The sequence below is a fragment of the Runella sp. R5_40 genome (assembly GCF_057652295.1).
Genome location: NZ_JBYFCH010000002.1, coordinates 57672 through 519044, shown reverse-complemented (window position 1 = coordinate 519044; position 461373 = coordinate 57672). Strand labels below are relative to the sequence as shown.

Sequence of the window (461373 nt, the reverse complement as noted above, 5' to 3'; positions counted from 1 at the left end):
GAAAAGTGACAATTCGGTTTAGCAGCGACGACCCCGATGGCGCAGGCCCTTGTCAGGCAGGTTCGTCGTTGGTTGAGCTCAAAATAGATGCAAATACCGACAGACCGAAAGAAATGATTGGGGTCAACAAAGTGGTGAAAAGTTGGAAACGACTCAGTACCAATTTGTTCGAAATCGAATACAGCATTCAGGTAGTAAACATGGGTGCCAACGACCTCGTGGAAGTACGGATGGTCGATAGCCTCGACAAAGTGTTTAACAACGGTGCTGTGATTGTTGGGAAACCGTCGGTGGTGGTGATGGATCCTGTCACAAACACCGAAGTAAAATGGGGGCTTGATACTACCTTTACGGGTAGAAATGGCAACTATGAACTGCTGATTCCTGAAGAGTGTAACCTAACGGCAGGGCAGGCACGGGCGGTCAATTTCAAAATAACCATAGATTTTACCAACGCCCAAGACTCGGTTTTCTACAATACGGCTTTTGTAACAGCATTGGACATGAACGGCCATCTCTGCGCCGATAAATCTGCCAATGGCAACTGGCCCGACATTAACCAAAACGAAGACCCTACCGACGATGCAGAGCCAACGCCCATCGCTTTGAACACCCTCCGTGGTGACGATAAAGACGTGTTTATTCCCGAAGGTTTTTCGCCTAACTCAGACGGCATCAACGATTTTTTTGTGATTAAAAAGCCAACCGCACTCAAGGCTTCGGTGGAGATTTACAACCGCTGGGGAGGGATTGTGTACCAGGCCGATGACTATAAAAACGACTGGAACGGAGGCCTGCAAGGGGCACTCACGACAGGAACTTATTTCTATGTTATTAAACTGAGTGATGGACGCGAGTTTTCAAGATTTTTGACAATAAGTCGTTAAGCATCATTCGTTAAAAAATTATTAGGAGAACCCTACTGGGTAAAAATGCAATCACCCATGAATAAACTCAAGCATCTTTGTTTAGCTGCATTGGTTTCAGTTTCAGCAATGGCACAAACGCCCGTTCGTGAGACGTTGCTCCAACAAGCCAATCGTCAGTTTGATACACAAGCTTACGCCAAGGCAATTGCATTGTATCAAGACGTTATCGACGATGGGTTGCTTCCCGCTAACCAACGTCAGATGACTTTTCTCAACATGGGGTATGCGTATCTCCAATTGGGAGATAGCGAAAGAGCGGCTAGTTTTTACCAGCAAGCATTGGCCGAAAAAGGGCTTTCGGGAGGGCTTACTACGCACTATTTACACTACGCAAAAGTGTTGGCCAATCTCGGACAAATGCAGGAGTCGCAACGGTATTTTGAGCGCTACCAAGCTGAAAAACAGCAAGAAGGCCGACAGATGCAAAGTGCTCAAACCTATACCAAAAAACGAATTACGTACCGTTTAGATTACTTGGGGATCAATACCTCCGACGCCGAATTTAGTCCTATGTACTATAAAGACGGCTTGGTGTATTTGTCGGGCAAGACGTCGGTGTCTTCGGAGTCAACGCAAAAAGGATACCTCGATTTGTTTTATATTCCGAATCGCGACGAAATTAAGGCAACGACTACCCTTCATTCGGATGGAACAGAAACAAGTGGCAAAGAAGCCAATAGGCCCACAGCCTCAGCCTCCAAAAGCAGCCGTTTGGGTAGTGATGCCTACACGCGTCCTACTTCCAACGATTCACGTACGTTAGGCAGCTATAATTCCTACGGACTTAACAGCGAAGCCGCTACGTCCACGGGTGAGGTGGCCAAACCTGGCAAGCCAGTTTCGTTTAGCAAAGAATTGAATACCCGCTTTCACGAAGGCCCTGCAACTTTTAGTGCCGATGGTTCACGCATCATCTTTACCCGCAACAACTTCAATGAAGGTCAAAAAGGGATGAGTGAAGACAACAACATCAAATTAAAGTTATACACGGCGCAGTGGGGCAATGGCGACTGGACGAACGTGCAGGAGCTTGGGTTTAACAGTGACGAATATTCTACCGCCCACCCCGCGTTGAGCAAAGACGGCAATTTGTTGTATTTCGTTTCAGATATGCCAAAAGGAATGGGAGGGAAAGATATTTACGTGTCGCGTTGGGAAAATGAACAGTGGTCGAAGCCGATCAATATGGGCAAAGAGCTCAATACCCGCCAAGATGAAGTATTTCCGTTTGTGGATGAAGTAGGGAACCTCTATTTTTCTACCTCGGGAAGAAAAGGCGGATTGGGCGGCCTTGACTTATACTATGCCGTATTGAGCAAAGACGGAACCAAGGTGATTGAGGTCATTCACCTAGACGCTCCTATCAACTCTAAAGCCGATGATTTTGGCATTGTAACCGACGGGGCGCGTACCACGGGGTATTTTAGTAGCAACCGCCGCGAGGGCGACGATGATATTTACCGCTTCACGCGTGAAAGCTCGTTGTACGAATGTCGGGAGCTGTTATTGCGCGTGTTTGATGCCGAAACCATGCAACGCCTCGACAGTGCAACGATTGCCATTCGTTCTAAAATAGGAGGAGAGTCAACCGAGAAAACACTTCAAACTGATGCCGATGGCTGGGCGCATCTTTGTTTGGCGTCTGATAACGATTTCATTTTTACGGTGTCAAAAGAGGGTTTTGTTGATAATACCGTCGGTTTTTCTACCCACCACCTGACCGACGACAAACCCACACGGTTAGAACTTAGTTTGGCGCATCCTGTGGTGCTTCAAACAATGGTGAGCCAAAACGAAAATCCTCAAAAAAAAAAAACATCCCTGACTGATTCGCTTCAAAACCTCAAACATTCGCGCGTTAGGGGAATCGTACGGACCGAAACCGACCGTCAACCGATTGAAGGAGTATTGGTAAGGTTACGAAACGAGTGTGATAAAAAAATATACGAAACGATTACGGGGCCTGATGGTAAGTATGATTTTGAGATTTTGGAAGGTTGTGACTATACCTTGATTTACTCCAAAGACACTTACGGGACAAACACCCTCAAAATCGCCAGAGTACCGAAGAAAACCGCACCAAAAGTATTGTCAAACGATGTGGGGTTGCTAAAAAAAGGGGATATTGTGCAATTAGACAACATCTACCACGACCAAGGCAAGCGCACCATTAGCCCCGACGCCGCCCGTGAACTAGACAAGCTAGTGGCTACGATGAAGCGTTATCCGTCGTTGCAAGCGGAGATTCTTTCGCATACCGATAGCCGTGGTGAAGCCAATCGCAACAAAACAGTATCCCAAAATAGAGCACAAGAAATTGTTAACTATATGGTAGCAAAAGGCGTGGCTCGTAAGCGACTAAAAGCAACAGGGATGGGCGAAAGTATGCCAGTAAACGGGTGCGTTGATGGAGTGATTTGTACAGAAGCCGAATACAGACGCAACCGCAGAACCGAATTTAAAGTCGTAGAAATTAGATAAACAACGCTTTTTTTGAGCAAACGCCATAAATCGTCTATTTTTGGTGCGTCGGTAGGTGTATTGCCTTTCCGTATAACCATTATAACTACGAAAAAATGGGCTTTCGCTCTTCGCTTAGTAAGCCACTGGCTCGGTATATTGCTAACCAGCAACAAGGGTGGATGTACAATGCACCCGCCGCTCAAGACAAATGGCGTCAGCGCCTGATTGGTCAAGCCAAACATACGGTGTTCGGACGAGACCACTTTTTTAAGGATATATATTCGTACGAAGATTTTAAACAAGCCGTCCCTGTTCGGGATTATGAAGACCTGAAAGGGTATATCCAACAAGTTATCGATGGCCAAGACGACGTCTTGTGGCCTGCCAAGCCTATTTATTTTGCCAAAACATCGGGTACTACTTCTGGTACTAAATACATCCCTATTAGTAAAGACTCTATCTCCAATCACATTGATTCGGCCCGCAATGCCCTTTTGAATTACATTCACGAAACAGGCAAAGCAGAGTTTTTAGACCAAAAACTTATCTTCTTGTCGGGTAGTCCCGTTTTAGATACCAAAGGAAGCGTGCCCACGGGTCGTTTGTCGGGTATCTCCAACCATCACGTGCCCGCGTACCTACGCACCAATCAAATGCCTACCTACGAAACCAATTGTATTGAGGAGTGGGAAGAAAAACTAGAGCGCATCATCGACGAAACGATTCATCAACCGATGTCGCTTATCTCGGGCATTCCACCTTGGGTGCAGATGTATTTTGATCGTATCATTGCGCGTACGGGCAAACCCATCAAGGATGTTTTCCCTGACTTTCAATTGTTTGTTTATGGTGGGGTAAATTTTGAACCGTATCGTGCCAAATTATTTGACTCGATTGGCAAAAAAATTGATTCGATTGAAATGTACCCTGCTTCGGAGGGTTTTATTGCCTACCAAGATTCCCAAGATTCTGAAGGCTTGTTGTTGTTGGCCGATACGGGTATTTTCTACGAGTTTATTCCTGCCGACGAGTTTTTCAACGAAAACCCCACTCGCTTGACCCTCGAACAAGTGGAAGTGGGTAAAAACTACGCCCTGATTATCAACAACAATGCGGGGTTGTGGGGGTATTCGATTGGCGATACCGTGAAATTTGTGTCTAAAGACCCGTATCGTTTGCTGGTGACTGGGCGCATCAAACACTTTATTTCGGCCTTTGGCGAGCACGTCATTGGCGAAGAGGTGGAGAAGGCACTTCAATACGCGATGCAGCGCCATCCCGAAACCGAAGTCGTAGAATTTACCGTGGCTCCGATGGTGACTCCTTCAGAAGGGTTGCCTTATCACGAGTGGCTCATTGAATTTGCAACACTCCCTAAGAACATGGAGCAGTTTGCCAAAGATATTGACGAACGTTTGGCAAAATTAAACGTCTATTACGATGATTTGATTTCGGGAAGTATTTTACGCCCGCTCAAGATTACCTCTCTTCCCAAAAATGCGTTCATTGACTACATGCGTTCGCAGGGAAAATTAGGTGGGCAAAACAAAGTCCCTCGTTTGGCAAATGACCGAAAAATAGCCGATGCTTTGGCCAAATAACCAATAAAAGCCCCAAAGGCTAGAAGAAAGGTTGCTGTAAAAAGGCGACCTTTTTTTGTTGATTTTTGCTCGTAAAAACGGCTAAGAATTAGGCACGGTTTTTGATTCCTTTGTGATAAAACGTAGAGTGATTTTTTGCAACTACCTGATAATCTACCGATAAATATTTGGGTAATTGTACAATTTTTTACTAACTTTACGTTAACAAAGCAAAATCAGCTATGGAAAAGCGGCGTCCTGTGACTTTTTTAAGGCTATACGTCGCAATGTTTAACTAACCAAAATTTGTTTTGAAAAGGAAACAATGTCTTATTCTTTCAACACTTCTGTTGTACACAGTAGGAGCGCAAGCCGAGGGCTTTAACGAATCTACTTGTATCCGTTTTTGTGACGAACCATTGCCAGTTTACGAAAAGCAGGTACTTACTTATTTTCAATCTGCGTTGATGCATACAGCTAGTATGCCCCTGCACGAGATAAAACCTCGCGCGCAGAAATTCTTTCGGGTAATTGATCCCATTCTCAAGCAGTACCAAGTCCCTTCAGATTTTAAATACCTGTGTGTCGTTGAAAGCGCGCTTGAAGCAAAGGCGGTTTCGCACCGAGGTGCTTATGGGTATTGGCAATTTATGCCACAAACAGCCCGTGCGATGGGTTTAGTCATCAACGGAAACGTCGATGAGCGGGAAGATTTAGTGAAATCTACACACGCCGCTTGTCAGTATTTTGTCAACCTCTACCACGAACTTGGGTCGTGGTCGATGGTAGCTGCTGCTTATAACGCAGGGCCTACCAAAGTAAGAAAATACCTGGGTCGGCACGGTAAAACGGGGTACTACAAACTTCGTATCAGTGCCGAGAACCGTAAGTATCTCTACCGCGTTTTAGCGGCAAAAGAGCTCTTTACGCGCCCAGAGGTATATGCACCCGTGATTCTGGAAGAGGTTTCGCTCGTTAAGTTTATGAAGCAGTTTGGCTTGGCTTTGGGCTTGGTCGCGCCACCGAAAATTAAGGTAAAACCAAATGCCGCCAACGAATTGCAGCTTGCGGAAGTTGTGACTTCGCTCAATGAAGCGCTGGTCACAGGCTTTGAAGAGCTAATCCCACTTTCGTTCAAACGAACAGGGGTATTTCATTTTCCTTATAATGAGGAAAAAGCAGACCTCGAATTGGCACAAAATTCGGAAAAGCATCAGCGCTACATTTGGTGGCGTGCCATCCGCTTAAACTACCGCCGTCGCAACGACCTCAAAGCGTTGTTGGCCGAGTCGCGTAGCCTAGATTTAAGCATTGCTTCGCCTTTAGCGGCTTAGTAGCCTTTCTAGTAGTACAAACAAAAGCGGCGATTTTCATCAGAAAATCGCCGCTTTTGTTGTAAGTAGCAAAGCAAAAGTTAATTACGCTTGTTTTGCCACTTGGATATTGAAGTGAAGTTTCACTTCGTCGCTTACTACCACACCACCTGCTTCGGTTACTGCTCCCCAGTTCAAACCAAAATCTTTACGGTTGATTTTTCCTGTAAGTTCAAAACCAGCTTTGGTATTTCCGTAAAAATCAACCATTTGACCACCGTAGTTAACGGCAAGGCTGATAGATTTTGTTACACCTCTAAGGGTCAAATCTCCCGTAAGTGTAAATTCGTCATCACCTTTTTGAACAAATGACGTAGAAGCAAACGAAAGGGTAGGGAAGTTTTCGGCATCAAAGAAATCGGCGCTTTTTAAGTGCCCATCGCGCTGCTCCATGTTGGTATCAATGCTGTTTACGTCGGCTGTAAATTGGATGCTCGCCCCGTCGAAGCTGTCGCCTTCAGTTTGAACTGAACCTTCAAATGATTTGAAGCTACCTGTTACAGTTGAAATCACAAGGTGCTTTACTTTAAACTGTACTTCTGAGTGTGTTGGGTCGATTACCCATGTTGAAGTTGCCATTGCTTTATTGTCTTAATTGAGTTATATCAAAATTGATGATGCAAATATATATGTATATACATATAATGTCAATACATTTTACGAAAAATATTTTTTACAACATAAAAAAACCGCCTTAGGCGTGCCTAAAGCGGTTTTTTAGAAAATAAAATTTGATTAAGCCATTTCAGTAACGCCCATGATGGGCACTTCTTTCGGCTCGTTGTGTCGAATATAGGTTTTAAAGAAGCTGCGAATTTTAAGATAAAGAACCCCTAAAACTGCTTCCTTAAAAATCTTAGTGGACATTTTGGAGACTCCCTTGGTACGGTCCGTGAAAATAATCGGTACTTCCGTAATTTGGTATCCGTATTTCCACGTATTAAACTTCATTTCAATCTGGAAAGCATAACCTACAAACTTGATGTCGTCGAGGCCAATGCCTTGAAGCACTTCGCGTTTGTAGCAAATAAAACCCGCCGTAGGATCCATGATTTGCATACCCGTCACAAAACGCACATACACGCCCGCAAAGTAGGACATCAGAACCCGCCCCATTGGCCAGTTGACCACGTTGACACCCTTGATGTAACGCGAACCAATCGCCATGTCGCTACCTCCTTCGGAACAGGCTTGGTAAAGGCGTTCCAAATCGGCAGGGTTGTGCGAGAAATCAGCATCCATTTCAAACAAATAGCGGTATCCTTCCCGAATCGCCCATTTGAAACCGTGGATGTAGGCCGTGCCCAGCCCTTGTTTACCTTTTCGTTCCAAAATATGCAAGCGACCAGTAAATTCGTTTTGAAGCTCTTTTACTTTGAGCGCAGTGCCGTCGGGTGAGCCATCATCCACAATCAGGATGTCAAAAGGCTGCGAAAGACCCATCACACGGCGAATAATCGCTTCAATGTTCTCAATCTCGTTGTACGTCGGAATCACTACCACACACTCTTTCATAGCTTTAGCGGGTTTGGGGATAATAACTGCTCTAATACAAAAACGATTCCAAACTATGATAAGTATGTGACAAAATCGTTAAAAAGAGTTAATTTTTATAGGTTAGTGCAAGGGGTTGCTCCCAACCCCTTGAGTTTTGCGGGCAAAGTGCTTATAAACTAGAATATTCCTTTACGGTTTCGATAAAGCAACGCACTTTATCGGGGTCGGTATCAGGATAAACGCCATGTCCTAAGTTGGCGATGTAGTGTTGTGTTCCAAAGGTATCAATCATCTTGCGTACCTCTTTGCGAATTTGGTCGTAAGGAGCGTACAAAACGCAGGGGTCGAGATTGCCTTGGAGGGTTTTGTTGGGAATAAGCACGCGCGACTCAGCAGCGTCCATGTTCCAATCCAACCCTACTACCGAACAGCTCAATTGTCCAATTTCTTGGCGGGCAAAAAATGCGCCTTTGGCAAAGACTGTCACGGGAGCTTCGGTAACGGCATCGCAGATTTGTTTGATGTAAGGCAACGAATACTCGCGGTATTGTTCTGGAGAAAGAATTCCCGCCCATGAATCAAAAATCTGCACCAAATTAGCGCCTACGGCAATTTGCGCTTTTAAATACGCAATGGTGCTGTCAGTGATTTTTTGAAGCAACTTATGTGAAAACTCAGGGTCAGCATAAAGGGCTTTTTTGGCGACTGAAAACGTCTTTGACCCACGGCCTTCAACCATGTAGCAAAAAATAGTGAAAGGAGCACCTGCAAAGCCAATGAGTGGTACGCGGCCGTTGAGGTCACGCTTCACGATTTTGATGGCTTCCAACACATAGCCTAAGTCTGTTTCAGGGTCGGCAATACGCAAGGCGTCGATATCGGCCGTCGTTTTGACAACGTTCGGAAATACGGGGCCGCGTTTTTCTTCCATTTCATACGGCAATCCCATGGCCTCGGGCACTACGAGAATGTCAGAAAAAATGATGGCAGCATCTACGCCCAACAAATCAACGGGCTGGATGGTCACTTCGGCGGCTAGCTCGGGCGTGGTGGCCAATTGGATAAAACTTCCTGCTTTCTCGCGCACAGCACGGTACTCGGCTAAAATTCGACCCGCTTGACGCATCATCCAAACAGGTACACGTTCGGTTTTTTCTCCGCGTGCAGCACGCAGAAACAAGTCATTTTGTAGTAATTCCATACTGCAAATGTACGAAGAAGCGGGCAGTTGAGATGGGGGTAGGGGTAGAAATATGTGTTTGATAAAAAAGCCGCCAGCGGGTTTGACTCCGATTGGCGGCTAGGGGTTTATAGAGAAAGGTTACGATGTTATTCCGTCGAGGGAAAGGTGCCCATTATAAAAACGTAAATCAATCAAATCGGGCGGGAGCGTTTTGGTGTTCCAATGGCGATGAATGCTCAACGCTGCCCCCAACGAAGTAGCTTGTGCTACCGATGCCGCAAATACCTCCAGGTCAGGAAATGCCCCCGCCAAAAGATTCATATAAATGGGGTTTTTGGAAAAACCACCGTCCACAAAAATCCGCTTAACGGTTGAGCCTCTTAACACTAACTCCGTCGAAATTATTTGCTGACCGACAATGTCCAAAATCAACTGGTGGTACGCCTGCTCGTACGACTCAAAAGCTGACAAATCTCTTTTTCCAAACAACCCTTCCGTCATCGGAGGTTTTGAAAGGCTTTCAAAATCGATGCCTTCGGTTTTTTTCTCCGTTTTAAGTTGGTGAATGATGGCCGCATCAAACGCCACTTTTTTGTAGAAATCAAGGTCTTTGTCGAAATGAGCCGCCAATCGCTTGGTTTGCTGTTCGTGCTCGTAGCCCGCAAACAAGCGCGATGCCTTCACAGGCTTGCCGTTGTACTGCATGTAGCACAAGCAATCGTATTGGAGTTCCTCGGCAGTAAGCGGCGTATGATTGTAAGGATTGAGGCTAATGCACCACGTTCCCGTTGAAATCAATACAAAGGGCTCTAAAAAACTCACCAAGTACGGAATTAGCGCCGAAGAACTGTCGTGCAACCCGACGCCCACAATGCGCTCTTGCTCATTAAGCACGTGAGTTGAAACTACGTCTGCGGATTGAATGGGCGCAAGTTTATCCCCAATTTGCTCTTGTGACACCCACGCGTGGTAAGCGTTCGTATCAAAGTCCCAGAGGTTGGTATGGCAACCAATGCTCGTAATATCGGAAGCAAATTGCCCCGAAATCAACGAACTGACGTATTGGGGTAAGTGCAGTGAGTACTTTATTTTTTCAAACAACGCAGGGTTTTCATGCTTCAGGCGATAAATAATCATACCCGAATTGAGGCTTCCTAAAATAGGAGAGGCCGTTTTGCGAGAAAATTCCTGTTCGCCGCCGTAGGTATCATAAAATTGCTTTTTGAGTGCCTCGGGGTACGGTTTTAGGTAGTTGTACAAAGGGGCAACGGGTTTGCCATCCTCTCCTACGTGAACAAAACTTGCCCCGTAGGTGGAGAAATTAATGGCTTTGACGTCGTATTCTTCGAGCGATAACACTTCTTGGAGTGATTGAATCACCCAATCGGTCAAGAGGTCAACGTTTTCGCAGGGGTCGCCGTCTTCGTCGGTTGTTTCGGGAAATTGCCCCGATTTTTCCAAAACAATGCGGTAGTTTTCGTCAAAGAGAAATACTTTTTTGTTGGTTTTACCAATGTCCAATACGGCACAAACAGGAGTTTTCATTTTACAAGCCAGTCGCTACAGTTTTAAGACCACGTTCGGCGATGAGGTTTTCGCGCACTTTTAAGTGACGGAAAAGTCCCAATGGATTCAATGCCCCGCCCGCACGAAGACGAGCTTCGGCCACGATGGCACGAACGTCAGTACGGAACGCATTTTGGAGAATTTCTTGGCAACGAACCACATCGCTGATGGCTTGGGCTTCTTCGAGTGCCTTTCTATCGACCGAAAGTGCCTGGGCATACGCCATCATAATGCCTTCGACCGACTGAAGCAAATCTTCAAGCGGGTCTTTGACGTTGTGCGAAGCATCAATCATCCAGCCCAAATCAGTGGCGTGATTTAACCCACGGGCATCCATACCGTCCACCAATTCGTTGAAAATAAGGAACAATTGATACGGTTTCATGGCACCTGCCGTGAGGTCGTCGTCGCCGTATTTAGAGTCATTGAAGTGGAAACCACCAAGTTTTTCTTCCATCAACAAAAGCGCAACGATTTGCTCAATGTTGGCATTAGGTAAGTGGTGTCCTAAGTCAACGAGCGTATAGGCGCGGTCTCCGAGTTTTTGTACGTACGAATACGACTGCCCCCAGTCGCCCACGGTCGTCGAATAGAAGTTAGGTTCATAGGCTTTGTATTCCAAGAACATCTTCCAGTTATCAGGCATGGCCGCATAAATCTCGTGGAGGCTTTCGAGGGTATTTTGGTAAGCTCTACGGAAATTGAGTTGTCCAGGAAAACACGAGCCATCCGAAAGCCAAACGGTCAACGATTCCGAACCAAGCTCGATACCGTGCTTAATCACTTCAATGTTATGTTCAATGGCTTGTTTACGAACGCCTTTGTCAACGTTTTGCAACGAACCAAATTTATAGCTTAACGCTTGGTCGGCTTGGTCTTGGAAGGTATTGGAGTTAACGGCGTCAAATTTCAAGCCGTGTTGTGCTGCCAGCGCTTTAATCGCTTTGGCATCTTTTGGAATATCCCAAGGGATGTGAAGGGAAATCGCGCCCGATGCTTGATTCAAGGCGTGTAATAAACCTACGTCTTCGATTTTTTCTTCAAGGCTACGAGGTTCGCCACCGCCCGCAAAACGGCCAAAGCGCGTTCCGCCCGTTCCAAGTGCCCACGAAGGAATGGCGATTTGAAAATCAACCAATTTTTGGATGATGGCTTCAGCGTTTTCAATTTCTGAAACAGCAAAGCTCAAACGGCGTTGATGCCCCGTAAGTAGGTCATCGTTATGCTGTTGTATTTTATACTTTTCGAGTTGCATGGTAAGAATTGGGATGAAGAAGTTTAAAAAATAGGTTATAGTGATAAAATCTAACGCCTGAATTCAGGCGTTAGATTCGAGTATTAAACTAACCTATGATGAAAAAACAATCTTTTTTAGCGAACAAACGCCATGGCTACTCCGCCATCTACGTTCAAAACGTTACCCGTTGACTTGCTGAGTAAACCTCCTACGAAGGCGAAACACGCATTGGCGATATCGTCGGGAAGGATGGCTTCGTTGAGAAGCGTACGTTTGGCGTAGTACGCAGGAAGTTCTTCGATGGTGATGCCGTACGCTTTGGCGCGTCCTGCTGCCCAGCCACCTGCCCAAATGTTCGAGTCAGCGATAACAGCGTCGGGGTTAACCGTATTGACACGGATTTTATCTCCGCCCAATTCGGCTGCATTCAGGCGGCTCAAGTGCAATTGTGCCGCTTTGGCCGAGCCGTATCCTGCGTTGTTTGGTCCAGAAACAAGGGCATTTTTACTCACAATATTGATGATATCGCCCCCAAAACCTTGCTTGCGCATCACTTCTACCCCCGCTTGCGTCACAAGGAACTGTCCTTTGACGAGGATGTCGTACAAGCGATCCCAATCTTGAAGGGTATGGTCTTGGATGGGTTTTGAAATACTGATACCTGCGTTGTTGACGATGATGTCAACCCCGCCAAACGCAAGCGCTGCGGCATCCATCGCATCCACGATGCTGGCGGCGTCGGTTACGTTAAGGAGCGTAGTCGATACAGAATCTCTGCCAAATTTCTTGACAAATTCGTCTTTCGCTCCCGCAAGGCGCTCTTCGTTGATGTCATTGAGAACCACAACGGCACCTTCTTCGGCAAATTTTTTGGCGATAGCTTTACCAATACCGCCCGCGCTACCTGTTACCAACGCTACGCGTCCTGATAAAGCTTTGGGCTTTGGCATCCGTTGAAGTTTGGCTTCTTCCAACAACCAATATTCAATATTAAAAGCTTCTTGGCGAGGCAAGGCCGTATATTCTGAAACGGCTTCGGCACCTTTCATTACATTGACGGCATTGATGTAGTACTCAGAGGCCAAACGAGCCGTTGTTTTATCTTTTGAGAAGGTAAACATCCCCACGCCTGGGTACAAAATCACGACGGGGTTAGGGTCGCGCATGGCAGGGCTATTAGGGTGTTTGCAAGCTTCGTAATAGTCGGAGTACATCACACGGTAAGCTTCAAACGCAGGTGTTAACTTAGCTTTGATAGCCGCTACGTCCGATAGGTCTTCGTCGGGAGCAAGTTCAAGCACCAACGGAGAGATTTTTGTGCGGAGGAAGTGGTCGGGGCAAGAAGTTCCGAGGGGAGCCAATTTGTCCAAATCGTTTGAGTTTACAAACTCCAATACGCGCGCATCGTCGGTAAAATGCCCCACCATCGTGCGGTACGACGAGCAGAAACCACGCAAAATAGGCGCTAATTTTGACGCTTGTTTTGTACGTGCTTCTACAGGAAGGCTCTCGATTTTGGGTCCTCCAAATACGGGACGAGTCTTACCGTAATTTGCTTCTAAGTATTCGGCACATTTTTCGATTACTTCGAGGGTATTGAGGTAGCTTTCGTAGGCAGTGTCTCCCCACGTAAACAAACCGTGTGAGCCAAGCATGATACCACGCAATTTGATACCGCGAGAAGCAGCCTCTTCCAAACAAGCGCGGAGCTGAAGGCCAAGCTCAAACCCTGGGCGTTGCCAACCTACCCAACCTACTTCACCACCAAACAGTTCTTCGGTGATTTTCTTCCCGTCTTTGGCCGCGGCAATGGCAATGGCTGCATCTGGGTGAAGGTGGTCGATGTGCGCAAAGGGTAAAAATCCGTGGAGAGGAGTATCAATAGATGGTGCTTTTGAGGCGAGATCAAAGATACAGTGGTTGAACAATTCTACCATTTCATCTTCAAACTCCACACCACGATAAACGTTTTCGAGGTTTCGTAAGCGCTCCATATACAATGCCGCGCATCCTGATTTTTTGAGCGTACCAATGTCTCCGCCTGAGCCTTTTATCCACATTACTTCGACATCTTTGCCCGTAAGTGGGTCTTTATCCGTAATTTTAACGGACGTGTTACCGCCTCCGTAGTTAGTCAAACGAAGATCGGCGCCCAGAATGTTGGAACGATAAATAAAAAGAGCTACTTCGTCGCCCGCGAGTTCGGCGGCTTTGGCTTCGTCCCAAAGATAGCTCACATGTTTGAATTGCGTGGTAGTCGCTGACATGGTGTTTTGTGCGATTATGAATAGTATAGTACCTGTTCTGAGATTGATAGTACAAATTTAGGTGACGTTTCTTGGGATAGTGTCATGTACCTTCATGGACTATTTTTATATTTTCTTATCTTTTATTTTTACGACCATGAAAGCAATGATAGTTACCCAAACTGGAGGACCTGAGGTTTTGTCTTTAGAAGACCGTTCTGTCCCTATTTCTACTGGTACAAAGGTGCTTATCCGCGTTTATGCGGCGGGCATAAATCGTGCCGATATTTTGATGCGTCAAGGTCGTTACGGGATTTCGTCGCAACCGCCTACCGAGCCGCTGGGGCTTGAAGTTGCGGGAATCATCGCCGAAATTGGCGAAAATGTGTCGCGTTGGAAAGTGGGCGATAAGGTGTGTGCGCTCATTAAAAATGGCGGATATGCCGAGTACGCCTTGGCCGAAGCAGACCATTGTTTGCCTGTTCCAACGGGTATGTCGTTTGAAAAAGCTGCCTGTTTGCCCGAAACGACAATGACGGTTTGGAGCAATGTGTTTCAACGAATGCACTTAAAAACTGGCGAAAATTTTTTGGTACACGGAGGCACGAGTGGCATTGGTGTCACGGCGATTCAGTTGGCAAAGGCGTTTGGCGTGCAAGCGTTTGCGACAGCGGGCAGCGACCAAAAATGCCGTTTCTGCGAAGAACTTGGCGCCGTTCGTTGTGTCAATTATAAAACGCAGGATTTTCTGGGGGAACTAAAACCCTACGGAATGGACGTGATTTTGGACTACGTTGGAGGAGATTATACCGCAAAAAATATCCGTCTGCTGCGCACCGATGGCCGTTTGGGTTTTATCGCGAGTTTAGGCGGGGCGCAATCTCAGTTCAATATTTTGGAAGTAATGAGCAAGCGAATCACGATTACGGGAAGTATGCTTGCCCCGCGCGACGATGCGTTTAAGGCGCAGTTGGCCGCCGAGGTAGAAAAACACGTATGGCCGTTGATAGAAGCAGGTACGTTTGAACCTATTTTGTATAAAACGTTTCCGTTAGAAGAAGCGGCTGAGGCGCATCGCCTGATGGAAAGCAGCGAGCATATTGGGAAGATTGTGCTGCGTGTGGACTAAGAAAGTCAGGGCGTTGGTATCGGTCGGGTTGTGAGCAACCCTCAGCACAAAGCGTGGGTCGGGTTGCTTACAACCCGACCCATATTTTGTATAATAAAGTGAAAGTTTTCGTGTACTTGTAAAAGTGTAATTGACTGGCTTTGAACGGATAACAATTAACTTGCGCTTTAGCACTTAAACTCCTTCAAACTGACGCAAGAAACGAACGTCGTTTTCAGAATAAAGACGAAGGTCGCGAACGCCGTAACGGAGCTGGGCAATGCGCTCAACGCCCATTCCAAACGCAAAACCTGTGTACTCTTCGGGGTCGATGCCGCAGTTGGCCAACACGTTCGGGTCAACCATGCCACTTCCCGCAATTTCTACCCAACCTGTCCCTTTTGAAAGGCGATACGTTTCTTCGGTATCGGTTCCTAACCAAATGTCGATTTCGGCGCTAGGTTCGGTAAAAGGAAAAAACGAAGGACGCAGACGAATCTTCACGTCTTTGTCGAACATCTCTTTGGAGAAATGATAGAGGGTATCTTTTAAGTCTTTGAAACTTACGTTTTTGTCAATGTAAAGCCCTTCTACTTGGTGAAAGAAGCAGTGAGCGCGGGCGGAAATGGCTTCGTTGCGATATACCCGCCCAGGCATAATGGCGCGAATAGGCGGCTTTTGGCGCTCCATCATCCGAATTTGTACGTTGGACGTGTGCGTACGCAACAGCATATCTTGGGTAGGGTCTTCGGCGTTTTTGGCCACAAAAAACGTATCCTGCATTTCGCGCGCAGGGTGATTTTCGGGAAAATTCAACGCGGTGAAGTTGTACCAGTCTGACTCGATTTCGGGGCCGTCGGCTACGCTAAAGCCCATGCGCTCAAAAATCTCGATGATTTTGGCGCGCGCCAACGTCAGCGGGTGAATGCTGCCTAATTGGTTTGAAGCAACGGGCAGGGTCAAATCAATGGCTGGACCCGCATTGCCACCGTCGTTAGACTCGAATTCTGCTTGAATGGCCGTAAAACGGTCAGTAGCAAAGTTTTTGAGGGCATTCAGTTCTTGCCCTACTGCACGACGGGCTTCTTTTGGGATGTCTTTGAGTCCTTCAAACAAGGCTTCGACCGCCCCTTTCCGACCTACAAATCGCTGGCGGTATTGTTCTAACTGCTCTTTGGTAGCAACTTCAAACTGCTCAATTTCTTGATATATCTCTTTGACGCGTTCTGTTAGCATGAGGGTGATTGGTGACTTTAATAGCTGCAAAGTTAAACATTCTTCCCTATTTATTGCTACCTGATACTTTGCCCGCCTTTTGGGGAATACCAGGCTGGGTGATTTCAAAATTCTCCTCTTTTTTAGCGTCAGCCACAATTTTACGAACGTCGGCCAAAAGCTTTTTGGCGTCATAAACAATACCATCTTTGACGGTATATTTTACGCCACCCGCACGAACCACCTCGTTTTTGTCGTTCAGACGAATCGCGCCTGTGCCGTAAAGGACTTTCAAATTGGCCAGCGGATTTTCTTCGGTAATGACAAAGTCGGCCAATTTCCCAACTTCAACCGAGCCAATTTCTTTGGCCATTCCCAATGCTTCCGCCCCTTTGATGGTGGCGGCCCGAACGACTTCCATCGGGTGGAAACCTGCTTCGCGCAGCAACTCCAACTCGCGGATGTATGCAAAACCGTACAGTTGGTAAATAAAGCCCGAATCAGAACCCGTCGTGACGCGGCCACCTCGGTTTTTGTATTCGTTGATAAACGCCATCCACAACCGATAGTTTTCTTTCCACGCTACTTCTTGTTCCGTGCCCCAATTGTGCCAATACGACCCGTGCGAAATTCGGCTTGGGCCATAAAACCGCCAAAGCGACGGCAGGGTATATTCGTCGTGCCACTCGGCGCGGCGGGCGAGCATCAGTTCGCGGTTGGCTTCGTAGATGTTGAAGGTAGGGTCGAGGGTGAAATCTAGTTTCAACAATTCTTCCATTACGTAGTTCCAACGTTCTGAACCTGGTTTGGCGGCTTGCTTCCACAATTTTCCTGCTTCTTCAAAACGATTTTGCTCGTTGTTGTAATTATAGTCGGAAGGATAATTTTGGACGGTTTTGTCGTCAAAAAGGGCTTCGGGTAGCCCGTACCAGTGCTCCATGCTGGTCAGCCCCGCTTTGGCGGTCGCCAGTACGTTCATGCGTGCTACTTCGGTTTGGGCGTGGTGGCAGGCCGAGCCAAGGCCGAGCTTTTTGTTTTCTTCCAATGCCGCCTTGAATACATCGGGTTCGGCTCCAAAAAACTTGATACCATCGGCACCCTTCTGGGCGTTTTGACGTACCCATTCGCGGGCTTGTTCGGGGGTCGTGATGAAATCTTTCGCGCCTTGTCCAAACACCGTGTAAGCCTTGATACGAGGCGCGGTAATCAAGTTTTTGTTGCTTTTTTCTTTTTGGTCAAGTACCCAGTCGAGTCCATTCCCGCACGACGGGTCGCGGACGGTAGTGACACCGTGGGCCATCCAAAGTTTAAAAACATACTCGGCGTTGGCACCTTGCTGCACGCCACCGATGTGTCCGTGCATATCCACAAACCCAGGCATGAGGTACATGCCACGGCAGTTCAGTTCTTTGTCGGTGGAGGTTGCTTTGATGCCGTCTTGGGCGGGCATACCAGGGTAGCCTGCTTGGCGAATTTGGGCAATTCGGTTGTTCTCAACCAAAATATCCATGGGGCCGATTGGAGGCGAACCTGTGCTATTGATGATGGTCACACCCCGAATAATAAGGCGTTTGTGAGGGCCATCGCCTTCGGCGCGGTTGGGCGCTTTTTGGACTTGAGCCAATAGCCCAAACACCTGAAAGCAAAGAAGTGAGGTTAGGAGAAGTTTACTTTTCATGTAGTGTTCAAAAAGGTTGATGAGTAAAAGTCAAATGTACAGAATTGAAGACCGAATAGCGAGTAATCCATTGGCGAATTTTTGAATGACACAAAAAAAGAGCGAGGACCGCATCCTCGCTCTTTTTTTGTGAAAATCTGACTTATACTTCGTCGATTTCTACTTCTTCTTCTACCTCGGTGCCGCTTTGGGCATCTTTGATGGTTTTATTTTCTACCTCTTGGCGTTTCGATTTGAACTTCTTGATTTGGCTTTTGAGGGCTTCCAACGCAAGGTCGGTAGCTTCTTCAAATGACTTGCCTTTTTCTTTGACAAATAGCTCACCGCTAGGTACTTTAATTTTTACTTCTAGGATTTTATCTTTGACTTTACTGCTTTCGCTTTTATCTAATCGGAGATACACTTCTCCTCCTGTTATTCGGTCATAGAACGTTTCGAGTTTTTCAAGTTTTTTCTGAATGAATTCGAGCAGTTTTGGATCTGCGTCGAAGTGGATAGCGTGCATTTGCAGTCTCATAATTTTACGCTTTAAGTTTAACAATCATTTGCAACCGCATTCGTGGATTTGAAAAGGGTAAAAAATAGCGGTCTGTCACAAACAGACCGCTATTTTCAGGACTTCGGCCCACCTGTTACGATTGTGAGTCTAAACTGTGTATTTATTTTGAGAAAATCAAGGACTACGGCTACTTTTTTTGAAATTTTATTTCAACTCGCTCAGTGCCAACGTATCCATATCGGTATAGACATAGTTCTCTCCAGCCATTGCCCACAAGAAAGAATAACTCGTTGTACCAGCACCCGCGTGAATCGACCACGGAGGTGAAATGATGGCTTGCTCATTGGCAACCAATAAGTGCCGCGTCTCGGTAGGTTCGCCCATAAAATGGAAAACGCGGTGGGCGTCATCTAAGTCAAAGTAAACGTAGATTTCGGTACGGCGGTCGTGGACGTGCGGCGGCATGGTGTTCCACACGCTGCTGTATTTCATGGACGTCATGCCCATCACCAGCTGACAACTTTCGAGGCCATCGGCATGGATGTATTTATAAATGGTACGCGTATTGGCTGTTTCGGGCGAGCCCATATCGGCTGGACTTGCATCGGCGGCTTTCATCATGGCCGTGGGTACGGCGCGGTGAGCGGGCGTCGAAACGAGGATAAACTTAGCGGGAAATTCAGGGTCTAGGCTTTTGAAAGTGACGGTTTTATTGCCTTTGCCTACGTACAAGCAGTCCCGCTTTTGAAGCGTAAACAACTCATCTTCGACCATCACAAAGCCATCGCCACCGATGTTAAGAATGCCCAATTCGCGACGTTCCAAGAAATAATCAGAGCGGAGTTCGTCGTAGGTTGGCAGTTTGTGCAACTGCCCGACGGGCTTAATTCCCCCCACAATCATGCGGTCGTAGTGAGAATACACAAAATGGAATTGGTCGGGGACGAACATTTTTTCCATCAAAAACTCTTCCCGAATACGTTGAGTCGTGTAATTTTTAAAATCGACGGGATTGGTCGTATGGCGTACCTGAATGTGCATGAGTAAAGGTTATTTTAAAATTGGTTCTAAGGCTTTGTTGTTTTGGTCGAGCCATTCGGTGATTTCTTCGACAATTTGGCGAACTCCAATTTCTGGTTTCCAACCCGTCAGACGAGTCACTTTGCTGTTGTCTGTAATGTACATCCGAATATCCGCCGTGCGGGTTTCGGGTACTTGTTTGATTGGAATGGTTTTGCCCGTTACTTCTTGGCAAATTTTGGTCAATTCTTGCAACGACGTGCTGCTTTCTACGCCTCCACCTGCGTTCAAAATTTCGCCATTTACTTGGTCGATGTTGTGCAATTGCCAGTCAATCAAACGGTACAAATCGGCCACGTGGAGCATATCGCGGGTTTGTTTTCCCGTACCACCGTAGCCAAAATACCCGAGTTGCTGTTCCCAATAGTGTTTGGCAATCCAAAGCACCATCACACCTTGATCGACTTTTCCCATTTGCCAAGGCCCCGTGATGACCCCGCAACGGTTGATGATTGTACGAAGGCCATAAAACTCGTTGTATTCTTGAATCAAAAGCTCTGAAGCGAGTTTGGTGGTGCCGTACAACGAACGAGCGCCGTCGAGCGGAAAATCTTCGGCAATTCCCTTGGACGATACGCCTTTCACGGGTTGGTCGTCGGAGAGAGAAAAGCGCGTTTCTTCTTCCACAAAATTCAACGTTTCAATCGTCTTGATGGGATAGACGCGGCTCGTTGAAAGAAATATAAAATCAGCTTTGTGCTTGAGGGCGTAGTTGAGGCAGTTGACCGTCCCGAACAAATTGGTATTGATGAGGTAGTCGGGTGTTCCGTCAAGTCCTGCCAATACCGAAGGCTCGGCCGATGCTTCGATGACCGCATCGACGGCGGGCAGCGAGTCAAAGTCTTCTTTGCTACGAATGTCTCCGTGAACATACGTAATGCCTGCTTGGGTCAATCGAGAAACGTTGAGTTCTGAACCTTTTCTTTTTAAATTATCTAAGCAAAAGATTTCGTACGATGGGTAATTGGTTTTTAGCGCAATGGCCAACGATGAGCCTACAAAACCAGCTCCACCTGTGATTAATATTTTCATTTTTAACTATAAATACGTTTTAATTTGATGTTTTCGGCTGGACGAATAATGAGCGGTACTTTTTCGATTTTTACCGCGCTACTGTCAAGTCCAAACCATTTATCCTCGCTGGTCGTAAAGCCTTTGATAAAGAAATACGCCTTCATAATGGCCTGTTCAAACAGCGGAAGTTCGTTTTCGAACGACAAGAACTTCTCTAATACTACAAACCGAAAATCGCCGATAACATTGTGTCGATTGAGCGATTCGTAGCGGCTTGTGATATCCACTTCCTTGTTTTTTACCATTTCTTCAATCACTTTTTTGAAGTAAAGGTTGACCCGTTGTTCGATACGGAAGCCCAAACGGAAGTTTACCCGAATGACGTCGTCGGGCTCGATGACGTTTACTTTGTATTCCATTGTATATGGGTCATCGGTGGTATCGACGTGGACAAACCAGTAAATATCGGCGCGTTTGGGGCGTTTTTGGAAGATGGAGTAAATCACTTTTGATTCGATTTCCGACATCCGCGAAGCATTGCTCATAAAAATGAGGTGGGTAGCGTATTTAGGAATCGAAATGTCGCGACTAAGCTCTTTGAGTGAATCCACGTAATCGTTGAGTTTGACGTATTCGGTCAAGCGAAGTTTGATGTAGAAAGCACGGTACCAAACAAACATCAACCCGGCTATCATAGCCCCAATGACGAGCGATACCCAACCTCCGTGCATGAACTTGACGAGGTTGGCTATTAAAAATGAGCCTTCAATTGCAATGTAGATGGCCATAAAAGCAACGACACCCCACATTTGGAATTTTTTGGCGTAGAGGTAATAGGACATCAAAATCGTCGTCATCAACATGGTCAGGGTAATGGCAAGACCATAGGCCGCTTCCATAGCCGATGATTCTTTGAAATACAACACCACGCCAACGCAGCCCAACCACAGCAATAAGTTGACGCTTGGGACGTACAACTGCCCTTTTTGAAGGCTTGGGTAGCGCAAACGAACTTTAGGCCAAAAATTGAGACGAATGGCTTCGCTCACGAGCGTAAACGAACCCGAAATCAAGGCTTGGCTGGCGATGATGGCCGCCGAAGTCGCGATTGCAATCCCTGGAAGAAGAAACCAGTCAGGCATGAGTTCGTAGATGGGACGGCGTCCGTCTAGCGACTCACCCGCGTGAGAAAGCAACCAAGAACCTTGACCAAAGTATTGGAGGATTAAGCACAACTTTACAAAGACCCAACTGACACGGATGTTGGCGCGGCCGCAGTGTCCCAAGTCAGAGTAGAGGGCTTCGGCTCCCGTGGTACACAAGAAAACAGCTCCGAGCAACCAAAAACCTTCGGGTTTTTCGAACAAAAGCTGATACGCGTAGTAAGGGTTAATAGCCCGCAAAATGGTCCAATCTTTGGCAATCCAGATAATTCCGAACGTCCCGAGCATCGAAAACCAAATAAACATAATGGGACCAAAAGCGCCGCCTACTTTATTGGATCCAAAAACCTGTACCAAAAACAAGGCAGTGATGATTCCTATGACGATGGGAATAGTCTGAATATTAGGATAAATAATACGTAACCCTTCGATGGCGGAAGAAACTGAAATAGGTGGGGTGATAATACCATCGGCCAAGAGGGCAGCTCCCCCAATAATGGCGGGAACGGTGAGCCATTTAGCATGGCGACGTACTAAGGCATACAAGGCAAAAATCCCTCCTTCGCCACGGTTGTCGGCTCGGAGAATCAGTACCACGTATTTGACAGTAGTTTGGAGCGTTAGTGTCCAAAAAACGCAAGAAAGGGCTCCCAAAACCGTTTGAGGCGATATGATAGGGTCTTCTTTAAAAATGCTGTCCATCACGTACAGTGGAGAAGTACCAATGTCGCCGTAGATAATCCCAAAAGCAATCAATAACCCAGCGGCTGAAGCTTTATCTAGGTGGTGGTGATGCCCGTTATTACTTTCCATGAAAAAGATATTGTGAATGAATAATTGAGAACACTATCTGCAAGAGTGATATCGATGAATGAAGACCAAATACATGGAGATGTCCTAAAACGTAGTTTATCAGTGGGTTTTTAAAAAATCGGACAAATATAAAGGTCTGTAACATCCGTTGTTCTCGGAAGGCCAAAATTATTCGTCATACCTACTAAAACCAAGGTAAATACCTGCTAAAAGTCATAAAATCACCTACTAAAGCTGCTTTATCCAGAGCATCAACCAGTCAGTTTTTAGAAAAAGGGCAACGATAAGCACCGTCAGCGCTACGACCAAGGCCGTTCCAGCAGGCTTTGGGGTTTCGTGGTTAGCTTCTGGAGCCTCCTTGAAAAATAGATAAAAGGGTATTTTGAAGTAATAGACCAAGGAAATGACGGCGTTGAGTAGCCCTATCACCAACAGCGTGGTAAGCAGCGAAGAAGGGGCGGTGGTATTGGCTTCCCAAAGGGCAGAGAAGACCAAGAGTTTGGAGGTAAAGCCCGCCGTGGGAGGTAAGCCTACCAAAGCCACCATGACTATGACAAAACAAACGGCAAGCACGGGCAGTTGCGCCCCTTTACCTGACAATGAAAGTAAGGTCGGGCGGCCAGAACTCACCAAGTCAACCAATAAGAACGCCACGAGGTTGGTCAAGACATAAATAACAATATAAAACGTAGCGCTTTCAAAACCCGCTTGGCTGAAAGCCACCACGCCTACGAGTGCAAAACCCGCTTGCGCAATGCCCGAATAAGCCAAAAGACGCTTGAGGTCGTTTTGCCAAAGTGCCGACAAATTTCCTAACAAAATGCTGCTGAGTGCCAAGAGCGCCATCAGCTGCTGAAAATCGGCAGGAAGTGCACTCAACAAACGCATCAACAAGAGCAACGCAGCGGCTTTGGGAGCGGTTGATAAAAAGGCAACAATGGGCGTGGGTGCTCCTTCATATACGTCGGGTGCCCACACGTGAAAGGGAACCAAGGAGAGTTTGAAAAGAACGCCACCAAGTGTCAGAAAACCAACAATGAGTATAATAACGGGGTGATTTTGGGCAAGATGATTGGCAAAAACTTCGCTGGTGAGGTCGAGTGAGCCCGTCATTCCGTATAGAAACGAAAGGCCGTACAGCATAATGCCCGAGCTCAGTGCGCCAAAAAGCAAGTATTTAATCCCTCCTTCGGCGGCCAATTTTCCTTTGCCAAGGCTCGCCAACAAATACGAACCAATCGAAACGAGTTCAATCGACAGGTAAAGGCTAAGGCCATTGACGGCCATGGTCATAAAACAAAGCCCCAGCACAATAGCGAGTAGAATGGCGTAAAACTCAGGCGGTAATTGGGCGTGAGTGACGCGAATATGCAGAAGAACAAAAAGAGTAGTGATGAGCACAAGCCCCTTGAAAAAAACGGCCTTGGTGTCAAGATAAAGCAGGTGGTGAAATAAATAGCCTTCGGGGGCGTTCCATTGGAGAATAACCAACATCAGCCCAGCCAAACTCAGTCCAAACGCTGAAAACCACAAAACAGTGGACGTCTGCTGCGACCAACGCGTTAGTTTCAACACTAACTCGGCCGTAACCAACAGCAGAAAGGCAAAAGCCAGCCATGTTTCGGGCACTACCCGTGGAAGACTTTCGATAATATGGAGTAAATGCTCTTTGAGTTGCAAGGTCGTTCGATTAATTTGCCAGCAAAAGTACAATTCAACATGAAAAAGTCATTACTCTGTCTCGGATTGATTTTAGCGACCATCGCTGCCCATGCCCAAGGAATGTTCATTCAGGACATCAACGGGCGTCCTATTTTTGAAAATGGCTATACCGAAATCGAAGGCTCGCCTTACCTGAAAGATGAGTGGGCGAGAGGAACGGTGAAGGCCAAACACAACGGCAAAACCTACGAGTTGGCCAAAATGCGGTACGACACGTACAAAGACGAACTGGAGTACGAAGAGAACCAAAAATCGTATCGGTTTAGCAGTGAAATTACCGAATTTGCTACCACAGATGGGGTTTTTCGTAACAATTTCCCTGTCTATGAGTCACTTTCTGGACGTAATTTTTACCAAGTACTGTCCGACGGAAAAGTAAAATTGCTGAAGCGGACAGTTACTAAAATTCAGACCGAAAAACTGTACAGCTCGGCTACGGTGACGAAGCGTTTTGTCAAAGAAGAGTTTTTGTATTTGTTCAAAGACGGCGCGATTATTCGCCTCAAGAAAGACAAGAAGGCGTTGTTAGAAGCCCTAAGCGATAAACAAGCCGATTTGGAGGCGTTTATCAAAGAACAAAAAATTAAATTCTCGAAAGAAGAAGATTTTCTGCGCGTGATTGAGCGCTACGAGCAGTAAATACGGTGAAGAAGCAAAAATAATTTCGCCCCGATGACATCTCATCGGGGCGAAATTATTTTTAAGCCAATGCTGCTACTCCTGGAAGAACTTTTCCTTCCATGTATTCAAGAAGCGCACCACCACCCGTCGAAACGTAGCTTACGCGGTCGCCGTAGCCAGCGTTGTTGATGGCAGAAGCAGAGTCACCACCACCGATGAGCGAAAACGCATCGTTTTGCTCGGTAGCTTGTACTACGGCTTCAGCGATGGCGTTGGTGCCTGTCGCAAAGTTCGGGAATTCAAATACGCCCATTGGGCCGTTCCAAAGAATCGTTTTAGAATTACGAACGGTTTCTTCAAACAAGGTGATGGTTTCTGGGCCAATGTCCAAACCTTCCCATCCATCCTCGATTTGTCCCGTTTTCACGATTTGGCGGTTGGCATCATTTGAGAAAGCATCCGCGCAAACGTTGTCCAAAGGCATCAATATGTTCACGCCTTTTTCTTTGGCTTTTGCCAAAATTTCAAGCGCTAACTCTTGCTTATCGGCTTCCAAAAGCGATTTTCCAATCTTTCCGCCCAAGGCTTTGGTAAAGGTATAGGTCATACCACCGCCGATGATAAGGTTATCCACTTTGTCCAACAAGCGCTCAATGATGAGGATTTTGTCCGAAATTTTAGCACCTCCCATGATTGCCGTAAATGGACGTTCGGCTTGTTCCAACACGCGTTGGGCGTTGTCGATTTCGGCTTGCATGACGTAGCCACACACGCGGTCTTCAAAAAACTGACCGATAACGGCCGTAGAAGCGTGGGCGCGGTGAGCCGTTCCGAAAGCGTCGTTTACCCAAACATCGCCTAGTTTTGAGAGTTTTTCGGCAAACTCAACGTCGCCTTTTTCTTCTTGTTTGTAAAAACGAAGGTTTTCCAACAACAATACTTCGCCTGGTTGAAGCGCAGCGGCCTGTTCGGATGCCGAAGCACCGATGCAATCGTCCGCAAATTTTACAGAGACACCCAAAATCACCGAAAGTGGATTGATAAGGTGTTTGAGCGAATATTTTTCGGTTGGACCATCTTTCGGGCGACCCAAGTGCGACATCAAAATGCAAGAACCGCCGTCTGCCAAAATCTTACGAATGGTAGGTAGCGTAGCTTGGATACGAGTGTCGTCAGTAATTTCAAATTTTTCGTTGAGAGGAACGTTGAAGTCAACGCGAATGAGGGCACGTTTGCCCGCAAAATTGTACGAATCTACGGTTTTCATAGGATTCAAGTGGGTTGAAAGATTGTTTTTCATGGCAAAAATAGTTTTTTCGCTCTATTAACCCTAGCAAAAGGCCATTTAGCCGTGTTTTTGGTGAAATTCTTGGAAAAAGAAAAAAAAATCTACGAATTGACTAAGGGGAGAAGCCGCTTTTTGTGACTTACCTTATAGAAACCGAAAAAAAACGACCCATGGCCGAAAATCAACCGAGCCAACCCCAGCCTTCCAACCATCCGTTTCAAAGGCCAGATGTTGAGCCCATACTCCTTGACGTTGAGTATCTTATCCGACAAGCGTTTGAGGAAGATGCGCGGCGAGGCTATGAACTGTTGTTTCGGCGCTACTATCGTCCGCTGTGTAGTCAGGCGGTGCGCTTTGTGTATTCAAGGGCGGTGGCCGAAGATTTGGTAAGCGAAGTGTTTTTCAGCTTTTGGAAAAACCAAGCGCAACTTCACATCACAACCACCTACCAAGCTTATTTGTATTCGGCCGTTCGGAAGCGGGCGTATTCGTACCTACAGCGCGAGTTTCACCAAGAGATGCCCATGACCGACGAGAATGCAGAAGGCATCAATAACAACGTAGAGATTGATCCAGAGCAGTTGTTGCAATACACCGAATTATACCAGCGCATCGAAGAAACGGTGCGTACGCTGCCACCGCAGTGCCAGCGGGTGTTTGTAATGAGCCGCTTTGAGGGGAAAAAACACCGCGAAATTGCCGACGAGTTGCAGATTTCCCCCAAAACGATTGAAGCCCATTTGAGCCGTGCTTTGTCACAACTGCGGCAAGTACTACGAATGGGGCTTTTTTGCGGACTTGTGTTTTTTGTCCCAGCCACTTCGCCTTCCGAAATATCCACACCATCACCAATATACTGTCATCAATGAACAAAGCCATAATGAAAGAACTGCTGTTTGCGCATTTTAGCGGACGCTCAACGGCACTTCAGCGAACGACGATTGCCGATTGGCTGCAACAACCCGAAAACCAGCTACTGTATGTGTCTTGGCTCGACGAATGGGAGCGTCAGCACCTTCAGTACATGGCCGAAGAAGAGGATGCTTTGGCACTGCTAAACGCACGCATTGAGTCTTGGAATCAACAACAAAATATAGAAGCAACCGAACAAAGCTCAGAACTGCCCGTTCGCCGAAGGTTTGCTTTTACCCAGTGGCTGGCGGCAGCTTCGGTGGTGTTGGTATTGGTGGCGGGAATGTATGCGGGAAGAAGCTATATTTTTTACCAAACGATAGAGACGGCTTTTGGAGAAACCCGACAACTTACCTTGCCTGACGGCTCGCAGGTATCGCTCAATGCCCATTCGTCTTTGCGTTTCCCAAGGTTTGGATTTGGCCCGCGCTCACGGGTAGTGTGGCTGACGGGAGAAGCAGCTTTCTCCGTACAACATACTCCTACGCACCAACGCTTTTTTGTAAAAACAGCCCGTGGCGTGCAAGTGGAGGTGTTGGGAACAGAGTTCAATGTGTTTGACCGCCCCAGCGGAACCAAAGTCATATTGAGTAAAGGGGCGATTCAGCTCAATTATACGGGGGCTAAAAAAGCGGTGAGGGGCCTGCGGTTGAAACCAGGCGATGCCGTCAACGTGGATGCCAAAGGAAACCTAACGCAGATGCGTATCGACGAGCCCGAAGTAAGTTCGGCTTGGAAAGAACATCGCTTCAATTTTAACAGCACGCCCGTTCGGGAAATTGTAGAATTACTCCACGACAACTACAACCTGCGCGTTGTCCTTAAAAATCAGGAGATTGGCGAACGAACGGTGACGGGCTCGTTTCAGGCCGATAATTCGGATGAGTTTTTACAAGTAGTGGCCGAATTGCTCGAAATCAACTACAAACAAAAAGATTCTACGGTTACTTTTTTTGAATAATAACCAAAGTTTACCCTTTTCTAACTACACTCTTTATGCGCTCTATTTTTATCCCAACTACGCTGGTAGGGTTGCTTACTGGCGCGTTGTTGGTCGAGCCTCAACTTGCCAATAGTCAGGCAATGGCGATGGTTAGCTCGCAACAACGCCCCACTTACTCTGCTGCCTCGGCAACGACCACTCGCCTTTCGGATGCCTTAAATGGGCTGAAAGCCAAGTACAAAGCTGATATTTTGTTTGAAGACCGAACGGTTGCCAATCTGACGGTTTCGGCCGATGTGTTGGCGGGAACTACGTCCCTCGAAAATGCCCTTTCTCGTTTGTTAAAGCCCTTTAATTTGCGTTATAAACAAGTAAAAGCAGGAACATGGGTGGTATTGGCCAAAAAATCGTCGGCTTCGGTCGGAGAGGCCCGATTTCCCGTTACGCCCACCAACGAAGAAAACCAACCCCAGACCGACCCTGCCTCCAACGGCTCATTGACCACAGTTGTGGCGTCAGGGCCGCTCGAAACTCGTGCCGAAGAAGTGATCATTAGCGGGACGGTAACCACCGCAGATAATAACGGGGTCATTCCAGGGGCAAACGTGGTTGTAAAAGGAACTGTCCGTGGTACAACCACGGATGCCAACGGGCGTTATCAATTACGTATTCCCGAATCGTTAGGAAAAGCGAGTGGATTGGTGTTGGTGTTTTCGTACGTCGGGTACGAAGCACAAGAAGTGACGGTGGGTAACCGAACGGAAATCAACGTGCAATTGAAAGAAAGCGACCAATCGCTCAATGAAGTGGTGGTGGTAGGATACGGCACCGTACGCAAAAGCGATTTGACGGGCTCGGTGATGTCGTTGAAAGCCCAAGATTTGACCCGTGGCTCCAATATCAACCTTCAACAAACCTTGGCAGGGCGCGCGCCTGGGGTGCAGGTTTACCAAAAAAGTGGTGAGCCAGGTTCGGCCATGAGCGTGCAAATCAGGGGAATAACTTCCATTACGGGAAACAACGACCCGCTGTATGTAGTAGATGGCTTGCCCGTAAACGATGGAACGGCGATTGGCTCGGCAAGTGCGGGGGGAACGACCAGCAACCCCAACAACCGTACGCCGCTTAACAGCTTGAATCCAGCCGATATTGAGTCCATAGAAATTCTAAAAGATGCCTCTGCTACAGCCATTTACGGTTCGCGGGGAGCAAACGGGGTGGTACTCATTACTACCCGCCGTGGCAAAGATGGGAAGCTCAAAGTAGAATACAACGGAACGCACGGCGTCCAAAAAGTGGCGAATACGCAGCGTTTTTTGACAGGAACGGAATACACGGATGTCATCAACTCCATCATTGATTTGGGAAAACTTTCGACCCCAAAAGTGACGGGAACCAACGCCAATACCGATTGGCAACGTCTATTGCTTCGCGATGCCCCCATTCAGTCGCACGACCTCTCGTTTAGCGGGGCGGGAGGAAATACCCGTTACTACATTTCGGCGGGTTATTTTAACCAAGATGGGATTATGCTCAAATCAGGGACGAGCCGTTACAGCGCTCGAATGAACCTTGAAAATGGCGTGGCCAACAAATACAACGTAGGGGTAAGCCTGAACACCTCTTACACCAGAGATTACTACAATGCAACGGGGGTAGGGCTAAACGACAACGCCAGTGCGCTGTACATGGCCCAAAACTACGACCCCACGGTGCCTGCTTATAACCCCGACGGAACGTACTATCGCTCGTCGTTGATGGCGCCCATGGATAGCCCATTGGCGGTGATTAATGGACAGTATGGGATGGGCGATACGTACCGTACGTTTGGAAATATTTATGCCGAATATTACTTCATCCCTTCGCTGTCGGCCAAAGTCCGCGTAGGAGCGGATTTTAATGATAACCAACGGTATTTCTGGATTGACCCCAGTACCTTGACGGGGCTTTCGTACAACGGTTATGCCGATGTTCGCGATGGAAAACGAGGCTACTACCTGACCGAAGGAACATTAAATTTTAACAAAGAGCTTAAAAATCACCGTATTAGCGCCGTGGTAGGAGCTACTTACGAACGCTACACTTCCAGCTCTATCATTGCCAATTCGCGTTCTTTTGCCTTGCCCGACCTTACCTTCAACGCGCTCGGTACGGGCGATAATACCCTGAATGGCGTAGGAAGTGGCCGTCAAGAAAACAAATTGGTGTCGTTTTTGGGGCGGGTGAACTACTCGTTTAACAGTAAGTATTTGCTAACGTTGTCGATGCGGGCCGATGGTTCGGCGCGTTTTGGACCCAACAAGCGTTTTGGCTACTTCCCGTCGGCGGCCTTGGCGTGGCGGATTCAGGACGAGGCTTTCTTGAAAAATGTAAATTTCTTGAGCGAACTTAAACTACGTGCCAGCTACGGTGCAACGGGCAACCAGCCGACCATCAATTACTTGTATTTCTCTACTTTTTCGGCGGGACGCAATGCTGTTTTCAATGGCAACCGCTACAGTTCGTTGCAGCCTTCGCGCAGCGCCAATCCTGATTTGCAGTGGGAAGCCGCCGTGCAGGCTGACTTAGGGATTGATTTTGGCTTTTTCAACGGTCGCCTTACGGGTAGCATCGACTACTATAACCGCAAAACTTCTAACTTACTTTACGACATTCCACAACCTTCGAGTACGGGTTTTGGAAGCCGCATCGAAAACGTAGGAAGTATGCGTAATACGGGAGTTGAGCTTGCGTTGAAGGGTATTTTGACCGATAAAAATGGCTTCCGTGTCGATGCTGGTTTTAACATTACCACCCTCAAAAACCGCGTGCTGAGTCTTGGAAAAGTGCCTCAGTTCATCGGATCAGGCCCAGGTAGCATTGGCCAAGTGAGTATTCTCAAGCCAGGTGAGTCGATTGGGTCGTTTTATGGGTATTTGGTGGATGGCGTTTGGCAAACGGGCGAAGACTTTACCCAAGCGCAGTCAGGCGTACGCCCAGGCGATTTGAAATACCGCGACCTTGACGGAAACAAAGTCATCAATGCCAACGACCGCGTGGTGCTTGGTAAATCGCTGCCCGACTTTTTCTATGGCTTCAACACCAGTGCTTCGTACAAAACCTTGGCATTGGATATTTTCTTGGAAGGCTCACAAGGAGCTAAAATGCTGAACAGTAGCTTGGTGGACGCGTATTACCCAGTGGATTATCGTCGAAATAAATTGGCTGTTCCGTACCTAAACCGTTGGACACCGACGAATCCTACCAACGACTACCCATCGTTTTTGCCCAACGACGTGCAAGGCCAACGCCAAGTAACCAACAAAACCGTCGAAGATGCTTCGTATTTACGTGTTCAGTCAGTACGGTTGTCGTACAAAATTCCAGTACCTAAAAACCGCTATGTGGGCAGTGCTTCGGTGTTTGTGAATGGTCAAAACCTGTACAATTTTACCAAGTATTCAGGTGCTGACCCAGCAGCCAATGCTTTGGGAGATAATATTTTACGGATTGATTACAACACCTATCCGCTAACGCGTACTTACACCGTAGGGGTTAATTTGCAATTTTAAATGACAAACCAAATGAGACAATCATTCAACTATAGCTTAATCATCGGAGGGTTTCTGATGTTGACGTCGTGCGAAAAAGCGCTGGAAGTATCGCCGAGGTCCGAGTTTTCACCCGACAACGTACTCACGTCGGAAAGCGGCATCAAAGCATTGCTTTTTTCGGCCTACGCACACCAGCAAACCCAATCTAATTCGCGCTACGTGATCAACGATTCGGAAGTTTGTACCGACATGGGTTTTAACACGGGTGGCGCTGAAAATGGACAACTTATTCAGCTAATCAACTTTACGTGGGACCCGACGCTCGGAACCTTGGCGGCCGATATGTGGGATCCTAACTACCGCGTTGTACGTGATGCCAATGGTGTAATCGAAAACATTGGGAATGTAAAAGCAACCGAAGCCACCAAAAAGCTTTACAAAGCTGAAGCACGGGTCCTACGGGCACAAGCATATGCGCTTTTGATGACTTTTTTTGGAACGGTACCCTTGCGGACTTCCACCACACAACCTGCTGAATTGGCACGGGCAACGGAAGAAGAATTAAAGGCGTTTGTTGAAAAAGAAATCACGGAGTCGATTCCAGATTTGCCCGACCCAGGCAAAGAAGAAACCTATGGACGGTTTAGTAAGGGCGTTGCTTACAGCATTTTGGCGAAGTTTTATCTCAACACCAAACAATGGCAAAAAGCGGCCGATGTTGCCAAAGCCGTGATGGATTTTAATTACTACGCCCTCAATCCTGATTTTGTGGGGATGTTTAGAGTCGAAAATGAAGGTGCGGCCAACCGTGAAATGATTTTGGCACTTCAATGCCGCCCCGAAGACCCGTTTGGCAATTGGTACCAAGCTGGAGCATTGCCTCCAGGCTATAAAAGTAGCCCTCAGTTCCCGAATTTTACCTACAAAACCACTATGTCGAATTTTGCAACGCAGTACCGTTTGCGGACGGCATTTACCAGTTCGTTTGCCGCCAACGACAAGCGTTTGCAGTTGATTTGTACGAGTTATGTCAATACCAGCAACCAAACCGTCGATTTGTCAACGGGAGATAATGCGCGTAGTTTTAAGTATTGGGATAACAATACCGTTGGAAATAACAGTGGAAATGACGTTCCAATACTGCGCTATGCCGATATTCTACTTACCAGAGCAGAGGCACTGAACGAACTCAATGGCCCCACAGCGGAGGCATTTACGTTGATTAATCTCGTTCGTACACGGGCAGGGATTCCCAATTTGACCCAAACAGACACTCCTACAAAAGATGCTTTTCGGACAGCCATTTTTAGAGAAAGAGGTTGGGAGTTTGTGTCGGAAGGCAAACGCCGCGAGGACCTCGTTCGTCAAGGGACGTTTATCGCATTAGCCCAAGCGCGCGGCATCACCAATGCCAAGCCCGAACGCGTGCTGTTCCCGATTCCACAAGCGGAAATTGATGCCAATAAGCTTTGTGTTCAAAGCGCTGGTTATTAGTGGATTAAAGGGGTGTTAGGTTTGCAATCAATGGCAGAAAAACATGAAAGGGTATTAGTTTTTGGCCAAAAGTGTCTTAAACTATTGATTGTAAAATTTTCACTGTGAACTAACTATCTAACAAATCATCATTTTATGAAACAAGTAACACTTTTTGCGATTGCGTTGCTCCTCACGGTATCTACCCTCAAAGCACAACCTCGCTGGACGGCTCAACAGGCAAACGACTGGTACAAAAAACAGGGCTGGATTAGAGGCTGTAACTTTCAACCAAGTACGGCCATCAACCAATTGGAGATGTTTCAGGCGGAGTCGTTTGATCGCCAAACGCTTGATAAAGAGTTAGGATGGGCCGAAGGTCTTGGCTTCAACGCCATGCGGGTGTATCTGCATCACATCGCGTGGACGACCGATGCGCCAGGTTTTAAAAAACGCCTCGACGAGTACCTCGCCATTTCGAGTAAGCACGGAATCAAAACCATTTTTGTGTTTTTTGACGACTGCTGGAACGACGAATACCACCCAGGTAAGCAGCCTGCCCCTAAAACTGGCGTTCACAACAGCGGTTGGGTACGCGACCCAGGCACGATGATTCACAACCACCCAGATAGCTTGGGCATGTTGGAAAAATACGTAAAAGACGTGATGACTACTTTCAAAAACGACAACCGCATTTTGTTGTGGGATTTGTACAACGAACCAGGTAATAACCAATATTTTGCAAAAAGCTTGCCTTTGTTGAAGTCGGTGTTTGCGTGGGCCAAAGAAGTGAATCCGTCGCAGCCAATCAGCGCGGGTGTATGGAGCTGGGGTGAAAAATTCAAAGAATTGAACAAGTTCCAAGAAGAAAACTCGGACGTGATTACCTACCACCACTACGGCTACGTGGACAAGCACAAAGAATTGGTTGATAAACTTCGCCAATACGGTCGCCCGCTAATTTGTACCGAATACATGGCGCGTCGCAACGGTAGCTTGTTCCAAACGATCATGCCGATGTTGAAGCAAGAAAACATCGGGGCTATCAACTGGGGATTTGTAGCTGGAAAAACCAATACCATTTACGCTTGGGGAACACCTATGCCTGATGGCAAAGAGCCTGAGTTGTGGTTCCACGACATTTATCGCACCGACGGAACGGCTTTCAGCCAAGACGAAATCAAAACAATTAAATCCTTGACAGGAAAAAAATAATAATTCGATGAAGAAAAAAGGGGTAGTGGCTTCGATGGGTTTAGCCGTGGCAGTGTCGGTAGGGCTAACGGCGTTTTATTCAAAACCGTCGCGTTCAAAAGCGGATGCACGTCCGAACATCATTATCATCATGGCCGACGACATGGGGTATTCGGACTTGGGCTGCTATGGCGGTGAAATCAAAACCCCCAACATCGACTACCTCGCCAACAACGGGCTGCGTTTTACTCAGTTTTATAACACCTCCCGTTGTTGCCCAACGCGAGCCAGTTTGCTCACAGGTTTGTACAACCACCAAGCAGGCATTGGTAAAATGACCGACGAAGAATCGACACCAGGGTACCGTGGGCATTTGGCCGAAAATACCGTGACGATTGCGGAGGTATTGAAGGCAGCGGGTTACCAAACGGGTATGACGGGGAAATGGCACGTGTCGAACACCATTGTTCAGAAAAACCCCAAAGACCAGCTCGATTGGCTCAACCACAAAAAGGACTTTGGCGATTTTGGGCCGTTGAATCAGTACCCCACTGCGCGTGGTTTCGACAAGTATTTTGGCAATATCTGGGGCGTAGTTGACTTTTTTGACCCTTTCAGTTTGGTCAATGGGACAAAACCTGTGACCCAAATTCCAAAGAATTATTACCACACGGACGCCATTAGTGATTCCACAGTGGCTTATATTCAATCGTTTGCTAAGTCGTCGTCGCCATTTTTCTTGTACGTAGCGCACACCGCCCCGCATTGGCCGCTGATGGCGCTGCCCGAAGACATCGAAAAGTACAAAGACACGTACAAATCGGGCTGGGATGCGATTCGTAAAAGCCGCTACGATAGAATGGTGAAAATGGGCTTGATTGACCCCAAAACCACGCCATTGTCGGAGCGCTGGGACAAACAACAAACCTGGGAAGCAAACGCCGATAAAGAATGGGATGCGCGCGCCATGGCCGTTCACGCGGCGATGATTGACCGTATGGATCAGGGAATTGGCCGTATGTTGCAGACACTGCGCGAAACGGGGCAGTTGGAAAACACGCTCATCGTCTTTTTGTCGGATAACGGGGCAAGTCCTGAAAACTGCGCGGCTTATGGCCCAGGTTTTGATCGTCCTAACGAAACGCGCGACGGTCGGCCTATTTCGTACGATTTGAAAAAACAAGTGATGCCAGGGCCGCAGACGTCGTTTGCGTCGATTGGGCAGCGTTGGTCAAACGTAGCCAACACGCCTTATCAATACTGGAAAGCAGAATCATCCGAAGGAGGTGTTCGCACGCCAATGGTGGCGTTTTGGCCCAAAGGAATTAAAGCGAAAAAAGGAGGTTACAGCGCCCAAATGGGACACGTAATGGACTTCATGCGTACCTGCGTAGAAATTTCGGGAGCAAAGTACCCGCAGACGTTTCAGGGGCGTGCCATTTCGGCCTCAACGGGGCAGAGCCTTGTGCCTGCATTTCAGGGAAAAACCAACGGAGGGCATACGAGCCTGTTCAACGAGCACTTTGGCGCGCGTTATGCACGGTCGGGAAATTGGAAGCTGGTCTCGGCAAGTCGCGATACTACGTGGCAGTTGTTTGACTTAGCCAATGACAAAACCGAAACCAATAACCTCGCGGCTACGTATCCCGAAAAAGTAAACGAATTGAAAAAACAGTGGCAAACGTGGGCCAAAACCCACCAAGTTTTGCCCAAGCCTAACACGGTTAGACGATAAGGTATGGTCTGACTATCGTCTGACCAACAACACGGTCAGACGGCAGTCAGACCGCAGACTAACCTCCTAAGGGAGAGGTGAGCCGTTTGTTTTCTGTCCAGAACATGAGCAGTTTCTGGTAGAGCAAGCGCCGCCTCTCCTTTTAGTGTATATTAAATTAACCTCTCAAAATTTCATTAATCACCATTCCAATGTTTTACAACAAACCAACTCTTTTGTTGCTTGCCTTGAGTGGATGCCTCGCGCTAACGTCTTCGATGGCGCAGACGCTCCGTCCACCCGCCTATCCTATTATTACCCACGACCCCTATTTTAGTATTTGGAGTAACACCGACCAGCTCACCGACGGCCCTACGCGCCACTGGACAGGTCGTCCGCATTCGCTGGAAGGCATTGTACGGGTGGATGGCAAGTCGTATCAGTTTTTAGGAGCTCCTCCAACTTTATACCAAGCCCTATTGCCAACGGGTGAAAACAAAGCGTACGACGCCTTATATACCACCACCAAACCCTCAGCAGGGTGGGAGCAGCCCGACTTTATTCCCCAAGGCTGGAAAACTGGCTCAGGGCCTTTTGGTGATTCACCCGCATCGCGCACGCCGTTTCACAATGGAAAAATTGACAAAGACGGAATTTTTATCCGTCGCGAGTTTAACTACGACGGGCAAGTGGATGCGTCTAAGTTGTTGTTGACCCTTATCAATGACGATGACGTGACGGTGTATCTCAACGGTACGCGTATCTTTACAAAACCTTGCTGCGCAGGCGAATACATCCACTCGCCCCTTTCGGCCGAAGGCCAGAAGGCGCTTCGTAAGGGGCGTAACGTCTTGGCGGTGCATTGCATTAGCCCCATCGGTGAGTCGTTTGTAGATGTAGGGTTGGTAAGTGTCGTTCCTACGGCGCAGGCGGTCACGGCTATGCAAAAGAAAGCCACCGTTACGGCTACCCAAACCAGTTATGTATTTACCGCAGGGCCAGTGGAATTGGACGTTAACTTCTTGTCGCCTCTGTTGATGGATGAATTGGAAGTGGCGGCTCGTCCCGTAAGTTATGTGACCTTCTCCACGCGTTCGTTGGACAACAAACCTCACTCGGTACAGGTGTATTTTGGTGAATCGGCTTTGGTCGCTACCAACGTGCCTTCGCAAGAAGTAGTGGCCGAAACCAAGAAGGACGGCAAGCTGGTTTATGCGTCAGTTGGGACCAAAGAGCAGCCTGTATTGGGCAAAAAAGGCGATAACATCCGCATCGACTGGGGCTATGCTTATTTGGCGGTGCCTGATGCAGCAAGTAGCGTGGTCACGGGGAATCCTGACCAATTGAAAAACGACTTTAAATCAAAAGGTCAATTGACGGCTACTTCTTCGACGGTCTCAGGAACGGCGGGCGAGTTGGCAATGGCGACGGTCGTAAACTTTGGCAATGTTTCGGGGAAAACTTCTTCAAAGCATTTGCTTTTGGGTTACGACGATGTGTATTCAGTACAGTATTTTGGTCAAAACCTCCGTGGATGGTGGCGCCGTGACCCTGCTACGACCATGCAGAAAACGTTACAAACGGCCGAAGCAGACTACCCACGTTTGTTGACCAAAAGCACGGCATTCGATAAAAAAATGTACGATGACGCGACCAAAGCGGGCGGAAAAGCGTACGCCGATTTGTGCCAATTGGCCTACCGACAAGCCATTTCAGCCCACAAAATCGTGGCAGGGCCGAAGGGGGAAGTGTTCTTTTTGTCGAAAGAAAATTTCTCTAACGGTTCGATTGGAACGGTGGACGTAACGTATCCGTCGGCACCGATGTTTTTGTTGTACAACAACGAGTTGGCGAAAGGCTTGCTACGTTTTATCTTTGACTATAGCGAATCGGGGCGTTGGAAAAAAGACTTCCCTGCACACGATATTGGTACCTACCCGCTTGCCAACGGTCAAACCTACGGCGAAGATATGCCCGTGGAAGAAGCTGGAAACATGATGATTTTGACGGCGGCTTCGGTGAAAATGGACGGCAATCCAAGCTTTGCGCGCGAGCACTGGCCAATGTTGACCAAATGGGTGGAGTTCTTAAAACGCGATGGATTTGACCCCGCCAACCAATTGTGTACCGACGACTTCGCGGGGCACTTGGCGCGTAACGTCAACTTGTCGGCCAAGGCCATTGTCGGGATTGCGTGTTATGCCCAAATGGCGGCTCAATTGGGTGAACAAAAACTGGCCGACGAGCATTTTACGTTGGCGCGCACCTTGGCCCGTCGCTGGATGGAGATGAGTGCCGATGGCGACCACTATGCCCTTACGTTCGACAAAACCGCAGGAAGTTGGAGCCAGAAATACAACATCGTTTGGGATAAATTGCTCGGATTGAACGTTTTCCCGAAAGAAGTTGCGCAAAAGGAAATCGCGTTTTACCTCAAAAAACAACAAGCCTACGGTCTTCCGCTCGACAGCCGTAAGACTTATACCAAGTCGGATTGGATTGTGTGGACGGCAACTATGGCCGATTCGGACGCCGATTTCAAAGCGTTGATTGACCCCGTATGGAAGTATGCCAACGAAACGCCCACCCGCGTTCCACTCTCGGACTGGCACGAAACTACCAATGCCAAGCAAGTAGGCTTCCAAGCCCGCTCCGTAGTAGGAGGGTATTTTATCAAAATGCTGGCGGAGCGTTTGGAAAAGGGGAAGTAGGGGAATAAATAGTTGGTACTTATTTTAAGAGCAATTTTCTTCATAAACGGTTTAGTTTTAGAAGAAAATTGCTCTTTATAGTTATGCTACCCCAGTATTGCTTCCAATAACTTCATTTGGCGAGGTTCGGGCAAGTTAAGTTTTTGGAGTGATTTTTGGGCATTATGATAAGCTGTTACACGGTCATATTGGCGTTGTAGATTCAACCAAAATTCGGCTGAAATATCCAGAGCTTGTTCTAACCGTAAAGCCATTTCAAGCGATACCCTTCGCTTTTTATGCAATAGTTGGCTTATAATCGCTTGGCTGACCCCCATTTGAGCAGCGAGGGTTTGCTGAGTCAGATTTTGTGCCTCTAATTCGTCTGCCAATAGTTCCCCTGGGTGAGTAGCTACGGCAGGTATCAATTCATTCGCTCTTTTCATTAGGGATAATCAGTCAAGTCTTCCAATGTGAGTATTTCTACCATTTCCTTTTCATTTAATCGAAAAATTAAACGGTACTGGTCATTATTATCAAACTCAACAATCATAGAATAAAATTATAACATAGTATGTTATAAAACAAAAAAGAATGAACATTTTTTAGAATAGATTTACGAAGCAGAGGCACTTTAACAGATTTTTTAGATTCTCCAAGTTTCAAAAACTTGGAGAGTCTTGCTGTTTTTATCTTCCAAACACACTCCGAAGGTGCTCCAAATATTCTACTTTGAACGAAGCGGTCAGCTCAGGCGAGCCGTTTTTTTCAACATCGTGAAAATGCTTGCTAGGCAGCGGTTCTAGTCCGCAAAAAGCATTCATGCGGTGGAAGGGAAACAACACGCCATCATCGACACTGCGGCCCTGAAAAAACTCTTCGGGCAGCGTAAAAGCAGTTTTAGGAGCATTCCAAGTCGTAGTGACTAGGTAGCGAGTTCCTTGCATCAAGCCGCCCGTTCCGTAGTTTCGTTCGGGATTATTGGCCTTCCGTCCGTCGCTGTAATACAGCCCCTTCCGATGTCCAGCCGTAAGTACTTTATCGAAATATTCCTTCAATGAAAAAGGAAGGTACATCCACCAAATGGGAAAGTGGTAGATGACGACGTCGGCCCACACAAATTTCTCCACTTCTTCGTTGGCGTCGTAGTTTTCTTCTCCTACCTGCGTTATTTTCAGCTCAAAGTCATTTTCAGGGGTAAAAAATTCACTGTCCCATTCGGCAAGGGTAGTGTTGAGGCGGCCACCCGAATGGGCAAACGTTTTTCCGCCGTTGATAACCAATATTTTTTGCATTGTTTTTCGGTGTTGTAAATGACAATGCAAAGGTATTTGAAGAGTATGTGTAATAAAAATAATACAAGTTATAGAAATCTATAAATAATATTATATAAAAAACGATTTACCCGCAGATATTTGCGCAACTGTGGGTAAGCACGAACAGCTGCGGGTAAAACCAGAAAATCTTAAAAAATGTAGTCGGTACTCAAAAAGTTAGAATCGTGGTCGCGCACGATGGTATTTAGCAACACCTTGTTGCTTTCGGTCAATTTGGTGGCTACCAACGAACGAATCGAAAAGGAGCGAAGCGCGTCAAAAACCGAAAGTGTCCCTTCGGCGCTGTCTTTGCGCCCCGTGAAAGGAAATACGTCGGGCCCTCTTTGCGCCTGACAGTTGATATTTACCCGACTAACAAGGTTGACAAAAGAATCAATCAACTGAGCCACTTCTTTGGAATCTTCGCTAAAAATACTCACCTGCATTCCGTGCGAGGCGTTGACTTGGTAGTCGATGGGCTCGTCGATAGTCTCAAAAGGAACGACGGGAATAACGGGGCCAAACTGCTCTTCGTGGTAGAGTTTCATTTGATTGTTGACGGGATACACCACCGCTGGAAACACAAACGAGGCTTCGGTATAGCCACCGTTTTCGTTTTGAACGGTTGCCCCGTGCGCAATCGCGTCTTCAATGCACGCTTTTAAATAGTCGGGTTTATCTTCTTCGGGTAGGGGCGTGATTTTGACGCCATTTTCCCAAGGTAAGCCTGGTTTTAAGGCCGATACGGCCGCGTTGAGTTTTGCAACAAACTCCGTGGCGATTTCTTTTTGTACAAAGATGAGCTTCAACGCCGTACAACGTTGCCCGTTGAACGAAAGCGCCCCGAGGATACATTCGTTTACGGCTACGTCTATGTTGGCATTTTTGGTGACAATGGCCGCATTTTTGGCGTCAAGGCTCAAGATAGCGCGGAGGCGGTTGACTTTAGGGTGCAATTTTTTGAGGCCGTTGGCTACTTTACTTGAGCCAATAAAAGCCAACACATTTACTTTCCCGCTTTCCATGATGGGCGAAATAATTTCCGACCCTCTTCCATACAGCGTGTTGACGGTTCCTTTGGGGAAAGCCTCTTTAAAGGCATTTAGCAAAGGATAGTGCGCCAATACCCCGTGTTTGGGGAGTTTGAAAAGAATGGTGTTGCCCATAATCAGGGCAGGAATGAGCGTCGTAAAAATCTCGTTCAACGGATAATTAAAAGGCCCCATGCTCAGTACCACGCCCAGCGGCGCTCGGCGGATTTGGGCAATGGTTCCTTCTGCTTCCTGAAAACGCGACGATTCGCGGTCGAGGTCTTTGAGGGCGTCAATCGTGTCGTTGATGTAATCGACGGTACGGTCAAACTCTTTGGTGGCGTCGGACAATGTTTTGCCAATTTCCCACATCAACAATTTGATGACCAAATCCCGCTGTTGAATCATCAAGTAAACAAACTTCTGCATACAATTAATCCGCTCGCCCACGGTCATCGTAGGCCATTCGCCTAGTCCATTGTTGTAGGCATTGACAGCGGCATCCAACGCTTCCAAGGCTTCTTTGGGAGAAGTACGCGGAATACTTCCTAAGAGTTTTCGCTCCAAACCGTTGGGGGTCGGAAGACAAACGGGCGAATAAATAGACGTCACGGGGCCATTCCACTGGACAAGTTCACCGTTTAAGAGGTATTCTCGTTGGTGTACTTCTTCTAGTCTAAATTCTTGGGGAATGGCATCTTCTCCTTTAAAAATGGGGGAGAAGGGGAGGTGGGCTGTTGTTGGCATGAGATAGGTATTTTAGTCTCTTTTCAATTAGGTAACAATAGCTGTCTAAACTGGGTTCTCAAACATTTATATATATTTTTATTTATAGTATCTTTGTATTAATATCAGAAAAATTATAAATGCAAACGAACTTAGAGTGGTTTCGCACCTTTAAAGCCATTTATGAAACAGGAACGCTGAGTGGGGCGGCCAAGCAGCTTTTTGTGTCTCAGCCTGGGGTTGGACTTCACCTCAATGCCCTAGAATCGTACACAGGATATGCCTTGTTTGAGCGAACGGCCAGAAAAATGATACCTACCGAAAGGGGGCATCTTTTATACCAACAGATGCAACATTCACTCAATGTGTTGGAAGATATTGAAAGTCGTTTTCGACGAAAATCAGGCAAAGACCGCCCGACGGTTAGCATGGGAATGTGCGTAGAAACGTTTCAGCAAGCGTTAGAAAAGCATATTCCTGAGCTGGATTTTAACTTAATTATGCAATTTGGTGAAAGCGAAAAGCTGATTGATGCGCTGGAAAACGGAGTGATTGATTTGGTATTGGCCTCCCAAAAGAAAAATGCCCTCAACATCGAATGGGAAGCGTTTACGACCGAACAATTGGTGGTGGTAGCGGGAAAAAAAACGGATTTGACCGACTGGCAAACCCTCCATTTGAATAATAAAGAAGCCCTGTTGGATTGGTTTGGCGAACAAATTTGGTACAACACCGCCTCCGATATGAAGCTACTGAGTCGGTTTTGGGAAGCTAATTTTGAGATTCAACCTGAGTTTGTGCCCAATTACATCGTCCCTAATAAGTTTTCCATTATTCGTTGTTTGTCGGTGGGCAAAGGCTTGGCCGTTTTGCCAGACTTCATCTGCCACGAGGCGCTCAAGCAAGGCGACATTACCCTGCTCTGGCGAGGTTACACCGAAGTCACCAACACCCTTTATTTTGGGAAAAGAAAGAATAGCTTGCAGGCAGCCCCCATCGCCCGCATCGAAACGCTATTGAAAGGCGAATTTAGTGAAGCGTAACTAACTCGTTCAAGGAATTATGACAGAATTGTTGTTGTTTTGTTCTTCTAAGTGAAAAAAACGTCCCAATATGCTCCGTTACGAGTTCAAAGACCTCATATTGTTTGAAAACGAAGACTACATCGTTATCAATAAACCTCCGCACGTCGCTACCATCAACGAACGTACCGCTGATAAGTCGATAAGTATTTTGCGCATGGCCAAAGAATACAGCCATGATGCCCAAGTTGCCCACCGCCTCGACAAAGAAACATCGGGCGTGTTGGCTATTGCCAAAAATCCTGCGGCATATCGACACATTGCCATGCAGTTTGAGTACCGCGAAGTGACCAAACGTTACCATGCGGTTGCTAATGGCGTCCACGATTTTGATAGTATCTCGGTATTTTTACCCATTGCGCCGCTCAAAGATGGCACTGCCGTGAAAATAGATCGCCAAAATGGAAAAGCAGCCGAAACGGTTTTCTTTACAAAACAGGCGTTTCGGAAACACACGTTGGTAGAATGTATCCCCATTACGGGCCGAATGCACCAAATTCGAGTGCATTTACAGTGCCTCAAGGCGCCAATCGTTTGCGATCCTACCTACGGCGGAGCAACGGTTTATTTGTCGGAATTGAAACGAAATTACAATTTGAAGAAAGACTCAGAAGAGTTGCCCATCATTCAGCGCGTAGCGTTACACGCGTTCTCGCTCACATTCAGGCTTATGAACGACGAAACAGTTGTCATCGAAGCACCTTATCCTAAGGATTTTGGGGTGTTGGTGAAGCTGTTGGAGAAGAATAGTTAATGGTTTCCTGTTTGAGGTTTATAAGTTTCCTGTTTGAGGTTTTGAGTTTCCTGTTCCACAACCCGAAACAGTAAACCCCAAACAGGAAACTGAGAAAAACTACTTATAAAGAGGCACTTCCGCCATCCAGTTGTTTACTTCTTGTTTTACGGCGTCGATTTTTGCTTCGTTTTCAGCGTTCATCAATACCGTATCCATCAAATCCACGATACGCTCCATATCTGCTTCTTTCAAACCACGGGTTGTCATGGCAGGCGTACCTACACGCATTCCCGAAGTGACCATCGGCGACTTGGTATCAAATGGAACCATGTTTTTGTTTACGGTAATGTCGGCTTTAATAAGCGTATTTTCGGCCAACTTACCTGTCAAACCTTTGCTGCTCAAGTCGATGAGCATCAAGTGGTTGTCGGTACCGTTTGAAATGATTTTATACCCTTTATCGACAAACGCTTTTGCCATAGCTTGGGCGTTTTTGCGAACTTGGTGGGCGTATTCTGTGTAGTCATCGCTAAGCGCTTCGCCGAAAGCGACGGCCTTGGCTGCGATTACGTGCTCAAGTGGTCCGCCTTGTGTGCCAGGGAAAACGCCAGAATCCAACAACGAAGACATCGAGCGAATGTCGCCTTTCGGTGTTTTCAAGCCAAATGGGTTTTCAAAATCGTTACGCATCATAATTACCCCACCACGAGGCCCACGAAGTGTTTTGTGGGTAGTGGTGGTGACGATGTGGCAATGCTCCAATGGGTCGTTCAATAAACCTTTGACAATCAGACCTGCTGGGTGAGAAATATCGGCCAACAACAACGCGCCGATTTGGTCGGCGATGGCGCGCAAGCGAATGTAATCCCAGTCACGGCTATAAGCAGATGCCCCGCAGATAATCATTTTTGGGCGCTCTTTCAAAGCCGTAGCTTCTACTTTGTCCCAATCAATAAGACCAGATTCTTGTTCTACACCGTAGAAAAACGGCTGGAAGTATTTACCCGAAATATTCACAGGCGAGCCGTGTGTCAAGTGCCCACCGTGTGCTAAGTTAAAACCTAAAATTTTGTCGCCAGGCTGCAAACATGCCAAGAAAACGGCCGTGTTTGCCTGTGCTCCCGAGTGCGGCTGCACGTTTGCCCACGTAGCACCAAACAGCTCCTTGAGGCGGTCAATCGCAATTTGTTCGATTTGGTCCACCACTTCGCATCCACCGTAGTAGCGTTTGCCTGGAAGGCCCTCGGCGTATTTGTTGGTCAATACGCTTCCTTGTGCTTCCATTACTTGCGGAGAAGTAAAGTTTTCAGAAGCAATCAGCTCAATTCCAGACTCTTGGCGGTGGTGTTCTTTGGCGATTAAATCAAAAATTTGGGTGTCGCGGGCAATCGTGGTAGAAACCATTGTATGTACGATTTTGGGATGATACAAAATACGATTTGGAAGAAATTTTCCGCAAAGGTACTGCTTCCGAACCACATAGACACACCCAAGCTTGAGAAAATTAGAATTTTGTAGGGGTACTGGGCTGATTTACAACAATCGAAACGACATTCGATGGTAAGAACAGGGGCCAAACTCCCGAATGCCTGCCCGATGCACGGGCGTAGGATAGCCCACATTTCTTTCCCAACCATAGTGAGGAAACTCCACCGCGAGGCGCTCCATGAGGTCGTCGCGGTAGGTTTTGGCCAATACCGAGGCCGCCGCAATGCTCATAAACTTGGCGTCGCCTTTGACGATGCAGGTGTGGGGTAAAAACGGATAAGGCGTAAAGCGATTTCCGTCCACCAACAAATGCTCGGGGCGTAGTGTCAATTGGTCCACGGCGCGGTGCATGGCCAAAAAACTGGCTTTAAGGATGTTAATTTTGTCAATTTCTTCGTTAGACACTTCCGCGATGGTCCACGCCAAGGCAGCCTCTTGTATGTCGTTACGAAGGGCTTCGCGTTGCTTTTTATTCAACTGTTTCGAGTCGTTGAGCAGTTCGTTGGTGTAGTCTTTGGGAAGAATCACGGCCGCTGCTACCACAGGCCCCGCTAGGCAGCCCCGCCCCACTTCGTCGAGGCCCGCTTCGGTGAGTTCGGCATGGTAGAAAGGTTTTAGCATACATCGGGTATTTTGGACAGGCGGGCAATTTACGTATTTTTGTTTCGAGGTTATCCCTCCTCGCTATTTTTTGCTATGCGTTTTATCGTTTTGCTTCTTCTTTTTTGTGGCCCTCTTTATGCCCAAAAAAGCACCTCAGATACCACAAAAACCACTCAGATGATTGGCCGTCAGCCTGAGTTGCTGCCAGATACGACAGAATACCGCCTTAAACCTGGGGATCGTTTGCGAATCCGAAGCCTCAACGCGCTTGAGATTATTTTTCCGCAAGGTGGCAACATCGCCGTAGCCTCCACGCCCATGTCGTCGGGACAGGCAGGGGCGTCTGCTTATTTGATTACCGTTGATCGTCATGGCCAAATCGTTTTACCACAAGTAGGGCGGGTCAAAGTGGCGGGACTGACCAAAACAGACGCTACCAAGGCCATAGAACAGTATTACAAAGACCTCATCAATGACCCTATTTTTGACATTGAGATTTCTAACCTACAAATCAGGGTCTTGGGCTCCGTAGGGAGACAAGGCATGATTTTTCTTGAAAATGAAAAACTGACCTTAGGAGAGGTCATTGCCATGTCGGGAGGGATTGATTTTGCGACGGCCGACAAAACCATTAAGCTCATTCGGAAACGCTCAGGCGTGCAGCAGGAAGTCAATTATGACATCCGCAACCTTGGCGATCCAGCCGTGGCCAATATCCCCGTTTTTGACGGAGATTACGTCTTTGTCCCGCCTTCCAAATGGAGTCTTCGGATTGTTAAAAACCAAAGATTCTCCAGTATATTGTCGCCAGTGGTCATTGGACTCAACGCCGTTGCGGTTGTTTTAGGGCTATACCTTACACTTAAATAGCAGCCGATGTTTTCGTTTTTTAGGAAAAAATCTTCTAGCGCAACGGCTCCTTTTTCGCTCGATTTCATGGAAAGTGACTGGCATTGTCACGTGCTTCCTGGTATTGACGACGGTGCGCCCGACGAAAACGTGACCTTGGCAATGTTGCAGGAGTACGTACAATTAGGCATCAAGAAAATTGTGGCTACGCCCCACGTTCGGGCCGATTATTTCAAAAATACCATTGAAACCATCCAAGCTGCCGCCGCAAAAACCAACGCACTCATTGAAACCCATTCGCTTCCTTTGGTGCTAGAAGCATCGGCGGAATATTATGCTGACGAAAATTTTGTCCAACTCATTCAAGAAAATCAGCTGCTCCCCATCGAGGGCCAGTATATTCTATTTGAATTTTCGATGCAAGCGCCTAGCCTTTGGGGGCACAAACTGATTGAAAAAATTCAACAAAAAGGATACACGCCCTTGCTCGCGCATCCCGAGCGCTACCGATACTGGCATGGCAAGCCGCGAGAATGGCAAAGCCTAAAAAACAGAGGGGTTTCTTTTCAGCTCAATTTGCTGTCGTTGGTGGGGCAGTATGGGTCGGCAGAACGAAAAGCGGCCGAACAATTGATGGAAAAAGGGTATTATGAGGCATTTGGTAGCGATGCGCACGGGCTTCATCACTTACAAAAATTGAAGGATTTGGGTCGGAACCCGCACTTTGACACGTTACAACAATTACCTTTGCTCAATCGTTTGGGGTAAACAAATTAGAGGGAAACAGCTATTATGCAAAACGGAAACTGGAGCCAATCACAAGATAGATACACTGAAGTATCCGCCGACATTGACGTTAAGCGGATTCTTAAAGTCATTCTAAGTCGTTGGTATTGGGTGATTGGTGCCTTGGTTTTGACCGTCGGCGGATGTGCTATTTTTCTTCAAGTGGCCCATCCGCGTTACATGGCGGAGATGGTGTTAAAGTACAATGATAAACAAACCGAACTTGACGAGCTTAACCGCCTCATTCAGTCGGATGAGTCCAATTTAGAGTACCTTACCGAACTGTATGTCATTAAATCGGAAGAAGTTATCAACGGGGCGATTAAAAAGCTTAATTATCCGTTTACTTTCTATCGTGAACTTACCTTCCGTCACGATGACGTGTATCCATATCAGCCTTTTACGGCACAGGTTATCTCTTATGACCACAGTAAATTTCAGTTTGGGCTTTTCGAAATCAAACAATCAGGCGTAATCACGTACAAGACCAAAGACGAAACGGAAAATCTAACCTTCGATTTGTCGAAAGATACCCTCGTTTCGGTACGGGGGCTTTCGTTCAGTGTCAAATCTGTCGAAAGGCTTTCTCAGGATTATGTATTTTCTTACAACGACCTGAACGACCTGCGTGGGCGTCTTGACGGTGGAATTAAAGTAACCGAAGAAGGGGCGAGTTTGCCCATCTTAAACGTGTCCTTTTCGTACTACAACCGACAGTTTACGCAAGATTTTCTTCAAAAACTCATTGAATCGTACGAAGAATATAACCTTGAACAAAAGAAGAGGTCGTCCAACTTGACGATTAATTTTATTCAGGAACAAATCAAAATCTACGCGACAGCACTTCAAAAAGCGTCGTCGGAGTTAGAACGGTACAAACAACGCAGTTCGGTGCCTAGTTTGCAGGCTTCTATGTCGGACGTCATGGGGCAAATGACCCAACTTGAAGCGCAAAAAAATACCCTAGAGATTGCCAAATCGTACATCAATTTGCTCGAACAAAGCCTGAGCAATCGTTTTGAACCCGTCAATGTGGGTAGTTTGGGGCTTGATGGTACCAGCGACGGTGTCCTTCTCAAGTTAGTCTCGGATCTCAACCGCCTCATTCTTGATCGGAAAGCGTATATTATTGGTAAAAACCTGAGTGTCAATAACCCAATTGTCAAAACTGCCGACGACGAAATTGACCGCGTACGGGAGCAAATTCTTTCTAACATCAAGGTACAGCGTCAAAAAAATGAGAGTACGCTGGGCATTATCAGTCAAAATTTGGCGCTAATTAAAAGCCGAATGAATGCCCTGCCCTCGGTAGAACGAGAGCTTGGGTATCTTCAAAACGACCGTGATGTCAACGAAAAAATATACCTTTTGTTGATTAACAAAGAGATTGAAACCTCGATTGTAAAAGCGGGAGTTTTGCCGTCGTTTACGGTACTTACCCGCAGTTATGCATACCAGATTTACCCACAAGCGCCGCGCCTTATTTCGGTGTCGCTCGTTTTGGGGTTACTGATTGGGTTTGGCTCAATCTTTTTGGCCCGTTTTGCCAACGGGAAATTTACCGAAATTTCCAAAATTGGCGCTTCCGAGCGCGTCAATTTGCTGGGACTCATTCAGCGATTTCCGCACAAAATTTCGCAAAACGAAAAAGATTTGCTGCACTTTTTGGAAAACCGTTCGTTGTTTTCTGAATCGGTCAACAGCATCCGTACCAATCTGAGTTTTCTGACCGACGCCCCAAGTCAGCAAGGCAAATTGCTGGTGATTACGTCCGAACTCTCAGGGGAAGGGAAATCGTTTGTGACGCTGAATTTGGCGACGTCTTTGACCAAAATTGGGAAAACGGTGCTGGTGGTTGTGTCAGACTTGCGGCGGTCGAACATGCACCGTTATTTTAACCACAACAACAAAATTGGGCTTAGTACGTACCTGTCGGGAAAGGCAGATGATTTTCACCAGACGATTCACCATTCGGTCATCGAAAACCTTGACTTTATTCCTGCGGGGCCTTCGCCCTTTAATCCGACTGAGCTTATTCAAAATGAGCGCTTTGAGGCATTTATTGCCAGCGCTCAGCAAGAGTATGATTTTGTGTTGGTGGATACTGCCCCCGTTGGTTTGGTGTCGGACAATGTGCCTTTGCTGAAGAAAAGCGATTTGGTGATTTACATCATTCGTTGGCTGTACTCGCACAAAGAATCGTATTTGTTGGTCAACCAAATTGCGGAAGAATATAAAATCAAAAACGTGGGCGTTATCATCAATGATTTTTACAAAGATGACCTCTACGCCAACCTCATGCCAGCGGCTTATTATTCGTCGAAAGGCTACGGGTACAGTTACAAGCAGACGTACGATTATTACGGCAAGAAAAATAATTACTACCACAACGAGACGCCATCCAAATCTATTTGGCGAAAAATGATTCGTTGGGTCAAAAAAGAACAGTAAAGAATGCGCAGATTTTGGCTATTTTTTTGTTCTGACGAAATTTTTGGCACTGTTGTTGTCGAGCAAAAGAACAAAGTCACTTAAATAGGCGCTCAATCCGTATAAAAAATAGCTGAGTTCTTTTTGAGTTTCAAGAGTTTTCCTAATTTTGCACTCCAATTTGAAAATCAATAGTAATGAGCAATAAAGACACAGATTCGGGGCTTGATTTTTTAGAGAGCCCAGAAGGTTTGGCAGGAGAGTTAACCAAGTTTGAAAAAAGCATCGAAAAAAACCGCAATATATTCGTCATTGCGGGGGGAGCAATTGTCGTTGCACTAGCAGGATGGTTCGGATATAACTATTACGTAAGTAGCCAAGATGAGCAAGCTCAAGCTGCTTTGTACGCTCCTGTTTTTGCCTTTGAAACCGATTCTCTTAATAAAGCGCTCAAAGGAAGCGCAGGTAACCCTGGTTTAACCAGCATCGCTGATGAATACGGTGCGACACCAGCAGGCAATCTTGCGCAGTTTTACTCAGGAGCTGCCTTGTTGAAACAAGGTAAGTTTGACGAGGCCATTGAGCACTTGAAATCTTTCAGTTCTTCTGATTTGTTGGTTCAGGCCCGTGCGTACTCGTTGATTGGTGACGCTTACATGGAAAAAAATAGCGTTGAGGATGCCATCAGCTACTACCAAAAAGCGGTTGATTATAAGCCAAATGCGTATTTTACACCTTCGTACATGATTAAGCTTGGTGTGGCTTACGAAAAAGCAAAGAAAAACACGGAAGCGATTGAAGTATATAGCGACCTTATTGAGAAATATCCTCAATCGTCAGAAGTGCTAAACGCGAAGAAATTTAAAGGTTTCCTCGAAAGCGCTGCTGAATAAGTACAATATGAAAAATCAAGGAAAAGGATAAGGCTGCTATGGCTTTATCCTTTTCTTTTTTAGAACAATACAATCATTTATTTTTTACTGATTAACAACGAAAACTATGAGTTTGCTAACCGTTGGGTCGGTTGCTTTTGATGCCATCGAAACCCCTTTTGGAAAAACCGATAAAATTGTAGGTGGCGCAGCTACTTACATCACGCTGACTGCTTCGTACTTCACCAAAAAGAATAACATTATTGGGGTTGTGGGCGGTGATTTTCCAAAAGAAATGATTGAGACCTTAGAACAACACGGTGTCAACACGGAAGGATTGGAAATCAAACCAGAAGGAAAAACATTTTTTTGGTCGGGTAAATACCACAACGACATGAACAGCCGCGATACGTTGGACACGCAGCTCAACGTTTTTGGCGATTTTGACCCTATCATTCCTGCTTCTTACCAAGATTGTACCTACTTGATGCTAGGAAACATGGTGCCTGCGCTTCAAATGGCCGTTTTGGATCGTCTTAACAATCGTCCAAAGTTTGTGATGCTTGATACCATGAACTTGTGGATGAACATTGCCCTCGAAGACCTCAAAGCGGTTATTGCAAAAGTAGATTGCTTGACGGTCAACGACGAAGAAGCACGGATGCTTTCGGGTGATTACTCGTTGCGTCGTGCCGCAAAAACCATCATGGCAATGGGGCCTAAAACCCTCATCATCAAAAAAGGCGAGCACGGTGCGCTCCTTTTCCAAGGTGACGAAGTATTTTTCTGCCCAGCGTTGCCGTTGGAAGAAGTATTTGACCCAACGGGGGCTGGCGACACCTTCGCAGGAGGCTTCATTGGGTATTTGGCAAGTACTGATGACATCAGCTTTGCCAACATGAAACGCGCCATTGTGTATGGTTCGGCCATGGCGTCGTTTTGCGTGGAAAAATTTGGTCCTGAGCGCATCATCGACCTTACTCAAGCTGAAATCGACGCGCGTGTGCAAGAGTTTGTACTCTTGTCAACATTCCATATTTAATAATTAGCCCCGATAGATTTATAAGAGTAATTTCTTCTCTCCTATCGGGGCTTTTTTATTAGAAGGTAGTCATCAAAAATCGTCACTTGCCCTGCGATGAAACGGGAAATTCTTTCAGAAATAATCGCTTACCTCTTCCTAGTGCTGATAGCGGTAGGGCTGGTTAGGTGGATTTTTAAAAAACTCTTTAGAAATCATACTTCCCTCATTATCATCCTTCGTTTTTGGGCTTTTCTTCGGCAGCCTTATTACACCGACCATACAGTTCCTGTTTCCGTAACGCCATTGCATTGGCTATGGCAATTATTTAAAGTAGATTTTGGAATTACTTTTTTCGCAGCGATTGTTTCAGTTACACTAACCCAACTTATAGAGTACTTAACCTCTCTCCATTTTCATCAAGGCCATGTGTTTAGTACCCCTTACCAAGCACTTTTTTCATTGGTAGTGTTGGCTCCCATTATAGAAGAAGGGATTTTTAGATTATCGCTACGGCTATCTCCCTTTAATTTTTCCTCCATGATTGGTCTTATAGGAATGTATTTATTTTTGCCAATCCTATCCTCGTGGTTTCAACTTAATACGTATATCCTCTTGGCGGTTACATTCTGTATGCTATTTATCTCAACGTTGGTTTTGGTAACGCGTCAAGCATCTGTATTAGAGTGGCTTTATCCAAGATTCAAAAAACATTTTCGTTGGATTTATTATTTCTCCTCCATTTCTTTCGGGTTTATTCACCTCAGTAATTTCGACAATATAACCCTGTCTCATTTTTTGCTTATCCCACTACTGACACTGCCACAGCTATGTTCAGGTTTGTTCTTTGGCTACGCCCGAATGCGCTACGGAATTGGGTACAGTATTGGGCTTCACGCACTCAACAATCTGGTACCTGGATTGTTATATGTATTTTCGCATAGAACCGAACTCTTTTAAAAAAATTTAGGCTTTCTGACAAATTTTGTAGTCAATGACCAAGGGGACACAGAGTAACTCAGAGTAAAACACAGAGTTCCTCAGAGAAATCTAAAAATACCTTGTGTAACATTGTGAAAAACTCCGTGCGACTCTGTGTCCACAAAAATTGTAGTATAAACAAAATTATTGCTCAAAATCAACAATCAAGACATGAATTACACCATCACACGCCGCCCTCGTCGCAATCGCCAGTCGGCGGCTATTCGCGCACTTGCGCAAGAAACCACCCTCTCTGTCAACGACCTTATCTATCCGATGTTTATCGTCGAAGGAAGTGGCGTTCGGAGTGAAGTAAAATCGATGCCAGGCATTTACCGCCATTCGCTCGATACACTTTTGGAAGAACTGAAAGAAGTGACCGATTTGGGCATCAAGTGCATTGATTTGTTTCCCAATTATTCGGAAGATAAAAAAGACAAATACGCCACCGAAAGCTACCGCGAAGGAACGTTGTACCTTGATGCGCTCAAAGCCGTCAAAGACAAATTTCCTGAGTTGGCATTAATGACCGACGTGGCCATGGATCCTTACAGCAGTGATGGGCACGATGGTTTGGTTGAAAACGGAAAAATCCTGAACGACGAAACCCTCGACATTCTAGCCAAAATGGCCGTGGCGCAAGCACGCGCTGGTGCTGATATTCTCGGCCCCAGCGACATGATGGATGGTCGCGTAGGTTTCATTCGTGAAGCTCTTGATGCCGAAGGGTTTACCGACGTGAGTATCATGTCGTATTCTGTCAAATACGCCAGTGCGTTTTATGGCCCCTTCCGCGATGCGCTTGATTCTGCCCCCCGTTTTGGTGACAAAAAAACGTACCAAATGAATCCTGCCAACGTACGCGAAGCCCTGATTGAAGCGGAGCTCGATTACCAAGAAGGAGCTGATTTTTTGATGGTGAAACCTGCATTGGCGTACTTGGACGTCATCAAGACATTGAACCAAAACTTTGATTTGCCGATTGCGGCCTACAACGTTTCGGGAGAATATGCCATGATCAAGGCCGCTGCCCAAAACGGCTGGCTCGACGGCGACCGTGCGATGTTAGAAACCCTGATGTCGATTCGTCGGGCAGGGGCAAAGGTTATTTTGACCTACTTCGCGAAAGAATTTGCGCTATTGCAAGCGTAAAGTGTTACAATTTTCGCCTTTTCTATGCGTTTAGTGAAAAGTCACGCCCGTGTGTATTACCAAGGGCGTGGCTTTTTATTCTCAGCTATAAACTTAATTAGAAAGATGAAAAAACTCATTGGGGGCTTGATGTTACTGATAGTGGGTTTGGTAGGCTGCAAAGAAGACGACCCTCAGCCCAAAAGCATTTCCGACGTATTATTAGATCAGCAGGATTTAACCATTTTGCGCGCGGCCATCAGTCATGCGGGGCTTCAAGACGCATTTAAGACCAGTTCAGTAACGCTTTTTGCGCCCAACGACGAGGGGTTTAAAGCGTCAGGCTACGCCGACGCTGGGGCCATCACTTCCCTGCCTCCTGAGCAAGTCCGTGCGCTGATTACCAACCACGTCATCACCTCGCCATTGCCCGTAGAGTCGATGCCGTTTGGGTTAAGTAACCCCGTTAAAATGATGTCGAATGCACGCTTGTTTTTATCAAATCCTGACGGTACTCCCTACCTCAACCATGGCAAAAGTGTCAAATCAAACATTTTGGCCAATAATGGGGTGATACACATTATCAATAGGGTGATTCCGATTCCAACGCAGTCATTAGCCCAAATCATCAAAAATACCCCTGATTTTAGCCTATTTCGTCAGGCTACGCGGCGGGCCATTGCGGGAGACCCTCGTCTAGCCACGTTTTACGCCGATACGTTAGGTTCGTTTCCCGTTGACCCTGCTTACACGATGTTTTTACCCACCAATCAAGCCATGATTGCGGGGAAATTTTCGCAAGCAGAAATCAACGCCACTAGCCCGATTGTCTTGGCGCGGATTGTGTCGTATCACATCATGTTGAGTCGGCTTTTTTCAAGTTTTATGGGAAATTCTACCTTGAACATGTTCGATGCTTCCTACACGGCAACGCTTGCCTCCAAATCAACGGGGCTGACCATCGCGGGACGTTCGAACCCCACTCAACCTGCCAATATTACCAAAACCGACATCACGGCCACCAATGGATTGATTCATGTGATAGATAAAGTTTTGATTCCGTGAGGCGGGAACGTAAATTTGTAAAAAATTGTATTGAACGTACTGTCAATTCATCCACGAACGCATGAAAAGTCTTGTAGTTGCTATTCTGATAAGCGCCGTTGCTTTTACGGGCTTTGTAAGTAACCAAACCTCCGAGCAAAACGAAGGAGGGACGAAGTTTCGGTATCGCGCACTTGCGGGAAATAATCCCGTGAAAATTTCTTGGGAAACACTCCGCGACGTGACTTTCAAGAAAAAATGGTATCCCGAGGAGTCGGTGTATATGTTGTATCCAACGTTTGGCCCCAACATCAACAAACTCAACGGTAAAGAAATATTGTTGACGGGTTATGTACTTCCCATTGATGCCGAGTCGAATCTATACGCCTTGTCAGCCTTCCCATTCAGTGCTTGTTTCTTCTGCGGTGGCGCGGGACCTGAGTCGGTCGTAGGCTTGAAGTTCAAGAAAAATGGCCGCAAGTTCAAAACGGACGAGCGTCATACGATGCGTGGTACGTTAAAACTAAACGCTGATAATATTTACGAGTTGAACTACAACATTGACGGCGCAGAGATTGCTGACGAATAAGTCGTAAAACACTAAAAATAAGCCCCTGAAACAATGCGTTTCAGGGGCTTATTTTTTGAATGAGTTTGTACCGATTATTGATTATTAGCGCGCCAATTGATGCCCGTCGTACACCGCTAAAATGGTGTTACCGTCCACCTTAATGCTGTATAGCTCCTTCGTATAAGGCGAAGCATCGGGCCGATAGCGAAACTCCGTTATGAAATAATCACATTCTAACGCCTCTCTCTTCAAGGTGTCTCTCACGGAGGGTTTTAGGTACGTACACTCCACCCGCGCTCGCTCCGATTTGTCCAAAAGCATTCGATTATAAACCCCTGGCGTCAGGTTGGCTACTACCTTAATGTGCGGACGTTTGTCGTGTTGGACAATCCACTCAAGTCCTTGTTTGTACGATAGTCCCCAGTAATCTATTTCAAAATTCTTAGCGACGGGTGTTGGAGTGAGCGTGTTGAAATAGGTTTGCTGAAACGGATGATTGAGCCCCATCCAAACGCCCATCACAATCAGCTGCGCCAGAACTACTGCTTGGGCAGTTTTTAAGACCAAAGGGTGCTGTTTTGCATACTCAAAAACCCAGTCTAGGCCGTATAAGGCTATCATCAGAAATGCCCCGTAGGTAAAATATAGCTGTCGCCAGCCGTCGTATAACGTGGACTTCAACAAAATTACCAAAGCAAACGGAGCGGTGCTTATCACAAAAAAAGTCAGTTGTGTGCGCCAAGGCTCAAAGTTTTCCCAGAAAGCCGAGAAGTGCCTTACACTGTCTTTGAGGACGCCTATTGCTCCCAGCACCCACAGCACTACGTAAAGAAGGGGAGTCGTAATAATCACGTACCCGATGATGTAATACCACGGCAGCTCCATAGCGGGAATCCTGTCGCCAAAAAACAAAACGTCCATGTTGGCCCGAAACTTACTCATGTTCGCAAAGGCAAATTGAAAATTGGCAAAGGGAGCTTTCCATAAATACGGCCAGAACATCACCGTAAACGCCGCTGTAAGCACAGCATAAGCTCCTAATTTGAGGGCAATAGGAGTTGTTTGTTTCCGTAAACGAAATAAATCAATTGCGCCCCATCCCAACGCGATGGCAGGAATGATGACGCCCGTTAGGCGAATATTGATGGCAATGGCACTACAAATGCTAAACAGCAACAGGGGACGCCAAGCGTAGGTTTTGAGAAATTGGAGCAAAAAATAAGTACTAATGATAAAGGCCGAAAGGCAAACAATGTCTTTGCTATTGTAAAAAGACTCCGCAAATATCCTTGGGCTTAGAATCAAGAAGAGAGTTCCCAGCCACGGAAGCCACTTATTGGTAAAAATGCTGGCGGCAGTAGCGTAAAAAAAGAGGGTAGAAAGGAAGAAAACCAAAAAGGTCATCAAGTGACGGTAGTGGTACAATTGTTGGCTTTTGTCATCGGAATTGTAGCCGAGTGCTTTTTCGCCAATGACCAGCGGAACGTCAAACACCACGCCGTAGTCTTTGTCGTAGTAGTCGTGGAGTTTTGGAATGTCTGTGCTAGGCGCCAGCAAACCCAAGGTTTCACCCACGTATTGGATGGAAACGATACCATTGGCCCGATTGATAGGTTCGTCAAACGAAATACCGTAGTCTTTATAAATCGCCAATCCTAGCACGAGATAGGCACTAAAAAAAGCAATAACTCGCCAATTGGTTATTTTCATTCTTTATGTGATTTGTAAACAAGCGTACAAAGATACCATCTTCGGTTACAACTACTAGTTGACTGACTGCACCGTAATCCTCACATCCGTATTTCGCCCCTTATCGTCGCTGCACGAGATTTTTACTTTGCCCAGCGGTGGGGTTACAAAAAGCGGTTGCTGGGGCGAGGTTTTTTGGTACAAACGGTCGTTGAGGTACCAATACACTTCCTTTACGTCGTTGGCAGCTTGGCAGGCCAATTGCAGTTGTTGTCCCTCCAGAAAATACTCGCTGCCGTCGTTAGGACTGATAATCACGGGCGCGCCCACCTCTAGCACCCGCGTACAGGCGGGGTTGTGCGGCGGGATTTTGGCGTAGGGAACGCGGTTGAGTTCGTAGTACGCTATCAGTTCGGGGGCGAGGTTGGGATACAGCTTTTTGACGTAACCACTGTCGGGCAAGCACTCCGTGCAGTACGAACGCTGCCCTGTCGGGTCGGTAAACACCCATTTTACGTGTTGGCATTTGCGCGTCGAAGACACGCCCATGATGGCATAGTCGAGGAGTTGGTGCGTGCAAAACTCGCTCGGCACGTCGCCGCTTTCGGCACACACTTTTCGCCGAACCACGTCAGGCGCGGATTTGAACCAACCCGTAGGAGAATTGTAGTCGAGGGTGTTAAAAATATCAAACAACAGAGGAGTTGCAATATTAGCACCGTTGAGCTCAGGAACACCCGCTCCCGAAAAATTCCCCACCCACACGCCCACCGTAAAACGGCGGTTGTAGCCAATGCTCCAAGCGTCTTTTTTGCCGTACGAAGTACCCGTTTTCCACGCAATACGCGGCAAGTGGTAGGTATTATCAAAATTATTGGGCAAATCGGGGCGCGTTACTTGCGTCAGGATGCTGGTAATGAGGTACGTCGCCTCGGGAGAAATTAACCTCTCCCCAACTCCCTCCGCACGCTGGGGGACAGGGGATTTTCGACTCCCTTCTCCTGCAAGGAGAAGGGCTGGGGATGAGGTTGCATTTAACTCCAACGTATAATGCAGCCCTTTCAATTGCCCTTCGTGCGCAAAGGCGGCAAAGAGTCGGGTGAGTTCTTCGAGGGTAACGCCGCAGCCCCCCAAAATCATGGACAAGCCCAACCCCGCCGATTGTTTTTTGACGGTTTGGAAGTCGGCTTTTTTGAGGTAGTCAATCAACACGCTGGGTGTCAGGTCGCTGAGGACTTTCACGGCGGGGATGTTGAGGGAGTTGGCGAGGGCAAACTCAACGGTCACTTTGCCGTTGAACCGTCGGTCAAAATTTTCGGGTTCAAAGCCTCCAAAGTTGGTCGGAACGTCGTTGAGAGTCGTTTTAGGTGTAATCAACCCTTTGTCAAAACCAACGGCGTACAGCAAGGGTTTCAGCGTACTGCCTGGCGAGCGTACCGCCCGTACGCCATCCACTTGCCCGCCGTCGTAGGGGTTGTTAAAATCGGCTGAACCTACGTAAGCTTCCACGTTCATGGTTTCGTTGTTAATCACCACCACCGCCGCGTTGTGGATGTTCATACTTCGCAGGCGGTTCACGTAGTTGCGGGTCAATTGCTCGGCTTGGGTTTGGCGCGCAGGCACGAGGGTACTTCGGACGATGGGCAGTTGGGGATATTGTTTCCGCAAACGAATCGCCAAATGGGGAGCCAACTTGGGCGCTTCCCGACGTTCGGCGCGGAGGGGTTCGCGCAGGGCATCTTCAATCACCTGCGGGTCAAACAAAGCTGCCTTCTCAAAGCGCCGAAGCCATTTGTTGCGTTCTTGTACGATGTAGGGATTTTTTCGTCCCAAACGTAGGCTAGAAGGGCGGTTGGGAATAATCGTCAGCGTCGTAATTTCGGCCAGGCTCAACACTTGGGGCAACTTTCCAAAATACAACATTGAGGCCGATTTAATGCCTTCCACGTTGCTGCCGTATGGAATCAGGTTGAGGTAGAGTTGTAAAATTTCGTCTTTGGAATAATGCCATTCGAGCTGCATTGCCCGCAGCATTTCGATGATTTTACTCCCGTACGTACGTTTTCGGGGTTCGAGCAGGCGCACCACTTGCATCGTAATGGTCGATGCCCCCGACGTCCGCCGCCCCGTGGTGAGGTTTTTGGCCAACGCCCTTCCTACCGACACAGGATTGATGCCAAAGTGGTAATAAAAATAGCGGTCTTCTTTTTGGAGAATGGTCTGTCGAAGCAGGGGCGTAATCTCGTCGAGCTCGGTGTAGAGCCGCCATTTGTCTTCTTCATTGAGGAAGGCGTGCAGCACTGTTCCGTCCGACGCCGTCACCAACGTTGAGTAGCGGGGAGTTACCCGAAAAGGAAAGGTTAAATCAATCAGTAACAACGCGATAAAAAAGCCCGCAGAAAGCCAAAAAGCCCGTTTTTTTGTCATGCTCAAGGCACTTTCCAACAACTGTTTGGCGGTTTTAGAGGCATTCGGCATGACAAAAAATACGTTTAAACTTCTTCCAGAAGCGTTCTAAATGACACGTACTTATTAACGTAACGGTCGTGGTGTTTCTGCTGAAGCTCCGACGAATGAAGTTGTTGGTACGTAAAATAAGCCTCCATGGATGGAAAATAGTATTGACAAGAATACGTGATTCCTTCACTCTCAATTTCGGTAAGTAAGCGAAGCAATTTGCTGCCTTCGGGCAGTCCTGTTGCCATTACTTCGGGCATGTGTATTGCCTTCATCCACTGCAACCAATCTTGTTCGATGGCTGGGTCAATGTTTACTGTGACGCTATACAGAATCATATTTGCGTTTTTTTTGTTTTAATTGTGGGTGCAATATTTAAAAAAATGAGCAGCTTTTCGGTACCACAAAAAAATAATGTTCAAGCCTTGGGGACTTCGTCAGGAAATAGTAGCTTTAGTCAACACATTCGTTCCTCCGAATTTAGACCCTTTCCCATGGACTACAAAACACTCCGCGAATTGGTCAGACAGGGTGAAGGAAAGCACATTGAGTTTAAACTCAAGACCAATCACCCCGAAAAAATTGTCCGCGAAATCGTCGCTTTCGCCAATTCGGGCGGTGGCTACCTCTTTATCGGAGTAGGCGACGACCGCAGCATCAAGGGCCTCAAATACGCCGACGAAGACGAATACCTGCTCGTGCGAGCCATTGAAAAATACTGTTCTCCTGGCATTGAGTACGAAATCGAACGAATTCCTATTGGGGAAGAGCGTGACGTGTTGGTGTTCACCATTTTGCCGAGTCCTAAACGCCCTCACTACGTTTTACAACCTGCCGAAGCAACCGTAGCGACGGCCAAACCATCGCCAAAAACGCCCCCTCAAAAGAGCAATAAAAACGCATCGTCTTCGACTAACTTAGTCAAAAAAACCTACATCCGTGTAGCCGACCGCTCGATTCAGGCGAGCTGGGAAATGCGGGAAATCTTACGCCGTCAAGACGACGACCGTAACGTCAAGTTTCAATATGGCGACAAAGAGCGAAAGCTTATGCAGCACTTGGATCAGCACCAAAGTGTGACGGTGGCAGATTTTGCAAGTGTGGCGGGAATTTCGCGGAATATTGCCTCAAAAACTCTCGTATTACTGGTTTTGGCCAATGTTCTGGATGTTCATCCCGACGAAACGGTTGATCGGTTTACGGTACACGCCTAGTCTAAAAACAAAATCCGCTTTCTCTAAAAAAGAAAGCGGATTCTTGTACTACCTAAACCTCTACCATTATACTACTTTCGATGTCACCAGTTCTATAGTCACATCGAATATGGTACTAGTAAAACTTCATTAAGGAGGAAAATGTTCGCCACTTTAGACAAATTTGCAAAAAAAGTTTCGCGAATAGTCGGTTTGTGAACAAGGCTCGACACCCAGTTTTTCTATTATTTTCCAATCAAATTACTTTTTCGATAACCGTAGCCAAAGTAAATCACTAGGCCGATAATCAACCAAATCAGGAACATTATCCAGTTGGAGATGCCCAATTCGGTCATCAGGTACAAGTTGGTTAAAATACCCAACACAGGGAGTAAAGAAAAACTTTGCAGAAAACTCGCGATGGCTAAACCCAACCACACCAACCACAGCACAATCAATAACGGTTTTTCGGTGAGGTGTTCTACAAAACCTCCTTGTGAGTAAGTCCAAGCCAAAGCTGCAACCATCAAAACGCCTACGGTATATTTCCCGTTTACATAAGGTACTTTAAACTTAGAAGGAGTTTTTTGCTTGTCGAGGTACAAAATACCCGCACACACGATGATAAAGGCAAACAACGTTCCTACACTGGTGAGGTCGGTGACAAACTTCATGTTCATAAACAACGACGGAATGGCTACCAGCACCCCCGTCAAAATCGTTGAAAATGAGGGTGTTTTGTACTTAGGGTGAATTTTTCCAAACGACTTTGGTAACAATCCATCGCGGCTCATTGTCATCCAAATCCGCGGCTGACCGATTTGATAGGCCAACAGCGCACTGGTCATCGCGACCACGGCGCTCACGGCGATAATTCCTGACAATGACGACAAAAACGACTTCTGCCAGCCTACCGCATTTTGAGAAACACTTTTGAACACGTAGGCCAATGGGTCATCCACTTTGAGTTCTTTGTGCGACACCATGCCGTTCAAAACAAGGGCAATGGTTACGTACAAAATGGTACAAATGATGAGCGAATAAATAATCGAACGCGGCAAGTCGCGCTGCGGATTCTGGCATTCTTCGGCCGTTGTTGAAACGGAATCAAAACCAATAAACGAGAAAAAGACCGCCGATACACCCAGCAAAACCCCGTTCATGCCATTGGGGGCAAACGGTTTCCAGTTTTCGGGATTTACGTAGAAAGCACCAATGATGATAACCGCTAAAATCACAATCACTTTAAACAAGACCAACGCATTGCCCGTCGTACGGGATTCTTTGATGCCGATGTAGGCCAATACCGTAATAAAAACCGTCACCAATGCCGCAGGAATATTCATCAATACCTTGAATCCGCCAATCATGGGTGCGGTACGGAAGGCTTCTTCTTGAGACACCAAGCGCGGATTAGGCACTCCTCCTGCCTTTATTACTTCCTGAAACTCGTTAAATCCATCGCGGGCTGAGATAAAATCTGTGGCTAAGTATTCGGGGAAATGAATGCCAAATCGCTCCAACATTTCCATAAAATACCCCGACCAACCGATGGCAATCACCATGTTACTAACGGCGTACTCCAAAATCAGCGCCCAGCCAATGATCCAGGCCAATAACTCCCCAAACGAAACGTAGGTATAAGTATAGGCACTTCCACTAACGGGAATGGTGGAGGCGAATTGGGCATAACACAAACCCGTAAATGCACAGGCAAAGGCAATAAAAACAAACAAAAGCGAGACCGCCGCTCCTCCGTCGTAGCTGGCGTTTCCGATGGTACTAAAAATTCCTCCTCCAATGATGGCCGCAATTCCAAACGAGGTCAAATCTTTTACGCTCAGGACTTTGGCCATGCTGCCGTGGCCATCTTCGCCCGTTTTGATGTCGTTCAAAACTTGGCTCACCGATTTTTTTCGAAAGAGAGAGTTACTCATCGTGACTATGATTTAGGGTTTAGTTGTTGAATACGATTGGTAAAAATAGAAATTATTGGGATACCTTCTAGCATTACGATGACGGAAGCCGTTCAGATTCCCGTAAATAATCCTCCCACGTGTCCACGTCCGACAAGGTTTCGCCAACCCAAAAGGAGGTGGAGTGCGCTTGAGCATCCGCCAACGTCTCCGCTAAAAGCGACGGCTGACTCCATGATTTGTTCTCAAATAAAAAGCGGTGCATCTGCTTCATTCCCAGTAAATAGTATCCACCATCGTCGGCTGGGCCTAGTACGATATCGTGTTGCTGAAGCTCAGAAAATGCCTGAGAGAGATGATGCGCCCACAAAGCGAGGCAATCGCTGCCCACAATCACCACGCGTTCTGCGTTTTCGTTGAGTTCTTCTTCAAACGCGGCTTTCATTCGAGCGCCCAAGTCGGGTACATTGGGTTGCATTTTTTTGAGAAAGCCCAATCCTGACCAGCTATCCTGAGGGTTTATAAAATCTCCGTAATAAATCACCACTTTTTTCTTTTGCGCTGCTTCATCGACCAAAAACCATTCGTAAATCACTCTTTTTGTGTGCTTTAGCAGCTCAATATAGACTTCTACGGCCTTTTCATCCCCTACCGTAGCCGCCACTCGGGTCTTTACTTTTCCTCGAACTGGATTTTTTACAAAAACAATAAGCGTACAATTCATTCGTTTGCGTTGGATAGTTGACAGAAAGATAGTAAGATTGACAAAAATTAACGTTGTACCCCCTTGCAAATTTCATGAAACGACTCCTTTGGATAGTATTCCTCACCACATCAGTGCTCCACGCTCAAAATGTAGCTTTCAAAAAACTCATTGACAGCAGCCCTCTTGACACCAAACTGGCTACGTTGACCGATAGCGAACAAAAAGAATCAGGCGTAATGCTTCGTCATCAACTTTATGTCGAATATACCTTCGATTCACTTGGGCAATTATCCTGCTTACAAGGCATTGTGAAGCGCATTCGCATCAATGACTCCAAGGCCATTGAAATGTACAATAAAATTGTCCTGCCTGTGCCTAACACCAACGACCTTATTTACCTCAAAGCACGTAGCATTAGCAAAAATGGTACGGTTAAAGAAGTCGGAATGGAGGCCGTGAAAGAATTGGAAGAACAAGGCAGGGTCTATAAAATTCTAGCCGTAGAAGGGCTTGAGGTTGGTGGAGAATTGGAATACACCACGCTTTTTCGCCGTAGTAGTTCGCTGTTTGGGGGCGAAATTCTCCAAAGCGATATTCCCGTTCGGAAGGTAGAAGTAAAAATTATTACCCCTGCTTACCTTCAATTTGAAGCCAAGGTGTATAATGCCCCCGCCACGATTTCGTCGGATACCCTCAACGAAAAGCGTACGATTTCGGTGGGACTTCAGAACCTTTCCCCAATTTACGAGGAAAAGTACGCCAACCTCAAAGCCAACTTAATTCGCCTCGATTACAAACTTTCGTACAACCTCAGTCGCGGCCCCGAGCGCCTCTATACGTGGCAAAGTGCCGCCGAAACGTTTTTTGATTACCTTCGGTCGGGGATAGACGATTCCAAAAAAGACATTGACGCGTTGCTGGCCAAAGAAAAAATCAAAGGATTAGCTCCTGAATTGGCGGTGAAAAAGTTAGAAAATTACGTCAAAACCAACATTGCGTTGAAAGAAGAAGAGGACGCCGACGTGGCTTCGGATGTACTCAAAAAGCAGTATGCTTCAAAAGCAGGCATGATGAAATTGTACATCGCGGCCCTCGAATCGTTGAACATTCCGTACGAAATTGTCATTGGATGTAGTCGGACTGATGCTGTCTTTGATCCAAAATTTGAATCTTGGAATTTTTTGGATGAATACCTGCTCTATTTCCCAACCACCAAGAAGTTTTTGGACCCAGGTAGTCCGATTTTTCGTTACGGGATGATTGACCAAACAATGGAAGGAAATCAGGCATTGTTTATTAAAAAGAAAAAAGAAGGCAACGACATCGTGCCCGAAAGTGAGATTCGATTAGTGCCCTTTTCAACCATCGCCGACAACCACGACGACTTGTTGGTGGACGTGTCGTTTTCGCCAACCATGGACCAAATTCAAGGCAAAGTAACGCGCCAAATGACGGGGCATCAAGCCGCTCAATTGCGCCCGTATTATCATTTTGTCAAAGCCGAAGAAGAGCGGAAAGCGCTTACCAATGAAATTGTCAAATCGACCCTCAAGCCCGACGTTACTTATACCAATCCCCAAATCAAAAATACCAATCTCAACTCAGACGAAGTAAACAAATCGTTTATTTTTAGTGTTGACATCGTTCTTAAAAGTGTGGTAGAACGGGCTGGGAAAAAGTATTTGTTTAAAGTAGGAGAATTGATTGGGCCACAGGTAGAAATGTACAACGAACGCGCCCGTCAGTATCCCATTGATATGGGCAACGCTCACGCCTACAAACGCCTGATGAAAGTAAAGATTCCTGAGGGATATAAAGTGAGTGGTTTGGAAAGCCTTCGTCGCAACATCACAGATGGCAGAACTCCCGCAGTGATGGGCTTTACTTCTGATTATAAATTGGAAGGAAACCTACTTACAATTACCATCGATGAGTTTTACAAGGAAGTATTACAACCGATTGATATTTACGAGCCTTTCCAAAAAGTAATTAATGCGGCGGCTGATTTCAACAAAGTAACGCTCTTATTGGAGAAAAAATAAAACTCTAACGGAGATTCCCTACTTTTGTATTTCAGAAACAGATTAATCGCTTTTTGAGCATGATTTTCAAGTATTTGGCATTGGGAATGGCGTCGGCCTTACTATTGATTGGCTGTGTTACCTCCAAACCCGTCGGCACGAAATCAACCACCACTGTGGACCCTTACAGTACGTATGACGAAGACTTTACGGCGATTCGTCCCCGTTACAAAGAAACCGTAACTTCGGAAAGCGCTACGGCCAAAAAGCCCGAAGTAAAACGCGTATTGTCGGATCAGCCGTTGCACATCAATCGCCAATTAGATGCGGTTGTGGATACGATTGCGCTTCGTAATAAGTCTATTCGGTTTGCGGCGGGTTTTCGTATTCAGATTTACGTTGGAAACACCCGTAAAGAAGCCGACGACGCCCGCTTGTATTCATACCAAACTTTTCCCGAACTCAACCCTTACATGGTATATAACCAACCCACGTATCGGATTCGGATTGGTGATTTTATGACACGCTTGGATGCTGAGCGTTATCTTCAACAAGTACGTCAACGCTATGAATCAGCGGTAGTTGTGCCTGAGAAAATAGATTTGAAGAAGAGTCTATTGGTAAAATAGTTACTTTTGTCGTTCTGTTTTTGTCAAAAGATTAGATTGATTGCTTAACACAAAGTTTTGCCTCCGCTTAGTGGCACAACTCTTTTTATAAATTACGATGAAAAAACGCGCACTCATTACGGGTATCACGGGTCAGGATGGAGCTTATTTGGCCGAATTTTTACTAAATAAAGGATACGAAGTTCACGGTATCAAACGCCGTAGTTCGTTGTTCAATACCCAACGTATCGACCACCTCTACGAAGATCCCCACGAAAACGACGTTCGTTTGGTGCTTCACTACGGAGATTTATCGGACTCGACCAATATCATTCGATTGATTCAGGAAATCCAGCCTGACGAAATTTATAACCTCGGGGCACAGTCGCACGTACGAGTGAGTTTCGACGAACCCGAATATACCGCTCAAGTTGACGGCTTAGGAACGATGCGTATTTTGGAAGCAGTTCGTTTGTTGGGTCTTACCAAGAAAACACGTGTTTATCAAGCTTCTACGTCCGAACTATACGGTTTAGTACAGGCCGTTCCCCAATCAGAAGCTACGCCTTTTTATCCACGTTCTCCTTACGCCGTGGCTAAATTATACGGCTACTGGATTACGGTCAATTACCGCGAAGCCTATGACATGTTTGCAGTAAACGGGATTTTGTTCAACCACGAGTCACCCCTTCGCGGCGAGACATTCGTGACGCGTAAAATCACCCGCGCCGTAGCACGTATCGCTTTGGGACTTCAAGAGAAGGTATTTTTGGGTAATCTCGACGCCCAACGCGACTGGGGCCACGCCAAAGATTACGTAGAAGCGATGTGGTTGATGTTGCAACAAGATACCCCTGAGGATTTTGTCATTGCCACGGGAAAAACTACCTACATTCGTGATTTTGTGCGCATGGCGTTTGCTGAAGTAGGCATTGAATTAGAATTTAAAGGAGAAGGGGTTGATGAAATGGCCGTTGTTACCAAGTGCAACAACCCAAGTTATCAATTACCTGTGGGCAAAGAAGTGGTAGGCATCGACCCACGCTATTTCCGCCCAACCGAAGTTGATTTATTGATTGGTGACCCTACCAAAGCCAACACAAAACTAGGCTGGATTCCTAAATATGACCTCCCTGCCCTCGTCAAAGAAATGGTAGAAGCAGATTTGGACATTTTCAAGCGTGACCAATTGCTTGAACGCGAAGGCCACCGTACATTGAACTACTACGAATAGTATATATTTTTTCCACAAACAACAACGCCCTGAAGCTTCGGCTTTCAGGGCGTTGTTGTTTATAGGAGCTAGTAACTATTTTTTGATTACACAACCTTTTTTGATGTATGAAACGAGACGATAGTCTATGGAAAGCCATTTTAGAAGACGTTTTCGACGATTTTCTGAGGTTTTTCTTTGATAATGCCGAAGAGCTGTTTGATTTTGGAAAACCTTTTGAGTTTTTAGATAAGGAACTCGAACAGCTTTTTCCAATAAATCCTGACGATTTCTCCCCGAAATACGTTGATAAATTGATAAAAGTATTTACTAAAACGGGTGATGAAAAGTGGATTTTGGTACATATTGAAGTACAAGCCAATACCGATAATCTATTTGCTCATCGAATGTTTCAGTATTTTTATCGAATTTATGACAGATACCAGCGCCCGATTACTGCTTTCGCTATCTTAACGGATAAAAACAAGCGCTTTAAACCGCTGTATTTCGAGGAGTCTTATTTGGGAACCAAATTACGATATGATTTTAACACGTATAAAGTCCTAGAGCAAAACTCAGAAGTATTAACCAACAGCAATAATCCTTTTGCAATGGTCGTATTAACTGTGTTGGTAGCCTTGCAAAAAGGGAAAGTGACCGAAAGCGAACTATTAAACCAAAAAATAGATTTACTTAAACGGCTGATAAGCAAGGGATATTCTCGGGATAAAATAGAAGCGTTAATGGGCTTTTTAAAGTTGTATGTACGTTTTGGAAAGAACGAAAATGATGTTAAATTTGATAAAGCCATTGAGCAACTCCTAAATAAACCAAAAGAAACAATGGGAATCGTAGAGTTTGTGTTAGAAAGAGAACGTCGCCTTGGAGAGAAAAAGGGTATTGAGAAAGGCATTGAGAAAGAACGCTATGAGCGTAACTTTGTCTTTGTGAGCAGGCTGTTAAAGGAAACTGATTTTGACGATGCTAAAATCGCCGAATTAGCTTCAGTCCCTCTTGAGTTTGTTCAAAACGTACGTCAACAAAACGCATGAGGCGGGACTTGAAATAACCCGCCTCATAGCCGTTTTGACGTGTATTTTTATCCCCGTTGGCGAGCTGCCTCGTAGATAATCATGCCCGCAGCTACTGATACATTCAACGAAGCTACTTTTCCAGTCATTGGAATTTTTACGGCCATGTTTGCGCGGCGAATCACATCAGTGGATACGCCATCTTCTTCCGAGCCCATTACAATAGCCGTAGGAGTCGTAAAGTCAATATTTGAAGTAACCTGTGCTGCTTTTTCAGTACAAACCACTACCTGAACACCGCTATCTTGCAAATACTGCACTGTATCTATCAAGTTATTTTCACGACAAACAGGAAGGTGATTGAGCGCACCTGAAGAGGTTTTGAGCGCATCGCTATTGATTTGAGCCGCTCCACGCATGGGGACTACCAACGCATGAACACCCATACACTCAGCCGTACGCGCAATAGCTCCAAAGTTACGGACATCGGTGATGCGGTCGAGGAGCAACAATAACGGCACTTCGCCTCTTTCATAGATGTCAGCCAATACGTTGTGAAGCGAAACGTAGCGAATCGCCGACATAAACGCAATGACTCCTTGGTGATTTTTTCCCGTAATATTATTCAGTTTTTCCATCGGAACGCGCTGAACAGGTATTTCGCGCTCGTTGGCTAACTGAATCACTTCGGCGAAACTCTGTTCGCGATAGACCATAATTTTATCAATTTCGGTCCCTGCGCGGAGCGCTTCTAAAAGCGGTTGTAACCCAAAAATAAGCTCTTTTTCGCGAGCCTTGTCCACGGGTTTAGTGGTATGAATGCGGCGTTTGGGGGTTTCGTCTCGTTGGTATGCCATGGGATTATTTTTTAGAGCATGGTAGCAAAAAACCCGTCCGAATATCTTCAGACGGGTTTTTTACCAAAATTTCTCTGTAAAAAATGCTTATGCTTCAGCCAATTCGATATGAACAAATGACTTGTTGTCACGGCCACGGCTAAACTTAACCACACCGTTTGTCAAAGCAAAAAGCGTATAATCACGGCCTACACCTACGTTACGACCTGGGTGGTATTTAGTACCACGCTGACGAACGATGATGTTACCCGCTACGGCTGGCTGACCACCGAAAATTTTAACGCCAAGGCGTTTACTTTCTGATTCGCGACCGTTTTTCGAACTACCTACACCTTTTTTGTGTGCCATTTCTTTAGGTATTTAAAAATTTCAAAAAGCTATTTAAGAAAAAAATTAAGCTACGATTGCGTCGATTTTAACCTTAGTCAAAGCTTGACGGTGACCGTTTTTCTTCTCGTATCCTTTACGGCGTTTCTTTCTGAAAACGATTACTTTCTCTCCCTTAAGGTGTTCTACGATTGTAGCCTTTACACTCGCACCGTTTACCGTCGGCGCGCCTACGCTGATGGCACCTGCATTGTCCACCAACAAAACTTTGTCAAATACGAGCGCAGCGTCCAAGTCACCAGCCAAACGGTTGGTAAAGATTTCTTGGCCCTCTTCTACTTTAAATTGCTGTCCCGCGATTTCTACGATTGCGTACATGATGATTATGATTAAAACAGTTTTTTCCAAAAATGGAGTGCAAAAATAAGGGATTCCGTAGGATTTAACAACTTCTGTTTGAAAAATATTAGGGAATTACTTGACATACAGGGCAAAAGTACGTAGCTCGCCCGCCTACTCGGGTCTGCACAATGCCGGCGTGGCCTTCGGGGCAGCGTTTGTGCTGGTCGGGATGCTCAAAGGGCGAAGCGTCCCACTCACGGGCATGAATCAAAAACGAGCGTGGAAAAAGTCCATAATTGGCCTCGTGCTCGATGGCTGTACGCAATACAAACCCAATCGCTGAGTGAATCTGCTCAAGCTCAGACGGAGTAAGTTCATTAGCCAACCGCTCGGGGTGTACTTTGGCTTGAAACAAAACTTCATCTACAATCCAGTTGCCAATCCCCGCTACGGTACTTTGGTCAAGAAGCACAGGCTTAATCGGAGACTTACGTTTTTGGATAGTTTCAGTCAATTGTTCCAAGGTAATTTCTAAACCATCGGGGGCAATTTTTTTTCGTTTCAAATAATCTTCTACGCTAGAAACGAGTCCAATGCGCTCAAATTTTCGGGGACAAATAAAACCCAAATTGAAGCCCGAACGAAACACAAAAACGATGCGCGCGTGGCGAGGCCGAGGCAACGACGAATGATAATACTCCAAATCGCCCGTCATCCCAAAATGAAGATGGAGCGTGTGCCCTCCGTCCGTAAACGCAAACAAATTTTTGCCCACCCGCCGCGTAGCCACAAACGACTGTCCCACAAGCGTTTCAGTGAGCGTAGCGTAGTCGGTTGTAAGCAGCTTTCGGTCTTCTACCTCAATAGCTTCTATGGCTTGGTGAAGAGAAGTGGCTTCAAAATAATGGCGGTAGGTTTCGACTTCGGGTAGTTCAGGCATGGTTAACTCGCATTAGGTTTGGTTTAGTAACCATTTTTGACGCCTATTTGATTTCGATTTAGCTTACTTTCGATGAGGTTTTTGGCCTAAAAGCGCACTTAGTGTCAAATCACCAATCTACTTCGTACCTTTGCAGAATCAACCTCTGATATTAGCTGCAAATGAAGTTTGAAGATTATCACATTTCTGGCGTTGTAAAACAAAACCTCGAAAAATTAGGTTTTCGCCGCCCCACCGACATCCAATACAAAGCGATTCCGTCGATTTTGAAAGGAGAAGATGTATTGGCCATTGCTCAAACGGGAACGGGAAAAACGGCCGCTTTTGCGATTCCGATTCTTCATTTGCTCCACGAGCGCAAACGCAATTCGCGCCGCCCCGACGGCATAAAGTGCGTGGTCATGGTACCTACGCACGAGTTGGCGCTACAAATCACGGAGGTATTTGAACGCCTTGGCAAAGGAAGCGACGTAAAAACGTTGGCGTTGTTTGGTGGGGTAGCCCAAGACCCACAAATCGCCCGTCTCGATAAGGGGATGGACATTGTGGTAGCCACGCCAGGGCGTTTGTTTGACTTGGTGAGCCAAGGTCATTTACGCCTCGAACGTGTGGAACTATTGGTGCTCGACGAAGCCGACCACATGCTCGATTTGGGCTTTATCAAAGACATTCGTGATTTGCTCAAACACTTGCCTCGCCGTCGGCAAACGCTGTTTTTTTCGGCAACAATTGATGATAAAATCAAAAAACTGGCCTATTCCATTATTCACAGCGCGGCCATTCGGATTCAGATTTCACCCAAAGACCCCGTCTCTAAAAACGTTGACCATTTTGTGACGTACGTCGAGATGGACGACAAACGGTTTTTCTTGGAACGCCTCATCAACGAGCACCCCGACAGTAAAATCATGGTGTTTGTGCGGACTAAAGTGCGCGCCGAACGGGTGGCTCATGCGCTCGAACGCATGGAAATTCAAAGCATGACGTTGCACGGTGACAAAGAGCAAAAAGAGCGTTCGTTGGCACTGGGAGCATTTAAAAGTGGCAAAACCAAGGTGTTGATTGCGACCGACATCAGTGCCCGTGGAATTGACATTCCGAACGTGGACTATGTGGTTAACTACGATTTGCCCGACGAGGTCGAAAACTACGTACACCGCGTGGGGCGTACAGGCCGTGGGACACAACGCGGAAGCGCGGTATCGTTTTGTAGTACGGAGGAAAAACCGAAATTGACCGCCATTGAAGAATATGTAGGAAAGCCCGTTACGGTACTCCAACTCAGCAAAGCCGAATACGACGGTATTGTGGACACAAGCAACGACCCCGCAGGCAATATTAAGTCGCTTCTCCAAGAAATTGAAGACCTCGAAGCAGACAAAAAACTCCGTCAGGGGAGAAAGAGAGGAAAGAAAAAACGAGGATAGAAATAAATTATGAGGCGTTTCTTTACGTGCCACATTCATTTGTTATTATTATTCTTGCTGAATTCAACCAGTGTATTGGCTCAAAGTACGGGGCTGCAACGCCTTTATGCCTCAATTTCAGCACCAATAGACTCTACATTTTCCAAAAAGACGTATAGGGAGATATTGATAAATTCGAATGGCGAAATAGATTACATTTCGTCACTTAAATTCTAATTAGCCAATAAGAGCTTTTATAATACTCAAGGAAGACTACGTGACTACTATTACGACACAGGAATTGCTGCAACATTTATTGGCGACTCCCGCAGTGCTATTGCTTTTTTTGACAGTTCCGAAAATGTAGGTCGCACCAAAAAAATCGAACTTAGTGAAGCGAGTATCAAGCGTTATGATAGTTTAGCTTTAGGCAACATCAACCAACTTTACGCCTCCATTGACACGTCAAAAATTGTGATGCTGAACGAGTCTCATCACAAGAGTTTAAATCGTGTTTTTGCTTATACTTTACTTGATTATTTATACAAAAAAGGGTTTCGATATTTAGCGGCGGAAGCTTTGCATAACCCAACTAATCAATACATCCATCGCGCCAATTTTATTCCATCCCCCTCTCTTGGGTATTATGCCTTAGACCCAATGCTGTCTGAGTTTTTTCGGTATGCTATCCAATTAGGATTCACCCTTGTCCCGTACGAATTTGTAGGGGATATGATAGACCGAGAAGCCATGCAAGCCCATACTATTTCAAACGTGTTACTGAAAAATCCCAACAGTAAGGTATTTGTCTATGCAGGCTATGGACACATTGAAAAAACATTTGACGAGTTAAAACCAATGGGGTATTTCTTAAAATTGTTTACAGGAATAGAGCCTCTATCTATCAATCAGCAACAATATACGGAAGGAAATACCAATAGTGTCGCTCAGTTGGGATATCATTATCTAGTTCAAAGACATAATATCAAGAAGACGGCTATTTTATTGAAAAACGGCCAACCCTTTTACAGAAATAAACCCAAGACGTACGATTTTTACCTCATTCATCCGCCGACAATCACTGATAAAGCTCGCCCGGATTGGATACAAGCATTCGGTATATCCAAAGAAAAAGTAGTCGTTTCAACTTTTAAAGAAAACTGTTTTTTGGTTCAAGCCTATTACCAAAAAGAGGTAAAAAAGACGAAAAATATCCACTCACTCATACCTGCTGACCAAACCTACGACGGTTTTCCTACTTATACGCTCTATCTCCCCAAGGGCAAGTTTATCATCGTACAAAGAGATATTCAAAACAATATTATTCATCAAGAAAATTTGACGGTGAAATAATCAAAACCCCACTCGAAACACCGTTTTCCCCACTTCTTCGGTTTGGAGGGAAGCGGAAAAACCGTGGTTGTGCAAAATCTCACGCACAAGGGTGAGGCCAATTCCCTGCCCGTTTTTCTTGGTAGAAAAAAATGGGGTAAACAACTGAGCCGCCACGTCGGCGGAGATTCCTGCGCCGCTGTCGATGATTTCCAACTGAGACGGTGACGTTTTGAAGACGACTTTTCCACCACGCCCGATGCTCTCAAACGCATTTTTGAGTACATTCACCAGCACTTGCTCCAACTGCTGACGGTCGGCGTCAAGCCAAATCGGTTGGGGATGAAGCGCCCACTCCAACGTTATTTCGCGACTTCGGGCGTTAAATTCCATCAATTTAGCCATGTTTTGAAGCAATTCGTGCAAGTCAAGACGCTGTTTTTGAGGCATTGGTAAACGAACGATGTCCGCAAAGTTTCGCATAAACTGGTTTAGGTGGTCGTTGCGTTCCATCGCTACCCGCACCGCACTTTGGACGTCAGGATTTTCGTCCAAATAATACAAAGTCGAGTCTAAAATCGAGTTAACGGCGCCAATCGAGTTGTTGACTTCGTGGGCCATCAAGCGAATAACTTTGCCGTAGGCATTTTTTTCGGCGGCCAAAATCTCCGCCGTTAGTTCTTCCAACATCACAAAATACCGAGGAAAACCGCGGTCGATAAAATGGGCTTTTTGGCATTTAAATAACGCTACTCCGTTGAAATTGAACGTGCGCGCTTCGCCCGTTTTCAAGCGACTCAATGCTTGTAGTATCGGATGTGAGCTTTCGGTCAGCGACAGTTGAAGAAGTTGCCGAGCGGGCATTCCCACTATTTCTTCGGCCTTGGGGTTTAGGTCGGTGATGTGTTGGTCAAAATCCAACATCAATATTCCCGTTGGCGAAGTGGCAACGAGTTTTTGGAGAAAATAATGCTGTTCTTGTTGCTGCGTCCGTTCGGTACGAAGTTGGTCAATCATTTGGTTATAAACCTCAATGAGTTGGTCCATTTCGTACTTGCCCGTTTTTAAAAACTTAACGTTAAAATCGCGGTCGTGAATGGCTTCCACGCCCGTCATCAACAGTTTTAGCGGCTGAATGAGGTCTTGATATACCTGCCACGCAAAAAACAGCGAAAGCAAAATGAACGCTTCCGAAAGAATAAACAGCAGCGGCTTTGTAAAAAAAATAGCGAACGAAAGTCCCAAGGCTACCAAATGAATGATAGCAATAAAAACAATAAATTTGGTGCCTAGTCTCATAACTCCATGAATTTAGAAGCGCATTACCAACAGATGTGGCTCGCGGCCAACGAAGGATTCGCGAAGGGTCTTTTTGAGTACGACCCGTTGATTGACTCTCCCGCTGATACACGTCGTGGTATTACGCTTATTGCGCGGCCGTCGGCAGAAAGTAAGCAGCAAATTCATACGATGCTTGATGCGTTATTTCTCCTAGAACCTCAGCAATATTACTACCCTTTGACGGATATTCATCTGACCGTCTTGTCGATTATTTCGTGTTACGAAGGTTTTTCACTTTCAGCGATTCATCCGCAGGAGTACATTGACCGAATCCGTGAGGTTGTTAAAAAGTATGCGGGTTTTCGGGTGCGTTTTTCGGGCATTACCGCCTCCGCAAGCTGCGTACTTGTACAAGGTTTTCCGATGGATGACACCTTGGCGGCCATTCGGAACGACCTCCGAACGACCTTCAAAACGTCGTCGTTGCAGCATTCTATTGATAAGCGTTATAGCATTCAAACGGCGCATTCGACTGTAATTCGCTTTCGTGTCCCGCTCGTGCAGCCCGTTGCTTTTGTGGAGCGTCTTCAAGCATTTTATGCGCACGATTTTGGTACGTTTGACGTCAATATGTTAGAGCTTGTTTTCAACGATTGGTACCAACGTTCCGAAAATACCCTTTTGCTAGAATCGTTTTTTTTGGGTGTTAATGCCAATCAATTCACGCAAAGTCGCGATGACGCAAAGGGTACAAAAGACTGATTATCTCAGCCTTAGCGGCTCTATGTGAAGTATCAATTAATTTTGCTTTTTGCCTCACTTGCAAATTTGCCCATTTACTTACTTACTTACTTATTTACTTTACTCTTCATCAAAAGGGATATTAAACTTTTCCAAACGTCGATAAAGTGCGGAACGCGTAATGCCCAACGATTTAGCCACGCGCGCCACTTTCCCGCGGTGAAACTCCATCGCTCGACGAATCATCTGAATTTCCATTTCTTCGAGCGTCATACTGCCCACATCTGGGAGTGATGAAGGAGAAGGGAAGAGTGCCGAATTTTTAGTCCCTTGGTAGTTTTGTTGAAAATCTTCAATCGTTAGCACGTCGCGATGGCTAATCAGTACCGTACGTTCTACCAAATTTTTAAGCTGCCGAATATTCCCAGGCAAATTCAGGTTTTTTAACCACTGCAATGCCTCTCGCGTTACCTGTAAATGCGGCCGTTGGTAGATTTGGCGTAAGTTATCCACAAAAAACTCCACCAACAGTGGAATATCATTGGGACGCTCACGCAAGGCGGGCAAGTGGATGATTATCAAATTGATGCGGTACAACAAATCTTCCCGAAAAGTACCTTTAGCTACCATTTCTTCGAGGTTTCGGTTCGTGGCGCAAATGACCCGAACATCCACCGATTTGGTTTTACTACTTCCCAACACCTCGTAGGTGCGGTCTTGTAATACCCGCAACAGCTTGACTTGGCTACTGGCATCGAGCTCGCCAATTTCGTCCAAAAAAATCGTCCCTCGGTTCGCCATTTCAAAGCGTCCCGTACGGTCAAAACGAGCGTCGGTAAACGCCCCGCGAACGTGTCCAAACATTTCAGACTCAAAAAGGCTAGTCGAAACGCCCCCCAAATTGACTTTGACAAACGGTCGCTTGGCGCGTTGGCTGTTTTGATGGATGGCTTCGGCTACCAATTCTTTTCCCGTGCCACTTTCTCCCAAAATCAGCACCGAGGCATCGGTATGGGCGATGCGGCCAATGGTCTGTAAAATCTGCACCAACTGCGGCGACTCTCCCACGATTTGTCCAAAATCGAATTGTTTGTCCAACGCACGGCGGGAAAGGGCAGTGGGCAAGGGGCGAGGGGCAATCGGTGAGGAATCTGGCATTTCTTCTGCCCTTTGCTCCTTGCCCTTTACTTCTGAATGGGCCAACGCCAAAGCCGTCCGCACTGACTGTATTAAATGCGCGTTTTGCCAAGGTTTGTTAATAAAATCAGCCGCGCCGAGTTTCATTCCTTGTACGGCCAAGTCGATGGTAGCCCAGCCCGTAATGAGAATCACGGGCAATGTTGGTTTCAAGGTCTTTAGCTCTTGAAGCATTTGTAACCCATCTCTGCCCGAAGTTTCGTTGGAAAAATTCATATCGAGTAATACCAATGCCACTTCGTGCCGCTTCAGAATCCGAAACGCGTCGTCAGGGTTGTGTGCAACGGCCACGTCAAACCCCTCCTTCCGCGCCAAAAGCGAAAGTGAAGTACAAACTGCAATATCGTCGTCAATGATTAGGAGCATGGGGCGTAAATTAGCAAGGGGCAAATTAGCAAAAGGCAAATTAGCAAAGGGCAAAGGGCAAAGGGCAAAAGGCAAAAGATAAAAAGTAAGGGGCAAAATGCAAAGAGCAAAATTGCAATAAGTAAGAGAAAAATTTGCTTTTGCCCCCTTGCTTTTTTGCCTCTTGCCTTTCTTATTTCTTACCTCTTGCCTTTCTTGCCCCTTGCTTTTTGCCTTTTACTTTTTATAGGCTATTCTTCATGAAGTACCACCGCAGGCTGCAACACCGATGCTTGGCGGCTTGGGTAAAAGGCACAAATACCGACGAGTATGTATATACCAATGACAGCCAATAACATGCCGAATAAATATACACTTGCCTTCACGTCAAAAACGTTTAGCAGCGGAAACTGAACGGCAAAAAATAACCCTAAAATCAGGCCAAAGGTGGCGATAACGGCCGTTTCTCCAATAAAATGCCATAAAATTGCTCCCTTGGTAGCGCCCATAGCGCGGCGAACGCCAATTTCTTGCTTGCGGCGATTGATGGTTTGGAACAATACCCCAAACATCCCCAAAGCGACGTTGAAGACCAAAAAGCCGCAGATAATCAACAAAATCAAAACAGGCACCAACACTAGGTTATTACGGTTCGATTTCATTTCGTCCATCTGTTGAATTTCAATGGTCCAATCTTTGCCAAGGCGTGCCAGTTCCCGTACAATTTTGGCTTCCTCCTCGGCTCCGCTTCCTGCTCTCACTTTTAATACCATGGTATCGTCCCATTTTTCAGAAGGTCGGAAAAGGGTATTGTCAAGTTCTTGAAAATCACTTTTGTGTTTGTAATAATCAACCATGCCAACCACTTTCATTTTTTTACTTCCTGCCGACTCTTCACCTCCCCCGAAGACTTTTCCAACAGCGTCTTCTGTTTCAAATAACTCCTTGGCTAAGTGTTTGGTAATGACGACAGGTACAAAATTGCCCGCAATGTCTGCCTTCGTAAACCAACGGCCTTGCGTTATTTCCATGCTCATCGCTTTAGGAAAATCAGGTTCTACGGTGATGACATCGCTCGACGCTTTTTTCTTGTTATAGGCAAAACTGTTGCTCATCGTACTAAACGTAAACGGGGCGTTGGCGCTCGTATAAGAAAAACTTTCTACTTCCCGATAACGCTTCAGTTGCTGGCTGACCAACTCTTTGTACTCCATCTTCGCCGTGTCGCTTGAGGTATTGAAGTTGATAAAAGCTACCCAAACGTTGTTGGTTTCTAGGCCAGCGGGCGTCAGGTAGTTTTGAAAATTATACACCCCAAGCGAGCAAACCGCAAACAAGATTAAGAAAGAAAAGAAGATTTCGGTCATCATCAGGGAGTTACTTTTTCTTCGCTTCCAGATGATTTTAAACAAATGTTTTATCATGGCTTTTAATATTTTAAGGCATCTACTACCTGTAATTTTGACATTCTCCAAGCAGGATAAACCCCTGACAACAACCCAAATAATAAGCTAACCAGAATCGCTACCGAAAACACTTTCCAGTTGAAACTTAGGTCGATGTAGGCAATGAGATTGCTTTGGTTAATGTAAAAAATTACCAACGATGACAGAATCAGGGCAATCACACCGCCGATGAGGGTCAGGATGATATTTTCAATCACAAACTGCATCACAAGCGTTTTGCTCGATGCTCCAAACGCTTTTCTCACGCCAATCTCCGACGCCCGTTCCATGATTCGACTCATGTTGACATTTACCAAATTGATGGCAGGAAGCGACATAAAGAGCAGAACAACGCCAAGGAGAATAGAAATAATGAACGCTGACCCGTCGCCGTCGCCTGAGCCTTTTAGCTCGCGCGTAAAGCTTACAAAATAGGTATCGGCAAATACATATAATTTGTCAGGGTTAAACCATTTGTCACCCGTTTTTGTAGGTTTTATTTTAGACGCAACGGCCTTAAATTCTTCCTGTAATTTGAGCTTATCATTGGGATTGTTAGGCAAAATAAGTGCGATGTAATCCCCTCGCAAGGCGGTCTTTTTCAAATCGGCTTTTGAAGTGTTGTAGGGGAAATACAAGTCAGAAGACGTATGAAGACGCGTGACGGGGCATCCTTTCACCACCCCAATGATGCGGTACTTTACATTATCGACTTCGAGCATTTTTCCAACGGCGGGCTGTCCTTTTCCTACGTACTGATCCCGCACGTTGTCGTTGATAACCACCACGTAATCGTTGTTAGCAATATTTTGAGCAGTATAGCTTTTCCCTTCTAAGAATTCAAAAGAAGTAACTTCCCAAAAGTTAGCATCGGTGTAGCGATACATCACCTTGATTTTGTGGTTGTTCAGGTAAATATTGATGCTGTTGAACATACTCACTGCGGCCACTTTTGCGGGCGTTTTGAGCGTCCGAATGTACGTATTGATAAACGAAAAACTAACAGGGCCTGAACTTGATCCTTCATTTTTGGTATCTTTTTCCTTGATATTCCACACATAAAGTGAGTTATCGCGGTTCACTTCGGGATAGCCTGCCGACACCAAGTGGTCGAAAAAAGCCGTGACCACCACCAAGATAGTGAGCGTAAAACTGATGCCAAACAAGCTGATAAACGTAAAAAACTTTCGACGTTTCAGCACGGCAAGGGTGATTTTTAGGTAATTAAATAGCATAGTTTTAAAAATTAGGATACCTGTGAACCGTCAAATAATCGAATCAAACGATGTGTGCGTTTGGCCATGTTTTCGTCGTGCGTTACCATCACAATCGTGGCGTTATCGCGCTGGTTGAGCGTGAGTAAAATATCCATAATCTCGTTCCCCATGTTGCTGTCCAAATTTCCCGTTGGCTCATCGGCCAAGATGATTTCGGGTTGTCCTACAATGGCCCGCGCAATGGCCACGCGTTGTTTTTGTCCACCCGAAAGTTGGTTGGGATAGTGTTTCATGCGGTTGCTCAACCCTACTTTTTCGAGTGCTTCTGAGGCCAAGCGACGGCGTTCGGCACTCGACACGTTGCGGTAGAGCAAGGGCAATTCCACGTTGTCCAAGACAGGTAAGTCATTAATCAAATGGAAGCTTTGGAAAATAAACCCGAGGGTTTGGTTCCGAAAACTCGCCAATTCCGCATCCGAAAGACCGTTGGTTTGTTTTCCGTCAATCTCCACTTGCCCCTTCGAAGGCTCGTCGAGTAGCCCGATGATGTTGAGCAGGGTACTTTTTCCGCAACCCGAAGGCCCCATAATCGACACAAATTCTCCTTTTTCGACGCTCAAATTCACTTTGTTGAGCGCAACTGTCTCTATCGTGGTTGTGCGATAGACTTTTTCGATGTTTTTTAGCTGTATCATGGATTGTTTTTGGTTTTACCTCATCGCCTCCCCTGTAGGGAAGGAGAATAACTCTTTCTTCCCTACAGGGGAAGGGCAGGGTGGGGTTATTTTAATTTACTGTTGGTTTCAAAATCGTACAACGTCAACTGACGGAGTTTATAATAGGCTCCCCAATAATCGCGCAAGGCATAGATATAATCGCGCTTGGCTTGGTCTTTTTCGGTAAAAGCAATGCTCAAATCCGTAATGCTCAAGTTGCCTAATACGTAGCGTTCTTGGGCAATTTTGTATTTTTCTGAGGCAATGCTATCGGCTTCGACGGTGAGCGCTAGCTGGTCGCGAAGCATCTCAAAGAGAGATACTTGGGTGTAAATTTCTTGGCGAAAATTTTGTTGGTCTTGCTCCACGGCATACTGTGTTAGCTGGCGCTGTGCTTCGGCGGTTTTGGTACGCGACTTCGACCGTCCCCAATCCAAAATCGGGATGTCAAGTTGTAGTTGAACGGTTTGTTGGTCTTGAGGTTTGCGGTACAGCTCAGGCACGGTTTGCCCTCGGTTCGAAAACCCCATCGTGGCCGTCAGTGTGGCATTGAGCCCGTTATCTCCTTTGGCTTTGGATACAGCCCGCTCTGCCTCTAACTTTCGACGACTAAATCCAATGGCATCGGCCCGATTGGCAAATGCCTCCGCAATGGCCTTCTCCGTTGATAATACCATTGCAATAGGAGGGCGTGGCGTATTCAAAACGAGTTTTCCTTCGTTTTGAAGGCCAATAAAGCTTTTCATATTGAGCGATGCGATTTCTAAATCACGCTTCGACACGCCTACTGCTTTTTGGGTTTTGAGCAACTCCAACTGCAATTGAAGAATTTCGTTGCGGCTTGTTTTTCCCAATTCAAACTTCTCCTTGGCTACTTTTAGAATCGCATCGGTATTGGTCAAGTTGGTTTCGGCAATCTGTAAATTGACTTGTGCCAACAACAAATCGAAAAACAATCCACTGGCCTGCAACGAAATTTGTTCCAACGATTCTACGTAGGCTTGTTGGCTTTCGTTGAATTTTAATGGCTCAATTTTTTTGTCCCACTTAAACGAGTTGAAGCGTAGCAACGGCTGCATATACCCAACGGCAAATGGGGTACCGTTGTAAAGGGTATTTTTACGGTCAAAATCGTCAAAACGCTGTAACTGCGATGTCGCATAGATACTGCCTCCCGTGGCAGCAATACTTTGGCTCAACGACAAGTTCAAGGAAGAGTTGTTGTTCCGAACGGGTTGAAACTGAATCGTTCCATCGGGCTGACGCACTTCAATAAACGACCGACTGAAAGCGGGCAAATTTCCGTTGAGGGTTAGTTGCGGTTTGTAATTCGACAAAAACGTACGGTATTCCCAGTACTTAGTTTCTTTGGTAGTAGCCGCCTGTCGTGCCGAAATCGACTGATTACGAGCCATTTCTACTACTTCCGAAAGGGTCACCCCCACTTGCCCCCAAAGCTTCCCTCCTTGCCCCCCAAAGGACAGTATAAGTGCAATAAATGCGGATAAATATCTCTTTTTCATGCTGCTGTTAGGGAATAAGTTCGACCTCTTTCGCGTTTTTAAACTTGTTCATGTCTGAGATAATCACCTTTTCTCCCGCTTTGATACCTTCCAAAATCTCGACATAATCAAAGTTAGCCAAGCCGACCTTTACCGTGCGACGCTCGGCTTTCCCGTCGTTGCGAAGGACAAACACATCCTGAACAGGAACTCCCGTGAAACCTGCGCCATTGGCCACCCGAACAACTTTCGAGTGCGCATCCGTAATTGGAAAGACTTCGACCTTCATTTTAGGGCGTAGAAGCTTATGCCCTTTCTCGTCGAGCTGAATGTCAAAATTGACAATGTTGTTTTGAACTGAAGGAGAGATATTCGTCAACGTACCTCTAAGCAACGTCTCATTAACCCTGACCACGACTCCCATACCGATTCTGATTTGCTCGGCATAATTATCCGAAATAGCCCCGATGATTTTGAACCCACCCAAATCGGCCAAACGCGCCAGCACTTCGCCCTCCGAGACTTTCGAGCCAATGTTTTTGTTGACATAGGTCAATACCCCCGAGCGGTTCGCCGTGATATTTGCTTGTTGCAGTTTGCGCTGAAGTTCCTGTAAATCTTTCGCCTGAATTTGCGCCTCGATTTCCGACTCTTTGATGTCGGCCTTCACCGTTTGTTGCTTAATCCGAATGTCATTTTCGAGTTGGCGTTTTTCGAGTTGGGCGATGCGTAACGTCTGTTCTGCTTGCTCAATGGCCTCCCGTGTGCCTCCTCCTGCACGAAACAGTCGCTTGGCATTTTCTACTTCCGCTCGAAAGCTATTGATTTTTAAGCCTTTGATGGAGTCATTGATTTTCAAATCATACACGCTTTTATCCAGCTCCCAGCGAAGTTTGACGATTCCGTTGCGTTTCAGTTCGAGTTGGTCTTTTTGTTTATCAAAGCTTAATTGGGTAAACTCTTTGTCCAACTCCAAAATTTTGTCGCCTACCTTCACCGAAGCCCCAGGCTCTAGGTACGTTTGCTGAATGACCGCGGTAATAGGGCTAGTAATAACGGCCTCAAAATCGGGCTGGACTTCGCCCGACGCAGTAAGGGTATTTTCAACGTCTCCCACTTCTGCAGTAGCGAGCCGTACGTCTTTTTGGTTGATGCTATTTCCAAAGGAATTTCGCAGCAACCATACGGCAAGGACAATCCCGCTTGTGCCTACAGCTATCCAAAGCCAACGGCGGCGCGATTGTTGCTTTTTACTTTCTTCTGGTAACTCTCTGTCCATTTTTGAAAAATTTTGGCTGTTTTTCTATTAATGGCTTCAATACCTGTACCAGAAGTCAATTGTTTATTTATCAGAATATTAGCTTTGTTTTAAAAAAGAAAAAGTGTTCGATTTCGAACACTTTGTTTGAAAATGAGAACGATAAACAAGCCTTATCGCAAGGCTTCGATTTCTTCTTGCGACAGTCCTGTTAAGCGCATGATAATTTCAATAGGCATATTTTCGGCCAATGCAGAACGAGCAATCAATTTCTTGCTTTCAATCATTCCCTGTTCTATCCCTTTTTCAATGCCTTTTTCAATGCCTTTTTCAATGCCTTGTTCAATGCCTTGTTCAATGCCTTGTTCTATTCCTTGCTCGATCCCTTTTTTTAGACCCTCTTGTAAACCTTGTTCTAATCCTTCCTGTAAGCCTTCTAAATGCCCTACTGTTTTACCTCTAAGTTCACCTTCTGCGACTGCTGTATCAATCACATTCTTTAAATCTCGGTAATATTTTAGGCTGGCTTCGTACCCTGCTAATTCTGCTGCCGAAAACTTCGCGATTTCAGCCGCTTCAAATAGTTTAGTGAAAATTTTCTCTTGCAAAGCCACAGGGCGCTTTTCCAAATAAGGAAGATGCTTCAGTACATACAGCCATTTATCGTAAGCTGTTTCAAGCTCAGCCTCCGTTTTGGTGAAATGAGGCATTTCTAAATAGATAAACGTCAGTTTTTCGTAAAAAATACGGTTGTTTTGGTCTTTGAGCTTTACTTCGTGGCGGACTTCTTTTTTGTCGCTATCTTCCGTAAAAACAAAATCTAGTATCCCAACGGTATATATTTCGGCTAATTTAAAGTCCCAATCTCCGCGTTTTGCTTGTTCTTGAATCGGAAAAGACGCATAAAATACGCTTCGGTCTTTAAAATAATTTTGTTTCGCTTTTTGCATTTCTACAATAAAGTGTTCTCCGTTTGTCCCTACGCAATACAAATCAAAAATGGCCTTGCGGTCAAGTTCTTTTTGTCCAAGATGTTCGTTTTTAGCATACGACAAATCAGCGATTTTATGACGACTTGGCAGGACGACTTCGTTCAAAAAATCAATAAGCAAGTCCTTATTGGGTTCAGAACCAAAGAGTTTCTTGAAACCAAAGTCAGTGAAAGGGTTTACGTATTTATCTTCTAAGGCCATGAGCTACTAATTTTAAACAAAGTTACCCTTTTATAGATAAACTTTGACGATGAATTACTTTTGTATTAAGTCTAGCTTTTAGGCTTAGACGAAATCAACCACCCAAAGTATCAAGCTGTTACCTAGTTGGGTTATTAATCTTGAATCTTCCACGATTCGTCGCGAAAAATAACCTTTCATTGCGTCAAGGCTAACTTTTTAGACTGACTTTATGTTATAGTTTCAACTTTAATCTTCTCTAACATGGCATTATTTCAACTCAAAATCAACGGCAAAAACTATCCTGTTGATGTCGATGCCAATACCCCGCTTTTGTGGGTATTGCGCGACCACCTCGACTTAGTTGGCACTAAATACGGCTGCGGAATGGCCATGTGCGGTGCTTGTACCGTACACGTCAACGGCGATGCAACGCGCTCGTGTGTGCTTCCAATTTCGGCGGTTTCTGCCGCCAACATCACGACTATTGAAGGGCTTTCAGAAAAAGGCACTCATCCCGTCCAAGAAGCTTGGGACGAAGTGGATGTTCCGCAATGTGGGTATTGTCAAGCGGGTCAGATCATGACCGCTTCGGCTTTACTTTCTAAAAATCCCAACCCATCGGATAAAGACATTGAAGAAGCGATGGTCGGCAATATTTGTCGGTGTGGTACTTACCACCGTATCCATGATGCAGTAAAAGTGGCGGCAACCAAAATGAAAAAATAACCCTACGAACATGAGCACAAATCAATCCAGAAGAGATTTTTTTAAAACGACTGCCGCCGCAGGTGGTGGCTTGGTGTTGGGGTTTAGTTGGTTCTCCTCGGAGGCTTTTCAGCCTCAAGTGGTGGGCACAGCGGCCGCTGACGCCATCGACTTCAATGCTTACTTAGCTATTTCTCCCTCAGGGACTGTTACCATATTTTCACCCAACCCCGAAATCGGTCAGGGCATTAAAACGGCGTTTCCCATCATCGTTGCCGAAGAACTTGATGCCGACTGGGAAAAGGTAAAAGTGGAACAATCACCGCTCGATACGAAAAAATTTGAACGCCAACTGACGGGCGGGAGCGGTGCGATTCGCCACTCGTGGGAACGCCTCCGCAAGGCAGGCGCTACAGCTCGCGCATTGCTTATCGAAGCAGCTGCTCAGCAGTGGGGCGTGCCTGCCAGCGAATGCAACGCCCAAAAAGGGATGGTGATTCACAGTTCGGGTAAAAAAATCGCTTACGGTGACCTTGCCGTTGCAGCCTCTAAACTACCCATTCCGAAAGAAGTTAAACTCAAAGCCACTTCGTCGTTTAGCCTCATCGGAAGCCGTGTCAAAGGCGTTGACAACAAGGATATCCTGACGGGTAAAAACCTATTTGGGATTGACTACAAACGTCCAGGGATGCTCCACGCTCAAGTTCAGCGTCCGCCTGCGTTTGGTCTTAAACTCAAGTCGTTTGATGCCACCGAAGCCAAAAAAATGCCAGGGATTCTCCATGTCGTTTCGTTTGGAAACAAAGTGGCGATTGTGGGTAAGACCAACTGGGAAGTAATGCAAGCCCGCAAGGCGGTGAAAATTGAGTGGGAAAAAGAAAAAGACCTTGAAAGTTCTGCCGACCACGACCGTTTGTTCAAAGAAATGCTCAACGGCACCAACGTGACGGTACAGCGCAAAGACGGCGATGTAGAGGCTGCTTTTAAGAATGCTCACAAGGTTATCGAGGCAGAGTACCAGTGCCCATTTTTGCCCCACTCGCCGATGGAGCCCATGAACTTCTTTGCCCATTTCAAAGGAGATAGCATTGAGTTAGCGGGCCCTAGCCAAACGCCCGAAGCAGCCCAGAAGCAAATCGCCAAGATGCTCAACATCGCTCCTGAAAAAGTGACGTTGGAACTGACGCGCATGGGTGGCGGCTTCGGACGCCGTCTCAACACCGATTATGCCGTAGAAGCTGCCGAACTATCGAGTATCATCAAAGCGCCTGTTAAAGTAACTTGGACGCGCGAAGACGACATGACGGGAGGTATTTATCGCCCAGCGGTTCGCTATCGTTTCAAGGCGTCCATCGACAAGGCGGGAAACATGACGGCCTTTATGCTCCACGGGGCGGGTTTGAACGCAGGAAACTCTACCCGCCAAGATAACTTCCCAGCGGGAGCTGTTGAAAACTTATTGATTCAATCCTCTGATTATAAATCTCCGATTACAACAGGCCCGTGGCGAGCACCTATCACCAACTTCTTGGCCTATGCCGAACAAGCGTTTTTGGATGAAGTTGCGGCGGCGGCGGGCAAAGACCCCGTTCAATTCCGCCTTGAGCTGTTGGACAAAGCCGAAAAGAGCCCCGTCGGTAAAATCACATACGAAACTAAGCGCTTCCGTGAGGTGATTAAGTTGGCCGCTGAAAAATCAGGTTGGGGTAAAAAGAAAAAAGGCGTCTCACAAGGCTTTAGCGTTTATTTCTCTCACGCATCGTACGTAGCGCAGGTGGCCGAAATGACAATGGCAAAAGGAAAACCTGTTTTGAAGAAAGTGTATGCGGCGGTTGACTGTGGAATCGTCATCAACGAAAGTAGTGCCAAAAACCAAATTTACGGCGCGATTGTCGATGGAATTGGTCACGCTATGTATGGCAACTTGACCTTCAAAGATGGGGCTCCACAGCAAGAAAATTTCAACAAGTACCGCCTCATTCGATACAATGAAGTGCCAGACATTGAAGCTCATTTTGTGAATAACGGCATTGAACCAACAGGTTTGGGCGAGCCTGCACTTCCACCAACGGGAGGAGCATTGGCCAATGCGATTTTCAAAACCACAGGAAAACGCCTCTACAATCAGCCATTTGCCGACCAAGATGGGCCGCTCGGTTAGGGTTTGCGGATAGTTACTTGTCAAACCAACTTTTAAGCCTATTTTTGCGTTCGTTTTCAGGGAGGTTGTTTGCTTTCCCAGCAACAATCTCCCCACAATTCGAACATCCAACTACTCAAAATTAGAAGAAATGGCTTCACAGTACGATGTAATAATTATCGGCAGCGGGCCTGGTGGCTACGTAGCTGCTATCCGTGCTTCACAATTGGGCTTGAAAACAGCCATCGTTGAAAAAGAACACCTCGGTGGAATTTGCTTGAACTGGGGCTGTATTCCCACCAAAGCATTGCTTAAAAGTGCCCAAGTTTTTCAGTACATCAACCACGCCAAAGATTACGGTATCACGGTAGGCAGTGCAGAAGCCGATTTCGGTGCTGTTATTAAGCGTAGCCGTGACGTTGCAAACGGGATGAGCAAAGGGGTAAATTTCTTGATGAAGAAAAATAAAATCGACATCATCGATGGCCTCGGACGCGTTAAGCCTGGCAAAAAAGTAGAAGTTGAAAACGACGGTAAGAAAACCGAATATACTGCCAACCACATCATCGTCGCTACTGGCGGCCGTGCTCGCCAACTTCCTAACGTCCCTATCGACGGTCAGAAAGTAATCGAGTACCGCAAAGCAATGTCGCTCGAAAAACAACCTAAATCGTTGTTGGTGATTGGCTCAGGAGCAATTGGTGTTGAGTTTGCGTACGTTTACGCAAGCATGGGCACCAAAGTAACCATTGTAGAGTTTATGCCAAACATCGTTCCTGTAGAAGACGAAGAAATCTCGAAAGAGTTGGCAAAACAATACAAAAAACTAGGCGTTGAAATCTATACCAACTCAAGTGTTGAGAAAGTAGATACCAGCGGCGCAGGTTGCGTTTCGACCGTAAAAACTCCTTCGGGCGAAATTAAAATTGAGACTGACGTGGTACTTTCTGCGGCGGGTGTAGTCGCCAATATTGAAAACATCGGTTTGGAAGAAACGGGTATTAAGTTGGAGCGTGGCAAAATCGTTACGGACGATTATTACCAAACCAACGTTCCTGGCTACTACGCCATCGGCGACGTTACCAAAGGCCAAGCCTTGGCGCACGTTGCTTCAGCCGAAGGTATTATTTGTGTAGAAAAAATTGCAGGAGAGAATCCGCACCCACTCAACTACAACAACATTCCTGGCTGTACGTATTGCTCACCCGAAATCGCCTCGGTAGGTTATACCGAAAAAGCGGCCAAAGAAGCGGGCTACGAAATCAAAGTAGGCAAGTTTCCTTTCTCAGCCTCGGGTAAAGCAAAAGCAGCAGGTGCTCCCGAAGGATTTGTGAAAGTAATTTTCGATGCAAAATACGGCGAATGGCTTGGCGCTCACATGATTGGAACCAATGTAACCGAAATGATTGCCGAAGTAGTGGTAGCTCGTAACCTCGAAACGACAGGCCACGAAATCGTTAAATCGGTTCACCCTCACCCAACCATGTCTGAGGCCATTATGGAAGCGGCTGCCGCTGCTTATGGCGAAGTAATTCACTTGTAAGATAGATACACTGGTAGTACCTAACTACCTTTGAAAAAAGCCCTTAGCTCGTTTGGTTAAGGGCTTTTTTCGTTCTTATTTTGCAATAATTAAACCACTCATCCGTTTTGGATTGCGAATTAACACTGCAATCACCACCTTCGCGTCAAATCTCACATAGCCATGACTCGTCTCTTATCCTACTTCATTGTATTCGCTACAAGTGTATTCTTTTTTGCCTGCTCTACCGAAAACGAAAAAAAGCCTGTTACGGAAGGCCCCGTTTATACGTTGGTTTTTATGGATAAAACCCAAAGCGTAAACGTCAATAAAGCCTTTGTTACGCAAAAATACCAGCAGATTCTAACCGATTTGGTCGAACAAAACATTCACCAGAAAGGCGATAAAATGGAGGTGTATTTTATTCACGAAAATACCCAAAAAGCCCGCGCGCTGTCGCTCACTTGCCGCACTGAGGTGGACGATGTCAGCCACATGAACGCCACTGACCGCGAAGCGGCCGAAACCACCGCCGACCTTGGCATTCAGCGGGAACGCATGATTTTCTTGAAGCAATTGTTGGCAAAACTTAATGTGCAGAATGTAGGAGCGTCGCAGCGCCAAACCGACATTTGGGCGAGTTTGCCCGTTATTACCAAAGCGGCTGAAACGGGCGCTGAGGTACGGGTATATTACCTAAGTGACATGATTGAAAGCATGAAAGGTACCAATCGCCGCGATTTTCACTCAAACCCTCCTAAAGACAACGCGCAAGCCGACGAATGGGCCAAGGCCGACGCTAAACAAATGCAGCAGTATGCCTTGAGTGCATCTTCTATCAAAATTGCGTTACCGTTTGAGCCCACAAGTAGCACCAAAGAAAACAACCCTACGGTGACGCAGTATTGGACAACTCTCCTTCAGGAGTTGGGAGCAGGTTCGGTAGAAGAATTGTAGTAGTTAGCCAAAGAGCTTGCGCCATCCCCACAGTAATAACACGAGCAGCAACGCAAAAATGACTAGCACGTACTCAAATTTGAGGTACGAGAAAACTACTATGCGCGTACGATCTACAATCCACATAAGGGCAATCGTGGCAAAAATCATGAGTACCAAGCCACTGAGTTTCTGAAAGCCTGGGATGTAATCAAACGACACCACGTTTCGGCGAATCAGCCAAAGGGTCAGAAACATGGAGAAAAAGGGAAGAATTTGGGTGTAAATGTTGAAATCGAAGATACTACGCCGTTCAAACAAAAACAGATACACGTTGAGGGTTACGGAGAAAATCCCTGGAATACAAATCAAATAAATCAAGAACGCATAGAAGTAATTCCACGGCGGAATATGTCCTTCATTTTTACCTAGAAGTCCTGCCAAAAACGCCATCAATGGCACTACTGCAAAATAAAAAAGCACCCAATCAGGGCGTTCTCCAATTCGGTCAAAAAACTGTTGTAAGGTCATGGGTTGCGTCAAAAAAAACTTCCCGAAAGGTTGTAGCTTTCGGGAAGTTGCATTATCCTAGTTAAAAATATCTGTAATACCGCCACCCGCATTTTTCTGCTCAGAAGTGAGCTTGTAGTTCGGGTTTGAAATCCGATTAGAGTCACTTACTTCAAACTCGCCTCCTTTGATTTGGTTGGCAAAGGTCTCCAAGCGAGCATACGCACGTTCGTCGTTTGGATTAAAGTCTCTTACAATGCTGTCTAAATCGCGAATGTTGGCTTGCGTACTGGCAATGTCGCTGGCAATTTGCCCCGAAATCACTTCCAATGCGTAGTCCAACTGCCAATCTTGGCCTTGACCCAGCACCTTGCGAGCGCGAGTGGTAGCGTTGTTGGCCGCAGCCATCGCACGAGACTCTGTTTTGAGCAAGTTAATACTCGTGGCAAAATCTTTCAATTTTTCGTCAAACGCGTGGCCGTAGCCTACCAACTTGCGGTCAAGTTTGGCAAACACATTGGCACGAGACCCAAACGTATCCACCAATCGCTTGTACGTTTCTGCTTCCGAAACTGCGCGATTCCCGTCGCCAATGGCCGCGTTAAGTTTGCCTTCAAGTTCTACAAAATCATCGGTTTCGCGGGCGTTATCACCTCCTTTTTCCACCATTTTGTCTAGCTTCACTTTCAATGCTTTGGCTTCTTCTTGGCAATACACTACTTTTTGACCCGCATCTTTGGCTAGTTTCTCGGCTTTTACCGCTTCTTGTTTCATTTGAATTTTACAAGCGTTGATTTCGGCCTTTACTTTTTCAAATTGTTGACGCGAATCTTTCATCTTGTCCAATTGGTCGTCAAGCTCTCCAAAGGGATCTACTTTAATCAGAAACTTGTGTAACCCACGCACCAAACGACGGAACAACTTAAAAATAAACGGTGCCAACATTACGCCTAATACCACCGTACCTACCACCACCAATGCGGCTAGTGCCTTCGTAAAAGCCGCCACAATGACGGGTAGTACGAACATAAAAAAGCCGTATAAAATCCCCAGCATCAGGATAAGTCCGACAAACCATGCAATGGATTTTTCGCCTTTTTTCCAGTTGGCCATGTTTTCTGGCAACACTTTTAATTTATTTTCTCCACCCTCCAAATGTTTCAAGATAGGCAGATCGCTCAATTTTGTCAATGCTTGATTATTGTCCATGAGAAAAAGAATTGGTTATACTTTGTCAAAAATAGGTTTATTTAGCTTGAAAATCACCTTTGTACGTATCATAAACGGTGGTGTTGATCCAATACGCATCTCGGGTGAAATAGAAGGTTTTACGTTCTGGATTACCAATTTCGCGAATCGCTTGTAGTACCAACGAAATCCCCGCTAGACACGCATCGCGGTTATATACTTTTTTGGTGGCTTTGTCGAGGTCGCGTACCATCAACTCTTTCAGCTTTGCATCCTTGACGTTATCAAACTTGCGAGTTTCAAACTCCGACCATCCGTCGGGTGTACGAAGCATGTTGTAAAACTTCAATAAATCGTCGTACTTAAACTCGATGATTTCGTCCTGTACTTTTTCGGGTACCAACCACGTGATAAACTGGTACGAAACGCCACCTGTGGTATAAACAATGTTACGAGTTGCCGAGCGAATCTCAGGGTTATCGTTGAGCGACGAACGAATCAGCGGCGCAATGGAGTCTTCGACCATACTTTTCAAATCCTGAACGTAAGCTTCAAATCCGTTGGTACGTTTCAAAATGCGTTCCGACAAGCGGCGGGCTCCGTACTCGATGTTATACGATTTGAAGGTATAGCGTTCGCGGCCATCGGCTCCAACGTATTTCTGCAAAATCCCTCCTTTGGTGTTTCCCCCGCCCACATCGACCAAAATTGCCGAATCGAAGTCTTCGCGGGCTAATCCTGCCCTTGCGCCGTAGGTGGCTTCCGCTTTGGCAGGCATATTGATGTTTACGCGCATTCCAAGGTTTTTCTGGGCTAGTGCGTCTAAATCGCCAATGTTAGAAGCAATATTCACCCCCGAAGACGCATAAATGATAAAGTCTTTGTTGGTGAGTTTATACGCTGACTTCACATCTTCCATCATTTCTTGCACAAAAGCAATCGCTTCTTGAATATCAGCGGGGCGAAGTTTTCCCCCGTTAGTTTCCATGCCTTTTACCAGCCCTACTGTTTCTTGACGGTCATAAACCAGTTTATAGCGCAGTTTGTTGTTTTGGAAATAAAAGCCCATCACCGACAGCTTTACTCCCTGCGAGCCAATGTCAAACCCGCCGCGATAACCTGCGTATTTGGGCGTTTGTGCTATTGTTTGTAAGGCTACCATGCAAAAAACAAGAAGCATGAGCAAGCCTTTATTGATGTATTTTTTCATGTTTAGAGAAATTTTAACCCTAGATATCTACTTCAACATCTTCGTTGTTTTTCGACTTCTTTTTAGGTTTTGTTGGTTCTGCCGACTCCTTTTTCGTCACCGATTTCTTGGTCGTTGCTTTTGCCTTTTTAGGTGCCGTAGTCGTCACCTTTTTGGCAGGTTCGGCCGCTTTTGCCGCCGCAGGAGCCTCATCAACGGCCACGTCGCTTACATTAGGCTGGGCTTTCTCTTCTACTTTCGCGGGCTCTTTGCTATCCGAAGCCACTTTATCTGTCGAAACCGAAGTGCTTGCTCCATCTGATACCGCAACTGTATCAGCACTCGCCGTCGTTGTTGCTGTTTCTTCCTTTCCGTTTTTCAAAATATACCAAGCCGAGCCACCTAACACGCCTGCAACGACCAAAAAGATGAGTACTTTTGAAAAAGTAGTGAGTTGTGACCAAAATCCGCGTTCTTGTTGAGGTTCCATGATTGGTTAATGATTGTTAATTGTTTTTTGATGTAATAACTAGGCTGCCAAGTAACAGACGAAGTACCGAAACTATTTTAACAGAACCAAGTAAGAATAGCATAGCTACGAATTAATTTGCTGTAAAACAGTGGGTTTGCTTGAATGTTTTGACCGATTTATTGATTTAACGGCTCAAATGTATGAGGTAGTTGGGTGCTATTTGTAAGATTTTTATGAGTGGTTAAGGGGGTGTAAGAGGTGCGTTTTTTAAGTAAGATTGGTATCATTTTCAAATTTAGAAAATTCTGCAAACAATCTCGACGATACTGTGGGCGTTAATCCGTCATCATTGTTATTATTTTTACACAATAACTCTCTATAACAAACCATGAAAAAGGCAATTTTGGCGTTTTTGGTTCTATCTGCTGCTTTACAAGCCAATGCGCAATTTAATCGCAAATTAGTTTTTGTCGGTGTGCGCGGAGGAGCAAACTTCTCACAACTTCAAACCGAAGGACTGAGCATTACACGTCCAGGAGCATCTGTTCAAGATTTTTTTAAAAATAACTCAGGCAATCGTACAGGGTATGTGGTCGGAGCTTATGCCCGTATTGGCCGAAAATTATTCATTCAGCCAGAGATTCTTTTATCCTCAAAAGGTGGAACGTTTGAAATCCTTAAAAGTGGTAGCAGCACGCCCGTCAATGTAGATGTGAAGTTTAGCCAGATTGATATTCCTGTTTTGGTGGGTTTTAAATTGGGACCATTGCGTTTTAATGCGGGTCCAATGGCATCACTCAACGTGGCGCAAGGAAGTCAATTGGGAGATGCCTTGAAGGTATATTCTTCTCAGAATATCAACAAGACCATCGAACAAGCCACTTTTGGCTACCAAGCAGGTATTGGCTTAGACATTCGCTCGTTCAATATCGATTTTCGTTATGAAAGTGGGTTCTCAAATATTTCACAGTTGAATTTACAAAACAACGCGCAGTTTAATAGCAAAGTGTCGCTTTTTCAACTCACAGCGGGTTTTACCCTGTTCTAAAATGAATTCGTCCTGCCGATGAGTCGGCAGGACGATATTTTATCAATTAACCCACTAAAAAAAAATCTTTATTCTGATAGAATTGTTTTCTGATTAAGCAGCGCGCCTTAATACTGGGCACACTTCACGAATCCGACGGCGTGATATAGCAATCTCTCTCCCCCCTTGCAACCGTAATGATCGGTCATCCTCACAGTAATCTTGCAAAAACGCCAAGTTGATAATCCAAGATTTGTGAACACGCAAAAACACAGTCTTGTCCAAAATATCGGCATAACTCTTCAGTGTTTTAGACACCAAATACCGTCTTCCGTCACTTGTATAAATATAGGCATAGTTTCCTGAGCCTTCCATGCACACCAACTGACTCATAGGAATTACTATTTGACGCGTACCATTCGGAATAATAATGCTATTGTTTGAATGTGTCCCCGAAGAAGCAGGGAAGCTAGTAAGTAGAGGTTGTGTGTTCATGATTATGTCAGTTTTAGCGTGTGAGGGATAGGGGTTTGCCTTCTAATTTGACACAACAAACATACTACAAAAAAAGAGGGGAGTAAAACACGTATAAATACGCATTGCTTTGTAAGTTGCTGTAATTCAGTATTTTATTGTAAGATGTGGCTTGAGAATGCCGTACTACCACTTGATAAAACACGTAGAAATACGTATATAAAAAAAGCCCTGCTTACATGTCGTAAACAGGGCTAGGGTAAATGACAAAAGCTAATTATTCTTTGGGAGCTAGAGAGTTTGAAAGTTTGGCTTTGTTGGCAGCCTTCACAATGAGGAAGATTACCCACATTGTAATCAAAAATTGAATACCTACATTGATAAAGCTACCGTAGCGTATTGCCACTTCTGCGGTTTGTGTAGCAGGATCTGCGGCTTTTAATACTACTTTGAGCGCCGACAAATCAACACCGCCTACAGCTAGTCCTACGACAGGATTGATGATGTCATCCATAAAAGCAGTTACTACTTTTCCGAAAGCAGCACCTACCAATACCCCGACGGCTAGATCTAGGACATTTCCTTGGGCAATAAACTTTTTGAATTCTTGAAGCATAGTTAGTAGTTGTTTAGGGTTGTTTGGCTAATTTACAAAATCATTTTAAAGTGCCCAATTACCAGCTGTACAAAAAGCCAAAGTTGATTGATTGTGCCAACTGCATTTTGGCAATTTGGTCTTGGTCGTAAATGGCAATCAAGCCAATATTGACATTGAAGTACTTGGCAAATTTAGCGGTCAATTGCGCATCTAAGCGGTTATCAATCGCGGCAAAGTCTTTCGCGCTTGCAAAGGCTTGATAACGCCACTTTAGGTTGACATCTTTTACCAAATCTTTGTTATAGTTCATCACCAATTGCATGATTGCTACTTCGTTCCGAATGGCTTTTCCACGCTCCACGCCGTAGTTGGCAAACTTATATTCTGGACTTAAACGGTCAATATCCAGATAGAGGTCTTTATTGCCTAAAATGGTTTGACGAATGGCACCTGGGGCAAACTGCATGTTGAAAAACTTATTAGGTTTCCATTCCAATCCGATGGCTTCCGTAATGTAGGCTGGCGTAAAGAACCCAGAGATAAACGGTCGTCTATCGTTAGTAAAATCACGACCATTGGCCACTTGCGATAAGAAGTTTACATTGGCAAAAAACAACCATTGCGAATTGGCTCCGAGTTTATATCCATACTTTGAATCAAAGAAAAGGCGGTCAATACTTTTCCGAAAAGCATCGCCTCGGTTTTGGATGGCTCCCAGTTGGAACTGAAAATCATTCACCCAGTTTTTTGGACCTTTGGTATATTCGCCTTTAGAGTTAAGATAGATTCCTAGGGCAATGTTGTTGATACCTCCACCTTGCCAGCTATTACTAAATGTACCTTGGCTTAAATTTACCCCAAACTGTGATTTTTTCTTCCAGTAACTGGTGTCTTTTACTGCTTCTTGTGCCCAAGTCCCAAAGGTGGTAAGAGCCATCATTACAACTAATGTACTAACTTTTTTCATGGTAAAACTGATTTGTTTTCAGCGCTATTTGGTCTATTTATCAAAAATCTCTACTTTTTTAGATTGCAATGCTTGAAGTGGGAAGACGGTCTTTGACTCGCCCGTTTGGAGGGTAATAGAGGTGGTATCAAGGGCAATGATTTTTCCTTTGACATCGTCTATTTGAATAGTCTGGCCTTCTTGGTATTTGTTTTTGTTGTAAAATGAGGAAAGTAGGTTGGCTAAAATGTCTTTTGAAGCAAAGCCGTATCCAACGGCAAAGGCCAAAACAATACCACCCATCAAAAGATTAAAACTCGACTCTAACAATTCGGTATTTACGCCTGCTTGGCCAAGGGCGCTGATGATGGTAATCACTAGGAAGAAGGAGAAAACAATCGAGCCAATTAGTTTGGCCGAAGGCACATTAAAGGACTTACAAATGGATACCACGGCATTTTTAATGGCTTCTGACACTAGCACGCCGATTTGAAGCATGATGGCCGCTACAATGAGTTGAGGAACAAAATTGACAAGTTTTTCTACCAAACTCGTAATAGCACCAACTCCCAGTGTACGCGTGGCATCCGTTACAAAACCAAGCATGATAAAGTAGTACAATACTTTAGATACGATATGACTTAGTTTAATTTCGGTTTGCAGTTGTTTTACAACACTAACTTCGTTTAGTTTATCGCCAATTTTATCGAAACCAACCCGTTCTAATACCTTACTTGTAATCACTGCTAACCCTTTGGCGACGGCATAACCAATCAACAAAATAAAAGCAGCGAAAATAAATCGGGGGACAAACTCTACAAATTGATTGATTAGTTTTGTAAGCGTACTAATGAGTATTTCGGTGAGGTTGGGTAATTGTTTCATTCTAGCTAGAGGTTTTGTCTTGATTAGGTACAGCTTTATTTAGCTCATTGCTTGCCATGGCACCAGCGGCACTAAAAAAATGCCCCACATAGAGCGTTACCAGCTCCATGGTGTTTCGAATCGTGTCAATTTCTGATACGATTGCTTTTTTTAGCGACTCGGGTACCTTATCGTCGGGGTCGATGTCGAAAAAAGGATTATTCATTTTGCGATTTTAGTATTCCCAGTGTTAGTGTTTCAGCCACCACTTCACTAAGATTGTTAATTTGGTTATAATCAGCATTGTGAACATCGCGCCTTCGAGGTAGCGTTTCTTGAGCTTTTCTTTGGTGCGCTTTAGTCGCATTTTAACGGCGCTCTCAGTCAACCCAAAGGTATCAGCGATGTCTTTGATACTAAAGTCGTCTTGATACTTCATGAGTAGAATTGTTCGCTCTTCGTGCGAAATCCCATCCAAAGCCTGACGAAGCCGTTTAGCATCCATTTCTATTTCTTCAATATCATCTCCATCTTCGGCCACATCAATAGTTTCGGTCAATTCATCTTCGGCCATTTTCTTGGTTAACCTCAACTGATCCATGCAATAGTTGTAGGTAATAGAAAATAACCAAGTAGAGAATTTTGAAGACTCTTTGAACGTGCCAATCCGTACGATTAATTTTAGAAAAATATCGTGGGTAAAGTCCTCCGCTTTTGCCTGGTCTTTCACAAAAGACAGACACTTCCTATACACCTTATCAGCGTATCGCTCATAAAGTGCTTCAAAAAAAGTGTTGCGTTGCGTGTCAACATACATGCGCACCAACTGCTCGTCGGTATAGTGATTCATTCCAATTGAGTGTACGCTCATTAGGACGGTAAGATAGGTTTAGAGTAACAAGAAAAATTGAAGTAAAATACAGAAAATCTTCTAACACTGCACACAATGAGGCATTTAATTTTGCTCGTTATGGCTATTTAATAAGCTAAATACGTTTATTTATATAATAAAAATACCCTCAGAGATAATTTTCTGAGGGTATTTTTTATATCTAAAAGGAATAAACTAGGCGCCGATAGCGATGTGCTTGAATGCCTTAATTGTAAGACCTTTTTGAGTTTTGTCTAATAATTGAGAAATTGTCAAAGAACCATCTTTGATAAATTCTTGGTTCAACAAAGTATTCTCTTTGTAGAATTTGTTCAAACGACCCAAGGCGATTTTCTCAAGCATTGCTTCAGCTTTGCCTTCGTTGCGGGCTAGTTCTTTACCAATTTCGATTTCGCGCTCGATGACAGCTGCATCCACATCGCCTTTATCCACTGCGATTGGCTTCATGGCTGCGATTTGCATCGCAATGTCACGGCCTACTTCTGAAAGATCCGTTCCTTCAGTTACGCCATCAAATGCCACCAATACACCACGCTTGTTGTTTGAGTGAATGTATGAGCTGATTGCGTCTGCTGTTACGTTTTCGTAACCTATAACTTCAAGTTTCTCACCGATTTTACCAATCAATTCTGTGATAAGCTCCTGAAGTGTTTGGCCGTCGGCTTGAGGAGTTGCCAAAAGTGTTTCTTTGTCAGCAGCGTTAGTAGCTACTGCTTGGCTCATGATATTCATGGCCAAATTTTGGAAACTTTCTACTTTTGATACAGGTTCAGTTTCGCAAGCCAATGCAACGATTTTGCCGTTTTTGCCATCAGGGCTTACATGAACCAATACTACGCCTTCAGATACAACGTTGTCAGCGCGTTTGGCTGCTACTTTTTGACCTTGTTTACGAAGGATGTCAACCGCTTGCTCAAAATCACCATCTGCTTCGGTAAGGGCTTTTTTGCAATCCATCATACCAGCGCCAGTCATTTGGCGGAGCTTGTTTACATCTGCTGCGGTAATTGCCATTTTTTATAAAAGTTAATTTTAGTAATTTAATGATTAATAAGTACTGACTTCCAATAAAATAAGTGACTTGGTAAAACTACGCAATCGGTTTTGTATTTGTTTCACCTCTTACTTTATGAAATCGTTAAACGGAATAGCCCATAGCCTATGAGCAGCTACGGGCTATCCGACCGCCGCCGAAGCGGTGGTATATATATTGAGTTCTTAGTCCTCGTCAGTTGCTTTAGCTACTGGAGCTTTGGCGGCTGGCGCTTCTGAACCTGTGTCTTCCGAACGCTTCGCGTCTTCTTCTTCGGCCATACGTGCGTCATCGCGCTCTTGCTTACGCTCGATGAGTCCTTCTTCGATTGCCTTACCGATGGCAAGGGTAATCAATGAGATTGACTTGTAAGCATCGTCGTTTGCGGGGATTACGAAATCTACTTCATTAGGATTTGAGTTTGTATCGCACATTGCGATTACAGGAATACCCAAACGTTTTGCTTCAGCTACCGCAATGTGCTCACGCTTCACATCTACTACAAACAAAGCTGCTGGCAAGCGCGTCAAATCAGCTACACCACCCAACAAACGCTCCAACTTATCTTTCTCACGACCTTTGATAAGACGCTCACGCTTTGCAATATTGCTTGCAGTAGCTTCGTCACCCAACAACTTCTCCAAGCTCTGCATTTTTTTCAATGACTTACGAATGGTAGCGAAGTTTGTCAACATACCACCTAACCAACGCTCGGTTACGAATGGCATTTTCAAGCGACGTGCTTCTTCCGACACGATTTCTTGTGCTTGCTTCTTAGTAGCTACAAACATCACTTTACGGCCTGAACGAACTACGCCTTTTACGTATTGGCAAGCTTCGTCAAGTGATGCGATTGTTTTATTAAGGTCAATGATATGGATATCGTTTTTCTCCATGAAAATATATGGAGCCATACGGGGATCCCACTTACGTGTCAAGTGACCAAAGTGTACACCTGCATCCAACAGGTCTTTGTACTCTAATTGTGCCATTTTATTAGCTAAATGTAAATGTTGTTAGAAAAATTTTAAATACGCAGCACCACGCAACGGACACCATAAGCGCAGTCTGGACTTGACTAATTTGAAAATTTGATAATTCAGTAATTTGAAAATGGGTGAATTGTAAGCCCTTAATTTTCAAATTTACTAATTCTCCAATTTTCAAATTGAAAGGTATTAGCGTTTCGAGAATTGGAAACGACGACGAGCCTTAGCGCGACCGTATTTCTTACGCTCAACCATACGAGCATCACGTGTCAAGAATCCTTCTTTCTTAAGGGCTGGACGGAACTCAACATTGATTTCGCACAATGCACGAGCAATCGCCATGCGAGTTGCCTCCGCTTGACCACGAACACCACCACCGCGAACGTTCACTTTAATATCATAACTTGAAGCTACATTAACGGTTGTCAAAGGCTGCTTCAAAATGATTTGGAGCGTTTCGATTGGGAAGTACTCAGCAAACTCACGGCCATTCACCTTGATATTGCCTTCTCCGGCTGATACGTAAACGCGAGCTACGGATGTTTTTCTTCTACCTACTGTGTTAGTAACTTCCATGATTAAAATTTAATTTCTTTCGGTTGTTGAGCGGCATGTGGGTGCTCTGCACCTGCATACACGTGCAAATTAGTGTAAATGCTACGACCAAGACGATTTTTTGGCAACATACCTTTCACAGCCATTTCAATGACTTTGTGTGGTTGTTTGGCCAAAATTTCACGCGGAGTAGCAAAACGCTGACCACCTGGGTGACCTGTGTGGCGAACGTATTCTTTGTCGGTCATTTTCTTGCCAGTCAAACGCACTTTATCGGCATTGATGACAATTACATTGTCTCCACAATCTACGTGAGGAGTGAAATACGGCTTGTGCTTACCGCGTAAAATTTTGGCAATTTGGCTAGCCAAACGACCCAAAACTTCACCCTTAGCATCTACTACTATCCATTCCTTTTGTACGGTAGCAGCGTTAGCCGAAACGGTTCTGTAACTGAGTGTATCCACTTTGTTAAGTGTTTTTTCGTTGAAAATCAATTAATTAACTATATAAACGGGCATTATGAGGCGAAAATCGGACTGCAAATATAGCGGTTTGGTTTTTGAAACACAAAATGATTCAAAAAATTAAATTTTTACTGATTTATTCTTTATCCTTGCAGGCGCAGACAACCGCGCCATTTCTAAGTAATCGCCGCCTGTGCAGTCGCTGCTGTATTGGTAGTTTTGGTTTTATTAAGACTTTAACATTCGTATTTCAAACCTTCGTCATTCTACATCAATATGCCTCAGTTCGATTTTTTAGTGGTAGGTTCGGGGATTGCGGGCCTTAGCTACGCCGCCAAGTTGGCGCGCCATTTTGATGCCCAACAAGAAAAAGTTTCTATTGCTGTCATCACTAAAGTACAAGCCGATGAAACCAACACCAAATATGCCCAAGGGGGGATTGCTGCCGTGTGGTCGGAAGAAGATTCTTTTGAAAAACACATCGAAGATACGATGGTGGCTGGCGGTGGCATCAGCAAACGAAATATCGTAGAAATTGTCGTCACAGAAGCACCTGAACGCATTATGGAGCTGATTTCGTACGGCACGCGCTTTGACAAAGAAGCCGATGGCGATTATGATTTGGCCAAAGAGGGGGGGCATTCTGATCATCGAATTTTGCACTTCAAAGATGCCACGGGAGCGGAAATCGAACGGGCATTGCTCGATGAGGTAAAACGCCATCCTTCTATTCAAATATTTACGCATTACTTCGCCGTCGATTTGATTACGCAACATCATTTGGGCGAAACCGTTTATCGTCACCGCGATGATATTAAATGTTTTGGTGCGTATGTATTGAATACCAAAACGGGGAAAGTGGAGAAGTTTTTGGCCAAAACGACTATGCTGGCCACGGGCGGCATTGGCAATATTTACCAAAATACAACCAATCCTCGCATTGCAACGGGTGATGGCATTGCAATGGCCTACCGCGCCAAGGGCGTTTGCGACAACATGGAGTTTATTCAGTTTCACCCAACGGCGCTTTATCAACCTGGTAAAAAACCCAATTTCCTGATTTCGGAAGCCGTTCGGGGTTTTGGGGGCATTCTTCGTAACAAGAAAGGGGAAACCTTCATGGAGCATTACGACCCTCGACTTTCGTTGGCTCCGCGCGACATTGTGGCGCGGTCGATTGACTCTGAAATGAAAAAATACGGCGATGACCACGTGTATATCGACGTGACGCATTGTGATTACGAAAAATTCATTGAACACTTCCCCAACATTACGGCCTATTGTAAAGAACAACTGGGTATCGACGTTCGTAAAGACTATATTCCTGTAGTTCCAGCACAACACTACATGTGTGGCGGAATCAAAGTGAACGAGTTTGGACAAACCAATATTTTCTTTTTGTACGCGACTGGGGAGTGTGCTTGTACGGGTTTACACGGAGCCAATCGTTTGGCGTCTAACTCGCTCTTGGAGGCAGTGGTATTTGCACATCGTGCGTTCGTCAAAACCATCGAAAACTTGGCAGATGCGTATATTCCAGACCATATTCCCGAATGGAATGATGAGGGAACTTCGCATCCTGAAGAGGCGATTTTGGTCACTGAAATGACCAAAGAGTTGGAAGCAATCATGTCGAACTATGTGGGCATTGTACGCACTAACCGTCGTTTGAAACGCGCGCATGACCGTGTGGAATTGATTTATAAAGAACACGAAGAACTCTACTGGCAATCAAAGGTTTCGGTGCCGATTATGGAACTGCGCAATATGATTAACGTGTCGTATTTGGTACTAAAAATGGCCATGGCGCGGCGAGAAAATGTCGGTCTGCATTTTAACCTTGACCATGTGAAGAAATAATCCATAGTTTATCAACAAGCACCCATTTTTTTACTATTTCTAAACCCTTTTTATGAAACGACCTTCAGAATCCCGCCTCATGCTTTGGGGGGCTACCGCTGCTTTTTGTGCTTATGCCTGCATGTACGCTTTCCGACGAGGGATTACCGCCGCTACTTTTGATGGGATGGTTTTCTGGGGAATTAACTACAAAATCTGGCTGATTACTTTACAGGTTTTTGGCTACGCGCTTTCAAAACTCATTGGTATTAAGGTGGTTTCGGAAATGAAACCCGCCCAACGCGCCATTTATTTGTTGTCGTTTGTAGGATTTGCCGAACTTGCCTTGCTGGGTTTTGCCCTTGTCCCTGCACCTTATAATATCCCATTTTTGTTTCTTAACGGTCTTCCGCTCGGTATGGTCTATGGTACCGTTTTGGGCTTTTTGGAAGGACGCCGTCAAACCGATGCGCTCGTGGCGGGGCTTACGGCTTCGTTTATTTTTGCGTCTGGTTTTGTAAAAACTGTTGGCAAAACCTTGCTCAACAACGGCATTTCGGAGTTTTGGATGCCTTTTCTGACGGGGTTGATGTTTGCCGTCCCGCTCGTGTTGGCCGTTTGGGCATTGGCCAAATTACCTGCCCCTTCGGACGAAGACCGAGCCGAACGCACCGAACGCGCGCCGATGAATGCCGCCGACCGTAGTCGTTTTATCAGTACCTTTTCGGTGGGATTGATTACCTTGATTGTATCGTACGTTTTTTTGACGGCTTTCCGCGATTTTCGCGACAATTTTGCCCCCGAAATCCTCAAAACCGCAGGCGTGGACGACCCGCTTATTTTTACCCAAACTGAAACCTTTGTGTCGGTTTTTATCCTGATTTTGATGGGAACGTTGCGCTGGGTGAAAGACAACTGGAAAGCGTTTATGCTTATCAACGTGCTTTTGGTGGCGGGCGGGCTTACCGTGGGCGTTAGTACGTGGATGTACCAGCAAGGAATGCTTTCGGCGGGTGTATGGTTTACTCTGACGGGCGTGGGGTTGTATTTGGCCTACGTGCCTTGCAACGGCCTTTATTTTGAGCGTTTTGTGGCCTCGTTTAAGTACGTGAGCACGGTAAGTTTTGTGGTGACGCTCGCCGATTGGTGGGGGTATTTGGGAACGGTATTGGTGCTGCTCTACAAAAACTTCGGTCAACCCAACATCAGTTTTCTGGATTTCTTTATCTACGGGGGCTATATTTTGGCGGTGGTGTATGTGGTGTTGGTGGTAGTGTCGTTTGGATTTTTTAAGCGGAAGTATGTAAGTTTACAGTAAAACTGCGAGATGTTATGACTATCACGATAAACACAATTTTGAAGGAGATGCAAGATGTTCCCGTAAATAAACTGGAAGATGTGTATGAATATGTACACTCATTAACCCCGCCTAAAAAAAATGCTCGGTTACGTAAAAAGATACTCTCTTTCGCGGGAGCCTTTAGTGATATGTCGGAGAAAAGTTACCAAGAGTTTACGTCAGAAACACGGAAAAGTCGTAAAGAGTTATTTGACAGACCTAGTGATGTATGAAACCTTCAATGCTAGACACAGACGTGCTATCTGAGTTTTTAAGAGGTAATCCCAATGTTATTCAAAACGTAGAGGCTTATCTTGAGGAGTATGATGTCATCAATCTAAGTATCATCACTTATTACGAAGTTCTGAATGGATTAATGTACAAAGATGCCCACAAACAGCTAAAGAAATTTGAGCATTTTGTTCAACTTAATCGTATCATTCCTCTATCCCTCAAATCCACACAAGTTGCCGCTTTTATCCAAGCTGATTTACGCAAAAAAGGTACTGTGATTGGCCATACCGATACACTTATTGCAGGAATTGCAATTGCCCATGATTTGCAGCTTATTACGAACAACACCAACCACTTTCAAAGAATAAAGGAGCTTACTATTGATAATTGGGTTCTATAAATTTCTACAAGAACTACCATGAAGCCAAAGCAAATATTGGAATTAGAAGATTATTGGGGGATTGAGATTGAGGAAAATAGATATAAAATTGGTCTAAAAGAGCAATTATTTTCACTCAATTTATTTAATTTAAGTATTAATCGTTTAGAACCATTAGCAGCTCTAAGTGAATTAAAATTTCTCCTTTTGGCTAAAAACAATATTCAAGACCTTAGCCCTTTAAAGAAATTAGAAAAACTTCAATATCTTGATTTGACGTCTAACTATATTAATGATATTAAAGCAGTACAGAATTTAAAACAATTGAATTTCATAAATTTAAGTTTCAATGATATTAAAAAATTTAGTATATTAGACAGATTAAAGTTTTTAAAAAATCTTAATTTGTCAAACAATTATCTTGTTAATATTGTTGATTTAGAGAAACTTACACAAATAGAGTCGCTTTGTTTAGGTGATAATAAAATTAATAATATTGAGCCACTAAAAAAGTTAACTCGTCTTAAAAATCTTGACTTAAAAAAAAATCAAATTCAAGATATAAGACCTTTGCAAGACTTACATGAATTAATAGAAATTAACTTGTCTGGAAATAAAATTTATAATATTAGTCCAATTAAAGAATTAAAATCACTAACTACTATTGATTTGAGTTTAAACCAAATAGATAATATAAGTTCACTCAAATCACTAATTCACAATGGGGTTGTAGTAAAATTCTCATTAATGTCCGAGGAAAAATGTATTAATCTATACAAAAACCCCCTTCCCTCAGGTCTTGTAAAAGCCATTAAGCAAAGCAATCAAGCCGTTTTAGAGTACTTAGACAACCTCGAAAAAGAAGAACAAAAAGGCGCTCGCCCGCTCAACGAAGCAAAAATGGTCATCATTGGTGAGCCTGATGCGGGTAAAACCTCATTAATGAACTACTTGCTGGGCAAGCCTTTTACCGAAACCAAAACAACACAAGGGATTAAAATAGAGCCGTGGGAAATTACCGATGAAGCAGGCACACCTTACCGCATCAATATTTGGGATTTTGGCGGACAGGAAATCCAAAGTACCGTACACAAGTTCTTTTTAACCCAAGAAACACTGTATGTGGTCGTGCTCAATGCCCGCAAAGACGAACAGCCTGACAAGTATTTAGAACAAATTCGTAGCTACGCCCCTAACTCTCCTGTTATTATCGTCATCAATCGCAGTGATGAAAACAACGGAAGTGTCAATGAGGCACAGTTACGAGCCGAGTATCGAACTGAGTTAGGGGAGAGTATGGTACGGGGTATTTATAAAACATCCATTCGGCGCGTTCACGAACAGAATGACCCGTTCTTTTTACCTGCGGTGCAAGAATTGGAAACCAGTATCATTCGTGAATTACTCCAGATGCCCAATATTCGACAGATAGTTCCTCAAAATTACTTCGAAGTAAAAAACTATTTGGAAAGTCGCTTTTTCAAGGACGAACCCTACATTACGCATGAACGCTACGAAGCCATTTGTCGGGAGAAAAACCTAGAATTGGCCTCCGATGAGCCTTTGCTCAAAATTTTGGATTCACTCGGCACGGTGCGTTATTTTGATGAAATGCACACCCGCCACCTGCACATTTTGAATCCCGAATGGTTGAGCGACGGGGTGTATCGTATTCTCACTTCCGAATACACCCACCAGCAAAATGGGGTCATTTCGGAGAAAGATTTTAGCCGAATTTTATACAAAACCGATGCCCATACTTTCGCCTACCCCAAACAGCATTATGGGTATTTGATTGAAATGATTCGTCGATTTTATTTGGGTTACATCAACCCCGATACCCACAAAATTTTTATCCCTCAAGCTTTTCAAAGTGATTATCCCATTGGTTTTCAGCCAGATGTTTTCAAGAAAGAGGCGCTGCATTTCTTTTTTCGGTACGAAACCCACATTCCAGCAGGAGCCATCAGCAGCTTTATTGCCCGTACTTTTGGTCAAGTCCGTGGACATTTTTACTGGCAAAAGGGCATTGTCATTGAACGAAACGAAGCCGACGAAATCCAAACCGCGTTGGTGATGCAAACCGACACCAAAAACCGCATTGATATTTGGGTACAAGGCACGCACCGCCGCGAGTTTTTTATCGAAATCAGAAAACTATTTCGGGAGTTTCACGAACGATACCCTGGCTTGAAAGTAGATGAAATGATTGGCCTAGATGCTCGAAAAGAAACATCGGTGAAGTACCGCGTATTGATTGCCCAAAAACACAAAGGTAAAGTCGAATATACCGACGAGGAAGGCAACGACTACAATATCGACCGCCTACTCGGGATGTTTGAAAGCCCTGCCTCGACCCAACAAGCAATTATCCAAAACTTTCAGGGCGATTACTACGATATGCGGGGCGTAAAACGAGTACAGTTTATTCAAATAGAAGCACAAAGCATTGCCGAAGAATTAGCCAAATTTCATCAGTCGGCCAGTGAGCAAAACCAAGTAATCCTCAATCAACTCATCGTTGATCTAAAAGAATTGCAAAAAGCCGAAAGCCAGAAGAAGGCCAAAGGAGTATTGGCACAACTCAAAGAAACGGCCAAAAATCTGCCTAAAATAGCAAGCGAAGAAGCTGTAAAATGGGCAACCAAAACGGCCTTAGATGGCGCGTCGTTTGGAGAAAAGTTTGATTCATTACAACAAAGAGTACTAAATTTGCTCCAAGACAATAGCTTTCAGGACTTTATAAAACCTGATAATTGGGGATAAAAACGTATGAACTTTCCTATCAGCGAGACCGATGTGCGATTAATGCTTCGCACGGGCGAAGACACCTTCACTCAGTTTAAGACCGAAGTTAAAAATGCCGAAAGTTTAGCGGAGGAAATGGTGGCATTTGCCAATGGAAAAGGTGGCTATATTCTCATTGGAATTGCAGAAGATGCCCAAGGAGGAGGTAAAGTAGTGGGCGTAGAAAACTTAAAATCCCTCAACAATCATATTTCCAACACAGCTTCAGAAAACTGCATTCCCGCGCTCTTCCCTCAAAGCCAAACCTTGCTTGTTGATGACAAGCCTGTTGTGGTGATTTACATGGAAGAAGGAAATCAAAAGCCGTACCGAACCAAATCGGGCAAGTACCTCATGCGAGCGGGAGCCGACAAGCGCAGCGTATCGCAGGAAGAATTATCGAGGATGTTTCAAGCGAGTGGCTCGTATCACATTGAAGAGTTGGCCATTCGAGGCGCTGCCATTGATACTGAATTGGACCGAATCAAACTGTACGAATATTTTGAGGCGCAGCACGAAGGGAAATCGGTTTCAGCTCATTTAGAAGAAACTAAACAGCATTTTGAGACCTTTCTGAATAATTTGGGAATTGCCCAAAAACACCAACTCAACCTCGTCGGTTTGCTATTTTTTGGTAAAAATCCGCAACGTTTTCGGCCTGTGTTGGAGGTAAAATGCGTTAGTTTTTTTGGGAATGAACTAGGCGATACAACCTATCGTTCGAGCACCGACATTGGTGGCGGGCTAGACCGTCAGTTTGAGCAAAGTTTGGCATTTATTATGGTCAACTTGCACAAACAACAACCTCAAGGTGCCAGTTTCAATAGCCAAGGTATGCTGGAAATTTCCAAAGTAGCGTTAGAAGAAGCACTCGTGAATGCGCTTATCCACCGCGATTATGGCAAAACCAGCCCCGTCAGGGTGTTTGTTTTCCAAAATCGCGTCGAAATTGTCAGCCCTGGCGCACTTCCGAACCATCTGACGGTGGAACAAATAAAAAATGGGAATGCGGTTCCTCGCAATCCCATCTTGTTGAGTTATGCTACCAAACTGCTGCCCTACCGTGGCTTAGGTTCGGGTATTAGCCGAATTTTGAAAGAGCACCCTGCTACCGAATTTATCAATGATTCGGAAGGACAGCAGTTTAAGGTGATTTTGAATCGCCCTTAAACCCTTACTCCCTCGACAAAAACTTCTCAATCTGCTCGCTCGTCAAGTACACTTTTCCTGAACGCGTTTTGATGTGCTCGCGGAAGGCGTTTTTGATGGCATCGTTCCATTTCATGTCGATTTCGCCTGGGGTGAATTTATTCTCACGGAGCATTTTGTGCCCAAATTCGTCTTGTAACGCAATAAACTCGGACTGATTTACCACCTTTTCGGCCAAGTGCGCGGGAATAAAAATTACGCCTTCGGGTTTGCCCAACACCAAGTCGCCTGGCAGTACCGACGCCCGACCAATGCGAATGGGACAGTTGATGCAGGTCATCGTCATGTCTTTGATGGCCGAGGGGTCGTAGCCGCGCGTGAATCCTACAAAACCGTCGATAGCGCTCAAGCCTTCGAGGTCGCGCACGCCTGCGTCGAATACCACACCCGTTTTGGATTTGGCATAAATCGAGTTGCCAAGGTTATCGCCAATGAGTGTTCCGTCGATGATTTTTCCGTACCCATCGGCTACATACACGTCATTAATTTGGAGCGCGTCGATGGGCCATGAGTTGGTATTTCCTCGGCGGCCTTCAGCTTTTCCTTTTTCTTTGATGGGCTTTTCCATGTCGGGGCGGGCGGGCATGTACTGCGCCGTAAGCACGCGTCCAACGAGCGGTTTTTCGGGGTGAATAATTTGAAAATTACCCTCAAATTGGTTGTTGTAGCCATCGCCCCGCATGATACCCCACGCTTCTTCGATAGAGACATTGGCCAAACGTTTTACAATTTCATCGGGTACTTTAGGACGGCCATCGGGGAAACGTTCGCCTTTCCACTCTTGGGTATAAAACTGAATAAGCTCTTTGGGTGCTTGAATTTGGGCAAATAACGGAGAACTTATTGCCGCCAAGAAAAGGGCTTGGATAACTTTTTTCATAATACAAAGAATCGTTGGTTAAGGATGACACACACAAAAATCAAACAATTCCCCCGCCTACACTTCTATCTTTTTCCATCGGTGATTTTTGAAATATTTTCAGAAAAAATTGACCTAATCTTGTATCGTTAATACAACTCTTAACCGTGCGTACGCACCTAATTGACAAACCCCAATGAAAAAATTTACACAACGTTTTAAGTTGCCCGATTCCCACACCGCTTCCGAAAACAATCGCCGCGACTTTCTACGCAAAGGCTTACTTGGCGGATTATCCATGGGCTTGATGTTTGACGGAAGCCCCGAAAAAGAAATGGAATTTATTACCCAAAAAATAAAACGTGATTCGAAGCCTTCGGAGCTAAAAATCACCGATATGCGCATTGCTCATTTGCAGGGAGTGCCGTTTAAAAGTCCAATTATCCGCATAGATACCAACCAAGGTTTAGTAGGTTGGGGCGAAGTACGCGACGGTGCTAGTCCCAATTACGCCCTGATGCTCAAGAGTCGTTTGTTGGGTCAAAACCCGTGTAACGTTGAGAAAATCTTCAAAGAACTCAAGCAGTTTGGCGGACACGGGCGCGCTGCGGGTGGGGTATGCGGGGTAGAAATGGCCCTGTGGGATTTGGCAGGTAAAGCCTATAACGTGCCTGTTTATCAGATGCTTGGCGGAAAGTACCGTGACGAAGTTCGCCTCTATGCCGATACGCCCGAAATCAGCGACCCTTCTACTTTTGCCAAAAAACTCAAAGAAACCCGTCTCGACAAAGGCTACACTTTTTTGAAGATGGATTTTGGAATTGGGCTGTTGGCGGGCAAACCTGGGATGCTCATTGGGGACAATGTTTGGAAACTTTCGCAGCGTGACAACAAGACCAAAACCGTAGGAAACTACGGCATGACCAAGCACCCTTTCACACGAATTCAGATTACGGACAAGGGCTTGGAATACATTGCCGAATATGTCAGCAAAATTCGGGAAGGGGTGGGGTATAACATTCCCGTATCGGCCGACCACTTCGGGCATTTTGACGTAAACACGGCCATTCGCTTGGGAAAAGCCGTTGAAAAGTACCAATTGGCGTGGCTCGAAGACTTGGTGCCGTGGTTTTATACCGACCAATGGAAACAAATTTCAGATGCCATCGAAACGCCTACCCTCACGGGTGAAGATATTTTCTTGAAAGAAGAGTTTATCAAACTCATCAATGCCAAAGCGGTGGATATGATTCACCCCGATTTAGCCTCGTCGGGTGGAATTTTGGAAACCAAAAAAATTGGAGACTACGCCGAAGAACACGGTATCCCGATGGCGATGCACTTTGCAGGTAGCCCGATTTCATTTATGGCCAACGTACACTGTGCCGCTGCTACCGAAAACTTCGTGGCATTGGAACACCACGGCGTGGACGTGGAAGGCTGGGAAGACATTGTAACGGGCAACAAACCTTTGGTTGTCAATGGATTTGCTCCTGTTCCTAACAAGCCTGGTTTAGGGGTAGAGCTCAATGAAGAAGTAGCGAAGAAGTTTTTGATAAAAGACCAAAAATGGTTTGCTCCCACCGACGAATGGAACGCCAAAGATTCGTGGGACAGAGATTGGAGCTAGTTTTGGAGTGTCGAGTGGGTGAGGGCAGAATGTCGAATCCGCGCTGAGGGTTTCGTTCCGTGCTGAGGGTTGCTCACAACTCGAATTTTTGTGCCGAAAGTTGCTCACAACCTGAATTTGTGTGTTGAGGGTTGCTCACAACCCGAATTTGTGTGTCGAAGTTTGCTCACAACCTGAGTCAACCTAATTAAACGTCGGTCGTTAAAAACGGCTGACGTTTTTTTGTTTCCAACTATTGGGCTTGTTTAGGCGTCATCGGTTAAAAAATTGTGAAACTGATGAAAAATGTTGTTTGGGTTTTCTTTCTTGTTTTGGGTGTTTTTTCGTGCAAAGAAAAACAGCTTACGCCCGAAGAAATACAGCCGTTGGTGGGAAAATGGAAACTCGATGCTATTGAGCCAGCGGGAGATGTAAGAAAATGGGAGTCTGTAGCTTCTAAAGATGGCTATGTATTTGAAATTCGCTACGACGGGGTTATTCTGGATGCCAACGGCTTGCCTGCTTGCTGCGTTCCAAGCTACTTGGTATATCAGGGCAACAAGTTTACCATTGAACCCAAAGAAAAACTTGCCCCTAATCCCTCGTGCGCGTTGGTGTTGTGCATGGCTTGTGATACGTGGTATTTGGAACTAGAAAACGGCCAGTTGATAACAAATGCCTGTAATTCGGGTGGGCGAAACCGTTTTACCCGACTCTGATTATTAGCGTATTGTTCTGTTTAATTGTCGTAGATGGCTCAAATAAAAAATTGTGAAACTGATGAAAAATGTTGTTTGGGTTTTCTTTCTTGTTTTGGGTGTTTTTTCGTGCAAAGAAAAACAGCTTACGCCCGAAGAAATACAGCCATTGGTGGGAAAATGGCGAGTGACTGCCATTGAGCGAGCCGACAAAAAGGAATGGGAATATGTTACCCAAAGCGGTCAACACCAATTTGAAATCCGCTATGATGGTGTCGTTCTTGATTCAAAAGGTTTATCTACGTGCTGTGGCCCGCTGTATCTTACTATAAACGGCAAAAAATTTAGCATTGTCCCCAAAGAAACAGTTCCAGACAACCCGATGTGCGCTTTGATTAATTGTGTTTATTGTGAAACATGGAACATGGATTTGCAAGACAACGTACTAACGATCAGTTATTGTAATGGATTAGCACGGGTTCGGTACGTCAAGATTTGAAAAATATAAAGTGTTGAATAGCAAATAAATGAATCGATGAAAGCGAAAGGGTTACTGCTTTTTTTAGTGATGGTGATAGCATGGTCGTGTGATGAAAAGCGTCTCGCTCCTGACGAAATAAAACCTGTAGTTGGCAAATGGATGCTCAATGCCGTAAAGCAAGGGGACGATGCAAAACAATGGGAGCCAATAGCCCCCAAAGATGCCACCGTATTTGAAATCCGCTACGATGGAGTCATTCTTGATGCCAATAGCTTGCCTGCTTGCTGCGTTCCAAGCTACTTGGTATATCAGGGCAAAAAATTTACCGTCGAACCGAAAAAAAAACTTGCCCCTAATCCTTCGTGTGCATTGGTGCTGTGCTTGGCTTGTGATACGTGGTATTTGGAACTAGAAAACGGCCAGTTGATAACAAATGCCTGTAATTCGGGTGGTCGAAAACGTTTTACCCGACTCTGATTATCGGTTGACCTCATAAATAGCGTGTTAGCTAAGTTTGTTTAACGTTTTACCCGCCGATTGGCGCAGATTGAGAGCCGCAGATGTTCGCTGATTAATGGCTTCATGAAATCCTTTTTCGGTGGGTAAAATAATGCAATTATTTACTGAGCAATGGTAACTGCAAATGGGTTATTACTTAGCGTAACATGAAGGATATGGGTAAATTATACTGGACCCGTACTTTTTTGCCACGATACACGCCTGGTTCCCATTTACCACTCATTTGTTTCACTATCCGTAGCGCTTCTTCGTCGCAGCCGCTTCCGATGCCTTTTAGTATTTCGTAATCACACAAAGAACCATCTTCACAAACGACAAACGTTAGATATACTTTTCCCGAGACATTTCTACGAGACGCTTCTGCGGGGTAGCGTAGGTTTTGGGATAAAAACTGACCCAAAGCAGGAACCCCTCCTTTAAATTGAGGATTTTTGCGAGCTTCCGTATATGTTCGTACCTCGCCTTTGTCATAAATTGTGCCTTTGGTCAACACCCCTGCAGAGTAAAATTCGTCAATGTATAGCGTACTATCGGCCAGTTTTGAAACCCATCTTCCTTCTTTTTTGCCATTGACTAACTGCCCCTGACTCGTCACTTCGTTCTCTTGTTTTACCGCCCAGCCGTTGCCATCTTTGACGTGTTGCTGTCCTGTTCTTGCCCAGAGGCCCACGATTCGTTCTTCCGTTTGCGCCATTGCTTGAGGACGTTCGCGTTGAATCACTTCCGCAATTTGGCCATTGTCATGCCAGAGTACCAACATTTGGTTAGCGCCATCTGCCATTAGTTGTTCTTTCAATATTCCGCTGGGGTAATAGTGTACATGACTTACTTCTTGAAAACCTCCCCCTTGGTACTCTGTTGTCGAAAGCAGTTGCCCATTGGTTTGAACTATCACTTCGGGCACGTACGAATTCCAGTTTTGGTCGCGAGCGGTAATACGGTACGCAGGCAACGAATCAATCTTATTTCCGTTTTCAACTTTGTACATCATCGGCTTTTTGGAATACGTTGCCGACATGTACGGTTTCCACTCTTTTTTCTTGAATTCTTCAAAAACTACGTCCGCAGCTACTACCCCGTTGTTATCGACAGGAATCAAGCGGCGGAAGTGGTATTCCTTTGGTTCTTGGGTATATTGAAATTTGTCGTTGAAATAATCAACCAAGCTGTGCGAAGTGCTGTCGTAATTGGTGATAGGGTTATCGGGAAAAACGACCGAGTAATTAAACGCTTGTCGTACGGGTTTACTGTCTTTTACAGCTGGCTGCCACGCGCGGTATAAACCCACTACCCGCAATGCTTCTTGATCGGCTTGGGGTTGAAGTCCTCTAGTCACTTTTAACTCCGACACACTTCCGTCGGGTTCTATTACCCCGCTCAGAAATACGCGCCCTTTTATCCCCGCTACGCGCGTAGCAAATGGCACTTGTAAATTGGCCTTGATGTATTCCTGAAACAGTGGGATACCCCCTTGCGGAGTAGCGGCTTTATCGACTTCTTGGGCCTGAAAGATGGTTTGAGCGTTGGCGGCTACGGTTACGAAGCATAGGAAGGCGAAGGCTATTTTTTTCATACGTTTGATGACTGTTTGAATGTAAAACTAACACAACAGTAATAATGTGCCAAATTTTTCTTGATGGAAGGTGTTTGGGGGTATGAGTAATTTATACTTTTATTGCGGTGATATTTACGGACTGGAGGTCCGTATCACCAACATTACCCATGAAAATCGGATTTGTCGTTTCTTTTTTTGATTTCCGCAACGATGTGCGGCGAGTTATTACGGAAGTTGCCCAACAACACGAAGTTACCATCTTTGGTCGTCCTGAGAACAAAGAGGAGATTTTACGTCACTTGCCTGCGGGCGTGAAGTTTCGACTTATCAATGAAAAAAAGGGAGGCTGGTGGAATAGCCTTTGGATAAAACTCTACATCCTTTTCCGACAAATCCCCGAAAGCCGTCACAATTTCTTTTTGATGGAGCTTTTTAAAGCATCGCTTGCTACGGACGCTGCCGTGCTGAAAAAAAATCACCAAATTTTGGCGTGGGTACGTCGGTTGCCCAAAATCATTTCCTACGATTTTTACCTGAACCGACTTCAGTACCGAGCCCAAACCGACCTCACGGGCATCGACCAGTTTGTGTGTTTTACGGCCATTGCCGACGATTTTTTGATGGCGCGCTTGGTTCACGAAAATCATCCTGTGAAGGTCTATGTCTATAGCTGGGACCACGCTTGTAAACATACCTGTTTTTCGTCGCGCGCGACCTACGTGTGTTGGAACGAGCGCATCCGCGAAGATTTGATTCATCTACAACACGTATCGTCCTCGCGGGCAAGCGTGGTAGGAGCCAGTCAGTTTGCCTACATCGACGAATACCGCCAGGTAGCGGCTCAGTTGCCCCGTACGTACGATTTTCCTTATGTCTATGTCGGCTGTGCGATTGGCGTCGTGGACCTTGTTCGGGACGAAGTGAGTGTGGTCAAACAAGTGGCCGAAACCCTGCAACAAGCTCGCCCTGATTTGAAGCTGGTGGTTCGGCCGTATCCTGTGCAGGGCAATTGGGAATTATACGCACCGCTGCGCAGCCTGCCCAACGTGGTGATGGACGATGGTTTCCGAACGTTGGATTTGTCGGTCAAAGACAGTCATATTTTGGAGAAATTTGAGAAAATCGCTAATGCCGACGCCTTTTTTCACATGGGAACCACTATGGGCTTGGAGGCTTGTTTTACCGATACACCTTCGTTTATGCTCGACTTTGGCTATACCTCCACCGACGGCTTGAGTTTGTACGGTTTTATTCACCAATACCAAAACGACCGACATTTGATTGAACTCGCACCTCAAAACGATGTGCGTTCCACGGAACAATTGGCGGATATCTTCAAAAACTTGTCTTCACCTACCTACCGAGCTCTTAATCGTTTGGTGCAAAGCCAATACCAAATTAAGTCCTTTAAGGAGTTTGCAAATGACTTAATAGCTGTATAACTTTACTGACTATCAAACCTTAACCAATCATATGAACCTTCTGACTTTTTTTCGGACGTCGGCGTTTGTGGCGTTGACGACCGTAACGGTATTTGCCCAAACAGGCACCCAACAAAAACCACCTTTACTGACTGCCGCTGCCCCCGAAACCGTTGGGATGTACAGCGAACGCCTCAATCGCATCGATGGCGTTTTGCAGTCATACATCGACAAAGGAGCATTTCCTGGCGTGGCAGCGATTGTGGTTAGAGACGGAAAAATCGTTTACCACAAAGCCTTTGGGAAAGCTGACCTCGATGCCAACAAGCCTTTGAGCAAAGATGCCATGTACCGCATCGCGTCCATGACCAAGGCCATCACGTCGCTGGCGGTGATGATGCTCCATGAAGAAGGCAAAATCATGCTCGACGACCCCATCAGCAAATACATTCCTGAGTTTGCCAAGCCCGTCGTTATGGATCAATTTAACCCCAAAGACAGCACCTTCACGACTGTTCCTGCCAAACGCGAAATTTCGGTTCGGCATTTATTGTCGCACATGTCGGGGATTAATTACAACGCCATCGGGAGCGACGACCGCATCAAGGCCGTGTATTCAAAGGCGGGAATTGTGGATGCCTTTACGACCAAAAAACTGACCATTGGCGAAAACATCAAAAAATTAGCCAAGCTACCTCTCACGCATCAGCCAGGTGAAAAATGGACCTACGGCCTCAGCTCCGACGTGTTGGGGTACTTGGTAGAAGTGGTTTCGGGAGAAACGTTAGAACAGTATTTTCAAAAGCACATTTTTGAACCATTGGGTATGAAAGACACGCATTTTTATTTGCCCGATGCCAAAAAAGACCGCTTGGTTCCGATTTATTCCGAAACCAAAGAGAAAACCCTTGTTAAAGGCTCCCTCGATAACCTTGGAAGCGACCCCGACTACCCCATCAAAGGAGCTAAGTCGTATTTTTCAGGCGGAGGCGGGTTGACCAGCACGGCTTACGACTACGCGGTTTTCTTGCAAATGTTGCTCAATGGAGGCACTTATAACGGCAAGCGCTTATTGAGTCGCCGAGGAGTAGAACTATTCACCAATACCAACCAAAGTGGTACGCTATTTCCCGACCCTCGTAATTATTTCAGCTTAGGTTTCAGTGTGATTAATGAAGCAGGGCGCGCCAACGATATTTACAGCAGCGTCGGCACATTTAGCTGGGGCGGGGCCTTCAGTACGCATTATTTTGCCGATCCCAAAGAGAAAATTTGTGCCGTATTAATGAAGCAAATGTGGCCTACCAGCATGGGTGGCGAACTCGACCGCAAGTTTGATTTAATGATTTATCAAGCACTAGACGATAAGTGAAATTGGCGAGGGGCAAGTGTGCAATAAGCAAGTTTGTATGGGGCAAAAGGCAAGCTTGTTTATACTGGCAAACGGCTTTGTTGTATGGCTATGTTGGCTTCCCTTTGTAAGCTTAACCTACAAAGGGAAGCCATGTTATAGCGAAGCGGCAAAATTGCCTAAGTGGATTAATGCAATATTTGATTTATATGCAGTATTCAGTACTTTAATCACTTCATTCGCAATTACTGCCTGTCCAATGGCTGATGGATAAATGCCATCTTGCGAAAAGAAGTTACCATTTGGAAAAGAAGGGTCAATCCTAAAACCATCTTCTGATACATATTGACCTGCCAGTACCTTTTTGTAAATAGAGTCCAAATCAACTACTGGGATACCATAGTTTTCCGCATCTTTACGTAAAGTTGCATTAAACCGTTCTACCTCCAAAAAATTCGCTAATTCAAATTTTGTAAACGATTCTGTATCTCCTACTTCTACTGTTCCTCCGGGTTGCTTAGGCCCTTTTAATAAATTTAATACAGAACCTCTAGGTAAGAATATAGTATTATCATCGGCTAACTCACGATCTCCTCCTCTTATATCACTATATACCATAACTCGGCTTACTCCGGTCTTTTCCTTAATGGATTTTAAGGTCACCAATCTAAAATAGGGCAAATCCAACAGCTTGGTCGGTATTAGAAAAACGACACCTTTAATATTTTCTTCCTTCATAAATGTAAGAATTTGCCTCTGTCCATAGTGTTCCCCACCAGTAATAAGTCCTAATCCAACATTAACATTATTAGCACTGAGTGCTGAAACCATGATGCGTTCGATTTCTTTTTCTACTGTCAATAATGCCGGATGTTTTGATTTTGTATAAGTAAATAAACTTTGACTTTTTCTTTCAGCTTCTGAACGAAGACGAGCGTCAAAAGCATTATATGCTGTTTGCCAAACACTCTCTGCATAATAGGTTTTATGCATCCCAAAACCAGCATCTGGTGCGCCTAAATTATTGACTTCTCCTCCTTCGTAGGCAGAAAGCACTAATGGGTTCTCAGTGACAATCGCCCTATTATTAGTCACATATTGCCACTCTGGTATTCCATCTTTACCTGTATAGACCATGTAACCGGTGCCGTTAGCTTCATTTTCTCCAAAAAGCGGGGAACGAAATTTAGTCAATCCCATTTGCCGGGCAATTAGATTGGGATAGGCAGTTAATTGACCTGCTCGATGAAGACCGCCATCACGATAGCCCATTGTTAATGAACCACCCAGAGCAATATAACTGGGCTCTTCACCATTATTGCCTGAACGTAAAAATGATAAATCAGCCTTTTGTTTTGGTTGAGGCAAAGTAAGTGAAATGACGGGATTTTTATTGATTTGCGCTGACGGATTGCCAAAAGGAGTAAACCAATCACTTATGTTATAACGATTCCCACTGGTAACAGGAGAAGGGGTAGAGGGGACAGATTGATTGTTTAAATCTTTTGGTAGTTCAGGTTGAAAAGTCACATTGGAACATGCCCATATTCCCCAGAAAGATAGTACTAAAATGATTTGCAAAGAAGGTAGCTTTTTCATAATCGTTCAATTTTAAATGTAAGAAAATTTCAGTTTTCCTCATTTTTGCCAAGAAGAATAGCTTATCGACAATACAAACTTAATTGATTGGTCATTAATATTCAATCAGAAGAACTAACAATATTTTAAATTAATTATAAAAAAGGCTTTTCAATGGCGCAGATGTCATTAGTGGTCTCATTAATAGCCAGATGTAGTTTATGCCAACTAGGCCGCTGGTGCGGTACAGCGTTTGTCAGCTCCGTGCTTTCTAACCTTCCACCGCACAGGAATTCTATGATTCAAACAAGAAAGTATGTATAATTTTCGTCATATTTTTAAAGAAAAAAATAAGTCTAACCAGCTTGTTATGGCGTTGAAGATAGTAAATTTATAGCATCGGCGCTCTGGCTTTTTTTTACTTAAGTTTACGTTTATAATACGCCTTAAAATGAGCATTGTGTCTCATGGCAGACATGACACAACTAGACAGAGTTGCTTTAATGCCCTTGTGGGCTTTAGTTAATTTCAAAGGTGAGAACACCTGCATGACAGGCCAGTTGCTTGGCATTATCGAACTTTTTAAACTGCTGCGTCGGGTCGTTCGTCAGTAATGACAAGACTCTGCACAAGCATTTAAAACTCTTCTTCGCGTAAATCGGTGCGGGGAGTGTCTGTTTTGCCGATATTGTCGATGGCGTCGAGGATGCCTGAGCCTTCGCGGCGCTCGACTAAATTATAGTATTGAAATACGATGGCGATTAGTACCAATGATCGTACCAGTCCACCTCCTACGGTGGCAATGACCCCGCTAATGGTCATCAATACTTCGGTGTTTGCCAGCTTAACCTGCAACGAACTCATGATTGTCAGGATAAGAGTCGGAATTTGGAAAGCGTAGCCAATGATGGATGACACAATGCCCATCACAAAGAGAAGTCCAAACGTGGACCACCATTTATCTTTGATGAGGTAAAAACAGCGACGGAAAGTATCACCCAAATCGAGATTTTCGCGCATCAATATCATGGTCATGAGCGAAAGCGTGACGCCCAGATAAATGCCAGGAAGTAAGAAAAACACGATGCCCGCTACAACGGCGATACCCATCACAAAGTTGAAAATGAGCGCTTTGCCGATATAGCCTTTCAAACGATTCCAGACGATTTCGGGTGTGATGTTTCGATTTCCAGCTTCGTATTCCAAAAAATAAGCCCCAATGACGAGAGATGAAATAATGTTGGCCAAAATCAAAAAGAAGCTCAACAAAAACACGGTTCCTACCATTTGATAGATACCATCAAAAGAAGAAGAGCCACTTTCGAGTACGCTTTTTTGCATTTCTAAGATACCCGATTGGTAAGAGCCCATAAAAAAACCACCCACCAGCGAAAGAGGGCCTGCGATGTATAAAAGGCTAATGGCCAATGGTTTGAAGTTTTGAACAACAAAGTCGAACGTTGCGTTGATTTTTTGCCCAAAATCGCGTTGTTGGAGAAGGATAACAGGTGGTTTCATTTGTGTTGAGAGAGTTGTCGAGGATAAATTACAAAATACCAAACAATAAATACGGCCGAAACTAAAATAATGCTTCCGCTAACAAAAGCGGGCAAGGTGAGGCGTGTGACAAAACTTTCGAGAAAGCCTGCGGTGACAAAAATAGGTACCAGACCAATGACGATTTTTACCCCTTTTTTTGCACCTTGCTTGAAAGATTCGAGTCGGCTGTAGGTGCGTGGAAACAACAAACTGTGCCCCATCACCAAGCCTGCCGCTCCTGCAATTACAATGGCCGAGATTTCGAGTGTCCCGTGAATCCAAATTTTTAGTACGGAGGTGATAAGTAGTCCACGTTCAAAGAAAAAGAACTGAAAAGCACCAAGCATGACCCCATTTTTGAACAAAATGACAACGGTACCAAACGAGTAAACAATGCCTAATACAAAAGCTACGAAGGAAACCCGAATGTTGTTAAACGTAATTTGTAAAAACATACTCACTTGGCCCGTATGGCCATAAATGGCCAATGGGTCACCATTGTTGATGTTTTCGAGGGTTTGATTGACGTAAGCATCGCCCAAAATAAGTCGAACGAAGGTGTCATCGTTGGCCGCCGACACCCAACCCAACACGCAAGCACCCATGAAAAACACAAACGAATACAAGAGCTTAAACCGCGATTCGTACATGAGCAGTGGCAGCTCTTCGCGCCAAAAACGAGCAACACGGTTGCGGTCTTCGCGGCGGTTGGAATAAAGTTTTTGGTGAAACTGGGCCGTGATACCGTTGAGGTAACGCGTTACGTTTGCCTTGGGGTAAAACGTCCGAGCGTACGAAAGGTCGTCGGTCAGTTCGATAAACCGTTCGGTGAGTTGGTCGGGGTCGTGGGTGGGCGTCGATTCGTACGCTTGCCACTTTTCGGTATTACGTTTTACAAATACGGCTTCTTTCATGAAAAATGCGCAAATGAAGTAGTAACTAACTGCCTGATTTTTCTATTTTGCGCAAAAGTTAGGAAAAACTCCTCACTCATTCGCTAATTGTTTACACACTCTTTATAAAAATATGTCTGTCAGAATCCAAACCTCCCAAAATGTCGATTTAGAGTATGAGCCTGCGAGCATTGGTGAACGTATCGCTGCCAACCTTATCGACCGCCTTATTTACATTGGTTGGGTGATTGCTTGGATAGTCGCCTACGGTGCAATAGGCAGGGGGAGCGGCACAAGTACATTTGTGATGATTGTAATCGTTGTTTTGCCAATCATGCTGTACCCCATTTTAACAGAATATTTTTTGAATGGTCAAACCCTCGGTAAACGCGCCATGCGAATCAGGGTCGTGTTGCTTGACGGAAGCCCTCCCACGTTGGGGGCGTACCTCTTGCGATGGTTGTTGATATTGGTCGATACCGAAATCTTGACGCCATTGGTGGCCATTATTACGATTGCAGCCAACGGAAAAGGACAACGAATTGGGGACATTGCGGCGGGAACAACCGTCGTCAAAACCACCAAGCGCGTTACCCTTAGTCAGGTGGTGTACCAAAACCTTCCTGACGACTACTTGGTGACCTATACCACTGCCAACCAACTCAAAGATACCGACATCGAAACCATTCGTCAGGTGTTGCGTACATCAAACGATGAATTGCTGGAACGGACTGCTGAAAAAGTAGCCGAAGTTTTGGAAATAACGTCTCCGTTAGAATACCGTACATTTTTGCTGACAGTAGTCAACGATTATGCACATTTGGCAAACAAAGAGGAACAGTAAAACGGTTTTTTAAAATACATTATGTACTTCAACATTGATGCCAAGCAGGCAAATCAGTACGATGCCATCGTGATTGGGTCGGGCATTTCGGGGGGCTGGGCGGCCAAAGAATTGTGCGAAAAGGGGTTGCGTACGTTGGTGCTCGACCGAGGGCGCAACGTTGACCACGTGACCGATTATCCCACGGCCATGAAAAACCCGTGGGAGTTGCCGCATCACAATCGGCTGCCTCCGTCGTTTCGAGAAAAAAATCCGATTGTAAGCCGCTGTTATGCACTAGATGAAGCTACGCAACAGTTTTTTACCAAAGATGACGAACAACCTTACATCCAAGAAAAACCGTTTGATTGGATTCGGGCGTATCAGGTAGGAGGCAAGTCGCTGCTGTGGGCGCGACAGGTGCAGCGCTGGGCTAAATACGATTTTGAAGGCCCCGCTCGCGACGGCTTTGCGGTGCCCTGGCCTGTCACTTACGACGAGCTCGCGCCTTGGTACAGCTACGTAGAGCGTTTTGCGGGAATTTCAGGAAATAAAGATGGGTTAGAAGGGTTGCCCGACGGCGAGTTTTTGCCTCCGTGGGAGCTCAATTGCGTAGAGAAACACCTGCAGCAGTCGTTCAAAAAACATTATACCGACCGTCATTTGATCATCGGTCGATGTGCGCATTTGACCAAACCGCAACCTTGGCATACGGCCTTGGGGCGGGGGCAGTGCCAAGCGCGGCATTTGTGCTACCGTGGCTGTCCGTTTGGGGCGTATTTTAGTTCGCAGTCGGCCACGTTGCCTGCTGCTCGCAAAACGGGTAAACTGACCATTCGTCCGCATTCGGTCGTGCATTCTATTATTTATGATGAAAAAGCAGGAAAGGCAAAAGGGGTGAGGATTGTAGATGCTAACACGCTCGAAACCATTGAGTATTACGCAAAAATTATTTTTTTAAATGCGTCGTGTTTGGCCTCAAATCAAATCTTGTTGAATTCTACTTCAAATCGTTTTTCCAATGGACTTGGCAACGACAACGGTATGTTGGGGCACCATGTAGCTTTTCATAATTACCGAGGCCATGTGTATGCCGACATCGACGGTTTTGAAGATAAATACTATTTCGGTCGCCGACCCACGTCGGGTTTTATGCCGAGGTATCAGAATGTGCACAAACAAGAAACCGACTTTTTGCGGGGTTACTTGGTAGCGATGAGTGCAGCAAGGGGAGGCTGGGGAAGCGCCGCTGGCGAAGAGGGTTTTGGGGCAGCTTGGAAAGAGGCCAATGCAAAACCTGGCCCTTGGCATTTGTCTGTGCAGATTCAGGCCGAAACCATTCCCAAGTACGAAAACCACGTGCGTTTGAGTCAGGATAAAAAAGATAAATACGGTATTCCGCAGTTAATTACGTCGATTGGCTACGATGATAACGATGAGAAAATGCTGAAACATTTTTGGGAAACCAACGTTGAAATGCTAACCAAAGCAGGTTGCAAAAACATTCGGACGATTGATACCAAACAGTCGCCTGGATTAGATATCCACGAAATGGGCGGTATCCGAATGGGCGCCGATCCCAAGACGTCACTCGTGAACAAGTGGAATCAGCTTCATGCTTGCAAAAACGTGTTTGTGACCGACGGTGCTGCGATGACTTCGATTAGTACGCAAAATCCCTCGTTGACGTTTATGGCCTTCACGGCGCGAGCCGCAAATCATGCCGTTGCAGAATTAAAAAAGAAAAATTTATAAACCATCTCTTATGAAAACCATCTCTCGTTTTACCCTAATTGCAGCCCTACTGACGCTTTGGGTATGTAAAAGCTACGTGGTTTGGTCGCAAACTTCGACCGAAACTGCCGTTGCTACCATTGAAAAAGATCGTTTTGCTGCGCTGGTAAGCAAAGACTACGCTTATCTCGACAAAGTACTCGCCGAAGATTTATATTATTGTCATTCTAATGGGCTGATTGATACCAAAACGTCGTTTGTACAATCCATCAAAGACGGAAAACTTACCTATCAAGAAATGGTACCTGAAGATTTGAAGGTGCGTGTTTATGGTAAGACTGCTGTTATCACGGGTATGTGTGCGGCAAAAGTGCTGAGCAATGGCCAACAGCTCAACACACGCTTTCGATTTACGGACGTGTATGTAAAAAACAAAGCGGGGTGGCAAATGGTGAGTTGGCAGTCTCTGAGAATACCGTAATTTATTTTTTGAAGAGATTACAACCCTAGCGCTGTGGTTTACGTCTTGATTAAAACCCAGGTCAGACGGTAGTCAGACCGAAACCGAAAATAAAGAGCGACTACTAGTCGAACCAACGACGTCTGACTACCGTCTGACGTTGCAAATAGGTCAGACGATAGTCAGACCGAAACCGAAAATAAAGAGCGACCAATAGCCGAACCAACGACGTCTGACTACCGTCTGACGTTGCAAATAGGTCAGACGATAGTCAGACCGAAACCGAAAATAAAGAGCGACTACTAGTCGAACCAACGACGTCTGACTACCGTCTGACGTTGCAAATGGGTCAGACGATAGTCAGACCGAAACTGAAAATAAAGAGCGACCAATAGCTGAACCAACGACGTCTGACTACCGTCTGACGTTGCAAATAGGTCAGACGATAGTCAGACCGAAACCGAAAATAAAGAGCGACCAATAGCTGAACCAATGACGTCTGACTACCGTCTGACGTTCAAAATAGGCGGTTAAACGTAGCTTTTACCGCAAAAACTTGCAGATTTTTCAAAAAAAACTGATATTCGAGCGCAATATTTAAGCTTTGGCTTAGGTTTTGTATGTATTGAGGTAGAAAGACAATGTTGTTTTAACACATAGCAAAGAAAACATGACACGCATTTGTACATTCGTAGGAGCTGTAGTGGTAGGAATTTTCCTGATGTCGGGGTGTAAACCTAGTGCCAAACCCCTTAGTGAAATCATCGGAAGAGTGTGGAGCGCTCAGACCGTAAAAGAAGGTTCTACGACAGTTTATACCAAAGGAGGAGCTAGTAATGCGAAAGCAGGCTATGTCAACTTCCGCTTGGATTTGAGCAGCCCAACGGCAGCAACCTACAAAGAATTTGACGGAAATACTTTTACAGGGCAGTGGGAAGTACAAGAAAGCGCAGCTGGAAATACCCTGACACTCAAAAGTTTGACGCCTCAACCTACAGGGACTTCGGGCACGATTCAGTTTACGATTAATTCTGCTTCTGAAACAGAATTGGTACTTACTCGCACGACTGCCAGCCAAAAAACGGGCGGAACAATCAACAACTACGCCTTGGTATCTCCTTAGGATTTGAAAGAAACATTCGTTAAGCCGCACCGAAAGTGCGGCTTTTTTTGTATTGACGCATCCATAACGCTCTCTTTTACGTAGATGTAGCTACATATATTTTACTACCCTACTTAATTGAAAACTTATGAGAAAAGTGTTACTTCTGGCACTGCTGTGCCTGACGAGCAGCGCCTACGCCCAACTAAGTCTGACCGACACGCTGTTGGTGGACATCAAAGACAGCTTACAATCTCCTGTTCTACTTCCGCAAAAAATGATTTTTACCCAAAAAATGCTTTGGGGACATCATGGTTTGATGCGTCACTGGATGCCGCTCAACCGCCAAAATCGCCAGCAAGAATTTAAAATCCGACGGACTATGTTTAATATCCACCAAGCGGCGGGTTTGCTGACCTTTGCGGGGATGGTGGCACAAGGAGTGGTAGGAGGAAAAATGTACAAAAACTACAGTGACGACCTCCGTGCTACCCACCGCGCCCTTGCCAAAGGCGTGAATATTGGTTATACTCTCACGGCAACGATGGCGCTTACTGCTCCTTCGGCTATCGTCCATCGAAAAGGGTTTAGTAGCGCCAAAGTGCATCGAATGTTGGCCATGGTGCATTTATTGGGCATGATAGGTACCAACGTCCTAGGCCACCAAATTTCCAAAAATCCTGAGCTAAAACCCTATCACCGCGCGGTGGCCTACACTACCGTGGGAGCTTTCACAGCCAGTATTCTGGTTTTTCAGTTCCGCTGATTGGTTTTATTGTATCTCTCCTAACCATGTAAATTAGTATGAAAAAGATCATATTTTATGCCTTGGCAGCCATGGCCGTGCTGTCGGGTTTTGCCTTTGGACCTAAAACACTCAAACGTAAATTATTCAGTAATAAAGCTAGCTCATGGATTAGCTACGAAGGAAAACATCCATTACACTCGTGGAAGGCTGTATGCCGCGAAGTGGACTGCGTGGTGACGTACGACGAAGACGAGGCGAAACTCGAAACTGTCGCCATTAGTGCCAAAGTAATGGCGTTCGACAGTCGAAATACCAACCGCGACTCGCACGCCTTGGAAGCGCTGGAAGCACTGACGTACCCTAAAATCAATTTTACCAGCGCCCAGCTCTCGCGAAATGAATCGAATTTAATCATCAATGGAAGTCTCAACTTTCATGGCGTGACCAAACCGATGAGCATCACGACAAAAACCTACACTGAAGGAAATACGATTCGGGTAGAGGGAGCTTTTCCCGTAAAGCTATCGGAGTTTAAGGTTGAGCGGCCGTCGTTGCTCTTTGTAAAGGTTGAGGACGAAATCACCATTCATTTTTCGTTTACTTTTCGGACGCAGTAGCGGATAAATTGAAATAAAAAGTTGTCAAAGCAAGATTTTTTGATGTCGTCTGCTAACAAGCGGGCGACATTTTCTATTTTTGTTCGACACTTTCGTTTCGTCAACACTAATTAAAAACCTAACAGTCACCCATGTCCAAATCCTTTCTAGTCTTGGCGTTATTGTCCGCCACAGCTTCTGCTCAAATGATATACCCAACCACCCGCAAAGTAGATCACGTGGATGAATACCACGGTACTAAAGTAGCCGACGCCTACCGCTGGCTCGAAGACGACCGCTCGGCCGAAACAGGCGCGTGGGTCAAAGCCCAAAACGAGGTGACGTTTGCGTATTTGAATAAAATTCCGTTCAAAGGAAAGATATTCAGTGATTTAGAAAAAGCCTATAATTACCCTAAGTATTCGGCACCCCGCAAAAAAGGCGAGTATTTTTATTTCTACAAAAACGACGGTTTGCAAAATCAGTCGGTGTTGTATCGCCAAAAAGGGCTTAATGGAACGCCTGAATTGGTCATGGATCCCAACAAGCTTTCAGCCGATGGTACGACGCGCTTGACGGTTTTTAATTTATCCAAAAATGGAAATTATGCCGTTTGTGGCTTCTCAAAAGGAGGCTCAGATTGGCAAGAATACCAAATCATGGACATGAAAACCCTCCAAATGCTTTCTGATAAGATTGAATGGGTAAAAGTATCGGGGGCTTCTTGGCAGGGCGATGGCTTCTACTACAGCCGTTATCCCAAGCCTGAAGGAAGCGCTTTGGCGGCCAAAAATGAAAACCACCAAGTGTTTTATCACAAAGTAGGAACCGCACAAGCTGCCGATGAACTGGTTTATGAAGACAAAGTAAACTTACAGCGTTTTCACGGGGTGTATGTGAGTGAAGATGAGCAATTTGCCTTCTTAAATCTCTCAGATCGTGGAAAAGGAAAAGACGGAAATGCGTTGTTTTATCGTGCCAAAGGCCAAAAGGAGTTTACGCCGATTGTGAGCGAGATTACTAATTTTAGTTACAGTGTGGTTGACAACGTGGCAGGTGGATTTTTGATTAATACCAACGAAAATGCCCCCAACGAAAAAGTAATGCTCTACGAAACCGCTACTAAAACGTGGAAACCGTTTTTGCCCGAAAAACCTGAACCATTGACGGGTGTTGGTACGGCAGGTGGTAAGTTGTTTGCACTTTATTCAAAAGATGTGACGACGCGTGTGTATGTCTATAACATGAAAGGCCAATTGGAAAACGAAGTTCCGTTGCCAGGACTAGGTTCGGCAGGTGGTTTTGGGGGCGAAGACGACGATAAGTTTGTGTTTTATACCTACACTTCGTTTAATTATCCTCCTACGATTTTCCGTTACGACATCGCCACCAAGAAAAGCACGGTGTTCCGCGAGCCAGAGGTGAGTTTCAAACCTACCGACTACGAAACAAAACAAGTATTTTATACCAGTAAAGACGGCACCAAAGTGCCAATGTTTATCACCTACAAAAAAGGATTGAAATTGGACGGTACTAACCCTACGGTTTTGTACGGTTATGGCGGTTTTAACATTAGCTTGACGCCTTCATTTAGCCCAACGCGAATGCCGTTTTTGGATCAAGGTGGAGTGTATGCCCAAGCCAACTTACGCGGAGGAAGCGAATACGGTGAAGAATGGCACAAGCAAGGAATGAAACTCAAAAAGCAAAACGTATTCGATGATTTCATCGCGGCGGCTGAGTTTCTTATCAAAGAAAAATATACTTCTTCGGCGCGTTTGGCGCTTCAAGGTGGTTCTAACGGGGGATTGCTGGTAGGGGCTGTCATTAACCAACGCCCCGACTTGTGCAAAGTGGCGTTTCCTGCGGTGGGAGTAATGGACATGCTCCGTTTCCATAAGTTTACCATTGGTTGGAACTGGATTGCCGATTATGGCAGCAGCGACAATGCCGAAGAATTCAAAGCGTTGTATGCGTATTCACCTTTGCACAACATCAAAACAGGAGTGAATTATCCTGCCACGCTTGTAACTACTGCCGACCACGACGACCGAGTAGTACCCGCTCACTCGTTTAAGTACGCCGCCGAATTGCAAGAAAAAGCGGGAAAAAGCAGCACCAATCCGTTATTGATTCGGGTGGATGTGAACAGCGGTCACGGGGCAAGTAACACCAAAAAGGCGCTTGAAACTACTGCCGATACGTACGCGTTTATGTTCCAAAACATGGGACTTACGTGGAAGTAAATGTAGTTGACAGTCGATAATCCATGGTCGATAGTTAATAGGGTAGGGAAATTATTAACTATTGACCATGGACTTTTATAAAAAACTTCAAACCAAATAGAATCATGGCTACTGGATTTTTTAATGTACCAGCCCCCAAAAACGAACCTATAAAGTCGTATGCGCCCAATTCGCCCGAAAAAGCAGCCTTAAAAGCGGCTTTGGCAGATGCGCGGAGCAAGCAAATTGATATTCCGATGTACATTGGAAGTGAGGAAATTATGACGGATGAAAAATACGCCGTAACTCCCCCTCACGACCACCAACATGTTTTAGGGTATTATTCGTTGGGTGATGCGTCGCACGTGCAAAAGGCGATTGAGGCTGCTTTGGGTGCGCGCGAAAAATGGGCCAACTTGAGCTGGGAACACCGTGCCAGTATTTTCTTAAAAGCGGCAGATTTGTTGGCAGGCCCTTACCGCGCGGAAATCAACGCGGCAACCATGCTTGGACAATCAAAAAATGCGTACCAAGCCGAGATTGATTCGGCCTGCGAAATGATTGATTTTCTTCGCTTTAACGTTTATTACGCTTCTCAAATTTATAAAGAACAACCACAGTCGTCGGATGGCATCTGGAATCGCCTAGAACACCGTCCACTCGAAGGCTTTGTGTTTGCGTTGACTCCGTTCAACTTTACGGCGATTGCTGGAAACTTACCTACGTCGGCCGCATTGATGGGCAACGTGTGCGTGTGGAAACCCGCCTTGACGCAAGTATATGCGGCCAATGTTTTGATGAAAGTATTCAAAGAAGCAGGTATCCCCGACGGCGTCATCAACCTCATTTACGTGGATGGCCCCGTGGCGGGCGATGTGATTTTTAGTCACCCCGATTTTGCAGGAATCCACTTTACGGGAAGTACAAAAGTGTTTCAGCACATTTGGAAAACCATTGGCGATAACCTCCCGCGTTACAAATCGTTTCCAAGAATTGTGGGCGAAACGGGAGGAAAAGACTTTGTGGTAGCCCATTCGTCGGCTGATGCCAAGGCAGTGACAGTAGGATTGGTGCGTGGAGCGTTTGAGTACCAAGGCCAAAAATGTTCGGCTGCGTCGCGGGCGTATTTGCCTTCAAATCTGTGGGAAAGCATCAAAAACTACATGGTAGAAGACCTTGCCACGATAAAAATGGGCGGAACCGAAGATTTCTCCAATTTTGTGAATGCCGTAATTGACGAAAAATCATTTGATAAAATTGCCACTTACATTGCTAATGCCAAAAACGACCCTCGGGTAACGGTCATTGCGGGCGGCAATTGTGATAAATCGAAGGGGTATTTTGTCGAACCTACGGTACTTCTAACCACTGACCCGAACTACACGACGATGTGCGAAGAAATCTTTGGCCCCGTGTTGACCATTTATGTCTATGAGCCAGAGAAATTTGAAGAAACATTGGCATTGGTAGATGCTACGTCGCCGTACGCGTTGACGGGTTCTATTTTTGCCCAAGACCGCTATGCGATTGAGTTGGCCAGCAAGAAATTGGTAAATGCCGCAGGTAATTTTTACATCAATGATAAGCCAACGGGTGCCGTAGTGGGGCAACAGCCGTTTGGTGGAGCGAGAGCGTCAGGCACTAACGACAAAGCAGGTTCTATTCTCAACTTGTTGCGTTGGGTATCGCCTCGTACGATTAAAGAAACCTTTGTGTCGCCTATCGACTACCGCTATCCTTTCTTAGGAGAAGCTTAAAATAAGTGGTCGGGGTTGCTAAATATGTGCCTGGGGTTGCTCACAACCCCAGGCTGCGAGGGGCGGGTTGTGAGCAACCCGCCCACACTACCCGACCCACGTTAGTTAGTCCATTTTCTTCTCTTTAAGCAGTTTCTCGTACTCCCGCTCAGTCGCTTTTTTGGCGTCGAATGAAAAGTAGGCAACGATGCCGTGAACGGCTAAGCCCAATCCCCACGATAGCCATAGCTCTATGGGAAGCTTACCGTCAGAAAATAAACAAAGAGCTGAAATAAAGGTGTTTACAATAAGGTAAACAAACGCGTGCGTCTGGAAACCTACCCGACGGCGAGCAGCTTTCATCAAAAATTCATCGTAGTTGTTTTGATTGGCAGAAGTCATGTTAGTGTTCATGGTTGTAAGGATGTTTATAGTTTAGATGATTAACGAGTTTGTGTTTTCTGGCTGTTTTGATGATTCAAAGGTACAGCACCAGAAAGAACTCTCTAATCCTTTCCCGATGAAGCGTAGGTTTGGGCAGATGGAGTTTTTTGTTGAATGGATGAAGGAAACTTCTTTGTAAGAAATTGTATTTTTGTTAAAAAATAAACTATGGTACAAGCATCCAACCCGCGCAAATTAACTAATGGGCAAGCAATGTTGCTTCAATTATTCGAGAGAGACTTGCCAGAGGAAGAATTAGTAAATGTACGAAATGTACTTACCCAGTATTTTTTTCAAAAGGCTGAACAAGAAGCTGATAAGGCTATGAAAGCCAAAGGGAAAACAATCGCTCAGCTCGATGAAGAAATCAGTGAGTTAAATGAAAAAAGTCGTACTGATGCGCTTAAAAACCTGAGAAATAAATCATGAAAGTGGTTGTAGATACGAATGGCTTTTTGGCAGCAATTCCCTCTAAAGGACGTAATAAATGGCTTTACCACGCATTCATGTCAGAGAAGTTTATTTGGGTTTTAAGTAATGAAATTATTGAAGAATATACTGAGCAGGTGGGTGAGAAGTTTAGTAGTATTACCGCAGATTTTGTTATGAGCTCACTTTTAACTTCTGCGAATCATTTACGATATGAACCCTCTTATAAATGGCAATTAGTCGAGCAAGACCCCGATGACAACAAGTTTGTAGATTGTGCCATCGGGGTAAATGCTGATTATCTTGTTTCAGATGATAGACACATACGTAATCTTCTGAAAGTAAAAGATTTATTCCCGCCTGTTCCTATTGTATCATTCAAAGAATTTAAACGAATCTTAAAATTGCTCTAGGTAAGCCTACTTAGTTCCTAAAACTTCAACCCCAAACTCACTAAGAAGTTGCGTCCAGCTTGTGGATAGTAGAAGTTCTCAGTGGTAGTTTGTCCACCATAGACGTAGCTATAGGTGTAGCCGTTTGATTCGTACAATTCATTTAAAACGTTGTTGGCCAACGCACTTATCGTGATTTCGTTGAGCCATTTAGGCTTGATGCGATATACCAAACGCAAATCGTTGGTAAAGTATGCTTCCAATCGACGAGCCTCGTTAGAGGTGTTGTCGAGGTACTGCTTGCCTACATATTTGCTTAACAACGCCAATTCAAGATTTTTGGCAGGTGTAAAGACCAACTGACTTCCTACCACGACGTTGGGCGAGAAAGCGATGGTTGAGTTGCCGTGATTCGTTACTTGATAGCCGCCGTTTTCGTCATCGTAGTTGATGACGTATTCAGTGAAATTCTTGATTTTGTTGCGGCTAAATGTCGCGTTTAGGTTCCATTTCCATTGCTTGTGAAGTTGAGCGCCTGCTTCTAGCTCAATCCCTGCGCGGTAACTTTCGGGAACGTTGATTTTGATGGGATTACCCACGTCGTTCAATTGTCCAGAAACCACCAATTGGTTCTTGTAATTCATGTAGTACCCGCCAATCGAGCCCGCTACCCGACCTTTCTGAAAACGATAGCCTAGTTCCAAATCTTGCAACGTCTCAGGTTTGGGTTGGATTTGTTGTGTTGACTCGGTAAAGTCATCGCGGTTGGGTTCGCGGTGGGCAATGCTAAACGAAGCAAAAGCTGTGCTGCTTTCCGATACTTGGTATGTCAAGCCTGCTTTAGGGTTAAAGAAGTTGTAATTAACGTCGTGATTTTGCTGACGACGCTGGTTATCGTCTCCTTTTACAAAATAGCCAATCGTGCGTAGTTGGGCATCGCCAAATACGTTGAGTTTGTCGGTAAGTTGGTAATATACTTTTCCGTACAAGTTAAAGTCCGTTTTTAGCCCAACGTTTTCATAGTAACGCTGACGAATGGCGCTGGTACTGGCGTAGCGTGCCCAAATAACTTCTCCAAAGTGGTTGCCGTCGTATTGGTTCCAACCTCCACCGATGTTGGCGGTAAGCTTTTTGAAACTGTTGTAATCCAATGAAAAGGTTGTTCCGTAAAATGAGTTGTCCAACCAACGACGACGTACCAAATCGCTCCGACTAATGGTTTGACCTCCTACCACAACGTTGGGTAATTTATAGTTGCTCAGTTTATCGTTGTCACGGAATTGCTCATAAAAACCGTGTCCTTTCACCATAAAACCATTGAGGTTAAATGTCCAGTTTTTAGAAAGTGTATGCGACGAAATCAACTGATAGTGATCTTGTTGGTAGTTGTCCACTTGGTTGTCGTAGAGGTACAAATTGTACGTACGGCTGTTGGAATTAAGCAAATTTTGGGCGTCGCGGTCGTTAAGGCCGTTGCGGTCGATGTAGGCCAAAATCCCTTCGCGATCGCCTTTAAGGCGGGCTTCGGGAGTTCCTTCCCACGCTTGGTAGGTGATTTCTCGCCCTGAAAAAACATTGAAACGGACAGAACTCTTTTTACCAAAATAAGCCCCCGACAAGTAAAACGATTTCAAGTCGGATTTGGCGCGGTCGATAAAGCCATCGGAGGTGATTTTCGACAAACGAGCATCTATCGTAAAATGGTTGTTGATAAGACCCGTTCCTGCCAATACGGTATGCTTGAAGGTGTTAAACGAACCCGCCGAGTTGTTGATTTCGGCGTAGGCTTCTTTTCTAAATTCGTTGGTGTTGACGTTGACGGTGGCCCCAAAAGCGGCAGCCCCGTTGGTGGATGTTCCCACACCGCGCTGGATTTGTACGCTACTTACCGACGAGCCAAAGTCGGGCATGTTGACCCAAAATGTCCCTTGACTTTCGGCATCATTGTACGGAATTCCGTTGATAGTCACGTTAATACGCGTTGCATCCGTTCCTCTGATGCGCATTCCTGTGTAGCCAACTCCCGCACCTGCGTCGGAAGTAGTGACAAGCGACGGCGTGAAGTTGAGCAAAATAGGCAGGTCTTGCCCGAGGTTTTGTTTGCTGAGTTCAAGTTTGCCAACATTTGTAAAAGCCACTGCCGATTTCGCGTTGGCACGAGTCGCACTGATGACGACTTCGTCTGCGTTGAAAGTGCTACGTTGCAGTTTAATCACTTTGTCAACGTCCTGAACTTTGATAAAATTAGCTTCATAGCCAACGTACGAAACCTCCAATAAATCAGTGTCTTTAGGTAAATCTTTGAGAGAGAACTCGCCTTTTTCGTTTGTTACCGTTCCCCTAAAACTTCCTGCCCGAACCGTAGCTCCTGGCAAAGGTTTTCCGTCTTCCGCGTCAACGATTTTGCCCGAAACGCTAAGTTGGGCGAGTGCAGGCACGCAAAGCAACACTCCCGTTGCTAGGGCCAAAAACCAAGATGTAAATTTTCGCATTGTAACTTCCCTCCGCTGGCATTACCCAGATCAGGTTTTAGGGTATGATCTCAGCCCGTCATTTTGGGGCACCCCTTTTTGAGATATGCTTTTGCGCAAAAGCAACGCAAAGGTAAGCGCATAACTTAGAAAAATGCAAATCTGAACGTTATTTTGCTTTCCGACGTAGCCATTTTTGTTGAATTTTGTACGTCAACCACGCACTTGCGGCTCCTGTGACCGCTCCTGCCAAGACATCACTGGGGTAGTGAAGTCCCAGTCTCATGCGCGAATACCCCACGGCACTGGCCCAAGCGTAGGCAGGAACCGCTACGTACCATTTTGGGTAATGTAAAGTCAGGGTAGTAGCGGCGTTGAAGGCCGTTGTAGCGTGCCCCGAGGGGAACGAATAGTTGAGGTCTTCTTCTGGAATGCGCGCGGTAAATCGTTGGGGTTCAGCAACGAATGGTCGTTCTCGCAATACAATTCGTTTGGTAATTTGGGTAATAGAACTGGCCACGACAAAACTCCCCAATGCGTGCCAGCCGTGTTGTTGTAAGGTTTTGTTTTTGGTGGCAAAACCAGAGGCTAAATAAACCACAGGAAGGCCGAGCCCGATGGGCGTAGTGGTAGAAGAAATGAATTTCTCAAACCGAACGTCGGCAGGCTGTGGCGAACCATATACTTGTTCCAAAAGGCGAGAATCAAGCGTCTGGGCGTGGAGCTGGGAGGCAATTAGCCAACAAAATAAAAAGAGCTTTTTCAACTAATGTGGTGTTTAGGAGAGACTTTCCAAGTTTATTTTCGAGAACTTGGAAAGTCTCGTTTGGCGATGAATGATAGACTTTCCAAGTTTAAATTATCGTTGTCGTCGGACTTTAAAGAGTTTTACCAGCGGCCCAACGTAGTCCGCTTTGGAATCGATACCGACGTAATTGATGTCGTTTTGCCGAGAAAATTGTTCCATTTTTTGCCCCAATTGTGAAAACTCGTGGCGTATCCGTTTCCGAAACCAAGGCGAAGAGGTGTTCACCCACGTAGTTTTATTGGTTTCGGGGTCACGCATCGGGATGATACCCAAAGGGGGCAAATTCGTTTCGCGTTGGTCGCGCAGGTGAATCATCACCAAATCGTGTTTACGAGCAAGGGCACGCAAGCTGTGTTCGTAGTTGGTGTCAATAAAGTCAGAAATGAAAATGACAACACTTCGGCGTTTCAGTACGTTAAGTGTAAATAAAATGCCGTCGGCAAGGTTGGTTTTGGTCGATTGGGGCTTCAGTTTGTAAAGTTCCGTAATGAACTGATAACCGTGTTTCATGCCGTTGGAGGGGCGAATGTATTTTTCTTTTTGGTCAGAAAAACACAACAATCCCACGTGACTAGCCTCCTGAATGGCTGACAACGCCAACACCCCGCAAATCTCTTTGGCCGTATTGAGTTTTGACTGGGTGGCGTCGCCTACTTGCTGTGAGCCACTGACATCGAGCAGGAAAAAAACCGTTTGTTCTTTCTCTTCGCGAAAGATTTTTACAAACGTCCCGTGGCCTTTGGCCGACACGTTCCAGTCAATCGTCCGAACGTCGTCGCCGTATTGGTATTCGCGAAGGTCGGTAAATTCCAGACCAGACCCCTTAAAAACCGAACGGAAACTGCCTCGCATGTCGGCATTGACCGCTTTGCGAATCCGAATTTCGTACTGGCGAATCTTCGTTATAAATTGCTCAATCATTCGTAATTTTGTCGCTGTAACTGTTCAAAAATACAAAAATCGGCCATGATACCTCGCCTTTTATTTTCTTTTTTGCTGCTTGGAGCTTTGCTTTCTGGGTGCAAAGACGAACCCCAAGTTCCCGAAGGGACGCTTTCGGAAGAGAAAATGTCACAAATCTTGACCGATATTCACTTGTTAGAAGCAAGAATTGGGCGGCTCAACATGCCTTCGCTCGATTCCTCTACGGTAATTACGGAGTATTTGAAAAGCAAAATTTTTAAGAAATACGGGACAGATTCCGTGGCGTACAACCGCAGTTATAAATTCTATTCTACCAATCCAGCCTTTATGGAGCGTATCTACGGTGAGATTGTGAAGGAGTTAGAGAAACGACAGAAAATGAAAAATTACAAAGGAATATAACTTCAGAAGTAAGCTTCCCGAAAGTCTGAAACTTTCGGGAAGTTCACATTCTATAAACAGTTAAAGAGAGTTAGCAGATGGCGCTGGAAGACGAATTGAAGAGGGCTATTGTTGCCATGCCCCAAAAAGAAAAAGACAAACTCTTGTTGCGTTTGGTGGCAAAAGATGATATGCTGGTCAAACGGTTGGAGTTTGAATTGATAGAACAAGGAGATACCGTTCAGGAGCGCCGCGACGACATCAAACGACGGATTCTGAAAGTAGCCAAAATGACCCACGATAGTCCAGGTTGGATGATGATGGACATGCGGACTTTTAGCGGGGACATAAGCCAGCATATTAAGATTACAAAAGATAAATACGGCGAAATTGAACTGACGATTTATTTGTTGCTCACGTTCTTTGAGTATCAGTCCGAGATGTTACGCGTTCATAACAGTAAAAGCGATTCGTGTGCGGAGTACATTGCGAAGAAGGCCGACAGTTTGATGAAAAAACTGGCCAAATTTGACACGGATTATTACGTGGACTTTGAACGAGATGTGCAGCAGCTACTCGATTATATACACAGCCACTGCCCCAGAAACTACGCGCGAACGCTAGATATCCCGAAGCAGTGGCCGTAAAGCTTTAAATCTGGCACTTATTTTTTGACCGCCATCACCATTTTGATGTCGAGTTTGGCACCGATGGCCAACACATCTACCAGGTCTTGCACCGAAACCGTTTGATCCACTTGTAGAATGACCGTTTTATCTTCTACACCGTTAAAAATAGCGGCGAGTTGGGTCTCTAGTTGGTCTTTGGCAACGGGGTTGCGGTCGATAAAATAGTTCTTTTCAGAATCGACCGCCACGGTGGTTTGTTTTTTCTGCATTTGTTGGGCCGCCGACGCCTTGGGCAACATGAGCTTAATGACGTTGGGGTTGACCATGGTCGAAATAATGAGGAAGAACAACATCAAGAAAAACATGATGTCGTTCAAAGAATGGGTAAATACCTCGGGGGCAAATTTACTTTTACGGCGTATTTTCATGATAGCAATGCGTTTGACAAAATTAGCGAGTGATTGGCTTTTGCAACACATCCAAGAAATCAAACGCGCCTGATTGCAATTTAAGGGCAATGCGGTCGATTTTCATGTTCAACAAGTGATAGCCCATGTAGGCAATCAAACCCACAATCAAACCTGCTCCCGATGTTACCATTTTTTCGTACATACCGCTTGCTACGGTGCTGATATTGAAGTCGTTTGATTGAGAAATGCTGTAGAAAATATTGATGATACCCGAAATCGTTCCGACGAACCCTAACATGGGTGCAATACCTGCCACAACCCCCAAATAGGAAAGGTTGCCTTCAAGGCGAGACAACTCGATTTGGCTGGCGTTTTCGATGGTGCTTTCGATGTCTTTGATCGAATAACCGATGCGGCCAATGGCTCTTTCAAAAATACGACCTGCTGCTGAACGTTGATTACGACAAAGCGATTCGGCCGATTTGATGTTTCCCTGTTGAATAAAATCCTTTAAATTATCAATAAAGCTTTCGTCGAGTTTGCCGTTGGCGTTGATGGCGAGCCAGCGTTCAATGATCAAAAACAACGTCAGGAAAAACATGATGAGGAGGGGAATCATTACCCAACCACCTTTCATTACTAAATCAAATAGAGAAATTCCTTGTGCGGAGGCTGCGGTAGCTACGGAGTCAACGGCGGTTTGCGCTTGAAGTAGGATCATTACTGTTGGTTTTTTGCTGTGTCAAAAACGGAATGGAATAGGAGAATATTGTTTAGTGGCATCAAATATACGAATTTCTAGCAGATGTGGCTTTTCCTGTACCGAAAGCCAATAAATAGCAGCCGTTAGGTGCAGTGATTGCTATGAAAAATACGGTATTTTTAAATTCATTGTAGCTTTTTAGGTCATCAACCTATTTGTACTCAGTTCCATGCTCGATTCGTTCCCCGCTCGTTCTGCCTCTTCGGCTATTGCACAATTCCGCGATGCCTCTGCTAGTCCTCATTACCACCAAGGGGAGGTTGGTTTACTCAATTCGGTCGATTGCGTCATTTTTGGATTTTACGGCACTGAGCTGCACGTGCTGTTGCACCGCTTTTTGTACGACCCATTCAAGGGCTATTGGGCGTTATTGGGCGGGTTTGTGCATCCTGAAGAAAACATTGATGACGCCGCGCGCAATACCGTAGAGCGTCTCACGGGGCTTGATAATGTCTATATGGAGCAGGTATATACCTTTGGAGCGGTGTATCGCGTGCCTACCGAGCGCGTAATAACGACCTGCTACTATGCCCTCATCGAAGTAGAGCCAACCTTGCCCAAGTTGTCACACGAGTATGGCGCTACTTGGCATCCTATTTCCCAAATACCGCAGCTTGACTTGGTCTATGACCACCTCCAGATGTTTCAAAAAGCCCTCGAACAGCTCCGCCGCAAGGTGCGTTACCAGCCAATTGGGTTTGAGCTTTTGCCTGATAAATTTACCATGCTTGAGCTGCGAAATCTCTACGAGTCGATTTTGGGACGGCCGTTAGATAAACGAAATTTTAGCAAAAAGATTCTGAACATGAACCTGTTACAGAAATTAAAAGAGAAGCAGAAAGGGACGTCGCGGAGAGGAGCGTATTTTTTTCGTTTTGATGAAAAGCGTTATCAAGAATTAGCCGCTAAAGGTTTTTTATTTGAGATTTAGCCGCTAATTCTATCTAACACATTGTGCTTGCAGCGGGCGGTTTGTTTTTAGCAAAACAGTTGGCCCCAGTTGTCTTGAATGTCGTTGGCCTTGTCAAACGAGGCAACCCATTGAATAAAAAGCAATCGAAAATCTTCGATGGCTTCGCGTAATACTTCAAGGTAATGTACTTCCTTGAAATCCATCATTTCAAGGCCATAGGTGTGAGCTTCTAAGCTCCGTGCGTGAATTTTAACAAGAACAGCATTTTCCATTCGTAGGCTGTACAAATCAGCCCCTTCCGCTGCCGCAATTTTTGCGCGAATCAAGGCAGCATCCTGAAAAATGGTCTCGCGGTAGTGATCCATGAAACAACCGTCGTCTTCAATAAGAGACATAAGTGAATCTACAATTTTGTAGATTTCACGGGCTTGTTTCATAATGGGAAGGCTCTCTACGCGGCTTCTTTCTTGTTCATAGTTGTGTTTAGCTTCCTCAGGGTCGAAGTTCTCTTCAAAACTGAAGTTTTCATCATCGTTAAAGTTAGACATGCTTATGTTGTGGAGTAGGGTTATTAACTTGCAATTTGTAAAACTTTTCGTTTGGAAGCAAAATTGATGTAGATTAAGACAGATTAAAATTTGCGGTCAGAAGGGTAAATTTCTCAAAAGCCATTGAGAGGCTATTTTTACGGAACGGGAAGGCCTACTATCAGTAATAAAATACTTTTTGTAACTTGAAACCCGAAATATTCACCTTAGCACTTCTATGAACAAACTTTCCTATTTTTTGGTAGCAGCTACCTTCGTTAGCTCACTTTCTTTGGCACAAGATGTGAAAGAAAGTAAAGGGTTTTACCAGTTCCTGACCGAAGACCCAACTCAAAAGCCTTTTTATTCTGACCGACAAGGAGTTATCGCCTCAAATGGCATGGTGGCATCAGCGCATCCAGAAGCCTCTAGGGTAGGGGTTGAAATTTTAAAAATCGGTGGAAATGCCGCCGATGCCGCCGTTGCGGTTCAGTTTGCCTTGGCAGTGGTGCATCCTGCGGCTGGAAACATCGGCGGTGGGGGCTTTTTTGTGTATCGCACCAAAAAAGGCAAAAACTATACCCTTGATTTTCGGGAAAAAGCCCCGCTCAAAGGCCATAAAGACATGTACCTCGATGCCGACGGGAATGTTATCCAAGGTCTAAGCTTGTCGGGACACTTGGCAAGTGGTGTACCTGGGTCGGTGGACGGAATGGTGGAAGTCCACAAAAAGTTTGGGAAACTTGCGTGGGCTACGTTGCTCCAACCTGCCATTGATTTGGCCGAAAAGGGAGTTGTGCTGACCGTAAAAGAGGCTACGGGACTTAACCGAATTAAAAATGACCTTAAAAAACTAAATACTGATACGACGTATTTCCGCCGACCTGATGGAAAAGATTGGGTAGAAGGAGATTTGTTGGTTCAAAAAGACCTTGGACAAACCCTGCGCCGTATTCAACAAAAAGGCCGTGCTGGATTTTATGAAGGTGAAACGGCGGCTTTGTTAGTGGCCGAAATGGAGCGAGGCAAAGGCATTATTTCGGCTGAAGACCTTCTTCAATACCATGCTACTTGGCGTGAACCTTTAGTGGGGAACTTTAAAGATTATAAGTTGATTACGATGCCGCCCGTATCGAGTGGGGGAGTGGCGTTGTTGCAATTGATGAAGTTTGTTCAGCCATATCCACTCAAGCGTTGGGGCTGGCATTCCGATTCTACGATTCAGGTAATGATTGAAGCCGAACGTCGCGTGTATGCCGACCGAGCCAAGTTTTTGGGAGACCCTGATTTTGTAAAGGTGCCTATCAAAGAATTGACATCAGACGAATATTTAAAAAATCGCTGGAAGGATTTTACGTTTAACAAAGCAACCAACAGCAAAGAAATTGACGGGGGGCTTATTCCTGGTTATGAAAGCTTAGAAACAACGCACTTTTCGATTGTGGACAAGGAAGGGAATGCGGTATCCATCACGACAACCCTTAATGGAGGCTATGGAAGTCGGGTTATTGTAAAAGGAGGTGGCTTTTTGATGAACAACGAAATGGATGATTTTAGCATCAAACCTGGCGTTCCAAATATGTTTGGCCTGATTGGCAACGAAGCCAATGCCATTGCGCCCAGCAAACGAATGCTTTCATCAATGACGCCGACGATTTTGGAGAAAAACAAAAAACTGTACATGGTGGTAGGAACTCCAGGTGGCTCAACGATTATCACGTCGGTGTTTCAAACGATTTTGAATGTCATTGAACATGGTATGACCATGCAGCAGGCCGTCAATGCCTACAAGTTTCACCACCAATGGCTGCCCGACAAAACGACGTTTGAAAATGGCGCGTTTACGGAGTCGGTCATAAAACGTTTGCAGGAAAAAGGGTATATTCTTGAAATGCAACGAAATACCATTGGCCGAATGGATTGCATTTTAATCCGTCCCGACGGGACATTGGAAGGTGGTTCTGACCCGCGTGGCGATGATACGAGCATCGGATACTAATCATTCTAATCCTCATTCTAAACCTTACAGGTTTCCAAAACCTGTAAGGTTTGTCCACGGACATGGCCCCAAAGTTATGTTCGCCTTCCACGGCATTGGCCAAGACCACCGTTGTTTTCTTCCCTTGGTCGAAGTTTTAAAAGACCAATATACCTTTTACCTATTTGACTTGCCTTTTCACGGCCAAAGCCCTGCCCTGACGGATGAAAAACTGTCGATGGAGGCGTGGAAAGCGTACATCGACGAAGTATTGTCGGAGCAAAGTATTGAGCGATTTTCGGTGATGGGTTTTAGTATGGGTGGAAAGTTTGCCTTAGCGACGCTTCAGCTGTTGGCTCCTCAGATAGAATCGTGTTGGTTACTAGCTCCTGACGGCATCACCGAAAGCCCGTGGTACCGTTTGGCAACGCGCTTTTGGGGGACAAAAAAGCTGTTCTCTTTTTTTGTTCATAACCTCTCTTCCTTCAAAACCTTGGCAGATGTCTTGATAAAAGTGGGTTTAGTGAACAAAAGTGCCGTCAAATTTGCTGAATCCACACTCGCAACTCCCGCCCAACGTGAGCGAGTCTATCGTTCGTGGATTGGTTTCAGTACGATTCGCCCCGATTGTGCGCTGATTGCGGAATTGGCAAAAAAGTATGACGTAGATGTACGGATTTTCTTGGGAAAGTACGATGCTCTTTTGCCACAAAAATACATTTTACCCCTCACCAAACGCCTCCCTTCTATCCCTGTAGTGGTATTATCCACAGGCCATCATCGACTTGTGGATAAAGTAGCGGAGTGGTGGAAAAGCTAGCCATTCCAAGTTTTCAAAACTTGGAATGGCTTGTCTAAAAAGTTTTCAAAACTTGGTACGCCTCGCCTAACGGACTTTTTTAAGGCTATTTTTTACCTTCCAGTGATAATTAATGCCCAATTTAAGATAAGGGGTCTTGTTGATAGGAAGGGTTTCAATTCGGCCTTTGAGAAGGGGGCGAACGTAGCAAAAATCAAGGGACACAGAGGTGCCTACAAAATGCGTGAGCCCAAGGGTAAATGAACTTCCTAAGTTCCATCGGTTACTTTGATTCTTTAACGCAACTGCTGTTGACGTGAACCGATATACATCGAATGCACCTTGTAAGAAAAATTGCCATTTGGCATCGTCAAATAGATACCGTCGGACAAACGGTGAAACGATTCCTTTGTTTTGGACATATTCATCGGGAGATAGAAACGTATTGAGAAGTGTTTGGCTTCTGTAGGAAGGCGGAAGAGAAGCCCCTACGAGCCATTTTTGACGCAAAAAATAGCCCACTTGGGGGCTATGACGGAACGAAATCTCGTTTTTAGAGGCGTGAATACTTTCGTGATAGCCTAGTAAAATTCCTTTTTTACTTTGGGCAAAGAGATAACCACTGATTAGGAGAAAGATGCAAATAGCTACAGTTTTCATTGGCAAAGAGGTTTGCTCTTTAACGCTCAATAATCGCTAGTAGTATCTTGTTGATTTTTAGGAGCAACTACTCGAAGCAATCCAACGACGGAAAGAATGACCAAGCCAATGATGATAACTCTACTTTCAAGTCCTTGGTTGGGGTTTTGAAGGAGTTGTTTGATTTGTTGGGCTTCCATCCCGACCCACACCGCAAGCGCCGTGCGGGGAATCATGCCTAAAAACCCTCCCCAAATGATGTTCCGAAAGCGTAGCCCCATCAACGCAAACATGAGATTGGTAAGGGCAAAAGGCAAGACAGGCGAAAGTTTGGTGAAAAATACAAAGCGAATTTCATCCCCGTGGATGCGTTGGAGAAAACGCGCTACTTTGGGAAACTGCGACAAATAACGTAACAAACTATCGCGGTTAAGGCGCTGCACGAAGGCGTACACCAGCGCGATAGCGGCGAGGTTTAGCAAGATCAATGGTAACAACGCAATCCAACCTAGAAAATACCCAAAAACAAAGGCCAAAAGGGTAGGAGGTGTGAGAGCCAAGGCACAAGCCAACGCGCATACCAACGACGCAATGAACCACTCGGTCGCGCTAAAACTCCGAATGTAACCCTCGTTCTGAACGAGCCACCAACCTACCGCCGAACTGGTAATGAAAGGCAGTACGGTCAAAAAAAATGCCGAGAGACTCGGCATTAGTAATTCTTTTGATGATTTCATCCCTTATGCGTAGGTATTGAGCATCACTGGCATCACGAGCATCAAAATCTCTTCGTCGTCTTCTTTTTCGAGCGGAACAACGATACCTGCGCGGTTGGGCGCCGACAACTCAAACGACAAGGAGTTTGAGTTAACGTTGTTGAGCATTTCAATCAAAAACTTCGCGTTGAATCCAATTTCCATTTCGTCGCCATTGTACTCACAAAGCAAACGCTCGTTGGCTTCGTTTGAGTAATCCAAGTCTTCGGCCGAAATGACCAATTCATTTGGAGGGGTCAATTTAAGACGGATTTGGTGCGTCGTGCGGTTTGAATAAATCGAAATACGACGGAGTGAGTTTAAGATTTCGCCGCGACTGATGGTCAGCACGTTCGGGTTATTGGTTGGGATGGCGTTTTCGTAATCAGGGAAACGCTCGTCAATCAACCGACAAATCATTTTGATATTGGCAAAGCTAAAAAACGCGTTCGATTGGCTAAACTCTGCTTTGACAGGAACGTTGTCAGGCAACGATGACTTGAGCAAGTTGAGTGCTTTGCGCGGAATAATCATGGTTGTATCCACGGCCGATTTAACATCAAAGCGGCGGTAGCGAATCAAACGGTGGCCGTCGGTTGCTACAAACGTTGCGTGGTTGGCGCCTAGTTGCAAAAATACCCCCGTCATCGCAGGACGAAGTTCGTCGGTGCTAGTAGCGAAAATGGTATTTACAATGGCACTCATGAGGGAGGTAGAAGACAGCTCTACCGAAAAGGCGCGGTTGACCGATGGAATCTTAGGGAAATCAATCGGATTTTCGCCCGAGAGTTTATAGCGGCCGTTTTCAGACACGATTTCAATTCCAAACGTATCACTATCTACTTTGATGGAAATGGGCTGTTCTGGAAGACCACGTAAAGTATCTAAAAGTAATTTAGCAGGTATGGCAATCGCTCCTTTGTCCGATGACTCTACTTGGATTTCGGTAATCATTACGGTCTGTAAATCAGAGGCCGTAACGGTAAGCGAACCACCGTCGAGTTGGAATAAAAAATTCTCAAGAATCGGTACGATAGGGTTGGTTGAAACGACGCCGTTGATTGCGGCAAGTTGCTTTAGCAATACGGACGACGATACGGTAAATTTCATAGCAAAATGTACGTTTAATAAACAACAAATTTACGATAAAGTAGCATACTATCAAAAATTATGCCTAACGCTTTTATCGCGTAGATAAAAGTCAACCAGCACCAGCGCGGCCATGGCTTCGACAATCGGTACGGCCCGTGGCAGCACGCATGGGTCGTGGCGGCCTTTACCCTGAACCGTAATAGATTCACCGTTTTGATCCACACTTTCTTGGTCTTGCATAATGGTCGCGACGGGTTTAAAAGCCACGCGGAAGAAAATGTCTTCGCCGTTGGAAATTCCCCCTTGAATTCCTCCCGAATGATTGGTACGGGTACGAACGCGACCCGTTTCGTCTGTATAAAAAGCATCGTTGTGGGCCGAGCCTTGCAGTTCTACGCCAGCAAAACCGCTGCCGTATTCAAAGCCTTTGACGGCGTTGATGCTCAACATCGCCTTGCCCAATTCCGCATGAAGTTTGTCAAAAACGGGTTCTCCCCAACCTACGGGCGCGCCTGCGACGACACAACTGACCACACCGCCAATCGAATCTCCTTGTTTGCGAATGTCGTCGATGTAATCAAACATCGTTTGAGCCATTTCAGGGTCGGGGCAGCGTACGGCGTTGGTATCGGTAAGCGACAAGTCGAGTTCGTGGTATTCTTTGTCGAGTTTGAGTTTTCCTACTTGCGATACGTACGCCTGTACATCGACGCCGAGGTCTTTCAGGACCAATTTGGCCAGCGCACCTGCGGCTACGCGGGCGGCTGTTTCGCGGGCCGAACTGCGCCCTCCACCGCGATAATCGCGAACGCCGTATTTGGTTTGGTAGGTAAAGTCAGCGTGAGAAGGACGAAACTGCTGGGAAATGTGCGAGTAATCCTTACTACGTTGGTCTTCGTTCCAAATCATCATGGCAATCGGAGTGCCTGTTGTTTTGTCTTCAAAAACGCCCGACAATACCTGCACGGTATCGGCTTCGCGGCGCTGGGTAGTGATGCGCGACTGGCCTGGTTTGCGGCGGTCGAGTTCTTGCTGGATAAAAGCCAAGTCGAAAGGAACACCCGCTGGGCAGCCTTCAACAACTACGCCGATGGCGGCGCCGTGTGATTCGCCAAAAGTGGCTATTTTGAAAAGTTTTCCGTAGGTACTACTCATTATTTCCGAAAGATAAGAAACATACTTATTAACATAAGGACGACCAAAACGTTGGCCACATTGCGAATGATTTTTTGGTAGTCAAACACAAACTTGGTGGTGTCCCAGTGTTCAATTCCGTTATAAATCGACTCCACCGTTTCCCCCGCTAGTTGGGTATTTTGAATGTTTTTTCCCGTAATAACCAGCTTTAAGGTCGAGTGCAACGTGTCGTATTTTTGCTTTTGAGGATTAAAAAATACCCAAAAAATGTTGTTGCTCAGGTCAAAAGATCCGTTTTGTTTGGGGATGATTTGGTAACGAAATGTTTTTTCGCCCGCAATTTGCCCCTTTTTTCGCAAAATATTATCCTCTACATCGGGCGGATAAACATCAAACAGGGCTTTGTTGGTAAACGTAGGCTCTTGAATCGACTTGATATTGCCGTCGCCAATGATTTTAAAATCATAACGGTAGCTTTTGCCTGTTTCTAGTTGAGTCGTGCTAATTTTTTCTTCAAGCCGAAAATTTCCTACCAATACCTGATTGCGAAGCGGGTGAGTAGGCAGGGTTTGGACTTGGATTGACACGGGCCGAGACGAGAAACTCAGAAAGGAAGGCGTTTTTCCTTCCGACGGATTTTTGGCCATTACGCGCATTGTCAGCGTCACGGCTGGAATCCGAATGGCTTGATTATTAAGGGGGAAAAACGACGCTTGGTAAATGCGGTATTCGGTAAAAGCTTTGCCGCCAATCAGAATTGGAATGGCGGGAATCTCTTGGATGCCGAAATTTTCTTCCCAACAGTTGGTAGGTTTGAGGGCTTTAAGAATTTTTTCGAGTTGTTTTTCTACCTCAAAAAAATCCATTTCAGTAGCATTACTTTCCGAAACAAGCAGCGAAAGCCGTAGGTTGAACCCTTCTTCGACATATACTTTGCGTTTATCTACCCGTACCGACAAGAACGCGCCCGTAGTCGCTTCTTGGGCCAATTCGGAATCTATGGCCTCCGTTTCGTCAGCCGATTCTTCCGAATTGGCGGTTTTTCCTACTATCACCGACGTTCCTTCCGAACGTAATACCTGTTTATTCACCAAAATTTCGAGCGGCCCCGTGAAGAATGTTCCCGTTTTGATGGGGTAGTAGTTTTGGGAAATGGTGTAGGTGACAACGGTTTTTCCTCCAACTTTGCTTGTGAAGCTCGACCGCGAACTTTCTCGCTTTTGAAAGTTTTTGATGTTATCAGGAAACGAAATAAGCGGGATTGGGTCAATATCTGTGATTTTTACTGAGATGACAAAAGGTTCGTTAATACCTATCTCAGTCCCGCTAAATTCAACGGAAAAGGGGTTTTCGTCATTTTGCGCCCACGATGAAGATATAGTGCAAAAAAAAATTAAAAAAAGTATATATAAATTCCCCTGTTTCATCGTTATCTTTAATGCAAAATTAACACACTGGGCGTATAAAACCCCTAACCTTTGACGTTAATTTTGTGAAAGTACTTATTCCATCATTCTCTTAGCGTTCGTTAAAATCCTGTTATGATTATGGCAACTATGTTAGAGTTCATCAAAACCGTGCTTGTGAAAGTGAGTTTTGACAAGAAACTGTTTGAAAAAGAGTTACGTAAGGCATTAAAGGTGCTTTTGCCGGAAGATGTTAAGCAATTACGTGCTTGGTGCTATGAACGTTTTAGTGACAAGTACACCTTCATCCTTAATCAGTATTTTAGGAGGCGACGTTTGTCGCTTAACTAGCAAAAGAGCCGCTCTCGATCAGAGCGGCTCTTTTGTTTTATAAGGCTAACCCGTCGCGTTTTAGCATGGCGTTGGGTTTTGGTTCCCGACCTCTGAAACGCTTGTACAAGACCATTGGTTTTTCAGTACCTCCTTTTGAAAGGATATTGTCGCGGAACGATTTGGCAACGTCTTGGTTGAAAACGCCTTTCTCCTTAAAGGCTTCAAACGCATCAGCATCCAATACCGACGACCACATGTACGAATAGTACCCTGCTGAGTATCCTCCCGCAAAAATGTGCGAGAACGACGTACTCACCGCCGTACCAGGAACAATCGGATAAAGGTCGGTTTGCTCGGCTACTTTTTTCTCTACTTCAGCTACTGATGCACCTGTAGGTTCGCCGTTGTGCCACGCCATGTCGGTTAGGCCAAGGTTGATTTGGCGCGCCATTCCTAAGCCCGAAAGGAAGTTAGACGAAGCTTTGATTTTCTCAATCAACTCATTAGGGATCACCTCGCCCGTTTGATAGTGTTTCGCAAAAAGCTTCAATACTTCTGGTTCAGTGCAGAAGTTTTCCATAAACTGGCTGGGAAGCTCCACAAAATCCCACGATACGCTGGTACCGCTCACAGTTTCGTATTTCACGTGCGACATCATGCTGTGCAAAGCGTGACCAAACTCATGGAAGAGCGTTTGCACCTCGCGGAAGGTCAATAATGATGGTTGAGAATCAGTTGGGCGGGTAAAATTACAAACGTTTACCACGTGCGGACGAACATCTTTCGTTCCTTCAAAATGCTGCGAAAGCGTGGTGTTGTTCCAAGCACCCGCACGTTTTCCTGCGCGTGGGAAGTAGTCGCCATACCATACCGAAAGTAATTGGCCTTTTTCGTCAAAAATTTCGTAGGCTTTTACTTCAGGATGCCATACGGGAATGTTTTTGTTTTCCTTGAAAGTAAGTCCGTACAGCTTGTTGGTAAGCGTAAATAAGCCATCAAGAACGTTTTCGAGTTTGAAGTAAGGTTTCAACAACTCGTCGTTGATGCTGTATTTTTCTTTTTTGAGTTTTTCGGCATAATAACTCGCATCCCAACGCTGCAACACATCGTCCGAGAAGCCGTTTTTCTTGGCGTAATCGGTCAATTCTTTCAACTCACGCTGAGCGGCAGGTTTGGCGTAGCTGAGGATTTCGGTTTCAAAGGCCAATACTTTTTCGGGCGTTTCGGCCATGCGCTCTTCCAAAATGTAATTTGCCCACGTTTTGTACCCCAACAACTTCGCTTTTTCGTGGCGGAGTTTTACCACTTTTTGAATAATGGCTTGGTTGTCATTTTTGTCGCCGTTAAAGCCGCGTTTGTTGTAAGCCAACCAAAGTTTTTTACGAAGCTCACGGTTGTCGGCATATTGCATAAACGGCCCGTAGCTTGGCGCTTGAAGCGTAAATACCCAACCTTCTTTGTTGAGGCGTTTGGCAGTAGCTTTGGCACCATCTTTTACAAACGCAGGGAGGCCAGCAAGGTCTTTTTCGTCCGTAATTTGAAGCGCGTATTCGTTGGTTTCGGCCAAATTATGTTCGCTAAATTCAATAGAAAGTTGTGAAAGCTCTTTGTTCATGCCGCGAAGTTTTTCTTTGTCGGCGGCGTTGAGGTTAGCACCGTTACGTGAAAACGACTTGTAACTTTTTTCGAGCAACATGGCTTCCTCTGTCCCAAGCTCGAGTTTATCGCGTTGGTCCCAAACGGCTTTTACCCGAGCAAATAGCTTCTCATTGAGCGAAATATCGTTGCCATATTCAGTCAACAATGGACTAACTTCGCGAATGGACTTTTGGAGGTCGGGCGTAGTTTCGGCACCGTTTAAGTGGAACATGATGGGCGTAATACGGCTCAATAAGTCGCCTGCGCGCTCAAGCGCCACGATGGTATTGTCGAACGTCGGCTTGGCAGGATTGTTGACGATGGCGTCGATTTCCTTGCGGCCTTCTACCATGGCTTCTTTGACGGCGGGCAAAAAGTGCTCAACTTTAATTTTGTCGTAAGGCGGTGTCTGGTGCAGCGTTGGAAAGGGCTGCAAAAGTGGGTTATCACTCATGATTGGCGGATTAGTTTGCGCAAAGGCCATACTGCTAACGAGCAGACCCGCGAGTAAACAGTTTGTTTTCATGGAACAAATAAAGTGGTTAGTTGAAAAAGTGCAGCAATTTAGGGCAGATTCTGTACAAATTTATCACCCAAAGTGAGGGATTAGTCCTTGAAAACTAGGCATCTTCTTTCAAGACATAGCCCATTCCTGACTTGGTATGAATAAGTTTGGTTTCAAAATCACGGTCAATTTTCTTGCGGAGAAAGTTAATATATACCTCAACGACGTTGGTGCCGCTGTCGAAATTCATGTCCCACACCTTTTCGGCGATGTCGGCTTTTGACACAATGCGGCCTTTGTTTCGCACCAAGTATTCGAGCAAGGCCAGTTCTTTGGGCGTGAGGTCAACCGTTTGGCCTGAGCGCGTAACGGCTTTGGTATCGACATTGATTTCGAGGTCGGCCACGCGAAGGGTGTTGCCACCTGCAGGTTCGGTATCCGAATGGGAGCGTTTGAGAAATACGTTGACCCGCGCCAGCAATTCCCGAAAGTCGAATGGTTTGACAATGTAGTCATCAGCCCCGACGTTGAAACCCTCTATTTTGTCGTCGGCTTCACCCAGCGCCGTCAGCATCAGTACAGGAACGTTGGGGTTGCGTTGACGGATGTGTTTACAAACCTCGTAACCGTTCATCGACGGCAGGTTGATGTCGAGGATAATTAAATCAAAATGATTGGCCGACGCGATTTTGCTACCAATTAGCCCGTCGTAGGCTACTTCAGTATCAAAACCCTTTTCGCGCAGACCTTTGCTGATGTTCTGGGCAATGCGGGAGTCGTCTTCGACGATGAGTATTCTCTTTAAATCTGTATTCATTCAGTTAATTGAACTAGGCTAGGCAAAATGCAAATGAGCAATGTATCAAATCTTAACGCAAAAGCCGTAAGGGAAATTCAAAATTGGGTAGTACGTCTTCACCTGAGAGCGTATGGTCAAAAGTACTTACTTTGCTAATGGTGCCGTCGGCTCGATAAATAAAAACGGTTTCGGAGCTGGGTTGAATCAACCAACCGAGTCGAACGCCATTTTCGATGTATTCGAGCATTTTTTCTTGGGCTTTTTTGAGATGATCACTGGCCGACATGAGCTCAACGACGAAGTCGGGCGCAATGGGCGGAAAACGTTCTTGCTCCTCGTCACTCAATTGATTCCAACGTTCGTCGCTTACCCAAGCGGCGTCAGGCGAGCGAGTGGCGAAGTTGGGAAGCTTAAATGCTGTTGATGAATCAAATACTTTTCCATCGTGGGATTCAGACCACATATCTAAGCGAGAAACAATCTTTGTGTTTCTAATGCCTGTTTTTCCTCCAGTGTTTGGCATGATTAAGATGGTTCCGTCTGGATTACGTTCAAAGCGAAGGTGGTCGTTGCGGCGGCAAAACCGATAGAACGCCACATCGTCCATGTCGTCTTCTAACTCCAAGGTAAAAGCCTCAGTTTGTCCAGTCGCAAAGTCATTTACAAGTACCGCTGTCATCGGAAAGTAATTTTTATACGGTAAATATAACGAGTTTTGGGAGAATTTAGTTGTTTTGAGCCAATTACACCTTCACAAACTCATCCATCACTCTTATCCTTTTTTTGCACACATGAATTTACACGTGATTGACGCAGGACATTTTAAACTCGACGGCGGGGCTATGTTTGGCGTTGTACCCAAAACCATTTGGAATCGGTTGGTTCCTGCCGACGAAAATAACCTTTGTAGTTGGGACATGCGCTGCTTACTGGTCGAAGACGGCAACCGACTCATGCTCATTGATACAGGAATGGGCGACAAACAAGACCCCAAATGGCAAGCCTTTTACTATCGCCACGGGGAAGGAGAACTGGTGAAATCTATCGAAAAGGCAGGTTTTGGCGCAGACGAAGTGACGGACGTGATTTTCTCGCATTTGCACTTCGACCACTGCGGGGGCGGCGTGAAATGGAATCGCGACCGAACGGGTTATGAACTTACTTTTTCCAAGGCTAAGTATTGGACGCATTCGGACCATTGGCAAACGGCTACCCAGCCAAACGCCCGCGAGAAAGCGACGTTTTTTAAGGAAAACATTTTGCCGATTCAGGAAGCAGGACAATTGTTTTTTTCGGATAAAATTGAAAACCCGTTTGGCTCCAACGTGCAGCCTGTCTATGTAGATGGGCATACCGAAAAGATGACGATGTTGAAAATTGCCTACAAAGGCCAAACGGTGGTGTTTATGGCCGATACTATTCCGTCGCACGCGCACATTCCGCTGCCGTACGTGATGGGCTACGACGTGCGCCCGCTCGAAACAATGAAAGAGAAGGAACTACTGCTAAAAGAAGCCTTGGATGAAAAGTATATTTTATTTTTTGACCACGATCCACTGCACGATTGCTGTACCGTAGAAATGACCGAAAAAGGGATTCGAGTCCAGAACAAAGGCGCACTAGGGGAGTTTTTTTGAAAACTCGTGCAGAGGGTTGCTCACAACCCGACTGTTAGAGAAAAAACAAAAAAGCGTCGGATAGATAGGCCATCCGACGCTTTGAGTCAAGACTTTGGTAAGTGAAAATGGGTTATTGTTGGTTAAATTCGCCCAAGGCTCTTAGCTCAACTTCTTCACTAACAACTGCCGATGGCATACCGCCTACGCCAAAATCGGTGCGCTTGATAGTGCCTACTGCTTTAAAACCTACTTTGGGTTTTTGAGTACGGCCATCTTTGCCAACCCCTGTCAATGTAAGGTCAAGCGATACAGGTTTTGTTACGCCTTTGATGGTAAGATTTCCGTTCAATTTGTATTTTTTGTCCGCTACTTTTGAGATAGATGTACTTTTGAAAGTCAATGTTGGGTGGTTTGCAACATCAAACATATCCGCTCTTTTTAAGTGCGCATCGCGGCCTTCATTATCTGTATTAGCAGTGGCTAAATCGGCCGTCAATTCAAAAGACGCATCGCTAAAATCTTCCTTAGATGAAGTGATAGTGGCGTCAAACGTTTTGAAGTTCCCATCTACTTCTGACATCAAAAGGTGGGTGACCGTAAACCCTAACTTTGCGTGAGCTTTGTCAACTTTCCACGTGGTTTGAGCAAAAGTGGCAAACGATACCAACAAGGCTGAGGCTACTAAAGTGATTCTTTTCATTGTGATTGAAATTGATTTGTGAGTCAAACGAATTTTTGGTTCGGGGCAAAACAAGAACAAAGAATTGACATCAAAGGGTAGATTTCGACGGTTATCCGAAAATTATCGGCTGTTCGGTTAGCGGGGCGGTAAGTCGGAGATGTAGAAAATTTGGGATAAATGGTCGATTGAAAAAGAAAGAAAGTAGAAAACTTAGCACAGCGAAAAGGGTAACTAAAAATAGCCGCTTATTTTTTCGGACTTTTTGCCGTAATTTTACTTTTCAATTCACACGCAATCTGTGTTCCTTCTTTCAATTAGATGATAAGTGTTACGCACTTTACCCTGCTCTGATGCAACCGTTCATTAAACGCTACCGAATCTTACTGCTACACCTTTCATTTTGGTGCGTTTACTTTTCGTTTTTCTTTTATCAAATCCGTTTCCCGATTCGGGGGCAAGAAGTGACCTTTTGGGATGCTTTCAAGAATACGTCCTTTGAGGTGTTGTTTATGATGTTGGTGGTGTATCTCAATTACTTTTTTTTCTTATCCCGTTATCTCAAGCACAAAAGCCTACTCCGATACATATTGGAGTTTTCGGTACCGTTTGCGGTGCTGGTGCGGGCTTTTATTTTGTTAAAACGCCATTTAATCGACGGTAATACCCACAAAATCTGCTATTTCTACGAAGATAAGTTTACGGTAAACGTGGTGTTGACGACGCTCTTTATTGTGATTTTTGTCGGAATGCTCAAATTTGCGGAAGGCTGGCTTGAACTCGAAGCAAAAAAGAAAGAAATTGAAAATGAGAAACTTACGTCGGAGCTTCGGTTTTTGAAGGCACAGATAAACCCACATTTTTTGTTTAATACCCTCAACAACCTCTACTATTTAGCCTTTACCAATTCTCCCAATACGACCGAAGTAATTGCGAAATTGTCGCAAATGATGCGGTACATGATTTATGATTCCAACCACCCCAAAGTGCCGTTGGTCAAGGAGATTGAGTACATGGAAAACTACATTAGTCTCGAAAAATTACGCCTCAACGAGCCGATTCCAATTCTTTTTGAGGTCAAAGGCAACATTGATGGCGTGCTGATTGCGCCTTTAATTCTAATTAGTTTTTTGGAAAATGCCTTCAAACACGGCGTGAGTAACAATTTTTCGGGGTCTTGGATCAAAGCCGATTTGGTGATAGAAGGCATGGCGTGTGTCTATACAGTGGCCAATAGCAAATTGCCCATCAATGCGACTCACTCCGACGAATCGTCGGGCATAGGGCTACAAAATGTAAAACGGCGGTTGGAATTAAGTTATCCCGATAACTTTGAATTAGAGGTCGAAGACACTACCGATGAGTACTGTGTACGCCTAAAACTGAACTTAGTATGACCCTTACCTGCGTGGTGGTAGAAGATGAGCCTTTGGCCCGAAACCTCCTGGAACAATACATCCTAAAATTGCCCCATTTGAAGCTTGTAAAGTCATTTTCAAATCCGCTGGCGGCGTTTGATTTTTTGCGGACAAATACGGTGGATGTCTTGTTTTCGGACATTCAAATGCCTGAAATTACGGGGATTTCGTTGCTGAAAATTTTGCCAAAAAAACCACTCGTCATTCTGACAACGGCTTATTCGGAATACGCACTTGAAGGCTACGAGCTGGATGTGGTCGATTATCTTTTGAAGCCAATTACGCTAGAGCGTTTTTTGAAGGCGGTCGAAAAAGTGACGCAACGGCTAGGTACTTCGGTTTCACCAATGCCCGCGACGCTGCCCGATACTTTGCCAGCAGCTGTTGAAACGCCTATTTTACCCTCAATTTTTGTCAAAGACGGGACAAAGCTGGTAAAAATTCGCCTGTGCGATGTGCTGTACATCGAGGGGCTCAAAGATTACGTCGCGATTTATACCAAAGAAAAGAAAATCGTGACGCTCCAAACCCTCAAGTCGCTCGAAGTACAGCTCAGTGCGCATCAGTTTATTCGGGTGCACCACTCGTATATTGTCTCTTTTGACGCCATCGAGGCGATTGACAAAGAGAAAATCCAGATTGGTAAAAACTGGATTCCCATCAGTGACACGTACCGCAAAAGCTTCAAAGAATTTCTGGACAAACACTAATCTTAGCGAGACATCCGCATCGGTACGCCACGCTCGTGGAGGTACTGTTTTAAGGCAGGAATTTCGATTTCTTTGAAGTGAAAAATGCTGGCTGCGAGTCCTGCGTCGGCATATCCTTCCGTAAAAACATCGTAAAAGTGCGCCATCGACCCCGCTCCCCCCGAAGCAATAACAGGGATGTTGGCGTTTTTGGAAATAGCCGCCGTTAGCTCTAACGAAAAGCCATTTTTGGTGCCATCGGCATCCATCGACGTAAGCAAAATTTCGCCCGCACCGCGCTCTTCCACTTCTTTGGCCCAGTCGAGGGTGTGGAGTTCAGTAGGTTTGCGGCCGCCGTGGGTGTGGACGATGTGAACCTCATCCCCTTGCCCCTTCTCCTTCCAAGAGAAGGAGGAATCTGACTCCTTCTCCTGAAAGGAGAGGGTTGGGGTGAGGTTCCTTGTATCAATCGCCACCACAATACACTGACTCCCAAATTCTAACGCCAATTCGTTGATTAGGTCAGGGTTTCGTACGGCTGCTGAGTTGATAGATACTTTGTCGGCGCCTGCGTTGAGAAGGGCCGATACGTCGGCTTTGGACGAAATCCCGCCGCCTACTGTAAAAGGAATATTGATGGTATGAGCCACGCGACGCACCAATTCAAGAAGGGTGCCGCGGCCTTCGACCGTGGCCGTAATGTCAAGAAATACCAATTCGTCGGCGCCTTGTTCGGCGTAAACGGCGGCCAATTCAACGGCGTCACCTGCGTCGCGAAGATTAACAAAATTGACTCCCTTCACGGTACGTCCATCTTTGACGTCGAGGCAGGGAATGATGCGTTTGGTAAGCATATTTGCTCTTTTGAATTAATATTTCGTAAAGTTAACTTTTTCCATCATGCGCTCAGGGCGGGCGAGGCTCTTAAAGCCGTATTGCTCGTACAAACCGTGGGCATCGGCGGTTGCCAACGTCCAGCGTCGGAAGCCTTGTAGTTCAGGGATTTGATTAAAAATGCAATCCATCAGCCACTTAGAAAGCCCTTGGCCGCGATAGTCTGCCAAAATGAATACATCGCCCAAATACCCATATGTAGCAAAATCCGTAATGACGCGAGCAAAACCGATTTGGGTTTGGTGGTGATATACCCCAAAAGTAAATGAGTTCTGAATGGAGCGCTCGATGATGTCGAGTGGAATATTTTCGGCCCAGTACGATTGGGTGGACAAAAAAGGAAGAATCACCGAAGTATCAAGCTTTGATTTGTCTGTTGAAATCAAAAAATCTTCTTTTTGAAATTCATAAACGAGGGTGTCGAGCAGCGCCATGGCGTATGAGGGTCATTGAGGCTGCAAATAACCGAAAAAATGGTGGTTTTTGTGCGGTTTTACTGGGAGAAGGCGGCCTAATTCGTTTTTACTTTTCCAAAATTTTGCACAAATCTCCCAAAAGGAGCGCGACATTCTTGGTAAGGATTTTTAGAAAGTCGAGCGGCGCATCCCAAATGGGTATAAGTAGAATCAAGTACATTGTGACGGTGCGAAGGTGAATTCATCCACTCATCGACGGCGTACTGGGCAAAATCGAGGTAATTAAATACTTTTAGCAAATGCTTATTGTCACAGTTAAAATACTCAAAACTCCCGTCGCGTTTTCGGCGACAACAATACTCGGGCGGACTATCAATTAATTGGTACTGGCCAATGTTTTCGGCCATTCGGCTGTACTCTCGGGTGAAGGTTTCAACACGCTGCGTGAGTTTCGCAAAAGACGGACTGTAGAGGTGGACATGACTATAAAACCCCATCTGAATCATATCGGAGGCAAATTGCTGCGCTGCTTGCTGCAACCCTGCGGCGTGTTGAAGCGGGGGGAGACCATGCGTACGACGGGCGATGTTGGTGTTATGAAAAATAGCTGCATCGAGCAAAGCGTAGTTGGGATGCTTGGCATTAATAACCTGATTGGCTTCGGGGAGTTTCAGAAAATCATCGGACGACAACGCATAGTAGTTGACCGACCCCGTTTGGAAGCTAACCAACAAACCCAAAAGAAACAAAAAGCAAATGGCTCGATTCATGGTAGCGGTTAGAAGTAGTTCGATACTGAAAATAACAACTTCTTTACGAAGTTGTCAAGAGGTGCCCGCAAGAAATGGGGTTTTTGTGGTAACTTTGCGGCCTCAAAAGAGTTAGCTGTTACTTGTAATAGATACATTGTCAGAACAGCAACGATTAACGGATAACCATTAACGACTAACATGTCAGTAAGAGTTCGCTTTGCACCTAGTCCTACGGGGCCGCTTCACATCGGAGGGGTTCGTACGGCATTGTATAATTATTTGTTTGCCCGTAAAAATGGCGGAAAAATGCTCCTTCGTATCGAAGATACCGACCAAAATCGGTACGTGCCTGGAGCGGAAGCATATATTTTGGAGGCGTTGAAATGGGTAGGAATTGAAATTGACGAAGGACAAGGCGTCGGTGGGCCACACGCGCCTTACCGCCAATCGGAGCGAAAAGAAATGTACCGCCAATACGCCGAACAGTTGATTAACTCGGGGAAAGCGTACTATGCGTTTGATACGGCCGAAGAAATTGAGGCCATGCGCAAGCGTTTGGAAGAAGCAGGGGCCGATGCCGCTCAGTACAACGCCATTACGCGTTTACAAATGACCAATTCCCTTACGTTGTCGGCCGAAGAAGTGGCTAGTCGGATAGCCAACGGAGACCCGTACGTGGTGCGTATCAAAATTGACCCGAAGCAAGACATTCGTTTCAAAGACATCATTCGTGAGTGGGTGGTAGTTCACGCATCGACGCTTGATGATAAAGTATTGTTAAAATCGGACGGAATGCCGACCTACCACCTTGCCAACATTGTGGACGATCATTTGATGGGAATTACGCACGTGATTCGCGGAGAAGAATGGTTGCCGTCGGCGCCGTTGCACGTGTTGTTGTACCAATATTTCGGTTGGACTGCTCCGCAGTTTGCGCACTTGCCGCTGTTGCTCAAACCCGAAGGAAACGGTAAACTTTCAAAACGTGACGCCGATTTGGGTGGCTTCCCGATTTTCCCATTGCAGTGGACCGATCCTAGCACGGGCACGGTGGCACGTGGTTTCCGTGAAGACGGGTATTTGAAAGATGCGGTGGTGAACTTTTTGGCGTTTTTGGGCTGGAACCCAGGCACTGAGCAAGAAATGTTTACCATGGACGAATTGATTCAAGCCTTTTCGTTGGAGCGTATTCACAAAGCAGGAGCGCGTTTTGATATTACCAAAGCTAAGTGGTTTAATCAGCAGTATATCAAGCAATTGAGCGACGAAGCGTTGGCTGCGAGTTTACAGCTGACAGTTGATGGCTCAACCTCTCAACCCCAAGCTGGCAACGGTAAACCGATTGACCTATTGAAAGTTGTCCATTTGATGAAAGACCGCGTGACGTTCCCGCAAGAAATTTTGAGTGAGGCGTCGTTCTTAGTTGAAATGCCTGCGGAGTACGAAGAGACCGTGGTGGCTAGTAAATGGAATGCCGATGCGATCAAGGCGATTACGGCCTATGTAGAAGACTTGAAAGTCTATGAAGGCGACTTTTTAGCGGAGTCGGCCAAAGCAATATGGGCTGCTGCGGCAGAACGAGTAGGAGTGAAAATGGGAAAAGTGATGCAGGCACTTCGCTTGGCCGCTACTGGCGCAGGCCACGGCCCCGATTTGATGCTTGCAATGGAGATTTTAGGCAAAGACGAAGTCATCGCTCGTTTGGAGAAGGCATTGGAGACGTTGCCACAAAAGTAAGAACCAGATGAACGAGTCTTATTATCCATTTGGTCAGCCTCAGATACAATATCGCTATGATTTTGTAAGTATAAGTCGGGAAAAAGAGGTGCTAAAGAGAGTACTATTTACATTGACAGATACCGAACAAGTGTATAACTTGGCTTTACTTGATGTGCTTCCTAACGGAGATGTTAGCGATATTACAGAGACAAAAAATAAAGATATGCGTGTAGTTTTAGCTACAGTCGTTCGCATAATCGTTGATTTTTTGAATAAAAATCCTCAGGTAATTGTTTTATTTCAAGGAAGCGATGAGAAACGACAACGCCTTTATAGAATCGTTATCAATAGAGAAATTGAAACAGTCTTGGAGCAATTTCGTATCTTTGGTAGTATTGATGATGAAATAGAGCCTTTTATCGCTAATCGCCCATACGATTTCTTTTTTATTATAAAACGATGAAAACGAACATTTCAAAAGAAACTACAGTGCGAAAAAGTAATGAGCAAGTAGTAGAAGAAAAGCTGAAGGCGGCGAATACGTTTTTAAAAAAAGCGGATTTGAGCATTGTTCGTAAAGCAATGCTCAAAGAAAAACTGCCGTAAAATCGTGAAGCTTAAAACTACTGAAGTGATAATCACCAATTACCACAGCCACAGCCATTATTGTGATGGCAAAGGCTCTTTAGAACAACAAGTACAAGGCGCGATAGCTCAAGGGCTTCGCGCCTTTGGATTTTCGTCGCATTGCCCTGTTCCGTTTGAAAACCAATGGAGCATGAAAGCCGAACGCCTCGACGACTACCTACGCGAAACCGCCGCACTTAAAGAAAAGTACAAAGGTCAAATTGAACTGTACATTGGCTTAGAAGTAGATTTTCTGCCCGAAACCCCACCCTCTGCCCCTTCCCAGTTAGGGAGGGGTGAAATAACAGCACCTTTTTCCTCAGCAGGGATAGGGCCTAAAGACTTTCCGATGCTTGATTATTGCGTTGGTTCGGTGCATTATGTGGAGTTAAACCAATTTGGACAACCGTGGGAAATCGACGGTAGTTCGGTGGAGTTTTTGGCTTGTTTGGATACCCTTTACGACGGGAATATTCAGGTTGCTTTAGAAAAATACTACGGCATCATTCGGCAAATGGTCGAAACCGATGCCCCGCCCGTTGTGGGACACTTGGACAAAATCAAAATGCACAACGAAGCCCGTCCGCTGTTCGACGAATCGGAAGAATGGTACGTGGCTTTGGTGGAAGAAACGCTTCAAGCGATTAAAAAAGTGGGCTGTATTGTCGAAATCAACACCCGAGGCAATTACAAACGTGGGCTGGAGTTGTATCCTTCTCCGTGGATTATTGCGCGTATGAATCAGCTACAAATTCCCATTTGTATCAACTCCGACAGCCATCGACCCGAAGAAATTACGGCTTCGTTTCCGTTGGCATTTGAGGCGGCGCGGGCAGCGGGTTATACTCATCAGCGGGTTTTGTTGGAAGGAAAATGGCAAGATGTGGAGTTGAATTAAAATAATTGACGAGATTAGCGTCAGTATTATTTTCCTAAACTTCATACATTCCAAAAACCAATGTCAAAAGCACCTTTTATTGATGCGCTCTCGCTACCAGCAGTGGCAGCACCCATGTTTCTTATTTCTGGCCCCCAGCTAGTTATCGAATGCTGTAAGAATGGTATTGTGGGTACTTTCCCTGCCCTCAACCAACGTACCACCGAAGGTTTTGAAGAATGGGTGGTTCAAATCAAAGAAGAATTGGCTCGTTTTGAGCAAGAAACGGGAAAAAAGGCCGCTCCTTTTGGCGTAAATCTCATTGTGCACCATTCCAATCCACGGGTTCAGGCCGATTTGATGGTGTGTATCAAACACAAAGTGCCGTTGATTATCACGTCGTTGGGCGCAGTGTCGATGTTGGTCGATGCCGTACACAGTTACGGTGGGCTGGTGTTTCATGATGTCATCAAAAAACGTCACGCCGAGAAAGCGGCCGAAGCGGGAGTGGATGGGTTGATTTTGGTAGCAGCAGGAGCGGGTGGCCACGCGGGAACGATTAATCCGATGTCGTTGGTCGCCGAAATTCGTAGCTTTTTTGACAAAACTATTCTACTTTCAGGTTGTATCAGTACGGGGCGCGACATTGCGTCGGCTTTGCAAATGGGAGCAGATTTAGCCTACATGGGCACTCGTTTTATCAATACCACCGAAAGCATGGCCGATGAAGCTTACCGCCAGATGATTATCGACAGCGGTGCCAGCGACATTGTTTACACGGCGGCGGTATCAGGCGTCAATGCTAATTTTTTACGGCCAAGCCTCGAAGCCATGGGCATTACCGAAGAACTTTGGGGGAAATCGAAAAAAATAGATTTTGGCGAAGAACTCGACGCCGCCAAGGCCGAAGCCAAAGCGTGGAAAACGATTTGGTCGGCAGGGCAGGGCGTGACAACCATCAAAGATAATTTGCCAACAGCGGAGTTGATTGGCCGTTTGAAAGCTGAATTTATAGAGGCACTTCAGCAGCAAGCTAAGGTATTGGCAAAGTATAGTGAGGGGTAACCTTTAGGATGGCACAAACACTTCACCTTTACTGAGTAAACGTGCCGTACGAATTACCCCCGATTTGTAGACGTTCAATTGTCTATTGACAAAACCGTACTCTAAGCTTACCGTAAATTCCCCCGAAGGGTGTTCTATACTGAGAGATGAGAGATGAGAGTGGAGTGATGAGTCACTTCTCTCTTCTCTCTCATCTCTTATCTCTCCATCATCATTTATCACTGTGCCAGGTATCACGCAGGCTGTAGCGACCGAAACGGCGGCAAGTACGCCAATGGCTTCATGAACGACATGAGGAATAAACATTCGTGTATTGATGGCTCCTCCGTTTTCGGGAGGAGATATCAAGCACATTTTTGGAATGGTTTGTTGGCTTACATCCCCCAAATTCATCAAAAATCCTGCCTTGAGTCGAATTCCTTCGATGCGTTTTTTGAGGGATTCGTTGGCCTCTAAAACTTCTTTGCTCTCGTTACCCACCACGCCAACATCTTTCGCCTTTATGACGACAATGGGCATTCCATTGTCGATACAAGTTACTTCAATACCATCGATGGTATCTTTGGGGGTACCCGTTGGAAGGAGTGCCCCGCAGGTGGAACCTACTGTATCTAAGTAATTGCAAACAATGCGTGAAGCAGTTCCAGGAACACCATCTACTTTGGTCGTGCCGTGGTAATCGACGCATCCGTTGGGAGTAGGGACGGTCACTTCGCATATTCCTCCCGTATTGACGATGTTAATTTTGGCGGTAGTAGTAGGGGAAGTTGCTGGTAATAACCCTGATTCAATGGCAAAAGGGAGTACTCCTGCTAAAATATTGCCACAGGTTTGAGTAGTTGAAACTTTTCCTTTCCCGACGACAACTTGTACAAAAAGGTAGTCTAAATCGGCTGAGCTGCTTTCTTCGTCAGTTTGAGTTGATTTACTCACAATCGCTACCTTGCTGGTCAGAGAAGTGGCCCCGCCCAAACCGTCGATTTGGCGAGGGTCACCTTCGGTTGTTCCTTCCATCGCTAAAAGTAATAGCTTGTTTCTTTCTTGCTCGTCAGTGGGGAGGTCTTCGGCTTTAAAAAACAAACCTTTAGAACTACCCCCTCGAATTTGCATGAATGGAACAGTCCTCAAGCCACCCTTGAGGGCTGTTTTTTGCTGATTCTTTAGATTTGCCAATCGTTTTAAATTGTCGCGCGTGGCAGTAGTCATAACAGGAGCCAATGACTCCCCAGCTGAGGGCTGGGGGGCTGCCAGCATTTCCAGCACGGCTTCCATTTCGTGCATTCGACGAACGGCGTGCGTACGACTTCCTTCAACAAAGCGGTCGATGAGGTCGTTGTCGCCACCTATTAACGAGCTTATTTGTCCCCGAATGTAGCTCTCCATCCCCAAAGCTTGTCCTGCTTCCATGGCTTCGCATACGACGGCCGCGATGCCTTTATAGACAATCGAGCGTAATAGTTTACGGGTCGCTGCGTCCCCGATTTGGCTGTCGGGGATGTGTTGAAGGGTTAATTGTAAGGGGGAGAGAGTTTCGAGCAATTCAGTAGCATGAGGCCCTGATGCCAAAAAAGACGTTAAAATTCCTTTGGGAGGAACGGGAGCCATGATGGCAAGATCAATCATTTTTACGCCAGAAGGTGCCAGAATCGCCGCAATTTTTTTCTTCTTTTCGGGGCCAGAAGTGTTCATTTCGCAAAAAAACTGCTGAGGAGAAAGCACCGCGGCTATCTCATGCGCTATTTCTTCCGAAACCGACGATAAGTTGGCACTAAAAATGACATCGGCTCTTTGAACGGCCTCGGCATTGCTTGTTTTAATGGTAACTAAAGGTGAAAGAGGACGAACAGGGTTAGGGTCGTAGCCTACCACGTTGACTCCCATATTGACCAAATCATTCGCAAAATGGGAACCTGCTTCGCCAAGCCCGAGAACGGCGATGGTTAAATTATGACTAATCATCTTCAATAAAATCTAAATAAATTTACCAGCTGAATTTTTCTCTCCACCCATAAATATCAATCGATACCCGTCCTTTGCGAAGCTCTTCTCGTACCCATTCTTCTTTTTTTTCGCGGGCGAGGGCCTTTTCAATGGCTTCTTCGGCGCGATTTTGCGGAACAACAACAACCCCATCGCGGTCGCCTACAATAAAATCACCTGGGTGGATGCGGACATCGCCAATGACGATGGGCTCGTTGAGCCAACCATCGCCGTAGTTGGAAGTGCCTCGAATACACAATCCCCGACTGAAGACTGAAAAATCCATGGCTTCGATGTCGTCTGCATCACGGACACAGCCGTCGATGACTAATCCATTGATTCCCTTTGTTTTGGCACCAAGGCTCATTAAGTCGCCCCAGTACCCTGCCTCATAAAAGCCAGAGCAATTGACCATCAGTACATCTCCCGCGCTGGCGTAAGCGTATGCTCGGTGCAAGAGGACGTTGTCTCGGGGCATCGTTTGGACAGTATAGGCGGGGCCACATACTTTCATGTTTTTAGCAATGGGCTTGATGGCAGAGGGTAAATTTCCCGTTTTTCCCAAGGCTTCGTGCAAGGTTGCGGCCGAAAATTTTGACAATTCAGTGACTAAATCCATGTATTCTAACGACTTAAAAAATACTTGATGTAATTCTCGGTACGTGGCTTTGGAAAGCTTCGGCGTACTTGACGTGTTTCTTTCCCGAAATCCGACGGGCGTGGTTGGCTCTTCTTGACGCTAATTCGGCATAGTAATCGCGCAGGTATGTTTGGGCGCCCATGCAATCCATCGCCGCCAATTTTTTGTCAAAAACACTGGAAATATCGACGAACGTATCGGGTAAAAATTCGCAAATTTCGGGTTGATGTGGCTCAAACGAATACCACATCGGTGGATCAATGTTCTTGAAGGCGCTCGGAACTCCCGCTCCGCAGCAAAGTAACCTTGCCCTTTCGGTGGCCTGATACGCCAACGGATGGTCAGGGTTAAATGGGTCTTTGGCCGTGTGGGTCAAAATGACGGTAGGCTCAAAATCGCCAATGATTTGGGTAAGTTGTTCAACGCGTTGGTCCGAAATCAGCATTGGATAATCTCCCCAATCTAAAAACTGAATGGGGGTGCCGAGAATGTCTGCGGCCTTTTGGGCCTGTTCGTGACGAATCAGCTTGACACTTTCTACGCTTCGTTTGGGGTCTTCTTTCCATAATTCCCCCGATTCGCCGCGCTCCCCGTACGACATACAAACGACGAGCGTTTCGGCACCTTCTTCTATACTTTTGGCAATCGCACCTGCGCTTCGCCACACAAAATCGGCCGAGTGAGCGCCTAGTATCAATAATCTTTTCATGGTCAGTGATGAGTTCTAAATGATGAGAGATGAGTTTAACAATAGCTAGTTTATCACTTCACGGCAGCGTCGAAGACGCGGCAGAAATTGCTACTGCTTATCTTTACAATGTCGCTTTCGCTAAAACCCGTTTTCAACATGGCATCGACTACGGCGTAGAAAAAGCCCTTTTCTTGATTCTCCCAAATACCATTAGAGTACTCCCCGATTCTGGGAGGGGTAGGGGGTTCGTTTGGTTTGATGGCGCGAGTTATTTTTGAGTCGGTACCAAGGCAAACATGGTCTATTCCTACGACCTCCACCATGGCTCTAATGTCTTCTGCATACTCCAATGGGCTGTTAGTGAGGTGCTTCCACACGCCAATCAATCCGCCCGCATTGGCCACAATCTTGGCTTGTTCTTTACTGATGAGTCGAGGTTTCATCATTTGCGCCAACTTGGCATTGAGCCCTAGCTGAGTATCCAATCCCGTGTGGCTAATCATGATGGGTTTGGTAGAAATTTTGAGGGTGTCGTCAATGGTTTTGTTGTCGCAATGGGTCAAGTCGATTAGAATACCTAATTGGTTGCATTCTTTGATGACTTGGGCTCCAAACGGTGTCAGTCCACCGTATTCTGCTGTTTTGGTATAAATATCTCCCAATGGGACAGAGGCATGGTTGTCGTGCAGTAAGCCCAATACCCTCAGTCCTCTATTATAGGCGATTTTGAGTCTATCTATCTGTCCCTCAAGAAAGTGTCCGCCTTCTATGGATTGAATGACGGCTGGTTTTTTATTCTTGAAGGAAGATGTAAGATCGGCTAAGTTCAACGAGCGCGTCAAGTTAGTTGCCTGAAGCAGTTGGTCAGTAGCATCCAAACCATTGATAAAACGGTTGTAGGCATCGCCAGGGTTTTGCAGTTTTTGATAATCTACCGCAAACGTCATGCAGATAGCAGCTAAGCCCGATTTTTTAAAATCAGCAACAAAATCGTACGTGGGTAGGGGTTGGTCTGCGTAAATACGGACATCAATATGGCTGTGGGTGTCAATTGTCATCGTTTCGGCCACAATTTTGGCGACTCGCGGGTCAATTTCATCCGTAGCCCAAGCCCAAGAAGAATGGGGGAGCATAAGTGCCGAGCTGATACCTGTCAAAGAAAAAAGAAACTTCCTCCGACTTCTTTCTGCGGGTGTTGATTTCATACTGTGGGTTTTTATCATGTGCAATTTGTGTTACTTATCACTCATCGTTTATGTCTTAGCGCTCACAGCAGTTCTTCAGGCATAGGCGTACCCCGAGTGTGAAAACTTTCGACGGTTTTTAGTCCCCATGCTTGGCCTTTCATACGTTCTTCGCGGTTCCAAACAATGGTTTCATAATCGGGGTCTAAAATGAGGCGGGCGGTTGGGTTAGCAACTTCGATACGGTTGCCCCCAGGTTCATAGATGTACAAAAAAAAGGTTTGCTGAATCGCGTGCTTGTGTGGCCCAGTTTCGATAAATACTCCATTTTCGAGCGCAATATCGGCGGCAAGCAATACCTCTTCGCGGCTATTAACTGCATACGTAAGGTGGTGAAAACGGGCGTTTAGACCCGAGTGGTCTTCGGTAATAGCGAGGTCGTATGACTTTGAATTGACCGATACCCAAACTCCTTTAGGGCTATCCTCAAAGACAATGGTTTCGGTCATTCGTCCACCTAAGACTCCAAACTGAAAATCTTGAAAGGCGTGAATGTCTTTTGCTAATAAGTTGAGGTGGTCGAGGCGTCTGACATTCATACCACGGCCAGGAAAACGGCTGTACGTATTTTTCAGCGCGGATTGGTTATCGCCTTCTGCGCAGTATTTATGGGTGTCGAAATATAATTCACAAGGGTGGCCATCGGGATAGCGAAACTGATACGCTTTGCCGTAGCTACATTCGTGTTCTTTCCAGCCCATGCCCAAACCCGTCGTTTCAATGGCCTTAACGCGAGCTTCGAGCGACTCGCGGCTGCGTGTACGCCACGCAAAGTGCCCCATGCCTGAATATTTGTGGGCGGTAAGTTTCAGGGTATGATGTTCGTAATCGTCGTAAGCACGTAGATAAGCCGAATCCCCCCTAATATCGGTGATATACATCCCTAGCACCTCGTGAAAAAAGCGAATGCTTTCGTCCAATTTAGGGGTAAGAAGTTCGACGTGGGCTAAGTGGGCGAGTTCCCAAGTAATATTGTTCATCTGTAATTTGTTTGCGTGGAGAGACAAGGCATGCATGGAGAGACAAGGCATGCCTTGTCTGTACGTTATTTGCAAATGTTATCCATCCAATTGAATAAATCGGCCAAATCATAATCGCCGCTGTGGGGTTTGTCCCAAGGCAAGGCAAAATCCACGGTAAAGCCTTTGTTTTGAAGGGTAGTAGCCAAAATAACGGGTACGGAAAACCCCGTGTCTCTGTCTTTGGCACCGTGACGCACCCGCCAGTAGGTAGCTGTTTTGGCCTTTTTATCGCCAATGTATGGCATAGGGTTCATCATTTTGACCTGCTGTTTATCAGCCATCGGGAAAGTGGTATTGGTACTATGCTCAAAAGAAAAAGCGGTAAAATGGCGCTTGTCAATAGTGGTCGTGCCAAACAATTGATTTTCGGGAGAAGCACCGTCGAGCGCATCAAAGGCAGGTGGGGTTTTCATTCGTTCCAAGTACGTCATGTACCCATCAAAATCTACCGAAAGTACTTTGCTATTTTCAATTTTTAAGAAAGTATGTTTTGATACATCAATGCCCGATTCGATGGCTTTTTGGGCAGAAGCCATCAAATAGACGTTGATCCATTCTTTAAAACTACCCTCGCCGTTGGCATCCAACGCTAGTTTTTGGTTGGTGTTATCTTTTAAATTTAGAGCGTTTACGTAGTTAGGAAAGGCGTTTTTGAGTTCATTTGAAATCTTGAGGGCGGTTTCATCCAATGTTCCTTCCTTGCCGCGACTTTTGTACGCATGAATTTTGTTTAATTGCCATTCGTAGGCCATGTCAGCATTTTCGAGATTGATGATGGGACAATAAGCCGACACCGCAAAAATGTTATCGGTTGCTTTGGCCGCTCCCAAGGCCTTGAGGTAAGGCTCATAGTCGGGGTGGTTTCCTGTAGCGCCTAATAAAGTGGACATGGCTCCGCCCGCACTTGTGCCGTTGGAAATGATTTTATTGGCGTCACCTGGCATGACAGCGTCGTTGAATTTTAAGTAGCGAATCGCCGCTTTGAGGTCAACGATGCCTGCAGGGGCTTTGCCCGTAAATTCTTTTTGGGCATTGGTGGTTATTCGGCCTCTTGCTCCAGCCGAGGCCACAATGTAGCCTTTTGCTAAAGCTGCTACTACTGTATTTTGATTGCCTCCAGGCATGGGGCCACGCTGGGCTTGAGGCTTAAAAGTGGCAGGCTGGGCAGGCATGTATCCGCCGACTTTGTTGGGGAAAAATATCGGCGCGGTTTTGGCCGTGTAACCGTTGATACTACCACCGTTGAAGTATTCTTCTGGAATGTAGATGTTCAGGGTTTGGTATAGTGTATCAACGGGCTGGGCAACGTAGATGATTTTCTCGTAAGCCCGTACGGCAATGGTTGTCCCATTTATTTCTTGGGATTGTGTGGTAAAAGAGGAAGGGTTGAAAATAAGTGATTGAGGGTAAGAGGTACGTGGCAGGCCAGTTAAAATGAAACTTTGGAGTATTAGGTGTGAAAGAAAGGACAACCGAAAAGCAGTGCCTAGCTGCGTAGGCAGTTGCTTCAGCGAAGTAAGTAATCTCATAAATGCAAGAGAATGAAAGGTTGTTTTGATGCAACAAAGGTGAGGTCTTCTCTTGGAATTATGGTGAGACTATTTTTACTTTGATAGATACAAATCGAACATAGCTATTGTATGAGTGAAAAAACGATTCTCCATTTTGACGGCCTGTACGGTGATGTATCGGGAAGGTACTCGTCGGAGTATCTATTTTTAGAACAGATTGCTACGCGCAGTCAAACGTTTGATTGGCGTATCAAACCTCATATTCATTCCAGTCTTTTTCAGGTGTTTATTGTTGAAAATGGGTTCTTAGCTTTTCAAGAAGCGACCCAAGTACATGAGCTAACGGCCCCCTGCATTATTCTGATTCCTCCAACGCTGCTGCACGGGCTTATGTACTCCCCCGATGTTCGGGGGCAAATTTTGACCATTTCGGATAGCATCATTGAGGCTATTTTTAAAACATCAAGTCCGATGTGGCAAACGTTTTCCGAAATCCGACTACTCACGCGTTTTGATGAAGGATTACCTTTTGAAAAAATACTGGAACTGCTTGCTCAAATTGAGGGCGAGCTTTTTGGAGAACAACCCGAACGTTTGCTCATGCTTAGAGCTTCTTTGACTCAGTTTTTTATTCATTTGCACCGCCTCACTAAGCAAGAAACCCAAACGAGCGACTCGCTGATGATGAGTTATTTTCGTAAGTTTCAGCAAAGTGTCAAGCGTTCGGACTATCCCAAAAGTATTCCTGAGTTTGCTGATGAATTGAATATAACGCCAGTTCATCTCAATCGTATTTGTCGAGCGGTTGCAGGAAAATCGGCCATAGAGTTAGTACACCAAAACCTGATTGGCGAAGCACAGAAATACCTTTTACACACGGCTTATTCGGTGTCCGAAATAGCGTATATGTTGAAATTTGAGTATCCCAATTACTTCGCCAAACTCTTCAAAAAATACGTTGGTATGTCGCCTGTGGAGTACCGTCAGCAGCATCGTTAGAATCAAAAAACTATTTCTTCAAAAACTCTTTCACCAACTCCAGCTGATCGGTGCTTATGAAATCAGCGCCTGCTTCGCGGAGCTTGGCCCATACGGCAGGGTCTTCGGGGCACGCCCATAAGCGGAGTTTTTTACCTTCTTTGTGTACCCGTTGTACCAACGCCTGTAACTTCTGGAACTGCTCGGCGGGCATCTCGTCTTTCCCGCGCCACGTCAAATGATTGTTGTAGTTATCACTGACCACGGGCATGAGTTCGGGACTCAATTTTTTGCCCAAATCAGCAGGACGACCGTCGAAGGAAGCCAACCGCGTTTTGGCTTTTTGAAGCGTTTCGATGGGGCGATTTCCCGAAATAAAGACAGTGACAGCTCCTTTGGTAGGTGTGTTTTCCTTGTACGAGGTAAGGATACCTCGGTACGACTGCAAGAGTTTGTCCAAAGCTTTGTACGTACTTTCTGCTTCTGTCTTAAAATCAATCATCAAATAAACGGGGCCTTTGTAGTTGGGATAGACAAGGCCATTGTTTTGGCGAATATGCTCAGTAAGCGGTTTTAAGTACAAGTTTTCGAGTGTGGTAGCGGCGTTGTTGAAGCTTGGGCGTTCGTGCGAGACAAACAACGTATCATTGATGAGATACACGTCGGCTTCAATGCTCGTAAAACCTTGTTCTAGGGCATCCCACAATGGCCGTGACTGTTCGTAATCGTTGTGCGCATGAGCATTGGGCAACGCTACTACGTTGGGGTTGGGGGCAGGAATCTGCAAATGAGCAATCGGTTGAACCCAAGCCGTTTCGAGCTCGCCCGCGCTGTACGGATTGTATTTGGCTTTGGAAGAAATAATCTTGGCGCGTACCCATAAATCATCATCCGTTAGGGTGTAGCTTGCTTCGGTACCTTTAAATTCCCGCAAGATTTCCGCTTTGTCTTTTCCTTTTTTAAGGCCAATCAATTGGATGGTGTACGAAATGTCAGGTTCGGTTTTAATCCGAAACGAAAACGACGTGGGGGTTTGGTGCAAAGAAACAAGTTCGACGCCCGAAGTAGCGTAAAAACGCCCTGCTTCCATGGCTTCGATGAGGGCGCGGGGCGAAAGTGAAGGCGCATTGACCATCACCCAGCCACGCCCTGTATTGCTGTATTCTAGTCCAAAAAACTGATAATTGTGGCTATCGTCGGTGGCAAGACCGTACATCAGCGGGCGTCCTTGGCGCACAAAATGCGTATTGATTTTATCCCACATCGACTCGGTTCCTTCGCGTTTGGCATCGCCGTAATTGTTGACCAGTGGGTGGCCGTTGTGCACCTCAAAAAAACGCTCGTGTCTCAGTTTCATGAGGTCGTCGGCAGTAATGGCGTAAAAGAAATTGGGGTGGTTGATGTGCGGAAACATCGGCTGACCCGTTTGGCGACGTTGCGCAACGAGTAGGTCGATGTTGTTTTGCATTACTTCGGCCACGCTATTGCCGCGTTGGGGACGAATGAGGTTTTGCACATTCGTCATGTTGATGTGAATCGGCTTGCTGTCGTAGCTGGTCGATACTTCCTCACTCTTCAAAATGAGGAATTTGCCTGCTTCGTCGAAATACGAGCGGTATTCGCTCAGGTTTTTGAGCCGAACTTTAAGGGAATCATTCGGCCCTTTTTTATACTGCACCCAATCGGGACCAAAGGTGCGAAGATAACGCTCAAACGTGCGTCGGCGCTCAGGAACGCGGGGCACATTGACCCATTTTTCGCCTTCTTGAAACGTATTGTGGTCAGACAAGCCTACGAAATGATAGCCATTGTTTTTGTACCAATCCATGATCATTTCGGGGTAATCGTCGCCGTCGCTCCAGAGCGAGTGCGTATGCAAATTGCCTTTGTACCAGTTTTGGGCGTAGCCAAAATGGCAACAACAGATAGCGAAAGAAAAAAGAAACAGACGCATGAGCAGAGAAAATAAGAGGTTTAGTACCATAAGAGACGAACCTCGATTTTCTAACACTACGCTATGGAAACACTGCTACCAGTTCGATTTCGATAAACTTGTCGGGATGGGTAAGTGCCATAATGCCCAGGGTAGAGCGGGTGGGTTTGGTGGGATTTTCTTTGGTGCCAAAATACTGAGCGTAGGCGTCGAACCAACCTTGATAATCGTGTTTGTTGCCTTTAAAATGGTCGGGAGTAATATAAATACGAAGCATCAAAACGTCTTTGAACGTAAGTCCTTTGGCTTTTACAGCTTTTTCAAGGTTTTTTAAGATGTTGATAGCCTGCGTTTTAGTGTCTCCAAAACGGGCATAAGAACCTTCGGCCGCCGTACTGTCGGCGACTCCTGCGGTGACGCCACTGGTCCAGAGAAGCTGTTTGCCCGCGGGTACCACTGCCCCCGAAGAAATTGGAGAGGTCGGACTGCCATAAAAGGAGACCGTTTGGGCAATGATTGGAAACGGAAACAGACTGAGAAAAAGTAGAAGTAGAGAAGGTTTCATAAGGGCTAAAATTGGAGTGAATGGATAAAAAATTGTACGTTTTTTATTTGTAAACAAAATAAAATTTTTTGTTTACCGAAAATAACAATAAAATCATTTGAGATGCTTGGGTAAGATGTTATTTTTGTTTGGCCGCAACCACTGTCTAACTTTTCACACACTTCGACTATGATGAATCGTCGTCATTTTATCAGTGCGGCTGCCCTAACGGGGATGGGAGCTGCGTCCGCAATGGCCAGCTGTGCAACAAAACCCAGTACAACTACTACCTATCACTCGATTCCAAAACTCAAACTCTCGCTTGACCGCATTGTCAAAGAAACGGTGGGGTTGCGTCCTTTTCGGGCGTCAGGGCCTCGAATAGCCAAAGAAGAGCTAGGTTCAAAAACCATTGTGCACAACTACGGGCACGGAGGTAGCGGTTGGTCGTTGTCATGGGGAACGGGTAACATGGCTCGGGAGCTAGTTTTATCGACGGGAGAGCGGAAAATAGCGGTCATTGGTTGTGGGACAGTAGGGCTTGCAACGGCTCGATTGCTCCAAGAAAAAGGGTATGAAGTAACGATTTATACCAAAGATTTACCTCCAAACGTCACCAGTAGCGTGGCGACAGGAACATGGTCGCCCGCCTCGCGCGTGTGCGACCCCAAAGTAGCTAAGCCAGAATTTAAACAAGTGTGGGAAGAGGCTACCCGTTTTTCGTTTCGTACGTTTCAGTTTTTGTTGGGAATCAACGACATTGCTATGTGGGTGGACGAGTACAATGTGTTTCCCGAGCGCCAACTAGCTCCTACGGATTTGGCGCAGGGCGGGGAGGCGTTTCATTTGTCAGGCCTGATTCCCGAACGTCAAGAGCTTTCCGCTAAACAACATCCGTTTAAGGATAAATACGTCAGTTGGCGTTCCAATATGATGTTCAATATTCCGAGCTATCTACACCACCAAATGAGCACATTTGTAATGTTAGGAGGGAAAATTAAGGTGCACGAAATCAAGAAATTGGAAGATTTGGATGCACTTCCTGAAAAATGTATCGTAAACTGCATGGGATTAGGCGCCAAGCCCATTTTCAACGACGAAGAGCTTACGCCGATTTCGGGGCAATTGGCCTGCCTAATTCCCCAACCCGAAATTAATTATAAGCTTACGACCAAAGGGGCGAGTATCATTGCCCGCAAAGACGGAATTTATTTGGGAGGAAACGGTCTCGTGGGCAATTGGGATACCACGCCCAAACGCGAATACACGGAAAAGTTTGTGGATGTACTCCAACAATTGATGAAGGAAATGAAAAGCTAGAAGGAAATAGCCATTTTGACGTAAGGAATTTCACCTTTGTAAAAAACTTCCCCTTCGGATTTCATGTCAAAGCGTTCGTAAAAAGGCTGGGCATCGAGGCGGGCGTCGCACCAAAGCGTCGAAGCTCCTGCGGATTGTGCTCGTTCAAAAGTAGCTTTCAGTAATTGGCTGCCAATGCCCTTGCGTTGGATGTCGGGATGGGTGGCGAATTTTCTGAATCGCGCGATTTTGTGTTCATCCATAAACAACGAAATGACCGAAACCAGCTTTTCATCCAAAAAATAACCCAAATGAATCCCTTGCTCATCGTCGGGTACTTTTACAAACTCAACGGGTTTGTCAGGCCATAATACTTGGTGGCGAAGTGGGTAGGTTTGAGCGGGCGAAATTTCCTGAATCATAAAGGGCTTAAAAAAAGTCCCCCTCTCCTTATCAGGTGAGGGGGATTGAGGGGGTGAGGTAATTGGTGCCTCAGTCTTAATTTTGTGTGCTAAATATTCCCTGCGGGTCGCATTTTTTGGCCAGCAGTTCTCGCATAAACTCGTAGTCGAGCAATTCAATATCGAGTAGTCTTGTCTTGTGAAGATTAGCCCATGCAGCGTCATAGTTGCCTTTATGAAATTCCAAGACCGATAATTTAAGATAAACATTGGCCGAAGCGGAATCTAATTTTGAAGCCCGTTTTAAGATTTGTTCCGCTTCTATGAGCTCCCAGTTTTCTTTGGTTTCTTTGAAATGAATCAAATCAACGGTGGCCAAATCCACCAACAACCCTACGTTGGTTGAATCAATATCAGCTCCTTTGCGAAGCATTCGTTCGGCATCGGTAAGATGTCCTTTTTGAAAACAGACGACTCCCAAGCCCCAAAAACAATCGCTGTTTTTGTTGTCGAGCAAATAAGCCAAATTAAAACGATAACAAGCCGTATCCAAATCGCCTTCTTGCAGGTATTCCCATCCTCTTGCCGAGAAAAATTGGCTTGCTTCGGCGCGGTTGGTAAAGTTTTGATCACACTCGCTCAGGAAATTAATCTCAAACTCGATGTGTTCAATGCTCTTGCTGGTTTCCCCAAAAAGTGGCATTAAGTGAAGATTCTTCACCACCGTAGTGGCCTCGGTTGAGCTTTTTGTGCTTGTGTCGGCAGGTCGGTTGCTACTTACAAATTGCATCGTCTGCGCCTCGGCCCAAAATGGAACCAACATCACCACGAATGACCCAATAACTAATTGACTAAATGACAGTATCTCTTTCATCGCTACCTTCTCGTCGGAACGTCATTAAAAACGCTCATTGTTAATCTGTTATTGTATGGACTGTTACTTTTTTCGTCGGTCGTACTTTTTATGCTTCTTTGTGGGTGTGGATGTCTTCTTTGTGGGCTTCGAATTTACAACTTTTTTGTTTTTCTTTTCATGAAAAGCGCCCTTAAATGTGGGGTCTTCTTTTTTACGTTGTGCGTCGATTTCGCGTAAATATTCCTGTTGTTCTTCAAAAGGCGTTTCGGGAACGTCAATTTCGGCAGGAAGTGGCATACGCGGAATCTTCATCCGAATAATTGTTTCGATTTTGGCAATGTGGTATTCGTCCGCAATCGTCATAAACGTAATCGCGTTTCCTTCCTGATTGGCTCGGCCTGTGCGTCCAATGCGGTGAACATAATCTTCGTAAATCAGCGGCACGTCAAAATTAATCACGTGGCTTACCTGAGAAACGTCGATACCGCGGGCGGCCACGTCGGTGGCAATCAGGAGGCGAACGTTGCCATCTTTAAAAGCCTCCATCGAGTTGATACGCGTGTTTTGGCCTTTGTTGGCGTGAATAACGCGTACCTCTTCTTCATTAACGACTTTACGCTTCAAAAACTTATAAATGTTCTCCGCAGTTTCGCGGGAACGGGCAAAAATGATGACGCGCTGAAACTCTTCGGCATGTTGGGCAAAATGCTCTACGAGGTTGATTTTAGTCCTAAAATTAGGCACCTCGTACATGACCTGCTCCACCCGTGAGGCAGTGGTAGCCTGAGGCGTTACTTCAACGCGTACTGGGGCTTCGAGGAAGTTTTCTGAAAGGCGTTCTACTTTGGGAGGAAAGGTCGCTGAGAATAGTAAATTCTGGCGCTTGCGCGGAATTACTTCCAAAATACGGTTGATTTGGGGCATAAAACCCATGTCCATCATCTTATCGGCTTCGTCGAGTACGAGTACCGAAAGTTGCTTAACTCCAATTTCACCTCTCAGGTACAAATCCAAGAAGCGCCCTGGGGTCGCGACGATGATGTCTATTCCTTTTTGAAGCGCTTCGATTTGGGTTTTGGGGCCGAGGCCGCCGTACAACGCCAAATGGCGCAAATCGGTATATTTGCCTAACTCCGCAACGGCAGCATTAATCTGCATCACTAGCTCGCGCGTGGGAGCTAGAATAAGCGCACGAGGTGTTTCTCCTTGCGCGTATTTGATTTTCATTAGGATAGGCAACAAATAAGCCGCTGTTTTTCCCGTGCCCGTTTGGGCAATTCCTAGCACGTCATGGCCTTGCAATACCAGCGGAATCGCCTTCTCTTGGATGGGCGAAGGCGTCTCGTAACCTGCATCGGCGATGGCGTTGAGAAGTTGGCGGTTGAGGTTAAATTCTTCGAAAGTCACTATAAAACGATTGTTTGTATTGTCTTTTAACGCACTCCTTTTGAAATACATTCAAAGTTACGTGAAGTTTTGTTATCAATCACCCACTGAAAACCGTAACTTTGCAGCAGCAAGTTAATCACTCATCTGCTCAATCTATTCGATTATTCTATGAAATTCGGCGTAGTAGTTTTCCCTGGTTCCAATTGCGACGATGATACCGTGTACACGCTGCGGGTCAATTTAGGACAAGAAGTTATCAAACTCTGGCACAAAGACCACGACCTTCAAGGGTGTGATTTTATCATCTTGCCAGGTGGATTTTCGTACGGCGATTACCTTCGTACGGGCGCTATTGCGCGTTTTTCGCCCATTATGAATGAGGTTATTGCCCATGCCAATCGCGGAGGCTATGTGATGGGTATCTGCAATGGTTTTCAGATTTTGGCGGAAGCAGGGCTTGTACCGGGCGTATTGCTTCGCAACAGTTCTCAAAAATATATTTGTCGTAATGTGTATTTGCAACCTCAAAGCCAATCGGCATTGCTGACAGCTGGCTTGGAGCCTAAAGCCTATAAAATTCCGATTGCACACGGTGAAGGACGTTATTTTGCAGATGCCGATACGCTCAAAAGCCTCAACGACAACGACCAAGTGTTGTTCCGTTACTGCGACGAAAATGGCCTTATCACAGACCTCGCTAATCCGAATGGTAGTTTGGAAAATATTGCGGGCGTTACCAACGCGGGTAAAAATGTATTCGGAATGATGCCTCACCCTGAGCGCGCTTCGGACGAAGCCCTTGGCAACATCGACGGGCGTTTTATTTTGGAGCAACTCGTAGCTGTTACAGCTTAGCTTTTAGACCAGACCTGTGAGGTTTCTAAAACCTCACAGGTCTAACCTCCCGAAAGTTTAAAACTTTCGGGAGGTTTTTTTATGACTTCTTCGGTTCAAATTTGAGCAAATACCCATCTTTCCCATCGCCTTCACTTGAAATGTAAAGCGTCCCGTCGGGTGAAAAACAAATACCTTCGGGTTGACGATACAGCGCGGGGTCGAGCGGGATGTTTTGAAGTAAGCCCCCTTCACGTGTCATGACAATGAGCCGATGCCCCGCCGAACTTAGCAAATATACTTCGCCCGTTTTAGGGTGAAAGGCAATCCCTGAGGGTTTAAAATTACGTACTTCTTTGCCTTTTAACCCAAAACCTTCGAGATTTTTTTCGGTTATTTCTTGCTGCTGATAAACGGCGCGGCGCTTTAAGTCAAACGAATAAATGACTTTCCCTTCTCCTTTTTTGTCCTTTTTGAGGTTTTCTTTCACGGCCAACCATAACCTTTTAGTAACAGGGTCGTAAGTCAGACCCTCAACGTCCAGTTTTTTAGGTAGATTGGTTTCAATGTCGCGGGTTTCTTTGCTACCCATGGTAAAATTGAGCAGTTTTCCATCACTGCGTAAGACGTAGATTTCTCCTTCGGCTACTTCTACCCCTTCGTAGTCGCCAGGTTTGTCAAAAAGGTGCTTTTCAATAATGTCTTGTTTCACCAAGTCATAGACAAATACTTCGCCTTTCTCGTCTTGGACGCACAGGAGTTGGTTGTCTTTGTAAAATGACAATCCAGAAATTTCCCGTAAAACTTTCGGAAGGTCGTAGCGCTGGGTAGGTGTGGCAAAGTCGTAGGTAAAAGTTTCGACTTCAGTGGTGGTGGTTGCGTCGTTTTTTTCTTCTTTGGGAGTACAACCTACGAACGAACTGAGGAGGACTGCGAGGGCGAAGAAATAGCTGGATTTTTTGGTCATGGCGGTGTTTTTGAGCCAATATACAAAAAACTTCGGCATTCAAACTAGGTTTTAAGAAATCTAGGAGTGGGGTTTTGAGAAACCCCACTCACAACACTGTTCAAAGTAGGGCTAGCGCATTGAGATTGTATTGGCTTTAAATTTGGCAGGGATGGCGTTTTTGATTGGTTTCAACGTCATAAAGTAGGCATAAATAGCCTCCAAATCTTTGGGTTCCATCCCCCCGTACATCGTCCAAGGCATCATGGTTTGAAACTCCCCAGCAGCTATTTTGTGCGGTTTGTAAGAACTGTCGGCATAGGCCCTAAAACGGGCTACAAACGATTCTTTCGTCCAGCTACCAATGCCAGTTTCTTTGTCAGGCGTGATGTTGGGAGTCACGACAGTTCCTGTAGGCAAAGGGAATTCACGACCTCCAGAAAACATCTTTTCGGCAATAATTTGACCGTTTTCTGCGGGAGTATGGCATTCGGCACAACCCGCGATGTGTACCAAGTATTTTCCAGTGGCCACGAGGTCGGTTTCGGCGGGGCGCTTGGTGGGTTGGGCGTTTTTGGGAATGGTATTCAAAATAAAATTAAACGGGAAATCGGCTTTAGAGTCAGCAGGTTTGTTGTCGATGGCAGGAAGCGTGCGCAAATACGCCACAATACTTTTGGCATCTTCGTCGTCCATGCTGCTATAATAAGGGTAAGGCATGACAGGGAAGAACGCGTGGCCGTCGCGGCTAACTCCCGTGGTGATGGCGCGGTAAATTTCGCCGTCGGTCCAGTTGCCGATACCAGCAGGCGTGATGTTTTTGGACGTAAAAGCACCAGGGAAGCCCATCGTTTGGTCAAAACGTTCGCCTCCTTTGCCAAGCGTACCAGCTATTACAGGCCCCGAAAACAAACTGAAGTCACGCGTGCTGTGGCAGTCCATACATACAGTTACGTGATTGGCCAAGTACTCGCCACGTTTGACGCGTGCGGGTGTGAGTTCGATTTTCATGTCAGTGGCAGCATCCACATTTGGAAGGGCAAATTTTACGTAAGCCATTACACAAAGCAGACCAACAACGGCAACGCCCACGACGATGCCGAGGATTTTGAAGAGTTTTTTCATACTACGAGAAAAGGAGTTAGAGGTTTAATAAAGTTGGGTAAAAAAATAACGTACCAAAAATACACTTTTCTCTCTCAAATAGGCTACTGAAATTTAGCAAACGGTCATAAAAAATAAGACCCGCAACTTGCGGGCCTTAAAAAGCTGTTAAACAGCGTATTCTTCTAGTTTTTGGAGGAAATCTTGGTAGGTGATTCGGATACCTTCTTCGAGGCCGTAGCGGTGTTTCCAACCCATGCTGTGCAGCTTCGAAACATCCATTAATTTGCGAGGCGTTCCGTCTGGTTTATCAGTGTTCCAGCGCAATTCTCCCTCGTAGCCAACGGTCGCTTTAATGAGCTCGGCTAGATTTTTAATAGTAATATCTTCGCCTACTCCGATGTTGACAAACTGCTCGCCGTCGTAATTTTTCATTAAGTAAACGCAAGCATCGGCCAAGTCGTCGGCGTGAAGAAATTCGCGCAAAGGCGACCCTGTTCCCCAAAGCTCTACGAAAGGTTTGTTTTCGACTTTTGCCTCGTGAAATTTGCGAATCATCGCAGGGAGTACGTGCGAATTGTTGAGGTCATAATTATCGTTGGGGCCATACAAATTGGTCGGCATCACCGAAATGTAATTGCGTCCGTACTGCTTGCGGTACGATTCACACATTTTAATGCCCGCAATTTTGGCGATGGCATACGGTTCGTTGGTGTATTCGAGCGGCCCCGTAAGGAGCGAATCTTCTTGGAGCGGTTGGGGGGCCAATTTAGGATAAATGCAAGACGAGCCCAAAAACATCAACTTTTCCACACCTTCCACGTGAGCACTGTGGATAACGTTGTTTTGAATTTGTAAGTTTTCGTACAAAAAATCGGCGCGGTAAATATTATTGGCCATGATACCTCCTACTTTGGCTGCGGCCAAAAACACATAGGCAGGTTTTTCGGCGGCAAAAAAGTCAGCCACGGCTTGTTGGTTGCGTAAGTCTAACTCGCGTGATGTGCGCACGATGATGTTTTGATAGCCTTCTGATTCCAAACGGCGTACCAAAGCCGAGCCTACCATTCCTCGGTGGCCTGCTACGTAGATTTTTGCATTTTTTTCCATACCACAAAAATAACTAAACCTAATGAGGTTTCACAATAGACCTGCAAGGTTTTGAGAACTTAGACCTGTAAGGTTTTCAAAACCTTACAGGTCTGTGGTTATTCCTCAAACCACACCCGAAAACTCGCGGCACGGTCTTTACTGATAACTATTTCATCTTTGGCAGGAATGGCTAAGAGAAGCTCGATTTTACCCGAATAGTGCGTACGATAACTCTCGATAGCGTCTTTTCGGACGATGTACTGACGATTGGCGCGCACAAACTGAACAGGGTCAAGGAGGTCTTCAATTTCGTCGAGTGACTGGTAATCCGTAATGAGGCGTTGGTGGTCGGTGGTCACTAGCCAAATGACTTCATCACGGACAAAATAGGCAATGCGGACATCAGCCACCGCCACTACCGAACGTTGGTGGTGCGCCGTAAAGCGGTGTTTGTATTTCTTTTGAGAATGAGGTTTTAAGTCATTCAGTAAGTTCTGAAGTTGTGAAGGGAAAAAGTCGGTGGAGGTAGCCTTTTGCCAACGCTGAAATTTATCAAAAGAGGTTGTAAGTTCTTGTTTGTCAATAGGTTTTAATAAATAGTCAATGCTGTTGAGCTTAAATGCCCGAATGGCGTATTCGTCGTAGGCGGTTGTAAAAATGATGGGGCAATTGAGAGGCCGCTCCTGAAAAATGTCAAAACTAACGCCGTCAGCCAACTGAATATCTGCCAAAATTAAATCAGGTTCAGGATGCTCGTCAAACCACTTTAACGCGTTTTCGACACTCGCCAAAGGCCCATGCAGCAGGGCATTGGGGTGGAGTTCCCTCACGAGTTTTTCGATATTTTTGGCCACCAAAGGCTCATCTTCAATGATTAGAATGGTCATAGGGCGGTAGTTGGAGGATTTAATCAATCAACGGAACATAAGCGACAAATTTCCCATTAAGCTCAATGGTCTCAAATGAGCTATCGGTAAGAAACCCGTAGAGCGTTCGGAGGTTTTGTAAGCCAAGTTTGTTGGAGGTTTCGACTTTCTTTTTGAGTTGGAGGTTGTTTTCTACTTTCAGGTAAGCACCATCCGTACTGATGCGAATCGTCAGGGGGCGTTCTTGGCTGATGATGTTATGTTTGAGCGCATTTTCAATCAAGATTTGCAGGGTAACGGGAACAATTTTTTTGTCATAACTATCTGATTGAATCTGAAAATCAATGAATAATGTGCTTTCAAAGCGTGTTTTGAGCAAAAAAACGTAATTTTTGATAAAATCTAATTCCGTTTGGAGCGATACCAATCCTTTGTCTTTGTGCTGCAAAACGTATCGGAAAACCTTGGACAATTGCTGTAAAAACTGTCGGGCAAGCTCGGGGCTATCTTGGATGAGGCTATCGAGGGAAGTGAGGCTATTGAACAGAAAATGAGGGTTCAACTGATTTTTGAGGTTGTCGAATTGCACTTGGGCTTTTTCCTTTTCGAGTTCGGCCGCTCGCAGTGCATTTTCGCGCCATTTACGAAACAAATACTCAGCCAAGTGAAGCACATTCAGTAAAACTACCACTACAAATTGAGCAAAATAACCCGCCACTTGGGCCAAAGTTGTGTATTGTTTGTTGATAATATCTTCAAAATTAAACAAACTTATTACCCGCCACATAACAAACCAAGAGAGCATATAAACCACTCCAAAGGTGATTAATACTTGAGGAATAATGCGTAAAAAGATGCCGCGTTCATAGGGAAAAACTTTGTCTAAATAACGGTGGAATTGACTAAAAAATCCCCACGAAACAGTCATCATACTCCCCGAAATCAGCATCAAAATAAGGTTGATGTGCCATTGGATGCCAAACACATACCATCGCATGAGAAAAGACAAAAAAAGCAATACGGCGATTACCGTGGCTATAATGCGGGTTTGGGGAGATAGCTTGGCGAACATTCAAAAGAATTTTTGTCAAAGGAAAAAAGTTAGCCCTTAACCACCAACAGTTGGTTTACAAAGTCCCTAAAAATTGATAGGAAACGGAATTAAACGCGCATGACTACTATATTTGTAAAAATTCGACAATCACTATGGCACTTATCAAATCTGTTCGCGGACTTTCTCCAAAATATGGTTCAACGTGTTGGTTTGCCGACAACGCTACGGTGGTCGGGGAGGTGATCATGGGCGAACATTGTACGGTTTGGTTTAATGCCGTCGTACGCGGGGACGTCAATACCATTCAGATGGGCGACTATGTCAATATCCAAGACGGAGCAGTGATTCACTGTACTTACCAGAAGTCTAAAACAATTATTGGCAATCACGTTTCTATCGCTCACAATGCCATCGTTCACGGCTGCACGATTGAAGACAAGGTGTTGATTGGAATGGGTGCGATTGTGATGGACAATGTACACATCGGAACAGGCTCTATCATTGCCGCAGGAGCGGTCGTGACACAAGGGAAGATTATTCCTCCAGGGACGATTTGGGCAGGAAACCCCGCCAAATACCTCAAAGACGTTACCCCCGAATTAGGAGAAGTATTTATGCGCACCGCCAACAATTACGTCATGTATGCGGGTTGGTTTCAGGAGGGGGAGTGAACAGTTAAAGTACAAAAGTTGACTTGACTCCTGTTTGAGAAAAATTCCCCTTATTTATTAAAAAAAATAGGTATGAGAGTTTTTTTACTAATCGCCTTGTTTTTTGTTGCTTGGAGCTCTGCTACGTATGCTCAAAGTACGTTTGAACTTACAGGGCCTGAAAGCACTTGTGCTGGTGCTCCTATTACCCTCACCCTCACGGCTAACAATTGTACAGGAAGTCTGCGCTGGAATACGGGAGAAACAAGTACGACCATTACTGTCGTTCCTACAGTGACGACCACTTATTATGCTACCTGTGCTGTCAATGAAGTAAAGACAGTGTCAAGCATTTCGCCAATTGTGTTGCCTGTTATTACAGTGAGTTCCAGTACTGGACAGTGCTTTACACCAGGGAACACTACTCTTACTGCCAGCGGAGCACCTAGTGGATCTTCCTTGATATGGAAAAAAGATGGAAATGTCATTGACGGGGTATCAGGTAATACTTATATCCCTACGCAAGCAGGCAGCTATACGGTCGAACTTCCTCACCAAGGAGAGTGGATGTTCCAAAGCCACCTCCCTCATGGTCATAGTTTTAACGATATACACATGGCTGACGCCAACGTAGGAGTCGCTGTGGGCGATTTAGGTACAATAGTGCGTACTACTAATGGTGGTATCACTTGGAATCTAGTTAGCTCTCCTACTACTAATAATCTTTTAAGTGTTCATTTTATTAATGCTTCAGTCGGTTGGATTGCTGGGGAATACATTCTTTTAAGAACCACCGATGGCGGACTAAGTTGGAATAGTGTAAATAGTGTGAGCACAAGTTATAGCGGATATTGTGAAGAGATTACCTTCATAGATGCCAATAATGGTTGGATAGTAGTCAATTCTCCTTTGGGTACTCTTTTGAGAACCACCAATGGGGGAGCTACATGGACTATCCAAAATACGGGTATGTACCACCAAAGAGATATTCACTTTGTCTCTTCCTTGGAAGGATGGGTAGTGGGATTCGGCACGGCCAAAAAGACTACCGACGGCGGGAGAACGTGGGTGACTATGAATCTGGGGGAGACAGGTCTTCTGAATGATGTATTTTTTGTTTCATCTACGCATGGTTGGATTATTTCTGATGATAAAGTATATCGAACCACTGATGGAGGAAATACGTGGAGTTCAAGTTCCAATGGAGGATCTTCGGTCTTCTTTACAAGTACAATGGAGGGGTGGTTAACGTCTGGAAACGCTATTTACAAGACCATCAATGGGGGGATAACTTGGGAAATATCTAATCAAAACTCCTCGCCATTGCAAGCTATTTATGCCAGTAGTACAACTAATGTTGTTGCAGCGGGCATTGCTGGGACAATCCTTCAATCAACAAACTCGGGTACTAATTGGGTGAATACATTCAGCCAAACACTTACCTCCGCTATTTCAAGCATAGAGGCAATAAATGCTACACAAGTCTATTTAGGAGGAGAAAATGGCACAGTCTATAAAACCACCAACGGAGGAAAAACTTGGTTGGCTTTAAATAGTGGTACAAGCAATTATCTAAGAAGTATTGATTTTGTGGATGCCGATACGGGCTGGGCAGTAGGAGATAGTGGGACTATTAGAAAAACAACCAATGGAGGCACCACGTGGACGTCTCAAAATGCAGGCTCAGGTTGGAATTTTAAAAAAGTACAATTTATCAATGCGACAACGGGATGGATATCGAATTCTGGAACCAATATCTTTAAAACGGTTGATGGTGGGGCTACGTGGAGCATTGTTAGTACAGGTTACAGTATCAACGACTTTCATTTTATAGATGCCAATACTGGTTGGGTGGTATCGAGCAATGGTATCTTGCTTAAAACTACGGATGGCGGCCAAAACTGGGCAACTGTGCCCTCTGGTACATCAAATTATTTGTCCTTGGTTTATTTTAAAGACATTAACAATGGTTGGGTGGGTGGTGATATTGTTATGAAACACACTACTGATGGTGGTAGTACTTGGGTTGCTCAGAACAGCTATGGGTCTGGAACAGCCAGTTTAAGTATGTCATTTTCTAGTGCCAACGAAGGATGGGTGACTAGCCCTTATGACAATGGAGTCTTTAAAACCACTGATGGGGGAAATACATGGGTATGGCAACCCATCGGACTTTATGATAAATTCGCTCAAATTAGCTTTGCGGATACGCAAAGTGGCTGGGGACTTAGTTATAATGGTGTTATCATGAAATACACTAAAGTTACGACTCCTTGTGTATCCAATTCGGTAATACTTAATATGTTATCGCCAGCGCCTCCGTCTATCACCAGCAATAATCAGCAAAATGTACTTTGCAGTGGTAGTAGCATTACTTTAACGGCTGCGGGTTGTATTGGAACGTTACGGTGGAATACTGGGGCAACGACAAGTAGTATTACCGTAAGCCCCGCTTCAACTACTTCCTATAATGCCTATTGCAAGGATGATAACAGCTGTACATCCCAAGCGTTTATGGGAGTTGGTGTTATACCAAAAGTACGAATAGACAGTGCCCTCGTAGGGCCGTGCCAAACTGTAATATTGAAAGCAGAAAATTTATCAAGTTCAACAACTATTCTTTGGAGAAAAGATGGTGTACCTATTAGTGCTGTCAATGGACGTACCTTTACAGATGCAAGTGCAGGTAGCTATACAGTAGAACCCATGCTGGTAGGGGCATGGGTAAGCCAAACGGGTGAAATAACCCCAAATGATCTAAACAGTGTTGTTTTTCCCACTTCTTCTTTGGGGATAGCTGTGGGTAACAATGGAGTTGTTCTAAAATCAACAGACGGAGGAGCTACTTGGCAACCCCGTCCCAGTGGGGTCAAAGAGCATCTTTCAAGTATTAAAATGGTATCATCATCAATAGGTTGGGCAGTGGGATACAGGGGGACAATTATAAAAACCATGGATGGAGGAGAAAGTTGGATATCACAAAGCTTGAATTCTGAAGGCAGTATAAATGCTGCTTCGTTTGCTGATGAATATAGAGGGTGGGTGATTGCAAGTGGAAGAAATATTTATACTACAGCCGATGGGGGTAATACTTGGATAATGAACCTGAGTATATTGGGCAATGTGTTGTATGATGTAAAAGCAATATCTGCCACTACTGCCTGGGTGGCTGCTAGTTATGGACTCCTTCTTAAAACCACAGATTCGGGTAATACTTGGATGCCTGGACACTTAAATATAACAAGTGCACTAAAGGGTATTACTTTTATTGATGCTTTCAACGGCTGGATTGTAGGAGAAAATAGTACTGTTCTAAAAACTGCTGATGGAGGAAATACTTGGATTCCTCAAGTCGTTAGCGCAGTCAATAACTTGGACAAAATACAATTTATTGATTCAACTACTGGCTGGATTCGAGGTGATAGTAAAATATATAAAACAACTGACGGGGGAGTGACTTGGAGAGAAGCAAGTGATAATTCTCCTTTTGGATTGAGAAATTTTTTTATGAAAAATGCCAATGAAGGGTTATTGGTAGGAACAAATGGAGCTATTGCTCAGACGACCGATGGTGCTATTACTTGGAAATCTGTAGGCGAAATTCCCCAACGTTTTTACAGGGATATTCATTTTATAAATGATACTATAGGTTTTGCTGTTGGAAATGGGGTTTTGGCCAAAACCATCAATGGAGGTAAAAAATGGACATCTCAAGTCCTTGATAATAATTACTATGATTTGTTTTTTGTAAATGATACACATGGCTGGATAGTAGGTAGTAAAAACCCTGGTTTTGTCAATGGTATTTTGGCTACAACTGATGGTGGTCAAACGTGGGTACAGCAGCCAGTAGGTGATATGAATAGTTATATTAAGTTTAATAGTGTGTATTTTTTAAATACTTACATAGGGTGGACTGTAAGCGATTTTGGAGGAATTTATAAAACTAATAATGGTGGATTAACGTGGATAAAGCAAAATAGTCCTACCCCTCAAAACCTTAAAAGTGTATATTTCATTGATACGAACCAAGGGTGGGCTGTAGGAGAAGGTGGAGTTATCATTACGACTAGTAATGGTGGCGAAACCTGGAAATATCAGAATAGTAATACTACTACTACGTTTACCTCTGTGCATTTTACTAGTAAGTCTAACGGCTGGGTGGTAGCTTCTGAACAAGAGGGAGTTTATAAAACCATTAATGGAGGTACAACTTGGGTTAAGCAGGATATTGGCCCAAATACACCTACTATATTTCTCTATAATTATAATGCTCGGGTACAGTTTTTAGATGAAAATAATGGTTGGATATTGGGAGCAGACAATGCCTTTTCAACGACGGATGGTGGTATTACGTGGAAGAAATCGTATCATTTTAATACGAATACTGGTATGTACTTTACTAACCCTACCACAGGGTGGATAGTAGGAAATAATAGAATTATGAAGTTCGAACCAGCCAATACCTGTGTTTCTGAGCCTGTAATAGTGACTTCGATGGGGGTTGGAGCACTCCAAACAGTGAAATCAGGAAATTGGAATGACCCGACGATTTGGAGTTGTGGGCAAGTACCTTCGATTACCCAAAATGTAATCATAAAGTCGCCTCACGTTATTAACATATCGGTTAATCAACCAGCAAAGTGTAAAAATGTTTTAATTGAACAAGGAGCGGTGTTCAACGTCCCCGTAGGTGCGAGCTTTGAAGCGAGTAGTTGGCGATAAAAGTCTACCGAAACACTTTCTCCAACGCTGCCTCAAATCCCTCAAAAATACACGGATTGTGCGGGTGCAGATTTACTTTAAATCGCTATTTACCTTTAAGGTAGGGATAAAACGAAAATCTTTGAGATTGTAGGTGAGAAGTTCAAGGTCATACACGAGGGCGGTAGCGGCGATAATATAATCTGGAATGCTGATTTTGTGCGAAAGTGCGTATCGTTCGTGTAATTTTAGTGCCGTTTGGGCAATATCCTCATTGATATCTATCATCAAAAATAAGGAGAGTTCCTTTTTTATTTTCCCAAATTCAGCCTTATTGAGTGCTCCTTGATATAATTCCATTGCGATTACTGTATTGATGGCAAGGTTTGGTTTACCATGATCATCAATAAAACTTTTTGCTATCTTATTCCCTCGGAAGTAATCAATAAGAATATTGGAGTCTATCAGTATCATTTACGTTTCCAGGTGTTTTGTCGTAATTGACGGGCAAATTCTACCGTGTCTGTTACATGAGAGAAAGGTCTGACATCAGGGTTTTTAGCCAGTTCTATTTCTTCTTCTTCAGTTAATTCAGGTTTATAAATTCTAGCGTGTTGTCGAACATCCAAGCGAGGAATCTCGAAGCCAAGTTCATCGGATTCAGTCACGTTTTCGGCCACCAATTCTTTAATGAACTCTTGAACTGATTTGCCAATTGCTTTTGCTTTTTTTGCAATACGCTGCTCTAATTGAGCATCTTCAATTTCTATCGTAAGCATTGTTTTATCGTTACTTTTCTTACAAAAATATTTAAAAATAACGCATATCCAAAATACAGTTTCTCATCTGAATACCTTTTCCAACGCTGCCTCAAATCCCTCAAAAATAACGGATTGTGCGGGTAATTGGTCGTAAATGCCACCTAGTTGGTACTGCCCATTTTCGAGATAATAGACATGAATTGCCTTATCGCTAGGAATCGCAATCCAGTACTCTCGAACGCCCGCTTTTTCGTACCAATTGAATTTCTCGTTGAAATCTTTTTTGTAGGTTGAGGCCGAGGTAATTTCTACAATCAAATCAGGAGCGCCTAAACAACCGTCTTCGTCCAGTTTGGTATCATCACAAATGACACAAATATCAGGCTGAACTACGGTGTAAATTTTCTCAGGAAAACGCTCGTTGCCAATGGGTAAGCGTACATCAAATGGGGCGTCAAAAATAGTACAGGGCTTCGCGTCAAAATGCTTGCGCAAAAGATAGGATAATTGGCCTGACACCCATTGGTGCGCCATTTTGGGCGCGGGTGACATTCGATAAATTTTCCCTTTAATAAGCTCTACTTGCTCCTCAAATCGCCATTTCAAGTAATCGGCGTAGGTATAAGTACCGTTGGGGTCGAGTGAGTGAATATCAGTAATCATCGTAGTTTTTTAGCAAAAATAAATTATTTCTCAAAAACTGCCTTACTTTACGGTTTAAATCAAAAGCCGATAAATCTGTTCTTTCTATGACGATACAGCCACCTAAAGCCAACAAAAAGCCCCATTCATTAGAAATTCATAACGATGTTCGCGTTGATAACTATTACTGGCTACGCGACCGCGAAAACCAAGAAGTAATCGACTACCTCACGGCCGAAAATGCTTATACGGAGGCGGTAATGGCGCTTTTCAAAGAGCTGCGGGAGGCATTGTTTGTGGAGATGAAATCGAGAATCAAAGAGCAGGACGAATCGGTGCCCTACAAAGACGGGAACTATTGGTACTATTACCGCTACGAACAAGGTGGTGAGTACCCGATTTACGCCCGAAAGTACCAGACGCTGGACGCTGACGAGGAAATCATGCTCAACCTCAACGAATTGGCCGAAGGGCAATCTTATTACAATGCTACCTTCCCCGAAATCTCTGACAACGAAGAAATCGCCGCTTTTGGGGAAGATACCGTAAGTCGGCGGTTATATACATTGCGTTTTAAAAACCTCAAAACGGGAGAGTTATACCCCGAGGCGATTCCAGATACCGAAGGTGGAAACTATGCGTGGGCGGCGGATAATCAGACCGTTTTTTACATTCGTAAAGACCCCGAAACTTTGCTTGGTTACCAAGTGTGGCGGCACGTATTGGGTACATCCCCGACCGAAGATGTGCTGGTTTTTGAAGAAGAAGATGACCAATTCTATTTGGGGCTTCACCGCATGAAATCTAAAAAATACATCGCGATTTCGTCCGACCAAAATGGCGTGATGACCGAGTATTTGCTCCTCCGTTCCGATACGCCCACGGCCGAATTTAGGTCATTTTTGCCGCGCCAACGGGGGCATGAGTATTCCGTGGATCATTTTGAAGACCGTTTTTATATCCGAACCAATCTAAACGGAGCGTTTAATTTCTGCTTGATGCAAGTAGCCGAAGCGGCCCATGCCGATACAACGCAGTGGCAAGTGGTGATTCCGCACCGTGAAGAGGTGTATTTTGAGGGATTGGAAGTGTTTCGGAATCATTTGGTGGTGCAGGAGCGTTCGGAGGGATTGCTGCATATACGCGTGATGAACCAGCAAAACCAAACGGAGCATTACCTCAATTTTGGTGAAGCGGCTTACACGGCTTATGTGGGTACAAACCCCGATTTTGACACCACTACTTTGCGCTACGGCTATACTTCGCTCACGACTCCGAGCAGCACGTTTGATTACAACATGGAAACCCGCGAACGGGTATTGCTCAAACAACAAGAGGTGTTGGGAGAGTTTAACAAAGACGACTACCAAACCGAACGCCTATTTGCTCCTGCCCGCGATGGTGCTTTGGTGCCGATTTCGGTTGTTTATAAAAAAGGATTTGTGAAAGACGGAAACGCGCCTTTGCTCCAATACGCCTACGGTTCGTACGGTTATTCCATCGACCCGTCGTTTAGTGCGGCACGGCTGAGTTTGTTGAATCGTGGGTTTGCGTTTGCCATTTGTCACATCCGAGGAGGGCAAGAAATGGGGCGGAATTGGTACGAAAATGGCAAAATGCTGCATAAGAAAAATACCTTCACCGATTTTATTGATTGCGCCCAATTTCTGATTCAAGAAAAATGGACGTCGTCGGCGGGGCTTTTTGCCATGGGCGGAAGTGCGGGTGGATTGTTGGTGGGCGCGGTGGCCAACATGGCGCCTGCGCTGTACCGTGGCATGGTGGCTCAGGTGGCGTTTGTGGATGTGGTCACGACCATGCTCGACGAAAGCATTCCGCTCACGACGGGTGAGTACGAAGAATGGGGGAACCCGAACGAACAGGTGTATTACGACTACATGAAATCGTACAGTCCCTACGACAACGTAACGGCGCAAGCCTACCCTAATATGCTCGTCACAACGGGCCTACACGACTCGCAAGTGCAGTACTGGGAACCTGCCAAATGGGTGGCCAAACTGCGCGAATTGAAAACGGATGACAACCTCCTTCTATTTCACTGCGACATGGACGCAGGCCACGGCGGTGCTTCGGGACGCTTCAAGCGTCTAAAAGACATTGCGTTGGAGTATGCGTTTATGTTGAGTTTGGTGAACTAGGTAAGTGATTGGTTATTGAGTGTTACACTGAAATTTATGGTTGCACCTAGTGCATCAAAAACTTTCAAAATGGTCTCAAATCGCGCATTTTTAGTGCTATTTTCAAGTTTAGAAATTTGCGCTTTTTGTACGCCAACGAGCTCTCCTAGTTGTTCTTGAGTTAGTTTTCGCTCTTTTCTAGCTTGCTTTATAGCTTGCCCTAGTAGATCTATGCGTAACTCATGCTCAAATATTTCTCGTTTTTCTGTGCCAAGTTCACCAATGTGCTTGTCCAACATCGAATCGAGTGAAACAGTTTTGAATTGATGGCTCATGTCTGTTGATTTTTTTGTAATTTATACTCTAAGTAAAGTCTCCGAATCTCTTCGGCTTTTTTGATTTCTTTCGTGGGAGTCTTTTGCGTCTTTTTCAGAATACCGTGCGTAGTGATTACTAAAGTTTTTTGTGCTGCTGTTTTGTCCCAAAAAGCAAATAGCCTGTACGCTTTGTTGTTATGCAAAGTTCTGAACTCCCAGATGAAATCATTTAGTTTTTTAAACAGTTCATTGTCATTAACAAATTGCGATTTTCTAAGATTGTAATATATTTTCTCTCGTGCTTTTTCCTCTAGCTGCTCTAAAAAATCAACAGCCTCAGGTAGCAATTCGATGTCAAAATTAATCTTCATTTAATAATGATAATTAGAGGTAAAAAGTTTCCTAAAAAGGAAATTTAGATATAACAAAAACACATAGCAGGTAATCCTTTACTCAGTTTCTTTTCCCCCACAAAGCCAACGCAATTCGCAACTTATAATACTCATAATGCCCTTCTAAATGCTCAAAAAGCGGTTTGAGGGCGGCATTGGAGGCGATACCTAACGTTTCGGCGGCCTCAGTAATGGCGCGGTACTCATTTTTGGTGAGGTATTGCCAAAGGTCAATTTCTTGGCCGTCTTCGTAAAGTTTAGCTAGGTGCGAATAAATCGTCAACTCGTTCAAATTCCTCCGCTGAGCGATTTGCTGAGGCGAGAGTCCTTGCTTGTACAAATCGTAGGTTTCGATGTAGGTCATTCCGCTGACGATGCGGGTGCCTGGTGCGGTTTTCTCGCGGGCATATTCCAAAATCTCGTTGATAAAAGCCTCGCCATAGTGCGCTACTTTGGCTTCGCCTACCCCCGAAACTTGAAGCATCTGAATGCGGTTGACGGGGCGTTTTTCGGCCATGTCGGAGAGTGTGGCATCGGAAAATACCACAAAAGGCGGCACATTTTCTTCTTCGGCCAAGCGTTTACGTACTTTGCGTAGGCGTTCAAAGAGTTCGTCACGGATGACTTCTTTCTTAGTCTTGACGGGCTCTGCTTGCTCTTCTTGGCGTTTGCGTTTTTCTTCGTACGACTCAAAACGCACCAATTCCACCTTACGCTCACCGCGCAAAACGCGCCACGAAATCTCGTTTAGTTTCAGCGAGTGCGCTTCGTCGTAGGCCACGTCCATAACACCCGAATTGAGCATTTGGGTCAAGTATTCGGCCCACTCTTCGGCGCGGAGGTCGCGGCCTACGCCAAAGGTTTTGATTTTATCGTAGCCTCGTTCCGTAACGCTACGGTTGTGCGAACCCCGCAAAACATCAACCAGCATCCCCATCGCTATTTTTTGGTCGGTACGGGCAATGGCCGACAAGGCTTTTTGGGCCGAGACTGTGGCGTCGAATTTGGAACGTGGGTTGCGGCATACGTCGCAGTTGCCACAATCGCGCTCTACGGTTTCGTTGAAATAACTCAACAGAATACGGCGGCGGCAGTGGTCGGCTTCCGCGTATTGTTTCATGCGGTCGAGCTTGGCAAACTGAATGTCTTTCATGTGCTGCGGCAACTCCGAATTTTCAATCATGTCGCGGCGCATGATCCAATCGGCAAAGCTGTAAAACAACATCGTCGTCGATTTGAGGCCGTCGCGGCCTGCCCGCCCAATTTCTTGGTAAAAACTTTCGACGTTGCTGGGCATGTTGTAATGGATAATCCAACGCACGTTCGATTTATCAATCCCCATCCCAAACGCTACCGTCGCTACCATGACCTGTACGTCGTCGCGCAGGAAAGCATCCTGCACGGCAGAGCGCTCTTCGGCGGGCATTTTGGCGTGGTAAAAGCGGGCATTGATGCCTTTGGCGCGTAGTTTGAGGGCAATATCTTCGGTGGTTTTTCGGGCGAGGCAGTAAATAATCCCCGACTGATTGGGGTGGTCGTGGATAAACTGTTCGATGACTTTGATGCGGTTGCGTCCTGGCAAAACGTTCAGCGAGAGGTTGGGACGGTCAAACGATGCCTCAAAAACGCGCGCGTCAGGAATACCCAATTGTTTCAGCACGTCGCGACGCGTGACGCGGTCGGCCGTGGCCGTAAGGGCAATCATCGGCACGTCGGGGAAGGCCGTTTTGAGGACGTGGAGTTGGGTATATTCAGGACGAAAATCGTGGCCCCATACCGAGACGCAGTGCGATTCGTCCACGGCCAACAGGTTGACTTTTAGTCCCCGAACAAAGTCCATGCAACTAGGCGTAAGCAGTTTTTCGGGGGCGATGTACAGCAGCTTGATTTCGCCCGCGTAACATTGTCGTTCGATGGCGTATTGTTCGCTGCTGCTGAGGGTACTATTGAGGTAGGCCGCACCTACGCCGTTGCCTCGCAGGGCCTGCACTTGGTCTTTCATGAGGGCAATCAGCGGCGATACCACAATCGTAAGTCCCTCGGTCATGAGGGCGGGCACTTGATAGCACACAGATTTCCCACCGCCCGTAGGCATCAGCACCATACAATCGTTTCCTGCCGAAACCCAATCAATAATTTCTGCTTGCAGCGGCCGAAAAGTATCGTACCCGAAATACTGTTTTAAAATTTGTTCTTTCATACAACTCGTTAGACAATCCAAGACTCCGACAATTCCCAAAGCCTCCACAAAGATGGCTGTTTTTAAGACGCGGTAAGTAAGAGAAAAGTTACTAAACTTGTATTGAATAAAAAGTGCGACTTTAGTTCTATGATGCAATTCATAGGTGAGGGTAGGTTTGTTTATTGAAAGCTAGTCACATAAAATTTGATAAAATGAGGAAGGCTTACGTATTTATGTGTGTTTTATTTGCTGCATGTCAGCCTTTTGAGACACATTATACCGCTAAAATCAAGGGACATTGGATAGCGGTAAAACGAGAAGAAATTCTTAAAGATACAATAAAGGTTGACCCAGAAGAGCCCCCTGCCCCGCCTGTTCTAACAGGTGGAGCTTTACACGATGAATTGTTCTTTTATTCTAAAGATTCATTGGTACATTATTCATTTGAAGATTACTGGCTGAATAAAAGGGCATATCGTATGGATTCAACAGTCAAGCTTTATAATGGGAATCGGAAGCGTTTTAAAATCTCTGAAAGTCAAGAATTTCAGGTGTTTGAATCAGATAGCATCCAGTGGCAAACTAAGGGCAAAATTGATTTGATAAAAGATACATTGATTGTGAAAGAAAAACATCAGGAGACGAAATATGTGCAACTTACGAGAATTACGAAAAATGATTTTGATGAAATTGTTATCAATTCCTCAGGGTGCTACGGCACATGTCCTGTAATGTCAGTCATTATTCAGCATGACCGCAAGGTGTTCTACTACGCAGAAGACCATACCGTTAGAAAAGGTCTTTATCAGGGAGAACTGCCTGAAGAGTTATTTAAAGTAATTTGGTTTCGTTTTACAGCAGGGTATAAAAAGGGATTGAAAGACATCTACATGGCATCTCATACCGACGATGAATCAATAGAAGTTAGCTTTGTTAAAGACGGTAAAATAATAAAATCAGTCTATGATTATGGACGTGAGAGTCCTCAGGAGTTTATGAGTGCTTATGTTTATCTGATGAATCGTATGGATAATCTGGTCGATTTACGAAAATCTAACCAAGTTGAGCCTACTGGAATGTCGTTTGAGTATTCTTTGAATGAAGGGAAAAATCAATACAAACTGCTGCATTCGGAAAGCTTTTGGCTTTGGTCAAGGCTTTTGAAAGCGAAAATTTTAAAACCTAATCAGGTAAATGTGGCTTTGACTTGTATGATTGAAAAGCAAAAAAGTTGGAGTACGATTAATAGGAACGGGCATTTAGAGGAGGTGCTTTTAGAATACTACGACCTGATTTTGTTGGATGGAAAGGTGTACAGGGTCAAAAATAGAGCAAAAACCGATGGTCGCTTTTTTTTAATGGAAACAGTGGAAGGTAAGCGACTTTTCCTAGATATTGGCACCAATTTTTTGACGTCTATTATTGTTAATCGCCCACTGAAATATCCATATATTCCTTTTCATTTGGAATAACGATAGCTGCAAAAATGGCTGTTTTTGAGCTAAGCCATGTCACTCTGTTAAATAAACCAAACAACCCAAGCCATGGAACGAGAAATTAAACTTCGGATTATTTTAGAAAAACCAACGCCTGCTACGGATTTCGGGATTCAGGAAGGGAGTGGGCACAACTACGTCACGCTCCAAAAGCAAAAATCAATTGGCGAAGACCTTACGTTTGAAGCAACGGTACGCGTGAAGCCTTCGGCGGATGGTTCGCCCGTTTTTCTGGGGGCATTCACTCAAGGCCCTCCCAAAGAACGTTTTGTCTATATCGACATTGGCCGAGCAGCGGGACAACTCGATACCCTGTGGAGCCGTCGGCTAAAAATTCCTTTGAAAAGCATTACGTGGGAACTTATCCAGCAACTGGAAACTACGCCACAGTCGGCGTTGGAAGTGCGCGTGCCAGGCGTTGGTAAAGATGGTGGGCCAAATTGTGGCGGTGTTAAACTTTCCGAAGGTTGGAAAGTCAGGGCTTGTTCGTAACAAAAAATCGCCGTCGGTAGAACCGGCGGCGATTTCCTCTCTCTAACAGCCATAAAAACGAATACGATTATCTATCTAATCATCTTCTTGCTTACCAATACGAAGGTTAGAGAGGTAGCGTTGCAGAAAAAAGAAAAAAAAGTAAAATTATTTTTTCGGCCAATACTCCATCGTTACTTCACCCAACAAACCCGACGGCATAGCTTGCCACTTTGAGGCGTTGAAAGGCTTGTACTGAATGTCCACCATGTTGATTTCCTGAAATTTCTTCCAGTCGGGCTGCTGTGTGTCGCGGAGGCGCATGTAGTTGGCCGAGAGGTTGGTTACTTCAATTTCGAGGGTATTTTGGTTGGCTTTCAAACTCCCAGCGGGCAGTTCGAGGCGGAAAGGCAAACTCCACGCCGTACCGATTTTTTGACCATTGAGCGTCACATCGGCCACTTCGCGGACATCGCCCAAATCCAATACGATTTTACTGGCTTTTTCGATGTTTGCAGGGGCGTCAAAAGTCAATGAATACCGCGCTGTCCCCGAAAAATAACTAACCGAATCGGACAACGTTGTCCAAGAGCCCAAACTAGCAACTGTTTTGGGGGCGGGCAAGTATGGCTTTCCTGCTAAGAAAGTCAGTTTCCAGTTGCCTTTCAGGGCGAAAGTTTGAGGGTTGGAAAGGTTCAAAACCTTTCCAACGTTTAAGGCCGCATCCAATTTCAAAAAACACGACTCACCCGAAAGGAGAGATAGGTAAACCTGTGTTTTTCCTTGTTCTGTTCTAACGGGTAATTCCATCGTTTTATCGGTCAATGGCTGGTACATATACACCTTTTTTGCAGGAGTAGCGAGCGTAATCCACCCTTCGCTGAAAAGCTGATTTTGGTTGGCGATAAAGTAAACAACTTTTCCATTTTGTACTTTACGGATGTACCGCAAACCATTTTTAGCCCACGTTTCTTGGCGAATTTTCTGAGTGGCTAGGATACCTTCCAAGTCTCCAAGACTTGGAAGGTGTGATGGTTGACTTGCCCACGTTTGGAGGAGTTTTTGGAAAGATGCCGCCCGCTCAGCTTGTTGGGCAAAACCCGTCGGGAGGCTGGGTAAATGTTCCATAAAGATTACCTTAACCCCTGCTTTTGACAACGCTGCGAGCCGCGAAAGAGTCGCTTCGGGTAGGTAGGTGGTGGCAGGAACCAAAATCGTTTTGTATTTTTTGGTAGCCAACGACGCAAAGCGCTGCAATTGGTCGTCGGAAATGAAGTCAAACGAAAAACCGTTGTCCCAAAGCCAATTGCTAAGTTGCCCAAAAGGAAGTTTTAACAACCACTTGTCCACGTGGTGAACTTCCAACAAATGGATTCCTCCGCTGGCACGGGCTTTGGTTGCCCACAAGTCATGTGCTGGAAAATAAACCAATAGGTCGTTGTCGGCTTGGCTGTTTTGCAAAATCGTTTGAGAACGTTCTACGTATTTGTTCAACAACGGATAATGTTTCCAAAAGTGGGAATGAACGCCGTAGTTGGTGGAAGCATAAAACAACCACCCTGGAAATGCCTCGCTTTGGGGCGTGTACGTAGTGCCGTGGTAAAACAAATGGTTGATGCCCGATACAAACAATTCATCCAACTGCGGCTTGATTTGTGAAAGTGAGACTTTGAAGTGATTGGCCAGCCAAGTGGTGCTTTCGGAACTTACCCATTTTTTGGAAGCAAGGTGGGCGGCCGAACTCGCAAACTTCATGGCAAGGGCATTGGGCGTTCCAAAACGGTCCACCTCGTACTGGTCGTCGATGCGTAAGCCTTTGATAGGCAAGCGACTTGTGCCAAAAGACTCCGTTTCGGGAACGTCGGAGGCTTCGTACAAATCGAGCAAGTTGCCTGGCGAACCGTGGGCTTGGTAGCGCGTGATAAAGCCTTGCTTGTGCGACCAATCGGTCCATTTTTTGGCATAATTTTCCAACAACAATTCCGAAAGCGTCTGGTGATAGTCGATTTTGACCAAAGCCGTAGTGGTGTCGGTGAAGGCCGCCCATTGGCTTTTGAGGTCGTAACCGCGCCGTTTTTGAAATTCATTCAGAAAATCATCCGTCCAGTTGGCGCCATAGACCTCGTAAGAGTCATTGTACATGGCGCGAGGGCGGTCTTTGAAATTGGCAAATGCCGAGTCAAAACGTTGCACATAATGCGGCATGGCTTTGGCCGAAAACGGATCGAGTACCAGTCCTTCACCCCCAGGAGCCGCGCGCTTGACGGCCTGTTTGGTGAGAGCGCTTTGAATTTCGCCGTTGACAACCTGCCATTTTTTGGCCGCAAATTCGGAAGAAACGTTCGGCCCGCCAAAAGGCCAGCCCGTTCCCGTGGTCATGTCCACACCTAATCCGAGCCGTTTTCCCTCTCGAACCGTATGCGCCAACACTTCCATCCAGCGCGGACTTAAATAAGGAATTGCTTGTTTTTCAAGTCCTTTGACGCCATAAATAGGAATGATGTGAACCCCTCCCAGACCTGCTTTAGCGAAGTTTTCGAGCTGCCACGTAATGTCGCTTTCGGTGACGGTACTTCCCATCCACCACCAGTACGTCCACGGTTTGGCAGTGTTAAAATCCGTTGAGGCGACAGCCTTGTTGGTCTGAGCGTGTGCTTTGATAGACAACGTCAAAAGTAATGCTGCTATGCATGTATTGACTCTCACTTGTATCGTTGTTTAAAATGATCAATGACTAGGTTTGAAGATTGCTACGCAATTAAAAAGACGAAAATGAGATTACTTACCTTCACTCTCCTGTAAATCGTAGGTTTCTCAAATTCAGACTCATTCCAAATTTTAGGGAAGCAGGGTTGAAATAGAACAATTTTGCGTCAAAGGATGTAGTATTGTTGAAAAAAACGATGGAAACTTCCCATTTCAAACTAATATAACTATGAAAGACACCGTTCGTATGCGAACTTCGTTGAAAGAAGATTTAGAAATTGCTTTAAATGCTCAAGTGAAAATGGAAGCCGAATCTTCGGCAAAATATTTGGCCATGGCTGCGTGGTGCGACCGCAATGGTTACTCCCACAGCGGCGATTTCTTTTTTGCACAAGCCGACGAAGAACGTGGTCACATGCTCAAAATCTTTAAATTTATCTGCGACATGGGCGGAACAGCCATCACGCCTGAGGTGGTAGGCATCCCCCAAGAATACCCATCGTTTCGTTCGGTATTTGAAACAGCGTTGGAACAAGAAATCATGGTTTCGCAGGCTATCAACCGCTTGGTAGGCATCAGCCGCCGCCTCGATGATTACGCAACCGAAAACTTCTTGCAGTGGTTTGTGAAAGAGCAAATCGAAGAAGAATACATCGCCCGTCGCCAAGTCGAATTGTTTGATGTGATTGGTGAAGAAGGCATTGGCCGTTTTACAATTGACATGGAAATCGCCAAAGTAACCTACCCAGGAGCTGCGGGCGAAGCAGGAGGAGAATAATCTATTACCTTCCCGAAAGTTTAAAACTTTCGGGAAGGTGGGAGAAAAGCTTTCGGGAAGGTAATAAAAGCGCATCGTACCAATTACGATGCGCTTTTATTTTTGACTTTGTGTAAAAAATATTTGCTTAAATGTAAAATATACTTTACATTTGAATCGAAAATCAATTTTTCAAACAAAAACCTATTAACAGCTATGGATACCAAATTACTTTTGCCCAATCGCTTTAAGAGAATCGGTTGGTTGTTGTTTGTACCTTGTCTTATCCTGACAATTTTGAGCATACTTCAAGTATCTCCGAGCCTCAGTTTTTTTGATGGCGAACACATTCTTTCCCGTTGGACTTTGGTACAAGTCCCCGAAAAGGGAAGTTTAGCTGCCCTTTTTGATGAAACCTCCAATGACCTTGCGGGAGAAATTTTGATGACCCTTACAGCCATTAGTTTCTTTTTTGTAGCCTTTTCACGTGAACGTACCGATGATGAATGGATCATGAAAACTCGGCTTGAATCTTTACTTTGGGCCTTTTATGCGCATTTAGGCGGCTTTTTATTGTCAGTTTGGTTTTCGTATAGTTTGTCGTTTTATGCTGTACTATCGTGGAATATGCTCACGGCACCGTTGGTGTTTTTGGCGCGTTTTCACTGGATTGTTTACGTAAAACCGTATTTTGAAGAAAGGAGGGCTGCCGTATGAAAAATACAATTCACGTAGAACGAGCCATAAAACGAATGACGCAAGCTGATTTGGCCGAAGCCGTAGGCGTTTCGCGTCAAACCATCAATGCGCTGGAGGCGTCGAAGTATGTGCCGTCGGTTGTGTTGGCACTAAAAATTGCCCGCTACTTCGACAAACCAGTCGAAGCTATTTTTGAGTTGGAGAAAGAGGATTGAGGGTTGTCGATGTAGCAGTCCATGGTCCACAGTTGACGGTTAGAGGTTGTTAGTCAATAATCCACAGATGACTATAGACAGTGGACTATCGACCATCAACTATGGACTAAAAAAGCAGCTCAGGACGATACTCGAAGTGCATGGTGTCGTAGTGATACCACTTTCCGCCCCAGATAAAGCCGTGTTTCTCAAAGATTTCTACTACTTGAGCGGCTATCTTATTGCGGTAGGAGAGTGGTACATTTTCGTCCTTACAACGACAATCCCACTGCCAATAATGCGACAAATTGAGGTTGATGTCGATGGCTACGCCGTAGCTGTGCATACTGAGGCGGTTGGTGCCGCTGATAAGTCGCCACACAAACGTCCCCGCAGGATTATCGACGTACTTGAGCAATTCGGGATGGCGTTCCAATTCGTCCGAAACGGCTTGAAAATGCTGGTGTACGTTGTTGATTTTTGATACCAATAATTTCTTCTTCAGGGTCTTGGGAAGCCACACAATCTCAACGAGATTTTTGCGGACTTCCGCTTCGGTGTTTCCGTACATTTTTCTGAAAAAAGGCTCGTACCGAAACCTCCCTGGGTCATGGTTGAGTTGGGGAGCTTTGTCTTGGCGTTTTTTGGAATACTTCTGCACCAGTTGATCTTCCAAGTCGGCGTTTTGGAGAAGTTCGGCAAAGGTCTTTTTTTGTCGGTCGTCAAAAGGCATGAGGGTGGAGTCTTTCCACACAATGCCTCGGGACGTAGCCCGCACAATGTGGTCGGGGTAAGCCCGCAGGTATTCCGACTGAGCACGGCTAGTGAGGCTGAGTAGGACAAAAAAAACAAGAAGAAAAGGCTTGAAAAATGACATCGTTTTGGCTAGTTAGTTTTCCTTAAAACGTCGTACATCACTGGGTTCAAAGGTCCATTCGGGGGTTTTCAACGTCTCGTTTTTAAGTTCATACCACGGGCTAAGGGCGGTATTGTTGGGATTTTTCAAAATCTGGGTTTCTTGGGCGGGCATGTAGCTTTGGGCTAACAAAAACAATTTTTGCCCCGTTGTAGGATGTTGAACCATGTCCACTACCATCACCGCATGACCGAAAGGTACACCTTTTTGAATAAAAACGTCGCCGATTTTCAGGTTTTGCATGGAGATAGGCTGCAATTCGTCGTGCAACGAACGGGTGTTGGCCGACGCAAAAATGTACTCTAGGTACTTCCAAAATGTTGGATACGAATAGTCGCCTTTGGCGTAGGTGCTGAAATAACGGGGCTTGCCGTCGGCCAAAAAATTGAAATGAATTTTGTCAAACTGCTTTTGCTGAAACAAATACTCCGCCCGCAATCGCATGACGGCATCGGCGCATTGATGAAGGTCTTTCTTCCCAATGCCTAAAGCCACGACCGAAGCATAGACGTCGGGGGTGTTTTTGGGACGACCATCAAAATAGAGCACCTTACTTCCCCAAGGTTTGAGTGGAAGCTGGCGCAAAAACGCTTCAAAAGAGGTGGACGCAGCGGCAGTTCGTTGAAACCCCGTAGGGGCAGGAAACCGCGCTGACAAGGTTGTGGCAGTGGGCGACACGGGAGCTTGGGCGTGGCTGGTTTGAAGTAGAAAACTGACCCAAAAGAGCAGGAAAAAGGCGAGGAAGCGGTTCATAGAAAAGAGTTTTTTTAACACATAGAGCACATGAGAATAAACACATAGAAAATACAGCTATGCTTTCTATGGACAAAAGCTATCTGATCTATGTGGTTAACTAAAAAGCTTCGTGTAAGAGAGAGCTAATTGACTGTGAAAAAACGAAGCGGTGGGCAATTCATTTTTTGAGTAGCTTTAAAAACTTTTTTGAAACGCTTCTATGAAACGCCCTTTGTACCTTTTGCCGTTGGTGGTGATTGCCCAGTTTGCGGGTACCTCGCTGTGGTTTGCCGTCAATGCCATCTTGCCTGCTTTACAGGCATTTCACCCCACCACTGCGGCGTTTATGCCTACCATGACCACGGCTGTACAGCTTGGGTTTGTGATGGGAACGCTGGCCTATTCCTATTTCTCGATTGCCGACCGATTTTCGCCCGTGCGGGTGTTTATGGGTTCGGCGCTGTTGGCGGCGGGCTGTAATTTGGCGGTGTTGGCTACCTACGAATCACTGACGGCGATGTTGTTGGCGCGTTGGGGGGTGGGTTTCTTTTTGGCGGGTGTATATCCCGTTGGGATGAAAATTTGTAGCGATTGGTACGAAGCAGGATTGGGCAAAGCCTTGGGCTATTTGGTGGGGGCATTGGTATTGGGAACGGCGTTTCCGTACGCCATCAAGTCCTTTTCGTTAACCTTGCCGTGGCAATACGTCATTGAAGCGACCTCGGCGTTGGCCGTTGGCGGTGGGCTCGTGGTGGGCTTGCTCCTCCGCGACGGCCCGTACCGTCGGGTGGCGGGGCGGTTTAATCCTGCGGTGTTACGGGAGGTATTTCGGGACAAGTCATTTCGCAAATACGCCTTTGGGTACTTTGGGCACATGTTTGAGTTATATACCTTTTGGGCGTTTGTTCCCGTGATTGTGAGTGGCTACAACGAACGTACGCATCTCTCCTTGCCCGTGGCTTTGGTTGCCTTTGCGGTGATTGCCTCGGGGGCGTTGGGATGTGTTCTTACGGGCGAAATGTCGCTTCGGTGGGGAAGTCATCGAACGGCTTGGTGGGCACTGATGGTGTCGTATTTTTGCTGCGTAGGAAGTGTCTTTTTACTTACCTACTCGCTCACCGTCTTTTTGGCTTTTTTGCTTGTTTGGGGCATCAGCGTAGTGGCCGATTCTCCTCAATTTTCGACCTTGGTATCGCTCAATGCACCCGCGCATTACCGCGCCACGGCGCTTACGTTGGTGACTTCCATTGGCTTTTTTATCACCATCCCAAGTTTGTACCTGATTCAGTGGCTTTTTGGTCTATACGGCCACTTTGCCCTGATAGTCCTATGCTTGGGTGGTGCGTTTGGATTGCGGGCAATGGGGTCTTGGAAAGGGTAAATCCTCGTTTATTTCACCCCAAACACCTGCACTTTGTCTTTGTTTTTGGCCAAAATGACGTAGTTCTTCCCTTGGGCCGTTCGGAGGGTTTTCATGCGGCGTACTTGCCCACGCACGGCAAAACCCGACTGGGCGGGGCGAACGGGCGCAAAAGTGGGTTGTCCGCTGGCGTTTTTACCCGTATTTTGGAGCAATAAACCATCGTTGCCGTCGTAGCGACCTATTTCGGGCAGTACGTCGAAAAAGTTGCCTGTGAGCAACAAGTCGGTTTTGCCGTCGTGGTTGTAGTCGGTGGCTACAATGCCAAAAATGGGCGATAATTGGGCTTCCAACGGTAACGCCACCAGCGTAAAGTTTCCTTTGCCATCGTTGAGCAATAAAGAAGAGGCTGCTTGCACGGCTTTTTTGGTCTCAACGCCTTCGAGTTGGTCGCTGGTAAATAATGCGTCGATGGGTTGCCCTGCGTAATCGACGTGTTTGACAAAACGCTTGTTGATGACAGGCAATACTTTTTGCAAATCCGATTTCAAGACCATCGGGTAAGGTTTGCCGTCAGGATTGTACGAAACGATGATTTGTTCTACGGTGCCATTTCGGTCAAAGTCGTTGATATACAGTTCGGCAGGCTCTTTTTCGGAGCACTTGAGTTTGGTATTAAGCCCTAAATTTCCGACCACAAAGTCGATGTCGCCGTCGTTGTCAATATCCGTAGGCTCAATGACGTTCCACCAGCCTTCCGACTGCGGAACGGTTTGCGGAAGGAATTTTCCTTTTTGATTTTTAAGTACCGTAATCGGCATCCAATCACCGACTACGACCAAATCGGGGTAGGAATCTTTGTCAACGTCGGTCCATTGGGCGTCGGTAACCATCCCTAGTTGCCCGTTGGTGAGGGTTTGCGTGGTAACGTCCGTAAAATTTCCTTTGCCGTCGTTTTGGAGTAGGTGGCTTTTGGGGCTGTAACCATATTGCGCCGATACCATCCGACTGCCGACAAAGACATCAAGGTCGCCGTCGCGGTCGTAGTCGGCCGCCGCTACACAGGAGCCGTTGTCCAATAACTTAGGGAAGGTATTTGATAGCGAAAAGTTACCTTTGCCGTCGTTGAAATAAAGCGCATCGGCCAAGGCGGGGTCGTTGGGTAAAAATTCATTTCCGCCCTTTACCACCAACAAATCAAGGTCTTTGTCACCATCGGCATCAAAAAACAACGCGGCGGTTTCGTCGGCTTGGCTAGGGGTATTGAACGTGGCTTGGTTAGACTTCGTAAATTTTCCCGCACTTGTTTGCAAAAACAACGCCCGTGGTTTTCCCGCCCCTCCGCCAATGTAAGCATCGTCGAGGTCATCGCCGTTGACATCGCCCACGGCCAACGCAGGCCCTTGGGTCGAATACATTTGTTTGAGAAGTCCGTCGCGGTTGTAGTCCACAAAGGCGTTTTCTTCGTGCAAAAAGTCCAGCCCCGAGGCCGAAGTAAGGTCGTTGAAAGGTAGGTTGGTAAACTGAGGAGGGGTAAATTTCCAAAGGTCGCGGGCGTCGGCGTGGTTCAACGTCAATTCAGTATCGGTCTTGACGTTGGTGAGGGTTTGCTTGCGGTCGTCGGGCCAAATGACCACCAATGAGTCGATTTGAGGATTTTTTCCCAAACCAAAAACCATCGTCAGGTCGCTCGATGACTGAAAGCCGCGCGTTGGCATTTGTTGCAAACACTGCATTTGGCCTTTTTGGTAAACCGATACTTTGGCTCCAATGGCGTGCGGATTGGCGCTTGTGCCTTTTAAGTTGACTCGTAAAAAGTGCGTTTTGAGTTTTTCAACCGAGTGGTTTCGATACACGCTGAGCGGAGAATTATTGTTGTTGACGACCAAGTCCAAGTCTCCGTCATTGTCCAAATCTCCGTAGGCGGCCCCATTTGAGAAACTAGGTTCGGCCAACCCCCAAGCGGGTGCTTTGTCGTCGAAAGCAAGGTTGCCCTTGTTTTTGAAGGCAAAATTTGGGATAGGCGTGGTCGAAATCATATCGACAAACTTGCGGTAATCGAACTTCATTCTGCCTTCCAGCATGGCCTGAATATTGTCTTTATCGGCCAAAAAGGCTACGTAGTCTTGGTCGGTGAGGTTTTTGATGATGCCGTTGGCGACAAACAAATCCTTGAGGCCGTCGTTGTCCATGTCAAAAATCAACGCGCCCCAGCTCCAATCCGTTGCGTGTACACCCGCCATTTGCCCCACTTCAGTGAAAGTAGGAGGGAGGACTGTATTCTGTGGACCATCGACCATCGACCGTGGACTATTACTAATCGACTGATTCCCCTGATTCAAATGCAGCATATTGCGCATGTATTGGTGCCAATAATCTTGCTTTAGTTTAAATTCGGTGAGTTCGTAGCCTTCAAATACGGTGGTGGTTTTGAGACGTTTATCGTCGCGGGGAAGCATATCGGTCACAAAAACGTCCAAAAACCCATCGTTGTTAATGTCGGCAATATCCGCTCCCATCGACGACATGCTGATGTGGTTCATGCTTTGTTCCAACGATTCTTTGAAGGTGCCGTTGCGTTGATTGATGTACAAATAATCGCGTTCGTAGAAGTCGTTGGAGACGTAAATATCAAGCCAATTGTCGCCATTGACGTCCCCCACAGTTACGCCCAAGCCAAAAGCAATCAAACTCCCGTAGATACCAGCCTCTTCGGAGACGTCGGTGAAGCGGATTGGGTTGTTTTTAGATGCCCCTTGCCCTTTGCCTCTTGCCTCTTGCCCTTTGCTGCCCTGAATCATCTCATTTCGAAAGAGCTTGTGGCCGCCGAGGGAGTCGCGAACGGTACGGATGTTTTGGTATTGCAGTTTGTTGACGGGCGTAAAGCTATTGTTGAGCAAATACATGTCTAAGTCGCCGTCGCGGTCGTAGTCAAAAAAGGCGGCGTGGGTCGAATAGCCCCCATCGACTAAGCCATATTCGGGGGCTTTATCGATGAACGTAGGCACGCCGTCGGGGCCAATGCCTTGGTTGATAAATAGTTCATTTCCACGGCTATCGCCTTTGATATTGCCTGCATTGCAGACATAAATATCCATGAGACCGTCGCCGTTGACGTCGGCAAAAGTAGCGCCTGTGGACCAAGCCTTTTTGCCGCCTACGCCCGCTTTGGCCGTAATGTCCTCAAATTTCCAGCGTTCTTCGGGATTTTTACCTTTGTTGAGGTACAGTTTATTTTCTTCAAAATTAGAGGTTACGTAAATATCCGCCCAGCCGTCGTTGTTGACATCGGCGATGGCCACTCCGCCACCGTTGTAGAAATTGCGGTAGTTGAAGATGTTCAGTTCTTTTTTGTCAAGAATTTGATTGGTAAACTCAATGCCCGTTTCAGACGAAGAAAGTGTTTCAAACAGGTTGTCGTCAGGAGCGGATTGTTGACAACCGCTTACTCCTAAAAATAAACTAAGAATAATAAATAATGAGGAATGCTTCATTGGTTACTGGGCCATTCTACGGCTGCCTATTTTACAAAAATACGTAAAGCCGCAAGAACTTTCCGAAAGTTTTAAAACTTTCGGAAAGTTGGGGTTGTGAGGGATAAAATTTGGGCTTTGTCGTTGTTTTTTGCCAACAGCCAGTACAATTTTCCTGCCGAATTTTTAAACGGTTTGATGTGCCGAACTTGCCCGTAAATCGGCACTTTGGAAAGCTGAATTTCAAACTGATTTTTGCCTTTATTGAGCAAAACAGTACCAAAATCGGCGTCGTACCGCCCCATTTGGATGTTGTTGTCATAAAAATTTCCGCCTAAAAACACATCAGGCAGGTTGTCGCCGTTGGCGTCGATAATGGTGGCTGTTTTGTACGGACTCAACTGCGCCAAGTACGGCAAAGGCTGAAACTGGAAATTCCCTTTACCGTCGTTGACAAACACACCGTTGGCAAATTCGTTGGCTTCTAGCACGGTCATTTTGCTCAATTTATCTTTGCCAAACAGGTTTTCTACCGACGTTTTGGCAAAATCGCGGGCGTGGATGTATTCTTTTTTGATGTAGGGAAACTGCTTGTCGGTTTCCATTTTATTGGCAAACAAGGTTTCTTCGCCGTTGAGGTAGTAGGTCAAAATCTGGTCAACGCGGTCGTTTTTGTCAATGTCACCTACGTACAGCCGAACAGGTTCTTTTTCGGAGGCTTTGATGCGGCTATTTAACCCCAAATTGCCTGCCAAAATATCCAAATCACCGTCTTGGTCAAAATCATGCGTCAACGTAAAATTCCACCAGCCTTTTTGGTTGCTTCCAAGGGTTGTTGCCTTTTCAAACCGCCCGTTGTTTTGGTGAAAAACCGTTAGGGATTTCCACTCAATGGACAATAGCAAATCAAGGCGTTGGTCTGTGTTCAAATCCACTAGTTCCACATTGGTCACCATTCCGATGGTGCGCAGTTCGGGGGCGAGTTGCGTTGTTTTGTCCGTAAAGTTTCCTTTGCCATCATTCACGAGCAAATACGAAGTAGGATTGTCGCCGTAGGCTTTGGGAATGGAGCGTCCACCGATGAACAAATCCACCGCTCCGTCGCCCGTAAAATCGAACGCACGCACGCACGAAGCCGTTACGTAGAGGTCTTTGAAGGCATCTTCTTTGCGGGTCAGTTGGCCACGGCCATTGTTCAAATACACCCGTGGCTGGAGTTGATACGTTTTGCCAAAAAACTCATTTCCGCCGCTTGCTACCACTAAATCAAGGTGTTTGTCGCCGTTGACATCGGCCCACTGGGCGTCCACATCCTCGTAAATCAGGTCTTTTTCGAGGGCAGGTTGGGGCAAATTCTGAAATTTACCGTTGGCATTTTGGAGATACACTTTGCTGAGGGCATCGCGGGCATTGCCCAAGAAAATGTCTTCAAGCCCGTCGTGGTTAATATCGGCTATCGCTACCGCAGGCCCTGCCGATGAGGCCAAATGCGGAATGAGTGCTTCGCGGTCAAGTTCGTTAAAATTGTTTTCTTGGTGGACAAAGTCAAGGGTTAATGCCGTCGTTTTGTCTTCAAAAGGAACTTTGGGCGTCAGTAGTTTTTGCAAACGTTGGTAATCAAAACGGGGCAGGTTTTCGCTTTGGACGAGTGTAAGCTGTTTTTTCAACTCGCCTTTACGCAATACTTGGTAGGTTTGGTTAGGCCAAACAAAAAGCAGTGAATCCACTTCGGCTATTTTACCCACGCCTACCACCAACGGAATCTCAGCGCTCGACTGAAAACCACGCACGGGAAACTTCTCGTAGCTAATCACTTCCCCTTTTCGGAATACCAAACATTTGGCGCCAATCGCGTTGCGGTTGCCCGTTTTCCCTTCGATTTGAAGGGTAATAGACTCGTTGGTCGTCGAAAGATTTTCGTAGATAAATGCCTTGTCGTTGATGTTGTTGGCAATCACGTCGAGGTCGCCGTCGTTGTCCAAATCGGCATAAATCGCACCGTTAGAAAATGAAGGCTTATCGTTTTCAATGGCGTTTTGCCAATCAGTAAATTGAAGATTTTGGGTATTGTGGTAAAACTTATTGGGAAGTTTGATTTCGGGCAAAATATCCACCACGTCGGGGTCATCTTCGTTAAATTCGCCCTTGTTCATTTTTTGCTGAATGGCTTCGTCCGACACAAACTGAATGTAGTCGATGTCGTTCATCCGTTTGGGAATACCGTTTGAAATGAAAATGTCTTTCTTCCCGTCGTTGTCAAAATCCATCATCAGCGGCGACCACGACCAGTCGGTGGCGTGTACGCCCGCGTACATTCCCATTTCTGAAAAAAGGCCATTTCGGTTGAGTTGGAGGTTATTTCGGGCAAACTGATAGCTGTAGCCTTGGCGGATTTTGTACTTAAAAATGTTGTACGAATCTTCCCCTTCCGAACGCTTCAAAATTTCTTTGTCGTTGGGAAGCATGTCGAGCGAGATAATCTCGGGAAGGAGGTCGTTGTTTAAGTCGCCGATGTCGATACCCATCGAAAACTGACTCGTGTGCATAATCTGCCGCTCAGAATCTTCGGCAAACGAGCCATTGCGCTGATTGAGGTAGAGGTAGTCGTTTTCGTGAAAATCATTCCCGATGTACATGTCAGGATAACCGTCGAGGTTGACATCGCCAATGCCTACGCCCAAGCCGTAACCCAGCACGTCGTCGATGATGTGCGCTTGCTGCGTAACTTCCACAAATTTGCCATTGTCGTTGCGGAAAAATTTATCGCCTGCCGTGGGGTGCGGTGTTCCTTGAAAAGCCGAACGAAAGCCAAATGTACCGTTTTGGTGGACGGAGTGATTAAGCTGAAAAAAATCCAAATCACCGTCTAAATCGTAGTCAAAAAAGGCAGCTTGCGTGCCCAGCCCTTTCAAATCGAGGCCATATTCTTTGGCTTTTTCTTCGTAAATGGGGATTCCTTTTGCCGTAATTTCTTTGCAAACAAACAACAGATTTCGCCCGTCCAAACTCGGGATTCCGCCTACTTGGCTGATGTAAATGTCCAGCTTCCCATCTTGGTTGATGTCCACTACCGACACGCCGTTGGCCCATGCCTTGTTTTGGTTGATGTTGGTTTGAGCGGTGACGTCTTCAAACTTCATCTTGCCCCGATTGAGGTACAGTTTGTTGTCCGACAGGTTTCCCGTAAAGCACAAATCAACGAGACCGTCGTTGTTGAAATCGCCCGCTCCTACGCCGCTGCCGTTGTAGAAGTACATGTAGTTGAAAATATTGAGCTTGCTATCCGCTTTGAGGGTATTGGCAAACTCAATGCCTGTTTCGGAAGCGTCTAGTAATCGGAATTGGGCAGGCGGTTTGGGCTCGCTCGATGATTGACAGCCCACAAAAACATAGGCCGCGTAGGTAACGAAACAAAGGGCACAAAAACGATATAAAAGGGTTGAATTAGACATCATCAAAATTCAAAATTATAGGCTAAACTAACAATAGGCGCGCCAAAAATCTGCAAACGTTTTGCTTGGCTAATGTTCTTTTCGGTTTTGAAAAAGACCGAATACACATTCCGACGGGCGTACAAATTATAGACCGTAAAGGCCCATTTTCCTCGGAAGCGACGGTCTTTCATGCTGGGGTTGTAAATGTTCCAAGCAAAGTCTAAACGGTGATAATCAGGTACGCGTTTGTTGTTACGTGCTTCGTAAAACGGAAAGAAATTGTTGAGGTAATTGACAAAACCCACGGGCTGCGTGTAAGGTCGTCCTGTGCTATAAATAAACGTAAAACTAAACGAATTGTGTTTGTCAATGCTAATATCGAACGAGGTATTGACGCTGTGCGGTCGGTCATAATTGGCGCGGTACCAATGCCCGTTGTTGACTTGTTCAATCGAAGGAAGGTCGGTGTAGGTGCGGTTAAAGGTGCGTGAATAGGTATAATTGACCCAGCCGTTGAGCCGCCCTTTTTTCTTGGTCAACATGACTTCGATCCCGTAAGCTTTGCTCAAACCTTGTACAATCTGCGTTTCGGGGTAGGGTTGGAGCAAAAAATCGGCACCAGGTTTGTAGTCCACCATGTTTCGGGTGAATCGGTAGTAGCCTTCCACCGAAATCTCATAAATGTCGTTGTCGAACGAATGGTAGTAGCCTGCCGAAAGCAAATTGCTGATTTGGGGCTTGATGTGCAGGTCGCTTGTTTTCCAGCGAGAGGTTGGAATGGGCGTGGTGGTATTGGAAACAATCTGCAAATATTGACGCATGAGGTTGTACCCAAACTTGAACGATGTCCGTTCGTTTAGGGCGTACCGAATCCCGACCCTAGGCTCAAACCCGCCGTAGTGGCTAAACACTTTGTTGTGACCCGCTTGTACGGAGTCTATCACGGAGAAGTCGTCGCGGGGTTGGCCTGCTTCGTAATTTCGGTAAAGGGCAGGTCCTAATGTTTGAAAATACGAATAACGAATCCCTACCGAAAGCGCCAGTTGTTTGCTGAAACTGTATTCATTGTCGGCGTGCCATGCCCATTCGTTAGCGCGTTCGGAAGGCGTGACAATGTTACTCACACTGGCGCTTTTATTGGGAACTAGCTCGCCAGGTTGTATATCGTAACGCGTAAAACTAAGCCCCGTTTCTAGCTTGTAGTTGGTCAATACATAGTTTAGGTTAGACTTGAGTTGTTTCTGCGTCAGGGCCGAATTCAAATCGACGAAGTTGTTAGTGTCTTTTTCTTGGGTGGAAATTTGTGGGGTATAATGGGCGTAAACGGCCGTGGTTTGAATGTCCATTTTGGGGGAAATTACTGTCAACCAGCGTGCCATAGCATTGGTAGAAGTATGCTGGTAGCGCGTAAATTCACCGATGACGTTGGGAAGCCCTGGGAGGAGATTGGTGCTAAAAAGGTCGTAACTTTTGTAAAACGTGCCCGTCAGGGTGTTTTTAGGGTTAATTTTCCAAAACCCTTTCCAAACGCCCTCGCCGAACTTTGCTTTGATGTCTTTGAGTTTATCGGAAGCAATCGGCAACAAAAAATCATTGAACGCGCCCCGCGCCGCCACATAAAACCCAAGTTTGTCTTTGACAACGGGGACATTGACCATGAGTCGGTTGGACACAATGCTGACACCTCCCTTGATTTTGAGGCTGTCTAAGGTAGGATTGCGGAGTTTGATGTCAAGCACAGAAGCCGCTCGGCCTCCGTAGCGACCTGGCACGTTGCCCTTGTACAAATCCAAGGTAGAAACGGCATCGGGTGGAAACACCGAAAACAACCCAAACATGTGCGTAGGGTTAAAAATGGGCGTATCGTCTAAGAGGATTAAATTTTGGTCGGTGGTTCCGCCTCGAATATTGACCCCGTTGGAGGCTTCTCCCACGCTCGTAACGCCTGGAAGCATCTGAATTCCGCGCAATAAATCCACTTCCCCAAAGGCCGAGGGCAGTTTTTGGAAGGTCTTGATGTTGATTTGATTCACCCCCAAAATCGGTTGCCGAATGGTTTGGTCAAACCCTTTGGTCGTAATCACGACTTCCTCCAGTTGATTTTCGGTTTTATCCAACAGTACAGTTACTTTCAGGCTGCGGGTCATTGGCGGAAAATACTTGGAATAAGGCACGTACCCCACATAACGTATCGCTACGACGTGACTTTGACGGTCAACGGTCAGGGTAAACTCGCCTTTTTCGTCGGTTTTGGTCGCTCCTTTGCTGTGGTTGTGGTCGAGGATGACGGTGGCACCCGCGAGCGGTTGCTTGCTAATGGAGTCCAAAACCGTTCCGCTGATGGTGTATATTTGACCCAAAGCGGCAGAGGTGCTCAAAAGCCATCCCAATACTAAGTAAAGTGTGTTTTTCATCGCCAGCCAAGGGGGGGAATAGGTGTGCGGGTAAAACTTGGTTGACAAATGGCCAACGGAATATCAGGACGCTCGTTTGAGAGTTCTTCGAGCACCACGGGGCGGTTGTTGATAAAGCTAAAAAGTCCGTTTGGAAGTCCTCCAGTGGTATTTCGGCGGTCGAGCATCACGCGTACTTCGCTCACCGAAGAGGCAGAAAAATAGCCCAATACCAATTCATTGGCGTCTTTTACGTTTCGGATATTTCCTCGCAAAGGCGCAGGAGGCGTATCGGCTAAAGTTCCTGTATTGACGGATTGGTCTTGGAGTAATTTTAGGTAACGATACGTGTTTGGTGACAAGGACATTTGCTGGAGACTTACCAAACAAGGGTTCGACTGCCGCAGGGGAATTTGGGCGGCTAACCTGTTTTTTTGGGGTTTGCCATTGGTATAAACATCCGACAAAATGTTGATGTCCGAACTGTAAAAAATGTCCCAACAGCGCGTTCCGCAGTAATAATCAAAACGGTCATTGACTTTTAAGGTCAGGTCGCGGTAGCAATCGCCTGTTTCTCCCTGTTCGGTTTCAAATAAGTAATAGCGTCCTTGGGTGCAAGTGGCACAAATGCGCTGAATTTCCCAATTGACCCACCGCCAACGGTAAAAATTCTTTTCGTTGGGGGCGTCATCAAAATCAACATAAATGTCGTTGCTCGAAATCTTTTCACTCGACCCTGCTGCATTGGGAATCCCTGTAAGGTTAAAATCCTCCGATACGTTTTTGATGGCTGGAACAGAATACATCGTCTCGACATCAGTTTCATACACTTTTCCGTTGGCCAACTGAAACCGCAATTGGTACGTATTTCCTGCTTTGGCCCGAAAACCAGTGGGACAATAGTAGTAACCCGCGAGCCGTTCTTCTAGCTGGATTTCGTCTTTCTGGTTGATAATCAGCTTGACGAGGGCTTGCTGCTCAGGGAAATACGACTGCCGCGCTGGATAGATTTTGGACGTAAAATCGGAGCTTTTAAACGAAGCATCTTTGGGCGTACTAAAAATAGAGACGTACTGAGGCTCGTTTAAATCGGTCAGTGTCCCATCTACCAGCAAGTATTCTTTAGAAGTGTAAATATCTGCATTGAAATCGTCCACGCAGCCGATGAGATAGACCAAGCTACACAAAACTCCCATCGCTATCAATAACCGTTGGCGTATCATAGAATCATCATTTTTTTGGTGGTCACTTCCCCTTTTGTATTTCTAAGCAGGACGGTAAAAATGCCCTTTTGAGGTGCGGAGGGGAGGCTATGGTGGGTTTGTTGGTATTGGGTCAAGTTGCCGAGGGTGTGTTTGTAAATCAGGGTTCCTAGTATATCAATCACTTCAATGGTATAATCGTCGGTTGTAGGGGCGATGATTTGCAAGTTTACTGCGCCTAAGTCCCGTGCTGGGTTGGGATAAACAACGAGGGCATCCTGTGCTGGCGTCACAACGCTGGTGAGAATCCCCAAATCGGTACGAATGATTTGGGCCGAGGCGGTCTTGTTACAATCCCAATCAAAGGGAATACTCAATTGGAAATTGGCCAAATCATAGTAGGCCGTTTTTGTTTTTAGAGGCGAATCTGCTACAAAACGAACGGGAATCGTTTGCCCATCGAGCAGCACCGCTTTGGGAATGTTCGTTACATTTTTTATTTCCAACAAAATATAACGACTCCCGAGTCCTTGGGCGGAGGTGTGAGTGCGGGTGAGCGTTACACCGATGGTATCCGTCTTGGATTTGCCTGTCAGTTTGAGGAGTTCGTAATTCTGGTTCGTAAGCACGTTTGCATCCGTGCCCTTGTCGTGGAAAATGGTAAAATCGGAGTTAGGTACCGATACATCTTGAAAAAACTTGATAACCAAACTATCCGAAACGTAGGCATCGGTCGAAGACTTGGCACTGACCGCCATCGGGACAAAACCACCCGCAGGTACATACACGGGGATATTTTCGAGGACTACATTTTCAAAAATAGTACCTTCACCTTGATAAGATTTTTTAGACCAGAAATCAAACCATTTTCCATTGGGTAGTTGCACTTTCCGCACGAGCATTCCGTGAATCATAACGGGGGCTATGAGTAGGTTTTTTCCAAAAAAGAACTGGTCGTCGATGTTTGCTAGGCGATTGGATGGTTCAAAGTAGTCCATCGAAAGGCAGAAAGGCCGCCCCGTTGTGGTGGTTTGGTAGGCAAGGCTATAAATGTACGGAAGTAGCTGATAACGAAGCTTTATCGCGGCACGGGTATTGTTGTAAAAAGGCTGCGTCAGGATGTAGGGTTCGGTAACGTTTCGCTCACCGTTGACGCGCATAATGGGCGAAAAAGTCCCAAATTGCGTCCAACGCATGTCCATTTCTTCGTCTTTAGGCGCTTTGTCGGAAGGAGTCACGTAGCCCCCAATGTCGGAGTGCATATAGGCTAAACCTGAGTAGCCCGCGTGAATCATCATCGGAATTTGGAGGGTAAGCCCCAGCCAATACCGAGCTACGTTGCCAGTCCAAGGCAAAACGCCGTACCGCTGTGCGCCCGTCCAAGCTGAGCTTGTGAGATGGAACAAGCGACTGGCGGGAAAAGCCGCGCGGTGGTTGTCATAAATGGTTTTGGCCCAGAGCAGTGAGTAAAGATTATGGACTTGTGTCGAGGGTGTATTGTTATGGACAAAAAACGTGGGATGTTGCGGTGGCTCTAGCCCGATACTCGCCCAGCCGCCGATACCGTCGTTTGTTCGAGGGGTTAGTTTGCTGGCGAGCCACTGTTGGGTATTGGTTTGAAAAATGTCCAGCAAACTGGTCGTATCACCGCCTTGGGTGAGGAGACCCGTGGTTCCCGAAAGTGTTTTTGTGAGAAGACGAAGCGAATCCAAACTACGGTAATTGGCAGAGGCTTTGTTGACGTAGGGTGAGTTCATTACCACTGTTTTTACACCTTTTGCCAACCAGTTTTTCATCATGTTGGCAGGTGACGGAAAGCCTGTTTGTCCCCAATTCATGTTTCCAAGGTTGTTGGTATTGCCTTGCCACGGGGTATTGATGATGACAGCATCTAAGGGGAAACTCTGACTCTGTAAGTTGGTAATTACATCGTTTAACTCGCGCTCGGTACTGTAGCTGCTTTTGGATTGGAGATAGCCCAATGCCCAACGCGGCACCAACGGCTGCCGTCCCGTGAGGGCAGTGTATTCGTACAAAATTTCGTCGTTGTTGGCGCCGTTGATAAGGTAATACGACCAGAGTCCTAGGCTGCTTATTTGGGCATCTATTCGGGTAGAGTCCAACGCGCCTAAGTAAGTCCGCATGTCGCCAGGGAGCGGACTGTCGAGCAAAAGGCCGTATTGCCCCGACGCCACAAAAAATGGAATGGTGATGCTTTGAGCCAAGCCGAAGGTTTGGCCATAAATATCATCAAAGTACCACGGACGAAAGGTGTTGGTAAATTCCGAAACCTTGCCCGTTAGGTTTACTTTGGACACCCTTCCACCTGTCCCGTGAAAAATTTCGTTGGGGTCAATAACAAAGGAAATCGAAACGTTTTGGTTTTTATAGCCAAAAACGTCTTGTTTGATTTTGGTTTTGCCGTTTGATTTTAGCGCAATCGAAATCGGGGACTTGGTGATTTCTAATTGGCTTGAAGGGGTAACAATCGTCAGCGTTGCTGGGGTTTCTACCAACTGAAATTGACGCAATGAAAGCGGCTGACCAACAACGGCGTAGGATGTATCTTGAAAAACGCTGTTGGAAGGAAACTGGGTTACCTTAAAAACGTTGTTCGAGAAGACCTGCACGCGCACTTCGGCCGATGAACCGACTAAGCGTAGTTCGGTATTTAGAACCGAAAAACGAAGTAAGTTACCTGCGTTTTGTGCTAAAATAGGCCACGAAAAGCACCCGATAAGCGCGATTGTTGCCCCAATAAATTTCCACATTCCTGTCCGCACATTGTTTCTCATAGCGTGGGTTTGGGCTGTTCGATTTTAAATAATTGTGGTATGGAATTGTTCAATAAACCAATCACGTATGGCGAGCCATTGACCTTGACGGGTTTGAGTTGGGTCATTTCGCCTTGGGGAGTAAAGCCCGAAAGGTGGTCGGATACTGCGGCAAAAACGCCTTTCCCCTTGTTGATAAGGATTTTTCCCTTGAAAGCATCCAAACGCGAAAACTGAGGAATGAAGTTGTAGTTGTTGCCACCGAGCAAAATATCTTTCAATCCATCGTTGTTGACATCGACGCAGTAGGTCGCGTTGATGCACGAAATCTGGGCTTCCACTGGGAGTGTTGATAGGCTAAAATTGCCTTTGCCGTCGTTGATGGCTACGGCAGAGTGCATGTAGTTTACTTGTTTGACTGTTGCTTTTGAAAGCACATCGGACGTAAATAAATCCTTCAGCCTTTTGGTTGCGTAAGCCGAGTGTTTCAAACTTTCTTTTTTCAAAATCGGAAACTGCTCCATCATTTCTCGTTTCAGTAGCACGGGACTATCTTCGTCCTCAACGGTTTTGGTTAAGATTTTATCGGTTAATCCATTGTTGTCAAAATCGCTTACCCAAATTTTGATAGGGCTGTTTTCGGAAGCGCGCAACATGAAGTTATCGCCGATGTTTCCAAGTACCAAATCCAAATCTTTGTCATTGTCGATGTCCACGGCTTCGATTCTTCCCCAAAAGCCTTGGTACGCTTCTAAACCTGTGTTGATTTGGGTAAAAGCCCCGTTTTGGTACGCAAAAGTCATGGGATTCATCCAATCACCGACCACCGTCAGTTCTTTGTTACCATCCCCGTTGAGGTCGTCCCAGACAGCATCCCGAATCAGCCCCAAAGTTTGGAAGCTTTTGGGGGTACTGTCTTTGAATTTGAGGTTGCCAAGGTTTTCAAAAACGTAGCTGACGGGAGAAAGTCCGTAAGTTTTGGGCAAGCTTCGGCTACCGATAAACAAGTCTAAGTCACCGTCTTTGTCGTAGTCCATCGGAATCACAACGCTGGTATTCATGCCGTTTGGCGGCAAGGCGTTGGCAGCGAGGGAGAAATTGCCTTTGCCGTCGTTGGCATACAAGCGGTCGTTTAAGCCTCGTTGGTTAGGGTCGAGTTCGTTTCCTCCTGCTCCAATGTACAAATCCAAGTCACCGTCTTTGTCGGCGTCAAAAAACACAGCTTCGGTATCTTCAAAATATTTAAAGTCTTCAAAAACCTGTTGTTCCGATTTTTTGAATGAACCGTTGACTTGAAAATACAATTGCCCAGCTTGGTTGGCGGCTCCACAAATGTAAATGTCGTCGGTGCCATCGTTATTTACGTCTCCCACGGCTGCCCTTGGGCCTTCCTTGGAGAGCTTGACGGGAATGTTTTTTTCTTGGTAAAAATCTTCGTAATCGTTTTCCTTATGGGCATCGAAGGGAGCATCTGCCTTTGCCAAATAGAGCGACAAGCGCTCAACAGGGGTAGGAGTGGGGAGCTTTTTGCCACTACTAATGCTCAGTTCGTGGGTTCGGTCAGCTGGAAGGTTGTTAAGTTTGCTGATGCGGCCATCGTACCAAGTAATGGTCACGGAATCAACTTTGGTCATCGAACCTAACCCAAGCGTTACGGGGTATTCGGTACTTGACTGGAAGCCCCGCGCAGGCATGATGTTTTTGCTTAAAATTTGGTCTTTTACATAGACTTTTAATTGCGTTCCGATGGCGTCGCGGTTTTTACCTTCGCCTTTTAGCTTAAACTTAACGTAGTGAACTTCTTTGTTTTCGTTGGTTTTGTTGCGATACACAAACGCTTTTTGGTTGACGTTGTTGACGACCAAGTCCAAATCCCCGTCATTGTCCAAATCGGCATACGCCGCTCCGTTGGAAAAGGATGGCGTTCCAAACCCAAAACTTTTGCTGGCTTCTTCAAATTTGAGGTTGCCTTTGTTATGGAAAAAATTGTTGACAATAGGGCGTGAAGGCATTTGATTGATGATGGCATCAAAGCTCTTTTTCTCTCCCGAGAGCACCATTGTTTGGGCTACTTCGTCGGCAAAGAAGTCAATAAAATCTTGGTCGATGACGTCGTTATAAATACCGTTAGACACATAAATGTCGGTTTTCATGTCGTTATCGGCATCAAACATCAGTGCCCCCCAACTCCAGTCGCTGGCTTCAACACCGCTCAAACACGCAATCTCGCTGTAAGTACCATCTTGGTTGTTGAGTTGCAAGGCATTTTGCATAAACTGATTGTAAAACCCTTTTTGTTGCTTGAGTTTGAAGATGTAATGGCTTTCAAACGAAGTGGTGCTTTTAAGGCGGGTTTCGTCGATGGGCAGCATGTCGGTCGTAAAAATATCCGAGTAGCCATCGTTGTTAATATCGGCAAAATCAGCCCCCATGGAGGCTAAGCTGGTGTGCCCGATTCGTTTTTCTATTTCTTCTTTAAAGGTTCCGTTGCGTTGATTGATGTAGAGATAATCTTTTTCAAAAAAGTCATTTGAAATATAAATATCGGGGTAGTTGTCATTGTTAAGGTCGCCGACGGTCACGCCCAATCCAAACCCAATCAAACTTCCATAAATTCCTGCTTGCTCACTGACATCGACAAACTTGTTGTTGTCGTTTCTAAGTAATTTATCCCCTCCACCTTTCAGATAATCTTTGACGGGCCAATCTTTGGCGCGTAAGTCGCGGTTGTTGTCGTAGTTGAGGGTATTGACAGGAATAAAGCTATTGTTCAAAATATAACAATCTAAATCGCCGTCGAGGTCATAGTCAAAAAAGGCTGCGTGGGTAGTATAGCCATCTTCATCGAGGCCATATTCTTTGGCTTTTTCGGTGAAGGTCATGTCGCCATTGTTGATATAAAGAGAATTACCCTGGTTTTTGATGCGTTTGTCGATGCCCGCATTACAGACATAAATATCCAACAAACCATCGTAGTTAATGTCCACCATCACCACCCCCGTGCTCCACTTGCCTGCGTCGGCAACGCCTGCTTTTTGGGTAATGTCCTCAAATTTAAAATTGCCTTTGTTGAGGTACAGTTTATTTTCACCCATGTTCGACGTCATATACACATCGGGCAGCCCGTCATTGTTGACGTCGCCAATTCCTACACCACCGCCGTTGTAGAAGTTGCGGTAATTGAAGATATTGAAGTTTTCATTGTTGGTTACCTTATTTTCAAAATCAATACCCGAATTGGTTACCGATTCAAAAAGCCCTTCGGTAGCATCTTCACGTTGGCAGCTTGTGAAACCAATGGCGAATAAACTAAGGCAGATATATAGACGAGAATGACGCATGAATGAAATAAGTGCTTGCGCACAGTTAATCGTTATTTGTTACCTGTTAATTGTTTTGGCAATCAATGGAGTTTTTAATCTCGTTTAATTTAAGTAACAGAGCAAAAGTTTTAGGGTATTTGTTTTAATGCAATTCGTTGATTTTGAACGGATAATAACTGACAGAGCGCAGCGGCGCACCGCAACGGTTAACTTGTGCTTTAGAACTTAAAAGTAAAGTTGCTGAGGCGTGAGCCCTTGGACTTTTAAAAGGGGTTTTTTATAGACAATGAGCCCTTCTACGGGTTTCCACGTCGCAGGGTTTCCCATGGTGGTGTATTCTCCCACTTGGCCTTTGAGTCGTAAAATAGCTTTTTCTTCGGATAGTGCTTCGAGTGTTATTTCGCCCGATGTCATAATGTATCCTAAACCGCGACGATTGACGGGGTCGGTCATGCGTCCAATCATGGCGCTGGCTTGGGTCTGGTTGTTGGTATCAACGGCTTTGGTGATGGGTTTGGTGGCAAACCATTGGTCGCCGCCGATAGCAATCACGGTGTTTCCTTGAAATTGATCGGTGATATTGATGCGGAACGCGTGGTCAAAAGCCGTTATCTCTCCTTTAAAAACACTGCTGTCGCCATAAAATGGCTGATTATCAATGGTGAGCCATACTTTAGCTTCGCCTTCTTTCAAGGTAGCGAGTATGTCGGAAGGGTTTTTTGAAGTTGAAGAACTGGTACAGCTCGACACGGAGCTTCCGAACAAAAAAATAATAAAATAAAAAGATAATGTACGTGCTGCTATCATAGGTGGGGAAAGTCACTAAAAGAAAAATGCCCGATGTGATTCGAGCATTTTTCTTTGAATTTATAACTACTAAAGCGGATTAATACCCTTGATTTTGCTTCAAGTTAGGGTTAGAAACAAGCGCGATAGCAGGGATTGGGAACAATACAGTGTAGGCTTCTTTGTTGTCAGCACCAGCACCTGTAGTAAACTTACCGTAGCGAACTTCTACCGTACGTTTGCCACCTTCCCAGTACAATTCGCGACCGATTTCGTCGAACATACCGTCTGTGTTGATTGAGGCAAGTGCTTTTGCTTTGCGGGCAGTTCTGATAGAGTTTACAGTTACCAACGCACCAGCGGCGTCACCACCACGGAGTTGAGCTTCTGCTTTCATCATTAGTGCTTCAGCATAACGCATCAAGATGTACTTACCAGCTGTTGCAGGGTGGTACTTGATAGCGCGGATACCTTTATCGGTAGCTGCACCTGCCAAAGGTACGTCACGAGTGAACGAAAGTACTTTTTGCGTACGAGAGTCAATAACGTCTTTACCTTTATCATCCACTTGTTTGCCAACCAAGAAACCGTAACCGATACCAGAGAACTCAGTACCATCGCCTTTTGCGGCCTTACCGATACGTGGATCATCTTTCTCGAACTTATCGTAGAAGTCAGCCAAAGTCGTAAAACCGTTCCATCCAGATGGGTTTTGGCTGTAGTGCAACGTCATAAACCAACGGTTCTGAGGTGTACCTTCCAAGCTCACGAAAATGGTTTCTGAGTTGCCATTTTTTGTAAAGGCATTAAAGTAATCAGTATCAAGCTTGTATCCGTCGGCAGTGATAGCATTAACGTAAGTTGATACTTTGTCCATATCTGCTTTATCAAATGTATATGGACCTGCTGGAGTCGAAGCTTTGTAAACTGCCTTATTCAAATACAACTTAGCAAGTAAGAAGTTGGCAGCTGCTTTGTTAGCCACACCGTTTGATGCTGATGGGCCCATTTTTGCCAACACTGGAAGGGCTTCTTCCAAATCTTTTACAATAAAGTCGAATGCTTCTGAGCGAGTCATTACGCGAGGAAGATCGTCAACCCCTTGTGTAAACTCTCTGAAAGGAACTTGACCATAGAAGTCCATCACGTGATACATATTCCAGGCACGCAAGAACTTAGCTTCTGCTTTCTGAGCCGCTGTTGCGGTCGTAGAAGCCAAAATTTCGGTGGTTTTAAACACGCGAGAGTTCAAGCTATTCCAAGTATCACGAACTTGTTGGTGGGTCGCATCCCAAGTATGTTGGTCAAGCGTACGCCAAACCCCGTTATCACCCCAGTCAACCCCACGTGTAGGAGGAATCATTTCGGCTGAAGTGTGCATACCCAAAGCGTAAGCATTGGCTTGGTCAGTATAAAACCCTAGGTCTTTGTAAGCAGATTCCAATAGACCAACAGGGTCTCCTGCTACAGGAGTACCACCTTCAGACTGTCTGACGATAGAATCTTTTTCGTTATTTACTAAATCAGTACAAGAAGTGATGGTAGTTAAGCCTAGCCCAACTATCAAAGTTCTTACTATGTATTTATTAGTCTTCATTTTGTTTAGTTTTTTGTTAGTTCTTAGAACGAAATGTTAGCACCGATGGTCCAAGTTCTAGCTCTTGGGTAAGCAGTGTAGTCGATACCAAACGATGGAATACCGTTGATAGACTTGTTGGTGCTTACTTCTGGATCTTGACCAGTGTACTTAGTGAAGGTCATCAAGTTTTGACCTGTCAAGAATACGCGCAAGTTTGAAATAGTTTTACCACTTACTGGTACACGGTAGCTCAAGTTCAAGTTTTGTAAACGAACAAAATCACCCTTTTGCAAGAAACGAGTTGAAACGTCTGGAGCGTTCAATGGACCTTCTTTGCTTGTTACCACATTCTTAGTCACGTTACGTCCGTTTGCAAATGATCCTTTTGTAAAGAACGCATTTTCAGTATTTGAGTAAAGGTAGTTACCAAATACGCCGTTGAAGAACAAGCTCAAATCCCAGTTTTTGTAACGCAAGTTGTTTGTCAAACCACCAGTAGCAGTTGGAAGTGGGCTTTTACCATTCAAGAATTGTTGGTAGTCCCCATTCGGATAAAGCGAGTTCCCGTTTTCATCATATCCGCCGAAGTCACGCAAGAAATAAGCAAACAAAGGCTGACCAGCTGCGATACGTTGTGCAAACGCACCTGTCAAACCTTGACCGTTGATTTCACCCGTGTCAAATACCCCATTAAGGTTTTTAACCATGTTTTTGTTGAAACCAGCGTTTAATAATACTTCCCAACTAAAGTTAGTTTGGTCAACCACCGAACCTGTCAATGAAATTTCTAACCCACGGTTTTGGATGTCAGTATCCAAGTTTTTCCACGTAAATGGCGTAGGAGCAGGTTGTGCTGAAATAACGTAGAACAAGAGGTCTTTGGTGTTTTTCTGATAGAAATCAATCGTTCCAGAAAGACGGTTTTTCAAGATAGCAAAATCCAAACCTAAGTTGATAGATGACGTTGTTTCCCATTTCAAGTTAGGGTTGTTAAATGCTACGGCGTTCAAACCACCACCTTCGATGTTATCACCACCTTGGTTGATTCCCCAGCCACTGTAACGGTCACGACGGTCATAGACGTTGTGAGGAATTGATTGGTTACCTGTCAAACCATAGCCCAAACGAACCGATAAGTCATCGAAGATATTCTTAGGAGCGAAGCTTTCGTTCATGATTTTCCACTTAGCAGCGAAAGATGGGAAGAAACCATATTTGTTGTTGCCCCCGAATTTCGTAGAACCGTCTGAACGCAAAGTAGCTGTTAACAAATATTTGTCATTGATACCTACGTTTACACGTCCGAAATATGATTGCAATTCGTCAGTTTCTGAACCAGAGTTGTTGATAACGTTGCTACCAAATTTACCAGCATTTGCTGATGCGATGTTGTTGATCATCAAATCTAAGTCGCTGGTACGGAAGTTAGCAGCTGCAATATTTTTTGAGTAGCGGCTGAACATCTGATACGAATAACCTAACAACGCATTGAATGTGATTTTGTTAAACTCTTTGTCGTATGTGAAGTAGTTTTCCCACAATTTGTTGTCAGTTTCGATATCCGCAACGTAAGCACGGCCGAGTTTGTCAACACCTGTCAACACGAGGTCACGAGAATAAGCTGATTTTCTTGAAGAGAATGACTTGTCAAAACCAATTACAGTTTTGAATTTCAAGTTCTTCACAATTTGTAATTCAGCGTTGATGTTACCCAAAGCGCGAAGCGTGTTTGTGTTGTCTTGAGACAATGCAATCATTGCCAATGGGTTAGGTTCAGTGTTACCTGGTTGGTTGAACGTACCGTCGCTGTTGTAAACAGGGCGAGTTGGGTTTGCTTTCAAGATGTTACCTAAAAGGTCTCCTTCAAAACCAATGTTCTCTGAGATAGGTACGTTAGCGTCTTGGTTGTTTGAAATGTTGATGTTACTCGCAATCGTCAAACGGTCATTAAGGAATTTCTTAGAACCATTGAAGCCTAAGCTGTAACGCTTGATTTCTGACTCTTTGATAATCCCCTGTTGGTTCAAATAACCCAACGTAAAGCGGTAGCTTCCGTTGTTATCGCCAGCTCCGAAGGCAAAGTTGTGTTGGTTAGTGTAACCAGTTCTGAACAATTCTTTTTGCCAGTCAGTATTACCTTTTTGATCTTGGCCACCCGCTGCACGGTATTCATCGGCATTTAGCAAATCATAACGCTTAGTGATGTTGCTCATACCCAATGAGTAACCGTACTCAAGCGTACCTTTACCTTTTCCTTTTTTCGTTGTAATCAAAACTACCCCGTTAGCACCACGTGAACCGTAGATCGCCGTTGCCGAAGCATCTTTCAAGATGTCGATGCTTGCAATGTCTTCTGGGTTCAAGAAGTTCAATGGGTTTTTAGCTGGCTGACGACCAACCCCCGAAGCATCTCCACCAGATGAGGTATTGTCACCTGCCAAAGGTACTCCGTCGATAACGAACAATGGGTTGTTACCACCAAATACGGAAGACGTACCACGGATACGAACGTTGATGCCACCACCTGGCTCACCGCTTGACTGAGTGATTTGCACCCCAGCTACGCGTCCTTGCATCAATTGTTCGGGCGATACTACAATCCCTTTTTGGAAGTCTTTTGCACCAATAGCATTTACAGCACCAGTCGCATCTTTTTTCTTGACTGTACCATAACCTACTACCACTACTTCATTCAGGACTTTGTTGTCTTCGAGAAGAGTTACATCGACAACTGAGCGGGTACCAACCGCAATTTCTTGGTTTGAGTAACCTACGTAGCTAAATACGAGTGTCGCGTTTGTAGGAACGGCAACTTTGTAATTTCCATCAACATCTGTACTCGTACCGCGTTGAGTTCCTTTTACTGCAACTGTTACACCTGGCATTCCTGTGCCTGTTCCATCTTTTACTTTACCAGTGACTTGTCTTTCCTGAGCTTGGACTCCCAAGAAGACCACTGTGAACAAAACTGTCATGGCGATTTTACCAAGGACAGCAAACTGACGAGCGAGTAAAACTCGCCCTACAGAAGGGAAACTGTTCATCATAGGTTTAAAATTGTTTTGTGAATGATTACCTGTTTGGTCCAGTCACTTGGAAGGACTCACTACAAGGTATTTTGGATTGTTCCAAGTATTTCTTGTCCGCAAGTAACCTAACCAGAAAGCAAATTACAATAATAAATTTCTATAATGCAAATTTTGAAAATTAAAAAGGAATAGCCTTTTTGGGTAATAGTGGAGTAAGTTGTACTTTTAAAAGTGGGCAAGTCTATTTTCATGGTAAAAATTTTAGATACGGCCTGCTTTGCCTAACTTTGCACGACATAACTTAAATCTCTCATTATGAAATTTTTCATTGATACGGCTAATTTGAAAGAAATTCAAGAAGCGTATGATTTGGGCGTTTTGGATGGTGTAACCACTAATCCATCGCTTATGGCCAAAGAAGGAATTACGGGAAAAGCGAATGTAATTGCGCATTACAAAGCGATTTGTGACATTGTGGACGGAGATGTGAGTGCGGAAGTGATTTCGACCGATTTGGAGGGGATGCTTAAAGAAGCGAGTGAGCTTATCGAAATAGATGACAAAATCGTGGTAAAAGTGCCAATGATTAAAGACGGGATAAAGGCAATCAAAGCGCTTTCTGACCGTGGCATTCGTACCAACTGCACCCTCGTTTTTTCAGCTGGTCAGGCGTTGTTGGCAGCCAAAGCGGGCGCCACTTACGTTTCTCCTTTCATTGGTCGTTTGGACGATATTTCAATGGACGGTATGGAGTTGATTGAGCAGATTGTGGGTATTTACCAAAATTACGGATTCACAACAGAAGTATTGGCTGCTTCGGTACGCCACCCAGTTCACTTGTTGAAATGTGCAGAACTTGGCGCCGATGTCGTAACTTGCCCACTCAGCGTTATTACATCGTTGTTGAAGCACCCACTTACAGATATTGGATTGGAGAAATTCTTGGCTGATTACAAAAAAGCAAACCAGTAATCAGGCTTCAGCAGTTAGCGATTTGCAGTCAGTAAAAGATTGTCAATCGCTGACTGCTGGTTAACTAACTGCTAATCGCTGCAAACAAATGACCGCATTTTCTTCGGAACCCATCATTAAGCTTGAAGGAGTAGATATATACCAAAACGGCAACAAGTTGGTACTGTCGGATGTCAATTTTGAAATCAACAAAGGTGACTTTGTATTTCTTATTGGCCGTACAGGGAGTGGAAAAAGTTCACTTTTGAAAACTTTGTACGGGGACTTGTGGCTTGAATCGGGAAAAGGAAAAGTGGTAGGATATGAATTGCAAAAAATGAAACAAGCAGAAGTGCCGTTTTTGAGAAGAAAACTGGGCATTGTGTTTCAAGATTTTCAATTGTTTTTTGACCGTAACGTGGAAGAAAACCTAGAGTTTGTTCTTCGTGCGACGGGTTGGACGGATAAGTCGGCCATTAAAACTCGGATTTCGGACGTGTTAATGCAAGTGGGGCTGGGTACGTCTCCCAAAAAAATGCCACATCAACTTTCGGGTGGAGAGCAACAACGCGTAGTGATTGCCAGGGCCATGCTCAATGAGCCCCAAATTTTACTTGCCGATGAGCCTACAGGAAACCTCGATCCAGAGGTAGGAGAGCAAATCATGCAGGTCTTCCAAACCATCAATACCGCAGGAACGGCTATTTTGATGGCTACCCACAATTATGACTTCCTAAAAAAATACCCTGCTCGGGTGGTTAAATGCGAAAATGGAGCGGTAACTGAAATCCAGTAGCGAAGCCCGCAAAATTTTATATTGCTACGAAAAATACAAAATTTTATCTCTCATTTGTCGTTTATTCGATAAATAGTCTTACTTTTGCAAAAGTTTTACTGCACGAACACGCTCGTTCGTCTCTGCGATTTTTTGTGTTAGGGTTTACCCCTTCTTTTCGTCCTCAGAAAATACACGCAGGCCATCTGTTTTAACCTACAGAGACTCTTCGGGCTGCAGTGCTTTTTTAAGCGAGTATTGAGTATTCAGTTTGTGGGTGTGGAGACGCTGTCGCGCCTGTATGTGCTGTTGTACTCTATGCTCCCAACACAATATTCAATATAAACAATACAATGCAAGAAGAAACATTAAGTTTTCAAACGTTGGGCTTATCAGATGAACTGTTACAAGCAACCAACGAAATGGGTTTTGAAAAACCATCTCCTATTCAAGCACAAGCAATTCCCCATCTTTTACAAGGATTAGACGTTATCGGACAAGCCCAGACAGGTACAGGTAAAACTGCGGCCTTCGGTTTGCCAGCGCTAGAACTTGTTGACGTTACTGAAAAACACACTCAGGTACTTATTTTGTGCCCAACGCGTGAATTGGCGGTTCAGGTAACCGACGAATTGCGTCGCTTGGCGAAATACAAGAAAGGCGTAAAAATTGAAACGATTTACGGAGGTGACTCGATTGAGCGCCAAATTAAAGCGTTGCGCGGTGGCGTACATATCGTCGTAGGTACGCCAGGTCGTACGATGGATATGATGGAGCGTCGCGCCTTGAAATTAGAGAAAGTAAGTTACATGGTGCTTGACGAAGCGGACGAAATGCTTGACATGGGCTTCCGTGAAGATATCGAAAGCATTTTGGAAGAAATGCCAGGTGAACGCCAAACGGTTTTATTCTCTGCGACGATGTCAAAGCCTATCATGGCCATTACGCAGAAATTCCAAAATGATCCTGTTCTCGTTAAAGTAACTCGTAAAGAAGTAACCAATGAAAACATCGAACAGGTTTGTTTTGAAGTAAAACAACGTGCAAAGGCGGAAGTAACTTGCCGTTTGATTGATTCTTACGACTTGAAACAAGTGATTATCTTCTGTAATACAAAACGTAAAGTAGATGAAATTACGGAAGATTTGATGATACGCGGCTACCAAGCTGAAGGACTTCACGGCGATTTGCGCCAAGCCCAACGTAATAATGTAATGGCGAAGTTTAGAGCAGGTACAACTACTATCTTGGTGGCTACCGACGTGGCAGCTCGCGGAATCGACGTGTCGGGCGTGGATGCGGTAATTAACTTTGACCTTCCCCTCGACGAAGAATATTACGTACACCGTATTGGCCGTACCGGCCGCGCGGGTCGTACAGGTAAGGCGTTGACATTGGTTGCAAAAGACGAAAAATTCCGCCTCCGCCAAATCGAAAGTTACACAAAAGTTCGCATCGAAAAAGGAGTAATCCCTACGTTTGAGGACATTGTGGGCGTTCGTAAAGCTCGTTTTATTGAGCAAGTAGAAAAGGCGGCGACCGAAGGTGATTTGGATATCTACAGCGATATGCTCACGATGTTGCACCATACGACTGGTCTGAGCACTGAAACGATTGTAGCCGCTTTGGTGAAAATCAACATGGGTGTTCAGAAAAGCGAATTTGCTGATACTGACTTGGCATGGGACGAAGACCGTAAGTTTAAAGACAGAAATGGTGCACGTGATGACCGTGGTGGACGTTTCGAAAAACGTGGTGAAGGTAGTGGCCGTTTTGGCGACCGTGGTGGTCGTGGTGGTGACCGTGATAGCCGTGGTGGTGGTGACCGTCAGAAACGCAATGACCCAGGTATGATTCGCTTGTTTGTGAGCGTAGGTCGTAAAGACCGTGTTCAACCTCGCGACATCGTAGGCGCCATTGCGGGTGAAGCAGGTATCCCAGGCCGCGTGATTGGTTCTATTGACATTTTTGATGCGTATTCGTTTGTTGATGTTCCTGAGCGCGATGCTCGTCGTGTGGTAGAAGCCATGAGTGGCAATACCATCAAAGGAAAGCCAGTGAATATCGAAGTAGCACGATAGATAAAAAAGTAACAATTGGCAGTTCACAGTTTACAATAGCTCATTATATTGTAAATTGTGGACTGTTTTGTTTTGGGGTATTTCTCAAACTATTTTGTTTCATACTTGGTTGAGTAAATTAGCTTCGGTTGTGAGCAACCGAAGTCGTGGTTATAAGTAACCACGCCCACGGCAAGTGATTTCGGTTGCTCACAACCGAAAAGTAAGCGGCTAATTTTAATAGCCGAAGCCGTGGTTATGAGTAATCACGTCCACGGCAAGTGCTTTCGGTTGCTCACAACCGAAAAGTAAGCGGCTCATTTTTAATAGCCGAAGTCGTGGTTATGAGTAATCACGTCCACGGCAAGTGCTTTCGGTTGCTCACAACCGAAAAATAGCGGTTACTTATAACCGCGTGAAGTTGCTAAATTCCCATTCGCAAGAAAAATAGTAAGGTGTTATGTTAGAAAGACCGATAACCGATTGGTTGCCCATTACCAAGAAAGAGGTTGAAAAACGGGGCTGGGATGAAGTGGATGTCGTCATTGTATCGGGAGATGCGTACGTTGACCATCCTGCTTTTGGAACGGCAGTGATTGGCCGAATCATCGAAAGTGAAGGCTTTCGGGTAGCGATTGTGGCGCAGCCCAACTGGAAAGATGATTTGCGCGATTTTAAGAAATTCGGACGCCCTAAGTACTTTTTTGGCGTTACGGCGGGTTGTATGGATTCGATGGTAAACCACTACACGGCTAATAAGCGTCTTCGGTCAAACGACTCATACACGCCTGGAGGAGAAGCGGGGTTTCGTCCCGATTATGCCACAACCGTTTATTCCAAAATATTAAAACAACTCTATCCCGATGTTCCTGTACTTATCGGAGGAATTGAAGCGTCGCTTCGTCGGGTAACGCATTATGATTATTGGCAAGACCGCCTGATGCCAACGATTTTGGCCGATTCACAAGCCGATTTGTTGGTCTATGGGATGGGAGAACAGCCCTTGCGGGAGATTTTGCGTCGTTTGAAAGACGGATACGATTTTTCAGGATTACGCGACATTCACCAAGTGGCTTATTTGCAAAAAGCATCCGACGAACTGCCTAAGTGGAACGAATGGGAAACGGTCGAGCTGGCGAGCCATGAGGTGTGTTTGCAGGATAAAATCAAGTACGCGGCTAACTTCAAAATTGTAGAAGTAGAATCCAATAAGTGGCAAGCCAATCGCATTACGCAGTTGGTTAATGAAGACGTTTTGGTAATAAATCCACCCTTTAAGGTAATGACTGAAACCGAAATTGACGCTTCTTTTGATTTGCCATACACGCGCTTGCCGCACCCAAAATACAAGAACCGTGGGCCGATACCTGCTTACGACATGATTAAGTTTTCGATAAACATGCACCGTGGGTGTTTTGGAGGTTGTAGCTTTTGTACAATTTCGGCGCACCAAGGGAAGTTTATCGCATCGCGAAGCGAAAAGTCGATTTTGAAGGAAGTGGACGAAGTGACGAAGCATCCCGAATTTAAGGGATACCTGTCGGATTTGGGCGGCCCTTCGGCGAATATGTACCGAATGAAGGGTAAAGACGAGTCGATTTGCGCGCGCTGTACAAGTCCAAGCTGTATTCACCCTGTCATTTGTTCTAATTTAGATACATCGCACAAGCCCATTACGGAACTTTACCGTAAGGTGGATGAGCATCCAAATATCAAAAAAGCGTTTGTTGGCTCGGGGATTAGGTACGATTTGTTGGTGGACGATTTCAACAAAAACAACAAGGATGGCAACCACGACGAATACATGGAGCAGTTGATTACGCGCCACGTATCGGGTCGATTAAAAGTAGCGCCTGAACATACCTCCGACGATACGCTCAGGGTGATGCGTAAACCATCGTTTAAGTATTTCAAGCTTTTCAAGAAAAAGTACGATCAGATTTCGGACAAACATAACCTCAAACAACCCCTGATTCCGTATTTTATTTCGTCGCACCCAGGGTGTGAAGAGGCGGATATGGCTAATTTGGCGGCTGAAACAAAAGAACTGGGTTTCCGTTTGGAACAAGTGCAAGATTTTACCCCAACTCCCATGACCGTTGCGGAAGTAATTTATTACACGGGAGTGCATCCCTACACGTTGAAGCCAGTTTTTACGGCTAAAACCCGCGAAGAAAAGCAGAACCAAAATCGCTTCTTTTTCTGGTACAAGCCTGAGTACAGAGATTTGATTCGTAACCGTCTCAATAAGCTCAAACGTCCTGATTTGGCCAACCGTCTTTTAGGGGGAGGAAATGCTAAAAAGAAATAAAGACGCTAGCCCTTCTTCAACGAAATCACTTCGCTGTAAGCTTCGTTGAGGGCAGCAACCATTTTATTCCATTCAGGGAAACTTGATTTTTTGACCAAAAGCGAGTTCAACGTCCATTGACTGCGAACCACGATTTGGTCATTTTTTTGTTCATAACTCAGCTTAAACCCAAAGTCAGGGTGCGAAAACGACGCATTGGTAGGAAGGTTGGTTACGGTATATCCTTTTGGAATAGGTAAAACCGTGACCATGTCTTCAATGTGCGTAAACTCGTGTTTCCAGTCGTTTTTGCGACTTTCTTCTTGGCGTTTGTCGGCCCAAGGACGCGTCAAATGAGGATTAATAAAAAGTTCTCCTGCGGCTTCCTGAACGTAATCAGGTACCGAAAACGCGTATTGAAGACGAACAGGCACGTCACGATCTTGAAGTCCTGTGACTACATTTTTTAACAAGGCGCATTTGTTAGAGCCTCGACTGAGTACGTTTTTGTAGTATTCGTCGCGTTGTGGCTCCGAACGGTACTGCACGGCCGATTTGAGGGATGTTTTCCATAGCCCTTCAAAAGTCAAGGTGCCGTTTCCTTTCAATGTTTTTCCGTCAATCGACAGTACCATTGAGTCCACTTTGGTATTTTGATTGGCAGGAACAACAGGCACAGGAACGATTTCATACTTGTCTTCTGAAGTCATTATCAAGGCTTCCTTGCCTTGGATGTGCGAGGTCGGAAGTCCGAAGTCGATACGGTCGTCGGTGGCATCCAAAAATTGCCATTTTCCTTGCCACTTTACCGCTGCAATCATGTGGTTATCCACGCTCATGGAAGGATTTTCGGCATATTTGTACGGAATGTCACGCGTTCCAATCCACACCAAATGCGACGGAATACCCGCTAAATTGAGCATCGACGAAGTAAGACTGGCCATGTCTTTGCAATCACCGTAGCGTTTTTGACAAACATCGTTGGCCTGACGAGGAATAAACCCGCCAAGCCCTTCTTCAAAGGCAATGTATTTGACGTGGTCTTGCACCCAATAATAAACCGACCGAATTTTCTCCACTTCGCTTTTGCCACGCGTCAATGAATCCGTAAGGGCTTTGAGCTGCGAACTGGGCTGTTTGTTAAGGTCTTTGACCAAACTTTTGTAATAATTAAAGAGCTTCTGAACGTCGCCCAATACCTCCTTCGTTTGTCCGTTGGCCGTATAACTTTCGATAAACAAAAACACCTGTGGTACGTAATGGCGCAACGAAAGCGATTCTGTTTCCAGAGGCGACGCTTTTAAATTTTGTGCTTTCCACGTATAAACCGTTTTGCCATTTTGGGTTGTTTTGGCAAAAACAATCCCCTTCGTATCGCCGTAGGTTTTGTAGGAAACTTTTACTGAAGCGGGAAATGAAACCGAAAACTCGCTGTTGATAACAGGTACATAATTTCCAAAAACAAAGCCCGAAAGCATATAGGGGCTTTTGACTCTTTCGGTATAGGAAACGGTGCCAATGCCTCCTTCTTTAGCGCCTGGAAAGGTGAATTTTTTGACCTGCATATCGTCAAAAAAGATTCCACCCCCTGGGCTGGGGCGTTCGGTCTTGATGTCGGTGACGGGCGTACGATTATAGCCCGATTTTTCGGGAATGTATGAGACCGCATCAAGGTCTTTGATTTCCTGAAAAGCTTCAGAAAAGTAAATGCGTTCGTCGGCAAAAACACTGGCTCGTTTGTCCAAAAATACGCGGTCTTCTTGGTGAAACACGTCGATTTGAAGTTCCCCATTTACAACCTCGATGGCTACTTTTTCGGAGCGATTGAGGTACGCCATTTCATCGTTAGGAAACTTCGCTTTCAGTTGCGACAAGTTGACTTTAGGTTGAGCCACTGCCGAAAGATGAGTGACGAGCAGGGCAAAAAAGAAAAAATGGAACGAAACCTTGAAATTCACCAACGCAAAGCGCATCATACGAGAAGGAATTAGTGTAGTTTCCAAATAACGGAAGGTTGGAAATAAAAGTTTTATTTTGCTGTCTTTATTGTGTTCCTCACGGGAGCACGTTTATTTTGTAACAATGCCGCACGAAACAGATAAACTAACAAATTCCTCGCCCGAAGAACTAGAACAGGTGCTTCGGCTACCCAACTTGCTGCGCGATTTGTTGCTACAACTCATAAAAGACTTCCAAACGGCGCAGTTACCCTTAGAGCTCGACATCGACGAACGCTATTCGTTTGAAGAGTTGCGCGAATATTTGGCCCACAAAATAGACGAGCATTTAAAAAAAGGAGGAACCCTAAAATACCTCCTAAATCGGGTTGATTTGACCGAAAAACAAATTCACCGCGCCATTCCTACGGCGATTCATGCTAGTTTACAACTACTTGCCGAATTGATTATCAAACGCGAACTTCAAAAAGTGGTGATTCGGTACTGGTACCGACAGAGTGAAGAGAAAGAGGATTAAAACTAGAAATTTTTAAATTTTATTGAACATTAGTACTTTTGTGGGTGTTAAACCGACACATTTAACCTGTGAGGAATGAGTAACCGTAATGCGTCTTTGGCGCTTGAGTTGACAACTGCTGTTGACGACGAGCGTCCTGTATTTATTTCTGGTAATTTTTGTGAGTGGTATCCTGATATTGAACGTTATCAGATGCAAAAGGTAGGAGTAGGAAAGTATCATTTTCAATTTCCCCCCGATTTTCACTTCGAACAACCCATTGAGTACAAATATACCCGCGGTGGCTGGGACCAAGTAGAGCTGGATGCCTTTGGCGAAGCGCCCCAAAATCGCCGTATTAAGGGAAAAAGTGCTACCCAAAAGGATTTTGTGCCTCACTGGCGCCGTAATGGCCGCGCATTTGATGAGACGTACGTGCCCACGATTCAGACCGTAGCGGAGGATTTTGAAATACCTCAGCTGGGCAAAAAGCGCCGTATTCGTATTCTTCTCCCGCACGACTACAGTACTTCTACCAAACGCTATCCCGTATTGTACCTCCAAGATGGGCAAAACCTCTTTGGGGATGGTTCTATTTTTGGAAATTGGGAAATAGACAAACGCATGGCGGTACTGGCCGAGCAAAACAAAGGCGGTATCATCATTGTGGCCATTGACCACGGAGATGAAGACCGTTTGCACGAATTTGCACCTTATACGCACCCAAAATTTGGCAAGGGAGCAGGGAAAAAGTACGCCAACTTCATCGTTCGTACCCTTAAACCGTACATTGATAAAAATTATCGTACCCGCACCGAGCGCCAATTTACGGGCATCGGCGGCAGTTCCATGGGAGGCTTAATAAGCATATATGCGGGCTTAATGTACCCCGAAACGCTAGGTCGTCTTATGATTTTTTCGCCGTCGCTTTGGGTTTCGGACAAAATCTATTTTGACTCCATCGAATTCTTTAACCCTCTGGAAACCAAAATCTACGTCTATGCAGGAGGGAAAGAAGGACGCTATATGATTCCGAGTGTAGAGCGGCTGAAAGAGGCGATTGAACGACAAGGATGGAACAACGAACGACTTCAATTTAAACTATCGCTCGACCCCGCTGGTGAGCATACCGAAATGCGCTGGGGCAAAGAGTTTCCGAAGGCCGTGGAGTGGCTCTTTGGCTGATAGATAGCCCATTATCAATCATTTTGGCACTTTTATTGCTGTATTCAAAGAAATTTTGCCCATTTCTTTGAATACAGCAACGTATCGTTTTATGCGATACTAGAAAAACTCGGTGCCAGTAATGCTAGTTGTCAGGAAAACTATTTTGTGGGGTTTGCTATTGCTGGTGAGCAGTGTATATGCTCAATATCCGCTATTGCTGAAAGATATTAACCTTCAGGCAGATCCGCTTGCTACCTCTGCTACCTTGGGAAGCGACCCGCGCTTTCTGACCAATCACAATGGAATCCTTTATTTTACAGCCAAACAAAACGGCTCGACCGTGGGGCTGTGGAAATCATCAGGGCGAAATGCTAGTACGGCTAAAGTTCTGGATTTACCAGGCACGGCCTATTCTCTCACGAGTGTAGGAAGTTCACTGTATTTTGTGGCGGATCAGACAGGCTACGGCTACGAACTTTGGAAATCGAACGGCACGGCCGCAGGTACAACCCGTGTGAAGGACATCAACGACGGGCCGCTGGGAAGTATGCCAAGTGGTTTTACGAATGTCAACGGAACACTGTATTTTGTGGCAACCACCGCAGCAGCAGGAAGCGAACTCTGGAAGTCAGGAGGGACGGATGCGACCACGGTCATTGTCAGAGACATTGTGATGGGGGCAGGAAGCTCGAATCCCCAACAACTGACCAACGTCAACGGAACGCTTTATTTTGTGGCAAACGATGGCGCAAATGGGTACGAACTTTGGAAAACCAACGGTACGGCGGCAGGAACTACTTTGGTCAAAGATATTAATGCAGGAATTGGAAGCTCGAACCCTCAGTACCTCACCAACCTGAACGGAACGCTGTATTTCACGGCAACCAATGGCACTAACGGCTTTGAATTATGGAAGTCGGACGGAACGGCGGCAGGGACGGTACAGGTACGAGATATTTGGAGTGGCTCGATGAGTGGAATGCCGCATTATTTGACGGCGCTCAACGGCACGCTTTACTTTGCAGCCAACGATGGACAAGCGGGAATCGAACTCTGGAAGTCGAACGGAACGGCAGCGGGGACAGTGCTTGCCGTAGATATTCAAACAGGCAGCGGTAGCAGTGACCCCCGAAACCTCAAAACGCTCAACGGGCTGCTTTATTTTTCGGCCACCAACGGAGAGGCAGGACAAGAGCTTTGGCGTTCGGACGGCACAGCGGCTGGGACAAAAATGGTGAAAAATATTCGTGTCGGCGGAGAAGGTTCTAACAGTACGCCGTCGATGTTTAATCTCCGAAAAGGCATTGTGTATTTTACCGCTTACGATGATTTTGCGGGAAGAGAACTTTGGCAAACTGATGGCACCGAAGCGGCCACCAACGTGTTGGAGTTGTATTCGGGAACAACGGGAAGTGGAATCAGTAACCTTACCGTGTTGGGCGATACCCTGTTTTTTACGGCAGACGATGGTAAAAAAGGAAGCGAAATCTGGAAAATAGAAGCCTGTATGCCACTACGAATGGCATCGGATACCACAATTTGTCACAAAGGCCCGTTGTCATTGCCTGCTCAAGTCGCGAACTATGGCAGCTTTACTACACCAATTTGGCGAAAAGACTCCTACGACGGCCCGATTGTGACGAACCCTACCAACGTGCGCCTAGACAGTACGGTTACTACGTTTTACCTTGAAGCACAATACACAACGGGTTGCACAAGTACGGCCAAAATTATCATTCGAACTAGGACTCTACCCGAGAGTGTCGGGAGTATTCGGGTGTTGTTGGAAGGTGCTTATCGGAATGGTGTAGGTTCGATGACAACGACCCTCAACCAACAGGGATTATTGCCAGGACAAACGCCCGTTAGTCCGCTCGCAACCAAAACGCCAGCGGGACAGCCATACGTGGGAGCGCCCTGGTATTACATGGGCAGTGAAATGGTGTCCACTTATGACCCGTCGGTTACGGATTGGGTGCTGGTTTCGCTACGAACCGACCCTGCGAATCCTGCTACGACGGTTTTTAAAGCGGCCGCCTTACTTCAAAACGATGGCTTAGTGCCTACTATTCAAGGATGCCCGAGTCGGTTAAAGGAATACACTAATTATTACGTGGCGGTCGAACACCGTAACCACCTGCCGATTGTGGCGGCCACGCCTACGCTTTTTGTGAATGGTGGTTTTTTCTATGATTTTGGTATCAACCAATCCTACATCCCTGCCAATGCTCCAGCAGTTGGGCAAAAGATGCAGGATACGCGCTATATGATGTATGCAGGCGATATCGTCAAGGGGACAAGTGCAGAAATTAATGCAAACGATATGACCGTCTGGAACCAAACCAATGGTTCTTTTGGAAAGTACTTAGCAGGAGATATCAACCTCGACGGCGAAGTGAACGCACTTGACAGGATTTTGTGGACAATTAATAACGGTTTGTTTTCGGGGGTAAGGTTTTAATTTGAAGAAATGATGAAGCGTTGTTTTGGGATATTGTTGTTGATAATGGGACTTTTTAGAAATGCCAACGCGCAGGGCATTCCTAAAGAAGTACTGTACGAACCCGACGAAGGTGGCTACCCGCAAGGCTACACACCCAATGCAAAACTAGGCACTTTTGATTTATCAAGTACTGCCGCAAATGAGCCGTTTCGACACTTATTAAAGCTATTTGAAGCCCAAAAAGTGGTATGGGACGATGTGACGGACTTTCGAGATTATGGCTTTAAAGCGTTTTTTGGCGGAGTAGGCGAGGGCAAACCCAAAGAAAATCGGTACGCGGATATTAATGAAGGCATTTTTCGGGATGCTTTTACGGTACAGGGTGTAAGTTTTGGGAAAAATCCAGTGTATGTTCCTGATCCAAATCGCTTACTTTCGGCGCAGGGAAAGAATTATCGCTGTTTTAATGCGCCTTTTTTGTCGGTGACGATTGAAAACGTGGACGAAGCGGGAAAATGGAATCCTTTTTTGCTGACCGAATACGAACTCGACCGCCGAGCCAAGTACGCAGGTGATGGGCGAATGGGCTTTCTGCGCTGGGACATCGAGACATTTTCTAATGCCGAGTGGCTGTCTATTTTACGGGGGCGACAAGTGTGGGAAAATGGGAAATACCGCCATGCCTTCAACGGTGGTACCGACCCTACTTACAAAAATTGGGACGATCAACAGTTTTTTGACCACGTTCAGCACCGCTGGAGTTATGTTTTTACGGAGTTGTTTTACAAAACAAAACTCTACAGCAACGGCGCAAAAATTTGGCAGTACGGAGCAGGCCCCATCAACCAAATGGATCCGTTTATCTTCCCTCAGTTTGATGACAACGGCAATATTCACTCAAATTGGGGTGTACCCAATAATCCCATTTGGAAGCTCAAAAACAAATTTAACAATCGTGCTGTCAATGAGGAACTTAACTACATGGAAGCGTGGGATTTTGTGCAGCAGTTTGCCATGTGGGCAGTTCTTCAGTATGATTCAAACGTCAATTATTGGGTCAATACGGACATAATTCGCTTGAAAGAAACCCCCAAAACCAACGTGACAGCGGGCGTTCCTACGCGCTATCACGTCGTTGACATTGGAGCCGACCCCAATACGCCTTTGCGGAATCGGCGGGTGCGGGTGTCGTTGCACGCCCAAGATGGCAGCCTGCGCAACGCCGATAAAACCTATCGTATTACGTTTCAACATTGGCGGGGTTTTACCGAAATAGATATTCCTGCGGGTAGTAACAGCGTTGAATTAACGACTACTTCGCCTGAACTGGTTTGGCAAACCGACGACCATTTCTTGTTGCTCATTTGGAGTACCATCTACTGCGCCCGTTATCAAGAACCGACCAAACTGGGCTTTTTAAACTGGGAGCCTACGCCGCGTACGTACAACTTTAGCCCTTATTCATTGGCTACAACCGATATTTTTGAACAGCGTATTTACGACGCTATGATTGGTTTTGCGAACCTTCAAAATTACGGCGTCGTCAACTGGGAGGCCAACACGGTAGGAAAAATAAACCCGATGGTACGCGAGAGTATTATTTTAGCCCAAAAGAAGATAGCACCTTACAAAACCCACATTGAAAATCAATCCCTTGTTTATGTAGATGTGAGTATTGACGGCGGACAAACGTGGATAACGGGTGGGTACCCGCAAACACCTTTTGAAGCGCATTACAATGGCTGGTGGATGGGTGGTTTTTACCAAAATGATCAGCCTTATCCGATGGTATTTGGGTCGTATAATGCTCAGCAACGGACGTTTTTATTCACCCACCTCGCAGGCCGACTTCCTACGGGAACGTTGGGTTATAAGGTACGCGTGAAAATCCCGAGCACTGCTACTTCATATACGTTTGATATGTCTTCCACGCGTGAGTTGGGGTATTCGCTCTTTAAGATATAAAAGCCGTGCAAGTTGTGCGAAGGGTTGCTCACAACCCGTTTCCCATCGTGCTGAGGGTTGCTCACAACCCGACTAAATCGCTGAATTTATTTCAAAAGCGTAGCGTCAATGGCCTTCCAATCAATGCCTTTCACAATTTCGCGGGCGATTTCGGCAGGGGCGGTGATGGTCACGACCAGGTTTTCTACCAATTTACCCCCTTTTCTAAACTGCGGTTGGTAGCGCGTATCTTGACCTCTCTGAACAGGCTTGGTGTTCCACCCACCCAACAAAATCACCGTTTCTTGACGACCTGTTGCTCCTTTTAAATCGGGTTTTAGCAATACTTCAAGCGCAAGAGTAGCACCTGAGACGTTGATAACCTGAGACGACTGCACCAAGCGTGCGCTTTCAGTATCTTGCAATCGGTAATTGCCGAGGTTCATTTCTACGCTTATGGAATACGTATCTTGAGCGCGCTGGGCAACGGCTTGCGGGTTTTCGGTGTACATCGTGTCGCGGTGAACGTACAACGAAGGCAGGGTCGAAGTGGCAGGTTTCATCGAATCAACCACCGCTTTTCGGGCCGAAGCGATGTCGGCTCGTTCCATGATGAGGTCGTATCGGTCGGTACAAAGGTGTACAAATCCGCCCCATTCTGAGGTGACTTCCAACGCTCCCATCGAATGTTTTTCGTCAAAAGTCTTCCAACTTCCCTGCGGCGTTTTGGCCGTAAACTGCCGCTGGAGTTCTTTCACGACGCGTTCGTATGCGGCGTTTTCTTGGGCTGTCGCTGGGCGGCATTGCGCCTGAATCCAAAGGGGGAAAGAAAGGAAAAGAATACTAAATAAGAGCTTCATTGTGGTTGTGTTGTCGGTTATTCAAAGTTACACTAAAAAACTGTTCTGACCTCAAACTTGTGCTTTTTCGCCACAAATCGCCCCAATTTGGCCACAAACTGTTGATAGCTTATCACAGAAGTTGTTGGTTTGTTGCCATTAAAACCTATAACAACCATGAAAACATTTTCTTTATTCATCTTTTTTCTCCTGGGCTATGCCCAAACTTCGTTGGCCCAAAAAGACTCGGTCGTCATTCCTGACCCTGACGAGTACGATTGGAGTACGCATCTTTATTTGGGAGCGCCATATATCAACATGAGTATTGGTAATTATGCCCAGCTTAAAAACGCACTTAATCGGCAAGGGATTGATTTTGGTAGGTTTCAGGCCAACTCCATGGCGTCTTATGGCTTTGGAATTCAACGGCAGCGCGTCAAAATAGGGCTAGAGATACTGTATGGGTTTAACAGCTCATATACGAGTAAGAAAACAGCTACGCAAACACGGCTAGGATTTCAAGCATGGAGCGTTACGGTGGGTTACGGGCTCATCCGTCAGCGCAATCGGCAGTGGTTTTTAAACGCAGGGATAGGCTCTCAAGAAACTCGGGTTAATATTTACAAGACGGGGGCTGCGAGTTCTGCCCCATCGGTTCCGTTCGATAATTTACTTAATGCTCCAACGGTAGGTCATTCCCCCACTTTACTGCATCAAAATACATTTCTTGAACTTTCGCTGGAACATACGTTTCGACCTAAGCGCCCTGTTTCATTCAATCCTGTGGTTAAGTTTGGGTACAGGTACGGGCTCAAACCGAAAAGTTGGGGTAGTGATGCCAATATTTCGTTCCAAAATGCACCTGCGGATCGGCTAAACCAGTTTTTTGTACAGAGTATTTTTGTGATGAGTAAAAACCATAAAAAACTCACCCCTGCCGAGAAAGAGGCACGTCGTAAAAATAGAGAAGCGAATACTTGGGGACTTAATCCGCAATAAAAGCCATGAAAAACGCATTGATGGTTGGATTGTGGATGGTTTTCGCAACGACAACCAAAGAACTGAACGAGTCGGGCGAGCGAGGAACGTTAGTTTTGTACCGAAGAAAAGACTACTTTTCCTCTGATTTTACCCTCAAAATCAATAACCAACAGGTGAGCCAAAAATTTAGCAACAATGAATATATCCGTTTGGACGTCCCTGCTGGAAGGTTAAAAATAGAAACCGAGGGAAGTTTTATCACCGAAAAACAAAGCATGGCGTTTAGCATCGCACCCAACGAGACGGTGTATCTCAAGGGTATTGTGGACTATGATTACCTGAGCAATGCCTTGTATTTTAAGCGTATAGATAGTGAGCCAGCCACCCGCGAAATCACCAAAACAAAACTCGACGAAACTGCCCTCCGACGAATCGAATGAAACGCCCCAAGCTGATACCTAGTCGATGGTTCTTCCTTGCCGCACTGTCCCTCGTTGGTGGGTACATTGGCTGGTTGTTGACCGAAAGTTTACATGAACAATTCGGGGAAAATGGGCAAGGAAGAAGCGGGTTCTTTACCTTTCTGTTGAGTTATGTGCTTTTGGTAGGGATTGTGTTGGTATTAAGCTGGCTCAATTTTCGGGGTCCGTTTCGTTGGTGGTTGCTTTCGGATAAAAAATGGACGTACTGGACGTGGCTCGTACTGCTAACGTGGCTGACGTTTGAAGGATTGCAGTTTCGGAAAGGTTACGAGCAAGAATTTGTGGACGAAAACGTTCTCGTTACCTTGGTGTTTGTGGGAATAGTGATTGGATTTGGGTACGTGGCCGACGCGTTTCGGGTACGGCGGGAGCAGTTGGTGCTTCATCAACAAAAAACTGAAGCCGAACTTCGCGCGTTGAAATCGCAAATAAATCCGCATTTTTTGTTCAATGCCCTCAACACCATTTACAACGAAGCTGATGCAGCTGAGAACGAAACGGTGGCGGAGTTAGTGCAGCAATTGGCGGGTATCATGCGTTTTACGCTTCAAGAAACCCAAAAAGATTTTACGACCGTCGAGCGTGAAATTGCATTTTTGGAAAAATACTTGGCGCTCCAACAAGCACGCCTGCCCAAGCGCGAAGGGCTACGAATAGAAGCTCAAATGGATTACGACGGCCGTCCTGCCCGTATCGCTCCACTTTTATTGATTCCTTTTGTAGAAAATGCGTTTCAGTATGGCATCAGTTTGCAACAAGATAGTTTTATTGAGCTGAAACTAGAGGTGGAAGAAGGCAAACTTGTGTTTCAGATTCGTAATAGTATTTCACCCCAAGCAGCGCAGAAACAAGGCCACGGAACGGGGATAAAGAATGTGAGGCAGCGTTTAGAACTGATTTACCCAAATCGCTATGGGTTGTCTGCGGAGGGCAATTCGGGGATGTTTGAGGTGTTGTTACGGATACAATTGGAAGAAAAATAAAGCACTAAGCAGTTGGATAAAAATCTCCAACTGCTCATTATAACTTGCAAATGAAGTACTATTTTTTGATTCTAATTCCAGAGAAAGCCAACACCGAAGTAGGAATACTATCGCGTTGGATTCCTGTGTAGCTCAGCTGATTATTTTTAGAAACATCAGGGCAGGTGATGGCATTTTGGGTATTTGAGCCAAGCTTATACGTGAGGGCTAAGTTATTGCCCGACTTGCTTGCAAAAAACATAGCAGCTGCATTGAGCTTTACAAACACGCTGTCGCCGTATTTGTAGTTGACAGTCAGGTTAAAAGGCGAAGAGGTTAATGGTACAGTTTTTATTTTTTGATCCGAATCCATGTAAGTGATTGAAGATGGCCGTTTGTCATCTAACGTGGAGTAGGTTAAGTTGTAATTGAGGTTGTAAGTGCACGAGCTGTAGTCTTCGACAGGTGTTACGGGAGTATCTGATGATGATTGATTACAGCTGGCCACAAAACAAGCCAGTAAACTCCAATAAAGAGAAGAGATTTTCATAATAATGGTACTTGCGTTTTTGGTGTTAAGTGGCAAAATTAAGGTGCTCGTTTAGTTTGTCCAAATTGTAAAAGCGGCCTTAAAATAACTTTTAGGTAATGAATACGCCTTATCGCCTTTGAATGAGAATCTTAGAAAAGAGTAAGTTGTTGGTAACTTTTCTTTAGTTTTTCGTCTTGAGGAAAGCAGGAGTACTGTGGCGGAGAATAAAATGAAGCAAAAAATGTTGTAAATTTGTTTAGGCTTAAAAACAGAACAAACATCATGGAAACAAACAATAAACCCCTTACTCCTGAAGAGCGCCAAGCCAATATCGACCGTTTTATCAAACGCTGGAAAGAAGAGCGTGCAAAGGCGGAAATTGAAGCGGAAGAGTTTCGTAAAACAAAGGAGTATCAATTTGCCTTAGAACAGTTAAAAAAACGCAATGCTGAACGAGGAACCCCCCAAATTTAAGTATGATTTTACAAGGGTAGTAGATACATACGCCTTTGAAACAAATGGTCAGATTGAATACGAAATCATTTTTCGACAGACTCCTTACCTTTTTGGGGAGAGCTCGTTGTATGCTGATTTAGTGTATGAATTGATTTTCTAACATGATTGCTATAGCGCTTGACGACGAACCTGCGGCTTTGCAAATCTTGCAGCGACACGCGGAGAAAGTCCCTTTTGTGGAATTAAAATACGCTTTTGAGAATGCCGCTGAGGCGTTGCGGTACCTACACCAACACCCTGTCGATTTGCTCTTTTTGGATGTACAAATGCCCGATATGTTGGGTACTGATTTTGCACGGCTACTCAAAAATACGACCACAAAAATCATTTTTGTGACGGCCCACGCTGATTATGCCGTTGAAGGCTTTGAATTACAAGCGCTTGATTACCTGCTCAAACCCGTAGAATTTGGCCGTTTTCTTCAAGCTTGCAATCGCGCGTTGGGGCAGCAAGCCAAGCAGACGGGCGAGGCATCAAGTTTGTTTGTGAAAGACGGCTACGATTGGGTGCGGGTCAACGTGGACGAAATTTTATACATCCAATCTGACACCAATCTGCTCTTTATCCACGAGCGTACCCGCAAAGTCACGACCCGTATGACTCTTGGTGAAATGATGGCACAATTGCCTACCGAGAAGTTTTTGCGCATCCACAAATCGTACATTGTCGCCTTGAAAGCCATTCAAAAATTAGAACGCCACCAAGTAACGGTAGGAAGTGTAGCGATTCCGTTGGCAGGAACCTATAAAACCGAACTAGAGGAACGGCTATTGAGGTGAGGTTACTGTTTCAGTGCCTTCTGATACGTTGCTAGGCAGCGCTCGCGGGCGGCAGCATGATCCACAATTGGTTTGGGATAGTCAAAGCTGTTTAGTTCAGGAACCCATTTTTTGATGTAAACCAGTTGGGGGTCGAACTTCTGCGTTTGAGACGTAGGATTAAATATTCTGAAATAAGGCGCCGCATCCGTTCCCGATCCCGAAGCCCATTGCCAGCCGCCGTTGTTGGCTGATAAATCAAAGTCTAGCAGTTTTTGGGCAAAATATGCTTCTCCCCAGCGCCAGTCGATGAGCAAATGTTTGGTCAAAAAACTAGCCACCACCATCCTGACGCGATTGTGCATGAAGCCCGTCGCGTTGAGTTCGCGCATTCCTGCATCCACAATCGGATAACCCGTACGGCCCTCGCACCATTTCTTGAATTGAGCTTCGTCGTTGCGCCATTCGATGCGGTCATAATCTGCCCGAAACGCCTTGCCTTCGCCCACGTGCGGAAAATGCCAGAGAATCTGCATGTAGAAATCCCGCCAAATAAGTTCGTTCAAAAACGTTTCGCTGAGGTCTTTGGTGTGACGCGCAAGCTCCCGAATCGAAATCGTTCCAAAGCGCAAATGCACGCTTAACCGAGACGTACCCTGAATCGAAGGGGTATCGCGGCGTTCTTTGTAATTTTTTACCAACTCATCCCGCACCGTTTTGGCGGGGAAAGGTTGTCCTACGGCCTCAAAACCAATCTCGGCTAAACTAGGGAGTGGGAGGGGAGAGATTTTGTAAAAATGCTGAAAGTAAGCTTCTGTCGGATAGGGTTTTAGGTAAAACGAATTCAGCGTTTCTTTCCACTTGCGGCTGTAAGGAGTAAACACCGTGTAGGGCGTTCCTGCCCCGCTTAGCACTTCGCTTTTTTCAAAAATACACTGGTCTTTATACGTATAAAAAGCAATTCCGCGCGCATTGAGCCATTCGCCGATGGCTTTATCGCGGCGAATCGCGGCGGGTTCGTAATCATGGTTCGTATAAACTTCGGCAACGTTATAGTGTTGGGTGAGTTCTTCCCAGCTAGCAGCCGCTGAGCCGTGTTTGACCACCAACGTACTGCCCATTTGCGTCAATTGTGCCTGTAGTTCTTGCAAAGCTTGGTGAATAAACTCTACTCGTCGGTCGCGCTTGTCATCAAGTTTGCCCAAGATGTCGGTATCAAAAAGGAAGACAGGAAGCACAGGATTCCCCGACTTGAGGGCATGGTACAAAGCAGCGTTGTCGTGCAGGCGCAAATCGCGACGAAACCAAAACAGCGTAATTGGTTGACTCATAAAAAAAGCGTAGTGTTTTGAGAACAACTACGCTTTTGGAAAGAATGTTTTTGTAAAAATAAAGTTGGGATTACTTTACTTTCTTGCGGCGCTCGTACATTTCCCGCCAAGTAGTGAGGACAATGCCTTCTTTGTCCAGAAAAGTTTTCAATTCGGGGTCGAGCATGGCCCAGAAATCGCCATAACGCGTAGGCCAAGAATCGGTGATTTCTTTGAAGTTGTCGCTCGGCGCGGCGCAGTGCATAATCACCATGGTGATGCCAGGCTTGGCCTCTTTGAGGAGCTCGATGTACTTCTGGGTTTTCATTTTGCGCAAATTTTCTTCCGTATTGGGAGTGCTTGCGGGAAGTTTCCAACCGTAGGTGTCGGCAAACAAATCATCTAGCACGGGCAAACCCGCATTCCACAACATTTTTCCCACTTGCTGAAACTGCTGGATTTCTTGCGCGGGGCTGCTGCGTTCTTTCGCAATGAGGGTGGCATGACCGCCTGGTAGCATGACGGGGATTTTTTCTTGAATACCTACTTTGACGTAGCGTTCGGTAAAAGCAGGCGAACCAAACAACGTTCCCATGTGGGAGTCGATGTGTGAGGGTTCGACGCCAAAACTCCGAAAACGCGCAATTTGTGCCCGAATTTCGGTTTCTACTTCATCGGCGGAAGCGTGCTTTACCACATCTCCGACGTTGGACCACATTGCCCCTTCTTTATCAACTAACCCAGGCACTTTGTCTCGTCCCGAAATCGGAAACCAACGGTAGCCTTTCCACTCCGAGGTTAGCGTGAGGTGAACGCCCGCGTCGGTGTTGGGGTATTTTTGAAGGTATTTCATGTAAGCAGGTACCCATCCACAAGGCATCATAACACTCGTAGAATTGGCCACTCCTTTTTCCATCGCAATGATGGTGCCTTGGTTGGCTTCGTACGACATCCCCGCGTCGTCGATGTGGAATAAAATGATTTTTTTGCCTTTGGGATAGCCCAATTTTTCGGCATACGTTTCTTGGGCTTGGCTAGGGCTGTAGAGGAAAGAAATAAGTGCAGCAACAAAAAAAAGCTGTTTCATGGACAAGCAACGGTTATATTTGTTTGTATAAAGTCTTGCAAGGGTAAACCATACCCAATCAAGTCTCGAAGGGAAGTCCTTCTACTTACTTAGCATTCAGATGAAAAGACTATTACGAAAGTCGCTTTTTGGCTTAGGAGGCCTGTTGTTGGCAGGGACAGCCCTTACGTATGCACCGCCTTTGGTGCATATTCGCAACTACGTGGAGCGGGGCGCAGTCGATATTTTGGATTACAAAAAACACCCCGTTCGGCAGGTGTTGGCGTCGGCCCGACCCGAACCTTGGCCATTGGATTCTACGTTTAACAAAGCCAAGATTTCTCAAAACTTGATTGATACCCTCGAAAAGTACGAAACCACGGCTTTTTTGGTTTTTAAAGACGGCAAACTCAAGTACGAGCATTACTGGGAAGGCTACGACACCAAAACGCTGAGTCAGTCGTTTTCGGCGGCTAAAAGTGTGATTTCGATGCTTGTGGGAATTGCCCTCAACGAAAATAAAATCAAAAGCTTAGACGAGCCGATTTCGCATTACATCGGTTCTTTTTCGGAGGGAGAAAAAAAGAAAATCACGGTTCGGCACTGCCTCACGATGAGTTCGGGCTTGAATTGGCACGAAAAAGACCGTGGGGTATTTAGCAACAACGCCTACGGATATTACGGCGAAGACATTGCCAAAGTGATCGACAATCTCACGGTCGAAAAACCCGTTGGGAAAGAATTTGAATACCGCAGCGGCGATACCCAAATCTTGGGTTTGGTGCTGGAAAAAGCCTATAACAAGAAAATCTCGGACTTGGTCTCTGAAAAAATCTTTCAGCGGATTGGTTCCGAAACGGATGCCGTCTGGATGTTGGATAAACCCAAAGGCCGCGAAAAATCGTTTTGTTGTTTTGCTCCTACTGCCCGCGATTATGCTCGTTTTGGACACTTGATGCTCTGGAAAGGAGCATGGGGGCAGCAGCGGATTGTATCCGAAAAGTACATGAATCAAGCACTTAGCCCTGCTACCAACCTTCTTGATCCCAAAACCAATGCACCGTTGCAAGTATATGGTTTTCAGTTTTGGATACAACCGTATAAGAACATACAAACGGTCAGTATGAGAGGCTTGCTGGGGCAATTGGTCTGGGCGATTCCTTCGGAGAATGCGGTGGTAGTACGTTTGGGTCACAAAGAGTCGCCAGGGAAAGTAGGGCCGTATTTCCGTCAAGATTCGGAAGCCTATTTAGCGGCGGCGTTGGAGGTACTTGGGCAGTAAGAACGGGTAGCGACTGCCATTTATCCTATCAAATCACCAAACATCCACAAGTTAGTTGAATAATCACGGATAAAGACTGTATTTTTCGGTATAATCTTCTACCAAAAACATGTCTCACATTCTCGAAGCGCATGACATTGTCAAGCAATATGCTACCCATCGCGCCCTCGACGGCGTTAGTCTTAGTGTTCCCAAAGGATGTATTTTCGGGTTACTTGGACCCAACGGAGCGGGTAAAACATCGCTGATTCGTATCATTACCCAAATCACAGCCCCCGACGAGGGGTATGTGCTGTTTGATGGCCAGCGCCTTCAGCCCAACCACATTCAGGACATTGGTTACTTGCCCGAAGAACGTGGTTTATACAAAAAAATGAAAGTAGGCGAGCAGCTGCTCTATTTGGCACAACTCAAAGGGTTGTCGGAGCGCGAAGCCATGGACAAGCTGAAGGTTTGGATAAAAAAGTTTGACATCAAAACTTGGTGGACAAAAAGCATCGAAGACCTCTCGAAAGGGATGCAGCAAAAGGTGCAGTTTGTGGCGACAGTGATGCACGAACCTAAACTGATTATCCTCGACGAACCTTTTTCGGGCTTTGACCCCATCAATGCCAACCTCATCAAAGACGAAATTTTGGAGCTTCGCCAACGTGGTACGACCATCATCTTTTCGACCCACCGAATGGAATCCGTCGAAGAGCTCTGCGACCACATTGCACTCGTCAACAAATCGAGGATTATTTTGAACGGTAGTAAAAAAGAAATCAAAAACCAGTTCAAAGAGAATAGTTATTCGGTGAGTTATCATGGTGAGTTAGGTAATTTGCCTCCTGATTTTGAGTTGATTACTACAAAAGATGCGGAGGGAAGCTTGCAACAAGCTACCATTCGTATTGTAGGCGATGCCACGGTAAATCAGTTGGTTGGCAACCTCATTAACCAAGTGGAATTGGTTTCTTTCCACGAAAATATTCCTTCTTTCAACGACATTTTCATCAAAGCCGTAGGTAGCGACGCTCCCGACGAATCAAAATAATTTAGAACAATACTATGAAAAACATTTTCCTTGTTCTCAAGCGCGAATACCTCGTACGGGTACGCAAAAAGTCGTTCATCGTAATGACTTTCCTAACGCCTATTTTGATTGCTGCTTTCTACGGAATCATCGTCTGGGCGGCAGTAGGTTCGTTTAAAAGCGAGCACAAAACCATTCAGGTGATTGACGAAAGTGGGTTGTTCAAAGAGAAATTTAAGAGCGATAAAAACACCACTTTTGAGCTTATCAGCGGGCCTGTAGCCACGGCACAGAAGAAACTAAAGGGCAAAGAAGATAACTTACTCGTCCATATTCCTGCTGACATTATGAGTCGTCCAAACGGCTTGCAGATTTATGCCGAAAAGAACATTGGACCTATGCTCAAAAACCGCATTGAGAAGGTGGTGCAGCAAGGGTTGAGAAACATCAAGTTGTCAAAAGCAGGAATTACGCAGCAAGTGATTGAGGATGCGAATCAAGACGTTGATGCCCAGACTTATAGCCTCGACGATGAAGGTAAGTCGCAGTCGAGCAGTACCATGGCGGCCTACGTGGCAGGCTATGCGGCGGCTTTTTTGTTGTACATCTTCATTCTGGTCTATGGTGCGGGAGTGATGCAGGGTGTCATGGAAGAAAAATCAAACCGTATTATCGAGGTGATTATTTCGTCGGTGAAGCCTTTTCACTTGATGTTGGGTAAAATTTTGGGCGTGGCGGCCGTGGGGCTCACCCAGTTTGTGTTGTGGGGAGTGCTTACGTTTGGCGTATCGAGCGCTACTCAAACGCTCTTTGGTTTTAATCGCTTTACGGCTACGCAAGAGGTAATGAACAAACAAGCTGAGCAAGCCGACCCCGAGGTGAAAAAAGAAATGGAGAAGCAGCAAAACAATACCTTGCAGACAATCGAAAATTTTTCAAAATCGGCGCAATCATTGCCATTAGCCAAAATTTTCTTCTGCTTCTTATTTTACTTCTTAGGCGGGTATTTGTTGTATAGCTCGCTGTACGCGGCCATTGGAGCCTCGGTCGAAAACCAACAAGAAGCGGGGCAGTTTACCTTCCCGATTATGTTACCGATTATTGCGGCCATTATTTTTGCGCAATTGGCTATCAATCAGCCTGATGGTTCACTGGCTTTCTGGACGTCGATGATTCCGTTTACGTCGCCTGTGGTAATGATGGCGCGGATTCCGTTTGGAGTACCTGCGTGGGAAATCGTCCTTTCGATGGCGCTGCTCGTGCTTGGATTCGTCGGAACAACTTGGATTGCGGCACGGATTTATCGTATCGGTATTTTGATGTACGGTAAAAAGGTGAATTACAAAGAGTTGTCTAAGTGGTTGTTTTATAAAGGATAAATAATTTTCCAAGCCTAACATCCCGAAAGTTCAAACCTTTCGGGATGTTTTTTATTCCCAAAACTCATGGAATCAAAAGAAAAAGTACAAGAAAAAGCAGCGCCGCCAAAGCCTAAAAAATCGGCTTTTCGCGAGTGGATCGATTCGGTAGTGTTTGCGGTAGTGGCGGCGACTTTCATTCGGTGGCTGTTTTTTACGCCTTTTACCATTCCGTCTTCGTCAATGGAAAAAACACTCCTCGTGGGTGATTTTTTGTTTGTGAGTAACCTCCATTACGGTGCCCGAACCCCCGTGACACCGTTGCAAATTCCGTTGACGCACCAAACCATTTGGGGAACATCGATTCCTTCTTTTTCGACCTTGATTCAGTTGCCGATGTATCGTTTGCCAGGTTTTACCCACATCAAACGCAACGATGTAGTGGTATTCAACTACCCAGGCGATGCAGACGAACCGTTTGAAGACGTGTCGATTGGGAACGGAGGTTATAAAGACTTTCCTGTCGATTTGAGAAATAACTTTATCAAGCGCTGCGTGGCCGTTAGTGGTGATGTTCTTGAGATTAAAAACGCGGAAGTGTATATCAATGGAGTAAAAGCTCCCGTACCTCCGCACGCCGAGCTTTATTACCGAATGGAGTCGAGCGATGTGTTGGATGATCGCTTTTTTGACAAAGAAAATATTCAAGATTATAGCGCACTTCCTCCTGATTCTGCGCGGATTGGAGTACAACGTTATCAAATCAGAACGACGCCTGAAATCGTTGAAACGCTCAAAAAATACGATTTTGTGCGTTCGATTCAGCAAATAGCTCGCTACAATGCCAGCATTTCAGAGCCAGGCATTTACCCCGCAGCACTTGCCCAAAACCAAGAGTTTTATGGGCCTATTCAGATTCCTAAAAAAGGGTTAACCATCACGTTGGATTCGGTTAATATTGCCAAATACGGACACGTTATTAAGTATTTTGACTACAACGATGCCGAAAAAGTAAATGTCACAAAGACGCAAATTAGCATCGACGGCAAGCCACTGACGCAATATACCTTCAAGCAGGACTACTTTTTTATGATGGGGGACAATCGTTATGAGTCGGCTGACTCACGTTTTTGGGGATTTGTTCCTGAAGACCACATCGTCGGGAAGGCATTGTTTACGTGGATGTCGATTGATCCTAATCCTAAATCATTTATTCACAAAATCCGTTGGAATCGCCTATTTCGCTTGATTGAGTAGGTTCGTTAAAGGTATGAAACATTGGTTATTGTTCTTGTTGTTGGGTGGGACGTTGGTTGCTAAAGCGCAACAAAACGCGTATTTGTTTTCGTATTTCGTGAAAAATGGGGAAGATGGTCTTCACTTTGCTTACAGCACCGACGGTCTTCACTGGAAAGCATTGAAAGGAGGAAATCCTTTTTTGAAACCCACCGTGGGAAAGGATAAGCTAATGCGCGACCCGTGTATTTACCAAGACAAAAAAGGAACCTTCCACATGGTTTGGACGAGTGGGTGGTGGGACAAAATCATCGGTTATGCTTCTTCCAACGATTTGGTAAATTGGTCGGAACAGCGGGCTATTTCGGTGATGGAGCATGAACCTACGGCTAAAAATAGCTGGGCACCCGAGATTGCTTACGATGACAAAACGAAACAGTTTTTAGTATTTTGGGCAACCACCATTCCTGGCCGCCATACTGACGTGGCCGATTCGGAGCGCGAAAAAGGCTTGAACCACCGTATGTACTACGTTACAACCAAGGATTTTAAGACATTCAGCGAAACAAAGCTGTTTTTTAATCCTGATTTCAGCGTCATTGATGCGACTATCTTGAAGCGAGGTAAAAACTACGTGATGTTTCTGAAAAATGAGAACCCCAATCCGCCCGAAAAAAACATCCGTATCACAGAAGCGAAAAGCGCGCTGGGGCCATTTCCTACAAAAGTGTCTGAACCTATCACGGGGAAATACTGGGCCGAAGGACCTACCGCGATTGAGGTGGGAGAGTATGTGTACGTGTATTTTGATAAATATACCCAGCACAAGTACGGAGCAGTACGTTCAAAAGACCTGAAAACATGGGAAGACGTGTCGGAGCAGGTAACGTTTCCTGAAGGTATTCGCCACGGAACAGCCTTCAAAGTGCCGTTGACGCTGCTGGAAGCTTTACAGAAATAGGAAAAAAACTGAAAAAGACCTGCCAAGTTTCAAAAGCTTGGCAGGTCTGCCTACAAAAAGAGGAGGTTGTAAGCAACCTCCTCGCACAAAAAAACTTTTACTCTGTTACTTAATCAGCTCAAATCCACAGTAAGGTACCAAAGCTTTTGGAATACGAATTCCTTCGGGCGTTTGGTTGTTTTCGAGTAGTGCGGCCAAAATACGTGGCAACGCCAACGCCGAACCGTTGAGAGTATGTAACAACTGCGTTTTTCCGTCAACTTTATAACGCAACTTGAGGCGATTGGCTTGGTAAGTTTCAAAGTTAGAAACCGAGCTACATTCCAACCAACGGCCTTGCGCGCCTGACCATACTTCAAAATCATACGTCAGTGCCGAAGTAAAGCCCATATCGCCACCGCACAAACGAATGATGCGGAATGGTAATTCCAACGCTTGAAGCAATCCTTTGACGTGTTCCGCCATTTCGTCGAGGGCTTGGTACGACTCCTCGGGTTTGCGTACTTGCACAATCTCCACTTTGTCAAATTGGTGAAGGCGATTAAGCCCCCGTACGTGCGCGCCCCAGCTTCCTGCTTCGCGGCGGAAACAAGGCGTGTAGCCTACGTTTTTGATGGGTAGCTCGTTTTCGTTTACGATGACATCGCGGTAAAGGTTGGTGATAGGTACCTCGGCCGTTGGAATAAGATATAAATCGTCGGCAGTAGCGTGGTACATCTGACCTTCTTTGTCGGGTAATTGCCCCGTACCAAAGCCAGATTCGGCATTGATAAGAATAGGGGGCTGTACTTCCATGTAACCCGCTTCTACGGCTTTATCCAAAAAAAATTGAATCATAGCTCGTTGAATACGCGCTCCTTTTCCTTTGTAAACAGGGAAACCCGCTCCCGTGATTTTGGTGCCCAGTTTGAAGTCGATGATGTCATACTGTTCAATCAAGTCCCAGTGAGGCTTTGCCGTTTCGGGTAGCGTTGGTTTTTCTCCCCACAGATACACTTCCACGTTTTCTTCGGGCGTGCGGCCTGGAGGAACGCTTTCGTGCGGAAGGTTGGGGAGCAAGACCAATGTCGCTTGAAGTTGTTCTTCGACTTCTTTCAGACTTTCTTCCAGCGATTTTGCGCGAACTTTGAGGGTGGAGGTTTGAGCTTTAGCCGCTTCGGCCTCTTCTTTCTTCCCCTCTTTCATCAATTGCCCGATTTGTTTGGCCAAGGCATTGGATTGGGCTAATGTAGCGTCCAACTCACTTTGCGTATCACGACGCTGTTTGTCCAAGCCTAAAATAGTGTCCACCGCTTCGGTAGCACCTTTAAAATACTTGCGTTCCAACCCTTCGATGGTTAGCTCGCGGTTTTCGCGGATGAAGTTAATCTGTAGCATTACAAATTAGATATAGTTATTCAGGGCTAAAGCCCTTGTGTTATTTACTTCGTATTACCCCAGCCTGACTTTGTTAGCCTCTACTGTGCATTAAAGATCGTCTTCATTGCATCTTCGTAGTAGAAGAGACGCTCGTTGAGGACATTGAGAGCTTCGGCTTTGTCTTTTGACCATACCAAAATCGAAAGGTTGTGCTCCGATGCGCCGTACGAAATCATACGAATAGGAATGTGCTTCATTGCCTCAAATACCTTCAACGCAATTCCTTCTTTGTCGGCTTTGAAATCTCCAACGATACAGATGATTGACAAGTCGCGGTCGTGTTCTTCCAAGTCTGCGATTTCGCTCAACTCCGCCGTGATTTCGCTCAAGTGCGTATCGTTGTCGATGGTGACAGATACCGATACCTCCGAGGTTGTAATCATATCCACAGGCGTTTTGTATTTTTCGAAAATCTCAAATACACGACGCAAGAAACCGTAGGCATTCAGCATACGAGTCGAGTGAATATAGATAGCGGTAAGGCCGTCTTTGGCCGCAATCGCCTTGATTTCACGGTCGGTCGTAGTGGTGGCAATCAGTGTACCAAAGGCTTCGGGTTCCATCGTATTTTTCAAACGAACGGGTACGCCGCGCAATTTGGCAGGAGTAATGGTGCTTGGGTGCAAAATCTTTGCGCCAAAATAAGCCAATTCAGCCGCTTCTTCAAACGTCAACTCGCGAATGGGGAACGTACGTTTTACGATGCGAGGGTCGTTGTTGTGCATGCCGTCGATGTCGGTCCAAATTTGGATTTCTTCGGCACGAATCGCCCCCCCAATCAACGATGCTGTATAGTCAGACCCACCGCGCTTGAGGTTGTCAACTTCGCCACGAGGGTTGCGGCAGATAAATCCTTGCGTAACCACGATTTGCTTTTCGGGGTGGTGGCTAAGCATTTCGCTTAATAGTTGTTCGATGGTTTCTAATTCGGGCTCGCCATCGTGGTCGATACGCATAAAGTCTAAGGCAGGCAATAGTACCGAACTTTCGCCTACTTCTTCCAAATACGCTTGGAACATCTGCGTACTCATGATTTCACCTTGTGCCACCAACTCTTTGTCTTGTTTGAGGCCAAAAGGGCGACTCTTCAACACCGAACGAATGAAGTTAAACTCATTGTCAACAACGGCTTGTCCTTTCTGGAGTCCTTCCTCGGTGCTATATAATTCTTTGATAAACGCATCGTAGTGCGCTTTCAAAGCGTCTATTTTTTCTTGTACTTCGGCGTCGTTGTTTGCCTTGGCCGAGTCGCCCATCGAAATCAACGCGTTGGTGGTTCCCGAAAGCGCCGATAATACTACGATTTTGCGGCCGCTATCTGCCGTCACTAGATTTCTGATTGAGTGCATCCGTTCGGGTTTTCCTACCGACGTACCGCCAAATTTCCAAACTTGCATTTTGTTACTGAATTATTATTGGTGAGTTGTGTTTGAATCTGATTTAGTGGGTATTGGGCTCCCGTTTAAACATTCCCCAAAGGGCAATGCCCACCCAAATGATATTTACCATAGCGGAGGGAATGGCACCATACGTAAGGGTATTAACAATGAGAAAAGCACTTCCTACCAAATTGGCCCACAGATACGCCTTGGTTGTGGCCTGTAATTTACCGCTGATATTGAGGGCATACGCGCCCACCACTAGCACCGAACCTATCCATCCGAGAATATCTATGATAAGACGTTCTGTCATTTTTCTGAAATTTTCCGCAAAATTACACGATAAATCGGTACTATCTCGCCCCGTTTACCAATACTTGAAAATTGTCGTAATAATCTTGTAACCTGCTAATACAACGCCCTTTACCGTACCCGATATTTTAGAAAAACCAATACGCTTTCGGTAGTTAACCGCTACTTCTGTTGATTTAAGGTGTTGTTTCGCCGCTTTTAGTTGCATTTCGACCGTCCAGCCGTAGGTTTTGTCTTGCATGTCAAGGGCCAAAAGTTTATCCCACTTAATGGCGCGGAAGGGGCCTAAATCAGTGTATTGAACGCCGTACAGAAGACGTAACAGAAACGTAGCGAGCCAATTGCCAAACACTTGTTGCGGAGTCATGGAACCACGTTCACGTTTACCTAAAGACCGTGAACCAATGACCATGTCATAATTTTGTTCCAAAATCGGCCGCACCAAATCAGGGAGTTCTTCGGGATAATCGGAGTGGTCACCGTCTAAAAAGACAATGATATTGGGTGGCGTTGCCAACGATTTTACGTAATCCATTCCGCGTAAACAAGCCCTACCGTAGGCAGGAAGCGCTTCGTGAACAACAGTCGCCCCTGCTTCTTGGGCACGAAGCGCTGTCTGGTCGGTAGAGCGGTTATCGACAACGACAACCTCACGTACCCAATTGCGAGGGATTTCGGAGATTACTTGCCCAATGGCAGCTTCTTCGTTGTAAGCAGGAATAATGACAATAATGTTCAAAAGATTACAATTTGCAGTGAGGAGTTTGCAAAGATAGGGAAACTTTACGGCGATATGTTTGGTTTAGGGAGATAGACTCAAGGCGCTATTTTTCTTAACTCATGCATTGTCAACCCTTACCACTTGCATCCACAGGGGCGTTTCCCCCACTTTTTTTAGATTACATTTCCCAAAAAGACCAGTTGCAGCCATTCTACGGTTTATTCCCTGTTCTTGAAAACTTTGAAAAACAACTCCAGCAAAAGTCCGCGTTTAGCCCACAGCACCGCCAAGTACTGGTGCAATCGCTTGAACGTCAGTATGCTCATTTGAGCCAGAAGCCCGACTTTTCGAGTTTATTGAACGAAAATACGTTTACCGTCACAACAGGGCACCAGCTCAATATTTTTACTGGGCCGTTGTACGTCATTTATAAGATTGTAACGACCATCAATTTGGCGCGCCAGCTCAAAGCGGCTTATCCCAAGTATGATTTTGTGCCAGTGTATTGGATGGCAACCGAAGACCACGACTTCGACGAAATCAGTTATTTTAATCTTTTTGGTAAAAAATATACCTGGCAAACCCAACAAAAAGGAGCCGTAGGTCGAATGAACCCGAGAGAGTTGGGCGAAGCGTTGAAAATATTGCCTGAGCGACTGCCTATTTTTGAAAAAGCCTACCTGCGCCACGACAATCTTGCGGATGCTGTGCGTTGTTACATGAACGATTTGTTTGGCAAAGATGGCTTGGTGTGTGTGGATGGCGATGATGCGGCGTTGAAACGTTTGTTTTTGCCCGTTATCGAAGATGAACTCAAAAATTCAAAGGCGTTTGATTTGGTGAAAAATACCACGGAAGCCATCGAAAGCCTTGGATACCATACTCAGATTAGCCCGCGTGAAATCAACTTCTTCTATTTGGCGGATGGCCTGCGCGAACGGATTGTAAAAGAAGGCGACGAATATAAAGCGCTCAATTCGGATATTTCATTCTCCGAAACCGAAATTTTGGCCTTGGCCAATGAGCACCCCGAGCAATTTAGCCCCAACGTCGTATTACGCCCGTTGTACCAAGAAATCATTTTACCCAACTTGGCCTACATCGGCGGCCCTTCGGAAGTGCCGTATTGGATGCAGTTGAAGGGAGTATTTGATCATTATCAAGTACCGTTTCCGTTGTTGTTGCCGCGCAATTTTGCGTTGTATGTAAACGCTGCGAGCCAAAAACGCGCGGAAAAACTAGGAGTGACGGTCGAAAACCTGTTTTGGGATGATGTACGCTTGCGCAAGTCTTTTGTAGAAAAAACATCGACGGTGTCGCTGGAATTGGCGCAGGAAAAGAAGGCGATAGAAGAGGTTTTCAACGACATTTTGCACAAAGCCTTGGCCATTGACAAAACCCTTGAAGGAGCGGTTAATGCCGAAAAGGTGAAAATGCTGAATACCCTCGAAAATTTAGAAAAACGCCTTCAAAAAGCCGAAGAGCGCAATCACGAAACGGAAGTAAATCAGTTATTGGGCTTAAAAGCAAAACTTTTCCCGAGCGGAGGGTTGCAGGAGCGAAGCGAAAACTTCCTTAATTTTTATCTCAACGATAGCACATTCATCGAGAAACTATTGGCGCATTTTAATCCCCTCGATTTTTGCTTTAATATTTTGACCGAAGAAGGAGAGTAAGAAATAGGGCTCAACTACTTACTAGTAAGGGCTCTATCGAAAAGTGTATTTTTAGTGATAGTAGGGTTCAAGTAATGTACACGCCATGAAAAACTATCGATTAAATAAACTTTATAAGCTATGGAGACTTGCTACTTTAGGTTTAATAATAGTTGTTTCTTGCTCAAAAGGAGATAGGCCGACTCCCATAAGTTCTGTTATCCCCAGTGGAGAGTTGCCCACTATAAAACCTAGAGGGAATGAAAATTACCTGAAGGAAAACTCTGATTATATCTACAACCAAGAGAAGGTAAAGACTTTTGAGCTAATTATTAAAGATAAAGATTTAGAAAAGCTCAATTTCGACCCCGTCAATCAAGATTATGTAGAAGGAGCTTTGATATTCGAGGGGGATACGATTAGCCCAATTGGTGTACGTTACAAAGGTTCGATTGGGGCGTTTGGAGGTTGTTTGTCTAATCCAGATTGGACGCGGCCTTCAGGCCAAAAGGTTTGTGAAAAGCTCAGTTTGCAAATAAAAATTAACTGGAAAGACCGAAAAGAGCGTTTTTTTGACTTAAATAAGCTTCAATTTCATGCGCAAAACTACGACAAGTCCCAGCTTCGTGAACGTCTAGCCTATTGGCTTTTTGCCGAAATGGGCGTTCCTTCTCCACGTTCAGTGCACGCGCGACTGATTATCAATAAAAAATATTCGGGATTATACGGCCTAACGGAAGAGGTAGATAATCGCTTTGCGGAATATTTTTATAAAGAAGGTAAAGGGAATATCTACAAGGAAGTTTGGCCACTAAAAGCCAATGGTGAGGTGCAATCGGATGCTGAACTTATCAATGCTTTAAAAACGAATGAAGAGCAGCAAGACATTGGCTTAATCAAAGAATTTGGTCAAGCAATTGCGGCTTCTAACGCATCAAATAACAAAGATGTAGTAAGAAAGTATATGAAAATCAATGAGTTGATGTCATACGTCGTAGTCGATAGAGCCATTCGGCATGACGACGGCCCGTTTCATTGGTATTGTAACAATGAAACCGTCAATTCCTGCACAAACCACAATTACTACTGGTTTGAAGATAAAAAAAATAGAAAAATGCACCTCATTCCATGGGATATGGACGGCACGTTTGAGCATGTAATCAAAAATGCAAATGAATATACATCTTTGGCGGATAAATGGGGTGGGACATCGAATAACTGCCTACCTTTTGCCAAAGGAAGTGGTAATTTAAAACACCGTTCAGCTGCTTGTGAAAAACTAACAGCAGCATGGGGGGCTTTTGACCAAGAATATGCGTCCATCAAAAGCGATTTTCAGACTAATTTCGTTTCAAACGATAAAATACTTACCCAGTTAGACAAATGGGCAAAGCAAATTCAACCATATATTATTGAGGCAGATAATGTTCATAATAAAGACATTATGTATGCCGCAAATAAAAGAACAACGACACTTCTTGTTTGGGAAAATGCAACAAACACCTTGAGAAGCCAAGTAAAAGCCATTCAGTGAAATGGTTTTTTAAAACGCTCATTGGCTTTTACAATCCAGAAAATTTGTCATTTAGCTTTAACTGGCGTTCGGGATTTAGATTACTTTCTTGAATCAGCATATTGGGCGTAACGCCAGCAAATTGTTTAAAATCTTTGACCAAATGTTGGTAGTCGGAGTAGCCAGTTTGGATGGCGATGCTCAACCAGTCTAATTCTTGGCGGGCATCTTTGAGCGAATAAGCCTGATAAAATCGACAAATACGGGCAAAGTATTTGGGTGTGACGCCCACTTGTCGCTCAAAACGTTTTTCAAATTGGCGAAAACTCAAGCAGGCGTCACTGGCGGTTTGGGAAAGATTAAACCCCTGAGGATTACTCAAAATAATGCTCCCAATTTTATCAATGGGTTCAAATCCAAACTTGACTCGGGTGACCTTCTTCGTAAAGTAGCGGTCGAGAATAAGCGGCAGTTCGTCGTAGGTAGTCGTATGGGCCAGCTGGTCTTCTACATCGTTGATTTCTCGTCCCAAAATCACTTGTGCTTCTACGTATTGATGCAAAAGCTCGTACATCGGAATCCGTAGCAATTTATGAATCGCTCCAGGCTGAAATCGAACATGAACCATCATGTATTCGGAAGGCAAATGCAGATTTTGGCGGGCAATGGGTAACCCAAAAATACAAGTTCGCGGACGTACATTAAACGCTCCTGTTTCAACAGTCTCGGCGGTTTTGGTGCCTCGTATCACAAAGGTCATTCCTTCTTCTGGATTGACGGGGTATGCCTTTATAGGAGGTGGGAGCTCTTTCCCAAATCGCATGTGTAGCACCAAATACTCTTTAATGTATGGGCCGAGAATAGGAGCAGGTTGACAACGTTGGCAAATCATGGCATTTGATTGTCAGTTTATTTGGGTCAATAATAATGTTCTGAAATACTGGTTATTTTCCACGCGTTTCCTACCTTTTCGAGCAATACCACTCGGTGGGCTTTTACTGATTTTCCATCGGGGGCGGTGTAGGTGGTTTGATAATTGGCACTGGCAAAATTTCCCGCTGATTTGATTTTAAAATCGGCATTGCTCACACTGAGTGGCATGGCAGGCGGAAAGGCGTCGTCGCGGGTAAAATCGGCTCCCGTGCGAGACGTGTAGCTGCCGTCGGGTAAATTTACGCTTACAATGGTATGTTTTGTGTCTTTGGGGTCAAACGACCACTGTTTCCGTACTTCGCTGGGTTGATGCGCTTTGAGTGCTTTTGCTTCGGCGAGGAGGGTGGCTTTGATGGCGTCATCGTTGGTTTGGGCATACAAACTGCCCGAACCAATCAAAAGGGCAAACAATAAATTTTTCATTTTTAACAGGTTGTTGGGTGAAACATAACTGTACAAAAATGGGGGCCTAAAACTGGTTTTTAGTGGTAAAAAATCGTTGAATTATAGGTGGTACGTTAATGATTGTACAGAGCTATGACTTGCTTAAGAACAGATTCCCGATGCCTTGCTACCTACCGATGTCATTGGCGTTTTTTTAGACAATCAAACTTAGCTGAATAATAAACATGAGTAGCCAGATGACGATTGCAAGCATGTGGAAGTGGTAAAAAAAAGCTACTTGGTTTTATTGTTTATTTGTCCATAAATCTAGCCATTACCTCTGGGCGAAGAGCGTATTGTTGAAGCATGATATTGGGGGTACTGTTGGCAAATGGCTTGAAGTCTTTGACTAAATGGTAATAGTCGGTGTAACCAAAATGCAACGCAACACTGAGCCAATCAATGTGAGGATGGGTTTCTTTATATTGAAAAGTCTGATAAAAACGATTGATACGACTGTATAATTTGGGGCCTATGCCCATGCGTTGGGTAAAGCGGCGTTCAAATTGGCGAGGACTAAGACAGGCTTGGTCGGCGAGCCAATCTAAAGAAAAACGATTTGGGTGAAGAGTCAATATTTCGCCAATGCGGTCTATGCCATTGGTTTGTGCTTTTACTCGCTTTACTTTTCTCCACAAAAACTCTTCGGCAATGCCAATGATTTCATGCTCGCCATTGGCATTGGCTATTAAATCGTTTACTTGACGAAGTTCTGCACTTAGTAGAGGTTCGGCATCACAGAACTGGGTTGTAAGTTCTTGGCTCGATATTCCCAAAAGGCGATTTAATGCCCCTCCCTGAAAAACAATCATCAACATCAAAAAATCAGGCTGAAAATGTGTTTCAAAATTGAGCCTCAGCACCTGTTGCCCAAAAATAGCCGTTTTCGAGACCCTCACCGACTCACCCGTATGTGGGTTATGATTGTGAATAAACCCCCTTGCAAAGAAATTGAGCGACTGCTCTATTCGAGTTGGGTAGGGTTTCGTTATAAAATCTACTGGTAATGGTTTATCAAACTCTACCAACAGATAGTTTTTAATGAACGTCTGCAAACCTAAACTCGGCAGTATTTCCTTGTAAATCATGGCATTACTTGCATTTTGTCAAAGTTACAACAAAATTTCTAGGTTGAAAACGCATAGGATAATGATTGCCAGTGAGTTGTAGTATTTTCCAACCTCGTTCTTTGGCTCGTCGGGCAAAAGGGGCAAAGTTCGCTTTGCTAGTATCGCCATTGTCGGGCAGCATCAAGATATAGAACGTAGGAATCTTTTTGACAGTAAGGTTTTTGAGTGAAATAGGTTCAGTAAAAGTTTTTAACGACTGTGGAACATCGGTGGGTGGGGTAGGACTAGTAGCTCCAAAGGGATAAGCTACAAAACCATTTTTGGTTAAAGGTTTTGTCATAGCTGTTTCTTCGGTTTCGCCTCGTGCTGCAAACAAACTTTCGCCATCGTTAGGGACAAAAGCATCTACATAAATCAATTTACCAATGCGGTCGGGTATTTGCTCTGCCACCCCCGAAATCACCATGCCACCGTAGCTATGCCCCACGAGCGTGATGTTGTGTAGGTCTTCAAACAAAATCATGTTGACAATATCCTGAATATGGGTACTGAGGTTAATGTCAGCATTTGCCAAATGAACCCGCTCTCCCAAGCCCGTCATCGTAGGGCGATACACCTTATGCCCCTGAGCAGTAAGTATAGAATCCACCTTTTTATACTCCCAACCCCCGCCCCAAGCGCCGTGTACAAAGACGTAGGTCGCATCGGCGAACCGTTGTTGGGCGTTTGCCTTCATTGCTACGAAGAGTAATACTAAAAAAAACAAAAAGTGCTTTTTCATTGATTTTGAAAGGGTTAAGTTCAAAACAAAGGTAAAAAGCACTTGAGGGTGGTTACAAGTAAAAAAACGACATTGTGTTTAATCATGAGATTGTAGATGAAGTTGCTTCAATGTTATCTTCTTCTAACAATACTGATTCCTTACTTTCTATTGATGATGAGCATGGTCAATATCTTGTACTTTCGGACAGTTGGGAAGGTATTGAACGGCATTATGGGCCTTTGGTTCATATTGAAGTAAAACCCAATGCCAAAGTTTGGTTACGCTATGACGGTACTGGTCTCGAAATTGGGCAATAGCTTTTAGATAAAGGTGTACTTCCATCTGACCTTGTAGAAGATTAGTTATTGATGTTTAATTCCCAAAAAACAGTTGCCAAATTTGATTCAACAATTCCTGATTACCCAAAAATAAATAAGCGACAATTGCCAAATTGAACACATAATATCCGAGTCCAATCAGGTATGGTTTGTAGGTTTTGCGAGTAAAAAATTCTACCCCAAAAAATAATAACCACAAGCCCAACTGCACAGCCAAACCATTGGCAAGCAGGCGAGCTACCGCAGGATTGATAAAAGGTATGATGCTCATCACCATAAATCGGGCGTGATAAGCGGGCTTTCGGCGAAAGTAAATAGCCAAGCCATAAAAAACCACGAAAACAGGTACATCGAATAGATTGGCAGTGAAAACAGGCAGGCTTTTTTCTCGACTTTGCTCTTGGTTGATAATCAGTAAAAGCGAGACGACCATCAAGACCACCACTACGTACGACGCTTTGCCCACCACTCTATGCCATTCGAGTTTTTTCTGCACAATCAAAATCGGCTGAACAATGAGAATCAGCAACCAGATAATGATGATGAGAGCGTGAAAGTGAGTAACGGTAGTAATGGCAATAGGAACATTGCCAATGGGACTGATAACACCTTGAAAATCTGGAAATTCACCAAAGTAACTTTGGTAGAAGCAATAGATGACCAAAATAAAAAAGGCAACAAAAAAGTAGGGTAGAAAGCGGTAGGTTTTTTCCATCGTGGTAAGAATTTTTTCGAAACTTACTGCCTTTTAAGCGTGTAGAGGTGGTAAAAAAACGACAGGATTTAGCGCGTAGCCATTGTTTTTGTCACCAGCCCCAGCCTGCGCTCAGGAGAGTCCAGTTCTGCTTGAAGGATAAGATTGGGCGTAACGCCAGCAAATTGTTTGAAGTCCTTGACTAAGTGTTGGTAATCGTTGTAACCCGTTTGTAGAGCGATACTTAGCCAATCGAGTGAAGTGCTTTGTTGTTTGAGCTCAAATGCTTTATCAAAACGACTAATACGAGCCAAAAATTTAGGGCTAACGCCCATGCGTTCAATAAACTGTCGTTCCAGATGTCGTGGACTCCAACACGCCTGGTTTGCTAGCCAATCTAACGAAAAACGATTAGGGTCTTTAATCAGTAGCTGCCCAATTTGAGCCACTGGACTTGCGTCAATTTTTCGTTTTTTTGCTTTTTGCCACAAGTATGCCTCCGCAATTGTGATGATGTCATGGTAAGAGGAGGCATTGGCCATTTGTTCATTGACGGTTTTTATCTCCTGTCCAATCACACTTTCTGTGTCGAGGTATTGGTCGGTAATGCAACGGAGTGGGACACCAAATAATTGGTACATGGCGTCAGGCCAAAACACCACTTTGAGCATGATATAGTCGTTTGAAATGTGCAAGTTAAGTCTCGAAACTTGCTGACCTGACACGTAACAGGCTCCTCGTTGTACGACTTCGTCGGTGTGCTGATTGATACTCGTAAGCGGAGTTCGTGGGTTAAAAGTGAGGCATTGTTCGGGACAAGGCGGGTATGGTTTCACAAAAGATGCATTGCCCTGCTTTACCTTAAAATGCAGCAGCAAGTACTTTTTCACAAAGGGAGCAAGGAAAGGCGAGGGAGTAATGTGTTCAAAAACCATCCTTTTCTTTGAAATAGAATTGACAGGGTGTACGAATAAATGCCGTTTTTAAATTTGTGCGCTATGCGAAAATTCTATGTGGCCTATGTGTTTACCTTGGCCTAAATACTTGCAAAGTCTCGTACACCCAATTGATAATGAGCTAATTCAAAAGTAAACAATGAAGTTCTAAAACAGAATACCGCTAAATAAGTTGCCCCGACGAAGTGGTGTGTCAACAAAAGTAAAAATAGGCGTGAAGTCGCTTTTTTGATGGTAAAATGCTGACTTTGATACACGTAAGTCGGCAACTTATTCCTCCATTTCTCAACCTCTCTTTTTGATGATGATACGTTTTTTTGCTTTGTGGGTGATGAACTGCATCTTCGTTTCGGTAGCAAGTGCTCAAGTGACGTACTATGTGGCGCCTAACGGACAAGATACCTATGCAGGTACGCTGCAACGGCCCTTCAAAAGCGTATCCAAAGCCATCGCCCTAGCCAAGCAAGCCAAAGGGAAAAAGGTGAAAATCTATTTGCGAGAAGGAGCTTATTATTTGCCTACTACCATCACGTTGGATGCTGCGGAAGTAAAGGCGTCTGCGCTGGAAATCGAAGGATATACCAACGAAAAAGTGACCATTAGCGGGGGAGAAGCTGTACAGTTAGCTTGGAAACCGTTTAAAAATGGTATGTATCAGGCTCAAGTAAGTGGTAGTACTGCCTTCGAACAACTTTTTGTCAATGGGCAATTACAGCATTTGGCACGTTTTCCCAATTATGACTCTACCGCTCGGGTATTTCATGGAACATCAGCGGAGGCAACAAGTCCCGAACGCGTACGGACGTGGAGTCAACCCGAAGGAGGGTATGTCCACGCCCTTCACTCGGGCGAATGGGGCGGATTTCACTACCTAATTACGGGCAAAAGCCAAAATGGTGAGTTGGCGTTGGAGGGAGGCTGGCAAAACAACCGCCCGTCGTCGATGCACAAACAGTACCGTTTTGTCGAAAATATTTGGGAAGAATTGGATGCACCGCACGAATGGTATTTTGATAAAAAGACCCGTACGCTGTATTTTATCCCGCCATCGAACGTCAATCTTTCCAAGGCGAAATTCGAGGTTTCGGGGCTGCATTCCTTGTTTGAACTGCGCGGTACTCCCGAAAAACCGTTGCGTAATGTTCATTTCAAAAACCTGCATTTTACCCATACCGAACGTAGCTTTATGGAAACCAAAGAGCCGTTGGTCCGCAGCGATTGGACGTTTTTTCGCGGCGGAGCCGTGCTGTTGGAGGGAGCAGAAAACTGTACTTTGACCGACTGTGAATTTGCTGATTTAGGAGGGAATGCCATCGTAATGAGCAAATACAATAGAAATAATACCGTTAAAGGGTGTTATATTCATCATATCGGGGCGAGTGCCGTAGCGTTTGTGGGCGACCCCAAGGCCGTACGTTCGCCCTCGTTTCGGTATGAGTGGTCGATTCCCTACGAGCAACTGGATAAAACCCCTGGCCCTCAAACCAACAATTATCCGCAAGCTTGTTTGGTAGAGGATAATTTAATCCACGATGTAGGCCAAATTGAGAAACAGGCCACGGGTGTTCAAATCGAAATGTCGGCGCAGATTACCGTGCGTCACAATAGCATCTACAACACGCCAAGGGCAGGAATAAACATCGGAGATGGGGCCTGGGGCGGGCATGTGCTGGAGTACAATGACGTGTTTAACACCGTACTAGAAACAGGCGACCACGGTGCTTTTAATTCTTGGGGGCGTGACCGCTTTTGGTACGCTAATCGACGTTACATGGATAGTCTCACAGCGGTACATCCAGAGCTGATACTGCTTGATGCGCAGCAAACGACGATTATCCGTAACAACCGTTTTCGCTGTGACCACGGCTGGGATATTGACCTCGACGACGGTTCTTCTAACTATCACATTTACAACAATGTATGCCTTAATGGTGGCCTCAAGCTTCGGGAAGGATTTTACCGAATGGTTGAAAACAACATCATGGTCAACAACTCATTTCACCCGCACGTTTGGTTTAAAAATAGCCACGATGTGTTTCGGCATAACATTGTGATGAAAAAGTATTTTCCTATTCAAATCAACGATTGGGGAAAGGAGATTGACCAAAATTTATTCCCTGATTCAGCCGCCTTGGCGTTGGCCCAAAAGAACGGCACCGACTCCCGAAGTAGGGCTGGGGCTCCTGTTTTTGTAAATGCCTCGGAGGGAAATTATACCGTTAAGAACGTATCGGAGGCGCTGACGGTCGGTTTCAAAAACTTCCCGATGCAGCCGTTTGGTGTGCAGAAAATTTCCCTGAAAAAACGAGCTTTACAGCCTGAGTTTCCAGCACTGCTAACCAACGAATCGGTGGAAGGAAAAGCTGTGGCGATTAATTGGTTAGGCAGTTTGCTCAAAAACGTTGAAGGCTTAGGCGAACGTTCTGCCTATGGCCTGCCCGATGAAACGGGCGTCATCATAACGAGTACTGGTGCCAATAGCCTGTTGTCGAAAGCAGGTTTACAATCCAAAGACGTCATCCGCATGGCTAATAACAAGCCAGTCAAAACCATTCGCGATTTGCTAGAAATCTATCAAGAAGTCAACTGGCAGGGGCACATGGAAGTAGAAGCATTGCGAAATCAGCAGTGGATGAAGGTAAGGCTATCGTTAAAGTAAGGACGTCGTCTGCGCTATTAAAGCTCAAGTAAGATAGTGGACAATGGCTCAGGCATAGAGAAAAAAGGTGAGGGAGTAGCCTTACGCTTGGGAGTTGATGCTAAAAAATTAATTTCAAGGGTAAATCTCTTGTTTTCGCTTTGTTAAAAAAGGACAAGCTGCCACCAGCAAAAAAACCAAAATAGAAAACCACTCCCTTCCCTGAAAATCCTTGATGACTTGCGGGTGCATTTCATTGATTTTTGCCACTTGCTCGGAGGTAAGGTCAATGAGTGCGTTCATTCGGCGATTTTGAGTTTAGTTTTGGATTCTGCTTATGCCACTTTTCTTGGATTTTGTCAATAAAGCTACTCCCAACCAATACAAAAGAAAAAACGGTATGCCTGGAATAAAGAATAGCATTAATATCTCAAAACCTTTGGGAAAGTTAAATTGAATAAAATAAATCATTATTGCAGTGATTATCCCAAGTAGGCTAAAAATGACGGACACGATTGGTGACCAACTATTGGTGTGCCGCAACTTATAAAAATAGACTGAAAGCCACATTATCAACGAAAACTGAATCAGTCGCCCCAATATGCCAATGTTAACAACAGCTGTGCTGTCATAATGTCTGGCAAAATCTTCTACTTTTTTGCCTTGACTTATCCATTCTTTCATTGCTTCGGGATATAGGTAATGATGCCTAAATTCCCAGCTAAATTCGGCAAAAGCAAGAATAAAAACGGCTATCATCAACCACCTCATTAAACGCTTATTTTTGAACGAGTTGCTCATCAATAGCAAGAAGCCAAATACTCCAAAAAGTATTGCTGCGATGAATAAGAAAATATAGCGCAAATGCTCTCGTTCGGGATGTTCAAGCATTTTGAGGCTGAGGTCAGGAGCGGAGGCTAATCCAAATATACCTATCAATGGGCAAACTAGTAAAAACAAAAATGCACCACTAATGGGCACGCCTTCAAATGATTGTAGAGAGTTTTTAAAGAATAACCAAACCGCTAATACAATGGCCATCGAAATAACACTACAGATGGTGACATACCTCAGAAAACTATTGCCTTCTACGTAGGGAGAATAGCGCCCAATCGCGATGACAACCAAAAAAGGCAGTATGACTAAAACGAAGGTTGTCAGAATATATATGGCTTTCCTTTTCATTCGTTTACAGGGGTTTATGTTTTTGCAAACGTAGGAATAGAAAGAAGGGGAAGCATAGTAAAAAAACGACATTTTTCTTGTAGTACTTCTTTGTAATCAAGCCTAATTGATGTCATTTGTCCTAATTTTAGTACATTTGTTTACCAACTGAAAGTACCATGAGCAATCGCCTTATTTCTGAAATTCTGAATGAACCAGACGCTTATTTTTTGATTCAAGCCATTGAAGTGGCACTTGAAAATGAAAAGCAGCGAAGAATTGCTTTTTATAATGACATCACCGAACAAGAAAAAGCAGAATTTATCAATGGTGAAATCATTGTTCATTCGCCTGTGATGATGCGGCACAATAATGCCTCTCTTTTATTGGCTCAATTGATGAAAGTATATGCGATAAAGCATCAACTTGGTTTTGTAGGTATCGAAAAAATCATGATTACGCTCACTCGTAATGATTATGAGCCAGACATCTGTTTCTTCAAAAAAGAGAAAGCCGCTATTTTTACCGAAAAGCAAACACTTTTTCCCGCTCCTGATTGGGTGGTTGAAATTTTGTCAGAGGGCACAAAAGAGCGTGACCGCGGGGTAAAATTCAAAGATTATCAAGCACATCAAATAGAGGAATACTGGATTATTGATCCCGACCACCAAACCATTGAACAGTATCACTACGCAGAAGGCGAATACGAACTGATTCTTAAATCGGCAGAAGGGCAGATTAAAAGTTTTGTCATGGAAGGGTTTCACATTCCAATTCGGGCCGTATTTGATGAAGCCCTAAACGTCGAAACCTTGAAAAAGTTGATGTAAGGTTTTAGTATATCACGGCATTCTCAAAATCAAATCCCGAAGGAACGACGCCCGTAAATTGCTTAAAATCCCGTAACAAGTGATTGGGGTCAAAATAGCCACAATGGTACGTTATATCGACCCATTTTAAAGCAGGATTTTGTTTTCTTAAGTTCATTACCTGATTGAATCGAAGCAGACGTTGGTAAATTTTTGGACTTACTCCTATGCGTTCCAAAAACTGACGCTCAAATTGCCGAGAACTTACACAAGCGGCTGCCGCCAGTTGGTCTAAAGTTTGCGTTCGTAAATTGGTTTGGGTCAGGACAACGTCGATAGGTAATGCTGCGACTTTACTTCTGTTCAGTTGACGAACCAAATACTCATTTGTCAAGGAAATAACTTCGGTGTCAGAGTCGGCATTACAAATGTGTTCTGAAAGCTGCTTCACCTCTCCACCCAACACCGCCGCACTTTCTTCGTATGTATTCGCAAAATACGTCATCGGAACGTTTAGCAGCCGATAGATTCCACCAGGCTGAAATAGTATCTTAAACATACAATACCCATCTGGAACCAGCAGCTTGGTGTTTCCAATTGTTGCCTGTCCCATAATCATTGTGTTAAAAGCTGTTATGGGTTTTCCCGTTGCATCAAAGGGTTGGGGCTGGCTGCGGGGGTAAAAATAGAGGCACTGCTCGGGTACGGGAGCCATCACCAAAGGAACACCGCTCCCCTGACCAAGGCGAAGCATCCAGTATTCTTTTACGAAAGGGCGCAAAAGGGGCAGGGGTAGAAATTTTTGTAACAAAGCAAAGCAGGTTTAGTATCGTTGAAAATACATTAAACCCGCCTGATACACAAAAAGATAGCATTAAAGTTAGTAAACGGTCTGACGTCAGCGGGACAACCGCAGCTTCTCAAAAAACTCAGGGTTAAAATCGGCTTCTTGGAAGTGCTCTAACACGTAGTCTAACGAGCGCTGTTGGCGTATCCACGCGTCGCAAGTAGCGTGGCGAAGGCGAGTGCCAAGGGCGTTAAAACCCGTGACTGCCTGTGTGTCTTGGCGGTAGTTGATTCGGATGGCGATTTCTTTGCTTGGGTGCTGCCAATAAAAGCTCTGAATGCCGTCGGGGCATTGGGCGGGGACTTCGCCGTAAGTTTGGTATTCGAGGTCAAAAAACTTGGCCGAATTAAAAAATACGCCTGGCTGGTAAGGCGTCCGTTGACCACCAATGGTCTGAGCAACGGTTTCGCCCATGATGCGGCCCGTGTACCAAATTTGCTCCACCGATTTACGGCCTTGCGGAGGTGTGCGGTGTTCGACGCAGTCGCCAACCGCATATACGTCGGGAAGGTTGGTTTCTAAATACTCATTGACCAAAATTCCGCGTTGCGTTTCGAGGGAGGTATTGGTTAAAAAATCAATCGTTGGTTCAACGCCGATGGAAATGCCTACAAGCTGGCAGTCAATCGTTTCTCCCTGCGAAGTGATAACACACTCCACCCGCTGAGTACCTTGGATTTCTTTTAGTTCGCAGCCAAATCGGAGATCAATCCCGCGCTTTTGGACATGTTGGGTGACAAGAGTAGATTCTTCGGGTGGTAATACACTGCTCCAATAACTTGATTCACGCACGAGCATGGTCACATGGATGCCGCGCGAATGAAGCATTTCGGCCAATTCTACCCCAATTAACCCACCACCCACGACCACGGCTTGTTTTACTCCTGCCGACGACCGTTCGAGTTTTTCCAAATCCTGAAAGCTATAAAGCCCTTGGACGCCATCCAGATGGGTATTGGGCCAGTCGCCAAAACGAGGCACAGAACCCGTTGCAATGATAAGTTTATCGTAAGAAAGTTCGCGTACTTGAGAGGCAGAAGTGGCTGGTTTTGAGGCCACTTTGGTGAGCCGCTCAAGTAGGGTTGGTTGGTAAACTACCGTTTGGCTGTTGGCCGAAAGAAACAATTTACGTTGGGCAAAATCAACTGATTCAATCGTTCCTCTGACTAGCTCAATCTTATTTTTTTGCCAAAACCAGTTTTCATAAGGTTGGGTATGCTCAAACTTGAGGTGCCCCATATACACGTACATCAGCGCCGTTCGGGAAAAGAAATAGTCGGTTTCTTTGGAGATAACCGTGATGCGGCAATCGCTACGTTTGCGCAGCTCCCGTGCGGCTGTGATGCCCGCAATTCCATTCCCGATGATAACAACGTGCATATTGAAAAGCGGCTATTGCAAAGGTTTGGGCTTTTTCTCGGTCGATTTGCCTTTGGCACCGATTCCGATGCGAAGGCCAAAATCTTTGCCTTTACTTACGTCTTCGAGCGATACGAGCATTCCCCCTCGGGCCTTCCACGTTGTACGTTTGCCTTGTTTTGAATCGGGTGCGTATTTCCCCGACAAATAGGTGTCAAATTGATTGTACAAACTTTGGGCATCGTTGGCTTCGTTGAGATAAATATCCACGCGGACGCCGTTGAGGGCTTTGTTGTTGTCGAGGTAATAAAGAATATCAATCGCTTCAAAATTCTCCGTTTCGTGCGTATATCCTACGTGGTTGGTGCTGTCTTCAAACAACTCAAACTTTTCTTCGGCCTTGATTTTGCTTAACGGGTCGCCAAACTTAAAACCACGAAAATCGCCCCCTTGAGGCGTAATGACGAGCTTCAATAGCTCTGATTGATTGCTACTTACAACAGGTGTTTTGACGGCATTGGCTGTATCGGTAGCAGCTTTCTGTTCGGCCGTTTTTTCGTTACTTTTTCCACACGAAAACAAGATTGCGACAACGCCAGCCAAGACTAATAAGTAGGTGTATTTTGGGTAATAATGAGTCATTTCGTCCAAATTTGCTTAAAATCCCTGCTAAGTTAGGGCTAAATACGCTTCTATACCAATGACTTACTTCTTTTTAATGGGAAACTAATACTTTGTTGGGTGAAAATCAGAACTCTCGGCCTATCGAAAAATAAGGACGTGCTTCGCCCAAGTGATTGACTGAATAATTGAGTCGTCCCACAAAATTATACCAAGTCACTACATCCAGCCCTATTCCTACACCCATCAACGGGCGGTTGGCCAATGTGCTGTTGTTTAGCGAACTGTATTGGTTTCGGGTATAACCAAAATCGGCGTAGATATTGGGGTAAATCGCCAAAGGAAAGGTATTAAACTGACGCATTTTGATGAACTTACTCAAGTTAAACGTTCGGTTTAATAATTGGTAGCGTAAATTGGTTTTAGCTAATGCAAAGTGTTGACCATCAATGACGTACAGTTCATAGCCACGGACAAGGTCAGTGCCGTATCCCAACCCCCGCGTTTGTAAAAAAGGCTGCAAGAAAGGGCTAGAAGTTTTGGCTTTGAAACTGTAGCTAAAAAAGAGCTTTTTGCCTAAGGAGAAGTATTGTCCATAGTTGGCAGTAGCCTCCCATTGTTGAACATCATCGGAAGAAAAGAGTCCTAATCGGCTAAAAACTATGCCATAATAAAACCCTCTTAAAGGATATTGGACCCGGTCGCGGCGGTCGAAAAAATGAGAATAGCTCAGTTGGAAATAACGCTGTTGTCGGCGACCTTCCAAAAAATAATTAGGATTTAGGCGTGCCACGGTATCGCTAAGGGTGGTATGGGAATATTGGGCGGTTATTGAATGAAAACCGTAGAACCGTGGCCGATAGGTAAAAGTAACGTAGGGGTTGAGCCGTTCGCGCATACGGCTGTCGCTCGGGAAAAAAATGAGTTTATCGGCACGGGTACGGTAAGGCAAGGTTCGGTTGGTCAGCCGAATCATTCCGACGGTCATGCCTAGTTTTTGTTTTTTGCCCAAATAAGGTCGGGAGTAATACAAATCAAGCCGAGGAATAAACCCAAACTCAGCGCGTAGTCGAAGGCGGTCGTTGTTGCCCGTCAGGTTTTGGTGTAAAATGTAAGTTCCGTAAATCGTGCGGCTCAGGTCGCGCCCGCGTTCGTACCACCATTCGTTGAAATTGCGGTCGGCGAGTTCAAATACAGGAAAAGCCAGCAAATACCATTGTTCTTTTAGAACGACCTCTACGTCGATGGTTTGGGGAGGAGCGATGAGTTTTCCGTCGGCTGTATAAAAACTCAGCGCGGTGGTGTCATTGTCTAAGCGCTTCTTTTTTAGCTCTACCGTGATGAACAGGTTGGTGTTGAGGATTTTGCGGCGGTCGTACTCCAGCAGCGAATCAAGCTTTTGTACCGTAATCACATCGCCTGCGCGCACATCCATTTCGCGGCGGATAATGTGCTCTCGGGTGCGAAAATTGCCCGTAAAAGTCACTTGTCGGACAAGGACGTGCTGGGTGGTGTCACTGCTGCCAAACAGCGAAAGCCAAAAACTATGAAAAAGTGCGAGAAGGAGCATGAAAGAGCATTTCGAATAGCAATTATTTACGGTACTGGAGTTTTTTCTAAAAAGAGAAAGTTTAATTCTTTAATTGAGCCAAATCCTTTATCAGAACTAATTAAGGGAATACCAGCCTCAATTGAGGTGGCCGCAATAATAGCATCTGGCAGTTTGATTTTATAGCGCTGACGTATCCAAATACATTTGTCTTTAATATTTGAATTCATGTCAATCGTGAAACAGTCGGCTATGAGCTTTTTTAGAATTGTTTTTTCAACTTTAGAGATGCTAAACTTGCCCAAAAGTTCCAATTCTGTAACGTATGAAATAGCGAAATGATAATCAAGAAAAGGTTCGACAACAGGATGCCCTTCATGTACATGAATGAGGAAGTTGGTGTCTGCAAGAAAATCAATCCCATTCATTTCTCAATTGCTTTTGATATTCAACGCCGTCAAGTTGTCTTTTCAAAGAACCAAAATGCTTGCGAAGGCTTTTGGCATTTTTTTGTTTTTTTACCCGCTCAATGATAGCGTCCCTTTCTTTTTCGGGAGTAGTATTTTTGATAATCGCAGTCATAATTTGAGGTTTTTTACAAAGATAATAACATTGTTGTTTACTCAATAAACCCGTATTTAGCTTTTGCTTTGGCGCGAGACAAGGCATTGAAATGCCACCATTCGGTCTGAATCGACGTAAATCCTGCCTTGAGCATGACGCGCCGTAGCAGCTTGCGGTTTTCGACTTGTTGGCGAGATAGTTTACCCGATTTGAGCATTTCGGCTTCGCGTCGTGGTTCGGCACTAACGCCAAAAAAATCAAAAATAGTGCCCATATCCAGCGGCTTGCCATTTTCGTCGGCGATGGTTAGGTCAACCGCACAGCCAAAGTTATGAATAGAGCCTTTGGCAGGGTCGGCCACAAAATCTTCGCGGCGGTTATAGGGCAAGTGACTCATCCGTGCCCAAAAAATCTTGGTAACACTCAGCGGACGAGCGCCGTCGTACACCAACAACGTATAAGTAGGCTTTTCTTGTTTTAAAAACTGATTGGCTTTTACCAATTTTTGGGCGGCCATGGGTTGCAAATAAGCGCGCTCTAAGTCGCCATAGACATCTTCTTTAATAAAGTTATCGGTCGTGGAGTACTTGAGTTCCACCTTGAGCGTAGGGTCGAGGGTTTGGATGTCCACTAGACCGTGTTTGATAAACTTTTTCTCCAACGTACCCACCTTTGTTTGGGCATAACCAGCCAACGAAAGGCTTACAAAAAGCCACAGCGCAGCAATTATTTTTCTCCTCTGAAACCAATAACCAATAACCGATAACCAATAACCGATAACAGTCTCCCCAATAGTCCACTTTGCTTTTAAGAACGTATTATACATCAGGCGTTTGCTTTTTTGTCTCTAATCAATCTCAAAAGTAAGCAGAGTTTTAGCATCTTTTCTAAAAAAATACTCAATAAAACGGTAATTATTGCCTGCTTTTGTGCTTTAAGTTATGAGTCTGTTCAAACAACTTAAAAAAACTACTAAACCAATGAAATCAAAACAAAAGACCTTATCGGTATCAAGACGTGATTTCGTGCAAAAGAGCGCCTTGGCCGTAGGTAGCTTTTTCATTGTGCCCCGCCATGTGATTGGAAAGGGTTATACTGCACCATCTGACAAACTTAATTTGGCAGCTATCGGAGCAGGTGGCAAGGGAACAAGTGACATTTTTAACGCATCAAACAACGGAGCCAATAACGTGGTGGCGCTCTGCGATGTGGATTACAAACAAGCTGCGAAGTCAATCGAGCGTTTCCCTAACGCAACTAAGTACAAAGATTGGCGCGAAATGTTGGCCAAAGAAGGTAAAAACATTGATGCCGTTACTATTTCTACGCCTGACCACAACCACGCGGTGATTGCGATGGCGGCTATGCAATTGGGCAAACACGTCTATGTACAAAAACCATTGACCCACAATATCTACGAAGCGCGTATGCTTACAGAAGCCGCTCGTAAGTACAAAGTGGTGACGCAGATGGGTAACCAAGGCGCGTCGAACCCTGCCCAACTACAAATGGTTGAGTGGTTCAATAAAGGATTAGTAGGGCCTGTGCATACGGTTCAAATTTGGACTAACCGTCCCGTTTGGCCACAGGGGATTCCTGTACCAACGGGTAAGCCTGACATGCCAGAAGGCATCGCTTGGGATCAGTGGGTAGGGCCTGCACAGTGGGTTGACTATCACCCAGGCTATCACCCGTTCAAATGGCGCGGTTGGTGGAACTTCGGTACGGGCGCGTTGGGTGACATCGGTTGCCACACCATCGATACTCCGTTCCGTGTATTGGGTCTTAATTACCCAACGGAAGTAGAGTGTAGCATAGGTTCGGTGTTCTTGAAAGACTGGAACCCAGAGTGGATTCCAGAAGGATGTCCGCCATCGGCGTTGGTAGAAATTAAATTCCCTGCCACTGCGAAAAATAAGAGCCCATTGAAAATGGAATGGATGGACGGCGGTTTGCGTCCGTTCCACCCTGATTGGATTCCTGCCAACGAACCACTTAGCACCGACGGAAACGGCGCGAACGGGGTGTTGATGATTGGTAGCAAGGGAATCATTGCCTGCGATATGTACGGCAACAATCCTAAGATTTATTACAAAAACGGCGACAAAGTAGAAATGGCGAAAGACAGCAAGTATGCTGCGCCTACAAACTTGCCAGAATACGGCCACCAAATCCACTGGACCGAGGCTTGTAAGGCAGGTTTTGGTAGCGACAAGCACAAAGGCTTGACGTCATCGTTTGATTACTCAGGACCACTTACTGAAACGGTATTGATGGGTAACTTGGCGATTCGTAGCTACATGCTTCGTCAACCAAAAGGCAATGGCTTCGATTACTACGGTCGTAAGAAGTTGTTGTGGGATGGTAACAACATGAAGATTACCAACTTCGACGATGCGAACCAGTTTGTGTCGCGTCAGTACCGCGAAGGTTGGAAATTGGTGTAAGCTATTTCCCGAAGATGATAAACAAAACGCCCCCGTCTGCCAAGCAAACGGGGGCGTTTTGTTTTACCCTTTCATCGTAATGCGCGAACGCGCACAGACGCCCCCGACGGGTGGGTTAAATTTTGATACGCTGACTTCGATGCTTTCTACGTTGGGGTAGGTGGCGCGTAGTCCTTCGATGATATTGTACGCAATGTGCTCCAGCAGCCGACTTGGCTTGCTCATTACTTCTACCACCACTTTATAGACCACTTCGTAATTGACCGTGTCGCGCAGGCGATCGAGGCGGGCGGCTTCTAAAAAATCGGTTTGGATGGTGACATCAATCGAAAACTTGTTGCCAATTTTTTGCTCCTCATCCGAGGTGCCGTGGTAAGCGAATATTTCAATTCCTTCTAATGCTACTGTTCCCAAAATAAACGTGTGTAAAGATGAATGAAAGCAAACCTATGAGGTTTCACGGTACAACGTTAGCTAAACCTCATAGGTTTTTTGGGGTTAAATTTGGTCAAAGAATGAACCCTCTTGCTTCGGTTTTTCTTCTTCAGAGGCAGGTTCGTCGGTTGTTTCTTCGGATACAGTTTCTTCCGTAATCGCCTCGGCTACTACTTCTTGTACGGCCTCTGGCGCTATTTCTTCTACAGGAGGTTGGCTTTCCACGATTTCTTCCACAATCTTCTCCGCTTCTAAGCGAGCTTGTTGGGTTTGCTCTCCTTGCAGAATGGCGTCTGATACTTGTGTTTTAAGGTCTTCGAGACGTTCGGCTACCGTATTTTGGGCAAATTTCTTTTCAAAACGCTCCACACTGTCCACCGTATTGTTGGCAAGGGTTTTGAGCTGGACAATCAAGTTGTCGCGGTATTTTTCCATGGCTTTGAAATCACGTTCCTGATTTTTAAAATCATTCATGATTTCTTCGCGCACGTATTTTGCTTGGTTTTCGGCATCAATGACGAGCATATTCGACTTCTTCCGCGCTTCGTTGACGAGTTCTTCGGCTTTTTGGCGCGCGTCTTCGATGTACTTTTCGGCGGCGGTTTTGGCCTGCTCGGTCATTTGCGTACTGGTATCTTCCGCCGTTTTGAGCATTCTAAACATCGTCAATTCTACTTCCCGAAGTTTGTTGAGCTCTTTTTCGGCTATTTCAAGCTGCATTTTTAGCATCTTGTTTTCGTTGAGCACGCGTTCCCATTCGTGAGACAAAGAGGCCAAAAAAGCATTTACTTCTTCTGCGTCGTATCCACGTAAGACTCTTTGGAAAGTATGTTGACGAATCTCAATCGGCGTGATTTTCATTGTCGTTGTTAGATTTATGCCTGATAATTTGGTGTTAATGTATAAAAAAATCCGCTAAAACACTCAAAAATGCCTTAAATATTGCCATTTAACCATTTTTTTCGTTCTAAAACGGCAGGTTCACTTCCTAATTCTTGTAGTTGGACTGTTCCGTCCCCAAAACTAACCATGTGTAAACCTACCCACGCGAGGGCATCGTTTAAGTGATTTTCCAGGGGTAAATTGCTCAAAATACAGTCGTTCCAGTACCACGGAAGCGTTTCTCCCGCAATTTCTTCCACCACTGCTTGGTAGTCTTCCATCGTATATCCTACAAAAGGTATGCCAAATCTTTGCCATAAAGCGTACATAACGTCATCGAGTGACCGTTTGTGGTTGTGAATCTTGCGAATGGTTAGGTCAAGAATTAACGCTGCCAACGCCCCTTTATGATACACCGATACTTTTCGCTGCGGAATTCCCTTCTCGTAGCCGTCGAGCCACAAGTCCCACGATGATTCTACCAACGATTGCTGGGCATGACGGCTATTTTCAAAATGGCGCTTCATGTAGGTTTGTAGTTCGCGATAGTAGCCTTCGTCATTGAAGACGCCCGAACGCCGTAGAAACAAATCGCCGTAGTAGGTCGTCACTCCTTCGGCCACAAAGCAAGTCGTGAAGTAATTTTCTTTGGTAAAATCGTACGGAAGTAATTCTTTCGGCCGAATCCGAATGATGTTCCAAGCGTGAAATAGCTCGTGTGAGCTTACGCCGAGGAGGTCGAGGTGCAGGCCATCGCCTTCATCGTCAGGGCCAAGTACGACCATTGTTGAGTGCCGATGTTCAACGCCGTGGTAGTACGGTGTGGGTAAAATCAGGTTTAAAAAGTGGTATTCGGGTTCAGGAAAAGAACCCATTACGGCGATTTGGGCGGCCGAAAATTTCTGAAAATCGGTGATAATTTGCTCCCAATTGGGCTTGATATTCCCTTGCATCCAAACGTAAAACGTGGTATCCTGCACCTGATAGGTACGGTGTTGGAGCGTTTCGGAAGCCAGCAAAGGGCTATCGACGAGTTCGTAATAATCTTTGGCGAACAGCGTTTTGGGCGCAATCTGCGGCAATCCACAGGCAATTTGGTACGTATCGGGAATGGCGAGTTGAAGCGTACAAGGTTGGTTCAAAAAAGCATCGGCATAGACACAAAGATTCACAGGATTTACATACCAAAAGTCGGTATTGACGTAGCTACTTCCTGCATTTTGTACATTGGCATAGTAGTTGTAACGAACCACCACTTCCGTTTCGGCACCCGTTTCTACCCGCCAGCGGTCTTTGGTAATTTTCCGATAAGTAAGTGGCTCATTATTTTTATTGAAAACTCCAAAACGCTGAATATTTTTGGCAAAATGCTGTAGCTCATACCTTCCAGGCCGCCAAGCAGGAAGTTGGATTTCGAGATATTCAGTTTCTACGTCGAGAAATGTACATTCGATTTCAATAAAACGGCTTTCTGGATTGGGGGATGATAGGAGATAATACATACGCTGTTGGTCAGTGGAGGGGGAATAAAACTAGGTAAAAATAGCAAAAAGCGCTTTCCAAAGTCAATGTGTAGTTTCTTTTCCAAAATAATAGTACCTTAAACGTAAATTCTTAACCCTACTTTTAAATGAAAAAAAGCTGCTTATTGGTAGGTTTTTTTGGAATACTTTTGGGTGCAATGGCGGTTGCCCAAAAACGTACTGTCCCCCAATCCACTGACTCGTTGGTTCAATTTTTAACCACTTCGCCCAAAGATACACTCTACCTGCAAGCACTTGCGGACTATGCCTGGAAGAAAGTGGATGCGTCTGAGTACAAGGCAGGAGACTCGCTGGCGAAAGTACTGCTGACGTGGGCGCAACAACTCAAAAACAAAAAAGGAGCGTTTGATTCGTACGATTTGCGAGGGCGGAGTGCGTACGTGCAAGGGAAATACAGCGAAGCGTTGGACTTTTACAAAAAAACGTTGCAGTTGACCAAATCGTCTTCGTTGGGGGCTTCGTCACAACAACGCGCTTTGACGAACGTAGGCATGATTCTTCATTTAATGGGGAACAACGAAGAGGGGTTGAAGTACGTGTTGGAATCTATCAAGATTTTTGAACGAGAGCGCTTACCCAAATTGTCAGGAAGTTCTCCCTACGATATTGCGGCGGCAATCTACCACCTTCAAGGTAAAAATGAGGTGGCCCTGAAATACTTTCAGCAGAGTTTGGAAATCAAAACAAAGGAAAAGAATTACCGTGGATTGGCCGTTACCAATAACCGAATTGGGTCGTTGCTGGCCGAACAAAAAGAATACCAACGGGCCTTGTCTTACCTTCAAAAAGCCGACAGTTATGCGCAGCAGGTTAATTATGAGGCTATTATGGTGGATATTGCCATCAATTTGTCGTTGGTGTACAGGGCTTTAAACAAACCCAAAGAAGATTTGGCGGCTTTAAAAAAAGGGGAGGAAAGTGCTAAAAAACTTAATCTTACGCATCATCTTGGGGCTATTTACGGGAATTTAGGCCAGTACTACCAATCTCAAAAACAGTACGAGAAAGCAGAAACGTATCTGAAAGACGCGTTGTCGATTTTTAAAGAAATTGGCTCGCTCGAATACCAAGGCTATATCTACCAAGCCCTGAGGGAAATGTTTGTGGAAAAAGGAGATTACAAACAGGCGTACGAAAATCAACAAGTAGCCCAAAAACTGAGTGACTCGCTGTTTTCACAACAACAAAAATCCCGCATGGATGAGTTGAGCATGAAGTTTGAAACCGAGCGAAAAGAGCAACAAATCAAGCTATTGCAAAAGGAATCGGAGCTTCAGTCGCAGCAAAACCGCCTGTGGCTCATCGGTGGAGGGCTGGCGTTGCTGTTGGCGTTGGTGAGCATTGTTTTTGTCATCAACCGCGCTAAATACCGTCGTTTGCGGGAGTCATTGCAGTTACGCAATAAGATTGCGGCTGATTTGCACGACGAGATAGGGAGTACTTTGAGTAGTATCTCGCTGCTGAGTGGCCTAACGCAAAAGCAACTGGCGGCCAATCAGCCTCAAAAAGCGGAGCAAATGGTGGGTAAAATTAGCGAAGATGCGCGGCAAATGCTGGAGTCGATGGATGACATTGTGTGGACAATCAATCCCCGCAATGATTCGATGCAACATTTGTTTACGCGTTTGCGGGAGTATGCCAAGCCGTTGGCGGAGTCGAAGGAGATAGCGTTGGATTTTGCGACGGATGCCCAAGTGGAGTCGTTAAGTTTGCCGTTGCAAGTACGTCAGAATGTGTATTTGATTGTAAAAGAGGCGTTAAACAACGCGTTCAAATACGCGCAAGCGAGCCAGATAAATGTCGAATTTAGAGGGCAGAGTGACGAATGGAACGTGGCCGTGGTTGACAATGGAGTAGGTTTCGACGTTGAGGCGGTAAATTCCCGCAATGGGCTCAAAAACATGAAAAAACGGGCGGAGGAAATTGGCGGGACGTTGCTCATTATGAGCCAAGAAGGACAAAAATCAGAAGTAAAATTGCAATTTAACCTATAACTCATCCTTCGGTTATGCGCAGAAACAAAGTGTTAATGCCCCTCTTTTTTATGGTTTTTTTGGGGGAAACGATGATAGCTCAAATCCCGAATACACGTGATTCGCTGGTGATGTATCTTAAAACTGCCCCCAAAGACAGCAACTACGTATGGGCGCTCAATCGCTACGCTAATAAGCTTCTCAATGAAACGGATGAATACGATAAAGTGGATTCTGTGCTAAAAATAGCGGAACCGTTAGCGCTAAAATATAACTACTTCTTAGGAAAGTACGCCAACACACGTGTGCGAGCTACGATGTACTATTATAAAACCGATTATGTCAAAGCGTTGGCTTATTTTCAAAAAGCGGTGGAAGAAGCTACTCGTTTTCAACTTCCTGGGAGCATACTGTATGAAGCGTACAGCAATGTTATCACGTTGCATAATAGCCTAAACAACTACGATGAGGCGTTGAAAATGTCATTCAAGTGCCTTGAAATGCAAGAAAAATACAAGCTCAAGCCGTATGCAAGTATTTATGCGGCCATTGGAGATGCGCTCAAAGCCCTTCGGCGTCCGAAAGAGGCGCTTGCGTACCTCAAGAAAGCTATTGTGATAGACAATGAGCAAAAAAATTGGAAAAATGCAGCTATTCACAACAATTCGTTGGGAAATATCTATGATGATCTCTCTCAGCCTAAAGAAGCATTGAAGTATTTTCAATTAGCCCTTTCGCTGGCCAAAAAAGCAGAATTTTTACGCGGCCAAACCGATTATTTGATAAATATTGGGAGGGTGTACCAGCAACTCAAACAGCCCAAAGAGGCAATCCGTTACATGGAACAGTCGTTGCAGTTGGCCGAGCAGCTAGAGGCAGTTACCTCGGTGGCGGTTGCCAAATCCAATTTAGCGTCGGTTTACCGTGAAATTGACCAACCCGAACGGGCCGAAGCGTATTTGAAAGAAGCCCTAGCGCTTGCCAAGAAACAAAATGATGCCGTAAGAATTGCCGAATACCAAGGCGGTTTGTCAACGCTATATGCAGAAAATCAGTCATTTAAAAAAGCGTATCAAAGCCTGCTCGAAAGTACAAACCTTAGCGATTCTACGGAAAAAGTAGCAACGGCACAGCAGCTTCAAGAACTAATTGCGAAGTACGAAACAAAAACCAAAGAGCAACAAATTCGACTGCTTCAACAAGAGTCTAAAATCAAAGACCAAGAACTACTCCAAAACCGCCTGTGGCTCATCGGTGGAGGGCTGGCGTTGCTGTTGGCGTTGGTGAGCATTGTTTTTGTCATCAACCGCGCTAAATACCGTCGTTTGCGGGAGTCATTGCAGTTACGCAACAAGATTGCGGCTGATTTGCACGACGAGATAGGGAGTACTTTGAGTAGTATCTCGCTGCTGAGTGGCCTGACGCAAAAGCAACTGGCGGCCAATCAGCCGCAAAAAGCGGAGCAAATGGTGGGTAAAATTAGCGAAGATGCGCGTCAAATGCTGGAGTCGATGGATGACATTGTGTGGACAATCAATCCCCGCAACGACTCGATGCAGCATTTGTTTACGCGTTTGCGGGAGTATGCTAAGCCGCTGGCGGAGTCGAAGGAGATAGCGTTGGATTTTGCGACGGATGCCCAAGTGGAGGCGTTAAGTTTGCCGTTGCAAGTACGTCAAAATGTGTATTTGATTGTAAAAGAGGCGTTAAACAACGCGTTCAAATACGCGCAAGCGAGCCAGATAAATGTCGAATTTAGAGGGCAGAATGACGAATGGAACGTAGCCGTGGTTGACAATGGCGTAGGCTTTGACGTTGAGGCGGTTAATACGCGTAATGGGCTCAAAAACATGAAAAAACGGGCGGAGGAGATTGGTGGGACGTTGGTCTTGGAATCGGTTTTACAGAAAGGGAGCGCAGTACGTTTAAACTTCAAGAACTAAGCCGTAAATCATATATTTATCCGATTTACAACGAGGCTATCGTCCTTTACCTTTGCCTAATAAACGAGAATTACCATGCCACGTATTTCGATTTACGACGACAACGATTCGTTTAGACATACCATCGCGCTTATCATTGAACTGAGCGATGGTCTTGAGCTGGTAGGCTCGCATCCTGATGCTACGCGGGTGCTCGAAACCGTTCAGGTTGAAAGGCCCGAAGTGGTTTTAATGGACATCGAAATGCCGTCTCGAACGGGCATCGAGGCCGTGGCTTTGTTGCAACAGTTGACATCTCCTCCCAAAGTGCTGATGCTGACGGCTTATGAAGATACCGAAAACGTCTTTGCAGCCATCGAAACGGGGGCGGTGGGCTATCTATTGAAGAAAACGCCTGCCGAAAAAATCATTGAAAGCATCGACGAAGTACTGCAAGGCGGTGCGGCCATGAGCCCGAGCATTGCGCTCAAAGTGTTGGGGGCTTTCCGAAAACCCAAACAAAAAATAACCTACGACCTGACTCCCAAAGAAATAGAAGTGCTGCATCGCTTGGTAGAAGGTGATAGTTATAAGCTCATTGCGCACCACTGTCAGATTAGTATCAGTACCGTACAGACGCACATTATGCGGATTTACGAGAAACTTCAGGTTAATTCCAAAGGCGAAGCCATCAATAAAGCCCTTCGCGAAAATGTCATTCAGCTTTCTCGCTGACCGTTAACTCAATTCCTACGACCGTTTACTCAAAACCTATTCTCAAAAAAATATACTTTTAGAGAATAGGTTTTTGATGTAACATGTTGTTTAATAGGTGTTTATGTTTTTGTAAATATACGCGAGTAGTTCTACGGTCATATATTTATACGATTGACGAACCTGTATAAATGGGCTATTTTTGTTCTACCCAATAGCAAAAACTATGCGCCGATTTCTACTGTTTTTGTGTTTTATCCTGAGCAATGCCATCTATGCTCAAAACTCTTCCTCTCAGGCTGTGAAGTTATCGGGCGGGTTAAATGCCTACGCGGGACTTTACCAAGCCAGCGGTATTGACGCTCGCAACCAAACCACACCCTTCGGACTGAGCGGTTCGGTCAATGTGGCCTTGCCAGGGGGTGTCTCGTTGCCATTTTCGATGGTCTTAGGAAACCAAGGAGCTAACTTTCGTCAACCCTTCAATCAGTTTGGCGTAAGTCCTACCTACAAATGGGCGATGGTTCATGCGGGGTACCGCAACGTCCAGTTTTCGCCCTTTACCTTGGCAGGACACACGTTTTTAGGGGGAGGTTTCGAGATAAATCCTGGAAAACTACGCCTTGGAGCAGTGTATGGGCGATTCAACAAAGCCATTTCGACCGACCTCGCCAATCCCGACCAAGCATTGCCTTCGTTTAAGCGGACGGGCTACGCCGTGAAATTGGGCTACGGGACAGTTTCCAACTACGTTGATTTGAATTTGCTCAATGCCGCCGACGATCAAAATTCCATCAGTCCCAACGAGTCGATTGCACCTGCCCGCAACACCGTGATAGGGCTTACGTCGCGGTTTACGCTCGTAAAAAGAGTGTCGTTTGAATTGGACGCTGCGGGGAGTGCCTACACCCGCGATACCCGCGCGCAGCTAATTCCGTTGGAACAAGGCTCATTGCTTAAAGCTTTCACCGTTTTTATGCCTGCCCAGCTTAGTACGCAGTTGACGACGGCCCTCCAAACGGCCGTGGGCTACCAAAACAAAGTGTTTGGCCTCAAACTCCAATACAAGCGCATTGACCCTAACTTCCAGACGATGGGGGCGTATTATTTCCAAAGCGACATTGTGAGCTATACCGTAGCCCCAAGTTTCAATTTGATGAATAGCAAACTGCGGATTATGGGAAGTTTGGGGATTCAGAAAGATAATTTGGCCCAAAACAAAAACGCCCAGACGGGCCGCACGGTTGGTTCGGCGGTGGTGTCGTTCAACCCCTCCACTGCCTTTGGGCTCGACCTACAGTTTTCAAATTATGGCATCAGCCAACAAGCAGGGCTGCGGCCCATCATCGACACGTTGCGGTTGGCACAAAACAACTTGAGCCTGATGGGAAACTTGCGTTATAACCTTCAAAATGAGTCCGTTTCTCACTTGTTTACGCTTACAGTTACGCACCAACAACTGTCAGATTTGAACCAAAATACCGCCGAGTTTACCCAAAACCAGAACCAAAACGTGAACCTGAGCTACTTCTTTACGCAATTGGAATCAGGTTTTGGAGCCAATGCCACCGCGAGCTATACCCAGACGTTTTTGCCCCAAAATCAAACGGTTCGGTTTTATGGGCCTACGGTGGGGGTAAATCACACGTTACTGGATAAAAAACTGAACGTATCCGCCAGCGGAAGCTATTTGTTCAATCAACAATTAGGACAAAACGGCCAGGTCATTAATGGTTCGGCCAACGCGAGCTATCAGCTTGGCAAGCGCCAGAGCTTGAGTTTACAACTAGGATACCTTAACTCAAATACGGGACAACCCGATCAAAAATTCAATGAACTTAGAGGCTCACTTGGTTATGGAATCTCGTTTTAACCCCCTCTCAACCTCTCCCAGTAGGGGAGGAGTTGGGCATCCGCAGCGAATTTTAAACCCGTTTATTTTGATAATAGGGTTGATTTGTGGTGCTTTTTTAGCCCCCATTGGGGGTTGGGGGCAGCAAGTGCAGGTAACGGTCAACGTATTGCCGCCCTACAGCGCCTATTTGCAGGACTACCCAGGCCGAGGTAATCAAGTCCAAATCTTTGTGCGGAATACGACTTCGGCGGCGTTGGAAGTTCGCTTTTTGGGAACGATTACGGGCGACAATGGCGTGCGGATTGCCACGCCACAAAACTTCCGTCCGTTGGTGCCGCTGCGGTTGGCTCCCTTAGAAAACAAGCTACTGACGCGTTCGGATTTGGAAGGGTTGTTTGATTTGGGGCAAATTGAGGTCCAAGGCGTGGACAAAGCCCAACTTTACCGTGGAATGCCCCTGCCAGAAGGCAATTATCAGTTGTGTGTTCAAGCCTTCGACAACCGAAGCAGCCGTCCTCTGTCGGCCCATTTTCCGTTGGGCTGTAGCGGGTTGTTTACCCTCAGAAGCGTGGAACCTCCGATGCTCATTAATCCCATTTGTGACAGTAAAGTCGCTGCCAATACGCCACAAAATGTCATTTTTTCGTGGACGCCACCCGTGGGTGTATCGCCCGCACAGGTGAGTTATACGCTGAGAGTGATTGAATTACCCGATGTTCAGCCAGTAGCCGAAAATGTCCTGAACAATCAATCCAACGTAATCAGCGGTTTCCCGAACAGCGGTCAGGATAAAAAGCCTACCTCTAAACCTACCAAAATTGAAACAACAGAAATTAAAGTAAATACGTCCAATGCTCTATTGGGATACGACCCCAACGTTTTTATTGATGCCGTAGTGCTGCCGCCATCGGGCGTAGAGGTGAAAAACATTCGGGTAAACTCATTTTTATACGGTCCCAACCAGCCTGCCTTGAAGGTGGGAAAACGGTATGCCGTGCGCGTTCAGGCGTTTGACGCTTCGCGAAAAATCAATTTTCTGAACGAAGGAAAAAGCCCCGTTTGCTATTTTACGTACGGAGAAGATACCATGCCATTTTTTCCATTAGGGCCTTCGTTTGCAGCCAACGACAGCACGGGGAAACCTAAGCCGATGGTCGTAAAATCTGGAAATATACCCGTCAATTGTTCTTGCAATGCGAGCGAAATTTCGGACGACCAAGTGGATAACGAGGGTGTTCTGAAAAACAAATCGGCGACCATTGGGCTGTTTACGATGCAGTTGCTCGACAATGTCAAAGAAGTCAACGGCAAATTGAACGGCGATGGCATGATTCCCATTCCGATGGTCAATAGCCAATACGTCAAGCTGCGTGTTCGCCTTTACGATGTCCAATGCAACGCAGCGGGGCGGGTAATTGGCGGTATGGTGCGCGCCCGTTTGAGCAACAAAGCAAACCCTTCTTTGTTCCCTAACTACGATTCGCCCGACTATAAGCCGCCTACGCTTACGTCTAGTCAGATGGGGAACTTGAGCGAGTTTTTTGCTACCCAAAAAGACATGCTTGTTTCTTCCTTGAAAAATGCCAAAGAAAGCATTGGGTTTGAAGTGCCTTTTGGTATAGACAAATCGTTTGGCCCCGTCAATACAGTGATTGCCATTACCAACGTCACCTTTACGCCCAAAAACGCCTATTTTGACGCCAATACGTGGATAAAAGTAGCCAATAGTCAGGTAAATGGCATTCCGTTGAGTGGTTATAACATGTGTATGTCGCCCGACAAACCTTGCGGTGAAGGTATTTTGTACTTGGCCGAAAAAATGCAGTTGTCGCAGTTTTTTGCTCTAAAAGGAATGGACACTGCTCCGCCCAAAGGCCCGTTTGAAGGCCCAGATACCACCGTGGTAACGCACGTTGTTTTTGATGAAAATGGCTACAAACAACTGCGCGTTCATGGCCTGCTGACGCCGCCTGGTTTGGTCAATGCCGAAACCAACGGCCCCGTCGAAATCAGCGTCAATGCGGGCATGGTCAACTTTCAGAACTGGACGGCGCAGTTGTCGTTTCCTAAGTTTTATGTACAAGGCTTGAGCGATTTTAAGTTTGCGATGCTGCCTGGCAAACCTGCGCTGTATGACCACTCAGAAACCACTACGCCTGCTAAGCTGCCCGAGGGGTATTTAGAAAACCCCGCTCTTGAATTGAATTTGTGGCAAGGACTTTATTTCCCTGAAATCAGCTTGGAGCTCCCCGCTTTTATCAAACGGGCCGATGGCAAACCGCTGACCGTTGGCGTTAGTGATTTGATTTCTGACAACAATGGTTTTTCGGGAAAAGCGTTTGTTAAAAATATTTTGGATGTAGGCAGTGGTTCGCTGGATAGTTGGTACTACTCGATAGATGAGCTATCCGTCAGTTTCTTGAAAAGCGCCTTCCAAAAGTCCCAAATGAAGGGTTTGGTGGTATTGCCGATTTTCAAAAACCCACAGGAACAGGCATCCCAATTGCCCTACACTTGCACCCTTTCCAAAGATCCGCAAGCGGGCTCGTTGGGGGTAGAGTTCAGCATTTCGCCCACTGACAAAATGCAAATGGATATTTGGAAAGCGCAATTAGACCTAGACGCCGACAGCAAAATTTTTGTTACGTATAATGCAGAAGGGTTTACGGCAGGCGCTGAATTGAACGGAAAGCTGGACATCGTTACTGATTATTTCAACTTCACGGCGGGCTCTTTCAAAGGATTAAAATTTCAATCTAAACCCGATTATGTTGGGGTAAGCAGCCTAAAAATGGGCTCGGCTTCTCCCCAAAAATCCATGGCTGATTTTCCGCTTACGCTTACTGATTATAAATTGGTCAACAACGGTGGCGGTTCGATGGGATTGAAGTTAATGGGTAAACTCGACCTCACGGGCGATGGCGATAAGGGACTTTCGGCAACGGGGGGCGCTACGATTCTTTTCAAAGTAGGAATGAAAAATGGCCGACCTGACTGGAGTTTTGACAAAATTCAGCCTAATGAAGTATATGTAGATGGCTATTTTGGACCCGTACACGTAGAAGGAGGATTGGCCTTTTTTGACAATGACCCCACCTATGGAAATGGGTTGAAGGGGGAGGTAGATATGACCATTGCAGGTTTGATAGGTGGGTCGGTAGAAGCACAATTTGGCCGAACGCTGCCCAATAATGGCAATTTTCGCTATTGGCACGTAGGTGGTAAAATCAAAATCGGGGGCTCAGGGATTCCGTTTGCTCCTCCTTCGCCGCTGGTATTTAGGAGTTTTGGAGGTGGTTTGTACTCCAATATGACGAAAGAGTTTAACGGTGACGGGTCAATTACCTATAAACCAAAAGTTTTGCCTGCTCCCTCGGGCGGCTTTGAGGCAACGGTGGGTATCGGCTTGGTCACGCCTGGCGTATTTACCATGGAAGGCACACTTACCATGCAGTCCAATGCCATGGCAATTGACGTAAAAGCGTGGCTATTGGGTGAATCTAGCAACAAATCGCTGGCGCAAGGAAGTGGAGTAGTGGAATATAGTTTTGCCGATAAAATTTTTAAAGCCCAACTCAACATGCACGCGGGCTACGACGTGCCACCGCTCATCAGCCTCAGTGCCGATGTCAAAGACACCCGTTTATTGATAGACGGGGTCAAAGGTACATGGTTTTTGTCATTGGGGATTCCCTCCAACCGCATAGGACTGAATGTTACGCTGGCGAAGCTTGGTAGTTTTGATTTTGGGTCATACTTTATGATGGGAAACTACACGCCAGGAGATGTAGGGGCGCTCCCGCCGCCGCCTTATGGCTTTGAAAAACGGCCAGGTATTTTGCAAGAATTGGGGTACAAGGGAACCGCAGGAACTGTTTTTAAAGACAATTCTCCGATGTTGGCCTTTGGGGTTGGGTACAAATTGGGGGCAGATTTTGGCATTGGCCCTTTTCATTTACGCTACGACGGTGCCATTGGGTTTGACTTAGCCTTGGCCAAGAGCGAAGACAAATGCAACGGAAATACGCCTGGTATCAATGGCTGGTATGCCCAAGGGCAAATCTACGCTTACATGCACTTTGCGCTGGATTTGGACATTGATACGTGGGTGTATGAGGGAAGGTTTACGGTCGTAGAGCTAGAAGCCGCTGCTTTGTTGCGCGGAGGCATGGTCAATCCGATTTGGCTCAATGGGCACATTTTGCTCAAATACCGAGTGCTGGGCGGATTGGTAAAAGGACGCGTAAATCTTGAATTTTGGTATAACAAAGGCGAACGCTGCGAACCCGCTTACTCACCGCCCAACCCTTTTGCAGGGCAGCCACTCATAGCTTCGTTGGGGCCTTCTGGTACGAAGCAAAAAGTGCCCATTCTGTCGCCCTATTATGCGGAGTTTAACTATCCCGTAGAAACTGATTTGATTGTTGACCTCGAAATTCCTCAAGGACAAAAAGTGGAAGCAGGAGCACAGGGGACTGTTACGATGGGGCCAGGTGGGGTGCAGATTTTCCACCGTGAGTTTCGGCTTAAATTGAAGGAAAACTTCAACGCCATTGCGACCAGTGTACCTGCCGAATATGCCAATTGTAGCAAAGATAATTCGGGACGGTTTAGCTGGGGCAAAAACGAAGACGGCGACCCTAATTATAGTGCGACGTTTTACCGCAGTACGGCACTTTTGCCCAATTCAACGTATAAACTATCGATGGGCGTGCAGGTTTTTATTAAAGAAAACAGCGGCAAGGTAGTCCCTTACATTTTTAAAAACCAGACGGTCGAACAAACCGAAACCGTTGAGTTTGCGACGGGGCCTTGCATTAGTGTATTGTCTAAAGGGAGCGAAGATGACGCGACTGTCCTCACTTCGTATCCGTACGAAGGACAGCGGTATTTTATGAAAGGCGATGCCGCTTCGACCTTTATCAAGCTCAAAGCCAACTTGTCTTGTTGCCTGAAAAACCTCAATAGCGACGAATTTTATGACTTAAAAGTTCGACTTGTGCCGTTGGAAGGGGCCAAGTTTGCGGAGGTCAATGCACCAAACGTACTGCTGGCCGATGCCAAATTTGACGGAGACAAAGTGAGCTATAAAATGCCGTTTGGCATCAAAAACAAGACCTTTTACCGCTTTGAATTGGTACGAATTCCGAAAGCTGATTTTGCCGAAAAAATGTACGCTGAAGCCCTGAAAGCCAAAGCCTCGGCCAAAAAAATCACAACGGCCAATATTTACGTAAGTACGGGTGCGAAAGGCTTCAATGGAAGCCTAGCCGCTCAAACGTGGTCAACTTCGGGGAAATTTAATGCGCCAGGCGTTGGAGCGGGTGCAACGGCCAAGGCTGTCAACCAGAAATACGAGGACGTAATAACCGATTATACGGTGGTTTCTGAACAAGAATACGAAAAAATTGCCCAAGGTTATGGCACTTCGTACAAGGTCAACACTACCACAGAAAAGATGTTTAGTGATGGCAAGTTCCTCGTTCAAAAGTCGGTTGATAACCTTCAACAGCAACAAAAGCAAGAAGCCGCATTTTTCCAAAGTTTGGAATCGCGTTTGTACAAATACTACTTCAAAACCAGTGAGTTTAGTACGCTCAAGGAAAAGCTGATGGCCACGCAATTCCCGCCGACAGAAACGTCGTTTTGGGGTTTCCTTTCCGATGCCTTGACGACCAAAATGGTGTCCAAAGAAGGGTTTGATACGTATGAACTAAGAACCGAAAAACTGAGCAGTGAAATTGTAAGACCGCCTTTGGTGCTGCTTCGCGCCGACCCAACGAGCAATTGGTTTAAAAATATTGCCATTCCTGTCAGTCAATTGCTAGAACGGGTACGGCCTGATATTTATGACCCTACTGGGACAAATAAGCCATTCAGTGGCGCGTTTGGGAAAGAAAACCCCGACAGTCCAAGTAAGGTTTTTGAGCGGGCCATGGTGTTTTTCAATACCATCAATGATGCGCCTCAGCAGCCTTTCAAAAATGAAGATATTGAAGCCCTTTTCCCTTCGGAAAAAAAGAAAAAATAAACGAACAATTGACTGAAAATTGAGAATTATGAAACCACTCGTCACATTGCTAATCGTTGTCGGATTTTTTTCAAACGCCTTTGCGCAGCCAGGTAAAAAAGCAACGGTGACATCGCCAGTCACCGCCGCTAAGACACCTGCCGTGAACTTGAATGTGGTAGAAATGAGCCTGATAGCCAATACGAATGCTACCAGTGCCGATTTGGGCGGGTTTAATGTAACAGATAAAGAGTTGGGTAAAAATGCTTTTGAGGCAAACCAAATAGTGGCTGATGCCAATAAGATGATGATTGAGAAAACCATCTTTGGCGACAATGCCCCCAAAAACTACGGCATCACTTATTGGTCGGATCCAGTCTTGAAATTGTACAACAAACACATTGCGCAAAAACAGGCAGAGCTTATTGAAGCAAACGATGACAAATACAACAGCAACAGCCAGGGAACCAATGAGTACATCGCTTCAAGGGTAGCCGATCAGCTTGTTTTGGCGGCAACCTATAACGGGGCTTATGTAAATACGTTGTTAGAAAAGTGGAAAGGAGGCACGCTTGGCCCAGAAACGCTGGAGATGCTCAGAACTAAGACCAAAGATAAGTTCAAAACGGAGACTTGGACGGCTGATTATCAGCAGCCCAACTATTTTAAAGATGAGTTGCTGAACATTCATTATCAAATGCCTTTTGACTACGTAACAGACAAGTCGAACGGATACTCCTCTACAAACAGTCCTGCCAATACCCGTGGCTTTTTCTTCATGGCTAGTCCAGGAGCGAATACCAATTGCGCTATTGCGGTTATCATTGCCAAAAGCCAAATAGAGACCAATAAAAGCAATAGTAAACTGACTCAGCTATTGCAATCGGCCAAGTGGGGAACGCTCTATCGTCCACTGTTAGACTACAAAAGTCAAAGCGCGTTTTTTGACGTACATCAGGTAAGTTTAAATTGGTTACAGGCCATTACGTCGTCCAATCAAGGAGCTATCTTGTTCGACAAAGACAACAATTGCCCGTCGGAAATGGCGTACAGCATTGCCCAAAAAATCCGCTCTGCTTCGGTGTTTAACTCTGCTAAATAATTGACATCATGAAAGTTAATTCATATACCCATTTTCTCGGCCGTGCGACAGTACAAAGTTTGCCCTTTGCCCTTCGCCCTTTGCCTATTGCCCTTTTCTTCTTACTTTTTGCTTCTTCCGCTTGGGGTCAGCAAAAAAAGACGGCCGTTTCTCCAAAAACACCCATAGATACATCGTTGCTGGGGAAATATAGGGTGGGCGTTATGACCAAATCGTTTGGCGATTCGATTGTCGTTCGTTGGGCACCCAATCAATCCTCTTTTTTCAGACAAGCGCTTAAATCGGGGTATTTGCTTACTCGGCGGAGTGTAATAGACAATAAAACTACGAAACTGGACTTTCAAGAGACAATATTGCCTTGGACGCTTGAAGAATGGCTTAAAAATACCGCTCGCCGCGACACCCTAGCAGCGGCTTGTGCACAATTAGTTCATGGGAAAAATACGCCCATCGGAGCTACTGAGGCAGTGACGCTGGATAAAATTTTGGAACAACAAAATCAAAACGACCTGCGCATGATGTTGGCCTTGGTTTTGGCAGATAGCCATCCCCGATATGCCCGCGGAATGGCCTTAGGTTGGGTGGATAAAAAGGTCAAAAAAGGCGTTCAGTATCTCTATTATGTGATTCCCCTGACCGACCCGCAAACGTATCCAGTAGAAGTGGCGGCATCGTCGGTGGTCAATGACGGCCCAGGAGCGCCCCTAAAAATGGTACCTGTCCGCCCCGAATCGGGAGAGCATTTGATAAAACTTAAATGGAATCGCCGTTTGGCCGAATCTGCGTTTTCGTCGTACCACGTAGAGCGCTCAACAGATGGCGGAAAAACTTTCCGTCGGCTCACCAAGCGTCCTTGGATACAGCCCCCCGCCGACCAGATGGATGATATCATTCAATATGCCGACTCCGTTCCTCAAAATTACCGCAACTACCACTATCGAATTTTAGGCATTACGCCTTTTGGTGAATTGGCCCCTTCGGAGATAATCGTCGGCATGGGCGTTGACAAAACCCCACCGCCGTCGGTAGAACAACTCAATGCCAAACACCTCAATGGAGCCAAAGTGAGCGTGACTTGGAAATATCCTACAGGAACTGGCGACGTGGCAGGTTTTGTGGTGGCCAAAGCAACGAATTTAGAAGGGCCTTTTAGCCCACTCATTACCGAGCCGCTGGGGCCTGCGGCACGTGAGTTTACGGACACGACGGCCATTCCTTATTTGCCCAATTATTACAAAGTAATTGCGGTAGATACGGCCCGAAACTTGGGGCACAGCTTGCCCGTTTATTGTATCATCAAAGACGGGAAAGGCCCTTCAAAGCCCAAAGGGTTGCAAGGGTACATCGACTCAACGGGCTTTGTGCGTGTGGTGTGGGATATGAACCCCGAACCCGATTTGATGGGCTATCGGGTGGTATCGGCAAACGACCGCAAACACGTTTTTACGGTAGATACCAAAGGCTATTTGGCATTGCCCGTCTATAATGATAGCGTAACGCTGAATACCCTGACGCGTAAAAAATACTTTCGGGTCATTGCCTACGACAAAAGTTATAATCCAAGCGAAGCGTCCGATATTTTGGAGCTGATTCGTCCCGATAAAATTGCGCCAACGACGCCTGTCATAAGAGACTATGTAGTGAGCGACACCTCAGTAGCGCTTTCTTGGGCGACAAGTAGCAGCGACGACGTCGCGTATCAGTTGTTGTTACGTCGTGGCAAAAGCAGTGAAAGGTGGGTTGAATTGGCAAAATTAACCAAAGACATCTCGACTTATACCGACAAAACCATCAAAGGAAGCGCAGAATACGGCTATGCGTTGGTGGCAGTGGACGAAGCAGGGTTACGTTCAGAGACGTCATTTCCACTCAATGTTCAAACGCCGCGCATTACTCCCCAGAAAGTCAATGGACTCAAGGCAATCGTAAATCCCGATAACACGGTGCTGGTTTCGTGGACTTATGCTGTTCCCAATTGCCGCTTTGTGGTTTATCGGGCGGTCGAAAAAGAACCTTTTTTAAGTTATGATTCGGTGTATGATAACCGTCAATACCAAGATAAACGCCCACCAGCAAAAGGCATTGTTCAGTATGCGGTACGGGTTATTTATCCTGATGGATTGGAGTCAAGTTTGTCTTCGGTCGTAAAAGTAGCGCTTAAATAAATGCCTTTCAACGCATTGTATCCATGAAAAAGCTATTCTTATTTTTAGTATTTATCAGTTTTGGGAAAGCCTTTGCCCAAAGCGAAGCACCTTCCAATTTGGCCGCGGTTGCCGTTTCGAGCAAACAGGTTAATTTGAGCTGGAAAGATAATTCGACTCGGGAGTTGGGCTTTGAAATAGAGCGCTCAACAACTTCTGAAACAGCGGGTTTTACAAAATTAGGAGAGGTAGCAGCCAATGTTGTTTCTTATACCGATGCCAATCCGCCCGCCAATACGTATAGTTATTATCGGGTAAGGGCGAAGTTGACAGCGACCACTTTTAGCGGTTATTCCAACGTGGTTTATGCTTTTCCGCCCGTTGCGCCCAACATTTCAAAAATTGAAGTGAAAGGGACAAACTGGATTGCGATTACGTTTAAGGTACAAGGTGGAAAAGAAAACGGCAATGTCGTTATTCAGCGTCGGCAAGGGCAGGGTGGAGCATGGAGTACGATTGGTTCGTTTGATTCCAACCTTACGTTTTATGATGACCAAACCGTTCCGTTAGACAACACGGAGTACTGCTATCGGGTGTCTTGGACTGGAGCTCCCAATGAGTATTCTAATATCGCCTGTGCCACTACGCTCGCTTCGCCACCTAACCCGCCGACCAATCTTAGCGCTGTAGCGGTATCGTCAAGCCAAATCAACCTTAGCTGGACGGATGCTTCTAATAATGAGTCAGGTTTTGAAGTTTTTCGCTCTACTGACAATGCTAATTTTTCTAAAATTGCTGATGTAGGTGCCAATGTAACGACCTACGCCAATGCGGGGCTGAATGCTTCTACCCGTTATTATTATTATGTAGGTTCTCAACGGGGCGGAACGCCTTCGCGCACCAAATCCAACACCGCCGATGCCACCACGCAATCGGCCTTGCCCAATGCCCCCGCGCGCTTAACGGCCAACGCCATAAGTAGTTCCCAAATCAATCTTTCGTGGGCAGATTTGTCAGACAATGAAACGGGTTTTGAAATAGAACGCAGTACGGATAGCCGAAATTATAGCAAAATAGCCGACGTAGGGGCTGGAACGACGACCTATGCCAACACGGGACTTGTTAGCAATACGCAATATTGCTATCGGGTACGGGCAAAAAATGGAGCGGGAAACTCAGGTTATACCGACCCCGCTTGTGCTACTACCCAAGCCCCGCCCGTAACGATTCCTCGTCCACCGAGCGGTTTGACAGCCACGGCGACGAGCAGCAGTCAAATCAATTTGAGTTGGGCGGACAATGCTTCCGACGAAACGGGATTTGAAATAGAACGCAGCACGGACGGGACAAATTTTGCCAAAATCGCGGATGTAGGCGTGAACACGACGACTTATTCCAATACGGGACTTGTTAGCAATACGCGTTATTGGTACCGCGTTCGGGCAGTAAATTCGGCGGGAGCAAGTAGCTACACCAATGTCGCGGATGCTACAACCCAAGCACCGCCCGTAACCATTCCTCGTCCGCCGAGCGGCTTAACGGCCACGGCGACGAGCAGTAGCCAAATCAATTTGGGGTGGACAGACAATGCTTCTGACGAAACGGGCTTTGAAATAGAACGGAGTACGGACGGGACAAATTTTGTCAAAATCGCGGATGTAGGAGCCAATGCGACGACCTATTCCAATACGGGTTTGAATGCTTCGACGCGTTATTGGTACCGCGTTCGAGCCAATAATTCAGCTGGAGCGAGTAGTTATACCAACGTGGCGGATGCCACTACCCAAGCGCCGCCCGTAACCATTCCTCGTCCGCCGAGCGGTTTGACAGCCACGGCGACGAGCAGCAGTCAAATCAATTTGGCATGGACGGACAATGCTTCTGACGAAACGGGCTTTGAAATAGAACGTAGTACAGACGGGACAAGTTTTGCCAAAATCGCGGATGTAGGAGCCAATGCGACTACCTATTCGAATACGGGTCTGAATGCTTCGACGCGTTATTGGTACCGCGTTCGAGCCAATAATTCAGCTGGAGCGAGTAGTTATACCAATGTGGCAGATGCCACAACACAAGCGCCGCCCGTAACCATTCCTCGTCCGCCGAGCGGTTTGACAGCCACGGCCACCAGCAGCAGTCAAATCAATTTGGGGTGGGCGGACGATGCTTCTGACGAAACAGGCTTTGAGATAGAACGAAGCACGGATGGGACAAATTTTGCCAAAATCGCGGAGGTAGGCGCAAACGCCACGACCTATTCCAATACGGGCTTAAACGCTTCGACGCGTTATTGGTACCGCGTTCGAGCCAATAATTCAGCTGGAGCGAGTAGTTATACCAATGTGGCGGATGCCACTACTTTATTAGCGGTTCCTGCGACTCCGACCAACTTAACGGCTGAACTCGCAGATTATGACCAAATTCGGTTGACGTGGGGGACGCTCTCGAACGCCACCAACGTCCTCGTTGAGCGTTCAACCAGTCCTACTACGGGCTTTGCGCAAATTACGCAGCAACCTGCTACGAGTACGTCGTACGTGGACCTTGGGCTCAACGAACAAACTACGTATTATTACCGCATTCGCCTTTCTAACGCCGCAGGGAACTCAGGATACAGCAACGTAGTGAGTGTCACTACGCCCGAAGTCGTGATTTCGGTACGGCCGCAGTTGTCGGAAGTAGGCTTGACTGTGGTTGCTTACGGCCAGACGTTACGCATCCAAAACGAGCGTTTTCAGCCGTTAGAAATCGACTGGAAAATAATGAGTTTGAATGGACAACCCCTCAAAACCGACGCGGGTATTGTGGCAGGAAAACAGGCGTGGATACACGACCTAAGTGCGTTGAGAGGAGGCGTGTACGTGGTCATTGTTAATGCCGAAAATCAGGTTTTTTCAACCAAAATTGTGCTCAATTAATTCTCAAAGAATATGAAGACGTTAGCGATAGTTAGTTGTTGTTTGCTGCTGTTGGCAGGATGTACGCCCCAAAAAGTAGTTCCGATTACGGATTTGATTGGTAAAAAATGGAAAGCTAAATTGGTAAAAGAAGGCACTCAAGTGGTGTTTAGCTTAGGAGGAGCGGCCAACGTGAAGCCAAGTTATGCCAATTTTCGGCTGGATTTGAGCGATCCCAAGCAAGTGACGTTCAAAGACATTGACGGCCGAACGTTGGTAGGAACGTGGACGGTTTCGACCGATAACCAACGCCTCATTTTAGAAAACCTCGTGCCCAAACCCACGGGTACGATTGGGACGGTGGAGTTTTTTATTACCGAAACCCCCACCGCCGATTTGCTAAAATTGGAACGCACTGCCGAAAGTCGCAAAACGGGAAATAGCATTAATAGTTATGAGTTGATTCCTGAGTAACCCTGTAAAAACGCTACCAGCTTAGCAAAAGCTCGTGAACGGTGGCTGATTTTGCTTTTTTCGTCCAGTGTCATTTCGGCAAATGTGCGGTTGCCGCCTTCTGGTACAAAAATGGGGTCGTAGCCAAAGCCGTCGGTGCCGCGCGGACTGTCGATGATGGTGCCTTCTACAATTCCCTCAAACGAATGGCTTTTTCCTGCTAACGTAAGTGTAATAACGGTTTTAAAACGTGCCTTGCGGTTAGACTCGTTGGCCAATTCACTCAAAACGCGCTCAATGTTGCGGGCGTGGTTGCGCTCGCCGCTGTAATAGGCCGAATGAACGCCAGGAGCGCCGTTGAGCGCTTCTATTTCAAGGCCAGAGTCATCGGCAAAGCAATTGACGCCGTAGTGTGCCCACACGTATTCGGCTTTTTGGGCAGAATTACCTTCAATGGTATCGGTGGTTTCGGGAAGTTCTTCGTTGCACCCGATTTCTTGGAGGGTTTTTAATTCAAAATTATAGCCCAAAATAGCTTTAATTTCGGTGAGTTTGTGGGCGTTGTTGGTAGCAAAACAAAGTTGCATGATGTTAGAAAGGTAAAAGAACAAAAAGCGGCCATTCGGCCGCTTTTTGTGGTATAAAAAATAAAATTACTTGCGTACGGCTTCGACCTCAAAGAGCAGCGGAGAGTAAGCGGGGATTTTTCCACCACTACCAGTAGCGCCGTACCCGAGGGTAGAAGGGAAGATGATGATGGCTTTTTCGCCGTAACGCATCTTAGCAATACCGTCGTTAAATCCTTTTACCACACCTCCTGATGCGGTACCTTTAGGGTCAACCACGTTTACGTCGATTGTACCACTATCAAACTGTTTTCCGTTGCGGATGAGTTTTCCAGTATAGACAACACTTAACGTTGTTCCAATTTCGATTTGGGCAGAATCAGGACGAGCCAAAGTCTTCACAAACCGAAGCCCATTTTCGTTGTCTCTTTCCAATCCCAAAATCTTATTAGCAGCTACGTAGTCGTTAATTTGTTCCTCCTGCGTACGTACTTTTAGGATATTTATATCGTAGCGAATGGGAATATACAATGGGGCTAACAACGAAACATCGCCAGAACCACGCAACGACCACGGAACAAAAAGCGTTACTTTGTCGGTCTCTCTTATTTTTTCATAAGGAGCGTTCATGAGTATCTCAAACGATGGCACAGGATTGAAACGGTACGCCATTTCATAACCAGAAGTGGTGATGTCAGTGGTATTAAACGAACGAATAAACACATCTCCGTATCCTACTTGGCTACTGTCAATAATGGTTCCATCAAGCCGTCGAGCGATGTAGCTAAACGTTACTTCGTCTCCTATTTGAGGTTTCTGGAGGCTTGTGTCGGCGTTGCTAACGACATAAAACAAGCCTGAATTGAGGCTATCAGCCACGAGTTTGTTCGCGCTCAGATAGTTCTTGATTTCGGTCTTATTTTCGAGCGTTTTACGATCTTGGTACACATCTTCCGTCTGCTTGCAAGCAAACATAGTTGCTACAATACTTGCCGCTGTACCTAAAATTAACTTTCCCCTCATTCTTGTTCGATTGAGTGTGTTTGATTGAGTTTGTTTGCGATTTGCAATGGTTGGCTGCTTACTGTTGCCCACCTACTGCGCCAGGCCCTGCGGGAGCTGCTGGTGCTTTTTTCACGTCCACCAATTCAACGTCAAATACCAACACAGAGTTTGGTGGAATCACGCCTGGAGAACCTGCCGTTCCATAAGCTAACGACGATGGAATGATAAACGTACATTTTCCACCTTTTTTCATAGTCATAATTCCTTCTTCCCAGCCTGGAATCACCATTCCTTGGCCGATAGGGAAGTCGATGGGCTTACCGCCACTTTGTGGGTTTTTCACTGAGCTATCAAAAACCTTTCCGTCGAGGAGTTTGCCAGTGTAGTGTACGGTTACTACGTTTCCAGCAACGGGCTTCACGCCTGTTCCTTCCTGAGTTACTACATAGTTCAAGCCCGACGCCGTTTCGGTTGCGTTAAGTTTGTTCTTAGCTACGTAGTCGTCGATGATTTTAGCATCTGTTTTTACTTGTTTTTCGCGCGCCGAGGCTTGTGATTTCTGGAATTCTTGCTCATTCTGAACATCCACAAGTTTTACCGTAAACTGAATGTCCGAACCCTTAGGAATACCTGGAGGAAGCGGTTGCATCATGCGTGTAAAGAGTGAATCGGCGCTTACGAAAAACGACGCACTGTCTTGTTTTGAAATCATGGCAAGACCTTCTTCAAAGCTACCTTTGAAAGGAGGTACTTGAAGCATCATTTGCATTGGTTGGCCTTCCTTATAGGTATCGCGCAAGACAGAGTCTTTGCTGTTTTTTAATACCAAATGAAATGTAAGAATATCGCCAACTTTTGGTTTGCGGCTATCAGAATGTTCATCGTGAATTTGATATTTAAGACCGGTTTCGCTGACACTAACACGGTTGTTGCAAGCAGCCATGAGGGCAGCTACCGAGAAAAAAGCAATGGTTGATTTAAATTTCATGAAATGAGTGCAAAGCACAGTTTAATTGTATTTGAATTGGGATGCGATTACAAGATTATTTTTTAACGCTTAAAAGCTCGTTTTGGTATTCGGGCAATACTGATAATAAAAGTTCAGTGGTTGCTTTTAATGAGGTATTGGTCCGCCCACCAGAGGCGTTTTTATGACCTCCTCCCGAAAAGTACTGATGGGCTAAGTCGCGCACCGAAAAATCAGACACTGAACGGAATGATAGCTTGATTTCGTCGCGGCGTTCGATGATGAGTACCGACATAACGATGTTTTCGAGCGAAAGTCCATAATTAACAATGCCTTCAGTGTCGCCCATCTCCGATTGAAAGCGTTTTAACTCTTCGAGCGATAAGGTCATATATACCGTACGGTATTCAGGCAAAACGGTAAGTTTTTCTGACAAAACATATCCTAAAAGCCGCGTGCGACTCAGGGTGTTGTTGTCAAAAATAGCCCGATGGACGTCGTTTACTTGCAAACCCGTTTTCATGAGTTCAGCCACGGCAAGGTGTACTTCGGGCGTGGTACTTCCGTGTCGGAATGAACCCGTGTCGGTCATAATTCCCGCGTACAAGCACTGAGCCATGGGCAAGTCCACCAACGAGGCATCCCCTAATTGCTGAATGAGTTCAAATACATACTGTGCCGTTGCGGCTTTGGTTGTATCCGAAAATACAAAATCGGCAAATGACTCGGGCTCTAAATGGTGGTCAATGAGCACTTTGGTAGCCGTTGAAGCCAGTGCAAGTTCGCCCAAGCCTTTGATACGATGCAGGGCATTAAAGTCTAAGCAGCAAATCACCTCGGCATCTTGTATCACCTGCTTGGAGTGAGCTTGAGACTGAACGTTTTGGTCGTACGTAATTACTTCAGCAAAGTCAGGCATCCAGCGCAAATTGGCCGAACATTCGTTGGGAATGATGACCGTTGCACTGTGTCCTTTTTTTTGAAGGTATAATTTCCATCCCAAAGAAGAACCTATCGCATCAGCGTCAGGATTTTGGTGGGTCAAGATGACAACACGTTTTTGGGGCGAATTGATGAGTTCGTAAAATGCGTTCCACTGTTGCATAGCTTGCAAAATTAGCAATTTTCTTAAAAAAGACCTGCTAGGTTTTCAAAACCTGTGTAGTCTGCGTAGTTTTGCCCCACTTTTTTATCGAAAATTGTTCATTTTAAATCACAACATACTAATGGCAACCAACAGAACATTCACCATGGTGAAACCCGACGCTGTAGAAGCAGGGAATGCAGGCGCAATTTTGAAGATGATTGAAGAAGCGGGATTCCGTATTGTGGCGTTGAAAAAAACATTGTTGACCCAAGAGCGCGCAGGACAATTTTATGCTGTACACGCCGAACGTCCGTTTTATGCCAGCCTGTGTGCTTACATGTCATCGGGCCCGATTTATGCGGCGATTTTAGAAAAAGAAAATGCCGTGGCAGATTTTCGCACGTTGATTGGTGCGACCAATCCAGCCCAAGCGGCCGAAGGAACCATCCGTAAATTGTTTGCTACGTCGCTAGAAGCAAACGCCGTTCACGGTTCTGACTCAGACGAAAATGCAGCGATTGAAGGAGGCTTCTTTTTCTCCTTGACGGAGCAATTTTAGTAAAAAAATAGCCCAAAAAAACTTTAGGCTTCGAGGTATATCGAAGCCTTTTTTTTTGCCATTTTTCGTGAAACATCAATTTCGTGTAGATTTCACGGGCAAAAAAGTAGGTTTCACGGAAATGTCTTGCGTATGGGGGGTAGCAAAGCGTATCTTCAATACAGTTATAAACTGTAAAATCACCCATAAGTAGAGAAATGAAAAATCCCGAAATGAGATTGCGGAAGATGGATTCGTCCGTATTGATTGCCAAAGAAGAACCGTTTTCATGCGAAGTATTGAGCAAACTTTTAGAGAGCGAAGGCTTCGATGTTGTAGGACGAGCTAACGAGTTGGATGAGCTTATTCAGAAGATTCACACCAAGAAACCAAAGTGCGTGATTGTTGAAGCCAACTTAATTGGAAAAGAGACAAGTCACTTACTAAAGCAAATTGCGGAGGCATCGAGCCGACCTAAGATGGTTTTGTTTTTTAATGCCTCTAATTCCAGGGAACTCTCGAAAGCACTGGACGCCAATTTTAACGGCTACCTGTACTCGGAAGATAAATTGGAGGAGTTGTACAAATGTTTGTTGTATATCCAGACGCAAACAAAATACTACAGCGATGGCTTCAAGGACCTCATGAAGAAGATGGGAGTCAATGAGGTGGATAGTGAAACGCACCAAAAGTTGAAGTCACTCACAAAGCGAGAACGGCAGATTCTGTATCTAGTAACTGAGGGGCTGACGGGCTACGAAATAGCCGACTCGTTGTCGATTAGTTATCGAACACTGGCCAATCACAAACAAAATTTAATTCAAAAGCTAGGCATTGAGAGCAACCGACATTTACTCAAATTTGGGCTACAGATAAAATCGTACCTCAATACGCTATAGTTGTTTGCTAGGAAGGCTACGGTTTTCACTAAGCGATTTTTTGAAGGCATCCAGCCGAGTACGGGGCATCACCAGCTCTCGTGCTTGGTTGGTACCTTTGACATACACAAGGTATTTCCCTTTTTCCCAGTACGTATAGCTATTAAGGTGGTTCATGTTGATGATGCAACTTCGGTGAATTCGGAAAAAGTGAATTGGATCAAGCTCTAGTTCTAAGACAGATAGGGGTTTGGAGACTTGGAAGCGACCTTTGGGGTGTTCCACAAAGTACTTCTCTTCTACTGTTTCAAAAAAGTAGCAATCGTCAATTCTCAAAAATGCCTCACCCGTCGTTGCTTTGCCGTCAATAAACTTGATGTATTTGTCGGCAGACGCAGGGCTATTGACGGTTACGGGGGTATTGATTGAAAATGTAGTAAATGATTCTGATTCAGCAGCAGGGACGGCTTCGGCAAAACTTTTTGGTGGAGCAGGAGGCGCTATTGTCTCTTTAATAACAGTGGCTGCTGGCGAAGAATGCCGACGAAGCGCAATGGCTTGTTTTTGAGAATGTGTTGGAGTGAGTGCATTGATTTGTAAAAAATCGCGCACAAGCGACACATTCAATAAAATATAGCCGAGAATGATAATAAATGGTAGGTACAAAAGATAGGTTTCGATGGTGAAACCATGCAAAATGTATAAATCGAGGTAACGGTTAAACGAATAGTGGGGGAATTCGCGGAGCAAAAAGCGAACATGTAGCGTAACAGGGAAAAAAAGGAAAAATGCTACAAAAAACAGCGGTAGGAATTTTAGTTCGTACCAAAGAATAGATAAGGTATTAAAGTTGATTTTACGGATTCCCCAAAAACGGTGGTATATGTCAATTAGGAAGGACAGTATATATAAGGTACAGAACTCTGGTACTAAAATCCCGATTAAGATATTTTTTGCATAACTAAAAAATGTCTGATACGAGACATAGATATCCAAGCGAGTTTTGGGGGATACAGCCCACCCGAGAATCTCGCAAAAGATTACTATAACCAACAAAAAAATAACCCCAGTCTTTGGGTTTTTATAGAAAGACCGATTAAGCGTCATCGACTTCATGGCTTCTCTTTAAGTATCAACTGCCTCAGGCAGTGTAGGGTATTGTGACTCGCAAAGATACAAAATAGTCAATAGTTACTATAACATTTCATAAATATAGGCATTACTGCGGATTTCCCAGCATGCTTCACTCCTCTACCTTTGTATCATCCAAAGCGGAAAACAACAGTGGGTTAAAAATAACAAATAATGCACTGGTTATCAATAATTTAAAATCACAAATTTAACTACTACAACAATGAAAAAGTCATTCGAAATCAAAGCAAAAAAAGAATTAAACTCTTTTATCCGGGCTGGCAAATTTTATGCCAAAAATGAAACTGCAAAGGTACTCAACCTTGGTGAGTCAGATCCGTTTGCGTCTTGCTACAAAATTGTGGTAAACAACGACGTTGAAAATAAGCTAGTTCTTCAATAAATCTCTCTGTCAGCAATGAGCTTTTCAGGTTTTATAAACTATCAGCGTGCGCTTCTCGACTGTGAAAGTGCATTCAACAAAGTGAATTTACACGATGAAGAAGGGTATATGGTAAGGTTTGCGATATTTTCAGCGAACCTTACCAACTTCCTGCCTGAAATCCCTGTTTCGGAACATGCTGAGATGTTTAGAAAACTACTGACGAGCTTGGCATTTGAGACATTTGATCGTAATGTATTGCACATCAGTGAGGTATGCTCTCTCAATGGCGACCTGAAGGCGTTAGAAACCCCAGGTGCTCCGAGTATATTTTGTACATTTCATTTAGGTTCGTACCGAATCATTGCCAATTTGTTGATTAAAAATGGTCATCATTTTACAACCATTGTAAAAAAAGATGTCTATAAACAGCAGATTGATTCGATGATGGACTATACCGATAGGATGAAACAAACGTACAAAACGGATAGTGAAGTCCATGTGGTGAGTGCAGAAGACCCTAATATTGTACTAAAACTGCTTAGAGAGTTAAAAGCAGGAAGGTCCTTACTGGTATATTTGGATGGAAACGTAGGTGCAAGCGATGAAAAACTTGAGAAAATCACGTTTTTAAGCCAAACAATCACTGCCCGAAAAGGAATGGCCTACCTTAGTTATGTAGCTGGGGTGCCGCTTGTGCCAGTGATTTCGTATCGAAAATCGGATATGAGTAATGTCCTCTACATGGGAGAAGGGATATTCCCTAATAAGTCTGTACCCAAAGAGGCATATTCACAGCGAGTTTTACAACAAATTTTTGATTTTTTTGCCAAATACGTTGCCAATTTTCCCGAACAATGGGAGGGTTGGAATTATATACACCATTCTTTACAAACAGATGAAACGTCGTTATCGCCACCACCCCCTTCGGCTTATCGAAGGTTGAGTTATCAATTCAACGAGCATCGCTACAGTATTTTTGACCTGAAAGAGTCGCCCGTTTTGTTTGATAAACGCTATTATTCTACGTACGAAATATCGGATAGTTTGCGAGATTACCTGCTTGAATCTCCTTTTAGTAACCCTAAAAGAGTATTGGGAAAACCAATTTTTCAAGAGTTAGTTCGCCAAGAAATTATAATTTGAGTGTAGAAAGTCTCCAAATTTGGAGACTTTTTGTTTTTACCCCCATCCCGAACCGCCGTTTTTGGTCATTTTTTAAAAATGCTTCACGGGCAAAAATGTAGATTTCACGGGCAAAAATGTAGATTTCACGGGCTAAAATGTAGGTTTCACGGTTTTGGACTTGAAACGGCGTCATCTGTGTTTGTTTTCGTAGTAATTTCGTCACAGAGAATTTAAGCTCAAAAGCAATAAATCGTTTAGCTGTACAGAGACAGCTTGCTCAACGTTATGTAAGGTAATAGGACAACGTTATGAGGTGTCTCCAATTAACGATGACATAATTTTTCAAAGTAGGGTAAAGTGTGCAGCATTGGCCTCATCTCTCTGAGATGGGGCCATGTCTTTTTAGGGGTTTTATTATTTCTTCTTAAAGTACTTTCAATGAGATTTGGTTTTATGATACGGCCATTTCATTTGAAATGATGAAAATTTTATCCCAGATTTTTTATGGATTTGAAATAAGAGTTTTGGCATAGTATTTGACAGGTGAAGGTATATCCCTCGCAGTGGTCGGTGGCTAAGTATTGTATATCTTAAAAAGCATACTGGTCTTGCAAGCGGAGATTTAAAATTAGACAGGATTACCAACACAACTGTTTTAAATGTTTATGTGTCCAAACAATTACCAACATCTATCAGCCTTGGTCAAGGATAAGGGCTTGAACCCACCAAAGGGGATAAGGAGGTTACTCAAATGGGGGCTGTTCTGCATAGGTTTGTTGCTGAATCAGCAGTTAATGGCCCAAGTAAGTGGAACTGTGTTCCGTGATTTTAACATCAATGGTACACAACAAACCACGAACCCCATTGAGCCAGGTCTTGAGGGGGTTACCGTCAAAGCCTTTAATGCTTCTAATGCGCAAGTAGGCGCTACTGCCACTACGAACGCTTCTGGGGCATACACCATTGCGGGTATTACGGGCAATGTACGCTTGGAGTTTACGCTTCCCAACACGTTTTATGCCTCCAATGGTAAAACGGGAAACACCACAGTACGTTTCGCAACGGCTCCTGCTACGGGGATTAACTTGGCGGCAAATAACCCAAGTGACTATTGTCCAGGGACTCCTGATGTGATTGTGACCTGTTTTGTGAACGGAAACCCCACACTGGGAGGTACGGCAGGAACGGGAAAGGCTTTGGTGAAGTTTCCCTATAACATCGCGAATGCCTCGACGACTGGTCCTACGGGATTGGCAAATGCCGTTGATGTAGGGTCTGTGTGGGGAGCAGCGTACCAAAGAGAAACTGACAAAGTCTTTACAGCCGCCTTCTTAAAGCGTCACGTAGGCTTACTTTCAGCGGGCTTAGGGGGTATTTTTACTACCCAATTGGGCACAACACCTACGACGGCATTGTTGGTCGATTTGGAAACATTTAGCGCAGCTCCGCACAACATTGATCTCGGTCAGTCGGTGATTGGAACACGCAGCACATTGCCTGCGGCATCCAATGCAAGTAGCGAGGATCCATCTGCGTTTGGAGCCGTTGGTAAAGTTGGTTTGGGAGGGATGACCATATCCGAGGATGGACGTACGCTCTATGTCATTAACTTATACCAGAAAAAACTTATTTCTATCAATATCGGTGTACCTGCCAAAACAACAATCACATCGGCGGATATAAATACCTATACCATTCCTGACCCAGGCTGTACCAATGGGGTTTCTCGTCCTTTTGCCGTTCGGTTTTATCAAGGAAAAGTTTATGTAGGTACGGTTTGTACGGCAGAAAGTTCGGGTGGTACTCAGAGCAATCTTCATGCGTATGTATATACATTTGACCCCGCGACTACTACATTCAACACATCAGCGGTGGCTGATTTTTCCTTAAACTATCCCAAAGGAAAAGTTCACACTTCGGAAACACCCGCTAAGTGGCTTCCGTGGAGTGATAATTTTGCCGATATGTACTTTGGTACTACAAATAATCCTCCGTTCCCGAGGACAATGCGTCCACAGCCTATTTTATCGGATATTGACTTTGTGGAAAATGGGGATATGGTATTGGGCTTTATTGACCGTGCTGGGCACCAGTTAGGATACCGAAACCGAGGTGTAGGCACAACTTACAATGCAAATACCTACAGTGGTTACATTGGTGGGGACATCCTTCGTTTGGCGAAGGGCTCGGGCACTTGGACGTTGGAGTCAGGTGGTAACGTAAGTGGGTTGACAGGCTCGGCCAACAGCCAAGGCCCAGGAGGGGGTGAGTTTTATTCAGATGAGCAATACACTGGTGAGTTGGTAATAGGTTCTGGGGTACTTGAAGAAATCCACCAAGAAACGTATGTTGGTAGTAGTTTTACTGTGCCAGGAAGTGGGGTAGTGTTAGCAACGGTCATGGATCCATTGAGTACTTGGTCGGGAGGAACGTCTTGGTTTAGTAACACCACGGGTAAAGCAACTAAACGCTACCAAATTTTTAGTACAACAGGTGATGGAGGGGTCACTTTTGGTAAAGCAGCTGGTTTAGGGGCGTTGGAACTTACTTGTGATGCCTCTCCCATCGAAATTGGTAACCGAATTTGGCTTGATACCAATAAAAATGGTATCCAAGACCCAGGTGAAAATGGAGTGTCAGGGGTTGTGGTAACTCTTTGTGATTCAACTGGAGCAACCATTACGACTGTTACGACGGATAATAACGGTAACTATTACTTCTCTTCGCTAGCGGGAACAAACGTGACAGGCATCAAATATGGCGTAGCCTTAAAACCGTTTACGAAGTATAGATTGAAAATACCATCAGCTAGCGGTAGTAACGTATTAACAAGCACAGATGCGCTGGGCAATGATTTGGCAGATAATGATTTTGCCCTTAACGGAGCCAATGGCGAATTGACTTTGATTACGGGGGGCTCTGGTGCCAACATCCACACCTACGATGGGGGGTATCAGCCTGCCGTAGGTTCAATAGGAGACTATATTTGGAAAGATGTCAATGATAACGGCAAGCAGGACAGTGGTGAAGTTGGAGTAGCAGGCGTTATTCTTCAATTATTACAAGGTGCAACGGTATTGGCTACAGATACCACGGATGCCAACGGTTTGTACGGGTTCCCTAACTTGAGTGCTGGAACCTATCAAGTCAAAATTTTAGTGACTTCTCTACCAGCAGGCTGTGTTATTTCTTCAAAATCCAACGCTGCAGGAGTAGCTGATAGCCTTGATTCTGATTTTGACCCAACAACTGCCTTGAGCCAAACGGTAACAATCACGCCTACGGGAACGGGTATTGCCAAAGATAACCCAACAATCGACGGGGCGCTTTATTCACCGCTAGGTTCTATCGGTAACTTTGTCTGGAAAGATACCAATAATAATGGTAAACAAGACAGCGGAGAAGCAGGACAAGCGGGTATAATCGTACAACTTTTGCAAGGTTCTAGTGTGGTTGATGAAGATACGACCGATGTGAATGGTTTCTACAGTTTCAACAACCTGACCTCGGATACGTATCAAGTTAAGTTGCTTTTGACGTCACTGCCAGCGGGTTGTGTTATTTCTTCTAAACCTAATGCCGCAGGGGTTGCTGATACACTAGATTCTGATTTTAATGCGGCAGGTTTGAGTCATTTGATTACAATTGATACTTCAAAACCAGCGGCCGATACGTTGCGCAACAATCCGCACATCGACGCGGCATTGTATTCACCTAAAGGTTCGATTGGAGATTATGTTTGGAAAGACCTCAATAATAATGGTATTCAAGACGATGGTGCAACGGGTGTAAAAGACGTGATTGTGGAGCTATACAAAGGAAGTACGACGGGTAGTCCCATTGCGAAAGATACGACCGATGCCAGTGGGGCCTATGGTTTTACCAACTTAGATGCGGGCGATTATTACGTCAAAGTCGTTATTACAAGCCTGCCAGTAGGTTGTGTCATTAGTACGAAACAAGATTTGGGCGGCGACGATACCAAAGATTCGGATGTGAATCCAGTCACTGGTTTTAGTGCAAAAATCACGTTAGACCCAACCTTGACGGGGCTTTCAAAAGATAACCCAACGATAGATGCGGCTTTGTACTCGCCAAAAGGGTCAATTGGGGATTACGTATGGAAAGACCAAAATAACAACGGTGTTCAAGATTCGGGTGAGCCAGCAGTAGCGGGCGTGATTGTTCAATTGCTGAATTCAACAACGAGCGCCGTATTGGCGACCGACACAACGGATGCCAATGGTTTGTACTTATTCTCAGACCTGTCGAGCGGCACTTACCAAGTAAAAATTGTGACAACGAGTTTGCCAGCGGGTTGTGTCATCAGCAGCCAACAAAATTTGGGTGGCGACGATACCAAAGACTCTGACTTTAACCCAACCACGGGTTTAAGCCAAGTGGTAACAATTGATGCGTTGGGCACAGGCATTGCGAAAGATAATCCAACGGTTGATGCAGGTTTGTACTCGCCTAAAGGTTCGATTGGTGATTATGTTTGGAAAGACCAAAACAATAATGGCGTTCAAGATGCAAGCGAATCAGGAGTGGCGGGTGTGATTGTTCAATTATTGAACTCGACAACCAGCGCGGTATTGGCAACCGACACAACGGATGCCAATGGTTTGTACTTGTTCTCGAACTTGTCGAGTGGCAGCTACCAAGTAAAAATCGTGACAACGAGCTTACCCGCAGACTGTGCACTTAGCAGCCAACAAGATTTGGGCGGTGATGATGAGAAAGATAGTGACTTTAACTCAACCACAGGTTTAAGCCAAGTAGTAACCATCGATGCTTTGGGTACAGGCACAGCTAAAGATAACTTAACGGTAGATGCGGCTTTGTATTCACTCAGAGGCTCAATCGGAGACTTTGTTTGGAAAGACCAAAACGATAATGGTATCCAAGACCCGAACGAATCACCCGTGGCAGACGTAATCGTGCAGTTGTTGCAAGGAGGAACTGTTATAGCGACGGATACGACAAACTTTAACGGTTTGTATTTGTTCCCTAACTTACCAAACGGTACATACCAAGTAAAAATCGTAACAACAAGTCTGCCTGATAGCTGTGTAATTAGCAGTAAGCAAGATTTGGGTGGTGACGATACAAAAGACAGTGATTTTGACCCAACAACGGCCTTGAGTCCACCTATTACCATCAACGTTTCGGGGACAGGTATCGCCAAAGACAATCCAACGATAGATGCGGCATTGTCAACACCGAAAGGTTCGATTGGTGATTATGTATGGAAAGATCAAAACAACAATGGTGTTCAGGATTCAGGTGAACCAGCGGTAGCAGGTGTGATTGTTCAGTTGTTAAATTCAACAACGAGCGCCGTATTAGCAACTGATACGACGGATGCAAGTGGATTGTACTTATTTACGAACTTGAAGTCAGGTACGTACCAAGTGAAGATTGTGACGACGAGCTTACCAGCGGGTTGTGTGATTAGTAGCCAACAAAACTTGGGTGGCGATGATACGAAAGACTCTGACTTTAACCCAACGACAGGTTTAAGCCAAGTAGTAACCATCAATGCAACAGGTACAGGCATTGCCAAAGATAACCCAACAGTTGATGCAGGCTTGTATTCACCGAAAGGTTCGATTGGTGATTATGTATGGAAAGATCAAAACAACAACGGTGTTCAGGATTCAGGAGAACCAGCAGTGGCGGGTGTGATTGTTCAGTTGTTAAATTCAACGACGAGCGCCGTATTGGCAACCGACACAACGAATGTCAATGGTTTGTACTTATTCTCAGACTTGTCAAGCGGTAGTTACCAAGTGAAAATCGTCACGACAAGCTTACCAGCGGGTTGTGTGATTAGTAGCCAACAAAACTTGGGTGGCGACGATACGAAAGACTCTGACTTTAACCCAACGACAGGTTTAAGCCAAGTAGTAACTATCAATGCAACAGGTACAGGCATTGCCAAAGATAACCCAACGGTTGATGCAGGTTTGTATTCACCGAAAGGTTCGATTGGTGATTATGTATGGAAAGACCAAAACAACAACGGTGTTCAGGATTCGGGCGAACCAGCAGTGGCGGGTGTGATTGTTCAGTTGTTAAATTCAACGACGAGCGCCGTATTGGCAACCGACACAACGAATGTCAATGGTTTGTACTTATTCTCAGACTTGTCAAGCGGTAGTTACCAAGTGAAGATTGTGACGACGAGCTTACCAGCGGGTTGTGTGATTAGTAGCCAACAAAACTTGGGTGGTGACGATACGAAAGACTCTGACTTTAACCCAACGACAGGTTTAAGCCAAGTAGTAACCATCAATGCAACAGGTACAGGCATTGCCAAAGATAACCCAACGGTTGATGCGGCTCTAGTCGTGCCATGCGTAGAATCAAGTGTAACCCTAACTGGACCTCCAGCTTGTTCGGCAGATGTACAAACGTACAGCATAACCTTCACAGTGACCAATAAATTGGGTATTGTGAAAGTGAACAAAGGAACGTTGAGCGGAAACAACCCTTACACGGTGACAGGTATCCCATCGGGAGCGAGTGTGATCATTACGGATAGCTTGAGCGCTATTTGTAAATCAGATACGACGATTGTTGGGCCTAACTGTAACTGTAATCCACCAGTACCTGTATTGTTGACGCCAAGTATGGTCGCTTGTATCGGTGATACCTTCCCGACCTTAAAAGCGACGGTAGTAGGTTTGGCAACGGTAGAATGGTTTAGCCAACAAACGGGCGGAACGGTATTGTCAACGGGCTTGAGTTTCAAACCAAGTGGCACAGTGACGGGCACAACAACGTATTACGCCCAAGCGCGCAGTACCGACCAAACCTGTCCAACGGCAGTGAGTACGAGCCGCGTCCCTGCGACGATCAATGCCCAAACTTGTATTGACACGGTTGACTTAGCATTGAAGAAATCGATTAACACGAAGATAGCGCAGGTAGGTGATGTACTTACTTACACGCTGAAAGTCTGGAATGAATCGAACAAAAATGCAACGGGGGTAGAAGTAGCCGATAGCATTGCGACAACGGTACAGTTCATTGCGGGCAGTTTTGTGGCCAGCCGTGGCAGCGCTACAATCAGTGGTAATGCCATCAAATGGACGATTGGCAACATTGCTGCTAATGGTGACACTGTGACCTTGCGCTACCAAGTACGAGCAACCCAAGAAGGATTGCACTTTAACACGGCTGAAATCTCGAAAGTGGATCAAAAAGATGTGGATTCGACGCCAGGCAATGGTAATCCAGCGGAAGACGACATCGACCGTCAGTGTTTCAGCGTGCCGTTCAAAGTGTGTCCAACCAACCAAGTGGAAGCATCGGTACCTGCACTTTACACAAATGTTCAATGGTTTAAAGACGGAGGAACAACGCCAGTAGCAACGGGCAATGTGGTTCTGTTTAGTGAAGTGGGTATATACACGTTCACCGCAACGAACCAGACCTGTCCAGCAGGAGGATGTTGCCCAATCATCATTGAGCCAGGAGTGAACTGCTGTCCAGAGGACTTGTGCGTGCCATTCACGATTCAGAAGAGAAAGAAAAAGTAAAATAAGGTTGTAGTCAACCCCGCCCCCCTTTTTCATCGGAAGAAGGGGGGCTTTTTATTGGTATTTATTTTGAGGAATTAAAATTTAACCAAAAACCAGTGGAATTCTTAAATTTGGTACATTTATTGCTAGTATATTTAATAGTTAATTTTGGATAGTATTTTTACGACAGTTGCTTCTTAAGGCATCCTAAACTGTGGTTTAGGGATGCCTATATCTGCATTTTAGCCATTTCGGCACTATTTTTGCACTTGTCCTTACCGTACGTTCACAAATGCGCTGACTAGCATTTGGTATATTCTTTTCCTACTCTATTATACATACATTTATGATTATCCTCCCAAAGGTGTGTTTGCGCGCTTGCGTAGGCATAGTGGTATCATTAGCAGCATTGTTAATGGATGGAAATGCGTTTGCACATGCTGCAAATAAAACAAAACGTACTTCTTCGCGGGTTTTCACCTGTGTTTCCCCCAAATTTAATTCAGTAACTGTTACATCGGCTACTTGTAAAACGGGCGGAGGGGGCAATAACGATGCTACGATTGCCTTGGTCGCAACGGGAGCCGACAAATACGGTATTTCCAAAGGCGCAACCTATGCAGGTCCGACCTATGCCGCCGCCAAAAACCTTTCATCGGGAGCGGCTGATAGCCTTAATATCACCAATGCTTCGTCTTTGTGGACCATCCGCGTATTCAACGGGGACAATACTTGCTTTAAGGATACGACCGTGGTGCTGAACTGTAACCGTTGTGTAGTGCCGTGTACGAACATGACGATTTTGGTGGGGGAAATTACGAATGCGGGCGAAAAAGTGATTATTCAGCCTTTAGATCCCAACAGCGGCACCATTCCTTGTTCGATTCCCAACACGGGGGGAGATGGCATTGCCATTGACCAAGTGAATAAAATTGCTTACATCGGCAGCCCTTTTAGTAGCCCCATCAAAGTGTATAGCTTTGCTCAAGCTACCTTTTTCCCCAATGTACAACCGTCATCGGGGACTAACTCGTTTGATATTACGCTTTCGGAAGATAAAAAATACTTACTACGGGGTGGGACCAATGGCCGTGTGGAAAAAATTCGGATTCAGAACGGGCAAGTTGTGGTTTCGCGAGCAACGTCTTTTTTCTTGGATGGCCAAAATAAAATTTGGGGAGTGGCAGCCTACGGCGGCAAGGTGTATGTGACCACGGGCTACAACGACCTAAATACCGCAGGCAGAAGTACCGTACAGGTGATGGATAGCACCTTGTCTAACCCCGTACGCTTACGAACCCGTAATGATGGCAAAATTTATGTGGGTATTACGGTGGACAAAGACGGCACGCTTTGGACAACGGTGGACGGCTACGGAAACGGGGATGCCGTAGAGCACTTAACGGCGGAAGGCGCATTGATAAAAAGTTACCCCATTACGTCGTCCAACCAACAATCACGCCGCCGCCCATTTGACATCGACTTTGGCCCCGATGGCAACCTTTACGTGGCTACTTTCTACGGTGATTGTGTTTCTAAACTCACCCTCGATTCACCCGCTAATCCTGATTTTGGGAAATTTAGTACTTACCTCGGTTTTGAGTCGGGGGTACTCAGTAAAAACTTGGCGTTTGTGTGTGGCGATGTGATTTGCCCTTGTGATCAACCAACGGTGGCCGTGAAAGCGACAGACCCGACTTGTGAAAGCGCGGGAAAACTCGAATTGACGGCTGTTACGAAAGGGAACAAATTTGGAATTAGCAAAGGCACTACCTACGCAGGGCCATCGTATGCCAATGCAACTACTTTACCCAATACCTTTCCACTAACACTTGTCTCAAATATCAATACAACGGCAGATTCTACGTGGACAGTACGGGTGTTTAACCAAGAAAGTGGTTGTTATAAAGATACCACTGTGACCATAAAAGGCGTTCGGGCCAAATCCCTCATTTCGATGCTAGGCACACCGACTTGTTCTGACGATGCCCTAACGTACAGTTTTACCTTCAGCGTGACCAACAAACTAGGGACGGTGAAAGTCAATAAAGGAACCTTAACGGGCAACAATCCTTATACCGTCACAGGGATTCCTTCGGGCGAAGACGTAGTTATTACAGACAGCTCAAGTGCGATTTGTAAATCAGACACCACCGTGACAGGACTCAACTGTAATTGTAATCCATCTTTGCCCAAAGTGATAACGTCGAGTTTTACGGTTTGTATTGGCGATTCGTTGCCAACACTTCAGGCCGCGATTGTGGGTTTGGCTACGGTCGAGTGGTTCAGTCAGTCAGTGGGAGGCGACATCTTGGCCACTGGCTTGACCTACAAACCAACGGGCATCGTGACGGGTACTACGACCTATTATGCTCAAGCTCGGAGTACAGACCCCGCCTGTCCAGTAGCCATTAGTACGAGCCGTACCCCCGCCACCATCAACGCAGATACCTGTACCATTGATTTAGCCCTAAAGAAGTTTATTGACAAAAAAATAGCCCAAATTGGCGACACCTTGACTTATACGATAAAGGTATGGAACGAATCAAGCAAAGGAGCTACGGGGGTAGTGGTCACAGACTCCATGACAACGGCGGTGGCTTTTGTGTCAGGTAGTTTCGCCGCAAGTCGAGGCAGTGCGGTCATCAGTGGAAATGTGATTCAATGGACGATTGGTGAGCTTGCTGCCAATGGAGATACGGTTACTTTGACCTACAAAATCAAGGCCATTCAAGAAGGTATTCATTTTAATACCGCCGAAATTTGTACTGCAAACGAACAAGATGTGGATTCTACGCCTTGTAATAACACAGAAGGAGAAGACGACATCGACCGTGAATGTTTTACCGTGCCTTTTAAACTTTGCCCCACCGAGAAAATCGAGGCGAGCGTGCCGCCCAACTATACCAGCGTACAATGGTATAAAGATGGCGGCACAACGCCCATCGCCACTGGAAATAGTATCCTTTTGAGCGATGTCGGGGTATATACTTTTACCGCCACCAATCAGACCTGCCCAGCTGAAGGATGCTGCCCAATTATCATTGAAGAGGGGCTTAATTGTTGTCCTGTCGAATTATGCCTGCCTTTTACCATAAAACAATCCAAAAAAGTAAGGAAATAAATATCCTAATGTTGGAAATGTTCAGTTTGGCGTAATTGTTGGTAGGGATAATACTATCTTTTTGGGTTAATATTTTGAGCAGTAGAATATAATAATTTGGCTAATATATTCTATTATTTAAAGTTAATTGTCCTTTTTTGGTGAAATAAGTATTTTTGGTATGTGTTTTGTTGAGAATGGATACGTAATTATAAATGTATCCTTTTACCCTATTCTTGGCAAAGCTTCATGGCAATTTTACACCGTATCCACCAGCGGGAGTATCCAACGTGGTTTGTGCAATATAGCATAAAAACCTTCGCTTTTCTTAGCATTCTTCTTGGGTCTTTCCAACTCGTTCGGGCGCAACAGTGCTCAATTACGATTAACAAAGTGACCGTTTCGGGCTGTTATTTGTTAAGTGGCCAAAGTAAGGCTACTGTGAGTATTGAAGTCGGTTGGTCGGGTGCACCTGCAAACGACAGTATTGAGGTGACACTTGGCGCTGACAAACGGTACATTCGCCCAGGGACGTTTGCCGTAAGTTACCCAGCAACAAACATCAAGGGAAATCAGACCATTGTGACACCTCAAGTGATTGCTTTTGAGGTAAATGCGACTGGAAGCAGTTTGCCAATTACGGCCCAATTTACCACACAAACTTCGTGTAGTGCAACCTCGACGGCTCAATTGCCTGCGGCTTGCCCGCCTTTGATTTGTAGTGGAAATCAAGCAGGAGGAACCGTTTTTAACGACTATAATGCGAATGGGGTAAAAGATGCGGGCGAAAGTAATGGCGTGGCAGGTGTGACTGTCATTGCTTATGATTGTGCAGGGGGAATTGCTGCCCAAACAACCACTGATGCTTCAGGGAAATATGTGTTAAATGTCTCAGCTTCAGATTATCCAATTCGGGTAGAGTTTGCAAGCCTACCGAGTTATGCGGGGCAAGGAACAATGCACGGGGCAGATAACCGCACGACTGTGCAGTTTGTGACAGCCCCCGATTGTACGATTGATTTGGGGGTGCTTGATAACAACGATTATTGTCAAACAACTCCCCAAGTGGTGGTACCTTGCTATGTTTATGGAAAACCAGACGTGGGTAGTTTGAGTGGCCAAATGGATGCCTTGGTAGCATTCGATTATGGGACTACTGGTCCTAAGGACATGTCAAAAATGGAGCTTTTGGCCAAGGCAGAAGAAGTGGGTACATTGTGGGGCGTAGCTTATGACAGATATAAACATAAGGTATATACCTCTGCCACATTGAAACGGCACGCGGGCTTAGGGCCACTCGGTTTGGGAGGTATTTATGTGACAGACATGGCAACAAACACGGCGTCTCCGTATGTCGATGTGTCACAACCACCGCTTAATATCAATGTTGGAGCTACCAATGCGGGCGATCCTTGGTTTGGGGTGACCAATGCCACACGAGGATTAAATCCTGACCCAGCCCAGCCAAGTGCCGATTCATTGGCTTTTGAGTTGATAGGTAAAGTCGGAATGGGTGATTTAGAGATGTCAGAAGATGGTAAATCGCTGTATTTTATTAACTTATTCGATAAAAAACTATACCAAATAGATGTTAGTGGGGCTGCCCCAAGTTTGCTAGGCTCTTGGGCTATTCCTGACCCAGGATGTACGGGTGGGACACTGCGCCCTTTTGCGACCAAAGTGTATAAAGGGAAGGTGTATATAGGTTCAGTTTGTGATGCCTCTACTTCCACAAAATCAAACCTACGGGGTTTTATCAATGCCTTTGACGGAACCAATTTCTCCCAAGTATTTGATTTTCCATTGACCTATCCCAAAGGAGCAGTTTTGGTAAATACCACACCTGCGGTGGTTGATCGAGTAGGTTGGTATCCTTGGACGGATAGCTTTAATACCGTCAATAGCAATACCACCAACGGAACTTTTATACGGGTATTGTATCCTCAGCCAATGCTTACCGACATCGAATTCGACATTGATGGGTCGATGGTGTTGGCCTTGGGTGATCGTACAGGTTTGCAGTCGGGATACAATAACTACCGTCCTTCAGGGACAGGTGTATATACTGGTTTAGCAGGAGGTGATGTACTAAGAGCAGCGTTTACGAATGGTACGTTTATTCTTGAAAATAATGGGAAAGTGCCAGGGCTTTCAGGCTCGGGTGTGAACAACAACCAAGGCCCTGGTTTTGGAGAATTTTACAATGACGATTTCTTAGGAGGAAATGGTGCATTGACGCACGCGGAGATTGCATTCGGAGCGTTGGCGTTAAAACCAGGGTCAGGCCAAGTAATTACGACGGCAATGGATCCAATCGACCAAAACCAAACGGGCACTAACTTTTCGGGCGGGATTCGTTATTGGAGCAATACCACAGGGCTTGCACCAAGTGGTGCTGCCATGGGCTTTGTGTTGTACAATACAAACAACGATGTAGGTACCTTCGGAAAGTCAACGGGCTTGGGAGATATGGAGATTTTGTGTGAGCTCCCGATGTACCTCGAACTAGGTAACTACGTTTGGAATGATGCTAATAAAAATGGGGTACAAGACCCATGTGAAAAAGCGTTGAAAGACATCAACGTGACGCTCTACAAAGGCGCGACCAAAATCGCTACGACCAAAACAGGGACAAACGGCGAATATTATTTTTCATCAAAATCAAAACTTACAACGGGGACGTGGACAGGAACAGGTGCTGACACGACGCTTCTTGCTACGACAGCTTATAAGTTGGTTTTTGGTGAAGGTCAATTGGTTAGTGGAAAACTAACGGTGGCAGGTTTGGGTCAATTTGACGTAACGCTCAAAGATGCTACCGCCAACAACGGCAACGACCAAAACGACAGCGATGCGGAAGTAATAAGCGGGGCTTTTTGTATTAATCTTACTACTGGAAATGCAGGAAGTGTAAATCACACCTTCGATGCAGGTTTTTATTGCACCAACCCATCCATTGGGGCTAATTCAATCGTTGTGACTGCCCCAAAATGTGCGGTAACAGTTCCTCAAAACGATGGGAAAATCAGTTTGAACAGTGCGATAGCTCCTTATGATAAATATAGAACAAAAACGGGAACGGGCGCATGGAGTGGAGACACAACTTACGCTACGGCAACGGCGATTGGTAGTACCTTCCCCAAAGACTTGGTGACAGGTATTAGCAATGCGGGGGCCACTTACACCATCCGTTTTTATAACGGGGAATGTTGCTACAAAGACACGACGATAACTATTGCGCCAGTGGCATGTTGCGTTTTGCCCGTAGCCTCAGCTACCCCACAAAAACAAACAATCTGCGTAGGCGGTACGGCAACGGCCTTCACGGCTACGCCAAGCACGGGTGTGCAATACAAATGGTACGGGCCAATGGCAGACACAACGAGCAGTTTGGGCACAGCCGTGAGCGGTGCAACAAGCGCGACGTTTACGCCAAGTGGCGCAGCGTTGACGACGGATGGAACGAAATACTACGCAGTGGTAGTAAATACGACGGGCGATGTGGCGTGTGCTGATACAGCTTATGTACAATTAGTAGTGAATGCCAAGCCAGTGATTGGTGATGGTTCTGCGACGATTTGTGCAGGCGAGTCAGTGGATTTGACGTCTAAGATTACAAACTACAACAGTTACCAAGGCCAAGTTTGGACGATAGGTACAGCAAGCGGTACAGCAGTAGCAACGCCAACTTCAGTGAAGCCAACGGGCACAACGACCTATGTATTGGTTGCTCAAAACGCAGCTGGTTGTAAAGACACGGCGAACGTAGTAGTAACGGTGAATCCAAAACCAAGTGCAGGTAAAGACACGACATTGGCCTGTGTGAATGCAGCAAACAACACCTTAGCTACGAGCTATACGTTAGTTCCAAGTCCAGCGGGAGGCACATGGTCACAACTAGGTACGACCCCAACGACGGCGACGATTACGGGTAACAACGTGACGGGTATGAGTGTGACAGGCACGTATCAGTTTATTTATACGACAACGGCAGGTTGCAAGGACACGGTTGCGGTAACGGTAGCACCGTGCCCAGTTTGCGTGAAACCAAACGCGGGCCCTGATGGGGCCTCGGTATGCCAACCTACAAGTACGGCGAAGTTGACGGCAGTGACGACAGGCGGCACATGGGCACCAATCGGCAGCCCAGTGAACCCAAGCGCAGCGACGATAGATGGCAGTGGTAACATTAGTGGATTGAACGCAGCGGGTACTTATAAGTTTGTGTATTCCATCACCTCGGGTGGTCAAACGTGTACGGATACGGCACAAGTGATTGTACTTGCCAAGCCAACGATTGCCGACGGTTCTGCGACGATTTGTGCAGGCGAGTCAGTGGATTTGACTTCAAAGATTACAAACTACAATACTTATTTGAGTCCAGTGTGGACAGTCGGCACGGCAAGCGGTACAGCAGTAGCAACGCCAACTTCAGTAAAACCAACGGGCACAACGACCTACGTTTTGGTTGCGGAAAACGCCGCTGGTTGCAAGGACACAGCGAATGTAGTGGTGACGGTGAATCCCAAGCCAAGTGCGGGCGCTGACACAACCTTGGCATGCTTAAACGGTAGTGTACCATCAAGTGTACAGTTAGCTGCGGCGCCAACGGGTGGCACGTGGACGGCGTTGGCAGGTAATCCAACAGGAGCGACCATAAGTAGTGCAGGTTTGGTGAGTGTTACCAACGCAACGGCACAGGGCAAATCGTTTGATTTTATCTATACGTTGAATGGTTGTCAGGATACAGTGAAAGTGATTATCCCAGTATGTGTACAACCCAAAGGTTCGATTGGCGATTTCGTTTGGAAGGATCAAAACAACAACGGTGTTCAAGATTCAGGCGAACCAGCGGTGGCAGGCGTGATTGTTCAATTGTTGAATTCAACAACCAGCGCCGTATTGGCGACCGACACAACGGATGCGCAAGGATTGTACTTGTTCTCGAATCTAAATTCAGGTACGTACCAAGTGAAGATTGTGACGACGAGTTTACCAGTAGGTTGTGTGATTAGCAGCAAGCAAGATTTGGGTGGCGACGATACGAAAGATTCTGATTTTAACCCAACGACTGGTTTGAGTCAAGTGGTAACGATAGATGCTTTGGGAACAGGCATTGCGAAAGACAACATGACGGTTGACGCGGGCTTGTATTCTCCGAAAGGTTCGATTGGGGATTTCGTTTGGAAAGACCAAAACAACAACGGTGTTCAAGATTCAGGTGAACCAGCGGTGGCGGGCGTAATCGTTCAGTTGTTGAATTCAACAACCAGCGCCGTATTGGCGACTGACACGACGGACGCACAAGGTTTGTACTTATTCTCGAACCTAAACTCAGGTACGTACCAAGTGAAGATTGTCACGACGAGTTTGCCAGCGGGCTGTGTGATTAGCAGCAAGCAAGATTTAGGCGGCGACGATACCAAAGACTCTGACTTTAACCCAACGACAGGTTTGAGTCAAGTGGTGACGATAGATGCTTTGGGAACAGGCATTGCGAAAGATAACCCAACGGTTGACGCGGGGTTAGTTGTTCCATGTGTCGCATCAAGCGTAACTTTGACGGACGCTCCAGTATGTTCGGCGGATGTACAAACGTACAGCATTACGTTTAGTGTAATCAATAAATTGGGCGTTGTAAAAGTGAACAAAGGCACATTGAGCGGTAACAATCCTTACACGGTGACAGGTATCCAGTCGGGAGCGAGTGTGATCATTACGGACAGCTTGAGTGCGATTTGTAAGTCAGATACGACGATTGTTGGGCCTAACTGTAACTGTAATCCACCAGTACCCGTATTGTTAGCCCCAAGTTTGACGGCTTGTATTGGTGATACGTTCCCGAGCTTAAAAGCGACTGTAGTAGGACTGGCAACGGTAGAATGGTTTAGCCAACAAACGGGCGGAACGGTATTGTCAACTGGCTTAAATTACAAACCAAGTGGCACAGTGACTGGTACGACGACGTATTATGCGCAAGCACGCAGCACCGACCCGACCTGCCCAACGGCAGTGAGCACAAGCCGCGTTCCCGCGACGATTAACGCACAAACTTGTATTGATACAATTGACTTGGCATTGAAGAAGTCGATTAATACAAAAGTAGCGCGGGTGGGTGATGTGTTGACGTACACCATCAAAGTGTGGAACGAATGGACCAAGAATGCGACGGGTGTAGAAGTAACGGACAGCATCGCGACGACGGTACAGTTTGTGAGTGGCAGTTTTGTGGTAAGTCGTGGTAGTGCGAGTATCAGTGGCAACGTGATTAAGTGGAACATTGGCAACATCGCGGCTAATGGCGACACGGTAACGTTGCGTTACCAAGTGAAAGCGACGCAAGCAGGCGTTCACTTGAACACGGCCGAAATCAGCAAGACCAACGAGAAAGATAAAGACAGCACGCCAGGCAACGGCAAAGGCGGCGAAGATGACATTGACCAGCAATGCTTCACAGTGCCGTTTGACCTATGTCCAAACCAAAAGTTGGAAGTGAGTGTACCTGCGACATTGACGAACGTACAATGGTTCAAAAACGGCGGCACGACGGCGGTGGCAACGGGGAATGTGGTGTTGTTCTCAGAAGTGGGAGTTTATACCTTCACGGCGACGAACCAGACGTGTCCAGCCAACGGCTGTTGTCCCGTCATCATCGAAGCGGGTACTAATTGTTGCCCTTTGGATATTTGTGTGCCGTTTACGATTAAAAAGAAAAGAAAGTAAATGGGATATTAAATTGCTTTTGGTATTCTTGAAGGAATAATAAAAGGGGGTAAAAGCTAAGCTTTATCCCCTTTTTTAATGCGCTTGTTTGAGTTTTGGCGTGATTGTTGTGGGATATACAAGGTCTTTTTTGGATATTATTATACAAAGATTGGATGTAAATATTTTAATGATGTGTCCAGTAAAATTGTTAGTATATACTAAATTTTCAATCTAATATAGTATTGGTATGTGTTTTGTGGGAAAATAATAGATAATGGAATGATTTTTCACTTACCCTACTTGTCACAAAACTATATGAAATCTTTACTCCGAATTTATCGAGGGGAGTATGCCAATCGACTGTTTAGTTCCTTGTTACTGTTGATGGCTATCATAGGTATATTCCTGTGGAGCTCCCAAGAATCCCAAGCCCAGTGTTCTGTCACCATCCGAAAAGTAACGGTATCAGGCTGTTACTTGGTAGGTAGTCAAAGTAAAGCCACTGTTAGTGTGGAAGTTGGATGGGTCAATGCCCCCTCAGGTGGCGTGATTACCGTCACAACAGGTTCTCAGACGAGGGCGATTACCCCAGGAACAATTAGTGTAGATTACCCACAAGTCAGTGGTTCTATCACCAGTACTCAAGTAATTGTATCCCCTCAAGTAGTAGCCTTTGAAGTAGATGCTAACGGAGCTACAAATCAGTCAGTTACTGCTAGCTTTAATGCTACTTGCACAGACTCAGACTCTTACAACGTACCCGCTTCTTGTGCGGTTACTGCATGTAGTGGTAATAATTTGGGAGGAATCGTTTTCAAGGACTTTAACGACAATGGACTCAAAGAGGCTGGAGAGACAGTAGGAGTTAGCTCGGTGTCAGTAAAAGGGATTGCGTGTGATGGCACCATTTATACAGGTACTACAGATGGATATGGATATTATTCACTCCCCGTACCAGCCAATAAATATCCTGTTCGAGTTGAGTTTACAAGTATTCCTTCTGTATATAAACTAGGGATAAATGGGGCAAACTCACGAACTTCGGTTCAGTTTGTAGGAGCCCCTTCTTGTAATGTGAATTTAGGGGTAATCAATCCCATTGATTATTGTTCAGATAACAATTTACGACTTTTTGTGCCTTGTTTTGTGTACGGAGACCCCCTACCAACCACGGGTGCAACAGCCGCCAATTTATCTGCTAATGCCGATGCTTTTGTGAGCATTCCATATGGAGTTACAGCTGGGATTGGCACCACAAACCCACTTTATTTTGATGAGCAAGGAATTGCAAAAGCAGGACAAATTGGAACTACTTGGGGATTAGCTTTTAATAAATTTACCAAGCGTATGTTTCTGTCGGCAGTTCTTAAACGTCACGCTGGGCTTGGACCACAGGGCTTGGGAGGAATTTATGTCACTGATTACACTAATCCAGCTTCTCCCGTTGTTACTCCATTTATCAATGTTACGACCGATTTAGGGATATCAATAGGTTCAGTAGCAACAAATAGCGCTAGAGGGCTTGTTGCAGATAAAACTCAACCTAGTCGTGATACAGATGCCTTTAGTAAGATAGGAAAAGTAGGAATGGGAGATTTGGATATTTCGGATGACGGAAATAAACTCTGGATGGTCAATTTATTTGATAAACGACTTTATTCAATTGACATTACCCAGTATAATCAAGACGGAACTACGAAACCAACAGCGAATAACGTAGCGTCCTTTTCTATCCCCGCAACCTGTACTGGTGGAGAGTATCGCCCTTGGGCATTGAAAGCGTATAATGGGAAAGTGTATGTAGGCGGGGTGTGCGATGCCCAGACGTCTAATAATAAATCTAATTTACGGGCAAGCGTCTATGAATTTGATGGAACAACATTCACCCAAATTTTTGATTTTCCGCTAACGTATCCAAAGGGTTATCCTGCCGCCGCGGCACCAACAATTACGGGCTGGTTTCCATGGACGGACGATTTTGCTACTTTACTTAGCCCTAATACCAACCTTTTGCGCCATCCAGTCCCTATGTTTGTGGATATTGAATTTGACATCGATGGGTCGATGGTATTAGGTTTTGGTGATCGTACTGGATGGCAAGGTGGAGATTTTAACTACCGCCCAGATAACACGAGTACAGCCTTTTTTGAAACCAATTCACAAGCAGGCGATATCCTAAGAGCTTTTTATGCAAATGGTACGTTTGTACTTGAAAATAACGCTATTGCAGGGCCTAGTGATGGGTATGGAAATAATAATAAACAAGGGCCAGGTTTTGGAGAGTTTTACAACGATGACTGGATTCAAGAAAACGGAACTACTATTTATCATGCCGAAGAAGCAATTGGTAGCTTGGCACTTAAGCCAGGGTCAGGCCAAGTAGTAGTAACGGCGATTGACCCCCAAGATAGGCACCCTTATGCGGGTGGGGTTCGTTATATGAACAATACTTCAGGCCAAGTGGATGGCTTTTATACAGTCTATATTACGCGTGGTCCTGATGTAGAAGGAACAGGTAAGCCTGACCCAATACCAGGTTCGTTTGCCAAAGCAACGGGGCTAGGAGATATTGAACTCAACTGCGACAACCTCGACATCATTGAAATAGGAAACCGTGTTTGGTTAGATACCAACAAAGACGGGATTCAGGATGCGTGCGAAAAAGGCTTGAAAGATGTCAACGTGACTCTCTACAAAGGCACGACAAAAATTGCCACTACCAAAACGGACGCCAACGGGGAGTATTACTTTAGCCGTAAATCAAAACTTACCACAGGTACGTGGTCAGCAACAGGAGCTGATACAATATTGTTACCTCTTACAGCCTATCGCTTGGTGTTTGGTACATCAGGACAAATCACCAATAGCAATGATACGTTGAAAGTCGCGGGAATTGGGAAGTTTTTGCTTACGACCAAAGACGCAACAACAGGCACTGGAAATGACCATAACGACAGTGACGCGGCTAAAGCCAACGTCGCTGGAGAAGGAGGAAGTTTCCCTGTGATTACTTTGACAACAGGGGTAGCTGCAACCACCGATCATACCTTTGATGCAGGTTTTTACTGCGTAGAGCCGTATAACTACAAAGCGACAGTTACACAGGCGACGTGTACGGGCATTACGGCCAATAGTAACGCAAAAATTGAATTGACTGACGTAAAATGTGCCGATAAATATGCTTTCTCGAAAAACTCGGGTGGTAAATTTACGGGAGCTGCCTACGCATCAGCAACGGCTTTGACGGGAACAACTATTACGTTGAATAACTTAGCTAATCCTGCAACGGCCGCAGGTGATACATTCTACGTTCGTTTGTACAATGGCTTGTGCTGCTACAAAGACACGACGATTATTTTGCCTTTCAAAGATTGTAGCTGTATCAAACCTGTGGTGACTGCCACGCCAAAAAATCAAGTAATTTGTCAAGGAGGAACAATCGTTTCTTATACTGCGGTCACCCTTCCAAGTGCAGGGATTACTTACCGTTGGTATGGTCCATTGACAGACACAACGGGAACGTTAGGAACGGCAATCAGTGGTCAAACCAATGCTTCGTTTACTCCAGCAGGAGGCTTTACAGGAAGAAGATATTATGCCGTGATAGCAACAGGCGTAGCGGCGATATGTTCGGATACGGCCTTTGTGTCATTGACAATTAACGTTCGCCCTGTTGCCAATGCGACGGCGAAACAGCAAACGATTTGCGTGGGAGATTTACCTGCGGCCTTCACCGCTACTCCAAGTACGGGCGTAAGTTACCGTTGGTACGGAGCGTTGAGCGATACGACGGGAAGCTTAGGAACGGCTATTTCGGGCGCGACCAATGCAAGCTTTACGCCATCTGGAAGTGCAATTACAACCGTAGGAATAAAGTACTATGCCGTGATTGTGACCAATACCCAAACGTCATGTGCCGATACGGCTTTTGTTCGCTTAGTAGTGAACAAAAAACCAACGGCAGGCGCTGATAGCACGGGAACGAATGCAATATGTAATACAGTAGGCACCATCAACCTTCCTGATGCAGCTTCTGGCGAGACTTGGACCCAACTAGGGACGACTCCTAAGACGGTGACAATCACGCCTCAAACGGGAGTAGTTACTGGTATGACGGACTTGGGCGTATATCGGTTTATCCTGAGAAATGCTCAAACGGGTTGTGCCGATACGGTAGCGGTTGAGGTGAAAAACTGCCAGAAAGGTTCGATTGGGGACTATGTTTGGAAAGATTTGAACGACAATGGTATCCAAGATTCGGGTGAGCCAGGGGTGAAAGGAGTCATTGTACAATTGTTGAACTCGACGACGAGCGCAGTACTAGCAACTGATACAACGGATGCGAGTGGATTGTACGGTTTCAATGGATTAGAGACAGGTAGCTACAAAGTGAAAATTGTGATTACTAGCCTCCCTGATAGCTGTACCATTAGTAGTAAACAAAACCAAGGTAGTGATGATGCCAAAGATTCGGATTTCAGCCCGACAACAGGCGAAAGTCAGGTTGTAGAAATCAATACGTTGGGTACGGGTTTACAAAAAGACAACCCGACGATAGACGCGGGCTTGTTTACGCCAAAAGGTTCGATTGGAGATTATGTGTGGAAAGACCAGAATGACAACGGCGTCCAAGATTCAGGCGAACCGGCCGTGGCGGGAGTAATCGTTCAGCTGTTGAAAGGGACAACTGTATTGGCAACCGATACAACGGACGCGAATGGCTTGTATTTGTTCCCAAACTTGTTGAGTGGTACTTACCAAGTGAAAATTGTAACGAGCAGTTTGCCAGCAGGCTGTGTGATTAGTACCAAAAAAGACCTAGGTGGGGACGATACCAAAGACAGTGATTTTGACCCAACCACAGGTTTGAGCCAATTGGTGACAATCAATGCTTTTGGAACGGGCACTGCCAAAGACAACCCAACGGTGGACGGGGCTTTGTTCTCGCCAAAAGGCTCAATCGGAGATTATGTATGGAAAGATTTGAATGACAATGGCGTTCAAGATTCGGGTGAGCCAGGCGTGAAAGGCGTGATTGTACAGTTGTTAAATGCAACGACGAGTGCAGTTTTGGCAACTGATACAACAAATGCGAATGGTTTGTATTTGTTCTCTGATTTGTCGAGCGGTAGCTACCAAGTGAAAATTGTGGTAACGAGCTTGCCAGATAGTTGCACCATCAGCACAAAGCAAAACCTAGGCGGAGATGATACCAAAGATTCGGATTTCAGTCCGACCACAGGGTTGAGCCAAGTGGTGACGATTGACGCGTTGGGAACGGGAACAGCGAAAGACAACCTAACGATTGACGCAGGTTTGGTCGTACCATGTATCACAACAAGCTTTACTTTGACGGGTGCGCCTGTGTGTTCGGCAGATGTTCAGACGTACAGTTTAACCTTTAGTGTAACGGGTAAAAATGGCGCCATCAAAGTAGATAAGGGCGTATTGAGTGGAAATAATCCATATACCGTCACGGGTATTCCTTCGGGAGCGAGCGTGCGGATTGTGGATACGTTGAGTGCCATTTGCGTCCAAGACACGATTATCACAGGGCCTAACTGTAACTGTAATCCTCCTGTGCCAATCTTGTTGGCACCAAGCTTGACAGTTTGTAAAGGTGATACATTCCCAACCTTGAAAGCAACCGTTGTAGGTTTGGCAACGGTAGAATGGTTTAGCCAACAAACAGGCGGAACGGTGTTAGCAACGGGCTTAAATTACAAACCAAGCGGCGTAGTGACGGCCAATACCGTATTCTATGCACAGGCCCGTAGTACCGACCCAACGTGTCCGACGGCGGTGAGTACAAGCCGTGTACCTGCAACAATCAATGCCCAAGACTGTGAAATTGATTTGGCATTGAAGAAGTTGATTAACAAGAAAGTGGTACAAATCGGCGATACGCTTACTTATACCATTAAAGTATGGAACGAGTCAGCCAACAACGCCTCAGGTGTATCGGTGACTGATTCAATAGCAACTTCAGTTCAGTTTATTGCGGGAAGTTTTGTATCGAGTCGTGGAACGGCAAGCATTACTGGAAGCGTGATTACGTGGAATATCGGAAGCATTGCCGCCAGTGGAGACACAGTTACATTGACGTATCGCATCAAGGCAATCCAAGAAGGTATTCACTACAATACTGCTCAAATTTGTGCTGCCAACGAAGGCGATGTCGATTCAACACCTTGTAATAACAACGAAGAAGAAGATGACATCGATCGTCAATGCTTTACAGTACCGATTAAGCTTTGTCCAACCGAGCAAATTGAGGTAAGCATTCCAGCCAAATACACCAACGTACAATGGTTTAAAGATGGAGGCACAACACCAGTAGCAAGTGGCAATTCAGTATTATTGAAAGATGTAGGTAGCTATACCTTTACTGCCACCAACAATACGTGTCCAGCGGAAGGTTGTTGCCCAATCATCATCGTACCAGGTGAAAACTGCTGCCCAGTTGATTTGTGTATTCCGTTCACGATTAAGCAAACCAAGAAGGCGGGTAAAAAGCTGTAATATTGGTAGTTAAGAATACTAAGAGAAGGGGTGGTGCTACGGCATCATCCCTTCTCTTTTTTTATTTGGTGCGATTTTTGTGGGGAAAGATGCCTTTTTATTTTTGGTTATATATGTCTTTTAAAATCTATGGTATGTTGCAAAATAGAAGGTATTTTGGACTTAAATAGCAATATATATACTTTTCGAATAGATTGGTATGCTATTTGATAAGGCGTTTACATGCTGTTTAGTAAACTTTACCGTGCTTTAAATTGAAAAAAGTATGAACTATTTATCCTTCTTACTCCAAACCAAGAATCAGCCCGACCGAAAACCGAAGCTGACAAATTTTTACCTGAATATGTTAGGCTTGCTGGTGCTGGGGGGCTTCCTTACTGCAACAACTACCTATGCTCAGTGTACCCTTACTGCCGAGGTAACCAACATTACTTGTAACAACATGACAACGACAACGACCGCTGACGACAAGTTTAGCTTTACGTTGACAGTCAACTCTACCTCCTCAACTGCCGAAACGGGAGGATATGTGACGGTTTCTATCAATGGGACAAACGTAGGTGGTCAAAACATTGGGGAAGCCAAAGACTTTACTAATCAATACAACATTTCTGGAGGGGTACTAAACGTAACCATTACCGCAGGAAGTGGTAATTGTTCTACGACTACAACCATTACACCTCCTCAAGCTTGTTCACCAGGGGCAGGGTGTACTTGGGATCCACTTAATTTGAATCCTTCGTATGTAACTGTAACCGTCCAACGGGATTGCAAAGGGACACCCGATGAAAGCGATGATGAGGTTTCTGGAACATTTTCGGTGACAGGAATACCTGCTGGCTACGCTGCCGAATTAGATAGAAAATTAGATGCTAATGGAAATGGGAAGGAGCATATTGAAGGAGGGATTTCTAACGGGCAAGTAGTTAACTGGGGGCCTTACAATGTAAATACAGTGAAATATCCAGGCCAAAATGGGTTTGTACTTTGGTTTATGTTGGAAGGTATCACCGATTGTTTAGGTGATTATTTTGTAATGATACCTGCTTGTCCTGCTTGTACTGCCCCAACGCCAGCGGGAACAGATGCCAATATTTGTAGTGGAGAAACGGCGATTTTGATGGCTTCAGGTTGTACCAGCGGATATACAGCAACTTGGTTTAGTAATTCAACTTTAACCAGTCAGCTTGGAACGGGTGATAGTTATGAAACGCCTGCCTTGACAACAACGACCAATTATTACGTATCCTGTGTAAAAGACGGCGATGCTACTTGCAAAAGCACAGGCGTACTGGTAAAAGCGACCGTAAAGCCTTTGCCAACGTTGACAGCAGGCACGCCAACCTGTGCTCAAAATGGATTGACGTACAGCGTAACAGTAACCAGCAACGGAACGATAAGTGCTGATGCAGGAACGGTGAGTGGCACAACGGTAAGCAATATTCCAGTGGGTACAGATGTGACAATTACGGCAACTTTAAATGGTTGTACAAAAGATATTACAGTAGTTTCGCCGACTTGCCAAATTCCATGTACAGCCCCAACGCCAACGGGCACAGGCGCTTCAGTTTGTCCAAACAATGCCGCGACTTTAACGGCCAGTGGTTGTACCACAGGTTACACGGCTACTTGGTTTAGCGATTCGGGCTTGAATACTCAAGAAGGCACAGGTAACAGTTTCACAACGCCTGTTTTGACTGCTACGACAGACTATTACGTATCCTGCGTGAAAGACGCAGATGCTACTTGCAAAAGCACAGGTGTGCTGGTAAAAGCGACCGTAAAGCCTTTGCCAACGTTGACAGCAGGCACGCCAACCTGTGCTCAAAATGGATTGACGTACAGCGTAACAGTAACCAGTAACGGAACGATAAGTGCTGATGCTGGAACGGTGAGTGGCACAACGGTAAGCAATATTCCAGCGGGAACGGACGTGACAATTACGGCAACCTTAAATGGTTGTACAAAAGATATTACAGTAGTTTCGCCGACTTGCCAAATTCCATGTACAGCCCCAACGCCAACGGGCACAGGCGCTTCGGTTTGTCCAGGCAATACCGTAACCTTAACGGCCAGTGGCTGTACCACAGGTTACACAGCTACTTGGTTTAGCGATTCGGGCTTGAATAACCAAGAAGGAACAGGCAATAGTTTCACAACGCCTGTTTTGACTGCTACCAAAAACTATTATTTGTCTTGTGTAAAAACTGGGGACGCAACTTGTAAAAGTAGCGGTGTAACTGTGACTGCAACGGTCAAAACAAAACCAGCACTTTCGATAACGAGCACTACATGTAGTGGTACGACGGTAACTGCAACATTCACAGCAACGGCGGGTGCAACGGTAACCGCAAGCGTAGGAACTGTTTCAGGAAATCAAGTAACGGGTATCCCAAGTGGACAGACGTTTAGCCTTACTGCGTCTCTGAATGGTTGTGATTCGACAGTGTCAGATTCTAAAACTTGTACCCCCAATTGCGATTTGAATGCAACTTTGGGAGTTATCAAATGTATCGCAGGTCAAAATACGCCTGAAGTAACGGACGATTCTTTTACGTTTGATTTAACAGTAACTGGGACAGGAGGTGCAAGCAATTTGTGGGAAGCTGTTTATAATGGAACAGTCATTCAAACAGGTGCATACGGCCAAACAAAAACCGTAACAGTAGGATATGCTACTTGGAACGGAGCATCAAGCATGGCCGTTGTTGTTCGTGACAAAGACAATACAAGTTGTACCGATAATATAACCGTTCAAGTACCAAGTTGTTCACCTGCGCCCTGTACAGGCTTTAAGTTTACTAACATCGTAGCAAGTTGTGAAGGTGGTCTTCATAAAATTTGTTTGGATGTGTCAGGAACTGGCGGCCGCAAGTGGGCGATTAGTTTGAAGCATAGCAATGATTTTAACGTACCAGGCATTCCATTTGCAGATGGTACAGGTGATCAAACAGGCGTTTGTGGAACAATCAGCAGTACTGATTTTGCAATATTACAAGCGTTTGACGCAGATGATTTTATTGTATGGGGAATGCTTGAGTTAGCAGATGGTACACCAATTTTTGGGACGGGCTGCGAAATAGATTCAGTTGTTCGTTATTCTCCGTGTGTCACCTGCCAAGCTCCAACGCCAGTGGGTACGGGTGCATCAGTATGTACAGGAACGAGTGCGACCTTGACGGCGAGTGGTTGTACCACAGGTTACACAACGACATGGTTCAGCGATGCAGGCTTAGGAACACAAGTAGGAACGGGTGTAAGTTACACGACGCCAGTATTGACGACAAATACCAATTATTATGTGTCATGTGTAAAAGACGGCGATGCCACGTGTAAGAGCAGTGGAGTGACAGTCACCGCAACCGTGAAGCCCAAGCCAACGATTAGTGTGACATCAACGACCTGCAATCAAGCGGGTACGTTGTACGATGTAGCGTTTACGGCTACGTCTGGAGCAACAGTTACATCAGATAAAGGAACAGTGACAGGCAGCACGGTTGTAGGAGTTCCATCGGGTCAAACGGTGAAATTGGTTGTTACGTTGAATGGTTGCAAAGATTCGACGACAGCGACTAAGAACTGTTCACCAACCTGCCAAGCTCCAACGCCAGTGGGTACGGGTGCATCAGTATGTTCAGGTAGTAGTGCTACGTTGACGGCGAGTGGTTGTACCACAGGTTACACAACGACATGGTTCAGCGATGCAGGCTTAGGAACACAAGTAGGAACGGGTGTAAGTTACACGACGCCAGTATTGACGACAAATACCAATTATTATGTGTCATGTGTAAAAGACGGCGATGCCACGTGTAAGAGCAGTGGAGTGACAGTCACCGCAACCGTGAAGCCCAAGCCAACGATTAGTGTGACATCAACGACCTGTAATCAAGCGGGTACGTTGTACGATGTAGCGTTTACGGCTACGTCTGGAGCAACAGTTACATCAGATAAAGGAACAGTGACAGGCAGCACGGTTGTAGGAGTTCCATCGGGTCAAACGGTGAAATTGGTTGTTACGTTGAATGGTTGCAAAGATTCGACGACAGCGACTAAGAACTGTTCACCAACCTGCCAAGCTCCAACGCCAGTGGGTACGGGTGCATCAGTATGTACAGGAACGAGTGCGACCTTGACGGCGAGTGGTTGTACAACAGGTTACACAACGACATGGTTCAGCGATGCAGGCTTAGGAACACAAGTAGGAACGGGTGTAAGTTACACGACGCCAGTATTGACGACCAATACCAATTATTATGTGTCATGTGTAAAAGACGGCGATGCCACGTGTAAGAGCAGTGGAGTGACAGTCACCGCAACCGTGAAGCCCAAGCCAACGATTAGTGTGACATCAACGACCTGCAATCAAGCGGGTACGTTGTACGATGTAGCGTTTACGGCTACGTCTGGAGCAACAGTTACATCAGATAAAGGAACAGTGACAGGCAGCACGGTTGTGGGAGTTCCATCGGGTCAAACGGTGAAATTGGTTGTTACGTTGAATGGTTGCAAAGATTCGACGACAGCGACTAAGAACTGTTCACCAACCTGCCAAGCTCCAACGCCAGTGGGTACGGGTGCATCAGTATGTACAGGAACGAGTGCGACCTTGACGGCGAGTGGTTGTACAACAGGTTACACAACGACGTGGTTCAGCGATGCAGGATTGGGAACACAAGTAGGAACGGGTGTAAGTTACACGACGCCAGTATTGACGACAAACACTAATTATTATGTGTCATGTGTAAAAGACGGCGATGCCACGTGTAAGAGCAGTGGAGTGACAGTCACCGCAACCGTGAAGCCCAAGCCAACGATTAGTGTGACATCAACGACCTGTAATCAAGCGGGTACATTGTACGATGTAGCGTTTACGGCTACGTCTGGAGCAACAGTTACATCAGATAAAGGAACAGTGACAGGCAGCACGGTTGTGGGAGTTCCATCGGGTCAAACGGTGAAATTGGTTGTTACGTTGAATGGTTGCAAAGATTCGACGACAGCGACTAAGAACTGTTCGGTGCCTTGTGTAGAGTCAACATTTAGCTTGGTTGGGACGCCAGCTTGTTCGGCCGATTACTCAACCTATTCGTTGACGATTCAGGTCAATAATAAAATTGGCATTGTTAAAACTAACAAAGGAATACTTTCGGGTAATAATCCATATACGATCACTGGTATTCCAGCAGGGGCGCCAGTGACAATTACGGATAGTTTAAGTGCAGTTTGTAAGGCTGATACCATGATTGTTGCTCCTAATTGTAACTGTAACCCAGCCATACCACAGTTGTTGACGCCAAGTTTGACGGTTTGTATCGGTGATACGTTCCCGACGTTGAAAGCGACGGTGGTAGGACTGGCAACGGTAGAATGGTTCAGTCAACAAACTGGCGGAACGGTATTAGCAACAGGCTTGAGTTTCAAACCAAGTGGTACAGTATCTGCGAATACGGTGTTCTATGCGCAAGCACGTAGTACCGACCCAACGTGCCCAACTGCAGTGAGCACAAGCCGCGTCCCAGCGACGATTAATGCGCAAGATTGCACGAAAGAAGTGGATTTAGCTTTGTCTAAGTCGATTAGTAAGAAAATTGCTCAGATTGGCGATGTGTTGACCTATACCATCAAAGTGTGGAACGAATCAGCGACGAATGCAACGGGAGTCTCGGTGACGGATAGCATCGCGACGACGGTGCAGTTTGTGAGTGGAAGTTTTGTAGCGAGTCGTGGTAGTGCGACAATAAGTGGCAATGTAATAAAGTGGAACATTGGTAGTATATCAGCCAATGGCGACACGGTGACGTTGACTTACCAAATCAAAGTAACGCAAGAAGGCGTCCACTTCAATACGGCGGAGATTTGCACGACCAACGAGAAAGATGTGGATTCAACGCCTTGTAACCACGATGATACTGAAGACGACATCGACCGTGCGTGTTTTACGGTGCCAGTGAAACTTTGCCCAGGGGAAGTAGTGGAGGTAAGCATTCCAGTCAAATACACCAACGTACAATGGTTCAAGAATGGCGGCACAACGCCAGTAGCGAGTGGTAACTCGGTGTTGTTCTCTGATTTGGGAAGTTACACTTTCACAGCCACGAACCAGACGTGCCCAGCGGAAGGCTGTTGTCCAGTTATCATCGAAGCTGGTACGAACTGCTGTCCAGTTGATTTGTGTATTCCGTTCACGATTAAGCAGACCAAGAAGGCAGGTAAGAAGCTGTAAGTTAGCGTAAAATAATCTGAGAAATAATGTCTCATATCTATGGGTGTCGAAGCGATTCGGCACCCATTTTTTGTGCTTATTTTTCTATTTATATGTCTTTTAGTGTTGTTTTTTTAAAATAGATTATTGTTAGTAATATTTTGATAATGAGGATTTTATTGTTTTTTGTATTCTTGTTTTTTAAATATAATGGGCATATTTTATTTGTTTTTATAAAAAATAAACCATTTATGTTGTTATTTTAATAAATATAAATGGATATATACGTGTCAAAATAAAAACAAATGTAATATTTTCTGATTGGTAATCTTGTCTTTCGTTATGGTTAATATACTATGATATTACTTACCATAGTGAATAATTTTGGGTATATATTTGGAGTAAATTTAGAAACTGCGAAAGAGTGGCTAGATACAGATTTTGGCCTTTAAGGTGCTTATAAAGGCATTTTTGAAAACTATTTGCTAATTGAAGAAGATAGATTGCTAGAACGTGGCACGGATGTTGAGCAGAGGGGTTGGGGTGCGATATTTTACTTTTATATACAATATTATAACTGTATTTTATGAATTTGTGCATATTTGGGTTCTTTTTTTAAGTATTGGTATGATAATTGTATTTTTTGGAACGTCTTTGGGCTTATTTTAATAATTGTGTTTTAGTATGTCATATTAAGTCGTTGTTTAAGCCCTTAGCTGTACTGTTACTTGAGAAATTATATAAACCAAAACTTACCTCAATGAAAAAAAATGTATCCCTGATTGACCCCCTCGTCAATAGATACTGGATGCTGTGTTTATTGGCGTGTTTAACTATCATTACTCCACTTCGATCGCAAACGCAGGTTTGTCCTACCAATCAAATTACAAACTATAGTTTTGAAAATGGGGTGTCTAACATTGCGAAAACAATCGCTGGAAGCAACGCAACCTTGAACGATAGAAACAACGGGTTTGGGGTAACGGATATTGGGACGGATGAAGGGCCTGATATTAGTTATTGGATAGACGCTTCAAGCAATGGTGGAAAAGGCTCCATTAATGGAAACTACCTGATTTGGTTTAATACACCAGCTGCGGGCAATACCAATAAATGTATCCAAACAAACGTCGATCACTACCAGTTTGTTAAAGGTGTTTGTTATTCTATCTGTTATAAAGTAGCAGCTTTTGACCCCGCTAATCTTAATGCAGGAACAACGGCTTTGATAGAACTAGACCCAGTAGCAGCGGGATGGAACCCAACTTATACCGCAGGAGGATATGTGGTGTCAAATAATCAGTATGGTTATTCTGTTGGCTGGAATTTGCCAGCCCCCTCTGCTCCTAAAGATATTAATGGTAATCCTTATACGGGCGCGACTGGACAAGTGCTAGACTGGAAAACGTTGAATTGGCAAACGGTTTGTATTAATGTTACACCAACAAGCGACGGGACGTTAGACCCTGTCTATTTTAGTGTTTATGGAGAGCCTGCAACGGGTGTAACAAAAGGAATCGCCATAGATGACATCAGCATTTGTACAGGCTGTAGTGTTGCTTGCATTACCCCTTCTGGTATTCAACTGACAAAAACGGCTCCAACCTGTACAGGCTCAACGGCGAATAATAACGGTAAAATCACCCTTATTTCGGCTACCAATACCGACAAATGTGGCATTAGTACCGCAGGCGCTGCCACTTATAATGGCCCTGTGTATGCCTCAGCGACGGCCTATGCGGCCAATAAAGATGTCAAAACTCTGATACCCAATACGGGAGGTACGTATATATTAAGGTTGTACAACGGCTCTGATAATTGTTATAAAGATACGACGATTACGGTGGCGGCAGTGACGTGTACAGCGGTGGATTGTAATTGTAGTAATAACTTGATTACGACCCCAAGTTTTGAGGGGTCAGATTTGTCGGCGTGGGCGCAAGCGACGAATGACCCAGGAGGAACAATTTTATTCTCAAACGATAATCCTTACGCTGTTTGTGGCAGCTGGTATGGGTATATCCGCAGTGCCAATGCAGATGCTTATTATGCGTCGGTGTATCAAAATGTTAATACAACAGCAGGGACTTCATTTACCTTAAATGTATATGGGGGAACGCATGATCCAGGTCAGGATAGTCAAATCCGCCTCCAGTTTTTTAACGCCTCCAATACCTTATTATCAGGTGGTCAGACGGTACAGGTAGATACAGATGTGGATGTAGCACCGTTCACTTTGGGCAAATATACGCTAACAGGAACCGCACCTGCAGGTACTGCTTATGTGCGCGTGACCTTTTATACCCAAGGAACGTACACTGGCGATAACATGGCGTTTAAGTTTGACCAAGTGTGTTTGCAGGCGGCGGCTTGTTCGCAACCTAGCGCAGTGGTGAGTCCACAAAAACAAGCCATTTGCGTAGGCGGTACTGCCTCAGTTTTTACGGCTAGTCCAAGCACGGGTGTCCAATACAAATGGTATGGGCCACTGACGAGTACTTCGGGTAGTTTGGGTACGGCCATCAGCGGCGCAACCAATGCGACCTTTACACCAAGTGGCGCAGCATTAAGTACTGCGGGGTCAAAATATTATGCGGTAGTGGTGAATACGACGGGCGATGTGACTTGTGCGGACACGGCCTTTGTTCAGTTGGATGTGAGAAGCCTAGCAATTACTGCCAATGCCTCAAGCTGTACACCTGCTACCAATAAATTTAGCGTAAGTGGGCAAGTTACCTTTACGGCTCCACCTTCAACGGGGCTTTTACGCGTACGAATTCCAGGAAAAGGCTACCAAGATTTTTTACCACCATTTACGAGCCCCATTTCTTACACTCTTCCAGACCTGAACTCAGACGGGATGGCTGATACAGTAGAAGTGATGTTTAGTGATGGGGTATGTAAGCAAACGGCGATTTATACTGCGCCAGTCATGTGTTTGCCCAATGCTTGCACAGGTGCAGAAGTGGCAGGGAAGTCAGAGTACAAATTTACGGTGCCGCTCAAGCGCACCAACTGGAGTGATACGCTTACTCTTCCCAAATTTGATACAATGGGAGGAACGCGCACCTTAAAAAATGTGCTTTTGACGGTCAATCAATCAATCGTAAACTGGGGGGTGGCCGAAAGTACCGATAATGCTTCCTCTGAAGTAAATATAGAAACGACAGGAACGACGACGTTCAAATTAGACGGGGTAAATTTTGAGACAAATTCGTTTACGGCAACCAACTACCCCAAAAATGTGACTAGTGCCGTGTTGGTTCCTGCTGTGGGTACATGGCCGGGCGATAATACGGTTGTCTCGCCCCCATCGACTTTGTTAGCGATGTCGGCAGCTGTAAATAATGATTTGAACAACTTGGTGGATCCTACTTTATCATCAACTTGGGTGACGAACCAAACAGGGGATTTGACCGATGATGATGATATGACCTATTTTTCGCCAGTTTATTCGGACAATACCAAATGTTGGCTTTACAGTAGCTCAACCGATTTGGCGAAATTTACGGGAACGGGTAATGCTCAGTTCATTGCACGTGCAACAGGGGCATCGTTGGTGAGTGGTTCAGGAAACCTAAATTCAATTATTAAAACGTCAGCGAGTGCCGAAATAACAGTCACTTATATTTATTGTTCAACAGCATGTGTAAAACCCGTAGCTTCAGCCACCCCACAAAAACAAACGATTTGCGTAGGTGGTACGGCGACGGCCTTCACAGCTACGCCAAGCACGGGTGTGCAGTACAAATGGTATGGGCCACTGACGAATACTTCGAGCAGTTTGGGTACGGCCATCAGCGGCGCAACGAGTGCGACCTTTACGCCAAGTGGCGCAGCATTAAGTACTGCGGGGTCAAAATATTATGCAGTAGTGGCGAACACCACGGGCGATGTGGCGTGTGCAGACACGGCCTTTGTTCAGTTAGATGTGAGCAAAATCACGGTACCAGCGGTGACGGCACTTTGCCACGCCAACGGCACGCCTGAGAGTGGCACCGACGATTACATGACGTTCAGTATTCATGTGTCCACCGAACCGATGAGTCTGAATAAATTTACGGTAACGGCCACGCAAGGCGGGAATCCATTGGCCATAACATTGTCAAACGGCAGCGCAGCAACTTCGGTGAACTGCGGATTGAATACTCCATTGCGCACGCCAGCGGGTAGCGCAGGCAAAGGCAACGTAACTCTGACAATTACGGACAATGTAACGGGCTGCTCGACGACAGTAGTTGTGACCGACCCAGGAACGTGCGCGGTAACTTGCGTACAAGGAACGCCAAGCACGGTGGTTTATCAATACGCGACGCAAATGGATATAACCGAACTAAATTCCTTGCCGATTATGATACCAAAGTTTGATGAACAAGGCGGCACGCGAGTTTTACAATCGGTGAAATTGGAATACACTGTAGGAGGCAAAACGGCATTTGTGTTTGAGAACAGGGCCGCGCAATCGCAGTCGTTCAATGCCAAAGCAAGTTCGGAGGCGACGCTTACGTTGAACTCGACGGATATTGCGACGAATACATTGGAGATGGCGATTCCTCAAACGACGTTGCCAGGGGGAGTTTTAGTACCCGCGACGGGCAGCTGGGCGGGCGATAGCATTCCATCACCCACGCCCACGCCCACGACTTTGGGTCGAATGGAATCGTGGGTGAGTGATTATTTGACGGTTTTCAAAGACCCTCGCACAGATGCCCGCTGGGTAACGAACGCGACGGGAGATGCGACTGACGATGATGATATGTACCTAAATCCGATGATAGCAGATTCGGCAAGTGGGACCTTTACCTACAACACAGCGTTGGCGTTGGCACCCTTTATTGGGACGGGAAATGTACCATTAGAAGTGAGTACGTTATCTGGTCTTGCGTTGACAGGCGGTGGCGGTAATTTAATCTACATTCAGCGTACACGAGCGTATGCGAGTGCGAAAGTGACTTATACGTTTGAATGTATTTTGTGTACCAAACCCGTGGCAGCAGCTACGTCGAAAACACAAACGATATGTGCAGGCAGCGCCGCAACGGCTTACACGGCGACACCAAGTACGGGCGTGCAATACAAATGGTACGGGCCATTGGCAGACACGACGAGCAGTTTGGGCACAGCGGTGAGCGGTGCGACGAGCGCGACGTTTACGCCGAGTGGCGCAGCGTTGACGATGGCTGGAACGAAATACTACGCAGTGGTAGTAAATACGACGGGCGATGTGGCGTGTGCTGATACAGCTTATGTACAATTAGTAGTGAATGCCAAGCCAGTAATTGCTGATGGTTCTGCGACGATTTGTGCAGGAGAATCAGTGGATTTAATTACAAAGATTACCAATTATAACAGTTACCAAGGCCAAGTGTGGACAGTCGGTACAGCGGGTGGCACGGTAGTAGCAACGCCAACTTCAGTGAAGCCAACGGGCACAACGACCTATGTATTGGTTGCTCAAAATGGAGTTGGTTGTAAAGACACGGCGAACGTAGTAGTAACGGTTAACCCAAAACCAAATGCAGGCAAAGATACGACGTTAGCCTGTGTGAATGCAGCGAATAATACTTTGGCGACAAGTTACACTTTAGTACCAAGTCCAGCGGGAGGCACATGGGCGCAACTAGGCACAACGCCAACGACGGCGACGATTACGGGTAACAACGTGACAGGCATGAGTGTAGCAGGTACGTATCAATTTATTTATACGACAACGGCAGGTTGTAAGGACACGGTCGCGGTAACGGTAGCACCATGCGCAGGTTGTGTGAAGCCGAATGCAGGTGCCGATGCGGCGAATGTATGCCAACCAACGAGTACGGCGAAACTGACGGCAGTGACGACAGGCGGCACGTGGGCACCAATAGTTAGCCCCGCCAACCCAAGCGCCGCGACGATAGACGCCAGTGGTAACGTGAGTGGCTTGAATGCGGCTGGCACTTATAAATTTGTGTATTCTGTAACAAGTGGCGGTCAAACATGTACTGACACGGCGCAAGTGATTGTACTTGCCAAGCCAGTGATTGCTGATGGTTCTGCGACGATTTGTGCAGGTGAGTCAGTGGATTTGGCGTCGAAGATTACCAATTACAACACATACTTGAGTCCAGTGTGGACAGTCAGTACGGCAAGTGGCACAGCAGTAGCAACGCCAAGTTCTGTCAAACCAACGGGCACAACGACTTACGTCTTGGTTGCTCAAAACGCCGCAGGCTGTAAAGACACGGCGAATGTTGTTGTGACGGTTAATCCAAAGCCAAGTGCGGGTAAAGACACGACGCTAGTCTGCGTGAATGCTGCGACAAATACCTTAGCGACGAGCTACACCTTAGTACCAAGTCCATCGGGCGGCAGTTGGTCACAACTGGGTACAACGCCAACGACGGCGACGATTACGGGTAACAACGTAACAGGTATGACGGTGACAGGCACGTACCAGTTCATTTACACGACAACAGCAGGTTGTAAGGACACGGTAGCGGTGACAGTAGCGCCATGTGCGGGTTGTGTGAAACCAAACGCAGGTGCTGATGCGGCGAATGTATGCCAACCAACGAAAACGGCTAAATTGACGGCAGTGACAGCAGGAGGCACGTGGGCACCAATCGGCAGCCCAGCGAACCCAAGCGCAGCGACGATAGATGCGAGTGGTAACATCAGCGGTTTGAATGCAGTGGGTACGTATAAGTTTGTCTATTCGGTGACAAGTGGTGGCCAAACATGTACGGATACGGCACAAGTAGTGGTGTTGGCCAAGCCAACAATTGCCGACGGTTCTGCCACGATTTGTGCAGGCGAGTCAGTGGATTTGACAACGAAGATTACGAATTACAATACGTACTTGAGTCCAGTGTGGACGGTAGGCACGGCGGGTGGCACAGCAGTAGCAACGCCAAGTGCGGTGAAGCCAACGGGCACAACGACCTACGTCTTGGTCGCCCAAAACGCGGCAGGTTGTAAAGACACGGCGAATGTGGTGGTGACGGTGAATCCAAAACCAAGTGCGAGTAAAGATACTACGTTGGTATGTTCAAATGGAAATGTTCCAGCGAGCGTACAATTGTCGGCGACGCCGACGGGAGGGACGTGGTCAGCTTTGACGGGTAACCCAACGGGCGCGACGGTGAACAGTTCAGGTTTGGTGAGTATCACCAACGCCACGGCACAAGGTAAATCATTTGATTTTGTTTACTCAGCGAATGGTTGTCAGGATACGGTGAAAGTGATTGTCCCAGTTTGTCAACAACCTTGTATCAAATCGTCGATTAGTTCAGCGGCGCCTGTATGTTCAAACGATGCCCAAACCTACAGTTTCACCTTCACGGTGGCCAACAAATTGGGTATTGTGAAAGTGAATAAAGGCACGTTGAGTGGTACGAACCCTTACACGGTATCGGGCATTCCATCGGGTCAGAATGTGATTATTACCGACAGTTTGAGCGCAATTTGTAAGTCAGACACCATCATTGCGGGCGTGAATTGTAACTGTAACCCAGCCATACCACAGTTGTTGACGCCAAGTTTGACGGCTTGTATCGGCGATACGTTCCCAACGTTGAAAGCGACGGTGGTAGGACTGGCAACGGTAGAATGGTTCAGTCAACAAACGGGTGGCACGGTGTTGTTCACAGGTTTAAATTACAAACCAGGTGGCACAGTGACGGCGAATACGGTTTTCTACGCGCAAGCACGTAGTACCGACCCAACGTGCCCAACGGCAGTGAGCACAAGCCGCGTCCCTGCGACGATTAATGCGCAAGATTGCACGAAAGAAGTGGATTTAGCTTTGTCTAAGTCGATTAGTAAGAAAATTGCTCAGATTGGCGATGTGTTGACCTATACCATCAAAGTGTGGAACGAATCAGCGACGAATGCAACGGGAGTCTCGGTGACGGATAGCATCGCGACGACCGTACAGTTTGTGAGCGGCAGTTTTGTGGCGAGTCGTGGCAGTGCGAGTATCAGCGGCAATGTAATAAAGTGGAATATTGGTAGTATATCAGCCAATGGCGACACAGTGACGTTGACTTATCAAATCAAAGTAACGCAAGAAGGCATACACTTCAATACGGCGGAGATTTGCACGACCAACGAGAAAGATGTGGATTCAACGCCTTGTAACCACGATGATACTGAAGACGACATCGACCGTGCGTGTTTTACGGTGCCAGTGAAACTATGCCCAGGGGAAATAGTGGAGGTGAACATTCCTGCGAGATACACCAATGTCCAATGGTTCAAGAATGGCGGTACAACGCCAGTAGCGAGTGGTAACTCGGTGTTGTTGACAGATTTGGGAAGTTACACTTTCACAGCCACGAACCAGACGTGCCCAGCGGAAGGCTGTTGTCCAGTCATCATCGAAGCTGGTACGAACTGCTGCCCAGTTGATTTGTGTATTCCGTTCACGATTAAGCAGACCAAGAAGGCGGGTAAGAAGCTGTAAAAAAAGTAGGCTATAAGTAAAAAAGCCGTTTCACTCGAAACGGCTTTTTTATTGGGTTGATTTGAGAAATTGTATTATTTTAATATGTTATTGTAAAATAAAATTTGGTTTTAATTCCGTTTTAAGGCCCATTTAACCCTGTTTTAACCCTTTTGTGGGCGTTTTTAGAATTTTCAACAGAATATAATTCCGTTTGTGTTTATTTTAGGTCGTTCGTCATTGAAAAATACCCTTCGTCATTAACTACTTTCAGGAATGGCAAAAACAGGCAATCTTTGTATCAACAAAAAGCAAAACACAAACAGAATTACAGCCACATACAAATAAATAAAACCATGAAATCGCTTATCACAACCATCGCATTAAGTCTTGTAGGTTTAACCACTGTAGCAGAAGCTCAACCTACTAGAAAGTTCACCCAAGCTGAATCTCAATTGTTGGCTACTTTGCCAACTGAAGATGCAAATGCTGCCACTTTCGTATCAGTTTCAACAATGACACCACAAATGCTGATTGCTTCATTGCCAGTAACTGATGAAAATATCGAAACTCCTGCTCCACGTATCAGTGGTGCAAAATTGTTGGCCTCTTTACCAACGGTTGACGAAAACCCAGGCTTGCCAATGGTAAAAATTAACTTTACAAAGTTGTTGGCAGCGTTGCCTACCGCAGATGAGTTTACTCAAACAACGGTTTTGATTGACAGCCCAGTGAATGTTGATACAAAAAGCCACGCAACGGCAGTTCGTTTGTCGGAAGAATAAGCCAAGCCGCTATACGATTCCAAAAATCAAGATCATAAAAAAAGCCCTCCTCTGAGCGATTCAGGGAGGGCTTTTTCTTTGGAAGAGATTCCTATTTTGTTTCTACATGTTTTCGTTCCGAAAAATCAGAATTAAAAAGCTTATCCCACAACTCCGAACTAACGCCGTATCCTTTATCGGGTTCGGCATAGTGGTGCAGCATGTGGTGTTTCTTTAGTTTCTTCCAAAAACCAGCTTTAAAGTTGGCATGATGTAAAGCGTAATGCGTCATGTCATAGAACAAGTACCCCGTAATAAAGCCTGCAAAGAAAGCAGCTACAACGTATTTGGTCATAAAAACAGTGAAGAGCAGATAAAACGCCGTTGCCAACGGGATACTGACCGACGGAGGCATTACCAAACGTTTGGCATCGTTGGGGTAGTCGTGGTGAACTCCGTGGAAAATGAAATGGATACGTTCCATCAATTTCCCTTTAGGCGTGAAATGGAACACAAAACGGTGCAGAAAATACTCCGTAAACGTCCAAATAAACAATCCACCAGCGTAATAGCTTAAAAAAGCCAGCCCACCTACTTGGCCTTCAAAGAGAGATTGCCAAGTAAAAAATAAAATAACGGGAATAAAGATAAATAACGGAACACTGTAGTGTACTTTGGAAAGAGCTTCCAACAAGTCGCTCTTGAACATTCGGGTAGATTCCGTTGAATTTGAAATAAAAAGCTTTGGCATATCAGGATGGTTTTATGCGTTGAACCATGGTTTTTCCTGAGACGACGTCAGTGCCTTTAAGTTCGATAAAAAGTACGTTGGGTGACCAAAACGAGCCTCCATCGATGCGGATAAAGACGCGACTCAGAACACATTCTTTTTTGTTGATATCGGTATAAACGTGGTACTTGTTATGGGCATCTTTTCGTAAATGCAGTGGTAGCTTAGAGTAAGCCACCGACCGCAAATCGTAACTTCCGTTGCTGTTGGCTTTGACATTGATGCCGTACGCAAACTTACGCTGGATAAAATTGAGTTCCTTGCGCATTCCTCCTTCGGGGTATCGAATCCAGAAAACGTGCACGGGGTCTTCGGCTTCAAAATTGCCGTTTTTATCCACATTTAGCTCATAGCAAATCGTGTTGGTATTGGGGTCGCGTTGGATATAAAATAGCAACCCTGGAATACCGTTGGGCACGGGAAACGTTTCGGGGTCGGGCAGCGGGGTATTGACCGCCGAGCTTTCGGGCGAAACGGCAGAAAACAAAAAAGGGATGGCTGTAAATAAAAAAACAAAAAGACTTTTCTTCATAATAACAAGGCTATTGAAGCAGGGCTTCCGACCACGAAAAGACCTTTCGGTATCCGTTGTGGGCACCAAACTTTAGTACGTTTTCTACTTTTTCAAAATCACTAGAAAATGGCCCCGATGCTTCGATTTTAATGGTGGCCATGGCGGCACCAAACTCGCCTGCTTCTTGGACGTGTGCCCCTTTGATGCGTTGATACAGATACCCCGCCATGTAGGTATCGCCGCAACCCGTAGCGTCGGCTACTTGGGAGGGGGTAAACGCAGGAATTTTGTGAAATACGCCATCGGTATAGATAACCGAGCCGTGGCTTCCCAAAGTGATGATTACTTCTTTAACGCCCAAATCGGCCAAGTATTCTGCCCCATCTTTCACGCGGTGGTGGCCAGTCAATACCTCCATTTCAAATTCGTTGGCTTTTAAAACACCGATATAAGGAAGCAATGCTTTTTTGTCGGCCCAATCGCGATAACGTACTTTTTTATTATCAACGTAACGCAAAAAGCCTTGAATATCCAACGAAACCATGCCGCGACGCGCTAGTTCTTTCACCAACTCCGCCGAAATATCATCGGAAAGAAGCGGGCCTAAATGGAAAATCCGCGCATCAAGGTCGGGGAGGGCGGGAACGTCAAAGGGCGTAGCTTTTTGCAAAACGTTTTGCTCACGGTGGTTTTGGTCAAAGCTGTAAATGTTTTCAAAATAGACCGTGTGCTCGCTAGGTAAGGCGAACACTTCGGTGCCTGATTTGCGCAAATCTGCCACTACTTTTAACTCTTCCGTCGCCACGGCCGTAACGAGGGCGTAGTTTATTTCGGCATTTTGCAATGCTTTTGAAAAGTAAAAAGAAGTGCCGCCAGGCATGTAGTTGGTTGATTTCGGGGTCACTACCTTATCGAGGGTAATGTGCCCAATAGTGCAAATGTCATACATGGTTGTTAACGATTTTGGTGTCTGTGCAAAGGGCTGCTCCCAACCCGCTCTTTGTGTCAAGGGCTGCTCCCAACCCGCTCTTTGTGTCAAGGGTTGCTCACAACCCGTTTTGTTCGTGTCAAAGGGTTGCTCACAACCCGCCTATTACCTCAGGAATCCGCGCAAAGTCATCTATTTCAACGTCAGCTTCAGAACTTACCTCGGTAGTTTCCCAACCTTTGACGTTGAGCCAAATGGTTTGACAACCAACGGTTTTGGCGGGTAAAATATCTTTGCTGTACGAATCGCCAATGACGACGCATTCGTCAGGCGAAAAACCCAGTTCTTGTACGCCCAAGGCATAAATGGCCGCATCAGGTTTCCGAACTCCCACAACCGCCGACTCAACGATGGTTTGGAAATACCCCGCAATTCCGAAGTCTTGCAAGACCGTGGATAAGTTTCCGTAAAAATTAGAAACCATTACCAAAGGATAGCGGTTGGCCAATTGAGCCAAAACGGGCGCTGCTTGCTGAACAGAGCTTTTGGCAAACTGATAACAATCGTGGGCAATGGCCTTGCCAAGTGAGGCGGGTAGGTCAATGCCTTCGTTGCGCAAAAACAAAAACTGCTGTTCTACCTTCAGTTGTAATGTATCTAAAAAAGTGTGCCGAGGCTCAATAATCGGGTGAATGGCCAAGGCCCTTTCTCCGTAGGAATAGGCTTTCAGAAAAACTGCTTCTGGTACACCTGCTTGGTGTTTTTCGTAGCTGTCCCAAAGTACCCTTCCCCAATGGAGGCCGTTGGTATCAATAGTGCCTCCGTAATCAAATAGCAATCCTTTTATCATAAGTAATGGTCTCTGTTAACAGTTAGTTGTTGTCCGTTAACGGTGTTAAATATCAGTAAGTGAGCTCTTCTTCTTCCTTCACAATAGGTTGTGCTTTTTTGGTTCTCATCATCAATAGCCCAATCCCAATCCAAACCACTTCACGGATGCGCGTTACCAACCCGATGAACACCCCCGCCGTGGCAGGCATACCCACGGCCGTCAGGGCCAGTGCCAAGCCACCCTCGCGGGTGCCGAGCTGCATGGGTAAAAAGAAAATAAGGTTGGCAAACAACGACGACCCAGAGCTGATAATCAGCGAATCGACGATGGACATATTGAGTCCAATGGCTTGGCCTGTAAAGTAAATTTCGGCACAACCCACCACGCGTCCTGCAAATTCGAGCCAAAGAGAAGCGTGAAAGCGAGGACGTCGTTCGGCGTAAAGAATCCGAATTTGGTCGTCGATTTCGTGCAACGTATCGGCTTTGTTGGCCAGCATGGCTTGTACTTTATTACCGACCCAAGGCAGGCGCGTCAGCAAGCGAAACGTACTGACAGTAAAGCCGCGCTTGTAGGCTCGCATAAACCAAAAGCCCAGTACCAGCCCCACCACCAGCATAATCAAACAACCCGTGAGCATCAAAGGAGCCAGCGGGACAAAAGCAAAAATGAGCAAGATGGACGCCAGCCAGAAAATCACGTGCGAAAACATGTGCATCAGGCTGTAGAGCAGCACCGATGAACTGGCTTTTTGGAGTCCCAGCGTGGGCTTTAGTTCCATAATGCGGTAAGGCTCACCGCCCAACGCCACAAAAGGCGTGATGTAATTAATCACATAGCCCGTAATGGTGAGCCGCAAAATTGACCCAAATGACAGATTACTTTGGGGTAAATTTGGCTCCTGAATGATGGCTTTGAACGCCAACGCATTGAGGATATAAATCACCAGCCAACTGCCAATGACGGGCACAAACCACCAACCTGTTTTTTGGATATTTTCCCAAATAACCTCAATACCCAAGCCATGCACCATGTACACCAGCGTACCGATGCCAATGGCCATGAACAGGATTTTGTAGGTAACAGCGTTGATTTTCACGTTAGGCGGTTAGTTTTTGGTAAAAATGACGGCTTACTTTTTCCTGACTTACGCACATGTAAATCAAAATGGGGTTAAGCACGAAAATGTCGAAGAGAAAGTAAATCCACGCTTGGTCGATGAAAAGCCACAAAAACAAAAACAGCACGCGGGTGTTGAATTGTACGATGTTGGTATATTTCATCAACGGCTTGTTCATCGCCCGAAAATCAGTGATAAGCCATTCGGGCAAGCCGTTTTGGAAACGCTCGCGCACGACACCCAAAAGTTTTTGAAGATTAGGCGAGAAGCTTTCTTGTAATTTGGTGTAATTGAGGTAATTACGGGCAACGAGTTTCGGGAAGAAATGGTTGCTCCACGAAAGGGTATCGTATTCTTTTTGCAAATCGCGGCTGTTGTCTAACTCACTCCCAGAAGTTCCTTTGATAAAAAACAAGTGAACATTTCGATAGTAATCAGCCATGGCTGATTGAACGATGTGGGATAATCCTGCCACTACGCCAGGTACCCAAATCAGAGCGCTCCAGCCTTCGTTTTGACTCCGCAAGCAGATAGCGACGTGAATGGCAATGAACCAAAAATCTCCCGCCAGCCCGTCCAAAATACGTCCCAGACGGCTTTTGTTATTGGTCAAACGAGCCAATTGCCCGTCGGCGCTGTCGAGGGAGTTGGCAAATACCAACGATAACATCCCGATGACGTTAATCCACAATTCTTGGTAATAAAAGAGAATCCCCGCCGCTACGCCAAAGAAAATACTGATGATGGTAACGGCGTTGGGCGTAATGCCGATTTTGGCGCAAAAAAGGGCAATTTGGTAGCCAATGGGGCGGTAAAACCAAATGTCAATTCGCTCTTCGGTATCGCTGGACTTGAGCGAACTTTGAAACGCACTTGCCTGAGGGGCTTGGGTATCTTTTGTCAATGTCTCCATTCGTTATCGTTAGTATAGGTAATGGTTAAAAAGTAGCAGCGAGCAACTGGTAACAACTAGCTCACAGCTACGGGCTGTAGCTCAAATTGCTCGGCAATGGCTTGAGCAATATAAACGGATGCTTCTTGGCGGCAAGGTGCAAAGCTTGGCCAGTCGTTGACGTCGATGAGGTGAAAATTACCGTGTTTGTCGATGATGGCATCGCCTCCGTAAATGTGAATGTTGAGCACTTCTGCCGAGGCGTTGGCGGCTTGTTGTAAGGCTTTTTCGTCAAACGGATAGTAAACTGATTGTCCGTTGATGTGTTCGTACTCGGCGTACTTGTGGTGGTTGTTGGCGTACGGATAAAACCAGAAGAAAAAGTCGGTGTTGCGTACGGCATAAAACTTCACCAAATCGCCACGAAGGTGCTCCGAAATAACGGCATCGGGAATTTCGCGCAGGGCATATTCTTGCAGCATTTCTTTGGCTTCTTCGGCAGTGGCGGCAAATGACACGTCTTCTTTGTGGATGGCGTGAAAATCTCCTCTTTTTACCCAAAAACCCTTTCCTGGAAGGTTTTCAAAAACATCGTTTCCGTCGTAATCGGTTGGGACAATGTAACTTTTTGGGTATGGAATCCCGTTTTCCAACAAATTTTTGGTCATGTTGGTACGGAAGCAGTTTTCAATCCCAAAGCCCGAATTGACGACGGTTTTGCCTTCGTTTTCAAGCTGTTGTAATTTCTTCACAACTCGTTTTTGGCGGGCCATGGTGAAAATATACTGTTGAGGGATTTCGGTGGCTGCCAAGAAGGTATCTTCGTCCCAAAGTTGGACAGAGTAACCCATTTTTTCGAGCTCTTGGGTAACCAAAGAAAAAATCGCGCCGTCGTTCCCGACGTGGTTGGGCGAAAATTTCTTGTTTCTAGTTACTCCGAGTAATGTAGTGGTTTTCATCGTAATAATAGTTGATGTCAAATGAGACCTTCCAAGTTTTGAACTTGCTTGTAACCAAACTTGGAAGGTCATGCTAAGTTCTCAAAAGAGACCTTCCAAGTCTAAGAAGGTCTTGTTAAGTTTCGCCTAAAAACAGTTCAGCGGTTGTAATGTCTCTTACGTGGTCGATATCGACGATTTTCTGGAAGGGAAACGCTTTTAATTGTAACCCTTCGGCGACTAAGTGGCGCTGAAAGTTGCGCATTCGATTGGTACCACTTTCGACCGCCTGCGTTACCTGCGCCAGGGCTTTGCTGCGTAAACAGTAAATACCGCCTGACACATAACGAATTGACGAGTCGTTTGTATCACAAAAATCAGTTATCCCTAGCTGTTCGTCAGTACGGACAAACAAGGGGCTTTCATCATCCACAAACGACGTAACCGCCATCAGTCCGTCGAGGGTAGTTTCTGCTTCAAAAGCCTGGATATATGCCTTGAACTCTTCTTCCTTAAATACAGTATCGGTGGTAGTTAAGCAAAAATCGTTGGGGGCTTCGGTACTTTTTAGTAATTCGTAAAAACTATGAAGCGAGCTAGGCGTTGTTTTTTTTACAATGTGAACAGGGACGGGATACTTGGCCTGCAACAAATGCGCTTCGAGCACGGCTGAGTTTTCGTTGATAATGATATGAACGGATTCGGCGCGGTTGCGGGCAAATACCGCAATCAGGCGGTCAATCAGCATTTCGCCGTGCAACTGCACCATGGGTTTGGGAAGGGTAAATCCTTCCTTCGCCAACCGCGAACCTTCTCCCGCTGCTATGATTCCATAATTCATGTTGTTGTTTGTGTCTCGTTTATCTATTAACTGTTAACGGGGTGTACGAGGTCTTTTACCACATAGTTCAGATAGTTTTTTTCACATAGAAAAAACATAGTGAACCGATTTCTATATTTTCTATGTGTTGATTCTAAGGTGTTCTATGTGTTAAAATAGACGTACATTTTAAAAATCAAGTCTAAAGCGTGTTCTTACTCCCCACTGAACTGTATTGGGGTTGTTGAGGTAACTAAAACGGCGTACCAAATCGACCCGAACTAATTTGAAAATATTGGCCACGCCAACGCTTCCTTCAATGTACGGTTGGCTGCCTAGGTTGTAGCTGATGCTACGTCCTTCCGAATCGACGGGGAAACGAAAAACAGACGCGCCTTTATTAGGATTATTTTCATCACGAAGGCCACCTACCAAGGCTTTTAGGCTCACCACTTCGCGCAATTTGAGTCGTTTTAACAATGGTATCTTGTTGAATAAGAAACCGTTGAAATAATATTGTACATCGATGCTCGCGTAGCGGTCACTTACAAACTCAAGGAAGTTCATCAAGTTATAAGAGTTCAATTGGTACGCGTAGGTTTGGTTGGCGCGGTGAATCATCAACAGCGGAAACGGAATGTTTTTGCCAAAAATGTAACCACCCTCGACCGTAACATCGGCAAAACCGTATTGTGACAGATAAACGCGCTTGGCTACATTTCCCGTAACCGTGTGGTAATCAGTTTCTCCCGATAATAGTCCTTTTATCCCAGCGTTGTAGCGCAACGTGAAAATGGGGTAACGATTGATAAGCGGAGTACGGTAGAGTTTTCCTTGATAAAATTGCTCGTTGGGCGCGTAGCGCAGCTCTAAGCTCAGTTCGGTATTGTTGAGTTGAGCTACATTTTGAGCGGCACCGTCGGTGGTTCGTTCGTATTTGAGAATGCCTGCGGGCGTTTGCGCCCACTGAGTAAAACCTAATTTATACGAAAAGTGATTAGTAAACTCGCGGATGTATTCCAACTTCAACACATCGTTGTACAGCCAACGGTTATTGTCGCCGCGTTTGAACGAGAGCAGGAAGTTATCTTCTTGGACAAACTGTAATTCTTGCCCAGGGATTTTGGTGTCGCGCTGATAACTCGCTCGAATGTAGTGCAGCGGAAAATGATAGACTGATTTATTGTTGAGCGAAAAGGTACTGCTCGCAAAATATTTCCACTTTTGGTCTTTGAAACCGTACGCTCCATACCCTTCAAAATAGAGCCGATTGCTGAGTTCGGTAGTGGTACGCCCGCCAAATCGGAGTCTAAAACCTTCTACGGGGTTGAAACTGTAAAACGTGTTGGCAGGCCCGATTTCTACTTTTCCAAACGATTTGTATCCCGCAAAAAACAAGGTTGTAATGTCCATGATTCGACGGAACGACGGGATGGTTTGCAAGGTATCAACGTTGCGGTAGATATTGCTCTCCATGCGGTCGAGGGGCAAGTGGCGCAAGTTTTGCCAATAGGCTTCATTGTTGGTATTTAGCTGGGCAAACGTCGGCGCATTTTCTTGGGCAGGGCCTTTGTAAAGGCTATCAGGACGGGGTTGGTTGGTTAAGAAGTTTTTGAAATTTACCACGCGCTGACCATACAAACCTGCGGCTTTTTCGCCCAACGAAAACTCCATCCCCAACGACGTTTTGCTGGGGCGGTAGCGTCCATCTTCCTCTTTTACAAATTCAATCTTGGCCTCAAGGTCACGCATGAAGTTGAGGTTAATGTCTTTGTTTACAGTCAAATACGCATTTTGAACGCTGTAATTTCCATCGAGAGTGATAAACAGTTTACCCTCAAAAAGCATGTCGGTTTTATTTCGTGGCACAAACCCAAGCTCAATCAACCAAGGCGTTTGGGTTTTGACGGTATCACGAATGAAAAACTTATAAAACGTAGGAGCGGTGTTGGCAATGGGACTCAAAAGCAAGTTGGTCGCAATTGAGATGTCATTTTTATAAATATCAATGTCTTCGTACAAGCGTCGGAAATAAGCATTTAGCCCATCGTTATCGATGAATTTTTGGTCAAATTCGGCCTTGCGGTCGGCCTGTACCCATTGTTTTTTGGTATAGGGGTTTTTGCGAAAATATACTTGTGATAGTTTCTCCTGCATGTAAGCGGGTAGCATATTTTTACCGCCCATCCCAACCGAATCTTGGGTTACAAACAAAAATTGATAATTACGAAAAATACGCTTGTCCTTAAATTCATCAGAAAGATTGCTCAGGGCGAGCGAGATTTTTTCGTACTGCTCGTACTCCACGTAGTCGTTTTGGGTCATGCGGTTCTGCTCTTTGTGGTCAATCACCTGACGAATGAGCTGAACTGCAGGATTATCCTTGTTGCGGTAGCGTGTGGTTTTTCCCTTAATGACAACCTCTTTGAGCAAAAGCGCATCCACCGCCATTTTGACGTTGATGGTTTGCGTATTACCTGGCGTAATCGTTTTTTCGATGCTTTGGTAGCCGATGTACGTAAATTTGATTTTAGGCTGTTTGTTGGGTACGTTGAGTGTGTATTGTCCATCGGCATCTGAGGTAGTTCCGATGGTCGTGCCTACTACCTGTACGTTGACAAAAGGTAGCGTTTCGCCCGTTTTAGCGTCCGAAATGACTCCTTTTACAACCGTTGCGCTTTGGCCGAAGAGAAGAGTAATCGGCAAAAGCAGCACTAATACGATGAGTGTGGTTATTCTTTTCATTTTGTTACTTCAAGAAGTCTTTGTCGTTCACGTCTGTTGCTGTAATGGTAATGGTTTTTATAATCGGTTGGCTATCAGAGCCATTGGTTTTCTTTATACCACGTTAGGGTTTCGAGAAGCCCTCTTTTTAAGTCATATTTTGGTTGATAGCCGAGTTGCGATTGGGCGGCGTCGATGCTACAAAACCAGTTTTGAGCCGTCAATTCTTTGAGTTTTTCGCGGTTTATGACGGGCGTATTTTTTGAAAATGTATAGCCTACTTCCAAGGTTGTTGCGACAATTTTCATCAACCCCAAAGGAATATGAATCCGAACGGGCTTTTTGCCACTCCATGCGTTGAAAATCTCGGCCAGTTCATAACGGTTGTATGCGCCTCCGTCCGATACGTTGAAGGCATGGTTGGCGGTGCTTTTGTGAAGCGCTGCTTTTACCGTTGCATCTGCTAAATCCTTTACGTAAACAAAGCTGAAACGTTGCGCACCACGGCCAATGTAGGCGTCGATGCCGCTGTTGAGGGTTTTGAAAAGGATAAACACATCTTTTTCGCGGGGGCCATAAACGGCCGTCGGGCGGATGATGGAGGTTCGCAACCCTTTTATTTCAGCTAAATAGTGCTCGGCCAATAACTTGCTTTTCCCGTAATCGGTGACAGGCATTGGTGGCGTATTCTCGGTAATCGGTTGTTTTTCAGAGTACGATAACGGCCCAAGGGCGGCCAAACTGCTCACAAACACAAACCGCTCCAACGGTTGACTGATTTGGCAGGCTGCTTCGGCCAACCGACGGGTATATTCGGCGTTGATGAGGTTGTACGTGGCACTGTCTTTGGCGCGCGTTGCACCTGCTGAGTGAATAATGTACTGGTATTGACCCTTCTCCAAAAACGACCGAAGCGCGTCGGTTGAACGGTAATCGGGATATACAAAAACAGGAGCTAAGGGTTCAAGGTGCGATACATCGCTCGATGGGCGCACTGCGGCATGGACTTCCAATCCCGCTTTTTGGGCTGCCTCAATCAAGTGGTATCCAATAAACCCGCTTGCCCCCGTTATCAATATGCGCCCGCTCATAGTTCTTTTTCGTACAACCGATACCGCTTGTATAATTTTGCGTTGATTTGTTCGATGGCGTGGTTCATGAGGTAATTGTCTTCAAGCATCCACGAACATTCGCCACCCGTAATTTTTGTTCCGTACGTATTTTTAATGATGGTACCGTACAAGCAAGCCTCAATGCCCAGTTTGCGGTAGTTTTCAAGAACGCCAAGGGCCAATACGCGCAAACGAGTAATGTTTTTGCGTTGGGTCAGCAACTTGAAAATCCCCGTTGGAAACAACCGACCTCGTTTGATTTTAATCAAGATTTGGTTGAGGTCTGGGACGCCGAGGGCAAAGCCGATGAATTCACCGTCTTTTTCGGCAACGAGGCAGAACCTGGGGTCGAGCAATAACTTCAAATCGTTGGCCAAAAAGTCAAACTCTTTGTCGGTCATGGGGACAAACCCTAAGTTTTTGTCCCAAGCCTTGTTATATACTTCACGAATCTTAACGGCCTCTTGTTTGAAGTCTTTGAGATTCACCTGACGAATCGTGATTCCTTTGTTTTTCAAACGGCTTTGCAATACCTCCAACAGTTTGATAGAGCGGTCGTTAGACTCGCTTACTTCCAACTCGTAGGCCAGCAAATCGGTCATTTTTCGCAACCCTATGCTCGACAACAACGTGTCGTAGTAGCGTGCGTTGTAGGTCATCATCACGATGGGGGGGCGTTCAAAACCCTCAACTAACACCCCAGAAGGGTCGTTGGTAGAAAAGTTAACGGGGCCAATAAGGCGTGTTAATCCTTTCTCTTTCAGGTGATTTACTGCGGTATCAATCAGTGCTTGGGCGACTTCTTGGTCGTTGATGCAATCAAAAAAACCAAAGAAACCGTCTTGTTTTCCCGTAAATGCGATGTGATTGCCATTGACAATTGCCGCAATTCGACCCACAATGTGGTTGTCTTTATAGGCTAAGAACAGCTTTACCTGCCCATGTTCGTGGAATGGATGCTTCTTGGGAGAAAGCATATCACGTTGGGCAATAAAGAGTTCGGGTACGTAATTGGGGTCGTTTTTATACAAATCGTGTGGAAAATCAATGAATTTTCCTACCTCTTTGCTAGACTCTACGGGGGCTATACGAATCATATATGTTGCTTTAGCGCTTCAGGACAAACTTTTTGGGCAACTCGTGCCAATTTATCCACGGCTTCTTCGATTTGGGTGAAGGTATGCGTGGCCATCAGCGAAAAGCGAATGAGGGTGTCTTCGGGGCGTACCGCTGGCGATACGACAGGATTGACAAATACGCCTTCGTCTTGTAAAAACTTGGTGATGAGGAACGTGCTTTCGTTGTCACGAATATAGATTGGGAGAATCGGGCTTTCGGTCGGCCCTAAATCAAACCCACTCAAGAGCAGCAGTTCTTTGGCATAGCGGGTATTGGCCCACAAACGCTCGATGTGGAACGGCTCTGACTCAATAATGTCGAGTGCCGCAATCGTACTCGCCGCCGTAGCGGGCGTCATGCTGGCGCTGAATATGAGCGAACGCGCACGGTGTTTGAGGTATTCAATGGTCTCGTTGTCGCTGGCAATAAACCCTCCCAACGATGCCAAGGACTTGCTAAAAGTACCCATAAACAAGTCGGTGTTGTCGGTTTCGCCAAAATGCGAGGCAGTTCCCGCTCCGCGTTCGCCAATAACGCCTAAGCTATGGGCATCGTCCACCAGCACAGACGCATCAAACTCAGCGGCTACTTTGTTGAGTGCGGGTAGGTTTACGATGTCCCCTTCCATGCTAAAAATTCCGTCGGTCGCAATGAGTTTCACGGCTTCGTCGGGCAGAAGGCTAAGCTTTTTGCGAAGGTCTTCCATGTCATTGTGGGCGTACTTAATGACCTTGGAAAACGACAACCGACTTCCGTCGATGATGGAGGCGTGGTTCATTTCGTCCAACAAAATGTAATCATGGCGACCTGTCAAGCTAGAAAGCGCCCCCAAGTTGGCCTGATAACCCGTGCTGAACAAGATGGCGGCCTCTTTTCCTACATAAGCGGCGAGTCGGCGTTCTAGCTCGATGTGAATGTCGAGCGTACCGTTCAAAAACCGTGAACCCGCACAGCCTGTACCGTACTTTTCAGCGGCTTTTTGAGAAGCCTCAATGATGTAGGGGTGGTTGGTTAGTCCTAAGTAAGAATTAGAACCAAACATTAAAACGGGTTTACCGTTGATGAGAACTTCAGTATCCTGCCCCGACTCGATTGGTCTGAAATAAGGGTAGATTCCTTTCTCTTTAGCAATCGCAGCGTCCTTAAACTCCGCGAGCTTGTTGCGTAATTTGTTTCCCATACTGTCAATAGCGTGTCAGACTTTGATAATACAACGGATCCGATGAAGCATCGGCACGTTGTTTTTGGTGTAATGGTGGTTAGGTAATGTCCTATCCTTAGAAATACAAACAACTCTTTTTTCAGAATTGTTTGTAGAGTACTAGAAAAACTAAGAAGCTGTTTCTGGTACAAACAGGTACTCAGTAATCATGCTGATAATAAGGTTTTTATGGCATTCGGCGAAGTGGTTGAACTCTTCTTCGCAGGTATTATGAAGTTTCATATTCATTTTTTTGCCCACAAAAATGAACTGAAGACTTCCCATAATGAGTGGTATTAAATGGTCGGCACTGATGTCGCGCATTCGACCATTTTGTACTTCTTCTTTAATTTGAGTTGTCAACGTCCCATGCAACAACTCCTTGAACTTCGATAACTCGGGGAGGAGCTGTTCGGAGTCGCGCTGAATTTCATTCATCAGAAACAGTACCAAGTTGGGTTCTGCCTTCATGACCCTAAAATCCTCTTCAATTAATTCGATTAATTTCTCGCGAATACCGACGGGTTTCTCAAAAATCCTCAGGGTGTTTTGGCAATAATAGTTGAACAAATCCCTGAAAATTTCAATAAACAATTTCTCCTTGCTTCGAAAATAATAATTCGTCAAAGCAATGTTCATGTTGGCCGCTTCAGCTATATCTCTTGCCGTTGTTCCTGCGTACCCCTTTTTCAAAAAAATAGCCCTTGCCGCTTCTTTGATTCTCTCTTCACTAGACTGAGTAATACATGTCACGATAACCTCCATTTTCAAATTTCCGCAACAAAAGTGAAAACAAATTTTTGATTGAACAATTATTTTAAATGCTATTTTTAAACAAATGTTTAAACCATTTGATTAGTACAAGAAAAACTTTTTTTTGGCCAATTTTACGAGGCCAAAACAGATCATATTGAATAGTTACTGATAATCTTAATTGAAGGAATGCCTAAATTCGAGGGGACTTTGGTTGGTCTTGGCTTTGAACAGTTTATTGAACGATTGAGAATGTTCAAACCCCAATTCGTAGGCGATTTCGCTCACAGTCAGCTCGGTGGTGGACAGTTTTTCTTTGGCCTTTTCAATCAATTTTTCGTGGATAAGCTGCTGCGTAGTAAGTCCGATAAGCTGTTTCAACATGCTACTCAGGTATTTGGTCGAGAGGTTAAGCGAATCGGCAACGTGCTGAACGGTCGGGAGCCCTTTTAAGACCAAATCTTCACTGTTGAAATAAGTGCTCAATATCTCCTCTAAGCGGGTGAGAACCTGATTGTTGGTGATTTTTCGGGTAATAAACTGGCGCTCGTAAAACCGTTGGGCGTAGGTAAATAGCACGTCCAGTTGAGCAATGATTACGTCTTGGCTGAATTTGTCAATGTTGGCGTGGTATTCTTCTCGGATGTTATTGACAATACCGTTGATGGTCGTTTCCTCTTTGTCGGACAAAAACAACGCTTCGTTGGTCGAGTATCCAAAGAACTCGTACTGTTTGATTTTTTTGGCAAGTGGGGTATTCCACAAAAAATCAGGGTGAACAAAGAGCATCCAGCCGTCCAAATTGTCAGGTACGCCGTTGGCTTCTCCGCGCAAAATTTGCCCTGGCGCAATGAACGCCAGCAAGCCTTCGTCGAAGTCGTATTTTTGCTGGCCATAAAACAATTTGTCGCAGCCTCTTTTGAGTGAAACCACATAAAAATCTGAAAGCACAGCCTGAATGTTGGGGGCGGATTTTAGTATTTTGAGGTCAATCATGCCGATAAGCGGGTGCTGAGGCTTCGGCAGGTTCATCAACCGATGAATTTCGGCAATGGATTTGATTCGGTACGGTTTTTCTTGGGGCATACTGCTAAAATTTAAAAGGGTATTTTAACCAAATCAATAGCAATGGCAACGTAAGAAATGGGATTTCGATGAAGGCCATTTTGACATTTCCTGCCCGCAACGAAAACGCCATAATCAACAGAATAACAATCGCATTGAGCAGGTTGCCCACAAAAAAAGTTTGAGGAAAAAGGAGCATCAAACCGATAATAATGGAGAGTGCGCCCACAAAAGGCATCATGGATTTGGTAATGCCCAAGTCGGCCATCATTTTGGCTTGCTCGGCAGTGGCAGGTTGGAAGGCATCCCAGCCGTGTTTGAGGCTCAAAAACGACGAAATGAGCAGGAGTGCGATGGTGACGAATTTCATTGTTGCTTTTGTTTTTTTAAAGTTACTCCAATTTTTGGAGTTATTTGATAGTGCAAAGTTCTGCAACAATTAAATAAAGGATGTAGCCAAAAGTCGGAATGTTGTAGCTAAAAAGTACAAAGAGAAACACAACAATTGGAAAACAGACTAGGGGCTACAACAAAAAGTGGTACCGAATTGCTTCAGTACCACTTCAGGAGGGGAGAATAAAAATAATCAAAGTGTTACGGCGTAGCTCAGCGTAATTACTTGGATATAAACAGGCTTAAAAGGTTTCTCTTCCAATGCTCCTCGTAGCGTAGCGCGGTGGGTCAGGTAGATGTTTTTGATGAGTTTGATTTTGGTGATAAAAAGGCCATCAAGGGCGCCATTGTCCAATAATTTTTCAGCATAACTCGATTTGATGGCTAAGCGGTATTGCATTTGAAGCCACTTCTTAAATTTGCGATCGTACCAAATGTTCAATTCTGCTCCTTGTTTTTCGATGATTTGTCTGATATAATCACTCCCGTTGGGTTGATAGCCTTCAGTATAAAGCCCAGTGTTTGCAATAGCCTGACTTATAAGTCCATAAATTCGGAAAGTGTAGGGCGAAAGCGAGACTCGAAAAGCTTTGGTAGGTTGCCACTTGATTCCAGGTGAAAGTATCAGTTCGTAGGGATTCAGAAAACTTTGGACTCTACTACCACCTGTGGTGTCTCGAAACATTCCGTCTTCGTAGGTGCTGAACACGCCCGTTTTGGTTTTAGCGATGATATTGATGTTCCATTCACGGTCGGTGGATAACCCTGTGGATAAGTCGTGTAAACTGAGTAGTTCGTCGGCTGTTTTTTGGGTAATGCTTTTGAGACCCGCTTTGTAAAGGGAAAACTGCCAGTGAAATTCGTTGGTCGAAATGATACGGTTTTTGGTATAATTGATATTGAGGTCGATGCCGTTGGTGGTCGAAAAACCTAACCTGCCTGTGTTTGGGACGCCATTAACCTGCATGGTATGCGAGAGATTGAGGCCCAAATTGATGGCAATTTCCCAGGCATTGGCCGTAGTATCTTCCTCGGTTGCAGTGGAATCGGTCTGGGCTAGTACGTTTTTTCCAAAAAAAATAACCCAAACCAATAATAGTTTTGAAAAAGTAGCCATAAAAGTAAAGATGGATGATAGCGTATTTAGGTAAAAGCTCAGTTCTTTTTCCCGTAAAACACCACTGTCTTTGAGGGTGTTGGGTCGGGAGCAATAACCCCTAGTTCACCATTGATAAAGGTGACGAGCTTGGTAGAGCCTTGGTATCCTTCTATTTCGCCAGTGGTTGTTTTTTTAAGAATGAGGCCATCGTAGGTTTGAAATGAATCTGCGGCTTTGCCAGCTTTATCGGTAAGGGTAAAGGTGACTTTAAAATTGGCTGATTCGTCACCGACTTTTGTTACTGATATTTTACTGGTGGCTACTACCCCTGCGGCGTTGGTAGCAGGTAGGCTGATGCGCGTAGTTCCTACAGTGTAGTAAGTACCTGTGTATTCGCCTGCCACTTGGTCGGCAAGCGAGGGCTCAACTTCTTTTTGGCAGGAAAAAAATAAAAGTGTAAAAGCTACAAAGAAAAGAGCGTTACGAATGCTGCTAGAAGATTTCATAATGGGTAGGGGGAAAGGAAGAAGCAGTTAAATAACCACTTCTTCCGAGTGGGTTTTAAAACTCAATCGTTAACATTTTGCCATTTTCGGTGACCTCATAGGTGCCTTTACGAATAAGATAAGAGCTAACTAGTGCATTCTCTAATTCTATTTTGTAAGGCTCTTCGACCACAAATTGATTATTGGCAAAGTGTTTTGTGATAGTCTCACTGGACATTGAGCTTTTGAGGAGATTCACAACGAGTTTTCCATTAGACATACTGGCAGTTCCTCTACCCGTGTTGGGTTCTACCGCACTAATGTCAATATCAATCGGGCCTTCCGACTGAAAGCTGCAAACACCTGTTCGGGTACATCCCGAGCTTTTTTTGCCAAACTTGAGCTTTACTTTGATGATGGCGTGAGGACTCGACGACAATTTTGCCGAAGAAGAACCCGCAGAAAGAATGTTGTTGTCGTTTGAGAAGATTGTGCTAGATACAATCACGGCGAGTGCAATTAGAAGTTTCATTTTTGTGAGCGTTGATAGTGAAAGAAAAGAACTTTTTGCTCTACAAAACTACACCTGCCCCCCTTCCAAAATCAATCGGCTAAAAATCCGATTTTAATAAAATCCGCCTTTTGGAGGATTTTATTAAATGGTTTTGTTCCAGAACTTTACCGTCGTAAATTAGAAGGGAAAACCCTATCCTTTACCTCGATGAAACCATTACTCACGCTTGTATTTTTGATGGTAGTGCCGTGTTTGGTATGGAGCCAACAAGAACTCATTGATAGCTATCGACAAGAGCTAAAAAAAGAAAAGATTGATACCTCACGCATTCACATTATTGGAGATTTGTCGCGGATGCTCATCATGAATGCTGATACCACGGAAGCGCTGGCGTTGTTGAAAGAAGGCTTGGCGTTGTGTAAAAAACAAAACTATGATTACGGATACGGGCATATTTACAACGGATACGGCATCCATTATTTAGAAACTTCCCGATTCGATCAAGCGGAGGTTTATTTCCAGAAAAGCTATGACTATTTTAAAAAGAGTAAAAAAGATACCGCTCCGTTGGGAGTAGCTACTGCCTTGGGAAACTTGAGCCTCATTGCCGAAACCAAACGAGACATCGAAAAAGCTGTTCGACTACAGCTACAAGCGCTGGACGTGTGGCAGGCGTCTGTTTTTCCTGAGCGGTTTGTGGCGGTGGGAAATATGTATCTCAATATTAGCAATTTATATACCAAAGTAGGCCAGCACGATAAAGCCATTATTTATACCAAAAAAGCAGTAGAAACGCGCCTCAATGCGGACTTGAAAGATGCTGATTTGGCGACATCGTACATCTATTTGTTGAATAGCTTCATCAAAAACAATCAATTGGATAGTGCCCAAAAATACTTGCTTACCACCCAAACTTTGGTCAACGACCTTAAAAATCCCGTCGTTTATATGCGCTATTACGCCGTGCTGGGAGAAATTGGGGTGGCTGAAAAGAACTATGAAAATGCCCTCGGGCAATACCAATTGGCGTTGCAGTATGCTCAACAAACCCAAAAAATGACTTTTCAGATAAGCAGCTCAATGGGCATTGCACGCTGTTATCAAGAATTGAAACGGCCTGCCGAAGCGATTCCATTTTTGACGCAAGCGCTTCAATTAGCCGAAAAAGGGAACCGCCTAGAAGCCAAAACAAGGGCGTTGAAAGGCTTGGCGGAGGCATATCATCAGCTCAACAACGACCAAAAGGCTTTTGCTTATTTTGCCCAGTACAACGCCCTGAAAGATAGCATTCAAGCCGAAGAAACCAAGCTTAAACTCAATGAGATAGATACCAAATACCAGACAGTGCAGAAAGAGAATCAGATTCTTCAGTTAGAAAAAGACAAAAGCCGCCAAAATACGCTCATTTATGGGTTGGTGGTGGGACTAATTCTCATAGCAAGCATCGGAGTATTGATGTACCGTAACGCGGCTAACCAACGAAAAATAGCCCAACAGCAAACCCTCCTGAAAGAAAAAGAAATTCAACAATTACAGCAAGAACGACAACTCGTCGCCACCAATTCTATTTTAAAAGGCCAAGAAGAAGAGCGAACGCGCGTAGCCCGCGATTTGCACGACGGCTTGGGCGGAATTTTAACAAGCGTAAAACTAACCTTGGGGAAAGTGAGAGGAAACTTTATTTTGCCCGAAGCAAGTACGGTCGTATTTGCTCGGGCGTTGGAACAACTAGATCTCGCCATTAATGAAATGCGCCGCGTCGCTCACAGTATGATGCCCGAAGCGCTCGTACGCTATGGCCTGCCTGACTCGCTGAAAGATTTTTGTGAAGACCTCAACGAAACGGGGCAAATCAACGTGCATTTGCAAGTACTTGGGATGGAAAATCGGCTTGATTCGTCGGTCGAAGTGGTGCTTTATCGCATCGTGCAGGAATTGCTGAACAACATTCTCAAACACGCCCAAGCTACCGATGCCTATGTGCAGTTGGTTCGGAGGGACGAAATTGTACACCTCACCGTGGAGGACAACGGCAAAGGTTTTGACCTAAAACAAGTCGAATATCGTAGAGGGGCGGGAATGCGAAATATCGAAAATCGTGTGGCGTATTTGGGCGGTAAGTTGGATATTCAAAGCACAGTAGGAGAGGGAACTTCGGTAGAAATTGAAATAAAACTGTAGTCCAAAACACAATTCGAGATGATAAACGTATTTATAGTAGATGACCACCCGCTAATTACCGAAGGCTTGAAATCGCTTCTTAATGATTGCGTGGATATTTGTGTGGTAGGTACGGCCTCCAACGCCATTGATGCCCTCGAAGCGTTGAAAAAACAGCCCGTTGATGTCGCTTTTTTAGATATTAACCTCCCCGAAATCAGCGGAGTAGAGTTGTGTAAAAAGATTCGGGATAAGCTACCTCACATCAAATGCGTTGCGCTCACAACCTCCAACGAACGGAGCCATGTGAGCCGAATGATGCAAAATGGAGCCATGGGCTATTTGATTAAAAGTTCACCCAAAGAAGAACTGGTCAAAGCCATTCGGCAAGTGCATTCGGGAGGGTATTACATGAGCGTGAATGTGCAAGAAGTAACCCCTAAATCTGCGCAAGTGCCGTTTTTAACCCGTCGAGAAAAGGAAGTGTTGGGACTGATTTCGGAAGGAATGACCAACAATGAAATTGCGGAAAAGCTTTTTGTGAGTCCCGCTACTGTAAAGACCCACCGCGAAAATTTGCTGATGAAATTTGAGGTGGCCAACACGGCTGCACTTATCAAATTAGCAGCGCAACAGGGGTTACTTTCGGGCTAATGTTTTCAGAGTTCTTGTTTTGCTTTTGGCACGAAGATTCGGGTTTTGAGAAACCCTCAGCACGAAACTATTTAGGGTTTCCAGTTTACTGTTTTAGGTTTTCTGTTTAACCCCTTCGCCCCTTGCTCTTTGCCTCTTGCCTCTTGCCTCTTCCTTCACCTCCCTACACCTTTCCGCATTCGGTAGGCATTCATGGCGGTTTTGCCCAGTTTGTCAATGAGTTGGTAGTTTACGACCACCCCCACGGCAGCGCCGATGCCAGGAATGAGTTGCGCCATTTTTGCCAAATCAATGTAGTCGCGGTACTCTTGTTGAAACGTTCGCCAGTCGAAGGCGTGTATGTCTTCGGGCAAAAGCTTACTTTTTTCCTCCCAATCAACGATTTGAAGATATACCTCTCGCCGCCGTTCTTGGCTCGAAAATGCCAGCTGAAAAATGTGTAAAAGAAAAATCCGTTCTCGATAATCGTCGATGGGGTAGCCATAACAAGCCGTAATATCGAAAAGGAGTTTCATTTTGAGACTAAGCAACAGTGGAAAGTCGGCCAAAGCCAACCAGAAGCCGCCCGCGCCTGCAACACCCCCCTCGGCTGCACCTGCGGTTTTGTAAAAACTAATGCGCCGCCGCACCTCGTCCTCTTGTTCTTCGAGGCTAGTCACAGGGGCAGGGAGTGGCGTGATAAACTCCGCTCCAAAAAGTACGCCGCGCGTCATTTGTTTGATGGTAGTCGTGATGATTTCGTGGATTTTCTCAGGAATCAACCCATTAATCCACTTTTGGGTGGCTTTGGCAAGGCGATTTGCTGCGGAAGGCTTTCGCTGCATTTGGCGTTGCCAGAGGCGGAGTTCTTTTGCGATAGTTTCTTCGTAGGGGGTCATAACAAGATGGGTGAGGCAGTCAAGTTAGTGAAATTTTAAAAATATACGAAAAATAGAAAAACCCTTGGTTGAATTCCCATCCCCAAAAACGCCTCGGCGAGGCGCAACATTTGTAGATGTTGAATGTCCATTCCCAAAACGCCTCGGAGAGGCGTAACATTTGTGGATTATGCTTGAAAATCAAATGGTTATGTGGATTTTTACGTGGCAAAAAAATGTAGAAATAAAAAAATAAAAAAATAATGAGAAAAAATAGGATTAAAAAACGGCATTCTTGGCATTAGTAATTGAAGCTATCGAAAATTATTCGACTGTACTACTTAATCCGACGTTCTGTGACTCCACACCATTCACATACTGCGCTTTGGGATGCTTTCCGCGAAGGAGAACGATGGGCCTTCAAGCGGATTTATGAGCTTTATGCCCAAGAATTGGTGCGTTATGGGCACAAGGTTACCTCAGATGCGCGCCTGATAGAAGACAGTATCCACGATTTGTTTATCGAATTGTGGCAAAGCCGAACTCGCCTGAGTGAGACCGATTCCATCAAATTTTACTTGTTTAGGTCGTTGCGTAATAAAATTACGCGGGCGCAGCAGCGCGATGAGTTTTATGCCGCCACCAACGTTGATAATGTTGACAATGCCGACGAAGCAGGCACCATTGAGCACCAATGGATTTCGGACGAACGCCAAGAACAGTTATTGCGACGCTTGCGGGAGGGCTATCAAACGCTTAGTCCACGCCAGCAACAGGCCATTGATTTGCGATTTACCCACCAGTTTAGTAACGAAGAAGTCGCCCAATTGATGGGCGTGAATTATCAATCAGCTTGCCGATTTATTTACACTGCCCTGAAAACATTGCGCGAAACCGTCCGAATTTTTTCGATGGCGCTCACGATGTTTTTTTTCTACTAACAGAGAAACTCGTTATCCACACCCTATTTTTTAAAATCGAACATCTTTAACCTATGGACTATTACCAATTTACAGCCGAAGAACTTGCTGCCGATGAGTATTTTCGGGCTTGGGTTTGTGCGCCTACGCCCGAGAGTGATGCTTTTTGGCAACAATTTTTACGAGATTGTCCCGAACGTTATTATCAACTTGAAGAAGCGCGCCGACTTATTTTGGGGCTTCAAGAATTACACGATTCAAATGCGGAAAGTGTAACTGCCGCCGTGATTTGGGAGCGAATAGAGCATAGCATAGATACGTTAGAATCAACGCCGAGCGTGCGGACACATTCGTGGTTTTGGCGCGTTGGAGGTTGGGCGGCAGCGGCAGTAGTCGTGCTGACTTTGGGCTATGCTTGGCAAAGGGGCGAAATTGCCCCCGCCGAAAAAACAGAAGTAGCCACCAAAGCACTACCAGAATGGATGGAGGCCGTTAATTCATCGGATAAAATGATGCTAATTCAACTCTCAGATGGCAGTCGGGTGGAATTAGAAACCAACAGCCGCTTGAAGTACCCGCGTCGTTTTCAGAACGATACGCGTGAAGTGCATTTAGAAGGAGGTGCTTTTTTTGACGTAGAAAAAAATCCAAAGCGTCCTTTTTTAGTCTTTGCCAATGGCTTGGTAACAAGGGTACTAGGGACAAGTTTTCACATTGCGGCCTATCAAAAAGACCCCAACGTGACCGTGGCGGTAAAGTCGGGGAGGGTATCGGTATATGCCGACCGCCGCGACCCTCGCCAAGATCCCGAAAGTAAAGGCATTGTGCTCACCCCCAACCAGAAAGCGGTATTTGTACGCAGTGAGGCAACCATCCGAAAGCTGCTCGTAGAAACGCCTATACTGCTATTGCCACCCGCCGAAATGGCCCGCTTTGTTTTTGACGCAGCACCCGCGCCTCTGGTGTTTGCAGCGCTAGAAAAAGCCTATGGTATTGAGGTGGTTTATGATGAAGAAGTATTGAAAAACTGCTTACTTACCATTAACCTTACCGACGAAAACCTTTTTGAAAAGCTGGAAGTTATTTGTAAAGTACTTGATGCAGACTATAAATTGATTGATGGTCAGGTGATTATTTATGGCAAAGGGTGTTGATGCCCGACTTGTTAAAGTGATATATTATTAAACCTTTCTACTTAACCCCTTAACCCCAATTTACGACTATGAAACAGTTCTGTTGTTCGTCCTGATGTAAAAGAAACACCAGCAGTGGTTGCAACACCGCTGGTGCCGTTAGCCTCCCCTTGTGATTTTGGTCGATCGGCAAGCGTCTCGTAAAAGACGTGAGGGAGGTGTTTTTGCCTAATTCTTAACAAAAACATTCAAATCTAATGAAAACAAAGGTACGTTTCAAACCCCTCTTTTACCACCTTATGAAATTATCACTGATACAATGCCTGCTGGCGGTGATTTTTACGGGTGTGTCGTTGGCCAATGAAGTCAATGCCCAAGAAATTCTCAAGCAAAAAGTGTCTGTACACGTTGAAAATCAAGGAGATAAGACAAGCGCTAACGGTCATTGAAAAGCAGATTAAAATCCGCTTTGCTTACCGTCCGACGGCGCTTCCTGCCGACCGTAAAATCACGCTGATTGCTTCCAATGAGCCTCTTTCGGAGGTATTGGGAAAACTCACCCGCTCGCTTAGGCTACGTTATGAAATTATCGGGCAGCAGATTATTCTAACGCCCGAAAAAGAAGCGGCTCCTGTTCCTGCGTCATCGGGAGCGTTACCCCGCGAGGCAGTAGCGCCCTTGGCCCGAAAAGTTGGCGGTGTCGTCAACGACGAATCCGGTACGGGATTGCCAGGCGTCAGTGTGGTCGTGAAAGGTACGACCCGTGGCACGACGACCAATTCCGACGGTCGTTTTGACTTGGAAGTCCCAAACGATAATGCCACGTTGGTATTTAGCTACTTGGGTTATGTTACCCAAGAAATAATGGTAGGAAACCAAGTTCAACTAACCATCGCGCTCAAAGTCGATGCGAAGTCGTTGGAAGAGGTGATTGTGGTAGGTTACGGGGTGCAGCGTAAGTCAGACTTGACGGGTTCGGTTGGAACGGTCAAAGGCGAAGCCTTGCAAGAACGCCCCTCCGCGTCGTTGAACCAAGCACTTTCGGGGCGCATTACGGGGGTAAACGTATCGGTTAACTCGGGTCGCCCTGGAGGTCGTGCCAACATCCGTATTCGTGGAAATACCTCGGTGAGTGTGGCCAACAACCCGCTTTATGTGATTGACGGCGTGATTTTGAACGCCACTGACCTTGCCAATGGTAGCACCCCGATGGACTACATCAACGCCAATGACATTGCGTCGATTGAGGTATTGAAAGATGCCTCAGCCACTGCGATTTACGGAGCGCGGGGTGCCAACGGGGTAATTTTGGTATCGACCAAACGCGGAAGTAAAGACGGTGGGCGGGTCAACTATGATACCGATTTCAGCGTGGGCGTATTGCCCCGCAAAATTCCGTTGTTGAACTCAGAAGAGTTTTTGCGAATAGAAGATGTGGCCTACGAAAATGCCAAGAAATACGATCCCGTAGGCTGGGCAGGCGGCAAGTACGTTGATCCTAAAACTAAACGCACCAACCCATTGCTTTTTGATTCAAACGGCAAGCCATTGTACAACACCGACTGGCAAGACGAGTCGTTTCGGAAAGCATTGACCCAAAACCACCAATTGTCCTTTACGGGTGGAAACTCAAAAGACAACTTTGGGGTGTATTTGGGCTACCGCAACGAAGACGGATTGATGACGGGCTCGTGGTTGAAGCGCTTTTCGGGGCGTTTTGTGGTGGATAGCCAAATCAAAAAATGGTTGAAAGTTGGCGGTGCGTTGAGTTATAACGACCAAAACGAGAGCCAAGTCGATCCACTTGGCGGGGGCGGAATTATCGCCATGCGTCAGGTGTTGGAGGCGTTGCCAATCATCCCCGTACGTTACCCCGATGGCCGTTGGGGTGGAAACGAAGACTACCCAGGCATGGAAGGCGGTGGTAACCCCGTCCACGTAGCGACGGAGCGTTTGTATTACCTCAAAACCCAAACCATGTTGGGGAATATTTATACCAATATTACGTTGGCCAAAGGTTTGGAACTACGCACAACGCTTGGAACCAACATCATCAACCAGCGCAACGATTACTACGGTGGGCGGACGTTGAATTACATCTCGCGCAACCAAGGAGGAGATGCCTACATTACCAACGAACGTCACAATTCTTGGCAGTTTGAAAACTACTTGACTTACAATACCAAATTTAAGTCGATTCACTCCGTGAACGCCTTGTTGGGTTTGGCGTGGCAGCACGTTGATCGTTTCTCGTCGCAAGCCAGAGCGCAACGTTTCCAAGATGATTATTTTCAGTTCAATAACTTAGGGGCAGGGGCTGTTGCGGTAGCGCCGACTTCAAGTACAAGTGCTTATGGCTTAAACTCTTACTTCGGTCGTATCAATTACAGTTTGAAAGAAAAATACCTGTTGACTTTCACGGGACGGATTGATGGCTCGTCTAAATTTGGTTCGTCCAATCGGTACGCAATATTCCCGTCGGCGGCGTTGGCGTGGCGGGTTATTGACGAAGATTTTATGAAAGGCATCCCCGTTATTTCTAACCTGAAATTACGCACGAGCTACGGATTGACGGGTAACTCCGAAATTACGGCCTATCAAGCCTTGGCGGGATTGGGCAACTACTCGGTGATTTTTAACAATACGCGTCAGATTGGTATTGGGGTCAACCGTTTGGCCAACCCTGATTTGCGTTGGGAAAAAACGGCCCAAGTGGATGCAGGTATCGAAATAGGTTTGTTTAACAACCGCCTGAACCTCGAATTTGACGTCTATCGCAAGCTGACTTCCGACATGCTTTTGAGTGCGCCTGTGCCATCAAGTAGCGGCTATACAACTGTGAGCCAGAATATTGGTAGTATGGAAAACCGTGGGATTGAATTGGGAATTAACTCCGTAAACGTAGCAACCCCTAACTTCAACTGGAGCACTGCCTTTAATATTTCTATCAACCGAAATAAGGTAATCGCCTTGACGGGCGGTGCCGACATTTTCAACGGCTCGACCATCATTCGTGAAGGACAACCTGTGGGGTCGTTCTTTGGGTTTGTTCACCAAGGCACGTGGAGCTTGGCCGAGGAGTCAGAAGCCGCACGTTATTTGAAAAAACCAGGGGACATCAAGTACCAAGATGTGAATCAGGACGGCGTTATCAACGACAACGACCGGGTGATTATTGGGAAAGGGATTCCTGATGGGTTTGGGACATTGACCAACACGTTTTCGCACAAAAACCTAGAGTTGATGGTGGATTTGCAGTTTATGTACGGCAACGACGTGCTGTTCCGTAGCAAGCACTCCGCTGAAGACCGTACGGGAATTGCCAACAGTTTCAAAACGGTATTGAATGCTTGGACACCTGAAAGACAGAATACCAACATCGCCCAAACTCGCCCTGTTTCGGCAGGATATAACACCAACAACGACACCGACCGCGTGCAAGATGGGTCATTCATTCGTGGACGTAACCTGTTGTTGTCGTACCGCTTCCCGACCAAAATGATTGAGAAAATTCATTTGAACCGTTTGCGCGCGTTTGCATCGGTACAGAATTTCTTCCTCAGAACCAAGTTCCAAGGCTACGACCCAGAAGTTTCTACCTCAGGTTCGGCCTTTGACCAAGGCGTGGATTTGTACGCTTATCCAAAACCACGGGTGTTTATGGTAGGGTTAAATATCGGTTTGTAATTGTTGTATCACCTTCATTAAAAAGAAATCAAGCATGAACGCGACAGTAAAATATATCAGCCGATGGTTAATTAGCGGAGCGCTATTGGTATCGGCAGGAAGTTGCTCGGAGTTTTTGGAAGAACCCGACCGCTCAAACTTCACCCTCGAAAACTATTTCACCAAACCCGAACACGCCGAAAGCGTGGTCAACTCCATCTACGAAAACCTCCGCAACGTACTGGGAGGAGGTTTTGGAGGCGCGCCTTGGATGATGCTCGAATTTGCGACGGGCTTGGCCAATACTGAATTGGGGCAAGCCCAAAACAGTATTTTTGTGCGTAACTTGGTCAACAACTCCGACAATGGCTACGGGGCGACGTACTGGACCAACCACTACCGTGGCATTGCCAATGCCAACTTGGCCATTGCCAAAATCCCTGGCATTACGATGAACGAGGCCGCCAAAAAGCGGTATTTGGGCGAAGCACGGTTCTTGCGGGCGTTATACTACTACGAATTGGTGCGCATTTTTGGCAGCATCCCGTTGATTAAAGACCCCATCGACCTCAAATCACCCGATTTGTACGCACCACAAGCATCCGTCGAAGAAATTTATAAATTGATTGAAGCTGATTTGGTAGAAGCCGAGGCTTCGGGCTTGCCCAATGCGGATGTGACGGGGCGCGCTTCGTTGGGGGCAGTGAAGTCACTGCTATCTTCGGTATATCTGACGATGGCGGGCTATCCTTTGCAAAAAGGCGCTGAGTACTACAAAAAAGCGGCTGACAAAGCCCAAGAAGTAGTTCAGATGAAGAGCTTTAGCCTGTTTCCATCGTACGACGACTTGCACAATCCTGCCAAGAAAAATACGGGCGAAAATATCTTTATGGTGCAATTTGCCGCCTTTGTATTGCCTTCCAACTGGCAAACGTCGATTATTCCGTACAACCAAGGGATTTCGGCTTATACCGACGAAACGGGTGCGATTTTTGCCAACAAAGAGTTTGTGGAATCGTACGAACAAGGAGACAAGCGGGTCGCCGAAAAGCAATTTTACTATTCGTCGTTTTCGTTGCGCAGCGACCGTACCAAAACGCGTAATTTGGGAGGCTATTATTTGTACAAACATTTTGACAACACCGCCCAACTTTCGACCACTAGCAGTGACTTGAACTGGACGGTATTGCGCTATGCTGAGGTATTGTTGACATTGGCGGAGGCGTCAAACGAAGCAAATGGCCCAACGGCGGCGGCGTATGAGGCGGTCAATGCCGTTCGTAAGCGCGCCGAATTACCCGAATTGAAGGGCTTGAGCAAAGAAGAGTTGAGAGAAGCCATTTGGCGGGAACGTTGGTACGAGTTGAGCTTTGAAAACAAAACGTGGTACGACATGGTGCGTTTGCGTAAAGCTTTCAACGTCTCTACCAAGAAGTTTGAAAACTACGTGGGTCACAAGTTTTCTTACGGCCCTACGCTCAAAGACCGTGAGTTACTGTTTCCTATTCCAACGGCTGAAATCCGTAACAATAGCAAATTGAAGCAAAATCCTGGTTATTAGGTGTCATTTGCTTTAAACACATAGCGCACAGTAGAATAGACACATAGAAAACATAGTGAACTATGTGTATTGCAGTTAACGAATAACAGTTAACAAATAACTGTTAACACGTATTAAAAGGGTGCATAAATAGATAGAAAGCTTGATTCATACCGTAGGCATCTTTTAATCAGAAGCCTACGGTATAAACTCCAATTTGGCTACTTTTTATACAAACACATCGTTTCCTTTTTTTAACCAACACAGAAGCTTAATCAGTACATGCCGATGAACCAACCGACCCACCGTCATCCGAAGCTCCGTACCCTTTGGAGTTTTGGCCTTATTTCTTTTCTCTCACTTTTTATTGCTTGGGTGCTTCCGTCGCAGGGCGTATTGGCACAAAAAAAACCGTTGGTGGTTTTTGTGTGCGGCGACCACGAATACAGCGGCGAGCAAACTTTACCATTGATAGCCGCCGAGTTGGAAAAAAACTACGGCGTTCGTACCAAAATCCTCTCGTCCTATCCTGACCAAAACGCCGAAAAAAACATTCCAGGGTTAGAAGCGCTCCGCGAAGCTGATTTGGCCGTGTTCTTTTTGCGTTGGCGGCAGCTGCCTGCCGACCAACTGGCTTTTATTGATGAATACTTAAAGTCGGGAAAACCTGTGATGGGTTTCCGTACGTCCACCCACGCCTTTAATTTCCCCAAAGGTGACCCTTCCGAAGTGTGGAATGCCTTTGGCGAACGCGCTTTTGGTACGCCTCCAGGTTGGGGCAGAGCGGGGCACACGCACTACGGCCACAAAAGTACCACCGACGTAACCATCATTCCTGAAGCGGCCAAGCACCCGATTTTGAGAGGAGTACCTGCCTCGTTTCATGTGTCTTCGTGGTTGTATCGCGTCAAACCCGATTATCCTCCTCAAGGTTCTGTTTCGCTTTTGCTGGGAAAATCAGTGAATCCCGACAAAGCGGCCATTGACAACCCCGTAGCGTGGACGTGGAAAAATAAGGAAGGTGCAAAGGTGTTTTTTACCACATTAGGGCACCCCGAAGATTTTCAAGAAGAAGGGGTTCAGCGCCTGACCATCAATTCAATACTATGGCTATTGGATAAGCCTGTTCCAAAAAAATGGAAGGGAAAAATAGCCATTCAGGTACCTTACCGTGGTATTGTAAAATAGAAAAGTAAACCCTATTACATAAATTCCTAAATCCATGAGAAGAAGCGTCCAAGGATTGCTGATCGCTGCGAGTGCGGCGTTCATTGCCTTCAGTGCTTTTCAGCCAGAGTTAGCCACCCCACTGAAAATTGAAAAAGGAACGCACATTTCGTTAATCGGGGGGAATCTTGGTTCTCGAATGCTGAACTACGATTATTTCGAAACAGAAATGCAGCTCCGTTATCCCGACAGTCAACTGTACATTCGTAACATGTGCGACGGCGGCGATACCCCAGGTTTTCGACCTCATGCGAGCCGAAACAACCCTTGGGCGTTTCCTGGAGCAGAGAAATTTCAAACCGAATACGCCAATAAATCGGCCAGTGAAGGCTTTTTTGACGCGCCCGACCAGTGGTTGACGCGCCTCAAAACCGATGTCGTCGTCGGAATGTTTGGCTACAGCGAGTCGTTTCAAGGAGCGGCAGGTGTTGCCAATTTCAAAGCCGAGCTGGATGCGTTTATCAAACATACCCTCAGCCAAACCTACAACGGAAGTGCAGCGCCTCAGTTGGTGTTGGTTTCGCCGATTGCGTTTGAGGACTTATCAAGTTTGCACGATTTACCCAATGGCGTGAAAGAAAACGCCAATTTGCAATTATATACCAATGCCATTAAAGAGGTAGCAACGCGCAACAACCTTTTGTTTATTGACGCTTTTACTCCTTCCAAACAATGGTATGCCGAATCGAAAGAACCATTGACCATCGACGGTTCGCAATTGACGGAAGATGGATATAAAAAGTTCGGGGTGTTTTTGGCCGATAAATTAGCAGGAAAAACGCCTGCCAAAGCTGAAAGCAACCGTACGCTCGTTCATGCGGCCGTAGCAGAGAAAAACTGGATGTGGCACAACGACTTCAAAATTCCTAACGGAGTACACGTCTATGGCCGCCGCTACAATCCGTTTGGCCCTGATAATTATCCTGCCGAAATTGAGAAAATTCGTCAGATGACGGCCATTCGTGATACGGCCGTGTGGTTGGCAGCGTCCAAAGGAGCAAAGATGGATATTGCCGCCGCCGACGCTAAAACGCGGACGCTACCTCCTGTTAAAACCAACTTTAACCCCGATAAAAACGGTAGTCTAACCTACCTCTACGGAGACGAGGCAGTGAGTAAATTGAAAGTACCTGATGGATATAAAATTGAGTTATTTGCCTCCGAAAAAGAATTTACGGATTTGGCCAACCCCGTGCAGATGTCGTTCGATAACAAAGGGCGTTTGTGGGTAGCCACCATGCCAAGCTATCCGCACTATAAACCAGGGGATGCCAAACCTAGCGATAAAATCATCATCTTGGAAGATACCAACAACGACGGTAAGGCCGATAAACAAACGATATTTGTAGAAGGGCTACATTTGCCGTTGGGTTTTGAAATTGCCAAAGAAGGGGTGTATGTATCGCAAGGAACCAACCTAAAGTTATTTACGGATACCAACGGCGATGACCGCGCCGACAAAGTAGAAATTTTGATGAGTGGCTTCGACGACCACGATACGCACCACAACAGCAGTGCGTTTTGTGCCGACCCGTCGGGGGCTATTTATACGGGAGAAGGGGTGTTTTTGCACACCAGTGTCGAAACATCGTACGGAACGGTGCGCGCGACCAACGGTGGTTTTTATCGTTATTCACCCCAACTTAAAAAATTGGAACGCACCGCTCAGTTGTCAATTCCTAACCCGTGGGGCATTGCCTTCGACGATTGGGGACAGCCTTTCTTTGCCGAAACGTCCAGCCCTGACGTGCGTTGGATGTTGCCAGGTTCGGTATTGCCTCGCTATGGCCAAGCCACCCACAAATCGGTGCAGCTGATTGAAAAAGACCACATGGTACGCCCAACGTCAGGCTTAGAGTTCTTGTGGAGCCGCCACTTCCCCGACGAAGTTCAAGGGGATATGTTGATTAACAATACCATTGGTTTCTTAGGAACAAAACAACACCAAGTGTGGGACGACGGCACAGGTTTTAAAACAAAACACCGCCAAGACCTGATTGTGAGCTCCGACCGCAACTTCCGTCCTGTGGATATGGAAGTAGCGCCCGATGGCTCGTTGTACGTCATTGACTGGCACAATATCCTCATCGGTCACATGCAGCACAACGCCCGCGACCCGCTCCGTGACCACGTTCACGGCCGTATCTATCGCGTAACGTACCCATCGCGTCCGTTGGTTACTCCTGCCAAAATTGACGGGGCTTCGGTAGAAACATTGTTAGACAACCTAAAACTACCCGAATACCGTACCCGCTACCGCACTCGCCGCGAACTTCGGGGCCGTAATGCCGCTGAAGTATTGCCCAAAATCACCAAATGGGCGGCTAGCCTCGATAAAAGCGACCCGCGCTACGAGCATCATTTGTTGGAGGCACTTTGGGTAAGCTGGGGATTGGATAAAGTAGATCAAAAACTATTGCGTCAGTTGCTCAAAGCCAAAGATTACCACGTGCGTTCGGCGGCGGTTCAAGTAGTTCGCTACACAGGCCACCAAGTGCCCGACCAAGCGGCTTTGCTCATGCAAGCGGCCAAAGACGAAAATACGCGCGTTCGCTTGATGGCGATTGTGGCCGCCTCGTGGATTGGCAAAGAAAAGGGCTTGCCAATTTTGGCCGAAGCCGCCAAAAAACCATTGGACGATTGGATGGTGTATGCCCACGAAACGGCAGTGGCTCACTTGAAGGGAGAGAATGTGGTGGTGAAGAAAAAAGAAGCAGAAGTAGTATCGACCTTGAAAGGAGCAGAATTGGAATTGTTTAAGCTGGGTAAAACCATTTATGGCAAAGAAGGTTATTGCGCTACCTGCCACCAAGCCGACGGAAACGGATTGACAGCTTCGGGCTTCCCACCGTTGGCAGGGACGAAGTGGGTACAGGGCAACGAAGAACGTCTTATCAAAATCGCTCTCAAAGGACTCATGGGGCCGATTGAAGTAAATGGCAAACAATACGCTGGCCAAGTGCCGATGACGCCGTTTGCAGGGTTGCTCAACGACAAAGAAGTCGCGGCAGTTTTGACCTACGTCCGAAACTCGTTTGGCAACAAAGCCTCGGCCATTACGCCCGAAAAAGTAAAAGAAGTACGGGCAGCCACGGCCAGCAAAAGCGATATTTATACTTCAACAAAGCTCCTGAGCGAGCATCCGTTGGAGAAGTAATAAAAACGCTGTCAGGGTTCGTCAACTACGATAACAAATCCTGACAGCGTTGAAATGGATTAACAGGGCTTGTTACTTATTGGTGACAAGCCCTTTTTTTATGCTTTTGTCTCGGTCAGTGTTGTCTCGGTCAGACGATAGTCAGACCGATTACAACCGCTATTTTTTGATTGGTATTAACAATCCATTAACCAACGATTTTCTTGAAAGTCAGTAGGTTTGTTGAAATCTTTGGACGTAAAAAAGGAGTAATGATGAATCAGCTAAAATTAGGGGTTTTGTTCTTGATGATTGTTTTTTGCAGTTGTTGTATCGCACAAAATAAAGGCGAGAGCACCTCCTACGGGCCAACTACATCGGTTCGTATTATCAAACAAGACAGAAATGGTAATATTTGGCTTGCTTCAAACGAAGGTATTATTCGCTACGATGGAAAGAGTTTTACCAATATCACAGGCGAAGTAGGTTCAAACCGTTTCTTTTCGGTTTTGGAGGATAGCAAAGGGAATTTTTGGTTCGGTAATAATGGCACAGGGGCTTACTATTATGATTCGGTGAAGAAATCCTTGCAACATTTCACAACCGAGGATGGACTCATCAGTAACCAAGTTATGTGTATGTATGAAGATAGAATTGGTACTGTTTGGTTTGGCACAAGAGGGGGTGTTAGCTCTTACAACCCTAGGCGGTCACTTGGGCAGCCTTTTCAAAATCTTACAACTGAGGGTGGGTTTTCTAATAACGGTGTCACTACAATTATAGAAGACAAAACTGGGCGAATTTGGTTTGGTACAAGGGACAATACCTACACTTATGATGGGGAAAAAACAACCGTTTTTACAAGCAAAGACAATAAAACTTTTAGTGACGTTTGGTCAATAATCGAAGATAAAAAAGGCAATATTTGGCTTGGGGGAGGTGAGGGTCTTTGGCGCTACGACGGTAACAAGTGCACCAACTTTACCCATGATATTGTTAACTATGTCTATGAAGACAAAAAAGGAAATATTTGGACCAGTGGAAACAATGCCAATGGAATATGGGCACTTTGCCGTTATGATACAAAGTCATCGGCTAATCAAAAGCCAATGGTCATTGAAATACCTCAATCACTAAATCTTTTTGGGATTTTAGAGGCGAGTGATGGTAGTATTTGGTTTGGCTCATTCGATGGCGTATATCGTTATGATTCCAAACAGGCAGTTGGAAATACCATTACTGGTTTTAAAAAGTAAAAAAACGATTTGTCTCGGTCAGACGATAGTCAGACCGATTACAACACCCCCTTCAAAAATCCCGCCATCTTATTCATCAATTCTTTCTTGGCGTACTCAGGGCTGGAGTGGCCTGCGTTGGGAATAAATTCTATCTGAACGGGTAGGTTCTTACTTTTGTAAACACTCATCAATTCGATGGATTGGTTGATAGGTACCTGAATATCTTGCTCGCCGTGCACAATAAAAAGGGGCGGCGCATTGGCAGTTACCTGATAAACAGGGCTGGCGAGTTTGGCTAGGTCGGGCACTTGCTCAACGGGTTTGCCCAATAAAATGGCCAAGGCAGGCAAACGCACATTCAGGCCGTGGGGTGTCGATTGGTTCAGAATGGTTAAGAAATTGGTCGGGCCAAAAAAATCAATGCACGCTTGTACCGATGAAGAAGTGGAGGTGTATTTTCCAAGCGTTCCTTCGAGCGTTGGGTGGTTGTTGGTCGTAGCAACCAACGCCGCCAAATGTCCACCCGAAGAAGCTCCCCAAATGATGATTTTATCGGCTCGGTAGCCGTAGGTAGCAGCGTTGGCTCTCAAAAAGCGAATCGCGGCTTTGATATCATGCACGGGCGCAGGGAAAGCCTTTTCGGTACTTGCCCGAAAATCAACACTTGCCAGCGCATAGCCATGTTCCAACATCCCTAAAGGCGGGTTTTCTTTACTGCCCGAATGCCAAGCGCCGCCGTGAATCCAAACAATTAAGTAGGGAGAAGTATGCTGCTTGAGTTTATAAATGTCCAGTTGGAGCTTTTTGCCGTCGGCTTCGGCATATACAATGTCTTTGACAACAAGCGTATCTTTCTGAGCCTGTGCCCAAAACGTAAGAAGGCAAACCCAAAGGGTTAAAAAAGGGAGTTTCATCATTATTAGTATCTCCAAATGAGTTCAAAGATAAATAGTAAAGTCGATAGTTGACGAAGGAGTAACACTACGATTAGCACATTAATTTCAAAATTTCTGATAGGGAACTAAGGGGAGTTTTTAGAAAACTTGTCTCTATTATATAAAGTGTCTAAGAAATTTTTATCCAAAACCCATAAAATGCAATCGACCTTACTGGATAGTGCGGGTGATGAAGCACCGAAACCGAATGTGCATTCATTGCTGAACGAAGGAGCTACCAACGAGGAATTGGCCAGCGAAAAACGGGAATGGAATGACAACGAACTTTTTATCCGACAAGCTTTTGTCGAAAACCCTTCTCAGGGTTGTGCGTTGTTGTTTCGCCGTTATCACAAAATCCTGTGCAGCCATGCCGTGCGATTTGTGTATTCCAAAGACATTGCCGAAGACCTAGTGAGTGATGTGTTTTGTCGGTTTTGGAAAACCAAAGCCTACGAAACCGTCACGAGTTCGTATCGTCTTTATTTGTTTAGAAGTGTACGAAATGAGGCACTTAACTACTTACGTTGGGAGTTCAAAGAAACCGAAACTATCGAGTTGGCAGAATACCGCGAGTCACCCCGTGGCCAACAACCCGACCACGCCACGCAATACGAAGAAGTCGTCAAAAAAGTGGAAGAACTCGTCAATACCTTACCTCCACAATGCCAAAAGGTGTTTTTAATGAGCCGTTTTGAGGGAAAAAAATACCAAGAAATAGCGGATGAAATGGCCCTCTCCCTCAAAACAGTCGAAGCTCATTTAGGGAAGGCGCTGAGTATCATGCGAAATGGGCTCAAAAACCACCTGTGACTAAGGGGAGTTGGCCTATTTCTTATCTAAATAGTAACACACTATCTGAAACAAATGAAACGAGACATAAGCAAAGAGTTGATATTTAGCCATTTTGCCCATAAATCTTCGCCATTACAACGAAAGATGATAGACGAATGGTTACAAATCGAAGCCAACGAAGAGCAGTATTTCGCGTGGCTCGAAGAGTGGGAGCAGACGCACCCGCAGTACTTACCTCAGAGCGAATTGGCCTTAGAAAATTACGAGGCATTTTTGGAAGCCAACCCCCATACCCACCTCCAAGCCGAATTGGCCGCGTCGGAACCCGTTGTTTCGTCAAACCGTCGCTACTGGTTTCGTTGGTTAGCCGCGGCGTCTGTTGTGTTGGTGCTGGGCGGCGTAGGCTGGCTGTTCCGTGGCAGTTTATTATACCAAACCTACCAAACTGCCTTTGGCGAAACTAAGTCGGTGCTGTTGCCAGATGGAAGTAAAGTGACACTCAATGCCAATTCGTTGCTACGGCTCCCGCGTTTTGGTTTTGGGACAAAAAATCGGGAAGTGTTCCTGAAAGGGGAAGCGAGTTTTTCGGTTACGCATACGCCTGACCATCAGAAGTTTGTGGTAAAAACCAACAAGCAATTTGAGGTGGTGGTTTTGGGGACGGAATTTTCGGTATATGCCCGCCAGCGGATTTCTAAAGTGGTATTGAGCAAAGGGAAAGTACAGGTGCGCTACCAACAAGGCCGTACCCAAAAACAAATTGTGCTTACACCTGGCGATTTGGTCACGCTCGACCGCGAGAATAACATGGATAAAAAGGCCGTGTCGCATCCCCAAAATTACGCCGCATGGGAGCAAAAACGATTTGTGTTTGAAGAAACGAGCTTGCAGGATGTCGCCTATCTGCTGCAAGAAAACTACGGGTTGGAGGTCGAAATCAAAGACAAAGATTTGTCCGAGCGGGTCATTATGGGGTCGTTTCGGGCAGAGAACGTTGACCAACTCTTACAGTCCATTTCGGAGCTGTTGGATATTAGTGTAGTTAGGCAAGGGAATAGAGTTCAACTGTCTGATAAATAAGTGAAATAGCCGACTTTCCAAGTTTAAAAATCTATTGATTATCAAAGAGATGAGCTTGAAACTTGGAAAGTCTATAGTGGTGTAACTGTTTAATTAACTAAGCGAATTTAACTTATCGAGAATATGAAAAAACGATTATCAAATTCCTCCAAAATTGGGCTTCTCCTCACAGTGATTTTACTGGGAAATCAGTTGGGACGAACGCAGACGTTTGCCAAAGCCCAAACGGTTATCAAAAAAAACAACGATAGCGCTCGCACGGCTGCGCCGCGCCCGCTCAAGGAGGTGCTCAGTGAGCTGATGAAAACGTACCAAGTAGAGATTATGTTTGAGCGCGATGCGGTCGAAGGCTTGGTCGTTCAAGCAGCGCCCGTCAATCAACAATTGAAGCTTGAAAAAAGCCTAGACAACCTGCTGCGACCGTTGGGGTTGAAGTACAAAAAAGTAAACAGCAATTCTTATTTGATTATTGGTGAGCGTAAAAAATCTTCCAAATCGTCCAGTGGCGTTTTGGAGCGGTTCCCCGAGGGCATGTTGCCTGGGCAAGAAGTAGAACGAACTGCCACCACAACGGAAGTACTGACGCCGTTCGAGACAAGGGCGGCGGTCGAGCAAGTACTTAAAGGCAAAGTCACCGATGCCGAAAAAGGCGATGGGCTGCCAGGGGTAAGTGTTTTGATAAAAGGAACAACAAAAGGCACAACCACCAATGCCAATGGGGAATATTCGCTCCAAATTCCTGACAATGGCGCTATTTTAGTGTTTAGCTTTGTCGGATACGAGCCGCAAGAAATGGCCATTGGCAACCAAACCCAATTGAACATCGCTTTGAAAGCCGACATCAAGGCGCTGAACGAAGTAGTGGTAGTTGGTTATGGTCAAGTCAAAAAAAGTGATTTGACGGGTTCGGTAGCGACGGTGGCCGTTGAGGAAATCAAAAAAGTGGCGGTTACGTCGCTCGACCAAGCCTTGCAAGGGCGCGCGGCGGGGGTACAAATCACCCAAAACTCAGGTGCGCCAGGGGGCTCTACTACCATCCGAATTCGCGGAGGAAACTCAATTCAGGGCGATAATGAACCCTTGTACGTTATTGATGGGATTCCGTTCAAAAACGATGGTGCGGGCAGTGGGTCGAGTTTCAACGTGTTGAGTACGCTCAATCCCAGCGACATCGAGTCTATGTCGGTTTTGAAAGATGCTTCTTCTACGGCCATTTATGGTTCGCGCGGGGCCAATGGCGTCGTGATTATTACCACCAAACGAGGCAAAGCAGGCAAATCCACCATCAACCTTGAAAGCTATTATGGTGTGCAGGAAGTCCGTAAAAAATATGGCGTATTGAACGGCCGTGAATATGCCCAGTTTGTCAATGATGCCAATACCAACGAAGGACGCGCCGCCGTTTATACCCCAGACCAAGTGAACGCTTTTGGCGAAGGTACAGACTGGCAAAATGAGATTTTTCGCTCGGCGCCCATTTCTAACTACCAACTTTCGATGAGTGGTGGCGATGAACGAACGCAATACGCGCTTTCGGGAGGTTATTTTAAACAAAACGGGATTGTGACAAACTCCGATTTTGACCGTTATTCGCTCCGACTCAACTTAGACAGAAAGCTCACCAACCGCCTCAAAGTAGGAAACAGCCTTACTGTTAACCGTACCGTCACCAACCAATCGCGTACCGATGGGGATTTGGGAAGCGCAGGATTGGTAACCATTGCGGCCTTGCAATTCCCGCCCATCCTGCCCGTTTATAACCCTGATGGTACTTACCTTATCACCAGTCCAGCGTTATCTTTTACGGCCGATAACCCCGCTGCTTTGGCCAAAGAAAGTCAAAATACTACCACCGCGATGCGTGTTTTTGGAAATGTGTTTGGAGAATACCAAATCATGGAAGGGTTGAATTTTAAAGTGTTATTGGGGGCAGATGCCATCATTCAAAAGCGAGATTCGTACCTGCCGCGTAGCGTAGGGAGTGGTTTGGCGCAAGGTGGTGCGGCGTCTATTTTCAATGGACAATCCATGACGTGGTTGAATGAAAATTTGTTGAGTTACACCAAATCTTTTGGCGTCCATAACATCAGCGCCTTGATAGGTTACACCCAACAGGCCAACCGTACCGAAAACAATACGGCGGCTTCGCGAAACTTTGTAAATGATAACTTAAATTCGGGCAATTTGGGGGCAGGTTCGGTGCCATTGGTGCCTTCGTCGGGCATCGGTACGTGGGGCTTGCAGTCGTACTTGGCCAGAATCAACTACGGTTACCGCGACAAATACCTCTTTACGGCGTCTTTTCGGACCGACGGTTCTTCGCGCTTTGGCGCCAATAACCGCTATGGATATTTCCCTTCGGCGGCGTTGGCGTGGCGTGTGTCGGAAGAGGATTTCTTGAAAAATGCCCGAGTAATTAGTGACTTGAAATTGCGGGCTACCTACGGTTCTACAGGAAACCAAGATGGCATTGGCAATTATCCCGCGTATTCGTTGTTAGGAACGCAAAATTATATTTTTGGCAATGCCGTTTCGACGGGAATTGGGCCTTCCCAAATTGCCAACCCCGATTTGTCGTGGGAAACGACGACCCAAGCGGATTTGGGTATTGATGTTGGTTTCTTCAACAACCGAATCACATTGGTGGCCGATTTGTACCTCAAACGTACCAAAGATTTATTGCTAAACGTAACCGTTCCGAGTACGTCGGGGTATTCGAGCGCTATTCAAAATTTGGGAAAAGTAGAGAACAAAGGGATAGAATTTAGCCTTTCGTCGCGCAATATTGATAAAGCGTTTAAATGGAATACCGACTTCAATTTTGCCACCAATCGCAACACTGTTTTGGACATTGGCGGCGCTCCCCAAATTTTTGCGGGCCAAGTAGCCAACATTGCCCAAAATGTCAACTCTGGTGTTATTCGGGTGGGCGAACCGTTGGGGTCGTTTTATGGCTACGTGACCAATGGCCTCTATCAAACAACCGATGAGCTGACGGCACTGAGCGACCCGCAGGCGCGGAAACCAGGCGATCGCAAATACGCTGATTTGAACGGCGATAAGAAGATTGATGACAACGACCGTACCATCATCGGTCGCGCCCAGCCCAAGTTTTTGGGAGGTATCAGCAACTCCTTTTCGTACAAAGGCTTTGAGCTAACCCTGTTTTTGCAAGGTGTTTATGGGAATAAAATCCTGAACGCCAATCGGTTTGAGTTGGAGTATTTGAGCGGGGTCAACAACCAAAACCGAGATATGTTGAACCGTTGGACGCCAACAAATACCAATACAGATATTCCAAGGGCTTCAACCACGCGGCCTGCCAACCGTATTTCGTCGCGCCAAATCGAAGATGGTTCGTACTTGCGGTTGAAAAACGCTCAATTGGCCTATAACCTGCCCGCATCGGTGATAAAAGCGCTTAATATTCAGTCGTTTCGGGTGTATGTGACTGCACAAAACTACCTGACTTGGACGAAATATTCGGGCTATGACCCTGAGGTAAACCGCTTCGGGCAAGATAGTCGTAGTCAAGGGTTTGATTACAGCAGCTACCCTGCCGCAAAAACCTTGTTATTGGGCATTAATGTCGGTTTTTAATTCATTAAACTCATGAATACAATGAACGCAAAATATATACTTACAGGTCTTTGTCTGACACTTTGTGTTGCGTCTTGCAACGTCTTAGAGCAAACGCCTGAGTCGAATTTTACCCCTGAAAATTTTTACCGAAATGCCGATGACGCCAAAGCCGCAGTAAGTTCGGTCTATGACCTGATGAATACGGCCGAAATGTACAATCAAATCGTGTGGATTTTGCAAGACCAAGCCACCGACGACTCCGAATGGGGCGGAGGACGCTCAACGGCCAACCAAGCCAAAAACGATTTGGATAAATACACCTTTACGCCAGCCACGAGCACTTTTCAATCGCTCTGGACGGCTACTTACCGTGCCATCAATCGGGCCAACACCGTCATCAGTCGCGTACCTAATGTGACGATGGATACTGACTTGAAAAACCGATTAATTGCCGAAGCTAAGTTTATGCGTGGTTTTTATTATTTCAACTTGGTGCGCTTGTTTGGGGGCGTTCCGTTGGTGACCAAAGAAACCACCTCACTCAACGATTTGGCCGTAGCACGGGCGTCGGTCGATGAGGTGTATCAGCAAGTTATTCAGGATTTTACGGAAGCAGAGGCGGTTTTGCCAGCTACTTACGGAGCGGGCGACCGTGGCCGCGCCACGAAGGGAGCCGCAAAGGCGTTTTTGGCCAAAGTCTATTTGACCCGCCAAGAATGGCCCAAGGCATCGGCAAAGGCCAAAGAAGTAATGGACATGGGGGTGTATGACCTTTGGGCCAACTACGCCGACGTGTTTACCATTGCAAATAAAAACGGAAAAGAAGCCATTTTTGAAGTACAAGCCCTCGGCGGTGGGGTTGGAGAAGGGAGCTTTATGCAGGGCTACATGCGGCCTAATTTTGACCGAGTTAATGGCGTTTCTGGTTTTGGAGATGACCCCGTAACCGAAAACCTTTACCGTACTTACCGCGCCGACGATAAGCGTCGAAACATCAATTTGCGACTTTACACGGCCACAGGGACTCCTGCGGCTCCAGCGAGTGTCGCGTTTCCGTGTTATGTATATAAATATTTAGACCCCACCGCTACCGCCAATGGAGAAGGAAGCAATAACTTTCCCGTACTTCGGTACGCCGATGTTGTTTTGATGTATGCCGAAGCCCTCAACGAACAAGCAGCTGCTTCTACCGAAGCCTACGCTAACGTCAATCGGATTCGTAGTCGTGCGGGGATTCCTAACCTGACGCCCAACCTGACGCAGGCACAATTTAGAGATAGTTTGCTGTTGGAAAGACGCTTAGAATTGGCCTTTGAGGGACATCGGTGGTTTGATTTGTCCAGACGGAAAAAACTGATTGAAGCCCTGAAAATCCAAAACCCGAGCATCAAGGTTGAAGAGTATCACTATTTGTACCCTATTCCGCAAACGGAGAGAGATTCTAACCCCAAACTAAGTCAAAATCCTGGTTATTAGAAGAGTATTCGTGGTTGAGCAAGGTACAAAAACTTCTATTTTTTTGGTGCCTATTCTATTGTGTTCTATGTGTTTTCACTGATAGAACACAATAGCCAGAGTAAATCTAAACGTAGTTTTGGTTTATTACCATAGCACGTTGGTAATGACCCAACTGATGGCGCCAATTATCCCGCGTACCTGAAAAAACTTTTAAATTCCTAAACCATTTCTAATGAAAAAAACATCCCTTTTAATTTGGCTTTTGGGGGCTATTCTTTTCTTGCCAAGTTTCAAAACCAACCGAACGCTGGCTCCTCACGCTTTGGTTCGTAAAGCCGACGTGATTATTTACGGCGGTACGTCATCGGCGGTGACGGCGGCGGTGCAGGTGGTAAAAATGGGTAAAACCGCCATTATCGTTTCGCCTGATAAACACCTCGGTGGGTTGTCGTCGGGTGGGCTTGGGTTTACCGATACGGGCAACAAGCAAGTCATTGGCGGGCTTTCGCGGGAGTTTTACCACCGCTTGTACCAGCATTACCAAGAAAAAGAGTCGTGGCAATGGCAAAAAAAGGAAGAATATGGCAACAAAGGCCAAGGAACGCCCGCCCTCGACGGTGCTAACCGTACGATGTGGATTTTTGAACCCCACGCGGCAGAACAGGTTTTTGAAGATTTTGTCAAAGAAAACAAATTGGTGGTGTATCGCAACGAATGGCTCGACCGTTCGGCCAAAGGTGTTGTCAAAAAATCTGGAAAAATTACCTCGTTTCGTACCCTAAGTGGCAATGTCTATGAAGGAAAAATGTTTATTGACGCCACTTACGAGGGCGATTTGATGGCGGCTGCGGGCGTGAGTTACCACGTGGGGCGTGAGGCCAACAGCGTCTATGGCGAAAAATGGAACGGTGTACAAGTAGGGGTGTTTCAGCACGGGCATTATTTCAAAAAACCAGTGAGTCCGTACAAAGTTGAGAATGACCCTAAAAGCGGACTTTTGCCAGAAATTTCGTCCGAAACACCAGGTGAAAATGGGTCGGGGGATAACAAACTCCAAGCCTACTGCTTCCGAATGTGTTTGAGCAACCACCCCGACAACCGCGTGTTTTTTACCAAACCTGAAGGGTATAACCCCGACCGATACGAGTTGGTAGCGCGGGTGTTTGCGACGGGCTGGCGCGAGACGTTCGATAAGTATGACCCCATTCCGAACCGTAAAACGGATACCAACAACCACGGGCCTTTTAGTACCGACTACATTGGCAAAAACTACGATTATCCCGAAGCGAGTTACGAACGTCGTAAGGCTATCATCAAAGACCACGAATTATACCAAAAAGGCTTGATGTATTTCTTGCAAAACGACCCTCGCGTTCCTGCCGACGTACAAGACAAAATGAAACAGTGGGGCTTACCCAAAGATGAATTTAAGGACAACGGCGGCTGGCCGCATCAACTATACATCCGCGAAGCACGACGGATGAAAGGCGTTTTTGTGATGACCGAAGCCGATGCTTTGGGCAAAACCAACGTACCTCAGCCAGTGGGAATGGGGTCGTACTCGCTCGATTCGCACAATGCCCAGCGTTTTGTGACTAAAGCGGAAGGCCGCCCCGAAGCCTACGTTCAAAACGAAGGCGACATCGGCGTTCATCCCGATAGACCGTATTCGATTGCCTATGGGGCAATTTTACCCAAAGAAACGGAATGTGCCAATCTGCTGGTACCCGTCTGCGTATCAAGTTCGCACATTGCTTATGGTTCTATCCGTATGGAGCCTGTGTTTATGATACTGGGACAGTCGGCGGCAGCAGCGGCGGTCTTGTCCATTGAAAACAACGTTTCCCCTCAAAAATTGCCGTACGAGAAACTTCGTCAGGTACTTGAGAAGGAAAACCAGCGTTTAGATTGGGAAACAAGCCAAGGGAAATAAGACCAAGGTTTACACAAAATAAACCACATAGCGCACAATTATTGTGAGCTATGTGGTTATCTGCCAAGGTTTGTACAACAGGTTACTGATTGACACTAAAAGCTACTTCCATGTTTTCCCACAACAGTGAAACCTTGCCTTTGGGAGAAATGGTGTAGAGCAGTTTTTCGTTGAATTGCGACGATTTTTTAGGCTGTACATTCACGCGCAACGCATCCTGTTTTTCGTCGTACTTGAAAGCTCCCCACTGCGCCGCTACTTTGTTGAAAATGAGCGTCCATTTCCCCTCGCTAGGAATGACAAAGAAACCGTATTTGCCCGCAGGCAAGGTAGCGCCTTCAATGGTGGCATCTTTGTCGATTTCAAAAGTGGTAGCCTCGTTGGCCCCCGCCCGCCACACTTGTCCGTAAGGCACCAATTCCCCCCACACTTTGCGGCCTTTGACCGAAGGCTGACCGTAGTTGAGACTAATCGTAATGCCACCTACTTCCCGAGATACTTGAGCGGGCGGGCTTGGGCGTGTGCTTTTGTCTTGGGCAATGGTGTTGAAGCCAAAGAAATAAACCAAGGTAAAGGCAAAGAATGTCAGGCTGTTTTTTAGGTACGATTGCATAGCTTACAATAATTTGAGTGGTTAATAAAAATGACTGCGACAAAATTGTGGAACCCTTCAAAAACAACCCGTTCAAACGTGGTTCAAATTGGTGCAAGTTGATTCAAGGAAAACTGGGGAGAACTTTGTGGGAAACTCAAGTAGATTTTAGTCAAAAAACGGTTTATACTACTGACCAAAAAGAAACATTTCTGCTCGGAAAGCGGAACGTTTTCCTCGACTATTAACCGTTGACTATACCGAATGATTCAGATTAACTCCACCCTTACACCTTCTGATTTATCAGCCAAGCTACACGATTTCTGGGCGCTTTCGGCGCAAAAAATCCGTGCTATTGCCGACCACTACGACGTCGCTAAAGGCTCACCTGTTTTTACCGTACAAGGTCAATACACCACACGCGGCTGGACCGAATGGACACAAGGCTTCCAGTTTGGTGCAGCTATTTTACAATTTGATGCCACGGGCGACGAAGCGTTTTTGGACTATGGTCGCAAAAATACGCTCTCGGTCATGGCCCCTCACGTGAGCCACATTGGCGTGCACGACCACGGCTTCAACAACGTCAGTACCTACGGCAATTTGTTGCGATTGATGCACGAAGGGAAAATCCCTTTCAATGAATGGGAGAAAAATTTCTACGAATTGGCCCTGAAAATCTCAGGGGCTGTGCAAGCAAGCCGTTGGACGACCATCAAAGGCCGCGACGGTGAAGCGAGCGGCGGCTTTATTCATTCCTTCAATGGCCCTCATTCATTGTTTGTTGATACCATTCGCTCGTGCCGCGCTTTGGTGGTAAGCCATCAATTGGGACACGTTTTTCAGGGAGAAAATGACGTTAAAATCAACCTGCTCGAACGCGCACTCCAACACATCAAAGCCACGGCCGATTATGCCGTCTATTACGGAGAAGGACGCGATTCGTACGATCTTTGGGGACGTACCGCCCACGAAAGCGTTTTTAATACGAAAGATGGAAACTATCGTTGCCCCAATTCGCAACAAGGTTATACAGGATTCAGTACGTGGACGCGCGGCTTGGCTTGGGCAATGTGTGGTTTCCCTGAGCAGTTGGAAGCCCTCAATCATATTTCGGACGAGGCGTTAGAGCCGCTGGGAGGACGCGCGTCTATCGAAGCCATGATGCTCAAAGCCGCCCGTGCTACTTGCGACTTTTTTATTGAGCATACGCCTACCGACGGTGTGCCTTATTGGGATACGGGTGCTCCAAATTTACACAAATTAGGCAATTACCTCGACCGTCCTGCCGAGCCGATTAACGACCACGAACCTGTCGATAGTTCCGCCGCTGCCATTGGCGCACAAGGGTTGTTGCGTTTGGGTAAGTATTTGACAGACAAAGGTGAAGCTGTCGAAGGGCAGCGTTATTGGCAAGCAGGACTAACAGTGATGGATACGTTATTGCAAGCGCCATATCTCAGCACCGACCCTGAGCACCAAGGATTATTGCTCCATTCGATTTATCACCGTCCCAACGGTTGGGATTATGTCCCAGAAGGTAGTAAAATCCCGTACGGAGAGTCGAGTATGTGGGGCGATTATCACATTCGAGAAGCAGCCCTGTACTTGCAGCGTATTATCAACAACGAACCGTACTACGCTTTTCTAAACTGTGTAAAATGAGGTCAGACGCCAGTCAGACCTCAAAGAGAGTATAAGCGATAAAGCACCCCGTCTGACTATCGTCTGACAGGGTAAAGGTCAGACGGTAGTCAGACCTCAAACGAGCATAGGTAATAAAAACTCCGTCTGACTATCGTCTGACGGAGGAAAAGGTCAGACGGCAGTCAGACCTCAAACGAGCATATAGGTAATAAAAGCCCCGTCTGACTATCGTCTGACGGAGTAATCCAACAATCACGAACAACAGAACTCCCATGAGCAGCGGAAAATACAAACCCAAATATACCCGAGTGGCCCAGCTAAAAACGACGGCCGATTTGAAGAAACACTTAGAAAATAGCCAAGTTGATTTGGCGTTTGACGAAACTTTATTGCCTCCTGCCGAAAGCCCATTTGGTAAAAAGATTACCCTCAAATCGGGCAAGACGATTGGCAACAGCCTGTGTATTTTGCCCATGGAAGGCTGGGACGGCACACTTGACGGGAAGCCATCGGAGTTTACCAAAAACCGTTGGGTGAAATTCGCCGTGAGTGGGGCTAAGCTACTGTTTGGTTGTGAAGCGGTAGCGGTATGCCACGAGGGCAAGGCCAATCCCAATCAGTTGGTCATGAACGAAGAAAATTTTGAAGAGTTCGTTCAATTACGGCAATTGATTTTGGACAAACATTATGAAAGATTCGGCACCACCGACGACTTAGTCATTGGCCTGCAACTCACGCACTCGGGGCGTTTTTGCAAACCCAATAGCCACAAAAAGTTTGAGTCGAAAATTTTGTATTCGCATCCGTTTTTGAATAAAAAATTTGGCATGGAAGCCGATCACCCCGTCCTGACCGACGAAGAGGTGGACGAAATCATCGACATGTACGTAAAAGCAGCGGTGTTGGCGCAGAAGGCAGGCTACGATTTTGTGGACATAAAACACTGTCACGGCTACTTGGGGCATGAGTTTTTGAGCGCCATCGACCGCGACGGAAAATACGGTGGTAGCTTTGAAAACCGTACACGCTATCTCCGCAACATCGTCGCGGGTATCAAACAGGCCGCTCCAGGGTTAGAAATGGGGATTCGCTTGAGCGCTTTCGATTTTATACCGTTTAAAAAAGGGGCCAACGACCAAGGTGAACCCGAACAAATGGAGACCTATCCGTATGCGTTTGGAGGGCAAAAAGACGGTCTTTCGATTGATTTGGCCGAACCCAAAGCCTTTTTGAGTTTGGCGCAAGAGTTAGGAATTCAGTTGATATGCGTAACGGGGGGAAGCCCTTACTACACGCCTCACCTGACACGTCCTGCGTTGTTTCCGCCGTCGGACGGTTACTTGCCGCCTGAGGAGCCTTTTGCAGGTGTTAAGCGCCAAATTGATGTGACGGCAGGGTTAAAAGCTGAATTTCCTGAATTGGTGATTATTGGTTCAGGCTATTCCTATTTGCAAGAATGGTTGCCGAATGTGGCGCAATACGTGCTTCGCAATGGCATGGCCGATAGCGTGGGTTTTGGGCGTATGGTGCTTTCGTATCCATCTATGCCCGACGATATGATTCAAGGAAAAACACTCACTCGCAATCTCATTTGCCGTACGTTTTCTGATTGTACCACTGCGCCACGTCATGGTCTAATCTCAGGTTGCTTCCCGCTAGATCCCTATTACAAAAAACGCCCCGAAGCCGAGGAGCTAAAAGCGATAAAGGAAGGGTTGTAGTGAATGGTCTATTTGTTCAATGAAAAAAGTTTTACCATTCTAAAATTGGTATCGAATAGTTTGGAGAAGCCGAATATTGGTTCCCCAAAACTGTGCAAAAGCGAAAAGTTTCGTGAAGACCTCTTAGCGTAATTCTTGACTCATGGAAGCAATAAAACTTATTAAAACAGAGGAGGATTATGATAAAGCATTGAAACAATTAGAAATTGTTTTTCATGCAAAACCTGATACTCCAGAAGGAGATTTGTTGGAAGTAATCTCATTATTAATCCACGAATACGAGCAAAAACATTATAAAATCGTGCCTCTTACTCCATTAGAAGCACTGAAATACGAAATGGAAGAACAGGGGCTGTCTCAGTCAGGGCTGGCTAAGAGAATGGGGTTGAGTAAAAGCACGATTTCCGAAATTTTGGGTGGTAAAAAACAAATGAGCATCAATTTTTTGAAGTTCATGCACAATGAATTAGGGATTCCAGCACATATTTTATTGGCTTATTAAATGAAAAAAGTAGCATTCGTCACGGGAGGAAGCCGTGGAATAGGGTTGGGAATTGCGGAGCATTTAGCCCAAAAAGGATTTGATTTGGCTATCAATGGAGTACGCGATGAAGCAGCGGTCAGCGATGTCTTGGAACATCTGCGAACGTTGGGTGCCGAGGTCATCTATTGTCAGGGAGATATTGCTTCGGCGGAGGCGCGTGCTAGTATGTTGGCCAAAATAAAAAGCCATTTTGGCCAACTCAATGTATTGGTTAACAACGCGGGAGTTGCCCCTAAAGTGCGGGCCGATCTTTTGGAAGCCACCGAAGAAAGCTTTGATTATGTGCTCAATACTAACCTCAAAGGAACGTATTTTTTGACGCAAGCTGTCGCTAATTGGATGGTCGAACAAAAAGAAACATCACCAGATTTTGAAGGAAGTATCATTACCATTTCGTCGATTTCGGCCACAGTAGCGTCCGTCAATCGCGGGGAGTATTGCGTGGCGAAAGCAGGATTAGGCATGATGACGCAGCTTTTTGCTGCTCGATTGGGCGAGCTGGGCATCCCCGTCTATGAAGTACGCCCAGGGGTCATCAAAACCGACATGACGTCGGGGGTAGCGGCTAAGTACGACAAACTCATCGCCGAAGGACTTACCGTGCAACCTCGCTGGGGCTACCCCGACGACATCGGCAAGGCCGTGTTGGCCATTGCCGATGGAGCGTTTCCGTACTCAACGGGCCAAGTATTTGTCATTGACGGAGGTTTGACGTTGGCGCGGTTGTAGGAAGTATTCCTAGTATTGATATTCGTAAAATACCTTCGTGCCATCGCTCCGCTGAATGGTCATGCGGGAGATGCGTCCGTTGCCATCGAAGGTGTAAGTAAATTCAAGGATGTTGTTATTACCACTTGAAATACCCGAGGTGGTGTTTACAGTCATTTTTTTGAGCAAACGGCTACTGTATTTACCCAAAAAATCGCCGCGCATCGAAAAATGAGGAGTAATCCAGCTAGTGATTTCTTGACGAATGGTATTGGGAAGGTCGGTGTATTCGTAAGAAGCATTTGTCGTTAGTCCTTGGTGATTAACACCACTCCACGAAAGCAAATTTCCTTGGCCATTGTACTCAAACTTAGTCAGTTTCGTCTCATTGGCCATGCTTACCAAAAAACCGTTTTTGTAAAAATAACGGGTATTGACTTCACGTTTAGGGGTGCTGGCGGTAGTCCCTTTTGAACTTTGAGCCAGTCCTTCAGCATTCAACTGAAATGTCGTTGTTTCACCACTTACTTTACTAAAAGCTGTTTTAGTTGTACGGTCAGTTCTTTCCTGAAAAATAGTGTCGTTGCCTGTAACGATGTGAAGAAGTTCGTTGTTTGAACCATATTTGAAAGAATAAGTGCCCACAAATAACTGATCAATAGCCACTTTGACCGAAGACGGCTGTGCATTGTTCAGGGCGGGAGACGCAATGTCAGGATGCGTTTTTGCGTAATTTTCAGCTTGTTCTGCTAGGGTAGGCTCATTGGGTTTTAGCGGTTCTGGTTCGGTTTCCAATCCCGCCTGGCGACAAGAGAAACTCCCCAATGCCACCATCAATGCGATAAGTAAAAATGAAGCTTTCATAGAAGTAAAGATAGAAACGTTGTAGATGTCTGTTTCTAACTAAAACGCTCTATGAAAGCTAGTTAGTGTGTGGAGATTGATTTTTTACTCTCCTTGATTACCTATTTTTTAAAACACAGGAACGTAGAACTGTAAACGCTTGTCGGAATAGCCCCAGCTGCGTAATTGGGCATCACTGTACTCGCCCGATACGGTGGTGAGTGTAAAATCACGGCATGGGTTGCCTTGCGGCTTAGCGTTAATCCACCTAAAAACAGCTTTGTAGCGTTGCCCATCATTGGGGCGAGTTTTGTAGGCATAAAACTGAAATAGCTTGTCGCGATAGCCCCAGCTTTGCAGTTGTGCGTCGGTGAGTTCGTGTTCGGCTATGAGGATAGACTCTTTGCAGTTGGGTATAATCCACCGATACACTGCCGTTACATTATCGCCATTTGGCTCTTCCGAATACGCCTCAAACTGAAATGTTTTTTGGGTATAACCCCAGCTAATAAGCTGCTGGTCAGTATAAATACTTTCGGGCAATGACATAAAATCTTTGGTAACGGGCGATATCCAGCGATTGACTACTGTAGTTTGTTGGGCGATACTGTGCCCAGCTACGCTTGCCCACAGGCAAAGCGAGAGGAGGAGGGGTTTCATAAATGTATTGTTTTGGGAGGGGGGAAAAGAGTATCTTACTTACTTGCATTGATAATAAATGCACCGTAAGAGGCATCGGTGGCTGAGGTAATGCGTGGGAAATTGGTTATGCCAAAGCCAAAAGTAGCAGCCCAACCTAATGCTTCTTGGGCTCTTTCACGGGCGGTAGTACCCATGATTACATTGTCAGACGTGAGCGTTAAGGAGTTGTTACTTAGATTGTAAGTGAAACTTACGACATCTTCGTTGGTGGATTGGTCTATGAAGACAACCTTTTTGATTCCATTTACTTTTTCTTGACGATATTTGTAGGTTGTATTGCCTATGGTGACGGTGCCCGTACTAAAATCCAGAAAATCATTAGGAATACGAGTCGTTGTGCCTCTCTGATTATACAATGTGTTGTTGGCAGTGTATTTCAACTCCAATTGAACATTGCTCATTTTGTAAGTGCCCAGCAGTGGCCAGGCGGCTTCTACCGCTTTCTGGAAAAGACCGCAGCTTGTAAGCGTAGCAGTGAGCAAAATGGCTACAAGCGAGGCAGTATGAATAGGTCGAATGAAGGTCTTCATTGGATTTATTATCTTGAAGAAATGACTTAGTGGAATTTTTGTAAAGTGGCCTCAAAAAAAGCAACAATTCCCATTTGGTGAATATGAAACCATACCCGTGCGCTCGTACCTACTACTTCTTTGTAGCGTTGGGTCTTGAAAATAGCTTGGTAGCAGCCATCTTCTTAAAAAATAGTAGTTATTTGTACGGGTGATACCCCCTCAACTATCAGTTGAACTTTAACAAATAGTTCATCTTGGTGCGGTTTGGGAATCCGTTGAGTAACGGGAGGGCGGCCAATGGTGATAAATTCTAAAGTCGGGTCTTCATTCAGTCGAGATTCTAATACCAATTTCTCTTCTACAAAATCCATCTCAGTGGTTGTGGGAGTTAGGGCTTTCTGATATACAACTGAGCCCACAATAGAAAGTGCCGATGTAGATAACGTGCCGTTTCCACCGCTAAAATCAAAATCACCTATGGCGGTATCCCAGCGTAGCCATGGAGGAAATTGGCGTGCGTCATCAACGTCTATGCCAGGCCTATCTGTGCCAAAAAGCGTTATTCTTACTTGAAATGGACTTCCGACCTCTTCTGGTGCAAACTTAAATTTGGCCGATACTTTTACCTTTCTGCACCATTCTTGATTGCTGTTTTGTACCCGATCACCACCGATGACCATAGATACATTTTCTACTTTTGCCATGATTGTAAATGTATTAGAAGTGAAAAATTGATGGAAGCCGAACGATTACTCCTCATTTCATCTGGAAAACCGTTGAAGAAATTGTTAAGCATTGCGTTTAATGTTCATAAACCATCTTGATAGGGGTGTACGAGTAAATGCAGGTTTTAAGGGCATTCATTCTAAAATACATAGAGCACGTTAGAATAAACATAAAAGACAGCCCAGTCACCTGCAAAATTTCGCACACCCCTTGACCCCTTTGATAGGTGTATTCAAGATATTCGGTTATTTTGCCTGTATCATATTTCGTACATACAGTGTTCCTTCTCCTATTATCGAAGCATAGGTTTCATAGCTTCTGCCTCCTTGTGTCCATCTGATGACACGGCCATTGTCATACTGACACGGTTGTGTTATAGTGTCGTTTTCATTTTCTGTGACCGATTTGCGCGATGTGATGATTGATTTAGAAGATTTAAATGTTGAGGAAAGATTAATCGGGTAAATTGTAGTACTTTTTGACGGCATTGTAGTCTGAAAAATCAATATCAGGCAAGCCAACACGGCCATTGATGAGGTTATTGGCAGGGATGATAATAACTTTTGTCATGCTTATGGAAGAAACGTATACACCTGATTGTCGCCTAATCTGAAAACTACGGCTGGACGGGATTAAAAAGTATCTAAAATCGTCTCCTGCAATCATGCCAGGGATTGGATATAAATTGTTTGGATCATTGCTTGTTCGAATATATACCAATATCGCACTTGAATTGAGGATATCCGTGGTGATTGCTGGCGGAAAAGTAAACGATTTATATTCTGTGGCATTAAATGTTTGATTAAACGTGACTTGTGTTACGTTGGCGTTGCCATTCTGCCCAGCAGGGCCTTGTGGACCTGCTACACCTTGCGGCCCCGCAGGCCCCTGTGGTCCAGGTTCACCGCTCGTGGGGGTACAGGCAATTGATAAAAATAAAAGAGAGGCACTGAGAAGTGCAGTTGAAAGAGAGTGTAGGGTCTTCATGAGATGAGAGAAATGTATTTGATTGTTTGAGAGATATGAAATAGTTTTATCGTTTACCATTCCACCACATAGTTATTTTTGAGCCTCGACATGGACCGTTGGTGTCTGTCCAAGTACCTGAAAAAGACGAGTTACTGCCTAACGTAAACTGAAAGGTACCGCTGTAGGTAAGATTGGGGCATGTAATACTATTTTGATAGATTACTTCGTACCACGTGCCTTTAAGCACATGACCATCGAGTGTACCTAGCAGGAATCCGCTGTGCTGATTCCCTTTGCTGTCTGAGCCTCCGCCCCACGCTCCGTACCAACGAGCTTTATTATGAGGGTCTTGTTTGAAGCTGAGTTTAGCACTTGATACGATCTTACCGTTAGAGTTACAATCTGACCATTCGGAAGCCCAGCAGCCATTGAAAGTCATAGGGTTTGGCGCTTGAACGGATACTTTACAGTCTCGGGATGTACTTTCGCCAGTGAAACGGTGCCAAGGTGTTCCCGAGCATTGGGCAATTTGAACACCATTCAATAAAACCGTTAAGGTTTCTAAATTCCAATTATCGTAAGTATCAGGAAATTTTCTGGGAGCACCGTCGTAACGGATACGAACAGCAGCAATGTTACTTATATTTGGTATAGGTTGTATCTGAAAAGACGTAGTATGCATGGAGTTATTTCCCCAACCTGCTCCTTGATTCAAATCGAATTCTTGTGAAACGGTGTTATTGCGGTATATGAGTTGGACAAAGGCTGCTTGCCCGCCTCGTAGGTCGTCGCCTCCTGTGCGAATTGTAACCGTTAATTGTGCACAAAGAACATGAGAATAACCTATCAGCCCCAGAAAGAGGCTCATTATAAGTGTTTTCATTGTAATAAAATGTTTAAACTGTTTCTACTTCGGCAAAGCCTGTATTGATTTTTGGGCAGATGCGACAGGCATCGCCACCCTCTTGCATAAACCAACGGCAGGTGGTTCTGATACTGCACGCAGGTAATAACTCATCGACATGCGGCTCAATATGCGCCAATTGGCGGGCGATGTCGAGTACCATACAATGATGACCTGACCAATTAGCGCACCCTTTGGCCGCGCACGGACTGGCAAACCGAAAACGCTGGCCAAGGTCGCGGCCTTGCGAGGCGGTTTCGATAAAGTGTTCGTCTATCTCTATACGTTGAGATAGCAGCGCTACTTCGCCATCCTGCTTTACTACGCCTAGTAGTACCGCGCCAGCCTTTGGCTCAGCACTGGGACAAGTGGCTTTTTGGTCGGGTTTCATGTTAGCGAAGTAGTTGAGGTTTTTCAAAAGCGCCTCGAACGGCAAAGTCTGGGAAACTTGCCTTCAAACGATCTAACTGTACTATTTGGCCAGGTTTAGGTTGTTTCCACAGAATGTACCCAAACCACCATTTGGGGCGTTTAGGAAGGACAAAAGGGGGAAATCCAGTGTCTTCTGGATTTTCAGGGTTGGGCTTGTACGCTAAAAGCCCGTCGCTGAATCCATTGTCCAGCTTCGCCAAAAACTGCAAAGTAGTTTGTTGAAGGGCTTTTTCAAGCTCTTGGGCTTGTTTTTCGTTGAGGTCTATTCCTCCCAAATTGACCTCAAATTTTGGTGACTGAATCATTTTTTTGAATTTAAGAATGATGGAATTGATTAAAGGCTGGTACTTTTACTGCTTTGTCCCAGTGAAACTGAAATTGGCAAAAGTTGGGCTTGATGTGTTGGTGAGTCGATAGCTCCCAGTGATATTAAGGGTGTTTCCATTGACTGTTATTTGTCCACTGTAAGAAAATCCATTACGAGTTCCAGAGAATGTTCCATTAGGGAAGCCTGTCAAGACCAATTGATAGGTAGAGGATGTAATGCCTACTGACGATACGTACAAGCGATTATCCTGAGTTGAGGTAGTCACATTAGCACGGGTATTTTGAATAATGCTCGTGTTGTCCTGTGCTGAACCCATATAAGTTCCTGCCGCACTGGCGAGAGGGTCGGGGTCTTTTTTCTTGAATATATTACACGAACTAAGCCCTAAACAGGCGATATAAAATAGGGTCAGTGAAGCTGTTTTCATGTGTTTGGTAGTAAGCATATTGTGCGATTTTGCTTTCAATCTCTTAGTCGTAGGCCGACAGGACGAGGGAAACAATTCTTTTCATTTTTTTTAAAAAGAAGAAACCGACGACGGCCGCAGCGATAATCGGTGCAAGACAAATTCGGCAAAACCTCGTTCGTAACGGATTCGGCTGTGCTTACGTTGGGAGGCAAACGCGAGGATTTTTACTTCGGCAAATGCCAGCCCTCCTTCGCCCATTCGGTGAAAAATTTCTAGGGTGTCTCGGTGGCTTTGAGCATCCACTTGAAGTTGTACGCTCATATCCTCCGATTGGTACGTCGATTGGGCGTAGTTGGTAAGCCAGCCACAGCAAAGGGCAGTAATCAATAGCGGTTTCATGATTGAAAAGTGGTTTCAATCAGTTAGTCGCAATAATGGAACAAAAGGGAAACAAACTTATTTTTTTCGCCGCCACCACCAAACTCCCCCCAAAACTCCCAGCCCCAATAACCCTAAACCCAAAATAATAAACCGTAAACCGTCCATTGCCAAAGGGGCAGTGTCGCCGACCAATATCATGCCTGCCCATTGCGAGGGAAGGGCGTCGGCGGCATCACCTTGGTTCAGCCAGTCGAGTTTGGCGCGTTGGAGTGCTTCGTCCTTGGGGAGTCCTTGGTCTAAGTAGTTGTAAAATAGCTTGGTTAATTCGTAGGTTGGTTGGTCTTCTACGCTCCAGAGCGTGGTGATGGTGCTCGGGATTCCCAAGGCCGCAAAGCCCCGTGCCAAGCTAAACACACCCTCACCGCGCTGATTTTGCCCCACGCCCGTTTTGCAAGCGGAAAGGACCAGCAACTGCGCCGCAAAGCGGTCGGCTTGGGTAAGTTCAGACAGACGTAGTGCCGCATCGTGAAAATAAATGCGCGGTTCGACGGCCTCGGTACTGTCGGCGTCGGCGTGGGTAAAGAGCTGAATCACCCGCGAATTGGGGGCATAACGCATAAACTGTGCCTTGGTAGCTTCGTTGTTTTTTAGCGTTTTTCCCCACCAAAACTTTTCTTCTACGGCCTCCAAAGCCGCGACCGAACCTTTGAGCGAAGCTTGGCGGAGCGACGGCTGAAAAGTCTCAGGTGCAAACCCAACGAAGCTACGGTGGAATAGTTTGTCACCCTGACGTAAGGAAGGGGCTAAATCTGCCTGGTTTTTTGCCAAAAAATTAGCCGAATACGTGTAGCTAATAGCGTGGTGTTTGAGCAAAAAATCGTTCTGGTTTGGCTGAACAAGCAAGGTTTCAAAGGGCAAAAACACGCCATCTTGGGAGATAATCACGCGTGAGGCAGTCATTCCAACCGGTTTCCACAGCAGTTGGTAAAGCCGATGGGCCAGCGCACGATACTGCGGATAGTGAGCATTGAGGCGAGAGCGGTCGGCGCAAAGGGAAAGAAACTCGTTGGCCAAAGATTGGTAGTCAGATGGACGTAGGGAAAGGCGAACAAGTCGCGCTTTTTGGTCCAAACAAAAGGCATAAATAGCACTGTCGCCGACAAAGTAAGACACGAATCCCGCCGTGCGTGACCCCGACCCATTAGTCGAGATGGATTTTTGAAACTCAGCGATAGTTGGGGTGCTGTTGTCGTATTTATAACGGTAGTAAGCGGGGTTAGTTGATTCAAGCTGCTTGCGAAAAGCCTCAAAATCGTCGTTAAATTGTTCCAAACGGCGTTGGATACCGCTTCTTTTGGCGTCGTTGGCAGGCAGGCTGGCGAGTTGGTTTTGGAGATTAGCGATGCTGTCGCGTAGGGTGCGTTGACGTTTGGCGCTACTTTCTGTCAGTTGTTGATTCGCCCCCAGTTCATTCAACTTGTCGGAGAGCAGGACGGCTTTTGATTTTTCAAAGAAACGAAATGCGGCCTCGGCATCGCCCGCCAAATAACTGGCTTCGATGGCACGTTCGTACATGCCACGCGTTTTTTGCCGCCAAAATAGTTTTGAGCCTTCGCCTACGTGTTCGTAGCGCATAAAATCAATCATGCTATCGGCGAGGGCGTAGGTTTTGAGGGCGTTGGTTAGGTGGCTTTTGGTGTTGGTTGCTTTGTAGTAATCAAGCCAAGTGTCGGCTTTGTCTTGGATGAGGGTGAGGAGGTATGATTTGCCAGCGGCATTTTGAATAGATTTTGCGGGAGGGTTTTGCCAAACTTTGGATGTAGTAAAATTAATTGGAGCAATGAAAAGGGCCTCTTGATACGTTTCAATACTTAATTTATATTGGCTGATTTTTCCGTATGTTTCTGCTATGTTTCCTAAGATTCGGCTTTTGGCAAATCGTTCCTCAGCATATTTCGATGCTTCCTGAAAATAAAAAAGGGCGTTTTTATAATCTCGTAAGTTTTCAGAATATATGTTGCCTATGTTATTCAGAGTCACTGCAAGATTTTGTCGGGAGTCGATGCTGTTTTTTGACTTATAATCATAGGCGGTAAATGATTTTTTATAAACTTCAATTGCTTTTATATAATTTCCTTGAGAAGCATAAACATTAGCTGTTTGTGATAACAAAAACCCTTTGGTATCAGTATCAGTTATTTTTTCAGCTATGGTAATTGTATTGTGTAATACTTGAAAAGCCTCATCTACTTTTTTGAAACTTAGTAATGACTGAATTTTTTCAAATCTATTATTGACAAGTGAACTAATATTATTCTGTTTAATAGCCTCTCTCTCGCCTGCCTCGGCAAATTCGATACTTTTCTGGTAATCTCCAAGAGTGTGATAAAGGTTGGCTAGTTCTTGGTAAGAAATAAGTGCTATATTTTTCTTTTCAGGGTATTTTTTTGCTAGTAAAATGGCTTTTTGTAACATAATAATAGCTGTACTGGTGTGATTTAAGTCGCGCTCTATACGTCCTAAATTAAAGTAAGTCCCTGCGCAGTTTGCTTTGCTTGCAGAGGGATTGGATAGTTGATTGATTTCTATGGATTGTAAAGAAAAAAATCTTCCAGTTTCAGGATTGCCACTGAGCCAATATGAACGTCCTAAAAAGTGCAAAACACGTGCATACACAGAGTCTTTTGTATAATTACAAGTTTCACACGTTTTTTTTAATTGTAAAGTTAAATTGAGTAATTCATCATCATTTAACACCTCATTTCCTTTTTCTACTTCTTTCCAAACATGAATTCGCGATGGACATTGAGCTTTTAGTTCAATGTCCATCGCGAGTAAACTAATAAATAATATCATTAAAAATAAAGGAATATGCATGGATTTATGGGCTTTGGATTGTTCCCACTTTCACTTTAGAAGGAGCAGTGATTGGTGCAACGCCTATACTCCGAAAAAGTACATCTCGATCTACTTGTAAGCCTGACCTTAGTAAGGCTGCCGCTTTTCCTGCTGCTATTGGAGTAGCGAAAGAACTTCCTTGCCCTCCCCATGAACTGCCTAAAATACGAATTCCGCATTCGCCATAGCGAGCTGTTACTGCTAAATCAATGTATTGGTTTGAAAAGTTTTGGGTATCGCATACTTCGTATGGATTTTTATTAGTTTTGCTTGATGTAACAGACACCAATTTATTCGCATCAGTAAGGCAGGCAGGGTAAAATTTAAAGTGTCGTTGTGCCAAATCTCTAAGGTTACTTATACGTTCTGTTCGATCGATTGTTGAATTTGCATTTCCAGCAGCAGTAAAAATCCAAGCTTCTGTATTGTCTAGGTATGTTTTTAAGAGTTTAGATGGAATGGAATCAGATGGGGCATAGAAGCCTAGACTCAAATTGAGGATATCTACATTTTGATTTTTTAGAGATGCTAACCCACATACTAAATTAAATAAGGTTCCTTCGCCTTTGGAGTTTAAAACTTTAACTGGAATAATCTGCGCTTGATTTCGTGACTTTTCCATGCTATTCATAAGCAACGCCGTTACTGTTGTGCCGTGACGTTCCAAATCATCATCATTGAAGTTATTAAAATCGGGACAGTTGATGGCTTTAGGGTTTTTTATTAGATTTGTTGTTTTATCATAGCCTGTATCAAAAACAGCTATTCTAACTTCGGGGCCTTCAACATTGTCAGTCTGTCTAAGACTATAAATCTCTTCAATTGGTTTTTTAATGTCAGAACTATCGTGTGGAGTAGTTATTTTGTAGTTGGGTGAAAAGAAAGCAATACTGCTATCGATAAATAGCTCATCTCCTGCTTTAGTGGTGTTTCTTTGGGTGAGGGGTTCACTGTTTTTATAAATTTTTCTTAGAGGGAAATTTTTATAACCTCGTAACATTGGGTCACATGAACAAGAATCTATGTATTCCTTTTTAATTCCCCAATCTCTTTCGTATTTATGTATGGTATCAATAGGAGTTCCATCTTTAAATTTAAAAACAAAGCTATTAGGAATTCTACCATCCCCAAGGACAAGCCCTGTATTGTCTTTTGAATATAATGATTTGTTGGAAGCAAGAGTGTCTAATTCCCAAATAAGTGTGGGAGAGTTTTGCTGTGTGTCTCGACAGCTTATTAGAGAGAATGAACAAAGGATAACAAAAAAGTAATATAACTTTCTCATGGTTTTATTAAAATTTAAAAGGGAATGTTTTTTAGTTTCTCTCACTCCACTTTCTTCCATCCCTCTAATTTATCCCTCTTTACTTCCTTCAGCAAATTTTGCGCGGACTTTTGAGTTAACGGTTCATTTTTCATCAAAAGCGCGATGGCTTCGTAAAATTTGCCAGGATTTGAGACCAAATCAGTGCGGGTGCCAAGGCGGTGAAAGTGTTCAATGGCTTGGTCGTATTCCTTGAGGCGAAGGGAAACAAGACCCGCATTTTTTTCTGCTTCGGCATTGGTGCTGTCGCGCTGGAGGAGTGCTTCAAAAATAGCCTTGGCCTTTTGCAAGTCGCCTTCGTTGTAGCTTCGGATGCCCCATTGCAGGCTATCCGTTTCGGCATTTCCTAGTTTAAGCCCGTCGAGGGTTGAGAGGTTTTTTTCGATGTACGTACTTGCCCATGCTTGGTTGTAATCGCTTTCAACAACCGACTTTCGAAGCCATACGTACCAGCCAATGCCCAAACACAAAACCACCGAAGCCGCCGCACTCAAGGCATAATAAAGACTGCGGCGACCTTTTTGTTGGAGTTGCTGCCCCAGCTGCGTCAACTCTTCTTTGCGCCGCGCGCGCGCCTCCGCTTGGGCGACGGCACGGGCTTGCAGCCAAAAAGCAACTTCTTCGGCCAAAGCGGGATTGCTTTTGAGTTCTTGCTCAAATTGTATTCGCTCTGCTTCTGAAAGTGTATGATTAAAATACGCTTCTATCTGTTCCATAAAATATAACCCCCTAACTCCCGATGGAGGATTTGTACTTTTCTTTTAATTTCTCTAAACACCGTAATCGACTTGTTTTGGCTACGGCGGCGGTGTTGTAGCCCATCGTTTGGGCAATTTCTTCGTCGGAGTACCCTTCTCCCCACGCCAAAATCATCTCACGGCACTTGTCTCCCAAGGCCCGTAAGCGCTGCTGCAACGTTTCTATTTCACTTTCCACAATCAGTTTCCGTACGGCCGACTGCGTTTCGTCGGGTAGCCAAGCGAGCGCATCTTCCAAGCCAATGCTGTTGGTATGAACCTCCGCTTTGTTAGTCGTATTTTTTCGGATATTATCAACACATTTGTTCGTAAATATCTGAGTTAGATAGGTTTTTAACTCCGAACGCCCCTCAAAACGACGACTGACGACGTGCTCGATGACGGTCAAAATCGCGTCAGAATATGCGCTTTCGGCATCGTCTTGGCTGATTTTGTGCTTGAAACAGGCTTCCCGAACGAGGTAGTGGTATTTTTCGTACAGTTTATTTTCATAGAGCCGCCTTTGAGTAGTTCCTGCTTGAAGACCTTGCAGGAGGGCGTCATCTTTTAAGACTTTATTAAAAATAAACATTCAGGTAGGGATAAGTGGATTTTGCTGTCACTAAAATGGTAAACGATTTCCAGAAAAACAAGTATTTCTTTCCCCGAATAGCCTTACTGTGCGTAGCTGCTGTACTTCTTTCAAACGATGATACAGTTCATTTCAAACCCTTGACTTCCAATGAAACACACACCTTTTTCCCGCCGTTCGTTTATTAAGACGGCGGCAGTGGGCACGGCTTCGTTGTCCTTTCCAACTATTATCCCTGCCAGTGCCTTTGGCGCCAATGACCGCGTGCGCGTCGCCGTCATCGGTATCAATGGCCGTGGGAAAGACCACATTTCTGGCTTTTCAAAATTACCCAACGTAGAAGTGGCTGCCTTGTGCGACGTGGATAACGTGGTTTTACAAGAAAGAGCGGCTGATTTTGAGAAAAAGAACAACAAAAAAGTCAAGACGTTCCAAGATTTGCGGAAGGTCTATGAAGATAAAGACATTGATGCCGTCAGTATCGCTACCCCCAACCACTGGCACGCGTTGGCGGCGATTTGGGCCTGCCAAGCGGGTAAAGATGTCTATGTGGAAAAACCAGGCTGTCATAATATTTACGAAGGACGAAAACTCGTAGAAGCTGCGAATAAATACAATCGGATTGTGCAGCACGGGGTGCAGTTGCGGAGTTCGGTGGCCATGCAAGAAGCCATCAAACACCTCCGCGAAGGACTGATTGGGAATGTTTATATGGCGAGGGCGTTGATTTACAAATGGCGTCCCGACATTGGCAATCAGCCCACGTCGCCTGTGCCTGCGGGGTTAGATTGGGACTTGTGGCAAGGTCCCGCCCAAGCCCGTGCTTTCAGTAAAAACTATGTACACTACAACTGGCACTGGTTTTGGGACTATGGCAATGGCGACATTGGCAACCAAGGGATTCACGAAACCGACCTCGCGTTGTGGGGCTTGGACGTAGGGCTGCCCGAAGAAATTACGTCGGCAGGCGGGAAGTTTTTGTGGAATGACTGCAAAGAAACGCCCGAGACGCTGACGTCAACCTACATTTATCCCAAACAAAAAAAGGTGATTGAGGTAGAAGTACGCCCGTGGATGACGAATAAAGAAGATGGCGTGGAAGTTGGAAACTTGTTTTACGGCGATAAAGGCTACATGGTCATCAACGGTTACAACGACTATAAAACGTATTTGGGGAAAGAGCGTACGCCAGGCCCTGCGCGCAAAGAAGGCGGCGACCACTACCAAAACTTCATTGATGCCGTGCGTGCGCACGACAAAAAACTCTTGAATGGTCCCGTGGAAACGGCGCACTTGTCGGCGTCGTTGGCGCATTTGGGCAACATCGCTTATCGCCTAGATCGCAAACTCAAGTTTGACCCAACTACCGAAAAATTTGTAGGAGACAAAGAGGCCAACGCGATGCTCACTCGCAAATACCGCGCTCCTTTTATTGTACCAGATAAAGTATAGAATTGTTGATTCAGAATATCAAAAGCCACCCAAGGTTTCGGCCTGCGGTGGCTTTAATTTTTGAGGTAATTGGCCAGTTCAGCGTTATTTTTTACGTAAAGCGAAGGGGCTTTTCCGATAAATTCGGTGAAGTCTTTGATAAAATGTGATTGGTCGTAGTAGCCATAGTGGTAAATAAGGTCTTGCCAATCGTCTATTTTCCAGCGCTTTTGGGCTAGTTCGTTGCACAAATGCCCCACCCGACGAATGCGAGTGTAGTATTTGGGACTGACGCCTACTTTTTGCAAAAACTTCCGTTCAAACTGTCGGCGGCATACGTAAAGTTCGCTGATGACATCGTTGATGTTGATAAGTCCGCGTTTATCCACAATTAGGTTTGCGGCAAAGTCAGTACGGTCGGCAACGGGGTTTTTACGAAGAAACTGCACGTTGACAAATTGCTCCAGCAGCGCTAATCGCTCACCGTGCGACGACGCATCTTCTATTTTATCGCTGTATTCATCCACGCATTTTCCCAGCACATCACGCAGGTTGGTTCGCTCGTCCGAAAACTCATACATCGGCATTCCAAACAACGTATGCAAGCCCGCAGGCCGAAATACGATGCCCACCATGCCAATTTGTCCCGAAAGCTGTAACTGATAACTTTTGGTGGCTTGTCCCGTCAGGAAGTTTTTGGGGACGAATCCACCGTTTAGTTTTTGGGATGTAACGCGGTAGGGAGTGCCGTAGTTAAAAACAATCGACGCAAAACCCGTAGGCGGCGACTCAACGGTGAGGGGTTTGGCCAGTGTTTTACTGTATTCCCAAATGTAGAAACATTCGACAAAAGACTGTAAATGCGCAGGTGGAGGAAACTTTCGGTAAAACATGGGGTTAGTCACGATTTACCGAAAGTTAAGAATTAGTGGAAAAAACCTCAAAAACAACAACTATTATTTATCGAACGGTTACGCACTCGTCAATTGAGCCACAAAATTTTCGTGGTTCCAGTTGATGCTTACATCCGTGATTTTATCATTTTCATCAAAACGAAACACGAAAATATGGTCGCTATTGAATTTCAATCCCTTGCTAGGAAGCCCCATAAATTCTTTTTCTTGCGTTCCAAAAATCGCCACTTTACACGTCACCGTGTCGTCTTCGGAATACATACTATCAACGGTGTTGTCAATGTCGGGAAAGCAGTCCATTAGTAAGCCCCAAACCGTTTTGCCAAACTCACGGAATAGCCCTTTTCCGCCTTCACCCAGCGGCTGAAACCACACGGTTGCTTCGGGCGTGGCAAGGTTAATCATGCGTTCGGTATCAAGGTCTTGGTAAGCCGAGAAAAACTCGATGCAAGTGCCTTTGCGGGTCAGTTCCGCGATTGATTCGGTCGTCTTTGTTGTTTCCATCTTTTTTATTGTGAGGGTTGGAATGCGTTATTTCGGATAATTAGGATGCGTTTTTACTTTACGGATTTGGCGTAAATGGCGATCCACGTGTCCCCATTGAAAAATCAACACTTGGTGCATATTTCGGGGGTTGGGAGTACCAGTAAATTCAAAATGCGCCCGCAAATCAGCTTGAGTAGTCTCAATAAATGCCAGGTTAATGGCATGATTTCGCAGAAAGAAAGCCAAATTATTTTTGCCTTCGACAAAGCCCGTTGGTTTGGTGTAGTCGGAGGCGTTATGTTTGGCGTCTTCCATGATAAACTCATTGTAATAGCTGTCGGGGCGGCTGCTGGCGTTGAGTTCGGGAGTTGGTTTGTTCCGAACCCCAATGCTGATTTCACGGTTCCAAATAATTTCCCACAGGGCCAAATGCTCCACAATTTCACCGATAGACCAGCGGTCGGCCGACTCATGAAACGCCCATTGTGCTGGGGTAAGGTTTTGGGTTTCTTTGACCAACTCATCCCGAGTTCGTTTCATGTTATCGAGTGTGTACTGACGGTCAGCGGTCGTCCACAATTTGGGTGTCGTATTTTCTTGTGCTTGTAAAAATGCGACAGTCGTTGTCAATAAAAATAGACAGAAAAATAGCTTTTTCATATGCTTGGGCTATGATTGTAAAAACGACTTGCTAAAACAACCCTTCAGCTGGTGGTTTAATGCCTTTGAGGCGGAGATAAATGGTCGTTTGGCCGCGGTGGTGGCACACGTGTTCAAACGACTTTGCAAAAACACTTTCAACCGTCAGTTCTTGTCCAAAGACTTTTACTTTTTTCTCAAAATCAGCATCGGGTACACCTTTCAGGGTCTCAATGGTGAAATCAATGCTTTGCATGACGGTCTTGGTGACAGTTGCTTTGGAGTGGTCGGCTGATTTTTCGGCCGAACCTTGATACGGACTAGCTTTGCCACTGGCGGCGGAAGCAAAGGCAAAGTTGGCGTCGGCAATGTGCATCATTTGCTGGGCATACGTACGAATCTCTGGCGTAGGCTGAAAGCCATAACCATCGTCGGGCATGGCGGCGAGGTATTCGGTCATAAATTTTTTACCCCGTTCCCAATCTGCCAGCAGACGAGACTTGGCACTTTGGGCATAACTAAGTTGGCCCAATAGTGCGAACATCGACAGGAGTAGTAGTGATTTTTTCATGGAATTGGTACGTTTTTTAAATAGGATGGTTCAAAAGTAATAGGACGCTTTTTGTCGTCATTGTAAAAATGCGACATCTTGTTTAAAAGGAGTCGAGAGGGGTATTTAAACCAACAGAGCCGACTTTTAAGAAAGTCGGCTCTGTTGTCGTCAGATTAAAACAAAAGTGGTTTAAGAATAGATAGCTTCTTTGCCAAATTTTTTAACCAAAAGATAGTAAACCACCACGCGGAGCTTGCGGTTTATGCCTTTGAGCGTTGCCATGGTTTCGGCAATGGCAGCATCGAGTTCGGGGCCATCAGTCAAGCCCAATTTCCCAATCAAGAAGTTTGTTTTTACGCGCTCAAGTTCTTCGGGGTCAGAGGCGGCCACCAATGAAGAATCTAAGTTGTAAATCGAGGGGCCTAAGCCTTTTGCTACGGCAGAGACAAGCGCTTCGTCAGCGGCAACTCCCACACCCGTAAGTTGTTCGATAGATTTCTCTACTACTTCGGCAAATGCACTCATGGTAATAAAGTCTTTTTGTGGTTAAATTGAAATAGGATATACAAATGAATCGAATAATCGGAAAAAGCTTTGAAAAGTACAACTATTTAGTGCCTTTTTTTGGTTTTTTTGTAAACATTCCAGCATTGGAGTACTTCGTAGGTAAGGTCGTAGTCGGTCGATAAGAGCAAAAACTCCTCAGAGAAGTCGCAGAAATACCGAAAACGCTCCAGATTTTCGCCACTCAGGTCGGTAGCTTGCCCTGCAATCATCCCAAAACGGTAATTGGCCAAGTCGCGGCGGCGCTTTTCTTGCATGAGCATGGCCACCTTGCGGTCTTCTTTGGCCGATTTACTGAACAACTCATACAACAACGTAATCGGCGACTGAGCCATGGATACAGCCTCTCCAAACGATAAATTCTTTTTGGCTTCGGGTTCGGCGAGAACTTGTTTGATTTCTTTTTCGAGTTGTTGCTCGCGTTTGGTAGCTACCCTTACTTCGGGGAGTTCGATGGCTTTGTCCAGTTTTTTGAGACGAAACACGATTTCTTCGGCATTTCCATTCCAACGAAAAGCCCCTCGCTCGTGGGTGAGGCTCGCGATTTCAATCGAATCGCCCACCGAAGCATCCAAAAAGAACACGCCTTCTTTGTTGGTGCGCGTCATGTCGCGGTTTTTGAGGTTGGTAATGGTGGCTAGATTGACACCTTGGCCAGTGGCAGAATCCAACACTTTACCCAAAACATATCCCTTTTGGGCAAAGGTTTGTCCAGTTAATATACAAAAGAAGAAGAAGCAATAATATTTAAAGTAATTCACAGGTATAAAAGGTACGGAAATAGACTTAACGCCTGAAAGTTACAAATGTTGTTTGTCGTCTAAAAGCCATTGGCGATAATCGCCGTGTTTAATTTGGACAAAAGCGTCGGTGGGTTGGCAATACAGATAGGCCCAAGCTAGTTGTACTTGCCCAGTTTCGAGTAAAACGGGAATAGGCTCGCGTACGTATTCGGGTTGAGAATCATGAATGCCTTCATAGTAGTCGAGGCTGGTAATAACGGCGTTAAAATCTAAAATTTCCCAAACTTCCCCGTGAACGAGCGAAAGCGTATTTGAATTAAAAACGGCGCCAGGATAACTACCTAAATCGAATAGCTGTCCAGTAAAGGTGGCTTTTCCTCGCCAAATGGCATTTTTACGTAATTTTTTCGCGAATGGATTAGAAAACCCTTGCATCAATGTTCCGTAAACAAAGAGGAGCGGAATTGAGTTTTTTACCTCCATTTGATTGGTAAAGGATTAATTTTCAATGGAAAGCCCGAACGTCCAGCGAAAATCGTTTGATTGCCGTCCTGGTACAACGTAACTTTCGTAGGCATCTTCAAATTTAGTGCGCAGACTAATGTTTTTACTCAAGCGATAGGCCAAAACGAGGGTGCTACTCCAGCGAAAATTGTTGCGCATCGAAATCGCAGGTTGCAAAAACAAAACGCTGTTGATGGTAAAACGCCCCGACGACCCAGGGGAAAATTCTCCAAAAAAACGAGTCGAATTTCGCCATACATCAATGTCGGTACGTTCGATAAAATCGGTGTTTTCGTGCAGAATTAAATTGGTTATCGAAAGATAAGCGCGTTTTTTCTGAATGATTTTTACCCCGACACCCGCGCCTTGCGACCAGCGGTTGTTGATTTGTCGCAGATTGCTGCGTTCCCAAGCGACAAAACCAAGTCCATAAACAATTTTTTGGTGCCAAAGCGAAGCGCGCAAATCGGCGTTAAACTCTCGTTCGGTGAGTTGGCCGCCTTGTTTCCCATAGACAAACGACGGGCTACTCGATAACTTAAATTTGGAGTTAGGCTTCCAATCCAACGCACTTGAAAATTGTAAGAGCAAGCGTTGAACATTGCCCGTCGAAGCGGTTCCATCGACAGTAAACTTTTGGTAAAAATGACTGCTGCTGTCTTGGTCGGCTTCAGCAACGGCATAATTGGGGTCTTCTTCATCGTCCGACGAAGTAGCGGGCTGAGTAGGCGGCGCTGTTTGTAAAGTATCTGGGATTTGGGCAAAAGAAGGCTGCGAGTACAGTCCTAAAATGAGTAGGGAAAAATAAACGATACGATTCATGTAGCTCAAGGATTGACTACAAAAGTAACTCAAAACTTGGTTACGGCATTAGGAAAAGTTTGGCATTGGTGAAAGCAGTGTTTGTGTTGCCAATAAGCCAATAATACCCCTGTGGAGCGTGGGTTTGAAGTACATACTCGTCTAGCCCACTCGAAACCCACTGAAACGGAATCTCTTGCCCCAACATTGACACAAGTCGTACATCAGAAGGTAAAAGCTTGTGCAACCGAACCCGAATGGATTGGGCTGAAGTAGGGTTTTCAAAAACCCAGATTTGAGGCTGTTCGGGTTCGATTTTTACGGCAATGATTTTAGAAAACTCCGTACTCCCGTCCAAATCGGTTTGGCGAAGGCGGTAATAGTTGATTCCCACCAAAGGTGTTAGGTCAGCAAATTGATACGTAGTTTGGGTCAAATGGTCGCCTCGGGACGGCGTTCGGCCAATGGTGACAAACTCTTTCAAATCCGCACTCCGTTGAATATCAAAATGGGAAGAATTGCGCTCCCATGCCGTCCCCCAGTTGAGTTCAATTTGATTGGAAAAAGGTTTCCCTTGAAAATGAGTCAGTTCTACTGGTAGTGGATTGAGAATGACCGTACCGTTGATGCGTAGGTTATCGAGTCGAAGCGCGCCTTGGCTGCTGGTGGCGGCATAGCCATAAATGCGAAATGTAATAGTGCCTTGTGCGTCGTTAATAAAAAGAGGAGCGTTTAATCCCGCAAAACCCGAACCGACAGCAGAAGTACCGAGGTTATTGGAAAAATTATCTTGACTAGAACGCACCGCGATTTGGTTAGGGCCGTCGGTGGTGCGGTTGAAACTGAAGGAAATCGAAGAAAGCGAAAAACGGTAGTTGGGAGAAGTCACCGAAACTTCAGCATAATCAGTGGAACTCAGTTCGCCCGTAGGCCAAAACTGAAGACTGACCGCATCACCCGTTTGTCCTGCGGGATAGCCCAAAAGTCGAACGCCAGTGATGTTTAAAGAAGAAACGCTGATGTTAGGATTGTTGCTGTTTCCGTTGGAATTGTTTTCAAAATCCCAAGATGCCGTAAAAGCAAGCTGCCCTTGCGAAACATACGACAACAAACAACCGAGAATGAGTAAGTAGCTTTTGATACGCATAAACCAAGTCGTTTAAACAAGAAGAATCTCTACCTGTTTAAAAGACTTGATTAGGGAAGAAAAGTAACGAAGTGCCTGAAAAACAACGCTTACAATTTTTTGGCTTGGTTCCAGTACTCGTCCATTTCGGCGAGGGTCATTTCGTGGAGTTGCTTGCCATCGGCCCGCGACTGACTTTCGAGGTAATTGAAGCGCTTGATGAATTTTTTGTTGGTACGTTCGAGGGCTGTTTCGGGGTTGAGGTCAATAAAACGGGCGTAATTGACGAGCGAGAACAGCAAGTCACCAAATTCACCTTCGGCTTTTTCGGGGTCAATCACCGAGTCGTCTTCGGCATTAAAATGCTCCTTAAACTCCGCCATTTCTTCCTCTACCTTTTCCCACACTTGCTGTTTTTCTTCCCAGTCAAACCCAGCCCCGCGCGCTTTTTCCTGAATCCGCATGGCTTTCACCAGCGCAGGCAGCGACTGAGGGACACCGCCCAACACTGATTTTTTACCGTCGCCTTCTTTGAGCTTGATTTGCTCCCAGTTTTGCTTTACTTTCTCTTCGGTGTCGGCTTGCACGTCGCCATAAATGTGGGGGTGCCGTACGATGAGTTTTTCACAAATCCCGTGCAGCACACTCGAAATATCAAAGTCACCCGTTTCGGAGCCGATTTTGGCATAAAACACCATGTGAAGGAATAAATCGCCCAATTCTTTTTTGATTTCGGGCAAATCATTCTCCAAAATGGCATCCGAAAGCTCGTACGTTTCCTCAATCGTCAGGTGGCGCAGGCTTTGAAGCGTTTGCTTTTTGTCCCACGGGCACTTGGCGCGCAGGTCGTCCATGATGTTTAGCAATCGGTCGAAAGCGAGAAGTTGCTCTAAGCGTTCGGGCGAAATATCAGACAGCGTACGAGTTTGCATAAGTGTTAAATCTATAAAATCACGTCTTCCAACATTTTGATGTATTGAGCGACTCCTTCTTCGATTTCGTGGAGGTAAATAAATTCATCCGCCGTGTGCGAACGCCCCGAATGGCCTGGCCCCATTTTGAGCGATGGGCAGTCGATAAGCGCTTGGTCGGAGGTAGTGGGAGAGCCGTAGGTGTTTCTTCCCAAACGAACACCCGCTTGTACGATAGGGTGCTCCATCGGAATGCTCGACGGGCGCAAACGCACCGAACGCGCGGCAATTTCGGATTTGATGTTTTTATTGATAATGTCAATGATTTCTTCCAAAGTATATTGGTCAGTCACGCGGACATCAATGGTAAATTTGCAGGAGTCAGGAACTACGTTGTGCTGCGTACCTGCGTTGACAATCGTCACCGACATTTTGATGGGGCCGAGCGTAGGAGACACTTTGGGGTATTGGTACGAACGAATCCACTGAATGTCGTCAATGGCTTTGTAGATAGCGTTTTCGCCTTCTTCCCGTGCCGCGTGTCCCGATTTCCCGTGGGCAATGCAATCCAGCACCAACAACCCTTTTTCGGCCACGGCTAGGTGCATTTCGGTAGGCTCACCCACAATGGCAAATTCGATGGGAGGAAGGTCGGGTACAATCAGTTCAAGCCCCTCGCGTCCCGAAATTTCTTCTTCGGCGGTGGCAGCCATTACAACATTGTAGGCCAAATGAGGGTTATCATAAAAATGGCAAAACGTCACGATGAGTGAACAAAGCGACCCACCCGCGTCGTTGCTACCTAATCCGAAGAGTTTTCCGTCTTTTTCGAGAGGTTCGTACGGGTTGAGCGTCCAAGACGGATTGGGTTTAACAGTGTCGTGGTGAGAGTTGAGTAAAACCGTGGGTTTGCTGGCGTCAAAGTAGCGATTGTAAGCCCAGATGTTGTTTTTTTTGCGGTGGAACGGAATCCCTTTGCGTTGGAAGAATGCTTCAATCAAAGCGGCAGTTCCTTCTTCTTCTCGACTAAACGACTGAGTAGAAATCAGTTGTTTAAGTAATGTGATGGCCTCTTGCGCAAGCGCGTTAGGCGATAGTGTCATGTTTGTTTCAGACATAAAAAGCTGTTTTGTCTGCCGCAAAGTTACGCAAAGGGAATGTATAGTTGACAGCTTGTAGGTTAAAATCCAATGAATACCGTGGGTTGGGCTAAAAAAACCTTTGCATGGGGAGACGCCAACTCGTCGGTAGGTCGGTTTTGAATTCGTCAGTAGGTCGGGTTTTGAACTCGTCGGTAGGGTCGGGTTTGAACTCGTCGGTAGGTCGGGTTTTGAACTCGTCAGTAGGTCGGGTTTTGAGAAACCCTCCACACAGTGCAGAGGGTTTCTCAAAACCCGACTTTTTAATCAAATGTAGTACAGAGGGTTTCTCAAAACCCGATTAGTTAATCAATCAATGAACCTAGTGATTTCCTCCGCCGAACAGTTTCAGAATGATACCCTTCGGCCCATTCTTAAAGCTCAAAATGAGTTGTTGGTAGCGCTATTTCGCCGTTACTTACAAAAGCAAAAAATCGCATTTGAACGGTTTTCGCCCGAAGACCAACTGGCTCATATCGAGCAAATTATTCGTAAAGATTTACAATTTAGGAGTTTGTTGTTGGGAACAATTGTAGGCCATTTAAGCCCAGCGCAGTACCTGATTTTTCTTCAAGATGAAGAAGAACTCAACCGCCGAACCATCAATATGCTGATTCGCAGGCTGCAAAGTCAATTAGTGGCGGCTTAGTCAGGGACGTATTCCAGAATATCTCCAGGTTGGCATTGCAAAGCTTCGCACAGGGCTTCCAAGGTCGAAAACCGAACGGCTTTGGCCTTACCCGTCTTCAAAATGGACAGGTTAGCGAGTGTTATGTCCACTTTTTCGGCAAGTTCGGTAAGTGACATTTTACGCTTTGCCATCATTACATCTACGTTTACGACAATTGGCATGGTCAGATAGTGAGTTCTTGTTCTTGTTGAAGTTCGTGGCCTTTGCGGAAAATTTCGGCTAAGATAATGATAGCCAACCCCATAAGAAAAGTGGTGTTTACTACAAGGAATGGATTAAAGGTAATTCTAAAGGTGTTGTCTATGTTGATTTTGAAAGGTGTAGGCATAGCGAGTGAGTTATGAAATACCTCAAATTTAGTAGCCATCGTGCCAATTTCTTTTTCCAATAAATAAGTACAAAACACATCAAGTGAGTCAAGTAGTGAAAATACCAATAAACAAATGCCAACCCATCGCAGGCGCCGAAAATTGGCAGCAGTAAAAATCTGGTACTTTCTAATGTCTTGTAAAAATAGGTTGATGCAAAAAAGCATAAATAGTAAACACGCCGATTGAACGATTGCTTGTAGCCAAGTGCAAGCTACGATAAGCCAACCATAGTGCATATTACTCGCTTTGAGCTGTAGAAAGCCTTTTGCCTCTTTGGGAGGAGTCACTTCAAAGTAACTTTTAGCGTCAATAGGAGCCTGTCCTGAGGTTAGTGAAAATGAAGAAATAATGGTGTCTGAGGGTGTGATAAGGCCCATCTGGTAACGTTTCAAAAGTTCATTATTCCGTTTTTTTAGATGCTCTACATGATTACTTTCATCGGAATTTGCTTTTGTTTTTACTTGGTATGTTTCGGGGAAAAGGGAAGGGTTATCTTTTGAACGAAAAAGAATAGTCGTATCCATAAACGATTCTCCTAAATCAATGGTGACAGGAACTTTGAAAATGGGGTTGGACAAACTCCCTTCAGATAGTACCACATTATCATCAATGCTTAGCGTTCCTTTGCTATCAGATAATTGTTTGTAAAGAATGAATAAAGGAATCGCAATAGCAAAAGCGATGCACAGGTTACAAATCCAATAGAAGACAGAAACGATTTGGGTAAATGATTTGCGTGTCATAGTCGTACGGCTTTAGATTTATTTCAAAAGTGGAAAAGTTTATTGATAAACAATAAATAAATATTATTTATCAATGTTTATTTTCTCTTTATTAATAAATAATTGAGCCGTTTTCGATAGTGCCTAGACGTATCCAAATCGCGATGGGTGCCGTTGGGAATCGTAGTAAGGGTGACCTTGGCGGAGGTGGGTGCCCGAAGAAGAAGTTGGCTATTGGCGTAAGGAACGACGCGGTCGCGGGTGCCGTGGAAAAGTTGAATGGGGCAGCGAATGTGCTGAAAACAGCTATCGGTACGAAATTTATAACGGCTCAGCCATTCGTAGGGATAAATGGGCAATTGGGTGCGAAACAAGGTCGGAATAGTAGCGTAAGGCGCTTCCAAAATCAACAACCGAGGTCGGTGGTTGGCCGCTACGCGCGAGGCCATACCTGTACCCAATGAATACCCATAGACAACGATGGAGTCTTCAACGCACTGCTTTCGTACAGCGTTATAGACGTAGTCTGCGTCGTGGTGCAAAGCGACTTCGGAGCGAGGACCCGTGCTTTTGCCGTAGGTGCGGTAGTCGTACATGAGGACATCGTAGCCCCGTTGGGTAAAGCGGGCAGCGTATTCGCACCCCCATCGGGTGAGGTTGTCGCGGTTGCCGTGAAAAAACAAAACAACGCCTTGTCGTGGTTGGGAGCCCGTCCGAAACCAAAGTGCGTTGAGGTGTACATCAGAGGCAGGTTTAAAGGTGACTTCCTGAAAAGGTTGGGGAAACTGATACTGAAAATCGGCAGAAAGAAGGGTAGGTTGAAACAAAATAAATGGATGCCCTGCCCAGAACAACAGCCCTACTAGCAAGTAAAAAGCGAACAAATAGACCAAAAAACGCAGCATAAAAAAATGAGGCAGGAAAGACCAATCCGAATTTTTGGGGACTTTTCGAATGGACAAATTACAAAAAATCGGCTGAATGTCTTAATTTCGTCTTTTTCCAAGAAACTTTCTGAGAATCAACACCGTTTACTTTTATCCGCTGCAACAACAGCGAAAACTATCATCCTGACGATTCGGGAACAACTATTGTAAATGAATTCAACTGCAAAAAAACAAGAAACAGCGGTTTTGGTCGCTGTCACTACCCAACGACAGTCGCCCGAGCAGACCCAAGAGTATTTAGAGGAATTGGCATTTTTGGCTACCACGTTAGGTGTCCAAACCGTAAAGACATTTACCCAAAAATTAGAACATCCCGATAATCGTACGTTTGTAGGAAAAGGCCGTTTGGAAGACATCAAAATCTTCGTGACCGACAATCCTGTTGATATGATTATCTTCGACGATGAGCTTATCCCGTCGCAAGTACGTAACCTTGAAGCTGAATTTAAGGAAATCAAGGTGCTCGACCGTAGCTTGTTGATTCTTGATATTTTTGCCATGCGTGCCCAAACAGCTCAGGCAAAAATTCAAGTGGAATTGGCTCAGTATCAGTACATGTACCCACGACTTACTCGTATGTGGACGCACTTGAGCCGTCAAAAAGGTGGGGTAGGGATGCGTGGTCCTGGGGAAAAAGAGCTTGAAACCGACCGCCGTATTGTCCAAGACCGTATTGCGTTTTTGAAGGATAAATTGGCCAAAATCGACAAGCAAAGCATGACGCGCCGCAAGGAACGGAACCGATTGGTGCGCGTGGCTTTGGTAGGATATACCAACGTAGGGAAATCAACGCTGATGCGCCGTTTGGCCAAGGCCGAGGTATTTGCCGAAAACAAACTCTTCGCTACGGTTGACTCTACCGTGAGAAAGATGGTGCTTGATAACATCCCGTTTCTGTTGACAGATACGGTTGGGTTTATCCGTAAGCTACCCACTACGCTGATTGAGTCGTTTAAGTCCACGCTCGACGAGGTGCGGGAGGCGGATATACTGCTGCACGTGGTGGATATTTCGCATTCATCGTTTGAAGAGCAAATTGAGATTGTAAATCAAACCTTGGCCGAAATCAAAGCGGGCGATAAACCGACGATTTTGGTGTTTAATAAAATTGATGCCTACCAGCCTAAATTAGAGGCGTTTGATGAAGTGATTGAGACGGAAGAGGGCGAGGTAGTGGTAGAGCAGACCAAGGAGAGCGTTTTGGAGAAATTAAAGCAAAGCTATCTGACGGGAAAATCAGACCACGTCGTGTTTATTTCGGCCCAAAACAAGGAGAATTTGGACGAGCTTCGTGCCAAAATGTTTGATTTGGTGAAGGACAAGCACTTTATGATTTATCCCAATTGGCTTGAGATGCCTTTCACGAACTTTGATTTTGCGGAATAGTTTTCGAAATTCGCGCAAAATTCAGCTGACCCCGTAGTTCAACGGATAGAGCGGAGCGCCGCCCGATAAGCGTTTCCTAAACGCTTGATATGGGAAAAAGTGAAAAATAGTGTTGACCCCGTAGTTCAACGGATAGAATAAGCGTTTCCTAAACGCTTGATATGGGTTCGATTCCCGTCGGGGTCACAACTTTGATTATGTAGCTCACTGACTATCTATTGGTTGGTGAGTTTTGTTTTTTGCAGGGGACGCGTAAGGGGACGTTTTTTTGTTTTTTGTCCTCGGTGAGCCGTGCCACTCGTTCACTCCATTCGTCAGAAATGATATTTGGTTGCATGGTTTTCAATTGTTCAATTTCGGCATATTTACGCGGCATTTTGGGCTGATATGGTAGGCGTGTTGTCTCGTTTCAGTGCCTTCACCTGTTGGCGTTGTTCTTCATTGAGCGTTTGAAGTTTGGCGGCAAACTCGGCCTTTATTTGAGCGCGTTCTACTTCATTGGTAGCATTGCCTATTTGGGTGTAATACTCGTTTACGAAAGATTCCATGAGTAACTACGCGGCGTTGCCTACATTCCGTAACTGGATAGTCATATTTGAGTCTCGTAATAATTCATCGAGTTCGACCAGATGTTTGTCCCGAAGGTGTTGGTATTGCTCCACAATAAAGTCGGGGCTGTTGGCTGCCTTGTGCCGTTCTATGGCTTCCAACGAGCGTTTAATGAGGTCTAAGAGTCTGGACACTCGTAATGTCCAATCTTCGTTTTCTAGTACCTGTTCCAATAGTTACGCTGCGTTTGCCCCCTGCTCAAATCGAACAATAACCCCGTACTGTTTCATTAATTGAGCCAATTCGTCAAAATAGTGGGCGCGTAACTCCATATACTGTTCGATTGCCAAACGGTCGGGTTCGGGCTGCTCAGAGTGTATTTTTATGGCCTCTGATTTACGGGCTATCAATTCGGTGAGCCGCGCCACTCGTTCACTCCATTCGTCAGAAATGATATTTGGTCGCATGGTTTTCAATTGTTCAATTTCGGCACACCTACGCGGCATTTTGGGCTGATATGGTAGGCGTGTTGTCTCGTTTTCTCAAATACTGGTTAAACTGCTCAATTGCGGTATCGACTGGTGCCAACGTCTCCAAAAACTCATCAATACGGTTTCCAATCAGTGCCTTCACCTGTTGGCGTTGTTCTTCATTGAGCGTTTGAAGTTTGGCGGCAAACTCGGCCTTTATTTGAGCGCGTTCTACTTCATTGGTAGCATTGGCTATTTGGGTGTAATAGTCGTTTACGAAAGATTCCATGATTTTACAGTTTTGAAAGTTCGTCGTTGATTTTATTTAGGGTATCTCTGTAGTTTATTGCCTTTTTTACGAGGAACATAAACCCCTCGTCATTGGAGGTTGGCAGGTAATCAATGATTTGTTGGTTTGTAGCTGTCAAGGCTTCCTCTATTGTTTTTTTGAGTTCAAGAAGATACTGTTCGTATGATTGTTCCATTAGTTCACAATTTTAAATACTCCCTGTTTTTCCTGCGTAAAGAAGGGATGTTTAGTCATTCGGTGAGCTGTCTTCTTGTAACTTTACCTATAATAACATTATAGACAAAGATAATAAAAAAACACTGTCCTTAAAAAACCAGAAAAGCCTCTTTCGGAGGCTTTTCTGGTAAAATGAAAGGGATTTTTGTCAGTCATCAATGGATTGATAAATCACTTGACGGAACAAATTATTGAGGTTATCGCCGCTGCTTTGGGTTTGTTTCATAATTACGCCAATGATTTTCTCTTTGGGGTCGGCAAAATAGTTGGTGTTGAAATATCCCCCCCATTCAAACGTGCCTGTGCTTCCATTCGCCCCCTTATCTTCGCCCGCTTTATTGAGGAGGCCGAAGGCTAAACCATAAGACGAATTGGCTTTTTCGCCACCCAATAAATCGCCTACTTGGTTGCTCAAAATGGTTTGTACCGTCGTGCGACTTAAAAAACGTTTTCCGCCCAATTCACCACCGTTGAGGTACATCATCAAAAACGTAGCGTAATCTTTGGCCGTACTTGATAATCCAGCTCCTCCCGAGAAAAATGTTTTTGCACCTTTAATGGGGTACTCGGTATCGTAAAAAGTGTTGGGGTAGCGCACCCATTGCCCGTTTTGCGGTTTTTGAATCGCCACCAATCGAGACGCCTTGGCATCGGGCAAGTAGAAGTAGGTATCGCCCATGCCCAACGGCTCAAACAACCGTTTCCGCAAAAATTCATCAAAAGGCATTCCTGACATCAGCTCAATAAAATAGCCTAATACGTCCAATCCTTCCGAATACACGTACTTTTCGCCTGGGTGATGGTGAAGGGGGAGTTTGGCGAGCTTCTTGATGTTGTCACCAATTTTGACAGGTTCGGTCGTGAATAAATCAACGATGCCCGCTTTGTGGTACATGGCTTTGAAACGTTCGTCGGCATCAATGACCCCGTAGCCAAGCCCCGACGTATGCGTCAGCAAATGACGGATGGTGATTTCTGATTTGACGGGTTCGGCCGTGTAGGTGGAGTCCTGAAACTTGAAGTTTTTGAGAACCGTTTGGTTTTTAAATTCAGGAATGTACTTCGAAATAGGGTCGTCGAGTTGAAACTTTCCTTCTTCCCACAGCATCATCACGGCCGTGGAGGTGATGGCTTTACTCATCGATGCAATCCGAAAGATATCGTCTCGCTTCAAAGAGCGGTTTGCCGTATTGTCGGCCATTCCGAAGGCTTTGTAATAGACAATTTTACCGTTTCGCACGATAAGTGCAGATACCCCTGGGACGCTACTTTGTGCAACCGCATTTTGGAGGACTCCATCAAGACGGTTGAGGCGCTCCGACGACATGCCGACGGTCTCAGGGGCGGCTTCCGTAAGTGGAGGGGAATTTTTGAGCGATTTGGTTTGGGCCTGAACCAGTTCAGTTGCGAGGCCAAAAAGGCTTAAAAGGAGGAAAACTTGCTTCATAAGATTCGGAAAAGTTTATCCCCTTATGAAGCAAGTTTTCGCTGAATTTTACTGATACTATAACCGCCTATTCACTAGTACTTGGCAGGCTGGTTCGACTTCGGTGTTGACTTCTTGATAAAGTCACGAATGTCGTCATTTGATTTTTGAAGGTCTTCCTTGCGCAAATACATCATGTGACCACTGCGGTAGCCTTTCCAGCTCATGCGGTTTTTGAGTTTTCCAGCAGGGTCCATTTGCCACATGTTGTATTGGGCATTGAAATAGTCGCAAGCGCCATCATAGTAACCCGACTGTACCAATAAGTGCAAGTAAGGGTTCTGGGCCATGGCCTGACGGAGGTTTTCGCCCGTTTGGTCGTTAGAGCGATCCCAAGGGTTGACAGGGCCAAACATGTAGTATTTGAGGTCGGTTTTGTAATTGAGCTCGTTACGAAGGTACATGTTGATGGCAGGCGTAAACGAGTGCAACCACGACGTCAACTCTGCGTTAAAATCGGGGCGGTCGCCAGCGTCTTTGCGGTCGATGCCTTTGTAGCGAGAATCCAAACGCCCTACTGTGTAGCCTTCGTCACGCAAAAGCTCTTTCCAGAAGTATTGAAGCGGCATGTTGAGGTTATTTTGGAGAACTTCTTTCTCCGAAACTCCCGTATAACGAGCGAGTTTAGCCGCGATGGCTTTGCGTTTGGCATCATCCAAAAAGCCGCCCATGCTCACGGCTGGGAGAAGCTCGTTGATGGTGAAATTCTCAACTTCGGGTAAGAAATCGGTCAAGTCTTTTTTCTGTAAATCCGCAGGAAGTTTTTTGTGGTACCAAGCGGTAGCAGCACAGTAAGGTACTTTCAACGCTGCCTCAGAAGCTTCACCACGCTCGATACCAAGCGTAGTCGGCGATACCAAGATTACGCCGTTGATGTACATCCATTGGTTGCTTTGCAGCTCAAGTGCCAAGCCCGAAACGCGCGTCGTGCCGTAACTTTCGCCGATGAGGTATTTCGGCGAATCCCAACGATTGTTGCGAGTCACAAACGTACGAATCCACTCAGCCAAATATTTGATGTCGGCATTTACGCCAAAAAACTTCGATGTAGGAACATCTTTGCTAACAGGGCGTGAATAACCTGTATTAACGGGGTCAATGAACACAATATCGGCTACGTCTAAAATCGAATAGGGGTTTTTCTTGTAGCCATACGGTTGTAGTGGATAGCCCTCGTCGTCGATGTTGAGCAGGACTGGGCCTGTGTAGGCCATGTGCATCCATACCGATGCTGTTCCAGGGCCTCCGTTGAACGAGATAATCAACGGGCGAGTGCCGCGGTCTTTTACATCGCTGCGTTCGTAGTACATGTAAAACAAGCCAGCGATGGCTTTGCCCCCTTCGTCAAAAACGGGCATGGTGCCAGTGGTGGCTTTGTAAGGTACGCGCTGCCCTTTTACTGTTACTTCGCTTTCGGTAACAACAAAAGAATCAGGGTTAAATGGAATGCTCTCACCCGATTTGTCGTCTTTTGAGGGAGCCGTAGAGGTAGAGGCTTGGCGCTCGCCACCGCCTGCGGGGCGCTGTTGGGCATGGGTGAGGTAGCTTCCTACGAGCAAGGCCGCTGCCAAGAGTAATGGTTTTTTCATTTAGGTTTAGTTTGATTGAAAGTTATAATTGACCAGACACGCAATGTGAACGCTTATGCAAGAAAGCATTCTAGGCTACAAATGTAAAATTGTATAGCTTTAAAAGCCTAAAATGTCGCTATATTACCTTATTGATGAGACTACTTTTGGGATGAAAGCCGTAATTTTGGGACTTCACTAAGTAATCGTAATCCACCATGCAATTGTACGATGTATTGATAGTAGGCGCGGGGCCTTGTGGGCTGGCGGCTGGGATAGAGGCTGCGAAGGCAGGATTGAGCCATTTGATTCTTGAAAAGGGGAGCATCACGGAGTCGATTCGACGCTATCCCAAACGAATGCGTTTTTTCTCCACCGCCGAAAATATTGAGATTGGAGGCATCCCGTTTCCCATTTCGGACGTCAAAGCCAACCGCAGTGAGGCGTTGCAGTATTATCGGAAAGTGGCGGGGTATTATCACCTCAACTTTAAATTGTTTACGGAAGTAGCTCAGGTTGTAAAACAAGACGACGAAGTCTTTGAAATTCAGACGGTAGGAGGAGAAAATTACTATGCCAAAAAGGTCATTATCTCGACGGGTTATTTTGACTTTCCCCGCTTTTTGGGGATAAATGGGGAAAAACTTCCGCACGTTTCTCCTTATTATGACGAACCGTTTCAGTACTCATTTTCCAAAGTTGTGATTGTGGGAGGAGCAAACTCTGCCGTGGAGGCTGCGCTGGAAATGTACCGCCACGACGTGGATGTTACTGTCGTTCACCGAGGTGCAGATTTCCGTCAGACGGTGAAATATTGGCTCATTCCCGACGTCAAAAATCGGGTCAAAGAAGGGAAAATAAAAACGCGTTTTAATAGCCTCACCAAAGCCATAGAGCCGAAGCGGGTGTTGATAGAAAATACCCAAACGGGTGAGGAAGAATGGCTTGAGGCTGATTTTGTGTTGATGCTCATTGGGTATATACCAGATGGAGCATTGCTTCAGCGGTGTGGGGTGGAGTTGCGCCAACCAAGCATGGTGCCAGTATTTGACCCAGAAACCTTTGAAACCAACGTCTCTGGGTTATACTTGTGTGGCACCGTGGTGGCAGGTATTCATACAGAAAAAGTCTTTATCGAGAATGGGCGCGACCATGCAGCCGCTATCATTGACCATATTGCGGGTCGTAAGGTACGTAAGGTCAAAGAATTGATTGATCGGATTTAACGAACTACCGTCGGTTTATTTTACCATAAAACTGGAGTTGGTATTTTTTGGGAGTCATTTGAAAGTACTTCTGAAACATTTTGTTGAACTTAATTGCAGAGGATGCACTGTAGCCAATCATCGCTGCTATTTCGTTTGCTTTATACCCTTTTTTCAAGAGCGAAGCAGCTTGCTCCATTCGCTTTGTTGTGTAAAGTTGATAAAATGGCTGTCCATATACTTTTTTAAACAGACTTTTAAACAAGGCAGGTTTAATGCCATGATTTTCAGTGATTTCTTTTTCTGAAGGAGGAACTTTGCTGAAATCTCCTTGAAGGTATTCATCATGGATTTTTTTTATAATTTCAAGGTAATTGTCATTAGAAGTCGAAGCACCATCAGTGGCTGTTTTTGGAGAAGAATATCCATTGTATTTCACTTCAAAGGCAATCTGTTGGCGAACCAATTCCAAACAACATTCTTGAAAGTCTTTTGCATTTAAGACAATCATGATTTTAGTATTTTCCTTTTGAGAAGATGCCGATTTTTCTAACCCGCTTCCTTCTTTGGAAGTGCTTGGTTGTAGGGCGATGTTCATAATGATATTTTGGCTAGAATGAGTAATCGATACTATGCGAAAACAGTCAAAAATTGCCCCAATGTTTAGTAAAATCAATCTTTTGGTAGCCAACAGGCCACTAAATGCAATCAACTATTCAAAAACTATTATATCGTGGTAAAAGTAGTGTCTTTTATTACCATGGAATTAATAGTTTTGTCGTTTAAATAAATTGTAAAATTTTGATTTACTGATAGTTATTTGTAAAATTATTTAAAATAGACTTGACATTAATATGCTTTAAGTTGTAAGATGGCTTGCGCTGTAGCCGTGGGGTTGTCGTCGGTAGGGTGGAGGTGATGAGAAATAGTGCGTTGAGAAAGCTCGTAGAGGTAGGCTTTGTCGTAGTAGTTGAGCGAAATATCGGCTACCGTAGCATAGTCGTGGCGTTGGAGGGCCTCAATGGCCGCTTTGTAGTGTTGGCCGCCAAGGCGTTTTTTGATGCGCTCGGTAGCCGCTTGCAGTAACGTGTGGTCGTAGCAAGCGTATTCGCGGACGAGGCGTTGAATGCGAAGGTCTTTAGGAAGGTCAACAAAAACAAACTCCGTCGGTTGCTGCATTTGTTGCCAAAAAGCCAGTGGAATAAAACAGCCCCCAATGTGCCGACTTTCGCTTTCTAGCCACACCCGTTGGTGTGGGTTAAGCAAACGCCATTGTTGGTGTAATAGGTTTTCAAATTGCTCCGACGAAGGCTGTGGCGCTTGGCCAATTGCGCCGTAGGCCGAGCCTTTATGGTGGGCGATGGCCTCCAAATCAATGACTTGTTCGCCCATTTCGGCCAGTGCACGTAGAATATCGGTTTTGCCGCTCCCTGTTGGGCCACCCAAAATGGACATGTTTTGCGGATGCTGAAACGACTCCAAAACGTGGTTGCGGTAGGCTTTGTAGCCACCTTCGAGGGTTGATACGCGGAAGCCCGCAGTTCGTAATAACCACGCAAAGCTTCCACTGCGCATTCCTCCGCGCCAGCAGTGAACCAGCACTTCCCGTTGAGGAGCGACTAAGTCGGCTTTTTTGACGAATAAAGCGAGTTTAGGCCCGACCATTTCTAACCCTAATCGTACGGCAGCATCGCGTCCTTGTTGTTTGTAACAAGTGCCTACTTTGACCCGTTCATCGTTGCTAAAAAGCGGGATATTGATGGCGCCAGGAATGTGAGCGTGGCTATATTCGCCTGGCGACCGCACGTCGATGATGGGCAAGCGCTGCGAGGCTTGCAAAAAATCAGCGGGAGAGAGTGCCGTCGCCATGAAATTTTCCTATTAGTTTTTTCTTAGTCCTTTTGCTACAAGCCGCTCACGTAGTTGATTGACCATGTAAATAGATGCTTCGATTTCGTCTTTACGGATGGCCACACTTTCGATGTTAAAGCCAAAAGGAATGGCGTGCTCGGCACAAAACTCAATAAGTTCATCCGCAATTTGTAAGCAAAGATTCACCGACGTTTCGAGGATGTTTTCAGATTCCAGCAAGGTTTCTTTGACTGAATCAGGCACGTGAATACCCAACCATTCCATGAAGTGGAGTGTTTTTTTTGACCCACAGGCGGTAATGGTAAATACAAACGTAGGAAGGGGCAATTGTTGCGCTTGACAGGTGTTGACGACGGCCGTAAGCATTTGTTTGGCATAGGCTACGTTGAACACACACTGGGAGACAAAATAACTAACCCCGCTGGCTACTTTGTCAAGGATGCGTTGGTCTTCGTCGTTGAGAACGGCATGTCGTTCGGGAATGGTTACAGCCCCAATGATAGAATTTTGTTCAAATTCCCGCCAAACGGCGTAGGCGTCGGGTAGGCTGGTGACGGGCGTAAAATCAGGCGAGGGAACGCCCACAAACACAGGATAAAAGCCTTGTTGGGTCAAATCGCTCACCCACTGACGAAGTTCGTCTTGGGTAAACTTTCCTGCGGGGCGATAAATAATTTTGGGGATTTCCAGAGGTGCCAAATGCTGACGGGCAAAATCAAAGGGATCGACGGCGGTGATAAATGGAAACGGCCGTTCTTCCGAAGTGCGACTCGATTCATCTTGGACGTCATACACAATGAGGGCGTCGATGTCTAGCCCTTGCAAACGGGCCAGTGTTTTTTCGGCAATCTCACTTACTTTTTCAGGAGCGGTTTGTGATTTGGGAGGAGTGATTCCGTAGAGCAATAAACCCGACTCTTTTGATTTGATTTTCGTTAAAAACATGCTGCAATTCGTAAATGGAGTTGCAAATGTAGGAAATAGGGGGAAAATACCGAATACATTGTGGGTCGGGCTGTGAGCAGCCCGACCCACGGAAACTTATTTCTGTCCTTTCAATATTTTTTCGTAGCGAGGCATGTCTTTAAACAAATCAAGCGCTGCCTTTACTTCGGCATCTGTACGGAATACGTATTCGCGCTCCCCTTTTTGGAGGTAATAGTGCGACACAATCTCCCGCTCTAGCAAATGCTTAATGTCTTTTTTGAACATAGCCAAATCACTCTCTTTGCTATGGCCTAGCTTGGTTTTAAGCGCTTTGAGTTGTTCTTGGATAACATCAAAATACTTTTCTTTTTTGGCCGATGCCTCAAGCGTGCCGAGGTCTTTCTCTACCTGCGTCACGTAGTCGTATTCTTTGTCTTTTAACCAAGTCGAAAATGCTTGATAATCGGCATCGGTCAGTTCAAATTCCTTGGCAGTTTTGATGGTCGGGTGTGCAGCGCGGTAGTGCAAGGCATAATCAAACAACAAGCCTTTGGCGTTTAGACTTGTCACAATTGTCGGCAATGCGGGCAGTTCGGTAGCTACATCAGGTTCTACCCCACCACCGTCATATACCACGCGGCCATTGCGGGTTTTGAAGGCCACTTTGAGCGAGTCAGGTACTTTTGCTACGCTTCCGTCGGGGTTGCGGTGGCTATAATCAATGGCCTGAATACAGCGCCCGCTCGGGATGTAGTACTTCGCAACGGTTACTTTCAATTTGGTATTGTACGACAAATCGCGGGTTGTCTGGACAAGCCCCTTGCCGTAGGTTCTTTGCCCCACCAACACACCACGGTCGTAATCTTGCATTACTCCCGAGACAATTTCAGAAGCGGAGGCACTGCGGCCATTGACTAGTACCACCAACGGAATGTCGGTGTCCACAGGGGCCATTGGAGCCGTATAAGTTTTGTTCCACTCCGTTACTTTTCCACGGTTTGATACCACTTCGGCATCTTTGGGAATGAATAAGTTACAAATCAATACAGCTTGGTCAAGCAATCCACCTGGGTTTTCGCGAAGGTCAAGCACCAATTTTTTCATGCCTTTTCCTTTGAGCTCCACCAGGGCATTTTTTACCTCGCGGGCAGCCGTTTGATTAAAATCTTTGAGGTCGATGTAACCTACTTCGTTTTCGAGCATTCCGTAATAAGGAACATTGCCTGTTTTGACAAATTCACGCGTTACATTGACTTCAATCAGGTCTTTGGTACCCACGCGGCGCACGGCGAGCTTCACCGACGAGTTGGCCTGCCCTTTCATGAGTTTGTCGGGGTTGGCGTCCTTGCGGGTTGTGATGTCTATTCCGTCGATTTTGACAATTTCATCTCCTACGTGAAGGTTTGCTTTGGCGGCGGGAGAATCTTCCAGAATAGAATAAATGATTTGTTTGCCTTTGTTGGGAGTGATTATTGCCCCGATGCCCGTGTATTGGCCCGTGGTCATGGTGCGATAATCTTCAATTTCGTCTTCGGCGTAGAAGTTGGTGTAAGGGTCGAGGTTTTTAAGCATAGATTCTATGCTCATTTTAGTCAACCGATTGGGGTTGATTTCGTCCACATAATAGCGATTAAGTTCCTTAAACAGCGTGGCATAAATGTCTAAGTTACGGGCGATTTCAAAAAAGCGTTCGTCATTGCGGAAGGCAAAAAAACCTACGGACACAACGCACACAGCGGCAAGAATGAGTTTACGGAAATGTTTCATGGTGGTCCTTTTTATCAAAAACGCGTAAAGTGTCACGAAGTTATGAGATTTCCCCAAAAAAACGAGCGATGCCTCGAAAGACATCGCTCGCCATGGTTGGGAAAGGTTTTTAGACCTTATTTTCCTCCTTCAAACATTTGGAAGAATTGGTCAAGTTTTGGAAGAATAACGATTTCAGTACGACGGTTTACGCTGCGGTTTTTGCTGCTGTCGTTCGCTACTTTTGGTACATATTCTCCACGGCCACCTGCGGTCATACGCTCAGGTGCTACGCTGTATTTTTTCTGAAGTGTACGTACTACTGATGTGGCACGCTTAGCACTCAAATCCCAGTTGTCTTCCAACACCGATGCGCTGTTGTATGGTACGCTGTCTGTGTGGCCTTCTACCAAGATGTCGAAATCTTTGCGATCGTTTACTACTTTAGCAATTTTGCTCAACACAGTTTCAGCTTGTGGCGTGATTTCGTAGCTGCCGTATTTGAACAACATTTTGTCTGAAAGCGAGATATACACCACGCCTTTTTTCACTTCGATGTTTACGTCTTCGTCGTTCACATTGTCAAGTGAGCGTTTGAGGCTCATCACCAACGCCAAGTTAAGTGAATCCTTGCGACGCAAGTTTGAGTTCAAATCTTGGATGTAAGAGCTCTGACGGTTCAAGGCATCCAATGATTTTTTGATGCTTTCTGCTCCATCTTTACTTACAATAGACAAGTCAGACAAACGATCAAGAAGGTTGGTGTTTGTACGTTTCAAGTACGCCAATTCATCTTCCAATGCTTTGAGTTTAGCACGTTCGTTGGTAACATCGCCATCTTTCAACTTGATTTGGCTTTTCAAATCGCTGATGTCATTGTTCAATTTTGAGGTCAACGCGTCGCAATCAGCCTTGTTTTTGTCCAACAATGCTTGGAGTTCAGCTTTTTCTTTGTTGAGTTGGGCCAGTTGTTTCTTGTTGCAAGATGCAAAGAGGAGAACAGACAATGAAAATAAAACAATTTTTCTCATTTCTTATGAGGTTAAAAGTGGATTATATAGTTAGGTATTTGCTACAAACTTAAAGCGTTTGCTTCAACTTTTCGCTATATAAACTCAATTCTTTGCATTTTTTACCACTGTAAGGGCAATTTTTTTTCAAAAAAAACGATTTGGAACCCTTTTGAACCGTTTTGGAGTAGTAATGTACGAAAGCCTCCTACATGTCTAGGTGGGCTATGTGGGGCGCTTACCATAGAAATGAAAAACAGCAAGTGGCGTAGGGGAAGTCGTGGCCAAATGACTAGATTTACGAAAAAATTCCTATTTTTACGGCCGTTTTCAACCCCCAAATCCAGAATTTTACACATACAATGAGACAAATACTTTTCCGTGAAGCTTTACGTGAAGCCTTGAGCGAAGAAATGCGTCGTGACTCACGCGTGTTTTTGATGGGTGAAGAAGTAGCCGAATACAATGGAGCTTATAAAGTAAGTCAAGGAATGCTTGACGAATTTGGGCCCGAACGCGTTATAGACACACCTATTGCAGAATTGGGTTTTGCTGGTATCGGGGTAGGTGCTGGAATGAACGGTTTGCGACCTATCATCGAGTTTATGACATTCAACTTCTCGTTGGTAGCCATCGACCAAGTGATCAACTCTGCTGCTAAAATCCTTTCGATGTCAGGTGGACAATACAGCTGTCCTATCGTATTCCGTGGGCCTACTGGGAACGCGGGTCAGTTGGGCGCACAGCACTCTCAAAACTTTGAAAACTGGTATGCCAACACCCCAGGCTTGAAAGTGGTTGTGCCGTCAAACCCTTATGATGCAAAAGGATTGTTGAAGGCATCTATTCGCGATAATGACCCCGTTATTTTCATGGAGTCAGAATTGATGTATGGCGATAAAGGCGAAGTGCCAGAAGAAGAATACATCATTCCACTTGGGAAAGCGGAAGTGAAAAAGGCAGGTACTGACGTAACCATTGTTTCCTTTGGTAAAATGATTCCGCGCGTTGTGAATCCTGCCATTGAAGAATTGGCCAAGATGGGTATCAACGCCGAATTGATTGATTTGCGTACGGTACGCCCTATCGACTATGCAACGGTGATTGAATCTGTCAAGAAAACCAACCGCTGCGTGGTGGTAGAAGAGGCATGGCCATTGTCGTCGATTGCTACGGAACTTACTTACATGATCCAGCGCAAAGCGTTTGATTATTTGGATGCTCCTGTGGTACGTGTGAATAGCATGGATGTGTCGCTTCCGTATGCGCCAACCTTGATTGAAGCCGCTTTGCCAAACGTAAAACGTACGATTGATGCCGTGAAAACGGTGATGTATCGTAACTAATAAACAGTGCATACTGTAGATAAAAACAAAAAAGCCCCCGACGGGGCTTTTTTGTTTGGCACGATTTTTTGATGGTATCCTATCATAAAACCATTATTTTTGGAGTTATTCATCCAAACGTCTTTTTTAACGATGAAACAGCTAGTTTTAACCTTCTTTTTGGCCGCTGTGGTAAGCACAGGGCTTTATGCGCAGACTTCAGACGCAAAGGCAGATTCTGTCTTTTTAAAGTATTATACAGCCACGGGTGGCAAAGCATTGTGGGATTCGGTTCAAACTTATACCCTCAAACAAGCCTACCGCGCAGGAACGGCCAACGATTTTGATTTGGACATCAAAGCCTCCCTACCCTCGCAGGCAATGGTAAAGGTGCGTACCATTTTAAAACGCGATTTTATCTATGGCATCAAAGCAACCGATGGTTGGCTCAAAATTCCTATTGGTAGCCGTGACAAGGTAACGCAGTACCAAACCAGCAACTTGAGCGATAAAGAACGTGAGATTATGCGTCGCGAACTCACAGATATACTTATCCCTTTTGATGATTATATCACCAAAGGTTACATTGCTACCGTCGTTGGAACGGAGCAAATCAACGGTGCCACTGCCACGCAAGTAGAGTTAGAAGGAAAAGGAGTAAAATACAACCTTTATTTTGATGCAAAAACGGGCTTGTTACTTCGCGAAAAGTTGACCCTAGCAACGGGTGAAATTCAAACCCGTGACCATACCAAATACGAAAAATCAAAGTACGGCCTTTCGTATCCTTCAGAAACGACGTATGTAAGTAGCATTGATAAAAAACCGATGAAGGTAACAACGGTGACGGACTTCAACGTGAAGTTTGCCGAAGATCCGTTTGTGAAATAGAAATTTAATTAAGCGGGTATTGAGTGAAAAAAGTAGGTAGAGGCATATTGTTTGTTGTATTGGGGCTACTGCTAGTGGTCGGTTCGGGGGTGGTTTGGCTACAAACTACTTCGGGCCAAGACTGGCTGACCCAACAAGCAGTGTCGTACCTTCGTAAAAAGCTTAATACAAAAGTGGACATAGCCCAAGCCCGCTTTTCATTGCCCGACTGGATTGAACTACGTGGGGTGTATGTGGAGGATTTGCGGCGCGATACGCTACTTGCGGGAGGACGCCTATACGTGGACTTAGACGTGTGGGGCTTGCTGCAAAGTCGGGTGGGTATCAACGAAATCCAACTGGAAGATATTCGCCTCAAAGCCTACCGTACACTCCCTGATACTACGTTCAATTTTGCCTTTGTTGCCAAAGCCTTTGCATCGGAAGATACAACGCCCGACACCACAACAGCACCGCTGGATATGCGACTGGATGCGATTCAGCTTCGGAATGTGCGTTTGTCGTATCAAGATGCCGTCATTGGCACCGATGCCGACCTGTCGCTGCCCGACGCACGCGTTCGTTTCTCGGCTTTTAACCCTTCACTGAACCGCTATCATTTGTCAAAAACCGACATCCGTTCGGGAAATATGACGGTGAAAATGTACCAACCCCTTCGTCAAGATACGACGAAGACGGCGGCCTCGGCTCCTGCTTCTGACTCGCTTGATTTGAAGCTGGGAACGTTGCTCTTGGCCGATTATCGGGTGGTATATGAAGACGAAAAACAACAAATAAAAACCGCCGTCACCGTTGGAAAAATAGAGGTCGAAGCTGAAAAATTGTTTTTGACCAAACAGCTGGTTGCCCTCAATAAATTAGGCATTGAAAATACCGACCTTACTTTTCGTTCGGGTGATTTTGTCGTAGAACTCCAGCGTTTCCAAACCCAACTGGACAGCTTTTTGTTTGCCCCCGAGCGCATTTCGGGGCAGTTGAAGTCGGGGAGTTGGGTAGAAAAACGACGCGGAGCGGTGCGCCAACTTCGTGCTGATTTTGTCTATACGCCCCGCGAAGTATCACTACAAAACCTGTTGCTGCAAACCAACGAGACACTTCTTCAAGATCGAGTTGTGCTGCGCTATGCGTCGTTGGATGATTTTTCAAAAAACGTGGGAAAGGTGGGGGTGGACGTGCGTTTGACCAAAAGCCAACTTGGTTTTAAAGATGTCCTTGCTTGGGTACCTTCGCTGCGAAAAACTCCACCATTTGCCAAAAATCCTGCGGCCATCGTCAAATTTAATGGCCTTGTACAAGGCCGAATCGACGATTTAAGCTTAAAAGGAGTTGACATAAGTACGTTAGAAACGACCCATTTACGGGCCGATGGACGAATTAAGGGTTTGCCCGACCCGCAACGAATGGCGTTGGACTTAAACATTGCTGATTTATCGTCTTCGCGGCGAGATTTGCAGCGGATTTTGCCCGATAGCGCCCTGCCTGCTACCATCGAATTGCCCGAAAACCTGCGTTTATCGGGCAAAGTGAAAGGGAGCTTAGACAACTTGCAGTTGGATACCCAATTGGCCTCCGACCGAGGGAATGCAACCTTTGCGGGAAACCTCAAAAATTTTGTAAAAGGCCGTCAACAAAGCTACGACGGAACGCTTGTTTTGCAGGAATTTGATGCAGGAAAATGGCTCAAACAACCGCCTTCGGAGTTGGGAAAACTTTCGCTCAAAGCAACGGTTGTTGGTCAAGGCATTGACCCTAAAACGCTCCAAGCAGACTTGACTGGTGTCGTTGAAAAGGCCGATGTGAAAGGCTATGTTTATCAAAATTTGGCACTAAAAGGGAGTGTGCAGGAGCAAGTCGCTGACCTAACAGCCGCCATTGCTGATTCCAACGCGACCCTGACATTGGTTGCCAAAGCAGATTTGCGGACGGACTATCCCACGTTTTCATCCCAATTAGACATCCTAACACTGCGCCTAAAACCGCTTCATTTGTACGAAGAAGATTTGGAAATCAAAGGGGGAATAAACGCCAACTTTACTTCTACTGACCCCGAAGACCCACGCGGAACTTTCCAAATTACCAACGGGATTTTGGTACAAAAAGGCAAAACCATCCCCCTGCAAACTATTCAAGTCGTGCTCGATAATCAGCAGGGAGAGCGCTTGGCGCGGATAGATGCCCCTTTCTTGAAAGCCAAAGCGACGGGTACGTTTCGCTATGTTCAGTTGGCCGATGTGGTGTTGACTGAAATCAATCGTTATTTTGCCCTTCCCGATGTCTCTTACAAACCCGTGACCAGTCCGTATCGTTTGTCGATGGACGGAAAAATAGCCAATCACCCTGCGATTCAGGTATTTGTTCCAGAACTGACGCGAATGGATACCGTTCGTTTTTTGGTGTATTTGGACAGCCAGCGCGACACTACTTTGTTGGCGCGTATTTCGGCACCGCACGTTGAGTACGATAGCATGGTGGTTAAAAATGCCGATTTTGGCGTGTTAGGAGTCGAAAATCAGGCCAATTACGTGGGGCATGTGGACAACTTTTTGTACGATACTTACCAAATCAAACGGGCAGCTGTAGAAGGTCAGGTGGCTAATAGCTTGGTGGGCTTTAAGGCGTCGTTTAAAGATTCATTATACCAAAAACAACACGAATTGGCAGGCACACTGGCAAGCGTGGGCAATGCGTATCGCTTACAACTTGTACCAAATGGCCTGTTGCTTGACTATAAATCTTGGCAAGCAGCGCCTGCTGGCTACGTTCAGTTTGGCAAAGAAGGACTGTTGGTCAAACAATTTGGTTTGCAACAAGACCGCCAACGACTGCTCATCAACACCACGACCGATACGCCCAATGGCCCCTTGCGGGTTGAAATGGATAGCCTTGATTTGGGCTCACTGACCTCTTTGGTGATGGATTCGTTGCAGGTAAGCGGTAAGTTGGGAGGAAATGTGTTGCTACAAAATTATACAGAGTCTGCCGTCTTTACGGGCGACTTGGGCATTGAAGGGTTTAAATACACCAACATCCCAATCGGAGATTTGAAAATCAAAGCGGCCAACGAATCGGCGTCTAAGATTGTGGCGGAAGCGACCTTAAAAAGCCCCCAAAACGATGTGCGATTGACGGGAAACTACCTGCTGAAAAGTAAAACACCGCTCGATTTGCAGGTGGACATTCGTAAGCTTGGAGCGCAGACGATTGAGGCATTTAGCGCAGGACAGCTTCGTCGCGCTACGGGGGCACTGTCAGGAAAAGCCACCATTCGAGGAGCGACCGATAAGCCGCAGGTAGAAGGGGAGGCGCTGTTTGACAGTGTGGCCTTTAACATAACCAAGCTCGGTGCTACGTACCGCATCCCCAACAGCCGTTTGCAGTTTGCTAATTCTGATATTTTCCTCAAAAAATTTGTGGTCAGAGATACCCTTAACCAACCCTTGCAGGTGGACGGAAAAATCAATTGGGCTAACCTACCGAACGTAGCCTATAACCTGACGATTGAAGGAAAAGACTTTACGGTATTGAACGCCTCACGCAAAGAAAATGACTTCTTCTACGGCAAAGGCATCGTGGACGCCAACTTGCACATCGAAGGCGTAGGTACCAATCCGACGATTGATGGGTCGGTCAAACTCAAACAAGGAAGCGATATTACGGTCATTATGCCTGACGATGATTTGGGCAAGGCAAGTACGGAAGGGATTGTCGAATTTGTGAATAAATCGGACACCACTGCTACCCCAACTACAGGTGCCGAAACGGCCGCGCCCCTGGCTTTTGGGGCAGGGATTTCGCTCAACTTAGAAGCCGACGATCGCTCTCAGTTGACCATTGTGGTGGATGAACTGAACGGAGACAACCTGAAAGTAAAAGGCAATGCGCAGCTCAATGCGGGCATCACACCCGAGGGACAACCGTATATTTTGGGATTGTATGAACTTACCCAAGGGTCGTATAATCTTACGTTTGAAATTTTAAAACGAGATTTTACCATCCAAAAAGGAAGTCGCCTGCTCTGGACGGGCGACCCCATGAAGGCCGACGTGGACATTACGGCGGTGTACCCCGTCGTTGCCGATTTGGCTCCCCTCCAAGGCAAAGCCGCGCAGTTCGGCAAAGTGCCGCTTGAGGTATTGCTCAAAATGCAAGGAAGCCTTAGCAATCCACAAATTAGCTTTGAAGTGCGTCCCGACCCCGCCAAGGTGTCGGCCAACGTGCGTAGCCGCATTGAAGAAGATGGGGTTTTTAACAACATCAAAGACCCCGTTCAGATGAATAAACAGGTGTTTTCTTTGCTGGTTTTGAATAAATTTATGGGAGAACAATCGTCTGATTTCTTCTCGTCGGTCAATCCCGAAGTAATCGCTCGCCAAAGCGTGAGCAAGCTTCTGACTGACCAACTCAACTTGTTGGCTTCGGATTTGATCAAAGGAGTTAAACTCAATTTTGATGTAAACTCGACTGCCGTGGCAACGGGAAGCGGCAGTGCAGGCCAAACCGACTTGAACGTGGGGCTGAGCAAAGCATTTATGAACGAACGTTTGACGGTGAATGTGGGCCGAAACTTTGAGATTGAAAGCGGAAACCGTACCCAAAAATCCACCGAATTGGTCGATAACGTCAACATCAACTATAACCTAACCCGCGACGGGCGCTATGCGGTTCGCGCTTATCGAAAAAATCAGTACCAAACCGTATTAGAAGGATTTATTGTAGAAACAGGCGTGAGTTTTGCCGTTGTTTTGGATTACGAAACCTTCAAAGAAATGTTCAAGAAATAGGTTCTCAAATTAAAGATACATGTCAAGAATCACGGCTGTCTGGCTTTTTATGGTTGGAATCGTGCTGAGTAGCTGCTCGGTATCGAAGCACTTGCCTGCGGGAGAGAGCCTGTACATGGGGGCGGAAGTAAAAGTGGTAGCCGACTCGGCAGTATCAGCCAAAGATGCCAAGGCGGTGAAGGCAATGGTAGAACCCTTGATTCGGCCTGCGCCAAACAGCAGTTTGTTGGGCTTCCCATACAAAGTTTGGTTTTATTATTTTATGGGTGAGCCTACCAAAGAAAAGAGTTTTCGCGGGTGGTTTCGGAAGCGCTTTGGCGAGCCGCCCGTGTTGGCAAGTCGTCGGACGGTTACTGCAAACGGCGAAATCGTAACGAATTACCTCCAAAATGAAGGGTATTTCCGCACCGAAGCCTCGGGTGAGTTGGTTGAAAAAGGGCGCACCGCCAAAGCCCATTATACGGTTGCACTAAAACCACGGTATTTGATTGAAAACGTCGAATTTGTGGATCCCAATACGGGCCGAGGTTTTACCCGAGAATTTCTCAAAAACCGCCAAGCGTCCCTGCTAAAACCAGGACAACCTTACCAGCTTTCGGTCATTGAGGCCGAGCGCCAGCGGATTGAACGAGATTTGAAACGCGTTGGGTTTTATTACTTTCGTCCCGACTACCTCATTGTCAAGGCCGATACCAACCTCAAGCGTAATCGGGTGAATCTGTACGTGGAGCTAAAACCCAACACGACCCAGTTGGCCCTAAAAAGGTATTTTATTAAAAATGTCTATGTCATTTCGGACAATGGCCTGCTGCGTTCTGATACCTTAGCGGGGGCGGTGTATCGGCGTGGTTTTCAAATAGTGGATCCTGCGCGGGCGTACCGTGTTCGGACATTTGCCGATGCCATTGGTTTTCGTCCTAAAGCAATGTATAGCAGCGATATACAAGATGTGTCGTTGTCGCGGTTAATCAACCTCAAAAACTTTAAATTTGTTAAAAACCGCTTTGAATTGCTTCCTCGTTCCGATTCGGCTTTGTTGGATGTGTATTATTATTTGACACCGCTTAAAAAGAAATCGCTGCGGGCAGAATTAAGTGCCGTTACGAAGTCAAACAACCTGACAGGGTCGCAGCTAAACCTGACGTGGATGAACCGAAACCTGTTTCGGGGGGCGGAAATGCTACGCCTAACGGCCAATGCAGGGATAGACGTACAGCTGGGAAGTCAGCGAAATATAAAAGTGCGGGATTACTACCGAACCAGCGTAGAAGGCGAGTTGTCGTTCCCGCGTTTTGTCTTGCCTTTTTACCGAATGAATCCCGCCAAAAATCAAACATTACCCAAAACAACACTGACGGTAGGGTACGAAGAGTTATCTCAAAAAGATTTTTATACCCAAACCTCGGTGAAACTTAACTGGGGCTACATGTGGCGACGAAGCACGCGGATAGAACATTCGTTTACGCCGATTTCGCTCAACATTGTCAAGCCCCGAAACATCAGCGAGGCGTTGGTGGATAGCATTACTTCGCCTACTATTCCTTTGCAAGACTTACTTCGGTATTTTAGTATCCTCGAAAACCGTCTCATTTTGGGGGCGCAGTACAACTTCAGCTTTACCCCTCAGCCTGCTTTTGGTAGTAAAGGAAAGTTTGTGTTGAACGCAGGGGCTGATATTGCGGGCAATGTAGCGGGGCTCATTTCCAAAGGCCGCCAAGAAGTGGGTTTGGTGTTTGGGATTCCGTACGAACAATACGCGCGTTTCGACGCAGATATGCGGTACTACTACGATTTTACCCCTTCCATCCGTTGGGCTAATCGCCTCCTTGGAGGGGTCGGAATCCCTTACGGAAACTCGTTTGCCCTGCCTCAGTTTAAACAATATTTTGCGGGTGGAAGCAACGGCATTAGGGCGTTTCGTGGGCGAGCCGTTGGGCCAGGAAGCTACCAGCCCGACTCGCTGAGCTTGTTTGGCTTTACGTCGTTTGGGGACATTCGACTGGAAGCCAATACCGAACTTCGTTTTAAAGTAAATCAGTACATCGAAACGGCCCTTTTTGCCGATGCGGGCAATATCTGGATGTATCGAAATTTCGATAATTCGTTTTATTTCCCCGAAGACAATGCCGTTTTTACCAATAAATTTTACAAACAAGTAGCCGTAGGAGCGGGGCTTGGTCTGCGCCTGACCTTGCCGTTTTTGTTGCTTCGTTTTGATTTAGCGACACCCCTTCGCAAGCCTTGGCTTCCCGAAACCGACCGCTGGGTCATTCGTCAAATGGATTTTGGAAGCCGTAGCTGGCGAAAAGAAAACTTGGTACTCAACATTGCCGTTGGGTATTCGTTTTAGACTACACTTCTGCCACCCCAAAGGCGCGTTCGGGGGCTTTGCCTTCGGCAATCAGAAAACCGTTGGGCGTCAGGTGTGTAAACTCTTTAAAGTCGCGTACCAAATGTTGATAGTCGTAATAGCCCAATTCGAGCGCAATCGTGAGCCAATCTTTGTGAGGTTGGGCATTTTTGAATTTGACGGCTTTTTCAAAACGCGTAATTCGGTCGAAGGTTTTGGGGCTCACGCCGACTCGTTCGGTAAACACGCGGTGAAACTGGCGCACACTCAAGCAGGCGTCGTCGGCCAATGAATCCATGACGGGGGCTCTGTTTTGGTATAAAAGTACTTGTGCGACTTTATCAATTCCGAGCAGCGGGCGTTTCGATTTTTTGATACACTCTTCCAGAAAACGCTCCGCCAGCATAATCGCGCCAAAAGGGTCGTCTAAATTGGAAATCGCTTCGTGAACCGAACGAATGTTGCTTCCCCAAATCGCTTCTGCGTCAATAAACGTGTTGGTCAATTCGGAAGAAGGAAGTCCCGTGAGTCGAAATAAAGCGGTTGGTTGTAACACAATCTGCAACGCCCAAAAATCGCGTCCAATGTATCGGTTTGTCAGCAGTGTATGTTGGCCGTTGAGGGTACATTTGGGGTGTTTTTGGAGCGGTACATCGTTGGAATAACCTACGTTTTGTAAATCTCTTAAATAAAAAACCAAGCACTGTTCGGGGCGGGGTACGTAGGCTTTGAAAGGCAATACCTCATTTGTCCCAAACTTAAATCGGATGATTTGATGTTTGCGGACGTATTCTTGCAAATGCAAACTGGGTAAAACGTCTTTCAGAATAACCATTTTAGTTGAGGCTTAAAGGTGGTCCTACATTTTTCATGCCGTGCGCCATGGTGATTTGTTGAAACTCCTCTTCAGTGGGCGGTGCTTTCAATTCATTCATTTTTAAGAAAAATTCTTCCATTTTTCCCGCTGGTTGCACCATATAAATCAACTTGCCCTTGTCGCTAAGTTGAATCCAAGTGTGCGGTATTTTTCGGGGCAAAAATATCGTATCTCCCTGATTTAAAATCTCTTCTTTTTCGCCCACCCGAAACCGATAGCTTCCTTCTACCACGGTAAAGATTTCGTCTTGGTCGTTGTGTACGTGCAGTACGGGACCTTCTTTCACATGGCCAATATACTCAAAAACAGCCAATTGTCCATTGGTATCTTTTCCCGAAATTTTAACATCGTTGGGGTTGATACCTTTGTAGGGTGTATGAATCCCAAAACGGGCTTCGCCATTTTTGACGAGGAAAGGTTTAGGATTACTTTGGGCAAACGATTTGGGGGCAAAACTGCCAGCCGTAGCTACGACCGTCGCAGAAAGAAAGAATCTCCGTTGCATACGAATGAAGTAAATTTTGTGCGTGAATGATGACACAAAAGTGGAAAGACGGAGGGGAAAGCTGGTGGTAAAAATCGGACGTTTTGGGGCAAGGAGAGTAATTTTTAGGGTTTGTTTTCTTTTTTGAGCATTCGCCTTAAACCTTAATCATGTCGCAAAAATCCACCTTACAGCACCTTGTCCAAATTCCCGTTATCGTTGCCGCACTGGGATATTTAGTAGATATGTACGACCTCTTTTTGTTCAGTGTCGTGCGCGTCAATAGCCTCAAAGCTTTGGGCGTTTCGGCCGAGCAGCTTCTTCCAGAAGGGGTTTTCTTACTCAATACGCAGTTGGCAGGTTTGCTGGTTGGTGGTGTGTTTTGGGGTATATTGGGCGATAAAAAAGGCCGTCTTTCCATTCTTTTTGGTTCAATTTTAATGTACTCGCTGGCCAATATTGCCAATGGCTTTGTCCAAACCGTAGAGCAATACGCCTTCCTGCGTTTCATTGCGGGCATTGGCCTTGCGGGAGAGCTAGGCGCAGGAATAACGCTTGTGTCAGAAGTATTGCCCAAAGAAATCAGGGGCTACGGCACCACCGTTGTTGCGACAATGGGGCTGGTAGGCGCCATCATGGCCAATTTTGTGGCTGATTGGTTCGACTGGCGGGTGTCGTATTTTGTCGGTGGAGGGATGGGGCTAGTGCTGTTGGTTTTACGCTTAAACGTGTTTGAATCGGGCCTGTTTGAAAAAGTAAAATCCCAGAAAGTCCAAAAAGGCAATATTTTGATGTTGTTCAATAACCGACGCCGTTTTACGAAATACCTACTGTCGATTCTGATTGGAATTCCCCTGTGGTTTGTGACGGGTGTCTTGATGACTTTCTCGCCCGAATTTGGCAAAGCCGTCGGACTAACCGAACCGATTGTAGCGGGCAAATGCGTCATGTTTGCCTTTTCGGGGCAAATTGTTGGGGATATCGTCAGTGGATTGGTGAGTCAGTACCTCAAAAGCCGCAAAAAGGTCATGGGGCTATTCATCCTGCTTTCGTTCGTATTTATGCTTACGTATCTGCTATTCCCCGTCAAAAGTGTCGATTCGTTTTACGTAATTTGTGTGTTATTGGGCTTTTGTAACGGTTACTGGACGATTTTTATCACGATTGCAGCCGAGCTTTTTGGCACAAATCTCCGCGCGACGGTCGCTACCTCCGTGCCTAACGTGGTACGTGGAACCGCCATCATTCTTACCTCGGCCTTTGTCGCTCTAAAACCCAGTTTAGGCATCATCAACAGCGCCGTAGTGATTGGAACAGTCACGGTAATCATCGCATTGGCATCGCTGTATTTCTTGGAAGAAACTTTCACCAAAGACCTCAATTACGAAGAATGAGTTGAACTCCTATCGAGGGATTGTATATTTTATTACCTTACCGTTAAATGCGACAAAATTTTCGGTAAGGTTTTTTCGTTTTTAGTAAGACTTACCCCCTTTGAGATTAGATTTTGCTTAGAAACGCAGCGTAATCAACGAAATTTGCGTAAACAAGATAACAACATAATACGTTGAAATTAGGCACAAGATTTGAGGAAGAGGAGAAAGAGACTAAACCAATGAGAAAGCAACCCTACATATTTCTTGTTATTATCGGCTTATGGGCGTTGGGAATGGCGTTGCCTACCCAAGTACACGCTCAGTTTGACGTAAAAGGTAAACTGTGTATTCCAGATGTTGAGTGTAAGAGTGATTCTGTGACGTTCTCGGACACACTCAAAACTTCTACGGCTTGGCTTTGGGATTTTGGCGACCCAGGCAGCGGTACCCAAAATACCTCTACCAAAGTCAGTGTCAAGCACTTGTATCAAACGCCTGGGCCTTATACCGTGACGTTGACGCGGACGGTAAATGGGGTGCCGCAGACAGTAACAAAAACCATTAACATCGGAGTGCCTCCGCCACAATTTCCAGGATGGCGGCGCGATACGATGATTTGTAAGGAAGACTTGGGGAAATTAATCCTGAATCCTTATCCCTCCAATGCGCCTTCGGGAGCGAAGTACCTGTGGTTTCCCAACGGAGATTCTACCCAAACCATGCGCGTGGACAGCTCGGGCTGTTATTCGGTAGAAGTAACCAACGCCGAAGGCTGTACCTACGAAGACCGCATTAACGTGAAGGTTTGTATGGAACCAAGCAGTCAAGAAGGCGCAAAGTGGTATTTTGGAAACAATGCAGGTTTGGATTTTTCGGGCGGTAGCCCAACCCCCCTCACCAATGGTCAGCTGAATACGCCAGAAGGGACGTCGTCAATTGCCAATTCGAAAGGGCAACTCTTGTTTTATACCGATGGAATAAGCATTTATGACAAAGGGGGGGCATTGATGCCTTCCAAAGATGGAACGACTACGCCATTGGGGGGAAGTCCGAACTCTACGCAATCGGCTTTGATTGTGCCCAAACCTACCTGCCGAGGATGTGAATACTTATACTACGTGTTTACAACTTCTGACATTAATGGCAAAAAACAACTCAGTTATAGCCTCGTCGATATGCGCCGTAACGGAGGAAAAGGAGAAATTGTAGAAAAAAATCAAGTACTAACCGACAATACAACCGAACGTATTACGTCGGTTCGGAACGACCAAGATTCGACCTACTGGGTAGTAACCCACGATTATAATAGCAACGCTTTCAAGGTATATCACGTAACCAAAGCGGGTATTGAAGGGCCTACGGCTTATCCGTTGGGAACGCTCCAAAATACACCTAGCCAAGCAGAGGGATACATGAAGTTTTCGGCCCAAGATAGTACGGGTTCGAGAAAATTGGCGATGGTCGTACCTGGGCCACCCAAAAACTTGGTACAGATTTATACTTTTAGCGATTCGTCGGGGAGGCTTTCAGCGCCTTTAACCATTGACATAGGCCCTGCGCCGCCCAAGGCATACGGGGTCGAGTTTTCGCCCGACGGTACCAAAATGTACGTCACCCTGCAAAAAGACGACAGTGATACCACCCTGTCGCGTCTTTATCAGTACGACATTAGTTTGGGTGACTCTGCCCGCATTGCCGATTCCAAAATCCTCATCGACAGCTCGGCGACGCAAGTGTATGGCGCTTTGCAAGTAGGCTCAGATGGGCGTATTTACATGGCTATCAAAGGCAGTGAGTATTTAGGGGTCATTAACTATCCCGACGAAGACTCCCAAGATGAAGTAGTTTTTGTTGAAAGGGGGATTAATTTGGGAGGAAAAACCAGCCAAATAGGCTTGCCCAACTTTGTTTTCAACTTTACCCAAGAGTCCTCTGGGCCAGGTTTTACGTATTCGGATACCTGCTCCAACCAAGCCACCAATTTCCAAGCGTCCCCTCTCTGCGATCCGATCAAAGATTCATACACGTGGAATTTTGGGGATGGCTCTGCGCCAATCGTTGGCCAAAACCAACAAGTACAGCATACCTACCGAAACCCAGGTACTTACACCGTGAGTTTACGTTTGGTCAACCGCTGTAAAGATACTACCATTACCCAACGACTCACGATTGTAGCTACCCCTGACCCGATTAACTTGAGGTCGCCTATTGATACCTGCGTCAATCGACTGGTGCTGGATGCGGGCGTGCAGGCCGAGCAATATATATGGCTGAGGAATGGCGCGGTGATTGGTCGAACAAAAACGATTACGTTGCAACCCAATGGGGGTTCTGGAACGTATCGGGTGATTGCTGCCAATGGAATAGAAGGCCAGTGTCGGGTACAAGGAGTTACGCAAATAACCATGCGAAGACCGCCTGCGTATGTATTGCGTGATACCAGTTTGTGTGTTGGAGGCGGAACCGTCGTATTAGATGGAAAACCTTCTCTTACAAATTGGAATAAATTTCAGTGGAGCACAGGTGAAACGTCACAGACCATCACGGTCAGCAGACCAGGGCCATATTCAGTTCAAGTGACTATCAATGCGGGCACTCCTCAAGCCTGTGTAAATGAAGATACCATTCAAGTTCGAGCCTTACCCAAGGCACGAATGCAAGCGACGCTTACTCCACCCACGGGCTGTACCACGCGCGACGGTAGGATTGTGATTGGGAGTATTACGCCTGCGGGAAATTATGCGTTTAGCTGGTTTGGCCAACCCAATGACACCCCGCTAACGGGCACAGGAAGTAGCTTGGCGAATTTAGGAGAAGGAACGTACAAGGTTCGACTGACGGGTAACCCAACGGTTTGTGCCACCGATTCGTCGTTTACCTTGCGGGTGGTCAAAAACCTACGACTGCAACCGACGGTGATCGATGCACGTTGTACCATTCCCAATGCAGGGGCTATCAACCTTTCTACCCTTGCAGGGACTCCTACGCGCTATGTTTGGACCAATGCCACGGGCGGAACCGTGGGCACAAATGCGCCGATAATCAGCAACTTGCTACCAGGAAAATACAACGTGCTGGTAACCGATGCGGGTGGGTGCGATACGACCCTGCGCGACATAACGGTGGGTGTCATCCCAGAAAAATTCTTGAGCCTCGGCCCCGACCGTGAAAAGTGCGTTGGAGATACGGCTTTGTTGGTGCCAACCCTTCCCAATATTGCAGGAAATCAATACCAATGGAGTACGGGAGAAACGACCAACCGAATCACGGTGAGTCGAGCAGGAACGTATTCATTGACAGTGACCAACTCCGTGACGGGTTGTACCGATACCGACAATTTTGTGTATTCGTTGGCGCCGCGCCCCGTCTATGATTTAAACCGCGATATAGGTTTGTGTGATTTGGACGTGGGTGCTACAGCGACGTTAATTATTCGTCCTACTACGCCCAATTTACGCTATCGTTGGTTTCCGCCTCTTGACGCAACAACGATGCGGGTCACCGTCAATCAGGTTGGAACGTACCGAGTAAGCATTACTAGCCCAGCGAGTTGTGAAGTGACCGACTCAGTGCAAGTGGTGGTGCGGTGTGAGCCTCGATTGTTTATCCCTGACGCGTTTTCTCCAAACGGAGATGGCCAAAATGACCTGTTGGATGTGTATGGCGACCACTTGAGCGATTTTGAATTGAAGATTTTTAACCGTTGGGGCGAAGTCATTTTTTATACCAACGATATGAACGAGAAGTGGGATGGAAAATACCGAGGTACGTTTTATCCTCCGATGACCTATCCTTACGTAGTCTCATTTAAGTCTAAATTTTTCCCCGACCGCCCTCGTATTTCTCAACGAGGGGCGGTGACGCTACTTCGATAGCCAAAAATTATCGTGGGAAAGCCTCTAACACACGCTTGACAATCCCATCAAGCGACGAGTTTTCAATCCAGCGAACGACCATCACGAGTTCATGGTCGGGGTCAACATAAACGATATTAGCCCCGTTACCAACGTGGTAATAAACGTTCGCTGGAGCACTCGGAAGCGGTTTGCGGTCGGTATTCAAAAACCAGTTCATATACCCATAGGTCGGTTGAGCTGTTGTAGGGGTTGTGGCTTGTTTCACCCACTGCTCTGATAGCAATTGTTTACCGTTCCAGTGTCCACGATGGAGGGTTAATAATCCGAAGCGTGCCATGTCGTAGGCATTGATAAACATTCCTCCTCCCCAATGCCCGCCGCCACTTACCGACTGCGCAGGCTGCCCGTCGAGTACAATCCACGCATTGCGATAGCCCGTCCAGCGCCACGTAGTTGACGCCCCAATTTCATCCATGATTCGTTCTTTTAGTACTTGAGGTAGAGGCTTTCGCCAAACGCTCGTGGCAGCCAATGCCAGTGCATTTACACGGACATCGTTGTACTCATATACTGCCCCAGGCGCATTTCGAGGACGCGTCAGCCACTTCGACGCATCGGCATCGGGGCGGTCGGCCCAGTCAGGTTTTCCCCAAAGTGTCCCTTCCCAATCTGAGGTTTGGCGCAACATGTGGTCCCACGTAATGCGGCGATTGTGGGGTGTATCAAATAAATTTAGAAGTTCCGATTTGCCAAACTCTTCGGCTGGGCGCTGCACGGGTTGTCCGTACAATTCGATGGGTGGAACATAGCCCGCTACTGTGTCGTTCACGCTACGAATCAGACCTTTATCCACCGCCAGTCCCACCACTGTGGATAAAAAGCTCTTGGTGACACTGTGCGTAATATCGCAGCGGTTGGGTTCGCCCCACTGCGCCACAATATACCCTTTGTAAACAATGAGACCTGTTTGGTCGCCACGGTCGTTGAAGGGGCCAATGGCAAATCCGTAAGGTTCTTTTCCAAAAGTCTGGTAGTGTGACTGCTCCATGCTTCGCGGGTTTTTAGACTCCGATGCTTTCGCAAAAGCAATTGCTTCGGCCAATTTGCTAGGATTTAAACCCAGCTCGGCGGGTGTTTTTTGTGCCCACGTGTGAGCAGGAGGAAAGTAAGAGGTTGGGGTAGTATTTTTTTGACCAAAAGAAGAAATAGCCAATGTCCAAAAAATCAAACCAGTAGCAACAATACGCATAAACAGTGAGTTAAAATGTAAATTTAAAAGTAGGAAATTTTCAAAAAGCAGAAGTACATTTGTTACAACTGTTTTTTAACATTTCTGTCTATTCACTGGCAGTGTCGTAATCGTATGGAACGTTTTCTCCCGCTTTTTCCTTTGGCCTTGGTAGCTTATCCTACCGAGAATCTCAATCTGCACATTTTTGAGCCTCGTTACCGTCAGCTTATTACGGAATGTATAGAGGAAAAGAAAACATTTGGGATTCCTACGTTCATTGGCAACAAACTCCCAGGTTACGGAACCGAAATGGAAGTTGTACGCCTAGCCAAACTTCACGAAGATGGTCGGATGGACATCAAGACGCGAGGAATACGGGTTTTTAGAATACTTACGTTACAAAATCCAGTGGCAGGAAAACTGTATTCGGGAGGAGAGGTTGATTTTTTTGAAGAGCCTGAGTCACTACAAGGCGCGATTCCTGAATTGCTTTTTCAACTCGACCGCCTTTATACCCTACTTCAAACGAAGGTAGATTTTAACCCTGATGTAATGCCTTTTTCGTACCAAATTGCGCATAAAATTGGTTTATCGCAGGAAGAAGAATATCACTTGCTGACGATTCGTTCGGAACCAGAACGCCAACAATATATTTTACGGCATTTGAATAAAGTACTTCCCGTAATGTCAGAAATGGAGCGCACCAAAGAACGCATCCGTATGAATGGTCACTTTAAGAACCTCGATCCGTTGAATTTTTAACGGTTTTCTTCTGGTTATGAGCAACCAGAAGCACCTGTGCAGCTTATTTGGCCTGATTTCTAAGCTTTTGCACAGTTTCAACAGATACATCAGCTAACGACGCAATTTTAGCATCATCAAAGTCTGTTTCAGCCAGCAGGGTATTTACAAAATGCAGCTTTTGAGTTTCTATGCCTTTTCCTACCCCCTTTTTCTCCCCTTTGGCTAACCCTCGCTTTTCTCCCAAGCGACGTTCGCGCTCCAACACAAATTCAACAATCCCCATCGTTTCTTTCGGTTTGTTTAACAATAACTCTATCGCTTCGTCAAATTTAACATCATTTTCCCGTTTTCCAAAACGTACGTACAGCTTCAAAAATCCCATCAACGCCTCTATCTTCCCCCGACTAAAACCCTTACTAACCAACCGTTTGAGCAATTCTACTTTTTGTTGTAAAAGCTCCTCTTCTGTTACTTTCCCCTTCTGCAAAGCGACCAATACCGTCAATACAATCATCGCAAAAGGATTCGTACTCAACCCTAACGCCTCAGCATCTTGTTCAAAAACTTTGTACACATTGAACTTGTAATCAATACTCGTTCCCAAATAAACTTGAGAAAACTTCGCAGGCTTAAATCGTCGATTTCGGTCTGTCAAAATCGCAAAAGCGGTAATTGGCCTTTGATATCGATCATAAATGCGGTAAAAATATTGAAACATACGGTGTGAAAACGCTTTGTCAGTACTCCCTTGCACCTCTATGTGAACCAAAATCCATTGTTCTTCACCTACTTTCGTGAACACTTTTACCAGTTTATCAACATATCTAGGAGAAAAATCATCACGTTCAACCAACAAAATCTGCTCCAATTCTTTGTCCAAAAACTCAAATGGCCGCGAAAAATCGAATAATTCTTCCGCATTGGGAATGAAAAATCGCAAAAAATCGTCGAAAATATCCTCCAAAATTGCCTTCCATAAACTGTCGTCTCGTTTCATTTTACCCAAAATTTTTCCTTCTCAAAAGACGAAGCTGGTATTGCAAAGTCACTTCCTGCTCCCAATCCGCCCTTGCGGCTGAACTGGCGGTTTTCTTCTGGTTGTGAGCAACCAGAAGCACTTGTCAGAAGTACTATGATCCTTTACTCTCGCATTCGGAAGAGATTTTCTAGGGGGCGTTTCCCTGAAATAATATCGGCTGCAAGTTCGCCCAAGGCGGGGCCGTGCTTATAACCGTGTCCAGAACCTCCTCCCAAAAACCAGCAGTTTTCGGCCTCAGGATGCGTATCCAGAATGAAGTTGCCATCGGGGGAGTTTTCGTAAGGACACACGCGGTTTTCGACCAAGGGAGCATTTTTTAGCGCGGGAAAACGGTGTGCCATAAAAGCCCGTGCTTTGGTCAATACCTCCGCATTTGCTACACGTTCTCCGTCGGTGGGGTCAAAAATCTCCCCTCGTTTGTCAACCCCAACTTTAAAGCCTCGGTACGCATTCCCTGGAATTCCGTAATAAAAATCGTCCCCATCGAGGTCAATCCAAGCGGGCATTTGGTCAAAATACGCTGTATGCGACGCAGGTACTCCCAAGTAATAGGCTTCTTGTTTGGTGCACGTAATGATTGCTCCAAGTACATCAGGAAACAGTCGCCCTAGCCAAGAACCACAGGCAAATACGTACGCATCAGCCGACAGCCGCGTGCCGTTGGACAAAGACAAAGTTGTCACCTTACCGTTTTCAATCGAATTGGGTTGAACCAACGCATTGACATATTCTCCCCCCTCTGCCACAAATGCTTCGAGTACCGTTTGGCAACTTTCACGGGCTTTTAGATAACCGCCATGAGGGTCGAGAACGAGGTGGTGTAGGTCATTGGTAGCAATATGAGGATAGCGTTGTGCCGCTTCGGTTTTGGATAGATATTGGTATTCTAAACCGTGTTTTTTCATAAATGGCAGCGTCGCTTCAATCATTTCAGGGGCTTCATCGTAACAAAACCAAAGTACACCTGAGTTGAAAAACATTTTTTTGTCCCACTTTTGTTGGTGTTCGCGCCACAACTCAATGGCCCGTACGTTGAGGTCGAAATAGGTTTCGTTGGCACCATAAGTGGAGCGAATGACCCGCGTTTCGTCGCCCGAGCTTGCCCGCGAGTTACCTGGCCCCCAAGCGTCAACCAACGTTACCCGAAATCCTAAACGGCGTAACCACAAGGCCGTCCATCCTCCAAAAACGCCTGCTCCCACCACCGCAACGTGGGCATGAGCATCAAGTAATGCCCCTTGGCGTGGAGTCTGAAAGATTTGGTTATTTCGGGGAGCAAAGGTAGGTTGAGCAGGCATAGGTTTAAGATTTAGGACTTTACTGTATCTTCGCACCAACTTATGAGAATTTTACTAATTCACCAATATTTTTTGGAAGACAACGACGGCGGAGGTTCGCGTTGGAACGAAATGAGTCGGTTTTGGCAAGAATCGGGACATCAAGTCACTGTGCTTGCGGGCATGGTGCATTACATGGGGCATCGTCCTGCCAAATACAATGGGAAATATTTTGACCGCAGTACCAACCAAGACGGCGTGGACGTCATTCGTTGCCACGTTTCGGAGTCGTATAACAAAAGCTTTGTCGGGCGGCTGTGGGCGTATTTTTCGTTTACATTTTCGAGCATTTGGGGTGGCCTTCGCTATGCCCGTGGCAATTATGATGTCATTGTGGTGACGTCGCCACCTCTTTTTGTAGGAATCACGGCCTACGTCCTGTCACTGTTCAAACGGACTCCTTTTGTTTTTGAAATCCGCGACTTGTGGCCCGAATCCGCCATCGACACGGGTGTTTTGACCAACGGCATACTTATCAAATTTGCCTATTGGTTTGAGAAATTGATGTACCGCAAAGCTCGCCTTATCAATGTACTCACTCCCGCTTTTCGCGATAAATTGATTACCAGTAAAGGAGTTTCTCCGTCAAAAATCATCTTTATTCCCAACGCCGCTGACTTTTCATTGTCGGAAGAATTGCTCCAAACGTTCGATGTTGCCGCTTTTCGCCGTGAACAGCAGTTGGAGCAGCACTTTGTGGTAACTTACGTAGGTGCGCACGGGGTTGCCAATCACTTAGTTCAGGTGCTTGATACGGCCGAATTGCTGCGTGATACCAACGTTTTGTTTTTGCTGATTGGGGATGGAATGCTCAAGGCTGAACTAAAAGCTGATGCCCAGCAACGCGGCTTGACGAATGTCCGTTTTATTGATTCTGTTCCCAAGCGGGATGTTTTTAAATACATCCTAGCGTCGGATGCAGGGGCATCCGTACTAAAAAAAGTAGATACGTTTAAAACGATTTATTCCAACAAAACCTTTGACTATATGTCTTGCCAAAAACCTATTTTAATGGCCATTGACGGTGTTTCGAGGCAATTGTTGGAAGACGCCAATGCAGGTTTGTACGTTGAACCCGAAAATCCAGCCGATTTTGCCGCCAAAATTCGTGTATATTTACATAATCCATCGTTGGCAAAACAGCACGGACAAAACGGCTACCGCTACGCCCAGGCCCATTTTGACCGCGAAGTTTTAGCCAACAAGTACCTAGCAGCATTGCAACAAGTAAAGTGAATATTATGGAACCGCAATTGCCCTCTGAAAATCAAATTTTTATACCAATAATTTCTGATTATGGCTTTAAAGCTACTTTTGGGAATGAGGCAAATACGATATTTTTACGTAAAGCTCTACAGGCACTTATCAAATCATCTGTTGCCATAAAAGAAGTTAAGTTCGATAAAAATGTATTTGAAGCATTGACGATTGATAGCCGTAGTGGCATTTTTGATTTGTCCTGCACCGATGAAAATGGCAATCAATTTGTTGTTGAAATGCAGTTAGGTTATGCACCTTACTTTGTTCAAAGAATGAAGTTTTACGCATTGCATAAATTTAACGTCATGGTAGAAAAGGGAGAGTTTGATTATGAAGGCTTGCCAAAACTGTATGCCATCGCATTTCTTGAAAAAAATATTCTAAATACTTCTCCATTTCATACGGTTGCTAATCTGAGGGGTGAAAACGGTGAAATTATTGATAACCAAATGACGTTTATTACAGTAGAATTATCTAAATTTAATAAAGAAGTAGCTGATATTCAAACAGATTTAGAGAAGCTGGTTTATACTATGAAGACATTACATAAAACTACTGACATAAGCCAATATCCGCCTTTTTGGAATGAAGATTGGCTTAAACGAGCTATAGATGAGCTGGATACTAGAAAAATGACCCCTGATGAGAGGGCCTATTTTGCTCGAATAACTGCGGCAAATGCAGAAGCCGTAAAAGCAGAAAAGAAGAAAATTGAAGAAGCTAGATTAGCAGATAAAACTGAAGCAGTCAAAAAGGCACTTCGTCGCGGTAAGCTTACAAATGAAGAGATTGCAGAAGATCATAGTGTCCACCTTGAGTTTGTATTATCTATCCAAAAACAGCTTGCAATTAATGAATAAAGAAAAAGCTTTATTCATTAATTTTATTTGAATTCTCCACTCACAAGAACTTCATGACTAACGAAACCAATCCACGTTTAGACTTTTTTCGTTCTCAAATCGGCCAACAAATGACCAAAAGCCCATCGGGGCTTGGGCGCTGGCTTAACGGTAAACTTGTTGATATTCAATCCAATGCAATGGTCGTCGAGTTTGTCGTACGCGAAGACATGACCAACCCCATGATGACCCTCCACGGCGGGGCGGCGGCTTCTATTATGGACGATATTGTGGGCATGTTGGTGTTTACACTAGGCCGCGAATACGCCTATACTTCTGTCAACCTCAACTGTGATTTTCTCAACGCCGCTCGCGTCGGCGACGTACTCACCGCTAGAGCGGAAGTAATTCGCGCGGGTAAAAATGTGATTCACTGCGAAGCGCGTATTATCAATGCCGACCAAAAGATAATCGCAAAGTGTAGCACCAACCTGATTCAAACCTCGATGAAGTTGGCGTTTTAGGCAAACTCATGATGTAGCGTTGCGTATGGAATTTTTGGTGATTTTGTTGTACCTCCTCCCCACCTGTGTGCTGTTTTTGTACAGTTGCGCACAGCTGAGTTTGGTTTGGAGTTATTGGCACCGTCAAGCACCGATAGAGGGGCTGAGTCTGCTAACTAGCTTGCCAAAAGTTTGTGTACAACTTCCTATTTACAACGAACGCTACGTCATTGAACGACTCATTGATGCTGTTTGCGCTTTTGAGTATCCCCAAGAATTGCTTGAAATTCAAGTATTGGATGATTCCACGGACGAGACCGTTGCGCTTATCGCCCAAAAAGTAGCGTATTATCAATCAGTAGGGTTCGTCATTTCGCACATTCGTCGCCCTCAGCGTGAAGGCTTCAAAGCAGGGGCGTTGGCGTACGGGCTGACCCTTACTAACGCTGAATTTATTGCGATTTTTGACGCTGATTTCATTCCTGCGCCCGATTTTTTACAAAAAACACTGCCTCATTTTTCTTCGCCTTCGGTAGGAGTAGTACAAACCCGTTGGGGACACCTCAACGAATCGTACTCGTTACTTACGCAACTTCAGGCTTTTGGGTTAGACGGGCATTTTGTGGTCGAACAGGGCGGCCGCAACGCCGACGGGCATTTTATCAATTTTAACGGAACGGCAGGCGTTTGGCGAGCGAGCTGTATCACCGACGCAGGTGGTTGGTCGTCGGATACCCTCACCGAAGACCTCGACTTGAGCTACCGCGCCCAACTTCGGGGTTGGCAGTTTGTGTATCTCGAAAAGGTAGAAAGCCCTGCCGAGTTGCCTGCAACCATGCCCGCATTTAAGTCGCAGCAATACCGTTGGATGAAAGGTGCTGCCGAATGTGCTCGCAAAAATTTGTGGAAAGTATTTAAAAATGAGGCGCTTAGGTTTTCTACAAAAACCCACGCGGCGTTTCATTTACTCAACAGCGGCGTGTTTATTGCGGTGTTTGTAATGGCGCTACTGAGTATTCCTGCCTTACTTATCACGCACGAGTCGCCGCGTTTTAATTCGGTACTGGGGATTTTTCAGTTTTTTCAACTGAGTGTTGTTATTCTTCTTGGATTTTATGGCACAACGCACTACGGCCGAAAATCGCTTTTTGAACTAGCGTGGCAATTGCCCTTGTTTTTGTCCGTTATCATGGGGCTTTCGCTGCATAATTCGATTGCGGTAATTGAAGGATATTTTGGAAAAAAAACGCCTTTTGTCCGTACTCCTAAATGGGGAATTGTACAACATCAAGGAAATTGGCAGCAAAAAAAATACCTCGTTCGGAGCCTCAACCCGCTTACTTGGCTGGAGCTAGGTTTGGTTTTATACTTTGGTTTTGGCCTTGCCCTGGGTTTATATTGGCAGACTTACTCGTTGGTTGGGCTGCACAGCATGTTGGTGTTGGGGTACGGGTTTGTGGGTTATTATTCCGTCAAACACTCGTTATCTTAACTTTTTGGCTCAAAAGGGCAACAAAAAACCCCGCCGTCGCGGGGTTAAATCTTTTGCAAAAGATGGTCGTGTATGACTACAACGCACCTACTTCTTTCAAAACTGCTTCAATACCTTTTTTATTGATAGTACGAAGAGCTGAAGTAGCCAATTTAATTTCTACCCACTCATTCAAAGAAGGAATAAAAAACTTCTTTGTTTGCAAGTTTGGATAAAACTTACGCTTGGTTTTATTGTTAGCGTGCGATACGTTATTACCAACTCGTGTTCTTTTGCCCGTAATTTCACAAACTCTGGCCATGACAATTGTTGTTTTCAGAATGAGGGTGCAAAAGTCGTAATTTTTCAAAAAAATAACAAGTGTTTTCTAAAAAAAGACTAGCCAAATAGGTCGCCCGTCCTAAATTTAGGGACAATTCCTAGGTGTCGATAGGCTTTTTCGGTGGCTTCTCGTCCCCGTGAGGTACGTTTTATAAATCCTTCTTGAATCAAAAAAGGCTCATAAACTTCTTCAATCGTCTCGGCTTCGTCGCCGCAAGCGGTTGCAATGGTCGTAATTCCCACGGGTCCACCTTTAAACTTATCAATAATGGTACTCAAAATACGAATATCCATTTCGTCGAGGCCATGCTGGTCCACATCAAGGGCTTTGAGGGCAATCTCAGCTATCTCAACCGTGATGCGTCCTTGGCCTTTTACTTGGGCAAAGTCGCGGGTACGGCGTAATAAATTATTGGCAATACGCGGCGTGCCACGGCTACGGCGGGCAATCTCAAAGGCGCCATCGTCTTCAATCGGAGTGCCCAAAATGGCAGAAGACCTTTTTACAATGGATGATAACAATTGGGCATCGTAATACTCTAGGCGGCAATTGATTCCAAAACGAGCTCGTAAAGGTGACGTAAGCAAGCCCGCGCGGGTAGTAGCACCAATAAGTGTAAAGGGATTCAAGCTGATTTGAATACTCCGCGCATTCGGCCCAGAATCTAGCATGATGTCGATTTTATAGTCTTCCATGGCCGAATACAAGTACTCCTCCACAATTGGGTTGAGGCGGTGAATTTCGTCGATAAACAGCACATCGTTCGGTTGGAGGTTGGTCAGCAACCCCGCCAAATCGCTTGGTTTGTCCAATACAGGCCCCGACGATGTTTTCATGGTAGAGCCTAATTCGTTGGCAATGATGTTAGAAAGGGTTGTTTTTCCCAAACCTGGAGGCCCGTGAAGAAGCACGTGGTCGAGTGGTTCGCCCCGTTGTTTGGCTGCCGTTACAAAGATCCGAATGTTTTCAAGAATCTTGTCTTGCCCCGCAAAATCACTGAATGACAACGGCCGTAATGCCTTGTCAATTTCTTTTTCGATGGGCGAAAGCGGCTCTTTATTTCCTGATAGATAATCTTGACGCATACATCAAAGATACGTTAAAATGGTGAATAGCCGAAGTCTTTGTGGACAAAGCGGTGTTTTACTACAAAAAACTAATCTCCTGCAAAGAACAGTCCTTTGATATAACTTTCCCACGGTTCGTTTTTGTTGAGACGTAGCCATCCGATAAGCCCAAAATCGGTACGAACCAGAAAATGTTCTTCTAGTTCAAAATCAGGGCGGCCAAATTCGGCCATTACTACTTCGACTTTGTAGCCTTTGGGAAGGGTTGCTACTACCTCTTTGGAGGTTTTGTCTTTGTACAACGTAAGCTCTTTCAACGCCACTGATTGTAACCCCACGTAGTAAAAAGGTTGGGTGATTTCGGCGATGGTGTCGTTTTTGATTTGAAACTTCCGACGTTTATCAAACAAATTATTGGTATGTCCACTGACGTAAAAAGTGGTGCTATTGGTCAGGAATAGCTGCAATCCATTGACCGTTCCGAGGGTTTTGCCCGATTTGGTCGCAATCATAAAATTGGGGTCTTCGCTGGGTCCGTGTGAAAACAACACATACAACGAATCGCTGATTTGCGGATGTTTAAAAATCGCTAACCGTTCATAAACAGGTGCATCGGGGTCGGGGCAATACCAAGGGCTATTTTTGGGAAACTGCGTACATTTTTTGCGACTGAGCTTGATGGTAGCTTTGTCGTAGCCCAATACCACAGGGTTCATACCGCCATCGACGCGAATTTTGGTCAGTTGCGGAAAATAGTTGGGTGTTTGTCCGCAGGCGATGTGCGTCACTAGACTGCAAATCGTCAGGGTGAAAAATAGTTTTTTCATAAAGGTTGATTATAAAGAAACACCAAATCGTTTGCCAAGTTCTTCCAGAGATTGTACGACGGGGTCGAGCAAATCGAGTCCGTTTTCGAGGCGGTCGGCTTCGATGGCGCGTTCGGGGTCGCCAGGAATCAAGACTTGTTTGCCCTCAACGGCCTCGGCCGAGCGAAAACGACGAATCCACGTGTCCATGTGGGCTTTAAATTCGTCGGCAGGGCGGAAACCGTCTATCCGCATTGCGCCAAAAAAGTGCCCAGTTCCTTTTCCTACGCCCTCGTTGGCACTCATAAAGCCTGCCGTAGCAAAAGGTGGTACCCAAGGCCCGTAATTAGCCCCCGATAATACGCCCGAAAAAATATCTACAATCGCCCCTAATCCGTAGCCCTTGTGGCTACCGTGCTCGCGGTCAGAGCCAAGTGGAAGCAATGCCCCGCCGTTTTTGATGGGGTTGGAGTCGGTCGTGATGTTACCTGCCGAATCTTGCGCCCAGCCAAGGGGAGCTGGCAGGTTTTTGCGTTGCAAAATTTCAAACTTACCGTAAGCCGCCGCCGTACTGGCAAAATCAGCGACAAAGGCAGGCTCTTCATGGGCAGGAACGGCCACGGCAATGGGGTTGGTACCGAGCATTTTTTCCAACGAAAACGTGGGGGCAACCAACGGGGCGGCGTTGGTCATGGCCATGCCTATCATGTCGTGGGGGAGGGCAAGCATGGCGTGATAGCCCGCAATGCCAAAGTGGTTGGAGTTTTGCACCGAAATCCAGCCCGAACCGACGTTTTTGGCTTTTTCAATGACAATTTCCATGGTTTTTGGCCCAACAACCAGCCCGACCCCAGCGTCACCATCGACGACGGCGGTGCTGGGGGTTTGATGTACAATTTTAATGGTTGGGGTAGGGTTGAGCCGTCCGTGGTCAAACAGCCGTACGTAACCTGCCAAACGAGCGATGCCGTGCGAGTCAACCCCGCGTAAGTCGGCGGCAATGAGGACAGTGGCGGCTAGGGTGGCATCTTCTTCCGAAAAACCGATGCTTTGGAATATATTTTTGGTAAAAGTTCGTAGTTGTTCAGCAGAAAACATAGTGAAAAGTATCTTGAAATTGTTTGGGCGCAAATGTCGCAAGAAATGCACGAAAGTAAAATAGTCTGCTTCTTGGCTTTGGATAGCAACAGTCAAACTAATTTTAACGATGTATAAGCTAGTACTTTCGCTCGCCTTGTTGATGGGAACTTTGGCCTTTCAAACCCAAGCCCAAAACGTTCTTTCCACCCAAGAAAAAAAGCAAGGTTGGGAATTATTATTTAATGGTAAAGATGTGTCGGGTTGGCATACGTACGGTGGCAAAGGAGTAGGTACGGCGTGGAAAGTAGAAGGTGATGCCCTCAAGCTCGACGTGCCTGTCAGAGCAGGAAACAAAGCCCCTAATGGCGGCGACATTGTTTCAAACGTGCTTGTTTCGGGGGATTTTGAGTTCAAAGCCGACTGGAAAGTAAGTCCATTGGCCAATAGCGGTATTTTCTTTTTTGTGAAAGAAGCGGAGCAGTATAAAAACATGCACAACACGGGGCTTGAGCTTCAGGTGTTGGACGATAAAATTTATGAAGGGGCCGCCGAAAACAAACACCGCGCGGGCGATTTCTTTGGCGTCGCCAATGCACGTCTTCGTGAAATCAATCCTGTCGGCGAATGGAATCAGGTGCACGTAGTGTTTCGGAAAAATAAATTAACAATTACGCTCAACGGTTTTGTGGTTCAAGAACACGACTTATCGAGTGCTGATTGGAAGCAACGAATAGCTAATAGTCCGTTGAAAAATGCACCTATTGCTCAAAATCAGCTAACGGGTGTCATTGGGTTACAAGATTGGGGAAGTACAGTTTGGTACCGAAATGTCAAACTTCGGAAGTTGAAGTAGTGGAGCATTGCCTGAAATTTTTCCCACAGATTTTCCCAGATTTAAAGCCGCAGATTTTCGCTGAATAATTGCTTTATGAAGTTCTTGTTCGGCGAACATCTGCGGGTGAAAAATATTTTTGTACAAAAATCTTATCGCTTCATTGCTACGCGATACAACACTACGGCCATGGCGGCAAATAAGCCTGCGCCGAGGAGTTGGTATCCGCCTTCACCGAAGACTGAAGCAAGGGCGTGTTCGAGGTTGATGTTGGCAAGGGCATTAAAAATACTGTCGTTGACCGAGAGGAGAGCTACAACCACGCCCGCCAATGCACCACCTGCCACCAATCCCGTCGAAAACAAATTCCCTTTGCCCAAGTCAGCGTCTTCTTCTTCGATTCCTTGGCGTTTTGAGTTCCAGTTGACAAACGCTTTGACGCAACCACCCGCAAAAATGGGCAACGTTGTTGAGAGAGGAAGGTACAAACCCACGGCAAACGAAAGCGCGTTGACTCCCATGATTTCGATGGTGAGGGCAATAAAGACACCTACTAACACAAACTGCCAATCGAGGTTAAACGATAAAAGTCCTTTGATAAGCGTGGCCATCAACGTGCCTTGAGGAGCAGGAAACTTGTCGGTGCCAATCGCGTGCTGAATGCCTTGAGCAGCCAAATCAGGGGTGGGTGTGTCGAGCAATTTGACGGTAGCACCAATCACCAACGACGACACAATGACCCCGATGAAAAGGGCAATCTGTTGATAACGCGGCGTAGCACCCACCAAGTACCCCGTTTTGAGGTCTTGTGAGGTGTTTCCTGCATTGGCGGCGGCGATGCAAATCATTCCCCCAATGACCAAAACGGCAGGTTCGTACATTTTTCCTGTTAGCCCAAACCCAATGAAAACCAGTGAAGTAGCCATAATGGTAGCAATGGTCATTCCCGAAACAGGCGACGAACTTGAGCCAATAATACCAACAATGCGGCTGGCGACGGTGACAAAGAAAAAGCCAAAAACCACGACCAACACCGCAATCAAAAACTTGGTTAAGAACCCGTCACCAGGAATTTGGGGTAAAATGACCATCAAAATCACTAGGGCCAAACAGCCAAAAAGCACTACTTTAAACGATAAATCTTGTTCGGTACGGAGGCGAGTGGCATCAGCGCCTGCTTTCATTGAAGCTAAACTTTGGCTGAAGGAAGAGACAATTGTAGGAATGCTTTTAATCAAAGCCATAAAACCACCCGCCGCCACGGCACCTGCGCCAATCTGACGAATATAAGCGCGATAAAGGGCCGATGCAGTGTCAGTAAAGCTGTGAGAATCAGGGTTCCAGCCACCTGGGCCGCCTGCGGTAGCGAGGTCTTTGAGGTAGCCCAATTTGATAAGCTGCTCGGCGATGGTATCGGCAGGAACGAGGGTTGCCAAGAGAGGAATAAGCCCTAGCCAGGCCAAAAGTCCGCCACCTACCAACACGGCTGAAATACGAAAACCAATGATGTAGCCTACGCCTAAGTATTCGGGGGTAATTTCACCGCTGACGACGGCCGAGGGGAAGATTTTGCTGGCTTGAGATGAGGCTAATTTGGGTACTTCGGCAATCAC

At 45.7% G+C, this 461373-nt stretch carries 375 protein-coding genes, 1 tRNA gene, 1 pseudogene and 1 riboswitch (2 of these 378 running past the window's edge); of the genes and pseudogenes, 166 read left to right on the top strand and 211 right to left on the bottom strand.

Features of this window, described 5'->3' with window-relative positions; all coding sequences use genetic code 11:
- From AC23N5_RS06950 to AC23N5_RS06935, 4 genes are all read left to right on the top strand, one after another.
- On the top strand, positions 1-887 hold the end of the coding sequence (locus tag AC23N5_RS06950; protein ID WP_487754986.1) for a T9SS type B sorting domain-containing protein. 1444 nt of this gene lie to the left of the window's left edge; the window shows 887 of its 2331 coding nt (coding positions 1445-2331); the start codon falls outside the window, past its left edge; it ends in the stop codon at positions 885-887.
- 57 nt (positions 888-944) lie between these two features.
- Entirely contained in the window at positions 945-3410 is a 2466-nt protein-coding gene (locus AC23N5_RS06945; protein ID WP_487754985.1) for an OmpA family protein, read from the top strand.
- Between the two features lie 95 nt (positions 3411-3505).
- Positions 3506-4993 carry a GH3 auxin-responsive promoter family protein gene (locus AC23N5_RS06940; RefSeq protein ID WP_183974419.1) on the top strand — a complete coding sequence of 496 codons (1488 nt, stop codon included), beginning with the start codon at positions 3506-3508 and terminating at the stop codon, positions 4991-4993.
- A gap of 290 nt (positions 4994-5283) precedes the next feature.
- Positions 5284-6306, top strand: a complete 1023-nt coding sequence (locus AC23N5_RS06935) for a lytic transglycosylase domain-containing protein (RefSeq protein ID WP_487754984.1) — start codon at positions 5284-5286, stop codon at positions 6304-6306.
- Between the two features lie 84 nt (positions 6307-6390).
- Here AC23N5_RS06935 and AC23N5_RS06930 read toward each other — a convergent pair whose 3' ends face one another.
- The 6 genes from AC23N5_RS06930 to AC23N5_RS06905 form a co-directional block, all read right to left on the bottom strand.
- Positions 6391-6924 carry a YceI family protein gene (locus AC23N5_RS06930; RefSeq protein WP_122933394.1) on the bottom strand — a complete coding sequence of 178 codons (534 nt, stop codon included), beginning with the start codon at positions 6922-6924 and terminating at the stop codon, positions 6391-6393.
- A gap of 156 nt (positions 6925-7080) precedes the next feature.
- Entirely contained in the window at positions 7081-7860 is a 780-nt protein-coding gene (locus AC23N5_RS06925) for a polyprenol monophosphomannose synthase (protein ID WP_183974417.1), read from the bottom strand.
- A 151-nt stretch (positions 7861-8011) separates the two neighbouring features.
- Positions 8012-9043, bottom strand: coding sequence for a uroporphyrinogen decarboxylase (gene hemE, locus AC23N5_RS06920; protein WP_487754983.1), 1032 nt, complete (start codon positions 9041-9043; stop codon positions 8012-8014).
- Positions 9044-9163: 120 nt separating this feature from the next.
- On the bottom strand, positions 9164-10570 hold the full coding sequence (locus tag AC23N5_RS06915) for an FGGY-family carbohydrate kinase (protein ID WP_487754982.1): 1407 nt from the start codon (positions 10568-10570) through the stop codon (positions 9164-9166).
- Between the two features lies 1 nt (position 10571).
- Positions 10572-11846 (bottom strand): sugar isomerase, encoded by a 1275-nt coding sequence (locus AC23N5_RS06910; protein ID WP_183974411.1) that lies wholly within the window; start codon positions 11844-11846, stop codon positions 10572-10574.
- Between the two features lie 116 nt (positions 11847-11962).
- Positions 11963-14095, bottom strand: coding sequence for a bifunctional aldolase/short-chain dehydrogenase (locus AC23N5_RS06905; protein WP_487754981.1), 2133 nt, complete (start codon positions 14093-14095; stop codon positions 11963-11965).
- A 136-nt stretch (positions 14096-14231) separates the two neighbouring features.
- Here AC23N5_RS06905 and AC23N5_RS06900 point away from each other — a divergent pair, with 136 nt between their 5' ends.
- The gene (locus tag AC23N5_RS06900) at positions 14232-15203 is read left to right on the top strand and encodes an NAD(P)H-quinone oxidoreductase (protein ID WP_487754980.1); all 972 of its coding nucleotides are present in this window, start codon (positions 14232-14234) and stop codon (positions 15201-15203) included.
- A gap of 174 nt (positions 15204-15377) precedes the next feature.
- On the opposite strand, the gene pheS is transcribed toward AC23N5_RS06900, so the two are convergent.
- The 7 genes from pheS to AC23N5_RS06865 form a co-directional block, all read right to left on the bottom strand.
- Positions 15378-16418 carry a phenylalanine--tRNA ligase subunit alpha gene (gene pheS / locus AC23N5_RS06895; RefSeq protein WP_028524824.1) on the bottom strand — a complete coding sequence of 347 codons (1041 nt, stop codon included), beginning with the start codon at positions 16416-16418 and terminating at the stop codon, positions 15378-15380.
- 46 nt (positions 16419-16464) lie between these two features.
- Entirely contained in the window at positions 16465-18075 is a 1611-nt protein-coding gene (locus AC23N5_RS06890) for an amidohydrolase family protein (RefSeq protein ID WP_487754979.1), read from the bottom strand.
- A gap of 142 nt (positions 18076-18217) precedes the next feature.
- Positions 18218-18592, bottom strand: a complete 375-nt coding sequence (gene hpf, locus AC23N5_RS06885) for a ribosome hibernation-promoting factor, HPF/YfiA family (protein WP_183974397.1) — start codon at positions 18590-18592, stop codon at positions 18218-18220.
- Between the two features lie 186 nt (positions 18593-18778).
- Positions 18779-19615 carry a 5-dehydro-4-deoxy-D-glucuronate isomerase gene (gene kduI / locus AC23N5_RS06880; RefSeq protein ID WP_183974395.1) on the bottom strand — a complete coding sequence of 279 codons (837 nt, stop codon included), beginning with the start codon at positions 19613-19615 and terminating at the stop codon, positions 18779-18781.
- Between the two features lie 9 nt (positions 19616-19624).
- Positions 19625-20686 carry an NAD-dependent epimerase/dehydratase family protein gene (locus tag AC23N5_RS06875; RefSeq protein WP_487754978.1) on the bottom strand — a complete coding sequence of 354 codons (1062 nt, stop codon included), beginning with the start codon at positions 20684-20686 and terminating at the stop codon, positions 19625-19627.
- A 2-nt stretch (positions 20687-20688) separates the two neighbouring features.
- The gene (locus AC23N5_RS06870) at positions 20689-22644 is read right to left on the bottom strand and encodes a KUP/HAK/KT family potassium transporter (protein WP_487754977.1); all 1956 of its coding nucleotides are present in this window, start codon (positions 22642-22644) and stop codon (positions 20689-20691) included.
- 228 nt (positions 22645-22872) lie between these two features.
- Complete coding sequence (locus AC23N5_RS06865; protein WP_487754976.1) at positions 22873-24324, bottom strand: NADH-quinone oxidoreductase subunit N; 1452 nt, start codon at positions 24322-24324, stop codon at positions 22873-22875.
- 39 nt (positions 24325-24363) lie between these two features.
- Between AC23N5_RS06865 and AC23N5_RS06860 the strand changes: the two genes are divergently transcribed.
- Positions 24364-25005: a hypothetical protein gene (locus AC23N5_RS06860; protein WP_183974386.1), complete on the top strand. Its 642-nt coding sequence runs from the start codon at positions 24364-24366 to the stop codon at positions 25003-25005.
- A gap of 61 nt (positions 25006-25066) precedes the next feature.
- Here AC23N5_RS06860 and AC23N5_RS06855 read toward each other — a convergent pair whose 3' ends face one another.
- On the bottom strand, positions 25067-26254 hold the full coding sequence (locus AC23N5_RS06855; RefSeq protein WP_487755025.1) for a phosphoglycerate kinase: 1188 nt from the start codon (positions 26252-26254) through the stop codon (positions 25067-25069).
- A 191-nt stretch (positions 26255-26445) separates the two neighbouring features.
- Between AC23N5_RS06855 and AC23N5_RS06850 the strand changes: the two genes are divergently transcribed.
- The 7 genes from AC23N5_RS06850 to AC23N5_RS06820 all read left to right on the top strand — a co-directional run bounded on the left by AC23N5_RS06850 (position 26446) and on the right by AC23N5_RS06820 (position 38755).
- A complete protein-coding gene (locus AC23N5_RS06850) occupies positions 26446-27144 on the top strand; it encodes an RNA polymerase sigma-70 factor (protein WP_487754975.1) in 699 nt (232 codons plus the stop codon).
- On the top strand, positions 27141-28148 hold the full coding sequence (locus tag AC23N5_RS06845; RefSeq protein ID WP_487754974.1) for a FecR family protein: 1008 nt from the start codon (positions 27141-27143) through the stop codon (positions 28146-28148). Before AC23N5_RS06850 ends, AC23N5_RS06845 begins: the two co-directional genes overlap by 4 nt.
- A 35-nt stretch (positions 28149-28183) precedes the next feature.
- Positions 28184-31681: a SusC/RagA family TonB-linked outer membrane protein gene (locus AC23N5_RS06840; RefSeq protein ID WP_487754973.1), complete on the top strand. Its 3498-nt coding sequence runs from the start codon at positions 28184-28186 to the stop codon at positions 31679-31681.
- 12 nt (positions 31682-31693) lie between these two features.
- The gene (locus AC23N5_RS06835) at positions 31694-33157 is read left to right on the top strand and encodes a RagB/SusD family nutrient uptake outer membrane protein (protein ID WP_487754972.1); all 1464 of its coding nucleotides are present in this window, start codon (positions 31694-31696) and stop codon (positions 33155-33157) included.
- Positions 33158-33292: 135 nt separating this feature from the next.
- Positions 33293-34351 carry a cellulase family glycosylhydrolase gene (locus AC23N5_RS06830; protein WP_487754971.1) on the top strand — a complete coding sequence of 353 codons (1059 nt, stop codon included), beginning with the start codon at positions 33293-33295 and terminating at the stop codon, positions 34349-34351.
- A 7-nt stretch (positions 34352-34358) separates the two neighbouring features.
- On the top strand, positions 34359-36065 hold the full coding sequence (locus tag AC23N5_RS06825) for an arylsulfatase (protein ID WP_487754970.1): 1707 nt from the start codon (positions 34359-34361) through the stop codon (positions 36063-36065).
- Between the two features lie 191 nt (positions 36066-36256).
- A complete protein-coding gene (locus tag AC23N5_RS06820) occupies positions 36257-38755 on the top strand; it encodes a glutaminase family protein (RefSeq protein WP_487754969.1) in 2499 nt (832 codons plus the stop codon).
- 86 nt (positions 38756-38841) lie between these two features.
- Here AC23N5_RS06820 and AC23N5_RS06815 read toward each other — a convergent pair whose 3' ends face one another.
- From AC23N5_RS06815 to AC23N5_RS06805, 3 genes are all read right to left on the bottom strand, one after another.
- The gene (locus tag AC23N5_RS06815) at positions 38842-39180 is read right to left on the bottom strand and encodes a HigA family addiction module antitoxin (RefSeq protein ID WP_487754968.1); all 339 of its coding nucleotides are present in this window, start codon (positions 39178-39180) and stop codon (positions 38842-38844) included.
- 243 nt (positions 39181-39423) lie between these two features.
- On the bottom strand, positions 39424-40029 hold the full coding sequence (locus tag AC23N5_RS06810; RefSeq protein ID WP_487754967.1) for an NAD(P)H-dependent oxidoreductase: 606 nt from the start codon (positions 40027-40029) through the stop codon (positions 39424-39426).
- A 170-nt stretch (positions 40030-40199) separates the two neighbouring features.
- Positions 40200-41828, bottom strand: coding sequence for an NADP-dependent glyceraldehyde-3-phosphate dehydrogenase (locus AC23N5_RS06805; protein WP_487754966.1), 1629 nt, complete (start codon positions 41826-41828; stop codon positions 40200-40202).
- Between the two features lie 119 nt (positions 41829-41947).
- On the opposite strand from AC23N5_RS06805, the gene AC23N5_RS06800 reads away from it, so the two are divergent.
- Positions 41948-42850, top strand: coding sequence for a LysR family transcriptional regulator (locus AC23N5_RS06800; RefSeq protein WP_487754965.1), 903 nt, complete (start codon positions 41948-41950; stop codon positions 42848-42850).
- 70 nt (positions 42851-42920) lie between these two features.
- On the top strand, positions 42921-43643 hold the full coding sequence (locus tag AC23N5_RS06795; RefSeq protein WP_028524845.1) for an RluA family pseudouridine synthase: 723 nt from the start codon (positions 42921-42923) through the stop codon (positions 43641-43643).
- Between the two features lie 99 nt (positions 43644-43742).
- Here AC23N5_RS06795 and AC23N5_RS06790 read toward each other — a convergent pair whose 3' ends face one another.
- The gene (locus tag AC23N5_RS06790; RefSeq protein WP_183974361.1) at positions 43743-45029 is read right to left on the bottom strand and encodes a serine hydroxymethyltransferase; all 1287 of its coding nucleotides are present in this window, start codon (positions 45027-45029) and stop codon (positions 43743-43745) included.
- 129 nt (positions 45030-45158) lie between these two features.
- Positions 45159-45734, bottom strand: a complete 576-nt coding sequence (rnhB, locus tag AC23N5_RS06785) for a ribonuclease HII (protein WP_487754964.1) — start codon at positions 45732-45734, stop codon at positions 45159-45161.
- Positions 45735-45809: 75 nt separating this feature from the next.
- Between rnhB and AC23N5_RS06780 the strand changes: the two genes are divergently transcribed.
- From AC23N5_RS06780 to AC23N5_RS06740, 9 genes are all read left to right on the top strand, one after another.
- Positions 45810-46586: a polysaccharide biosynthesis/export family protein gene (locus AC23N5_RS06780; protein ID WP_487754963.1), complete on the top strand. Its 777-nt coding sequence runs from the start codon at positions 45810-45812 to the stop codon at positions 46584-46586.
- Between the two features lie 6 nt (positions 46587-46592).
- Complete coding sequence (locus AC23N5_RS06775) at positions 46593-47333, top strand: tyrosine-protein phosphatase (protein WP_487754962.1); 741 nt, start codon at positions 46593-46595, stop codon at positions 47331-47333.
- Positions 47334-47357: 24 nt separating this feature from the next.
- On the top strand, positions 47358-49802 hold the full coding sequence (locus AC23N5_RS06770) for a GumC family protein (protein WP_487754961.1): 2445 nt from the start codon (positions 47358-47360) through the stop codon (positions 49800-49802).
- 176 nt (positions 49803-49978) lie between these two features.
- Positions 49979-50674: a tetratricopeptide repeat protein gene (locus AC23N5_RS06765; RefSeq protein WP_183974355.1), complete on the top strand. Its 696-nt coding sequence runs from the start codon at positions 49979-49981 to the stop codon at positions 50672-50674.
- A 106-nt stretch (positions 50675-50780) separates the two neighbouring features.
- Positions 50781-51695, top strand: coding sequence for a PfkB family carbohydrate kinase (locus tag AC23N5_RS06760; RefSeq protein WP_028524851.1), 915 nt, complete (start codon positions 50781-50783; stop codon positions 51693-51695).
- 96 nt (positions 51696-51791) lie between these two features.
- Positions 51792-52634, top strand: a complete 843-nt coding sequence (locus tag AC23N5_RS06755) for a CPBP family glutamic-type intramembrane protease (RefSeq protein ID WP_487754960.1) — start codon at positions 51792-51794, stop codon at positions 52632-52634.
- A gap of 192 nt (positions 52635-52826) precedes the next feature.
- On the top strand, positions 52827-53807 hold the full coding sequence (hemB, locus tag AC23N5_RS06750; protein WP_487754959.1) for a porphobilinogen synthase: 981 nt from the start codon (positions 52827-52829) through the stop codon (positions 53805-53807).
- Between the two features lie 105 nt (positions 53808-53912).
- Positions 53913-54851, top strand: coding sequence for a fasciclin domain-containing protein (locus tag AC23N5_RS06745; protein WP_183974353.1), 939 nt, complete (start codon positions 53913-53915; stop codon positions 54849-54851).
- Positions 54852-54912: 61 nt separating this feature from the next.
- Positions 54913-55419: a DUF3299 domain-containing protein gene (locus AC23N5_RS06740; RefSeq protein ID WP_487754958.1), complete on the top strand. Its 507-nt coding sequence runs from the start codon at positions 54913-54915 to the stop codon at positions 55417-55419.
- 84 nt (positions 55420-55503) lie between these two features.
- On the opposite strand, the gene AC23N5_RS06735 is transcribed toward AC23N5_RS06740, so the two are convergent.
- From AC23N5_RS06735 to AC23N5_RS06725, 3 genes are all read right to left on the bottom strand, one after another.
- Complete coding sequence (locus tag AC23N5_RS06735; protein WP_487754957.1) at positions 55504-57111, bottom strand: ArnT family glycosyltransferase; 1608 nt, start codon at positions 57109-57111, stop codon at positions 55504-55506.
- A gap of 54 nt (positions 57112-57165) precedes the next feature.
- Positions 57166-59517 carry a penicillin-binding protein 1C gene (gene pbpC / locus AC23N5_RS06730; RefSeq protein WP_487755024.1) on the bottom strand — a complete coding sequence of 784 codons (2352 nt, stop codon included), beginning with the start codon at positions 59515-59517 and terminating at the stop codon, positions 57166-57168.
- Positions 59518-59582: 65 nt separating this feature from the next.
- Positions 59583-59885 carry a DUF4286 family protein gene (locus AC23N5_RS06725; RefSeq protein ID WP_183974334.1) on the bottom strand — a complete coding sequence of 101 codons (303 nt, stop codon included), beginning with the start codon at positions 59883-59885 and terminating at the stop codon, positions 59583-59585.
- Positions 59886-60041: 156 nt separating this feature from the next.
- On the opposite strand from AC23N5_RS06725, the gene AC23N5_RS06720 reads away from it, so the two are divergent.
- On the top strand, positions 60042-60761 hold the full coding sequence (locus tag AC23N5_RS06720; protein ID WP_487755023.1) for an AlbA family DNA-binding domain-containing protein: 720 nt from the start codon (positions 60042-60044) through the stop codon (positions 60759-60761).
- 224 nt (positions 60762-60985) lie between these two features.
- On the opposite strand, the gene AC23N5_RS06715 is transcribed toward AC23N5_RS06720, so the two are convergent.
- Positions 60986-62677 carry an amino acid permease gene (locus AC23N5_RS06715; RefSeq protein ID WP_487754956.1) on the bottom strand — a complete coding sequence of 564 codons (1692 nt, stop codon included), beginning with the start codon at positions 62675-62677 and terminating at the stop codon, positions 60986-60988.
- A 73-nt stretch (positions 62678-62750) separates the two neighbouring features.
- Entirely contained in the window at positions 62751-63380 is a 630-nt protein-coding gene (locus AC23N5_RS06710) for a TIGR04282 family arsenosugar biosynthesis glycosyltransferase (protein ID WP_487754955.1), read from the bottom strand.
- A 74-nt stretch (positions 63381-63454) separates the two neighbouring features.
- Here AC23N5_RS06710 and AC23N5_RS06705 point away from each other — a divergent pair, with 74 nt between their 5' ends.
- The 4 genes from AC23N5_RS06705 to AC23N5_RS06690 all read left to right on the top strand — a co-directional run bounded on the left by AC23N5_RS06705 (position 63455) and on the right by AC23N5_RS06690 (position 68256).
- Positions 63455-65404 carry a DUF3857 domain-containing protein gene (locus AC23N5_RS06705; RefSeq protein WP_487754954.1) on the top strand — a complete coding sequence of 650 codons (1950 nt, stop codon included), beginning with the start codon at positions 63455-63457 and terminating at the stop codon, positions 65402-65404.
- 59 nt (positions 65405-65463) lie between these two features.
- Positions 65464-66012, top strand: coding sequence for an SPOR domain-containing protein (locus tag AC23N5_RS06700; RefSeq protein ID WP_487754953.1), 549 nt, complete (start codon positions 65464-65466; stop codon positions 66010-66012).
- Positions 66013-66109: 97 nt separating this feature from the next.
- The gene (gmd, locus tag AC23N5_RS06695; protein WP_183974322.1) at positions 66110-67225 is read left to right on the top strand and encodes a GDP-mannose 4,6-dehydratase; all 1116 of its coding nucleotides are present in this window, start codon (positions 66110-66112) and stop codon (positions 67223-67225) included.
- Between the two features lie 107 nt (positions 67226-67332).
- Entirely contained in the window at positions 67333-68256 is a 924-nt protein-coding gene (locus AC23N5_RS06690) for an Rpn family recombination-promoting nuclease/putative transposase (protein WP_487754952.1), read from the top strand.
- Between the two features lie 47 nt (positions 68257-68303).
- Here AC23N5_RS06690 and rlmB read toward each other — a convergent pair whose 3' ends face one another.
- From rlmB to AC23N5_RS06670, 4 genes are all read right to left on the bottom strand, one after another.
- Positions 68304-69092: a 23S rRNA (guanosine(2251)-2'-O)-methyltransferase RlmB gene (gene rlmB, locus AC23N5_RS06685; RefSeq protein WP_487754951.1), complete on the bottom strand. Its 789-nt coding sequence runs from the start codon at positions 69090-69092 to the stop codon at positions 68304-68306.
- An 87-nt stretch (positions 69093-69179) separates the two neighbouring features.
- On the bottom strand, positions 69180-69440 hold the full coding sequence (rpmA, locus tag AC23N5_RS06680; protein WP_028524866.1) for a 50S ribosomal protein L27: 261 nt from the start codon (positions 69438-69440) through the stop codon (positions 69180-69182).
- A gap of 45 nt (positions 69441-69485) precedes the next feature.
- Positions 69486-69797 (bottom strand): 50S ribosomal protein L21, encoded by a 312-nt coding sequence (gene rplU / locus AC23N5_RS06675; protein WP_028524867.1) that lies wholly within the window; start codon positions 69795-69797, stop codon positions 69486-69488.
- An 88-nt stretch (positions 69798-69885) separates the two neighbouring features.
- A complete protein-coding gene (locus AC23N5_RS06670) occupies positions 69886-70701 on the bottom strand; it encodes an Fpg/Nei family DNA glycosylase (protein WP_487754950.1) in 816 nt (271 codons plus the stop codon).
- A 161-nt stretch (positions 70702-70862) separates the two neighbouring features.
- On the opposite strand from AC23N5_RS06670, the gene AC23N5_RS06665 reads away from it, so the two are divergent.
- Together AC23N5_RS06665 and AC23N5_RS06660 are read left to right on the top strand one after the other, a co-directional pair.
- Positions 70863-72128, top strand: coding sequence for a DEAD/DEAH box helicase (locus AC23N5_RS06665; RefSeq protein WP_183974314.1), 1266 nt, complete (start codon positions 70863-70865; stop codon positions 72126-72128).
- Positions 72129-72584: 456 nt separating this feature from the next.
- Complete coding sequence (locus AC23N5_RS06660) at positions 72585-73460, top strand: hypothetical protein (protein WP_487754949.1); 876 nt, start codon at positions 72585-72587, stop codon at positions 73458-73460.
- Here AC23N5_RS06660 and AC23N5_RS06655 read toward each other — a convergent pair whose 3' ends face one another.
- Positions 73461-74738 (bottom strand): sensor histidine kinase, encoded by a 1278-nt coding sequence (locus AC23N5_RS06655; protein WP_487754948.1) that lies wholly within the window; start codon positions 74736-74738, stop codon positions 73461-73463.
- 6 nt (positions 74739-74744) lie between these two features.
- Between AC23N5_RS06655 and AC23N5_RS06650 the strand changes: the two genes are divergently transcribed.
- Positions 74745-75482, top strand: a complete 738-nt coding sequence (locus AC23N5_RS06650) for a 2'-5' RNA ligase family protein (protein ID WP_487754947.1) — start codon at positions 74745-74747, stop codon at positions 75480-75482.
- 99 nt (positions 75483-75581) lie between these two features.
- Here the strand turns inward: AC23N5_RS06650 and AC23N5_RS06645 are convergent, their stop codons facing one another.
- The 7 genes from AC23N5_RS06645 to AC23N5_RS06615 form a co-directional block, all read right to left on the bottom strand.
- Complete coding sequence (locus AC23N5_RS06645) at positions 75582-77024, bottom strand: sigma-54-dependent transcriptional regulator (protein WP_487754946.1); 1443 nt, start codon at positions 77022-77024, stop codon at positions 75582-75584.
- 230 nt (positions 77025-77254) lie between these two features.
- Positions 77255-78427 carry an ABC transporter permease gene (locus AC23N5_RS06640; RefSeq protein ID WP_487754945.1) on the bottom strand — a complete coding sequence of 391 codons (1173 nt, stop codon included), beginning with the start codon at positions 78425-78427 and terminating at the stop codon, positions 77255-77257.
- Positions 78428-78432: 5 nt separating this feature from the next.
- Complete coding sequence (locus tag AC23N5_RS06635; protein ID WP_183974302.1) at positions 78433-79683, bottom strand: ABC transporter permease; 1251 nt, start codon at positions 79681-79683, stop codon at positions 78433-78435.
- A gap of 11 nt (positions 79684-79694) precedes the next feature.
- On the bottom strand, positions 79695-80360 hold the full coding sequence (locus AC23N5_RS06630) for an ABC transporter ATP-binding protein (protein WP_487754944.1): 666 nt from the start codon (positions 80358-80360) through the stop codon (positions 79695-79697).
- A gap of 86 nt (positions 80361-80446) precedes the next feature.
- A complete protein-coding gene (locus AC23N5_RS06625; RefSeq protein ID WP_183974298.1) occupies positions 80447-81904 on the bottom strand; it encodes a TolC family protein in 1458 nt (485 codons plus the stop codon).
- Between the two features lie 7 nt (positions 81905-81911).
- Entirely contained in the window at positions 81912-83162 is a 1251-nt protein-coding gene (locus tag AC23N5_RS06620) for an efflux RND transporter periplasmic adaptor subunit (RefSeq protein WP_487754943.1), read from the bottom strand.
- Positions 83163-83314: 152 nt separating this feature from the next.
- A complete protein-coding gene (locus AC23N5_RS06615; protein WP_487754942.1) occupies positions 83315-84334 on the bottom strand; it encodes an Rpn family recombination-promoting nuclease/putative transposase in 1020 nt (339 codons plus the stop codon).
- A 243-nt stretch (positions 84335-84577) separates the two neighbouring features.
- On the opposite strand from AC23N5_RS06615, the gene AC23N5_RS06610 reads away from it, so the two are divergent.
- The 4 genes from AC23N5_RS06610 (at position 84578) to AC23N5_RS06595 (ending at position 89640) form a co-directional block, all read left to right on the top strand.
- Positions 84578-85042: a (2Fe-2S)-binding protein gene (locus AC23N5_RS06610; protein ID WP_028524879.1), complete on the top strand. Its 465-nt coding sequence runs from the start codon at positions 84578-84580 to the stop codon at positions 85040-85042.
- 10 nt (positions 85043-85052) lie between these two features.
- Positions 85053-87182: a xanthine dehydrogenase family protein molybdopterin-binding subunit gene (locus AC23N5_RS06605; protein ID WP_487754941.1), complete on the top strand. Its 2130-nt coding sequence runs from the start codon at positions 85053-85055 to the stop codon at positions 87180-87182.
- A 130-nt stretch (positions 87183-87312) separates the two neighbouring features.
- Positions 87313-88704, top strand: coding sequence for a dihydrolipoyl dehydrogenase (gene lpdA, locus AC23N5_RS06600; RefSeq protein ID WP_487754940.1), 1392 nt, complete (start codon positions 87313-87315; stop codon positions 88702-88704).
- A gap of 162 nt (positions 88705-88866) precedes the next feature.
- Positions 88867-89640, top strand: a complete 774-nt coding sequence (locus tag AC23N5_RS06595; protein WP_487754939.1) for a hypothetical protein — start codon at positions 88867-88869, stop codon at positions 89638-89640.
- Positions 89641-89643: 3 nt separating this feature from the next.
- Here AC23N5_RS06595 and AC23N5_RS06590 read toward each other — a convergent pair whose 3' ends face one another.
- From AC23N5_RS06590 to AC23N5_RS06575, 4 genes are read right to left on the bottom strand one after another with little or no spacing between them, the layout of a single operon-like run.
- On the bottom strand, positions 89644-90150 hold the full coding sequence (locus AC23N5_RS06590) for a hypothetical protein (protein WP_183974286.1): 507 nt from the start codon (positions 90148-90150) through the stop codon (positions 89644-89646).
- 57 nt (positions 90151-90207) lie between these two features.
- Positions 90208-91338, bottom strand: a complete 1131-nt coding sequence (locus AC23N5_RS06585; RefSeq protein ID WP_487754938.1) for a hypothetical protein — start codon at positions 91336-91338, stop codon at positions 90208-90210.
- A 37-nt stretch (positions 91339-91375) separates the two neighbouring features.
- Positions 91376-92527 carry a Ppx/GppA phosphatase family protein gene (locus AC23N5_RS06580; protein WP_487754937.1) on the bottom strand — a complete coding sequence of 384 codons (1152 nt, stop codon included), beginning with the start codon at positions 92525-92527 and terminating at the stop codon, positions 91376-91378.
- Positions 92528-92546: 19 nt separating this feature from the next.
- On the bottom strand, positions 92547-92996 hold the full coding sequence (locus AC23N5_RS06575) for a hypothetical protein (protein WP_487754936.1): 450 nt from the start codon (positions 92994-92996) through the stop codon (positions 92547-92549).
- 370 nt (positions 92997-93366) lie between these two features.
- On the opposite strand from AC23N5_RS06575, the gene AC23N5_RS06570 reads away from it, so the two are divergent.
- Positions 93367-94026 carry a porin family protein gene (locus AC23N5_RS06570; protein WP_183974278.1) on the top strand — a complete coding sequence of 220 codons (660 nt, stop codon included), beginning with the start codon at positions 93367-93369 and terminating at the stop codon, positions 94024-94026.
- A gap of 93 nt (positions 94027-94119) precedes the next feature.
- Here the strand turns inward: AC23N5_RS06570 and AC23N5_RS06565 are convergent, their stop codons facing one another.
- From AC23N5_RS06565 to rplM, 10 genes are all read right to left on the bottom strand, one after another.
- On the bottom strand, positions 94120-94500 hold the full coding sequence (locus AC23N5_RS06565) for a LytR/AlgR family response regulator transcription factor (protein WP_487754935.1): 381 nt from the start codon (positions 94498-94500) through the stop codon (positions 94120-94122).
- A gap of 256 nt (positions 94501-94756) precedes the next feature.
- On the bottom strand, positions 94757-95095 hold the full coding sequence (mscL, locus tag AC23N5_RS06560; protein ID WP_183974274.1) for a large conductance mechanosensitive channel protein MscL: 339 nt from the start codon (positions 95093-95095) through the stop codon (positions 94757-94759).
- 58 nt (positions 95096-95153) lie between these two features.
- Positions 95154-96044 carry a DUF3078 domain-containing protein gene (locus tag AC23N5_RS06555; protein WP_487754934.1) on the bottom strand — a complete coding sequence of 297 codons (891 nt, stop codon included), beginning with the start codon at positions 96042-96044 and terminating at the stop codon, positions 95154-95156.
- Between the two features lie 33 nt (positions 96045-96077).
- Complete coding sequence (locus AC23N5_RS06550; protein ID WP_487754933.1) at positions 96078-96908, bottom strand: mechanosensitive ion channel family protein; 831 nt, start codon at positions 96906-96908, stop codon at positions 96078-96080.
- Between the two features lies 1 nt (position 96909).
- Positions 96910-97113 carry a hypothetical protein gene (locus tag AC23N5_RS06545; RefSeq protein ID WP_037301054.1) on the bottom strand — a complete coding sequence of 68 codons (204 nt, stop codon included), beginning with the start codon at positions 97111-97113 and terminating at the stop codon, positions 96910-96912.
- A 24-nt stretch (positions 97114-97137) separates the two neighbouring features.
- Complete coding sequence (locus tag AC23N5_RS06540; RefSeq protein WP_229598769.1) at positions 97138-97758, bottom strand: RNA polymerase sigma factor; 621 nt, start codon at positions 97756-97758, stop codon at positions 97138-97140.
- 195 nt (positions 97759-97953) lie between these two features.
- Entirely contained in the window at positions 97954-98793 is an 840-nt protein-coding gene (gene tsf, locus AC23N5_RS06535; protein WP_183974268.1) for a translation elongation factor Ts, read from the bottom strand.
- A 204-nt stretch (positions 98794-98997) separates the two neighbouring features.
- A complete protein-coding gene (rpsB, locus tag AC23N5_RS06530) occupies positions 98998-99804 on the bottom strand; it encodes a 30S ribosomal protein S2 (protein WP_028524894.1) in 807 nt (268 codons plus the stop codon).
- Positions 99805-99990: 186 nt separating this feature from the next.
- Positions 99991-100377: a 30S ribosomal protein S9 gene (gene rpsI, locus AC23N5_RS06525; protein WP_183974266.1), complete on the bottom strand. Its 387-nt coding sequence runs from the start codon at positions 100375-100377 to the stop codon at positions 99991-99993.
- A 2-nt stretch (positions 100378-100379) separates the two neighbouring features.
- Entirely contained in the window at positions 100380-100823 is a 444-nt protein-coding gene (gene rplM, locus AC23N5_RS06520; RefSeq protein WP_028524896.1) for a 50S ribosomal protein L13, read from the bottom strand.
- A 276-nt stretch (positions 100824-101099) separates the two neighbouring features.
- Between rplM and nadB the strand changes: the two genes are divergently transcribed.
- The 6 genes and pseudogenes from nadB (at position 101100) to AC23N5_RS06490 (ending at position 108571) form a co-directional block, all read left to right on the top strand.
- Positions 101100-102683: an L-aspartate oxidase gene (gene nadB / locus AC23N5_RS06515; protein ID WP_487754932.1), complete on the top strand. Its 1584-nt coding sequence runs from the start codon at positions 101100-101102 to the stop codon at positions 102681-102683.
- 52 nt (positions 102684-102735) lie between these two features.
- Positions 102736-103980, top strand: coding sequence for a DUF5690 family protein (locus AC23N5_RS06510; RefSeq protein WP_122933532.1), 1245 nt, complete (start codon positions 102736-102738; stop codon positions 103978-103980).
- Between the two features lie 250 nt (positions 103981-104230).
- A complete protein-coding gene (locus tag AC23N5_RS06505) occupies positions 104231-104635 on the top strand; it encodes a PIN domain-containing protein (RefSeq protein ID WP_487754931.1) in 405 nt (134 codons plus the stop codon).
- Between the two features lie 18 nt (positions 104636-104653).
- A pseudogene (locus AC23N5_RS06500) lies at positions 104654-105178 on the top strand (leucine-rich repeat domain-containing protein); the annotation flags it as partial.
- A 183-nt stretch (positions 105179-105361) separates the two neighbouring features.
- Positions 105362-107380, top strand: coding sequence for a COR domain-containing protein (locus AC23N5_RS06495; protein ID WP_487755022.1), 2019 nt, complete (start codon positions 105362-105364; stop codon positions 107378-107380).
- Positions 107381-107386: 6 nt separating this feature from the next.
- Positions 107387-108571 (top strand): RNA-binding domain-containing protein, encoded by a 1185-nt coding sequence (locus AC23N5_RS06490; RefSeq protein ID WP_487754930.1) that lies wholly within the window; start codon positions 107387-107389, stop codon positions 108569-108571.
- A gap of 4 nt (positions 108572-108575) precedes the next feature.
- Here the strand turns inward: AC23N5_RS06490 and AC23N5_RS06485 are convergent, their stop codons facing one another.
- A complete protein-coding gene (locus AC23N5_RS06485) occupies positions 108576-109490 on the bottom strand; it encodes an RraA family protein (RefSeq protein WP_487754929.1) in 915 nt (304 codons plus the stop codon).
- Between the two features lie 175 nt (positions 109491-109665).
- Between AC23N5_RS06485 and AC23N5_RS06480 the strand changes: the two genes are divergently transcribed.
- From AC23N5_RS06480 to AC23N5_RS06465, 4 genes are all read left to right on the top strand, one after another.
- Positions 109666-111099 (top strand): mandelate racemase/muconate lactonizing enzyme family protein, encoded by a 1434-nt coding sequence (locus tag AC23N5_RS06480; RefSeq protein ID WP_487754928.1) that lies wholly within the window; start codon positions 109666-109668, stop codon positions 111097-111099.
- 278 nt (positions 111100-111377) lie between these two features.
- Positions 111378-111797 carry a hypothetical protein gene (locus AC23N5_RS06475; protein WP_487754927.1) on the top strand — a complete coding sequence of 140 codons (420 nt, stop codon included), beginning with the start codon at positions 111378-111380 and terminating at the stop codon, positions 111795-111797.
- A 61-nt stretch (positions 111798-111858) separates the two neighbouring features.
- The gene (locus AC23N5_RS06470; protein WP_183974246.1) at positions 111859-112275 is read left to right on the top strand and encodes a hypothetical protein; all 417 of its coding nucleotides are present in this window, start codon (positions 111859-111861) and stop codon (positions 112273-112275) included.
- Positions 112276-112311: 36 nt separating this feature from the next.
- Positions 112312-112734, top strand: a complete 423-nt coding sequence (locus tag AC23N5_RS06465) for a hypothetical protein (RefSeq protein WP_487754926.1) — start codon at positions 112312-112314, stop codon at positions 112732-112734.
- A gap of 178 nt (positions 112735-112912) precedes the next feature.
- Here the strand turns inward: AC23N5_RS06465 and AC23N5_RS06460 are convergent, their stop codons facing one another.
- A complete protein-coding gene (locus AC23N5_RS06460; RefSeq protein WP_487754925.1) occupies positions 112913-114349 on the bottom strand; it encodes an energy transducer TonB in 1437 nt (478 codons plus the stop codon).
- A 149-nt stretch (positions 114350-114498) separates the two neighbouring features.
- Here AC23N5_RS06460 and AC23N5_RS06455 point away from each other — a divergent pair, with 149 nt between their 5' ends.
- Positions 114499-115773, top strand: coding sequence for a hypothetical protein (locus AC23N5_RS06455; RefSeq protein ID WP_487754924.1), 1275 nt, complete (start codon positions 114499-114501; stop codon positions 115771-115773).
- A gap of 31 nt (positions 115774-115804) precedes the next feature.
- The gene (locus AC23N5_RS06450) at positions 115805-117124 is read left to right on the top strand and encodes a serine hydrolase domain-containing protein (RefSeq protein WP_183974238.1); all 1320 of its coding nucleotides are present in this window, start codon (positions 115805-115807) and stop codon (positions 117122-117124) included.
- Between the two features lie 135 nt (positions 117125-117259).
- Here the strand turns inward: AC23N5_RS06450 and AC23N5_RS06445 are convergent, their stop codons facing one another.
- Positions 117260-118702 (bottom strand): hypothetical protein, encoded by a 1443-nt coding sequence (locus AC23N5_RS06445; protein WP_487754923.1) that lies wholly within the window; start codon positions 118700-118702, stop codon positions 117260-117262.
- A gap of 446 nt (positions 118703-119148) precedes the next feature.
- On the opposite strand from AC23N5_RS06445, the gene AC23N5_RS06440 reads away from it, so the two are divergent.
- Positions 119149-119295 carry a hypothetical protein gene (locus AC23N5_RS06440; RefSeq protein ID WP_487754922.1) on the top strand — a complete coding sequence of 49 codons (147 nt, stop codon included), beginning with the start codon at positions 119149-119151 and terminating at the stop codon, positions 119293-119295.
- Between the two features lie 22 nt (positions 119296-119317).
- On the opposite strand, the gene AC23N5_RS06435 is transcribed toward AC23N5_RS06440, so the two are convergent.
- Both AC23N5_RS06435 and AC23N5_RS06430 read right to left on the bottom strand, forming a co-directional pair.
- A complete protein-coding gene (locus AC23N5_RS06435; protein ID WP_487754921.1) occupies positions 119318-120199 on the bottom strand; it encodes a YciC family protein in 882 nt (293 codons plus the stop codon).
- Positions 120196-121134, bottom strand: a complete 939-nt coding sequence (locus AC23N5_RS06430) for a stage II sporulation protein M (RefSeq protein ID WP_487754920.1) — start codon at positions 121132-121134, stop codon at positions 120196-120198. The genes AC23N5_RS06435 and AC23N5_RS06430 overlap by 4 nt, the downstream gene beginning before the upstream one ends.
- A gap of 112 nt (positions 121135-121246) precedes the next feature.
- Between AC23N5_RS06430 and AC23N5_RS06425 the strand changes: the two genes are divergently transcribed.
- The 8 genes from AC23N5_RS06425 (at position 121247) to pruA (ending at position 130558) form a co-directional block, all read left to right on the top strand.
- Positions 121247-121957, top strand: a complete 711-nt coding sequence (locus AC23N5_RS06425) for an RDD family protein (RefSeq protein WP_487754919.1) — start codon at positions 121247-121249, stop codon at positions 121955-121957.
- Between the two features lie 21 nt (positions 121958-121978).
- Positions 121979-123691, top strand: a complete 1713-nt coding sequence (locus tag AC23N5_RS06420; RefSeq protein ID WP_487754918.1) for a GMC oxidoreductase — start codon at positions 121979-121981, stop codon at positions 123689-123691.
- Between the two features lie 10 nt (positions 123692-123701).
- Complete coding sequence (locus tag AC23N5_RS06415) at positions 123702-124151, top strand: nuclear transport factor 2 family protein (protein WP_183974228.1); 450 nt, start codon at positions 123702-123704, stop codon at positions 124149-124151.
- Positions 124152-124800: 649 nt separating this feature from the next.
- On the top strand, positions 124801-125253 hold the full coding sequence (locus tag AC23N5_RS06410; RefSeq protein WP_487754917.1) for a hypothetical protein: 453 nt from the start codon (positions 124801-124803) through the stop codon (positions 125251-125253).
- Between the two features lie 127 nt (positions 125254-125380).
- Complete coding sequence (locus AC23N5_RS06405; RefSeq protein WP_183974224.1) at positions 125381-125998, top strand: hypothetical protein; 618 nt, start codon at positions 125381-125383, stop codon at positions 125996-125998.
- A gap of 38 nt (positions 125999-126036) precedes the next feature.
- Entirely contained in the window at positions 126037-126597 is a 561-nt protein-coding gene (locus AC23N5_RS06400; protein ID WP_183974222.1) for a YceI family protein, read from the top strand.
- A 131-nt stretch (positions 126598-126728) separates the two neighbouring features.
- Entirely contained in the window at positions 126729-128822 is a 2094-nt protein-coding gene (locus tag AC23N5_RS06395; protein WP_487754916.1) for a prolyl oligopeptidase family serine peptidase, read from the top strand.
- Between the two features lie 104 nt (positions 128823-128926).
- Positions 128927-130558, top strand: coding sequence for an L-glutamate gamma-semialdehyde dehydrogenase (pruA, locus tag AC23N5_RS06390; RefSeq protein ID WP_487754915.1), 1632 nt, complete (start codon positions 128927-128929; stop codon positions 130556-130558).
- Between the two features lie 105 nt (positions 130559-130663).
- Here the strand turns inward: pruA and AC23N5_RS06385 are convergent, their stop codons facing one another.
- A complete protein-coding gene (locus AC23N5_RS06385) occupies positions 130664-130951 on the bottom strand; it encodes a 2TM domain-containing protein (protein ID WP_487754914.1) in 288 nt (95 codons plus the stop codon).
- 198 nt (positions 130952-131149) lie between these two features.
- Here AC23N5_RS06385 and AC23N5_RS06380 point away from each other — a divergent pair, with 198 nt between their 5' ends.
- Positions 131150-131410 (top strand): hypothetical protein, encoded by a 261-nt coding sequence (locus AC23N5_RS06380; RefSeq protein WP_487754913.1) that lies wholly within the window; start codon positions 131150-131152, stop codon positions 131408-131410.
- Positions 131407-131823 (top strand): putative toxin-antitoxin system toxin component, PIN family, encoded by a 417-nt coding sequence (locus tag AC23N5_RS06375; protein WP_487754912.1) that lies wholly within the window; start codon positions 131407-131409, stop codon positions 131821-131823. The genes AC23N5_RS06380 and AC23N5_RS06375 overlap by 4 nt, the downstream gene beginning before the upstream one ends.
- A 17-nt stretch (positions 131824-131840) precedes the next feature.
- Here AC23N5_RS06375 and AC23N5_RS06370 read toward each other — a convergent pair whose 3' ends face one another.
- From AC23N5_RS06370 to AC23N5_RS06360, 3 genes are all read right to left on the bottom strand, one after another.
- A complete protein-coding gene (locus tag AC23N5_RS06370) occupies positions 131841-134294 on the bottom strand; it encodes a TonB-dependent receptor (protein ID WP_487754911.1) in 2454 nt (817 codons plus the stop codon).
- Positions 134285-134380, bottom strand: a riboswitch (TPP riboswitch). (Overlaps the previous gene by 10 nt.)
- A gap of 62 nt (positions 134381-134442) precedes the next feature.
- Positions 134443-135039 carry a phosphatase PAP2 family protein gene (locus AC23N5_RS06365; protein ID WP_487754910.1) on the bottom strand — a complete coding sequence of 199 codons (597 nt, stop codon included), beginning with the start codon at positions 135037-135039 and terminating at the stop codon, positions 134443-134445.
- Between the two features lie 93 nt (positions 135040-135132).
- Positions 135133-136002 carry a DUF58 domain-containing protein gene (locus AC23N5_RS06360; protein ID WP_183974214.1) on the bottom strand — a complete coding sequence of 290 codons (870 nt, stop codon included), beginning with the start codon at positions 136000-136002 and terminating at the stop codon, positions 135133-135135.
- Between the two features lie 45 nt (positions 136003-136047).
- Between AC23N5_RS06360 and AC23N5_RS06355 the strand changes: the two genes are divergently transcribed.
- Positions 136048-136407 carry a DUF4296 domain-containing protein gene (locus AC23N5_RS06355; RefSeq protein WP_487754909.1) on the top strand — a complete coding sequence of 120 codons (360 nt, stop codon included), beginning with the start codon at positions 136048-136050 and terminating at the stop codon, positions 136405-136407.
- Positions 136408-136484: 77 nt separating this feature from the next.
- A complete protein-coding gene (locus AC23N5_RS06350; protein ID WP_487754908.1) occupies positions 136485-137033 on the top strand; it encodes a hypothetical protein in 549 nt (182 codons plus the stop codon).
- Positions 137034-137050: 17 nt separating this feature from the next.
- On the opposite strand, the gene AC23N5_RS06345 is transcribed toward AC23N5_RS06350, so the two are convergent.
- Together AC23N5_RS06345 and AC23N5_RS06340 are read right to left on the bottom strand one after the other, a co-directional pair.
- The gene (locus AC23N5_RS06345) at positions 137051-137443 is read right to left on the bottom strand and encodes an ExbD/TolR family protein (protein ID WP_183974208.1); all 393 of its coding nucleotides are present in this window, start codon (positions 137441-137443) and stop codon (positions 137051-137053) included.
- 22 nt (positions 137444-137465) lie between these two features.
- Entirely contained in the window at positions 137466-138146 is a 681-nt protein-coding gene (locus tag AC23N5_RS06340) for a MotA/TolQ/ExbB proton channel family protein (RefSeq protein WP_122933559.1), read from the bottom strand.
- A gap of 211 nt (positions 138147-138357) precedes the next feature.
- Here AC23N5_RS06340 and AC23N5_RS06335 point away from each other — a divergent pair, with 211 nt between their 5' ends.
- The gene (locus AC23N5_RS06335) at positions 138358-139119 is read left to right on the top strand and encodes an NUDIX hydrolase (RefSeq protein WP_487754907.1); all 762 of its coding nucleotides are present in this window, start codon (positions 138358-138360) and stop codon (positions 139117-139119) included.
- 47 nt (positions 139120-139166) lie between these two features.
- Here AC23N5_RS06335 and AC23N5_RS06330 read toward each other — a convergent pair whose 3' ends face one another.
- Positions 139167-139649, bottom strand: a complete 483-nt coding sequence (locus AC23N5_RS06330; protein ID WP_051398100.1) for a hypothetical protein — start codon at positions 139647-139649, stop codon at positions 139167-139169.
- Between the two features lie 217 nt (positions 139650-139866).
- On the opposite strand from AC23N5_RS06330, the gene ggt reads away from it, so the two are divergent.
- The gene (ggt, locus tag AC23N5_RS06325; protein ID WP_487754906.1) at positions 139867-141627 is read left to right on the top strand and encodes a gamma-glutamyltransferase; all 1761 of its coding nucleotides are present in this window, start codon (positions 139867-139869) and stop codon (positions 141625-141627) included.
- 76 nt (positions 141628-141703) lie between these two features.
- The gene (locus AC23N5_RS06320) at positions 141704-142426 is read left to right on the top strand and encodes an alpha/beta fold hydrolase (RefSeq protein ID WP_487754905.1); all 723 of its coding nucleotides are present in this window, start codon (positions 141704-141706) and stop codon (positions 142424-142426) included.
- Positions 142427-142492: 66 nt separating this feature from the next.
- Here the strand turns inward: AC23N5_RS06320 and AC23N5_RS06315 are convergent, their stop codons facing one another.
- The 5 genes from AC23N5_RS06315 to AC23N5_RS06295 are packed head-to-tail and all read right to left on the bottom strand — an operon-like array spanning position 142493 to position 147455.
- Entirely contained in the window at positions 142493-143065 is a 573-nt protein-coding gene (locus AC23N5_RS06315) for a hypothetical protein (RefSeq protein ID WP_487754904.1), read from the bottom strand.
- 26 nt (positions 143066-143091) lie between these two features.
- Entirely contained in the window at positions 143092-143781 is a 690-nt protein-coding gene (locus AC23N5_RS06310; protein ID WP_487754903.1) for a TVP38/TMEM64 family protein, read from the bottom strand.
- A gap of 3 nt (positions 143782-143784) precedes the next feature.
- Positions 143785-144909, bottom strand: a complete 1125-nt coding sequence (dnaN, locus tag AC23N5_RS06305; RefSeq protein WP_183974198.1) for a DNA polymerase III subunit beta — start codon at positions 144907-144909, stop codon at positions 143785-143787.
- 51 nt (positions 144910-144960) lie between these two features.
- Positions 144961-146046 (bottom strand): chorismate synthase, encoded by a 1086-nt coding sequence (gene aroC / locus AC23N5_RS06300; protein WP_183974196.1) that lies wholly within the window; start codon positions 146044-146046, stop codon positions 144961-144963.
- The gene (locus AC23N5_RS06295; RefSeq protein ID WP_487754902.1) at positions 146046-147455 is read right to left on the bottom strand and encodes a BatD family protein; all 1410 of its coding nucleotides are present in this window, start codon (positions 147453-147455) and stop codon (positions 146046-146048) included. Before AC23N5_RS06295 ends, aroC begins: the two co-directional genes overlap by 1 nt.
- A gap of 120 nt (positions 147456-147575) precedes the next feature.
- On the opposite strand from AC23N5_RS06295, the gene AC23N5_RS06290 reads away from it, so the two are divergent.
- On the top strand, positions 147576-147785 hold the full coding sequence (locus tag AC23N5_RS06290) for a hypothetical protein (protein WP_028524930.1): 210 nt from the start codon (positions 147576-147578) through the stop codon (positions 147783-147785).
- A 37-nt stretch (positions 147786-147822) separates the two neighbouring features.
- Here AC23N5_RS06290 and AC23N5_RS06285 read toward each other — a convergent pair whose 3' ends face one another.
- The 3 genes from AC23N5_RS06285 to AC23N5_RS06275 form a co-directional block, all read right to left on the bottom strand.
- Positions 147823-149931: a M3 family metallopeptidase gene (locus AC23N5_RS06285; RefSeq protein ID WP_487754901.1), complete on the bottom strand. Its 2109-nt coding sequence runs from the start codon at positions 149929-149931 to the stop codon at positions 147823-147825.
- A gap of 94 nt (positions 149932-150025) precedes the next feature.
- Entirely contained in the window at positions 150026-150727 is a 702-nt protein-coding gene (locus AC23N5_RS06280; protein ID WP_183974183.1) for a response regulator transcription factor, read from the bottom strand.
- A 52-nt stretch (positions 150728-150779) separates the two neighbouring features.
- Entirely contained in the window at positions 150780-151388 is a 609-nt protein-coding gene (locus AC23N5_RS06275) for a Uma2 family endonuclease (protein ID WP_487754900.1), read from the bottom strand.
- Between the two features lie 112 nt (positions 151389-151500).
- Here AC23N5_RS06275 and AC23N5_RS06270 point away from each other — a divergent pair, with 112 nt between their 5' ends.
- Positions 151501-152346 (top strand): MBL fold metallo-hydrolase, encoded by an 846-nt coding sequence (locus AC23N5_RS06270; RefSeq protein WP_487754899.1) that lies wholly within the window; start codon positions 151501-151503, stop codon positions 152344-152346.
- A 112-nt stretch (positions 152347-152458) separates the two neighbouring features.
- On the opposite strand, the gene AC23N5_RS06265 is transcribed toward AC23N5_RS06270, so the two are convergent.
- Positions 152459-153028 (bottom strand): YceI family protein, encoded by a 570-nt coding sequence (locus AC23N5_RS06265; RefSeq protein ID WP_122933573.1) that lies wholly within the window; start codon positions 153026-153028, stop codon positions 152459-152461.
- Positions 153029-153360: 332 nt separating this feature from the next.
- Here AC23N5_RS06265 and AC23N5_RS06260 point away from each other — a divergent pair, with 332 nt between their 5' ends.
- Both AC23N5_RS06260 and AC23N5_RS06255 read left to right on the top strand, forming a co-directional pair.
- On the top strand, positions 153361-154404 hold the full coding sequence (locus tag AC23N5_RS06260; RefSeq protein WP_122933574.1) for a sensor histidine kinase: 1044 nt from the start codon (positions 153361-153363) through the stop codon (positions 154402-154404).
- A complete protein-coding gene (locus tag AC23N5_RS06255) occupies positions 154401-155135 on the top strand; it encodes a LytR/AlgR family response regulator transcription factor (RefSeq protein WP_487754898.1) in 735 nt (244 codons plus the stop codon). The genes AC23N5_RS06260 and AC23N5_RS06255 overlap by 4 nt, the downstream gene beginning before the upstream one ends.
- 2 nt (positions 155136-155137) lie before the next feature.
- Here AC23N5_RS06255 and hisF read toward each other — a convergent pair whose 3' ends face one another.
- The 3 genes from hisF to AC23N5_RS06240 form a co-directional block, all read right to left on the bottom strand.
- The gene (gene hisF / locus AC23N5_RS06250; protein ID WP_487754897.1) at positions 155138-155968 is read right to left on the bottom strand and encodes an imidazole glycerol phosphate synthase subunit HisF; all 831 of its coding nucleotides are present in this window, start codon (positions 155966-155968) and stop codon (positions 155138-155140) included.
- Between the two features lie 15 nt (positions 155969-155983).
- Positions 155984-156442 (bottom strand): GNAT family N-acetyltransferase, encoded by a 459-nt coding sequence (locus tag AC23N5_RS06245; RefSeq protein ID WP_183974174.1) that lies wholly within the window; start codon positions 156440-156442, stop codon positions 155984-155986.
- 77 nt (positions 156443-156519) lie between these two features.
- Positions 156520-157194: a CAP domain-containing protein gene (locus AC23N5_RS06240; RefSeq protein ID WP_487754896.1), complete on the bottom strand. Its 675-nt coding sequence runs from the start codon at positions 157192-157194 to the stop codon at positions 156520-156522.
- 180 nt (positions 157195-157374) lie between these two features.
- Here AC23N5_RS06240 and gltX point away from each other — a divergent pair, with 180 nt between their 5' ends.
- From gltX to AC23N5_RS06215, 5 genes are read left to right on the top strand one after another with little or no spacing between them, the layout of a single operon-like run.
- On the top strand, positions 157375-158913 hold the full coding sequence (gene gltX, locus AC23N5_RS06235) for a glutamate--tRNA ligase (protein ID WP_487754895.1): 1539 nt from the start codon (positions 157375-157377) through the stop codon (positions 158911-158913).
- A 7-nt stretch (positions 158914-158920) separates the two neighbouring features.
- Complete coding sequence (locus AC23N5_RS06230) at positions 158921-159358, top strand: DUF6934 family protein (protein ID WP_487754894.1); 438 nt, start codon at positions 158921-158923, stop codon at positions 159356-159358.
- Positions 159355-159501: a hypothetical protein gene (locus tag AC23N5_RS06225; RefSeq protein WP_487754893.1), complete on the top strand. Its 147-nt coding sequence runs from the start codon at positions 159355-159357 to the stop codon at positions 159499-159501. The genes AC23N5_RS06230 and AC23N5_RS06225 overlap by 4 nt, the downstream gene beginning before the upstream one ends.
- 4 nt (positions 159502-159505) lie before the next feature.
- On the top strand, positions 159506-160420 hold the full coding sequence (locus AC23N5_RS06220) for a histidinol-phosphatase (protein WP_487754892.1): 915 nt from the start codon (positions 159506-159508) through the stop codon (positions 160418-160420).
- 60 nt (positions 160421-160480) lie between these two features.
- On the top strand, positions 160481-161464 hold the full coding sequence (locus AC23N5_RS06215; protein WP_487754891.1) for an NAD(P)H-dependent flavin oxidoreductase: 984 nt from the start codon (positions 160481-160483) through the stop codon (positions 161462-161464).
- A 3-nt stretch (positions 161465-161467) separates the two neighbouring features.
- On the opposite strand, the gene AC23N5_RS06210 is transcribed toward AC23N5_RS06215, so the two are convergent.
- The 6 genes from AC23N5_RS06210 to AC23N5_RS06185 all read right to left on the bottom strand — a co-directional run bounded on the left by AC23N5_RS06210 (position 161468) and on the right by AC23N5_RS06185 (position 168570).
- Complete coding sequence (locus tag AC23N5_RS06210) at positions 161468-163423, bottom strand: 4-oxalomesaconate tautomerase (protein ID WP_487754890.1); 1956 nt, start codon at positions 163421-163423, stop codon at positions 161468-161470.
- Positions 163424-163445: 22 nt separating this feature from the next.
- A complete protein-coding gene (locus AC23N5_RS06205) occupies positions 163446-164063 on the bottom strand; it encodes a 4-carboxy-4-hydroxy-2-oxoadipate aldolase/oxaloacetate decarboxylase (protein WP_487754889.1) in 618 nt (205 codons plus the stop codon).
- Between the two features lie 13 nt (positions 164064-164076).
- Positions 164077-164793 carry a PIG-L deacetylase family protein gene (locus AC23N5_RS06200; RefSeq protein ID WP_487754888.1) on the bottom strand — a complete coding sequence of 239 codons (717 nt, stop codon included), beginning with the start codon at positions 164791-164793 and terminating at the stop codon, positions 164077-164079.
- A 53-nt stretch (positions 164794-164846) separates the two neighbouring features.
- Complete coding sequence (locus AC23N5_RS06195) at positions 164847-165980, bottom strand: dipeptidase (RefSeq protein WP_487754887.1); 1134 nt, start codon at positions 165978-165980, stop codon at positions 164847-164849.
- 62 nt (positions 165981-166042) lie between these two features.
- The gene (locus AC23N5_RS06190) at positions 166043-166999 is read right to left on the bottom strand and encodes a VOC family protein (protein WP_487754886.1); all 957 of its coding nucleotides are present in this window, start codon (positions 166997-166999) and stop codon (positions 166043-166045) included.
- Positions 167000-167064: 65 nt separating this feature from the next.
- Positions 167065-168570, bottom strand: coding sequence for a subtype B tannase (locus AC23N5_RS06185; protein ID WP_487754885.1), 1506 nt, complete (start codon positions 168568-168570; stop codon positions 167065-167067).
- A 111-nt stretch (positions 168571-168681) separates the two neighbouring features.
- Between AC23N5_RS06185 and AC23N5_RS06180 the strand changes: the two genes are divergently transcribed.
- Complete coding sequence (locus AC23N5_RS06180) at positions 168682-169551, top strand: helix-turn-helix domain-containing protein (RefSeq protein WP_487754884.1); 870 nt, start codon at positions 168682-168684, stop codon at positions 169549-169551.
- Between the two features lie 10 nt (positions 169552-169561).
- Here the strand turns inward: AC23N5_RS06180 and AC23N5_RS06175 are convergent, their stop codons facing one another.
- Together AC23N5_RS06175 and AC23N5_RS06170 are read right to left on the bottom strand one after the other, a co-directional pair.
- Positions 169562-171484 (bottom strand): histidinol-phosphatase, encoded by a 1923-nt coding sequence (locus AC23N5_RS06175; RefSeq protein ID WP_487754883.1) that lies wholly within the window; start codon positions 171482-171484, stop codon positions 169562-169564.
- Between the two features lie 61 nt (positions 171485-171545).
- Positions 171546-172028, bottom strand: a complete 483-nt coding sequence (locus AC23N5_RS06170) for a RidA family protein (RefSeq protein ID WP_487754882.1) — start codon at positions 172026-172028, stop codon at positions 171546-171548.
- Positions 172029-172196: 168 nt separating this feature from the next.
- On the opposite strand from AC23N5_RS06170, the gene AC23N5_RS06165 reads away from it, so the two are divergent.
- Positions 172197-173327: an FAD-dependent oxidoreductase gene (locus tag AC23N5_RS06165; RefSeq protein WP_487754881.1), complete on the top strand. Its 1131-nt coding sequence runs from the start codon at positions 172197-172199 to the stop codon at positions 173325-173327.
- Here AC23N5_RS06165 and AC23N5_RS06160 read toward each other — a convergent pair.
- The 3 genes from AC23N5_RS06160 to AC23N5_RS06150 all read right to left on the bottom strand — a co-directional run bounded on the left by AC23N5_RS06160 (position 173324) and on the right by AC23N5_RS06150 (position 176021).
- Positions 173324-173728: a GNAT family N-acetyltransferase gene (locus AC23N5_RS06160; RefSeq protein ID WP_487754880.1), complete on the bottom strand. Its 405-nt coding sequence runs from the start codon at positions 173726-173728 to the stop codon at positions 173324-173326. The two genes, AC23N5_RS06165 and AC23N5_RS06160, sit on opposite strands and share 4 nt — an antisense overlap.
- A gap of 76 nt (positions 173729-173804) precedes the next feature.
- On the bottom strand, positions 173805-174581 hold the full coding sequence (locus tag AC23N5_RS06155; protein WP_183974156.1) for a tetratricopeptide repeat protein: 777 nt from the start codon (positions 174579-174581) through the stop codon (positions 173805-173807).
- A 63-nt stretch (positions 174582-174644) separates the two neighbouring features.
- The gene (locus tag AC23N5_RS06150) at positions 174645-176021 is read right to left on the bottom strand and encodes a DEAD/DEAH box helicase (protein WP_183974154.1); all 1377 of its coding nucleotides are present in this window, start codon (positions 176019-176021) and stop codon (positions 174645-174647) included.
- Between the two features lie 99 nt (positions 176022-176120).
- Here AC23N5_RS06150 and purQ point away from each other — a divergent pair, with 99 nt between their 5' ends.
- The gene (purQ, locus tag AC23N5_RS06145) at positions 176121-176807 is read left to right on the top strand and encodes a phosphoribosylformylglycinamidine synthase subunit PurQ (protein ID WP_028524950.1); all 687 of its coding nucleotides are present in this window, start codon (positions 176121-176123) and stop codon (positions 176805-176807) included.
- A gap of 79 nt (positions 176808-176886) precedes the next feature.
- Here the strand turns inward: purQ and AC23N5_RS06140 are convergent, their stop codons facing one another.
- From AC23N5_RS06140 to AC23N5_RS06120, 5 genes are all read right to left on the bottom strand, one after another.
- A complete protein-coding gene (locus AC23N5_RS06140) occupies positions 176887-177792 on the bottom strand; it encodes an SdiA-regulated domain-containing protein (RefSeq protein ID WP_487754879.1) in 906 nt (301 codons plus the stop codon).
- Between the two features lie 72 nt (positions 177793-177864).
- Complete coding sequence (locus AC23N5_RS06135) at positions 177865-178857, bottom strand: c-type cytochrome (protein WP_487754878.1); 993 nt, start codon at positions 178855-178857, stop codon at positions 177865-177867.
- Between the two features lie 147 nt (positions 178858-179004).
- Positions 179005-179946, bottom strand: a complete 942-nt coding sequence (fcl, locus tag AC23N5_RS06130) for a GDP-L-fucose synthase (RefSeq protein ID WP_487754877.1) — start codon at positions 179944-179946, stop codon at positions 179005-179007.
- 98 nt (positions 179947-180044) lie between these two features.
- Positions 180045-180815: a LytR/AlgR family response regulator transcription factor gene (locus AC23N5_RS06125; protein ID WP_487754876.1), complete on the bottom strand. Its 771-nt coding sequence runs from the start codon at positions 180813-180815 to the stop codon at positions 180045-180047.
- Positions 180816-180834: 19 nt separating this feature from the next.
- A complete protein-coding gene (locus AC23N5_RS06120; RefSeq protein WP_183980767.1) occupies positions 180835-181866 on the bottom strand; it encodes a sensor histidine kinase in 1032 nt (343 codons plus the stop codon).
- 134 nt (positions 181867-182000) lie between these two features.
- On the opposite strand from AC23N5_RS06120, the gene AC23N5_RS06115 reads away from it, so the two are divergent.
- Entirely contained in the window at positions 182001-182519 is a 519-nt protein-coding gene (locus AC23N5_RS06115) for a gamma carbonic anhydrase family protein (RefSeq protein ID WP_487754875.1), read from the top strand.
- 72 nt (positions 182520-182591) lie between these two features.
- Positions 182592-187223: a WD40/YVTN/BNR-like repeat-containing protein gene (locus AC23N5_RS06110; protein WP_487754874.1), complete on the top strand. Its 4632-nt coding sequence runs from the start codon at positions 182592-182594 to the stop codon at positions 187221-187223.
- A 72-nt stretch (positions 187224-187295) separates the two neighbouring features.
- On the opposite strand, the gene AC23N5_RS06105 is transcribed toward AC23N5_RS06110, so the two are convergent.
- The 3 genes from AC23N5_RS06105 to AC23N5_RS06095 all read right to left on the bottom strand — a co-directional run bounded on the left by AC23N5_RS06105 (position 187296) and on the right by AC23N5_RS06095 (position 188626).
- Entirely contained in the window at positions 187296-187676 is a 381-nt protein-coding gene (locus tag AC23N5_RS06105) for a PIN domain-containing protein (RefSeq protein ID WP_487754873.1), read from the bottom strand.
- Positions 187673-187981 carry a hypothetical protein gene (locus AC23N5_RS06100; protein WP_183980773.1) on the bottom strand — a complete coding sequence of 103 codons (309 nt, stop codon included), beginning with the start codon at positions 187979-187981 and terminating at the stop codon, positions 187673-187675. Before AC23N5_RS06100 ends, AC23N5_RS06105 begins: the two co-directional genes overlap by 4 nt.
- Positions 187982-188044: 63 nt before the next feature.
- Positions 188045-188626: a Uma2 family endonuclease gene (locus AC23N5_RS06095; protein ID WP_487754872.1), complete on the bottom strand. Its 582-nt coding sequence runs from the start codon at positions 188624-188626 to the stop codon at positions 188045-188047.
- A gap of 86 nt (positions 188627-188712) precedes the next feature.
- Between AC23N5_RS06095 and AC23N5_RS06090 the strand changes: the two genes are divergently transcribed.
- Positions 188713-190764, top strand: a complete 2052-nt coding sequence (locus AC23N5_RS06090) for a S9 family peptidase (protein WP_487754871.1) — start codon at positions 188713-188715, stop codon at positions 190762-190764.
- Here the strand turns inward: AC23N5_RS06090 and AC23N5_RS06085 are convergent.
- From AC23N5_RS06085 to recQ, 3 genes are all read right to left on the bottom strand, one after another.
- Positions 190761-191078 (bottom strand): helix-turn-helix domain-containing protein, encoded by a 318-nt coding sequence (locus AC23N5_RS06085; protein ID WP_487754870.1) that lies wholly within the window; start codon positions 191076-191078, stop codon positions 190761-190763. The two genes, AC23N5_RS06090 and AC23N5_RS06085, sit on opposite strands and share 4 nt — an antisense overlap.
- Positions 191075-191431, bottom strand: a complete 357-nt coding sequence (locus AC23N5_RS06080; protein ID WP_487754869.1) for a type II toxin-antitoxin system RelE/ParE family toxin — start codon at positions 191429-191431, stop codon at positions 191075-191077. Before AC23N5_RS06080 ends, AC23N5_RS06085 begins: the two co-directional genes overlap by 4 nt.
- Before the next feature lie 82 nt (positions 191432-191513).
- A complete protein-coding gene (gene recQ / locus AC23N5_RS06075) occupies positions 191514-193652 on the bottom strand; it encodes a DNA helicase RecQ (protein WP_487754868.1) in 2139 nt (712 codons plus the stop codon).
- Positions 193653-193846: 194 nt separating this feature from the next.
- Between recQ and AC23N5_RS06070 the strand changes: the two genes are divergently transcribed.
- Entirely contained in the window at positions 193847-195106 is a 1260-nt protein-coding gene (locus tag AC23N5_RS06070) for a DUF6438 domain-containing protein (RefSeq protein ID WP_487754867.1), read from the top strand.
- Positions 195107-195178: 72 nt separating this feature from the next.
- Positions 195179-195622 (top strand): DUF5990 family protein, encoded by a 444-nt coding sequence (locus AC23N5_RS06065; RefSeq protein ID WP_487754866.1) that lies wholly within the window; start codon positions 195179-195181, stop codon positions 195620-195622.
- Positions 195623-195769: 147 nt separating this feature from the next.
- Here the strand turns inward: AC23N5_RS06065 and AC23N5_RS06060 are convergent, their stop codons facing one another.
- Positions 195770-198307, bottom strand: coding sequence for a glycosyl hydrolase (locus AC23N5_RS06060; protein WP_487754865.1), 2538 nt, complete (start codon positions 198305-198307; stop codon positions 195770-195772).
- A 229-nt stretch (positions 198308-198536) separates the two neighbouring features.
- Here AC23N5_RS06060 and AC23N5_RS06055 point away from each other — a divergent pair, with 229 nt between their 5' ends.
- The 3 genes from AC23N5_RS06055 to AC23N5_RS06045 all read left to right on the top strand — a co-directional run bounded on the left by AC23N5_RS06055 (position 198537) and on the right by AC23N5_RS06045 (position 199978).
- Entirely contained in the window at positions 198537-199085 is a 549-nt protein-coding gene (locus AC23N5_RS06055) for a ferritin (protein ID WP_487754864.1), read from the top strand.
- 195 nt (positions 199086-199280) lie between these two features.
- Positions 199281-199781, top strand: coding sequence for a hypothetical protein (locus tag AC23N5_RS06050; RefSeq protein WP_487754863.1), 501 nt, complete (start codon positions 199281-199283; stop codon positions 199779-199781).
- Positions 199778-199978, top strand: a complete 201-nt coding sequence (locus tag AC23N5_RS06045) for a helix-turn-helix transcriptional regulator (RefSeq protein ID WP_122933612.1) — start codon at positions 199778-199780, stop codon at positions 199976-199978. Before AC23N5_RS06050 ends, AC23N5_RS06045 begins: the two co-directional genes overlap by 4 nt.
- Positions 199979-200084: 106 nt before the next feature.
- Here AC23N5_RS06045 and AC23N5_RS06040 read toward each other — a convergent pair whose 3' ends face one another.
- Entirely contained in the window at positions 200085-200834 is a 750-nt protein-coding gene (locus AC23N5_RS06040) for a M15 family metallopeptidase (RefSeq protein ID WP_487754862.1), read from the bottom strand.
- A gap of 12 nt (positions 200835-200846) precedes the next feature.
- On the bottom strand, positions 200847-201626 hold the full coding sequence (locus AC23N5_RS06035) for a DUF4846 domain-containing protein (RefSeq protein WP_487754861.1): 780 nt from the start codon (positions 201624-201626) through the stop codon (positions 200847-200849).
- A 202-nt stretch (positions 201627-201828) separates the two neighbouring features.
- Between AC23N5_RS06035 and AC23N5_RS06030 the strand changes: the two genes are divergently transcribed.
- Positions 201829-202989, top strand: coding sequence for an MFS transporter (locus AC23N5_RS06030; protein WP_487754860.1), 1161 nt, complete (start codon positions 201829-201831; stop codon positions 202987-202989).
- 8 nt (positions 202990-202997) lie between these two features.
- On the opposite strand, the gene AC23N5_RS06025 is transcribed toward AC23N5_RS06030, so the two are convergent.
- From AC23N5_RS06025 to AC23N5_RS05985, 9 genes are all read right to left on the bottom strand, one after another.
- Positions 202998-206462, bottom strand: coding sequence for a VCBS repeat-containing protein (locus tag AC23N5_RS06025; RefSeq protein ID WP_487754859.1), 3465 nt, complete (start codon positions 206460-206462; stop codon positions 202998-203000).
- Positions 206463-206533: 71 nt separating this feature from the next.
- Positions 206534-209896, bottom strand: a complete 3363-nt coding sequence (locus AC23N5_RS06020; RefSeq protein ID WP_487754858.1) for a VCBS repeat-containing protein — start codon at positions 209894-209896, stop codon at positions 206534-206536.
- The gene (locus tag AC23N5_RS06015) at positions 209896-212289 is read right to left on the bottom strand and encodes a TonB-dependent receptor (RefSeq protein ID WP_487754857.1); all 2394 of its coding nucleotides are present in this window, start codon (positions 212287-212289) and stop codon (positions 209896-209898) included. Before AC23N5_RS06015 ends, AC23N5_RS06020 begins: the two co-directional genes overlap by 1 nt.
- On the bottom strand, positions 212286-213491 hold the full coding sequence (locus AC23N5_RS06010) for a DUF4249 domain-containing protein (RefSeq protein ID WP_487754856.1): 1206 nt from the start codon (positions 213489-213491) through the stop codon (positions 212286-212288). The genes AC23N5_RS06015 and AC23N5_RS06010 overlap by 4 nt, the downstream gene beginning before the upstream one ends.
- Positions 213488-216265 (bottom strand): TIM-barrel domain-containing protein, encoded by a 2778-nt coding sequence (locus AC23N5_RS06005; RefSeq protein WP_487754855.1) that lies wholly within the window; start codon positions 216263-216265, stop codon positions 213488-213490. The genes AC23N5_RS06010 and AC23N5_RS06005 overlap by 4 nt, the downstream gene beginning before the upstream one ends.
- Positions 216262-219585, bottom strand: coding sequence for a VCBS repeat-containing protein (locus tag AC23N5_RS06000; protein WP_487754854.1), 3324 nt, complete (start codon positions 219583-219585; stop codon positions 216262-216264). Before AC23N5_RS06000 ends, AC23N5_RS06005 begins: the two co-directional genes overlap by 4 nt.
- A gap of 207 nt (positions 219586-219792) precedes the next feature.
- Complete coding sequence (locus AC23N5_RS05995) at positions 219793-220374, bottom strand: hypothetical protein (protein WP_487754853.1); 582 nt, start codon at positions 220372-220374, stop codon at positions 219793-219795.
- Between the two features lie 79 nt (positions 220375-220453).
- Positions 220454-221950, bottom strand: a complete 1497-nt coding sequence (locus AC23N5_RS05990) for a RagB/SusD family nutrient uptake outer membrane protein (RefSeq protein ID WP_487754852.1) — start codon at positions 221948-221950, stop codon at positions 220454-220456.
- A gap of 23 nt (positions 221951-221973) precedes the next feature.
- A complete protein-coding gene (locus AC23N5_RS05985; RefSeq protein WP_487754851.1) occupies positions 221974-224979 on the bottom strand; it encodes a SusC/RagA family TonB-linked outer membrane protein in 3006 nt (1001 codons plus the stop codon).
- A gap of 297 nt (positions 224980-225276) precedes the next feature.
- Here AC23N5_RS05985 and fsa point away from each other — a divergent pair, with 297 nt between their 5' ends.
- The 4 genes from fsa to AC23N5_RS05965 all read left to right on the top strand — a co-directional run bounded on the left by fsa (position 225277) and on the right by AC23N5_RS05965 (position 231058).
- Positions 225277-225933: a fructose-6-phosphate aldolase gene (fsa, locus tag AC23N5_RS05980; RefSeq protein ID WP_183975682.1), complete on the top strand. Its 657-nt coding sequence runs from the start codon at positions 225277-225279 to the stop codon at positions 225931-225933.
- 88 nt (positions 225934-226021) lie between these two features.
- Positions 226022-226708, top strand: a complete 687-nt coding sequence (locus AC23N5_RS05975; protein ID WP_028524979.1) for a cell division ATP-binding protein FtsE — start codon at positions 226022-226024, stop codon at positions 226706-226708.
- 332 nt (positions 226709-227040) lie between these two features.
- Complete coding sequence (locus AC23N5_RS05970) at positions 227041-228768, top strand: DEAD/DEAH box helicase (protein WP_183975681.1); 1728 nt, start codon at positions 227041-227043, stop codon at positions 228766-228768.
- A gap of 439 nt (positions 228769-229207) precedes the next feature.
- On the top strand, positions 229208-231058 hold the full coding sequence (locus AC23N5_RS05965; protein ID WP_183975679.1) for a YgiQ family radical SAM protein: 1851 nt from the start codon (positions 229208-229210) through the stop codon (positions 231056-231058).
- Positions 231059-231063: 5 nt separating this feature from the next.
- Here the strand turns inward: AC23N5_RS05965 and AC23N5_RS05960 are convergent, their stop codons facing one another.
- Entirely contained in the window at positions 231064-233040 is a 1977-nt protein-coding gene (locus AC23N5_RS05960) for a DUF3857 domain-containing protein (RefSeq protein ID WP_487754850.1), read from the bottom strand.
- Positions 233041-233119: 79 nt separating this feature from the next.
- On the opposite strand from AC23N5_RS05960, the gene AC23N5_RS05955 reads away from it, so the two are divergent.
- The 4 genes from AC23N5_RS05955 to AC23N5_RS05940 all read left to right on the top strand — a co-directional run bounded on the left by AC23N5_RS05955 (position 233120) and on the right by AC23N5_RS05940 (position 239066).
- Positions 233120-233512 (top strand): hypothetical protein, encoded by a 393-nt coding sequence (locus AC23N5_RS05955; RefSeq protein ID WP_183975675.1) that lies wholly within the window; start codon positions 233120-233122, stop codon positions 233510-233512.
- Between the two features lie 75 nt (positions 233513-233587).
- A complete protein-coding gene (locus AC23N5_RS05950; RefSeq protein WP_487754849.1) occupies positions 233588-234676 on the top strand; it encodes an alpha/beta hydrolase in 1089 nt (362 codons plus the stop codon).
- Between the two features lie 121 nt (positions 234677-234797).
- Positions 234798-237119, top strand: a complete 2322-nt coding sequence (locus tag AC23N5_RS05945; RefSeq protein ID WP_487754848.1) for an ELWxxDGT repeat protein — start codon at positions 234798-234800, stop codon at positions 237117-237119.
- Between the two features lie 9 nt (positions 237120-237128).
- The gene (locus AC23N5_RS05940; protein WP_487754847.1) at positions 237129-239066 is read left to right on the top strand and encodes a hypothetical protein; all 1938 of its coding nucleotides are present in this window, start codon (positions 237129-237131) and stop codon (positions 239064-239066) included.
- Positions 239067-239152: 86 nt separating this feature from the next.
- Here the strand turns inward: AC23N5_RS05940 and AC23N5_RS05935 are convergent, their stop codons facing one another.
- The gene (locus tag AC23N5_RS05935) at positions 239153-239905 is read right to left on the bottom strand and encodes a hypothetical protein (RefSeq protein ID WP_487754846.1); all 753 of its coding nucleotides are present in this window, start codon (positions 239903-239905) and stop codon (positions 239153-239155) included.
- Positions 239906-240061: 156 nt separating this feature from the next.
- Between AC23N5_RS05935 and AC23N5_RS05930 the strand changes: the two genes are divergently transcribed.
- Genes AC23N5_RS05930 through AC23N5_RS05920 form a run of 3 tightly spaced genes read left to right on the top strand, consistent with a single transcriptional unit; the run spans position 240062 to position 242330 of the window.
- Positions 240062-240883, top strand: a complete 822-nt coding sequence (locus AC23N5_RS05930; protein ID WP_487754845.1) for a hypothetical protein — start codon at positions 240062-240064, stop codon at positions 240881-240883.
- A gap of 5 nt (positions 240884-240888) precedes the next feature.
- The gene (locus tag AC23N5_RS05925; protein ID WP_122933633.1) at positions 240889-241305 is read left to right on the top strand and encodes a hypothetical protein; all 417 of its coding nucleotides are present in this window, start codon (positions 240889-240891) and stop codon (positions 241303-241305) included.
- Complete coding sequence (locus AC23N5_RS05920; protein WP_487754844.1) at positions 241302-242330, top strand: sensor histidine kinase; 1029 nt, start codon at positions 241302-241304, stop codon at positions 242328-242330. Before AC23N5_RS05925 ends, AC23N5_RS05920 begins: the two co-directional genes overlap by 4 nt.
- Before the next feature lie 58 nt (positions 242331-242388).
- Here AC23N5_RS05920 and AC23N5_RS05915 read toward each other — a convergent pair whose 3' ends face one another.
- Complete coding sequence (locus AC23N5_RS05915; RefSeq protein WP_183975659.1) at positions 242389-242859, bottom strand: hypothetical protein; 471 nt, start codon at positions 242857-242859, stop codon at positions 242389-242391.
- Between the two features lie 264 nt (positions 242860-243123).
- Here AC23N5_RS05915 and AC23N5_RS05910 point away from each other — a divergent pair, with 264 nt between their 5' ends.
- Both AC23N5_RS05910 and AC23N5_RS05905 read left to right on the top strand, forming a co-directional pair.
- Positions 243124-243315: a hypothetical protein gene (locus AC23N5_RS05910; RefSeq protein ID WP_487754843.1), complete on the top strand. Its 192-nt coding sequence runs from the start codon at positions 243124-243126 to the stop codon at positions 243313-243315.
- Between the two features lie 143 nt (positions 243316-243458).
- Positions 243459-244136, top strand: coding sequence for a LytR/AlgR family response regulator transcription factor (locus tag AC23N5_RS05905; RefSeq protein ID WP_487754842.1), 678 nt, complete (start codon positions 243459-243461; stop codon positions 244134-244136).
- Between the two features lie 2 nt (positions 244137-244138).
- On the opposite strand, the gene AC23N5_RS05900 is transcribed toward AC23N5_RS05905, so the two are convergent.
- Together AC23N5_RS05900 and AC23N5_RS05895 are read right to left on the bottom strand one after the other, a co-directional pair.
- A complete protein-coding gene (locus AC23N5_RS05900; RefSeq protein WP_487754841.1) occupies positions 244139-245446 on the bottom strand; it encodes a cryptochrome/photolyase family protein in 1308 nt (435 codons plus the stop codon).
- Between the two features lie 70 nt (positions 245447-245516).
- A complete protein-coding gene (locus AC23N5_RS05895) occupies positions 245517-246512 on the bottom strand; it encodes a polysaccharide deacetylase family protein (RefSeq protein ID WP_183975649.1) in 996 nt (331 codons plus the stop codon).
- A 100-nt stretch (positions 246513-246612) separates the two neighbouring features.
- Here AC23N5_RS05895 and AC23N5_RS05890 point away from each other — a divergent pair, with 100 nt between their 5' ends.
- The 5 genes from AC23N5_RS05890 to AC23N5_RS05870 all read left to right on the top strand — a co-directional run bounded on the left by AC23N5_RS05890 (position 246613) and on the right by AC23N5_RS05870 (position 252343).
- A complete protein-coding gene (locus AC23N5_RS05890; protein ID WP_487754840.1) occupies positions 246613-247773 on the top strand; it encodes a serine hydrolase domain-containing protein in 1161 nt (386 codons plus the stop codon).
- A gap of 109 nt (positions 247774-247882) precedes the next feature.
- Complete coding sequence (locus tag AC23N5_RS05885; RefSeq protein WP_487754839.1) at positions 247883-248809, top strand: ABC transporter ATP-binding protein; 927 nt, start codon at positions 247883-247885, stop codon at positions 248807-248809.
- 14 nt (positions 248810-248823) lie between these two features.
- The gene (locus AC23N5_RS05880; protein ID WP_487754838.1) at positions 248824-250167 is read left to right on the top strand and encodes an ABC transporter permease; all 1344 of its coding nucleotides are present in this window, start codon (positions 248824-248826) and stop codon (positions 250165-250167) included.
- Between the two features lie 66 nt (positions 250168-250233).
- The gene (gene lepB / locus AC23N5_RS05875) at positions 250234-251403 is read left to right on the top strand and encodes a signal peptidase I (protein WP_487754837.1); all 1170 of its coding nucleotides are present in this window, start codon (positions 250234-250236) and stop codon (positions 251401-251403) included.
- A 13-nt stretch (positions 251404-251416) separates the two neighbouring features.
- A complete protein-coding gene (locus AC23N5_RS05870) occupies positions 251417-252343 on the top strand; it encodes a glycoside hydrolase family 43 protein (protein ID WP_487754836.1) in 927 nt (308 codons plus the stop codon).
- 105 nt (positions 252344-252448) lie between these two features.
- Here the strand turns inward: AC23N5_RS05870 and serS are convergent, their stop codons facing one another.
- From serS to AC23N5_RS05850, 4 genes are all read right to left on the bottom strand, one after another.
- Positions 252449-253720, bottom strand: coding sequence for a serine--tRNA ligase (gene serS / locus AC23N5_RS05865; RefSeq protein WP_183975636.1), 1272 nt, complete (start codon positions 253718-253720; stop codon positions 252449-252451).
- Between the two features lie 80 nt (positions 253721-253800).
- Positions 253801-255159 carry an aspartate kinase gene (locus AC23N5_RS05860; RefSeq protein WP_183975634.1) on the bottom strand — a complete coding sequence of 453 codons (1359 nt, stop codon included), beginning with the start codon at positions 255157-255159 and terminating at the stop codon, positions 253801-253803.
- Positions 255160-255202: 43 nt separating this feature from the next.
- Positions 255203-255454 (bottom strand): CBU_0592 family membrane protein, encoded by a 252-nt coding sequence (locus AC23N5_RS05855; protein WP_183975632.1) that lies wholly within the window; start codon positions 255452-255454, stop codon positions 255203-255205.
- 54 nt (positions 255455-255508) lie between these two features.
- Positions 255509-256192: a glycosyltransferase family 2 protein gene (locus AC23N5_RS05850; RefSeq protein ID WP_487754835.1), complete on the bottom strand. Its 684-nt coding sequence runs from the start codon at positions 256190-256192 to the stop codon at positions 255509-255511.
- Between the two features lie 101 nt (positions 256193-256293).
- Here AC23N5_RS05850 and bshC point away from each other — a divergent pair, with 101 nt between their 5' ends.
- Together bshC and AC23N5_RS05840 are read left to right on the top strand one after the other, a co-directional pair.
- The gene (gene bshC / locus AC23N5_RS05845; protein ID WP_183975628.1) at positions 256294-257850 is read left to right on the top strand and encodes a bacillithiol biosynthesis cysteine-adding enzyme BshC; all 1557 of its coding nucleotides are present in this window, start codon (positions 256294-256296) and stop codon (positions 257848-257850) included.
- Between the two features lie 85 nt (positions 257851-257935).
- On the top strand, positions 257936-259363 hold the full coding sequence (locus AC23N5_RS05840) for a CotH kinase family protein (RefSeq protein ID WP_487754834.1): 1428 nt from the start codon (positions 257936-257938) through the stop codon (positions 259361-259363).
- 28 nt (positions 259364-259391) lie between these two features.
- Here AC23N5_RS05840 and AC23N5_RS05835 read toward each other — a convergent pair whose 3' ends face one another.
- The 4 genes from AC23N5_RS05835 to AC23N5_RS05820 all read right to left on the bottom strand — a co-directional run bounded on the left by AC23N5_RS05835 (position 259392) and on the right by AC23N5_RS05820 (position 262570).
- Complete coding sequence (locus AC23N5_RS05835; RefSeq protein ID WP_183975617.1) at positions 259392-260234, bottom strand: helix-turn-helix domain-containing protein; 843 nt, start codon at positions 260232-260234, stop codon at positions 259392-259394.
- Between the two features lie 26 nt (positions 260235-260260).
- Entirely contained in the window at positions 260261-260698 is a 438-nt protein-coding gene (locus AC23N5_RS05830) for a hypothetical protein (RefSeq protein WP_487754833.1), read from the bottom strand.
- 272 nt (positions 260699-260970) lie between these two features.
- Complete coding sequence (locus AC23N5_RS05825) at positions 260971-261807, bottom strand: helix-turn-helix domain-containing protein (protein ID WP_487754832.1); 837 nt, start codon at positions 261805-261807, stop codon at positions 260971-260973.
- Between the two features lie 4 nt (positions 261808-261811).
- Positions 261812-262570: an alpha/beta fold hydrolase gene (locus AC23N5_RS05820; RefSeq protein WP_487754831.1), complete on the bottom strand. Its 759-nt coding sequence runs from the start codon at positions 262568-262570 to the stop codon at positions 261812-261814.
- A gap of 74 nt (positions 262571-262644) precedes the next feature.
- On the opposite strand from AC23N5_RS05820, the gene AC23N5_RS05815 reads away from it, so the two are divergent.
- Complete coding sequence (locus AC23N5_RS05815) at positions 262645-262869, top strand: element excision factor XisI family protein (RefSeq protein ID WP_487754830.1); 225 nt, start codon at positions 262645-262647, stop codon at positions 262867-262869.
- A 55-nt stretch (positions 262870-262924) separates the two neighbouring features.
- On the opposite strand, the gene AC23N5_RS05810 is transcribed toward AC23N5_RS05815, so the two are convergent.
- Positions 262925-263605 carry a hypothetical protein gene (locus AC23N5_RS05810; protein WP_487754829.1) on the bottom strand — a complete coding sequence of 227 codons (681 nt, stop codon included), beginning with the start codon at positions 263603-263605 and terminating at the stop codon, positions 262925-262927.
- Between the two features lie 68 nt (positions 263606-263673).
- A complete protein-coding gene (locus AC23N5_RS05805) occupies positions 263674-264519 on the bottom strand; it encodes a helix-turn-helix domain-containing protein (protein ID WP_487754828.1) in 846 nt (281 codons plus the stop codon).
- Positions 264520-264841: 322 nt separating this feature from the next.
- On the opposite strand from AC23N5_RS05805, the gene AC23N5_RS05800 reads away from it, so the two are divergent.
- Positions 264842-267199, top strand: a complete 2358-nt coding sequence (locus AC23N5_RS05800) for a right-handed parallel beta-helix repeat-containing protein (protein ID WP_487754827.1) — start codon at positions 264842-264844, stop codon at positions 267197-267199.
- Between the two features lie 114 nt (positions 267200-267313).
- On the opposite strand, the gene AC23N5_RS05795 is transcribed toward AC23N5_RS05800, so the two are convergent.
- Both AC23N5_RS05795 and AC23N5_RS05790 read right to left on the bottom strand, forming a co-directional pair.
- Positions 267314-267481, bottom strand: coding sequence for a hypothetical protein (locus tag AC23N5_RS05795; RefSeq protein WP_487754826.1), 168 nt, complete (start codon positions 267479-267481; stop codon positions 267314-267316).
- A 15-nt stretch (positions 267482-267496) separates the two neighbouring features.
- The gene (locus AC23N5_RS05790) at positions 267497-268363 is read right to left on the bottom strand and encodes a hypothetical protein (RefSeq protein ID WP_487754825.1); all 867 of its coding nucleotides are present in this window, start codon (positions 268361-268363) and stop codon (positions 267497-267499) included.
- 158 nt (positions 268364-268521) lie between these two features.
- On the opposite strand from AC23N5_RS05790, the gene AC23N5_RS05785 reads away from it, so the two are divergent.
- Positions 268522-269172, top strand: a complete 651-nt coding sequence (locus AC23N5_RS05785) for a Uma2 family endonuclease (RefSeq protein WP_487754824.1) — start codon at positions 268522-268524, stop codon at positions 269170-269172.
- A 4-nt stretch (positions 269173-269176) separates the two neighbouring features.
- Here AC23N5_RS05785 and AC23N5_RS05780 read toward each other — a convergent pair whose 3' ends face one another.
- The 7 genes from AC23N5_RS05780 to AC23N5_RS05750 all read right to left on the bottom strand — a co-directional run bounded on the left by AC23N5_RS05780 (position 269177) and on the right by AC23N5_RS05750 (position 274917).
- Positions 269177-269962 (bottom strand): helix-turn-helix domain-containing protein, encoded by a 786-nt coding sequence (locus AC23N5_RS05780; protein ID WP_487754823.1) that lies wholly within the window; start codon positions 269960-269962, stop codon positions 269177-269179.
- A gap of 87 nt (positions 269963-270049) precedes the next feature.
- Complete coding sequence (locus tag AC23N5_RS05775; protein ID WP_487754822.1) at positions 270050-271378, bottom strand: NAD(P)/FAD-dependent oxidoreductase; 1329 nt, start codon at positions 271376-271378, stop codon at positions 270050-270052.
- A gap of 12 nt (positions 271379-271390) precedes the next feature.
- The gene (locus AC23N5_RS05770) at positions 271391-271999 is read right to left on the bottom strand and encodes a hypothetical protein (RefSeq protein ID WP_183975602.1); all 609 of its coding nucleotides are present in this window, start codon (positions 271997-271999) and stop codon (positions 271391-271393) included.
- A 106-nt stretch (positions 272000-272105) separates the two neighbouring features.
- Positions 272106-273548, bottom strand: coding sequence for a BamA/TamA family outer membrane protein (locus tag AC23N5_RS05765; protein ID WP_183975759.1), 1443 nt, complete (start codon positions 273546-273548; stop codon positions 272106-272108).
- 26 nt (positions 273549-273574) lie between these two features.
- Positions 273575-273955 (bottom strand): type II toxin-antitoxin system VapC family toxin, encoded by a 381-nt coding sequence (locus AC23N5_RS05760; RefSeq protein ID WP_487754821.1) that lies wholly within the window; start codon positions 273953-273955, stop codon positions 273575-273577.
- On the bottom strand, positions 273942-274109 hold the full coding sequence (locus tag AC23N5_RS05755) for a hypothetical protein (RefSeq protein WP_487754820.1): 168 nt from the start codon (positions 274107-274109) through the stop codon (positions 273942-273944). The genes AC23N5_RS05760 and AC23N5_RS05755 overlap by 14 nt, the downstream gene beginning before the upstream one ends.
- A 37-nt stretch (positions 274110-274146) precedes the next feature.
- Positions 274147-274917 (bottom strand): M15 family metallopeptidase, encoded by a 771-nt coding sequence (locus tag AC23N5_RS05750; RefSeq protein WP_487754819.1) that lies wholly within the window; start codon positions 274915-274917, stop codon positions 274147-274149.
- Positions 274918-275071: 154 nt separating this feature from the next.
- Between AC23N5_RS05750 and AC23N5_RS05745 the strand changes: the two genes are divergently transcribed.
- Positions 275072-276538 (top strand): Gfo/Idh/MocA family protein, encoded by a 1467-nt coding sequence (locus AC23N5_RS05745; protein WP_472487128.1) that lies wholly within the window; start codon positions 275072-275074, stop codon positions 276536-276538.
- 63 nt (positions 276539-276601) lie between these two features.
- Here the strand turns inward: AC23N5_RS05745 and folB are convergent, their stop codons facing one another.
- The 3 genes from folB to AC23N5_RS05730 all read right to left on the bottom strand — a co-directional run bounded on the left by folB (position 276602) and on the right by AC23N5_RS05730 (position 279357).
- Entirely contained in the window at positions 276602-276952 is a 351-nt protein-coding gene (gene folB, locus AC23N5_RS05740) for a dihydroneopterin aldolase (RefSeq protein ID WP_028525015.1), read from the bottom strand.
- 84 nt (positions 276953-277036) lie between these two features.
- Positions 277037-277834 carry a DivIVA domain-containing protein gene (locus AC23N5_RS05735; RefSeq protein WP_487754818.1) on the bottom strand — a complete coding sequence of 266 codons (798 nt, stop codon included), beginning with the start codon at positions 277832-277834 and terminating at the stop codon, positions 277037-277039.
- 74 nt (positions 277835-277908) lie between these two features.
- Positions 277909-279357, bottom strand: coding sequence for a M61 family metallopeptidase (locus AC23N5_RS05730; protein WP_487754817.1), 1449 nt, complete (start codon positions 279355-279357; stop codon positions 277909-277911).
- Positions 279358-279485: 128 nt separating this feature from the next.
- Here AC23N5_RS05730 and AC23N5_RS05725 point away from each other — a divergent pair, with 128 nt between their 5' ends.
- From AC23N5_RS05725 to AC23N5_RS05685, 9 genes are all read left to right on the top strand, one after another.
- On the top strand, positions 279486-281393 hold the full coding sequence (locus AC23N5_RS05725) for a tetratricopeptide repeat protein (RefSeq protein ID WP_487754816.1): 1908 nt from the start codon (positions 279486-279488) through the stop codon (positions 281391-281393).
- A 71-nt stretch (positions 281394-281464) separates the two neighbouring features.
- Positions 281465-283315, top strand: coding sequence for a tetratricopeptide repeat-containing sensor histidine kinase (locus AC23N5_RS05720; RefSeq protein ID WP_487754815.1), 1851 nt, complete (start codon positions 281465-281467; stop codon positions 283313-283315).
- A 75-nt stretch (positions 283316-283390) separates the two neighbouring features.
- On the top strand, positions 283391-284029 hold the full coding sequence (locus AC23N5_RS05715; RefSeq protein ID WP_183975586.1) for a response regulator transcription factor: 639 nt from the start codon (positions 283391-283393) through the stop codon (positions 284027-284029).
- Positions 284030-284234: 205 nt separating this feature from the next.
- A complete protein-coding gene (locus tag AC23N5_RS05710) occupies positions 284235-285881 on the top strand; it encodes a hypothetical protein (RefSeq protein WP_487754814.1) in 1647 nt (548 codons plus the stop codon).
- Positions 285841-291894: a hypothetical protein gene (locus tag AC23N5_RS05705; RefSeq protein WP_487754813.1), complete on the top strand. Its 6054-nt coding sequence runs from the start codon at positions 285841-285843 to the stop codon at positions 291892-291894. Before AC23N5_RS05710 ends, AC23N5_RS05705 begins: the two co-directional genes overlap by 41 nt.
- A gap of 28 nt (positions 291895-291922) precedes the next feature.
- Entirely contained in the window at positions 291923-292975 is a 1053-nt protein-coding gene (locus AC23N5_RS05700) for a hypothetical protein (RefSeq protein WP_487754812.1), read from the top strand.
- Between the two features lie 8 nt (positions 292976-292983).
- Positions 292984-295140, top strand: coding sequence for a fibronectin type III domain-containing protein (locus AC23N5_RS05695; RefSeq protein WP_487754811.1), 2157 nt, complete (start codon positions 292984-292986; stop codon positions 295138-295140).
- A gap of 23 nt (positions 295141-295163) precedes the next feature.
- Positions 295164-298037 (top strand): fibronectin type III domain-containing protein, encoded by a 2874-nt coding sequence (locus AC23N5_RS05690; RefSeq protein ID WP_487754810.1) that lies wholly within the window; start codon positions 295164-295166, stop codon positions 298035-298037.
- 12 nt (positions 298038-298049) lie between these two features.
- Entirely contained in the window at positions 298050-298490 is a 441-nt protein-coding gene (locus AC23N5_RS05685; protein ID WP_183975575.1) for a hypothetical protein, read from the top strand.
- On the opposite strand, the gene rdgB is transcribed toward AC23N5_RS05685, so the two are convergent.
- The 4 genes from rdgB to AC23N5_RS05665 all read right to left on the bottom strand — a co-directional run bounded on the left by rdgB (position 298469) and on the right by AC23N5_RS05665 (position 302112).
- The gene (gene rdgB, locus AC23N5_RS05680; protein ID WP_487754809.1) at positions 298469-299056 is read right to left on the bottom strand and encodes an RdgB/HAM1 family non-canonical purine NTP pyrophosphatase; all 588 of its coding nucleotides are present in this window, start codon (positions 299054-299056) and stop codon (positions 298469-298471) included. The genes AC23N5_RS05685 and rdgB overlap by 22 nt on opposite strands.
- A gap of 66 nt (positions 299057-299122) precedes the next feature.
- Complete coding sequence (locus AC23N5_RS05675; protein ID WP_487754808.1) at positions 299123-300058, bottom strand: FKBP-type peptidyl-prolyl cis-trans isomerase; 936 nt, start codon at positions 300056-300058, stop codon at positions 299123-299125.
- A 58-nt stretch (positions 300059-300116) separates the two neighbouring features.
- Positions 300117-301028, bottom strand: coding sequence for an FKBP-type peptidyl-prolyl cis-trans isomerase (locus tag AC23N5_RS05670; RefSeq protein ID WP_122933674.1), 912 nt, complete (start codon positions 301026-301028; stop codon positions 300117-300119).
- A gap of 55 nt (positions 301029-301083) precedes the next feature.
- Entirely contained in the window at positions 301084-302112 is a 1029-nt protein-coding gene (locus AC23N5_RS05665) for a DHH family phosphoesterase (protein WP_183975569.1), read from the bottom strand.
- Between the two features lie 121 nt (positions 302113-302233).
- Between AC23N5_RS05665 and AC23N5_RS05660 the strand changes: the two genes are divergently transcribed.
- The gene (locus AC23N5_RS05660) at positions 302234-302653 is read left to right on the top strand and encodes a nucleoside-diphosphate kinase (protein WP_028525028.1); all 420 of its coding nucleotides are present in this window, start codon (positions 302234-302236) and stop codon (positions 302651-302653) included.
- A 197-nt stretch (positions 302654-302850) separates the two neighbouring features.
- On the top strand, positions 302851-303531 hold the full coding sequence (locus AC23N5_RS05655; RefSeq protein WP_487754807.1) for a LuxR C-terminal-related transcriptional regulator: 681 nt from the start codon (positions 302851-302853) through the stop codon (positions 303529-303531).
- Here AC23N5_RS05655 and AC23N5_RS05650 read toward each other — a convergent pair.
- Positions 303526-304260: a LytTR family DNA-binding domain-containing protein gene (locus AC23N5_RS05650; protein ID WP_487754806.1), complete on the bottom strand. Its 735-nt coding sequence runs from the start codon at positions 304258-304260 to the stop codon at positions 303526-303528. The two genes, AC23N5_RS05655 and AC23N5_RS05650, sit on opposite strands and share 6 nt — an antisense overlap.
- A gap of 604 nt (positions 304261-304864) precedes the next feature.
- Between AC23N5_RS05650 and AC23N5_RS05645 the strand changes: the two genes are divergently transcribed.
- The 9 genes from AC23N5_RS05645 to AC23N5_RS05605 all read left to right on the top strand — a co-directional run bounded on the left by AC23N5_RS05645 (position 304865) and on the right by AC23N5_RS05605 (position 345419).
- The gene (locus tag AC23N5_RS05645; protein ID WP_028525031.1) at positions 304865-305044 is read left to right on the top strand and encodes a hypothetical protein; all 180 of its coding nucleotides are present in this window, start codon (positions 304865-304867) and stop codon (positions 305042-305044) included.
- Positions 305045-305059: 15 nt separating this feature from the next.
- Positions 305060-306169: an LpxL/LpxP family acyltransferase gene (locus AC23N5_RS05640; RefSeq protein WP_487754805.1), complete on the top strand. Its 1110-nt coding sequence runs from the start codon at positions 305060-305062 to the stop codon at positions 306167-306169.
- Positions 306170-306816: 647 nt separating this feature from the next.
- The gene (locus AC23N5_RS05635; RefSeq protein WP_487754804.1) at positions 306817-313698 is read left to right on the top strand and encodes an SdrD B-like domain-containing protein; all 6882 of its coding nucleotides are present in this window, start codon (positions 306817-306819) and stop codon (positions 313696-313698) included.
- Between the two features lie 328 nt (positions 313699-314026).
- The gene (locus AC23N5_RS05630; RefSeq protein ID WP_487754803.1) at positions 314027-316804 is read left to right on the top strand and encodes an Ig-like domain-containing protein; all 2778 of its coding nucleotides are present in this window, start codon (positions 314027-314029) and stop codon (positions 316802-316804) included.
- 228 nt (positions 316805-317032) lie between these two features.
- Complete coding sequence (locus AC23N5_RS05625; RefSeq protein ID WP_487754802.1) at positions 317033-323506, top strand: SdrD B-like domain-containing protein; 6474 nt, start codon at positions 317033-317035, stop codon at positions 323504-323506.
- A gap of 297 nt (positions 323507-323803) precedes the next feature.
- Complete coding sequence (locus AC23N5_RS05620) at positions 323804-330010, top strand: SdrD B-like domain-containing protein (protein ID WP_487754801.1); 6207 nt, start codon at positions 323804-323806, stop codon at positions 330008-330010.
- A gap of 265 nt (positions 330011-330275) precedes the next feature.
- Positions 330276-336233 carry an Ig-like domain-containing protein gene (locus AC23N5_RS05615; protein WP_487754800.1) on the top strand — a complete coding sequence of 1986 codons (5958 nt, stop codon included), beginning with the start codon at positions 330276-330278 and terminating at the stop codon, positions 336231-336233.
- Positions 336234-336972: 739 nt separating this feature from the next.
- Positions 336973-344655 carry an Ig-like domain-containing protein gene (locus tag AC23N5_RS05610; RefSeq protein ID WP_487754799.1) on the top strand — a complete coding sequence of 2561 codons (7683 nt, stop codon included), beginning with the start codon at positions 336973-336975 and terminating at the stop codon, positions 344653-344655.
- A 275-nt stretch (positions 344656-344930) separates the two neighbouring features.
- Complete coding sequence (locus AC23N5_RS05605; protein WP_487754798.1) at positions 344931-345419, top strand: hypothetical protein; 489 nt, start codon at positions 344931-344933, stop codon at positions 345417-345419.
- A 91-nt stretch (positions 345420-345510) separates the two neighbouring features.
- Here the strand turns inward: AC23N5_RS05605 and AC23N5_RS05600 are convergent, their stop codons facing one another.
- From AC23N5_RS05600 to AC23N5_RS05515, 18 genes are all read right to left on the bottom strand, one after another.
- A complete protein-coding gene (locus AC23N5_RS05600; RefSeq protein ID WP_183975551.1) occupies positions 345511-346149 on the bottom strand; it encodes a sterol desaturase family protein in 639 nt (212 codons plus the stop codon).
- A 1-nt stretch (position 346150) separates the two neighbouring features.
- Complete coding sequence (locus AC23N5_RS05595) at positions 346151-346720, bottom strand: DUF4833 domain-containing protein (RefSeq protein ID WP_183975543.1); 570 nt, start codon at positions 346718-346720, stop codon at positions 346151-346153.
- 10 nt (positions 346721-346730) lie between these two features.
- Complete coding sequence (locus AC23N5_RS05590; protein WP_487754797.1) at positions 346731-347651, bottom strand: PfkB family carbohydrate kinase; 921 nt, start codon at positions 347649-347651, stop codon at positions 346731-346733.
- 130 nt (positions 347652-347781) lie between these two features.
- Positions 347782-348480 (bottom strand): HAD family hydrolase, encoded by a 699-nt coding sequence (locus AC23N5_RS05585; RefSeq protein WP_487754796.1) that lies wholly within the window; start codon positions 348478-348480, stop codon positions 347782-347784.
- Between the two features lie 52 nt (positions 348481-348532).
- Positions 348533-349561 carry a lysylphosphatidylglycerol synthase transmembrane domain-containing protein gene (locus tag AC23N5_RS05580; RefSeq protein WP_487754795.1) on the bottom strand — a complete coding sequence of 343 codons (1029 nt, stop codon included), beginning with the start codon at positions 349559-349561 and terminating at the stop codon, positions 348533-348535.
- 1 nt (position 349562) lies between these two features.
- Complete coding sequence (locus tag AC23N5_RS05575) at positions 349563-350495, bottom strand: CDP-alcohol phosphatidyltransferase family protein (protein ID WP_487754794.1); 933 nt, start codon at positions 350493-350495, stop codon at positions 349563-349565.
- Positions 350496-350551: 56 nt separating this feature from the next.
- Entirely contained in the window at positions 350552-351433 is an 882-nt protein-coding gene (locus AC23N5_RS05570) for an ATP-grasp domain-containing protein (protein ID WP_183975535.1), read from the bottom strand.
- A 115-nt stretch (positions 351434-351548) separates the two neighbouring features.
- Positions 351549-352253, bottom strand: coding sequence for a nucleotidyltransferase family protein (locus tag AC23N5_RS05565; RefSeq protein ID WP_487754793.1), 705 nt, complete (start codon positions 352251-352253; stop codon positions 351549-351551).
- A 168-nt stretch (positions 352254-352421) separates the two neighbouring features.
- Complete coding sequence (locus AC23N5_RS05560; protein ID WP_487754792.1) at positions 352422-354977, bottom strand: DUF5686 and carboxypeptidase-like regulatory domain-containing protein; 2556 nt, start codon at positions 354975-354977, stop codon at positions 352422-352424.
- Between the two features lie 74 nt (positions 354978-355051).
- Positions 355052-356047, bottom strand: coding sequence for an NAD-dependent epimerase/dehydratase family protein (locus tag AC23N5_RS05555; protein ID WP_487754791.1), 996 nt, complete (start codon positions 356045-356047; stop codon positions 355052-355054).
- On the bottom strand, positions 356044-357165 hold the full coding sequence (locus AC23N5_RS05550) for a hypothetical protein (RefSeq protein WP_487754790.1): 1122 nt from the start codon (positions 357163-357165) through the stop codon (positions 356044-356046). The genes AC23N5_RS05555 and AC23N5_RS05550 overlap by 4 nt, the downstream gene beginning before the upstream one ends.
- Positions 357162-358367 (bottom strand): serine palmitoyltransferase, encoded by a 1206-nt coding sequence (gene spt / locus AC23N5_RS05545; protein ID WP_487754789.1) that lies wholly within the window; start codon positions 358365-358367, stop codon positions 357162-357164. Before spt ends, AC23N5_RS05550 begins: the two co-directional genes overlap by 4 nt.
- 150 nt (positions 358368-358517) lie before the next feature.
- On the bottom strand, positions 358518-359141 hold the full coding sequence (locus AC23N5_RS05540) for a TetR/AcrR family transcriptional regulator (protein WP_487754788.1): 624 nt from the start codon (positions 359139-359141) through the stop codon (positions 358518-358520).
- Between the two features lie 177 nt (positions 359142-359318).
- Positions 359319-360227 carry a helix-turn-helix domain-containing protein gene (locus AC23N5_RS05535; RefSeq protein WP_183975521.1) on the bottom strand — a complete coding sequence of 303 codons (909 nt, stop codon included), beginning with the start codon at positions 360225-360227 and terminating at the stop codon, positions 359319-359321.
- A gap of 4 nt (positions 360228-360231) precedes the next feature.
- The gene (locus AC23N5_RS05530) at positions 360232-360576 is read right to left on the bottom strand and encodes a hypothetical protein (RefSeq protein ID WP_487754787.1); all 345 of its coding nucleotides are present in this window, start codon (positions 360574-360576) and stop codon (positions 360232-360234) included.
- A gap of 216 nt (positions 360577-360792) precedes the next feature.
- On the bottom strand, positions 360793-361716 hold the full coding sequence (locus tag AC23N5_RS05525) for a hypothetical protein (protein WP_487754786.1): 924 nt from the start codon (positions 361714-361716) through the stop codon (positions 360793-360795).
- Positions 361717-361754: 38 nt separating this feature from the next.
- A complete protein-coding gene (locus AC23N5_RS05520) occupies positions 361755-362204 on the bottom strand; it encodes a hypothetical protein (protein WP_122933701.1) in 450 nt (149 codons plus the stop codon).
- Positions 362205-362259: 55 nt separating this feature from the next.
- Positions 362260-362715: a hypothetical protein gene (locus tag AC23N5_RS05515; RefSeq protein WP_487754785.1), complete on the bottom strand. Its 456-nt coding sequence runs from the start codon at positions 362713-362715 to the stop codon at positions 362260-362262.
- 189 nt (positions 362716-362904) lie between these two features.
- Here AC23N5_RS05515 and AC23N5_RS05510 point away from each other — a divergent pair, with 189 nt between their 5' ends.
- Positions 362905-364878 carry a tetratricopeptide repeat-containing sensor histidine kinase gene (locus AC23N5_RS05510; RefSeq protein WP_487754784.1) on the top strand — a complete coding sequence of 658 codons (1974 nt, stop codon included), beginning with the start codon at positions 362905-362907 and terminating at the stop codon, positions 364876-364878.
- A gap of 18 nt (positions 364879-364896) precedes the next feature.
- A complete protein-coding gene (locus AC23N5_RS05505) occupies positions 364897-365511 on the top strand; it encodes a response regulator (protein ID WP_487754783.1) in 615 nt (204 codons plus the stop codon).
- 155 nt (positions 365512-365666) lie between these two features.
- On the opposite strand, the gene AC23N5_RS05500 is transcribed toward AC23N5_RS05505, so the two are convergent.
- Entirely contained in the window at positions 365667-366389 is a 723-nt protein-coding gene (locus AC23N5_RS05500; RefSeq protein ID WP_487754782.1) for an EcsC family protein, read from the bottom strand.
- A gap of 335 nt (positions 366390-366724) precedes the next feature.
- Here AC23N5_RS05500 and AC23N5_RS05495 point away from each other — a divergent pair, with 335 nt between their 5' ends.
- The 8 genes from AC23N5_RS05495 (at position 366725) to AC23N5_RS05460 (ending at position 379246) form a co-directional block, all read left to right on the top strand.
- Positions 366725-367309, top strand: coding sequence for an RNA polymerase sigma factor (locus AC23N5_RS05495; RefSeq protein WP_183975511.1), 585 nt, complete (start codon positions 366725-366727; stop codon positions 367307-367309).
- 53 nt (positions 367310-367362) lie between these two features.
- Positions 367363-368442 carry a FecR domain-containing protein gene (locus tag AC23N5_RS05490; RefSeq protein ID WP_487754781.1) on the top strand — a complete coding sequence of 360 codons (1080 nt, stop codon included), beginning with the start codon at positions 367363-367365 and terminating at the stop codon, positions 368440-368442.
- A gap of 236 nt (positions 368443-368678) precedes the next feature.
- Positions 368679-368870, top strand: coding sequence for a hypothetical protein (locus AC23N5_RS05485; RefSeq protein WP_487754780.1), 192 nt, complete (start codon positions 368679-368681; stop codon positions 368868-368870).
- Positions 368791-372108, top strand: coding sequence for a TonB-dependent receptor (locus AC23N5_RS05480; protein ID WP_487754779.1), 3318 nt, complete (start codon positions 368791-368793; stop codon positions 372106-372108). The genes AC23N5_RS05485 and AC23N5_RS05480 overlap by 80 nt, the downstream gene beginning before the upstream one ends.
- Positions 372109-372142: 34 nt before the next feature.
- Positions 372143-373648: a RagB/SusD family nutrient uptake outer membrane protein gene (locus AC23N5_RS05475; RefSeq protein ID WP_487754778.1), complete on the top strand. Its 1506-nt coding sequence runs from the start codon at positions 372143-372145 to the stop codon at positions 373646-373648.
- Positions 373649-373915: 267 nt separating this feature from the next.
- Positions 373916-374815, top strand: coding sequence for a ThuA domain-containing protein (locus AC23N5_RS05470; protein ID WP_487754777.1), 900 nt, complete (start codon positions 373916-373918; stop codon positions 374813-374815).
- 34 nt (positions 374816-374849) lie between these two features.
- Positions 374850-378011: a PVC-type heme-binding CxxCH protein gene (locus tag AC23N5_RS05465; RefSeq protein ID WP_487754776.1), complete on the top strand. Its 3162-nt coding sequence runs from the start codon at positions 374850-374852 to the stop codon at positions 378009-378011.
- A 287-nt stretch (positions 378012-378298) separates the two neighbouring features.
- Positions 378299-379246 (top strand): ligand-binding sensor domain-containing protein, encoded by a 948-nt coding sequence (locus AC23N5_RS05460; protein ID WP_487755021.1) that lies wholly within the window; start codon positions 378299-378301, stop codon positions 379244-379246.
- 38 nt (positions 379247-379284) lie between these two features.
- Here the strand turns inward: AC23N5_RS05460 and AC23N5_RS05455 are convergent, their stop codons facing one another.
- Positions 379285-380145 carry an alpha/beta hydrolase fold domain-containing protein gene (locus AC23N5_RS05455; protein ID WP_487754775.1) on the bottom strand — a complete coding sequence of 287 codons (861 nt, stop codon included), beginning with the start codon at positions 380143-380145 and terminating at the stop codon, positions 379285-379287.
- Between the two features lie 177 nt (positions 380146-380322).
- Between AC23N5_RS05455 and AC23N5_RS05450 the strand changes: the two genes are divergently transcribed.
- From AC23N5_RS05450 to AC23N5_RS05430, 5 genes are all read left to right on the top strand, one after another.
- Positions 380323-380976, top strand: a complete 654-nt coding sequence (locus AC23N5_RS05450) for an RNA polymerase sigma-70 factor (RefSeq protein WP_487754774.1) — start codon at positions 380323-380325, stop codon at positions 380974-380976.
- A 54-nt stretch (positions 380977-381030) separates the two neighbouring features.
- The gene (locus tag AC23N5_RS05445) at positions 381031-382038 is read left to right on the top strand and encodes a FecR family protein (RefSeq protein ID WP_487754773.1); all 1008 of its coding nucleotides are present in this window, start codon (positions 381031-381033) and stop codon (positions 382036-382038) included.
- Between the two features lie 123 nt (positions 382039-382161).
- The gene (locus AC23N5_RS05440; RefSeq protein WP_487754772.1) at positions 382162-385638 is read left to right on the top strand and encodes a SusC/RagA family TonB-linked outer membrane protein; all 3477 of its coding nucleotides are present in this window, start codon (positions 382162-382164) and stop codon (positions 385636-385638) included.
- Positions 385639-385659: 21 nt separating this feature from the next.
- Complete coding sequence (locus AC23N5_RS05435) at positions 385660-387096, top strand: RagB/SusD family nutrient uptake outer membrane protein (protein ID WP_487754771.1); 1437 nt, start codon at positions 385660-385662, stop codon at positions 387094-387096.
- A gap of 214 nt (positions 387097-387310) precedes the next feature.
- Positions 387311-389011 (top strand): FAD-dependent oxidoreductase, encoded by a 1701-nt coding sequence (locus AC23N5_RS05430; protein WP_487754770.1) that lies wholly within the window; start codon positions 387311-387313, stop codon positions 389009-389011.
- Positions 389012-389093: 82 nt separating this feature from the next.
- Here AC23N5_RS05430 and AC23N5_RS05425 read toward each other — a convergent pair whose 3' ends face one another.
- The gene (locus tag AC23N5_RS05425; protein WP_487754769.1) at positions 389094-389624 is read right to left on the bottom strand and encodes a DUF2911 domain-containing protein; all 531 of its coding nucleotides are present in this window, start codon (positions 389622-389624) and stop codon (positions 389094-389096) included.
- 243 nt (positions 389625-389867) lie between these two features.
- Here AC23N5_RS05425 and AC23N5_RS05420 point away from each other — a divergent pair, with 243 nt between their 5' ends.
- The 4 genes from AC23N5_RS05420 to AC23N5_RS05405 all read left to right on the top strand — a co-directional run bounded on the left by AC23N5_RS05420 (position 389868) and on the right by AC23N5_RS05405 (position 394244).
- Entirely contained in the window at positions 389868-391268 is a 1401-nt protein-coding gene (locus AC23N5_RS05420; protein ID WP_487754768.1) for a glycoside hydrolase family 88 protein, read from the top strand.
- Positions 391269-391522: 254 nt separating this feature from the next.
- Positions 391523-392971, top strand: coding sequence for an oxidoreductase (locus tag AC23N5_RS05415; protein ID WP_487754767.1), 1449 nt, complete (start codon positions 391523-391525; stop codon positions 392969-392971).
- Positions 392972-393113: 142 nt separating this feature from the next.
- The gene (locus AC23N5_RS05410) at positions 393114-393473 is read left to right on the top strand and encodes a helix-turn-helix domain-containing protein (protein WP_183975473.1); all 360 of its coding nucleotides are present in this window, start codon (positions 393114-393116) and stop codon (positions 393471-393473) included.
- Positions 393474-394244 (top strand): 3-ketoacyl-ACP reductase, encoded by a 771-nt coding sequence (locus tag AC23N5_RS05405; protein ID WP_487754766.1) that lies wholly within the window; start codon positions 393474-393476, stop codon positions 394242-394244.
- Positions 394245-394253: 9 nt separating this feature from the next.
- On the opposite strand, the gene AC23N5_RS05400 is transcribed toward AC23N5_RS05405, so the two are convergent.
- From AC23N5_RS05400 to AC23N5_RS05335, 14 genes are all read right to left on the bottom strand, one after another.
- A complete protein-coding gene (locus tag AC23N5_RS05400; RefSeq protein WP_487754765.1) occupies positions 394254-395087 on the bottom strand; it encodes a hypothetical protein in 834 nt (277 codons plus the stop codon).
- Between the two features lie 108 nt (positions 395088-395195).
- Complete coding sequence (locus AC23N5_RS05395; RefSeq protein WP_487754764.1) at positions 395196-395726, bottom strand: hypothetical protein; 531 nt, start codon at positions 395724-395726, stop codon at positions 395196-395198.
- Between the two features lie 35 nt (positions 395727-395761).
- Positions 395762-396298 carry a hypothetical protein gene (locus AC23N5_RS05390; RefSeq protein ID WP_487754763.1) on the bottom strand — a complete coding sequence of 179 codons (537 nt, stop codon included), beginning with the start codon at positions 396296-396298 and terminating at the stop codon, positions 395762-395764.
- Between the two features lie 164 nt (positions 396299-396462).
- The gene (locus tag AC23N5_RS05385; RefSeq protein WP_183975465.1) at positions 396463-396984 is read right to left on the bottom strand and encodes a hypothetical protein; all 522 of its coding nucleotides are present in this window, start codon (positions 396982-396984) and stop codon (positions 396463-396465) included.
- Positions 396985-397459: 475 nt separating this feature from the next.
- The gene (locus AC23N5_RS05380; protein WP_183975464.1) at positions 397460-397993 is read right to left on the bottom strand and encodes a collagen-like triple helix repeat-containing protein; all 534 of its coding nucleotides are present in this window, start codon (positions 397991-397993) and stop codon (positions 397460-397462) included.
- 46 nt (positions 397994-398039) lie between these two features.
- Positions 398040-398858, bottom strand: coding sequence for a hypothetical protein (locus AC23N5_RS05375; RefSeq protein ID WP_487754762.1), 819 nt, complete (start codon positions 398856-398858; stop codon positions 398040-398042).
- Positions 398859-398871: 13 nt separating this feature from the next.
- On the bottom strand, positions 398872-399270 hold the full coding sequence (locus AC23N5_RS05370; protein ID WP_183975462.1) for a hypothetical protein: 399 nt from the start codon (positions 399268-399270) through the stop codon (positions 398872-398874).
- A 1-nt stretch (position 399271) separates the two neighbouring features.
- Positions 399272-399616 (bottom strand): hypothetical protein, encoded by a 345-nt coding sequence (locus AC23N5_RS05365; RefSeq protein WP_183975461.1) that lies wholly within the window; start codon positions 399614-399616, stop codon positions 399272-399274.
- Positions 399617-399661: 45 nt separating this feature from the next.
- The gene (locus tag AC23N5_RS05360; RefSeq protein ID WP_183975460.1) at positions 399662-400066 is read right to left on the bottom strand and encodes a hypothetical protein; all 405 of its coding nucleotides are present in this window, start codon (positions 400064-400066) and stop codon (positions 399662-399664) included.
- A gap of 90 nt (positions 400067-400156) precedes the next feature.
- Positions 400157-400447: a hypothetical protein gene (locus tag AC23N5_RS05355; protein WP_487754761.1), complete on the bottom strand. Its 291-nt coding sequence runs from the start codon at positions 400445-400447 to the stop codon at positions 400157-400159.
- 57 nt (positions 400448-400504) lie between these two features.
- The gene (locus tag AC23N5_RS05350; RefSeq protein WP_487754760.1) at positions 400505-402904 is read right to left on the bottom strand and encodes a CHAT domain-containing protein; all 2400 of its coding nucleotides are present in this window, start codon (positions 402902-402904) and stop codon (positions 400505-400507) included.
- Between the two features lie 406 nt (positions 402905-403310).
- The gene (locus AC23N5_RS05345; RefSeq protein ID WP_487754759.1) at positions 403311-404672 is read right to left on the bottom strand and encodes a S8/S53 family peptidase; all 1362 of its coding nucleotides are present in this window, start codon (positions 404670-404672) and stop codon (positions 403311-403313) included.
- Positions 404654-405367, bottom strand: coding sequence for a hypothetical protein (locus AC23N5_RS05340; RefSeq protein WP_487754758.1), 714 nt, complete (start codon positions 405365-405367; stop codon positions 404654-404656). Before AC23N5_RS05340 ends, AC23N5_RS05345 begins: the two co-directional genes overlap by 19 nt.
- Before the next feature lie 13 nt (positions 405368-405380).
- Complete coding sequence (locus AC23N5_RS05335; protein ID WP_487754757.1) at positions 405381-405980, bottom strand: RNA polymerase sigma factor; 600 nt, start codon at positions 405978-405980, stop codon at positions 405381-405383.
- Positions 405981-406130: 150 nt separating this feature from the next.
- Between AC23N5_RS05335 and AC23N5_RS05330 the strand changes: the two genes are divergently transcribed.
- Positions 406131-407432, top strand: coding sequence for a Gfo/Idh/MocA family protein (locus AC23N5_RS05330; protein WP_487754756.1), 1302 nt, complete (start codon positions 406131-406133; stop codon positions 407430-407432).
- A gap of 53 nt (positions 407433-407485) precedes the next feature.
- On the opposite strand, the gene AC23N5_RS05325 is transcribed toward AC23N5_RS05330, so the two are convergent.
- From AC23N5_RS05325 to AC23N5_RS05275, 11 genes are all read right to left on the bottom strand, one after another.
- On the bottom strand, positions 407486-408304 hold the full coding sequence (locus AC23N5_RS05325; RefSeq protein ID WP_487754755.1) for a DUF6597 domain-containing transcriptional factor: 819 nt from the start codon (positions 408302-408304) through the stop codon (positions 407486-407488).
- A 78-nt stretch (positions 408305-408382) separates the two neighbouring features.
- Positions 408383-408829, bottom strand: coding sequence for an ester cyclase (locus AC23N5_RS05320; RefSeq protein ID WP_487754754.1), 447 nt, complete (start codon positions 408827-408829; stop codon positions 408383-408385).
- Positions 408830-408856: 27 nt separating this feature from the next.
- Positions 408857-409471 (bottom strand): DinB family protein, encoded by a 615-nt coding sequence (locus tag AC23N5_RS05315; RefSeq protein WP_487754753.1) that lies wholly within the window; start codon positions 409469-409471, stop codon positions 408857-408859.
- 31 nt (positions 409472-409502) lie between these two features.
- On the bottom strand, positions 409503-410021 hold the full coding sequence (locus AC23N5_RS05310) for a DinB family protein (protein ID WP_487754752.1): 519 nt from the start codon (positions 410019-410021) through the stop codon (positions 409503-409505).
- Between the two features lie 171 nt (positions 410022-410192).
- The gene (locus AC23N5_RS05305; RefSeq protein ID WP_028525090.1) at positions 410193-410528 is read right to left on the bottom strand and encodes a DUF2853 family protein; all 336 of its coding nucleotides are present in this window, start codon (positions 410526-410528) and stop codon (positions 410193-410195) included.
- Between the two features lie 86 nt (positions 410529-410614).
- Positions 410615-411328, bottom strand: a complete 714-nt coding sequence (locus tag AC23N5_RS05300) for a hypothetical protein (protein WP_487754751.1) — start codon at positions 411326-411328, stop codon at positions 410615-410617.
- A 39-nt stretch (positions 411329-411367) separates the two neighbouring features.
- A complete protein-coding gene (locus tag AC23N5_RS05295) occupies positions 411368-411793 on the bottom strand; it encodes a gamma-glutamylcyclotransferase family protein (protein ID WP_487754750.1) in 426 nt (141 codons plus the stop codon).
- A 15-nt stretch (positions 411794-411808) separates the two neighbouring features.
- Complete coding sequence (locus AC23N5_RS05290; protein ID WP_487754749.1) at positions 411809-412636, bottom strand: DUF481 domain-containing protein; 828 nt, start codon at positions 412634-412636, stop codon at positions 411809-411811.
- A gap of 40 nt (positions 412637-412676) precedes the next feature.
- Positions 412677-413762 (bottom strand): hypothetical protein, encoded by a 1086-nt coding sequence (locus tag AC23N5_RS05285; RefSeq protein WP_487754748.1) that lies wholly within the window; start codon positions 413760-413762, stop codon positions 412677-412679.
- A gap of 89 nt (positions 413763-413851) precedes the next feature.
- A complete protein-coding gene (mazG, locus tag AC23N5_RS05280; protein WP_183975431.1) occupies positions 413852-414673 on the bottom strand; it encodes a nucleoside triphosphate pyrophosphohydrolase in 822 nt (273 codons plus the stop codon).
- A gap of 11 nt (positions 414674-414684) precedes the next feature.
- Positions 414685-415770 carry a M20 family metallo-hydrolase gene (locus tag AC23N5_RS05275; RefSeq protein WP_487754747.1) on the bottom strand — a complete coding sequence of 362 codons (1086 nt, stop codon included), beginning with the start codon at positions 415768-415770 and terminating at the stop codon, positions 414685-414687.
- A 337-nt stretch (positions 415771-416107) separates the two neighbouring features.
- Between AC23N5_RS05275 and AC23N5_RS05270 the strand changes: the two genes are divergently transcribed.
- Positions 416108-416440, top strand: a complete 333-nt coding sequence (locus AC23N5_RS05270; RefSeq protein ID WP_487754746.1) for a glyoxalase — start codon at positions 416108-416110, stop codon at positions 416438-416440.
- Here the strand turns inward: AC23N5_RS05270 and AC23N5_RS05265 are convergent.
- From AC23N5_RS05265 to AC23N5_RS05255, 3 genes are all read right to left on the bottom strand, one after another.
- Positions 416437-416643, bottom strand: a complete 207-nt coding sequence (locus AC23N5_RS05265; RefSeq protein ID WP_487754745.1) for a helix-turn-helix domain-containing protein — start codon at positions 416641-416643, stop codon at positions 416437-416439. The two genes, AC23N5_RS05270 and AC23N5_RS05265, sit on opposite strands and share 4 nt — an antisense overlap.
- A 2-nt stretch (positions 416644-416645) precedes the next feature.
- Positions 416646-417596 carry a DUF2975 domain-containing protein gene (locus AC23N5_RS05260; protein ID WP_487754744.1) on the bottom strand — a complete coding sequence of 317 codons (951 nt, stop codon included), beginning with the start codon at positions 417594-417596 and terminating at the stop codon, positions 416646-416648.
- Between the two features lie 77 nt (positions 417597-417673).
- Complete coding sequence (locus AC23N5_RS05255; protein ID WP_487754743.1) at positions 417674-418480, bottom strand: alpha/beta hydrolase; 807 nt, start codon at positions 418478-418480, stop codon at positions 417674-417676.
- Positions 418481-418672: 192 nt separating this feature from the next.
- On the opposite strand from AC23N5_RS05255, the gene hflX reads away from it, so the two are divergent.
- Together hflX and AC23N5_RS05245 are read left to right on the top strand one after the other, a co-directional pair.
- Positions 418673-419908, top strand: coding sequence for a GTPase HflX (gene hflX, locus AC23N5_RS05250; RefSeq protein ID WP_487754742.1), 1236 nt, complete (start codon positions 418673-418675; stop codon positions 419906-419908).
- Positions 419909-420022: 114 nt separating this feature from the next.
- Positions 420023-420094 (top strand) — tRNA-Arg (locus tag AC23N5_RS05245).
- Between the two features lie 179 nt (positions 420095-420273).
- Here the strand turns inward: AC23N5_RS05245 and AC23N5_RS05240 are convergent.
- The 7 genes from AC23N5_RS05240 to AC23N5_RS05210 all read right to left on the bottom strand — a co-directional run bounded on the left by AC23N5_RS05240 (position 420274) and on the right by AC23N5_RS05210 (position 424528).
- Complete coding sequence (locus tag AC23N5_RS05240) at positions 420274-420456, bottom strand: hypothetical protein (RefSeq protein ID WP_487754741.1); 183 nt, start codon at positions 420454-420456, stop codon at positions 420274-420276.
- A 6-nt stretch (positions 420457-420462) separates the two neighbouring features.
- A complete protein-coding gene (locus AC23N5_RS05235) occupies positions 420463-420690 on the bottom strand; it encodes a hypothetical protein (protein WP_487754740.1) in 228 nt (75 codons plus the stop codon).
- Positions 420691-420693: 3 nt separating this feature from the next.
- A complete protein-coding gene (locus AC23N5_RS05230; protein ID WP_487754739.1) occupies positions 420694-420924 on the bottom strand; it encodes a hypothetical protein in 231 nt (76 codons plus the stop codon).
- A 28-nt stretch (positions 420925-420952) separates the two neighbouring features.
- Positions 420953-421216: a hypothetical protein gene (locus AC23N5_RS05225; protein WP_487754738.1), complete on the bottom strand. Its 264-nt coding sequence runs from the start codon at positions 421214-421216 to the stop codon at positions 420953-420955.
- Between the two features lie 4 nt (positions 421217-421220).
- A complete protein-coding gene (locus AC23N5_RS05220) occupies positions 421221-421412 on the bottom strand; it encodes a hypothetical protein (protein WP_487754737.1) in 192 nt (63 codons plus the stop codon).
- 189 nt (positions 421413-421601) lie between these two features.
- Positions 421602-422900, bottom strand: coding sequence for a serine hydrolase domain-containing protein (locus AC23N5_RS05215; protein WP_487754736.1), 1299 nt, complete (start codon positions 422898-422900; stop codon positions 421602-421604).
- Between the two features lie 74 nt (positions 422901-422974).
- Positions 422975-424528, bottom strand: a complete 1554-nt coding sequence (locus AC23N5_RS05210) for a S10 family peptidase (protein WP_183975414.1) — start codon at positions 424526-424528, stop codon at positions 422975-422977.
- Positions 424529-424725: 197 nt separating this feature from the next.
- Here AC23N5_RS05210 and AC23N5_RS05205 point away from each other — a divergent pair, with 197 nt between their 5' ends.
- Positions 424726-425733 carry a YpdA family putative bacillithiol disulfide reductase gene (locus AC23N5_RS05205; protein WP_487754735.1) on the top strand — a complete coding sequence of 336 codons (1008 nt, stop codon included), beginning with the start codon at positions 424726-424728 and terminating at the stop codon, positions 425731-425733.
- A gap of 4 nt (positions 425734-425737) precedes the next feature.
- On the opposite strand, the gene AC23N5_RS05200 is transcribed toward AC23N5_RS05205, so the two are convergent.
- The 5 genes from AC23N5_RS05200 to AC23N5_RS05180 form a co-directional block, all read right to left on the bottom strand.
- Positions 425738-426310 carry a helix-turn-helix transcriptional regulator gene (locus AC23N5_RS05200; RefSeq protein WP_487754734.1) on the bottom strand — a complete coding sequence of 191 codons (573 nt, stop codon included), beginning with the start codon at positions 426308-426310 and terminating at the stop codon, positions 425738-425740.
- A 251-nt stretch (positions 426311-426561) separates the two neighbouring features.
- Positions 426562-427581: a tRNA 2-selenouridine(34) synthase MnmH gene (gene mnmH, locus AC23N5_RS05195; RefSeq protein WP_183975408.1), complete on the bottom strand. Its 1020-nt coding sequence runs from the start codon at positions 427579-427581 to the stop codon at positions 426562-426564.
- Positions 427582-427593: 12 nt separating this feature from the next.
- Positions 427594-428529, bottom strand: a complete 936-nt coding sequence (locus tag AC23N5_RS05190) for a methylenetetrahydrofolate reductase (protein WP_487754733.1) — start codon at positions 428527-428529, stop codon at positions 427594-427596.
- Positions 428530-428625: 96 nt separating this feature from the next.
- Positions 428626-430278, bottom strand: a complete 1653-nt coding sequence (locus AC23N5_RS05185; RefSeq protein WP_183975404.1) for a S41 family peptidase — start codon at positions 430276-430278, stop codon at positions 428626-428628.
- Between the two features lie 116 nt (positions 430279-430394).
- Positions 430395-431288, bottom strand: coding sequence for an OmpA family protein (locus AC23N5_RS05180; protein WP_183975402.1), 894 nt, complete (start codon positions 431286-431288; stop codon positions 430395-430397).
- A gap of 320 nt (positions 431289-431608) precedes the next feature.
- On the opposite strand from AC23N5_RS05180, the gene AC23N5_RS05175 reads away from it, so the two are divergent.
- The 4 genes from AC23N5_RS05175 (at position 431609) to tamL (ending at position 440614) form a co-directional block, all read left to right on the top strand.
- Positions 431609-432613, top strand: coding sequence for a pyruvate dehydrogenase complex E1 component subunit beta (locus AC23N5_RS05175; RefSeq protein ID WP_310587004.1), 1005 nt, complete (start codon positions 431609-431611; stop codon positions 432611-432613).
- A gap of 132 nt (positions 432614-432745) precedes the next feature.
- On the top strand, positions 432746-433483 hold the full coding sequence (locus tag AC23N5_RS05170) for a hypothetical protein (protein ID WP_487754732.1): 738 nt from the start codon (positions 432746-432748) through the stop codon (positions 433481-433483).
- Positions 433484-433506: 23 nt separating this feature from the next.
- Complete coding sequence (locus AC23N5_RS05165; RefSeq protein WP_487754731.1) at positions 433507-438264, top strand: translocation/assembly module TamB domain-containing protein; 4758 nt, start codon at positions 433507-433509, stop codon at positions 438262-438264.
- A gap of 19 nt (positions 438265-438283) precedes the next feature.
- Positions 438284-440614, top strand: coding sequence for a translocation and assembly module lipoprotein TamL (gene tamL / locus AC23N5_RS05160; RefSeq protein ID WP_487754730.1), 2331 nt, complete (start codon positions 438284-438286; stop codon positions 440612-440614).
- Between the two features lies 1 nt (position 440615).
- Here tamL and AC23N5_RS05155 read toward each other — a convergent pair whose 3' ends face one another.
- Both AC23N5_RS05155 and AC23N5_RS05150 read right to left on the bottom strand, forming a co-directional pair.
- Positions 440616-441449, bottom strand: a complete 834-nt coding sequence (locus tag AC23N5_RS05155) for a helix-turn-helix domain-containing protein (protein WP_487754729.1) — start codon at positions 441447-441449, stop codon at positions 440616-440618.
- Between the two features lies 1 nt (position 441450).
- A complete protein-coding gene (locus tag AC23N5_RS05150; RefSeq protein ID WP_487754728.1) occupies positions 441451-441996 on the bottom strand; it encodes a cupin domain-containing protein in 546 nt (181 codons plus the stop codon).
- A 149-nt stretch (positions 441997-442145) separates the two neighbouring features.
- Here AC23N5_RS05150 and AC23N5_RS05145 point away from each other — a divergent pair, with 149 nt between their 5' ends.
- Both AC23N5_RS05145 and AC23N5_RS05140 read left to right on the top strand, forming a co-directional pair.
- Complete coding sequence (locus AC23N5_RS05145) at positions 442146-443369, top strand: MFS transporter (protein WP_487754727.1); 1224 nt, start codon at positions 442146-442148, stop codon at positions 443367-443369.
- 221 nt (positions 443370-443590) lie between these two features.
- Complete coding sequence (locus AC23N5_RS05140; protein WP_487754726.1) at positions 443591-447226, top strand: PKD domain-containing protein; 3636 nt, start codon at positions 443591-443593, stop codon at positions 447224-447226.
- A 7-nt stretch (positions 447227-447233) separates the two neighbouring features.
- Here the strand turns inward: AC23N5_RS05140 and AC23N5_RS05135 are convergent, their stop codons facing one another.
- A complete protein-coding gene (locus AC23N5_RS05135) occupies positions 447234-448457 on the bottom strand; it encodes a serine hydrolase domain-containing protein (protein ID WP_487754725.1) in 1224 nt (407 codons plus the stop codon).
- Between the two features lie 114 nt (positions 448458-448571).
- Between AC23N5_RS05135 and AC23N5_RS05130 the strand changes: the two genes are divergently transcribed.
- Positions 448572-449201: an LON peptidase substrate-binding domain-containing protein gene (locus AC23N5_RS05130; RefSeq protein ID WP_487754724.1), complete on the top strand. Its 630-nt coding sequence runs from the start codon at positions 448572-448574 to the stop codon at positions 449199-449201.
- Between the two features lie 43 nt (positions 449202-449244).
- Here the strand turns inward: AC23N5_RS05130 and AC23N5_RS05125 are convergent, their stop codons facing one another.
- Together AC23N5_RS05125 and AC23N5_RS05120 are read right to left on the bottom strand one after the other, a co-directional pair.
- Positions 449245-450180 carry an Rpn family recombination-promoting nuclease/putative transposase gene (locus tag AC23N5_RS05125; protein ID WP_487754723.1) on the bottom strand — a complete coding sequence of 312 codons (936 nt, stop codon included), beginning with the start codon at positions 450178-450180 and terminating at the stop codon, positions 449245-449247.
- 143 nt (positions 450181-450323) lie between these two features.
- Positions 450324-451520: an NAD(P)/FAD-dependent oxidoreductase gene (locus tag AC23N5_RS05120; RefSeq protein WP_487754722.1), complete on the bottom strand. Its 1197-nt coding sequence runs from the start codon at positions 451518-451520 to the stop codon at positions 450324-450326.
- Between the two features lie 42 nt (positions 451521-451562).
- On the opposite strand from AC23N5_RS05120, the gene AC23N5_RS05115 reads away from it, so the two are divergent.
- From AC23N5_RS05115 to AC23N5_RS05100, 4 genes are read left to right on the top strand one after another with little or no spacing between them, the layout of a single operon-like run.
- Complete coding sequence (locus tag AC23N5_RS05115) at positions 451563-452795, top strand: glycosyltransferase family 4 protein (RefSeq protein ID WP_487754721.1); 1233 nt, start codon at positions 451563-451565, stop codon at positions 452793-452795.
- A gap of 5 nt (positions 452796-452800) precedes the next feature.
- On the top strand, positions 452801-453679 hold the full coding sequence (locus AC23N5_RS05110) for an Rpn family recombination-promoting nuclease/putative transposase (protein WP_487754720.1): 879 nt from the start codon (positions 452801-452803) through the stop codon (positions 453677-453679).
- A 53-nt stretch (positions 453680-453732) separates the two neighbouring features.
- Positions 453733-454182, top strand: a complete 450-nt coding sequence (locus AC23N5_RS05105) for a PaaI family thioesterase (protein ID WP_487754719.1) — start codon at positions 453733-453735, stop codon at positions 454180-454182.
- Positions 454183-454207: 25 nt separating this feature from the next.
- A complete protein-coding gene (locus AC23N5_RS05100) occupies positions 454208-455653 on the top strand; it encodes a cellulose synthase family protein (RefSeq protein WP_487755020.1) in 1446 nt (481 codons plus the stop codon).
- Between the two features lie 76 nt (positions 455654-455729).
- Here the strand turns inward: AC23N5_RS05100 and rpmB are convergent, their stop codons facing one another.
- The 4 genes from rpmB to AC23N5_RS05080 form a co-directional block, all read right to left on the bottom strand.
- Positions 455730-455954, bottom strand: coding sequence for a 50S ribosomal protein L28 (rpmB, locus tag AC23N5_RS05095; RefSeq protein ID WP_028525126.1), 225 nt, complete (start codon positions 455952-455954; stop codon positions 455730-455732).
- Positions 455955-456031: 77 nt separating this feature from the next.
- A complete protein-coding gene (gene ruvB, locus AC23N5_RS05090) occupies positions 456032-457060 on the bottom strand; it encodes a Holliday junction branch migration DNA helicase RuvB (RefSeq protein ID WP_183975368.1) in 1029 nt (342 codons plus the stop codon).
- Between the two features lie 71 nt (positions 457061-457131).
- The gene (locus tag AC23N5_RS05085; protein WP_487754718.1) at positions 457132-457869 is read right to left on the bottom strand and encodes a hypothetical protein; all 738 of its coding nucleotides are present in this window, start codon (positions 457867-457869) and stop codon (positions 457132-457134) included.
- Between the two features lie 9 nt (positions 457870-457878).
- Complete coding sequence (locus tag AC23N5_RS05080; RefSeq protein ID WP_183975364.1) at positions 457879-458946, bottom strand: Ldh family oxidoreductase; 1068 nt, start codon at positions 458944-458946, stop codon at positions 457879-457881.
- Between the two features lie 109 nt (positions 458947-459055).
- Here AC23N5_RS05080 and AC23N5_RS05075 point away from each other — a divergent pair, with 109 nt between their 5' ends.
- Entirely contained in the window at positions 459056-459781 is a 726-nt protein-coding gene (locus AC23N5_RS05075) for a 3-keto-disaccharide hydrolase (protein WP_487754717.1), read from the top strand.
- A 131-nt stretch (positions 459782-459912) separates the two neighbouring features.
- On the opposite strand, the gene AC23N5_RS05070 is transcribed toward AC23N5_RS05075, so the two are convergent.
- On the bottom strand, positions 459913-461373 hold the 3' portion of the coding sequence (locus tag AC23N5_RS05070; protein ID WP_487754716.1) for an OPT family oligopeptide transporter. Its footprint extends 579 nt past the window's final position; only the last 1461 of its 2040 coding nucleotides appear in the window; the start codon falls outside the window, past its right edge — the gene reads right to left on this strand; it ends in the stop codon at positions 459913-459915.

What these genes read in the sequence shown, in the direction of transcription:
- AC23N5_RS05730 (WP_487754817.1), bottom strand. Translation starts at nt 279,357, where the DNA reads ATGTATTATCTCCTATCATCCCCCAATCCAGAAAGCCGTTTTATTGAA.
- AC23N5_RS06420 (WP_487754918.1), top strand. Translation starts at nt 121,979, where the DNA reads ATGTACTTCAACATTGATGCCAAGCAGGCAAATCAGTACGATGCCATC.
- AC23N5_RS05970 (WP_183975681.1), top strand. Translation starts at nt 227,041, where the DNA reads ATGCAAGAAGAAACATTAAGTTTTCAAACGTTGGGCTTATCAGATGAA.
- AC23N5_RS06765 (WP_183974355.1), top strand. Translation starts at nt 49,979, where the DNA reads ATGAGCAATAAAGACACAGATTCGGGGCTTGATTTTTTAGAGAGCCCA.
- AC23N5_RS06725 (WP_183974334.1), bottom strand. Translation starts at nt 59,885, where the DNA reads ATGATTCTGTATAGCGTCACAGTAAACATTGACCCAGCCATCGAACAA.
- rpsI (WP_183974266.1), bottom strand. Translation starts at nt 100,377, where the DNA reads ATGGAAGTTACTAACACAGTAGGTAGAAGAAAAACATCCGTAGCTCGC.
- AC23N5_RS06910 (WP_183974411.1), bottom strand. Translation starts at nt 11,846, where the DNA reads ATGCAACTCGAAAAGTATAAAATACAACAGCATAACGATGACCTACTT.
- AC23N5_RS05400 (WP_487754765.1), bottom strand. Translation starts at nt 395,087, where the DNA reads ATGAAAGCTTCATTTTTACTTATCGCATTGATGGTGGCATTGGGGAGT.
- AC23N5_RS05660 (WP_028525028.1), top strand. Translation starts at nt 302,234, where the DNA reads ATGGCAACCAACAGAACATTCACCATGGTGAAACCCGACGCTGTAGAA.
- bshC (WP_183975628.1), top strand. Translation starts at nt 256,294, where the DNA reads ATGCATTGTCAACCCTTACCACTTGCATCCACAGGGGCGTTTCCCCCA.
- AC23N5_RS05790 (WP_487754825.1), bottom strand. Translation starts at nt 268,363, where the DNA reads ATGAAAAGGAAAGCCATATATATTCTGACAACCTTCGTTTTAGTCATA.
- AC23N5_RS05190 (WP_487754733.1), bottom strand. Translation starts at nt 428,529, where the DNA reads ATGTTTTTAACGAAAATCAAATCAAAAGAGTCGGGTTTATTGCTCTAC.
- AC23N5_RS06790 (WP_183974361.1), bottom strand. Translation starts at nt 45,029, where the DNA reads ATGGTTTCTACCACGATTGCCCGCGACACCCAAATTTTTGATTTAATC.
- AC23N5_RS05900 (WP_487754841.1), bottom strand. Translation starts at nt 245,446, where the DNA reads ATGAGTCAACCAATTACGCTGTTTTGGTTTCGTCGCGATTTGCGCCTG.
- AC23N5_RS05205 (WP_487754735.1), top strand. Translation starts at nt 424,726, where the DNA reads ATGCAATTGTACGATGTATTGATAGTAGGCGCGGGGCCTTGTGGGCTG.
- AC23N5_RS05230 (WP_487754739.1), bottom strand. Translation starts at nt 420,924, where the DNA reads ATGCGACCAAATATCATTTCTGACGAATGGAGTGAACGAGTGGCGCGG.
- AC23N5_RS05735 (WP_487754818.1), bottom strand. Translation starts at nt 277,834, where the DNA reads ATGAAAATCACGCCGATTGAGATTCGTCAACATACTTTCCAAAGAGTC.
- AC23N5_RS05360 (WP_183975460.1), bottom strand. Translation starts at nt 400,066, where the DNA reads ATGAAAACAGCTTCACTGACCCTATTTTATATCGCCTGTTTAGGGCTT.
- AC23N5_RS05120 (WP_487754722.1), bottom strand. Translation starts at nt 451,520, where the DNA reads ATGCCTGCTCAACCTACCTTTGCTCCCCGAAATAACCAAATCTTTCAG.
- AC23N5_RS05100 (WP_487755020.1), top strand. Translation starts at nt 454,208, where the DNA reads ATGGAATTTTTGGTGATTTTGTTGTACCTCCTCCCCACCTGTGTGCTG.
- AC23N5_RS05830 (WP_487754833.1), bottom strand. Translation starts at nt 260,698, where the DNA reads ATGAAAAATTTATTGTTTGCCCTTTTGATTGGTTCGGGCAGTTTGTAT.
- AC23N5_RS06660 (WP_487754949.1), top strand. Translation starts at nt 72,585, where the DNA reads ATGCTGAACGAGTCTCATCACAAGAGTTTAAATCGTGTTTTTGCTTAT.
- AC23N5_RS05140 (WP_487754726.1), top strand. Translation starts at nt 443,591, where the DNA reads ATGAGAAAGCAACCCTACATATTTCTTGTTATTATCGGCTTATGGGCG.
- AC23N5_RS06160 (WP_487754880.1), bottom strand. Translation starts at nt 173,728, where the DNA reads ATGATTCAGGAAATTTCGCCCGCTCAAACCTACCCACTTCGCCACCAA.
- AC23N5_RS05435 (WP_487754771.1), top strand. Translation starts at nt 385,660, where the DNA reads ATGAACGCAAAATATATACTTACAGGTCTTTGTCTGACACTTTGTGTT.
- AC23N5_RS06115 (WP_487754875.1), top strand. Translation starts at nt 182,001, where the DNA reads ATGGCACTTATCAAATCTGTTCGCGGACTTTCTCCAAAATATGGTTCA.
- AC23N5_RS06310 (WP_487754903.1), bottom strand. Translation starts at nt 143,781, where the DNA reads ATGAAATCATCAAAAGAATTACTAATGCCGAGTCTCTCGGCATTTTTT.
- AC23N5_RS05975 (WP_028524979.1), top strand. Translation starts at nt 226,022, where the DNA reads ATGACCGCATTTTCTTCGGAACCCATCATTAAGCTTGAAGGAGTAGAT.
- AC23N5_RS05490 (WP_487754781.1), top strand. Translation starts at nt 367,363, where the DNA reads ATGGACTATTACCAATTTACAGCCGAAGAACTTGCTGCCGATGAGTAT.
- AC23N5_RS05520 (WP_122933701.1), bottom strand. Translation starts at nt 362,204, where the DNA reads ATGAAATCTTCTAGCAGCATTCGTAACGCTCTTTTCTTTGTAGCTTTT.
- AC23N5_RS06620 (WP_487754943.1), bottom strand. Translation starts at nt 83,162, where the DNA reads ATGGACAGAGAGTTACCAGAAGAAAGTAAAAAGCAACAATCGCGCCGC.
- AC23N5_RS05415 (WP_487754767.1), top strand. Translation starts at nt 391,523, where the DNA reads ATGAGCAGCGGAAAATACAAACCCAAATATACCCGAGTGGCCCAGCTA.
- AC23N5_RS06925 (WP_183974417.1), bottom strand. Translation starts at nt 7,860, where the DNA reads ATGAAAGAGTGTGTGGTAGTGATTCCGACGTACAACGAGATTGAGAAC.
- AC23N5_RS05270 (WP_487754746.1), top strand. Translation starts at nt 416,108, where the DNA reads ATGAACCTAGTGATTTCCTCCGCCGAACAGTTTCAGAATGATACCCTT.
- AC23N5_RS06320 (WP_487754905.1), top strand. Translation starts at nt 141,704, where the DNA reads ATGTTCGCCTTCCACGGCATTGGCCAAGACCACCGTTGTTTTCTTCCC.
- AC23N5_RS06705 (WP_487754954.1), top strand. Translation starts at nt 63,455, where the DNA reads ATGAAACGACTCCTTTGGATAGTATTCCTCACCACATCAGTGCTCCAC.
- AC23N5_RS06185 (WP_487754885.1), bottom strand. Translation starts at nt 168,570, where the DNA reads ATGAGATTACTTACTTCGCTGAAGCAACTGCCTACGCAGCTAGGCACT.
- pbpC (WP_487755024.1), bottom strand. Translation starts at nt 59,517, where the DNA reads ATGACAAAAAAACGGGCTTTTTGGCTTTCTGCGGGCTTTTTTATCGCG.
- AC23N5_RS05145 (WP_487754727.1), top strand. Translation starts at nt 442,146, where the DNA reads ATGTCGCAAAAATCCACCTTACAGCACCTTGTCCAAATTCCCGTTATC.
- AC23N5_RS06945 (WP_487754985.1), top strand. Translation starts at nt 945, where the DNA reads ATGAATAAACTCAAGCATCTTTGTTTAGCTGCATTGGTTTCAGTTTCA.
- AC23N5_RS05655 (WP_487754807.1), top strand. Translation starts at nt 302,851, where the DNA reads ATGAAAAATCCCGAAATGAGATTGCGGAAGATGGATTCGTCCGTATTG.
- AC23N5_RS06485 (WP_487754929.1), bottom strand. Translation starts at nt 109,490, where the DNA reads ATGAAAAAAGTTATCCAAGCCCTTTTCTTGGCGGCAATAAGTTCTCCG.
- AC23N5_RS06140 (WP_487754879.1), bottom strand. Translation starts at nt 177,792, where the DNA reads ATGCCGAAGTTTTTTGTATATTGGCTCAAAAACACCGCCATGACCAAA.
- pheS (WP_028524824.1), bottom strand. Translation starts at nt 16,418, where the DNA reads ATGCTAACAGAACGCGTCAAAGAGATATATCAAGAAATTGAGCAGTTT.
- AC23N5_RS05285 (WP_487754748.1), bottom strand. Translation starts at nt 413,762, where the DNA reads ATGCGTATCAAAAGCTACTTACTCATTCTCGGTTGTTTGTTGTCGTAT.
- AC23N5_RS05620 (WP_487754801.1), top strand. Translation starts at nt 323,804, where the DNA reads ATGAAATCTTTACTCCGAATTTATCGAGGGGAGTATGCCAATCGACTG.
- AC23N5_RS06330 (WP_051398100.1), bottom strand. Translation starts at nt 139,649, where the DNA reads ATGTCTAACTTTAACGATGATGAAAACTTCAGTTTTGAAGAGAACTTC.
- AC23N5_RS06825 (WP_487754970.1), top strand. Translation starts at nt 34,359, where the DNA reads ATGAAGAAAAAAGGGGTAGTGGCTTCGATGGGTTTAGCCGTGGCAGTG.
- AC23N5_RS05945 (WP_487754848.1), top strand. Translation starts at nt 234,798, where the DNA reads ATGCTAGTTGTCAGGAAAACTATTTTGTGGGGTTTGCTATTGCTGGTG.
- AC23N5_RS06010 (WP_487754856.1), bottom strand. Translation starts at nt 213,491, where the DNA reads ATGATACGCCAACGGTTATTGATAGCGATGGGAGTTTTGTGTAGCTTG.
- AC23N5_RS06735 (WP_487754957.1), bottom strand. Translation starts at nt 57,111, where the DNA reads ATGAAAATAACCAATTGGCGAGTTATTGCTTTTTTTAGTGCCTATCTC.
- AC23N5_RS05555 (WP_487754791.1), bottom strand. Translation starts at nt 356,047, where the DNA reads ATGAGCGGGCGCATATTGATAACGGGGGCAAGCGGGTTTATTGGATAC.
- AC23N5_RS06095 (WP_487754872.1), bottom strand. Translation starts at nt 188,626, where the DNA reads ATGATTACTGATATTCACTCACTCGACCCCAACGGTACTTATACCTAC.
- AC23N5_RS05710 (WP_487754814.1), top strand. Translation starts at nt 284,235, where the DNA reads ATGCGCCGATTTCTACTGTTTTTGTGTTTTATCCTGAGCAATGCCATC.
- AC23N5_RS06815 (WP_487754968.1), bottom strand. Translation starts at nt 39,180, where the DNA reads ATGAAAAGAGCGAATGAATTGATACCTGCCGTAGCTACTCACCCAGGG.
- AC23N5_RS05340 (WP_487754758.1), bottom strand. Translation starts at nt 405,367, where the DNA reads ATGGAACAGATAGAAGCGTATTTTAATCATACACTTTCAGAAGCAGAG.
- AC23N5_RS06345 (WP_183974208.1), bottom strand. Translation starts at nt 137,443, where the DNA reads ATGAAAATACGCCGTAAAAGTAAATTTGCCCCCGAGGTATTTACCCAT.
- AC23N5_RS06230 (WP_487754894.1), top strand. Translation starts at nt 158,921, where the DNA reads ATGAACGAGTCTTATTATCCATTTGGTCAGCCTCAGATACAATATCGC.
- AC23N5_RS05170 (WP_487754732.1), top strand. Translation starts at nt 432,746, where the DNA reads ATGAAACAGCTAGTTTTAACCTTCTTTTTGGCCGCTGTGGTAAGCACA.
- AC23N5_RS05690 (WP_487754810.1), top strand. Translation starts at nt 295,164, where the DNA reads ATGAAAAAGCTATTCTTATTTTTAGTATTTATCAGTTTTGGGAAAGCC.
- AC23N5_RS05075 (WP_487754717.1), top strand. Translation starts at nt 459,056, where the DNA reads ATGTATAAGCTAGTACTTTCGCTCGCCTTGTTGATGGGAACTTTGGCC.
- AC23N5_RS06355 (WP_487754909.1), top strand. Translation starts at nt 136,048, where the DNA reads ATGATACCTCGCCTTTTATTTTCTTTTTTGCTGCTTGGAGCTTTGCTT.
- AC23N5_RS06640 (WP_487754945.1), bottom strand. Translation starts at nt 78,427, where the DNA reads ATGATAAAACATTTGTTTAAAATCATCTGGAAGCGAAGAAAAAGTAAC.
- AC23N5_RS05825 (WP_487754832.1), bottom strand. Translation starts at nt 261,807, where the DNA reads ATGATTTACAAGGAAATACTGCCGAGTTTAGGTTTGCAGACGTTCATT.
- AC23N5_RS06835 (WP_487754972.1), top strand. Translation starts at nt 31,694, where the DNA reads ATGAGACAATCATTCAACTATAGCTTAATCATCGGAGGGTTTCTGATG.
- AC23N5_RS05420 (WP_487754768.1), top strand. Translation starts at nt 389,868, where the DNA reads ATGATTCAGATTAACTCCACCCTTACACCTTCTGATTTATCAGCCAAG.
- AC23N5_RS06860 (WP_183974386.1), top strand. Translation starts at nt 24,364, where the DNA reads ATGAAAAAGTCATTACTCTGTCTCGGATTGATTTTAGCGACCATCGCT.
- AC23N5_RS06495 (WP_487755022.1), top strand. Translation starts at nt 105,362, where the DNA reads ATGTCCGAGGAAAAATGTATTAATCTATACAAAAACCCCCTTCCCTCA.
- AC23N5_RS05445 (WP_487754773.1), top strand. Translation starts at nt 381,031, where the DNA reads ATGAAACGAGACATAAGCAAAGAGTTGATATTTAGCCATTTTGCCCAT.
- AC23N5_RS05365 (WP_183975461.1), bottom strand. Translation starts at nt 399,616, where the DNA reads ATGATTCAGTCACCAAAATTTGAGGTCAATTTGGGAGGAATAGACCTC.
- AC23N5_RS06580 (WP_487754937.1), bottom strand. Translation starts at nt 92,527, where the DNA reads ATGAAAAAATACATCAATAAAGGCTTGCTCATGCTTCTTGTTTTTTGC.
- AC23N5_RS06335 (WP_487754907.1), top strand. Translation starts at nt 138,358, where the DNA reads ATGCTCGATTCGTTCCCCGCTCGTTCTGCCTCTTCGGCTATTGCACAA.
- AC23N5_RS06610 (WP_028524879.1), top strand. Translation starts at nt 84,578, where the DNA reads ATGGCATTATTTCAACTCAAAATCAACGGCAAAAACTATCCTGTTGAT.
- AC23N5_RS05785 (WP_487754824.1), top strand. Translation starts at nt 268,522, where the DNA reads ATGAGCAATCGCCTTATTTCTGAAATTCTGAATGAACCAGACGCTTAT.
- AC23N5_RS05840 (WP_487754834.1), top strand. Translation starts at nt 257,936, where the DNA reads ATGAAAAACTATCGATTAAATAAACTTTATAAGCTATGGAGACTTGCT.
- AC23N5_RS05770 (WP_183975602.1), bottom strand. Translation starts at nt 271,999, where the DNA reads ATGACTCATTATTACCCAAAATACACCTACTTATTAGTCTTGGCTGGC.
- AC23N5_RS05295 (WP_487754750.1), bottom strand. Translation starts at nt 411,793, where the DNA reads ATGGAGGTAAAAAACTCAATTCCGCTCCTCTTTGTTTACGGAACATTG.
- AC23N5_RS05925 (WP_122933633.1), top strand. Translation starts at nt 240,889, where the DNA reads ATGAAAAACGCATTGATGGTTGGATTGTGGATGGTTTTCGCAACGACA.
- AC23N5_RS06720 (WP_487755023.1), top strand. Translation starts at nt 60,042, where the DNA reads ATGGACTACAAAACACTCCGCGAATTGGTCAGACAGGGTGAAGGAAAG.
- AC23N5_RS06055 (WP_487754864.1), top strand. Translation starts at nt 198,537, where the DNA reads ATGAAAGACACCGTTCGTATGCGAACTTCGTTGAAAGAAGATTTAGAA.
- AC23N5_RS06475 (WP_487754927.1), top strand. Translation starts at nt 111,378, where the DNA reads ATGAAAAATGTTGTTTGGGTTTTCTTTCTTGTTTTGGGTGTTTTTTCG.
- AC23N5_RS06195 (WP_487754887.1), bottom strand. Translation starts at nt 165,980, where the DNA reads ATGAAATCAACACCCGCAGAAAGAAGTCGGAGGAAGTTTCTTTTTTCT.
- AC23N5_RS06215 (WP_487754891.1), top strand. Translation starts at nt 160,481, where the DNA reads ATGTCAAAAGCACCTTTTATTGATGCGCTCTCGCTACCAGCAGTGGCA.
- AC23N5_RS06575 (WP_487754936.1), bottom strand. Translation starts at nt 92,996, where the DNA reads ATGGAACCTCAACAAGAACGCGGATTTTGGTCACAACTCACTACTTTT.
- AC23N5_RS05880 (WP_487754838.1), top strand. Translation starts at nt 248,824, where the DNA reads ATGAAAAACATTTTCCTTGTTCTCAAGCGCGAATACCTCGTACGGGTA.
- AC23N5_RS05385 (WP_183975465.1), bottom strand. Translation starts at nt 396,984, where the DNA reads ATGGCAAAAGTAGAAAATGTATCTATGGTCATCGGTGGTGATCGGGTA.
- AC23N5_RS05255 (WP_487754743.1), bottom strand. Translation starts at nt 418,480, where the DNA reads ATGCTGCGTTTTTTGGTCTATTTGTTCGCTTTTTACTTGCTAGTAGGG.
- AC23N5_RS06275 (WP_487754900.1), bottom strand. Translation starts at nt 151,388, where the DNA reads ATGACAGCGGTACTTGTAAATGACTTTGCGACTGGACAAACTGAGGCT.
- AC23N5_RS05535 (WP_183975521.1), bottom strand. Translation starts at nt 360,227, where the DNA reads ATGCCCCAAGAAAAACCGTACCGAATCAAATCCATTGCCGAAATTCAT.
- AC23N5_RS05080 (WP_183975364.1), bottom strand. Translation starts at nt 458,946, where the DNA reads ATGTTTTCTGCTGAACAACTACGAACTTTTACCAAAAATATATTCCAA.
- AC23N5_RS06395 (WP_487754916.1), top strand. Translation starts at nt 126,729, where the DNA reads ATGTCCAAATCCTTTCTAGTCTTGGCGTTATTGTCCGCCACAGCTTCT.
- AC23N5_RS05675 (WP_487754808.1), bottom strand. Translation starts at nt 300,058, where the DNA reads ATGAGGGGAAAGTTAATTTTAGGTACAGCGGCAAGTATTGTAGCAACT.
- fcl (WP_487754877.1), bottom strand. Translation starts at nt 179,946, where the DNA reads ATGGAAAAAAATGCAAAAATCTACGTAGCAGGCCACCGAGGAATGGTA.
- mnmH (WP_183975408.1), bottom strand. Translation starts at nt 427,581, where the DNA reads ATGGCGACGGCACTCTCTCCCGCTGATTTTTTGCAAGCCTCGCAGCGC.
- AC23N5_RS06410 (WP_487754917.1), top strand. Translation starts at nt 124,801, where the DNA reads ATGACACGCATTTGTACATTCGTAGGAGCTGTAGTGGTAGGAATTTTC.
- AC23N5_RS05395 (WP_487754764.1), bottom strand. Translation starts at nt 395,726, where the DNA reads ATGAAACCCCTCCTCCTCTCGCTTTGCCTGTGGGCAAGCGTAGCTGGG.
- AC23N5_RS06290 (WP_028524930.1), top strand. Translation starts at nt 147,576, where the DNA reads ATGGCAACTATGTTAGAGTTCATCAAAACCGTGCTTGTGAAAGTGAGT.
- hpf (WP_183974397.1), bottom strand. Translation starts at nt 18,592, where the DNA reads ATGAGACTGCAAATGCACGCTATCCACTTCGACGCAGATCCAAAACTG.
- AC23N5_RS05870 (WP_487754836.1), top strand. Translation starts at nt 251,417, where the DNA reads ATGAAACATTGGTTATTGTTCTTGTTGTTGGGTGGGACGTTGGTTGCT.
- AC23N5_RS05220 (WP_487754737.1), bottom strand. Translation starts at nt 421,412, where the DNA reads ATGGAACAATCATACGAACAGTATCTTCTTGAACTCAAAAAAACAATA.
- AC23N5_RS05525 (WP_487754786.1), bottom strand. Translation starts at nt 361,716, where the DNA reads ATGGCTACTTTTTCAAAACTATTATTGGTTTGGGTTATTTTTTTTGGA.
- AC23N5_RS06150 (WP_183974154.1), bottom strand. Translation starts at nt 176,021, where the DNA reads ATGTATTTCAAAAGGAGTGCGTTAAAAGACAATACAAACAATCGTTTT.
- AC23N5_RS06915 (WP_487754982.1), bottom strand. Translation starts at nt 10,570, where the DNA reads ATGAAAACTCCTGTTTGTGCCGTATTGGACATTGGTAAAACCAACAAA.
- AC23N5_RS06050 (WP_487754863.1), top strand. Translation starts at nt 199,281, where the DNA reads ATGGATACCAAATTACTTTTGCCCAATCGCTTTAAGAGAATCGGTTGG.
- AC23N5_RS05200 (WP_487754734.1), bottom strand. Translation starts at nt 426,310, where the DNA reads ATGAACATCGCCCTACAACCAAGCACTTCCAAAGAAGGAAGCGGGTTA.
- rlmB (WP_487754951.1), bottom strand. Translation starts at nt 69,092, where the DNA reads ATGGCATACCAACGAGACGAAACCCCCAAACGCCGCATTCATACCACT.
- tsf (WP_183974268.1), bottom strand. Translation starts at nt 98,793, where the DNA reads ATGGCAATTACCGCAGCAGATGTAAACAAGCTCCGCCAAATGACTGGC.
- AC23N5_RS05425 (WP_487754769.1), bottom strand. Translation starts at nt 389,624, where the DNA reads ATGCAATCGTACCTAAAAAACAGCCTGACATTCTTTGCCTTTACCTTG.
- AC23N5_RS05615 (WP_487754800.1), top strand. Translation starts at nt 330,276, where the DNA reads ATGAACTATTTATCCTTCTTACTCCAAACCAAGAATCAGCCCGACCGA.
- AC23N5_RS05440 (WP_487754772.1), top strand. Translation starts at nt 382,162, where the DNA reads ATGAAAAAACGATTATCAAATTCCTCCAAAATTGGGCTTCTCCTCACA.
- AC23N5_RS06795 (WP_028524845.1), top strand. Translation starts at nt 42,921, where the DNA reads ATGCTCCGTTACGAGTTCAAAGACCTCATATTGTTTGAAAACGAAGAC.
- AC23N5_RS06070 (WP_487754867.1), top strand. Translation starts at nt 193,847, where the DNA reads ATGAGGAAGGCTTACGTATTTATGTGTGTTTTATTTGCTGCATGTCAG.
- AC23N5_RS06440 (WP_487754922.1), top strand. Translation starts at nt 119,149, where the DNA reads ATGGCAGACATGACACAACTAGACAGAGTTGCTTTAATGCCCTTGTGG.
- AC23N5_RS06260 (WP_122933574.1), top strand. Translation starts at nt 153,361, where the DNA reads ATGCAACCGTTCATTAAACGCTACCGAATCTTACTGCTACACCTTTCA.
- mscL (WP_183974274.1), bottom strand. Translation starts at nt 95,095, where the DNA reads ATGCTTCAAGAATTCAAAAAGTTTATTGCCCAAGGAAATGTCCTAGAT.
- AC23N5_RS05700 (WP_487754812.1), top strand. Translation starts at nt 291,923, where the DNA reads ATGAAACCACTCGTCACATTGCTAATCGTTGTCGGATTTTTTTCAAAC.
- AC23N5_RS05950 (WP_487754849.1), top strand. Translation starts at nt 233,588, where the DNA reads ATGAGTAACCGTAATGCGTCTTTGGCGCTTGAGTTGACAACTGCTGTT.
- AC23N5_RS06295 (WP_487754902.1), bottom strand. Translation starts at nt 147,455, where the DNA reads ATGAAACAGGGGAATTTATATATACTTTTTTTAATTTTTTTTTGCACT.
- lpdA (WP_487754940.1), top strand. Translation starts at nt 87,313, where the DNA reads ATGGCTTCACAGTACGATGTAATAATTATCGGCAGCGGGCCTGGTGGC.
- AC23N5_RS06490 (WP_487754930.1), top strand. Translation starts at nt 107,387, where the DNA reads ATGAACTTTCCTATCAGCGAGACCGATGTGCGATTAATGCTTCGCACG.
- AC23N5_RS06710 (WP_487754955.1), bottom strand. Translation starts at nt 63,380, where the DNA reads ATGAATTGTACGCTTATTGTTTTTGTAAAAAATCCAGTTCGAGGAAAA.
- AC23N5_RS06875 (WP_487754978.1), bottom strand. Translation starts at nt 20,686, where the DNA reads ATGAAAATATTAATCACAGGTGGAGCTGGTTTTGTAGGCTCATCGTTG.
- AC23N5_RS06595 (WP_487754939.1), top strand. Translation starts at nt 88,867, where the DNA reads ATGACTCGTCTCTTATCCTACTTCATTGTATTCGCTACAAGTGTATTC.
- hisF (WP_487754897.1), bottom strand. Translation starts at nt 155,968, where the DNA reads ATGCTTACCAAACGCATCATTCCCTGCCTCGACGTCAAAGATGGACGT.
- AC23N5_RS05110 (WP_487754720.1), top strand. Translation starts at nt 452,801, where the DNA reads ATGGAACCGCAATTGCCCTCTGAAAATCAAATTTTTATACCAATAATT.
- AC23N5_RS06540 (WP_229598769.1), bottom strand. Translation starts at nt 97,758, where the DNA reads ATGAGCGTACACTCAATTGGAATGAATCACTATACCGACGAGCAGTTG.
- mazG (WP_183975431.1), bottom strand. Translation starts at nt 414,673, where the DNA reads ATGCAAACTCGTACGCTGTCTGATATTTCGCCCGAACGCTTAGAGCAA.
- AC23N5_RS05590 (WP_487754797.1), bottom strand. Translation starts at nt 347,651, where the DNA reads ATGTATGACATTTGCACTATTGGGCACATTACCCTCGATAAGGTAGTG.
- AC23N5_RS06270 (WP_487754899.1), top strand. Translation starts at nt 151,501, where the DNA reads ATGAATTTACACGTGATTGACGCAGGACATTTTAAACTCGACGGCGGG.
- AC23N5_RS06025 (WP_487754859.1), bottom strand. Translation starts at nt 206,462, where the DNA reads ATGAAGCATTCCTCATTATTTATTATTCTTAGTTTATTTTTAGGAGTA.
- AC23N5_RS05475 (WP_487754778.1), top strand. Translation starts at nt 372,143, where the DNA reads ATGAACGCGACAGTAAAATATATCAGCCGATGGTTAATTAGCGGAGCG.
- AC23N5_RS05240 (WP_487754741.1), bottom strand. Translation starts at nt 420,456, where the DNA reads ATGGAATCTTTCGTAAACGAGTATTACACCCAAATAGGCAATGCTACC.
- AC23N5_RS05375 (WP_487754762.1), bottom strand. Translation starts at nt 398,858, where the DNA reads ATGAAAACACTTATAATGAGCCTCTTTCTGGGGCTGATAGGTTATTCT.
- kduI (WP_183974395.1), bottom strand. Translation starts at nt 19,615, where the DNA reads ATGCACATTCAGGTACGCCATACGACCAATCCCGTCGATTTTAAAAAT.
- AC23N5_RS06455 (WP_487754924.1), top strand. Translation starts at nt 114,499, where the DNA reads ATGAAAATCGGATTTGTCGTTTCTTTTTTTGATTTCCGCAACGATGTG.
- dnaN (WP_183974198.1), bottom strand. Translation starts at nt 144,909, where the DNA reads ATGAAATTTACCGTATCGTCGTCCGTATTGCTAAAGCAACTTGCCGCA.
- AC23N5_RS05985 (WP_487754851.1), bottom strand. Translation starts at nt 224,979, where the DNA reads ATGATGAACAGTTTCCCTTCTGTAGGGCGAGTTTTACTCGCTCGTCAG.
- AC23N5_RS06000 (WP_487754854.1), bottom strand. Translation starts at nt 219,585, where the DNA reads ATGCGTCATTCTCGTCTATATATCTGCCTTAGTTTATTCGCCATTGGT.
- AC23N5_RS05150 (WP_487754728.1), bottom strand. Translation starts at nt 441,996, where the DNA reads ATGCAACGGAGATTCTTTCTTTCTGCGACGGTCGTAGCTACGGCTGGC.
- AC23N5_RS06465 (WP_487754926.1), top strand. Translation starts at nt 112,312, where the DNA reads ATGAAAGCGAAAGGGTTACTGCTTTTTTTAGTGATGGTGATAGCATGG.
- AC23N5_RS05325 (WP_487754755.1), bottom strand. Translation starts at nt 408,304, where the DNA reads ATGTTTTACCGAAAGTTTCCTCCACCTGCGCATTTACAGTCTTTTGTC.
- AC23N5_RS05390 (WP_487754763.1), bottom strand. Translation starts at nt 396,298, where the DNA reads ATGAAGACCTTCATTCGACCTATTCATACTGCCTCGCTTGTAGCCATT.
- recQ (WP_487754868.1), bottom strand. Translation starts at nt 193,652, where the DNA reads ATGAAAGAACAAATTTTAAAACAGTATTTCGGGTACGATACTTTTCGG.
- AC23N5_RS05550 (WP_487754790.1), bottom strand. Translation starts at nt 357,165, where the DNA reads ATGATTCGTATAGCCCCCGTAGAGTCTAGCAAAGAGGTAGGAAAATTC.
- AC23N5_RS06820 (WP_487754969.1), top strand. Translation starts at nt 36,257, where the DNA reads ATGTTTTACAACAAACCAACTCTTTTGTTGCTTGCCTTGAGTGGATGC.
- AC23N5_RS06810 (WP_487754967.1), bottom strand. Translation starts at nt 40,029, where the DNA reads ATGCAAAAAATATTGGTTATCAACGGCGGAAAAACGTTTGCCCATTCG.
- AC23N5_RS05290 (WP_487754749.1), bottom strand. Translation starts at nt 412,636, where the DNA reads ATGAATCGTATCGTTTATTTTTCCCTACTCATTTTAGGACTGTACTCG.
- AC23N5_RS06445 (WP_487754923.1), bottom strand. Translation starts at nt 118,702, where the DNA reads ATGAAAAAGCTACCTTCTTTGCAAATCATTTTAGTACTATCTTTCTGG.
- AC23N5_RS06665 (WP_183974314.1), top strand. Translation starts at nt 70,863, where the DNA reads ATGAAGTTTGAAGATTATCACATTTCTGGCGTTGTAAAACAAAACCTC.
- AC23N5_RS06225 (WP_487754893.1), top strand. Translation starts at nt 159,355, where the DNA reads ATGAAAACGAACATTTCAAAAGAAACTACAGTGCGAAAAAGTAATGAG.
- AC23N5_RS06200 (WP_487754888.1), bottom strand. Translation starts at nt 164,793, where the DNA reads ATGAAAAGATTATTGATACTAGGCGCTCACTCGGCCGATTTTGTGTGG.
- lepB (WP_487754837.1), top strand. Translation starts at nt 250,234, where the DNA reads ATGGAATCAAAAGAAAAAGTACAAGAAAAAGCAGCGCCGCCAAAGCCT.
- AC23N5_RS05600 (WP_183975551.1), bottom strand. Translation starts at nt 346,149, where the DNA reads ATGCCAAAGCTTTTTATTTCAAATTCAACGGAATCTACCCGAATGTTC.
- AC23N5_RS05410 (WP_183975473.1), top strand. Translation starts at nt 393,114, where the DNA reads ATGGAAGCAATAAAACTTATTAAAACAGAGGAGGATTATGATAAAGCA.
- AC23N5_RS06435 (WP_487754921.1), bottom strand. Translation starts at nt 120,199, where the DNA reads ATGAAACCACCTGTTATCCTTCTCCAACAACGCGATTTTGGGCAAAAA.
- AC23N5_RS06460 (WP_487754925.1), bottom strand. Translation starts at nt 114,349, where the DNA reads ATGAAAAAAATAGCCTTCGCCTTCCTATGCTTCGTAACCGTAGCCGCC.
- AC23N5_RS06645 (WP_487754946.1), bottom strand. Translation starts at nt 77,024, where the DNA reads ATGCTCCTAATCATTGACGACGATATTGCAGTTTGTACTTCACTTTCG.
- AC23N5_RS05380 (WP_183975464.1), bottom strand. Translation starts at nt 397,993, where the DNA reads ATGAAGACCCTACACTCTCTTTCAACTGCACTTCTCAGTGCCTCTCTT.
- AC23N5_RS05885 (WP_487754839.1), top strand. Translation starts at nt 247,883, where the DNA reads ATGTCTCACATTCTCGAAGCGCATGACATTGTCAAGCAATATGCTACC.
- rpmA (WP_028524866.1), bottom strand. Translation starts at nt 69,440, where the DNA reads ATGGCACACAAAAAAGGTGTAGGTAGTTCGAAAAACGGTCGCGAATCA.
- tamL (WP_487754730.1), top strand. Translation starts at nt 438,284, where the DNA reads ATGTCAAGAATCACGGCTGTCTGGCTTTTTATGGTTGGAATCGTGCTG.
- AC23N5_RS05450 (WP_487754774.1), top strand. Translation starts at nt 380,323, where the DNA reads ATGCAATCGACCTTACTGGATAGTGCGGGTGATGAAGCACCGAAACCG.
- AC23N5_RS05805 (WP_487754828.1), bottom strand. Translation starts at nt 264,519, where the DNA reads ATGGTTTTTGAACACATTACTCCCTCGCCTTTCCTTGCTCCCTTTGTG.
- AC23N5_RS06740 (WP_487754958.1), top strand. Translation starts at nt 54,913, where the DNA reads ATGAAAAGTCTTGTAGTTGCTATTCTGATAAGCGCCGTTGCTTTTACG.
- AC23N5_RS06605 (WP_487754941.1), top strand. Translation starts at nt 85,053, where the DNA reads ATGAGCACAAATCAATCCAGAAGAGATTTTTTTAAAACGACTGCCGCC.
- AC23N5_RS06855 (WP_487755025.1), bottom strand. Translation starts at nt 26,254, where the DNA reads ATGAAAACCGTAGATTCGTACAATTTTGCGGGCAAACGTGCCCTCATT.
- AC23N5_RS05610 (WP_487754799.1), top strand. Translation starts at nt 336,973, where the DNA reads ATGAAAAAAAATGTATCCCTGATTGACCCCCTCGTCAATAGATACTGG.
- AC23N5_RS06375 (WP_487754912.1), top strand. Translation starts at nt 131,407, where the DNA reads ATGAAAGTGGTTGTAGATACGAATGGCTTTTTGGCAGCAATTCCCTCT.
- AC23N5_RS05530 (WP_487754787.1), bottom strand. Translation starts at nt 360,576, where the DNA reads ATGAAATTCGTCACCATCGCACTCCTGCTCATTTCGTCGTTTTTGAGC.
- AC23N5_RS06690 (WP_487754952.1), top strand. Translation starts at nt 67,333, where the DNA reads ATGAAACGAGACGATAGTCTATGGAAAGCCATTTTAGAAGACGTTTTC.
- AC23N5_RS06370 (WP_487754911.1), bottom strand. Translation starts at nt 134,294, where the DNA reads ATGCGAAAATTTACATCTTGGTTTTTGGCCCTAGCAACGGGAGTGTTG.
- AC23N5_RS06565 (WP_487754935.1), bottom strand. Translation starts at nt 94,500, where the DNA reads ATGAACACACAACCTCTACTTACTAGCTTCCCTGCTTCTTCGGGGACA.
- AC23N5_RS06190 (WP_487754886.1), bottom strand. Translation starts at nt 166,999, where the DNA reads ATGAACAATATTACTTGGGAACTCGCCCACTTAGCCCACGTCGAACTT.
- AC23N5_RS05800 (WP_487754827.1), top strand. Translation starts at nt 264,842, where the DNA reads ATGATGATACGTTTTTTTGCTTTGTGGGTGATGAACTGCATCTTCGTT.
- AC23N5_RS06340 (WP_122933559.1), bottom strand. Translation starts at nt 138,146, where the DNA reads ATGATCCTACTTCAAGCGCAAACCGCCGTTGACTCCGTAGCTACCGCA.
- AC23N5_RS05135 (WP_487754725.1), bottom strand. Translation starts at nt 448,457, where the DNA reads ATGCGTATTGTTGCTACTGGTTTGATTTTTTGGACATTGGCTATTTCT.
- AC23N5_RS05665 (WP_183975569.1), bottom strand. Translation starts at nt 302,112, where the DNA reads ATGCAACAGTGGAACGCATTTTACGAACTCATCAATTCGCCCCAAAAA.
- AC23N5_RS05755 (WP_487754820.1), bottom strand. Translation starts at nt 274,109, where the DNA reads ATGACTGCGATTATCAAAAATACTACTCCCGAAAAAGAAAGGGACGCT.
- AC23N5_RS05990 (WP_487754852.1), bottom strand. Translation starts at nt 221,950, where the DNA reads ATGAAGACTAATAAATACATAGTAAGAACTTTGATAGTTGGGCTAGGC.
- AC23N5_RS05565 (WP_487754793.1), bottom strand. Translation starts at nt 352,253, where the DNA reads ATGAATTATGGAATCATAGCAGCGGGAGAAGGTTCGCGGTTGGCGAAG.
- AC23N5_RS06700 (WP_487754953.1), top strand. Translation starts at nt 65,464, where the DNA reads ATGATTTTCAAGTATTTGGCATTGGGAATGGCGTCGGCCTTACTATTG.
- AC23N5_RS06940 (WP_183974419.1), top strand. Translation starts at nt 3,506, where the DNA reads ATGGGCTTTCGCTCTTCGCTTAGTAAGCCACTGGCTCGGTATATTGCT.
- AC23N5_RS05775 (WP_487754822.1), bottom strand. Translation starts at nt 271,378, where the DNA reads ATGCACGTTGTTATCATCGGGAATGGAATTGCGGGCATCACAGCCGCA.
- AC23N5_RS05645 (WP_028525031.1), top strand. Translation starts at nt 304,865, where the DNA reads ATGAAAAAGTCATTCGAAATCAAAGCAAAAAAAGAATTAAACTCTTTT.
- AC23N5_RS06360 (WP_183974214.1), bottom strand. Translation starts at nt 136,002, where the DNA reads ATGATTGAGCAATTTATAACGAAGATTCGCCAGTACGAAATTCGGATT.
- AC23N5_RS06570 (WP_183974278.1), top strand. Translation starts at nt 93,367, where the DNA reads ATGAAAAAGGCAATTTTGGCGTTTTTGGTTCTATCTGCTGCTTTACAA.
- AC23N5_RS05595 (WP_183975543.1), bottom strand. Translation starts at nt 346,720, where the DNA reads ATGAAGAAAAGTCTTTTTGTTTTTTTATTTACAGCCATCCCTTTTTTG.
- AC23N5_RS06830 (WP_487754971.1), top strand. Translation starts at nt 33,293, where the DNA reads ATGAAACAAGTAACACTTTTTGCGATTGCGTTGCTCCTCACGGTATCT.
- AC23N5_RS05350 (WP_487754760.1), bottom strand. Translation starts at nt 402,904, where the DNA reads ATGTTACAAAAAGCCATTTTACTAGCAAAAAAATACCCTGAAAAGAAA.
- AC23N5_RS05965 (WP_183975679.1), top strand. Translation starts at nt 229,208, where the DNA reads ATGTTAGAAAGACCGATAACCGATTGGTTGCCCATTACCAAGAAAGAG.
- AC23N5_RS05920 (WP_487754844.1), top strand. Translation starts at nt 241,302, where the DNA reads ATGAAACGCCCCAAGCTGATACCTAGTCGATGGTTCTTCCTTGCCGCA.
- aroC (WP_183974196.1), bottom strand. Translation starts at nt 146,046, where the DNA reads ATGAGTAGTACCTACGGAAAACTTTTCAAAATAGCCACTTTTGGCGAA.
- AC23N5_RS05685 (WP_183975575.1), top strand. Translation starts at nt 298,050, where the DNA reads ATGAAGACGTTAGCGATAGTTAGTTGTTGTTTGCTGCTGTTGGCAGGA.
- AC23N5_RS06800 (WP_487754965.1), top strand. Translation starts at nt 41,948, where the DNA reads ATGCAAACGAACTTAGAGTGGTTTCGCACCTTTAAAGCCATTTATGAA.
- AC23N5_RS06615 (WP_487754942.1), bottom strand. Translation starts at nt 84,334, where the DNA reads ATGGCCTTAGAAGATAAATACGTAAACCCTTTCACTGACTTTGGTTTC.
- AC23N5_RS05335 (WP_487754757.1), bottom strand. Translation starts at nt 405,980, where the DNA reads ATGTTTATTTTTAATAAAGTCTTAAAAGATGACGCCCTCCTGCAAGGT.
- AC23N5_RS05765 (WP_183975759.1), bottom strand. Translation starts at nt 273,548, where the DNA reads ATGCTCCTTCTCGCACTTTTTCATAGTTTTTGGCTTTCGCTGTTTGGC.
- AC23N5_RS06245 (WP_183974174.1), bottom strand. Translation starts at nt 156,442, where the DNA reads ATGGCGCTGCTCGACACCCTCGTTTATGAATTTCAAAAAGAAGATTTT.
- AC23N5_RS06630 (WP_487754944.1), bottom strand. Translation starts at nt 80,360, where the DNA reads ATGATACAGCTAAAAAACATCGAAAAAGTCTATCGCACAACCACGATA.
- AC23N5_RS05750 (WP_487754819.1), bottom strand. Translation starts at nt 274,917, where the DNA reads ATGTATAATACGTTCTTAAAAGCAAAGTGGACTATTGGGGAGACTGTT.
- AC23N5_RS05860 (WP_183975634.1), bottom strand. Translation starts at nt 255,159, where the DNA reads ATGCAAGTTTGGAAATTTGGCGGTACGTCGGTAGGAAAACCCGAACGG.
- AC23N5_RS05635 (WP_487754804.1), top strand. Translation starts at nt 306,817, where the DNA reads ATGTGTCCAAACAATTACCAACATCTATCAGCCTTGGTCAAGGATAAG.
- AC23N5_RS06100 (WP_183980773.1), bottom strand. Translation starts at nt 187,981, where the DNA reads ATGCTTACGATAGAAATTGAAGATGCTCAATTAGAGCAGCGTATTGCA.
- AC23N5_RS06415 (WP_183974228.1), top strand. Translation starts at nt 123,702, where the DNA reads ATGAAAACCATCTCTCGTTTTACCCTAATTGCAGCCCTACTGACGCTT.
- AC23N5_RS05895 (WP_183975649.1), bottom strand. Translation starts at nt 246,512, where the DNA reads ATGAAACAGCTTTTTTTTGTTGCTGCACTTATTTCTTTCCTCTACAGC.
- AC23N5_RS06085 (WP_487754870.1), bottom strand. Translation starts at nt 191,078, where the DNA reads ATGAGCCATCAATTCAAAACTGTTTCACTCGATTCGATGTTGGACAAG.
- AC23N5_RS06040 (WP_487754862.1), bottom strand. Translation starts at nt 200,834, where the DNA reads ATGTCATTTTTCAAGCCTTTTCTTCTTGTTTTTTTTGTCCTACTCAGC.
- AC23N5_RS06670 (WP_487754950.1), bottom strand. Translation starts at nt 70,701, where the DNA reads ATGCCTGAACTACCCGAAGTCGAAACCTACCGCCATTATTTTGAAGCC.
- AC23N5_RS05745 (WP_472487128.1), top strand. Translation starts at nt 275,072, where the DNA reads ATGAAATCAAAACAAAAGACCTTATCGGTATCAAGACGTGATTTCGTG.
- AC23N5_RS06175 (WP_487754883.1), bottom strand. Translation starts at nt 171,484, where the DNA reads ATGCGTCTGTTTCTTTTTTCTTTCGCTATCTGTTGTTGCCATTTTGGC.
- AC23N5_RS06280 (WP_183974183.1), bottom strand. Translation starts at nt 150,727, where the DNA reads ATGAATACAGATTTAAAGAGAATACTCATCGTCGAAGACGACTCCCGC.
- AC23N5_RS06030 (WP_487754860.1), top strand. Translation starts at nt 201,829, where the DNA reads ATGAAACGCCCTTTGTACCTTTTGCCGTTGGTGGTGATTGCCCAGTTT.
- AC23N5_RS06090 (WP_487754871.1), top strand. Translation starts at nt 188,713, where the DNA reads ATGACGATACAGCCACCTAAAGCCAACAAAAAGCCCCATTCATTAGAA.
- AC23N5_RS06020 (WP_487754858.1), bottom strand. Translation starts at nt 209,896, where the DNA reads ATGATGTCTAATTCAACCCTTTTATATCGTTTTTGTGCCCTTTGTTTC.
- AC23N5_RS06470 (WP_183974246.1), top strand. Translation starts at nt 111,859, where the DNA reads ATGAAAAATGTTGTTTGGGTTTTCTTTCTTGTTTTGGGTGTTTTTTCG.
- AC23N5_RS06510 (WP_122933532.1), top strand. Translation starts at nt 102,736, where the DNA reads ATGAAACGACCTTCAGAATCCCGCCTCATGCTTTGGGGGGCTACCGCT.
- AC23N5_RS05575 (WP_487754794.1), bottom strand. Translation starts at nt 350,495, where the DNA reads ATGGAGACATTGACAAAAGATACCCAAGCCCCTCAGGCAAGTGCGTTT.
- AC23N5_RS05625 (WP_487754802.1), top strand. Translation starts at nt 317,033, where the DNA reads ATGGCAATTTTACACCGTATCCACCAGCGGGAGTATCCAACGTGGTTT.
- AC23N5_RS05570 (WP_183975535.1), bottom strand. Translation starts at nt 351,433, where the DNA reads ATGAAAACCACTACATTACTCGGAGTAACTAGAAACAAGAAATTTTCG.
- AC23N5_RS05695 (WP_487754811.1), top strand. Translation starts at nt 292,984, where the DNA reads ATGAAAGTTAATTCATATACCCATTTTCTCGGCCGTGCGACAGTACAA.
- AC23N5_RS06080 (WP_487754869.1), bottom strand. Translation starts at nt 191,431, where the DNA reads ATGAAGATTAATTTTGACATCGAATTGCTACCTGAGGCTGTTGATTTT.
- AC23N5_RS05630 (WP_487754803.1), top strand. Translation starts at nt 314,027, where the DNA reads ATGATTATCCTCCCAAAGGTGTGTTTGCGCGCTTGCGTAGGCATAGTG.
- AC23N5_RS05670 (WP_122933674.1), bottom strand. Translation starts at nt 301,028, where the DNA reads ATGAAATTTAAATCAACCATTGCTTTTTTCTCGGTAGCTGCCCTCATG.
- AC23N5_RS06425 (WP_487754919.1), top strand. Translation starts at nt 121,247, where the DNA reads ATGTCTGTCAGAATCCAAACCTCCCAAAATGTCGATTTAGAGTATGAG.
- AC23N5_RS05915 (WP_183975659.1), bottom strand. Translation starts at nt 242,859, where the DNA reads ATGAAAATCTCTTCTCTTTATTGGAGTTTACTGGCTTGTTTTGTGGCC.
- AC23N5_RS05225 (WP_487754738.1), bottom strand. Translation starts at nt 421,216, where the DNA reads ATGGAATCTTTCGTAAACGACTATTACACCCAAATAGCCAATGCTACC.
- AC23N5_RS05465 (WP_487754776.1), top strand. Translation starts at nt 374,850, where the DNA reads ATGAGAAGAAGCGTCCAAGGATTGCTGATCGCTGCGAGTGCGGCGTTC.
- AC23N5_RS06105 (WP_487754873.1), bottom strand. Translation starts at nt 187,676, where the DNA reads ATGATACTGATAGACTCCAATATTCTTATTGATTACTTCCGAGGGAAT.
- AC23N5_RS05305 (WP_028525090.1), bottom strand. Translation starts at nt 410,528, where the DNA reads ATGAGTGCATTTGCCGAAGTAGTAGAGAAATCTATCGAACAACTTACG.
- AC23N5_RS06775 (WP_487754962.1), top strand. Translation starts at nt 46,593, where the DNA reads ATGTTTTCGTTTTTTAGGAAAAAATCTTCTAGCGCAACGGCTCCTTTT.
- AC23N5_RS05940 (WP_487754847.1), top strand. Translation starts at nt 237,129, where the DNA reads ATGATGAAGCGTTGTTTTGGGATATTGTTGTTGATAATGGGACTTTTT.
- AC23N5_RS06870 (WP_487754977.1), bottom strand. Translation starts at nt 22,644, where the DNA reads ATGGAAAGTAATAACGGGCATCACCACCACCTAGATAAAGCTTCAGCC.
- fsa (WP_183975682.1), top strand. Translation starts at nt 225,277, where the DNA reads ATGAAATTTTTCATTGATACGGCTAATTTGAAAGAAATTCAAGAAGCG.
- AC23N5_RS05500 (WP_487754782.1), bottom strand. Translation starts at nt 366,389, where the DNA reads ATGACCCCCTACGAAGAAACTATCGCAAAAGAACTCCGCCTCTGGCAA.
- AC23N5_RS05265 (WP_487754745.1), bottom strand. Translation starts at nt 416,643, where the DNA reads ATGCCAATTGTCGTAAACGTAGATGTAATGATGGCAAAGCGTAAAATG.
- spt (WP_487754789.1), bottom strand. Translation starts at nt 358,367, where the DNA reads ATGGGAAACAAATTACGCAACAAGCTCGCGGAGTTTAAGGACGCTGCG.
- AC23N5_RS05510 (WP_487754784.1), top strand. Translation starts at nt 362,905, where the DNA reads ATGAAACCATTACTCACGCTTGTATTTTTGATGGTAGTGCCGTGTTTG.
- rpsB (WP_028524894.1), bottom strand. Translation starts at nt 99,804, where the DNA reads ATGGCACAATTAGAGTACAAAGACCTGTTGGATGCAGGTGTACACTTT.
- AC23N5_RS06125 (WP_487754876.1), bottom strand. Translation starts at nt 180,815, where the DNA reads ATGACCATTCTAATCATTGAAGATGAGCCTTTGGTGGCCAAAAATATC.
- AC23N5_RS06400 (WP_183974222.1), top strand. Translation starts at nt 126,037, where the DNA reads ATGAAAAAGATCATATTTTATGCCTTGGCAGCCATGGCCGTGCTGTCG.
- AC23N5_RS05905 (WP_487754842.1), top strand. Translation starts at nt 243,459, where the DNA reads ATGATTGCTATAGCGCTTGACGACGAACCTGCGGCTTTGCAAATCTTG.
- AC23N5_RS06385 (WP_487754914.1), bottom strand. Translation starts at nt 130,951, where the DNA reads ATGAACACTAACATGACTTCTGCCAATCAAAACAACTACGATGAATTT.
- AC23N5_RS06045 (WP_122933612.1), top strand. Translation starts at nt 199,778, where the DNA reads ATGAAAAATACAATTCACGTAGAACGAGCCATAAAACGAATGACGCAA.
- AC23N5_RS06065 (WP_487754866.1), top strand. Translation starts at nt 195,179, where the DNA reads ATGGAACGAGAAATTAAACTTCGGATTATTTTAGAAAAACCAACGCCT.
- AC23N5_RS06315 (WP_487754904.1), bottom strand. Translation starts at nt 143,065, where the DNA reads ATGAAAACTGTAGCTATTTGCATCTTTCTCCTAATCAGTGGTTATCTC.
- AC23N5_RS06265 (WP_122933573.1), bottom strand. Translation starts at nt 153,028, where the DNA reads ATGAAAAGAATCACTTTAGTAGCCTCAGCCTTGTTGGTATCGTTTGCC.
- AC23N5_RS05810 (WP_487754829.1), bottom strand. Translation starts at nt 263,605, where the DNA reads ATGGAAAAAACCTACCGCTTTCTACCCTACTTTTTTGTTGCCTTTTTT.
- AC23N5_RS05480 (WP_487754779.1), top strand. Translation starts at nt 368,791, where the DNA reads ATGCCCAAGAAATTCTCAAGCAAAAAGTGTCTGTACACGTTGAAAATC.
- AC23N5_RS05485 (WP_487754780.1), top strand. Translation starts at nt 368,679, where the DNA reads ATGAAAACAAAGGTACGTTTCAAACCCCTCTTTTACCACCTTATGAAA.
- AC23N5_RS05210 (WP_183975414.1), bottom strand. Translation starts at nt 424,528, where the DNA reads ATGAAAAAACCATTACTCTTGGCAGCGGCCTTGCTCGTAGGAAGCTAC.
- AC23N5_RS06770 (WP_487754961.1), top strand. Translation starts at nt 47,358, where the DNA reads ATGCAAAACGGAAACTGGAGCCAATCACAAGATAGATACACTGAAGTA.
- AC23N5_RS06210 (WP_487754890.1), bottom strand. Translation starts at nt 163,423, where the DNA reads ATGATTAGTCATAATTTAACCATCGCCGTTCTCGGGCTTGGCGAAGCA.
- AC23N5_RS06165 (WP_487754881.1), top strand. Translation starts at nt 172,197, where the DNA reads ATGATGAATCGTCGTCATTTTATCAGTGCGGCTGCCCTAACGGGGATG.
- AC23N5_RS06650 (WP_487754947.1), top strand. Translation starts at nt 74,745, where the DNA reads ATGAATTTAGAAGCGCATTACCAACAGATGTGGCTCGCGGCCAACGAA.
- AC23N5_RS06550 (WP_487754933.1), bottom strand. Translation starts at nt 96,908, where the DNA reads ATGAAACAATTACCCAACCTCACCGAAATACTCATTAGTACGCTTACA.
- pruA (WP_487754915.1), top strand. Translation starts at nt 128,927, where the DNA reads ATGGCTACTGGATTTTTTAATGTACCAGCCCCCAAAAACGAACCTATA.
- AC23N5_RS05125 (WP_487754723.1), bottom strand. Translation starts at nt 450,180, where the DNA reads ATGAAACGAGACGACAGTTTATGGAAGGCAATTTTGGAGGATATTTTC.
- AC23N5_RS05725 (WP_487754816.1), top strand. Translation starts at nt 279,486, where the DNA reads ATGAAAAAAAGCTGCTTATTGGTAGGTTTTTTTGGAATACTTTTGGGT.
- AC23N5_RS05085 (WP_487754718.1), bottom strand. Translation starts at nt 457,869, where the DNA reads ATGAAAAAACTATTTTTCACCCTGACGATTTGCAGTCTAGTGACGCAC.
- AC23N5_RS06805 (WP_487754966.1), bottom strand. Translation starts at nt 41,828, where the DNA reads ATGCCAACAACAGCCCACCTCCCCTTCTCCCCCATTTTTAAAGGAGAA.
- AC23N5_RS05260 (WP_487754744.1), bottom strand. Translation starts at nt 417,596, where the DNA reads ATGACACGCAAATCATTTACCCAAATCGTTTCTGTCTTCTATTGGATT.
- AC23N5_RS06760 (WP_028524851.1), top strand. Translation starts at nt 50,781, where the DNA reads ATGAGTTTGCTAACCGTTGGGTCGGTTGCTTTTGATGCCATCGAAACC.
- AC23N5_RS06170 (WP_487754882.1), bottom strand. Translation starts at nt 172,028, where the DNA reads ATGAAACCTTCTCTACTTCTACTTTTTCTCAGTCTGTTTCCGTTTCCA.
- ggt (WP_487754906.1), top strand. Translation starts at nt 139,867, where the DNA reads ATGAACAAACTTTCCTATTTTTTGGTAGCAGCTACCTTCGTTAGCTCA.
- AC23N5_RS05370 (WP_183975462.1), bottom strand. Translation starts at nt 399,270, where the DNA reads ATGAAACCCGACCAAAAAGCCACTTGTCCCAGTGCTGAGCCAAAGGCT.
- AC23N5_RS06585 (WP_487754938.1), bottom strand. Translation starts at nt 91,338, where the DNA reads ATGGACAATAATCAAGCATTGACAAAATTGAGCGATCTGCCTATCTTG.
- AC23N5_RS05105 (WP_487754719.1), top strand. Translation starts at nt 453,733, where the DNA reads ATGACTAACGAAACCAATCCACGTTTAGACTTTTTTCGTTCTCAAATC.
- rplU (WP_028524867.1), bottom strand. Translation starts at nt 69,797, where the DNA reads ATGTACGCAATCGTAGAAATCGCGGGACAGCAATTTAAAGTAGAAGAG.
- AC23N5_RS06840 (WP_487754973.1), top strand. Translation starts at nt 28,184, where the DNA reads ATGCGCTCTATTTTTATCCCAACTACGCTGGTAGGGTTGCTTACTGGC.
- AC23N5_RS06450 (WP_183974238.1), top strand. Translation starts at nt 115,805, where the DNA reads ATGAACCTTCTGACTTTTTTTCGGACGTCGGCGTTTGTGGCGTTGACG.
- AC23N5_RS06505 (WP_487754931.1), top strand. Translation starts at nt 104,231, where the DNA reads ATGAAACCTTCAATGCTAGACACAGACGTGCTATCTGAGTTTTTAAGA.
- AC23N5_RS06430 (WP_487754920.1), bottom strand. Translation starts at nt 121,134, where the DNA reads ATGAAAGAAGCCGTATTTGTAAAACGTAATACCGAAAAGTGGCAAGCG.
- AC23N5_RS06180 (WP_487754884.1), top strand. Translation starts at nt 168,682, where the DNA reads ATGAGTGAAAAAACGATTCTCCATTTTGACGGCCTGTACGGTGATGTA.
- AC23N5_RS06285 (WP_487754901.1), bottom strand. Translation starts at nt 149,931, where the DNA reads ATGAAAACAAACTGTTTACTCGCGGGTCTGCTCGTTAGCAGTATGGCC.
- AC23N5_RS06930 (WP_122933394.1), bottom strand. Translation starts at nt 6,924, where the DNA reads ATGGCAACTTCAACATGGGTAATCGACCCAACACACTCAGAAGTACAG.
- AC23N5_RS05275 (WP_487754747.1), bottom strand. Translation starts at nt 415,770, where the DNA reads ATGTCTGAAACAAACATGACACTATCGCCTAACGCGCTTGCGCAAGAG.
- rpmB (WP_028525126.1), bottom strand. Translation starts at nt 455,954, where the DNA reads ATGGCCAGAGTTTGTGAAATTACGGGCAAAAGAACACGAGTTGGTAAT.
- AC23N5_RS06015 (WP_487754857.1), bottom strand. Translation starts at nt 212,289, where the DNA reads ATGAAAAACACACTTTACTTAGTATTGGGATGGCTTTTGAGCACCTCT.
- AC23N5_RS05330 (WP_487754756.1), top strand. Translation starts at nt 406,131, where the DNA reads ATGAAACACACACCTTTTTCCCGCCGTTCGTTTATTAAGACGGCGGCA.
- AC23N5_RS05430 (WP_487754770.1), top strand. Translation starts at nt 387,311, where the DNA reads ATGAAAAAAACATCCCTTTTAATTTGGCTTTTGGGGGCTATTCTTTTC.
- AC23N5_RS05640 (WP_487754805.1), top strand. Translation starts at nt 305,060, where the DNA reads ATGAGCTTTTCAGGTTTTATAAACTATCAGCGTGCGCTTCTCGACTGT.
- AC23N5_RS05455 (WP_487754775.1), bottom strand. Translation starts at nt 380,145, where the DNA reads ATGATGAAACTCCCTTTTTTAACCCTTTGGGTTTGCCTTCTTACGTTT.
- AC23N5_RS05955 (WP_183975675.1), top strand. Translation starts at nt 233,120, where the DNA reads ATGCCGCACGAAACAGATAAACTAACAAATTCCTCGCCCGAAGAACTA.
- AC23N5_RS05855 (WP_183975632.1), bottom strand. Translation starts at nt 255,454, where the DNA reads ATGACAGAACGTCTTATCATAGATATTCTCGGATGGATAGGTTCGGTG.
- AC23N5_RS05795 (WP_487754826.1), bottom strand. Translation starts at nt 267,481, where the DNA reads ATGAACGCACTCATTGACCTTACCTCCGAGCAAGTGGCAAAAATCAAT.
- AC23N5_RS05890 (WP_487754840.1), top strand. Translation starts at nt 246,613, where the DNA reads ATGAAAAGACTATTACGAAAGTCGCTTTTTGGCTTAGGAGGCCTGTTG.
- AC23N5_RS06845 (WP_487754974.1), top strand. Translation starts at nt 27,141, where the DNA reads ATGAACAAAGCCATAATGAAAGAACTGCTGTTTGCGCATTTTAGCGGA.
- AC23N5_RS06900 (WP_487754980.1), top strand. Translation starts at nt 14,232, where the DNA reads ATGAAAGCAATGATAGTTACCCAAACTGGAGGACCTGAGGTTTTGTCT.
- AC23N5_RS05930 (WP_487754845.1), top strand. Translation starts at nt 240,062, where the DNA reads ATGAAAACATTTTCTTTATTCATCTTTTTTCTCCTGGGCTATGCCCAA.
- gmd (WP_183974322.1), top strand. Translation starts at nt 66,110, where the DNA reads ATGAAAAAACGCGCACTCATTACGGGTATCACGGGTCAGGATGGAGCT.
- AC23N5_RS06255 (WP_487754898.1), top strand. Translation starts at nt 154,401, where the DNA reads ATGACCCTTACCTGCGTGGTGGTAGAAGATGAGCCTTTGGCCCGAAAC.
- AC23N5_RS06635 (WP_183974302.1), bottom strand. Translation starts at nt 79,683, where the DNA reads ATGCTATTTAATTACCTAAAAATCACCCTTGCCGTGCTGAAACGTCGA.
- AC23N5_RS06110 (WP_487754874.1), top strand. Translation starts at nt 182,592, where the DNA reads ATGAGAGTTTTTTTACTAATCGCCTTGTTTTTTGTTGCTTGGAGCTCT.
- ruvB (WP_183975368.1), bottom strand. Translation starts at nt 457,060, where the DNA reads ATGCGTCAAGATTATCTATCAGGAAATAAAGAGCCGCTTTCGCCCATC.
- AC23N5_RS06035 (WP_487754861.1), bottom strand. Translation starts at nt 201,626, where the DNA reads ATGAACCGCTTCCTCGCCTTTTTCCTGCTCTTTTGGGTCAGTTTTCTA.
- AC23N5_RS05315 (WP_487754753.1), bottom strand. Translation starts at nt 409,471, where the DNA reads ATGAAAAAGCTATTTTTCTGTCTATTTTTATTGACAACGACTGTCGCA.
- AC23N5_RS06155 (WP_183974156.1), bottom strand. Translation starts at nt 174,581, where the DNA reads ATGAAAGAGATACTGTCATTTAGTCAATTAGTTATTGGGTCATTCGTG.
- AC23N5_RS06120 (WP_183980767.1), bottom strand. Translation starts at nt 181,866, where the DNA reads ATGTTCGCCAAGCTATCTCCCCAAACCCGCATTATAGCCACGGTAATC.
- AC23N5_RS06655 (WP_487754948.1), bottom strand. Translation starts at nt 74,738, where the DNA reads ATGAGACTAGGCACCAAATTTATTGTTTTTATTGCTATCATTCATTTG.
- AC23N5_RS06240 (WP_487754896.1), bottom strand. Translation starts at nt 157,194, where the DNA reads ATGAATCGAGCCATTTGCTTTTTGTTTCTTTTGGGTTTGTTGGTTAGC.
- AC23N5_RS05310 (WP_487754752.1), bottom strand. Translation starts at nt 410,021, where the DNA reads ATGAAAAAATCACTACTACTCCTGTCGATGTTCGCACTATTGGGCCAA.
- AC23N5_RS06780 (WP_487754963.1), top strand. Translation starts at nt 45,810, where the DNA reads ATGCGTTTTATCGTTTTGCTTCTTCTTTTTTGTGGCCCTCTTTATGCC.
- AC23N5_RS05345 (WP_487754759.1), bottom strand. Translation starts at nt 404,672, where the DNA reads ATGGAAGAAAGTGGAGTGAGAGAAACTAAAAAACATTCCCTTTTAAAT.
- AC23N5_RS05180 (WP_183975402.1), bottom strand. Translation starts at nt 431,288, where the DNA reads ATGAGAAAAATTGTTTTATTTTCATTGTCTGTTCTCCTCTTTGCATCT.
- AC23N5_RS06380 (WP_487754913.1), top strand. Translation starts at nt 131,150, where the DNA reads ATGGTACAAGCATCCAACCCGCGCAAATTAACTAATGGGCAAGCAATG.
- AC23N5_RS05185 (WP_183975404.1), bottom strand. Translation starts at nt 430,278, where the DNA reads ATGAAACATTTCCGTAAACTCATTCTTGCCGCTGTGTGCGTTGTGTCC.
- serS (WP_183975636.1), bottom strand. Translation starts at nt 253,720, where the DNA reads ATGCTACAGATTAACTTCATCCGCGAAAACCGCGAGCTAACCATCGAA.
- AC23N5_RS06350 (WP_487754908.1), top strand. Translation starts at nt 136,485, where the DNA reads ATGGCGCTGGAAGACGAATTGAAGAGGGCTATTGTTGCCATGCCCCAA.
- rdgB (WP_487754809.1), bottom strand. Translation starts at nt 299,056, where the DNA reads ATGCAACTTTGTTTTGCTACCAACAACGCCCACAAACTCACCGAAATT.
- rnhB (WP_487754964.1), bottom strand. Translation starts at nt 45,734, where the DNA reads ATGCTAAAACCTTTCTACCATGCCGAACTCACCGAAGCGGGCCTCGAC.
- AC23N5_RS06715 (WP_487754956.1), bottom strand. Translation starts at nt 62,677, where the DNA reads ATGAGTAACTCTCTCTTTCGAAAAAAATCGGTGAGCCAAGTTTTGAAC.
- AC23N5_RS06480 (WP_487754928.1), top strand. Translation starts at nt 109,666, where the DNA reads ATGAAAAAATTTACACAACGTTTTAAGTTGCCCGATTCCCACACCGCT.
- AC23N5_RS05820 (WP_487754831.1), bottom strand. Translation starts at nt 262,570, where the DNA reads ATGAAAAAGCACTTTTTGTTTTTTTTAGTATTACTCTTCGTAGCAATG.
- hflX (WP_487754742.1), top strand. Translation starts at nt 418,673, where the DNA reads ATGAATTCAACTGCAAAAAAACAAGAAACAGCGGTTTTGGTCGCTGTC.
- AC23N5_RS05155 (WP_487754729.1), bottom strand. Translation starts at nt 441,449, where the DNA reads ATGGTTATTCTGAAAGACGTTTTACCCAGTTTGCATTTGCAAGAATAC.
- AC23N5_RS05320 (WP_487754754.1), bottom strand. Translation starts at nt 408,829, where the DNA reads ATGGAAACAACAAAGACGACCGAATCAATCGCGGAACTGACCCGCAAA.
- AC23N5_RS06745 (WP_183974353.1), top strand. Translation starts at nt 53,913, where the DNA reads ATGAAAAAACTCATTGGGGGCTTGATGTTACTGATAGTGGGTTTGGTA.
- AC23N5_RS06590 (WP_183974286.1), bottom strand. Translation starts at nt 90,150, where the DNA reads ATGACCTTACAACAGTTTTTTGACCGAATTGGAGAACGCCCTGATTGG.
- AC23N5_RS05560 (WP_487754792.1), bottom strand. Translation starts at nt 354,977, where the DNA reads ATGAAAAGAATAACCACACTCATCGTATTAGTGCTGCTTTTGCCGATT.
- AC23N5_RS06545 (WP_037301054.1), bottom strand. Translation starts at nt 97,113, where the DNA reads ATGAATAATCCTTTTTTCGACATCGACCCCGACGATAAGGTACCCGAG.
- nadB (WP_487754932.1), top strand. Translation starts at nt 101,100, where the DNA reads ATGCCTCAGTTCGATTTTTTAGTGGTAGGTTCGGGGATTGCGGGCCTT.
- AC23N5_RS05130 (WP_487754724.1), top strand. Translation starts at nt 448,572, where the DNA reads ATGGAACGTTTTCTCCCGCTTTTTCCTTTGGCCTTGGTAGCTTATCCT.
- AC23N5_RS06405 (WP_183974224.1), top strand. Translation starts at nt 125,381, where the DNA reads ATGAGAAAAGTGTTACTTCTGGCACTGCTGTGCCTGACGAGCAGCGCC.
- AC23N5_RS05115 (WP_487754721.1), top strand. Translation starts at nt 451,563, where the DNA reads ATGAGAATTTTACTAATTCACCAATATTTTTTGGAAGACAACGACGGC.
- AC23N5_RS05760 (WP_487754821.1), bottom strand. Translation starts at nt 273,955, where the DNA reads ATGAATGGGATTGATTTTCTTGCAGACACCAACTTCCTCATTCATGTA.
- AC23N5_RS05935 (WP_487754846.1), bottom strand. Translation starts at nt 239,905, where the DNA reads ATGAAGCTCTTATTTAGTATTCTTTTCCTTTCTTTCCCCCTTTGGATT.
- AC23N5_RS06905 (WP_487754981.1), bottom strand. Translation starts at nt 14,095, where the DNA reads ATGTCAGCGACTACCACGCAATTCAAACATGTGAGCTATCTTTGGGAC.
- AC23N5_RS05835 (WP_183975617.1), bottom strand. Translation starts at nt 260,234, where the DNA reads ATGATTTGCCAACGTTGTCAACCTGCTCCTATTCTCGGCCCATACATT.
- AC23N5_RS06850 (WP_487754975.1), top strand. Translation starts at nt 26,446, where the DNA reads ATGGCCGAAAATCAACCGAGCCAACCCCAGCCTTCCAACCATCCGTTT.
- AC23N5_RS06625 (WP_183974298.1), bottom strand. Translation starts at nt 81,904, where the DNA reads ATGAAAAAGAGATATTTATCCGCATTTATTGCACTTATACTGTCCTTT.
- AC23N5_RS05995 (WP_487754853.1), bottom strand. Translation starts at nt 220,374, where the DNA reads ATGATAGCAGCACGTACATTATCTTTTTATTTTATTATTTTTTTGTTC.
- AC23N5_RS05405 (WP_487754766.1), top strand. Translation starts at nt 393,474, where the DNA reads ATGAAAAAAGTAGCATTCGTCACGGGAGGAAGCCGTGGAATAGGGTTG.
- AC23N5_RS06755 (WP_487754960.1), top strand. Translation starts at nt 51,792, where the DNA reads ATGAAACGGGAAATTCTTTCAGAAATAATCGCTTACCTCTTCCTAGTG.
- AC23N5_RS06005 (WP_487754855.1), bottom strand. Translation starts at nt 216,265, where the DNA reads ATGAGAAACAATGTGCGGACAGGAATGTGGAAATTTATTGGGGCAACA.
- AC23N5_RS05460 (WP_487755021.1), top strand. Translation starts at nt 378,299, where the DNA reads ATGATTGTTTTTTGCAGTTGTTGTATCGCACAAAATAAAGGCGAGAGC.
- AC23N5_RS05355 (WP_487754761.1), bottom strand. Translation starts at nt 400,447, where the DNA reads ATGAAACCGCTATTGATTACTGCCCTTTGCTGTGGCTGGCTTACCAAC.
- AC23N5_RS05470 (WP_487754777.1), top strand. Translation starts at nt 373,916, where the DNA reads ATGAACCAACCGACCCACCGTCATCCGAAGCTCCGTACCCTTTGGAGT.
- hemE (WP_487754983.1), bottom strand. Translation starts at nt 9,043, where the DNA reads ATGGAATTACTACAAAATGACTTGTTTCTGCGTGCTGCACGCGGAGAA.
- AC23N5_RS05910 (WP_487754843.1), top strand. Translation starts at nt 243,124, where the DNA reads ATGGAAACAAACAATAAACCCCTTACTCCTGAAGAGCGCCAAGCCAAT.
- hemB (WP_487754959.1), top strand. Translation starts at nt 52,827, where the DNA reads ATGAATTACACCATCACACGCCGCCCTCGTCGCAATCGCCAGTCGGCG.
- AC23N5_RS05585 (WP_487754796.1), bottom strand. Translation starts at nt 348,480, where the DNA reads ATGATAAAAGGATTGCTATTTGATTACGGAGGCACTATTGATACCAAC.
- AC23N5_RS06135 (WP_487754878.1), bottom strand. Translation starts at nt 178,857, where the DNA reads ATGAAAAAACTCTTCAAAATCCTCGGCATCGTCGTGGGCGTTGCCGTT.
- AC23N5_RS05515 (WP_487754785.1), bottom strand. Translation starts at nt 362,715, where the DNA reads ATGAAACTTCTAATTGCACTCGCCGTGATTGTATCTAGCACAATCTTC.
- AC23N5_RS05215 (WP_487754736.1), bottom strand. Translation starts at nt 422,900, where the DNA reads ATGAAGCAAGTTTTCCTCCTTTTAAGCCTTTTTGGCCTCGCAACTGAA.
- gltX (WP_487754895.1), top strand. Translation starts at nt 157,375, where the DNA reads ATGTCAGTAAGAGTTCGCTTTGCACCTAGTCCTACGGGGCCGCTTCAC.
- purQ (WP_028524950.1), top strand. Translation starts at nt 176,121, where the DNA reads ATGAAATTCGGCGTAGTAGTTTTCCCTGGTTCCAATTGCGACGATGAT.
- AC23N5_RS06555 (WP_487754934.1), bottom strand. Translation starts at nt 96,044, where the DNA reads ATGAAAAAAGTTAGTACATTAGTTGTAATGATGGCTCTTACCACCTTT.
- AC23N5_RS05505 (WP_487754783.1), top strand. Translation starts at nt 364,897, where the DNA reads ATGATAAACGTATTTATAGTAGATGACCACCCGCTAATTACCGAAGGC.
- AC23N5_RS06890 (WP_487754979.1), bottom strand. Translation starts at nt 18,075, where the DNA reads ATGAAAAGTAAACTTCTCCTAACCTCACTTCTTTGCTTTCAGGTGTTT.
- AC23N5_RS05715 (WP_183975586.1), top strand. Translation starts at nt 283,391, where the DNA reads ATGCCACGTATTTCGATTTACGACGACAACGATTCGTTTAGACATACC.
- AC23N5_RS05705 (WP_487754813.1), top strand. Translation starts at nt 285,841, where the DNA reads ATGAACTTAGAGGCTCACTTGGTTATGGAATCTCGTTTTAACCCCCTC.
- AC23N5_RS06205 (WP_487754889.1), bottom strand. Translation starts at nt 164,063, where the DNA reads ATGGATTTAGTCACTGAATTGTCAAAATTTTCGGCCGCAACCTTGCAC.
- AC23N5_RS05720 (WP_487754815.1), top strand. Translation starts at nt 281,465, where the DNA reads ATGATAGCTCAAATCCCGAATACACGTGATTCGCTGGTGATGTATCTT.